This is a genomic window from Endozoicomonas sp. 8E, from assembly GCF_032883915.1.
In the GTDB taxonomy this organism is placed as follows: domain Bacteria; phylum Pseudomonadota; class Gammaproteobacteria; order Pseudomonadales; family Endozoicomonadaceae; genus Endozoicomonas_A.
On the sequence record NZ_CP120717.1, the window covers coordinates 1,100,150 to 1,561,522 of the forward strand.

301 protein-coding genes, 2 tRNA genes, 2 pseudogenes and 1 riboswitch (2 of these 306 only partly in view) are annotated in these 461,373 nt (G+C 48.6%); of the genes and pseudogenes, 160 read left to right on the forward strand and 145 right to left on the reverse strand.

Going from position 1 to position 461,373, the window contains the following annotated elements:
• From P6910_RS04115 to P6910_RS04145, 7 genes are all read right to left on the reverse strand, one after another.
• Positions 1 to 5,908: the 5' portion of an AAA family ATPase gene (locus P6910_RS04115; protein ID WP_317145018.1), read on the reverse strand. It extends 1,697 nt beyond the left edge of the window; only the first 5,908 of its 7,605 coding nucleotides appear in the window; it begins with the start codon at positions 5,906 to 5,908; its stop codon lies off the left edge, out of view.
• Between the two features lie 112 nt (positions 5,909 to 6,020).
• Positions 6,021 to 6,281, reverse strand: a complete 261-nt coding sequence (locus P6910_RS04120; protein ID WP_317145019.1) for a hypothetical protein — start codon at positions 6,279 to 6,281, stop codon at positions 6,021 to 6,023.
• Positions 6,282 to 6,303: 22 nt separating this feature from the next.
• Positions 6,304 to 6,603, reverse strand: coding sequence for a hypothetical protein (locus P6910_RS04125; RefSeq protein WP_317145020.1), 300 nt, complete (start codon positions 6,601 to 6,603; stop codon positions 6,304 to 6,306).
• A complete protein-coding gene (locus P6910_RS04130; protein ID WP_317145021.1) occupies positions 6,548 to 6,817 on the reverse strand; it encodes a hypothetical protein in 270 nt (89 codons plus the stop codon). Before P6910_RS04130 ends, P6910_RS04125 begins: the two co-directional genes overlap by 56 nt.
• Positions 6,818 to 7,042: 225 nt before the next feature.
• Positions 7,043 to 14,617 carry an AAA family ATPase gene (locus P6910_RS04135; protein ID WP_317145022.1) on the reverse strand — a complete coding sequence of 2,525 codons (7,575 nt, stop codon included), beginning with the start codon at positions 14,615 to 14,617 and terminating at the stop codon, positions 7,043 to 7,045.
• Between the two features lie 165 nt (positions 14,618 to 14,782).
• Positions 14,783 to 15,310, reverse strand: coding sequence for a hypothetical protein (locus tag P6910_RS04140; protein WP_317145023.1), 528 nt, complete (start codon positions 15,308 to 15,310; stop codon positions 14,783 to 14,785).
• A complete protein-coding gene (locus P6910_RS04145) occupies positions 15,311 to 22,687 on the reverse strand; it encodes an AAA family ATPase (protein ID WP_317145024.1) in 7,377 nt (2,458 codons plus the stop codon). It abuts the gene before it with no gap.
• 90 nt (positions 22,688 to 22,777) lie between these two features.
• Here P6910_RS04145 and P6910_RS04150 point away from each other — a divergent pair, with 90 nt between their 5' ends.
• Both P6910_RS04150 and P6910_RS04155 read left to right on the forward strand, forming a co-directional pair.
• On the forward strand, positions 22,778 to 23,185 hold the full coding sequence (locus P6910_RS04150; RefSeq protein WP_317145025.1) for a hypothetical protein: 408 nt from the start codon (positions 22,778 to 22,780) through the stop codon (positions 23,183 to 23,185).
• Between the two features lie 12 nt (positions 23,186 to 23,197).
• Positions 23,198 to 23,368 (forward strand): hypothetical protein, encoded by a 171-nt coding sequence (locus tag P6910_RS04155; RefSeq protein WP_317145026.1) that lies wholly within the window; start codon positions 23,198 to 23,200, stop codon positions 23,366 to 23,368.
• Between the two features lie 130 nt (positions 23,369 to 23,498).
• Here the strand turns inward: P6910_RS04155 and P6910_RS04160 are convergent, their stop codons facing one another.
• The gene (locus P6910_RS04160) at positions 23,499 to 31,103 is read right to left on the reverse strand and encodes an AAA family ATPase (protein ID WP_317145027.1); all 7,605 of its coding nucleotides are present in this window, start codon (positions 31,101 to 31,103) and stop codon (positions 23,499 to 23,501) included.
• A 212-nt stretch (positions 31,104 to 31,315) separates the two neighbouring features.
• On the opposite strand from P6910_RS04160, the gene P6910_RS04165 reads away from it, so the two are divergent.
• From P6910_RS04165 to P6910_RS04180, 4 genes are all read left to right on the forward strand, one after another.
• A complete protein-coding gene (locus tag P6910_RS04165) occupies positions 31,316 to 31,723 on the forward strand; it encodes a hypothetical protein (RefSeq protein ID WP_317145028.1) in 408 nt (135 codons plus the stop codon).
• The gene (locus P6910_RS04170; RefSeq protein WP_317145029.1) at positions 31,692 to 31,844 is read left to right on the forward strand and encodes a hypothetical protein; all 153 of its coding nucleotides are present in this window, start codon (positions 31,692 to 31,694) and stop codon (positions 31,842 to 31,844) included. Before P6910_RS04165 ends, P6910_RS04170 begins: the two co-directional genes overlap by 32 nt.
• Before the next feature lie 314 nt (positions 31,845 to 32,158).
• The gene (locus P6910_RS04175) at positions 32,159 to 33,838 is read left to right on the forward strand and encodes a PEP/pyruvate-binding domain-containing protein (protein ID WP_317145030.1); all 1,680 of its coding nucleotides are present in this window, start codon (positions 32,159 to 32,161) and stop codon (positions 33,836 to 33,838) included.
• Between the two features lie 84 nt (positions 33,839 to 33,922).
• Positions 33,923 to 35,431 (forward strand): hypothetical protein, encoded by a 1,509-nt coding sequence (locus P6910_RS04180; RefSeq protein WP_317145031.1) that lies wholly within the window; start codon positions 33,923 to 33,925, stop codon positions 35,429 to 35,431.
• Between the two features lie 3 nt (positions 35,432 to 35,434).
• Here P6910_RS04180 and P6910_RS04185 read toward each other — a convergent pair whose 3' ends face one another.
• Together P6910_RS04185 and P6910_RS04190 are read right to left on the reverse strand one after the other, a co-directional pair.
• On the reverse strand, positions 35,435 to 42,826 hold the full coding sequence (locus tag P6910_RS04185; protein WP_317145032.1) for an AAA family ATPase: 7,392 nt from the start codon (positions 42,824 to 42,826) through the stop codon (positions 35,435 to 35,437).
• 74 nt (positions 42,827 to 42,900) lie between these two features.
• The gene (locus P6910_RS04190) at positions 42,901 to 44,985 is read right to left on the reverse strand and encodes a hypothetical protein (protein ID WP_317145033.1); all 2,085 of its coding nucleotides are present in this window, start codon (positions 44,983 to 44,985) and stop codon (positions 42,901 to 42,903) included.
• Between the two features lie 250 nt (positions 44,986 to 45,235).
• On the opposite strand from P6910_RS04190, the gene P6910_RS04195 reads away from it, so the two are divergent.
• Positions 45,236 to 46,368 (forward strand): IS630 family transposase gene (locus P6910_RS04195; protein WP_317141894.1). Its coding sequence is split into 2 segments (ribosomal slippage): positions 45,236 to 45,656 and positions 45,656 to 46,368, totalling 1,134 coding nucleotides; the frame shifts between segments, so codons are not numbered across the junction.
• Between the two features lie 4 nt (positions 46,369 to 46,372).
• On the opposite strand, the gene P6910_RS04200 is transcribed toward P6910_RS04195, so the two are convergent.
• Positions 46,373 to 46,528 carry a hypothetical protein gene (locus P6910_RS04200; RefSeq protein WP_317145034.1) on the reverse strand — a complete coding sequence of 52 codons (156 nt, stop codon included), beginning with the start codon at positions 46,526 to 46,528 and terminating at the stop codon, positions 46,373 to 46,375.
• Positions 46,529 to 46,587: 59 nt separating this feature from the next.
• Between P6910_RS04200 and P6910_RS04205 the strand changes: the two are divergent.
• From P6910_RS04205 to P6910_RS04215, 3 genes and pseudogenes are all read left to right on the forward strand, one after another.
• Positions 46,588 to 46,888: pseudogene (locus P6910_RS04205) on the forward strand (type II toxin-antitoxin system HigB family toxin).
• Between the two features lie 17 nt (positions 46,889 to 46,905).
• Entirely contained in the window at positions 46,906 to 47,274 is a 369-nt protein-coding gene (locus P6910_RS04210) for a transcriptional regulator (protein WP_317145035.1), read from the forward strand.
• 207 nt (positions 47,275 to 47,481) lie between these two features.
• Positions 47,482 to 47,667 carry a hypothetical protein gene (locus tag P6910_RS04215; RefSeq protein ID WP_317145036.1) on the forward strand — a complete coding sequence of 62 codons (186 nt, stop codon included), beginning with the start codon at positions 47,482 to 47,484 and terminating at the stop codon, positions 47,665 to 47,667.
• 21 nt (positions 47,668 to 47,688) lie between these two features.
• Here P6910_RS04215 and P6910_RS04220 read toward each other — a convergent pair whose 3' ends face one another.
• From P6910_RS04220 to P6910_RS04230, 3 genes are read right to left on the reverse strand one after another with little or no spacing between them, the layout of a single operon-like run.
• A complete protein-coding gene (locus tag P6910_RS04220) occupies positions 47,689 to 47,937 on the reverse strand; it encodes a zinc ribbon domain-containing protein (RefSeq protein ID WP_317145037.1) in 249 nt (82 codons plus the stop codon).
• A 44-nt stretch (positions 47,938 to 47,981) separates the two neighbouring features.
• The gene (locus P6910_RS04225) at positions 47,982 to 48,851 is read right to left on the reverse strand and encodes a transposase (RefSeq protein WP_317145038.1); all 870 of its coding nucleotides are present in this window, start codon (positions 48,849 to 48,851) and stop codon (positions 47,982 to 47,984) included.
• An 11-nt stretch (positions 48,852 to 48,862) separates the two neighbouring features.
• Complete coding sequence (locus P6910_RS04230; protein WP_317143674.1) at positions 48,863 to 49,123, reverse strand: recombinase family protein; 261 nt, start codon at positions 49,121 to 49,123, stop codon at positions 48,863 to 48,865.
• A gap of 193 nt (positions 49,124 to 49,316) precedes the next feature.
• On the opposite strand from P6910_RS04230, the gene P6910_RS04235 reads away from it, so the two are divergent.
• Together P6910_RS04235 and P6910_RS04240 are read left to right on the forward strand one after the other, a co-directional pair.
• Positions 49,317 to 49,676, forward strand: a complete 360-nt coding sequence (locus P6910_RS04235; protein WP_317145039.1) for a hypothetical protein — start codon at positions 49,317 to 49,319, stop codon at positions 49,674 to 49,676.
• Positions 49,673 to 50,134 (forward strand): hypothetical protein, encoded by a 462-nt coding sequence (locus tag P6910_RS04240; protein WP_317145040.1) that lies wholly within the window; start codon positions 49,673 to 49,675, stop codon positions 50,132 to 50,134. The genes P6910_RS04235 and P6910_RS04240 overlap by 4 nt, the downstream gene beginning before the upstream one ends.
• A 273-nt stretch (positions 50,135 to 50,407) precedes the next feature.
• On the opposite strand, the gene P6910_RS04245 is transcribed toward P6910_RS04240, so the two are convergent.
• Both P6910_RS04245 and P6910_RS04250 read right to left on the reverse strand, forming a co-directional pair.
• Complete coding sequence (locus P6910_RS04245; protein ID WP_317145041.1) at positions 50,408 to 52,537, reverse strand: hypothetical protein; 2,130 nt, start codon at positions 52,535 to 52,537, stop codon at positions 50,408 to 50,410.
• A gap of 150 nt (positions 52,538 to 52,687) precedes the next feature.
• A complete protein-coding gene (locus P6910_RS04250; RefSeq protein ID WP_317145042.1) occupies positions 52,688 to 59,845 on the reverse strand; it encodes an AAA family ATPase in 7,158 nt (2,385 codons plus the stop codon).
• A gap of 70 nt (positions 59,846 to 59,915) precedes the next feature.
• Between P6910_RS04250 and P6910_RS04255 the strand changes: the two genes are divergently transcribed.
• On the forward strand, positions 59,916 to 60,065 hold the full coding sequence (locus P6910_RS04255) for a hypothetical protein (RefSeq protein ID WP_317145043.1): 150 nt from the start codon (positions 59,916 to 59,918) through the stop codon (positions 60,063 to 60,065).
• A gap of 139 nt (positions 60,066 to 60,204) precedes the next feature.
• On the opposite strand, the gene P6910_RS04260 is transcribed toward P6910_RS04255, so the two are convergent.
• The 13 genes from P6910_RS04260 to P6910_RS04320 all read right to left on the reverse strand — a co-directional run bounded on the left by P6910_RS04260 (position 60,205) and on the right by P6910_RS04320 (position 94,843).
• Complete coding sequence (locus P6910_RS04260) at positions 60,205 to 67,893, reverse strand: AAA family ATPase (protein WP_317145044.1); 7,689 nt, start codon at positions 67,891 to 67,893, stop codon at positions 60,205 to 60,207.
• 141 nt (positions 67,894 to 68,034) lie between these two features.
• The gene (locus P6910_RS04265) at positions 68,035 to 75,492 is read right to left on the reverse strand and encodes an AAA family ATPase (RefSeq protein WP_317145045.1); all 7,458 of its coding nucleotides are present in this window, start codon (positions 75,490 to 75,492) and stop codon (positions 68,035 to 68,037) included.
• A 2-nt stretch (positions 75,493 to 75,494) separates the two neighbouring features.
• Positions 75,495 to 76,097 (reverse strand): hypothetical protein, encoded by a 603-nt coding sequence (locus P6910_RS04270; protein WP_317145046.1) that lies wholly within the window; start codon positions 76,095 to 76,097, stop codon positions 75,495 to 75,497.
• A 33-nt stretch (positions 76,098 to 76,130) separates the two neighbouring features.
• On the reverse strand, positions 76,131 to 76,391 hold the full coding sequence (locus P6910_RS04275) for a hypothetical protein (RefSeq protein ID WP_317145047.1): 261 nt from the start codon (positions 76,389 to 76,391) through the stop codon (positions 76,131 to 76,133).
• Positions 76,392 to 76,424: 33 nt separating this feature from the next.
• On the reverse strand, positions 76,425 to 76,706 hold the full coding sequence (locus P6910_RS04280) for a hypothetical protein (protein WP_317145048.1): 282 nt from the start codon (positions 76,704 to 76,706) through the stop codon (positions 76,425 to 76,427).
• Positions 76,707 to 76,739: 33 nt separating this feature from the next.
• The gene (locus P6910_RS04285; protein ID WP_317145049.1) at positions 76,740 to 77,042 is read right to left on the reverse strand and encodes a hypothetical protein; all 303 of its coding nucleotides are present in this window, start codon (positions 77,040 to 77,042) and stop codon (positions 76,740 to 76,742) included.
• A gap of 33 nt (positions 77,043 to 77,075) precedes the next feature.
• On the reverse strand, positions 77,076 to 77,693 hold the full coding sequence (locus tag P6910_RS04290; RefSeq protein ID WP_317145050.1) for a hypothetical protein: 618 nt from the start codon (positions 77,691 to 77,693) through the stop codon (positions 77,076 to 77,078).
• Positions 77,694 to 77,726: 33 nt separating this feature from the next.
• A complete protein-coding gene (locus P6910_RS04295) occupies positions 77,727 to 78,029 on the reverse strand; it encodes a hypothetical protein (protein WP_317145049.1) in 303 nt (100 codons plus the stop codon).
• Between the two features lie 33 nt (positions 78,030 to 78,062).
• Positions 78,063 to 78,386, reverse strand: coding sequence for a hypothetical protein (locus tag P6910_RS04300; RefSeq protein WP_317145051.1), 324 nt, complete (start codon positions 78,384 to 78,386; stop codon positions 78,063 to 78,065).
• Positions 78,355 to 79,056 (reverse strand): hypothetical protein, encoded by a 702-nt coding sequence (locus P6910_RS04305; RefSeq protein WP_317145052.1) that lies wholly within the window; start codon positions 79,054 to 79,056, stop codon positions 78,355 to 78,357. The genes P6910_RS04300 and P6910_RS04305 overlap by 32 nt, the downstream gene beginning before the upstream one ends.
• Positions 79,053 to 79,343, reverse strand: a complete 291-nt coding sequence (locus P6910_RS04310; RefSeq protein WP_317145053.1) for a GIY-YIG nuclease family protein — start codon at positions 79,341 to 79,343, stop codon at positions 79,053 to 79,055. The genes P6910_RS04305 and P6910_RS04310 overlap by 4 nt, the downstream gene beginning before the upstream one ends.
• Before the next feature lie 190 nt (positions 79,344 to 79,533).
• The gene (locus P6910_RS04315) at positions 79,534 to 87,039 is read right to left on the reverse strand and encodes an AAA family ATPase (RefSeq protein ID WP_317145054.1); all 7,506 of its coding nucleotides are present in this window, start codon (positions 87,037 to 87,039) and stop codon (positions 79,534 to 79,536) included.
• Between the two features lie 124 nt (positions 87,040 to 87,163).
• Entirely contained in the window at positions 87,164 to 94,843 is a 7,680-nt protein-coding gene (locus tag P6910_RS04320) for an AAA family ATPase (RefSeq protein ID WP_317145055.1), read from the reverse strand.
• A gap of 262 nt (positions 94,844 to 95,105) precedes the next feature.
• Between P6910_RS04320 and P6910_RS04325 the strand changes: the two genes are divergently transcribed.
• Positions 95,106 to 95,378 carry a type II toxin-antitoxin system HicB family antitoxin gene (locus P6910_RS04325; RefSeq protein ID WP_317145056.1) on the forward strand — a complete coding sequence of 91 codons (273 nt, stop codon included), beginning with the start codon at positions 95,106 to 95,108 and terminating at the stop codon, positions 95,376 to 95,378.
• A 104-nt stretch (positions 95,379 to 95,482) separates the two neighbouring features.
• Here the strand turns inward: P6910_RS04325 and P6910_RS04330 are convergent, their stop codons facing one another.
• Complete coding sequence (locus P6910_RS04330) at positions 95,483 to 95,644, reverse strand: hypothetical protein (RefSeq protein WP_317145057.1); 162 nt, start codon at positions 95,642 to 95,644, stop codon at positions 95,483 to 95,485.
• Positions 95,645 to 95,675: 31 nt separating this feature from the next.
• Positions 95,676 to 103,124, reverse strand: a complete 7,449-nt coding sequence (locus P6910_RS04335; protein ID WP_317145058.1) for an AAA family ATPase — start codon at positions 103,122 to 103,124, stop codon at positions 95,676 to 95,678.
• 383 nt (positions 103,125 to 103,507) lie between these two features.
• Here P6910_RS04335 and P6910_RS04340 point away from each other — a divergent pair, with 383 nt between their 5' ends.
• Genes P6910_RS04340 through P6910_RS04355 form a run of 4 tightly spaced genes read left to right on the forward strand, consistent with a single transcriptional unit; the run spans position 103,508 to position 105,233 of the window.
• Positions 103,508 to 104,059: a hypothetical protein gene (locus tag P6910_RS04340; protein WP_317145059.1), complete on the forward strand. Its 552-nt coding sequence runs from the start codon at positions 103,508 to 103,510 to the stop codon at positions 104,057 to 104,059.
• Positions 104,034 to 104,807 (forward strand): hypothetical protein, encoded by a 774-nt coding sequence (locus P6910_RS04345; RefSeq protein ID WP_317145060.1) that lies wholly within the window; start codon positions 104,034 to 104,036, stop codon positions 104,805 to 104,807. The genes P6910_RS04340 and P6910_RS04345 overlap by 26 nt, the downstream gene beginning before the upstream one ends.
• The gene (locus P6910_RS04350; RefSeq protein WP_317145061.1) at positions 104,771 to 105,052 is read left to right on the forward strand and encodes a hypothetical protein; all 282 of its coding nucleotides are present in this window, start codon (positions 104,771 to 104,773) and stop codon (positions 105,050 to 105,052) included. Before P6910_RS04345 ends, P6910_RS04350 begins: the two co-directional genes overlap by 37 nt.
• Before the next feature lie 22 nt (positions 105,053 to 105,074).
• The gene (locus P6910_RS04355; RefSeq protein WP_317145062.1) at positions 105,075 to 105,233 is read left to right on the forward strand and encodes a hypothetical protein; all 159 of its coding nucleotides are present in this window, start codon (positions 105,075 to 105,077) and stop codon (positions 105,231 to 105,233) included.
• Here the strand turns inward: P6910_RS04355 and P6910_RS04360 are convergent.
• The 7 genes from P6910_RS04360 to P6910_RS04390 all read right to left on the reverse strand — a co-directional run bounded on the left by P6910_RS04360 (position 105,219) and on the right by P6910_RS04390 (position 143,840).
• Complete coding sequence (locus tag P6910_RS04360) at positions 105,219 to 112,799, reverse strand: AAA family ATPase (RefSeq protein ID WP_317145063.1); 7,581 nt, start codon at positions 112,797 to 112,799, stop codon at positions 105,219 to 105,221. The two genes, P6910_RS04355 and P6910_RS04360, sit on opposite strands and share 15 nt — an antisense overlap.
• Positions 112,800 to 112,949: 150 nt before the next feature.
• Positions 112,950 to 120,407, reverse strand: a complete 7,458-nt coding sequence (locus P6910_RS04365; RefSeq protein ID WP_317145064.1) for an AAA family ATPase — start codon at positions 120,405 to 120,407, stop codon at positions 112,950 to 112,952.
• 138 nt (positions 120,408 to 120,545) lie between these two features.
• Positions 120,546 to 128,048, reverse strand: a complete 7,503-nt coding sequence (locus P6910_RS04370; protein ID WP_317145065.1) for an AAA family ATPase — start codon at positions 128,046 to 128,048, stop codon at positions 120,546 to 120,548.
• 158 nt (positions 128,049 to 128,206) lie between these two features.
• Positions 128,207 to 135,718, reverse strand: a complete 7,512-nt coding sequence (locus P6910_RS04375) for an AAA family ATPase (protein WP_317145066.1) — start codon at positions 135,716 to 135,718, stop codon at positions 128,207 to 128,209.
• Positions 135,719 to 135,883: 165 nt separating this feature from the next.
• Entirely contained in the window at positions 135,884 to 143,434 is a 7,551-nt protein-coding gene (locus P6910_RS04380) for an AAA family ATPase (RefSeq protein ID WP_317145067.1), read from the reverse strand.
• On the reverse strand, positions 143,391 to 143,630 hold the full coding sequence (locus P6910_RS04385) for a hypothetical protein (protein WP_317145068.1): 240 nt from the start codon (positions 143,628 to 143,630) through the stop codon (positions 143,391 to 143,393). Before P6910_RS04385 ends, P6910_RS04380 begins: the two co-directional genes overlap by 44 nt.
• 12 nt (positions 143,631 to 143,642) lie before the next feature.
• The gene (locus tag P6910_RS04390) at positions 143,643 to 143,840 is read right to left on the reverse strand and encodes a hypothetical protein (RefSeq protein WP_317145069.1); all 198 of its coding nucleotides are present in this window, start codon (positions 143,838 to 143,840) and stop codon (positions 143,643 to 143,645) included.
• 413 nt (positions 143,841 to 144,253) lie between these two features.
• On the opposite strand from P6910_RS04390, the gene P6910_RS04395 reads away from it, so the two are divergent.
• The 4 genes from P6910_RS04395 to P6910_RS04410 all read left to right on the forward strand — a co-directional run bounded on the left by P6910_RS04395 (position 144,254) and on the right by P6910_RS04410 (position 152,171).
• Complete coding sequence (locus P6910_RS04395; protein ID WP_317145070.1) at positions 144,254 to 146,656, forward strand: hypothetical protein; 2,403 nt, start codon at positions 144,254 to 144,256, stop codon at positions 146,654 to 146,656.
• A 408-nt stretch (positions 146,657 to 147,064) separates the two neighbouring features.
• Positions 147,065 to 151,051, forward strand: coding sequence for a hypothetical protein (locus P6910_RS04400; RefSeq protein ID WP_317145071.1), 3,987 nt, complete (start codon positions 147,065 to 147,067; stop codon positions 151,049 to 151,051).
• Between the two features lie 507 nt (positions 151,052 to 151,558).
• Positions 151,559 to 151,852 carry a type II toxin-antitoxin system RelE/ParE family toxin gene (locus P6910_RS04405; protein WP_317145072.1) on the forward strand — a complete coding sequence of 98 codons (294 nt, stop codon included), beginning with the start codon at positions 151,559 to 151,561 and terminating at the stop codon, positions 151,850 to 151,852.
• Between the two features lie 4 nt (positions 151,853 to 151,856).
• On the forward strand, positions 151,857 to 152,171 hold the full coding sequence (locus tag P6910_RS04410; RefSeq protein WP_317145073.1) for a HigA family addiction module antitoxin: 315 nt from the start codon (positions 151,857 to 151,859) through the stop codon (positions 152,169 to 152,171).
• Positions 152,172 to 152,492: 321 nt separating this feature from the next.
• On the opposite strand, the gene parE is transcribed toward P6910_RS04410, so the two are convergent.
• From parE to focA, 3 genes are all read right to left on the reverse strand, one after another.
• A complete protein-coding gene (gene parE, locus P6910_RS04415; protein ID WP_317145074.1) occupies positions 152,493 to 154,382 on the reverse strand; it encodes a DNA topoisomerase IV subunit B in 1,890 nt (629 codons plus the stop codon).
• Positions 154,383 to 154,514: 132 nt separating this feature from the next.
• Positions 154,515 to 155,894, reverse strand: a complete 1,380-nt coding sequence (locus tag P6910_RS04420; protein WP_317145075.1) for an MFS transporter — start codon at positions 155,892 to 155,894, stop codon at positions 154,515 to 154,517.
• A 461-nt stretch (positions 155,895 to 156,355) separates the two neighbouring features.
• Positions 156,356 to 157,213, reverse strand: a complete 858-nt coding sequence (focA, locus tag P6910_RS04425; protein WP_317145076.1) for a formate transporter FocA — start codon at positions 157,211 to 157,213, stop codon at positions 156,356 to 156,358.
• 279 nt (positions 157,214 to 157,492) lie between these two features.
• Between focA and P6910_RS04430 the strand changes: the two genes are divergently transcribed.
• Positions 157,493 to 158,023, forward strand: coding sequence for a hypothetical protein (locus P6910_RS04430; protein WP_317145077.1), 531 nt, complete (start codon positions 157,493 to 157,495; stop codon positions 158,021 to 158,023).
• Between the two features lie 91 nt (positions 158,024 to 158,114).
• Here P6910_RS04430 and P6910_RS04435 read toward each other — a convergent pair whose 3' ends face one another.
• Together P6910_RS04435 and P6910_RS04440 are read right to left on the reverse strand one after the other, a co-directional pair.
• Positions 158,115 to 159,599 (reverse strand): S41 family peptidase, encoded by a 1,485-nt coding sequence (locus P6910_RS04435; RefSeq protein ID WP_317145078.1) that lies wholly within the window; start codon positions 159,597 to 159,599, stop codon positions 158,115 to 158,117.
• A gap of 291 nt (positions 159,600 to 159,890) precedes the next feature.
• The gene (locus tag P6910_RS04440; protein ID WP_317145079.1) at positions 159,891 to 161,015 is read right to left on the reverse strand and encodes a murein hydrolase activator EnvC family protein; all 1,125 of its coding nucleotides are present in this window, start codon (positions 161,013 to 161,015) and stop codon (positions 159,891 to 159,893) included.
• 270 nt (positions 161,016 to 161,285) lie between these two features.
• Between P6910_RS04440 and P6910_RS04445 the strand changes: the two genes are divergently transcribed.
• On the forward strand, positions 161,286 to 162,275 hold the full coding sequence (locus tag P6910_RS04445; RefSeq protein ID WP_317146504.1) for an MBL fold metallo-hydrolase: 990 nt from the start codon (positions 161,286 to 161,288) through the stop codon (positions 162,273 to 162,275).
• Between the two features lie 39 nt (positions 162,276 to 162,314).
• Here P6910_RS04445 and P6910_RS04450 read toward each other — a convergent pair whose 3' ends face one another.
• The 4 genes from P6910_RS04450 to P6910_RS04465 form a co-directional block, all read right to left on the reverse strand.
• Positions 162,315 to 163,754, reverse strand: coding sequence for a hypothetical protein (locus tag P6910_RS04450; protein ID WP_317145080.1), 1,440 nt, complete (start codon positions 163,752 to 163,754; stop codon positions 162,315 to 162,317).
• 248 nt (positions 163,755 to 164,002) lie between these two features.
• Positions 164,003 to 164,308: a HigA family addiction module antitoxin gene (locus tag P6910_RS04455; protein ID WP_317145081.1), complete on the reverse strand. Its 306-nt coding sequence runs from the start codon at positions 164,306 to 164,308 to the stop codon at positions 164,003 to 164,005.
• 10 nt (positions 164,309 to 164,318) lie between these two features.
• Positions 164,319 to 164,600, reverse strand: a complete 282-nt coding sequence (locus P6910_RS04460) for a type II toxin-antitoxin system RelE/ParE family toxin (protein WP_317145082.1) — start codon at positions 164,598 to 164,600, stop codon at positions 164,319 to 164,321.
• A gap of 157 nt (positions 164,601 to 164,757) precedes the next feature.
• Positions 164,758 to 166,191, reverse strand: coding sequence for a hypothetical protein (locus tag P6910_RS04465; RefSeq protein ID WP_317145083.1), 1,434 nt, complete (start codon positions 166,189 to 166,191; stop codon positions 164,758 to 164,760).
• 228 nt (positions 166,192 to 166,419) lie between these two features.
• Between P6910_RS04465 and P6910_RS04470 the strand changes: the two genes are divergently transcribed.
• Complete coding sequence (locus P6910_RS04470) at positions 166,420 to 167,040, forward strand: FKBP-type peptidyl-prolyl cis-trans isomerase (RefSeq protein ID WP_317145084.1); 621 nt, start codon at positions 166,420 to 166,422, stop codon at positions 167,038 to 167,040.
• Positions 167,041 to 167,101: 61 nt separating this feature from the next.
• Here the strand turns inward: P6910_RS04470 and gpmM are convergent, their stop codons facing one another.
• Entirely contained in the window at positions 167,102 to 168,631 is a 1,530-nt protein-coding gene (gpmM, locus tag P6910_RS04475; RefSeq protein ID WP_317145085.1) for a 2,3-bisphosphoglycerate-independent phosphoglycerate mutase, read from the reverse strand.
• A gap of 446 nt (positions 168,632 to 169,077) precedes the next feature.
• Between gpmM and P6910_RS04480 the strand changes: the two genes are divergently transcribed.
• The 3 genes from P6910_RS04480 (at position 169,078) to secB (ending at position 170,414) form a co-directional block, all read left to right on the forward strand.
• Entirely contained in the window at positions 169,078 to 169,494 is a 417-nt protein-coding gene (locus P6910_RS04480; protein ID WP_317145086.1) for a rhodanese-like domain-containing protein, read from the forward strand.
• Between the two features lie 65 nt (positions 169,495 to 169,559).
• Positions 169,560 to 169,811 carry a glutaredoxin 3 gene (gene grxC / locus P6910_RS04485; RefSeq protein WP_317145087.1) on the forward strand — a complete coding sequence of 84 codons (252 nt, stop codon included), beginning with the start codon at positions 169,560 to 169,562 and terminating at the stop codon, positions 169,809 to 169,811.
• 138 nt (positions 169,812 to 169,949) lie between these two features.
• Complete coding sequence (secB, locus tag P6910_RS04490; protein WP_317145088.1) at positions 169,950 to 170,414, forward strand: protein-export chaperone SecB; 465 nt, start codon at positions 169,950 to 169,952, stop codon at positions 170,412 to 170,414.
• Between the two features lie 131 nt (positions 170,415 to 170,545).
• On the opposite strand, the gene trmL is transcribed toward secB, so the two are convergent.
• Positions 170,546 to 171,010 (reverse strand): tRNA (uridine(34)/cytosine(34)/5-carboxymethylaminomethyluridine(34)-2'-O)-methyltransferase TrmL, encoded by a 465-nt coding sequence (gene trmL / locus P6910_RS04495; RefSeq protein ID WP_317145089.1) that lies wholly within the window; start codon positions 171,008 to 171,010, stop codon positions 170,546 to 170,548.
• A gap of 470 nt (positions 171,011 to 171,480) precedes the next feature.
• On the opposite strand from trmL, the gene P6910_RS04500 reads away from it, so the two are divergent.
• The gene (locus tag P6910_RS04500; protein ID WP_317145090.1) at positions 171,481 to 171,630 is read left to right on the forward strand and encodes a hypothetical protein; all 150 of its coding nucleotides are present in this window, start codon (positions 171,481 to 171,483) and stop codon (positions 171,628 to 171,630) included.
• Positions 171,631 to 171,639: 9 nt separating this feature from the next.
• On the opposite strand, the gene P6910_RS04505 is transcribed toward P6910_RS04500, so the two are convergent.
• Positions 171,640 to 172,662: a hypothetical protein gene (locus tag P6910_RS04505; RefSeq protein WP_317145091.1), complete on the reverse strand. Its 1,023-nt coding sequence runs from the start codon at positions 172,660 to 172,662 to the stop codon at positions 171,640 to 171,642.
• A 266-nt stretch (positions 172,663 to 172,928) separates the two neighbouring features.
• On the opposite strand from P6910_RS04505, the gene P6910_RS04510 reads away from it, so the two are divergent.
• The 8 genes from P6910_RS04510 to P6910_RS04545 all read left to right on the forward strand — a co-directional run bounded on the left by P6910_RS04510 (position 172,929) and on the right by P6910_RS04545 (position 183,383).
• The gene (locus P6910_RS04510; RefSeq protein ID WP_317145092.1) at positions 172,929 to 173,189 is read left to right on the forward strand and encodes a type II toxin-antitoxin system ParD family antitoxin; all 261 of its coding nucleotides are present in this window, start codon (positions 172,929 to 172,931) and stop codon (positions 173,187 to 173,189) included.
• A gap of 453 nt (positions 173,190 to 173,642) precedes the next feature.
• Positions 173,643 to 174,197, forward strand: a complete 555-nt coding sequence (locus tag P6910_RS04515; protein WP_317145093.1) for a hypothetical protein — start codon at positions 173,643 to 173,645, stop codon at positions 174,195 to 174,197.
• Between the two features lie 136 nt (positions 174,198 to 174,333).
• Positions 174,334 to 176,823, forward strand: coding sequence for a TcfC E-set like domain-containing protein (locus P6910_RS04520; protein ID WP_317145094.1), 2,490 nt, complete (start codon positions 174,334 to 174,336; stop codon positions 176,821 to 176,823).
• Positions 176,824 to 177,120: 297 nt separating this feature from the next.
• Entirely contained in the window at positions 177,121 to 177,888 is a 768-nt protein-coding gene (locus tag P6910_RS04525) for a hypothetical protein (RefSeq protein ID WP_317145095.1), read from the forward strand.
• A 25-nt stretch (positions 177,889 to 177,913) separates the two neighbouring features.
• Positions 177,914 to 178,816 (forward strand): hypothetical protein, encoded by a 903-nt coding sequence (locus P6910_RS04530; RefSeq protein ID WP_317145096.1) that lies wholly within the window; start codon positions 177,914 to 177,916, stop codon positions 178,814 to 178,816.
• A gap of 503 nt (positions 178,817 to 179,319) precedes the next feature.
• On the forward strand, positions 179,320 to 179,733 hold the full coding sequence (locus P6910_RS04535; RefSeq protein ID WP_317145097.1) for a hypothetical protein: 414 nt from the start codon (positions 179,320 to 179,322) through the stop codon (positions 179,731 to 179,733).
• Positions 179,734 to 179,951: 218 nt separating this feature from the next.
• Positions 179,952 to 182,396 carry a TcfC E-set like domain-containing protein gene (locus P6910_RS04540; protein ID WP_317145098.1) on the forward strand — a complete coding sequence of 815 codons (2,445 nt, stop codon included), beginning with the start codon at positions 179,952 to 179,954 and terminating at the stop codon, positions 182,394 to 182,396.
• An 84-nt stretch (positions 182,397 to 182,480) separates the two neighbouring features.
• A complete protein-coding gene (locus P6910_RS04545) occupies positions 182,481 to 183,383 on the forward strand; it encodes a hypothetical protein (protein ID WP_317145099.1) in 903 nt (300 codons plus the stop codon).
• Position 183,384: 1 nt separating this feature from the next.
• Here the strand turns inward: P6910_RS04545 and P6910_RS04550 are convergent, their stop codons facing one another.
• The 6 genes from P6910_RS04550 to glnA all read right to left on the reverse strand — a co-directional run bounded on the left by P6910_RS04550 (position 183,385) and on the right by glnA (position 189,905).
• Positions 183,385 to 184,134 (reverse strand): molecular chaperone, encoded by a 750-nt coding sequence (locus P6910_RS04550; protein WP_317145100.1) that lies wholly within the window; start codon positions 184,132 to 184,134, stop codon positions 183,385 to 183,387.
• A 152-nt stretch (positions 184,135 to 184,286) separates the two neighbouring features.
• Positions 184,287 to 184,841, reverse strand: a complete 555-nt coding sequence (locus tag P6910_RS04555) for a hypothetical protein (RefSeq protein WP_317145101.1) — start codon at positions 184,839 to 184,841, stop codon at positions 184,287 to 184,289.
• 167 nt (positions 184,842 to 185,008) lie between these two features.
• A complete protein-coding gene (ntrC, locus tag P6910_RS04560; RefSeq protein ID WP_317145102.1) occupies positions 185,009 to 186,436 on the reverse strand; it encodes a nitrogen regulation protein NR(I) in 1,428 nt (475 codons plus the stop codon).
• 3 nt (positions 186,437 to 186,439) lie between these two features.
• Positions 186,440 to 187,546, reverse strand: coding sequence for a nitrogen regulation protein NR(II) (gene glnL / locus P6910_RS04565; protein ID WP_317145103.1), 1,107 nt, complete (start codon positions 187,544 to 187,546; stop codon positions 186,440 to 186,442).
• A 194-nt stretch (positions 187,547 to 187,740) separates the two neighbouring features.
• Positions 187,741 to 188,280 carry a DUF4124 domain-containing protein gene (locus tag P6910_RS04570; protein ID WP_317145104.1) on the reverse strand — a complete coding sequence of 180 codons (540 nt, stop codon included), beginning with the start codon at positions 188,278 to 188,280 and terminating at the stop codon, positions 187,741 to 187,743.
• Positions 188,281 to 188,501: 221 nt separating this feature from the next.
• Complete coding sequence (gene glnA, locus P6910_RS04575; RefSeq protein WP_317145105.1) at positions 188,502 to 189,905, reverse strand: glutamate--ammonia ligase; 1,404 nt, start codon at positions 189,903 to 189,905, stop codon at positions 188,502 to 188,504.
• A 588-nt stretch (positions 189,906 to 190,493) separates the two neighbouring features.
• Between glnA and thiI the strand changes: the two genes are divergently transcribed.
• From thiI to P6910_RS04590, 3 genes are all read left to right on the forward strand, one after another.
• Positions 190,494 to 191,954, forward strand: coding sequence for a tRNA uracil 4-sulfurtransferase ThiI (thiI, locus tag P6910_RS04580; protein WP_317145106.1), 1,461 nt, complete (start codon positions 190,494 to 190,496; stop codon positions 191,952 to 191,954).
• Positions 191,955 to 191,965: 11 nt separating this feature from the next.
• Positions 191,966 to 192,475, forward strand: coding sequence for a dihydrofolate reductase (locus tag P6910_RS04585; RefSeq protein ID WP_317146505.1), 510 nt, complete (start codon positions 191,966 to 191,968; stop codon positions 192,473 to 192,475).
• Positions 192,476 to 192,712: 237 nt separating this feature from the next.
• Positions 192,713 to 195,088: a hypothetical protein gene (locus tag P6910_RS04590; RefSeq protein ID WP_317145107.1), complete on the forward strand. Its 2,376-nt coding sequence runs from the start codon at positions 192,713 to 192,715 to the stop codon at positions 195,086 to 195,088.
• Between the two features lie 22 nt (positions 195,089 to 195,110).
• On the opposite strand, the gene argA is transcribed toward P6910_RS04590, so the two are convergent.
• The 4 genes from argA to P6910_RS04610 form a co-directional block, all read right to left on the reverse strand.
• Entirely contained in the window at positions 195,111 to 196,415 is a 1,305-nt protein-coding gene (gene argA / locus P6910_RS04595; protein WP_317145108.1) for an amino-acid N-acetyltransferase, read from the reverse strand.
• 31 nt (positions 196,416 to 196,446) lie between these two features.
• Entirely contained in the window at positions 196,447 to 197,601 is a 1,155-nt protein-coding gene (argE, locus tag P6910_RS04600; protein ID WP_317145109.1) for an acetylornithine deacetylase, read from the reverse strand.
• Positions 197,602 to 197,872: 271 nt separating this feature from the next.
• Positions 197,873 to 199,144 carry an anion permease gene (locus P6910_RS04605; RefSeq protein WP_317145110.1) on the reverse strand — a complete coding sequence of 424 codons (1,272 nt, stop codon included), beginning with the start codon at positions 199,142 to 199,144 and terminating at the stop codon, positions 197,873 to 197,875.
• Between the two features lie 23 nt (positions 199,145 to 199,167).
• Positions 199,168 to 199,848, reverse strand: a complete 681-nt coding sequence (locus P6910_RS04610; protein WP_317145111.1) for a TIGR00153 family protein — start codon at positions 199,846 to 199,848, stop codon at positions 199,168 to 199,170.
• 256 nt (positions 199,849 to 200,104) lie between these two features.
• On the opposite strand from P6910_RS04610, the gene P6910_RS04615 reads away from it, so the two are divergent.
• The gene (locus tag P6910_RS04615) at positions 200,105 to 200,719 is read left to right on the forward strand and encodes a CYTH domain-containing protein (RefSeq protein ID WP_317145112.1); all 615 of its coding nucleotides are present in this window, start codon (positions 200,105 to 200,107) and stop codon (positions 200,717 to 200,719) included.
• A gap of 11 nt (positions 200,720 to 200,730) precedes the next feature.
• Here the strand turns inward: P6910_RS04615 and P6910_RS04620 are convergent, their stop codons facing one another.
• Positions 200,731 to 202,047 carry a GntP family permease gene (locus tag P6910_RS04620; RefSeq protein WP_317145113.1) on the reverse strand — a complete coding sequence of 439 codons (1,317 nt, stop codon included), beginning with the start codon at positions 202,045 to 202,047 and terminating at the stop codon, positions 200,731 to 200,733.
• A gap of 346 nt (positions 202,048 to 202,393) precedes the next feature.
• Here P6910_RS04620 and P6910_RS04625 point away from each other — a divergent pair, with 346 nt between their 5' ends.
• Both P6910_RS04625 and P6910_RS04630 read left to right on the forward strand, forming a co-directional pair.
• Positions 202,394 to 204,121, forward strand: a complete 1,728-nt coding sequence (locus tag P6910_RS04625) for a GspE/PulE family protein (protein WP_317146506.1) — start codon at positions 202,394 to 202,396, stop codon at positions 204,119 to 204,121.
• Positions 204,122 to 204,212: 91 nt separating this feature from the next.
• The gene (locus P6910_RS04630; protein WP_317145114.1) at positions 204,213 to 204,695 is read left to right on the forward strand and encodes a hypothetical protein; all 483 of its coding nucleotides are present in this window, start codon (positions 204,213 to 204,215) and stop codon (positions 204,693 to 204,695) included.
• 2 nt (positions 204,696 to 204,697) lie between these two features.
• Here P6910_RS04630 and recN read toward each other — a convergent pair whose 3' ends face one another.
• Positions 204,698 to 206,383: a DNA repair protein RecN gene (gene recN, locus P6910_RS04635; RefSeq protein ID WP_317145115.1), complete on the reverse strand. Its 1,686-nt coding sequence runs from the start codon at positions 206,381 to 206,383 to the stop codon at positions 204,698 to 204,700.
• A gap of 260 nt (positions 206,384 to 206,643) precedes the next feature.
• On the opposite strand from recN, the gene grpE reads away from it, so the two are divergent.
• From grpE to dnaJ, 3 genes are all read left to right on the forward strand, one after another.
• Positions 206,644 to 207,228, forward strand: coding sequence for a nucleotide exchange factor GrpE (gene grpE, locus P6910_RS04640; protein ID WP_317145116.1), 585 nt, complete (start codon positions 206,644 to 206,646; stop codon positions 207,226 to 207,228).
• 196 nt (positions 207,229 to 207,424) lie between these two features.
• Entirely contained in the window at positions 207,425 to 209,344 is a 1,920-nt protein-coding gene (gene dnaK, locus P6910_RS04645) for a molecular chaperone DnaK (RefSeq protein ID WP_317145117.1), read from the forward strand.
• Between the two features lie 205 nt (positions 209,345 to 209,549).
• A complete protein-coding gene (gene dnaJ / locus P6910_RS04650; RefSeq protein WP_317145118.1) occupies positions 209,550 to 210,689 on the forward strand; it encodes a molecular chaperone DnaJ in 1,140 nt (379 codons plus the stop codon).
• A 70-nt stretch (positions 210,690 to 210,759) separates the two neighbouring features.
• Here the strand turns inward: dnaJ and P6910_RS04655 are convergent, their stop codons facing one another.
• The 5 genes from P6910_RS04655 to P6910_RS04675 all read right to left on the reverse strand — a co-directional run bounded on the left by P6910_RS04655 (position 210,760) and on the right by P6910_RS04675 (position 216,781).
• Positions 210,760 to 212,175 (reverse strand): hypothetical protein, encoded by a 1,416-nt coding sequence (locus P6910_RS04655; RefSeq protein WP_317145119.1) that lies wholly within the window; start codon positions 212,173 to 212,175, stop codon positions 210,760 to 210,762.
• A gap of 301 nt (positions 212,176 to 212,476) precedes the next feature.
• Positions 212,477 to 213,922, reverse strand: a complete 1,446-nt coding sequence (locus tag P6910_RS04660) for a hypothetical protein (RefSeq protein ID WP_317145120.1) — start codon at positions 213,920 to 213,922, stop codon at positions 212,477 to 212,479.
• Between the two features lie 365 nt (positions 213,923 to 214,287).
• The gene (locus P6910_RS04665) at positions 214,288 to 215,925 is read right to left on the reverse strand and encodes a hypothetical protein (protein WP_317145121.1); all 1,638 of its coding nucleotides are present in this window, start codon (positions 215,923 to 215,925) and stop codon (positions 214,288 to 214,290) included.
• Positions 215,868 to 216,338 (reverse strand): hypothetical protein, encoded by a 471-nt coding sequence (locus P6910_RS04670; RefSeq protein ID WP_317145122.1) that lies wholly within the window; start codon positions 216,336 to 216,338, stop codon positions 215,868 to 215,870. Before P6910_RS04670 ends, P6910_RS04665 begins: the two co-directional genes overlap by 58 nt.
• On the reverse strand, positions 216,335 to 216,781 hold the full coding sequence (locus P6910_RS04675; RefSeq protein ID WP_317145123.1) for a hypothetical protein: 447 nt from the start codon (positions 216,779 to 216,781) through the stop codon (positions 216,335 to 216,337). The genes P6910_RS04670 and P6910_RS04675 overlap by 4 nt, the downstream gene beginning before the upstream one ends.
• 430 nt (positions 216,782 to 217,211) lie before the next feature.
• On the opposite strand from P6910_RS04675, the gene P6910_RS04680 reads away from it, so the two are divergent.
• From P6910_RS04680 to P6910_RS04725, 10 genes are all read left to right on the forward strand, one after another.
• Complete coding sequence (locus P6910_RS04680; protein ID WP_317145124.1) at positions 217,212 to 217,679, forward strand: hypothetical protein; 468 nt, start codon at positions 217,212 to 217,214, stop codon at positions 217,677 to 217,679.
• A gap of 24 nt (positions 217,680 to 217,703) precedes the next feature.
• Complete coding sequence (locus P6910_RS04685; RefSeq protein ID WP_317145125.1) at positions 217,704 to 218,135, forward strand: hypothetical protein; 432 nt, start codon at positions 217,704 to 217,706, stop codon at positions 218,133 to 218,135.
• Between the two features lie 376 nt (positions 218,136 to 218,511).
• Positions 218,512 to 219,516: a hypothetical protein gene (locus P6910_RS04690; protein ID WP_317145126.1), complete on the forward strand. Its 1,005-nt coding sequence runs from the start codon at positions 218,512 to 218,514 to the stop codon at positions 219,514 to 219,516.
• Positions 219,517 to 219,932: 416 nt separating this feature from the next.
• Positions 219,933 to 221,087, forward strand: coding sequence for a glutamine-hydrolyzing carbamoyl-phosphate synthase small subunit (gene carA / locus P6910_RS04695; RefSeq protein ID WP_317145127.1), 1,155 nt, complete (start codon positions 219,933 to 219,935; stop codon positions 221,085 to 221,087).
• Positions 221,088 to 221,181: 94 nt separating this feature from the next.
• Positions 221,182 to 224,403, forward strand: a complete 3,222-nt coding sequence (gene carB, locus P6910_RS04700) for a carbamoyl-phosphate synthase large subunit (protein ID WP_317145128.1) — start codon at positions 221,182 to 221,184, stop codon at positions 224,401 to 224,403.
• Positions 224,400 to 224,876 carry a transcription elongation factor GreA gene (gene greA, locus P6910_RS04705; protein ID WP_317145129.1) on the forward strand — a complete coding sequence of 159 codons (477 nt, stop codon included), beginning with the start codon at positions 224,400 to 224,402 and terminating at the stop codon, positions 224,874 to 224,876. The genes carB and greA overlap by 4 nt, the downstream gene beginning before the upstream one ends.
• 221 nt (positions 224,877 to 225,097) lie before the next feature.
• Complete coding sequence (locus P6910_RS04710) at positions 225,098 to 225,937, forward strand: hypothetical protein (protein ID WP_317145130.1); 840 nt, start codon at positions 225,098 to 225,100, stop codon at positions 225,935 to 225,937.
• A gap of 445 nt (positions 225,938 to 226,382) precedes the next feature.
• Positions 226,383 to 227,453 carry an SPFH domain-containing protein gene (locus P6910_RS04715; protein WP_317145131.1) on the forward strand — a complete coding sequence of 357 codons (1,071 nt, stop codon included), beginning with the start codon at positions 226,383 to 226,385 and terminating at the stop codon, positions 227,451 to 227,453.
• Between the two features lie 214 nt (positions 227,454 to 227,667).
• On the forward strand, positions 227,668 to 228,234 hold the full coding sequence (locus P6910_RS04720; protein WP_317145132.1) for a hypothetical protein: 567 nt from the start codon (positions 227,668 to 227,670) through the stop codon (positions 228,232 to 228,234).
• Between the two features lie 174 nt (positions 228,235 to 228,408).
• Entirely contained in the window at positions 228,409 to 229,467 is a 1,059-nt protein-coding gene (locus P6910_RS04725) for a hypothetical protein (protein WP_317145133.1), read from the forward strand.
• Positions 229,468 to 230,022: 555 nt separating this feature from the next.
• On the opposite strand, the gene P6910_RS04730 is transcribed toward P6910_RS04725, so the two are convergent.
• Positions 230,023 to 230,451, reverse strand: coding sequence for a hypothetical protein (locus tag P6910_RS04730; RefSeq protein ID WP_317145134.1), 429 nt, complete (start codon positions 230,449 to 230,451; stop codon positions 230,023 to 230,025).
• 442 nt (positions 230,452 to 230,893) lie between these two features.
• On the opposite strand from P6910_RS04730, the gene P6910_RS26690 reads away from it, so the two are divergent.
• Positions 230,894 to 231,382: a CPBP family intramembrane glutamic endopeptidase gene (locus tag P6910_RS26690; protein ID WP_410493876.1), complete on the forward strand. Its 489-nt coding sequence runs from the start codon at positions 230,894 to 230,896 to the stop codon at positions 231,380 to 231,382.
• Between the two features lie 651 nt (positions 231,383 to 232,033).
• The gene (locus P6910_RS04735) at positions 232,034 to 232,669 is read left to right on the forward strand and encodes a hypothetical protein (protein ID WP_317145135.1); all 636 of its coding nucleotides are present in this window, start codon (positions 232,034 to 232,036) and stop codon (positions 232,667 to 232,669) included.
• Positions 232,670 to 233,154: 485 nt separating this feature from the next.
• On the opposite strand, the gene yhbY is transcribed toward P6910_RS04735, so the two are convergent.
• Positions 233,155 to 233,460 carry a ribosome assembly RNA-binding protein YhbY gene (yhbY, locus tag P6910_RS04740; protein WP_317145136.1) on the reverse strand — a complete coding sequence of 102 codons (306 nt, stop codon included), beginning with the start codon at positions 233,458 to 233,460 and terminating at the stop codon, positions 233,155 to 233,157.
• Positions 233,461 to 233,722: 262 nt separating this feature from the next.
• Between yhbY and rlmE the strand changes: the two genes are divergently transcribed.
• The 20 genes from rlmE to P6910_RS04835 all read left to right on the forward strand — a co-directional run bounded on the left by rlmE (position 233,723) and on the right by P6910_RS04835 (position 259,830).
• Positions 233,723 to 234,343 (forward strand): 23S rRNA (uridine(2552)-2'-O)-methyltransferase RlmE, encoded by a 621-nt coding sequence (rlmE, locus tag P6910_RS04745; RefSeq protein ID WP_317145137.1) that lies wholly within the window; start codon positions 233,723 to 233,725, stop codon positions 234,341 to 234,343.
• A gap of 324 nt (positions 234,344 to 234,667) precedes the next feature.
• Positions 234,668 to 236,656 (forward strand): ATP-dependent zinc metalloprotease FtsH, encoded by a 1,989-nt coding sequence (gene ftsH, locus P6910_RS04750; RefSeq protein ID WP_317145138.1) that lies wholly within the window; start codon positions 234,668 to 234,670, stop codon positions 236,654 to 236,656.
• 560 nt (positions 236,657 to 237,216) lie between these two features.
• On the forward strand, positions 237,217 to 237,399 hold the full coding sequence (locus tag P6910_RS26695) for a hypothetical protein (RefSeq protein ID WP_410493916.1): 183 nt from the start codon (positions 237,217 to 237,219) through the stop codon (positions 237,397 to 237,399).
• A gap of 125 nt (positions 237,400 to 237,524) precedes the next feature.
• Positions 237,525 to 240,791 carry a CHY zinc finger protein gene (locus P6910_RS04755; protein ID WP_317145139.1) on the forward strand — a complete coding sequence of 1,089 codons (3,267 nt, stop codon included), beginning with the start codon at positions 237,525 to 237,527 and terminating at the stop codon, positions 240,789 to 240,791.
• 370 nt (positions 240,792 to 241,161) lie between these two features.
• Positions 241,162 to 242,004: a dihydropteroate synthase gene (folP, locus tag P6910_RS04760; RefSeq protein WP_317145140.1), complete on the forward strand. Its 843-nt coding sequence runs from the start codon at positions 241,162 to 241,164 to the stop codon at positions 242,002 to 242,004.
• 315 nt (positions 242,005 to 242,319) lie between these two features.
• A complete protein-coding gene (gene glmM / locus P6910_RS04765) occupies positions 242,320 to 243,657 on the forward strand; it encodes a phosphoglucosamine mutase (protein ID WP_317145141.1) in 1,338 nt (445 codons plus the stop codon).
• Between the two features lie 220 nt (positions 243,658 to 243,877).
• Positions 243,878 to 244,795: a TAXI family TRAP transporter solute-binding subunit gene (locus P6910_RS04770; RefSeq protein ID WP_317145142.1), complete on the forward strand. Its 918-nt coding sequence runs from the start codon at positions 243,878 to 243,880 to the stop codon at positions 244,793 to 244,795.
• Positions 244,796 to 244,811: 16 nt separating this feature from the next.
• Positions 244,812 to 246,692 (forward strand): TRAP transporter fused permease subunit, encoded by a 1,881-nt coding sequence (locus tag P6910_RS04775; protein ID WP_317145143.1) that lies wholly within the window; start codon positions 244,812 to 244,814, stop codon positions 246,690 to 246,692.
• A gap of 169 nt (positions 246,693 to 246,861) precedes the next feature.
• Positions 246,862 to 247,608, forward strand: coding sequence for a triose-phosphate isomerase (gene tpiA, locus P6910_RS04780; protein ID WP_317145144.1), 747 nt, complete (start codon positions 246,862 to 246,864; stop codon positions 247,606 to 247,608).
• 2 nt (positions 247,609 to 247,610) lie between these two features.
• Positions 247,611 to 248,054 carry a preprotein translocase subunit SecG gene (secG, locus tag P6910_RS04785; RefSeq protein ID WP_317145145.1) on the forward strand — a complete coding sequence of 148 codons (444 nt, stop codon included), beginning with the start codon at positions 247,611 to 247,613 and terminating at the stop codon, positions 248,052 to 248,054.
• A gap of 35 nt (positions 248,055 to 248,089) precedes the next feature.
• Positions 248,090 to 248,176 (forward strand) — tRNA-Leu (locus P6910_RS04790).
• A gap of 130 nt (positions 248,177 to 248,306) precedes the next feature.
• Positions 248,307 to 248,383: transfer RNA gene (locus P6910_RS04795), tRNA-Met, on the forward strand.
• A gap of 220 nt (positions 248,384 to 248,603) precedes the next feature.
• Complete coding sequence (gene rimP, locus P6910_RS04800; RefSeq protein WP_317145146.1) at positions 248,604 to 249,071, forward strand: ribosome maturation factor RimP; 468 nt, start codon at positions 248,604 to 248,606, stop codon at positions 249,069 to 249,071.
• A gap of 173 nt (positions 249,072 to 249,244) precedes the next feature.
• Positions 249,245 to 250,738, forward strand: coding sequence for a transcription termination factor NusA (gene nusA / locus P6910_RS04805; protein ID WP_317145147.1), 1,494 nt, complete (start codon positions 249,245 to 249,247; stop codon positions 250,736 to 250,738).
• 26 nt (positions 250,739 to 250,764) lie between these two features.
• A complete protein-coding gene (gene infB, locus P6910_RS04810; RefSeq protein ID WP_317145148.1) occupies positions 250,765 to 253,392 on the forward strand; it encodes a translation initiation factor IF-2 in 2,628 nt (875 codons plus the stop codon).
• An 89-nt stretch (positions 253,393 to 253,481) separates the two neighbouring features.
• Positions 253,482 to 253,886, forward strand: coding sequence for a 30S ribosome-binding factor RbfA (gene rbfA, locus P6910_RS04815; protein ID WP_317145149.1), 405 nt, complete (start codon positions 253,482 to 253,484; stop codon positions 253,884 to 253,886).
• 3 nt (positions 253,887 to 253,889) lie between these two features.
• Positions 253,890 to 254,834 carry a tRNA pseudouridine(55) synthase TruB gene (gene truB / locus P6910_RS04820; protein ID WP_317145150.1) on the forward strand — a complete coding sequence of 315 codons (945 nt, stop codon included), beginning with the start codon at positions 253,890 to 253,892 and terminating at the stop codon, positions 254,832 to 254,834.
• 172 nt (positions 254,835 to 255,006) lie between these two features.
• Positions 255,007 to 255,276 (forward strand): 30S ribosomal protein S15, encoded by a 270-nt coding sequence (gene rpsO, locus P6910_RS04825; protein ID WP_317145151.1) that lies wholly within the window; start codon positions 255,007 to 255,009, stop codon positions 255,274 to 255,276.
• Between the two features lie 705 nt (positions 255,277 to 255,981).
• A complete protein-coding gene (gene pnp / locus P6910_RS04830) occupies positions 255,982 to 258,081 on the forward strand; it encodes a polyribonucleotide nucleotidyltransferase (RefSeq protein ID WP_317145152.1) in 2,100 nt (699 codons plus the stop codon).
• 240 nt (positions 258,082 to 258,321) lie between these two features.
• On the forward strand, positions 258,322 to 259,830 hold the full coding sequence (locus tag P6910_RS04835) for a hypothetical protein (protein WP_317145153.1): 1,509 nt from the start codon (positions 258,322 to 258,324) through the stop codon (positions 259,828 to 259,830).
• Positions 259,831 to 259,973: 143 nt separating this feature from the next.
• Here the strand turns inward: P6910_RS04835 and P6910_RS04840 are convergent, their stop codons facing one another.
• The 11 genes from P6910_RS04840 to rpsU form a co-directional block, all read right to left on the reverse strand.
• Positions 259,974 to 261,365 (reverse strand): C2 family cysteine protease, encoded by a 1,392-nt coding sequence (locus P6910_RS04840; protein ID WP_317145154.1) that lies wholly within the window; start codon positions 261,363 to 261,365, stop codon positions 259,974 to 259,976.
• Between the two features lie 168 nt (positions 261,366 to 261,533).
• Positions 261,534 to 262,922 (reverse strand): hypothetical protein, encoded by a 1,389-nt coding sequence (locus P6910_RS04845; RefSeq protein ID WP_317145155.1) that lies wholly within the window; start codon positions 262,920 to 262,922, stop codon positions 261,534 to 261,536.
• Positions 262,923 to 262,979: 57 nt separating this feature from the next.
• Positions 262,980 to 264,368: a cytochrome P450 gene (locus tag P6910_RS04850; protein WP_317145156.1), complete on the reverse strand. Its 1,389-nt coding sequence runs from the start codon at positions 264,366 to 264,368 to the stop codon at positions 262,980 to 262,982.
• A gap of 226 nt (positions 264,369 to 264,594) precedes the next feature.
• Complete coding sequence (locus tag P6910_RS04855) at positions 264,595 to 265,986, reverse strand: hypothetical protein (RefSeq protein WP_317145157.1); 1,392 nt, start codon at positions 265,984 to 265,986, stop codon at positions 264,595 to 264,597.
• 168 nt (positions 265,987 to 266,154) lie between these two features.
• A complete protein-coding gene (locus P6910_RS04860) occupies positions 266,155 to 267,555 on the reverse strand; it encodes a hypothetical protein (protein WP_317145158.1) in 1,401 nt (466 codons plus the stop codon).
• 57 nt (positions 267,556 to 267,612) lie between these two features.
• A complete protein-coding gene (locus tag P6910_RS04865) occupies positions 267,613 to 268,338 on the reverse strand; it encodes a cytochrome P450 (RefSeq protein WP_317145159.1) in 726 nt (241 codons plus the stop codon).
• Positions 268,339 to 268,564: 226 nt separating this feature from the next.
• The gene (locus tag P6910_RS04870; RefSeq protein ID WP_317145160.1) at positions 268,565 to 269,974 is read right to left on the reverse strand and encodes a hypothetical protein; all 1,410 of its coding nucleotides are present in this window, start codon (positions 269,972 to 269,974) and stop codon (positions 268,565 to 268,567) included.
• A 264-nt stretch (positions 269,975 to 270,238) separates the two neighbouring features.
• Positions 270,239 to 272,074: an RNA polymerase sigma factor RpoD gene (gene rpoD, locus P6910_RS04875; protein WP_317145161.1), complete on the reverse strand. Its 1,836-nt coding sequence runs from the start codon at positions 272,072 to 272,074 to the stop codon at positions 270,239 to 270,241.
• 462 nt (positions 272,075 to 272,536) lie between these two features.
• On the reverse strand, positions 272,537 to 274,486 hold the full coding sequence (dnaG, locus tag P6910_RS04880) for a DNA primase (protein WP_317145162.1): 1,950 nt from the start codon (positions 274,484 to 274,486) through the stop codon (positions 272,537 to 272,539).
• Positions 274,487 to 274,629: 143 nt separating this feature from the next.
• Positions 274,630 to 275,079, reverse strand: a complete 450-nt coding sequence (locus P6910_RS04885) for a GatB/YqeY domain-containing protein (RefSeq protein WP_317145163.1) — start codon at positions 275,077 to 275,079, stop codon at positions 274,630 to 274,632.
• Between the two features lie 86 nt (positions 275,080 to 275,165).
• On the reverse strand, positions 275,166 to 275,381 hold the full coding sequence (gene rpsU, locus P6910_RS04890; RefSeq protein WP_034839300.1) for a 30S ribosomal protein S21: 216 nt from the start codon (positions 275,379 to 275,381) through the stop codon (positions 275,166 to 275,168).
• Between the two features lie 684 nt (positions 275,382 to 276,065).
• On the opposite strand from rpsU, the gene tsaD reads away from it, so the two are divergent.
• Genes tsaD through P6910_RS04905 form a run of 3 tightly spaced genes read left to right on the forward strand, consistent with a single transcriptional unit; the run spans position 276,066 to position 277,970 of the window.
• On the forward strand, positions 276,066 to 277,121 hold the full coding sequence (gene tsaD, locus P6910_RS04895) for a tRNA (adenosine(37)-N6)-threonylcarbamoyltransferase complex transferase subunit TsaD (protein ID WP_317145164.1): 1,056 nt from the start codon (positions 276,066 to 276,068) through the stop codon (positions 277,119 to 277,121).
• On the forward strand, positions 277,114 to 277,479 hold the full coding sequence (gene folB, locus P6910_RS04900; protein WP_317145165.1) for a dihydroneopterin aldolase: 366 nt from the start codon (positions 277,114 to 277,116) through the stop codon (positions 277,477 to 277,479). The genes tsaD and folB overlap by 8 nt, the downstream gene beginning before the upstream one ends.
• Positions 277,476 to 277,970, forward strand: coding sequence for a 2-amino-4-hydroxy-6-hydroxymethyldihydropteridine diphosphokinase (locus tag P6910_RS04905; protein ID WP_317145166.1), 495 nt, complete (start codon positions 277,476 to 277,478; stop codon positions 277,968 to 277,970). The genes folB and P6910_RS04905 overlap by 4 nt, the downstream gene beginning before the upstream one ends.
• Positions 277,971 to 277,999: 29 nt before the next feature.
• Here the strand turns inward: P6910_RS04905 and P6910_RS04910 are convergent, their stop codons facing one another.
• Entirely contained in the window at positions 278,000 to 279,133 is a 1,134-nt protein-coding gene (locus tag P6910_RS04910; protein ID WP_317145167.1) for a hypothetical protein, read from the reverse strand.
• A gap of 152 nt (positions 279,134 to 279,285) precedes the next feature.
• On the opposite strand from P6910_RS04910, the gene P6910_RS04915 reads away from it, so the two are divergent.
• The 5 genes from P6910_RS04915 (at position 279,286) to P6910_RS04935 (ending at position 289,457) form a co-directional block, all read left to right on the forward strand.
• Entirely contained in the window at positions 279,286 to 281,145 is a 1,860-nt protein-coding gene (locus P6910_RS04915; protein WP_317145168.1) for a hypothetical protein, read from the forward strand.
• Between the two features lie 115 nt (positions 281,146 to 281,260).
• On the forward strand, positions 281,261 to 283,000 hold the full coding sequence (locus tag P6910_RS04920) for a hypothetical protein (RefSeq protein ID WP_317145169.1): 1,740 nt from the start codon (positions 281,261 to 281,263) through the stop codon (positions 282,998 to 283,000).
• Between the two features lie 190 nt (positions 283,001 to 283,190).
• Positions 283,191 to 284,834, forward strand: a complete 1,644-nt coding sequence (locus P6910_RS04925) for a hypothetical protein (protein ID WP_317145170.1) — start codon at positions 283,191 to 283,193, stop codon at positions 284,832 to 284,834.
• 212 nt (positions 284,835 to 285,046) lie between these two features.
• Entirely contained in the window at positions 285,047 to 286,897 is a 1,851-nt protein-coding gene (locus P6910_RS04930; RefSeq protein WP_317145171.1) for a hypothetical protein, read from the forward strand.
• Between the two features lie 151 nt (positions 286,898 to 287,048).
• Positions 287,049 to 289,457 (forward strand): hypothetical protein, encoded by a 2,409-nt coding sequence (locus P6910_RS04935; RefSeq protein WP_317145172.1) that lies wholly within the window; start codon positions 287,049 to 287,051, stop codon positions 289,455 to 289,457.
• A 74-nt stretch (positions 289,458 to 289,531) separates the two neighbouring features.
• Here P6910_RS04935 and P6910_RS04940 read toward each other — a convergent pair whose 3' ends face one another.
• Entirely contained in the window at positions 289,532 to 290,617 is a 1,086-nt protein-coding gene (locus P6910_RS04940; protein WP_317146507.1) for an IS630 family transposase, read from the reverse strand.
• 320 nt (positions 290,618 to 290,937) lie between these two features.
• On the opposite strand from P6910_RS04940, the gene P6910_RS04945 reads away from it, so the two are divergent.
• The 7 genes from P6910_RS04945 (at position 290,938) to putP (ending at position 306,943) form a co-directional block, all read left to right on the forward strand.
• A complete protein-coding gene (locus P6910_RS04945; protein WP_317145173.1) occupies positions 290,938 to 293,340 on the forward strand; it encodes a hypothetical protein in 2,403 nt (800 codons plus the stop codon).
• A 92-nt stretch (positions 293,341 to 293,432) separates the two neighbouring features.
• Positions 293,433 to 296,207, forward strand: a complete 2,775-nt coding sequence (locus P6910_RS04950; RefSeq protein ID WP_317145174.1) for a hypothetical protein — start codon at positions 293,433 to 293,435, stop codon at positions 296,205 to 296,207.
• 188 nt (positions 296,208 to 296,395) lie between these two features.
• Entirely contained in the window at positions 296,396 to 298,276 is a 1,881-nt protein-coding gene (locus tag P6910_RS04955) for a hypothetical protein (protein ID WP_317145175.1), read from the forward strand.
• 174 nt (positions 298,277 to 298,450) lie between these two features.
• Positions 298,451 to 300,841: a hypothetical protein gene (locus tag P6910_RS04960; RefSeq protein ID WP_317145176.1), complete on the forward strand. Its 2,391-nt coding sequence runs from the start codon at positions 298,451 to 298,453 to the stop codon at positions 300,839 to 300,841.
• A gap of 339 nt (positions 300,842 to 301,180) precedes the next feature.
• Positions 301,181 to 301,684, forward strand: a complete 504-nt coding sequence (locus P6910_RS04965) for a hypothetical protein (protein ID WP_317145177.1) — start codon at positions 301,181 to 301,183, stop codon at positions 301,682 to 301,684.
• Positions 301,685 to 301,979: 295 nt separating this feature from the next.
• On the forward strand, positions 301,980 to 305,150 hold the full coding sequence (putA, locus tag P6910_RS04970; protein WP_317145178.1) for a bifunctional proline dehydrogenase/L-glutamate gamma-semialdehyde dehydrogenase PutA: 3,171 nt from the start codon (positions 301,980 to 301,982) through the stop codon (positions 305,148 to 305,150).
• Positions 305,151 to 305,452: 302 nt separating this feature from the next.
• Entirely contained in the window at positions 305,453 to 306,943 is a 1,491-nt protein-coding gene (gene putP / locus P6910_RS04975; protein ID WP_317145179.1) for a sodium/proline symporter PutP, read from the forward strand.
• Positions 306,944 to 307,018: 75 nt separating this feature from the next.
• On the opposite strand, the gene aqpZ is transcribed toward putP, so the two are convergent.
• The 7 genes from aqpZ to moeA all read right to left on the reverse strand — a co-directional run bounded on the left by aqpZ (position 307,019) and on the right by moeA (position 316,624).
• On the reverse strand, positions 307,019 to 307,720 hold the full coding sequence (gene aqpZ, locus P6910_RS04980; RefSeq protein ID WP_317145180.1) for an aquaporin Z: 702 nt from the start codon (positions 307,718 to 307,720) through the stop codon (positions 307,019 to 307,021).
• A gap of 497 nt (positions 307,721 to 308,217) precedes the next feature.
• A complete protein-coding gene (gene pilB / locus P6910_RS04985) occupies positions 308,218 to 309,921 on the reverse strand; it encodes a type IV-A pilus assembly ATPase PilB (protein ID WP_317145181.1) in 1,704 nt (567 codons plus the stop codon).
• Positions 309,922 to 310,169: 248 nt separating this feature from the next.
• Positions 310,170 to 311,783, reverse strand: a complete 1,614-nt coding sequence (locus tag P6910_RS04990; protein WP_317145182.1) for an esterase-like activity of phytase family protein — start codon at positions 311,781 to 311,783, stop codon at positions 310,170 to 310,172.
• Positions 311,784 to 311,984: 201 nt separating this feature from the next.
• Positions 311,985 to 312,878 carry a DMT family transporter gene (locus tag P6910_RS04995; RefSeq protein WP_317145183.1) on the reverse strand — a complete coding sequence of 298 codons (894 nt, stop codon included), beginning with the start codon at positions 312,876 to 312,878 and terminating at the stop codon, positions 311,985 to 311,987.
• A 229-nt stretch (positions 312,879 to 313,107) separates the two neighbouring features.
• Positions 313,108 to 313,854, reverse strand: a complete 747-nt coding sequence (locus tag P6910_RS05000; RefSeq protein WP_317145184.1) for a TonB family protein — start codon at positions 313,852 to 313,854, stop codon at positions 313,108 to 313,110.
• A gap of 105 nt (positions 313,855 to 313,959) precedes the next feature.
• The gene (locus P6910_RS05005; RefSeq protein WP_317145185.1) at positions 313,960 to 315,129 is read right to left on the reverse strand and encodes a Na/Pi symporter; all 1,170 of its coding nucleotides are present in this window, start codon (positions 315,127 to 315,129) and stop codon (positions 313,960 to 313,962) included.
• 256 nt (positions 315,130 to 315,385) lie between these two features.
• A complete protein-coding gene (gene moeA, locus P6910_RS05010) occupies positions 315,386 to 316,624 on the reverse strand; it encodes a molybdopterin molybdotransferase MoeA (RefSeq protein ID WP_317145186.1) in 1,239 nt (412 codons plus the stop codon).
• A 154-nt stretch (positions 316,625 to 316,778) separates the two neighbouring features.
• Positions 316,779 to 316,944: riboswitch (molybdenum cofactor riboswitch) on the forward strand.
• Between moeA and moaA the strand changes: the two genes are divergently transcribed.
• On the forward strand, positions 316,933 to 317,913 hold the full coding sequence (gene moaA / locus P6910_RS05015; protein ID WP_317145187.1) for a GTP 3',8-cyclase MoaA: 981 nt from the start codon (positions 316,933 to 316,935) through the stop codon (positions 317,911 to 317,913). (Overlaps the previous riboswitch by 12 nt.)
• Before the next feature lie 829 nt (positions 317,914 to 318,742).
• On the opposite strand, the gene P6910_RS26700 is transcribed toward moaA, so the two are convergent.
• The 4 genes from P6910_RS26700 to P6910_RS26710 form a co-directional block, all read right to left on the reverse strand.
• Entirely contained in the window at positions 318,743 to 319,342 is a 600-nt protein-coding gene (locus P6910_RS26700) for an RING finger domain-containing protein (protein ID WP_410493877.1), read from the reverse strand.
• A gap of 53 nt (positions 319,343 to 319,395) precedes the next feature.
• Positions 319,396 to 319,728 carry a hypothetical protein gene (locus P6910_RS05020; protein ID WP_317145188.1) on the reverse strand — a complete coding sequence of 111 codons (333 nt, stop codon included), beginning with the start codon at positions 319,726 to 319,728 and terminating at the stop codon, positions 319,396 to 319,398.
• Positions 319,729 to 320,063: 335 nt separating this feature from the next.
• Positions 320,064 to 320,717, reverse strand: coding sequence for an RING finger domain-containing protein (locus tag P6910_RS26705; protein ID WP_410493878.1), 654 nt, complete (start codon positions 320,715 to 320,717; stop codon positions 320,064 to 320,066).
• Between the two features lie 200 nt (positions 320,718 to 320,917).
• On the reverse strand, positions 320,918 to 321,517 hold the full coding sequence (locus P6910_RS26710; RefSeq protein WP_410493879.1) for an RING finger domain-containing protein: 600 nt from the start codon (positions 321,515 to 321,517) through the stop codon (positions 320,918 to 320,920).
• Between the two features lie 538 nt (positions 321,518 to 322,055).
• Here P6910_RS26710 and P6910_RS05025 point away from each other — a divergent pair.
• From P6910_RS05025 to hisA, 5 genes are all read left to right on the forward strand, one after another.
• Positions 322,056 to 322,631 (forward strand): lysophospholipid acyltransferase family protein, encoded by a 576-nt coding sequence (locus P6910_RS05025; RefSeq protein WP_317145189.1) that lies wholly within the window; start codon positions 322,056 to 322,058, stop codon positions 322,629 to 322,631.
• Positions 322,632 to 323,511: 880 nt separating this feature from the next.
• Entirely contained in the window at positions 323,512 to 325,323 is a 1,812-nt protein-coding gene (locus tag P6910_RS05030) for a DEAD/DEAH box helicase (RefSeq protein ID WP_317145190.1), read from the forward strand.
• A gap of 142 nt (positions 325,324 to 325,465) precedes the next feature.
• The gene (locus P6910_RS05035) at positions 325,466 to 325,846 is read left to right on the forward strand and encodes an SET domain-containing protein (RefSeq protein WP_317145191.1); all 381 of its coding nucleotides are present in this window, start codon (positions 325,466 to 325,468) and stop codon (positions 325,844 to 325,846) included.
• Positions 325,847 to 326,240: 394 nt separating this feature from the next.
• The gene (locus P6910_RS05040) at positions 326,241 to 326,987 is read left to right on the forward strand and encodes an META domain-containing protein (protein ID WP_317145192.1); all 747 of its coding nucleotides are present in this window, start codon (positions 326,241 to 326,243) and stop codon (positions 326,985 to 326,987) included.
• A gap of 380 nt (positions 326,988 to 327,367) precedes the next feature.
• Entirely contained in the window at positions 327,368 to 328,126 is a 759-nt protein-coding gene (gene hisA, locus P6910_RS05045) for a phosphoribosylformimino-5-aminoimidazole carboxamide ribotide isomerase (protein WP_317145193.1), read from the forward strand.
• 17 nt (positions 328,127 to 328,143) lie between these two features.
• On the opposite strand, the gene P6910_RS05050 is transcribed toward hisA, so the two are convergent.
• Positions 328,144 to 328,500 carry a 5-carboxymethyl-2-hydroxymuconate Delta-isomerase gene (locus P6910_RS05050; protein WP_317145194.1) on the reverse strand — a complete coding sequence of 119 codons (357 nt, stop codon included), beginning with the start codon at positions 328,498 to 328,500 and terminating at the stop codon, positions 328,144 to 328,146.
• Between the two features lie 139 nt (positions 328,501 to 328,639).
• On the opposite strand from P6910_RS05050, the gene P6910_RS05055 reads away from it, so the two are divergent.
• A complete protein-coding gene (locus P6910_RS05055) occupies positions 328,640 to 329,851 on the forward strand; it encodes an aromatic amino acid transport family protein (protein ID WP_317145195.1) in 1,212 nt (403 codons plus the stop codon).
• A 175-nt stretch (positions 329,852 to 330,026) separates the two neighbouring features.
• On the opposite strand, the gene tnpA is transcribed toward P6910_RS05055, so the two are convergent.
• Positions 330,027 to 330,428: an IS200/IS605 family transposase gene (gene tnpA / locus P6910_RS05060; RefSeq protein ID WP_317145196.1), complete on the reverse strand. Its 402-nt coding sequence runs from the start codon at positions 330,426 to 330,428 to the stop codon at positions 330,027 to 330,029.
• A 3-nt stretch (positions 330,429 to 330,431) separates the two neighbouring features.
• Between tnpA and P6910_RS05065 the strand changes: the two genes are divergently transcribed.
• Together P6910_RS05065 and P6910_RS05070 are read left to right on the forward strand one after the other, a co-directional pair.
• On the forward strand, positions 330,432 to 331,574 hold the full coding sequence (locus P6910_RS05065) for an RNA-guided endonuclease TnpB family protein (RefSeq protein WP_317145197.1): 1,143 nt from the start codon (positions 330,432 to 330,434) through the stop codon (positions 331,572 to 331,574).
• 207 nt (positions 331,575 to 331,781) lie between these two features.
• A complete protein-coding gene (locus P6910_RS05070) occupies positions 331,782 to 332,213 on the forward strand; it encodes a DUF2147 domain-containing protein (protein WP_317145198.1) in 432 nt (143 codons plus the stop codon).
• A 69-nt stretch (positions 332,214 to 332,282) separates the two neighbouring features.
• Here the strand turns inward: P6910_RS05070 and pgtP are convergent, their stop codons facing one another.
• Positions 332,283 to 333,638 (reverse strand): phosphoglycerate transporter protein PgtP, encoded by a 1,356-nt coding sequence (gene pgtP, locus P6910_RS05075; RefSeq protein ID WP_317145199.1) that lies wholly within the window; start codon positions 333,636 to 333,638, stop codon positions 332,283 to 332,285.
• A 426-nt stretch (positions 333,639 to 334,064) separates the two neighbouring features.
• Here pgtP and P6910_RS05080 point away from each other — a divergent pair, with 426 nt between their 5' ends.
• On the forward strand, positions 334,065 to 334,367 hold the full coding sequence (locus P6910_RS05080) for a GIY-YIG nuclease family protein (RefSeq protein WP_317145200.1): 303 nt from the start codon (positions 334,065 to 334,067) through the stop codon (positions 334,365 to 334,367).
• Positions 334,368 to 334,389: 22 nt separating this feature from the next.
• Here P6910_RS05080 and P6910_RS05085 read toward each other — a convergent pair whose 3' ends face one another.
• The 6 genes from P6910_RS05085 to P6910_RS05110 form a co-directional block, all read right to left on the reverse strand.
• Complete coding sequence (locus P6910_RS05085) at positions 334,390 to 335,616, reverse strand: hypothetical protein (RefSeq protein WP_317145201.1); 1,227 nt, start codon at positions 335,614 to 335,616, stop codon at positions 334,390 to 334,392.
• A gap of 62 nt (positions 335,617 to 335,678) precedes the next feature.
• Positions 335,679 to 336,695 (reverse strand): hypothetical protein, encoded by a 1,017-nt coding sequence (locus P6910_RS05090; RefSeq protein WP_317145202.1) that lies wholly within the window; start codon positions 336,693 to 336,695, stop codon positions 335,679 to 335,681.
• A 393-nt stretch (positions 336,696 to 337,088) separates the two neighbouring features.
• Positions 337,089 to 338,285 carry a hypothetical protein gene (locus P6910_RS05095; protein ID WP_317145203.1) on the reverse strand — a complete coding sequence of 399 codons (1,197 nt, stop codon included), beginning with the start codon at positions 338,283 to 338,285 and terminating at the stop codon, positions 337,089 to 337,091.
• Between the two features lie 62 nt (positions 338,286 to 338,347).
• On the reverse strand, positions 338,348 to 339,340 hold the full coding sequence (locus P6910_RS05100) for a hypothetical protein (RefSeq protein WP_317145204.1): 993 nt from the start codon (positions 339,338 to 339,340) through the stop codon (positions 338,348 to 338,350).
• A 303-nt stretch (positions 339,341 to 339,643) separates the two neighbouring features.
• Positions 339,644 to 340,813 carry a hypothetical protein gene (locus P6910_RS05105; RefSeq protein WP_317145205.1) on the reverse strand — a complete coding sequence of 390 codons (1,170 nt, stop codon included), beginning with the start codon at positions 340,811 to 340,813 and terminating at the stop codon, positions 339,644 to 339,646.
• Between the two features lie 169 nt (positions 340,814 to 340,982).
• Positions 340,983 to 343,043, reverse strand: coding sequence for a hypothetical protein (locus tag P6910_RS05110; protein WP_317145206.1), 2,061 nt, complete (start codon positions 343,041 to 343,043; stop codon positions 340,983 to 340,985).
• Positions 343,044 to 343,423: 380 nt separating this feature from the next.
• Between P6910_RS05110 and P6910_RS05115 the strand changes: the two genes are divergently transcribed.
• Together P6910_RS05115 and P6910_RS05120 are read left to right on the forward strand one after the other, a co-directional pair.
• On the forward strand, positions 343,424 to 345,136 hold the full coding sequence (locus P6910_RS05115; RefSeq protein ID WP_317145207.1) for an AMP-binding protein: 1,713 nt from the start codon (positions 343,424 to 343,426) through the stop codon (positions 345,134 to 345,136).
• Between the two features lie 269 nt (positions 345,137 to 345,405).
• Entirely contained in the window at positions 345,406 to 345,831 is a 426-nt protein-coding gene (locus P6910_RS05120; RefSeq protein WP_317145208.1) for an H-NS family nucleoid-associated regulatory protein, read from the forward strand.
• 122 nt (positions 345,832 to 345,953) lie between these two features.
• On the opposite strand, the gene P6910_RS05125 is transcribed toward P6910_RS05120, so the two are convergent.
• Both P6910_RS05125 and P6910_RS05130 read right to left on the reverse strand, forming a co-directional pair.
• On the reverse strand, positions 345,954 to 346,673 hold the full coding sequence (locus tag P6910_RS05125; protein WP_317145209.1) for a DsbA family protein: 720 nt from the start codon (positions 346,671 to 346,673) through the stop codon (positions 345,954 to 345,956).
• A 258-nt stretch (positions 346,674 to 346,931) separates the two neighbouring features.
• Entirely contained in the window at positions 346,932 to 348,995 is a 2,064-nt protein-coding gene (locus P6910_RS05130; RefSeq protein ID WP_317145210.1) for a protein-disulfide reductase DsbD family protein, read from the reverse strand.
• Positions 348,996 to 349,570: 575 nt separating this feature from the next.
• Here P6910_RS05130 and P6910_RS05135 point away from each other — a divergent pair.
• Complete coding sequence (locus tag P6910_RS05135) at positions 349,571 to 349,819, forward strand: hypothetical protein (protein ID WP_317145211.1); 249 nt, start codon at positions 349,571 to 349,573, stop codon at positions 349,817 to 349,819.
• Between the two features lie 40 nt (positions 349,820 to 349,859).
• Here P6910_RS05135 and P6910_RS05140 read toward each other — a convergent pair whose 3' ends face one another.
• The 3 genes from P6910_RS05140 to P6910_RS05150 form a co-directional block, all read right to left on the reverse strand.
• Positions 349,860 to 350,543, reverse strand: coding sequence for a hypothetical protein (locus P6910_RS05140; protein WP_317145212.1), 684 nt, complete (start codon positions 350,541 to 350,543; stop codon positions 349,860 to 349,862).
• Positions 350,544 to 350,609: 66 nt separating this feature from the next.
• Positions 350,610 to 351,101: a hypothetical protein gene (locus P6910_RS05145; protein WP_317145213.1), complete on the reverse strand. Its 492-nt coding sequence runs from the start codon at positions 351,099 to 351,101 to the stop codon at positions 350,610 to 350,612.
• Positions 351,102 to 351,416: 315 nt separating this feature from the next.
• Complete coding sequence (locus P6910_RS05150) at positions 351,417 to 352,175, reverse strand: SDR family oxidoreductase (RefSeq protein WP_317146508.1); 759 nt, start codon at positions 352,173 to 352,175, stop codon at positions 351,417 to 351,419.
• 377 nt (positions 352,176 to 352,552) lie between these two features.
• On the opposite strand from P6910_RS05150, the gene P6910_RS05155 reads away from it, so the two are divergent.
• Positions 352,553 to 353,227: a class I SAM-dependent methyltransferase gene (locus P6910_RS05155; protein ID WP_317145214.1), complete on the forward strand. Its 675-nt coding sequence runs from the start codon at positions 352,553 to 352,555 to the stop codon at positions 353,225 to 353,227.
• A gap of 76 nt (positions 353,228 to 353,303) precedes the next feature.
• Here the strand turns inward: P6910_RS05155 and P6910_RS05160 are convergent, their stop codons facing one another.
• Positions 353,304 to 354,431: a choloylglycine hydrolase family protein gene (locus P6910_RS05160; RefSeq protein ID WP_317145215.1), complete on the reverse strand. Its 1,128-nt coding sequence runs from the start codon at positions 354,429 to 354,431 to the stop codon at positions 353,304 to 353,306.
• Positions 354,432 to 354,711: 280 nt separating this feature from the next.
• Here P6910_RS05160 and P6910_RS05165 point away from each other — a divergent pair, with 280 nt between their 5' ends.
• From P6910_RS05165 to P6910_RS05180, 4 genes are all read left to right on the forward strand, one after another.
• Positions 354,712 to 355,356 carry a WD40 repeat domain-containing protein gene (locus tag P6910_RS05165; protein WP_317145216.1) on the forward strand — a complete coding sequence of 215 codons (645 nt, stop codon included), beginning with the start codon at positions 354,712 to 354,714 and terminating at the stop codon, positions 355,354 to 355,356.
• 187 nt (positions 355,357 to 355,543) lie between these two features.
• Positions 355,544 to 358,588 carry a hypothetical protein gene (locus P6910_RS05170; protein WP_317145217.1) on the forward strand — a complete coding sequence of 1,015 codons (3,045 nt, stop codon included), beginning with the start codon at positions 355,544 to 355,546 and terminating at the stop codon, positions 358,586 to 358,588.
• A 34-nt stretch (positions 358,589 to 358,622) separates the two neighbouring features.
• Positions 358,623 to 361,409 (forward strand): hypothetical protein, encoded by a 2,787-nt coding sequence (locus P6910_RS05175; RefSeq protein ID WP_317145218.1) that lies wholly within the window; start codon positions 358,623 to 358,625, stop codon positions 361,407 to 361,409.
• 165 nt (positions 361,410 to 361,574) lie between these two features.
• The gene (locus P6910_RS05180) at positions 361,575 to 362,381 is read left to right on the forward strand and encodes a PTS sugar transporter subunit IIA (protein ID WP_317145219.1); all 807 of its coding nucleotides are present in this window, start codon (positions 361,575 to 361,577) and stop codon (positions 362,379 to 362,381) included.
• Between the two features lie 149 nt (positions 362,382 to 362,530).
• Here P6910_RS05180 and P6910_RS05185 read toward each other — a convergent pair whose 3' ends face one another.
• Positions 362,531 to 362,989: a hypothetical protein gene (locus tag P6910_RS05185; RefSeq protein WP_317145220.1), complete on the reverse strand. Its 459-nt coding sequence runs from the start codon at positions 362,987 to 362,989 to the stop codon at positions 362,531 to 362,533.
• 275 nt (positions 362,990 to 363,264) lie between these two features.
• Between P6910_RS05185 and P6910_RS05190 the strand changes: the two genes are divergently transcribed.
• Positions 363,265 to 364,227 (forward strand): LysR family transcriptional regulator, encoded by a 963-nt coding sequence (locus tag P6910_RS05190; RefSeq protein WP_317145221.1) that lies wholly within the window; start codon positions 363,265 to 363,267, stop codon positions 364,225 to 364,227.
• A gap of 8 nt (positions 364,228 to 364,235) precedes the next feature.
• On the opposite strand, the gene ilvM is transcribed toward P6910_RS05190, so the two are convergent.
• From ilvM to P6910_RS05215, 5 genes are all read right to left on the reverse strand, one after another.
• A complete protein-coding gene (gene ilvM / locus P6910_RS05195; protein ID WP_317145222.1) occupies positions 364,236 to 364,514 on the reverse strand; it encodes an acetolactate synthase 2 small subunit in 279 nt (92 codons plus the stop codon).
• Entirely contained in the window at positions 364,511 to 366,157 is a 1,647-nt protein-coding gene (gene ilvG, locus P6910_RS05200) for an acetolactate synthase 2 catalytic subunit (RefSeq protein ID WP_317145223.1), read from the reverse strand. The genes ilvM and ilvG overlap by 4 nt, the downstream gene beginning before the upstream one ends.
• Positions 366,144 to 366,356 (reverse strand): hypothetical protein, encoded by a 213-nt coding sequence (locus P6910_RS05205; protein WP_317145224.1) that lies wholly within the window; start codon positions 366,354 to 366,356, stop codon positions 366,144 to 366,146. Before P6910_RS05205 ends, ilvG begins: the two co-directional genes overlap by 14 nt.
• A 335-nt stretch (positions 366,357 to 366,691) precedes the next feature.
• Positions 366,692 to 367,918 (reverse strand): BamA/TamA family outer membrane protein, encoded by a 1,227-nt coding sequence (locus tag P6910_RS05210; protein WP_317145225.1) that lies wholly within the window; start codon positions 367,916 to 367,918, stop codon positions 366,692 to 366,694.
• A 271-nt stretch (positions 367,919 to 368,189) separates the two neighbouring features.
• Positions 368,190 to 368,645 (reverse strand): hypothetical protein, encoded by a 456-nt coding sequence (locus P6910_RS05215; protein ID WP_317145226.1) that lies wholly within the window; start codon positions 368,643 to 368,645, stop codon positions 368,190 to 368,192.
• Between the two features lie 236 nt (positions 368,646 to 368,881).
• On the opposite strand from P6910_RS05215, the gene P6910_RS05220 reads away from it, so the two are divergent.
• Positions 368,882 to 370,570 (forward strand): SufS family cysteine desulfurase, encoded by a 1,689-nt coding sequence (locus P6910_RS05220; protein ID WP_317145227.1) that lies wholly within the window; start codon positions 368,882 to 368,884, stop codon positions 370,568 to 370,570.
• On the opposite strand, the gene P6910_RS05225 is transcribed toward P6910_RS05220, so the two are convergent.
• On the reverse strand, positions 370,548 to 371,480 hold the full coding sequence (locus tag P6910_RS05225) for a bile acid:sodium symporter family protein (RefSeq protein WP_317145228.1): 933 nt from the start codon (positions 371,478 to 371,480) through the stop codon (positions 370,548 to 370,550). The two genes, P6910_RS05220 and P6910_RS05225, sit on opposite strands and share 23 nt — an antisense overlap.
• A gap of 242 nt (positions 371,481 to 371,722) precedes the next feature.
• On the opposite strand from P6910_RS05225, the gene flgB reads away from it, so the two are divergent.
• From flgB to P6910_RS05345, 24 genes are all read left to right on the forward strand, one after another.
• The gene (flgB, locus tag P6910_RS05230; protein WP_317145229.1) at positions 371,723 to 372,109 is read left to right on the forward strand and encodes a flagellar basal body rod protein FlgB; all 387 of its coding nucleotides are present in this window, start codon (positions 371,723 to 371,725) and stop codon (positions 372,107 to 372,109) included.
• Positions 372,110 to 372,529 (forward strand): flagellar basal body rod protein FlgC, encoded by a 420-nt coding sequence (gene flgC, locus P6910_RS05235; RefSeq protein WP_317145230.1) that lies wholly within the window; start codon positions 372,110 to 372,112, stop codon positions 372,527 to 372,529. It abuts the gene before it with no gap.
• 11 nt (positions 372,530 to 372,540) lie between these two features.
• A complete protein-coding gene (locus tag P6910_RS05240) occupies positions 372,541 to 373,182 on the forward strand; it encodes a flagellar hook assembly protein FlgD (protein WP_317145231.1) in 642 nt (213 codons plus the stop codon).
• Between the two features lie 21 nt (positions 373,183 to 373,203).
• The gene (gene flgE / locus P6910_RS05245) at positions 373,204 to 374,424 is read left to right on the forward strand and encodes a flagellar hook protein FlgE (protein WP_317145232.1); all 1,221 of its coding nucleotides are present in this window, start codon (positions 373,204 to 373,206) and stop codon (positions 374,422 to 374,424) included.
• Complete coding sequence (gene flgF / locus P6910_RS05250; RefSeq protein WP_317145233.1) at positions 374,424 to 375,158, forward strand: flagellar basal-body rod protein FlgF; 735 nt, start codon at positions 374,424 to 374,426, stop codon at positions 375,156 to 375,158. The genes flgE and flgF overlap by 1 nt, the downstream gene beginning before the upstream one ends.
• A 40-nt stretch (positions 375,159 to 375,198) precedes the next feature.
• Positions 375,199 to 375,984, forward strand: a complete 786-nt coding sequence (gene flgG, locus P6910_RS05255; RefSeq protein ID WP_317145234.1) for a flagellar basal-body rod protein FlgG — start codon at positions 375,199 to 375,201, stop codon at positions 375,982 to 375,984.
• Positions 375,985 to 376,037: 53 nt separating this feature from the next.
• Complete coding sequence (locus tag P6910_RS05260) at positions 376,038 to 376,748, forward strand: flagellar basal body L-ring protein FlgH (protein ID WP_317145235.1); 711 nt, start codon at positions 376,038 to 376,040, stop codon at positions 376,746 to 376,748.
• Between the two features lie 62 nt (positions 376,749 to 376,810).
• The gene (locus P6910_RS05265) at positions 376,811 to 377,896 is read left to right on the forward strand and encodes a flagellar basal body P-ring protein FlgI (protein ID WP_317145236.1); all 1,086 of its coding nucleotides are present in this window, start codon (positions 376,811 to 376,813) and stop codon (positions 377,894 to 377,896) included.
• Between the two features lie 26 nt (positions 377,897 to 377,922).
• Positions 377,923 to 378,255 carry a rod-binding protein gene (locus P6910_RS05270; RefSeq protein WP_317145237.1) on the forward strand — a complete coding sequence of 111 codons (333 nt, stop codon included), beginning with the start codon at positions 377,923 to 377,925 and terminating at the stop codon, positions 378,253 to 378,255.
• 14 nt (positions 378,256 to 378,269) lie between these two features.
• The gene (flgK, locus tag P6910_RS05275; RefSeq protein ID WP_317145238.1) at positions 378,270 to 379,901 is read left to right on the forward strand and encodes a flagellar hook-associated protein FlgK; all 1,632 of its coding nucleotides are present in this window, start codon (positions 378,270 to 378,272) and stop codon (positions 379,899 to 379,901) included.
• Positions 379,902 to 379,922: 21 nt separating this feature from the next.
• Positions 379,923 to 380,831 (forward strand): flagellar hook-associated protein FlgL, encoded by a 909-nt coding sequence (gene flgL, locus P6910_RS05280; protein ID WP_317145239.1) that lies wholly within the window; start codon positions 379,923 to 379,925, stop codon positions 380,829 to 380,831.
• 103 nt (positions 380,832 to 380,934) lie between these two features.
• Positions 380,935 to 381,243 carry a flagellar biosynthesis anti-sigma factor FlgM gene (gene flgM / locus P6910_RS05285; RefSeq protein WP_317145240.1) on the forward strand — a complete coding sequence of 103 codons (309 nt, stop codon included), beginning with the start codon at positions 380,935 to 380,937 and terminating at the stop codon, positions 381,241 to 381,243.
• Positions 381,215 to 381,724 (forward strand): flagellar protein FlgN, encoded by a 510-nt coding sequence (locus tag P6910_RS05290; RefSeq protein ID WP_317145241.1) that lies wholly within the window; start codon positions 381,215 to 381,217, stop codon positions 381,722 to 381,724. Before flgM ends, P6910_RS05290 begins: the two co-directional genes overlap by 29 nt.
• A gap of 5 nt (positions 381,725 to 381,729) precedes the next feature.
• Positions 381,730 to 382,623: an OmpA family protein gene (locus P6910_RS05295; RefSeq protein ID WP_317145242.1), complete on the forward strand. Its 894-nt coding sequence runs from the start codon at positions 381,730 to 381,732 to the stop codon at positions 382,621 to 382,623.
• A gap of 98 nt (positions 382,624 to 382,721) precedes the next feature.
• On the forward strand, positions 382,722 to 383,042 hold the full coding sequence (gene fliE, locus P6910_RS05300) for a flagellar hook-basal body complex protein FliE (RefSeq protein ID WP_317145243.1): 321 nt from the start codon (positions 382,722 to 382,724) through the stop codon (positions 383,040 to 383,042).
• 14 nt (positions 383,043 to 383,056) lie between these two features.
• Positions 383,057 to 384,706: a flagellar basal-body MS-ring/collar protein FliF gene (gene fliF / locus P6910_RS05305; RefSeq protein ID WP_317145244.1), complete on the forward strand. Its 1,650-nt coding sequence runs from the start codon at positions 383,057 to 383,059 to the stop codon at positions 384,704 to 384,706.
• Positions 384,699 to 385,721, forward strand: a complete 1,023-nt coding sequence (gene fliG, locus P6910_RS05310) for a flagellar motor switch protein FliG (protein WP_317145245.1) — start codon at positions 384,699 to 384,701, stop codon at positions 385,719 to 385,721. The genes fliF and fliG overlap by 8 nt, the downstream gene beginning before the upstream one ends.
• Positions 385,722 to 385,772: 51 nt before the next feature.
• The gene (locus P6910_RS05315) at positions 385,773 to 386,531 is read left to right on the forward strand and encodes a FliH/SctL family protein (protein WP_317145246.1); all 759 of its coding nucleotides are present in this window, start codon (positions 385,773 to 385,775) and stop codon (positions 386,529 to 386,531) included.
• The gene (locus P6910_RS05320) at positions 386,531 to 387,859 is read left to right on the forward strand and encodes a FliI/YscN family ATPase (RefSeq protein WP_317145247.1); all 1,329 of its coding nucleotides are present in this window, start codon (positions 386,531 to 386,533) and stop codon (positions 387,857 to 387,859) included. Before P6910_RS05315 ends, P6910_RS05320 begins: the two co-directional genes overlap by 1 nt.
• Complete coding sequence (locus tag P6910_RS05325) at positions 387,856 to 388,275, forward strand: hypothetical protein (protein WP_317145248.1); 420 nt, start codon at positions 387,856 to 387,858, stop codon at positions 388,273 to 388,275. Before P6910_RS05320 ends, P6910_RS05325 begins: the two co-directional genes overlap by 4 nt.
• A 380-nt stretch (positions 388,276 to 388,655) precedes the next feature.
• A complete protein-coding gene (locus P6910_RS05330) occupies positions 388,656 to 389,639 on the forward strand; it encodes an ImmA/IrrE family metallo-endopeptidase (RefSeq protein WP_317145249.1) in 984 nt (327 codons plus the stop codon).
• A 21-nt stretch (positions 389,640 to 389,660) separates the two neighbouring features.
• Positions 389,661 to 390,299: a hypothetical protein gene (locus tag P6910_RS05335; RefSeq protein ID WP_317145250.1), complete on the forward strand. Its 639-nt coding sequence runs from the start codon at positions 389,661 to 389,663 to the stop codon at positions 390,297 to 390,299.
• Between the two features lie 127 nt (positions 390,300 to 390,426).
• Positions 390,427 to 391,155: a flagellar basal body P-ring formation chaperone FlgA gene (gene flgA / locus P6910_RS05340; protein ID WP_317145251.1), complete on the forward strand. Its 729-nt coding sequence runs from the start codon at positions 390,427 to 390,429 to the stop codon at positions 391,153 to 391,155.
• Positions 391,156 to 391,269: 114 nt separating this feature from the next.
• Positions 391,270 to 393,048, forward strand: coding sequence for an N-6 DNA methylase (locus tag P6910_RS05345; protein WP_317145252.1), 1,779 nt, complete (start codon positions 391,270 to 391,272; stop codon positions 393,046 to 393,048).
• Here the strand turns inward: P6910_RS05345 and fliP are convergent.
• The 7 genes from fliP to P6910_RS05380 all read right to left on the reverse strand — a co-directional run bounded on the left by fliP (position 393,034) and on the right by P6910_RS05380 (position 399,551).
• A complete protein-coding gene (fliP, locus tag P6910_RS05350) occupies positions 393,034 to 393,768 on the reverse strand; it encodes a flagellar type III secretion system pore protein FliP (protein ID WP_317145253.1) in 735 nt (244 codons plus the stop codon). The two genes, P6910_RS05345 and fliP, sit on opposite strands and share 15 nt — an antisense overlap.
• A gap of 9 nt (positions 393,769 to 393,777) precedes the next feature.
• Complete coding sequence (fliN, locus tag P6910_RS05355; RefSeq protein ID WP_317145254.1) at positions 393,778 to 394,176, reverse strand: flagellar motor switch protein FliN; 399 nt, start codon at positions 394,174 to 394,176, stop codon at positions 393,778 to 393,780.
• A 32-nt stretch (positions 394,177 to 394,208) separates the two neighbouring features.
• On the reverse strand, positions 394,209 to 395,168 hold the full coding sequence (locus tag P6910_RS05360) for a flagellar motor switch protein FliM (RefSeq protein ID WP_317145255.1): 960 nt from the start codon (positions 395,166 to 395,168) through the stop codon (positions 394,209 to 394,211).
• 79 nt (positions 395,169 to 395,247) lie between these two features.
• Entirely contained in the window at positions 395,248 to 397,350 is a 2,103-nt protein-coding gene (gene flhA, locus P6910_RS05365) for a flagellar biosynthesis protein FlhA (RefSeq protein WP_317145256.1), read from the reverse strand.
• Positions 397,347 to 398,498: a flagellar biosynthesis protein FlhB gene (gene flhB / locus P6910_RS05370; protein ID WP_317145257.1), complete on the reverse strand. Its 1,152-nt coding sequence runs from the start codon at positions 398,496 to 398,498 to the stop codon at positions 397,347 to 397,349. The genes flhA and flhB overlap by 4 nt, the downstream gene beginning before the upstream one ends.
• Before the next feature lie 10 nt (positions 398,499 to 398,508).
• Complete coding sequence (gene fliR / locus P6910_RS05375) at positions 398,509 to 399,282, reverse strand: flagellar biosynthetic protein FliR (RefSeq protein WP_317145258.1); 774 nt, start codon at positions 399,280 to 399,282, stop codon at positions 398,509 to 398,511.
• Complete coding sequence (locus tag P6910_RS05380; RefSeq protein ID WP_317145259.1) at positions 399,282 to 399,551, reverse strand: flagellar biosynthetic protein FliQ; 270 nt, start codon at positions 399,549 to 399,551, stop codon at positions 399,282 to 399,284. Before P6910_RS05380 ends, fliR begins: the two co-directional genes overlap by 1 nt.
• 254 nt (positions 399,552 to 399,805) lie before the next feature.
• On the opposite strand from P6910_RS05380, the gene P6910_RS05385 reads away from it, so the two are divergent.
• The 8 genes from P6910_RS05385 (at position 399,806) to P6910_RS05420 (ending at position 406,920) form a co-directional block, all read left to right on the forward strand.
• Positions 399,806 to 400,609, forward strand: a complete 804-nt coding sequence (locus tag P6910_RS05385) for a flagellin (protein WP_317145260.1) — start codon at positions 399,806 to 399,808, stop codon at positions 400,607 to 400,609.
• Positions 400,610 to 400,761: 152 nt separating this feature from the next.
• A complete protein-coding gene (gene fliD / locus P6910_RS05390) occupies positions 400,762 to 402,111 on the forward strand; it encodes a flagellar filament capping protein FliD (RefSeq protein WP_317145261.1) in 1,350 nt (449 codons plus the stop codon).
• Positions 402,112 to 402,124: 13 nt separating this feature from the next.
• Entirely contained in the window at positions 402,125 to 402,526 is a 402-nt protein-coding gene (gene fliS, locus P6910_RS05395) for a flagellar export chaperone FliS (protein WP_317145262.1), read from the forward strand.
• A gap of 13 nt (positions 402,527 to 402,539) precedes the next feature.
• A complete protein-coding gene (locus tag P6910_RS05400) occupies positions 402,540 to 403,787 on the forward strand; it encodes a flagellar hook-length control protein FliK (protein ID WP_317145263.1) in 1,248 nt (415 codons plus the stop codon).
• A gap of 30 nt (positions 403,788 to 403,817) precedes the next feature.
• A complete protein-coding gene (gene fliL / locus P6910_RS05405; protein ID WP_317145264.1) occupies positions 403,818 to 404,330 on the forward strand; it encodes a flagellar basal body-associated FliL family protein in 513 nt (170 codons plus the stop codon).
• Between the two features lie 16 nt (positions 404,331 to 404,346).
• Entirely contained in the window at positions 404,347 to 405,081 is a 735-nt protein-coding gene (locus tag P6910_RS05410; protein ID WP_317145265.1) for a FliA/WhiG family RNA polymerase sigma factor, read from the forward strand.
• A gap of 4 nt (positions 405,082 to 405,085) precedes the next feature.
• Positions 405,086 to 405,937: a flagellar motor stator protein MotA gene (gene motA, locus P6910_RS05415; RefSeq protein WP_317145266.1), complete on the forward strand. Its 852-nt coding sequence runs from the start codon at positions 405,086 to 405,088 to the stop codon at positions 405,935 to 405,937.
• Positions 405,934 to 406,920, forward strand: coding sequence for a flagellar motor protein MotB (locus tag P6910_RS05420; protein ID WP_317145267.1), 987 nt, complete (start codon positions 405,934 to 405,936; stop codon positions 406,918 to 406,920). Before motA ends, P6910_RS05420 begins: the two co-directional genes overlap by 4 nt.
• Here the strand turns inward: P6910_RS05420 and tcdA are convergent.
• A complete protein-coding gene (gene tcdA, locus P6910_RS05425; protein WP_317145268.1) occupies positions 406,917 to 407,744 on the reverse strand; it encodes a tRNA cyclic N6-threonylcarbamoyladenosine(37) synthase TcdA in 828 nt (275 codons plus the stop codon). The genes P6910_RS05420 and tcdA overlap by 4 nt on opposite strands.
• Before the next feature lie 107 nt (positions 407,745 to 407,851).
• On the opposite strand from tcdA, the gene glk reads away from it, so the two are divergent.
• Positions 407,852 to 408,823 (forward strand): glucokinase, encoded by a 972-nt coding sequence (gene glk / locus P6910_RS05430; protein ID WP_317145269.1) that lies wholly within the window; start codon positions 407,852 to 407,854, stop codon positions 408,821 to 408,823.
• Positions 408,824 to 408,969: 146 nt separating this feature from the next.
• On the opposite strand, the pseudogene P6910_RS05435 reads toward glk, so the two are convergent.
• Both P6910_RS05435 and P6910_RS05440 read right to left on the reverse strand, forming a co-directional pair.
• Positions 408,970 to 409,152, reverse strand: a pseudogene (locus tag P6910_RS05435) (addiction module antidote protein); the annotation flags it as partial.
• 154 nt (positions 409,153 to 409,306) lie between these two features.
• Positions 409,307 to 409,981, reverse strand: a complete 675-nt coding sequence (locus P6910_RS05440) for a transposase (protein ID WP_317145270.1) — start codon at positions 409,979 to 409,981, stop codon at positions 409,307 to 409,309.
• A gap of 71 nt (positions 409,982 to 410,052) precedes the next feature.
• On the opposite strand from P6910_RS05440, the gene P6910_RS05445 reads away from it, so the two are divergent.
• A complete protein-coding gene (locus P6910_RS05445; RefSeq protein WP_317145271.1) occupies positions 410,053 to 411,036 on the forward strand; it encodes a transposase in 984 nt (327 codons plus the stop codon).
• A 519-nt stretch (positions 411,037 to 411,555) separates the two neighbouring features.
• Here P6910_RS05445 and lamB read toward each other — a convergent pair.
• On the reverse strand, positions 411,556 to 413,052 hold the full coding sequence (gene lamB / locus P6910_RS05450; RefSeq protein ID WP_317145272.1) for a maltoporin LamB: 1,497 nt from the start codon (positions 413,050 to 413,052) through the stop codon (positions 411,556 to 411,558).
• 468 nt (positions 413,053 to 413,520) lie between these two features.
• Here lamB and P6910_RS05455 point away from each other — a divergent pair, with 468 nt between their 5' ends.
• From P6910_RS05455 to P6910_RS05475, 5 genes are all read left to right on the forward strand, one after another.
• The gene (locus P6910_RS05455) at positions 413,521 to 414,582 is read left to right on the forward strand and encodes a MalM family protein (RefSeq protein ID WP_317145273.1); all 1,062 of its coding nucleotides are present in this window, start codon (positions 413,521 to 413,523) and stop codon (positions 414,580 to 414,582) included.
• A gap of 163 nt (positions 414,583 to 414,745) precedes the next feature.
• Complete coding sequence (locus P6910_RS05460; RefSeq protein ID WP_317145274.1) at positions 414,746 to 415,006, forward strand: type II toxin-antitoxin system prevent-host-death family antitoxin; 261 nt, start codon at positions 414,746 to 414,748, stop codon at positions 415,004 to 415,006.
• Entirely contained in the window at positions 414,993 to 415,280 is a 288-nt protein-coding gene (locus P6910_RS05465; protein WP_317145275.1) for a Txe/YoeB family addiction module toxin, read from the forward strand. The genes P6910_RS05460 and P6910_RS05465 overlap by 14 nt, the downstream gene beginning before the upstream one ends.
• A gap of 214 nt (positions 415,281 to 415,494) precedes the next feature.
• Positions 415,495 to 415,869 (forward strand): recombinase family protein, encoded by a 375-nt coding sequence (locus tag P6910_RS05470; protein ID WP_317145276.1) that lies wholly within the window; start codon positions 415,495 to 415,497, stop codon positions 415,867 to 415,869.
• 22 nt (positions 415,870 to 415,891) lie between these two features.
• On the forward strand, positions 415,892 to 416,995 hold the full coding sequence (locus tag P6910_RS05475) for a transposase (protein ID WP_317146509.1): 1,104 nt from the start codon (positions 415,892 to 415,894) through the stop codon (positions 416,993 to 416,995).
• A gap of 127 nt (positions 416,996 to 417,122) precedes the next feature.
• Here the strand turns inward: P6910_RS05475 and malQ are convergent, their stop codons facing one another.
• The 8 genes from malQ to P6910_RS05515 all read right to left on the reverse strand — a co-directional run bounded on the left by malQ (position 417,123) and on the right by P6910_RS05515 (position 429,647).
• Positions 417,123 to 419,312 (reverse strand): 4-alpha-glucanotransferase, encoded by a 2,190-nt coding sequence (malQ, locus tag P6910_RS05480; RefSeq protein WP_317145277.1) that lies wholly within the window; start codon positions 419,310 to 419,312, stop codon positions 417,123 to 417,125.
• 14 nt (positions 419,313 to 419,326) lie between these two features.
• Positions 419,327 to 420,460 (reverse strand): sn-glycerol-3-phosphate ABC transporter ATP-binding protein UgpC, encoded by a 1,134-nt coding sequence (locus P6910_RS05485; protein WP_317145278.1) that lies wholly within the window; start codon positions 420,458 to 420,460, stop codon positions 419,327 to 419,329.
• Between the two features lie 242 nt (positions 420,461 to 420,702).
• Positions 420,703 to 421,590, reverse strand: a complete 888-nt coding sequence (gene malG, locus P6910_RS05490) for a maltose ABC transporter permease MalG (protein ID WP_317145279.1) — start codon at positions 421,588 to 421,590, stop codon at positions 420,703 to 420,705.
• Between the two features lie 6 nt (positions 421,591 to 421,596).
• A complete protein-coding gene (gene malF, locus P6910_RS05495) occupies positions 421,597 to 423,147 on the reverse strand; it encodes a maltose ABC transporter permease MalF (protein ID WP_317145280.1) in 1,551 nt (516 codons plus the stop codon).
• Positions 423,148 to 423,276: 129 nt separating this feature from the next.
• Positions 423,277 to 424,494, reverse strand: coding sequence for a maltose/maltodextrin ABC transporter substrate-binding protein MalE (gene malE, locus P6910_RS05500; protein ID WP_317145281.1), 1,218 nt, complete (start codon positions 424,492 to 424,494; stop codon positions 423,277 to 423,279).
• A 688-nt stretch (positions 424,495 to 425,182) separates the two neighbouring features.
• Positions 425,183 to 425,902, reverse strand: coding sequence for a papain-like cysteine protease family protein (locus P6910_RS05505; RefSeq protein ID WP_317145282.1), 720 nt, complete (start codon positions 425,900 to 425,902; stop codon positions 425,183 to 425,185).
• Positions 425,903 to 425,955: 53 nt separating this feature from the next.
• Positions 425,956 to 426,084, reverse strand: a complete 129-nt coding sequence (locus P6910_RS05510) for a hypothetical protein (RefSeq protein ID WP_317145283.1) — start codon at positions 426,082 to 426,084, stop codon at positions 425,956 to 425,958.
• 458 nt (positions 426,085 to 426,542) lie between these two features.
• Complete coding sequence (locus tag P6910_RS05515) at positions 426,543 to 429,647, reverse strand: hypothetical protein (RefSeq protein ID WP_317145284.1); 3,105 nt, start codon at positions 429,645 to 429,647, stop codon at positions 426,543 to 426,545.
• A 38-nt stretch (positions 429,648 to 429,685) separates the two neighbouring features.
• Here P6910_RS05515 and P6910_RS05520 point away from each other — a divergent pair, with 38 nt between their 5' ends.
• Positions 429,686 to 429,898 (forward strand): hypothetical protein, encoded by a 213-nt coding sequence (locus P6910_RS05520; RefSeq protein WP_317145285.1) that lies wholly within the window; start codon positions 429,686 to 429,688, stop codon positions 429,896 to 429,898.
• Positions 429,899 to 430,144: 246 nt separating this feature from the next.
• Here the strand turns inward: P6910_RS05520 and P6910_RS05525 are convergent, their stop codons facing one another.
• The 8 genes from P6910_RS05525 to P6910_RS05560 all read right to left on the reverse strand — a co-directional run bounded on the left by P6910_RS05525 (position 430,145) and on the right by P6910_RS05560 (position 455,711).
• A complete protein-coding gene (locus P6910_RS05525) occupies positions 430,145 to 433,213 on the reverse strand; it encodes a hypothetical protein (RefSeq protein WP_317145286.1) in 3,069 nt (1,022 codons plus the stop codon).
• A 120-nt stretch (positions 433,214 to 433,333) separates the two neighbouring features.
• Positions 433,334 to 436,405: a hypothetical protein gene (locus tag P6910_RS05530; protein ID WP_317145287.1), complete on the reverse strand. Its 3,072-nt coding sequence runs from the start codon at positions 436,403 to 436,405 to the stop codon at positions 433,334 to 433,336.
• 161 nt (positions 436,406 to 436,566) lie between these two features.
• Positions 436,567 to 439,596: a hypothetical protein gene (locus P6910_RS05535; RefSeq protein WP_317145288.1), complete on the reverse strand. Its 3,030-nt coding sequence runs from the start codon at positions 439,594 to 439,596 to the stop codon at positions 436,567 to 436,569.
• A gap of 167 nt (positions 439,597 to 439,763) precedes the next feature.
• Entirely contained in the window at positions 439,764 to 442,814 is a 3,051-nt protein-coding gene (locus P6910_RS05540) for a hypothetical protein (protein WP_317145289.1), read from the reverse strand.
• A gap of 91 nt (positions 442,815 to 442,905) precedes the next feature.
• On the reverse strand, positions 442,906 to 445,947 hold the full coding sequence (locus tag P6910_RS05545) for a hypothetical protein (protein ID WP_317145290.1): 3,042 nt from the start codon (positions 445,945 to 445,947) through the stop codon (positions 442,906 to 442,908).
• Between the two features lie 127 nt (positions 445,948 to 446,074).
• Positions 446,075 to 449,158, reverse strand: coding sequence for a hypothetical protein (locus tag P6910_RS05550; protein WP_317145291.1), 3,084 nt, complete (start codon positions 449,156 to 449,158; stop codon positions 446,075 to 446,077).
• Positions 449,159 to 449,444: 286 nt separating this feature from the next.
• A complete protein-coding gene (locus P6910_RS05555) occupies positions 449,445 to 452,504 on the reverse strand; it encodes a hypothetical protein (RefSeq protein WP_317145292.1) in 3,060 nt (1,019 codons plus the stop codon).
• 117 nt (positions 452,505 to 452,621) lie between these two features.
• Entirely contained in the window at positions 452,622 to 455,711 is a 3,090-nt protein-coding gene (locus P6910_RS05560; RefSeq protein ID WP_317145293.1) for a hypothetical protein, read from the reverse strand.
• Positions 455,712 to 456,449: 738 nt separating this feature from the next.
• On the opposite strand from P6910_RS05560, the gene ltrA reads away from it, so the two are divergent.
• A complete protein-coding gene (ltrA, locus tag P6910_RS05565; RefSeq protein ID WP_317145294.1) occupies positions 456,450 to 457,757 on the forward strand; it encodes a group II intron reverse transcriptase/maturase in 1,308 nt (435 codons plus the stop codon).
• A 288-nt stretch (positions 457,758 to 458,045) separates the two neighbouring features.
• Here ltrA and P6910_RS05570 read toward each other — a convergent pair whose 3' ends face one another.
• Positions 458,046 to 458,225 (reverse strand): hypothetical protein, encoded by a 180-nt coding sequence (locus tag P6910_RS05570; protein ID WP_317145295.1) that lies wholly within the window; start codon positions 458,223 to 458,225, stop codon positions 458,046 to 458,048.
• Between P6910_RS05570 and P6910_RS05575 the strand changes: the two genes are divergently transcribed.
• From P6910_RS05575 to P6910_RS05600, 6 genes are read left to right on the forward strand one after another with little or no spacing between them, the layout of a single operon-like run.
• Positions 458,212 to 458,385, forward strand: coding sequence for a hypothetical protein (locus P6910_RS05575; RefSeq protein ID WP_317145296.1), 174 nt, complete (start codon positions 458,212 to 458,214; stop codon positions 458,383 to 458,385). The two genes, P6910_RS05570 and P6910_RS05575, sit on opposite strands and share 14 nt — an antisense overlap.
• A 2-nt stretch (positions 458,386 to 458,387) precedes the next feature.
• Positions 458,388 to 458,585 (forward strand): hypothetical protein, encoded by a 198-nt coding sequence (locus P6910_RS05580; RefSeq protein ID WP_317145297.1) that lies wholly within the window; start codon positions 458,388 to 458,390, stop codon positions 458,583 to 458,585.
• A 12-nt stretch (positions 458,586 to 458,597) separates the two neighbouring features.
• Positions 458,598 to 458,765 carry a hypothetical protein gene (locus tag P6910_RS05585; RefSeq protein ID WP_317145298.1) on the forward strand — a complete coding sequence of 56 codons (168 nt, stop codon included), beginning with the start codon at positions 458,598 to 458,600 and terminating at the stop codon, positions 458,763 to 458,765.
• A 2-nt stretch (positions 458,766 to 458,767) separates the two neighbouring features.
• A complete protein-coding gene (locus P6910_RS05590; protein ID WP_317145299.1) occupies positions 458,768 to 458,965 on the forward strand; it encodes a hypothetical protein in 198 nt (65 codons plus the stop codon).
• Positions 458,934 to 459,833: a hypothetical protein gene (locus P6910_RS05595; protein WP_317145300.1), complete on the forward strand. Its 900-nt coding sequence runs from the start codon at positions 458,934 to 458,936 to the stop codon at positions 459,831 to 459,833. Before P6910_RS05590 ends, P6910_RS05595 begins: the two co-directional genes overlap by 32 nt.
• Entirely contained in the window at positions 459,778 to 460,035 is a 258-nt protein-coding gene (locus P6910_RS05600; protein ID WP_317145301.1) for a hypothetical protein, read from the forward strand. Before P6910_RS05595 ends, P6910_RS05600 begins: the two co-directional genes overlap by 56 nt.
• Positions 460,036 to 460,622: 587 nt before the next feature.
• Here P6910_RS05600 and P6910_RS05605 read toward each other — a convergent pair.
• Both P6910_RS05605 and P6910_RS05610 read right to left on the reverse strand, forming a co-directional pair.
• On the reverse strand, positions 460,623 to 461,222 hold the full coding sequence (locus P6910_RS05605; protein ID WP_317145302.1) for a hypothetical protein: 600 nt from the start codon (positions 461,220 to 461,222) through the stop codon (positions 460,623 to 460,625).
• 77 nt (positions 461,223 to 461,299) lie between these two features.
• Positions 461,300 to 461,373, reverse strand: the final stretch of a protein-coding gene (locus tag P6910_RS05610; protein ID WP_317145303.1) for a hypothetical protein. 3,043 nt of this gene lie beyond the right edge of the window; the window shows 74 of its 3,117 coding nt (coding positions 3,044–3,117); its start codon lies off the right edge, out of view; its stop codon occupies positions 461,300 to 461,302.

Here is a 461,373-nt window from a genome sequence, read left to right on the forward strand (position 1 = left end):
GCAAAGGCTCCTGTATTTCTGCCGGTTGTTCTTCAATGGTCATAAACATTTTGCCCAGTACGGCTTTCATACCTTCTGAACACCGGGCATCAAGTTGTGTTGATCGTTCTGGTCGGGCTGATTGCGGAGCTGTTTTTCTGCCCGGTTTTCTGGTTTCTACGACATAATTAAATTCAATTCTCTGGCAGGTTTTGGCCTCTGGAATCAGCACTATGTGAAGCCCGGTATAGCGATCCCTGAACAGGGTGTATGGCAAATCGGGTGTTATACGCAGGGCAACGACATAGTCGTTAAACGTCAGGCTGGGCAATATGTATTGATTTTTTTTCGATTCTCTCACAATGAATGCCATCGTCTGATCGCTAGCCAGTGTCAGTCTCTGGCCCCACCCCAAACAGTCCGGTGTGAGGATTTCGAACCCCTCAATGTATTGCTTGTCAAGAAAGGCCTTTTCGACATAACCCTTGGCAGTCACATCAATATTCAATACTTCCCAGCGATGCATAAGGGAAGGATACTTTTGTGTATCAAAAACGTTATAGTCTTTAACTTCTGGCAGCTTCAGGTTCTCATAATTCGTTGCCCGGTCTAATACCAGAAGATCAGACTGATCGATGGGAGACGTTCTGTTCAGCGGGCCCTTATCGATCGTTCTCCGGTCCAATGTCTGATGATCAGGCTGGCTGACAGGAGATGTTCTACTCACAGGGCCTTTATTGTTCGCTCTCTGTTCTAATGCCTGATGGTCAGGTCGGTTGCCGGAAGGCGTTTTGCTCACCGGGCCTTTATGGCTTTTTCGCCATTTCAATGCCTTAGCCAGCTTCGAGCGGACTTTCGGACGGTATTTTTCAGGAGCGTTATTATTACCAACCGCTAAAGCTTCGTTACTATGATCGTCAACCTGATGGCTCGGCAGATTACTTGTCTGATGGCTCGTCAGATTACTTATCTGATGCCAGAACGCAGGCCATAATTGAATTGTGTCAGAGTTCCATGCCTCTATCCGCTGATCCGCCTCTCGAAGATAAGGCTGGGAAGCCGGTAATTTCAACGTTTCTTCCTGTGCTTCCGTCAGTGGAAATACGCTATTGGCATCCACGCCCGTCTCGCAAAACTTACGTGCAAACCAGCGTTGCTGCCAGTGTCGGTAGAGTGCCTGGATGAGTACATCGTCCGACTCATCCGGCTTGAGGGAAAGACCGGATGCCTGCCATTTGGCCTGAGCCATCCTTTTGATGATTTCCGCTTTGACTTCCTCTTTATTCGGACGAGCCTTAACACGAATTTCATGGTTTTTTTCATCAATACTGTCGAGGTCACCGGGTCGTATCAACCACGGACGATCAATGTCCGGTACCGTTTTGTTGAACCATTGGCAAAGTCCGGAATCAAGTGCTCCTTTACCCATAACAAGAGTCGATGACTCAGGCAGTTCCTCCAGCGACAGGTTGGCGGCCATCAGGTAAAGCCGGTAGTGCTGATTGAGGCATTGATGAAGTGCTTTTTCGCTAAAATCGCCTCCGCTTTTGACAGCCATGGCGACATTCTGTAAATCGCGACTGGTGGGCTGTAACGGCAGGTCTTTCCGTTGCAGGCAGGCCCTTAAACGACAATGTTTTTCAGTCAGCCGTTCAGCAACGAATTTCCCTTTTGGGGAGTCTGGCAAGACTTTCCCGGCAATGGTCTGCAATTCTGCCGAGTTATACTGGCGGATCGGTAAATGTCGAAAACGTCCTTTGAGCGCCGGTGATAAGGGTTTTCGCCCGCTGTACTCAGGCGGGTTGATGGTGGCAAACAGGTGAAAGCCCGGATGGGCGTCACCGGCCAGAATATCGTTTAACTCACCTTCCAGATGCTGGCTGTCGATCAGATTCATTTCCGAAATCACCACGATGCCGCCATCGACTTTTGCTTTCCGGATCGCTTCACACAGTTGCTCCCAGGAGCAATCACAGGCATTCAGGAGAGAGACCTCTGGCATGGATTCTTGCCGTTGCCTGGCCTGCTGTCTGACACTTTCAATCACCAGGTTCAGCGTGGCATCCTTACCCCTCCCGGCTGGTCCTTCAATCAACGTCGCCTGTCGTCCGCCGTGTTTTCTGTCGTGATGATAAGCCTGCTGACAGCGGCTTAAATCCTGTCCCAGCCGTTGCACCAGTTCAATGACTGCCGATCCGGAGGTATCAAACTCAGGTCGGAATTCTTTGGTTAATGCTTCGAAGTCCCGCTGAATATCTGGCAGGGTGTGGTTATGAACTTTGTCGCGCAGGGTGTGGTCCAGTTTGTAACGGGCAGCAAACCAGATTTCCAGTGCTGAAAGGGCATCCTGTTGAGTTTCGGTGATTTCGGGACCCAACACATCCCGGAAACTTTGCTGGATCAAACTGTTCACTTGCTTACAGCTGGCACTGTCGCCTTTGGATAAGGCACGATCCAGATACCAACCCACCCAACTGCAGATATCGGTTAAATCCCTGGGAGTAAACTCATGCCCGGGCAACAGCTCCTGATAATATTGCCAGAGTGCCATCACACTCTTGCTGGCACTGTGTGCAATGTCGTTTATTTGATGCCGTTGTAAATGATTGAGCAAAGCGGGTTCCACTACTCTGTCTCGAAGGAAAGTCTGATCCAGACGTGGGTAGTATGCCCTCGGCAGTTTCTCTTTCAGGGCCGGGTCCATTTGGCGCCCGGCGTAATGATCGGGGTTGCCGGTGAGAATCACCCGGTGTTTTGGGCTGACCCTGACAGGATGACCATTCACATAAATGCAGGGGTGCGGTTCCCATAAGCCGTTCAATGACGCCAGCAATCCGGCTTCGGCCAGGTTAGCTTCATCCAGTACCAGGATAATGTATTCTCCGTCTTTTTTGTCGGATTTGGTATTGGCCCATTCCATCAATGCCCGGTTTTGTTCCGCCATAGAGCGGTCGCCATCGCCGTGTTGTTGCCACTGCCAGCGTTTCATCAGGGTTTGTTCGCTGTCGGAAGGTCCAAGGGAAATGACTGAAGCTTGTCCCGAAGCCCTGGCCATTTTGGCAGAAAAGTAACTTTTCCCGGTGCCGGTTTCCCCCTCAAGGAATATAGCGGGAGAGTCGGTAAGTCGGTCATGAAGCCGGGATAAACGACGGCTTTCACGATCTTCCTGACTGATCTCGCCATGATAAAGATCCCTGGCCAGTGCAGACAGGGGCTCATCAGCGGAACCCTGCCATTTCAGTGATTCAGACAGCTGATTTTTTATGCGTTCAATGCCTTCTGCCTCAGAACTCGCTGTTCTGGCCCTATGAAAACAATCGCTGGCCAGGCCGTGAATGGCATCGGATCGGGTCTGCCCTGAGTGCAAAGGTAACTGCCAGCCACAAGCCAGTGCATCTTGCAAACGTCTAATCTGTCTTGTTGGCTCGATAGCTAAGGATTGCCAGGGCTTAGTTGCCGCCGGATCGACTGCCAGCTGATAGGCTATAGCATCCCGTTGTTTTTCAGGCGCGTGGGCCAGGATCATGGCACAGAGCCTGTCCATAGCTTCTTTTTCACCTTGCTCTGGAAATGGACTCTCATAGGACAGTTGTAACTCGGTATCTTTAAAAACTGCCGGGTCAAAGGCCCGGGCCAGTGGCCACAGGTTGTGCCTGACAAACTTTCTATCCCATTGCGGGGCGCTACTGAGGATCGCAGCTAACTGATCCGGGTCTACCGAGGCGGCTTGATCCCTGTCCGGCAGCAACTGCCAACAGGCCACTTTCATAAAATCACGCACGGATGGATGCTGCCGGGTGCCATGGGTGATGACGCTATTGATAGCCCTGCGCCAGTGGCAGGGCAGGAGCTGAAGGGAGCGGTCAACCTGCTGTGCCTGTCGGGCAGCCAGTATCAGATTATTCAACAGCCCTTCGGTCATTTCAGGCAGAGGCTTACAAAGGTTGCCAGGTACGGTTTTAAAGGCTTCGTAAAGTGAGTGAAGTGCTTGTTCTGGCAGGTCAGTCCGGGCAATACCATGCTTGCGGGCATTGATTTCCCAGAGATCGACCTCAGGGCACGGCTTACCCCTGGCGACCATCGAATGAAATATTGAAGATGAGCTTTTTGCAGACTCAGGCCAGAGTATTTTGACATGAGCTTTTGGATAGGACTGCAACTGGCCATTCACCAACAGAGGTTGTCCAATAATCAGGGGTTCCAGAAGCTGCTGAAGCGTTGGATTACTCTCCAGCCCCCGGAATACGACCGGCTTGCCAGCGCTTAATGCCTCCTGCAACGCAGTTTTACGATGTCCAAAATGTGCCCTTTGTTCCGAGGTGATATGGATATTATCAAATAGCTGGCTGAAGCTGGTCTGTTCATTGACCTGAATGACCAGAGGTGATTCCGGCTGCTTCTTGATCCAATGACTGGCCTGGGCAGGTTGTCGATAAGTGACGGTACTCACCGGGGCGTGATCTCTGTTTTTTTTCTGTGAGCAGGACAGAGAGACCTCATTGTTTTTTACCAATCCCAGTGCCACCGGCTGATTTTTTGAATCAGTCACCTGGAGTCGGGGCTCCAGGCCGGTGGTCTCGCGAATCGTCTGCAGTGAACCCAGCAAGCGAAACCAGAGTGCCTCAGTGAGGGGAGACGTTACGGTAACTGATCCCCCCGCCCGAATCTGTTCCAACAGTCGGGTGTTAGGGACTGCGTAGCCTTCCGGAGCAATGGCAATGGGGCTCAGCCATTGGGCAATATTAGTCTGGTTAATGATGATGGGGTTGCGTGATGCGTGCTCTTTATCACCTTCTTTGTCAAGAGCACGGGACAGATTTTGGAGCAGCGAATAAAGCTCGTTATACCCAACCGGCGTCTGATAAAACTGAACATCGTCGGGTAACGGACAGACCTTGCCATTGCTCTCAAAACACTTCTGCGCCAGCATTTGTCGAATCGTCTGTTCAAAGGCCAGGTCTTCCCAGTTGGCTCCTTTCAGAATCACCCGTTGTCCGGCCCTTAATGACTCAAGCCTGCCGGGGAGGTGCTGGATTCGCCCCTGTTTGTCCACTCCGGGGCCACCCAGCAGTAACTGTCGCCAGTGACTGTGCAAGTGGCAGTTAATGAAAACGGTATTGTCGTCATCCTTGGCACTTTCGGCACAGGAGAGTTCAGGCACTACTGAAGGAACCTTGTCGATGCTCATTGATGAGTCATTGCCGGTCTGAGCGTCGAACTGCCAGGTATTGCCCGGTCGATTAATTCGGCGCCAGAAATCAGCACCCGGAGCGTCGGCCGCCGGTGCATCATTACGCTGGCCAACCGATGCCAACTGTTTAGGGTCTGCCACGACTAATAGAGAAACATGCTCACCCAGAGGGCGTTTCTCCCGGTTGACTTTGTCGAACAGACAGGGGTTATCCGGGTCCAGTAGGTCGTTAAATTTGGGCAGATCCTTGCTGGTGAGTTTTCGGATATCTATCACCAGGGTTAATGGCTTTGAACCTTCAAAGAGCTTGCCTGAACGCAGAGTGTGGCGACCCTCTTCGGAAATGCTTAACCGGGTCACCAGATTAGCCTGTGAGAGGTCATCGGGACGGGAAATAAGCGTGACATCCCGATTCTCACCGCCGGTCTGGGCAACTAAAAGCTGACGAACTTCATCATCACTGGCGACAAAACGGAAATCGAAGGCATGAGGGGCCTTTTGGAGTGATGAATCTATTGGGGATAGGATTCTCGCTTTGTCAGGCAAGGTCCTCGAAGGAAAGGGTTTATTGAGTTCGGGAGTTACAACAGAACAGGTTTTTGCTTTCTTTGACGATGAGTCCAGCTCTGCTTTCCTGGTTGGCAAGCGGCTCTTTTCACTACTCTTTTCACCACTCTCAGATACGGCAAAACCAGGAACAGGGTTGCTGTCTATTTTCTCACCGATACGACCATCCATAGTCAATCTCCCAACTGCTATCTGAAGAACTGAATTCAAGTTGTTTAGTTATTTGACCTTTAGATAGTACGAAAGTTCCTTTTTGACGGTCAGCCGTGACGATTGAAGGATGTCAACGATCGCCACTGAGGTCGTCATTCCCGCGAAAGCGGGAATCCAGCGCCAACGGTGGATCTCTGCCTTCTCGGGGATGACAAGGCCAAGGGAGCACCGGGCAGTATGGTTCTGGTGGTGAGTCAGTGTGGATTCCCGCCTTCGCGGGAATGACGAGAATGAAGTCGGGAATGACGAGAATGAAGTCGGGAATGACGAGAATGAAGTCGGGAATGACGGGAGTCAACTCGTTCCCACGCTGGAGAGAGTTTTGCGACACCCTCGAAAGCGGGAATCCAGCGCTAACGGTGGATCTCTGCCTTCTCGGGGATGACAAGGCCAGGGGAGCACCGGGCAGTACGGTTCTGGTGGTGAGTCAGTGTGGATTCCCGCCTTCGAGGATGTCGCAAAACTCCAACAACTCGTTCCCATGCTCTGAGGTCGTCATTCCCGCGAAGGCGGGAATCCAGCGCTAACGGTGGATCTCTGCCTTCTCGGGGATGACAAGGCCAGGGGGGCACCAGGCAGTATGGTTCTGGTGGTGAGTCAGTGTGGATTCCCGCCTTCGAGGATGTCGCAAAACTCCAACAACTCGTTCCCATGCTCTGAGGTCGTCATTCCCGCGAAGGCGGGAATCCAGCGCCAACGGTGGATCTCTGCCTTCTCGGGGATGACAAGGCCAGGGGAGCACCGGGCAGTATGGTTCTGGTGGTGAGTCAGTGTGGATTCCCGCCTTCGAGGATGTCGCAAAACTCCAACAACTCGTTCCCATGCTCTGAGGTCGTCATTCCCGCGAAGGCGGGAATCCAGCGCCAACGGTGGATCTCTGCCTTCTCGGGGATGACAAGGCCAGGGGAGCACCGGGCAGTATGGTTCTGGTGGTGAGTCAGTGTGGATTCCCGCCTTCGCGGGAATGACGAGAATGAAGTCGGGAATGACGAGAATGAAGTCGGGAATGACGAGAATGAAGTCGGGAACCGGGGTTTTGCAACACCCTCCTTCGAGGGTGTCGGGGAGGGTGTCAACATGGGCAAACGGTTATTATGTCTCCAACACGTCACTTATCGAATTCAAGTTCACGCTGTTCAAAAACTCTTCGGCAATTTTTGTCAGCTCATCGGATTTGAGCACCAGAGCGTTACTGACGTTGAATGCCTGCCGCAAGTAGTCATCCTTAATGGATTTCTCAAACAAGGGAGCGTTATTCGTTTCAGACATCATGGTATCCAGCTCTTCGGGTGAGGAGGGATCATGAGCGCCATAATTGCCTCTACTAAAATAGATATCCCAGAAGTTGGAATTGGCCCAGCAATACGATAAACAACCCCCTTTCGAGTGTGTCAATTCGTACAGAAAATAACTGAAGGCTTGCGTAATTGCTTTCCTGCACTTGTGTTTTAAATTATCCACAAGTTTTTCCTCCTCCTCTGATATTTTATGGGACTCTGCAATGGATTTGTATTCGCTATTAAGCTCAGCCTGTTTTTGCTCAAGTAGATTTATAATTGAGTCTGGAGTTAATAGGCGACCGGTATCAAAAAGTGTCTTCATCTGATTTTGCACATCATTCATAAATTGCCCACGACGGTGGGTTTCTTCTTTTTTGAGCGCCTCATATTGATTGATTTTTTTCGATAACTGCTTCAAGCCCGGGCTATTCTCCATTTTATGTTGGAGCAGGGCTTGGGTTTTTTCAGCAAATGCTGTGTCGTCCCAGAGAGGTTTTCCCATGACAATTACCGGACGGTGGTTCGCCTTGCCCGAGATTAGCTGCTTAAATGCAGGGTTGTGCAACAGCATTCGTTCTATATCCGGAATGCCCTCAGGTTCATCCGTCCAGGCTTCCTGTAGAGATGAATCGGCAATATTACGTTTAAGGAATGACGAACATCCATCATGACCCTGAGTGATGAAAAAGTTAGTGGTACCACTTTTTGCCTTTTGTAAACTTTGATAAAACAACTGCCATTCCTGGCTATTTTTTTCCCTGGACAAGAACTCCTGATACCACTTTTTCTGGCAATGGGCGGCTTTAACCTTGAGTTCATCGACGTCTTCCAGACGCACCAATAGCTGATGAAGCTCACGGGGCAGCGAAAAGTTCTCCTTATCGATCGGCAGTGGGTCCAGCCAACCCGATTCCATGGCTTCACGGGCAAAGTGAATAACCGAAGGTTTGGTCAGGTCACTGTCTTCCAGTATTTTCACTATGAATCTGTGCCACTGGTGTGGGTTTGCTCCGGCCTGATCAATCATCTTTGAGTGGAGCGACCTGAGCGGTTCAGTGATCTGATCTTTATCGCTGTTGGACAATATCTGTTTGGCCGCCTCTGACATCGATTGATAAATATACCAATCGTTGTTAATCACATTAACGTCCCACGGCTTCTCGAAATAGCTCAGTGCGTCTGTCCCCAGCAGCTCTATCAGGGAGACGCCCATGGAAAAGCCGGTTAAATCATCTCTCTCCCAGAGGTTCCTGATGATGTTGGAGAAACTCAGATTTGATTCTGGCCAGGCAGTGTGCGTATCAAGGTTTTTTTTCAGTTCCCCGAGGCTCATAACACAAGCCTTAGCCAGAGCTTGCTGTTGTGTTGAATCAGCACCTTTCAGGAGGGCTTTCAGGTGTCCTTTAATCTTCCTTGAAACAGTGCCGGGATCCTCGACCTGCCTGGTGGGCTGGAAATCATAGGTGATTTCTGTTTTCTTTACTTTTGCCCCGCCCAAAGACACCGATTTCCAGGTTCGGCCTTTATCCAGGGAATACTCGGCAAAGCAGTGAACATGGTTTCTGACATTCCGAGATGGAATCCCGAAATAACGACAAAGAGCTACAAAAACAGCCACACGATGACCACAGCTACCTTGCCGCTGTGTTACCAGGAATCGAAAGAAATTTTGATTTTCCTCTGGTTTAGCCTTACCGGAAAACTTTGTGCAATACTCCATAATTGCCTTAATGCGTTGTTTCGTGCCATGGGCGTCTGCTATTTTCCGTAATGGCGCCTGTATTTCGGATGGTTGCTGGTCAATGGCCGTAAACACTCCATTCAGTACTTTTTTCATCCCTTTTGAACAGCGGGTGTCAAACCTTATTAATGGTTCTCTCAGAGCTTCTTTAATTGACGATTTTTTGTCCGGTTCTCTGGTTTCTACAACATAAGCCACCTCAATACTCTGGTTGGCTCTGGCCTCCGGAACGTAAAGTGTGTGAAGCCCGGTATAGCCACCCCTGACCAGGGTAAATGCCATATCGCGTTCGATACGCAGGGCCACGATATAGTCGTCAGGCGTCAGGCCGGGCAATGCAAATTCGCCATTCTCCGATGACCATTTAAAAGTCGCCAGTGTTTGATTGCTGGCTAATGTTATTTCCTGGCCATGCCCCGGCAACCTTGCAGGCATGAGGGTTTCAACCCTCTGCATCTGTTGATCACTGATCTCGAGCAGTTCGATGTCGCCCCCAGCAGTCACATTAATATCATCTAACCAAAAGCGATACATTCCGGAAGGAGTTTTCTCCGTAGCAAAAACTATATAGTCTTCATGATGATTTGGCTCGCAGTTCTCATAGTCCGTGTCCCTGTCCAATGTTGAAACATCTTTCCAGTGGACTGCCGGATCGTATTCTTCAGAATCGTCAATCCTGTGGTTCGGCTGACCACTCATCTGATTCCAAAACGCAGGCCACAATTGAACGACATCGGATTTCCATTTGTTTATCCACTGATCAGCCTTCTGAAGATAAGGCTGGGAAGCGGGTAATTTCAGCGTTTGTTCCTCTTCTTCCGTCAGGGTAAATACGCTATTGGCGTCAATGCCAATCTGGTCAAAGGCATGAACAAAGCAGCCTTGCTGCCAGTGTCGGTAAAGTGCCCGGGTGAGAACATCGTCGAACTGATCGGGGTTCAGGGGAAGGCCGGATGCCTTCCACCTGGTCTGGGCCACCCTCTTGATGATTTCCGTTTTCGCTTCCTCTTTATCCAGAAGCCTGTTAATACGAATTTCATGGCGTTTTTCATTAATGCTGTTGCGGTCACTTTGTCGTATCAACCAGGGACGATCAATCCCCGATATCGTTTGGTAGAACCATTCGCTCAGTTCAGGATCAAGCGCTTCTTTAGTCATGACAGGAGCCGATGATTCTGACAGTTCCTCCAGCGAGATGTTGGCAGCCATCAGATAAAGCTGGTAGTGCTGATTGAGGTATTGATGAACGGCTTTTTCGCTAAAATCGCCACCTCTGGTGATAGCCCTGGCGACATTCTGTAAATCAAGGCTGGTCGGTTGCAATGGCAGTTTTTTGCGTTGCAGGTGTGCCCTTAAAAGACAATGTTTTTCTGTCAGTTTTTTAGCGACGAATGTCCCTTGTGAGGACTCTGGCAACACTTTTTCGGCAATGGTCTGTAATTCTGTCGGGTTGTACTGCCGGATCGGCAAATGTCGAAAACGCCCTTTCAGCGCCGGTGATAAGGGTTTTCGCCCGCTGTACTCAGGCGGGTTGATGGTGGCAAACAGGTGGAAACCCGGATGGGCGTCACCGGCCAGAATATCGTTTAACTCACCTTCCAGATGCTGGCTGTCGATCAGGTTCATTTCCGAAATGACCAGGATGCCGCCATTGACTTTTGCTTTCTGAATCTTTTCACACAGTTTGTCCCAGGAACAATCACAGGCATTCAGGTAAAAGACTTTCGGCATGGACTCTCCCCGTCGCCTGGCCTCCTTTCTGACACTTTCAATCACCAGGTTCAGCGTCGCATCCTTACCTCGTCCGGCCGGGCCTTCAATCAATGTTGCCTGACGACCGCCGTGTTTCCTGTCGTGATGATAAGCCAGCTGACAGCGATTTAAATCCTGCCCAACCTGCTGCGCCAGTTCACGGACTGCCGATCCGGAGGTATCAAAGTCTGGTCGGATTTCTGTGGTGATTGTTCCGAAGGTCTGCTGAATATCTGACAGGGTCTTGTTGCGAACTCTTTCGCTCAGAGTGTTCTTCAGGTTGTAACGGGCAGCAAACCAGATTTCCAGTGCTGACAGGGCATCCTGATGAGTTTCGGCGATTTCGGGACCCAGTACATCCCGGAAGCTTTGCTGGATCAAACTGTTTATTTGCCCACAGGTAACGCTCTTACCTGTGGGCAGCCCACGATCCAGATACCAGCCCACCCAACTGCAAATATCCGTTAAATCCCTGGGGGTAAAGTCATGCTCGGGCAAGAGTTCCTGATAATACTGCCAGAGTGCCATCACACTTTTGCTGGCAATGTGTGCAATGTCGTTTATTTGATGCCGTTGTAAATGCTTGAGCAAAGCCGGCTCCACCACTCTGTCGCGAAGAAAAGCCTGGTCCAGTTTTGGGTAGTAAGCTCTGGGCAGTCTCTCCTTCAGGGCCGGGTCCATGTGGCGCCCGGCGTAATGATCCGGGTTGCCGGTGAGAATCACCCGGTGTTTTGGGCCGACCTTGACAGGATGACCATTCACGTAAATACAGGGCTCCGGTTCCCATAAGCTGTTCAATGATGCCAGCAACCCGGTTTTGGCCAGGTTGGCTTCATCCAGAACCAGGGTGACATAGTGTCCATCCTCGTTGGACGGAGTCCTGGCCCATTCCATCAACGCCCGGTTTTGCTGCTCCATAGAGCGGTCGCCATCGGTGTGATCTCGCCACTGCCAGCGTTTCATCAGGGTCTGTTCGCTGTCGGAAGGTCCAAGGGAAATCACTGAAGCTTGTCCCGAAGCCTTCGCCAATTTGGTGGAAAAGTAACTTTTTCCGGTGCCGGTTTCCCCCTCAAGGAATATAACGGGAGAGTCTGTCAGCCGGTCATGGAGCCGGGATAAACGACGGCTTTCACGATCTTCCTGACTCATCTCGCCATGATAAAGATCCCTGGCCATTGCAGACAGGGGCTCATCAGCGGAACCCTGCCATTTCAGTGATTCAGACAGTCGATGTTCTATGCGTTCAATGCCTTCTGCTTTAGAGTTCGCTGTTCTGGCTATGTGAAAACAATCGCTGGCCAGGCCGTGGATGGCATCGGATCGGGTCTGCCCTGAGTGCAAAGGTAACTGCCAGCCAGAAGCCAGTGCATCTTGCAGACGTTTAATCTGTCTTGTTGGCTCGATGGCCAGGGATTGCCAGGGCTTTGTTGCCGCCGGATCAACGGCCAACTGATAGGCTATAGCATCTCGTTGTTTTTCAGGCGCGTGAGCCAGGATCATGGCACAGAGCCTGTCCATAACGTCTTTTTCACCCCATTCTGGAAATGGATTTTTGTAGGACAGTTGTAATTCGGTACCTTTAAATACTGCCGGATCAAAGGCTCGGGCCAGTGACCACAGATTATGCTTCACAAACGTTCTATCCAACTGCGGGGCGCTATTGATGATGGCAGCTAACTGATCCGGATCTACCGAGGCGGCTTGATCCCTGTCAGGTAACAAGTGCCAACAAGCCACTTTCATAAAATCCCGTACTGACGGATGCTGCCGGGTGCCATGGGTGATGACGCTATTGATGGCCTTGCGCCAGTGGCAGGGCAGGAGCTGTGGGGAATGGTCAAGCTGCTGTGCCCGCCGGGCAGCCAGTATCAGGTTGTTCATCAACCCTTCCGTCATTTCTGGTAGCGGCTTACAAAGGTCGGCAGGTACGGTTTTAAACGCTTCGTAAAGTTTATGAAGCGCCTGTTCTGGCCGATCAGCCCAGGAGATATTATGCCTGACGGTACTGATACCCCAGAGACCGACTTCAGGACAGGTCTCAGCGGTGGCAATCATCGAATGAAACACTGAAGATGGGCTTTTTGCAGACTCAGGCCAGAGTATTTCCATACGGGCTTTGGGGTAGGTCTGTAATTGGCCATTCACCAGCAGAGGTTGCCCGGCAAACAGAGGTTCCAGAAGTTGCTGAAGGGTTGGATTCGTTTCCAGCCCCCGGAATACCACCGGCCTGCCAGTGATCAATGCCTTCTGAAAGTCACTCTGACATCGTCCAAAATGCGCCTTTTGTTCCGAGGCGATATGGATATTATCGAATAGCTGGCTGAAGCTGGTCTGTTCATTGACCTGAATGACCAGACGTGCTGTCCAGTGACGATAAACCCAATAATTTGCCTCGGCAGGTTGCTGATAAATGATGGTATTAATGTCAGTTTGAGCCCTGATTTTTTCCTCCAGGTGACGTTTACTGGCCAGAGAGTCTTCATCGTTTTCTGTCAATCCCAGGGCTTTCGGTTGCTGTTTTGAATAAGCTACCTGCAGTCGGGGCTCCAGGCCAGTCGTCTCGCGAATCGTCTGCAATGAACCCAGCAAACGAAACCAGAGAGCCTCAGTGAGGGGAGACGTCACGGTGACGGCAGCACCGGCCCGAACCTGTTCCAGCAGGGAGGTATTGGGTACTGCATGGCCTTCCGGGGCGATGGCGATGGGGTTCAGCCATTGGGCAATATTACTTTGGTTAATGATGATCGGGTTGCCTGGTGCCTGCTCTTTTTCAGTTTCTGTGTCACCTTCTTGTTCATGAGGGTGGGACAGGCTTTGAAACAGTGAGTGAAGCTCGTCATTTCCTACCGGCATCTGATAAAACTGAACAGCGTCCGGTAATGGACAGATCTTGCCATTGCTCTCAAAGCACTGTTGCGCCAGCAGCTGTCGCATTGTCTGTTCAAAGGCCAGATCTTGCCAGTCGGCCCCTTTCAGAATCACCCGTTGTCCACTTCTTAATGACTCAAGCCTGCCGGGGATATGCTGTATGCGTCCCTGTTTATCCACGCCGGGACCACCCAGCAGCAACTGCCGCCAGTTACTGTGCAAATGACAGTCAATAAGAAGGGTATTGTCGTCGTCCATGGCGCTTTCGGCACAGGGGAGTTCAGCCAATAGCGGAGGAACCTCGTCGATTTCCATCAATGGGTCATTGCCGGTTTTTGCGTCGAACTGCCAGGTATTGCCCGGGCGATTAATTCGTCGCCAGAAGTCAGCCCCCGGTGCGCCGACCGCCGATGCATCGTCAAGGCTGCCAACCGATCTCAACTGCTCAGGGTCTGCCAGCACCAGCAGAGCAACATGCTCGCCCAGGGGGCGCTTCTCCTTGCTGACTTTGTCGAACAGACAGGGGTTATCCGGGTCCAGCAGGTCATTAAATTTGGGCAGATGCTCGCTGGTGAGCATTCGGATATCGATCACCAGGGTCAATGGCCGCGAACCTTCAAACAGTTTGCCCGGATAAAGGGTGTGGCGACCGTCACCGGAAATGCTCAGCCGACTCACCAGGTTAGCCTGCGAGAGTTCATCGGGGTGGGAAATAAGGGTGACATCCCGATGTTCATCACAGGTCTGGGCAACTAAAAGCTGACGAACCTCATTATCATTGGTGACAAAACGAAAATCGAAGGCATGAGAGGCTCTGGAGAGTGGTGAATCCGTTGAGGAAACGGTTCTCGCCCGGTCAGGTGACTTAATCCGGGGGGACGATACATTGAGTTTGGCAATGACATCAGAGCATATCTCTACATCATTTGCCGGTAATTCCAGCTTTGGTTTTTTGGCGGGTACGATAGCGCCAGACGCACCACTATCAAGAACCGATTTCTGTATTTCCCTGATCCGACCATCCATAGTCAATCTCCTTTCCTGATGTCCCTTGGAGGACTGCATTGAAATTATTTAATTATTTGACCTTGGGATGGGTTTAAAGTTCCATTTTAACTGTTACCCCTCTGTAGGGTTGTCCAGCCTGCTGTTCGGCTGCACTGAATCAGCTGCTCAGTTAATGTTTCCATTTCAGGGAAGGAACTCGTCATTCCCGCGAAGGCAGGTGTCGCAAAACTCCAACAACTCGTTCCCATGCTCTGAGGTCGTCATTCCCGCGAAGGCGGAATCCAGCGCCAACGGTGGATCTCTGCCTTCTCGGGGATGACAAGGCCAGGGGGGCACCGGGCAGTACGGCTCTGGTGGTGAGTCAGTGTGGATTCCCGCCTTCGCGGGAATGACGAGAATGAAGCCGGGAATGACGGGAGTCAACTCGTTCCCACGCTGGAGAGAGTTTTGCGACACCCTCGAAGGCGGGAATCCAGCGCCAACAGCGGGACTCAGGCTTCTCGAGGATGACAACGCCGGGGCGCGCGCCGGGCAGAATGATTCTGGTGGAGAGTCAGTGTGGATTCCCGCCTTCGCGGGAATGACGGGAGTGAAGCCGGGAATGACGGGAGTGAAGCCGGGAATGACGGGAGTGAAGCCGGGAATGACGGGAGTGAAGCCGGGAATGACGGGAGTGAAGCCGGGAATGACGGGAGTGAAGCCGGGAATCATTCAGATATCAAATGCGTCACAGAGCGAATTTAAATTCACGGTACTCAAAAACTCTTCGGCAATTTTTGTCAGCTCATTGGATTGGAGTATCAGAGCGTTGGTGGCGTTGAATGCCTGCTTCAGGTAGGTATCTTCAATGCAGTCATGTATGCAGGAATTGGCATCTATTTCTGACATCATGGTGAAGAGCTCTCCTGGTGAAGAGGGATTGTGAGCGCCATGGTTGCCTCTGTCCAGGGTTCCCCATTTGAAAGCATTGATCCAGCAATACGTTAAACTAGCACCTTTCGAGTGCGTTAATTCATACAGATAATGACTGAAGGCCTGCTGAATCGCTTGCCTGCACTTGATTAAATTATCCACAAGTGTTTTCTCCTCTAACGGCTGCAATTCCGGGCGTCTATCAACTTTTTGTTTAAAAAGGGCTTTGACCTTGTCTGCGGTCACGTTGTTGTACCACTCAGGTTTTCCTATGATAATCACCGGACGATGGTTTGCCTTGCCGGAAATGAACTGCGCAAATGCAGGGTTGTGTACCAGCATTCGTTCTATATTCGGAATGCCCTCAGGTTCATTCGTCCAGTGCGTCTCTATAGACGAGTTGGCAATTTTACCTTCAAGGAATGACGAAAACCCTTCATGACCGTGAGTGATGAAAAAGGTAGAGGTATCACTTCTTTTCTCTTGTAAGCTTTTATAAAACAATTGCCATGACTGGCTGTTTTTTTCCCTGGACAAGAACGCCTGATACCACTTTTTCAGGCAATGGGCGGCTTCAACTTTCAGTTCATCGATGCCTTTCAGACGCACCAATAGCCGATGAAGTTCAAAATCCAGCTGAGGATAATTCTTGTCGTTCGGCACTGGGTCCAGCCAACCCGATACCATGGCTTCACGGGCAAAGCGAATAACAGAAGGTCCGGTTAAGTTGGTATTCAATATATTCAGCATTGATCTCAGCCATCGGTGTGGGCTCGCTCCGCTCTGAACAATCATTTTCGAGTGCAATGATTTGAGTGATTCAGTGACCTGATCTCCATCATTGTTGGACAATATTACTTTTACTGCTTCCCACATCGGACTTCTGGCAAATAAGTTTTCAGACCCGGAACAGGCCAATGCCTTCTCGCCAGCAGCTAATTCTTCTGTCTCCATCGACTCCACCATTAAGACGCCCATGGAAAAACCGGCTAAGTCTTTTTGCTTAAAAAGTTTACTTACCATTTCGGAAACAGTCAGATTGGCTTGCGGTAATGCACGGTTTGTCTCGAGGGCTTTTTTCAGTTCCTCAAGGTTCATCTCAAGGGCCCTGGCCAGAGCTTGCTGTTGGGCTAAATCAGTATCTTTCAGGAGATCCTTAAGCTTCTCTGATTTAATGCTGCAATCATTGAGCTTCCTGGAGCGAGGTATAATTACTGTTGTCTCCACGGGCGTCCCGCCCAAATCCACTGACTCCCAGGATTGGCCTCCATCCACGGAATACTCGGCAAAGACGTGCCTGAGGCTCTCCATTTGCCGACTGGGAATCCCGAAATAGCGACAAAAAGCAACAAAAACAGGCGCACGATGACGACAGCTACCTTGCCGCTTTGTTACCAGGAATCGAAAGAAATTTTCACTCTCTTCTGGTTTAGCTGCACCGGAGAACTGTTTGCAGTATTCCGTGATTGCGCTAATTCGTTGCCAGATGTTTTTAGCGTCTATTATTTTGTGCAACGGTGCCTGTATTCTGGCGGGTTGTTCGTCGATGTTAGCAAACAGTTCCTTCAGGACGGACTTCATGCCTTCTGAACACTGGACGTCAAAAAGGGCTTTTTTAGCGCCTGTTTTACCGCCCGGCTTTGCGGGTTCTACGACATAAGTACATTGAAAACTCTGGCCGACTGCGGCCAGAGGAACAAACAGTGTATGAAGCCCGGTATAGTGGTCCCTGATCAGTTTGAATGGCAAACCGGGTTTTATACGCAGGGCCACGATAGAGTCACTGGCCGTCAGGCTGGGCAATGGACATTGACCGTTCTTTGCTGATATCTCAAGGGTCGCCAGCGTTTGATTTCTGGTTAATGTCACTTTCTGGGCATTCCCTGGTAACCGCCCAGGTGTGAGGGCTTCGACTCCCAGAAGGTGCTTACCATCAAGACTGATCTTTTTGATTTCACCCCTGGCAGTGACACGAATATCCCATGCCTCCCAGCGATACATCTTAGGGGGATGCTGCGAATCAAAAATTTTACAATATTCAACCTCTGGTATCTCCTCATCCTCATAGTTCGTGCTTCGGTCCAATGCCGGAGCTTTTTCCTCCTCAACTTCCGGGTTATAGGGTTCTGGAGCGTCGTCACCGCTAATAGCGGATGCTTTGTTAATAAAATCGTTTACCCAACGGTTCGGCAGATCACTGATCTGATACCAAAATGCGGGCCAGCATTGAACGTCATGGGCGTTCCATGACTGTATCTGCTTATCGGCCTCCTGAAAATGAGGCTGGTAAGTCGGCATTTTCAGCGCTTGTGCCTGCTCTTTCGTCAGGGGAAATACGCTATGAGCGTCCACGTCCGTAAGGTCAAACACACAAGCGAACCAGCATTGCTGCCAGTGTCTGTAAAGTGCCTGTGTGAAAATATCGTCCGACTCACGCGGCTTCAGGGAAAGACCGGATGCCTGCCACCTGGCCTGGGCCACCCTCTTGATAACTTCTGTTTTTGCGTCCTCTTTATCCAGAAGGGTATTAATACGAATTTCATGGCGTTTTTCATTAATGCTGTTGCGGTCACTTTGTCGTATCAACCACGGACGATCAATGCTCGATACCGTTTCGTAAAACCATTGGCTCAGATCAGGATCAAGCGCTCCTATACCCATGGCAGGTGCCCATGACTCTGGCAGTTCCTCCAGCGATATATCAGCAGCCATCAGGTAAAGCCGGTAGTGCTGATTGAGGGATTGATGGAGTGCTTTATCGCTAAAATCACCCCCTCTGTTAAGCGCTCTGGCGACATTCTGCAGATCAAGGCTGGTTGGTTGCAACGGCAGGTTGTACCTTTGCAGGCAAGCCCTCAATCGGCAATGTTGTTGAGTCAGCTTTTCAGCCAACTCTTTCCCCTTCAGGGTCTCTGGCAATACTTTCTCAACAATGACCTGCAATTCTGCCGGGTTATACTGCCGGATCGGCAAATGTCGAAAACGCCCTTTCAGCGCCGGTGATAAGGGTTTTCGCCCGCTGTACTCAGGCGGGTTGATGGTGGCAAACAGGTGAAAACCCGGATGGGCGTCACCGGCCAGAATATCGTTTAACTCACCTTCCAGATGCTGGCTGTCGATCAGGTTCATTTCCGAAATCACCACGATGCCGCCTTTAATTTTGGCCTTCTGGATCTTTTCACACACTTTGTCCCAGGAACAATCGCAGGCATTCAGGTAAAAGACTTCCGGCATCAATTCTTGCCGTTGTTCAGCCTGCTGTTTGACACTTTCAATCACCAGGTTCAGCGTGGCATCCTTGCCCCGTCCCGCCGGGCCTTCAATCAGTGTTGCCTGACGACCGCCGTGTTTTATTTTGCGATGATAAGCCTGCTGACAGCGGCTTAAATCCTGTCCAAGCTGTTGCACCAGTTCACGGACTGCCGAGCCGGAGGTATCAAAGTCTGGTCGGATTTTTTCGCTGACTGTACTGAAGGTCTGCTGCATTTTCTGCAGGGTGTGGTTATAAACTTTGTTGCTCAGGGTATTGTTCGGGTGGTAACGGGCAGCAAACCAGATTTCCAGTGCTGACAGGGCATCCTGATGAGTTTCGGTGATTTCCGGCCCCAGTACATCCCGAAAACTCTGTTGGATCAAACTGTTTATTTGCTCACAGGTCACACTGCCGCGTGCGGGCAGGGCACGATCCAGATACCAGCCCACCCAACTGCAGATATCCGTTAAATCCCTGGGGGTAAACTCATGGTCGGGCAAGAGTTCCTGATAATATTGCCAGAGTGCCATCACACTGTTGGTGGCACTTTGTGCAATGTCGTTTATTTGCTGCTCCGGCAGATGTTCTTGTAAATGCTTGACCAAAGCCGGTTCCACCACCCTGTCCCGAAGGAATACCTGGTCCAGGCGTGGGTAGTAAGCTCTGGGCAGTTTCTCTTTCAGGGCCGGGTCCATTTGGCGCCCGGAGTAATGATCCGGGTTACCAGTGAGAATCACCCGGTGTTTTGGGCTGACCTTGACAGGATGGCCATTCACATAGATGCAGGGTTGCGGTTCCCATAAGCCGTTCAATGAGGCCAGCAATCCGGTCTGGGCCAGGTTGGCTTCATCCAGAACCAGAGTAATGTACTCTCCTCCAACACAGCCTGCGTCTTTGTCGGATTCGATACTGGCCCATTCCATCAACGCCCGGTTTTGCTGCGCCATAGAGCGGTCGCCATCGGCGTGTTGTTGCCACTGCCAGCGTTTCATCAGGGTCTGTTCGCTGTCGGAAGGTCCAAGAGAAATCACCGCAGCCTGTCCTGAAGCCTTCGCCATTTTGGCGGAAAAGTAACTTTTTCCAGTGCCGGTTTCTCCCTGCAGGAAGATAACGGGAGAGTCCGCAAACCGGTCATGGAGTCGGGACAATCGACGGCCTTCACGATCCTTCTGACTTATCTCGCCGTGATAAAGATCCCGGGCCAGTGCTGACATAGGCATATTAGCGCAACCCAGCCATTCCAGTGATTCAGCCAGTCGATGTTCAATGCGTTTAATGCGTTCTGCCTCAGAATTCGCTGTTCTGGCCACGTGAAAACAATCTCTGGCCAGAGCCTGAATGGCATCGGATCGCGTTTGCCCTGATGACAAACGTAACTGCCAGCCAGAAGCCAGAGCATCTTGCAAACGTTTAATCTGTCTGCCTGGCCTGATGGTTAAGGATTGCCAGGGCTTTGCTTGCGCAGGATCGACTTTCAGGTGATACGCCAATGCATCTCGTTGTTTTTCAGGCCCATGGGCCAGGATCATGGCACAGAGCGTGTTGAGAATGTTTTCTTCGCCCCATGCTGGAAATGGATGTTCATAGGACAGTTGTAATTCGGTACCTTTGAATACTGCCGGATCAAAGGCTCTGGCCAGTTGCCAAAGGTTCTGCCTGACAAACTTTCTATCCAGCCGCTGGGAACTGTTGATGATGGCGTTTAAACAATCCGGGTCCGCCGAAGCCGTTTGATCCTTATCCAGCGTCTTATCCGGTAACAAGTACCAGCAAGCCACTTTCAGAAAATCGCGCACGGGAGGATTTTGCCGGGTGCCATGGGTGAGGATGCTATCAATGGCCTTGCGCCAGTGGCAGGGCAGGAGCTGTGGGGAGTGGTCAACCTGCTGTGCTCGCCGGGCAGCCAGTATCAGGTTATGCAACAACCCTTCGGTCATTTCTGGTAGCGGGTTACAAAGATGAGCAGGTACAGTTTCAAACGCCTGGTAAAGTTTATTAAGCGCCTGTTCTGGCAGCTCAGCCCGGGAGATTTTATGTTTGACGGCATTGATATCCCAGAGATCCACCTCAGGACAGGGCTTACCCTTGGCAACCATCGAACGAAATAGTGAAGATGAGCTTTTTACAGACTCAGGCCAGAGCATTGTGACATGAGCTTGTGGATAGGCCTGTAACTGCCCATTGACCAGCAGAGGTTGGCCAACAACCAGAGGTTCCAGAAGCTGCTGAAGAATTGGATTAGTTTCCAGCCCCCGCAATACCACCGGCTTGCCAGCGGTCAATGCCTCCTGCAACTGACTCTGACGGCGTCCGAAATACGCCTTTTGTTCCGAGGTGATATGGATATTATCAAATAGCTGGCTGAAGCTGGTCTGTTCATTGACCTGAATGACCAGAGGGGCTTCCGGATGATTATTGAGCCAATGGCTGGCCTGGGCAGCTTGCTGATAGGTAAAGGTATTAAAGGCGGAGCGAGCCCTCATTTTTTCCTGCAGGTAAGACAGAGGCTGCTCATCATTTTCTGCCAATCCCAGAGCTTTCGGCTGATGTTTTGAATGAGCCACCTGAAGCAGGGGCTTTACGCCGGTTGACTCGCGAATCGTCTTTAATGAACCCAGCAAATGAAACCAGAGAGCCTCAGTCAGGGGAGAGGTTACGGTGACTGAACCACCGGCCCGAACCTGTTCCAACAGGCTGGTATTAGGAACTGCAATGCCTTCCGGGTGAATGGCAATGGGGCTCAGCCAATCCCTGATATTATTCCGGTTAATGATGATCGGGTTTTGAGGTGCGTGCTTTTTATCAAGTTCTTTGTCACAGTTTTTTTCATGAGAGTGTGACAGGTTTTGGAACAGTGAATAAAGCTCGTCATCCCCAACCGGCACCTGATAAAACTGAACATCGTCGGGTAATGGACGGATCTCCCCATTACTCTCAAAGCACTTGTGCGCCAGCATTTGTCGAATGGTCTGCTCAAAGGCCAGGTCTTCCCAGTCCGCCCCTCTCAGAATCACCCGCTGTCCGGTCTTCAATGACTCAAGCCTGCCGGGGATATGCCGGATTCGCCCCTGTTTATCCACACCGGGGCCACCCAGCAGCAACTGTCGCCAGTGACTGTGCAAGTGGCAGTCAATTAGAAGGGTATTGTCGTCCATAGCCGTTTCGGCAGAGGGGAGTTCAGCCAGTAGCGGAGGAACCTCGTCGATCTCCAACGATGGATCATTGCCAGCTTTTGCGTCCAACTGACAGGTATTGTCCGGTCGATTAATTCGCCGCCAGAAGTCAGCCCCCGGTGCGTCGGCCCCCGGTATATCCTCAAGCCTGCCAACCGATCTCAGCTGTTCAGGGGCTGCCAGCACCAGCAGAGCAACATGCTCGCCCAGGGAGCGCTTCTCCCTGCTGACTTTGTCGTACAGACAGGGGGTATCCGGGTCCAGCAGGTCGTTAAATTTGGGCAGATGCTCGCTGGTGAGCTTTCGGATATCGATCACCAGGGTGAGTGGCTGCGAACCTTCAAAGAGTTTGCCCGGATAAAGGGTGTGGCGACCCTCGTCGGGAATGCTCAAACGGCTCACCAGGTTAGCCTGTGAGAGGTCATCGGGATGGGAAATAAGGATGACATCCCGATGTTCATCGCAGGTCTGGGCCACTAAAAGCCGACGAACGTCATCATCATTGGTGACAAAACGAAAATCGAAGGCATGAGAGGTCTTGCAGAGTAAGGAGTCCGTTGAGGATACGGTTCTTGTGCGGTCGGGTGACTTAATCTGAGGTGACGATACATTGAGTTTGGTCATGATATCAGAGCAGATCTCGACATCATTTGGCGGTAATTCCAGCTTTGGTTTTTTGGATGGTACGCCAGTATCAGGCACGCCACTATCAAAAACCGATTTGTTTATTTCCCTGATTCCGCCATCCATAGTCAATCTCCCTTCCTGATGTCTTTTGAAGAACTGCATTGAAACTGATTAATTGTTTGACCTTAGGGTGGGATTAAAGTTCCGTTTCAATTGTTACCCCTCTGTAGGGTTGTCCAGCCTGCTGTTTACCTCGCTCCCACGCAGAGCGAGGCTGTCGCAAAACTGTTCATTCTCGTCATTCCCGACTTCATTCTCGTCATTCCCGACTTCATTCTCGTCATTCCCGACTTCATTCTCGTCATTCCCGACTTCATTCTCGTCATTCCCGACTTCATTCTCGTCATTCCCGACTTCATTCTCGTCATTCCCGACTTCATTCTCGTCATTCCCGACCTCATTCTCGTCATTCCCGACCTCATTCTCGTCATTCCCGCGAAGGCGGGAATCCACACTGACTCACCACAAGAACCATTCTGCCCGGTGCCCCCTCTGGCCTTGTCATCCCCGAGAAGGCAGAGATCCACCGTTGGCGCTGGATTCCCGCCTTCGCGGGAATGACGACCTCAGAGCATGGGGACGAGTTGTTGGAGTTTTGCGACACCCTCCTTCGCGGGAATGACGACCTCAGAGCATGGGGACGAGTTGTTGGAGTTTTGCGACACCCTCCTTCGCGGGAATGACGACCTCAGGGCATGGGAACGAGTTGTTGGGCTTTTGCGACAGCCTCCTTCGCGGGAATGACGACCTCAGAGCATGGGAGCGAGCTTTAGGAGTTTTGCGACAGCCTCAGAGCGTGGGAACGAGTTGAAAATTGTCTCCTACAGACCAGGAAATCACCGATCTCGAATAACTCAACATGACCAAACGGTTATCAGGTATCCAGGGCGTTACACAGCGAATTCAGATTGACGCTGTTCAAAAACTCTTCGGCAATTTTTGTCAGCTCGTCGGATTTGAGAACCAGAGCATTACTGGCATTGTGTGCCTGTCGTAAGTTGGCATCCTTAATGGTTTTCTCAGACCACTTTCCGTTATCCGTTTCAGACATCATGGTGTAAAGCTCTTCTGGTGAGGAGGGGTCATGAGCGCCATAGTTGCCTCTATAGCCCTCGTCCCAAACGAAAGCATCGGTCCAACAATACGTTAAACTACCGCCTTTCGAGTGTGTCAATCCATACAGATAATGACTGAAGGCCTGTTGAATGGCTCGCACGCATTTGTCTTTTAAATTATCCACAAGGGTTTGCTCCCCCGTTGACATCTCAAGGGACTCCATAGCGGCTTTGTACCTCACGTATATATCATTTCGTTTTCTCTTTACCTCAAGACGTACTTCGTCTCTCCTCTTTTCACATTCTTCACTTTCCCGGGGAACAGGGAGTTCCCTCAGCATTTTTTCGTGCTCAGCATGTAATTGTTCTGAATTGAGGCGTCGTTCTTCCTCGATTGCCTTATATCGATTGATTTTTTCCAATAACGGCTGCCAAACCCGGCTGTTCTCAACTTTTTGTTGAAACAGAGCTTCGGCTTTTTTATTTACCACTGTGTCGCACCAGAAAGGTTTCCCCATGATAATCACCGGACGGTGGTTCGCCTTGCCCGAGCTTAACTTCGCAAATGCTGGATTGTGCACCAGCATTCGTTCTATGTTCGGAATGCCCTCAGGTTCATCCGTCCAGGCGACCTCTAAAGACAAGTCAGCAATTTTATTCGCAAAGAGTGACGAAAACCCATCATGACTGTGAGTGATGAAAAAGTGACAGGTATCCTCTTTTTTCTCTCGTAAGCGTTTATAAAACAATTGCCACGCCCGGCTGTTTTTTTCCCTGGACAAGAACTCCTGATACCATTTTTTCAGGCAATGGGCGGCCTCAACCTTCAGTTCATCGACCTTTTCCAGACGCACCAATAGCTCATGAAGTGCATAGGGCAGTGAAGAGTGGTTCTTATTGGTTGGCAGTGGATCCAGCCAACCCGACTCCATGGCTTCACGAGCAAAGTGAATAATCGAAGGTTTGGTCAGGTCGCTGTCTTCCAGTATTTCCACTATTAATCTCAACCACTGCTGAGGGTTTGCTCCGGCCTGAGCAATCATTTTTGAATGGATTGACTTGAGTGATTCAGTGACCTGATCTTCCTCACTGTTGGACAATAGTTGTTTGACTGTCTCTAACATCGATTTATAAATATGCCAATCTTTGCTAGTGAAAGTATGGCCCCATGGGTTCTCGAAATAGCTCAGTGCGTTCGTCCCCAGCGACTCTATCATCGAGACGCCCATGGAAAAGCCGGTTAAATCATTTCTCTCCCAGAGATTCCTTATTAAATTGGAGAAACTCAGATTCGGTTCTGGCCATGCACTTTGCGCATCAAGGGCTTTTTTCAGTTTCTTGAGGCTCATAACACAAGCTTTAGCCAAAGCTCGCTGTTGTGCTGAATCAGCACCTTTCAGGAAATCTTTCAGGAAACGCTTAATATTCCTTGACACAGTGCCGGGATCATCGACCCTCCTTGTGGGCTGAAATTTATAGGTGATTTCTGTTGACTCTGTTGCTGCCCCGCTCAAATTCACCGATTCCCAGGTTTGGCCTCCATCCGGGGAATACTCGGCAAAGCTGTGGACAAAGTTCTTGATTTGCCGACATGGGATCCCGAAATAACGACAAAGAGCAACAAAAACAGGCACACGATGACGACAGCTACCTTGCCGCTGTGTCACCAGGAATCGGAAGAAATTGGTTTTGCCCTTTTCTGGTTCAGCCTCACCTGAAAACTGTTGGCAATACTCCGTGATTGCCTGAATGCGCTGTGTCATGCCTTGAGCGTTTGCTATTTTCCGCAAAGGCTCCTGTATTTCGGATGCTTGTTGGTCAATGGTGGTAAACACTCCGTCCAGTACTTTTTTCATCTCTTCTGAACAGCGGTTGTCACGCCATATTGATCGTTCTGTTCGGGCTTTTTTAGCCGATGTTTTTCTGTCCGGTACTCTGGGTTCTACGACATAAGTCACCCGAATAGTCTGTTTGGCTCTGGCCTCAGGAACGTACAGTGTGTGAAGTCCGGTATATCGACCCCTGACCAGGGTAAATGACAAATCGGGATAGATACGCAGGGCCATGATACAGTCATCAGGCGTCAGGCTGGGTAATGCAAACTGGCCATTCTTCGATGGCTGTTTAAGGGTCGCCAGCGTTTGATTGCTGGCAAGTATCACTTCCCGGCCGCGCCCCGGCAACCGGTCAGGCGTGAGGGTTTCTGCCCTCTGCCTGTCTCGATCATTAATCTCGATCAGTTTGATGTTACCCTCAGCAGTCACATCAATATCCACTACCCTGCAGCGGTACAAATCGGAAGGAATCTCCTCCGTATCAAAAACTTTGTAGTCTGTCTCTTTTGGTTTCTCCAGGTTCTCGTAGTTCGTTTCGCAGTCCAGTTTCGGAGAATATTTTCCCCGGACTTGTGGGATGCATTGTTCAGAATCTTCATCCCAGAGGCTCGGCTGACCACTTATCTGAAGCCAGAACGCAGGCCACAATTGAACGGCATCGGAGTTCCATTGGCTTATCTGCTGATCAGCCTCCTGAAGACAAGGCTGGGAAGCCGACATTTTCAGCGTTTGTTCCTCTTCTTCCGTCATGGGAAATACGCTATTGGCGTCCACACCCGACTGGCCAAACTCACGATTAAACCAGCATTGCTGCCAGTGTCTGTACAGTACCCGGTTGAGAATATCGTGCGACACATTCGGGTCCAGGGAAAGACCGGATGCCTGCCACCTGCTCTGGGCCAGCCTCTTGATAACTTCTGTTTTGGCGTCCTCCTTATCCAGAAGGTCATCAATACGAATTTCATGACGTTTTTCATTAATGCTGTTGCAATCACTTTGTCGTATCAACCACGGACGATCAATGCTCGATACCGTTTGGTAGAACCATTCACTCAACTCACGATCAGGCGCTCCTCTACCCATGGCAGGAGCCGATGGTAGCAGTAGCTCCAGTGATATATTGGCGGCCATCAGGTAAAGCCGGTAGTACTGATTGAGGCATTGATGAAGTGCTTTATCGCTAAAATCACCCCCTTTGTTAACAGCTCTGGCGACATTCTGCAGATCAAGACTGGTCGGCTGCAAGGGCAGTTTTCTATCTTGCAGGTAAGCCCTTAAACGACAATGTTGCTTAGTCAGGCGTTTAGCCATGATTTTTCCCTCCGGGTCCTGTGGCAACACTTTTTCGACAATGGTCTGCAATTCTTCCGGGTTGTACTGCCGGATGGGCAAGTGCCGGAAACGCCCTTTCAGCGCCGGTGATAAGGGTTTTCGCCCGCTGTACTCAGGCGGGTTGATGGTGGCAAACAGATGGAAACCCGGATGGGCGTCACCGGCCAGAATATCGTTCAACTCACCTTCCAGATGTTGGCTATCGATAAGATTCATTTCCGAAATTACCACGATGCCGCCTTTAATCTTTGCCGTCTGTATCTTTTCGCACAGTTTGTCCCAGGAACAATCACAGGCATTCAGGTAAAAGACTTTCGGCATCAATTCTTGCCGTTGTTCAGCCTGCTGTTTAACGCTTTCAATCACCAGGTTCAGCGTGGCATCCTTGCCCCGTCCGGCCGGACCTTCAATCAGTGTCGCCTGACGGCCGCCGTGTTTTATTTTGCGATGATAAGCCTGCTGACAGCGGTTTAAATCCTGTCCAAGCTGTTGCACCAGTTCACGGACTGCCGAGCCGGAGGTATCAAAGTCTGGTCGGATTTTTTCGGTGACTGTTCTGAAGGTCTGTTGCATATCCCGCAGGGTGTGTTCATGAACTCTGTCGCTCAGGGTGTTCTCCGGTTGGTAACGGGCAGCAAACCAGATTTCCAGTGCCGACAGGGCATCCTGATGCGTTTCGGTGATTTCCGGCCCCAGTACGTCCCGAAAACTATGTTGGATCAGACTGTTTATTTGCCCACAGGTAACACTGCCGCGGGCGGGCAGGGCACGATCCAGATACCAGCCCACCCAACTGCAGATATCGGTCAAATCCCTGGGGGTAAACTCATGGTCGGGCAAGAGTTCCTGATAATATTGCCAGAGCGCCATCACACTGTTAGTGGCACTGTGTGCAATGTCGTTTATTTGCTGCTCCGGCAGATGCCGTTGTAAATGATTGGCCAGAGCCGGTTCCACCACCCTGTCCCTAAGGAATGCCTGGTCCAGGCGAGGGTAGTAAGCTCTGGGCAGTTTCTCTTTCAGGGCCGGGTCCATTTGACGCCCGGAGTAATGATCCGGGTTACCGGTGAGAATCACCCGGTGTTTTGCGCTGACCTTGACAGGATGGCCATTCACATAGATGCAGGGTTCTGGTTCCCATAAGCCGTTCAATGATGCCAGCAATCCGGCTTTGGCCAGATTGGCTTCATCCAGAACCAGGGTAATGTATTCTCCTTCTTTGTTGGATTCAGTATTGGCCCATTCCATCAATGCCCGGTTTTGCTGCGCCATAGAGCGATCGCCATCGGCGTGTTGTTGCCACTGCCAGCGTTTCATCAGGGTCTGTTCGCTGTCAGAGGGTCCCAGAGAAATGACCGCAGCCTGTCCTGAAGCCTTCGCCATTTTGGCGGAAAAGTAACTTTTCCCGGTGCTGGTTTCCCCCTGCAGGAAGATAACGGGAGAGTCCGAAAACCGGTCATGGAGTCGGGATAAGCGACGACTTTCACGATCCTTCTGGTTCATTGATCCGTGATAAAGATCCCGGGCCAGTGCTGGCAATGGGTTATCAGCGGATCCCGTCCATACCAGTGATTCAGCCAGTCGATGTTCTATGCGTTCAATGCCTTCTGCCTCAGAATTCGCTGTTCTGGCCCTATGAAAGCAATCAGTAGCCAGGGCGTGAATGGCGTCGGATCGGGTCTGCCCTGATAGCAAAGATAACTGCCAGCCACAAGCCAGTGCATCTTGCAAGCGTTTAATCTGCCTTGCTGGCCTGATGGCCAGCGATTGCCAGGGCTTTGCTGCCGCCGGACTTATTTCCAACTGATACGCTATAGCATCTCGTTGTTGTTCGGGCACATGAGCCAGGATTATGGCAGAGAGCCTGTCGAAAAAGTCTGCTCCACCCCACTCTGGAAAGGGACTTTTATAGGACAGTTTTAATTCATTACCTTTAAATACTGCCGGGTCAAAAGCTCTGGCCAGTGGCCACAGGTTCTGTTCCACAAACACTCTATCCAATGGCAGGGCACTGTTGATGATGGCGTTTAACCGATCCGGGTCTACCGAGGCGGTATGATCCTCATCCGGTTTCTCATCGGCATCCGGCGTCTTGTCCGGTAACAAGTGCCAGCAGGCCACTTTCATAAAATCCCGTACTGATGGGTTCTGTCGGGTGCCATGGGTGATGACGCTATCGATGGCCTTACGCCAGTGGCGGGGTAAAAGCTGTAAGGACTGGTCAACCTGCTGCGCCCGCCGGGCAGCCAGTATCAGGTTATTCAACAACCCTTCGGTCATTTCAGGCAAAGGGTTACAAAGGTTGGCGGGTACGGTTGCAAATGCTCTGTAAAGTGAGTGAAGTGCCTGTTCTGGCAGCTCAGCCCGGGAGATTTCATGCCTGACGGCATTGATCTCCCAGAGATCGACTTCAGGACAGGGCTCACCCGTGGCAATCATCGAATGAAATACTGAAGATGGGCTTTTCGCAGACTCAGGCCAGAGCAATGTTATACGAGCCTGTGGATAGACCTGTAACTGGCCGTTCACCAGCAGAGGTTGCCCGACTACCAGAGGTTCCAGAAGCTGCTGAAGCGTTGGATTACTTTCCAGCCCTCTGAATACCACCGGCTTGCCAGTGGTCAATGCCTCCTGCAACTGACTCTGACGGCGTCCAAAATACGCCTTTTGTTCCGAGGTGATATGGATATTATCAAAGAGCTCGCTGAAGCTGGTCTGTTCATTGATCTGGATGACCAAAGGGGCTGGCTGATGATAATTGATCCAGCGACTCGCCTGGGCGTGCTGCTGATAAGTGACGAATTTAAAGGTGGCGTGATCTCCGGTTTTTTCCTTTGGGCTGGACAGAGGATGCTGATCATTTTCTGTCAATCTCAGGGCTTTCGGCTGCTGTTTCCAATGGGCCAGCTGAAGTCGGGGCTCCAGGCCGGTCGTCTCGCGAATCCTCTGCAATGAACCCAGCAAACGCAACCAGAGTGCCTCAGTGAGGGGAGACGTCACGGTGACGACACCACCGGACCGAACCTGTTCCAGCAGGCAGGTATTGGGTACTGCGTAGCCTTCTGGGGCGATGGCAATCGGGTTCAGCCATTGGGCAATATTGCTTTGGTTAATGATGATCGGGGTTCGTGGTGCCTGCTCTTTATCAAGTTCTTTGTCACCTTCTTTGTCATCTTGCTTTTCAAGAGAGTCGGACAGTCTATGGAACAGGGAATGAAGCTCGTCATCCGCTACCGGCATCTGATAAAACTGAACATTGTCGGGTAACTGGCAGATCCTCCCATTGCTCTCAAAGCTCTGCTGCGCCAGCATCTGGCGAAGCGTCTGTTCAAAGGCCAGATCCTGCCAGTCAGCCCCTTTCAGAATCACCCGTTGTCCGGCCCTCAATGACTCAAGGCTGCCGGGGATGTGCCGGATCCGTCCCTGTTTGTTCACTCCGGGGGCGCCCATCAGCAACTGTCGCCAGTTGCTGTGCAAGTGACAGTCAACAAGAACGGTATTGTCGTCATCCATAGCACTTTCGGCAGAGGAGAGTTCAGTCAATAGCGGAGGAACTTTGACCGGGATATTGCCGGTCTTTGGTTCAGACTGCCAGGTGTTTCCTGGTCGATTAATTCGCCGCCAGAAATCAGCCCCCGGTGCGCCGGCCACCGACGCTTCGTTGTGCTTGTCAACCGATGCCAGCTGCTCAGGGTCTGCCACCACCAGCAGAGAAACATGTGCGCCCAGAGGGCGTTTCTCCTGACTGACTTTGTCGTACAGACAGGGGTTATTCGGGTCCAGTAAATCGTTAAATTTGGGCAGTTCTTCGCTGCTGAGATTTCGGATATCCAGCACCAGAGTGAATGGTTGTGAACCTTCAAACAGTTTGCCCGGATAAAGAGTGTGACGACCATCGTCAGAAATGCTCAAGCGGCTCACCAGATTAGCCTGTGAGAGGTCATCGGGGTGGGAAATAAGGGTGACATCCCGATGGTCATCGCAGGTCTGGGCAACCAAAAGCTGTCGTACCTCATCATCACTGGTGACAAAACGAAAATCGAAGGCATGAGGGGCCTTGCAGACTGGGGAATCCGCTGAGGATACGGCTCTCACCTTATCAGGCAAGGTCACCGAAGGTGGCGATAGAGTCAGTTTGGAATTTACTTCCGGACAAATCTTTGCAATCTCTGACGATAAATCCAGATTTTCTCTCTTGGCTGGTACGCCATTTTCAATAACAGGGTTTTTTCTTTTTTCGCCAATCTGACCATCCATAGTCAATCTCCCTCCTGACATCTGAAGGACTGCGTTGAGATTCTTATCTGTTTAGACCTGTAAGGTGTGATTAAAGTTCCATTTTAACTGTTACCCCTCTGTAGGTTTGTCCAGCCTGCTGTTCGGCTGCACTGAATCGGGTGCTCAGTTAATGTTTCCATTCCCGCGAAGGAGGTCGTTTCAGGTTAACAACTCGTTCCCACGCTCTGTGGGTGTCGCAAAACTCTCTCCAGCGTGGGAACGAGTTGACTCCCCTCATTCCCGGCTTCATTCTCGTCATTCCCGGCTTCATTCTCGTCATTCCCGGCTTCATTCTCGTCATTCCCGGCTTCATTCTCGTCATTCCCGGCTTCATTCTCGTCATTCCCGGCTTCATTCTCGTCATTCCCGGCTTCATTCTCGTCATTCCCGACTTCATTCTCGTCATTCCCGACTTCATTCTCGTCATTCCCGACTTCATTCTCGTCATTCCCGACTTCATTCTCGTCATTCCCGCGAAGGCGGGAATCCACACTGACTCACCACAAGAACCATTCTGCCCGGTGCCCCCCCTGGCCTTGTCATCCCCGAGAAGGCAGAGATCCACCGTTGGCGCTGGATTCCCGCCTTCGCGGGAATGACGACCTCAGACATGGGAACGAGTTATTGGGCTTTTGCGACAGCCTCCTTCGCGGGAATGACGACCTCAGAGCATGGGAACGAGTTATTGGGCTTTTGCGACAGCCTCCTTCGCGGGAATGACGACCTCAGAGCATGGGAACGAGCTGTTGGAGTTTTGCAACACCCTCGCTCTGCGTGGGAATGCATATCTCCCCTGAAAAGCGTACTCTGCAGCGCGAGATAGGTATGGGCTCCCAAGCTGGAGCATGGGAACCAGAGTTTTGCGACAGCCTCGAAGGAGGTCGTTTCAGGTCGACGGCGAACTTTATACAAGTTTTATTGTCATAAATTTTATTGTCATAAATAGGAGAGGTACTTTATTTATGCGTTAGCGATTAAATCATGGATGAACATTAGTATGGTAGGGTGTGTCAGAATGTTAAATGCTAATTTTGGTGACTCAAAGCTCCAAATCCCGACAACGAATCCAAACCAGGATACCTGGTCTGGCAGTCCAACCAATCGGTCTGAAAGTGAATCCAAAGAGACATTTTGATCCTGGTGGCGTTCCAGCCATCCAAACGCATTTAGCCAAGCGTCTCTGTCGTTTGTCTGTTCCAGATCAGGTAGGCACACTCCGGGAACAACTTGGGGGCAAGGGAATGTTTTTGCAGCGGATGAAGGACGCCGGTCTGAATGTTCCACCGTTTAAATGTGTGACCACCCAGGTCGTGAATGCGCTTGAACAACACCCTCTGAATCCTCGTTCTTTAGCTCGTTATCTTCCCGATATCGCCTACGAGCCGGGTGCGCAGGCCAGTCTGGCGCACATCAAGGAATACCTTAATACTTTGTCATCTTCAGACGTCAAAAGAACCGGGGTGCTGAAGGGGCTGGCGGAATTTATTGCCAGTGATGACTTTTACCAGCAGATTAAAGAGTCTGAAGCGGCCCAACAAATCAGGGATCTGCGTCATCAGTTGGACAAACCCTCCCTATCAAAACCGGTTATCGTCCGCAGTTCTGGCATCAACGAAGATAATTACGGCGACGCCCAGGCGGGCAAATACCTCTCTTTAGTTCAGGAAGAAGACGATGTTCTGCGAACCTGTCTCAAGGTCACGGCTTCAGGCTACCACCCTGAAGTCTGTCCCGCAGGCGTACCACAACCCATGGCACTGATCATCCAGGAGTGTATTGACTGTCAATACGGCGGGGTCATCATGAGCTTTAAATCTTTTCGGGATGGTACCATCGGGGTTGAGTTCACCCGCGGTCAACCCAGAGGTGTGGTTGCAGGGCGGTCCGGTAATACGCCTCACCGCATCGATATTTCTGACCAGGAAGGCCCTGACAGCTATCAATATTTTCCCGGTACGATCTCAAGTCATTTTGTCCTGCGCAAAAGCACTAACGGCTATTCAGAAACCAGAATTGAAAATGCAGACACTCATAAAGACGACGTTAGTCATATAGTTAATGATAAAATGGTTTCAGATATCAGGAAGATGGTGACAACGCTGGAAAGCCTACTGCTCTGCCCCGTGGATGCGGAGTTCGCCATTAATCCTGAGGGTGTCCCGTTCCTGTTGCAGGTGCGTCCTGTTACCCAACTCTCTGGCGATATGGACTTTACCATGCCCATGCCCAAAGAGACCATTGCTATTGGTGCGGGTGTCAGCGAAGGCTTTTGCACCGGATCACTTTGGCTGGCCAGACGACCAGAGGCAGACTCTATGCCGGATGGAGCCATCGTCGTAGCTGACCACATTGAAGACTGGATGCTTGAGCCTGAGTTCCTGAAACGGGTTGGCGGTTTTGTCATTGCCAAAGGAGGATTCAATGCTCATGTGGCGATCCTTATGAAACAGGAACAAAAAACTTTGATGCTGGCCGGTGATCAGTTTCAAGCGGTGTCTGTTCAGGCCGGCCAACAGGCGACACTGGTCTGCGCTTGCTTTAATGATGAGCCTGGTGCCTTTATTGTTGCCGGTGATCTTAGCGGAAAACTGGCCAGTTGCAGAAAGCTGTCCTCAGCTGTTCCTGATGTGTCGTTAGCCAAAGCCGTCCCCTCACGGGATGATTTATCCTTTCCTGAAGGCACATTCCTTGAGGTTGCCAGCGGTTTCAAATAGCTCACGGATCAAAATGCCCGCCTGCTGGCATTATTTGCCCCCGGTGCCGGACTGGATGGTCTGGCCAACCCGGTAAAACTGAGCATGTCACCACAAGGATCCAGAATACTGGCAGAGACTGAAGACAGCGTAAATCGGCTGGTTTATGGGGCCGAAGCCCTGTTGCAGGGTTACCGGGCCTTCTTAGAGCTGGCGGGTGAGAAAGGTTCACCCGAGGTTCAGTTATTGCGGGATGAATTGCCACTACTGATCAGCCGCTTCGAGACTTTGCAAAAGACCATCCAATCAGGGCTGGAGCGAATCATTCTGCCCATGCACGCTGCTGAAGAAGGGCGGCTATCCCCGGGTATCTTTCGTCAATGGCTGGCCGATTGCCATAAGTTACAATCCGATCTTCAAGCTCTCAACCCCAAGCAAGCTGAGCAGGTCCGAAGTGTCCATGAGCTGATTTTTGCCCTGCATCAGCGCTTTGTAAACGCACTGGCACCGGTCACTCTGGCTTCGGGCCAGGGCAGGATATCTTCGGAAAAGAAAATCACCTATGTCGATTGCACGACCTCGGGTGGCTCGGTAGAAAAAGCTCCACTGCTGAGGCCGTCCGACAAAGCATTCATCGAAGAAGCAGGAAAATCAGGGACTGTCGTCAGTACGGATGATGCCTTGATTGTTAACCTGAAACTTGGAACTCATATGAGCGTTATCGAGCTACTTGAACAGGCAGATGGGGGGAAAGGACGAACCCTGCGGCTGAAATTATCTGACGAATTTAATAAGCCTGATAAAGGATTTAAATCCGGCAAGTTAAAGCGTATGTGGTTTCTGGCACAATTTCTAAAAGCGATCGAACTGGATGAAAACTCTGACCCCATGAAGATAAGTTGCAACGCCGTAGCGGGTGAAATAACCATTGAATGCCCGCAAATGAAATCACGTAAGACCATGCAGAATGCCTTTGAACAACTGCTCATTGTGATAAATGGTATGTTTTGTCTGGATACACGCCTTGGAGAGATAGCCATTTTTGGAAGAGATCAGTGGGACTTTAATGTACTTGCACAACATCTTAATTGCGATGTTACGACAGAAGCTGACAGATTCGCCTTTCAACACAGCCTTTTCTCAATCTTTTATGTTCACTCTCTTCGCAGTATTCCTCCTTGCTACAAGTTATTAAGCAACCACCAACAGTTTATTCATCATGCTCATCGGTTGGGAGTGTGTCATTCTTTAATATCCTTCAAGAAAGAATCGAAGGGTAGTTTTCGGGAAATGTTTATGAGCGATGAGATGAGTGAGGATATCCGCAGGGAAATCTTACAGCATCTTGTATTGTTAAACCCTAAAAGGGCTACACGATTGTACGAGGATGTCTACCCCGATTTAAAAGATAAATACTTTGTTATCACCCCAACACACGACTACAAGCCAGAATTTGTTGTTGAACCCGTTGAGCCCTATAGGGATCATAATGAACAATTCGCGCAAACCCTGCTGAAGCATGGACTGAAATATGCCAGCAAACGGGCTCGGCGCGATTACTGCTACTTGGGGATTCGTGACCATTCCCTCGAAAAACGCATCATGACCAAATAGTTATCAGGTATCCAATGACTCATAAATCGAATTCAAATTCACGGTACTCAAAAACTCTCCGGCAATTTTTGTCAGCTCGTCGTTTTTGAGTACCAGAGCATTGCTGGCATTATGTGCCTGTCGTAAGTAGGCATCCTCAATAAGTTCCTGACACTCGCGAGGGCTAGCAATATGCAACATCGCATACAGCTCTACCGGTGAGGATGGGTCATAAGTACCACATTCTTTACTCATAAAAGCACCTGCCCAGCAACAGCTTAAGCAACCGCCTTTCGAGTGTGTCACTTCATAAAGGTAATGACAGAAGGCCTGCTGAATTGCTTGTTTGCATTGCTTTTTTAACTTCTCCAAGAGCGTTTCTGCTTTCAATACCAGAGGGTAGGACTTTGATTTGAGCATTTCCAATACCTGCTTCCAGTTAGGGCTGCTATTAACTTTTCGCTGATACAGGGCTTCGGCTTTTTCTTCAATCACTGTCTTGTTCCAGGCAGGCTGCCCCATGAGAATCACCGGACGATGGTTCGCCTTGCCCGAGGTTAACTGCGGAAATGCGGGCCGTTGCTCCAGTATTCGTTCTATATTCGGAATACCCTCAGGTTGGTCTGTCCAGGCGTCTTCTATAGATGGATTGGCAATTTCACCTTCAAGAGATGACGAGCGCCCATCATGACAATGAGTGACGAAAAAGGCATTCTTTTTTTCCTCATGGATGGTGGCATTAACATTGCACGTCCGATTATCTTTTCCCCTGGAGAAGAATGTCTTATACCACTTTTTCAGGCAATGGCTGGCGTCAACCTTCAGTTCATCGACGTTGACCAGACGCACCAGTAGCTCATGATGTTGAAGCGGCATGATACCACCGTTCCGCTTGTTGGACACGGGATCCAACCAACCTGATAGCAGAGCTTCACGGGCAAAGCGAATAAACGAAGGCCTGGCCAAGTCAGTGTTCACAATATCTACCATTGAACGCAACCACTCGTAAGGGTATTCTCCGTTCTGTTCAACCATTTTTGAATGAAGTAGCCTGAGCGGTTCAGTGACCTGAACTTCATCATTGTCAGACAATATTTGAATGACTGCCTCGGGCATCGGTCTATAAGGAGGCTTGCCGAAATCCATCACTCTACCGAGCAGTCGATTCGTAGGATGGTCCAATGCTTCTGTCTTCAGCGACTCTAACAGCGAGACACCCAGGGAAAAACCGGCAAAACTTTTTTCTACCCAAAGCTTCTTTACTATTTCGATAATAAATCGATCGACTTGTGTAATAAATGGTAATAAACCGCCTGTCTCAACGGCTTTCTTCAGTTGCTCAAGGCTCATGTTAAAGGCTCTAGCCAGAGCTTGAATTTGTTCTGAATCAGCCTCTTCCAGAAGGTCCTGAAGATGCTTTGATGCAGCGTTCAAATCACAGAACTTCCCGGAATCAGGTGTAATTTTTGTCACCTCCCCGGGCGCTCCGCCCAAATCTACTGACTCCCAGGTTTGGCCTCCATCCACGGAATACTCGGGGAAGCAGTGGAAAAGGCTATCAATTTGCCGACAGGGAATCCCGAAGTAACGGCAAAAAGCAATAAAAACAGGCACGCGATGACGACAGCTACCTTGTCGTTTTGTTACGAGAAATTCAAAGAAATTTTCATGCTCTCCTGGTTTAGCTTCACCGGAGAACTGTTCGCAATATTCCGTGATTGCGTTAATTCGTTGCCTGGTGTCTTCAGGGCTTGCTATTGTCTGCAAAAGTGCCTGTATTTTGGGTGGATGTTCGCCAGTGTTATTAAAGTTATTAAGCAGTTCTTTCATTACGGACTTGATACTTTCTGTACAATCGACGTCAAAATGTATTGATCGTTCTGTTCGGGTTGCTTCAGTACCCGTTTTTTTGCCCGGCTTTGCGGGTTCTACGACATAAGTACATTGAAAACTCTGGAAGGCTTCGGCCTGGGGAATAAGCAGTGTATGAAGCCCGGTATATGTGTCCCTGATCAGTTTATGCGGCAAATAGGGCTCTATACGCAGGGCCACGATAGAGTCACTGGCCGTCAGGCTGGGTAAGGGATATTGGCCATTCTGTGATGACATCTTAAGGGTCGCCAGCGTTTGGTTTCTGGTTAATGTCATTTCATAATCATTACCTGATAACCGCCTGGGTGTGAGGGTTTCGACTCCCAGAAGGTGTTTACCATCAAGACTGATCTTTTTGATTTCTCCCCTGGCAGTGACACGAATATCTACTGCCCGCCAGCGATACATTTCGGGGGGATGCTGGGAATCAAAAATTTTGTAAAGTTCAACCTTTGGCGTCTCCTCATCCTCATAGTTGGTTATTTGGTCCAATGCAGGAGCTTCTTCTTCCTCAACTTCCGGGTCATACGGTTCAGTAGCGTCATTACCGCTAATCGCTGATGCTTCGTTAATAAATTCGTTTACCAAGTGGTCTGGCAGAGCGCTGATCTGATGCCAGAATCCGGGCCAGCATTGAACGTCACGAGCTTTCCATGCCTGTATCTGCTTATCAGCTTCCTCAAGGTAAGGTTGGTAAGCCGGCATTTTCAGCGTTTGTGCCTGTTCTTTGGTCAGGGGGAATACGCTATTGGCGTCCACTTCCGTACGGGCAAACACACGAGTGAACCAGCATTGCTGCCAGTGTCTGTACAGTACCTGTGTGAAAATATCGTCCGACTGATCCGGCTTCAGGGTAAGACCGGATGCTCGCCACCTGGACTGGGCCAGCCTCTTGATGATTTCCGTTTTGGCTTCCTCTTTATCCAGACGAGTGTTAAAACGAATTTCATGGCGTTTTTCATCAAGACTGTTGCGATGACTGCCTCGTATCAACCATGGGCGATTAATGCCGGATACCGTTTGGTAGAACCATTCGCTCATTTCAGGGTGAAGCGCTTCCTTATCCATGGCAATAGCTGATAGCCCGGGCAGTTCCTCCAGCGATAGGTTGGCGGCCATGAGATAAAGCCGGTAGTACTGATTGAGGTTTTGATGAACGGCTTTTTCGCTAAAATCGCCTCCTCTGGTGATAGCCCTGGCAACATTCTGCAGATCAAGGCTGGTCGGCCGCAATGGCAGTTTTTTGCGTTGCAGGTGTGCCCTTAAAAGACAATGTTTTTCTGTCAGCTTTTTAGCGACGAATGTCCCTTCTGAGGACTCTGGCAACGCTTTTTCGGCAATGGTCTGTAATTCTTCCGGGTTGTACTGCCGGATGGGCAAATGTCGAAAACGCCCTTTCAGTGCCGGTGATAAGGGTTTTCGCCCGCTGTACTCAGGCGGGTTGATGGTGGCAAACAGGTGGAAGCCGGGATGGGCGTCTCCGGCCAGAATATGGTTCAATTCACCTTCCAGATGTTGGCTGTCGATCAGATTCATTTCCGAAATCACCACGATACCGCCTTTCACTTTTGCCTTCTGGATCGTTTCACACACTTTGTCCCAGGAACAATCACAGGCATTCAGGTAAAAGACTTCCGGCATGGATTCTTGCCGTTGTTCAGCCTGCTGTTTGACACTTTCAATCACCAGGTTCAGCGTGGCATCTTTACCCCGCCCGGCCGGACCTTCAATCAGTGTTGCCTGACGACCGCCGTGTTTTCTTTCGAGATGATAAGCCTGCTGACAGCGGCTTAAATCCTGTCCAAGCTGTTGCACCAGTTCACGGACTGCCGAGCCGGAGGTATCAAAGTCTGGCCGGATTTTTTCGCTGACTGTACTGAAGGTCTGATGAATATCTGACAGGGTCTTGTTACGAACTTTGTCGCTCAGGGTGTTCTCCGGTTGGTAACGGGCAGCAAACCAGATTTCCAGTGCTGACAGGGCATCCTGATGAGTTTCGGTGATTTCCGGCCCCAGTACATCCCGAAAACTCTGTTGGATCAAACTGTTTATTTGCTCACAGGTCACACTGCCGCGTGCGGGCAGGGCACGATCCAGATACCAGCCCACCCAGCTGCAGATATCCGTTAAATCCCTGGGGGTAAACTCATGCTCGGGCAAGAGTTCCTGATAATGTTGCCAGAGTGCCATCACACTTTTGGTGGCACTGCGAGCAAAGTCGTTTATTTGATGCTCCAGCAGATGCTCTTGTAAATGCCTGACCAGAGCCGGTTCCACCACCCTGTCCCGAAGGAATGCCTGGTCCAGGCGTGGGTAGTAAGCCCTGGGCAATTTCTCTTTAAGAGCCGGGTCCATTTGGCGCCCGGCGTAATGATCCGGGTTACCGGTAAGAATCACCCGGTGTTTTGAGCTGACCCTGACAGGATGACCATTCACGTAAATGCAGGGTTCTCTTTCCCATAAGCCGTTCAATGATGCCAGTAATCCGGCTTTGGTCAGGTTGGCCTCGTCCAGCACCAGAGTGATGTACTCTCCTCCAGCACAGCCTCCGTCTTTGTCGGATTTGGTCTTGGCCCATTCCATCAATGCCCGGTTTTGCTGCATCATAGAGCGGTCGCCATCGGCGTGTTGTTGCCACTGCCAGCGTTTCATCAGGGTTTGATCGCTGTCAGAAGGTCCAAGGGAAATGACTGAAGCTTGTCCTGAAGCCTTGGCCATTTTGGCAGAAAAGTAACTTTTCCCGGTGCCGGTTTCTCCCTGCAGGAATATAACAGGAGAGTCCGTAAGCCGGTCATGGAGCCGGGACAATCGACGGCTTTCACGATCTTTCTGACTCATCTCGCCGTGATAAAGATCCTGAGCCAGTGCTGACAAGGACTTATCGGCGGAACTGTGCAATTGCAGCGATTCAGACAGTCGATGCTCTATACGTTCAATGTCTTCTGCTTTAGAATTCGCTGTTCTGGCCCTGTGAAAACAATCGGAGGCCAGCGCTCGAATGGTGTCGGATCGGGTCTGCCCCGGTGGCAGAATTAACTGCCAGCCGGAAGCCAGCGCATCTTGCAAACGTTTAATCTGTCTGGTTGGCCTGATCGCTAACGATTGCCAGGACTCTGCTTCCGCAGGATCGACTTTTAACTGATACGCCAATGCATCTCGTTTTTTTCCGGGCGCATGGGCCACGATCAAGGCACAGAGCCTGTCGAGAGTTTCTTTTTCATCCCGCCATGAAAATGGCTTTTTATAGGACAGTTGTAATTTTTCATTAAATACAACCGGGTCAAAGGCTCTGGCCAGTGACCACAGGTTCTGTCCCACAAAGGCTCTATCTAACGGCAGGGCACTGTTGATGATGGCGTTTATGCGATCCGGGTCTACCGAGGCGATTTGATGCTCATCTGGCAATAGCTGCTGACAAGCCACTTTCATAAAATCACGCACGGGCGGATGCTGCCGGGTACCATGGGTGATAACGCTGTCGATGGCCTTGCGCCAGTGACAGGGCAGGAGCTGCAGGGACTGGTCGACCTGTTGTGCCCGCCGGGCAGCCAGTATCAGGCTATTCAATAACTCTTCGGTTACTTCAGGAAGAGGGTTACACAGGTGGGCAGGTACGGTTTTAAAGGCTTGGTAAAGTTCATTAAGTGCTTGTTCAGGCAGTTCAGTCCGGGAGATTTCATGCTTGACGGCGTTGATATCCCAAAGATCGACTTCAGGACATGGCTTACTGGTGGCAACCATCGAACGAAATACGGAAGATGGACTTTTCACAGACTCAGGCCAAAGCATCGTGACATGAGCGTCCGGATAGGCCTGTAATTGCCCATTTACCAACAGCGGTTGGCCAACAACCAGAGGTTCCAGAAGCTGCTGAAGGGTTGGATTGCTTTCCAGCCCCCGCAATACTACCGGCTTACCAGCAGTCAATGCCTCCTGCAACTTAGTCTTGCGGTGTCCAAAATGGGCCTTTTGTTCCGAGGTGATATGGATATTATCAAATAGCTGGCTGAAGCTGGTTTGTTCATTGACCTGAATGACCAGGGGAGTTTGCGGGAGGTCATTGATCCAATGATTTGCCTGGGCAGATTGTTGATAAGTGACGGTATCAAAGGCAGCGTGATTTCTGACTTTTTCCGATGGGTTGGGCAGAGGGTATTTATCGTTTTCTGTTAAACCCAGGGCTTTCGGCTGTCCTTTTGCGTGAGCCACCTGAAGTCGGGGCTCAAGGCCTGTCGTCTCTCGAATAGTCTGCAGCGAACCCAGTAAACGAAACCAAAGTACCTCAGTAAGGGGAGACGTCAGGGTGACCACACCTCCCACCTGAACCTGTTCCAACAGGCGGGTGTTAGGAACTGCGTAGCCTTCCGGGGCGATGGCAATTGGGTTCAGCCATTGGACAATATTACTCTCGTTAATGATGATCGGTTTTGCTGATGCCTGCTCTTTATCAACTTTTTTGTCAAGAGAACGGGACAGACTTTGGAACAGTGAATGAAGCTCGTTATTTCTTACCGACATCTGATAGAACTGAACATCGTCGGGTAACGGACAGACTTCCCCATTGCTCTCAAAGCACTGTTGCGCCAGCATCTGTCGTATGGTCTGTTCAAAGGTCAGATCTTGCCAGTCGGCCCCTTTCAGAATCACCCGTTGCCCGGACCTCAATGACTCAAGCCTGCCGGGAAGATGCTGGATTCTTCCCTGTTTATCGACTCCGGGACCGCCCAGCAACAACTGTCGCCAGTTGCTGTGCAAGTGACAATCAATAACAATGCTATTGTCGTCATCCATAATGCTTTCGGCGCAGGGAATTTCCGCCAATAGCGGAGGAATCTCGTCGATGTCCATTGATGGGCCATTGCCCTTCTGAGCGTCAAACTGCCAGGTATTTTCCGGTCGATTAATTCGCCGCCAGAAATCAGCGCCAGGTGCGTCATCACGACTGCCAACCGATGCCAGCTGTGCAGGGTCTGCCAAGACCAATAGAGAAACATGGTTTCCCAGAGAGTGTTTTTTCTGGCTGACTTTGTCATACAGACAGGGGTTATTCGGGTCCAGTAAATCGTTAAATTTGGGCAGTTCCTCGCTGGTGAGTTTTCGGATATCCAGCACCAGAGTGAATGGTTGTGAACCCTCAAACAGCTTGCCTGAGCGCAGAGTCTGACGACCATCGTCGGAAATGCTCAAGCGGGTCACCAGGTTAGCCTGTGCGAGGTCATCGGGGTGGGAAATAAGGGTGACATCCCGGTGGTCATCGCAGGTCTGGGAAACCAAAATCTGACGAACCTCATCATCACGGGTGACAAAACGAAAATCGAAGGCATGAGGGGTTTTACGGAGTGAGGAATCCGTTGAGGATACGGTTCTTGCCCGGTCAGGTGACTTAATCTGAGGCGACGATACATTGAGTTTGGTAATGACATCAGAGCAGATCGCTACATCATTTGGCAGTAATTCCAGTTTTGGTTTCTTGACGGTTACGCCAGTATCAGAAACGCCATTATCAAGAATCGATTTGTGTATTTCCCTAATCCGACCATCCATGATCAATACCCCCCAACCAATATTTGAAAAACTGCATTTAATAAGTTGTTTTAATATTTGACCTTGAAATAGTACTAAAGTTCCTTTTTATTAGGCACGATCTTCCAGAGCGAAAAAACCTCTTGCTCTCTGACATGGTCATGAGTAGACCGCAAACTGGTGACTTGAAGGGTGCGGCTGCACGGGCTGAAGCAAAATTTGTCAATCCTGCCTTCTGTTTGCAAACGGGTCCTTTCCAGCCAGTTCCCGTCTGCCGTCAACCCGAACAGAATCAGGCTGTGCGTACACGTACTGGGAACTAGAGCCAGAAGGCAACCTTCCTGATTGAAATCTGCTTTAACGATGGAAAACCCGATGCGTTGATTGACCCACTCAACGGCGGCGGGTTCAGCGAATGGCTGACCGAAAGATTCAGCAAAAGGCTTACGTTGATAGAGATCAGTGTGGCCAGAAGGATCGTTACAAACAATGGTTTCAGCGCTGGGACTGGCTACTACCAGGGACTCAGCAGGAAAGGTTTGTGTCTGGCCCCAGATTCCCGACGCTGCCTTGCGCCAGATCGTCAGGCTTCCCTCGCTTTCCCGGATGAATTCACAAGGGTCCACAGAAAAATGAAAACCACCACCGCCACTCTGGGACTCCTCCCGATAAGAGAGTTGCCACTTGTCGTCTGTATCCAATTCCCAGATATTAAAACTTTTTTCGGAGGTGATAATCAGAAGCCGACCATCCTGGCTAAATTCAGGTCTAATAGAGAAATACCGGCTTGGCTGGTCACAGTATTCAATGATTCTCTTTTTTTCACGCCACTGCCCTTGCGGATCACAGGCAAAAATGACGACAAAGAAATAATCCCGTTCAATGGCAGCGTCGTAGGTATCATCGCCGGCATCCTCAAACCATGTGGCAAAATGACGGTTATCCGGGCTGAATTTCACATCGAGATCAAAGTCAAAGTCGCTCACTGTTTCGCCATTGGGCGTTTCTTTCAGATCATCAGCAGGATCTGAAACAACAATGTCGCCCGTTTGTGACCAGGATTTATCCTCTGCCCGACTCATCAACCTAATGTATGATCCGTCATAAAGCAGAAGATGATTGTTGTCGGGACTGAACAGCAAATGATGATTTTGGCCTGTGTTAATCTTGCCTCTATTGACCCACTGCCCATCAGCCCCCCGACCAAGAATAGCACCAGCTTCCCCTCTGTTAATACAGACCAGTGAACTGGCATCAGGTGACAAGTACATTTCATTCATGTACTTGACCTCATCTTGAGGAAAAACCTCACCCGTTGTCAGTTGTTGCTCAACCCACGAATCTTTCTTGCGTTCAAAAACAGACACTAAATGCTCTTTGCCGCTGTATTGGTAGCTAAGGGGTCCCCTTCGCATATGACCTCGGGGAACGCGATGCAGGACAAATAAAATATGGTCGGCCCGTTGATGACCATAACTGACGTAATCATTGTGTTTGATTTCAGCTTCCCTGACCCATTGACCGTCAGGATCCGGAGCCAGAATATCACTGGAGTCCTTCGACTTTCTCTCAATGATAATGGGAATATGATCACGCAGATGATGATAATGAACATCCAGGCTGCCAATGGGTATAAAGGTCAATGCGGCCCCATCAAGAATCTGCTGGCGCAAATGGCTGGCATAACAGGAGTAATAGGCCGGGCCCAGTTGCGCAGGGAAGTGGCGGTCAGAAAATATGGGCAATGTTCTGAGATACTCAAGGAGCAAATGACTGGACTGAATGATTGCCCGGCACGAAGACTGTCTTTGTCTGGTCAGAGAGAGAAAGTAATGGACCTCTTCCAGGCCGCATGACCTCAGGCGATCGCCCATTGTTGGCGATGTTTGCCCAAAATGATTGATATCGTTGATCGATAAATAGCTGGCGATTCTGTTGAACACTTCCACGGGCAAGCTAACCAGTCGGCTGTCGGAGCAAGTCGTAGCTGTTGCTGAATCCGTTGCGGATACGGTTCTCGTCTTGTCAGGCATCCTCGCCGGAGTTGACCATGGACTGAGTTTGGGAATGACATCAGAGACCTCTGCAATGTTTGACGGTACATCTTGCTTTGCTCTGTTGGCTGGTGGCTCACTATTTGGAAAGGGAGTGTTGCTTTTCTCATTAATCCGGCCATCCATCGTGAACTTCTCTCCTGTCATCTAGAGGACTGTATTGAAATTGTCTGGTGATATGACCTTCAGAAAGGAGAAAAGTTCTATTTGGATGATAACCCGTAACCAGTGGAAGAAATCGGCAATGGGTTAACTCATCGGATTTCAGTATCAGAGCATTACCGGCCTAGTACATAACTCCAGTTTCTTTGTCCTGCAGCAATGCCGGAATTTTCCATTCTGGCATTCTTCTCCCTGATTCAGATCAGGGTGACCTATGCCAGCTCAATACCGTATCCGCCTGTCCATAGACGAACAGCAGCAATTAAAAGACCTCATTCACCAGACCAAGGTGGCCAAGCATAAACGTATTCATGCCCAGATCCTCCTGTGTCTCGATGAAAACGGGCCAAAACTGACGGAGCTCCAGACCAGCCAAACCTGTGGTGTTTCAACGAAAACGGTTCAGAGAACACGCAAACGCTGTGTACTTGAAGGGCTGGATATTGCTGTTAATAGCAAGTTCAATGGCATTGCCCGCCCAAGAAAACTCCAGGGGGAGCAGCAGGCGGCATTGACAGCTCTGGCTTGCTCAACACCACCAGAAGGTCATAGCCGCTGGACGCTACAGCTTCTCGCTGACCGTATGGTTGAGTTGGAGCATGTCAATTCCATCTCGCATCAAACCATTGGCCGAGAGTTAAAAAAAACGAGTTGAAGCCTTGGCAGAAAAAGGAGTGGTGTATTCCAAAAAAAGCAAACGCAGAATTTGTTTGCGCTATGGAACGTGTTTTGGATGTTTATCAACAACCACATGATCCGAATCGACCACTGATCTGTATGGATGAGAGCAGTAAGCAGCATACTTTGGAGGTCAGGACTCCACTCCCTATGAAGCCTGGCCAACCCCTAAAATATGACAATGAGTATGAGCGCAATGGTGTGAGTTCTCTCTTCATGTTTTTTGCGCCACTGGAAGGTTGGCGACATATCGAGGTGACTGATAGCCGAACTGCCTGCGACTGGGCTCACCAGATCAAACAGCTGGTTGATGTTCACTTCCCAAAAGCTGATGTCATCCGTCTTGTCATGGATAACCTGAACACACATACACCTGCATCTCTTTATAAAGCCTTTGAACCAGGAGAGGCTCATCGGTTGGCCAGTAAGTTGGAAATCATCTATACACCCAAGCATGGAAGCTGGCTCAACATGGCAGAGATTGAATTGAGTATTCTCAGTCGTCAGTGTTTAAGTAGACGCATACCCGATCAGGCCGCACTGAAATCAGAGATTGAAGCGTGGGAGTCCCAGCGTAATGGTGTAGAAAGCAAAATGGAATGGCGATTTACGACCGAGGATGCTCGGGTAAAACTCAAGAAGCTTTACCCGACGATCAAATCGGAGTGATGTACTAGTCTGAATAGTCATCCTGCCCTGTGAAGGCCAGTTCATCAGGCATGATCTGCCAGAGCGGATAAAACTCTTGCGCTTTAACACCGCCAGTGGCTGGGCGTAAACAACGATCACATAGCTCTCTTTGCGTCATAAGTGTTTGATATTCATTCATATTGATCCTCCAATATATTTCAGTTGCAATAGTCCCATTTTGGGACTGTTGTTAACTTTATGAGAATCATTGCCTTATCGAAACTGAAAGCTTTCTGGGAAGAACACCCAGAGTGCATGGATGCTAAAGAGCCAACGCTCGCCTGGTATCGACATGTGTTAGCCGCCGATTGGAGCACACCAGCTGATAAAGCAGGACTTCAGAAATGCCAGCATCCTCAAAGATGAACGAGTGGTTTTCAATATTGCAGGCAACAAGTACCGACTGGTCGTTTGGATCAACTACGCCTACCGTGTGATGTACATCCGGTTCATCGGCACCCATGCGCAATACGACAAAATTGATGTACAAACTATATAATTGCCGAAGGAAAAATTATGGACATCAAACCGATTAAAACTGATGCCGACTACCGAGCGGCATTAAAAGAAATTGAAAGCTTGATGATGGCAGGTCCTGACACTCCCGAAGGTGAAAAGCTGGATATCATGGTCACACTAATCGAAGCTTATGAGGCCAGGCATTTCCCTATGGATCTACCTGATCCTGTTGAAGCCATCAAGTTCGAAATGGAGCGCAAAGGTTTAACAGTAAAAGACCTCGAGCCAATGATTGGTAAAAGCAACCGAGTCTATGAGATTCTCAGCCATAAACGTTCGCTTACACTAAAAATGATCTGGAATCTGCATAAAGGTTTGGGTATTCCTGCTGAATCCTTGATCAAACCACCTCAAGCGCATACTTAAGACTGATGGATTCCAAAGGCGGATCTAAGCATGTAAAGCCGAACGCTGAGAATCGGCGGACGCGGGCATCAATTCTTGAAGGCATTGATAACCGCACTGTTCTGCAATATAAACGCTACAAACATTAACAATCTGGTTACACAACTGAAGCATAGAACCGCTATCTTCAGTCGTCATGAATTTCCCACCACTACCCTGATAGCTTCAATGAACAATCATACTGGTTATATTTTCCCAGTTGTGATTGTTCCTATGGGAGAAGATAAAGGTCGAATCGAAGATGCAGTAGATAGTTGCTATGAAATTCATTCTGGATTGAAAATTACTGTTTCTCGTCCAATTAATTATGATCCTGAGAATTTCGAAAATGCCGCTACTAAAAATCTAACATAATCTGTAATTATGTAGACTTATCTACGCCGTCGACATGGATGCACGACGAATCGTGTCTGACTCCACTCTTGCGTAGGGTTTAGGGTCGAGCTGTAACGTGTCTCGACCATAATTATCAAGGTTAAAACTCGCACTGTAATCCCTATCATGCAGAGTTTTACATTTTGGACACCGCCACTCACGATCAGACAGAGTAAGATTGTCATTTACGTAGTCGCAAGTATGAACCGCACACTTCTTCGAGCTGGGAAAGAACCGATCTGCAATCACAACCTGGCATCCTCTCAGCTCTGCCTTGTATTCAACAAGTTCTCTCAGCTTACCGAAACCTGCGTCACTGATTGCTCTTGCCAGTTTGCGGTTTTTACCATGCCTTTGACATTCAGATTTTCGAGGGTGATTATTTTGAATCTTGAAGTCAGATAATCACTTACCTCATGTATTGCGGCTGATCGCTGGTTACTTATCCGGTAATGCAGTTTGGCAACCGCTCGCTTGGCTTTCGCGTAGCGGTTGCTTCCCTTTGTTTTGCGGCTTAACGCTCTCTGTTTACTGTTAAGGCGTTTCAGAGAGCCCTTCAGTTTCTGATTAGCAGCAAAGGTTTTGCCATTCGAACAAATCGCTAAATCTTTGACGCCAAAATCAACGCCTACAGACTCATTGCTTTGTGCTTTTGGTTCGTAATCCTCAGTGTCTACCAAAATAGAAGCGAAATACTTTCCGGCTCGCTTACTGATCGTCACCTGACAGGGTGTTCCTGTAAATCTCAGCTCCTGGCGCATCTTGATGCGGGTTTTCAGTTTCTCAATGCGAAGTGTTCTGCCATCAACATCGAACTTGGGTTTTTCTCTGAGAGAAAAACTGTCGTGTAGTCCTCGCTTCTTGAATCTTGGATAACCTGCTTTTTCTCCTTTCTTCACCCGACGAAAGAAGTGAGTAAAGGCGTCATGAAGATCGTCGATTGTGTTCCTGGTGACACGTTGGCTGACTTCGGCATACCAGGGAAACTCAAGCCTGAGTTCTTGGTATTTTTCATTCGCAGCCTTCTTTGACCATTTAACGCCTTCTTGATTGAAATGGGCTAACAGTTGATTGAACGCATGACGACGGGAACCACAAGCCCTATCAAGATAATCGGCTTGTTGTTTTGTCGGTCTGAGTTCAATCTTGTGAGCTAACAACATCTCGCAAAGTCTCAAGCATTTTTTCGTATAACCTGAGTTCGCCAACCTTCTATAGAACAGTAGGCTTCCAGTAACTCTTGCTGCCTGTCTAAGTCTGGCTTTTGGTCGTGACTGGATACTCTGCAATAGCAAAGCGTAGGCGCAGCTTCGTTACTGTAGCCCATCAATTCAGACACGTCGTAGTAACAAGTTCCAACTTTGGTCTTTCTGGCAGGAAGCAGCTCACCTGTACTTTCCGATTTTCGTAGTGTTACTGGGTCTGTACCATGCAAACGAGCTGCCTCACCTATCTTCAGTAATCACTTATCCATGCTTGAGATTTTATAAGATAGTTTTAGATTATAATAGATTTCTGCGAACTGTTTTTAACCCTTATTCATGGAAAGTTCGTTTGGGAGTATCCCGGTTGTGAGTACATAAAGGACATCCTGCAGGAAGCTATCAATAGCATATAGGAGCGCACCAATGAGCAACAATAGCAAATTTGTAGACGAGGCTCTCTCAGATATAGATGATTTATTTGATAATGATGAGAGCATCATTAAAATAAAATTGACTGAGCAGCAGATAGAAATGGCAAAAAAATTACAAGCTGCTTTGCATTTGTCAAAAGATGTATTTTTTAATACTCTTGCCAACTATGGTGCATACTCTTGTTCTAAAGATGACTTTGATGAAAACGAATTTCCATCATCAATGGAAGGAGTAGAAATCGACTTTAATGTGTCAACTGAATCGGAAACTGAATTGGAAAAACATCCAGAATATATGAATGAACTTATAACTGTTTTCGGCTTAATCAAAATGAGCCAAAGTTTGTTATGATTACTCTCAATAAAACTCAAGCAATTAATTTAGCTGACTCAATCGTTTCATTAGATAGTAGAGGCAAACAAGAAATTGGTCGTAGGTTTGCCTATCGGCTGGGGTTCACACCTGGCCCTCTTGGGCCTGATGACGGCATAGACGGTGAGTTTTTATATAATGGATTATTTTGCCATTTTCAATCTAAAATGAGTCGCACACCGTTAGATAAAGATGAGGCAAGGAAATACTACTCAGATATAAAAGCTCATAAAGCAGAATGGAGCATCATGTTATCTGGTTTTGGTTTCAAAGATACTTTTTATTCCAGGTTAGATATGCACGATGACTTGCAAAGGGATAAGATATACCTTCTTACTTTGGTAGATGTTTTTACTAAAAGTGAATTATTTTTACAAGCAGCTAATAATATCCCGCCTCTATTCAATATCACTTCCATTGATTGGAGTAACTATTAAAGAGAAGCCTAACGAATACGGATAGATTGTGCGCAGCCGCAATCTTATCCGGTTGTTGAGCAAGCCCGGATTTGACAGCCATTCAGTATGGTTTATGGGAAATAGCTTTTCTTACAAGTACTTCGTCGATGTGCCTCAGCGCATCAGTTACCATTCGGCTTGAGATATCCGAGAGCTAGTTCTGCGAATTTGGAAAGATAAATTCGGGGTCATTCCGTTAAAATCCGATCTCGACAAGTAGGGGGAGTCTGTGCCCCCTGCTTGAACGCTTGCTCAGCACAAAGCATTACCGGCCTGGTCTGAAAAGTCATCCCGCTCAGCGAAAGCCAGTTCGTTGGGCATGATCTGCCAGAGCGAATAAAACTCTCGCCTTCTGGCACAGCTGTCAGGGCGCAAAGTGTAGACTTGAATGGAGCGGCTGCACGGGCTGAAGCAGAATTTGTAAATCCTGCCTTCTGTTTGCAAACGGGCCCTTTCCAGCCAGCTCCCGTCTGCCGTCAACCCGAACAGAATCAGACTGCGCGTATCCGTCCCGGGAACCACAGCCAGAAGGCAGCCTTCCTGATTGAAATCTGCCTTTTTGATGGAAAACCCGATGCGTTGATTGACCCACTCAACGGCGGCGGGTTCACTGAATGGCTGACCGAAAGATTCAGCAATAGGCTGACGTTGATAGAGATCAGTGTGTCCGGCAGGGTCGTTACAAACAATGGTTTCACCGCTGGGACTGGTTACCACCAGGGACTCAGCCGAAAATGTCTGTGTCTTGCCCCAGGTACCGGACGCTGCCTTGCGCCAGATCGTTACCTCACCCCCGCTTCTTCTGATGAATTCACAAGGGTCCACAGAAAATTGAATTTCACCACCGCCGTCTTCGGGCTCCTCCCGTTTAGATTGCTGCCACTGGTCGTCAGTTAATTCCCAGATATCAATACTGTCCTCGGTGGTGATAATCAGAAGCCGACCATCGGGGCTAAATTCAGGTTTAAGCTCGAAATACCGGGTTGGCTGGTCACAGTATTCAATGATTCTCTGTTTTTCACGCCACTGCCCTTGAGGGTCAAAGGCAAAAATGACGACAAAGAAATAATCCCGTTCAATATCACCGTGATGGGAATCATTGCCGGCATCCTCAAACCATGTGGCAAAATGGCGGTTATCCGGACTGAATACAACATGAAGATCAAACTCAAAATCGCTCACTTTTTCGCCACTGGGCATTTCTTTCAGATCATCAGCAGGATCTTTAACAGTAATGTGACCCGTGTTTGACCAGGATCCATCGTCTGCCTTGCTCATCAGCCTGATGCGTGAGTTATTACCATAAAGCACAAGATGATTGCTGTCGGCACTGAATAGCCGATGAAAAAGACGTGTATTAATGTTGCCTTTATTGATCCACTGTCCATCTGCACCCCGACCCAGAATAGCTACAGCTCGCCACTGGTTAATACAGACCAGTGTCCTGGCATCAGGTGACAGGTGCATGATATCGATATCCTGATACTTACATTTAGGAAAAACCTCACCCGTTGTCAGTTGTTGCTCAACCCACGTATCGTTCTTGCGTTCATAAACGGACAGACAATGCCCTTTGCCGTTGCATTGGTAGCTTAAAGGTCCAGATCGTATAAGAGTTCGCGGAAAGGGTTGCCGGACAAATAAAATATGGTCGGCCTGCTGATGCCCATAACTGACATGGTCGTCGTGTTTGATCTCAGCTTCCCTGACCCAATGGCCATCAGGGTCCTGGGCCAGAATATCACTGTAGTTCTCCGCCTTTTTCTCAATGATGATGGGAATATGATCACGCAGATGATGTTTAAAGCTATGAATATTTATGCTGTCAGAGGGTATAAGGGTCAGTGTGACCCCATCAAGAATCTGCTGGCGCAAATGGCTGGCATAAAAGGAGTAAAAGGCCGGGCCCAGTTGCGCGGGGAAATGACAAACAGAAAATATGGACAATGTCCTGAGGTACTCAAGGAGTAAATGACTGGACTGAATGATTGCCCGACACTCAGTTTGCCTTTGTCTGGTCTGGGAGAGGAAGTGATGGACCTCTTCCAGACCGCATGACCTCAGGCGATCGTCCATTGTCGGCGATGATTGCCCAAAATGATTGATATCTTCGATGGCTAAATAGCTGGCGATTTTCTCCAGCACTTCCAGAGGCAAGCTGGCCCACTGGCGGTCGAAACAAGTCATAGCCGTTGCTGAATCCGTTGCGGATACGGTTCTCGTCTTGTCCGGCAGCCTGACCGGAGTTGACCATGGACTGAGTTTGGGAATGACATCAGAGACCTCTGCAATGTTTGACGGTGCATCTTGCTTTGCTCTGTTGGCTGTCGCGCCACAATAAGGAACGGGTTCGTTTATCTTCCCGCCAGTCAGACCATCCATAGTTAATCTCCCTTCTGCCATCCGAAGAACTGGATTGAAATTGTTTAATGATATGACCTTCGGAAAGGAGAAAAGTTCCATTTGGATGCTTACCCGTAACCATTCAGGAAAATCAATGATCTTGAAAAACACATCATGGTCTAACGCTCATCAACTATCCAATGACCCATAAATCGAATTCAAATTCACGCTGCTCAAAAACTCTTCGAGAATGGTTGTCATCTCCCGGGATTTGAGTATCAGGGCATTATTGACTTTTTGTGCCCGCATTAAGTAGGCATCCTTAACAGACTTCTGAAACAAAACAGAGCTGTCAATATTACACATCATGGCAAACAGCATCTCTGGTGAAGATGGATCATGAGCGCCATAGTAGCCCCGATTCTCGGATTCCGCGACACAGGCATCGCCCCAACAAAAACTTAAACAACCGCCTTTCAAGTGTGTCACTTGATACAGGTAATAAGTGAAGGCTTGCAGAATCGCGCTCATGCATTTGTTTTTTAAATCATCCAAAAGCTTTTGGTCTTCTGACTGCACCTCAACGGACTCTGGCCTCATTTTTTTCAACGATTGCTGCAGTTTAGGGCTGTTCTTAACTTTTCGTTGAAACAGGACATCGGTCATTTCATTAAGCTCTGCTCTGTACCAGTCAGGTTGCCCCAGGATAATCACCGGACGGTGGTTATCCTTGCCTGTGTTTAACTGTACAAACGCAGGATGGTGCAACAGCATTCGTTCTATATTCGGAATGCCCCCGGGTTGATCCGTCCAGGCGGTCCGTATAGATGAGCTGACAATGTTATCCTCCAAAAATGGCGAAAAACCATCATGAGAATCAGTGATGAAAAAGATGCTGCCTTCTTTCTCCCGAAGTCTTTTATGGGGCAGCCGAAACGACTGACTATTTTTTTCCCTGGACAAAAAATGCTCATACCACTTTTTCAGACAACGGGCGGCTTCAACCTTCAGTTTATCGATGTCTTCCAGACGCGCCAATAGCTCATGATGATTATGGGCCCATTCTAAATGGCTTTGTGAGAACGGCACTGGATACAGCCAATTCAATGCCATGGCTTTACGCGCAAATTGAAGAACCGAAGGCTTGGTCAAGTCGCTGCGCTCCAGTACAAATACTATTGCAAGCAGCCACTTGTCATGAGTTACTCCGGCCTGCTCAATCAATTTTGAATGGAGTAACTTTAGCGGTTCAGTGACCTTATCTTCATCACTGTTGGACAATATTTTTATGACTGCCTCCGCTATCCATTTAAATGCCTCCTCGTAAGAGACCAATACTTCTGTTCCCAATGACTCAATCACTGAGATGCCCATGGAAAAGGCGGTTAAATTTTTTGCCTTCCAAAGGTTATTTACTATTTGGGAAATACTTAGATCGGTTTCTGGCAATACACTGTTTGTCTCAAGGGCCTTTTTCAGTTCCTCAAGGCTTATGCCACAGGCTTTGGCCAGAGTTTGCAGTTGTGCTGAATCAGCCCCTTTCAGGAGATTCTTAATCTGCTTTAATGCAGTGTTGGAACCGGGAAACTTACTGTGGGGCTGGAATGCAGGTTTGATTTCTTTTCGCTCTGTAGGCGCCCCGCCCAAATTCACTGAATTCCAGGTTTGGCGGTCATCCACGGAGTACTCGGCAAAGCTATGGGTGCGGCTATTAATTTGCCGACATGGAATCCCGAAATAACGACAAAAAGCAATAAAAACTGGCACACGATGGCAACATCTACCTTGCCGCTGTGTTACCAGAAATTCAAAGAAATTCTTACCAGGCTCCGATATAGCCTTACCGGAAAACTGTTGGCAATAGTCCTTGATCGCCTCAATGCGTTGCGCCGTGTTTTTAGTGTCTTTTATTGTCTCCAAAAGCACCTTTACTTCGGATGTTTGTTCGCCAGTGGTCTTAAACAATTTGTCCAGTACTGTTGTCATACCTTCTGAACAACTGTGGTCAAAAAGTATTGATCGTTCTGGTCGGGCGCCTTTAGTCGGTGTTTTTTTGTCGGGTTCTACGACATAAGCCACCTGAATACTCTGCTTGGCTTTTGCCTCTGGAATAGTCAATAAGTGAAGCCCGGTGTATCGGTCCCTGATCAGGGTGAATGCCAAATCGGGCTCGATACGCAGGGCTACGATGTAATCCTCAGGCGTCAGGCTGGGCAATGGATATTGACCATTCTTCGATGACATCTTCAGGGTTGCCAACGTTTGATTGCTGGCTAATCTCACTTCCTGACCTTGCCCCGGCAATCGCTCAGGCATCAGGGCTTCGACCCTTTGAATGTGTTTATCACTGATCTCGATCAGTTTGATGTCACCCTCAGGAGTCACATAAATATCCTTTGCCCACCAGCGATACATCCGGGAAGGGGGCGTTTGCGTATTAAAAACTTTATAGTCGTCAACGACAGGCTTCTTCTGGTTCTCATAGTCAGTGTTCCAGTCCAATACCTCAGACTGTTTCTCGAAGGCTTGTGGGTTGTATTTTTCACAATCGTCAGCCCGATGGTCCGGTTGCGCACTCATCTGATGCCAGAACGCAGGCCACCATTGAACGGCATTGGAATTCCACGTGCTTATCTGCTGGTCAGCCTCCCGAAGATAAGATTGATTAGCTGGCATTTTCAGTGTTTGTTTCTCTTCTTTCGTCAGGGGAAATACACTATTGGCGTCCACGCCCGAGCGACCAAACTGACGATCAAACCAGCTTTTCTGCCAGTATCGGTAGAGTGCCCGGGTGAGAATATCGTGCGACTGGTCCGGCTTCAGGGGAAGACCGGATGCCCGCCATCTGGCCTGAGCCACCCTTTTGATGATTTCCGCTTTGACTTCCTCTTTGCTCGGACGAGCCTTAATACGAATTTCATGGTTTTTTTCATCGATACTGTCGAGGTGACTGAGTCGTATCATCCACGGACGATCAATGTTGGGTACTGTTTGGTTGAACCATTCGCAAAGTCCGGAATCAAACACTCCTTTACCCATGGCAAGAGTTGATGACTCTGGCAGTTTGTCCAGTGATAGGTTGGCGGTCATCAGGTAAAGCCGATAGTGCTGATTGAGGTATTGATGAAGTCCGTTGTCACTAAAATCGCCCCCTCTGGCAACAGCCCTGGCGACATTCTGTAAATCACGGCTGGTGGGCTGTAACGGCAGGTTTTTTCGTTGCAGGTCGGCCCTCAATCGACAATGCAGCTGAGTCAGCTTTTCAGCTGCGAATTTCCCCTCCGTGGTCTGTGGCAACACTTTTTCGGCAATGGTCTGCAATTCGGTCTGGTTATACTGGCGGATCGGCAAATGTCTGAAACGTCCTTTCAGCGCCGGTGATAAGGGTTTTCGCCCGCTGTTCTCAGGCGGGTTGATGGTGGCGAAGAGATGGAAACCCGGATGGGCATCACCGGCCAGAATATCGTTTAACTCACCTTCCAGATGCTGGCTGTCGATCAGATTCATTTCCGAAATCACCACGATGCCGCCTGCCATTTTTGCCTTCCGGATCGCTTCACACACTTTGTCCCAGGAACAATCACAGGCATTCAGGAGAAAGACGTCCGGCATGGATTCTCCCCGTTGCTCAGCCTGCTGTCTGACACTTTCAATCATCAGGTTCAGCGTGACATCCTTACCCCGTCCAGCCGGGCCTTCAATTAGCGTCGCCTGACGACCGTCGTGTTTTATCTTGCGATGATAAGCCTGCTGACAGCGGCTTAAATCCTGTCCCAGACGTTGCACCAGATCAATGACTGCCGATACTGAGGTATCAAACTCAGGTCGGTTTTTTTCGGTGAATTGCATGAAGGGCTGCTGTATATCCTTCATGTTCTTTATACGAACATTGTCGCTCAGGGTGTTGTCCAGTGGGTAACGGGCGGCAAACCAGATTTCCAGTGCCGCCAGGGCATCCTGATGAGCCTCGCTGATTTCGGTACCCAGTAGATCCCGGAAACTTTGTTGGATCAAACTGTTCACTTGCTCACAACTAACACTGTCTCCTTTGGATAACGCACGATCCAGATACCAGCCCACCCAACTGCAGATATCCGTTAAATCTCTGGGGGTGAACTCATGCTCGGGCAAGAGTTCCGGATAATATCGCCAGAGTGCCATCACACTCTTGGTGGCACTGTGTGCAATGTCGTTTATTTGATGCCTTTGTAACTGATTGATCAGAGCCGGTTCCACCACTCTGTCCCGGAGGAAAGCCAGGTCTAAGCGTGGGTAGTGAACCCTGGGCAATTTCTCTTTCAGGGCCGGGTCGAGCTGACGTCCGGCGTAATGTTCCGGGTTACCGGTGAGAATTACCCGGTGTTTTGTGCTGACCGGAACAGGATGACCGTTCACATAGATACAGGGTTTCGGTTCCCACAAGCCATTCAATGACGCCAGTAATTCGGCTTTGGCGAGGTTGGCTTCATCCAGAACCAATGTGACATAGCCTCCATCTTTGTCGGATCCGGTATTGGCCCATTCCATCAATGCCCGGTTTTGCTGAGCCATAGAGCGGTCACCAGCGTCGTGTTCTTGCCACTGCCAGCACTTCATCAGGGTCTGTTCGCTATCAGAAGGTCCAAGGGAAATGACCGCAGCCTGTCCTGAAGCCCTTGCCATTTTGGCGGAAAAGTAACTTTTTCCGGTGCCGGTTTCTCCCTCAAGGAATATAACGGGAGAGTCCGTAAGCCGGTCATGGAGCCTGTATAACCGACGACTTTCACGATCCTTCTGACTCATCTCGCCGTGATAAAGATCATGGGCCAGTGCTGACAAGGGCCTATCGGTCGAGCCCGTCCATTTCAGTGATTCAGACAGTCGATGTTTTATGCGTTCAATGCCCGCTGCCTCGGAATTTGTTGTTCTGCCGATGTGATAACAATCGCAGGCCAGTGCGTGAATGGCATCGGACCGGGTTTGTCCTGATGGCAAAGGCAATTGCCAACCGCAAGCCAGTGCATCTTGCAAACGTTTAATCTGTCTTGCTGGCCTGACGGCAAACGCTTGATATTGCTCCGCTGCCTCCGGACCGACTTGCAACTGATGTGCCATTGCATCTCGAAGGTGTTCAGGCACATGGGCAACGATCATGGCACAGAGCCTGTCCAGAGCTTCTTTATCCCCCTGTCGAAATGGACTTTTATAGGAGAGTTGTAATTCTCCGTTAAATACTGCCGGGTCAAAGGCTCTGGCCAGATGCCAGAGGTTCTGCTCCACAAACGCTCTATTCAGCCGCAGAGAACGGTTAATGATGTCATTTAAGTGATCCGGGTCTACCGAGGCAGTTTGATTCTTATCTGGCGTCTTATCCGGCAACAAATGCCAGCAAGCCACTTTCATAAAATCACGCACGGACAGATGTTGCCGGGTGCCATGGGTGATGACGCTGTTGATGGCCTTGCGCCAGTGGCAGGGCAGAAGCTGCAGGGCGCGGTCAACCTGCTGTGCTTGCCGGGCAGCCAGTATCAGGTTACTCAACAGGCCTTCGGTCATTTCCGGCAGAGGGTTACACAGGTGCGCAGGTACGGTTTCAAACGCTTCGTAAAGTGAGTGCAGAGCCTGTTCAGGCAGTTCAGCGCGGGAGATATCATATTTGAGGGCATTGATATCCCAGAGATTGACCTGAGGACAAGGGTTTCCCCTGGTAATCATCGAACGCAATACTGAAGAGGCGCTCTTCGCGGACTCAGGCCAGAGCAGAGTGACATGAGCCTGTGGGTAAGCCTGTAATTGGCCATTGACCAACAGAGGTTGCCCAAGCATCAGGGGTTCCAGAATCTGCTGAAGCCTTGGATTAGTGTCGAGTCCCCGGAATACCACCGGCTTGCCAGCGCTTAATGCCTTCTGCAAGTCACTCTGACGTCGTCCAAAATGAGCCTTTTGTTCCGAGGTGATATAGATGTTATCAAAGAGCTGGCTGAAGCGGGTCTGGTCATTGACCTGAATGACCAGAGGTGCTTCCTGATGACTATTGATCCAGTGACTGGCCTGGGCGTGTTGCTGATAACTGACTGCACTAAAGCCAGACTGACCTCTAACATTGAACAGAGGATGTTCATCCTTTTCTGACACGCCCAGAGCTTTCGGCTGCTGTTTTGAATGAGTTAACTGAAGCCGAGGCTGCATACCTGTCGTCTCGCGAATCGTCTGCAGTGAACCCAGCAAACGAAACCAGAGTGCCTCAGTGAGTGGGGACGTTACTGTAACTGCACCACCCGCCCGAATTTGCTCCAACAGACAGGTATTAGGAGCTACATAACCTCCCGGGGCAATGGCAATCGGGCTCAGCCATTCCGCGATATTACTCTGGTTAATGATGATCGGGCTTGATGATGCGTGCTTGTTATCAGGTCCTTTGTCGCCTTCTTTGTAACCTTTTTTGTCGCGAGAGCGGGACAGGCTTTGGAACAGTGAATGAAGCTCGTCATTCCCCACCGGCATCCGATAAAATCGAACATCGTCGGGTAACTGACAGACCTTCCCGTTGCTCTCAAAGTATTGTTGCGCCAGTATCTGTCGAATCGTTTGTTCAAAGGCCAGATCCTGCCAGTTGGCCCCTTTCAGAATCACCCGATGTCCGGCCCTCAGTGATTCAAGCCTGCCGGGGATGTGCCGGATTCGCCCCTGTTGATCCACTCCGGGGCCGCCCAGCAGCAACTGTCGCCAGTGACTGTGCATGTGACAGTCAATAAGAACAGTATTGTTGTCATCCATAGCGCGTTCGGAGTAGGGGAGTTCAGTCAATACCGGAGGAACTTTGTCGATCTTCATCGATGGATCATTGCCAGTCTTTGCCTCGAACTGCCAGGTATTTTCTGGTCGATTCACTCGCCGCCAGAAATCAGCACCGGGTGCGTCGGCCCCCGGTGCATCGGCCCCCGGTGCCTCATCAAGCTGGCCCACCGATGCCAGCTGGGCAGGGGCTGCCAGGACCAATAGCGAAACATGCTCGCCCAGAGGGCGTTTCTTCTGGCTGACCTGGTCGTATAGACAGGGATTATCCGGGTCCAGCAGATCGTTAAATCTTGGCAATTCATCACTGGTGAGTTTTCGGATATCCATCACCAGCGTCAGTGGCTTTGAACTTTCAAAGAGCTTGCCAGAACCCAGAGTGTGGCGACCATCGTCGGCAATACTAAACCGGCTCACCAGGTTAGCCTGTGAGAGGTCATCGGGGTGGGCAATAAGAATAACGTCCCGATTTTCATTGCAGGTTTGGGCAACTAAAAGCCGTCGAACCTCATCATCATTGGCAACAAAACGGAAATCGAAGCAATAAGGGGCCTTTTGGAGCGACGAATCCATTAAGGATACGGTTCTCTCCTGGTCAGGCAAGTTAATTGGAGGTGAAGATCTAGTTAGTTCGGGAGTAACCATGGAACAAATAGCCAAACTCTTTGACGACGAAGCCAGATTTGCTCCTGTGGTTGGCACGCCACTGCATGACACTTCACTGTCAGGAAAGGGTTTGCTGATTTCTGCTTTAATCTGGCCATCCATAGTTAATCTCCGAACTGCCATTTGAAGGACTAGATTGAAATTGTTTAATTCTATGACCTGCAAAATGGATGAAAGTTCTATTTGGATTTAGCCGTAACTATTGAATGAAATCAGCGGCCTCAAAAGCTCATAATGATCAAACGATTATTAATTTGGTTTAGAAGTCACCAAAGTCGAAAAAACCCATCATAATCAGACTCTAATGTCGTATCCAGTAAGTCATAAAGCGAATTCAAATTCACGCTGTTCACAAACTCTTCGGCAATTTTTGTCAGCTCACTGGTTTTGAGAATCAGAGCATCACTGGCGTTAAGTGTATGTCGTAAGTAGTCATCCTTAATAGCGTCCTGCGACCAGTCAGAGTTCCCGATTGAAGACATCATGGCATACAGCTCTCTTGGTGAGGATGGATCAAGAGCGCCAAAGCTGCCATTATTTTCCCTCCAGGTGCAAGGATAGGCCCAACAATAGGTTAAGCTCCCACCGTTGGAATGTGTCATTCCATACAAGTAATGAATGAAGGCCTGTTGAATTGCTTTCTCGCATTTTCCTTTATAGCGAGGCAGCAGATGTTGTTCCCTGGGTTTGACCACATTGGACTTCAGGAGGGATTGGAGCTTGCTCATGATATCAAGCTTTTCTTTCTTACTATCCGTTGCCTTAATAGCATCACGGTATCGTTTTATCATTGCCTCATATTGATTGACCTTTTCGAATATCTGCTTAAAGTCCGGGCTGTTGTCAAGTTTTCGTTGAAACAGGGCTTCGGCCTTTTCATTAATCACTTTGTTCATCGGGGAGGTTTCCCCCAGAATAATCACCGGACGGTGGTTCCCCGTGCCCGAGTTTGACTGCATAAAGGCAGGATGTTGCAACAATATTCGCTCTATATCCGGAACGCCCTCTGGTTTGTCCGTCCAGGCAATCTCTACGCATGGACTGGCAATTTTATTTTTAAGGAATGACGAATGCCCGTCATGATGATGAGTGACGAAGAGAGTTTTCTCTTTTCTCTTTTGGAAGCTTTCATATTGCTGCTGCCATTGTTGGTTATTTTTTCCCCTGGACATCAATGCACCATACCACTTTTTCAGGCAATGAGCGGCGTTAATGCTCAGTTCATCGACACTTTCCAGACGCACCAATAGTTCATGATGTTCAGAGGCCTTTATCACATCACTCTTGTAGGTCAGCACTGGATCCAGCCAACCCGATTCCAGGGCTTCACGGGCAAAGTGAATAATTGCAGGACGGGTCAAATCACTGTTTGCCAGTACGTCCACTATTGAACCCAACCACTGTACAGGAGGTGTTCCGACCTGATCGATCATTTTTGAATGGAGTGACTTGAGTTGTTCACTGACCTGATCTTCATCACTGCTGGACAATATTTTTTTGAGTGCCTCCGCCATCGGTTTATATTGATCTCCGTTTTCAACGACTTTACCGACCAATGCTTTCTCGTCTTCGCCGAATGCTTCTGTCTCCAGCGACTGAAGCATTGAGACGCCAAGGGAAAATCTGGTCAAATCTTTTGCCTCCCAAAGGTGCTTCACTATTTCGAAAGTACCTGGAATTTTTTTTGGCAACGCACTGCCTGTCTCAAAGGCTTTGTTCAGTTCCTCGAGGCTCATACCAAAGGCTTCAACCAGAATTTGCTGTTCTGCTAAATCAGCATCTGTCAGGACACTCTTCAGGAACTCCCTGGTCTGCCGTGACTCATTGCCAGAGCAATGGACCCTTCTGACAGGCTGGAACTGAGGCATGATTTCAGTTGACTCGCAAGGTGCTCCGCCAAAGTCAGCTGACGCCCAGGTTTGGCCTCTATCCGGAGAACACTCGGCAAAGGCGTGAGTACGGCTAGTGATTTGCCGACATGGAATGCCAAAATAACGACAAAAAGCAACAAAGACAGACGTACGATGTAAACAGCTACCTTGCCGCTGTGTTACGAGGAAATGAAAGAAATTTTTATTGTGCTCTGGCAAAGCATCACAGGAAAACTCCCGGCAATAGTCCTTGATCGCCTCAATGCGTTGCGTCGTGCTTTTAGCGTTTTTTATCCTCTGCAAAGGCACCTGTACTGCGGTTGGTTGTTGCTCAATGTTATCAAGCACTCCCTTCAGTACTGTTTTCATAGCGTCTGAACAGCGGACGTCAAAACGTGTTGATTGTGCTGTTCGGACTTCTTCAGCCGGTGTTTTTTTGCCCGTTTCTCTGGACTCTACGACATAAGTAAATTCAATACTCTGGTTGGCTCCGGAGTTTGGAATAAACACTGTGTGAAACCCGGTATAGCAATCCCTGACCAGGGTCAACGACGAATGGGGTTTTGTACGCAGGGCCACGATACAGTCGTCAGGCGCCAGGCTCGGCAATGTGTATTGACCATTGTTTGATGTCATCTTAATGGTTGCCAGCGTCTGGTTTCTGGCCAATGTCACTTCCTGGTCATGCTGTGGTAACCGGTCCGGTATGAGAACTTCGACCCCCTGCATGTGTTGATCATCAGTATTGATCCATTTGACATCGCCTTGAGCAGACACGTAAATATCCCATACGCGCCAGCGATCCATCCGGGAAGAAGGGTTCTCCGTACGAAAAACTATTTGCTTTTCGAGGTGTGGCTTCTCCTGGTTATCGTAGTTCGTGCTTCGTTCCAATGTCTCAGCCTGTTCCTCGTAGGCTTCTACAATGTATTTTTCAGGCGCCTTATCAGCGTGAACAGTCAAGGTCTGGTCAACAGGTTGTGACTCATGGTTTTTTCTCTGATCCAGTACCGGGACCTGTTTCTCGTGGACTTGTGGCTTGTCTTGTTCAGGAGCCTTATCACCGCCAATAGCCGGTGCTTCGTTGATAAAATCGTCTACCAGATGGTTCGGCAGATCACTGATCTGATGCCAGAGCGCAGGCCACCATTGAACTTCATCGGCTTTCCACGCCCTTATTAGCTGATCAGCGGCCTGAAGATAAGGCTGGTTAGCTGACATTTTCAGCGTTTGTTGCTGTTCTTCCGTCAGGGGAAATACGCTGTCAGCGTCCACGTTCGTCCGGCCAAAATGATTGCTAAACCAGCGTTGCTGCCAGCGTCGGTACAGTGTTCCGGTGAGAATATCTTCTGACTCGTTCGGCTTCAGGGGAAGGCCTGATGACTGCCACTTTGCCTGAGCCAGGCTCTTGATGAGCTCCGTTCTGGCTTCCTTTTCATCCAGCTGAGTGTTAACACGGATTTCATGTTTTGTTTCATCAACACTATTGAGATGACTGCTTCGTACCAACCACGGACGATCAATGCCCGATACCGTTTCATGGAACCAACGGCAAAGTCCGGAATTAAATTCACTTTTCCCCATGGCAAGAGCCGAAGACTTGGGCAGTTTCTCCAGCGTTATGTTGGCAGCCATCAGATAAAGTCGGTAGTGTCGATTGAGGCATTGATGAACGGCTTTTTCGCTAAAGTCGCCACCACTGGTGATAGCCCTGGCAACATTCTGTAAATCAAGGCTGGTGGGCTGCAACGGCAGTTTTTTGCGTTGCAGGTAAGCCCTTAAACGACAATGTTTTTCTGTTAGCATGTAAGCGACGAATGTCCCTTCTGAGGACTCTGGCAACACTTTCTCGGCAATGGTTTGTAATTCGGTAGGGTTATACTGCCGGATCGGCAAATGTCGAAAACGCCCTTTCAGCGCCGGTGATAAGGGTTTTCGCCCGCTGTACTCTGGCGGGTTGATGGTGGCAAACAGGTGGAAACCCGGATGGGCGTCACCGGCCAGAATATCGTTTAACTCACCTTCCAGGTGCTGGCTGTCGATCAGATTCATTTCCGAAATCACCACGATGCCGCCTTCCACTTTTGCCTTCCGGATCACTTCACACACTTTGTCCCAGGAACAATCACAGGCATTCAGGAGATAGACCTTGGGCATGGATTCTTGCCGTTGCTCAGCCTGCTGTTTGACACTTTTGATCAGCATATTCAGCGTAGCATCCTTACCTCGCCCGACCGGGCCTTCGATCAGCGTCGCCTGTCGTCCGCCGTGTTTCCTGTCTAGGTGATAAGCCTGCTGACAGCGACTAAAATCCTGCCCAAGCTGTTGCACCAGTTGACTGACTGCCGATCCGGAGGTATCAAACTCAGGTCGGATTGCTTTGGTGAATGTTTCGAAGGCCCGCTGAATATACGGCAGGGTGTGGTTATGAACTTTGTCGCGCAGGGTGTTGTCCACTTCGTAATGGGCAGCAAACCAGATTTCCAGTGCCTGCTGGGCATCCTGATGAGTCTCGTTGATTTCGGGACCCAGAAGATCCCGAAAACTTTGCTGGATCAAACCGTTCACTTGCTTGCAGGTAATATTCTCACCTGCGGGCAGCGCACGATCCAGATACCAGCCCACCCAACTGCAGATATCCGTTAAATCTCTGGGAGTAAACTCATGGTCTGGCAAGAGTTCCTGATAATATTGCCACAGTGCCATCACGCTCTCGGCAGTAATGCGTGCAATGTCGTTTATTTCAGGCTCCGACAGATGTCGTTGTAACTGATAGGTCAGAGCCGGTTCCACCACTCTGTCGCGAAGGAAAGCCTGATCCAGACGTGGGTAGTAAGCTCTGGGCAATTTCTCTTTCAGGACCGGGTCGAGCTGGCGCCCGGCATAATGATCCGGGTTACCGGTGAGAATCACCCGGTGTTTTGGGCTGACTTCGACAGGATGACCGTTTACGTAAATGCAGGGTTGTGGTTCCCATAAGCCGTTCAATGATGCCAGTAATCCGGTTTTGGCGAGGTTGGCTTCATCCAGAACCAGGGTAATGTAGTCTTTTCCAACACAGTCTCCGTCTTTGTCGGATTTGATATTGGCCCATTCCATCAGCGTCCGATTTTGCTGTGTCATAGAACGGTCGCCATCGGCGTATTGTTGCCACTGCCATCGTTTCATCAGGGTCTGTTCGCTGTCAGAAGGTCCAAGGGATAACACCGAAGCCTGCCCTGAAGCCTTCGCCATTTTGGCAGAAAAGTAGCTTTTCCCGGTGCCGGTTTCTCCCTGCAGGAATATAACGGGAGAATCTGTGAGCCGGTCATGGAGTCGCGATAATCGACGACTTTCACGATCCTTCTGACCTATCTCGCCATGACAAAGATCTTTGGCCAGTGCTGACAGGGGCTTATCAGCGGAACCCTGCCATTTCAGTGATTCAGACAGCCGACTTTCTATGCGTTCAATGCGTTCTGCCTCAGAATTCCCTGTCCTGGCCCTATGAAAACAATCAGTGGCCAGTGTCTGAATAGCATCGGATCGGGTCTGCCCTGGTGACAGAGGTAAATGCCAGCCAGAAGCCAGCGCATCTTGCAAACGTTTAATCTGTCCTGTTGGCCTGATGGCTAAGGATTGCCAAGGCTTCGCTGCCGCCGGATCGACTTGCAACTGGAACGCTAAAGCATCTCGTTGTTCTTCAGGTACATGGGCCGCGATTATGGCGCAAAGCCTGTCCAGAATTTCTTTTGCATCTCTGTATGGCAATGGATTTTCATAGGACAGTTTCAATCCTTTAATCAATCCAGCGGCCTTGAATACCGCCGGGTTAAAGGCTCTGGCCAGTTGCCACAGGTTTTCATACACAAACGCTCTATCCAACTGCGGGGCACTATTGATGAAGGCAGTTAACCGATCCGGGTCTACCGAGGGAGGTTGATCCTCATCTGGTGTTATATCCGGTAATAAGTGCCAACAGACCACTTTCATAAAATCACGCGCGGACGGATGCTTCCGGGTACCATGGCTGATAACGCTATTGATGGCTTTGCGCCAGTGGCAGGGCAGGAGCTGTGAGGACTGGTCAACCTGCTGTACTCGACGGGCAGCCAGTATCAGGTTATTCAATAACCCTTCGGTTATTTCAGGCAAAGGGTCACACAGGTGGGCTACCGTTTTAAAGGCTTCGTAGAGTTCATCAAGTGCCTGTTCCGGCAGCTCAGACCGGGAGATTTTATGCTTGTCCGCATTGAGATCCCAGAGATCGACCTCAGGACAGGATTTACCTTTGGCGACCATCGAATTAAATACTGAAGAGGGGCTTTTCACAAGCCCGGGCCAGAGTACAGTGACTTGAGCCTGTGGGTAGGTTTGTAATTGGCCATTCAGCAACAGAGGTTGCCCGATAACCAGGGGTTCCAGAAGCTGCTGAAGCCTTGGGTTAGTTTCCAGCCCTCTGAATACCACCGGCTTGCCAGCGGTTAAAGCCTTCTGCAAGTCACTCTGACGTCGTCCAAAATGCGCCTTTTTTTCCGAGGTGATGTGGATATTATCAAACAGCTCGCTGAGGCCGGTTTGTTCATTGATCTGAATGACCAGAGGTGCTTGTGGTTGATGACTAATCCAATAACTTGCCTGGGCATGTTGCTGATACGTCACCGTGTTAAAGGCACAGTGATCTCTGACTTTTTCCTGTGGCTCGGGCAGAGAGTATTCATCGTTTTCTTCCAACCCCAGGGCTTTCGGCTGCTGTTTTGAATGAGCCACCTGAAGTCCGGGTTCAAGGCCGGTTGCCTCGCGAATCGCCTGCAGTGAGCCCAGCAAATGAAACCAATGCGCCTCATTGAGGGGAGACGTTACGGTGACGGCACCACCGGCCCGAACCTGTTCCAACAGACAGGTGTTGGGGACTGCATAGCCCTCCGGGGCAATGGCAATCGGGCTGAGCCATTGGGCAATATTACTCTGGTTAATGATGATCGGGTTGCCTGATAAAGAATGGGACAGACCCTGGAACAGCGAATGAAGCTCGTCCTTCCCTACCGGCATCTGATAAAACTGAACATCGTCGGGTAACGGAGAGATCTCCCCGTTGCTCTCAAAGCACTTCTGCGCCAGCATTTGTCGAATCGTCTGTTCAAAGGCCAGATCCTGCCAGTTGGCTCCTTTCAGAATGACCCGTTGTCCGGCCCTTAATGACTCAAGCTTGCCGGGGACGTGCTGGATTCGCCCCTGTTTATCGACGCCGGGGCCTCCCAGCAGTAAGTGTCGCCAGTGATTGTGTAAATGGCAGTTAATTAAAACGGTATTGTCGTCATCCATAACACTTTCAGCAGAGGGGAGTTCAGTCAATAACGGGGGAACCTTGTCGATCTCCAGCGATGGGTCGTCGCCGGTCTGTGCATCGAACTGCCAGGTATTTCCTGGTCGATTAATGCGTCGCCAGAAATCAGCTCCGGGTGCGCCGACCGCGTGGGCCTTGTCGCTCTGGCCAACCGATGCCAGCTGGGCAGGGTCTGCCAGAACCAATAGAGAAACATGCTCGCCCAGCGGGCGTTTCTTCTGGCTGACTTTGTCGAACAGGCAAGGGTTATCCGGGTCCAGCAGATCATTAAACTTTGGCAGTTCATCACTGGTGAGTTTTCGGACATCCATCACCAGCGTCAGTGGCCTTGAACCTTCAAAGAGCTTGCCAGAACCCAGAGTGTGGCGACCGTCGGGGGCAATGCTCAACCGGCTTACCAGATTAGCCTGTGAGAGGTCATCGGGATGGGAAATAAGGGTGACATCCCGATGTTCATCGCCGGTCTGGGCAACTAAAAGCCGACGAACTTCATCATCACTGTCGACAAAACGAAAATCGAAGGCATGAGTCGCCTTTTGGCGCGAGGAATCCGTTGAGGAGATGGTTCTCTTTTTGTCAGGCATCCTCTGCGAAGATGGCGACCTCTTCAGTTTGGGCCTTACTTCAGTGCAGATTCCTGCATCATTATTTGCCTCTGATAATAAATCCAGCTTTGCTAACTTGGCTGCAAAGCCACTATGAAGAGGGTTATCATGAAGGGCGTGTTTGTTTGTAGCTGGGCCAATCCGACCATCCATAGTCAGTCTTCCTCCTGTTATCTGACAGGCCTGTATTAAAATTCCTCAATAATTTGACCTTCAGACAGGATGGAAGTTCCCTTTGGATAGTTAGGAGATTTTTTTTGAATAGTTATAAAACTCATCCTGAGCAAACTTTGATCACATGCTTAATGACTCACAAAGCGAATTTAAATTCATAGTGCTCAAAAATTCATCAGCAATTTTTGTCAGCTCATTGGGTTTGAGTATCAGAGCATTACTGGTGTTGAGTGCCTGCCGTAAGTAGTCATCCTTAACAGAGTTCTCAAAAGAGTAAGAGCTGAAAGTAGAAGCAATCATGGCATACAGCTCTTCTGGTGAGGATGGGTCATGAGCGCCATATTCCGGCCTGTTGGCATCATCGCCCCAACAATAGGTTAAACAACCGCCTTTCGAGCGTGTCACTTCGTAAAGATAATGACTGAAGGCCTGCATTAACGCATGCAACCATCTCACTTTTGAATCACTCAAAAAGTCTGCATCCTCAGGAGATAATTCAAGGTGGGCCAATTTGTTTTTTTCCGACAGCTGCTTCGAGTTTGGGCCATTCCCAACTGCTGTTTGAAACAGAGCTTCGATCTTTTCATAGAGCACATCGCCGAACCAGTGAGGTTGCCCCAGGATAATCAACGGACGGTGGTTTGCCTTGCCCGAGTTTAACTTCACAAATGCAGGATGGTGCAGCAACATTTTTTCTATATTCGGAGTGCCCTCAGGTTCGTCCGTCCAGACGGTCTTAATGGATGCGCAGGTCATTTTTTCTTCAAGCAGTGGCGAAAACCCTTCATGACTATGAGTGACGAACATCTTATCACCATGTTTCCGCTGGAAGCGTTTATAACTGCGTTGCCATGCCAGGCTATTTTTTCCCCTGGACAATAGTCCCCTGTACCACATTTTCAGACACTGGGCGGCTCTGGCCTTGAGTTCATCGACGCCTTCCAGACGCACCAAAAGCTGATGATGTTCAATGGCTTCCATAACAGTGCTCTTGTAGTCCGGCAGTGGATCCAGCCATCCCGATTTCAGGGCTTCATAGGCAAAGTGAATAACTGAAGGGTTGTCCAGGTTACTCTCTGTCAATATATTCATTATTGAATTCAACCAGTCTTCAGGGTCCGCCCCAGCCTGATTTATCATTTTTGAGTGCAGTAACCTGAGTTGTTCAGTGACCTGATTGTCATCACTTTTGGACAATATCTGTTTGACCGCCTCTGACATTGGCCTGCAAGGACTTTTACTGTCAGGCACTTCACCGATCAATTTCATCTCAAAAAAGCCCAATGCTTCTGTCTCCAGTAACATTGAGACACCCATGGCAAAACCGGTTAAATCTCCTCTCGCCCAGAGATTCAATACCGTGTTGTAAGTGCTCAGGTTCGTTGCTGGCAATGCACTGCCTGTCTCAAGGACTTTGTTCAATTCCTCAAGGCCTATACCCATGGCCTCAGCCAAAGCCTGCCGTTGTGCTGAATCAGCCTCTTTCAGGAGATCACCGATCTTCTTCGACTCAGTACCGGAACCGCTGACCCTTCTGGCGGGCTGGAAGACAGACAGCATTTCAGTTGCCTCGACAGGCGACCCGCCCAAGTCCACTGACTCCCAGGTTTGACCTCCATCCACAGAACACTCTGCAAAGGCGTGGTGACGGTTAGATATTTGCCGACATGGAATACCAAAATAACGACAAAAAGCGATAAAAACAGGCACACGATGACGACAGCTGCCTTGCCGCTGTGTTATGAGGAAGTGCAAAAAATTGACATTTTGCCCGGGCATAGCAGCACCGGAAAACTCCCGGCAATAGTCCCCGATTGCATCAATGCGTTGAGTCGTGTCTTTAGCGTTTTTTATTCTCTGCAAAGGCAGTTGTATTTCGGGTAGCTGTTGGTCAATGTTCTCAAGCAGTCCCTTCAGTATTGTTTTCATACCTTCTGAGCAGTTGGCGTCAAAACGTGTTGACCGTTCGGCGCAGGCTCCTCCGGCAGGTGTTTTTTGGTCCGCTTTTCTGTGTTCTACAACATAAGCAAATCGGATACTCTGGCCGGCTTTGGCCTCTGGAGCAGAGAGTGTGTGAAGCCCGGTATATCGATCCCTGATCAGGGTGAATGGCAAATGGGGTTCTGTGCGCAGGGCCACGATATAGTCGTTAACTGTCAGGCTGGGCAATACAAATTGACCATTGTTGGATGAGATGTCCAGGGTTGCCAGCGTTTGATCCCTGGCTAATGTCAGTTCCTGATCCTGTTCTGGCAACCGGGCAGGTATTAGGACTTCGGCCCCCTGTATGAACTGATGACTGATATCGATCTCTTTGACTTCACCCTCAGCAGATACATAAATATCCCACGCCCACCATCGATAAATCCCGGTAAAATGGTTCGGCAAATCAAAAATTATATAATCATCAATTTGTGGTTTCTGCAGACCCTCATAGTTCGTTTCCCGGTCTAATGCCGGGGCCTGTTCCTCAAGGTCTTCCGGAAGGTATTTTTCAGGAGCCTTATCACCGTCAATAGTCAACGCCCGGCTATGAGGTTGTGGCTCATGGTCTGTTCTCTGAGCCAATGCCGGAGACTGTTTGTCATGGACTTGTGGTATACCTTGTGATGCGTCGTTAATAAAATCGTCTACCAGATGGGTCGTCAGATCACTTAGCTGGTTCCAGAATGCAGGCCACCCTTGAAGGTCACGGGCATTCCATGCACTTATCTGCCGATCAGCCTCCTGAAGGTAAGGCTGGCAAGCCCATAGTTTCAGCGTTTGTTTCTGTTCTTCCGTCATGGGAAAAACACTATTGGCGTCTACGCCTGCCCGGCCAAACTGGCGATCAAACCAGCGGTGCTGCCAGTGTCGGTATAGTGCCTGGATGAGCATATCCTCGGACTCAACCGGCTTCAGGGACAGACCGGATGCCTGCCATTTTGCCTGAGCTACCCTCTTGATGATTTCCTTTTTGGCGTCCTCTTCATCCAAAAGAGTGTTGAAACGAACTTCGTGGTTTTTTTCATCAATACTGTTGCGATCACTGCGTCGAATCAGCCATGGACGGTCAAAGTCCGGTACTGTCCGGTTGAACCATTCGCACAGGCCGGAATCAAGCTCACCGTTATCAAAGGCAAGAGCCGAAGATTTGGGCAGTTCATCCAGTGACAGGTTGGCAGCCATCAGGTAAAGCCGGTAGTGCTGATTGAGGCATTGATGAACGGCTTTTTCGCTAAAATCGCCACCTCTGGTGATAGCCCTGGCAACATTCTGCAGATCAAGGCTGGTCGGTTGCAATGGCAGTTTTTTGCGTTGCAGGTGAGCCCTTAAAAGACAATGTTTTTCTGTTAGCATTTTAGCGACGAATGTCCCTTCTGAGGACTCTGGCAACACTTTTTCGGCAATACCCTGTAACTCTGCCGGGTTGTACTGCCGGATCGGCAAATGCCGAAAACGCCCTTTCAGTGCTGGTGATAAGGGTTTTCGCCCACTGTACTCAGGCGGGTTGATGGTGGCAAACAGGTGGAAACCCGGATGGGCCTCACCGGCCAGAATATCGTTTAACTCACCTTCCAGGTGCTGGCTGTCGATCAGATTCATTTCTGAAATCACCACGATGCCGCCTTCAATTTTGGCCTTCTGGATCTTTTCACACAGTTTATCCCAGGAACAATCACAGGCATTCAGGTAAAAGACATCCGGCATGTATTCATCCTGTTGCTCAGCCTGCTGTTTAACCGTTTCAATCACCAGGTTCAGCGTGGCATCTTTACCTCGTCCCGCCGGGCCCTCAATCAGTGTTGCCTGACGACCGTCGTGTTTTCTGTTGAAATGATAAGCCTGCTGACAGCGGCTTAAATCCTGTCCAAGCCGTTGTACCAGCTCACAGACTGCCGATCCGGAGGTATCAAAGTCTGGTCGGATTTTTTCGCTGACTGTAATGAAGGTCTGCTGAATATCTGACAGGGTCTTGTTACGAACTTTGTCGCTCAGGGTGTTCTCCGATTGGTAACGGGCAGCAAACCAGATTTCCAGTGCTGACAGGGCATCCTGATGAGTTTCGGTGATTTCAGGCCCCAGTACATCCCGAAAACTGTGTTGGATCAAACTGTTTATTTGCTCACAGGTCACACTGCCGCGAGCGGGCAGGGCACGATCCAGATACCAACCCACCCAACTGCAGATATCGGTTAAATCCCTGGGGGTAAACTCATGCTCGGGCAGCAGCTCCTGATAATGTTGCCAGAGTGCCATCACACTCTTGGCGGCACTGTGTGCAATGTCGTTTATTTGATGCTCCAGCAGATGCTCTTGTAAATGCTTGACCAGAGCGGGCTCCACCACTCTGTCCAGAAGGAATGCCTGGTCTAACCGGGGATAGTAAACTCTGGGCAGTTTCTCTTCCAGGGCCGGGTCCATTTGGCGCCCGGAGTAATGATCCGGGTTGCCGGTAAGAATCACCCGGTGTTTCGGGCCGACCTTGACAGGATGACCATTGACGTAAATGCAGGGTTGCGGTTCCCACAGGCCGTTCAATGATGCCAGCAATCCGGCTTTTGCCAGGTTGGCTTCATCCACAACCAGAGTGACAAAGTGTCCATCCTTGTCGGTCGGAGTGTTGGCCCATTCCATCAACGCCCGGTTTTGCAGCACCATAGAGCGGTCGCCATCGGCGTGTTGTTGCCACTGCCAGCGTTTCATCAGGGTCTGTTCGCTGTCAGAAGGTCCAAGAGAAATGACTGCAGCCTGTCCTGAAGCCTTTGCCACTTTGGCGGAAAAGTAGCTTTTCCCGGTGCCGGTTTCCCCCTCAAGGAATATAACGGGAGAGTCTTTAAGCCGGTCATGAAGCCGGGATAGTCGACGGCTTTCACGATCCTCCTGACTCATTTTGCCGTGATAAAGATCCCGGGCCATTGCTGACAATGGCCTGTAAGCAGAACCCGGCCGTAGTGAATCAGACAGTCGATTTTCTATGCGTTCAATGCGTTCTGCGTCAGGATTTTCTGTGACATATTCTCCTCTGGCAATGTGTAAACAGTCGGAGGCCAGAGCCTGAATGGCATCGGATCGGGTCTGCCCCAGTGGCAAAGGCAACTGCCAGCCAGAGGCCAGTGCGTCTTGCAGACGTTTGATCTGTCTTGATGGCCTGATGACTAACGATTGATATTGTTCTGCTGCCGCTGGATCGACTGCCAACTGATTCGCCATTGCCTGTTGTGTTTCTTCAGGAGCATGGGCCAGGATCATGGCACAGAAACTGTCCGGGACTGCTCGTTCATCCCATTCTGGAAATGGATTGTCATAGGACAGTTGTAAGTCTCCATTAAACACTGCCGGGTCAAAGGCCCGGGCCAGTTGCCAGGGGTTCTGCTCCACAAACTCTCTATCCAGCCGCGGGGCACTATTGATGACGCCATTTAAACGATCCGGGTCTACCGAGGCGGCTTGGTCCTTGTCCGGTAACAAGTGCCAGCAAGCGACTTTCATAAAATCACGCACTGACGGATTCTGCCGGGTGCCGTGGGTGATAACGCTGTTGATGGCCTTGCGCCAGTGGCAGGGCAGAAACTGTAGGGACTGGTCCACCTGCCGTGCTCGCCGGGCAGCCAGTATCAGGTTATTCAATAACCCTTCGGTCAATTCAGGCAGAGGGTTACAAAGGTTGCCAGGTACGGTTTTAAAGGCTGCGTAAAGTGAATAAATGGCTTGTTCTGGCAACTCAGCCCGGGGGATACCATGCTTGTCGGCATTGATATCCCAAAGATCGACTTCAGGGCAGGGCTTACCCATGGAAACCATCGAATTAAATACTGAAGATGAGCTTTTCAAAGACTCACGACAGAGTATTGTGACATGAGCTTGTGGGTAGGCCTGTAATTGACCATTCACCAACAGAGGTTGCCCAACCATCAGGGGTTCCAGAAGCTGTTGAAGCGCTGGATTAGTCTCCAGTCCCAGAAGCACAACAGGCTTACCAGCGGTCAATGCCTTCTGCAGCTTACTCTGACTTCGTCCAAAATGAGCCTTTTGTTCCGAGGCGATATGGATATTATCAAATAGCTGGTTGAAGCCGGTCTGTTCACTGACCTGAATGACCAGAGGGGCTTCCGACTGATGATTGATCCAGTGATTTGCCTGGGCATTTTGCTGGTAAGTGGCGGTATTGACGGCGACATGATCTCTGATTTTTTTTTGTAGTCCGGACAATGGGTGCTCGTCGTGTTCATTCAACCCCAGGGCTTCCGGCTGCTGTTTAGAATGAACCACCTGAAGTTTGGGTTCCAGACCGGTTGTCTTGCAAATCGTCTGCAGTGAACCGAGCAAACGAAACCAGAGTGCCTCAGTGAGGGGCGACGTTACGGTGACGACACCCCCTGCCTGAACCTGTTCCAACAGACAGGTGTTAGGTATTGCATAACCCTCCGGGGCAATGGCAGTGGGGCTCAACCATTCGCTGATATTACTCTGGTTAATGATGATCGGGTTTCCTGATGCATTGTCAGAGCAGGACAGGCTTTGAAACAGTGAACCAAGCTCGCCATTGCCAACCGGCATCTGATAAAACTGAACATTGTCGGGTAACTGACAGACCTTCCCATTGCTCTCAAAGCACTGTTGCGCCAGCAGCTGTCGAATCGTCTGTTCAAAGATCAGATCCTGCCAGTCGGCCCCTTTCAGAATGACCCGTTGTCCGGCTTTCAAACCCTCAAGCCTGCCGGGGATATGCTGGATTCGCCCCTGTTTATCGACTCCGGGACCGCCCATCAGCAACTGTCGCCAGTGACTGTGCAAGTGACAGTTAATTAAAATATTATTGTCGTTTATAGTACTTTCGCTGGAGGGGAATTCAGCCAAAACCTGAGGAACCTTGTTGATAGCCATCGACGGGTGATTGCTGATTCGAGCTTCGAACTGCCAGGTATTGCCTGGTCGATTAATGCGCCGCCAAAAGTCAGCGCCCGGTGCGCCGGCCGCCGAAGCGTCGTCATGATTGCCAACCGATGCCAACTGTTTAGGGTCTGCCACAACCAGCACAGAAACATGCTCACCCAGGGGGCGTTTCTTCTGGCTGACTTTGTCGTACAGGCAGGGGTTATCCGGGTCCAGCAGATCGTTAAATTTGGGCAAATCCTCGCCGCTGAGTTTTCGGATATCTATCACCAGGGTTAATGGCTTTGAACCTTCAAAGAGCTTACCTGAACGCAGAGTGTGGCGACCGTCGCCGGAAATGCTCAACCGGGTCACCAGATTAGCCTGTGAGAGGTCATCGGGATGAGAAATAAGAGTAACGTCCCGACGTTCATCGCCGGTCCGGGCCATTAAAAGCTGTCGAACTTCATCATCATGGGCGACAAAGCGAAAATCGAAGGCATGAGGATTTTTTTGCAGTGAGGAATCCGTTGAGGATACAGTTCTCGCTTTGTCAGGCATTGCCAGCGAAGAGGGCGATGTCTTTAGTTTGGACGTCACCTCGTAGCAGATTTCTATGCCCTTTTCCTTTTCCTCCGATGATGGCCTGGCTGGCACAGCTCCATCAGGTACGTACCTCTTAAGCGCAGGGCTGTCTGTTTTTTCACCAATCTGACCGTCCATAATCAATCTCTCTCCCGGAAGACTGCTTGAAGTTGTTTTATCGTTTGACCTTCAGGCAGGAGAAAAGTTCTATTTGGATGGCTCTGTAGGGGACACTCGGGGATGAAAAGGCTAGGGGGGCACTGGGCAGTATGGTTCTGGTGGTGAGTCAGTGTGGATTCCCGCCTTCGAGGGTGTCGCAAAACTCCAACAGCTCGTTCCCATGCTCTGAGGTCGTCATTCCCGCGAAGGCGGGAATCCAGCGCCAAGGGTGGATCTCTGCCATCTCGGGGATGACAAGGCCAGGGGGGCACCGGGCAGTAGGGTTCTGGTGGTGAGTCAGTGTGGATTCCCGCCTTCGCGGGAATGACGAGAATGAAGTTGGGAATGACGAGAATGAAGTCGGGAATGACGAGAATGAAGTTGGGAATGACGAGAATGAAGTTGGGAATGACGAGAATGAAGTCGGGAATGACGAGAATGAAGTCGGGAATGACGGGAGTCAACTCGTTCCCACCTTGGAGAGAGTTTTGCGACACCCGCCTTCGAGGGTGTCGCAAAACTCCAACAGCTCGTTCCCATGCTCTGAGGTCGTCATTCCCGCGAAGGCGGGAATCCAGGGCCAACAGTTGGTCTCTGCGTTCTCGGGGATGACAAGGCTAGGGGGGCACCGGGCAGTATGGTTCTGGTGGTGAGTCAGTGTGGATTCCCGCCTTCGCGGGAATGACGAGAATGAAATCGGGAATGACGAGAATGAAGTCGGGAATGACGAGAATGAAGTCGGGAATGACGGGAGTCAACTCGTTCCCACCTTGGAGAGAGTTTTGCGACACCCGCCTTCGAGGGTGTCGCAAAACTCCAACAGCTCGTTCCCATCCTCTGAGGTCGTCATTCCCGCGAAGGCGGGAATCCAGGGCCAACAGTTGGTCTCTGCGTTCTCGGGGATGACAAGGCTAGGGGGGCACCGGGCAGTATGGTTCTGGTGGTGAGTCAGTGTGGATTCCCGCCTTCGCGGGAATGACGAGAATGAAATCGGGAATGACGAGAATGAAATCGGGAATGACGAGAATGAAATCGGGAATGACGAGAATGAAGTCGGGAATGACGGGAGTCAACTCGTTCCCACGCTGGAGAGAGTTTTGCGACACCCGCCTTCGAGGCTGTCGCAAAACTCCAACAGCTCGTTCCCATCCTCTGAGGTCGTCATTCCCGCGAAGGCGGGAATCCAGGGCCAACAGTTGGTCTCTGCGTTCTCGGGGATGACAAGGCTAGGGGGGCACCGGGCAGTATGGTTCTGGTGGTGAGTCAGTGTGGATTCCCGCCTTCGCGGGAATGACGAGAATGAAATCGGGAATGACGAGAATGAAATCGGGAATGACGAGAATGAAATCGGGAATGACGAGAATGAAGTCGGGAATGACGAGAATGAAGTCGGGAATGACGGGAGTCAACTCGTTCCCACCTTGGAGAGAGTTTTGCGACACCCGCCTTCGAGGGTGTCGCAAAACTCCAACAGCTCGTTCCCATGCTCTGAGGTCGTCATTCCCGCGAAGGCGGGAATCCAGGGCCAACAGTTGGTCTCTGCGTTCTCGGGGATGACAAGGCTAGGGGGGCACCGGGCAGTATGGTTCTGGTGGTGAGTCAGTGTGGATTCCCGCCTTCGCGGGAATGACGAGAATGAAGTCGGGAATGACGAGAATGAAGTTGGGAATGACGAGAATGAAGTCGGGAATGACGGGAGTCAACTCGTTCCAACGCTGGAGAGAGTTTTGCGACACCCGCCTTCGAGGCTGTCGCAAAACTCCAACAGCTCGTTCCCATCCTCTGAGGTCGTCATTCCCGCGAAGGCGGGAATCCAGGGCCAACAGTTGGTCTCTGCCTTCTCGGGGATGACAAGGCCGGGGGGGCACCGGGCAGTATGGTTCTGGTGGTGAGTCATTGTGGATTCCCGCCTTCGCGGGAATGACGAGAATGAAGTCGGGAATGACGAGAATGAAGTCGGGAATGACGAGAATGAAGTCGGGAATGACGAGAATGAAGTCGGGAATGACGAGAATGAAGTCGGGAATGACGAGAATGAAGTCGGGAATGACGGGAGTCAACTCGTTCCAACGCTGGAGAGAGTTTTGCGACACCCGCCTTCGAGGCTGTCGCAAAACTCCAACAGCTCGTTCCCATCCTCTGAGGTCGTCATTCCCGCGAAGGCGGGAATCCAGGGCCAACAGTTGGTCTCTGCGTTCTCGGGGATGACAAGGCTAGGGGGGCACCGGGCAGTATGGTTCTGGTGGTGAGTCAGTGTGGATTCCCGCCTTCGCGGGAATGACGAGAATGAAATCGGGAATGACGAGAATGAAATCGGGAATGACGAGAATGAAATCGGGAATGACGAGAATGAAGTCGGGAATGACGAGAATGAAGTCGGGAATGACGGGAGTCAACTCGTTCCCACCTTGGAGAGAGTTTTGCGACACCCGCCTTCGAGGGTGTCGCAAAACTCCAACAGCTCGTTCCCATGCTCTGAGGTCGTCATTCCCGCGAAGGCGGGAATCCAGGGCCAACAGTTGGTCTCTGCGTTCTCGGGGATGACAAGGCTAGGGGGGCACCGGGCAGTATGGTTCTGGTGGTGAGTCAGTGTGGATTCCCGCCTTCGCGGGAATGACGAGAATGAAGTCGGGAATGACGAGAATGAAGTTGGGAATGACGAGAATGAAGTTGGGAATGACGAGAATGAAGTTGGGAATGACGAGAATGAAGTCGGGAATGACGAGAATGAAGTCGGGAATGACGGGAGTCAACTCGTTCCCACGCTGGAGAGAGTTTTGCGACACCCGCCTTCGAGGGTGTCGCAAAACTCCAACAGCTCGTTCCCATCCTCTGAGGTCGTCATTCCCGCGAAGGCGGGAATCCAGGGCCAACAGTTGGTCTCTGCCTTCTCGGGGATGACAAGGCCGGGGGGGGCACCGGGCAGTATGGTTCTGGTGGTGAGTCATTGTGGATTCCCGCCTTCGCGGGAATGACGAGAATGAAGTCGGGAATGACGAGAATGAAGTTGGGAATGACGAGAATGAAGTCGGGAATGACGAGAATGAAGTCGGGAATGACGGGAGTCAACTCGTTCCCACGCTGGAGAGAGTTTTGCGACACCCGCCTTCGAGGCTGTCGCAAAACTCCTACAGCTCGTTCCCATGCTCTGAGGTCGTCATTCCCGCGAAGGCGGGAATCCAGCGCCAACGGTGGATCTCTGCCATCTCGGGGGTGACAAGGCCAGGGGGGCACCGGGCAGTATGGTTCTGGTGGTGAGACAGTGTGGATTCCCGCCTTCGCGGGAATGACGAGAATGAAGTTGGGAATGACGAGAATGAAGTTGGGAATGACGAGAATGAAGTTGGGAATGACGAGAATGAAGTCGGGAATGACGAGAATGAAGTCGGGAATGACGAGAATGAAGTCGGGAATGACGAGAATGAAGTCGGGAATGACGGGAGTGAAGCTGGAAATGGCGGGAGTGAAGCTGGAAATGGCGGGAGAGAAGCCGGGAATAGTGGAGGTAAAACTCGGGGGGTGGGGGATTTTGCAAGCGGTCACTGAATATTATCCCAAAGGTCATTCCATTGTGGGTTTTCTTTTTCAATCAAATCAATCTTCCACTGGCGATTCCATTTCTTCAGCTGCTTTTCGCGGATAATGGCCGACTCCATCGTTTCATGCTGCTCAAAGTAAACCAGCATGTGAACGTTATATTCTGCTGTAAAACCAGGAGCCAGGTCGTTTTTGTGTTGCCATATCCTCTGAATCAGGTGACTGGTTACACCAATATACAGTGTTCCATTTCTTTTGCTGGCAAGTATGTAAACGCAAGGCTGCTTAAGCATTGATACTCCTTCGATCGTCATTCTCTCAAAGCTGGGAACCATTCAGCTTGAGTTAATAAGCTTGCAGTTATACCTGCTGGCGAGTACCCACTCTCCCTTTTATATCAAGATTCGTTACGAAATTGTCCCCTACAGAGTTTGGAGGGTTACCCGAAACCATTAAAGGAAATCACTGGTCTCGAAAAACTCATCACGATGTGGCTATTACCTGGTTCATCAGTGCATCACAAAGCGAGTTCAAATTCACGCTGAGCAAAAACTCTTTGGCAATTTTTGTCATCTCACGGGGTTTGAGCACCAGGGCGTTGCTGGCGTTTTGAACCTGCTTTAAGTAGTCAATCTTAACAAAACACTGAAAATCGTAAGAGCTTTCAATTCGATCCATCATGGCATATAGCTCTTCGGCTGAGGATGGGTCATGAGAGCCATAGCAGCTGCCTGGATCAAACGACCGGTTGATGAGTGCAGAACCCCAACAATACGTTAGATGACCACCCTCCGAGAGTGTCAAGTCACAGAGATAATGACAGAAGGCCTGCTCAACCACTTCCCGACATTTATCTTTCAGGCTATATAGCGTATCTGTCGCAAAAAAGTTATTTATCCTCCCATCTTCGAAGAACTGCTTCATGCGAGGGCTGTTGCTGACTTTTTGAAACAGGGCTCCATACTTTTCACACATGTCTCCGTCGCCCCAGTTAGGTTTCCCCAAGATAATCACCGGACGGCGGTTCACCTTGCCTGACTTAAGCTGCTCAAATGCAGGATCATGTACCAACATTCGTTCTATATTCGGAATGCCCTCAGGTACCTCCGTCCAGACGATCTGCATAGATGGATCGAGAATTTTCTTTTCAAGGAGTGACGAACTGCCATCATGACAATGAGTGATGAAGAAGGCGTTATTTTTTTGCTTTTGGAAGCTTTCATAGACCGGCGGCCATACCTCGCTATTCTTTCCCCTGGACAATAATTTCCTGTACCAGATTTTCAGGCAATGAGCGGCTCTAACCTTGAGTTCATCGATTCTTTCCAGAGTCAGCAACAGATTATGATGTTCTCTGGTCATCGTAACAGGGTTTTCATAGTCCGGCAGTGGACTCAGCCAACCCGATTTCAGTGCTTCATCGGCAAGGCGAATAAACGAAGGGGTTTCCTCATCACTCTTTGCCAATATATCCACTATTGATTTCATCCACTGGTGAGGTCTGGCTCCACCCTGAACAATCATTTTTGAATACAATGACCTGAGTAGATCAGTGACCTGATCTTCGTCACTGTCCGACAATATTTGCTTTACTGCTTCCGACATCGGTTTATAGGTATACCCAGGGCCGTAACGCACATCACCGACCAATGCCTGCTCGTCAGGGCCCAGTGCTTCTGCCTCTATCGACTCCAGGAGTGAGATACCCGTTGCAAAACCGGTTAAATCTTTTTTCTCCCAAAGGTTCCTTGCTATTTTGGCTTGACTCAGGTCATCGGTTACTGGCAATGCACCACCTGTTTCAAGGGCTTTGTTCAGCTCCTCAGGGCTGATACCACAGGCTTCAGCCAGAGCTTGCTGTTGTGCCGAATCAGCCCCTTTCAGGAGATTCTTGATCCTCCTTGACTCAGTGCCACAACCACTGGCCCAATGGGTGGGCTGGAAGTCAGGCAGGATTTCTGTTGCCTCGACAGGCTCCCCGCCCAAATCCACGAACTCCCAGGTTTGGCCTCCGTCCGGGGAACACTCTGCAAAGGCGTGATCGCAGTTAACAATTTGTCGGCATGGAATCTCAAAATAACGACAAAGAGCGACAAAAACAGGCGTACGGTGACGACAACTGCCTTGCCGCTGTGTTACCAGGAATCGAAACAAATTTTCACCGTACGCTGGTACATAATCACCGGAAAACTGTTGGCAATAGTCCTTGATTGCCAAGGTTTGTTGCCTGATGTTTTCAGCTTTTTCCACTGTCTGCAAAAGCCGCTTTAATTCCGCTGACTGGTCATTATTGGCCTCAAACAGTTCTTCCAGCAGTGTTTTCATACTTTCGCAGCAGTGGGCGTCAAAACGTTTTGATTGTTCCGGTCGGGCTTCTTCAGCGGATGTTTTTTTGCCAGGTTCCCTGGGTTCTACGACATAAGCGAATTTAATAATCTGGTTGGCTTCGGCCTCTGCAACAGTCAGTGTGTGAAGCCCGGTATACCGGTCCCTGACCAGGGTAAATGGCAATTCGGGTGTGATGCGCAGGGCTACGATATAGTCGTCAGGCGTCAGGTTGGGCAATGCATATCGACCATCGTCTGATGACCATTCAAAGGTCGCCAGCGTTTGATCTGTGGTTAATGTCACTTCCTGGTCAGGTTCTGGTAAGACTTCCGGAATCAGGACTTCGGCCCCCTGCAGGTGTTGATCATTAATATCGATCAATTTGATATCGCCCCTGGCAGACACAAAAATATCCTTTGCCCACCACCGATACATAGCGGAAGGAAGGCCCGGCCTGTTAAAAATTATACGATTGTCAGTCTGTGACTTACCCCGTTTCCCGTAGCTTGTTCTCCGGTCCAATGCCGGAGCCTCTTCCTCGTGGTCTTCCGGATTGTATTTTTCAGGCGTGTTATCATCGCCAGTGGTCAAGGCTTCGTTAACAGGTTGTGGCTCGTGGCTCGTGCTCTGATCCAGTGCCGGAGCCTGTTCCATCTGGACTTTTGCAGCCCGCGTCTGGTCAATATAATGCTCAGCCAGATGGCTCGGCAGATCACTCAGCTGATGCCAAAATGCAGGCCACAGTTGGACCGCATTGGAGTTCCATGCACTTATCCGGCGATCAGCCTCCCGAAGGTAAGGCTGGTTAGCCGGTAATTTCAGCGTTTGCTGCTGTTCTTCCGTCAGGGGAAAAACACGATCAGCGTTCATGCCCGTCTGGGCAAACTCAGAAGAAAACCAGCATTGTTGCCAGTGTCGATACAGTGCCCTGGTGAGCACATCATCCGAATCATCCGGCTTCACGGAAAGACCGGATGCCCGCCACCTGGCCAGGGCCACCCTGTCGATGATTTCCGCTTTGGTTTCCTCATCGGTCTGAAGAGCGTTAAAGAAAATTTCATGGTTTTTTTCATCCATACCGTTGCGATCACTGCGTCGTATCAACCACGGGCGATTAATGCCCGGTATCGTTCGGTTGAACCAATCACAAAGTTCAGTATCGGGTTCTCTTCTGGCCATGGCAAAAGCCGATGACTCGGGCAGTTGCTCCAGCGTTCTTCTCGCGGCCATCAGGTAAAGCCGATAGTGCTGATTAAGGCATTGATGAAGCGCTTTTTCGGTGAAATCACCGCCGCTGTTAACGGCCTTTGCTACATTCTGTAAATCAAGGCTGGTGGGCTGCAACGGCAGGTTTTTCTTTTGCAGACAAGCCCTCAATCGACAATGTTGCCGGGTCAGCTCTTCAGCCACGCTTTTCCCCTGCTCAGTTTGCGGCAACACTTTCCCGGCAATGGTTTGCAATTCGGTCGGGTTGTACTGCCGGATGGGCAAATGTCGAAAACGTCCTTTCAGCGCCGGCGACAGCGGTTTTCGGCCGCTGTACTCAGGTGGGTTGATGGTGGCGAAGAGGTGGAAGCCCGGATGAGCGTCACCGGCCAGAATATCGTTTAATTCCCCTTCCAGGTGCTGGCTGTCGATCAGATTCATTTCTGAAATCACCACGATGCCGCCATCGACTTTTGCCTTCTGGATCTTTTCACGCACTTTGTCCCAGGAACAATCACAGGCATTCAGGTAAAAGACTTCCGGCATCAATTCTTGCCTTTGTTCAGCCTGCTGTTTGACACTTTCGATCATCAGGTTCAGCGTGGCATCTTTACCCCGCCCGGCCGGACCTTCAATCAGCGTCGCCTGTCGTCCGCCGTGTTTCCTGTCGAGGTGATAAGCCTGCTGACAGCGGCTTAAATCCTGCCCGAGCTGTTGCACCAGTTCACCGACTGCCGATCCGGAGGTATCAAACTCAGGTCGGTTTTTTTCGGTCAATTGCATGAAGGGTTGCTGTATATCCTTGAGGTTCTGTGTACGAACTTTGTCGCTCAGGGTGTTGTCCAGTTGGTAACGGGCAGCAAACCAGATTTCCAGTGCCAGCAGGGCATCCTGATAAGTCTCGGTGATCTCGGGACCCAGAAGATCCCGAAAGCTCTGCCGTATCAAACTGTTTATTTGCTCACAGGTAACAGGGTCAACGGTGGGCAGCGCACGATCCAGATACCAACCGACCCAGCTGCAGATATCCGTTAAATCCCTGGGGGTAAACTCATGTTCTGGTAACAGTTCCTGATAATATTGCCACAGTGCCATCACACTCTGGGTGGCACTGTGTGCAATGTCGTTTATTTGATGCCGTTGTAACTGCGTGAGCAAAGCGGGTTCCACTACTCTGTCCCGAAGGAAAGCCTGGTCTAACCGAGGGTAGTAAGCCCTTGGCAGTTTCTCTTTCAGGGCCGGGTCCATTTGGCGACCGGCGTAATGATCCGGGTTGCCGGTGAGAATCACCCGGTGTTTTGGGCTGACCTTGACAGGATGACCATTCACATAAATGCAGGGTTCCGGTTCCCATAAGCCGTTCAATGATGCCAGTAATCCAGCCTGGGCCAGGTTAGCCTCATCCAGCACCAGTGTTATGTATTCGTCGTCTTTGTTGGACTCGGTATTGGCCCATTCCATCAACACCCGGTTTTGCTGCGCCATAGAGCGGTCGCCATCGGCGTGTTGTTGCCATTGCCAGCGTTTCATCAGAGTCTGCTCGCTGTCGGAAGGCCCAAGGGAGACGACTGAAGCTTGTCCTGAAGCCCTGGCCATTTTGGCGGAAAAGTAACTTTTCCCGGTGCCGGTTTCTCCCTGCAGGAATATAACGGGAGAGTCAGCAAATCGTTCATGGAGTCGCGACAATCGACGACTTTCACGATCCTTCTGACTTATCTTGCCGTGATATAGATCCTGAGCCAGTGCTGACAAGGGCTTATTAGTGGAGCCTGTCCATCTCAGTGATTCAGCCAGTCGATGTTCTATGCGTTCAATGCCTGCTGCGGCAGAATTCGCTGTTCTGGCCCTGTGAAAACAATCGCTGGCCAGCGCCTGAAGGGCATCGGATCGGGTCTGCCCCAGCGGCAAGGACAACTGCCAGCCAGAGGCCAGTGCATCCTGTAAACGTTTAATCTGTCTGGTTGGTCTGATGGCTAACGATTGACAGGGCTCTGTTGCCTTCGGATCAACTTCCAGCTGATAGGCCATTGCCTGTTGTTTTTCTTCAGGAGCATGGGCCAGGATCATGGCACAGAAACTGTCCGGGACTCCTTCTACGTACCATTCCGGAAATGGTTTTTCAAAGGACAGTTGTAAGTCGCCATTAAAGACTGCCGGGTCAAAGGCTCTGGCCAGAGGCCACAGGTTCTCCTCGACAAACGTTCTATCCAACTGCAGGGGGCTACTAATGATGTCATTTAATTGATCCGGATCTACCGAGGCGGCTTGATCCTCATCCGGCGTCTTATCCGGTAACAATTGCCAACAGGCCACTTTCATAAAATCTCGCACGGAGGGGTGCTGCCGGGTGCCATGGGTAATGACGCGATTGATAGCCTTGCGCCAGTGGCAGGGCAGGCGTTGTGGCGACTGGTCAACCTGCTGTGCTCGTTTGGCAGCCAGAATCAGGTTATTCAACAACCCTTCGGTCATTTCAGGCAGAGGGTTACAAAGGTCAGCAGGTACGGTTTTAAAGGCTGCGTAAAGTTCATTAAGCGCTTGTTCTGGCAGCTCAGCCCGGGAGATTTCATGCCTGAGGGCATTGATACCCCAGATATCGATCTCAGGACAAGGGGGGGCCGCGGCGACCATCGAGCCGAATACTGAAGATGGGCTGTTCGCAGACTCAGGCCAAAATATTGTGACATGAGCCTGTGGGTAGGCCTGTAATTGGCCATTCACCATCAGAGGTTGCCCGACAATCAGGGGCTCCAACAGCTGCTGAAGGCTTGGGTTACCCTCGAGACCCAGTATTACAACCGGCTTGCCAGCCGTTAATGCCTCCTGCAATTGACTCTGGCGTCGCCTGAAATGGGCCTTTAGTTCCGAGGTGATATGGATCTCATCAAATAGCTGGCTGAGGCTGGTCTGGTCATTGACCTGAATGATCAAAGGGGCTTCCAGGTGATCTTTTATCCAGTGACTTATCTGGGCATGGTGCTGGTAAGTGACGGTACTGAAAGCGGCCTGATTCCTGCCTTTTTTATCTTGCTGACGGCTCCCGGGTAGAGGGCACTCATCATTTTCTGTCAATCCCAGAGCTTTCGGTTGTTGCCTTGAATTGACCACCTGAAGCCGGGGCTCCATGCCGGTCGTTTCGCGAATAGTCTGCAATGAGCCCAGCAAACGGAACCAAAGAGCCTCAGTGAGGGGAGAGGTTACGCTGACGACCCCCCCCGCCTGAACCTGTTCCAAAAGACAGGTGTTAGGGACGGCATAACCTTCCGGGGCAATGGCAATCGGGCTCAGCCATTCCCTGATATTGCTCTGGTTAATGATGATCGGGTTTCGTGGTGCGTCGAGGGAAAGTCCTTCCTCATCTTGTTTGTCAAAAGAGCAGGACAGGCTCTGGAACAGTGAATGAAGCTCGTCATTCCCCACCGGCATTTGATAAAACTGAACATCGTCCGGTAACTGACAGACTTTCCCGTTGCTCTCAAAACACTGCCGCGCCAGCATTTGTCGAATCGTCTGTTCAAAGGCCAGGTCCTGCCAGTTGGCCCCTTTCAGAATGACCCGTTGCCCAGCCCTTAATGACTCAAGCCTGCCGGGGGTGTGCTGGATTCGCCCCTGTTTATCGACTCCGGGGCCGCCCAGCAGCAACTGTCGCCAGTTATCGTGAAAGTGGCAGTCAATTAGAAGGGTATTGCCGTCTATAGCGCTTTCGGCAGAAGGGAATTCAGCCAATACCGGAGGAGCCTTGTCGGTTTCCATCAACGGCTCATTGCTGGTTTTTGCGTCAAACTGCCAGGTATTGTCCGGTCGATTAATTCGCCGCCAGAAGTCTGCACCGGGTGCGTCGCCATGCTGGCCAACCGATGCCAATTGCCCAGGGTCTGCCAGGACCAGTAGAGAAACATGGGGTCCCAGAGGGCGTTTCTGCTGACTGACTTTGTCATACAGACAGGGGTTATCCGGGTCCAGCAAATCGTTAAATTTTGGTAGCTCATCGCTGGTGAGTTTTCGGATATCCATCACCAGAGTTAATGGCTGTGAAGCGTCAAACAGCTTGCCTGAACGCAGAGTCTGGCGACCGTCGCCGGAAATGCTCAACCGGGTCACCAGATTAGCCTGTGAAAGGTCATCGGGGTGAGAAATGAGGGTGACATCCTGATGTTCATCGCCGGTCTGGGCCATTAAAAGCTGTCGAACTTCATTATCATGGGCGACAAAACGAAAATCGAAGGCATGAGTTTTTTTTTGCAGTGAGGAATCCGTTGAGGATACGGTTCTCGCTTTGTCAGGCATTGCCACCGAAGAAGGCGATGTCTTCAGTTTGGACGTCACCTGGTAGCAGATTTCTATGCCCTTTTCCTTTTCCTTTTCCTGCGATGATGGCCTGGCTGGCACAGGTCCATCAGGCACGTATCTCTTAAGCGCAGAACTGTCAGTTTTTTCACCAATCTGACCATCCATAATCTATCTTTCTCCCGGAGGACTGCTTGAACTTGTTTCATCGTTTGACCTTCAGACAGGAGAAAAGTTCTATTTGGAGGGTTACCCGAAACCATTAAAGGAAATCACCGGTCTCGAAAACTCATTACGATCCGGCTACTACCCGGTCACTCAATGCGTCACAAAGCGAATTCAAATTCACGCTGTGCAAAAACTCTTCGGCGATGGTGGTCAGCTCATCGGATTTGAGTACCAGAGCGTTATTGGCGTTGTGTGCCTGGCGCAAGTAGTTATCCTTAACAGATTCCTGAAACTCGGAAGGGCTCTTTATTTCAAGCATCATGGCATGCAGCTCTTCTGGTGAGGATGGGGCATGAGCGCCATAGCTGTGTTTTTGCCAGGATCCTACCTCAGCATCGGCCCAGCAATAGCTTAAGCGACCGCCTTTTGAGTGTGTCACTCCATAGAGATAATGACTGAAGGCCTGCTGAATCGCTTTCCTGCAGTTGTCTTTTAAATCTCTCACAAGAACTTTCTCCCTGAGTGAAAGCGCAAGGGTTTCCAGAATGGCTTCGTACCTGCTTCGGATAACAGACCTTTTTTTCTGATATTCTTCTTCCAGAGTTCGATCTCGCGGACGAGCCGGGACTTTGTTGCGATCTCTTGCTAATGCTGCAAGCGTGTTTTGGAGTTGCTTTTCTGTTGCCTGCACTTGATTGAGTTTTTCCAATAAATGCTTCAGGTCTGGACGGTTCTCAGCGAGTCGTTGTGACAGGACTTCGACCTTTTCATTTAACAGTCTATCTTCCCAGGGATAGCCCCAGGAAGGCTGCCCGATGATAATCACCGGACGATGATTCGCCTTGCCCGAAATTGACTTCACAAAGGCAGGATGGCGCAGCAGCATCCGATCTATACATGGAACGCCCTCAGGTTCGTCTGTCCAGTCTTTTTTTATAGATGAGCTGATAATTTGATCTTCCAGAGATCGTGAAAAACCATCATGGCAATGAGAGACCAGCGAGGTCCTGACTTTTCTCAACAAGCGGTTTTCATAAGCCCACTGCCATAGCCCGCAATTTTTTTCTCTGGACAGTAATACCCTATAGAAGTTTTTCAGGCATCGGTCGGCTGCAACCTTCATTTCATCGATACCTTGCAGACGCACTAATAGCTCATGGTGCTCACGGAACTCTGAATGATCTCTAGAAAAGGTCGGCACACTATCCAGCCAACCTGATGTCAAAGCCTTTTGGGCAAAGTCAATAACCGGAGGCTTGGTCAGGTCACTGTCTATCAGAATTTTCACCATTGAAAACAACCAATGCATAGGGTCTTCTTTGCCCTGAACAATCATTTTTGAGTGCAATATCCTGAGTGGTTCAGTGACCTGGTCTTCATCACTGTCAGACAAGATTTGTTTGACTGCCTCCGACATCGGTCTTCTGTAGATATCCAAATCCCTGTCAGGCACAAGACCGACCAGCCTTTTCTCTTCATGGCTCAATGTTTCTGTCTCCAGCGACTCCAGGATTGAGACGCCCATGGAAAAACCGGTTAAATCTTTTCTGTTCCAAAGGTTCACTACCATTTCGGCAATGCTTAGATGGGGTGCGGGCAATTCACAGCCTGTCTCAAGGGCTTTGTCCAGTTCTTCAAGACTTATGCCACAGGCTTTGGCCAGAGTTTGCTGTTGTGCCAGATCAGCACTCTGCATAAGACCCTGCAGGAGATTGCTTTTCTTCTTTAACTCAGTGCCAGAACCAGAGAACCTTTTGATGGGCTGGAAGTCAGGCAGACTTTCTGTTATCTCGCCAGGCCTCCCACCCAAATCCGCTGACGTCCAGGTTTGGCCGCAATCCGTTGAATACTCTGCAAAGGCGTGGACATTGTTAACCATTTGTCGGCATGGAATCCCAAAATAACGACAAAAAGCAATAAAAACAGGTACACGATGACGACAGCTCCCCTGCCGCCGGGTTACGAGGAAGTGAAAGAAATTTTGATTGTGCTCGGGTGCAGCAGCGCCGGAAAACTTTGTGCAATAGTCCTTGATTGCCTTAATCCGTTCCGACGTGTCTTTGGCTGTTTTTATTCTCAGCAGGGGCTCCTGTATTTCGGTTGGTTGCAGGCTAATGTTCTCAAGCACTCCTTTCATTACTGTCTTCATAGCTGCGGAACAGCGGGCGTCAAGACGGTTTGATGCGTTTGATCGGACTTCTTCGGTAGAAGTTTTTTCGCCTGGTTTCCGGGATTCTACGACATAAGCAAATCGAATACTCTGGTTGGCTCTGGCCCCCGGAACAAACACTGTATGAAGCCCGGTATATCGGTCTCTGATTAGGGTAAATGGCAATTCGGGTGTTATGCGCAGGGCCACTATATAGTTATCAGGCTTCAGGCTGGGCAAGGTATAGCGACCATTCCTTGGTTTACAGTCAAAGGTCCCCAGCGTTTGTTTGCTGGCTAATGTCGCTGGCTGGTCATGTTCTGGCAAGAGGGCAGGTATGATGACTTCAGCCCCCTGTATGTGTCTGTCATTGATGCTGGTCGCTTCGACTTCGCCCTCAGGAGACACATAAATATCTTCTGCCCACCATCGATACAGCCCGGTAGAAGGGTACATCTGATAAAAAATTATAGAATCGATATGCCGTGACTTACCCAGGTTCTCATAGTCAGTGATATGGTCCAATGTCGGAGTCTGAGCTACAAGGGCTTGCGGATTGCATTTTTCAGGCGCTTTATTTGCAGGCAGTGGCTCATGGTTCGGTCTCTGACCCAATGCCGGAGCCTGTACCTCGTGGACTTGTGGCATGTCTTCTGAGGGAGCCTTATCACCGCCAACAGCTGATGCCTGGTTGCTAAAATCGTCTGTCAAATGGTTCAGCAGATCACTGATCTGAAGCCAGAACACAGGCCAACATTGAACTTCATCGTCTTTCCACGCGCTTATCCGCTGATCAGCCGCCTGAAGATAAGGCTGGTTAGCTGTCATTTTCAGCGTTTGTTTCTCTTCTGCCGTCAGTGAAAATACGCTGGCAGCGTCAACGCCCGTCTGGCCAAACAGACGATTAAACCAGCATTGTTGCCAGTGTCGGTACAGTGCCCGGGTGAGAGTATCGTCCGACTCATCCGGCCTCAGGGAAAGACCAGATGCCTGCCACCTGGCCTGAGCCACCCTCGTAATGATTTCCGTTTTGGCTTCCTTGTCAGATAAATCAGTGTTGATACAAATTTCATGGTTTGTTTCATCAATACTGTTGCGATCGCTGCCTCGTATCAACCACGGGCGATCGATCCCGGGGGCCTTTTCGTTGAACCATTGGCAAAGTCCGGAATCAAGCTCATTTTTACCCATGGCAAGCGTTGCTGACTCGGGCAGTTTTTCCAGTGATATGTTGGCGGCCATCAGATAGAGCCGGTAGTGCTGATTGAGGCATTGATGAATTGCTTTTTCGGTAAAATCGCCTCCTCTCTTGACAGCCATGGCGACATTCTGTAAATCGCGACTGGTCGGCTGTAACGGCAGGTTTTTCCGTTCCAGGCAGGCCCTTAAAAGACAATGTTTTTCTGTTAGCTTTTTAGCGACGAATTTCCCTTTTGAGGACTCTGGCAACACTTTCCCGGCAATGTTGTGCAATTCTGCCGGGTTATACTGGCGGATCGGCAAATGTCGAAAACGCCCTTTCAGGGCCGGTGATAAGGGTTTTCGCCCGCTATACTCTGGCGGGTTGATGGTGGCGAACAGGTGGAAGCCCGAATGAGCATCACCGGCCAGAATATCGTTCAATTCACCTTCCAGGTGCTGGCTGTCGATCAGGTTCATTTCTGAAATCACCACGATGCCGCCTTGCTCTTTTGCTTTCTGGATCGCTTCACACACTTTATCCCAGGAACAATCACAGGCATTCAGGAGAAATATCTCTGGCATGGTTTCTCCCTTTTTCTCAGCCTGCTGTTTAACACTTTCGATCATCAGATTCAGCGTCGCATCCTTACCCCGACCGGCCGGACCTTCAATCAGCGTCGCCTGACGGCCGCCGTGTTTTATCTTGCGATGATAAGCCTGCTGACAGCGACTTAAATCCTGTCCCAGCCCTTGTACCAGCTCAATGACTGCTGATCCGGAGGTATCAAACTCAGGTCGGAATTCTTTGGTGAATGCATCGAAGTCCCGCTGAATATCTGGCAAGGTGTGGTTATGAACTCTGTCGCGCAGGGTGTTGTCCAGTTGGTAACGGGCAGCAAACCAGATTTCCAGTGCCGAAAGGGCATCCTGTTGAGTCTCGCTGATTTCGGGACCCAGTACATCCCGGAAACTTTGTTGGATCAAACTGTTTACTTGCTCACAGCTGGCACTCTCTCCTTCGGATAACGCACGATCCAGATACCAGCCCACCCAACTGCAGATATCGGTTAAATCCCTGGGAGTAAACTCGTGCTGGGGCAACAGCTCCTGATAATATTGCCACAGTGCCATCACACCCCCGCTAGCAGCGGATAGAATTTTGTTTATTTGGGGGCCTGTCAGATGCCGTTGTAACTGATTGACCAGCGCCGGTTCCACGACTCTGTCCCGAAGAAAAGCCTGGTCCAGACGAGGGTAGTAAGCTCTGGGCAGTTTCTCCTTCAGCGCCGGGTCCAGCTGGCGCCCGGAGTAATGATCCGGGTTGCCGGTGAGGATTACCCGGTGTTTTGCGCTGACTTTGACAGGATGAGCATTCACATAAATGCAGGGTTCCGGTTCCCACAAGCCGTTCAATGACGCCAGCAATCCGGCTTTGGTCAGGTTAGCCTCATCCAGCACCAGGGTTATGTATTCTTCATCTTTGTCGGATTTGGTATTGGCCCATTCCATCAATGCCCGGTTTTGCTGCGCCATAGAGCGGTCGCCATCAGCGTGCTCTTGCCACTGCCAGCGTTTCATCAGGGTCTGTTCACTGTCAGAAGGTCCAAGGGAAATGACCTTGGCCTGTCCTGAAGCCTTTGCCATTTTGGCGGAAAAGTAGCTTTTCCCGGTGCCGGTTTCCCCTTCAAGGAAGATAACGGGAGAGTCTGTAAGACGGTCATGGAGTCGGGATAATCGACGACTTTCACGATCTTTCTGACCTATTTCGCCGTGATAAAGATCATGGGCTATTGCTGACAGGGGTTGATCAGTGGAACCCGGCCATTGCATTGATTGAGACAGCCGGTTTTCTATGCGTTCAATGCGTTCTGCGACGGGATTCTCTGTGACATATTCTCCTCTGGCAATGTGGAAACAATCGCTGGCCAGAGCCTGAATAACATCGGATCGGGTCTGACCTGATGGAAGGTTTAGCTGCCAGCCAGAAGCCAGTGCATCCTGTAAACGTTTGATCTGTCTTGATGGCCAGGTGGCTAGCGCTGGACATTGCCTTGTTGCCTCCGGAGTGACTTTCAACTGGTACGCTATTGCCTGTCGCTGTGCTTCAGGCCCATGGGCCACGATCAGGGCACAGAGCCTGTTGAACACTTCTTTTTTATCCCCCGTAGAAAATGGTTTTTCATAGGACAGATAAAATGTTTCATTAAATGCAGCCGGGTCAAAGGCTCTGGTCAGTGACCACAGGTTCTGCGTCACAAACGCTCTATCCAACTGCCGGGTACTGTTGATGATGGTCGCTAACTGATCCGGGTCTGCTGTGGCGGCCTGATCCTCATCCGGCAGTAACTGCCTGCAAGCCCATTTCATAAAATCACGTACTGACGGATTCTGCCGAGTGCCATGGGTAATAACGCTATTGATAGCCTTGCGCCAGTGGCGGGGTAAAAGCTGCAGGGAGTGGTCAACCTGCTGTGCTCGTCGGGCGGCCAGTATCAGGTTATTCAACAACCCTTCGGTCATTTCAGGCAGAGGGTTACATAGTTTGTCTGGTACGGTTTTAAACGCTTTGTAAAGCTTATCAAGCGCTTGCTCTGGCAGCTGAGACCGGGGGATATTATGCTTGTCGGCATTGATATCCCAGAGATCGATTTCGGGGCAGGGTTTACCTGTGGCAAGCTTCGAACGAAAGATTGGCGATGGGCTTTTGGCAGACTCAGGCCAGAGCAGGGTGATATCAGCCTGCGGGTAGGCCTGTAATTGGCCATTCACCAGCAGAGGCTGTGCAGCAAACAGAGGTTCCAGCAGCTGCTGAAGTGTTGGATTACTTTCGAGTCCCAGGAATACCACGGGTCTGCCAGCGGTTAATGCTTTCTGCAACCCACTCTCACGTTGTCCAAAATGGGCCTTTTGCTCCGAGGTGATATGGATATTATCAAATAGCTGGCTGAAGCCGGTCTGTCCATTGATCTGGATGACCAGAGCTGTCCCACGGTGACGTTTGATCCAATGACTGGCCTGGGCAGGTTGTCGATATGTGACTGCCTCAAAAGCATTGTGATCTCTGACTTTTTTCTGTAACTGAGGGCTCCCGGACAGAGAGAGAGTGTGCTCATCGGTTTCTGCTAATCCCAGGGCTTCCGGCTGCTGTTGCGAATGAGCCACCTGGAGTCGCGGCTCCAGGCCGGTTGTTTTACGAATAGTCTGCAGTGAACCCAGCAAACAAAACCAGAGTGCCTCAGTGAGGGGAGAGGTTAGGGTGACTGTCCCACCCGCCTGGACCTGTTCTAACAGACGGGTGTTAGGCACGGCATAGCCTGCCGGGGCAATGGCAATCGGGCTCAGCCAATCGTTGAGGTTACTCTGGTTAATGATGATCGGATTTTCTGATGAATGATCAGAGCAGGACAGACTTTGGAACAGTGAATGAAGCTCGTCCTTCCCTACCGGCATCTGATAAAACTGAACATCGTCGGGTAATGGACAGATCTTCCCATTGCTCTCAAAGCATTGTTGCGCCAGCATTTGCCGAATCGTCTGTGCAAAGGCCAGATCCTGCCAGTCGGCCCCTTTCAGAATCACCCGTTGTCCAGCCCTCAATGACTCAAGCCTGCCGGGGATGTGCCGGATTCGGCCCTGTTGATCCACCCCGGGGCCACCCAGCAGCAACTGCCGCCAGTTGCTGTGTAAGTGGCAGTCAATAAGAAGGGTATTGTCGTCGTCCATAGCGCTTTCGGCAGAAGGGTGTTCAGCCAATACCGGAGGAACCGCGTCGATTTTCATCGATGGCTCATTGCTGGTTTTTGCGTCAAATTGCCAGGTATTGTCCGGGCGATTAATTCGTCGCCAGAAGTCAGCACCGGGTGCGTCGTCACGCTGGCCAACCGATGCCAACTGTTCAGGATCTGCCACGACCAATAGAGAAACATGCTCGCCCAGAGTGCGTTTCGTCTGGCTGACTGCGTCATACAAACAAGGGTTATCCGGGTCCAGAAGATCGTTAAATTTGGGCAGTTCTTCGCTGGTGAGTTTTCGGATATCCATTACCAGGGTGAATGGCTTTGAACCTTCAAACAACTTGCCTGAAAGCAGAGTGTGGCGACCATCGTCGGAAATGCACAACCGGTTCACCAGGCTGGCCTGTGAGAGATCATCGGGGTGGGAAATAAGTGTGACATCCCGATGCATATCGCAGGTTTGGGCAACCAAAAGCTGTCGAACCTCATTATCATTGGCGACAAAACGAAAATCGAAGGCATGAGGGGACTTTTGACGCAGGGAATCCGTTGAGGATACGGTTCTCGCCTTGTCAGGCAGAGCAATGACAGGTGACGATAGATTCAGTTGGGCTGTTACCTCGCAGACCTCTGCTATCGAAGGTGTATCCTGTCTTGCTTTTTTGGCTGGCACGCTGCCATCAGGCTCTGCACTTTCAAAAAAAGGCCTCTTTTTTATCCCATCAATCCGACCATCCATAGTCAATCTACCTCCCGGAGGAATGCTTGAAGTTGTTTGATCGTTTGACCTTCAGACAGGAGAAAAGTTCTATTTGGAGGGTAACCCGAAACCATTAAAGGACTATAAGTGTAGTTGTCAGTGCTACCCAGTGGACTATAACGGTAGTTGTCAGTGCTACCCAGTCATGGATGAGTGTATAGGCGGTTAATGAATACTGAGATGCCGGGCCGGAAACCGCAGCGGCCCAAAAAGGCATAATGAACCCCCGGAGGTGGTAACCATGAAATATCCAGTAGTTCTGCATACAGACGACGGCGAAAGCTATGGCGTAATGGTGCCGGACATCGAAGGATGTTTTTCCGCCGGTAACAGCATCGAAGAAGCCCTGGCAAACGTCAAAGAAGCCATCGAAGGCCATCTTGAGATCAACATGACTTTGCCGGTCCTGTTGTTGCGGCAGATCGACAAGTTGGTGGAAGCTGACCCGTCTTACCGAACCCGCTCTGGTTTCCTTCAGGAAATTGCACGCGCCAAGCTGCGCTCAATAGGTTGACATCCCCCCGCCATAAAAAGGGTGTCGCAAAACTCCAACAACTCGTTCCCGTGCTCTGAGGGTGTCGCAAAACTCCAACAGCTCGTTGCCATGCTCTGAGGTCGTCATTCCCGCGAAGGCGGGAATCCAGCGCCAACGGCGGATCTCTGCCTTCTCGAGGATGGCAAGGCCAGGGGGGGCACCGGGCAGTATGGTTCTGGTGGTGAGTCAGTGTGGATTCCCGCCTTCGCGGGAATGACGGGAATGAGGAGAGAGTTTTGCGACACCCTCGACAAGGCGGGGAGTGTCACCAAACGGTTAACAAGTATTCAGTGACTCACAAAGCGAATTCAAATTCACACTGTTCAAAAACTCTTCGGTAATTTTTATCAGCTCCGCAGATCTGAGCACCAGGGCGTTATTGTCGCCCAGTGTCTGTCGCAGGTAGGTGTCATCAACCGATTTCTCAAACCATTCGGATCGATCAATTTCAGAGAACATGGCATACAGCTCTTCCGGGGAAGATGGGTCATGAGCGCCATAGTAGTCCCGATTGCTTTCAAACCGGACAGGAGCATCGCCCCAACAATAGGTTAAACGACCACCCTTCGAGTGTGTCAATTCATACAGGTAGTGACAAAAGGCCTGAAGAATCGCCTGTTTGCATTTGTTTTCTAAATCACTGGCAAACTCTGCGTCCTTGTGTAACACGTCACCAGACTCAGGAATGGGTCTGTAGCGGTTGTAAATACCAATCATGTAGCCTCGGTTTGAGACCACATCATCTTGTTTGACTTTTTCCAATAACAGCTTTAAATCGGGGTTTTTCTTAGCTTTCAGTTGCAACAGGTCCCGGGCTTTTTTATCAATTAATGTGCTGCTCCAGAAAGGGTGGCCCAGGATAATCAGCGGACGGTGTCTGGCCCTGACCGAGTGCAACTGCACAAATGCGGGCTGGTTCACCAGCATTCGTTCTATATTCGGAACACCCTCAGGGTCATCCGTCCAGGCGGTATCTAAAGATGGGTTGGTAATTTTATCATTAAGGGTTGGCGAAGCCCCTTCGTGACAATGACTGACGAGCATGTCATTGCCTTTTCTCGCCAGAAAGTATTCATAAATCGACCGCCAGCTCTGGCTTTTTTTCCCCCTTTTCAGTACTGTCTGGTACCACTTTTTCAGGCAATTCGCAGCTTCAACCTTCAGTTCTTCGATGCCTTTCAGACGCATCAACAGCTCATGATGTTGAAGGGGCATAATAATCTCGTCGCTATACCTTGGCAGTGGGTTCAGCCAACCCAATTCCAGAACTTTAAGGGCAAAGCGAATAATCGAGGGGTTGGCCAGGTCACTGTGCTCAAGTATATTCACCATCGAACCCAGCCACTCGAGGGGGCGTGCTTTAGCCTCAACAATCATTTTTGAGTGCAATGATTGGAGTTGTTCGATGACCCGGACTTCATCACCGTCAGATAATATGTTTATGACAACCGCCGACATCGGCCAGAAACTCCAGTCGCAAGAAATAAACTTACCGACCAGTTGCTGCTCGAAAGAGCCCAATGCCTCTGTCTCCAGGGACTCTATCATTGAGACACCCATGGAGAAACCGGTTAAATCTTTTCCTTTCCAAAGCTTCAATACCGTTTTACAGATACCCAGGTTTTTTCCTGGTAATGTACCGCCTGTCTCAATGACCTTGTTCAGTTCCTCAAGGCTCATACCGTAGGTTTTAGCGAGAGTCTGTTGTTGTGCTGAATCAGCACCCATCAGAAGGCCCAGCAGGAGATCCCTCGCCTTCTTTGACTCTCTGCTGACTTTATTGGTGCGCTGGAAGTCAGATGGGATTTTTCTTAGCTCAGCAGGCGCCCCGCCCAAATCCACTGACTTCCAGGTTTGGCCTCTATCGACAGAATACTCTGCAAAGGCGTGGACACGGTTGATTATTTCCCGACATGGAATCCCAAAATAACGACAAAAAGCAATAAAAACAGGCGTCCGATGACGACAACTGCCTTGTCGCCGTGTTACGAGGAAGTGAAAGAAATTGACATCGTGCCTTGCTGGTTCAGCAGCTCCGGAAAACTTCAGGCAATAGTCCCTGATCGCACTGATGCGTTGCGTCGTGTTTTTTGCGTTCATTATTGCCTGCAAAGGCACCTTTATTTCAGGCAGTTGTTGTTTAACCTCAGCAAACAGTTTGTTCAATACTGCTTCTATACCTTTGGAGCAGCGGGCGTCAAAACGTATTGATTGTGCTGGCTGGAATTTTTTAGCCAGTGTTTTTTTGCTCGGCTCTCTGGGTTCCACGACATAAGTAAATTGAATAATCTGACCGGCTTTGGCTTCGGGAACAGACAGTGTGTGCAGCCCGGTATATCGATCCCTGAGCAGGGTATATGGCAAAACGGGTTCTATACGCAGGGCCACGATACAGTCTTCAGGCGTCAGACTGGGCAATGCATATTGGCCATTGCCTGATGACGCTTTGTAGTTTGCCAGTGTCTGGTTTTTGGCTAACGTCAGCTCCTGGTTACGCCCCGGTAACTGTTCGGGTATAAGGATTTCGATCCCCTGCAGGTGTTGATCACCCATATCGGTCAGCTCGACCTCACCCTTGGCAGATACATTAATATCCTTCGCGCGCAAGCGATACATAGTGAAAGGGTAGTTCGTGTCAAAAATTTTATAATTGTCGAATACTCTCTTCTTCTGGCGCTGATAGTCCGTGCCCCGGTCCAGGGCATTGGCCTGTTTCCTGCGAACTTCTGAAGTGCATTCCTCAGGAGCCTTGTCACTGTCGATCACTCTATCCTGGCGAGTATAATCGTGCGCACAATGGTTCAGCAGATCACTGATCTGATGCCAGAACCCAGGCCAAAATTGAACTTCACTGGCTTTCCACGTCCTTATCTGCTGGTCAGCCGCCTCGAGATAAGGCTGGTTGGTTGACGTTTTCAGTGTTTGTTTCTGTGCATCCGTCAGGGGAAATACGCTATCAGCGTCCACGCCCAACTGGCCATACTCACGATCAAACCAGCGTCGCTGCCAGTGTCGGTAAAGTGTCTGGGTGAGAATATCGTCGGACTCATCCGGTTTCACTGAAAGACCCGATGCCTGCCAGCGGGTACGTGCCAGCATCCTGATGATTTCCGTTCTGGCTTCCTCTCTATTCAGATCAGTTTTAATACGAATTTCATGGCGTTTTTCATCCATACTGTTGCAATCACTGTGTCGTATCAACCAGGGGCGATCAATGCCTGATACCCATTCGCAAAGTCTGGTATCAAGTGCTTCGTTACTCATGGCAATAGCCGATGACCCGGGCAGTTCCTCCAGCGACAGCCCGGCTGCCATCAGGTAAAGCCGGTAGTGCCGTTGGAAGCATTGATTCAGTCCGTTGTCGGTAAAATCCCTTGCTCTGATAACAGCCCTGGCGACGTTCTGTAAATCACGACTGGTTGGCTGTAACGGCAGTTTTTTGCGTTGCAGGTGAGCCCTTAAAAGACAATGTTTTTCTGTTAGTTTTTTAGCGGCGAATGTCCCTTCTAAGGACTCTGGCAACACTTTTCCGACAATGGTCTGCAATTCGGTCTGGTTATACTGCCGGATCGGCAAATGTCTAAAACGCCCTTTCAGCGCCGGTGATAAGGGTTTTCGCCCGCTGTACTCAGGGGGGTTGATGGTGGCAAAGAGGTGGAAACCCGGATGGGCGTCACCGGCCAGAATATCGTTCAATTCACCTTCCAGATGCTGGCTGTCGATCAGATTCATTTCCGAAATCACCACGATACCGCCTTCCACTTTTGCCTTCTGGATCGCTTCACACACTCTGTCCCAGGAACAATCACAGGCGTTCAGGTAAAAGACTTCCGGCATGGATTCTCCCCGTCGTCTAGCCTCCTCTCTGACACTTTCAATCACCAGGTTTAGCGTGGCATCCTTACCCCGTCCGGCTGGACCTTCGATCAGCGTCGCCTGTCGTCCGCCGTGTTTCCTGTCGAGGTGATAAGCCTGCTGACAGCGGCTTAAATCCTGTCCAAGTTGTTGCACCAGTTCACTGACTGCTGATCCGGAGGTGTCAAACTCGGGTCGGATTTTTTGGGTGACTGTACTGAAAGTCTGCTGAATATCTGACAGGGTCTTGTTGCGAACTCTGTCGCTCAGGGTGTTCTCCGGTTGGTAACGGGCAGCAAACCAGATTTCCAGTGCTGACAGGGCATCCCGATGAGTTTCGGTGATTTCGGACCCCAGCACATCCCGAAAACTTTGTTGGATTAACCCTTGCACTTGCTTGCAGTTAACCCTGTCACCAGGGGATAACGAACGATCAAGATACCAACCCACCCAGCTGCAGATATCCGTCAGATCCCTGGGGGTAAACTCATGTTCTGGCAACAGTTCCTGATAATACTGCCACAGTACCATTACGCCCTCGGTGGCAATGCGTGCTATGTCGTTTATTTGCTGAGACTCCGGCAGATGCCGTTGTAAATGATTGAGCAGAGCCGGCTCCACCACTCTGTCCCGGAGAAAAGCCTGGTCCAGACGAGGATAGTAAGCCCTGGGCAGTTTCTCTTTCAGGGCAGAATCCAACTGGCGTCCGCCGTAATGAATGGGGTTACCGGTGAGAATCACCCGGTGTTCTGTGCTGACCGGGACAGGATGACCATTCACATAAATGCAGGGTTCCGGTTCCCATAAGCCGTTCAGGGACGCCAGCAATCCGGCTTTGGCCAGGTTGGCTTCATCCAGAACCAGGGTGATATATTTTCCTTCAATATAGCCTCCGTCTTTGGGGTGTGAGGTCCTGGCCCATTCCATCAGCGCCCGGTTTTGCTCTGCCATAGAGCGGTCGCCATCAGCGTGATTCTGCCACTGCCAGCATTTCATAAGAGTCTGTTCGCTGTCAGAAGGTCCAAGGGACAGCACTGCAGCCGATCCTGAAGCTTTTGCCATTTTCGCTGAAAAGTAACTTTTCCCGGTGCCGGTTTCCCCCTGCAGGAATATAACAGGAGCGTCTTTAAGCCGGTCATGGAGTCGGGATAAACGACGGCTTTCACGATCCTTCTGACTCATCTCACCGTGATAAAGATCCCGGGCCAGGGCTGACCAGGGCTCATCAGTCGAGCCTTGCCATGCCAGTGATCCAGACAGTCGATGTTTTATACGTTCAATGCCTTCTGTTTCGGAGTTCGCGATTCTGGTCATCTGAAAACAATCAGTCGCCAGAGATTTAATGACATCGGATCGGGTCCGCCCTGAGGGTAGAGATAACTGCCAGCCAGAGGCCAGTGCATCCTGTAGACGTTTGATCTGTCTTGATGGCCTTAAGGCTAAGGTTTGATAGTGTTCTTCTGCCTGCGGATCGACTGCCAACTGACAGGCCATTGCCTGTCGATTTTTTTCAGGGATATGGTCCACGATCAGGGCACAGAGCCTGTCGAGAGCTTCTTTTTCATCCCGCCATGGAAATGGATTTTCATAGGACAGTTGTAACTTTTCATTAAATACAGCCGGGTCAAAGGCTCTGGCCAGTGACCACAGGTTCTGCTGCACAAACTCTCTGTCTAAGCCCGGGGCACTATTGATGATCTCATTTAACTGATCCGGATCTACCGAGGCAGGTTGATCCTCATCCGGCTTTTTATGAGCATCTGGCGTCTTATCCGGGAACAACTGCCAACAAGCCACTTTCATAAAATCACGCACTGACGGGGTCTGCCGGGTGCCATGGCTGATGAGGCTATTAATGGCCTTGCGCCAGTGGCGGGGCAGAAGCTGTGGAGAATGGTCAACCTGCTGTGCTCGCCGGGCAGCCAGCATCAGGTTATTCAACAACCCTTCGGTCAGTTCAGGCAGAGGGCTACAAAGGTGGTCAGGTACAGTTTTAAAGGCTTCGTAAAGTTCGTTAAGTGCCTGTTCTGGCAGTTCAGCCCGTGGGATACCATGCTTGTCTCCATTGAGACCCCAGAGATCGACCTCCGGGCACGGGCTACCTGCGGCCACCATCGAACGAAATACTGAAGAGGGGCTTATCACAGACTCAGGCCAGAGTATTGTGACATGAGCGTGTGGGTAGGCTTCTAATTGGCCATTCAACAATAAAGGTTGGCCAACCACCAGGGGTTCCAGAAGCTGCTGAAGGGTTGGATTACTTTCCAGCCCCCGGAATACCACTGGCCTGCCAGCGGTCAATGCCTCCTGTAACTCACTCTGACGTCGTCCAAAAAGGGCCTTTTGTTCCGAGGTGATATGGATATTATCAAACAGTTGGCTGAAGCCGGTCTGTTCATTGACCTGAATAACCAGAGATGCTTTCGAATGATGACCGATCCAATGACTGGCCTGGGCATGTTGCTGATAAGTAACGGTATTAAAGGCAAGGTGATCTCTGACATTGTACAGAGGGAGCTCATCGGTTTCTGCCAGCCCCAGGGCTTTCGGTTGCTGTCTTGAATGCGCCAGCTGAACTCGCGGCTCCAGGCCCGTTGTCTCGCGAATAGTCTGCAATGAACCCAGCAAACGAAACCAGAGCGCCTCAGTGAGGGGAGACGTGACAGTAACCGTACCACCTGCTCGAACCTGTTCCAGCAGACAGGTATTAGGGACTGCGTAGCCTTCCGGAGCAATGGCAAACGGGTTCAGCCATTCTGTGATATTACTCTGGTTTATGATGACCGGGTTGTCTGGTGCGTGCTCCTGAGACAGGCTCTGAAACAGTGAATGCAGCTCGTCCTTCCCCACCGGCATCCGATAAAACTGAACCTCGTCCGGTAACTGACAGACCTTCCCGTTGCTCTCAAAGCATTGTTGCACGAGCATCTGTCGAATCGTCTGCTCGAAGGCCAGAGCCTGCCAGTTGGCCCCTTTCAGAATCACCCTTTGTCCGGCCCTCAATGACTCAAGCCTGCCGGGGAGATGCTGGATTCGTCCCTGCTGATCCACTCCGGGGCCACCCAGCAACAACTGTCGCCAGTCGTTATGCAAGTGGCAGTCAATAAGAAGTGTAGTGTCGTCGTCCATGGCGCTTTCGGCAGGGGGGAGTTCATCCAATAACGGAGGCATCTCGTCGATGTCCATCGATGGGTCATTACCAGTCTGATCCTGGCACTGCCAGCTATTTTCCGGTCGATTAATTCGCCGCCAGAAATCAGCACCGGGTGCATCGTCACGCTGGCCAACCGATGCCAACTGTTCAGGGTCTGCCACGACCAATAGAGAAACATGCTTGCCCAGAGGGCGTTTTTTCTGACTGACTTTGTCGTACAGACAGGGGGTATCCGGGTCCAGCAGATCGTTAAATTTTGGCAAATCCTCGCTGCTGAGTTTTCGGATATCCATCACCAGAGTCAATGGCTGCAGACTTTCGAACAGCTTGCCAGAATCCAGAGTGCGGCGGCCATCGTCGGAAATGCTCAACCGGCTCACCAGGTTAGCCTGTGAGAGGTCATCGGGGTGGGAAATAAGGGTAACATCCTGATGTTTATCGCCGGTCAGGGCAACTAAAAGCTCTCGAACTTCATTATCACTGGCGACGAAACGAAAATCGAAGACATGAGTGGACTTTTGGAGCGAGGAATCCGCTGAGGATACGCTTCTCGTCTGGTGAGGTGACATCCCCGGAGCTGATGATCTATTGAGTTTGGGGATTACATTTGAGCAGGCTTCTGCAATGTTTGACGGTGCATTCAGTTTTGCTCTCTTGTCTGGCACGCTGCAATCAGGTATGGGTTTTTTATTTTTCCAGCTAATCTGACCATCCACAGTAAATCTTGCTCCTGTTGTTTGAAGGACTGCATTGAAATGGTTTGATTATGAGACCTTCAGACGGGAGGAAAGTTCCATTGGTTTAGTTAGCCGCAGGGTATTGGCATCAATCTGGAAAGACCAAGAAAATCTTACCTGGGAAATACCTGATTCAGAGCGGCGACATCTTCTATGGAGGTCACCGCTGTTAACTCGTTTTTCTCTGCTATGCTGAGACCTCAAACAAAAAACCACACAGGACAGGCAGTATGAGCCTTGAGGCAAGAGTCGCGGCACTCGAAGAACATCAGGTACTTTTCGACAGAATGCTTACGCGCATTGATGATAAATTGGATTTAGTGCTGAAGGAGCAGAAAAAACAGAGTCAACGATTCGATGCAATGGATAGTCGACTCGATAAAATGGATAGTCGATTCGATGCAATAGATAGTCGACTCGATAAAATGGATAGTCGATTCGATGCAATGGATAGTCGACTCGATAAAATGGATAGTCGATTCGATGCAATAGATAGTCGACTCGATAAAATGGATAGTCGATTCGATGCAATGGATAGTCGGCTCGATAAAATGGATAGTCGATTCGATGCAATGGATAGTCGACTCGATAAAATGGATAGTCGATTCGATGCAATGGATAGTCGACTCGATAAAATGGATAGTCGATTCGATGCAATGGATAGTCGGCTCGATAAAATGGATAGTCGATTCGATGCAATGGATAGTCGGCTCGATAAAATGGATAGTCGATTCGATGCAACGGATAGTCGGCTCGATAAAATGGATAGTCGATTCGATGCAACGGATAGTCGATTCGATAAAGTCGAGAGTCGACTCGATAAAATGGATGAAGAGTTCGGATCAATCAAAATGCAACTTAACATTGCCCAGGATTTGTTGGTGCAGCTTGTCAACAACCTCGCCAGCCAGTGAAGCAAATTGCCCTTCAACTCGTTCCCACGCTCTGAGGGTGTTGCAAAACTCTCTCCAACGTGGGAACGAGTTGACTCCCGTCATTCCCGACTTCATTCTCGTCATTCCCGCGAAGGCGGGAATCCACACTGACTCACCACCAGAACCATACTGCCCGGTGCTCCCCTGGCCTTGTCATCCCCGAGAAGGCAGAGATCCACCGTTGGCGCTGGATTCCCGCCTTCGCGGGAATGACGACCTCAGAGCATGGGAACGAGCTGTTGGAGTTTTGCGACAGCCTCGAAGGCGGGTGTCGCAAAACTCTCTCCAGCGTGGGAACGAGTTGACTCCCGTCATTCCCAGCTTCATTCTCGTCATTCCCGCGAAGGCGGGAATCCACACTGACTCACCACCAGAACCATACTGCCCGGTGCTCCCCTGGCCTTGTCATCCCCGAGAAGGCAGAGATCCACCGTTGGCGCTGGATTCCCGCCTTCGCGGGAATGACGACCTCAGAGCGTGGGAACGAGCTGTTGGATTTTTGCGACAGCCTCGAAGGCGGGAATCCACACTGACTCACCACCAGAACCCTACTGCCCGGTGCTCCCCTGGCCTTGTCATCCCCGAGAAGGCAGAGATCCACCGTTGGCGCTGGATTCCCGCCTTCGCGGGAATGACGACCTCAGAGCATGGGAACGAGCTGTTGGATTTTTGCGACAGCCTCGAAGGCGGGTGTCGCAAAACTCTCTCCAGCGTGGGAACGAGTTGACTCCCGTCATTCCCAGCTTCATTCTCGTCATTCCCGCGAAGGCGGGAATCCACACTGACTCACCACCAGAACCCTACTGCCCGGTGCTCCCCTGGCCTTGTCATCCCCGAGAAGGCAGAGATCCACCGTTGGCGCTGGATTCCCGCCTTCGCGGGAATGACGACCTCAGAGCATGGGAACGAGCTGTTGGAGTTTTGCGACACCCTCGCTCTGCGTGGGAATGCATACCTCCCCTGACAAACTGACTCTCCACCTGAGATAAGGTATGTGTCCCCACGCTGGAACCCACAGAGCAATGGATTGAATCAGGAAAGACCAGGAAAACCCTACCTGGAAAATACCCGATCCAGAATGGCGACATCCTCTCCGGAAGTCACCGATCTCGAAAAACTGATCATGACCAAACGGTTATCAGGTATCCAGTGACTCATAAATCGAATTCAAATTCACGTTGTTCAAAAACTCTTCGTTAATTTTGGTCAGATCATCGGACTTTAGTACCAGAGCGTTACTGATGTTGAGTGCCTGCTTTAAATAGGCATCCCTGGCAGATGACGGAAATTTCTCAGAGCTGATTAAATGCATCATGGCATACAGCTCTTCCGGTGAGGATGGATCATGAGTGCCATAGCATTTTGTTCTATGTCTGTAGTCATTGGTACTGGCTTCGGCCCAACAATAAGTTAAGGAACCGCCTTTCGAGTGCGTCAAACCATACAGGTAATGACTGAAGGCCTGCCTAATCGCTTGCTCGCATTTGATTTTTAGATAATCTAAAACCTGTTCTTCCCGGAGTTGTGGCCTAATGGAATCCAGAAGGGTTTTGTAATGACTTTTGATATCAATTTCTCGTTTCTCATATTGTTCTTTTCGAGTCTGGCATTGCTGATCAGGAAGCATTGATTGTTCATGGCTTGAATGATCACGGTACCAATTATCCAGGTCTTCCAGAGCTTCGAGGTATTCTTTATTCTTCTTCCTGTACTGTTTGACTTTTTCCAATGACTGCTTCAATTCCGGGCTGCTCTCAACTTTTCGTTGAAACAGAGCTTTGGTTTTTTCAATCATTGCCTCGCTGTCCCAGCAAGGTTGTCCCAGGATAATCACTGGACGGTGGAGCGTCCTGCCAGAGTTTAATCGCACAAACGCGGGATGGTGTACCAGCAAACGCTCTATATTCGGAATGCCCTCAGGTTTGTCCGTCCAGGCGTCTTGTAAAGCTTTACGGACAATGAGCTCTTCCAGGGATGGCGAAAAGCCACCATGACAATGGGTCACCAAGCAGGCATCGTTTTCTGTTTGGAAGCCTTTATAGGCCAGCTGCCATACCTGACTATTTTTTTCTCTGGAAAACAACTGCTTGTATAAATTTTTCAGGCGACGGGTGGCTTTAACTTTTAATTCATCAACGCCTTCCAGACGTAACAATAGCTCATGCTGTTCAAGGACCCCGTTAATATCCTGGTCGTATTCCGGCAGTGGGTCCAGCCAACCTGATTCCAGGGCTACAAGGGCAAATTGAATAACCGAAGGCCTGGTTAAGTCACTGCCGTTCAGTATATCCACCATGGAACTCAACCACTGCTGAGGCCTCTGTTCGGCCTGAACAATCACTTTTGAATGGAGTAACTTGAGTTGTTCAGTGACCTGCTCTCCATCACTGTCGGACAATATTTTTTCTACTGCCTCCACCATGGGTTTATACTTCATCGCACTGTCTTTTTTAGTCACAGCACCAACCAATGCTTGCTCATAAAAGTTCAATGCTTTTTTATCCAGTAAAATTGAGACGCCCGTGGAAAATCCGGTCAAATCTTTTCTCTTCCAAAGTTCCCTGACCATTTCGGAGGTAATCATAATTGAGTTTGCAAAGACACTGCCTGTTTCAAGGGCTTCGTTCTGTTCCTCAAGATTCTTATCAATGGCTTGTGCCAGAGCTTCCTGTTGTGCTGAATCAGCCCCTTTCAGAAGATCCTTAAACCTCTGTGTCTCAGTGCAGAAACTACTGAGCTGTCTGGTGGGCTGGAATTCAGATTTGATTTCTCTTACCTGTCCGGCCCCTCCGCCCAAATCCACCGATTCCCAGGTTTGGCCCCTATCCAGGGAATACTCGGCAAAGTGGTGGCTAAGACTATGAATTTGCCGACTGGGAATCCCGAAATAACGACAAAAAGCAACAAAAACAGGCGCGCGATGACGGCAGCTACCCTGCTGCTGTGTGACGAGGAATCTAAAGAAATTTTCTTCCGGCTTCGGTTCAGTCTTACCCGAAAACTGTCGGCAATACTCCGTGATCGCCTTAATTTGTTGCTGGATTTGTCTGGCGTTTTTTATTGTCTGCAAACACATCGGTAGTTTGGCTGGGTGCTCTTTTACGGGCGAAAACAGTTCGTCCAGTACGGTTTTAATACCTTCTGAACAGTGGGTGTCAAAACGTACTGATTGTTCCGGCAGGGCTTTTTCAGCCGAAACACTGTCGTCCGGTTTTTTGGGCTCTACGACATAAGTAAATTGAATAGTCTGTTCGGTGTTGGCTTCTGGAATAATCAGTGTGTGAAGCCCGGTATACCGATGCCTGAGCAGTTTAAATGGCAAATCTGGTTCTATACGCAGGGCCACGATATGGTCCTCAGGCGTCAGGCTGGGTAACACAAATTGACCTTTCTTCGATGTCCATTTAAAAGACGCCAGGGTTTGGTTGCTGGTTAATATCACTTCCTGGTCAGGCCCTGGTAACCGCGCCGGCATGAGGGTTACGAAGCCTTGAATACGTGGATCATTAAGATTGGTCAGTATGATATCGCCCTTGGCAGTCACACAAATATCCCTTGCCTCCCAACGGTACATACGGGAAGTGGGTCTCTGCGTTTTAAAAACGGGTAAATCGTATAACAGTGGCACTTTCAGGCACTCATAGTTTGTTCTCCGGTCCAGTGCCTTACCTTGTTTCGAGTGAGCGTTTAGACGGTGTTTATCAGGAGTATTACCAGTGCCAGCCGCTAACTTTTCATCCATGTAATCGCCAAGCCAATGGTTCGGCAGGTGACTTATCTGATGCCAAAAGGCAGGCCACCATTGAACTGCATGGGCTTTCCATGCACCAATCAGCTTATCAGCCTCCCGGAGAAAAGGCTGGGAGCTCGGTATTTTCAGCGTTTGTTTCTCTTCTTTGGTCAGGGGAAATAAGCTATTGGCGTCCTCGCCCGTCAGACCAAACTCACGATGAAACCAGCGATGCTGCCAGTATCGATACAGTGCCCGGGTGAGGATATCGTTATACTGATCCGGCGCCACTGAAAAACCGGATGCCTGCCACCTGGCCTGAGCCACCCTCTTGATGATTTCAGTTCTGGCTTGCTTTTTATCCAGACGAGCCTCAACAAGAATTTCGTGGCCTTTTTCATCAATACTGTTGCGATCACTGAGTCGTATCAACCACGGACGATCAATGTTCGGTACCTTTTGATAGAGCCAATGGCTCAGTTCAGAAGCAAGCGCTCCTTTACCCATGGCAAGAGTCGATGACTGCGGCAGTTCCTCCAGGGACAGGTTGGCGGCCATCAGGTAAAGCCGGTAGTGCTGATTGAGGCATTGATGAAGTGCTTTTTCGCTAAAATCGCCTCCTCTTTTGACAGCCATCGCGATATTCTGTAAATCGCGACTAGTGGGCTGCAATGGCAGGTCTTTGCCTTGCAGGCAGGCCCTTAAACGACAATGCTTTTCAGTCAACCGTTTAGCCACGATTTTTCCCTGCTCGTTCTCTGGCAAGACTTTCCCGGCAATGGCCTGCAATTCGCTCGGGCTATACTGCCGGATCGGCAAATGTCGAAAACGCCCTTTCATTGCCGGTGATAAGGGTTTTCGCCCGCTGTACTCAGGCGGGTTGATGGTGGCAAACAGGTGGAAGCCCGGATGGGCGTCACCGGCCAAAATGTCGTTTAACTCACCTTCCAGATGCTGGCTGTCGATCAGATTCATTTCCGAAATAACAACGATGCCGCCATCGATTTTTGCTTTCTGGATCTTTTCACACACTTTGTCCCAGGAACAATCACAGGCATTCAGGAGAAAAACTTCTGGCATGGATTCTCCCCGTTGTATAGCCTGCTGTCTGACACTTTCAATCAACAGGTTCAACGTGGCATCTTTACCCCGTCCGGCCGGGCCTTCAATCAGTGTTGCCTGACGACCGCCGTGTTTTCTGTCGTGATGATAAGCCTGCTGACAGCGGCTTAAATCCTGTCCCAGATGTTGCACCAGCTCAATGACTGCCGATCCGGAGGTATCAAACTCAGGTTGGAATTCTTTGGTGAATGCTTCGAAGTCCCGCTGAATATCTGGCAGGGTGTGGTTATGAACTTTATCGCGCAGGGTGTTGTCCAGTTCGTAACGGGCAGCAAACCAGATTTCCAGTGCTGAAAGAGCATCCTGATGAGTCTCGCTGATTTCGGGACCCAACACATCCCGGAAACTTTGCTGGATCAGACTGCTCACTTGCTTACAGCTGGCACTGTCTCCTCTGGATAACGCACGATCCAGATACCAGCCCACCCAGCTGCAGATATCGGTTAAATCCCTGGGGGTAAACTCATGCTCGGGCAACAGCTCCTGGTAAAATTGCCACAGTGTCATCACACTCTTGGTGACACTGTATGCACTGTCGTTTATTTGATGCCGTTGTAAATGACTGAGTAGCGCTGGTTCCACTACTCTGTCCCGAAGGAAAGCCTGGTCCAGGCGTGGGTAGTAAGCCTTTGGCAGTTTCTCTTTCAGGGCCGGGTCCATTTGGCGCCCGGCATAATGATCCGGGTTGCCGGTGAGAATCACCCGGTGTTTTTCGCTGACCTTGACAGGATGACCATTCACATAAATGCAGGGTTCCGGTTCCCACAAGCCGTTCAATGATGCCAGCAATCCGGCCTCGGCCAGATTCGCCTCATCCAGCACCAGGGTGATATAGTTTGCTCCAACATTGCCTCCGTCTTTGTCGGGTTTGGTATTGGCCCATTCCATCAATGCCCGGTTTTGTTGTGCCATAGAGCGGTCGCCATCGGCGTGTTGTTGCCACTGCCAGCGTTTCATCAGGGTCTGTTCGCTGTCAGAAGGACCAAGGGAAATGACCGCAGCCTGTCCTGAAGCCTTTGCCATTTTGGCGGAAAAGTAGCTTTTCCCGGTGCCGGTTTCCCCCTCAAGGAATATAACGGGAGAGTCTGTCAGCCGGTCATGGAGTCGGGATAATCGACGGCTTTCACGATCCTTCTGATTGATCACGCCATGATAAAGATCCCGGGCCAGTGCAGACAGGGGCTCATCGGCGGAACCCGTCCATTTTAGTGATTCAGACAGCCGATGTTCTATACGTTCAATGCCTTCTGCCTCAGAACTCGCTGTTCTGGCCATGTAAAAACAATCGGTGGCCAGGCCGTGAATGGCATCGGATCGGGTCTGCCCTGAGTGCAAAGGTAAGTGCCAGCTGCAAGCCAGTGCATCTTGCAAACGTTTAATCTGTCTTGTTGGCTCGATGACTAAGGATTGCCAAGGCTTTGTTGCCGCCGGATCGACTGCCAACTGATAGGCTATGGCATCTCGTTGATTTTCAGGCGCGTGGGCCAGGATCATGGCACAGAGCCTGTCCATAACTTCTTTTTTACCCCACTCTGGAAATGGACTTTCATAGGACAGTTGTAATTCGGTACCTATAAATACCGCCGGGTTAAAGGCTCGGGCCAATTGCCACAGGTTTCGCTTGACAAAGTTTCTATCCAGTCGCGGGTCGCTATTGATAATGGCAGCTAACTGATCCGGGTCTACCGAGGCGGCTTGATCTTCATCCGGCAGTAACTGCAAACAGGCTACTTTCATAAAATCACGGACGGACGGATGTTGTCGGGTGCCATGGGTGATGACGCTATTGATGGCCTTGCGCCAGTGGCATGGCAGGAGCTGAGAGGAGTGGTCAGATTGTTGTGCCCTCCGGGCAGCCAGTATCAGATTATTCAGCAATCCTTCGGTTATTTCAGGCAGAGCATTACAAAGGCCGCCAGGTACGGTTTTAAAGGCTTCGTAAAGTGAGTGAAGTGTTTGTTCTGGCAGCTCTGCCCGGGAGAGACCATGCTTGAGGGCATTGATATCCCAGAGATCAATCTTGGGACACCGGCTACCCTTGGTAACCATCGAATTAAATACTGAAGAGGCGCTTTTCACAGACTCAGGCCAGAGTATTGTGACATGGGCTTGTGGGTAGGCCTGCAACTGGCCATTCACCAACAAAGGTTGCCCAATAACCAGGGGTTCCAGAAGCTGCTGAAGCGTTGGATTACTTTCCAGTCCTCTGAATACCACCGGTTTGCCAGCGGTTAATGCCTCCTGCAACTCACTCTGAGATCGTCTGAAATGCGCTTTTTGTTCCGAGGCGATATGGATATTATCAAAGAGCTGAGTAAAGCCAGTCTGTTCATTAACCTGAATGACCAGAGGGGTTTGTGGCTGATGATTAATCCAATGACTGGCCTGGACATGTTGCTGATAAGTGGTGGTATGAAAGGTGGCGTGACCTGTGACTTTACTGTGTGGGCTGGACAGAAAGCGCCCATCGTCTTCTGCCAATCCCAGGGCTTTCGGCTGCTGTTTTGAATGAGCCACCTGAAGTCGGGCCTCCAGGCCGGTGGTCTCGCGAAGGGTTTGCAATGAACCCAGCAAACGAAACCAGAGTGCCTCAGTGAGTGGAGACGTTACGGTGACGACACCTCCTGCCCTGACCTGTTCCAACAGGCAGGTGTTAGGGATTGCATAGCCTTCAGGCGTAATGGCAATAGGGCTCAGCCATTCTGTGATATTCCCCTGGTTAATGATGATCGGGTTTTCTGCGGCGTGCTCTTTAGACTGGCTTTGGAACAGCGTATGAAGCTCGTCCTTCCCCACTGGCATCTGATAAAACTGAACATTGTCGGGTAATGGACAGACTTCCCCGTTGCTCTCAAAGCACTGTTGCGCCAGCATCTGACGAATGGTCTGTTCAAAGGTCAGATCCTGCCAGTCAGCGCCTTTCAGTATCACCCGTTGTCCGGATGTCAATCGTTCAAGCCTGCCAGGGATGTGCTGGATTCGCCCCTGTTGATCAACACCGGGACCACCCAGCAGCAACTGTCGCCAGTTGGCGTGCAAGTGGCAGTCAATAACCAGAATAGTGTTGTCGTCCATGGCATTTTCGGCACTGGGAAATTCAGGCAATAGCGGGGGAGCCCCGTCAATGTCCATCGATGGGTCATTGCCAGTTTCAGCCTCGAACTGCCAGCTATTGCCCGGTCGGTTAATTCGCCGCCAGAAATCAGCGCCCGGTGCATCGGCCCCCGGTGCGCCGGCCGCGGGCGCGTCGTCACACTGGCCAACCGATGTCAATTGTTCAGGGGCTGCCAGAACCAGCAGAGAAACATGCTCCCCCAGAGGGCGTTTCTTCTGGCTGACCTTGTCGTATAGACAGGGGTGATCCGGGTCCAGCAAATCGTTAAATTTTGGCAGATCCTCACTGCTGAGTTTTCGGATATCTATCACCAGGGTCAATGGCTGTGAACCTTCAAAGAGCTTGCCTGAGCGCAAAGTGTGACGACCATTGCCGGCAATGCTCAGACGGCTCACCAGATTGGCCTGTGCGAGGTCATCGGGGTGGGAAATAAGCGTGACATCGCGATTTTTATCGCGGGTCTGGTCAGCCAAAAGCTGTCGAACCTCATCATCAATGGCGACAAAACGGAAATCGAAGGCATGAGGTTTTTTTTGGCGCGGGGAATCCGTTGAGGATACGGTTCTCGCCCTGTCAGATGTCATAATCCGAGATGACGATAGATTCAGTTGGTAATTGAGACCAGAGCAGACAGCTTTGACGTTTAATGGTAAATCTGAATCCTGCCCTGACTTCTTGGCTGGCAAGCCATCATCAGGCAAACTACCAGCCGGAACGGGTTTGTTAATTTCTCCACCAATCTGACCATCCATAGTCAATCTCCCTACAACCATCTGAAGGATTGCATTAAAACCGTTTGATTATTTGACCTTCAAATCGTACAAAAGTTTCATTTTGATACTGGCTCGTTGCCATTGTGGGGAGTCAACGGTCTCGAAAAACTCTTCAGAATCAAACGGTTATCAGGTATCCAATGAGTCACAAAGCGAATTCAGATTCACACTGTTCAAAAACTCTTCGGCGATGGTTGTCAGCTCGTCGGATTTGAGCACCAGGGCGTTGCTGGCATTGTGTGCCTGCTGCAACAGGCGGGCATCCTTCACTGGCTGCTGAAAACAGAAAGAGCTATCAATTTTACACATCATGGCATACAGCTCTTCTGGTGAAGATGGATCATGAGCGCCGTAGTAGTCTGTCTTCATGGAGTTTCCGATGGCAGCTTCAGCCCAACAATAAGTTAAACGACTGCCTTTTAAGTGCGTTACTTCATAAAGGTAGTGACTGAACGCCTGCTGAATCGCCTGCCTGCATTGGTTTTTTAAAGTACCCAAAAAGTGTTCGTCATCCCATGACAGCGCAAGGCACTTCAGAATGGGTTTTTGACTGCCTGTGATAGCAAAACGTCTTCTCTCATAGTGTTTGATGTCTTCCAACAACGGCTTCAATTCCGGGCTGTTCTCAATTTTTCGTTGCAACAGGGCTTCAACCTTTTCATTAAACACCCCGCTGTCCCAGGAAGGTTGCCCCAGGATAATCACCGGACGATGGCCCGCATTGCCCGAGTTTAACTTCACAAACGCCGGCTGATGCACCAGCATTCGTTCTATATTCGGAACGCCCTCAGGGTCGTACACCCAGTCGATCTTTACAGATGGATTGACCATATTTTTTTCAAGGGATGACGAAACCCCATCATGACAATGAGTGACGAACATGGCATCACTTTTTCTCCCCTGAAGGTCTCTGTAAGACACCTGCCATACCTGGCTATTTTTTTCCCTGGACAAGAGTGTTTGATACCACTTTTTCAGCTGATGGGTGGCTTCAGCCCTGAGTTTGTCGATACCTGCCAGACGCACCAATAGCCTATAATGATGATCGGCCTTCATAATATGGCTCTCATAGGTCGGCAGAGGATCCAGCCAACCCAATTTCAGGGCTTCGTGGACAAAGTGAATAACCGAAGGGTTGGCTAAGTCACTGTTCTCGAGTATTTCCACCATAGAACCCAACCAATCAAGAGGGCATGCTCCGCCCTGAACAATCATTTTTGAGTGCAATAACCTGAGTTGTTCAATGGCCTGATCGGCATGACCGCTGGACAATATTGCCCTTACTGCTTCCGACATCGGTTTACAGGCATTCCAATCATGGTCATAGACAACCCCGACCAAGCGTTTCTCACAATTTCTCAGGGCTCTTGTCCCCGACGCCTTTAACGTTGACACGCCCATGGAAAAACCGGGCAAATCTTTTTCCTGCCAAAGTTTCTGTACTGCATCAAAAAGACTTATATTGGCTTCTGGCAATGCACTGTTTGTCTCAAGGGCTTTGTTCAACTCCTCAAGGCTTATACCACAGGCTTTAGCAAGAGCTTGTTGTTGTGCTGAATCAGCCCCTTTAAAAAGATCCTTCAGGAGCCCCCTGATCTCACTGTTTTCAGTCTTGGAACCGCTTTCTTCCAAGGTGGGCTGACAGTCATTCCCTTGGAAGTCAGGGGCAATTACTGTGAACGGAAGATATGATCCACCCAAATCCACTGATTTCCAGGTCTGGTCTCCATCCGGGCAATATTCAACAAAGCTGTGTAAAAGGCTTCTGATTTGCCGGGATGGAATCCCAAAATAACGACAAAAAGCCACAAAAACAGCACTACGAAAACGACAGCCACCTTGCCGCTGTGTTACGAGGAATTCAAAGAAATTTTTACCGGGCTCTGGTCGGGTCTGGCCGGAAAACTGTCGGCAATACTCCGTGATCGCCTCAATTCGTTGGCTGGTGTTTTCAGAGTATTGTATTTTCCACAAAGGAAAGCGTATTTCGGCTGGTTGTTTGCCAATGTTATTAAACACTTCGTTCAGTACTGCTTTCATACCTTCTGAACAATGGGTGTCAAACCATGTTAATTCTTTTGGCCGGGGTTCCGGTTTCCTGGGTTCTACGACATAAGCCACTTCAATACTCTGTTTGGCTTCGGCCTCAGGAATAGAGAGTGTGTGAAGCCCGGTATATTTGTCCCTGACCAGGGCAAAGGGTAAATCGGGCTCCAGACGCAGTGCCACAATATAGTCGTCTGGCGTCATGCTGGGCAATGCATGATGACTGTTGCCCGGTTTTAAGTCGAGGACCCCCATCGTCTGACCCCTGGCTACTGTCACTGGCTGGTTCTTCTTTAGCAGGACCGGCCTGAGTATTTCGACCCCCAGCGTGCGGTTATCACTAAGATCGATTCGTTTGACATCACCCTTGACGGTCACATGAATGTCTTTGGCCCAATAGCGATACATGTGGCAAGGAACATTCCTGGTATTAAAAACTATATAATCGTAATGGTGTTGTACCTCCTGACGATCTTCGTCAGTGTTGCGGTCTAATGCCTCTGTCGCTTTCTCGCTGACTTCCGGATTGTATTGTCCGGCTTTGTTATCAGCGCCAACAGCTGAGGCTTCGTCAATATGGTCCAGCAGACCCTTCAACTGGTGCCAGAACGCAGGCCAACATTGAACTGCATTGGCGTTCCATGCCGCTATTTGCCGATCAGCTTCCCTCAGATAAGGCTCGTAAGCCGATAATTTCAGCATTTGTTCCTGTGCTTGCGGAAGGTAAAATACCAGGTTAGCCTCCACGCCCGTCTTGTGAAACTCACGAGCAAACCAGCATTGCTGCCAGCGTCGGTATAGTGACTGGGTGAGCATATCGTCCGACTTGTCTGGCTTCAGGGAAAGACCGGATGCCTGCCACCGGGCCTGGGCCACCCTCATGATGATTTCTGTTTTGACTGCCTCTTCGCTTAATTGAGTGTTAATACAAATTTCATGGTTTTTTTCATCCGTGCTGTTGCGATGACTGAGTCGTATCAACCACGGGCGACCTATATTCGGTACCGTTTCGTTTAACCAATGGCACAGATCAGGAGCCAGCGCTTCTTCACCCATGGCAAGCGTTGATAACCCGGGCAGTTCCTCCAGCGACAGGTTGGCGGCCATCAGATAAAGCCGGTAGTGCTGATTGAGGCATTGATGAAGGCTGTCTTCGGTAAAATCGCGCCCTCTGGTAACAGCTTTTGCGACATTCTGTAAATCAAGGCTGGTGGGCTGTAACGGCAGGTTTTTCCGTTTCAGTTCAGCCCTCAATCGACAATGTAGCTGAGTCAGCTTTTCAGCCGCAAATTTCCCTTCCGTGGTCTGTGGCAAGACTTTTTCGGCAATGGTTTGCAATTCGGTTGGGCTATACTGCCGGATCGGCAAATGTCTGAAACGTCCTTTCAGCGCCGGTGATAAGGGTTTTCGCCCGCTGTATTCAGGTGGGTTGATGGTGGCGAACAGGTGGAAACCCGGATGGGCGTCACCGGCCAGAATATCGTTTAACTCACCTTCCAGATGCTGGCTGTCGATCAGATTCATTTCCGAAATGACTACGATGCCGCCATCGACTTTTGCCTTCTGGATCGTTTCACACACTTTGTCCCAGGAACAATCACAGGCATTCAGGAGAAAAACTTCCGGCATGGATTCATGCCGTTGCTCAACCTGCTTTCTGACGCTTTCAATCACCAGGTTCAGCGTGGCATCTTTACCCCGTCCAGCCGGGCCTTCAATCAGCGTTGCCTGACGACCGCCGTGTTTTCTGTCGTGATGATAAGCCTGCTGACTGCGGCTTAAATCCTGCCCAAGCCACTGCACCAGTTGACGGACTGCCGATCCGGAGGTATCAAAGTCTGGTCGGATTTTTTTGCTGACTGTACTGAAGGTCTGCTGCATATCCTGCAGGGTGTGGTTATAAACTTTATTGCTCAGGGTATTGTCCGGGTGGTAACGGGCAGCAAACCAGATTTCCAGTGCCAGCTGGGCATCCTGATAAGTCTCGGTGATTTCGGGACTCAGTACATCCCGAAAACTTTGCTGGACCAAACTGTTTATTTGCTGTGGGCTAACACTGTCACCTTTGGGCAGCGCACGATCCAGATACCAGCCCACCCAGCTGCAGATATCCGTTAAATCTCTGGGGGTAAACTCATGGTCTGGCAACAGTTCCGGATAGTATTGCCAGAGTGTCATCACACTCTCGGTAGCACTTTGTACAATGTCGTTTATTGGTTGCCCTGAAAGAGGCCCTCGTAACTGATTGGCCAGAGCCGGTTCCACCACTCTGTCGCGAAGGAACGCCCGGTCTAACCGAGGGTAGTAAGCCCCGGGCAATTTCTCTTTCAGGGCCGGGTCCATTTGGCGTCCGGAGTAATGATCGGGATTGCCGGTGAGAATGACCCGGTGTTTTTCGCTGACCTTGACAGGATGACCATTCACATAGATGCAGGGTTTCGGTTCCCATAAGCCGTTCAGTGACGCCAGCAGTCCGGCCTGGGCCAGGTTAGCCTCATCCAGCACCAGAGTGACGTAGTTTCCGCCAACATGGCCACTGTCTTTGTCGGGTTCGGTCTTGGCCCATTCCATCAATGCCCGGTCTTGCTGCGCCATAGAGCGGTCGCCATCGGCGTGTTGTTGCCACTGCCAGCGTTTCATCAGGGTCTGTTCGCTGTCAGAAGGCCCGATGGAAATGACTGAAGCTTGTCCTGAAGCCTTGGCTATTTTGGCAGAAAAGTAACTTTTCCCGGTGCCGGTTTCTCCCTGCAGAAAGATAACGGGAGAGTCGCTAAGCCGGTCATGGAGCCGGGATAATCGACGGCTTTCACGATCCTTTTGATTCATCTCACCGTGATAAAGATCCCGGGCCAGTCCTGACAGGGGCTCATCAGCGGAACCCGCCCATTTCAGTGATTCAGACAGTCGATGTTCTATGCCTTCGATCCGTTCTGCCTCAGAATTTGCTGTTCTGGTCATGTGAAAACAATCGGTGGCGAGGCCGCGGATGGCATCGGACCGGGTCTGCCCTGATGACAAAGGCAGCTGCCAGCCAGAAGCCAGTGCATCCTGCAAACGTTTAATCTGTCTTGCTGGCCTGATGGCTAAGGATTGCCAGGGCTCTGCTGCCGCCGGATCAACTTTCAACTGGTACGCTATAGCAGCTCGTTGTTCTTCAGGTGCATGGGCCACGATTATGGCACAGAGCCTGTTGAGGACGTCTTTTTTACCCCAGACTGGAAATGGGCTTCCATAGGACAGTTGTAATTCTCCATTAAATACTGCCGGGTCAAAGGCTCGGGCCAGTGCCCACAAGTTGTGTTCTACAACCGTTCTATCCAACCGCGGGACACTATTGAGGATGCCATTCAAGTGATCCAGGTCTACCGAGGCGGCTTGATCCGGCTTCCTGTGAGCATCCGGTGTTTTATCCGGTAACAAGTGCCAACAAGCCACTTTCATAAAATCCCGCACCGGCTGATGCTGACGGGTGCCATGAGTGATGACGCTATCAATGGCCTTGCGCCAGTGGCAGGGCAGAATTTGTGGGGACTTGTCCAGCTTTTGTGCCCGCCGGGCAGCCAGTATCAGGTTATTCAACAAAGCTTCGGTGATTTCAGGCAGAGGGTTACAAAGGTCGTCAGGTACGGTTTTAAATGCCTCGTAAAGTTCATTAAGTGCTCGTTCTGGTAGTTCAGTCCGAGGGATTTCATGTCTGTGGGCATTGATATCCCAGAGATTGATTACAGGGCACGGCTTACCCGCGGCGACCATCGAAGTGAATACTGAAGATGGGGTTTTCACAGACTCAGGCCAGAGCATTGTGACATGAGCCTGTGGGAAGGCCTGTAACTGGCCATTGACCAACAGCGGTTGCCCGACGGCCAGGGGTTCCAGAAGCTGCTGAAGGCCTGGATTAGTTTCCAGCCCCCGAAATACCACCGGTTTGCCAGCGATCAATGTCTCTTGCAACTGACTCTGACGTCGTCCGAAATGCGCCTTTTGTTCCGAGGTAATATGGATATTATCAAATAGCTGGCTGAAGCCAGTCTGTTCATTGACCTGGATGACCAGAGGGGCTTGTGGCTGATGATTAATCCAATGACTGGCCTGGGCAGGTTGCTGATAAGTGAAGGTATTAAAGGTGGCGTGACCTGTGACTTTTTTATGTGGGTTGGACAGAAAACGCCCATCGTTTTCTGCCAATCCCAGGGCTTTCGGCTGCCGTCTTGAATGAGCCACCTGAAGTCGGGGCTTCAGACCGGTGGTCTCGCGAAGGGTTTGCAATGAACCCAGCAAACGAAACCAGAGGGCTTCAGTGAGTGGCGACGTTACGGTGACGACACCCCCCGCCCTGATCTGTTCCAACAGGCAGGTGTTAGGGATTGCATAGCCTTCGGGCGTAATGGCAATGGGGCTCAGCCATTCTGTTATATTCCGCTGGTTAATGATGATCGGGTTTTCTGCGGCGTGCTCTTTAGACTGGCTTTGGAACAGCGTATGAAGCTCGTCCTTCCCCACCGGCATCTGATAAAACTGAACTTCGTCGGGTAACGGACAGACTTCCCCATTGCTCTCAAAGCACTGTTGCGCCAGCATCTGTCGAATGGTCTGTTCAAAGGTCAGATCCTGCCAGTCGGCGCCTTTCAGTATCACCCGTTGTCCGGATTTCAATTGTTCAAGCCTGCCAGGGATGTGCTGGATTCGCCCCTGTTGATCGACACCGGGAGCACCCAGTAGTAACTGTCGCCAGTTGTTGTGCAAGTGGCAGTCAATAACCAGAATAGTGTCGTCGTCCATGGCATTTTCGGCACCGGGGAATTCAGGCAATACCGGAGGAGCCCCGTCAATGTCCATCGATGGGTCATTGTTAGTGTGGGCCTCGAACTGCCAGCTATTGCCCGGTCGGTTAATTCGCCGCCAGAAATCAGCGCCGGGGGCGTCCTCACACTGGCCTACCGCTGCCAGTTGTGCAGGGGCTGCCAGAACCAGCAGAGAAACATGCTCGCCCAGAGGTCGTTTTTTCTGACTGACTTTGTCGTACAAACAAGGGTTATCGGGGTCCAGCAGGTCGTTGAATTTCGGCAGGTCCTCGCTGCTGAGTTTTCGAATATCCACCACCAGAGTGAGTGGCTTTGAACCTTCAAATAGCTTACCTGAACGCAGACTGTGGCGACCCTCTTCGGAAATGCTCAACCGGCTCACCAGATTAGCCTGTGCGAGGTCATCGGGGTGGGAAATAAGGGTGACATCGCGATTTTTATCGCGAGTCTGGTCAGCCAAAAGCTGTCGAACCTCATCATCACTGGCGACAAAACGGAAATCGAAGGCATGAGGTTTTTTTTGGCGCGGGGAATCCGTTGAGGATACGGTTCTCGCCCTGTCAGGTGTCATAATCCGAGATGACGATAGATTCAGTTGGTAATTGAGACCAGAGCAGACAGCTTTGACGTTTGATGGTAAATCTAAATCCTGCCCTGACCTCTTGGCTGGCAAGCTACTATCAGGCAAGCTACCAGCCGGAACGGGTTTGTTAATTTCTCCACCAATCTGACCATCCATAGTTAATCTCCCTGCTACCATCTGAAGGACTGAATTGAAACTCTTTGATAATGAGACTTTCAGAGGCCGGGAAAGTTCAATTTGGATACTGGTCCGTTGCCATTGTGGGAAGTCAACGGTCTCGAAAACAAACGTTTATCACGTATCCAATGATTCACACAGCGAATTCAAATTCACAGTGTTCAAAAACTCATTGGCAATGGTTGTCAGCTCGTAGGAACTGAGCACCAGGGCGTTACTGGCATTGAGGGCCTGCCGTAAGTAAGAATTCTCAACAGATCTCTCAAACCAGACAGACCTGGGGATTTTAGACATCATTGCAAGCAGTTCAAGGGGTGATGATGGATCATGAGCGCCATATTCATCATCTCTGTTACGTAGTATGGAAGTATTGCCCCAACAATACGTTAAACGACCACCTTTCGAGTGTGTCACTCCGTACAGGTAATGACTGAAGGCCTGCTCAATCGCATGCCAGCATTTTTTATTTAAATCATTTAAAGGCTTAAGATCCTCATACGACAACTCAAGGGACTCTAGAATGGGCTGGTACTTGCTTTTGAGATCATGTTTTTTTTGCTTACGTTCTTCTTGAGTCTGGCATTGCTCATCCAATGCCTTCAGAGCGTCCCGGAGTTGCTGTTTCATCGCCTCATATTGCTTGTATTGTTTCAATGGCCGCTTCAAGTCCGGGCTATTCTCTGCTTTTAGTTCAATCAGGGCTGTGCGTTTTTCACAGATGACTGTGTCTACCCACGAAGGCCGCCCCAGGGTAATCACCGGACGGTGGTTTGCGTTGACCGAGGTTAACTGCATAAATGCAGGTTCTTGCAGCAACATTCGTTCTACATTCGGAACTCCCTCAGGTTCGTTCGTCCAGGTGTAGTCCAGGATTGAGCGGGCAATTTTATCTTCAAGGAATCGCGAAAACCCACCATGACAATGAGTGACGAACAGGGCATTATTTTCTTCCTTCAGGAAAAACTCATAAGTGGACTGCCAGCTCTGGCTGATTTTTTCCCCGGACAATACAGTCTGATACCACTTTTTCAGGCAATCAGTGGCTTGAACCTTCAGTTCGTCGATGTCTCTCAGGCGCATTAACAACTGATAATGTTCATCGGCTTCAATAATACTGCTATCATAAATCGGCAGTGGGTCCAGCCAACCCGATGCCAGGGCCTCACGGGCAAAGTGAATAACCGATGGTTTGGCCAAGTGACTGTTTGTCAGTATTTTTACCATTGAATACAACCAATGATGAGGGCTTGCTTTGGCATGATTAATCATTATTGGGTGGAGCAACTTGAGTTGTTTAGTGACCTGATCTTCATCGCCGTTGGACAATATTTGCACGACTGCCTCTGACATCGTCTTGCGGTCAGGGGAGTCGCCATAGTCCCTGGCACCGGCCAATCTCCTCATGTTATACCGAGATGCCTCTGTCTTCAGCGACCTGATAAGTGAGACGCCCATGGAAAAACTGGCTAAATCTTTTTCTTTCCAAAGGTTCTTTAGAATGTCGAAAGGACCTGGATCTTTGTCTGCCAATGCTCCGGATGTCTCAACGGCTTTGTTCAGTGCTTCAAGGTTGATGCCAATGGCTTTAGACAGAGCTTGCTGTTGTGTTGAATCAGCTTCTTTCAGAAGACTCTTCAGGAGTTTCTTAATCTTGTTTGACTGAGTATTAAAACCAATTCCCCTCCTGATGGGCTGGAATTCAGATTTTATTTCTGTTACCCGTGCAGGCCCCCCGCCCAAATTTGCTGACTTCCAGGTTTGGCCCCCATCTTCGGAATACTCAGCAAAGCTGTGGATAAAGTTTGTAATGCTCCGACATGGAATCCCAAAATAACGACAAAAAGCGACAAAAACAGGTGTACGATGTTTACAGTAACCTTGCCGCTGTGTTACCAGAAAGTGAAAGAAATTTTCGTCTCTCTCTGGTTTGGTTTTACCGGAAAACTGTTTGCAATAGTCCTTGATCGCCTCAATGCGTTGCGACCTGTTTTCAGCCTTTATGATTTTCAGCAAAGGCACCTGTATTTCCGTTGGCTGCTGCTCGATGTTTTCAAACAGTTTGTCCAGTACGGCTTTCATCCCTTTTGAACAGCGGGTGTCAAAACCTGCTGGTTGGACTTTTATGCCCGGTTCCCTGGATTCTACGACATAAGCAATCTTTATACTCTGGTTGGCTCTGTCCCCGGCAATAAACAGTTTGTGCAGCCCGGTATATCGATCCCTGACCAGGGTGTATGGCACATCAGGTTCTATGCGCAAGGCCACGATATAGTCATCAGCCGTCAGGCTTGGCAATGCACATTGACCGTACTTTAATTGCATCTCAAAGGTTGCCAGGGTTTGATTTTTAGCTAATGTCACTGGTTGGTCATGCTCTGGTAACAGCTCAGGTGTGAGCAGTTCCATCCCCTGAAGATACTTATCACCAATATCGATCCTCTTGATATTGCCCCCAGCCGTCACAAATATATCCTGTACTCCAAGTCGATACATCTGGGAAGGAAGTTTCTCCGTTTTAAAAACTTTATAATCCTCAAGTTTTGGCCCCGCCAGAGCCTCGTAGTTCGTTATCTGGTCCAATGCCCTGGTCTTTTTCTCTTCGACTTCCGGATCGTATTGTTCAAAAGCACTATCAGCTGATGCTTCCTTAATAAATTCGTCCAGCGAATGGTTCGGCAGATTACTTATCTCATGCCAGAACGCTGGCCACCATTGAACTGCCTTGGCGTTCCATAAGCTTATCCGCTTATCGGCCTCCTGAAGATAAGGCAGGGAAGCCGGCGTTGTCAGTGCCTGCTCCTCTTCTTTCGTCATGGAGAATACGCTGTTGGCGTCCACGCCTGTCTGGCCAAACTCACGATCAAACCAGCTTTTCTGCCAGTGTCGGTACAGTGCCCGGGTGAGAACATTGTCCGACTCATCCGGCCTCAGGGAAAGTCCGGATGCCTGCCATTGGGTCTGAGCGACCCTTTTGATGATTTCTGTTTTGGCGTCCTCTTCACTCAGATCATCCTTAAAACAGATTTCATGGTTTTTTACATCAATGCTGTTGCTATCACTGCTTCGTATCAACCAGGGACGACCAATGTCCGGTAACGTTTTGTTGAACCAATGGCTCAGTTTAACAGCAAGTCCTCCCCCGCCCATGGCGGAACCGGATGACTTTGGCAGTTTCTGCAACGATATTTTGGCTGCCATCAGATAAAGCCGGTAGTGCTGATTGAGGCATTGATGAAGTGCGTTTTCGGTAAATTTACCCCCTCTGTCTACAGCTCTGGCGACATTCTGTAAATCAAGGCTGGTGGGCTGCAACGGCAGGTTTTTCCGTTGCAGGTAAGCCCTTAAACGACAATGTGTATCAGTCAGCTGTTTAGCCGCGATTTTCCCCTGCGGTGTCTGAGGCAACACTTTTTCGGCAATGGCCTGCAATTCTTTCTGGTTATATTGCCGGATCGGCAAATGTCGGAAACGTCCTTTCAGCGCCGGTGACAAGGGTTTTCGCCCGCTGTATTCAGGCGGGTTGACGGTAGCAAACAGGTGGAAACCCGGATGGGCGTCACCGGCCAGAATATCGTTTAACTCACCTTCCAGGTGCTGGCTGTCGATCAGATTCATTTCTGAAATCACCACGATGCCACCCTTAATTTTTGCCTTCTGGATCGCTTCACACACCTTGTCCCAGGAACAATCACAGGCATTCAGGTAATAGACTTTCGGCATGGATTCTCCCCGTCGCTCAGCCTCCTGTCTGACGCTTTCAATCACCAGGTTCAGCGTGGCATCTTTACCCCGCCCGGCCGGGCCTTCAATCAGCGTTGCCTGACGGCCGCCGTGTTTTATGTCGAGATGATAAGCTTGCTGAGCGCGGCTTAAATCCTGTCCCAGCCCTTGAACCAGCTCAATGACTGCCGATCCGGAGGTATCAAACTCAGGTCGTATTTCTTTGGTCAATGTTCTGAAGTCCAGCAGCATATCGGGCAGGGTGTGGTTATGGACTTTGTCGCGCAGGGTGTTGTCCGGGTGGTAACGGGCTGCAAACCAGATTTCCAGTGCCAAGAGGGCATCCTGTTGATTCTCGCTGATTTCGGGACCCAGTAGATCCCGGAAACTTTGCTGGATCAAACTATTGATTTGCTCAGGAGTCACACTGCCAACTGCGGGCCGCGCACGATCCAGATACCAGCTCACCCAACTGCAGATATCGGTTAAATCCCTGGGAGTAAACTCATGCTTGGGCAACAGCTCCTGGTAATATTGCCAAAGTGCCATCACACTCTTGGTGGCAATGTGTGCAATGTCGTTTATTTGATGCCGTTGTAAGTGATTGAGTAGAGCTGGTTCCACCACTCTGTCCCGAAGGAAAGCCTCATCCAGGCGTGGATAGTAAGCCCTGGGCAGTTTCTCTTTCAGGGCCGGGTCCATCTGGCGCCCGGAGTAGTGATCGGGATTGCCGGTGAGAATTACCCGGTGTTTTGGGCTGACCCTGACAGGATGACCATTCACATAGATGCAGGGTTGCGGCTCCCATAAGCCATTCAGTGACGCCAGCAATCCGGCTCTGGCCAGGTTGGCTTCATCCAGAATCAGGGTGATATATTTTCCTCCAACATTGTCGGAAGGGGTACTGGCCCATTCCATCAGCGCCCGGTTTTGCTGCTTCATAAAGCGGTCGCCATCGGCATGTTGTTGCCACTGCCAGCGTTTCATCAGTGTCTGTTCACTGTCAGAAGGTCCAAGGGAAATGACCGCAGCCTGTCCGGAAGCCTTGGCCATTTTGGCCGAAAAGTAGCTTTTCCCGGTGCCGGTTTCCCCCTGCAGGAATAGGACGGGAGAGTCCGCAAAGCGTTCATGGAGTCGGGATAATCGACGGCTTTCACGATCCTGCTGATTCATCTCGCCGTGATAAAGGTCCCGGGCCAGTGCTGACAGGGGCTTATCAGTGGAACCCTGCCATTCCAGTAATTCAGACAGTCGATGTTCTATGCGCTCAATACCTGCTGCCTCAGAATTCGCTGTTTTGGCACTATGAAAACAATCGCTGGCCAGGGAGAGAATGACATCGGATCGGGTCTGTCCCGGTGGCACATACAACTGCCAGCCAGACATCAGTGCATCCTGTAAACGTTTAATCTGTCGTGTTGGTCTTATGGTTAACGGATGATGCGGCCTGACTTTCGACTGTGTGACTTCCAACTGATACGCCATTGCAGGTCGTTGTTCTTCAGGCGTATGGGCCAGGATCATGTTGCAGAGCCTGTTCAGGGCTTCTTTTTCAAGATATTCTGGAAATGGTCTTTTATAGGACAGTTGTAGTCCTTCAAATTGCTCGTCGTAAAAGAATGCCGGGTCAAAGGCTCTGGCCAGTTGCCACAGGTTCTGCTGCAAAAATGTTCTATCTAGGCGCTGGGAGCTATTGATGATGGCATTTAACCGGTCCAGATCGATCCAGGGAGCTCTATCCTTATCCGGCATCTTATCTGGTAACAAGTGCCAGCAGGCCACCTTGACAAAATCACGCACTGACGGATTCTGTCTGACACCATGGGTGATGACGCTATCGATGGCTTTGCGCCAATGGCGAGGCAGGAGCCGTGGAGACCGGTCAACCTGCTGTGCCCGCCGGGCAGCCAGTATCAGGTTATTTAACAGCCCTTCGGTCATTTCAGGCAGGGGGTTGCAAAGGTCGTCAGGTACGGTTTCAAAGGCTTCGTAAAGTTCATCAATTGCTCGTTCTGGCAGCTCAATCCAGTGGATACCATGTTTGGAGGCATTGATAGCCCAAAGATCGACTTCAGGACACGGACTGCCCGTGGCAACCATCGAACGAAATATGGGAGATGGGCTTTGTGCAGACTCAGGCCAGAGAGTTGTGATATGAGCCTTTGGGTACTCCTGTAATTGGCCATTGACCAGCAGAGTTTGTCCAACAAACAGGGATTCCAACTGTTGCTGAAGTGTTGGATTGCTTTCCAGTCCCCGAAAGACAACCGGCGTGCCAACGATTAATGCCTCCTGCAATTCACTTTGGTGACGCCCAAAATAGGCCTTTTGTTCCGAGGTGATACGGATATTATCAAACAACTGGCTGCAACGGGTCTGCCCATTGACCTGAATGACCAAAGGAGCTTCCTTTTGATGATTGAGCCAATCACTTGCCTCAGCAGGTTGCTGATAAGTGACGGTATTGATGGTATTAAGGGTGGCGTGATGACTAATTTTTTCTTGTAGTCTGGACAGTGAGTGCTCATCTTTTTTTGTCAATTTCAGGGCGTTTGGCTGCTTTTTTGCGTGAGCCACCTGGAGTCGCGGCTCCAGGCCTGTGGTCTCGCGAATAGTCTGCAACGAACCCAGCAAACGAAACCAGAGAACTTCAGTGAGTGGAGAGGTTACGGTGACCGTATCACCTGCCTGAATCTGTTCCAACAGAGAGGTATTAGGGACTGCATAGCCTTCCGGGGCAATGGCAATCGGGTTCAGCCAATCGCCGATATTACTCTGGTTGATGATGATCGGATTTCCTGGTGCATCACCAGAGCAGGACAGACTTTGGAACAGTGAATAAAGCTCGTCCTTCCCTACCGGCGTCTGATAAAACTGAACATTGTCGGGTAACTGACAGATCTTCCCGTTGCTCTCAAAGCATTGTTGCGCCAGCATCTGACGAATCGTCTGTTCAAAGGCCAGGTCCTGCCAGTTGGCTCCTTTCAGAATCACTCGTTGTCCGGCTCGCAGAGACTCAAGTCTGCCGGGGATGTGCTGGATTTGCCCCTGTTGATTCACGCCAGGACCGCCCAGTAGCAACTGTCGCCAGTGACTGTGCAAGTGGCAGTCGATAAGAAGGGTATTGTCGTCATCCATAGCACTTTCGATAGCACTTTCGGCAGGGGGCAATTCAGGCAATAGCGGAGGATGCTCGTCGCTGTCCATCCATGGGTCGCTGCCGGTTTTTGTGTCGAACTGCCAGGTATTGCCCGGTCGATTGATTCGCCGCCAGAAATCAGCGCCCGGTGCTTCGTCATGCTGGCCAACCGACGTCAATTGTTCAGGGGTTGCCAGAACCAGCAAAGAAACATGCTTTCCCAGGGGACGTTTCTTCCGGCTGACTTTGTCATACAGGCAGGGGTTATCCGGGTCCAGCAGATCGTTAAATTTTGGCAGATCCTCGCTGGTGAGTTTTCGGATATCCATCACCAGGGTCAATGGCTGTGAACCTTCAAAGAGCTTGCCTGAGCGCAAAGTGTGGCGACCCTCGCCGGAAATGCTCAAGCAGCTCACCAGGTTAGCCTGTGAGAGCTCATCGGGGTGGGAAATAAGGGTGACATCGCGATTTTCATCGCAGGTCTGGTCAATTAAAAGTTGTCGAACCTCATCATCACTGGCGACAAAACGAAAATCAAAGGCATGAGCGGCCTTCTGGAGTGGGGAATTTGTTGAGGATACCGTTCTCGCAATTTCAGGCAAAGCAATGGCAGGTGACGATAGACGGAGTTGGGCTGTTACGTCACAGACCTCTGCTATTGAAGGTGTATCCTGTCTTGCTTTTTTGGCTGGCATGCCGCCATCAGGCTCTGCACTCTTAAAAAAAGGCCTCTTTATTTTCCCATCAATCCGACCATCCATAGTCAATCTCTCTCCCTACTGCTATTTGAAGGACTGCATTGAACTTAATTGTTTAATGATTGGACTTTGGAATAGGATTAAAGTTCCATTTGGAGAATTATTCGTTGCCATTGAGGGATGTCACCGATCTCGAAAAACTCATCATGACCAATCGTTTATCACGTATCCAATGATTCACACAGCGAGTTCAAATTCACAGTGTTCAAAAACTCTTCGGCAATGGTTGTCAGCTCGTCGGATTTGAGCACCAGAGCGTTACTGGCATCGAGTGCCTGCCGTAAGTAAGAATTCTCAATAGATTTCTCAAAACTATCAGGACCTATAGGGCCTATGATTCTAGACATCATTGCATGCAGTTCATGGGGTGAAGATGGATCATGAGCGCCATAGTCCCTATGATGGTTAGCATGTATGGAAATTTTGCCCCAACAATGTGTTAAACGACCACCTTTCGAGTGTGTCACTCCATACAGGTAATGACTGAAGGCCTGCTCAATTGCCTGGCAGCATTTCATATGTAAATCACAGAAAGACCAATTGTCCCTGGGTGACAACTTAAGGGACTTTATAATGGGCTGGTGCTTGCTTTCGATATCATGCTTTTTTTGCTTACGTTCTTCTTGAGTCAGGCATTGCTCATCCAATGCCTTCAGAGCGTCCCGGAGTTGTTTTTCCATCGCCTCATATTGCTTGTATTGTTCCCATAACCGCTTCAAGTCCGGGCTATTCTCTGCTTTTACTTCCATCAGGGCTCTGTGTTTTTTATTGAAGACTGTGACTCCCCACGAAGGCCGCCCCAGGGTAATCACCGGACGGTGGTTTGCGTTGACCGAGGTTAACTGCATAAATGCAGGTTCTTGCAGCAACATTCGTTCTATATTCGGAACTCCCTCAGGTACGTCTGTCCAGTTGTAGTCCACGATTGAGCGGGCAATTTTATCTTCAAGGAATCGCGAAAACCCACCATGAGAATGAGTGACCAACAGGGCACTATTTTCTTCCCTCATGAAAAGCTCATATCTTAACTGCCATCTCTGGCTGATTTTTTCCCCGGACAACACAGTCCGATACCACTTTTTCAGGCAATTAGTGGCTTGAGCCTTCAGTTCATCGATGTCTCTCAGGCGCATTAATAACTGATAATGTTCATCGGCTCCCATAATCCCGTTATCATAAACCGGCACTGGGTCCAGCCAACCCGATGCCAGAGCCTCACGGGCAAAGTGAATAACCGATGGTTTGGCCAAGTGACTGTTTTTCAGTATTTTTACCATTGAACACAACCATTCGAGATGGTTTGCATTGGTATGATTAATCATTATTGGATGGAGTAACTTAAGTTGTTTGGTGACCTGATCTTCATCGCTGTTGGACAATATTTGCACGACTGCCTCTGACATCGTATCGCGGTCAGGGGAGTCGCCATAGTCCCCAGCACCGACCAATTTCCCCATGTTATACTTTTTTGCCTCTGTCTTTAGCGACGTTATAACTGAGACGCCCATGGAAAAACTGGCTAAATCTTTCTCTTTCCAAAGGTTCTTTACAATGTTGAAAGGATGTAGATCTTTGTTTGCCAATGCCCCGAATGTCTCAATGGCTTTGTTCAGTGCTTCAAGGTTGATGCCAATGGCTTTAGACAGAGCTTGCTGTTGTGTTAAATCAGCTTCTTTCAGAAGACTCTTCAGGAGTTTCTTAATCTTGTTTGACTGAGTATTAAAATCAATGCCCCTGCTGATGGGCTGGAATTCAGATTTTATTTCTGTTACCCGTGCAGGCCCCCCGCCCAAATTTGCTGACTTCCAGGTTTGGCCCCCATCTTCGGAATACTCAGCAAAGCTGTGGATAAAGTTTGTAATGCTCCGACATGGAATCCCAAAATAACGACAAAAAGCGACAAAAACAGGTGTACGATGTTTACAGTAACCTTGCCGCTGTGTTACCAGAAAGTGAAAGAAATTTTCGTCTCTCTCTGGTTTGGTTTTACCGGAAAACTGTTTGCAATAGTCCTTGATCGCCTCAATGCGTTGCGACCTGTTTTCAGCCTTTATGATTTTCAGCAAAGGCACCTGTATTTCCGTTGGCTGCTGCTCGATGTTTTCAAACAGTTTGTCCAGTACGGCTTTCATCCCTTTTGAACAGCGGGTGTCAAAACCTGCTGGTTGGACTTTTATGCCCGGTTCCCTGGATTCTACGACATAAGCAATCTTTATACTCTGGTTGGCTCTGTCCCCGGCAATAAACAGTTTGTGCAGCCCGGTATATCGATCCCTGACCAGGGTGTATGGCACATCAGGTTCTATGCGCAAGGCCACGATATAGTCGTCAGGCGTCAGGCTTGGCAATGCACATTGACCGTACTTTAATTGCATCTCAAAGGTTGCCAGGGTTTGATTTTTAGCTAATGTCACCGGTTGGTCATGCTCTGGTAACAGCTCAGGTGTGAGCAGTTCCATCCCCTGAAGATACTTATCACCAATATCGATCCTCTTGATATTGCCCCCAGCCGTCACAAATATATCCTGTACTCTAAGTCGATACATCTGGGAAGGAAGTTTCTCCGTTTTAAAAACTTTATAATCCTCAAGTTTTGGCCCCGCCAGAGCCTCGTAGTTCGTTATCTGGTCCAATGCCCTGGTCTTTTTCTCTTCGACTTCCGGATCGTATTGTTCAAAAGCACTATCAGCTGATGCTTCCTTAATAAATTCGTCCAGCGAATGGTTCGGCAGATTACTTATCTCATGCCAGAACGCTGGCCACCATTGAACTGCCTTGGCGTTCCATAACCTTATCCGCTTATCGGCCTCCTGAAGATAAGGCAGGGAAGCCGGCGTTTTCAGCGCCTGCTCCTCTTCTTTCGTCATGGAGAATACGCTGTTGGCATCCACGCCTTTCTTGCCAAACTCTCGATCAAACCAGCTTTTCTGCCAGTGTCGATAAAGTGCGCGGGTGAGAATATCGTCGGACTCATCCGGCTTCAGGGAAAGTCCGGATGCCTGCCATTGGGCCTGAGCGAACCTTTTGATGATTTCTGTTTTGGCGTCCTCTTCACTCAGATCATCCTTAAAACAGATTTCATGGTTTTTTACATCAATGCTGTTGCTATCACTGCTTCGTATCAACCAGGGACGACCAATGTCCGGTAACGTTTTGTTGAACCAATGGCTCAGTTTAACAGCAAGTCCTCCCCCGCCCATGGCGGAACCGGATGACTTTGGCAGTTTCTGCAACGATATTTTGGCTGCCATCAGATAAAGCCGGTAGTGCTGATTGAGGCATTGATGAAGTGCGTTTTCGGTAAATTTACCCCCTCTGTCTACAGCTCTGGCGACATTCTGTAAATCAAGGCTGGTGGGCTGCAACGGCAGGTTTTTCCGTTGCAGGTAAGCCCTTAAACGACAATGTGTATCAGTCAGCTGTTTAGCCGCGATTTTCCCCTGCGGTGTCTGAGGCAACACTTTTTCGGCAATGGCCTGCAATTCTTTCTGGTTATATTGCCGGATCGGCAAATGTCGGAAACGTCCTTTCAGCGCCGGTGACAAGGGTTTTCGCCCGCTGTATTCAGGCGGGTTGACGGTAGCAAACAGGTGGAAACCCGGATGGGCGTCACCGGCCAGAATATCGTTCAACTCACCTTCCAGGTGCTGGCTGTCGATCAGATTCATTTCCGAAATAACTACGATGCCGCCCTCTGCTTTTGCTTTCTGGATAGCCTCACACAGTCTGTCCCAAGAACAGTCACAGGCATTCAGGGGGAAGACCTCCGGCATGGATTCTCCCCGTTGCCTGGCCTCCTGTCTGACGCTTTCAATCATCAGGTTCAGCGTGGCATCTTTACCCCGCCCGGCCGGACCTTCAATCAGCGTTGCCTGACGGCCGCCGTGTTTTATGTCGAGATGATAAGCTTGCTGAGCGCGGCTTAAATCCTGTCCCAGCCCTTGAACCAGCTCAATGACTGCCGATCCGGAGGTATCAAACTCAGGTCGTATTTCTTTGGTCAATGTTCTGAAGTCCTGCAGCATATCGGGCAGGGTGTGGTTATGAACTCTGTCGCGCAGGGTGTTGTCCGGGTGGTAACGGGCTGCAAACCAGATTTCCAATGCCAAGAGGGCATCCTGTTGATTCTCGCTGATTTCGGGACCCAGTAGATCCCGGAAACTTTGCTGGATCAAACTGTTGATTTGCTCAGGAGTCACACTGCCAACTGCGGGCCGCGCACGATCAAGATACCAGCCCACCCAACTGCAGATGTCGGTTAAATCCCTGGGGGTAAACTCATGCTCGGGCAACAGCTCCTGGTAATATTGCCAAAGTGCCATCACACTCTTGGTGGCAATGTGTGCAATGTCGTTTATTTGATGCCGTTGTAAGTGATTGAGTAGAGCTGGTTCTACCACTCTGTCCCGAAGGAAAGCCTCATCCAGGCGTGGATAGTAAGCCCTGGGCAGTTTCTCTTTCAGGACCGGGTCCATCTGGCGCCCGGAGTAGTGATCGGGATTGCCGGTGAGAATTACCCGGTGTTTTGGGCTGACCCTGACAGGATGACCATTCACATAGATGCAGGGTTGCGGCTCCCATAAGCCATTCAGTGACGCCAGCAATCCGGCTCTGGCCAGGTTGGCTTCATCCAGAATCAGGGTGATATATTTTCCTCCAACATTGTCGGAAGGGGTACTGGCCCATTCCATCAGCGCCCGGTTTTGCTGCTTCATGGAACGGTCGCCGTCGGCATGTTGTTGCCACTGCCAGCGTTTCATCAGGGTTTGTTCGCTATCAGAAGGTCCAAGGGATATCACCGAAGCCTGTCCGGAAGCCTCTGCCATCCTGGCGGAAAAATAACTTTTCCCGGTGCCGGTTTCCCCCTGCAGGAATAGGACAGGAGAGTCCGCAAAGCGTTCATGGAGTCGGGATAATCGACGGCTTTCACGATCCTGCTGATTCATCTCGCCGTGATAAAGATCCCGGGCCAGTGCTGACAGGGGCATATCAGAGGAACCTTGCCATTCCAGTGATTCAGAGAGTCGATGTTCTATGCGCTCAATACCTGCTGTGTCAGAATTCGCTGTTTCGGCAATATGAAAACAATCGCTGGCCAGAGAGTGAATGACATCGGATCGGGTCTGCCCCGGTGGCATAGTTAACGGCAAAGATAGCCGCCAGCCAGACATCAGTGCATCCTGTAAACGTTTAATCTGTCTTGTTGGCCTTATGGTTAACGGATGATGCGGCCTGACTTTCGACTGTGTGACTTCCAACTGATACGCCATTGCAGGTCGTTGTTCTTCAGGCGTATGGGCCAGGATCATGTTGCAGAGCCTGTTCAGGGCTTCTTTTTCAAGATATTCTGGAAATGGTCTTTTATAAGACAGTTGTAGTCCTTCAAATTGCTCGTCGTAAAAGAATGCCGGGTCAAAGGCTCTGGCCAGTTGCCACAGGTTCTGCTGCAAAAATGTTCTATCCAACCGCTGGGAGCTATTGATGATGGCGTTTAACCGATCCGGATCGATCCAGGGGGCTTGATCCTTATCCGGCATCTTATCTGGTAACAAGTGCCAGCAAGTAACTTTCACAAAATCACGCACTGACGGATTCTGTCTGACACCATGGGTGATGACGCTATCGATGGCTTTGCGCCAGTGGCGAGGCAGGAGCTGTGGAGACCGGTCAACCTGCTGTGCCCGCCGGGCAGCCAGTATCAGGTTATTTAACAGCCCTTCGGTCATTACAGGCAGGGGGTTACAAAGGTCGTCAGGTACGGTTTCAAAGGCTTCGTAAAGTTCATCAAGTGCTTGTTCTGGCAGCTCAGTCCGGGGGATACCATGTTTGGAGGCATTGATAGCCCAAAGATCGACTTCAGGACACGGACTGCCCGTGGCAACCATGGAACGAAATATGGGAGATGGGCTTTGTGCAGACTCAGGCCAGAGAGTTGTGATATGAGCCTTTGGGTACTCCTGTAATTGGCCATTGACCAGCAGAGTTTGTCCAACAAACAGGGATTCCAACTGTTGCTGAAGTGTTGGATTGCTTTCCAGCCCCCGAAAGACAACCGGCGTGCCAACGATTAATGCCTCCTGCAATTCACTTTGGTGACGCCCAAAATAGGCCTTTTGTTCCGAGGTGATACGGATATTATCAAACAACTGGCTGCAACGGGTCTGCCCATTGACCTGAATGACCAAAGGAGCTTCCTTTTGATGATTGAGCCAATCACTTGCCTCAGCAGGTTGTTGATAAGTGACGGTATTGACGGTATTAGAGGTGGCGTGATGACTAATTTTTTCTTGTAGTCTGGACAGTGAGTGCTCATCTTTTTTTGTCAATCCCAGGGCTTTTGGCTGCTTGATTGAATGAGCCACCTGAAGTCGCGGCTTCAGGCCTGTGGTCTCGCGAATAGTCTGCAAAGAACCCAGCAAACGAAACCAGAGAACTTCAGTGAGTGGAGAGGTTACGGTGACCGTATCACCTGCCTGAATCTGTTCCAACAGAGAGGTATTAGGGACTGCATAGCCTTCCGGGGCAATGGCAATCGGGTTCAGCCAATCGCCGATATTACTCTGGTTGATGATGATCGGATTTCCTGATGCATTATCAGAGCAGGACAGACTTTGGAACAGTGAATAAAGCTCGTCCTTCCCTACCGGCGTCCGATAAAACTGAACATTGTCGGGTAACTGACAGATCTTCCCGTTGCTCTCAAAGCATTGTTGCGCCAGCATCTGACGAATCGTCTGTTCAAAGGCCAGGTCCTGCCAGTTGGCTCCTTTCAGAATCACTCGTTGTCCGGCTCGCAGAGACTCAAGTCTGCCGGGGATGTGCTGGATTTGCCCCTGTTGATTCACGCCAGGACCGCCCAGTAGCAACTGTCGCCAGTGACTGTGCAAGTGGCAGTCGATAAGAAGGGTATTGTCGTCATCCATAGCACTTTCGATAGCACTTTCGGCAGGGGGCAATTCAGGCAATAGCGGAGGATGCTCGTCGCTGTCCATCCATGGGTCGCTGCCGGTTTTTGTGTCGAACTGCCAGGTATTGCCCGGTCGATTGATTCGCCGCCAGAAATCAGCGCCCGGTGCTTCGTCATGCTGGCCAACCGACGTCAATTGTTCAGGGGTTGCCAGAACCAGCAAAGAAACATGCTTTCCCAGGGGACGTTTCTTCCGGCTGACTTTGTCATACAGGCAGGGGTTATCCGGGTCCAGCAGATCGTTAAATTTTGGCAGATCCTCGCTGGTGAGTTTTCGGATATCCATCACCAGGGTCAATGGCTGTGAACCTTCAAAGAGCTTGCCTGAGCGCAAAGTGTGGCGACCCTCGCCGGAAATGCTCAAGCAGCTCACCAGGTTAGCCTGTGAGAGCTCATCGGGGTGGGAAATAAGGGTGACATCGCGATTTTCATCGCAGGTCTGGTCAATTAAAAGTTGTCGAACCTCATCATCACTGGCGACAAAACGAAAATCGAAGGCATGAGCGGCCTTCTGGAGTGGGGAATTTGTTGAGGATACCGTTCTCGCAATTTCAGGCAAAGCAATGGCAGGTGACGATAGACGGAGTTGGGCTGTTACGTCACAGACCTCTGCTATTGAAGGTGAATCCTGTTTTGCTTTTTTGGCTGGCATGCTGCCATCAGGCTCTGCACTCTTAAAAACAGGCCTCTTTATTTTCCCATCCATCCGACCGTCCATAGTCAATCTCTCTCCCTACTGCTATTTGAAGGACTGCATTGAACTTAATTGTTTAATGATTGGACTTTGGAATAGGGTTAAAGTTCCATTATTCGTTGCCACTGAGGGAGTGAAGCCACGGACCTCGAAAAAATCACCATGACCAAACTATGATCACCTATCCAATGACTCATAAAGCGAATTCAAATTCACGCTGCTCAAAAACTCTCTGGCAATGGTTGTCAGCTCATCGGATTTGAGCACCAGCGCATGACTGGCGTAACATGCCTGCCGCAAGCAGTCAGCCTGAAGAGATTTCTGAAACTCGCAAGAGCTTTCAATGACAGTCATCATGGCATGGAGCTCTTCTGGTGAGGATGGGTCATGAGCGCCGTAGTTGTTTTCCTCTGAGTATCCATAAATGCGAGCATTACCCCAGCAATACGTCAGGCTTCCGCCTTTCGAGTTTGTCACTCCATAAAGATAATGACTAAAGGCCTGCTGAAGAGCTGCTCTGTTTTTGTTTTTTAAATCATTCACAAGAATTTGCTCATCAAGAGATAGCCTTAAGGGCTCTGAATTGGATTCGTATTGTTTGTTCATTGCCTTCTGTTGATTGATTTTTTGCAATGAATGCTTCAAGTCTGAGCGTTTCTCAGCGATTCCTTGTAACAGGGCTTCGACCTCTTTATCCGTCACTGTCAAGCACCAGTCCCAGTCAGGTTTCCCCAAGATAATTACCGGACGGTGGTTCGTCTTGCCCGACATTAACTTCGGAAATGCGGGGTGCTGCGCCAGCATTCGTTCTATATTCGGAATGCCCTCGGGTTCGTCCGACCAGGCTTTCTGTATGGATAAGCTGAGAATGTTCTTTTCCAGGGAGGGCGAGAAACCATCATGGCAATGAGTGACAAAAAAGGGTTTAGCATTTATCGCCAGGAAGCTTTTATAAGGCATCCGCCATATCTGGCTATTGTTTCCTCTGGACAAAAATTGCTTATACCACTTTTTCAGGCAGTGGCTGGCTTTAACCTTCAGTTCACCAACACTGTGCAGAAGCACCAGTAGCTGATGGTGCTCATGGGCCTCTATAATGTGGCCTGCATAGGTCGGCAGCGGATCCAGCCAACCCAGTGAGAGGGCTTCCCGGGTAAAGTCAATAACCGAAGGTTTGGTCAGGTTACTGTTTTGCAGAATATGCACTATTGAACTCAACCACTCCAGAGGGTTTGCTCCACCCTGAACAACCGCTCTTGAGTGCAATAACCTGAGTTGTTCAGTGACCTGATCTTTATCGCTGTTGGACAAGATTTTTTGGACTGCCTCCGACATCGGTTTATATTCCTGTCCCCTGTCGTCATAGACAGTACCAATCAATTGCCTCTCACCGAAGCTCAATGCTTTTGTCTCCAGTGACTCAAATATGGAGACACCCATGGAAAAACCGGTTAAACCTTTTTTCCCCCAGAGGTTCTTTAACATTTCGACAGTGCCTGGATGGGTTTCTGGCAATTTACAGTCTGTCCCAAGGGTTTTGTTCAGTTCCTCAAGACTCATGCCACAGGCTTCAGCCAGGGTTTGCTGTTGTGCTGAATCAGCACCTTTCAGGAGTCCATTCAGGAGATCCCTGGTCTTCTTTAACTCAGTGCCTGAAGCACTGACCCTTCTTTTGGGCTGAAAGCCAGACTGGATTTTTGTTGCCTTGACAGGAGACCCGCCCAAATCCACTGACATCCAGGTTTGGCCTCCATCCAGGGAACACTCTGCAAAGTCGTGGATACGATTAGACATTTCCCGGCATGGAATCCCGAAATAACGACAAAAAGCAATAAAAACAGGCACACGATGACGACAGCTACCTTGCCGTTCTGTTACGAGGAATTGAAAGAAATTTTTATTCTCTTCCGGTATCGCATCACCGGAAAACTCCAGACAATAGTCCCTGATCGCCTCAATGCGTTGCGTCGTTTTTGTGGCGTTTTTTATCCTCTGCAAAGGCATCTGTACTTTGGATGGTTGTTGATTAATGTGGGTCAGAACTTCCTTCAGCACTTGTTCCATACCTTCTGAACAGCGGGCGTCAAAACGTTCTGACTCTTCTGATCGGGCTTCTTCAGCAGATGTTTTTTTGCCCGGTTCCCGGTGTTCTGTGACATAAGCAAATTGAATGTTCTGGTTGACCACGGCCTCTGGGACAGACAGCGTGTGAAGCCCGGTATATCGGTCCCTGACCAGAGCAAATCGCAATTCGGGTTCTAGGCGCAGGGCCACGATATAGTCGTCAGGCGTCAGGCTGGGTAAGGCATATCGACCATTGTTTGATTGCATCTCAACGGTTGCTAGTGTCTGGTTTCTGGCTAATGTTACTGGCTGATCACGCTCTGGTAACCGGGCCGGTATAAGGACTTCGGCGCCCTGAATGTATTGATCATTAATACTGATCCTTTTGATATCGCCCTGAGCAGACACACAAATATCCATTGCCCACCATCGATAAATCCCGGGGAAATGGTTCGGTAAGTCAAAAATTATATGATGTTCACATTGAGGCTTCTCCTCGTTCTCATAGTTCGTTGTCCGGTCCAGTGCCGGAGCCTGTTCCTCGTGGGCTTCGGGAATGTACTTCTCAGGCGTTTTATCACCGCTAATAGTCAACGCTTTGTTAACTTGTTCAGACGCTTTATCAACGCGAATAGCGGGTGCTTCCTTGATAAAATCGCCTACCAGATGGTTCGGCAGATCACTGATCTGATGCCAGAACGCTGGCCACCATTGGACTTCACTGGCTTTCCACGTCTTTATAAGCTGATCAGCCGCCTCAAGATAGGGCTGGTTAATTAACATTGTCAGCGTTTGTTGCTGTTCTTCCGTCAGGGGAAATACGCTGTTAGCGTCCACGCCCGTCCGACCAAAATCACCAGTAAACCAGCGTTGCTGCCAGTGCCGGTAGAGTGCCGCGATGAGAATATCGTCCGACTCGTCCGGCTTCAGGGAAAGACCGGATGCCTGCCATCTGGCCTGAGCCACCCCTTTGATGATTTCCGTTTTGGCTTCCTCTGCAGTCGGACAAGCCTTAAAACGAATTTCATGGTGTTTTTTATCAATAGCGTTGCGATCACTGCGCCGTATCAACCACGGACGATCAATGCCTGATACTGTTTGGTTGAACCATTCGCAAAGTTGAGACTCAAGCTGACTTTTACCCATGGCAGGTGGCGACAACAGGGGCAGTTCCGGCAGCGATAGATTGGCGGCCATCAGGTAAAGCCGGTAGTGTTGATGGAAGCATTGATGAAGGCCGTTTTCGGTAACATCGCCCCCTCTGATGACAGCCCTGGCGACATTCTGTAAATCAAGGCTGGTGGGCTGCAACGACAGATTCTTGCGTTGCAGGTAAGCCCTTAGTCGACAATGCAGCTGAGTCAGCTTTTCAGCCACGGTTTTAACCTTCGGGTTCTGTGGCAACACTTTCTCAGCAATGGTCTGTAATTCGGCCGGGTTATACTGGCGGACGGGCAAATGTCGAAAACGCCCTTTCAGTGCCGGTGATAAAGGTTTTCGCCCGCTGTACTCAGGCGGGTTGATGGTGGCAAACAGGTGGAAACCCGGATCGGCCTCACCGGCCAGAATATCGTTTAACTCACCTTCCAGATGCTGGCTATCGATCAGATTCATTTCCGAAATCACCACGATGGCGCCCTGGATTCTTGCCGTCTGGATCTTTTCACACAGTTTCTCCCAGGAACAATCACAGGCATTCAGGAGAAAGACTTCCGGCATGGATTCTTGCTGTTGTTTAGCTTGCCGTTTGACGCTTTCAATCAGCAGGTTGAGAGTGACATCCTTGCCCCGTCCCGCCGGTCCTTGAATCAGCGTCGCCTGACGGCCGCCGTGTTTTATCTTGCGATGATAAGCCTGCTGACAGCGGTTTAAATCCTGTCCCAGCCGTTGCACCAGCTCAATGACTGCCGATCCGGAGGTATCAAACTCAGGTCGGAATTCTTGGGTTAATGCTTCGAAGTCCCGCTGAATATCCGGCAGGGTGTGGTTATGAACTTTGTCGCGCAGGGTGTTGTCCGGGTGGTAGCGGGCAGCGAACCAGATTTCCAGTGCCGAAAGGGCATCCTGATGAGTCTCGCTGATTTCGGGGCCCAACACATCCCGGAAACTTTGTTGGATCAAACTGTTCACTTGCTCACAGCTGGCACTGTCTCCTTTGGATAACGCACGATCCAGATACCAGCCCACCCAGCTGCAGATATCGGTTAAATCCCTGGGGGTAAACTCATGCTCGGGCAACAGCTCCTGGTAATATTGCCACAGTGCCATCACACTCTTGCTGGCACTGTGTGCAATGTCGTTTATTTGATGCCGTTGCAACTGATTGAGTAAAGCCGGTTCCACTACTCTGTCTCGAAGGAAAGCCTGATCCAGGCGTGGATAGTAAGCCCTGGGCAGTTTCTCTTTCAGGGCCGGGTCCATTTGGCGCCCGGCGTAATGATCCGGGTTGCCGGTGAGAATCACCCGGTGTTTTGGGCTGACCTTGACAGGATGACCATTCACATAGATGCAGGGTTGTGGTTCCCATAAGTCGTTCAATGATGCCAGCAATCCGGCTTTGGCCAGATTGGCTTCATCCAGAACCAGGGTTATATAGTTTCCTCCAACATAGCCTTCGTCTTTGTCGGATTGGGTCTTGGCCCATTCCATCAACGCCCGGTTTTGCTGCACCATAGAGCGGTCGCCATCGGCGTGTTGTTGCCACTGCCAGCGTTTCATCAGGGTCTGTTCGCTGTCGGATGGTCCAAGGGAAATGACAGAAGCTTGTCCGGAAGCCTTGGCCATTTTTGCAGAAAAGTAACTTTTCCCGGTGCCGGTTTCTCCCTGCAGGAATATAACAGGAGAGTCCTTAAGCCGGTCATGGAGTCGGGACAATCGACGACTTTCACGATCCTTTTGACTTATCTCGCCGTGATAAAGATCCCGGGCCAGTGCTGACAGGGGCGTATCAGTGGAGCCCGTCCATTTAAGTGATTCAGCCAGTCGATGTTCAATGAGTTCAAGGCGTTCTGCCTCAGAATTCGCTGTTCTGGCCCTATGAAAACAATCGCTGGCCAGAGCCTGAATGGTATCGGATCGCGTCTGCCCTGATGGCAAACGTAACTGCCAGCCAGAAACCAGTGCATCTTGCAAACGTTTAATCTGTCTTGATGGCCTGATGGCTAAGGGTAGATATTGCTTCGCTGCCTGTGGATCCACTGCCAACTGATAAGCCATTGCCTGTCGATGCTCTTCAGGCCCATGGGCCACGATCAGGGCGCAGAGTTTGTCCAGAGCTTCTTTTTTACCCCACCTTGAAAGTGGATTTTCATAGGACAGTAGTAATCCTTTAGATTTAGTGCCCTTGAATATTGTCGGGTCAGTGGCTCTGGCCAGTGGCCACAGGTTCTGCTCCAAAAACGCTCTATCCAAGCGCGGGGCACTGTTGATGATGGCCGTTAACTGCTCCGGGTCTACCAGGATGGTTTGATCCTTGTGCGGTTTTTTATGAGCATCCGGCGTCTTATCTGGTAACAAGTGCCAGCAAGCCACTTTCATAAAGTCCCTGACGAGCGGATTCTGCCTGACGCCATGGGTGATGACGCTATTGATGGCCCTGCGCCAGTGGCGGGGCAAAAGCGTTGGGGACTGGTCAACCTGTTGTGCCCGACGGGCAGCCAGTATCAGGTTATTCAACAACCCTTCGGTCATTTCAGGCAGAGGCTTACAAAGGTCGGCAGGGACGGTTTTAAACGCCCGGTAAAGTTTATTAAGCGCTTGTTCAGGCAGCTCAGTCCGCTGGATTTCATGCCTGATGGCATTGATATTCCAGAGATCGACCTCAGGACACGGGTTACCTGAGGCGACCATTGAATAAAAGACTGAAGACGGGCTTTTCACAGACTCAGGCCAGAGTAGGGTGACATGAGCCTTTGGGTAGGCTTGTAATTGACCGTTCACCAACAGAGGCTGCCCAATAACCAGGGGCTCCAGAAGCTGCTGAAGCCTTGGGTTACGCTCGAGTCCCCGGAATACAACCGGTTTGCCAGCGGTTAATGCCGCCTGCAATTTACTCGGACGTCGTCCAAAATGCGCCTGTTGTTCCGAGGTGATATGGATATTATCAAATAGCTGGCTGAAGCCGGTCTGTTCGGTGACCTGAATGACCAAAGGGGCTTCCTGCTGATTATTTATCCAATGACTTGTCTGGGCATGTTGCTGATAAGTGACGGCATTAAAGGTGGCGTGATCTTTGATTGGGTGTTCATCGCTTTCTGTCAATCCCAGGGCTTCTGGCTGCTGTCCCGGATGAGCCACCTGAAGTCGTGGCGTCAGGCCGGTTGTCTCCCGAATCGTCTGCAGTGAACCCAGCAAAAGAAACCAGAGTGCCTCAGTGAGGGGGGACGTCAGGGTGACGACACCACCTGCCCGAATTTGTTCCAAAAGACAGGTATTAGGGACTGCGTAGCCTTCCGGGGCAATGGCAATCGGGCTCAGCCACTCCCTGATATTACTCTGATTAAGGATGATCGGGTTTCCTGGTGCCTGCTCTTTATCAAGTTCTTTGTCATCTTCTTTATTGTCAGAGCGAGACAGACTTTGGAACAGTGTATGAAGCTCGTTATTTCCTAGCGGCATCTGATAAAACTGAACATCGTCGGGTAATGGACAGATCTTCCCGTTGCTCTCAAAGCACTGTTGCGCCAGCATCTGTCGAAGCGTTTGTTCAAAGGCCAGATCCTGCCAGTCGGCCCCTTTCAGAATCACTCGTTGTCCGGCCTTCAATGACTCAAGCTTGCCGGGGTTGTGTCGGATGCGCCCTTGTTGATCCACTCCGGGGCCGCCCAGCAACAACTGCCGCCAGCTGCTGTGCAGGTGGCAGTTAATAAGAAGGGTATTTTCGTCATCCATAGCACTTTCGGCAGAGGGAAGTTCAGCCAATAACTGAACCTCTTTGATATCCATTGATGAGGCATTGCCGGTCTTTTCGTTGAACTGCCAGGTATTGCCCGGGCGATTAATTCGCCGCCAGAAATCAGCCCCCGGTGCGTCGGCCCCCGGTGCGTCGCCGCGCCTGCCAGCCCATGACAACTGTGCGCGATCTGCCAGGACCAGCAGAGTAACATGCTCGCCCAGAGGACGTTTTTTCTGGCTGACGTTGTCGTATAGACAGGGTTTATCCGGGTCCAGCAGATCGTTAAATTTGGGCAGTTCTTCGCCGCTGAGCTTTCGGATATCGATTACCAGAGTCAATGGCTGTGAACTTTCAAAGAGCTTGCCTGAGCGCAGAGTGTGGCGACCATCAACGGACATGCTCAACCGGCTCACCAGATTAGCCTGCAAGAGGTCATCGGGATGGGAAATCAGAGTGACATCCCGACCTTCATCACAGGTCTGGGCAATTAAAAGCTGTCGAACCTCATCATCACCGGTGACAAAACGGAAATCGAAGGCATGAGGGGACTTTGGGAGCGAGGAGTCCGTTAAGGATACAGTTCTTGCTCTGTCAGGCAGTGTCTCCGGAGATGTTGATATCTTCAGTTTGGAGTCTATCTCGGAGCAGATTCCTACACTCGTTTCTTTCGACGCCAAATCCTGCTTTGCTCTCTTGGCTGTTACACGACTATCAGGCTCTTGACTCTCAAGAACCGGTTTGGTCATTTTCCCATGAATTCGAGCATCCATAGTCAATCTCACCCCTGACATCTGAAGGACTGTATTTAAAATCTTTCATGATATGACCTTCGAAATGGACGAAAGTTTCATTCGGATATTTAGCAAAATCGTCGTAAACCCTCGCCCAATCGAGGGTGTCGCAAAAGCCCAACAACTCGTTCCCACGCTCTGAGGGTGTCGCAAAACTCCAACAACTCGTTCCCATGCTCTGAGGTCGTCATTCCCGCGAAGGCGGGAATCCAGCGCCAACGGTGGATCTCTGCCTTCTCGGGGATGACAAGGCCAGGGGGGGCACCGGGCAGTATGGTTCTGGTGGAGAGTCAGTGTGGATTCCCGCCTTCGCGGGAATGACGAGAATGAAGCCGGGAATGTTGGGAGTCAACTCGTTCGCACGCTGGAGAGAGTTTTGCGACACCCTCGACAAGGCGGGGAGTGTCACCCTTGGCTATTGAAGATGCCGGAGCGGTGACTCAAAACGTGAATGTCACCGGTTTCCGGGTTCTTTGTGAGAAGTGGTAAAACGATCTTGTGAACTTTATTCTTGGCTAAAGAATATTTTTTCAGTGCAGTTGATTAATAATTAAATCGCAACTATTTTAGACAGCACATTAATTGAATGTTTGTACAATTGAACATGAAAAAGAACAGTAGTACTTACTGTGGATATCTTTTTAGTACTGGGATATTGAAGGATTAATGACCCTTAGAGCGTTAAATTTCGGGTATTTAAAATTCGCTTTCAGTGGCATAGTATCAGGAAAACTGAACAAAAATTATTCGAATTTTATAGTATGAAAAATGGATTAACACTCAATTTTATAACTGACTATGAAATCATTGATCTCTTTCTTCTCCTTATTCTTGGTTGTTTTGCACGTTCAAGCTTTTGGCTCGACTTCTCTTGATCATCTGGCAGCTTTAATTCCGGATTTTACTGGAAAATTATTTTCCCCAATACTTCCTCTTGAAAGAAACAACGCTGAAAAAACGCTAATGGATGCTTTTAAGAAAAAAGTAATAGCGGATCTTAAAGGCTGGAAAGACCCCTTTCTTGAAAGCAAGACAAATAAAGTGACAAAAGAGTACCAGGAACTCGATCGCAAAAAAAATACAGGCGTTTCTAAAAATGAAAAGGATAACTTTTACCAGTTGGCCTATGACAAAAATGAGGCTGGCAATAGTGCACATGTCTTGAATGCTTTTTTATCTTTATTAATCGATACTGCTAACAATGTTTCTTTGAAAGGTAATACAGGTGATATACACGGAATTGTCAGCCTCGGTAATTCAAGTGAAAAGGGAGCAGCGGGTGGCAAAGGTGATCGGTTGCCTGAAAAAAACGGAAGTTCGGCCAACGATCAAAGCCAAGAAGCTTTATCGCAATTTAAACTGGGCAAGCGCAAGAGAAAAAAAGAAAAAGAGCTTGATTTTGAGGTGCTGGACTTATCACCTCGAGAGGCAGCCAAGCACTTCCTGAATACCGTTGATCAACTTGCGAGGGAACATAATATATCCATCAAAAGAATAATCGGGAATAATAAGTATAAGGGTTCTGGTTATATGTATTTCAGCGATGGTAGTTACATTACTAGCAGTGGGGATGTAGAAGAGATATTTGTAGATTTTATATTATTTACGGAAGGGTTGTTAAGAGATCAGAAGTTTGTTTATAGTGATGATGCTGATAAATATCGTTCCGGTCAAAAAATCAGTTATAACCAAGTGGAGCTAATAGATTCAATATTATCAGAAATGTTTGCTCGGAAAAATAACGAGTTCTCAGAAAGAAATTATTCAAATCGTCAATATTATCTTCGTGAGTTACTACCCGATTACCTTTATGAGAATTACAAAGGTTTTGACGATGTTAACGGCTTTCAGGCAGTTGGGCATGCGACATTTCCATTCTTTGAAAAGATGCTTTTTGGGGAAGGCTATTTTTCAGAATTTGCTGGTTTTATGAGTTTTACTGATCAATATAAGGTAGAAATTATTGCAGAGGTAAGGAAGGATTACAGCTTTATAGATTGCAAGAATGAAATTATCGCTGTCCTTAGAGGTAATGACAAACTTAGAATGGCTTTTAATGAAGAGGTCATGGCGGGAGAATTTAATAGACGCTGGTTAGATATTCTTGATGATATGTTTCAAGAAAAACCAGACTCAGTCGGACAGGCTCTTCTACCTGATAACCCCATTAATCTCAAATTTGGTGAAGAGTTAGAATATGATTTGGTTTCTGAAGAAAAAGATCAATGGGGCGGGCCAAGTTACTATTATCTTACGAAAGTAGATAAATATATGAAAAAATTAGGAGCAAATAAGGAAACTGCTTATGGTCCTATTAGGTACACTTTTGATGGTCATTTCTATGTGGCCCCTTTTGTAGATTTTAAAAAATGGCTTGAGGTGAATTGTACGCCTTACCATGATGGTGACGCTGGTGCGGAAAAATGCTTTAAAAAAGTATTTGAACTCATTGACTTAATGATTAAAGATGGCTTTATAGATCATGCCTCGGGTCACAAGCATGTAGATGCACTCTCTGCCACCCGCGGCAACCCCGGCGTTCTACTGGAATTACAGAGGGAGATTGAGAGCAATCCTTATCTAACCAGAGCATTTGGTAATAATGACCGAATTGTTAAAAAAGATGAGGGTCAATGGTACAAACTGTTTTCTGATTATGCTGATTTGAAAAGCTTGGCAATTGAACGGATGAATTGGATGATTGCTACGTATAATGAGAAGTTGGCTGGTGTAAATTATGGGGAAGGAAGTTTTTATTGGCTAACGGATTCAGAAAAATTGGAAAAGCTTAAACAGTTCTCAAAATTATACAGTCATTTTGTGCAATTGGCTCCTTTACAAAACATGTTTGGTGCAGTTGGTGATGTGTTTTTAGATAAATATATGGCTGTATCTTTGTTGCACATTCCAGGAACTGAGATAATTGATCCTTATGGCACAATAGAGTTTCGCTTTTTTCGTTGTCCTGAAAGTATGCAGGAATTAAAATTGATTAATCAGTTTTTAAAAGCCTTGTTCGAATATATCCATCAGCGTCGAATGCGAAATGAGCCGATTGAGCCTGTACCTGACGACGTTAAATCCAGCAAAGATTATACTCCTGAAGAAGTTCTTCATCATACTGTTGAATACTTGCAAAAACTGGGACTGAATCCGGCTGACTATCAAAGCTTTCTGAATAAAGTGTCTAAGGATATGTGATCATAAAATGGTGGGTTTGATAGCCCGGCGCAGTTATTGTCGGCTCGACCCGTGCGATGGTTTCGATAACACACTGGGTGGCCGATTAATGACAAGAGAGCCTGTGGTTGTTGATACTCCCTGTTTTTACTTGTTGCTCATCGGAGCTGGTCATCTTCTCGCAGCCCTAACCTCTATGCAAGTTTCCTGATAATGTGGAATGTTAACTTTTTTTGGAGTACAGCCACTACATTCAAGTAATGATTGGCATTTTATTCTAAGCTCTCCCCGGCGGCAGTTAATGCGATCCAGGAATGTCTGGGGAGACCTGGTGCTCAATTATCGTAACCGCAGCAGGGCCATCTTAAGTACGACAGCTTCCAAGTATCTATATTGGGTATCTTTCAATGGGTCATGGGGTGGATGTTGTTGAGTATAAAAAACGGCATATCTTTCTTGTGGTTGGCCTGGCTATTTCTGGCCGTGTTCTGTGCTTATTCTGCTGATTTGTCCGGTGATACCATTCCAGATAGCCCATCTTATTGTGCACAGTTTTCTGTTCCCGGTGTTTCTGTAAGTTTTTCGTTGAACCTCGAAGATGTTGGGGCTGCGGCGGTTGTGCAACTGGCGGTATCGTCTGCAATCGTGTTATCGGCGTTATTTTGTCAGGGTTCTGCCGTGGCCTGTAGTCGGATTATCTATCCTCTTTTGCAGGTTTACATTATTTCGGCTGGTCTGCTGCACCGTTTTCTTTTGATTGATGCCTTCCGGCAATGGGCTTCGTGGCTTGTATTTTCCGGTTCGCAGTGGAACCCCGTGAGAATACCCGATTCTGCCACTGCTGAGGCTGGCACCTTGAATCCGGTGCTTGGCTACTCGACTCTGGCAGAAGCCGATCCAAACTATCGGATACGGCACGATAATTTTGCCAGCCTGCACAGCCTTGTGGCCTATGTTACCGAGCTTAATAAGCAGATCACACCCGGTCAGCCGGTCGTGAAAAGTCGTGATGGAAAAGCCCAACTGCAGGTTCTGCAACAAGATACAACTGCAACCGTATTCTCGATCATTCTTCCAAACAGTGACAACACAACCAGCACTTATCAGGTGGGGAGTAATCGGGGCATTTTCTGGATAAAAACATTTAATGACATTAATGTTGAGCGCTATCAACAGGTTGTCTGGAGCGAACCGAAAGAAGGAAGTACTACTGCTTGTTTAACCGTCCAGCTTATTGCTCCAGAGAAAGCAAGTGAGTCTGGTTTGCAACTCGAACTAGCGGTGCCATCCTGGCTGACTCACCGGCTTCTGGCAGTCAGCTCTGCAAGGGCTATAGCTGAGTTCAGCGGGTTGTTTCTGAATTGGTATTGGTCGGCTTATTTAATGTCTGAACCGGTGAAGGCTATGATGTCCCGGCGACATCAAGAACCAGGTTTGCAAGGGCTGACGCCTGTGGTTCCTGCCTGCTACTCCGACAATCAGCATTGTTTTGGCGGGATGACCATGCAAGGTTTCTCTGCTGGTGTTGTTCCACAGTCACATATGATGGATACACCTGTAGAGGAAAATAGTTTTTCCAGCAGCGGAGAAAGCTTCACTCTCAACAAACCTGACGAAAGGGAGCCAGAGGGTTCCGGGGCGGATGAGGGAGAGGGTGCCGACGGTGGAAAAGATAAGGACAAGGGTAAAGGCTCCCCATTTTCTGAAAAGCCCCGTTTGTCACCCGTCGCGTCACCAGAGAGTCTTCTGTGGCAGGCGACAAAACAGTTTTTTTTAAACCGTGGATTGAGTGTGGGGCAGTCACCCGAAGTCGATCTTCAGGATGCCTACGACTTAATGCGCAAGATGAGCCATGCAGGCATGCTGCAGGTTTTACCTGTTGAAGGTCAGCCGATGAAAGACTGGGCAATGGTTGTGAGTAAGCGTCTTGCTCGTTATATCAATGATCCCACAAGTCCAGCAGGTGATACAGAGCAGCCTGCTTTTTCTGATCACAGTCGTAGTCGTGATGATGAGTATGTTGTACCCATGACGCAGGATATGTTTAATCGTGTCGTTGATAGCTTTGATAAATATGACCAGTTTTCTCAGACTATTATTAATCTGCGCGATGGCCTCAAGGATATTATCGAAGCCTTTTGTGTAGAGAAAGCAACGGGTAGCTGCTTGTATGGAGGAGAGTCTGTAAGAGCGTACATAACCAAACACGGGTTTGGACATCAGTTTAAATTCAAGGATAACGAGCCTGTGACGGATGATATTGATGTTCTGCTTGGGTACGACAAAGTAGGTGATTTAAAACAGTGGCTGGACACAAAGCTGGTTGGTTTTAAAGTATCAGAACCCCGTAAAAAAATGTTGTTTTCTTTTCCCGGACAGGGACCTGATCCTGGAGCCTATAACCTGTATGTGTTTGATTTCACGGTTGAGAGCGGGTCAATAAACGCCTACCTCCCAAGCCTGGATGTCGCTATGGCGATTACTGGATCAAAGGCGACTTTTCAGTCAGAGGAACTGGTTATTTATGAGAGCATCGTCAGGGGGCTAAACGCTGATGCGGTGGTTCGCAATACCTCTGTACGTAAGCAGGGAAAGCATTGGGATCGTGCCCTCTATTTGAAATCGGTTTTTTCACAGAATTATTTCTTCAGTATGCTTTTAGACGACATAGATCGGCAGACAGGTGAATTACCATTACAGCCAACTCACAGGAGTACTCATTCCAAGTCAGCCAGGATTGAAGTGATGAAGGAGCGCATTGATGAACTGACCTGTGAATTAAATGATAAGGAACAGCAATTAAAGATTTTGGAACAAAAAGTTTTGGATACTTTAAAAGCTAATGAAATCAGTCTTGCCAAAAAGGAAGAGGAGCGAAACCAATTATTTCATGAATTTCGGCAGAAGCTGGCGAGGGAAGATAAAGAGATAGCTGACAGCCGGTCTGCTAATAAGAAAATGGGTGAAAAAATATTGTTATTAAATAAACTGAATAAAAGCTATGAGGAAAAAAATGTAAATCTTGATAAGGAACTGAAAAGTCTTGAGCAACAACTAAAAAAAATAAAGCAAGATCTAGCTCAAGCTCAAGATAAGAGAAAGGGTGTTGACAGGTATAAAGAAAAAATCAGTCAGCTTGATCTTGAAGTACTCAATATTAAACAAAAGTTGGAAGCGTCAAATACCAAGTGTAACGAATTGCAGGCAGATAATGAAAGGCTTAAAAAAGAAGTTTCACAATATAAAAAATCACATGAAAAATGCCTTGAAGTCGATAATGAAGCCCCAAAAAACTTGAAAGAACCAATTAATAATGTTAGTCAGCGACCAGACCAGCATAATAAGTTAACCGGCAAAAATTCCAAACGTAAAGCTAAATTGAAAAGCTCAGTACGATATGCGTATGTCTCGACTGAAAGTTCATTGTACAAAGCTTTGTTGGTAGGTATTTCAGTTTTTATAGGCTACAAGCTAGGCGATTCCTGGTTGCGAGAATCCATGCAGAAATTCATGCAGGAATCCATGCAGAAATCCATGCAGGAGTCCGATAGTGATGGCATAGAAAATCCTTGCCTTAATTTAGATGATTACACAGGATTAAATAGGCAGATACTGCAGACATTGTGCGGCCTTGATAAAAATTATAGGGTTGTTGATTATCAGATTTTCTCGTTCATTCGTAAAAAAGCAGCTTTTGAATTTATGAATAAAAAAACTTTCTTCGAGAACCAAAGAGCACAAAAAATACAGAAGGGAAGTAAGGTTTTATTAGTTCATGCCAGGCACTGTCTGCTAACTCAAATGACACCAAAGCAACTGCTGCAGGTTGTAGGTGGCATCAGAACTGGCAAGGAATCGGTGGGTGATAAACTTTCATTGAATGAAGTTATCACTGGTGTGGTTGATTATTGTGGCTTGATGCCTGATAAAAAATGGCAGTACGACTGTGGTCGTATGGCGGTGCAAAGAATGCTTTCGAAGCAATTTGAGAATGAGTATTATGTTGTTGTCAATGGAAGAAGAGATATCAAACTTGGAAATTCACACAGGGTTATCAATTTCCTTCCTGTGTGGGACATAACTTCAGAAAAACTGCGCTGGTATGATGTTTGGCCCTATCGTCTTGACAACGAAGGATATGCCATTCTGGGCAATGCAACTGAAAAACAAAGTACCATGTTTTTACTGACAGAATGCAAAAATAGAAATTTAAAAAAAGAGCTTGAGTTTAAAGTATTCTCTGATTTTAAGTGGCTCAAAAAAGGTTTCAAATGTGCTGAGAAAACTGAAATAAATGTGAAACTTGATGCAGTCTTCTGGTGGAATCATTATTATCCAGAGGCACATCGCAGCACAGCTGGTTGTCATGATGGAAAAGGGCGTTACCACGGGGCATGGGCAGATACCGATCAGTAGTTACTTAAGGGCTGTTGAGATTTTAATCTGCCTTTCTTCTGAAGCATTGCGACCTCCGCGACCTCTCAACAGGATATTGATGATGCGTATGCTTGGCCGCCCTCAATTGCTGAGTCAATAACCGCTGCTGTTTTGTCTGGCAAGAGAGATTCGTTTCAGTATGTCCATATCAATGCACAGGTATCCAGCTTTGATTCTGAAGGGCGTGGGTTTATTTGGCGTTTACCTTACATCTGAATAATACTACTAAGGAATTAGTTGAGTGCAAAATGGAGTGTAGATCGGGTGGTTCAGATCACCCAACCCCAAAATTTTACTCTCGTGCAGATTTTTGTCCCATAGTTCAATTGTTCAACAATGAGATCACCGGCAGTTCTCATGCCCATATAGCCTTCTGGGATTCTTGACCTGAAGATGGGCTTGATTGACACACCGCGCTTGACGCACAATAATATTGTGCATATATTTGCCTTTAATGCACAACAATATTATGCGTAAAGGGCATGTATGTCTGTTGAGTTCAGAGATAAGTGGCTAGAGTACTTTTATGAAGATGACAGGCAGGACAAGCGGATACCAAAGAAGCTTGAATCAGCGCTATTCAGGAAAATACAAATCCTGGATGGAGCTTGCAAAGAATCGGATTTAAGGATACCGCCGGGAAACCGGTTTGAACATTTGACCAACAACCTCAGCGAATGGTGTTCAATCCGGGTCAACAGGCAATACCGCCTGGTATTCAAATGGATTGATGGCGTGGCTGTAGATACGCATCTTGATCCACACACATACAAGGGATAAGACTATGAGGGCAACCAAGAAAAGACCTGTATCCGTAGGCGACATGCTGAGGATGGAATTCATGGAGCCGATGGAACTGAAGATTATTGATCTGGCTGAAGCCATGGGCGTTCACAGAAATACTGTCAGCAATATTCTGAATGACAGGACGGTGCTGACAGCACCACTGGCCATCAAACTGGCGGCGGCTTTAGGTAATACGCCCGAGTTCTGGCTTAATATCCAGCACGCCTGCGACCTATGGGACACCAGGAACCGGTATAACGAGGAGTCGAAGGCTGTGAGACCTGTCACTTCGTTCAAAAGACAAACAGCTTGATAAGAGCCACTGAGTATCCGCTGGAGTCGATGGTCCGGCAATCCGGAGCTACCTTCTGAGCCTTCCGTATCACCATCAGCAAAGATCGTGCAGGCCGCTTTGTGTCCATGCTGTGTGAATCTGAAGCTAAACCAATGCTCATAAGTAAAAGGTCAGTGGGCATTGACTTAGGTTTGAATAATCTGTTTATCACTTCAGACGGCGAAAATCCGGTGATCCAAGGCACTCCAAACGCTACGATCAAATATCGCCTACCTTCAGCTTCAGTACCAAAGATGGGTATAAAACGAGTGACGCTCTCATACCGTTTGCAATCATCACTCAGGAAATTTCCACTAAATCCCCCTTAGCCTCAAGCCAGCTCTTGCGATCACCAGCCCGCTTTTTAGCAAGCAGCATGTCCATATCTTCACGAGTCAGCTCAAAGTCTTCCAGCGTTAACTGAACCAAACGTCGAGTGTCGGCAGACATGGTGGTTTCACGAAGCTGTAACGGGTTCATTTCACCCAGACCCTTGAAACGCTGTACGTTGACTTTGCCCCGTTTCTTTTCGGCCTTGATTCGTTCCAGAACGCCTTCTTTTTCTGCTTCATCGAGAGCGTAGTAAACTTCTTTGGCGACATCGATTCGATAAAGGGGGGGCATGGCTACGTAGATATGTCCCTGTTCTACAAGAGCTCTGAAGTGCTGTACAAACAGTGCACAGAGTAGGGTGGCAATGTGCAGACCATCAGAGTCGGCATCCGCCAGAATGCAGATTTTACCGTAACGCAGACCGTCGAGTTTGTCTGAACCTGGGTCAACGCCCAGGGCTACAGAAATATCATGAATTTCACGAGAGGCCAGCACTTCGCTGGAATCCACTTCCCAGGTGTTCAGGATTTTACCGCGCAGTGGCAGAATCGCCTGATATTCACGATCCCGGGCCTGTTTTGCAGAGCCCCCTGCAGAATCACCCTCGACCAGGAACAATTCGGTGTAGTTCAAATCCTGACTTGAACAGTCTGCCAGCTTTCCGGGCAGGGCAGGTCCCTGAGTGACTTTTTTACGGGCTACTTTTTTGGACTTGCGCATCCGCTTCTGGGCGTTACTGATGCACAGTTCTGCCAGCAGCTCTCCCTCTGCATGGTGCTGGTTCAGCCAGAGACTGAAAGCATCTTTGGCAACGCCGGAAATAAAGGTAGCGCATTCTCTCGAGGACAGGCGTTCTTTGGTTTGACCTGAGAATTGCGGGTCAGCCAGTTTGGCTGAGAGAACGTAGGAGCAGTTTTCCCAGATATCGTCCGGGCCAAGTTTGACGCTTTTGGGTAAAAGGTTACGGAATTCACAGAACTCTCGAATCGCTTCCAGCAAGCCAGTTCTTAAACCATTGACGTGCGTCCCGCCCAGAGGAGTTGGAATCAGGTTGACGTAACTTTCTGTCAGCAATTCACCCCCTTCAGGAAGCCATTGTACTGCCCAGTCTACCGCTTCTTTTTCACCCTGCAGTGAACCTGTGAAAGGTTCCTGTGGCAGGGTTTCATATTCCCGGGTCGAACCTTTCAGGTAGTCGGTGAGGCCATCTTCGTAGTACCACTCATCGGTATCGCCTGTGTGGTGATCGACAAACTCGATGTTCAGGCCGGGACAGAGTACGGCTTTGGCGCGCAGTACGTGCTTGAGTTTGTTGACCGAGAATTTGGCTGAATCAAAGTAGCTGGCATCGGGCCAGAAACGAACTGTCGTGCCGGTATTGCGACGTCCACAGGTGTCGATCTCGTGCAGATCCTGGTCTTTGTAGCCATCCCTGAACGTAATCAGGGAGACTTTTGCATCTCTGCGAACAGTGACTTCAAGACGTGTCGACAGTGCATTAACAACCGATACCCCCACTCCGTGCAGACCACCAGAGAACTGGTAGTTCTTGTTGGAGAATTTACCACCGGCGTGCAGCCGGGTCAGGATCAGCTCTATGCCGGTTATTCCATGTTCCGGATGAATATCCGTGGGCATACCCCGGCCATCATCAGTGACTTCCAGAGAGTTATCCCTGTGCAGGATAACCTTGATCTTGCTGGCAAACCCGGCCAGTGCCTCGTCGACACTGTTGTCGATGATTTCCTGAGCCAAATGGTTGGGCCGGGTCGTGTCTGTGTACATGCCCGGACGTTTGCGAACCGGGTCCAGGCCACTGAGTACTTCAATGGCTTCCGCTGTATAGTCGTTACGCATGAAATCCTTGCTGGGTCTGATTGCGCGTTAACTCATAAGTGTACCTAAAGCCTTGGCGTTAGTCAGTGTTGGGAGCATCTTATCATTGTTGCGGGTGCTTGTTCTCAGGATTTCAGTCAGGAAAAACCTTTTTTATTTTGATGAAAGCGTCATGGATTGTGGTGTGGTTGGGCTGAACTCGAACGTAGGGTCAGGGTGCCTGTTTTCCCATAGCCAGAGGAGTAAAAGCAGTAGCAGAGCCAGGAAGCTGGCACCAGCTAACAGTTGGAAGCAGGCGTCCCAGCCGTAAAGGTCGAGTACTTTTCCAAGTAACAGGTTGGCGGAAGTGGCTCCGAAAATATAGCCAAAGAGTCCACAGAAACCGGCCGCAGTGGCAGCAAAGGGTAAAGGTACCAGATCAATAATATGAACGTGTACCAACATGACCGGGCCGTAGATTAAAAAGCCGGTGGAGATCAGCGAGAGTACGGCGTGAGTGGTGTCGCCTGGTGGTGAGTTCCAGTATGCAATGACCGAAATGAGTACCAGTGCCATAAAAAGTGCATTCATGGGAGCACGCTTGCCTTTGAAGTGCTTATCGCTCACGTAGCCGCAAATAAGGGTTCCAGGAATAGCGGCATACTCAAAAGCGAAGAAAGCCCAGCTTGAGGCGTTGAAGCTAAAGCCTTTGGTTTCTGTCAGGTAGACTGGAGCCCAATCAATAACACCGTAACGAATGAAATAAGTGCAGGCGTTCACGACGGCCAGAATCCAGAGCGGTGGCAAAGTCAGGCAATGCTGGCCGAACAGCTGAAGCGTTCGGACAAAGGACGTTTTGTGTTGTTCTATCTCCAGTTCTTCCGGCAATTCCGAGGAAGGCGACGGTAGCTGACATTGAGAGGGTCTGTCCCATAAAAGCAGATACCCCAGTATGGCAATAATGATGGCTATAAATGCTGGAACATAGAGCTTGCTTTGCCAGCTACCAAAGAGTGTTACTGCCAGTATGGCAACGGGCCCCAGCAGGCCGCAGCCGACATTATGCGACAGGTTCCAAATGCTCATGGCTGTGCCACGCTCTTGCCTGACGAACCAGTGAGCAATCAATTTGGCACTGCATGGCCACCCTGAACCCTGTATACAGCCATTGAGGGCCAGGGTGATCACTATCATTATCAGCGGGAACTGAAGCAACGGTGAAAAGCCAAGAACCAGAGAGAGTATCGCCGAGCCCAGAAGACACAGAGGCATTAGCTTACGGACATCAATACGGTCTGCCAGATATCCCATGGCCAGATTGCTGATCCCATAACTGAGGGCCAATGCTGACAGAGCCATTCCGAGTTCAGATTTGCTGTAGCCTTCTGAAATCAGGTCGGGCATGACCATGACAAAGTTTTTCCGAACCAGGTAATAGGCCGAATAAGATAGGAAAGCCCCAAGCAGAATCTGCAATCTTAATCTTGAATAGCGTTCGTGCTGCTCTTTGGAGTAACCATCAGGGACAACAGAGCATTTAAGGAAAGATCTCATGAACACTTCCATGAACTTTGAAGAAAAAGTGGAACACGTCAGGATAGAAGGGGCCGTAAAAACATAGGTGGCAGTGTTTTTACGGAAAAAAATCCTTTACCAACGGAGGAGACGAAAGATTATCTTTGTCGTTCATCTGCTCAGTCTCAAAGTCAACCTAGCAGCCTGTCGGACTTAAGTCTGCCCTACTGCGGTTGCGATAAATTGGTCTAAAAATTCCTGCCTCTTCGTCAAATAGCCCCGCTATTCTCCTCAGAAGCAGAAATTTTTATCCTCAATTTCTCGCAATCCTCGCTACGGGCGCTTAAGTCCGACAGGCTGCTAGGAAATAATGTAGCACCATTCAGAAAAAACGCCTGTCGAAATAAAGTCTTATGAGGGTGATGTCATGAAAACCCGATGCAAGACCACTATGGTTGAGCAGTGAGGCTGCGTCAATGCAGCCTCACCTTAATGAGGGCTCAGTCACGCTCGCGAAGGTGAACAAACCAGTAGCTCAGACCTACCATGACACCACCACCAATGATGTTGCCGATGGTTGCAGGGATGATATTCATGACAATCATGTTGAAGGCCGTGACATTGCTGAAAGCGTCAGCACTGTAGCCTGTGGCTGCCCAGAATTCAGGCGCGGCAATGTTTTTGATCAGCAAGCCCATAGGGAGCAGGAACATGTTGGCAATGGAGTGCTCAAATCCGGCTGCCAGGAAGCAGGCAACGGGTAACGTGCAAGCGAGCATTTTTCCGGCTGCAGAACGTGCGCTCAGAGTCATCCAATAAGTGAGACAGACAACAAGATTACAGAGGATACCCAGCATCATGGCCTGGATGAAATTGTGACCCATTTTGGCATTGGCAATATACATATAGTTGATGCCTACACCACCATGAGCGCCCTGGTATTGACTCACTCCCATGAGCATGGCCACCATGAAAAAGGCACCGGTCATGTTACCGAAGTAGACCAGTGTCCAGTTCCTGGTGATCTGGGCTATGTTGAGGCGACGGGTGGCTCGACCCATCAGCAACAGGGTATTACTGGTAAACAGTTCGGCTCCACAGAGTACGACCATCATCAGACCCATACTGAAAGTCAGTCCACCGACCAGCTTGGTCATACCATAGGGCAGACCCTCTGTTCCTGTGGTGACGATGGTGTAAAACATGCCCGCCAGAGAGATAAAAATACCAGCCAGAACGGCAAGGACAAAGGTTACTTCAGGGTGTTTTTGGGTTTTACCCACAGCGGCGTCTTCTGCCAGACGGGCAATTTCAGAAGGAGGTACGCAGCCAGATTGTGGGTTGTTGTTGGTTTGCATGTCGGGGTCCAGAAGGGAAAGAACGGCCAAACTTAATGGCCATGAGAGATTGAAGCTATTTCTCGTAAAACTATTTCTCGACACCATTGTTGATAAAAGTGGTGAGAAATTTTTTCATTAAGAAAAGATAGTTTATCAATATGGGAGTCAGATGATCAGAAGGAGAATTCGTGAGTTGCTTTCAGGATTCACTCGTTGAATGGTTGACTTGCTTCGGCTTTTCCGGAGAGGATAGGGTAGAGATCCCTGTTCCGAATCATGATTCCCGGAGAAAGGATAATGAACGGCGGTCCTTCAATCTTCGCAGTCTGCATGATGCTTTCCGTAAATACTCTGGCAGATGATGCCGATTTTATCCCTGCAGAAACCGGCGGTGAGGTTTTGAGCAGCCAACAAACAGCAAGCAGCCACACTTTTGGTCTTCGTGCTTATTCGTTGATCGGTGATGGTCTTTCTGCTCCCGATACTCATAGCTCTGCTTCAAAAAACGGTCTGGTGATTGATTACTACCCTTTTGAAAGTGGCTTCAGAGTTTCTGCAGGAGCATTTTCGGGTGACTCGAAGAAACTGGGTAAGGCCTATTTTTCTGGTGAAGGGCAGCAAGCCTATGTCGGTGTCGGTTGGAAAAAGCTTCTTGATGATGCCAAACGGGTCGATCTCAGTGTCGACTTAGGTACTTTTCTGGACACAGGGCCTGAAGGGGTAGAGAGTACTGTTTTAGAGTCTACAGCCAATACGTTATTGCAACGCACAAGGTCTGACAGTAAAGAGCAGCCTGTCATCAGTCTGGGGATTGAATTCAGGTTCTGAAATGCGGTGAATCCATCTGGCTTTCTGTTTTGATGGCTGATTTTTGAGGATAAATAAAAACCGCCTGGATGGCTCCAGACGGTTTTTTGTTTTAGAGAGTCGTTGCTGTTTTCATAGTCTCTTTGGGTTCTTCGGCCAATGCGGAGGGCTTTTTCTTGTCCCGGGTGGCATTTATGTGAATGCCCTTAAGAACATTAAGAGCCTGGCTTAACTGATAATCCTGCTCGGCCAGAGAATCCGACTCGTCCTTCTGCTTGCCTTTAAGCTGTTTGCTTTTCTTGTGGTTGCCTTTTTCAGACTTCCTATTGCCGTTGGTAAGATGACCCTGCAAGTCCGCTTCCTTGTAATCGGATATGTCTTCTTCAGGTGTCACTTTAGCTCTTGGTACAAAAATGTCAGGCTTTATACCCTCAGCCTGAATTGAACGACCATTGGGTGTGTAATAGAGAGCCGTAGTAAGTTTCAGACCTTTCTCTTTATTATTGCTCAGAGGCAGTACAGTCTGAACGGAGCCTTTGCCGAAAGATTCGGTGCCGACCAGAACGGCTCTGTGATGGTCTTGCAGGGCTCCAGCGACGATTTCAGAAGCCGATGCTGAACCGCCATTGATGAGTACTACCAGAGGCATACCTTCGGAAGGATCATCTTTGCTGGCTTTAAAGCTGAGCTGAGAGTTGGGGATATTTCCTTTGGTGTAGACGATCAGTCCTTCTTTGATAAAGGCGTCTACAACTCCCACTGCTGACTGAAGAACACCGCCGGGGTTGTTTCGAAGATCAAGTACCAGACCCTTCAGTTTCCCGTTCTGAGACTTTTTGAGTTGGTTAAGGTGTTCAACCACTTCCTTGTCGGATTCAGACTGGAACTGGCTCAGGCGAATGTACCCATAGCCATCCTCCAGAACCCGGGACTTAACACTTTGCACTTTGATGATGTCGCGTTTGACAACCAGGTTAATGGGCTTGGGCGTCCCTTCACGAACTATCGTCAACTTGATGGGCTCTCCGGGCTTGCCACGCATCTTGTCGACAGACTCCATCAGAGTCATACCTTTTACGGAAACGTCATCCAGCTTGATGATCAGGTCGCCCGCCTTTACGCCGGCTTTCTGGGCCGGGGTGTCATCAATAGGAGCGATGACCTTGATAAAACCGTTTTCCATACCGACTTCGATACCCAGCCCGCCAAACTTTCCGGAGGTATTGATTTCAAGTTCTTTAAAGTCGTCTGGTTTCAGGTAAGAGGAATGGGGGTCCAGGCCTGAAACCATACCCTGGATCGCATTATCCAGAAGAGTCTTATCATCTATATCTTCAACATAGGCACTTTTGATAAGTTGCAGGACCTCGGTGAAGGTACGCAACTCTTCCAGTGGCAGTGCGCCTTTCTTCTCTTCCTTTGCCGCTTTGGCATCGGCTTCTGGCTCGGCGGGTTCAACGGCTGCCGGGGCGGGCTTCTCTCCCCGGTCAATAGGAGCTGACCAGCCTTGCAGGGCAAACCCGGATGCCAATGCCAGCACAGCGGCTTTTATCCATTGTGGCATCGGCTGCCGGGAAGTAGAAAAAGATTTTGTCATGAATTCTCCCTGCACATTTATGATGAAAATGCCGCTATTTCTGATCCTGCGGCAATGTTCATGGTTCGGGTGGCCGACAACCGGTGGCCGGCATTCCGGTGGCCGGCATTCCGGTGGTCCGGTACTGAAGTATAGGCAGCTTTGTGTAACAGACTGCGCTGTGCCCTGTCTTTCAATGCTTCAGGTTCAGCCGGAAAAATAAGGGATAAGAAAACCTGAAGCTCTCTGTTTTATCGGTTCAACCCAACGTTTCTGCAATCTTTTATGGGACGATGTTTTATGATTCTTCTCTTACAATTTTGATAGCCATGGAACCGGATTCTGCGGCTTTCCCTTGTGTCGGATTTCCAGATAGACTCCGGGTTCGCTCTGTCCCCCTGACTGACCGCTGAGTGCCAATTCCTCTCCGGCCAGAACTGTCTCACCTTCTTTCTTCAGTAGCCATTGGTTATGTGCGTACAGTGACAGGTAATGATTGCCGTGGTCTACAATGATCAGCTGACCGTAACCTCTTAGCCAGTCAGAAAAAATGACAGTGCCGTCGTGTATGGCACTGACTTTGGTTCCGGCTTTTACCGAAATAAGAATTCCCTTCCAGCGCATTCGGGTATCTGGTCGCTGCTGGTTGAAACCATACAAAACCCGACCTTTAACCGGCCAGGAAAGTTTTCCCCTGGACTGCTGAATAGCAGAACTGGCTGGTTTTCTGGCAGCCAGCTGGGCCAGAAGGGTCTGAAGCTGTTGCTTTTGTTGATTGAGGGAGTCCAGCTCCCGGTCATTGCTTTTGAATTGATGATTAATTCTGGAGATTAACTGTTTCCGGTCATTTCTGGATTTAATCAACCGGTCCTGTTTTTGGGTAAGGTCCGCTTGCTGTTCTTCCAGCCTGTCGTTCAGAGCCTGCTGCTGTTGTCTGTTGTCTTCTATGTCGGTCAGCGTTTTCTCGAAAGCTTCGATAGCCTCCAGCTGAGCTTTCTGAAGATGCTTCAGGTAGGTCAGGTGCCTGGATACTTCTTCCGGGTCTTCCTGATTCAATAGTAACTTCAGCCGATTGTCGCGGCTGGCAAAGTAAACGGAGCGTACACTGTTGGCGATGCGACTTTTTTCTTTATTTTTCTGCGCCGTCAGAGCCTGCTGACGGCTTTCGAGCTTTTTTATGTCGGCTTGCCCCTGCTCCAGAGTTTTTTCTATTTTACGAATAGAGTTTTGCAGCTGGCTTATTTCTGTTTCGGCAGATTGCAAATGCCTCTCGGCAGATGAGCGTTCGTTGTTGAGCTTGTCCAGCAGCTTTTTCAGATGTTTAATGTCTCCGTTGATCGCCTCCAGCTGGGCCTGGGGGGATTCTTTTTCCACGGATTCTGCGTGGGCCGTTCCGCTGTTCATAAAATTGAACAGAGTCAGGGCTACGGCGAACATTATGTTTGCAGCCGTGATTCTCATACTCAAATGCCATTGATTTTTTTAGTAGATGTTTGAGTATGCCCTGAATGGTCGGGCTTTCACATACTTATATGCAGCTTGCTTCCGATTTGTTTTCCGCTCCCAGTAACGTGTTATGCTGTTCCAAAAGCAGAAAGACGGCATAACCCATCTGGGAAAACTGTGCAGGTAAACGACAATTTTATGAGATTTACTTTTCTCGGAACCTCGGCAGGGTCTCCTACCGCAGACAGAAATGTGACCGCAATGGCTCTGGCTCTGGATGAAAGTCGAGACTGGTATCTGGTTGATTGTGGTGAAGGAACTCAGCAGCGACTGCTGACAAAGAGCCCTCAGCGAACAGAGAGCCCTCAGCGAACAGAGAGCCCTCAGCGGATAGAGAGCCCAGGCCCTCAGCGAACAAAGAGCCGTTACACCCTGTCCAATCTTGCAGGTATCTTCATTACCCACGTTCATGGTGACCACATTTTTGGACTGCCAGGCTTGATCACCAGTGCCAGTATGCAGGGCAGGAGAGCCCCTTTAATGATCTGTGCACCAGAAGGCGTGGAAAGTTTTGTCAGACACTCACTCAAATGTGCTGCCGTTCGCAATATGCCCTTTGAACTGAATTTTATTCGCAGTGATCAATCGGGTTTTCACTTTCAGGATAAGAATTTTAAAGTGACTTCCCATGAGCTGTCCCATCGCGTTCCCAGCTATGCCTACCGCTTCGCAGAGAAGCCTGTTATTCAATCAATGGATCAGGACAAACTGGCAGCGTTGGGCGTGCCGAGGGGAGCGCTTTGGGGTGAGTTGCAGAATGGCAATAGTGTCACCTCACCGGACGGTAGGGTTATTCATCCTCGAGATGTAAGACAGCCGCCCCGGTCGGGCAGGGTGGCTATTATTGGTGGCGATAATGACCAGCCTGATCTGTTGATAGACGCCATGAAAGGTGTTGATGTGCTGGTGCATGAAGCCACCTTCACGGAGCCTGTTCTGGAAAAAGTCGGACCCCAATATATGCACAGTACAGCCAGAATGGTGGGTGAAGCAGCCGAAAAAGGTGGAGTGAGTCATATCATCCTGACTCACATCAGTGGTCGTTATCGAAAACATGCCTCTGACTTTGCCTCATCGGTTGAAGCACTCAGAAGCGAAGCTCAAGCGGTTTTCAGTGGCCAGATTGAGTTGGCCGAAGATTTCGCCTGTTGGGCTTTGGACAGGGAAAGAAAACTGACTCGAATGGAATAACGCGGAAGAGCTTTATAGTACTTCTCCCGCTTATCGGGCTTAGTGATTAGCCTGACGGAGCGAGTCGATAACCCTCAGGGCTCCAGCCGCTATAAATTGGTCAGTCTCCTGCTTGCTGATGTAGGAATAAGTCAACCCCCATTCCTTAAGGCGCTCTCTGAACAAGACGTTGACAAAGTCAATCTCGTTGATTTCGGCGTACTCGCCCAGAAAGTAAACATGAGGCGGATTGGATTTCCCCTTTTCTCTCGCTTTGGCAATCATGCTTGCAGCACGTTTCTCTATCTCGTTCAGAGTGGGTTGCATGGTGTCTTTCATGTGAGCAACGTACCACTCTTTGAGCGCTGCTGGTGCTTCTGAATCCTGCAGTCTGAGTAACAAAATTCTATGACCCAGCTCATTTTTTCTCTTGCGCTGAGTATAACGATCAAAGAACTCTCTGTCCGATGCATCTGGATCAATGTGTTGCTTCAGGTAGTGTTGGGTAGTGATCTCTCCTTCCTTAATTAGCTCTACCAAGCAGGTCTTTATATCAGCCACACAAGCAAATGCGTCTGAAGAAACCTGCTGGCGCTGTTGATCAGAATCATATTCTTGCAATTGTGACACCTTTCGCTTACATGTCTCTATAGTGTCTCTGCAAGCTGTTTCGGAATTGGAAAAAAACCGGTCACTGGCAAAGGCTCCGATGCTGTGAATGCTGCCACTGGGAACGGATTTGGGCGGTTTAGGCGGTCTGGGAACCATCATTGGCATGCTAAGGGTTTCAGCGGCACGCTTCTTGTGATCCTTATAAAGCATTTTCATATCAACGGTTTTTAACTCGCCCTGTTCCATGGAACACACCAGATCGTAGGTGGTTTTAAAAACGAACAGCTCATCTTCTGCGTTCATCAGTTTCATAGCTTCCCCGATCAATGCGGTATCGCGGGTAGTCCTGATGTCTGTCAGAGCTATTGCGCTATTCTGAAAAGTTTCCTTAATGGCTGTTTCTGCCTGTTTTTGAATGTCGATAACATCCTGTGGGTCAAAGAAGGTGTATAGTCCATCTCCTTCTTTGGCCGTGGCGGCATCAAAGCCAGCTACTGCATAGAGGAACGAAGCAGGTGTTTTTGCAGGATCTATCCCCTTTTGGGCTAATACCGGCTTCTGCTCTGCAAGCATTTCCAGGGACATTTTTCTGGCCACAGCCACAGCGTTTCGGGAGGGGTCATAATCACCGCTCTTCATGTCGGTGCGGGTTCGTTTGGAAGCAATGTTGCCAACATGATCCAGATACGCGTCGTCGATACTCATGTCCCGCTTGATCGAGACCAGAACTCTGGGTTTGTCATTGTCCAGACGCTGAACCAGATACATTTCGGCACGGGAATTCAAGCTCCAGAGTACATAGACCAGCTCTTCCTGAGCCTGGAGGATGACACTGAAACTTATCGAAAACAGGGCCACGAACAGAATAGGCACTTTCCTGATAATCATGAGTTACTCCTTATAAAATTAATAAAGACTCAATAGTTTAGACAGGAATTTCAGGCTTTTAGTTCCTCTGTTGTCGATATTCTTGTTTTATCAACACATATGGTTTTAAGTCTGAAGTCGGGCAGGTTCGTGGTACAACCCATCGGGGTGTAGTGAATTGAGAAAAAGCTATTGAGAATGGGTTTTGAGAACCTAACACTCTCAAAAACGGTGGCAATCGAGAAAACAATGAATCCCCCCGACCTTTTTCAGCCGGTAGCCAGTTTTCCTACGGCCTGATAACACTCATCATTACTGTTTTCCATTTCCCAAATATCCAGAGCATTTTGCATTCCGAGCCATACATCTACAGAGGTACCCAGAGCAATAGCCAAACGCTTGGCCATATCCTTGCTGCATGGTATTCGTTCGTTCACGAAAGCGGATAAATGCTTTCTGGAAACATTCAGAACTTTTGCCGCTTCAGTGACCGAAAGATCCAAAGGCTCAAGCACATCCATTTTTACAATCTGTCCGGGATGGGTCGGCTTTCTGCTTCTGATTCTCTTGGACATAATTTTTTCCTCAGTGGTACTGCTCATAATCAACTCTGATTGCATCCTGCCCTTCAAACTCAAAGGTGATGCACCAGGGCCCGTTTACATGGACCGAATAACGACCTGCTGTTTTTGGCTCCAGCTTGTGAAAGTTGAAGCCTGGAATCCTCATATCACGCGGTTTCTTTGCCTGGTCAAGAATATCTAGCAATCGGGCTATACGATTCTTATGTTTCGGGGTTATCCCTTTGGTTGTGCCATCGTAAAAATAATCTTCCAAACCTTTGTGAAGGAATGTCTGTATTGCCATGAAATCACCGTAACCATATTGGTGACAGTTTAGAGTGTAACCAGAATGGTGTCAAAAGCGATTAAGACTCAGATTATGGGCTTTGGACAGGGAAAGAAAACTGACTCGAATGGAATAACGCGGAAGAGCTTTATAGCACCTCTCCCGCTTATCGGGCTTAGTGATTAGCCTGACGGAGTGAGTCAATAACCCTCAGAGCTCCAGCCACTATCAATTGCTCAGTCTCCTGCTTGTTGATGTAAGAGTAGGTCAGCCCCCACGCCTTAAGGTGCTCTGTGATGATGACATTGACAAAATCAGTCTCGATCATTTCGGCGTACTCCCCCAGAAAGTAGACATTGGGCGGATTGGATTTTCCCTTTTCTGCCGCTCTGGCAATCATGCTTGCAGCACGTTTCTCTATCTGATCCAGAGTGGGGTGCATGCAGTCTCTCATTTGATCAGCATACCACTGTCTGAGAGTTATTGGCGCTTCTGCATCCAGCAGTCTGAGCAACAGGATTTTGTGGCCCAGCTCATTATTTCTCTTGCGTTGCGTATAGCGGTCAAAGAACTCAGTGTCTGACGCCTCTGGATCAATGCGTAGTTTCAGATACCGGCGGCTTAGCATCAGTTTTTCTTCTCCCAGACAGGTCTTTAAATCGGCCTTGCAGGCAGAAAATTCTGAAAGTATCTCTCGATAGTCTTGAGGAGACATAGATTCTTCCGGTTGTGCCAGTTTCTCTTCCCATTGTGTCTGCTTTGCCTGACATGCCGTTAGAGTGTCTTTGCAAGATGTTTCGGCATCGGCAAAAAACTTGTCACTGGCATAGGCTCCGAGGCTGTGAACGCCGCCACTGGGAACGGGTTTGGGAATCATCATTGGCGTGCCAGGGGTTTCAGCGGCACGCTCCAAGTCATCCCTGTACAGCATTTTCATATCGAGGGCTTTTAACTCGCCCTGCTCCATAGAACAGACCACATCGTAGGTGGTTTTAAAAACGAACAGCTCATCTTCTGCGTTCATCAGTTTCATAGCTTCCCCGATCAATGCGGTATGGTGGGTAGTCCTGATGTCTGTCAGAGCTATTCCGCTACTCTGAAAGGTTTCCTTAATGGCTTTTTCTGCATGTTCCTGAACGACGATAGCATCCTGTGGGTCAAAGAATTTGTGTCGTAGATCTCCTTCTTTGGCCGTGACGGCATCAAAGCCAGCCACTGCATAGAGGAACGAAATGGGTGTTTTTGCAGGGTCTATCCCCTTTTCGGCCAATACCGGCTTCTGCTCTGCAAGCATTTCCCGGGCCATTTTTCTGGCCACAGCCACAGCGTTTCGGGAGGGGTCATAATCCCCCCTTATCATGTCGGTGCGGCTTCGTTTGTAAGCGATGTTCCCAACATGGTCCTGATACGCATCGTCGATGTACATGTCCCGCTTGATTGAGACCAGAACTCTAGGTTCGTCATTGTCCAGACGCTGAACCAGATACATTTCGGCATGGGAATCCAGGCTCCAGAGTACATAGACCAGCTCTTCCTGAGCCTGGAGGATGGCACTGAAGCTTATGGATAACACGGCCACGAACAAAATAGGCATTTTCCTGATAATCATGAGTTACTCCTTATAAAATTGTTAAAGACTCGAAGTTTTGACAGGAGTTTCAGGCTTTTAGTTCCGCTGTTGTCGACATGCTTGTTTTATGGTTTTAAGTCTGAAGTCGGGCAGGTTCGTGGTACAATGGCTTCCTTTCGCCGTAAGAATACTGAAAAGGCAGGCTTGTGGCGTCAGCTTGAGCGATGTGAATCGCTTACACCCGTTTCACCCAAAGTGAATAATTCAATGTCCGAATATACAAGTGTCGAAGAGCGCGTAAGTTATGGTATTGGTCGTCAAATGGGCGACCAGCTGGCCAGCAATCCTGTTGAAGGTCTGTCCATCGATGCCGTTCTGGCCGGTCTGGCTGACTCCCTGAATGGGGCTCCAAGTGCTGTCGAGCATTCTGCTCTGCAAGAAGCGTTCAATGAAATGCATCAGCGCATCCAGGCCAAGGAAGCTGAGAAAGCCAAGGAGCTGTCTGCTGAGGGTGAAAAGTTCCTGGTTGAAAATGCCAGGCGTGAAGGGGTGACTGTCACTGAGTCAGGCCTGCAGTACGAAGTGCTGGTAGCCGGTGATGAGAATGGCGAAAAGCCGGGACCCAACTCCACCGTTCGCACTCACTACCACGGTACTCTGCTCAACGGTTCTGTGTTTGACAGTTCTGTTGATCGTGGTGAGCCTATCGAATTCTCGGTTAACGGCGTTATTGCTGGCTGGACAGAGGCCCTGCAGCTGATGACCGTCGGCTCCAAATGGAAACTGTTTATTCCATACAACCTGGCTTACGGTGCCCAGGGTGCAGGTGGTGCTATTGGCCCATATGCAACCCTGGTCTTTGAAGTTGAGCTGCTGGCTGTTTCCTGACAGCAGCTTTGGACTGGCAGCGTCCTGCTTCCAGTCCTCTTTTGCCAATATGCTGGAAGGATCAGCCCACCAGAGACTTACCGGTCATCTCTTCAGGTTGTTCGAGGCCCATCAGATCCAGCAGGGTGGGGGCAATGTCAGATAAAATACCGTCTTTCAACTGAATGGTTTTGGGTCCAAAGTAAACGAGGGGAACCAGCTCGCAGGTGTGGGCTGTGTGAGCCTGACCGGTTTTAGGGTTAACCATCTGCTCAGCGTTACCATGGTCGGCGGTAATCAGACATTGACCACCGGTTTCATCCAGCGCTGCAATGACTCTGCCAATGGCTTGATCGACGGCTTCCACGGCTTTCACAGCGGCATCAAAAACGCCGGTATGACCCACCATGTCGCAGTTAGCGTAATTGCAGACAATCAGGTCATGCTTGCCGCTCTTGATTTCAGCGACCAGTTTGTCAGTCACTTCCGGAGCGCTCATTTCAGGCTTGAGGTCATAGGTGGCGACTTTGGGGGAAGCAACCAGAACTCTTTCTTCTCCTTTATAAGGCTCTTCCCGGCCGCCACTGAAGAAGAAGGTGACGTGAGCATATTTTTCAGTCTCGGCAATACGCAGCTGTGTTTTACCCAGCTTTTCCATGTATTCACCCAGAGTATCAGGGAGTTCTGAAGGTGGGTAGGCACATACCGTATCGATGCTGGCAGCGTACTGGGTTAGCATCACGAATCCAGCCGTTGCGGGTTCTTTGGGACGAGGGAAACCGTCAAAATCTTTTTCTACAAAGGCTCGGGTGATTTCACGGGCTCTGTCGGCACGGAAGTTCATGAACAGAACCGCATCACCATCATTGATGGTGGCCGGGCTTTCACCAAGGGTGGTAGCTTTTACAAATTCGTCATTCTCATCACGCTCATAAGCCGCGTGCAGTCCTTCTACAGCGGTTTTGGCAGAAAACTCTGCTTTGCCCAGAGTCATCAGGTCATAGGCTTCCTGCACTCGCTCCCAGCGGTTATCACGATCCATTGCGTAATAGCGACCGATCAGGCTGGCCACTCTGCCAATACCTTTTTCCTTCAGGAGTGCGTCGGTTTTTGCCAGCGAAGCTTCGGCGCTGCGCGGGGGGGTATCACGACCATCCAGAAAAGCGTGAACATAGACTTCTTTGGCGCCTCGTTTGGCAGCCAGTTCCACCATGGCGTTGATATGATCTTCGTGGCTGTGAACACCGCCAGGAGACAACAGACCCATGATGTGAACCGCTTTTCCTGCTGAGACGGCTTTGTCGATCGTGTCTGTAAATGCTTTCTTCTCGAAGAAGTCGCCGTCTTTAATAGACTTTGTGATACGGGTGAAGTCCTGGTAAACCACTCGACCGGCACCAAGGTTCATGTGACCGACTTCGCTGTTACCCATCTGACCATCGGGCAGGCCCACATCCATACCGGAGCCTGAGACAAAACTGAAAGGATGCTCCTTCTGGAGGCGGTCCATGACCGGTGTATTGGCAGCCAGGATAGCATTGGAATCAGATTCTTTTCGGTAACCGTAACCATCGAGGATGATCAGGGCGGTGGTTTTGCGCTTGTCAGTCATGGATCAAACCTTGGGCATAGTGGCCTAAATAGTGGTCAAAATAGTGTCTTTGAAACACTGCTCTCACAGACATTGCAGCTATTCTCAGAAACCGGGTTGAGCAGCATTTTTGGCTCAGGACTGTTTTGAGAGGTGAAGGCCTTGAATTTTACCTGCTTTACGGCTGGTTTCCAGAGACAGGTGGATAGAAATTCACAATTTGCAGAATAGAACAATTGTTATGGTCAAAGCCTGATTTTCTCTGTTTTCAGAGGGTGATACATGACCCGTTATGTTGAAATTTACTACCGTGCACTTTTAGTTCACACAGTCGTAACTCTATTTAGCAGCCTGTATACTTGTCGCCTTACGGCAATTAATCACGAAAACTGGCGCTGTTCTCTCCTTAAATGGTGAGACAGGGAGCTTTTTTTCCCCTCGTTTAGGCATATTGGTACTGGTTCGGTATGGAACAGATTATTGAATTTATAGGCAACCACCCTCTGCTGGTGGGTTCTCTGGTAGCTCTGGTGTGTGCACTGCTCTTTACCGAGATGCGTAAGGGCGGACACAGTGTCGGTTCTCAGGAAGTGACTCAGCTGATCAACCACCAGGGGGCTATAGTACTTGACGTCAGGGAAAAAGCCGACTTCAGCAAAGGTCATATCGTTGATGCCGTGAGCATGCCCTATGGCAAAATGGCTGAACGTATCGGCGAGCTGAACAAACACAAAGACAAGCCGATTGTTATCGTCGATGCCATGGGGCAACACAGTGGGACCGTTGGCAAGCAGTTGAAAGACGCAGGGTTTGAGCAGGTTGTCCGACTGAAGGGTGGTATTGGCACCTGGACGGCCGATAGTCTCCCTCTGGTTAAGAAGTAAATTAACAGAGAATGATTCACTCCCGGATAGACGATTGAATCATTGTTACCAACAATGGAAAAGAGATGGCTCAGGCTACCCTTTATATTTCTGCTTATTGCCCCTTTTGCCATCAGGCGCTCAGGCTGCTGGACAGCAAAGGGGTCAGCTACCAGACTATCAGCGTCGACGGTAAGCCCGATGTCCGTCAGGAGATGACACTCAAGGCAGGTGCGCGCACAGTCCCTCAGATATGGATTGGCGACACCCACGTGGGTGGATGTGATGACCTGTATGCTCTGGAATCTGCTGGCAGATTGGACGACTTGCTGAAGTAAAATGGACTCGTTTCCTGAAGCTTCATGGGATCGGGCCTGTTTTTGAAAGTGGCTGGTTACCAGACTTGATACTGGTATTTTTATCCCCACTAATAAGTGGGAAGCGAATTTAGAACCGATGTTTTTAAGGAAAAGATAATGGCTGAGAATCAGCAGCAAGATCAGGCGCAGTTTGCGCTGCAGCGTATTTACGTAAAGGACCTGTCCTTTGAATCGCCAAAGTCTCCGGAAATGTTTCAGGCGCAGTGGCAGCCAGAAGTTAAGCTGGACCTGAACACCACTAACCGTCTGCTGCACGATGACATGTATGAAGTCGTGCTGTCTCTGACCATTACTGTTCAGAACGGCACTGAAGAAGAGAAAGAAACGGCTTTTCTGGCTGAAGTTCAGCAGGCGGGTGTTTTCCTGGTTAAAGGTCTGGGTGATGATGAACTGCACCGAACTCTGGGTGCTTTCTGCCCGAACATTCTGTTCCCATACGCACGTGAAGCCATTGATAATCTGGTTCTGCGTGGCAGCTTCCCTCCGCTGATGCTGGCACCTGTTAACTTCGACGCCCTGTACCTGCAGGCGCGGGAACAACAGGAAGCTACCGTTAACTGACGGACTGATAGCTAACAGATAGCTATAGATAGCTCATAAATAGCTCATAAATAGCTCATGAATAGCTCATGAATAGCTCATGAATAGCTTTTAGATAAATAGTGCCGGTCATTGACCGGCACACTCTTCTCTTACTCCCCTCCGGGAAACCCCAGTTGCTTCCAGGCCTCATACACCATAACGGCTACGGTATTGGACAAGTTCAGGCTTCTGCTTTCAGGCAACATCGGCAAACGCAGTACCTGATCCTTTGGCAGGCTATTCAAAATATCGGTTGGCAGGCCTCTGGTTTCCGGGCCGAACATCAAAGCATCTCCGGGTTCAAAGGCATGTTCTGAATAGCGAGTGGTACCTTTGGTGCTCAAAGCCAGAACTTTTTTGGGTTTCACTGTTTTAAGAAAGTCCTCATAGTGGTCATGAATCTGCAAATTGGCGTACTCATGGTAATCCAGTCCGGCCCGTTTCAGACGCTGATCATCAAGATCAAACCCCAGAGGCCTGATCAGATGCAGGCGAAAACCTGTATTGGCACAGAGGCGGATGATATTCCCTGTATTGGGAGGAATTTCTGGCTGGTAGAGAACGATATCAAGCATGCTGGCGGGAACTGATTCAGTACATCGAGGTGGAATTATAAGGCTTTTAGCTTGATGGTTGTGAGCGAATCTATACCCATCACTACATCTTTAAAGGCGATGGATACAGAAACGGTTGTTAACCTTTCAGACAGAAGCCTGAGCCAGTCCTGAGATCAGAACCATGGTTAAAAAGAGAGCAACAATGTTACAGCTGCGTCCGACGCTACATTGCTTTTCATCGCTACGGCATTGATCGTAAGGTGACAGATTCATCTTCAGAAGCCTCTTTAAATTCCCTGAGGGTTTGCTGATACACGCTTCGAATACTGCTCTGCCTTGGAAGCTACACAATTAATAGTAGTAAAGCTGGCCAGGGCCGAAAGAAAATTTCTTGCCCTTATAAATCTGTCGGGATGATACTATTTTTTCAGGGGTTTTACAGGATTATCTTGATAGGTGTTGCTTTTCTGGCGTATTCGATGAAATGTATGCTCAATCGATTTCACCTCACCCCGGAGGAAGCGCGAGCGTTGATCAACCTGTCTCACAACAAGGATTACCAGTTGCTGCCAGAACACCTGCAACGCCAGCGACAGGGCCATCTGGAACAACGCCTGTATTTTTTAGCAGAACATTAGCTGAATATTTCAGGTTTCATCTTTCGAAGCATAATGTTCAGCAACCTTTTCATGGGCAGCAGCCAGTGCCTGAAGAGTACCGCTCCACATCAGATTGGAGACACCACCCATGGCAGTTGCATAAGCTAACTGGGCAACAAAAACCCTAGGGTTTTTAGCGGCAGTAGCAGCCAGTTGTCTGAAAATCTCCTGGTGGGTTTTGCCCAGTATTCGGCCATTGGCGTTGGTTTTGAGAATATTATTGATAAAACCTACCGTTGCACCCACACCAAACTGTGTTGCCTTCATTTCAAAATCACTAAGCTTCCCTTCATCCCGTCGTTTTACCTGCTGCCTGTCCATTGAATCCATCGAAAACATCAGCAGGGCGGAAAGACAATTGCTTGTAACTCCTCGAAAAGGCGATGTTAGCGTTCTTTTGAAACCCTGTTGCAGAATAGTTTTAGTTCCCTGAGCTTTTTTTACACTGCGATCTCTCATCTGCTGTTTAATTTGCATCGCTGCAAAAGGCTGGCTGGCTACTGTCATCAGTGTGGCAGTAGTGCCGTTGACTGCAAAATTAGCTTTACCCTGGGCGTCTTCAGGCAGCTCCATTGTCGAAGGCACGCCATAAAGCAATTGGGCAGATGCTGTTCGAACCGTATCGGCAATCGCATAACGGGTAACAGTGCGGGCAATGGCTGGAGCCCAGCCAGCCGTAGATAAAACCGCAGTCAACTTAGGCAGCTGACCGGTTTGCTGTGACTGAACCAGTGGCCTGAGTAAAGAGGAAGTCGCAGGTGTATTCAATACAGCAGGCAGAAGCATATTGTTTTTAGCAAACTTACTTACGTACAAAGGTAAAGGCGTACCCTTCAACAGGCTTTCATTAGCAAGCTCTGTTTTTCGGCTTACAAGAGATGTTTCAATGCCTGTTTCTGCGTTGCTGGCGTCAGGAAGGTACTTCGACGATTCAATGTCAGCAGAGGGTTTGTTTTCAGGTGAGACAGTACTCAGGCCCGGTTGTTGCCCTGTGGTGGTTAGTGGATCCATTATCAACTTCCTTTAAACAAATTATATTTACTCTGAGTTCCTCGCCGGTAAAAAGTTCATTTTATATTCTGTTTGCGCTCATCTTCATCATTTACCGCGCAGGACAGTCTCAAGTCCGACAGGCTCTTAGCTGCTTTTGGTAGCAGGAATCAGATCGCCGTAAGCTCGTTTGGCGTTTTATGCGTTCCACTCAACGAAAGAAAAGAAAGCAGAATCGCCAGAATGCAGTAATGTGTGTTAATTAATAACACAAATGGTGCGGAGCTATGGCTAGAACAACATCGGTAACATTAGGCCAGCATGACGAAGACTTCATCAATGACCTCATAGAAAAGGGTCGTTTTCAGTCTGTTGGTGAGGCGGTTAGGGCAGCACTCAGAGTCTTTGAAAAAGAAAAGCAAGAACACGAAGCCAGCTTACAGGCTCTGCGGGACAAAATAGAAGCCGGTCGCAACAGCCCGATTGTAAAAGACTTTAATATGGATCGTTTGCTTGATGAATTAAACGGGAGCCCTGATGTCGGGTAGTTGCGATTTCGCTGACGACCGAAAACAAATGTTTATCTAAAAAAGTCTACTCAAAAGTTTGATATATAAATTTATATTGATGAATCCGCTTACATTTATGCGGGAATACCCGTTTTCAAAATCTTCGAATATGAGGTATTGACATGGATCAATATATCTCCAATAGGTGTTTTTGTGAGCAATTGTTTATGTTAACCTTATCGGAAAATACGTACATTAGTAGGCCTTTTGCTTACTAAAGCGTGTAGAAAATAAGAAGTATCGGTTTCAGGGAAAGTCAGTCATAAGAATAATAAAAAGACAGTAGTTGTTTAGTTCTTTTTGTCATTCTCCATGTCTGCCTTGCTGTTCCAAAAGAAGCCTGAGAAGTGGCTTCTATGACAGGTGTCGGAAAGCACCTGAAGCTTAGAAGAAAAATAGACAATGGACTAGTTCTAGATATTGGAGAAAGTGATGGAATTTAAAAAAGTAGCTGTGGCTTTAGCACTGTCTGCAGGGCTGGCCTCTTCCGGGCTTCAGGCGGCTGATAACCCAACGGGGCCGACTGCAAACTCATCTACTGGCAATTTTGATATTGTCCTTAGAAATGATGTTCAAGTAAAACTGTTCGGCCTGGACGACGTAACTTTCGATACCGACTCTGGCACTACCGGTGATCTCTCAGGTTCTACTCCTTCTTGTGTTGATTCAAACGTTGAACGATATGAAGTCAGCCTGGTGAGCAGCAATGATTTCAAATTGATAGCTGGATCGGGCCCTGCATCAGGTGATATCCCATATTTGCTGACCTATTCACAGAACTTGGCGACAGACCAGATCTGGGGTGATAGCAACCTGAGCTCGGGTGATGCAGCGGGTGATTTTGCAAGAGATGGCACAATAGGTGGTGACACGTGCAGTGTTGCTCTGGACTCTAAAATTACCGTGGACATACTGGAATCGGATTACACCGGTAAAGATGTAGGTGTTTATTCAGATACGGTTACAGTGGTGGTTTCAGCTATTTAATCCCACATGGCCAGCGAAGTTGACTCCGGTATCTTCGCTGGCTCTCCAAAAAAATAAAAAACAGCCGTGAGTAATAGCCCTGAGCCAACCCACGGTAAAAGAATCAGAGCAGTAACAAAAAGGATTTTCCCGGGTCATGACTAGGTGGAAATGCATTGACATTCTATGTATTGCATTGCCCATGGTTTTTATTTTCTCGAAAGCTATGGCCAGTCAGCCGCTTTTTCTTGCCCAGAATAAAGTTCCTGAAGGTTTTGAGACGCTCAGCGAGCCCCAGCAGTCGCTGATGGATATCTACTATGGCAACCGCTATCTAACTTCCCAGCTGGCCACCTTCCAACCCGGTAAAATTACCCTTTCCAATGTTAATGAAGTGGTTCGCCTGATTGGTTCGGTGAATGATCCTGCTTTTTTGACGACAGCTTTATCGGGCGAACTGAATACACATGCCGAGATTATCTGTCCGCCTAACGTCACGAAGGATTGTGGTGTTCTCAATCCTCCCGTTGCCGGTGTGATTTTTGATGAATCCCGCTTCCGGGTCGATGTGTTTGTTAATCCCCGTTTCCTGTTAACCCGGGCTGCCGACGTCAGAAAATACCTGCCGCCATCCGATGCAGGCTTTGCCATGATGCAGAACTTTTCGGCAGCGGCCACCGGTAATACTGAAGACGCTAATGGCAATGACTACACTCTGAATGGTCTGACACTGTTGTCTTATTATGAAAACAGCGTGCTGTGGAGCTGGGACTATTCAAAGTCACAGCAGTTCTCGGTCAATCAGCTTTATGGCCAGAGGGAGTATGAAGGCTTTGAATACAATCTTGGCTTGCTCTCAAGTCAGGGGTTTGGCCTGAACTTTACGTCCGACCAGCCCCTTGTGGGAGCCCGCTTTCAGAGTTCGAATAACACCCGAAACGACACCGATTTCAGTGGTGGTATGCCGGTTGAAATCTTTATGCCGCTCAGAGGCAGGGTCGAAATCAGAAAAGATGGACGACTGATTGCCTCTTATTTCCACGAAGCCGGTCTTCAGGCTCTGAATACCACTAATTTTCCCAGTGGCGCCTACGATATAGAAATCAGTATTCTGGATGAGCAGGGTAACCTGCAGTCTCAGGAAACCCGTTTCTTTTCCAAGCAGTATCAAATACCCCCTGAAGGTGAATGGCAGCTTTTTGCCGAAACGGGGCGTGTGATGACATCGGTTTTTGATGGGGCACTGCCTCAAAGCACCGAGCAGTGGCTGACCCGGGCGGGTGTGAGTCGGAGAATTTTTGATACTATGGCAGGTACTCTCTCTGCCGCCGCTACTTTAGACACTGCATTGCTTGAACTGGGTCTATTTAACCTGGGGTATCGTTATGAGTTATCACCGTCGGTGATGGTAGCGGATAACGGCAGCTATGGTATGACTCTGACAGGCAGAACCTGGCTGGGCGACGTCTCCCTGAATGGCAGTTATCGTCGACTCTGGAGAGATGACAGTGAAGAAGAAAACACAGATCGCCCATCACTGATCGGTGATGCTTTTGAGCAAAGCAGTTTTTCTGTTTCCGCGCCTGTCTGGAGAGGCAGCGCCAATTACCGTTTCAGCAGCAATAGAAACAATAGCGATGGCAGAACAGAAACCCACGGGGTGAGCTACACCGCTACCGTTTTCAGAACACTGGATTACGACACCAGCGCGACGTTCAGTTTGAGCGAATCAGAAGGTAACACTGTAGCGCTGTTCAGTTTTGAGTGGCGATTCCGTCAGGACCGTTGGAATTTCCGGGTTAACCCAAGGGCTGAGGTTCAAGACAATAACGGCGTTAAAGACAGAACAGAAAAAATGAGGCTGTCAGCCTCCTGGGACGATGGTGATCTTTTTGATGGTCAATTGACTTCCAGTGTCACCGCAGAAGCGGGCAGCGGCGAACGCAGACTCGATGGCACTTTGCAGTATGGTAACCGTTTCGGCAGAGCGGCATTGTCGGTAAACCACAGTTCAACAGACGCTAACCGGATTACTAACTATAACGGCAGTTTCAGTACCAGCTTCCTGACCGATGGCAGTGTCGTGGCCATGGGGGGAGAGCAAAGAGCAGAAAGTGCTCTGGTGGTCAATCTGGAAGGTCGTGAAGGCGACGTTTTTGATGTAAGAATTGATGGCCAGAGACGAGGTTATGCCGTAGCGGGCAGGCCGTCGGTGATTACACTGTCGCCTTTTGAACAATATACCGTCACCCTGTCGCCTTCAGGAGATACCCTATACAGTTTTGATGAGCGGGAGCGCCGTTTTACCCTGTATCCTGGAAACGTGGTGACATTGGACTATGAAGCTATTCCCCTGCAACTGCTCTTTGGTCGCCTGTTAATGAATGGTGAACCTCTGGACAGAGCCCGGATAACCGGAGGGCTGTATCCTTCCAGCTCAGACGATATTGGCATGTTCCAGATAGAGGCCCGCTCAGATATTAACGAATTGAGGATTGAGCTGGAGAATGGTTGGCAATGCTCCGTACCTGTTGAACCGGATGATGAGCAATACATACTGAGAATGGGCACCCTGGATCTTTCCGAGTCTGATTGTGTTCCCGAGCTGGAAGGTCAGCTGGCCATTGGCAAACGGGACGATTCCTGAGCGGGATCTTCAGGAAAAAATAGATAAATGATGGTGGAATTTTGCCGTGTTCAGGGTCATTGATAATAAGAAGGCTTGTGGTTTATAGGCCCGGGATTGTTGATATTGAAGTATTTTACCAAGGTGTTTTTTGCGGTACTGATACTCTTTTCGTCAGGGGCGCAAGCTTTCTTTGATTTCTCTGGTTATGTCGCTGATCCGCTTAACGTCTCCTCAGGAAATGTAAACCCCACCTATACTTTTACGGTCTCATTCAGAGCATATTGTAGTTCGGGCTGTATAGGTCAGGACTATCGGTTGGCTCTTTCTGATTCTGATCCTGGCAGCCAGAGCCCTTCGAGCAATGTTCCTGACAGCTATCAGGCGGATGAGTTGACAGAGTTTTTGGTCAGTGTCCAATACAGTCAGGGTGGAAATCAGGGGAGTCTGATACCCGGAGAATGGACACACTCTGAAAGCTCTTCCTCATTTTTCGAGACCACTACCAATGGCACAGTGACGGGCTCGTTTACGTTTACCTTTAATCAGAATCGGCTGAAACAGCTTGAGGCTGGCACATACGACTTCAGCTTCTATGTAGCCGGAGAAGATATGTACAACACACGCCATCTGGACAGCATTCTGGTGACTATTCCGATTGTGGTACCTGAGTTCGTGCAAATATCAGGTCTGGAAGATGTTGCCTTGGATGCTGATGACCTGTCGGGTAATAATCTGGATGCTCAATTTGGTGTCTGTATATTCAGTAACACCGGTGGTGTCTCTATAGACTTTGATGGCAGCAGTGATCCGGGCAATAACTTTATGCTGAGTAAACAGGGACAATGTGTAAACGCATCGGATTGCGTTAATTATCGTATGAGGGTCAGAACCCCCGATGAAAGCTGGCTCACTTATCGCAGGCAGGGGCAACGACCTAATAGAGTCTGGACTGCCAGTACTGAGCAGGATTGTGAAGGCCAGGATAACATGACGTTGAGGGTCAGGATCAAAGCAGAGGATCTTGATAATATTGACTCAGGTGTTTACAGCGATACCATGACGGTTACAGTAAGGGCCCAATAAAAATAAACAGGGATATTGTTTTCTGATGATATATGTCAGAGGGATACTTGCACTAACTGCGCTGACATTAGCTAATACGGCTGCAGGCTTTTTCGTTTTTGGCCAGCAGCAATATACTGCACCGCCTGTTATCTGGACCGGTGGCGATGTCGATATCGATCTGCCTTTGCAGTTGCGGTCGTGTAATGGTATCGGTGTTGGATCAGGCTTTTTACGATGTGGCTGGTTTCGACAAGCTGAAGATTACACTATTGAAGCGACTGATTTTGATTTCATCGCTTCAGGGAGTGCCCCTTCTATAGAAATGTCGCGGGTGATCTTTGAGCAGGGGAGCAATTCACTGTTGCTAAAAGATGGCAGCAATGTTCCCGATACGGGTTCGACATTTTTAGATCCAGGGACTTGGAGGCAGGTGGATGGGAACGTATCGGTCACGGTGAATGCTATCGAGTTACAGGGGCGTCAACCCGGTAATTATCAGGCGGTAATAAAGCTTAAAGGCATGGAGAGTGGTGGCTTTATACCTTATACCGATAACAGCGATCTCATCTTTGATCTGAACATTCCTGATCGCATCCAGATCAGTGGCTTGGAAGACGTGGCACTGACTGATCAGAGTCTTCAGGGTGATATAGATTTTTGTGTTTACACTCAAAGCGGATCTGATTTCACTGTCAGAGCAACCGGGCTGAATAATGATTTTCTTTTATCCGGTCAGGTAGGTTATCAGTTAAGAGTAGGGCAAGGAGGCTCTATGGAAACTCTGGTGCCGGGAGTGGATGGGCAGCCGTGGAACGGTTCTACTCAGCAGTATTGTGGCGGCGGCTCCAATATGGATCTTGAAGTTACAGTACCTTCATCGGAAATATCCGGACTTCAGCCCGGCGTCTATAAAGATACGGTAACGGTGACGGTGTCGGTTCTATAAGTTATAACTTCTCTCTTCCGAGCTGCGTTTGAACAAATTGTATTCGACTTCGGTTTTGCTGCCGGGGATGTTCAATGCCTTATTCTACCCGGCATAGAGTCGTTTAATCTCATCAATTATAATAACACTGACTTTTTTCATTCTGTCCCGTGCAGAATTGTCCATTCCGTAATAACTTATTTTTTAATAATTTAGGTAAACGACAAAGTTTAATTCATGAATTGAGCCTGCGTTTTTCTGTTTATATGCCATACTGCCCTGAGTGGGACCTGTAAACAGACTTAGAGATCAGAGTGTCCTGAAGAGCCTGATACTCACAGGAGAAACAGGTCGCGAAGTGGTGCTATAGAGGGGTAAGTGATGGAGTTAAAGAAGTAGCTATAGCTTTTGCGCTATCCGCGGGGCTGGCCTTTTTCGGGCTTCAGGCGGCTGAGAACCCACCGAGCCCTACTATAGACTCATCTACCGGTAAATTTCAGGTTCTTCTTGTAAGGAATGTCTTAATGCAGCTCTTTGCTCTGGAGGACATAACTTTCAACACTGCTGCAACGGGTGATCTTAAAGGTTCTACTCCCTCTTGTGTTGATTCAAATGTTGAACGGTATGAAGTCAGCCTGGACACCGCCAATGAGTTCAAATTGGCTGCAGGATCAGCTCCAGCAGCGGACGGGATCCCTTATACTCTGACCTATTCTCAGAAAGGTTTAACAGATCTAGTTTGGGGGGCTTGGGGGTCTGGCCATCTGGGGCCAGGTGTTGCAGCGGGAGATTTTTCAATAGATGGCCCCATTGGCGGTAAGACTTGCAGCCCTGCTCTTGACTCTAAAATTACTGTAGATATTAAAGAAGCGGATTACACCGGCAAGGCTACAGGTTCGTACTCAGACACAGTTACAGTGGTGGTTTCATCTAAGTAATTTTTAACTGTCTATTCCCAGATAACCAGCTAATTTGTCCCCCGCATATTCGCTGGCTTCCTGAAAAATACTAAAGTAGCTATGGTTAACAGTTCTGAGCCAGTCTGCGCTACAAATTACCACTGTCTTTTGTTTAAGCATCAGAGCGGTAACAAAAAGGATTGCCCCGGGCTATGATAAGGTGGAAATGCATTGACATTTTATGTATTGCATTGCCCATGGTTTTTATCTGCTCGAAAGCTATGGCCAGTCAGACGTTTTTTCTTGCCCAGAATAAAGTCCCAGCGGGTTTTGAGACGCTGAGTGAGCCACAGAAGTCAGTGGTCGATATCTATTACGGTAAACGCTACTTAACTTCCCAGCTGGCCACCTTCCAACCCGGTAAAATTAGCCTTTCTAATGTTAATGATGTGGTCCGCCTGATCGGTTCGGTGAATGATCCTGCTTTTTTGGCTTCGGCTTTATCGGGCGAGCTCAATACCCATACTGAGGCAATCTGTCCGCCCAATGTCACCAGGGATTGCGGTGTTCTTAATCCTCCTGTTGCCGGTGTGATTTTTGATGAATCCCGCTTCCGGGTTGATGTGTTTGTTAATCCCCGTTTCCTGTTAACCCGAGCTGCCGATGTCAGGAAATACCTACCTCCCTCTGACTCGGGCTTTGCCATGATGCAGAACTTTGCGGCAGTCGCCACCGGTACATCTGATGACGCTAATAGCAGTGACTACACTTTGTATGGTCTGACGCTGTTGTCTTATCGTGAAAACAGTGTGCTCTGGAGTTGGGACTATTCAGAGTCTCAAGACTTCTCGGTCAATCAGCTCTACGGTCAGAGGGATTTTGAAGGCTTTGAATACGATCTTGGCTTACTTTCAAGTCAGGGGTTTGGCCTGAATTTTACGTCCGATCAGCCTCTTGTTGGAGCTCGATTTCGGAGTTCTGATAACACCAGAGACGACACCGATTTCAGTGGCGGTATGCCGATTGATATCTTTATGCCGCTCAGGGGCAGGGTTGAAGTCAGAAAAGATGGACGACTGATTGCCTCTTATTTCCTGGAAGCCGGTCTTCAGGCTCTGAATACCACCACTTTTCCCACGGGGGCCTATGATATAGACATCCGGATTCTGGATGAGCAGGGTAGCCTGCTGTCTGAGGAAACCCGTTTTTTTGCCAAGCAGTTTCAACTACCCCCTGAAGGTGAATGGCTGCTTTTTGCTGAGACGGGGCGTGTGATGACATCGGTTTTTGATGGGGTTCTGCCTGATAGCACCCAGCAGTGGTTGACACGGGCCGGTGTCAGTCGAAGAATTTTTGATACTCTGGCGGGGACTCTCTCTGCCGCCGCGACTTTAGACACTTCATTGCTTGAACTGGGTCTGTTTAAGTTGGGTTATCGTTATCAGTTATCGCCTTCGGTGATGCTGGCGGATAATGGTAGTTATGGTACGGCCCTGACAGGCCAGGTGTGGTTGGGCAACGTCTCTCTCTTCGGCAGTTATCGTCGACTCTGGAGAGACGATAGCGAAGTAGAAAATCCTGATCGCCCGGCACTGATCGGTGATGCTTTTGAGCAAAGCAATTTTTCTGTTTCTGCACCTCTCTGGAGAGGTAGTGCCAATTATCGGTTCAGCAGCAATAGAAATAATAACGCTGCCAGAACGGAAACCCACGGATTGAGTTACACCGCGACAGTTTTCAGAACGCTGGATTACGATACAAACGTTACTTTCAGTGTGAGTGAGTCAGAAGGTAACTCTGTGGCGTTGTTGAGTGTGGAGTGGAGATATCGTGAGGATCGGTGGACTTTCCGGGTTAACCCCAGGGCTGAGGTTCAGAAGACTGACGGCATAGAAGACAGAACAGAAAAATTGAGACTGTCAGTTTCCTGGGATGACGGTGATCTTTATGATGGTCAGCTGACTTCTACTGTCTCTGCAGAAGCGGGCAGTGGCGAACGAAGACTCGATGGTGTCTTGCAATACGGTAACCGGTTTGGCAAAGCCGCATTGACAGTTAACCATAGCTCAACAGAGGATAACCAGATTACTAATTATAACGGCAGTTTCAGTACCAGCTTCCTGACCGATGGCAATGTTGTGGCCATGGGTGGGGAGCAGTTGGCAGAAAGTGCCCTGGTAGTCAATCTGGAAGGTCGTGAAGGCGACGTGTTTGATGTAACCATTGATGGTCATAAAAGAGGTTATGCCGTGGCGGACAGACCTTCGGTGATCCCGCTGGCGCCATTTGAGCAATATACCGTTACCCTGTCGCCTTCAGGAGACACCCTGTACAGCTTTGATGAGCGTGAGCGCCGAATCACCCTGTATCCCGGAAATGTCGTGACACTGGACTATAAGGCTATCCCCCTGAAACTGCTCTTTGGTCGTTTGTTAATGAAGGGTGAGCCTCTGGACAGAGCCCGGATTATCGGAGGACTTTATCCGTCCAGCACTGACGATATTGGCATGTTCCAGATAGAAGCCCGTTCAGATATTCATGAGTTGAGGGTTGAACTGGAGAATGGTTGGCAATGCACTGTGCCCGTTGAACCGGATGATAAGCAATACATACTCAGAATGGGAACCGTGGATCTTTCCGGGTATGATTGCGTTCCCAAGCTGTCAGGCCAGTTGACCAATGGTGAACGGGACAGCGGCTGAGCATCAGTAATACTTGGTCATACGGAGATATTATGATGGTTAGAGTTAAGGTCCAGTCAAGATAAGAACAGATGTTGTTTTCTTATGATGTTTCTCAGAGGAATACTTGCGCTAATTGCACTGACATTAGCTAACACAGCTTCAGGCTATTTCGTTTTTGGTCAGCCGCAATATGTTGCGCTGCCTATTACCTGGACCGGTGGAGATGTTGATATCGACCTACCTTTGCAGTTGCAGTCTTGCCATGGTGTTGGTCTTGGGTCGCGCTTTCCTGGTTGTGGCTGGTATCGGCGAGCTGAAGATTACACCATTGAAGCTACCGATTTTGATTTCATCTCTTCAGGGAGCGCTCCTTCTATAGAAATGTCACGGGTGGTCTTTGAGCAGGGGATAAATTCATTGTTGCTAAAAGATGGCAGTAATATTCCAGATACGAGTTCGACATTCCTGACTCCAAGGACTTGGCGACGGGTAGGAGGGAAAGTATCTGTTAAGGTGAATGCTATTGATTTAGAAGGGCGTCAACCCGGAAGTTATAAGGCGACATTAAAGCTCAAAGGTATGGAAAGTGGTGGTTTAATCCCTTACAGAGATAATAGTGACCTTATCTTTGATCTGAATATTCCTGATCGCATCCAGATCAGTGGCCTGAAAGACATGGCACTCAGTGACAAGAGTCTTAAGGGTAATATGGATTTTTGTGTTTACACTCAAAGTGGATCTGACTTCAAGGTCAGGGCGACGGGACTCAGTAGTACTTTTCTATTATCAGGTCGGGTGGGTTATCAGTTAAGAGTAGGGCAGGGGGGCTCTCTGGAAACCCTGACGCCGGGAGTGGACGGGCAGCCCTGGAAGGGTTCTACTCAGCAGTATTGTGGTGGTGGCTCCAATATGAAGTTTGAGGTTACCGTACCTCCGTCAGAAGTATCCGGACTTGAGCCCGGCATCTATGAAGACACGGTAACGGTGACGGTAACCGTTCTATAAGTTAGAACTTTTTCCTTTCCTCTGTGCTGCCATTGAACAAACCGTATTCCACTTCGGTTTTGCTGCTGGGAATTTTCAGTGTCCAGCTCTGACCAGCATACAGTCGTTTAACCTCATCAATATCAGAACACTGACGTTTGCCTTTCTGTGCTGAGCAAAATTGTCCATTGCGCAATACCACATTAACGTTGCCACTGTTGGTGAAAGTGATTGAGTCTTTCTCTCGTCTGGATGTCACTTTGTATTGCGGATTTTCCGGGCGAACAAAGACCAGAGCCTGGTATGCAATCAGCAGTTTAATAGCATTCTGGGTGGCTTCCAGATCACCGACGACGGGTTTGAAGGTTACTCTATAGACTGACTCTACTGTTTTCGGTGTCTCAAGGCTGACCAGTCGAACGGTTTTTCGGCTGTTGGGAGCGACGATGGTTTTCTGTGGCGTGCTGAGTAATTTCAGCTCGGAAGGGTCGGTGATACGAACCCTTTCTTCCTGTTTGGTACCGGGATTAACGACTTTGTAGACCTCAGTCTGTAGATAAAGGTTTTCCTTATCCGGATTGGTAACGACTATGTCCTGACGAGGGGATTTGTTCGGCTCGAAATAAACAATCATTTTATCCAGAGACATTGCGCCGTAGGCATTGATGGTTATAGCCAGAGGTGCCAAAGCCAATAATAGCGACAGGCGACAAAGCTTAAGCCATGACCGCATCTGTTGAGCCCTTGTGTTTCTGTAATCTGATCCAGTCACTGGAGTGATCTCTTTTTCATCACGACGGGTTCCCGGCTCTGACCCACAGGGTCTAAAAGTACGGGAACCAGAGTTTGAATATCAGGCAATAGTCCTCGGCCTTCATTCTACGGGTACTATCGCCTGTGGTAAACAGCCTTTGATAAAGCGTCCTATTCGGCATTGATGATCAAGTTTAGCTCACCTTCAAGAGGCTGCTGAGCCACGTCTTGAGGTAGTTTCACCATAAAACCCGTTTCACTGTTATTACAGTCTGAGCTGCGTGGCAGTGCATTGATCGGGTTACTGTTCTGTCCACTGTTAAGGGCCTGGGCTTCGCGTTTAGAAGACCAGAGGTCGACTTCATAGTTATAGGAACTTTGATCATTTGTGAGCGCATAGGAGCCACCTGTTCCTGAACCTTCTGTGACAACAGAGTACTGATTAATTCCCGTACCCCTGATGCAAATAGGCTCCACCTCATTGAATTTGGCAACGGTTGAAGTTGCGTCATTAAGGTTGGCAGCGTTTGGGTTCGTGTCATCCGCTTGTGATGTGGACGGAGTTGCTATGGAGGCTTGTAAGTTAGGCTTTATAACCAGACGAATACCGAAAGAACCTGTGGAGGTTTTCCCAATACTGCCCTGCTGCGCAGAATAACTCGAAGACGTGATGAGAATAACTAACGAGGCGACCAAGCCTCTGCAGACCATTGCTGAGAGTTTCATATTACACCTACTTCCTGTCTGGTGTTACTTAAGTGGAGTATAGAAATTCTCAGAGACTTGTTTGGCAGGACAGTTTATCGGGTGGTAGTGCAAGATATTCGGGCATGTTGATGTGTCTAAAGGAGGGATACCGTCAGAGAAACGGCTCCCCCCCGATTCCATAAACGTTATTCTGTCAAAGCTTTGTCGGACATTTTCAGCTCTTTCATTTTGCGGGTGAGGGTATTTCTGCCCCAGCCTAGTAGCTCGGACGCATCTCTTTTTCGGCCTCCTGTGTGTTGCAGGGCTGATTCAATCATGATCTTTTCAAAAGCCGGGATAGCTTTGTCCAGAATGCTGCTGTGACCTGCTGCAAGCTCTCTGTCTACCCAGAGACGAAGCTGTTGCTCCCAGTTGCCTGACGGGTGAGTGACCGGGCCACTGTCGGGCTGGCTCAAGAGTTCAGGTGGAAGGTCAGAGATCAGCACTTCGCGTCCTGAAGCCATCACCGTCAGCCAGCGACAGGTATTCTCCAGCTGCCTGACATTACCGGGCCATTCCAGACTGGCAATAAATTTCGCCGTTTCCTGAGTGAGCACTTTGGGTTCAACGTTCAGTTCTTTGGCGGCCCTGTCCAGGAAATGTCTCGCCAGAACGGGGATATCTTCTGATCGCTCTCTGAGTCTTGGCAGGTGAACACGAATCACATTGAGTCGATGGAATAAGTCTTCACGAAATGAGCCTTCCTCAACCAGCTTTTCGAGATTCTGGTGAGTGGCTGCAATAATGCGGACATCGACTTTTACCGGAGTATGACCACCCACCCGATAGAACTCACCGTCTGCAAGCACCCGAAGTAGACGGGTTTGTGTTTCTGCGGGCATATCTCCTATTTCATCAAGAAACAGTGTGCCGTTCTGAGACTGTTCAAAGCGCCCCTTGCGCATGGCACCGGCACCGGTGAATGCCCCTTTTTCATGGCCAAAGAGTTCTGATTCAATCAGGTCCCTGGGTATGGCTGCCATATTCAGGGCAATAAAAGGATTATTGGCTCTGGGGCTGTGCTTGTGCAGTGCCTGGGCAACCAGTTCTTTACCTGTGCCAGATTCACCATTGATGAGTACAGTAATATTGGACTGCGATAGCCTGCCAATGGCACGGAAGACTTCCTGCATGGCAGGTGCTTCACCGATAATCTCTGTGCCATTATCAACCGCCTCAATCACCTGTTCTGTCTTTTTCTGGCAGCTATGTTCAATGGCACGTTTGGCCAGTGAAACGGCATCGTCTATATCAAAGGGTTTGGGAAGGTATTCAAAAGCGCCACCCTGATAGGAAGAGACAGCGCTTTCAAGATCTGAGTGGGCGGTCATAATGATGACAGGCAGATCCGGGTAGGTTTCGTGGACTTCCTTGAGAAATTCCAGTCCATTGGTGCCGGGCATTCTGACATCGCTGATAATGGCTTCAGGCTGAGAGTATTGCAGTTCCCGCAGAGCCTTGTCGGCAGAGTCAAAGACATCGGCCTCGATCTGCTCTCCGGCCAGTGCCTTTTCGAGCACCCAGCGGATAGAGCGATCATCATCAATAATCCAGACTTTAGAGTCCATACCCATTAATTACTCCTGTTGTTTATCCGCTGAAGACTGCCTGATGTAAGACGGTTGGGATGAAGGCTGATTAATCGTTAGCGGGAGATAGACGTGAAAGCAGGTCTGCCCTGGTTTGCTGTCACATTCAATTAACCCCTGATGCTGGCTGATAATGTACTGGGCCATGGGTAGCCCGAGGCCGGTTCCTTCTGCTCGACCACTAATCATGGGGTAAAAAATATTTTCCTTAAGGTGCTCAGGAATACCGGGACCATTGTCAATAATGGATAGACGACAAACGAGCTTCCGTCGTTGATTGCCAATGGTGAACTGTCTGGATATGCGACTTTGTATGTGTATTTGACCATCACTCAAAGGCATGTGCTGTTCTATGGCCTGCATGGCGTTACGCACCAGGTTGAGGATGGCTTGAATCAGCCGCTCCCTGTCTGCAGGAAGATCGGGAATACTGGGGTCATAATCTTTCACAATAGACAGCTGACCACCGGTTTCTGCGTGTATCAGCTGGATAACCCTTTCCAGCACCTCATGTATATTCAGACTGTTCATGCTCGGGGGCTTGATGGGGCCGAGCATCTGGTCAACCAGGTCTCTGAGTCTGTCCGCCTCCTCAATGATGATCTGTGTGAACTCACTGAGCTCTTTGTCATCCAGTTGTTTATCCAACAGCTGGGCTGCGCCTCTTATACCTCCCAGAGGATTCTTGATTTCATGGGCGAGTCCACGGGCAAGAATACGTGAGGTTTCCTGCTTGGCAATCAGAGATTCTTCACGAGTGATTCGTTGCAACCTGTCTCTTGGGTGAATCTCTATCAGCAGGCAGGCGTGCTGGTTTTCCACGGGAGTGATGGTGTAATCAACCAGTACCGGGGTTCCATGAATCACTATTTCTGACTCTCTGCGGGTAAATTGCTGGTTCTGCTCCAGGGCACGCTGCAGATCTTTCATCATGGAGCCATGGTCAAGCGACTGTGGCGGGGGCAATTGCAGACCGCTCTTTTCGCTGATGTCCAGGAGTGCTTCAGCAGCATGGTTGATGAAAGAGACACGAAGCTCTTGATCCAGAGCAATAATGGCCGTGTTTAGATTTTCCAGTACAAATTCATTGATCACCGACTGACACCTGGATAAGTGGTGGTTGTTATTTCATTGTCTGATAAAACATAACGCAAGAATTGAACCAACTGTTGCCAATCTCTTTCAGTGTGTGACCTTTTTGCATCAGATCGCTCTACTGAAAAGAGTCGCGAGACTCGAAATTGTAAGTCAGTTTATCAAAATGCACCAACACAGTGCGATCAATAGGCTCAGAGGGCTGGTGTTGGAACCGGTGTGGGAGGTCTGAAAACCATTCTCTGCACATGCACAGTGCTTTTGACGGTTTTTAAGGTTTTGCCTTTACGGTCAAGAATGGTCACTGATAACTGGTGAGTACCTCGATCGACATTTTTCAGCCTGAATTGAGTGTTTCTCTGGGGTTTTCCCTGCTGAACGCCATCGACTGACAAGGACAAAGTGTGACCTGTTACCAGTCTTGGTTTCAGGCTGACCTTAACGGTGAAGTTGCCATTATCTCTGACGGTTGAATCATTGGCAGGTTCGGTAATCGTGAAGACTGGATAAATGTCTTCTTTGTGGTCATCCAGCGGTTTGATGGACGAGCGACCTGTTGTCTGGGTAGAAGGTATGCTGGTAATGGGAGTGAGTTCTACCGGCTCGGCCTTTTTATGGGTGCCAGGGCTGTCAGTGAATATGACATTGCCATTCTTGTCGACCGTTTTATAAATTTCAGAGGCCTGTCCAGGCAGGGGGAGGGCCAGCAATAAAATAAATATTATTCTTTTCATGTTGATCTAAGGCTGATTCCGGATTCTCCTAGAGTACTGTAGAGCGCACTTGTTTGCATCAGTGTGGTCAAGAAAGGGCGATGAAAGGCGTTTAAAGCGAGTATTCGGGATATGAAATAGAGTGACTTGAATAACAGCCGGAGTGCTATCCGTGGCGATAGACACTCCGGCATTCGGACTTTTGGAGCTTATATGACAGGAGCAGTGCCTGTCCTATTTGTTTACACGCTGTAGTAAAGGTCGAACTCAGCTGGGTGAGTGGTCTGGCTCACCTGAACACACTCTTCTTTCTTCAGCTCAATGTAAGCGTCGATCATGTCGTTAGTGAATACACCGCCGGTAGTCAGGAATTCACGGTCGGCATCCAGGGCGGCCAGAGCTTCTTCGAAGCTTTCTGCAACGGTCGGGATTTCCGCCGCTTCTTCTGCAGGCAGGTCGTAAAGGTCTTTGTCAGCAGCGTCACCGGGGTGGATCTTGTTCTTGATGCCATCCAGGCCAGCCATCAACAGAGCAGCAAACGCCAGGTATGGGTTAGCCGTTGGGTCAGGGAAGCGAACTTCTACACGACGGGCTTTAGGGCTGTTTACGTAAGGAATGCGGATGGAAGCAGAACGGTTACGGGCAGAGTAAGCCAGCATAACAGGTGCTTCAAAGCCCGGGATCAGACGCTTGTAAGAGTTAGTGGAAGCATTGGCAAAAGCGTTAATCGCTTTAGCATGCTTAATGACACCACCAATGTAGTACAAAGCGTTTTCGCTCAGACCGGCATAGCCATCGCCGGCAAACAGGTTTTCGCCATCTTTGCTCAGGGACATGTGAACATGCATACCACTGCCGTTATCGCCTACCAGAGGCTTGGGCATGAAGGTCGCAGTTTTACCGTAAGCGTGAGCAACATTGTGCACGGCGTATTTCAGGATCTGAACTTCGTCAGCCTTGGCTACCATGGTGTTGAATTTAACACCGATTTCACACTGGCCCGCGGTGCCTACTTCGTGGTGATGTACTTCAACGCCCAGGCCCTGAGCTTCCATCGCTGTGCACATGGCGGCACGAATATCGTGCAGGGAGTCGACGGGAGGAACCGGGAAGTAACCGCCTTTAACCTTTGGCCGGTGGCCGATATTGCCACCTTCGAAAGACTTGCTGGAAGACCAGGCCGCTTCTTCAGAGTTGATTTGGTACGAAGCACCGGAAATGTCAACGTTCCACTTAACATCGTCAAATACGAAGAATTCCGGCTCCGGACCAAAGAAAGCTGTGTCAGCAATACCGGTAGACTTCAGGTATTCTTCAGCACGCTTGGCAACAGAGCGTGGGTCACGCTCGTAGCCCTGCATGGTTGAAGGCTCGATGATGTCGCAACGAATGTTCAGAGTAGTTTCGTCAGTAAAAGGATCGATGACGGAGCTGTTGTCATCGGGCATCAGGATCATGTCGGATTCGTTGATGCCTTTCCAGCCAGCAATGGAGGAACCGTCGAACATTTTACCCAGCTCGAAGAACTCGGCATCGACTTCGCCGACCGGCAGGGAGACGTGCTGTTCTTTACCACGGGTATCGGTAAAACGAAGGTCAACCCATTTTACATCGTGATCCTTGATCAAATTCAGGGTCTTGGACATTTATTATTCCTCCAGAGGACTTATAGCTCTCGTTGAGCACCGCAGGTCGATTGTGAAGCCAGAGACTTGTCAATCGGTATGGCGGTTTACCAACATTCAGTCGTATTGTGCCGCATTGGCGGCTGTGCCGACACCGTCTCAGCAATTTCTGTGCCAGTATCTAAAACCGGTTGATTTTGCTGAGTTCTATAACGTGACCATGCCTGAGTATAAGCCGATTGCAGGTGGTTGCACCGAAAAGAATCTCATTAAATCGAATGGATGCACAAAAATAGTGCGCCAAACTTTGAGAGTGTTTCGGTTTGGTGCGCCTGCCCGTTACATATCCTCAAAACCATTCCCAAGCGGAGCCCAGTGTAGCGTGAATCTGCAGAGACTACTAACAGCCATGTGGTCTTTACGGACTGTTTGGGCGAATTGTCTGCTGCCAGCCGGGGTTACCGGTGTCCGGGAGTCTTCTGTATAATTGTATGGATTCGTTTCTTAATTTTCCTAACTGGCATCTGGACCGGGTTCTTTTCCTGACTTGCAGTGGCACTTTTCTGTGGTGACATTTTTCTGATGGGAGGGCACCGGACATACAATTCTATGAAGTTCATCATCAAGCTGTTTCCTGAAATTACCATTAAAACGCCTCCGGTGAGAAAACGTTTTATCAAGCAGCTGCGCAAGAATATTCGTACCATTCTCAAACGGGTTGATGAAGACGTTGAGGTGGCTGGTACCTGGGATTTTATCGAGCTGGCCACTTGTCATGATGATCCTCAGTTGGTAGCTCAGGTCTCTGATCTGTTGAGCCATATTCCCGGCATCGCATACTGGCAACAGGTGGTTGAGTATACGCTGACAGATCTGGATGACATTCTACATAATGCTCTGGCAGTCAATCGTGAGTTGTTGGCCGGGAAAACCTTCCGGGTTACCTGTCAACGCTCAGGTAAACATGACTTTCAGTCTATTGATGTGGAGCGATACGTGGGTGGTGGCCTGAATACCCGAACTGAAGCGGCGGGTGTTAAGCTCAAAAATCCTGACGTTGTTGTAAAAATTGAAATCAAGGGCGATCGTTATTTTCTGGTAACGAACCGTGGTAACGGGCTGGGTGGCTACCCATTGGGTTCTATGGAGCCCGTATTATCTCTGATCTCTGGCGGTTTTGACTCGACGGTTTCCAGTTTCCTGACCATGAAACGGGGCATCAGAACCCACTTCTGTTTCTTCAATCTGGGTGGTCATGCCCATGAGCTGGCAGTGAAAGAGGTGGCTTATTATCTCTGGAGCCGCTTTGGCTCTTCTCATAATGTCAACTTTGTTACGGTTCCTTTTGAAGGGGTTGTCGAAGAGATTCTGACCAAGGTGGATAACTCCCAGATGGGCGTTGTTCTCAAGCGGATGATGTTGAGAGCTGCAGCCCGGGTGGCAAAAGAGATGTATGTTGAAGCCCTGGTCACCGGAGAAGCCGTTGCTCAGGTTTCCAGCCAGACACTCACCAACTTGGCGGTTATTGATTCGGCTACCGATCATCTGGTTTTGCGTCCGCTTATTGCCATGGACAAGCAGGACATCATTGATATCTCAGTCAGGATCGGTTCGGAGGAATTGGTAAAAAATATACCCGAGTACTGTGCGGTGATCTCGAAAAATCCGACTACCAGAGCCAAGCCGGAAAAAATTGCAGCAGAAGAAGCCCGTTTTGATTTCTCCATTCTGGATGCAGCGGTTGTCGATCGTCGTAAGGTTTCCGTTTCTGATATCATTGCGGATGACCTGACTCGTGAAGAAGTTGAGGTGTTTGAGACCGCGGAACAAAACGACATTGTTGTTGATATCCGCCATCCGGATGAAGAAGAGATCAAGCCCTTTGATCTTGCTGACCGAGAAGTGCTAACGATTCCTTTCTATCAGCTCAGGACAAAATTTGCTGAACTGGATAAAGATAAGCACTACCTGCTCTACTGCGAAAAAGGGGTGATGAGTCAGTTGCACGCCATGCACCTACGCGACGAAGGGCATGAGAATGTCGGCGTTTACAACCCAGGGAAAAAGTAACCGATAAGATGATGAAAATTGCCATGATTGCCGCCGTTGCCACAAACCATGCCATCGGCATCAATAATAAAATGCCCTGGTACTTGCCCGGAGATCTCCGCTATTTCAAGGCTGTCACCATGGGCAAGCCCATTATTATGGGACGAAAGACGTTTGATTCACTGCGTAAGCCTCTGCCGGGTCGAACCAATATTGTCATTACCCGTGACAAAGACTGGCATCATGAAGGGGTTAGAGTGGTGCACAGTCTTGAGGATGCCATTTCTTTGGCGGAAGACGTAGCCATGATCAATGGCAATGAGGAAATCATGGTGATTGGAGGTGAGCAGATTTATCGCCAGGCCTTGGACAGAGCCGATCGGCTTTATCTGACCAAAGTCTTCAAATCGTTTGATGGTGACGCATTTTTTCCGGAAATCGATGACAGTGAATGGGATGTTACCGCCAGGGAAGATCAGGTCTCTGAAGATGAGCAGGCTCTGGAGTTCAGTTATCAGGTGCTCGATCGCAAGTCCGTCTGAGGTCCTGGTTTCCCCACTGTATTAAGCCAGCTAAATCAAGTTGGCTTTTTTTACAGCTGTTTTTAGTTAGCACGAGCGTAAAACAAAACCACAGCAGCCCCTGAGGCGGCTATAGTTTAAGTATTGTTGCTTTTGAATTTGTTATTCGAATCAAATATTTAAATTTAGTTTTTAATCGTCTTATTTAATGAAAATAAACCTTTCGGTTTAACATCTATTTCTCAGGGATTGAGAGGCATGCCGCCAGAGATTCGGACCCAAAGAGGTTCTCCTCTCTCTGCTATAGAGCGAAAAGAGACCGCTAAAACGTCAGAAGATTCCAGTCTGGGTCAGATTGATTACGGCCGGTGGCAGGGCCGTGTTGTTTTCTCGCGCATCGGCGGTTTTATCAAGCGTCTTTTTGGTCGAGGTCCTTCAGCAGCAAAAGCACTCAGGGTTTACGACTCTTTCTGTCATGCTGCCCACCAGAAGTTCTCTTCCCCTATCCAGCGCAGTCTGCGTGACTACCATATTGCCTGTGCCATGGCCTATCACCGTATTTGTGTGCTGGATGAAGAGAAAAAAGGCGAAGCAATGAAACTGGTGCTGTCAGGAGGCAGTGAAAAAATCAGTGAACAGGTTCTCACTGAAGTCAGAAAAACCGTTTCCTGCTCTGCCGTTGAGTTGACTTATAAATATCTTGCAGAAGATCGAACTCTGCCCGTTGGCTTTTTGAAAAGGGCTTTGTTACCGGACTTAATTCAGAGCTCCGTGAGAAACTTCAATGTGGATGCTGTCACAGCGGAAGGTACGATCGTCAAACTGGCACAGCATACAGGTCTTCTCAACGATACGGATATCACCTTTGAACGCATTCTTGAAATCAAGAATGCATTGCGCTGGCGGTTTGCGCCAGAAACTCATGTACCTGTCAAACAGGTACCGGGCAGAAGAGGAAAAGATCCCATCAGCAGGTTTGACCCTTCTAATCCTGCAGCAACCCCTCCCGGACTTGAAAGACCCAAAGCGACAGGTTACCACCTGGATAAAGTCGACAGGACCCATATTCAGAATGTTGTGGATAAAGGGGGGGGTATCAAGCTAAAGAATACGGATACCCGTGACAGGATCAAACGCCATTTTCTAAGAAATAAAAGGTACTTTAGTCTTAACTCTGCTGCCATAGTGGTCAGTACCGTGCTGATAGGTCTGGTGTCAGGGGGGATTGCCGCTGCAGCGGCTCTATTCAGTTATATTGCTTGGTACGGTGTGTGGAGTGGGGGTACTGAGCTGGTTCGGATGACCAAAGCGATCAGGGCTTTACAGAGGGCAGAAGCATCCGCTGATTACAAACTGGAGGTAAATGATCTGGGTGTCCTGTCAGAGATGGATGACAAGAAATTTCGGGTCTTCCTGAAAAGCCTGAGATACATCTGCAGTCATGAAACCTTAACCCGCATCTTCACTGCCTATTCTGCGCTGGAAAAAGACGCTCAGATGAGATTAGAGATGGAAAGAGAGAAAGATGAGAGCAATCTTGAAGCCGTGATACGTCTGGAGGAAGGCAAAGCTCGATACCTGTATCGCAGACGCAACCTGCAGGATGCTTTTAAACTCTACAAGCGTTTCTACACAGCAGCCGTCAGCGACGTTGAGAGAATGGATCAAGAATGGGAGCCGGTTCTGGATCAGCTGTGGAACGGTAAATTCAAAAACATGGATCCGGAGAAAAGAGAACGCTTGTTCAGTGATGCGGCCAATGATCCTCGAGTGATCGGCAAGTCATACCACTTCAAGACTAAGCAGACGGGATGGCTGCAAAAAGTGTTCCCGAAAATGACTGATGATTTAACCAGTGACGGCTCTGTTGCTTCCAAAGAGGCTGTGGAAGAGCTGGAGCGGATACTGGAAGAAGAAATGCCCGATATAGAGCTGAGCGAAGAAGAAAGGAGTCGCTTTAACACTCATGCCGACAGGGTGGCCAATGCCCTGATACTGGCTGAGAATGGCGTCAGAAGTTATTTGAATATCTGGTTTAAGGGAGCCATTAAATCAACCATGCTTCATGGTTTTAAAGTGGTCTGGCACGCTTCCGAAAGGAGGCCAGCATTGGAAATCTCACCATACGTGCCCAAGCCTAGCGTAGATGGATTAATTATCTTTGGTTTTTTCTTTCTGGCAGATCTTTTTGTTGATCGTTACAACGAGGCAGTGAATAAAGAGCGATTTGAACGTATTACCGGAAAGAAGACAGGCAAAAGTATGGTCTGGGATTGGCAGGGTCAGAGAAAAAGAACCGGACGTGAAGAAATGAGTACCATGAGGAGGTTGGCTAAAGATCAGTTGGAAGACTTTGTTGATCGTATGCTGAAACTGCATGACTCCCATAAAGACATTATGAAAGAAGTCAGGCTTCAACAGCAGTTGAGCCAGGTTAACCCTGGCTCTCCCATGTTTGATCATATGGATGATCGGGAGGCGGCTGTGTTAATTCTCCGACGCCAATATCATCATCAAATCATTTCTGAAATGATGATGGGAGCTATTGGTAAATACTATGAGAGCGTTATGACCAAAACCGCTTACTGGGATCAGAAAATGAGCCATATTATTCCCCCACAGACCTCTATTTGAGGGCACTAAACTTTCTTATGTTTCAGAGTTTCTTGATCAGAACTCTGGATTGTCTCTCCTCATTGTACTGACTGCGCTTCTCCTTGGGCAAAGACTTCTGGGTGGATTCAGAAAAACCTCTTTCCAGAAACCAATGGCTGGTCTGGGTCGTTAATACAAACAGCGTATCCATTCCCTGCTGGGTCGCCTGTTCTTCTATAGCACTGAGAAGAAGGTCGCCACGGTTTTTCTCCCGGTAATCAGGGTGTACGACGAGACAGGCCAGCTCCGCGACCTTTTCACCCGAAAACAAATGGATAGCTGCACAGCCAATAATCATGCCGTCCAGGGAAATGACCCGGAACAGCCGAATTTCGCGCTCCAGCTCTTTTCTTGAACGCCTTCTGAGAATGCCTTTTTGTTCCAGAGGCCTGATAAGCTCCAGGATTCCCCCCACATCCTCAATGCTGGCCGCACGAATTTCTTCATAGCGATCACGGGAAACCATTGTGCCAGAGCCATCACGGGTAAAGAGCTCCAGTAGCAGAGAACCGTCCTGCTGATAGCTGATCAGCTGTGAGCGTTCCACACCACCGTGACAGGCAGTAATGGCTGAGGAAAGCAGTCTTCTGTCCTCACCATGAAGGTTCTTAAGTAATTTTTCTGCTTCCTGGGGGGAAAGACGGCTGATCTGTTGCCCCTGCCGATCCTGTACACCTTCAAACCTTGAGTACAAAAGTAATTTTTCGGCTTCAAGGTGAATGGCTGTGTGGGTAGCGACTTCTTCCACCTCCATATTGAAAAGCTCGCCAGTCGGTGAATGACCGAGGCAGGAGAGTAGTACTATGTAGCCACTGTCGAGCTGCTGCTGGATTGCTTCTTTATCTATTTTGCGGATAGCGCCGGCGTGGAGAAAATTCTGTCCATCGATCACACCCAGGGGTTTTGCAGTGACGAAATTGCCACTAATGACCCGAATGCTGGCCCCGTGCATGGGAGAGTTAACCAGACCGAGTGAAAGCTTGGATTCAATTCGTGCACGAAGATTACCCACAGCATCCATTACGCATTCAAGGCACTGACGATCCGTAATCCGTATTTCGTTGTGAAATCTTGACTCAAGGCCTCTGGCTCTGAGGCGCTCCTCGATCTGAGGCCGGGCTCCGTGGACAAGAACCAGTCGGACGCCCAGGCTGTTGAGCAGGGCAATATCGTTGATGATATTGTTCAGATTAGGGCTTGCCAGCGCTTCACCGCCCAGAGTAATGACAAACGTTTTGCCATGGTGGGCATGAATGTAGGGCGAACTTTGTCGGAAAAATTTTACGTAGTTCTTGTTCAAGTTCATGGCTGTTTAGTTATCTTCATCCCGCTGTTAATCAGAGGCAGAATTGCCGTATCAGAGATCTCAATAGCTCAATGGTTGGGTGAATTCTGTCCATGGAAAGGTATTCATCAGGTTGATGAGCCTGATCGATATCACCCGGACCCAGTACGACTGTATCCATCCCCATCCGGCTGAAGAAGGGCGCTTCCGTTGTGAAAGCAACGGATTTCGCTGAATAGCCGGTTAGATTTTCACAGGTCTTCACCAGGGGAGAGTCGGCAGAGCCTGAAAATGGATCAATACTCTCGTGAATAGCGTTCAGAGAAAGTTTTACATTATCGGCTCTGGCGATGGGGAGAAGGCGTTGCTTCAGGCTTTCTCTCAGCTCTCGGCTGTCCATACCAGGCAGGAGGCGCACATCGAAGTCCAGATCACAGTGGCCACAGATTCTGTTAGGGTTGTCGCCACCATGAATGCAACCGAGGTTGATGGTTGGGGTAGGCACAGCAAATCCGGGATTATTGTATTTACGGGCCAGTTCTTCCCGGAACGACATGATTTCAGTGATCACTTTATGGGCTGTTTCCATGGCATTCCTGCCAAGGGCCGGGTTGCTCGAATGACCGGACTGTCCGAGAATCCGAATGCGTTCCATCATGATACCTTTGTGCATGTAGACAGGTTGCATACCGGTAGGCTCACCCACTACCGCATAACGCCCCCTGGGTTTACCTGCAGCAGCCAGGGCCCGGGCACCGCTCATGGAGGATTCTTCGTCCGCTGTTGCCAGAATAATCAAGGGTGCCTTCAGAGGCGCTTTCAGATAATCTTTTACTGCTTCCATGACGAGACCAAAGAATCCCTTCATATCGCAGATGCCCAGACCGTAAAACCGGTTATCGGATTCATTCAGTGAGAAAGGATCGAATTGCCAGAGACTTTCATTGTATGGCACGGTATCGGTATGCCCTGCCAGAACTAATCCACCGGGACCTGAGCCCAGAGTGGCAATCAGGTTGGCTTTCAGCGGTGCTTCCGGAATGGGTATGATCTCACAGCAAAAGCCCATGGTCTCAAGCCAGCCTGCCAGTTCATGAATCACCGGCATATTGCCCATATCCAGCTCAGGCTGTGTGGAACTGACAGAGGGAATCTCTATCAACCGCGACAGGACTGCTTTCAGATCAGGTTGCTGGATTCCAGACATTATCAGGCCCCTGGTTTTAATAGTTGGAAAATTGGATAGGCATAAATCAAATCTGCCAGATCAATTTGCTGCCGCCGCACGACTGCATGGATGCAGGAGCTAGAGCAACGCAGGAGCAGTTGCCGCGTAGGGCAGACTATTCTCGGTCAGGCTCCTGGTGCCTAAATCAACAGCCTTTTTCAGCATGATAACAGCCCTGCCTCGGGATAGGTACGAGAGACTTGGCCTGAAACGAACATGCTGGAAGAGGGTCCGCAGAAGAGCCCTCTCGTTAACCAAAAATAAGCCTCAAAATATGGAAGAAGACGATAGCAAGCAAGGCACCGGCGGGCAGTGTGATTAACCAGGACATGAAAATAGTGCCGATTACTCTCAAGTTAAGTGCACCAATTCCTCTGGCAAGGCCTACCCCTAACACGGCACCCACCAGAGTATGTGTGGTGGAAATAGGAAGCCCGGTGCCTGAGGCCAGAACTACGGTGGTCGCTGCTGCCAGTTCTGCTGCAAAACCTCTGCTGGGGGTTAGCTCAGTGATTGCTGTACCTATGGTCGCCATGACTCTATATCCATAGGTGGCCAGGCCCACCACTATGCCTCCAGCTCCCAGAAGCAACACCCAACTCGGCATGGCAGCTTTGCCTGCGATTTCTCCGCCACTGAGAACAATACTTGCCACCGCAGCCAGGGGGCCTACTGCATTAGCAACATCGTTGGAACCGTGGGCAAAAGCCATCGAGCAGGCGGTGAAGATCATCATCACGCCAAAGACTCGCTCGACACTGGAGAAGTGGAAAGCTTTGTCGGCTTGTGCATCTTCCTTGATTTTGGAAAGCGCTAATTTTCCGGCCAGCATGACCAGCAGGCCAATCAGTAGTGAGATCAGGCTGCTTTCCTGATAATCCAGTGGCAGGCCAATATGTTTGAGCCCCTTAGTCAGGGTTACCATAGCCATCATGAAGCCAACCAGAAACATATAAATGGGCACGTAACGTTTGGCATTTCGAAAAGGGTTGTCGGTATCCAGTATCAGTTTTTGGACGCTCATGAAAATCATGAAGGAAATAAGGCCGGACATGATGGGGGAGACGATCCAGCTGGCTACGATTGAGCTGACCTTCCCCCAGTTCACGGCATCTGCTGAGATGTTGACAACTGCAAAACCGACAATTGCTCCGACAATAGAGTGTGTCGTCGACACAGGCCAGCCATAGTGGGTGGCAACCAACAGCCAGGTGCCCGCAGCCAGCAGGGCTGCCATCATGCCGTAAACCAGCAGCTGTGGATGCTCCAGCAGTACTGGCATGTCGGGATCGATAATCCCTTTTCTGATCGTATCGGTAACCGATCCACCGGCCAGGTAGGCACCCATAAACTCCAGACAGACAGCAATGATAATGGCCTGCCTGATGGTCAGAGCCTTGGAGCCGACCGAGGTTCCCATGGCGTTGGCGACATCGTTTGCTCCCACGCCCCAGGCCATGAAAAAGCCAAACAGGCAGGCGAGAATCAGCAGTATCGTTCCATACTCAGCGATAATGCTCATGGATGTTATTCCAATCATTAGAGTTAACGGGCAAGCAGCAATTGAAGATAACTGCCAACTCTTGAGGCGCGATCTGCCAGATCACCGACCCAGTCGATAATTTTGTAGAGAAAAATGACTTCCACAGGGGGGAGGTCCTTTTCCAGTTTGAAGAGAATTTTTCTGACTTCAATCTGGTGTTTGTCGGTATCGCTTTCTATCTGGTCCAGCTCTTCAATGAGCTCTTCCACCAGATTGACTTCTCTTCCCCTGAAGCCTGTTTCCAGAAGTTCATCCAGTTCATCCATGGCTCTGACCGCTTGCGCAGAAGTGGCAATGGAGCGTTTCAGGTAGTCCATAAAAGCCTCTCTCATCTCCTGAGGGATCATCATTTGTCTGCCCAGTACAATGCCGGCAATATCCTTGGTCCTGTTTGCTACTTTATCTTGCACCGTCACGATCTCCAGAAGGTCATTTCTGGGCACTGGCAGAAACAAGCTTTTGGGAAGGGAGAGTCGAACGTTCTTTTTGATGAGATCAGCCTCGTGCTCCAGCTCTACGATGGTTTGCTGAATACTTTCAACTTCCAGCCAGTCACCATCAAATGCTGCTTTGAAAAATGGTTCCAGCTGTATGGCGCATTCGTGTGCCTTGGCTATGTGTTTTTGTATCGGGCCAATAGGAGATCGGCCAAATACACTCGATAGTAGATTGCTGGTTGGCATAGTTGCAGACCTGTCGGATTAAATTTCTGGGGGTCAGACTCCTCGTCGTTTGCGGCGAACGACTTACAGAACTAACTTTGCATCCCGTTCCCTGGAAGAGGGTGGCTGACCGAAAATTATAGGAGCTGTCTGAAAATTGTGCATTGAAACGCCACCTGTACCGGAAATAATGTGGCCATTCTGACGCTCATTTTTCATAACAAACCCTTATTGTTACAGGTAAAATGACCCTTTTATGCCGTCGGTCAGATAACCCGTGAATACTGAAACAGAGTTAAAGTTGTCGCTGCCAAAAGAGCAGATACCTCTCCTTAAGACACTTACTTTCTGGAAAAAGTTCGCCAGCCCGTCACCTGAAACGGTTCATTTGGGCAATACTTACTTTGATACAGCCTCTCTGACACTGAGTCAGGCTCGGGTTGCGTTGCGTATCAGAGAGAAAAATGGTCAGCTTTTTCAAACTCTTAAAACCAAAGGTGAGAGTCTTAACGGACTGACTCGCCGGGGGGAATGGGAGTGGTCAATAGAGCGACCGGAACTGGATATTGAAGGGTTAAAAAAAGTCTGGCCAGAATCATTGGGAGCTTTTCCTAAAGAGTCCCTGATACCGCTTTTCTCGACCGATTTTGATCGTACCTGCTGGCTGGTGGAGTGGTCTGAGCCAGACGCCAGGGTTGAAGTTGCTCTGGATTACGGGCTTGTCCGCTCAGGAGATGAGAGCAGTGTCATCTGTGAGCTGGAGCTGGAGCTGGTGGAAGGTGATGAAAATGCACTGCAAATGATTGCCGATCAACTGGCAAAAACCATTGATTTGAAGCCCGCAGACAAGAGCAAGGCCGAGAGAGGGTTTGAACTGCTTCAGCGAGGCTGAGGCTCTCTCGCTCAGATACCCAAGAACCCAGCCAGCACCAGAACGGTTGCCAGCCCGGTAAAAGCCTGAAGCAGGGTGGCCAGGGTGAACGACTTAAAGCCTGTGGTCGGGCTAATTCCGGAAAACTGGGTGACCACCCAGAAATAGCTGTCATTGGCATGGGTAACAAACATGGAGCCGCATCCCGCCGACAAAAAGGTCAACAATCGACCATTTTGGGAGTCCAGACCTAAGCCAGGCAGCAAGGGGTCTACCATCGAAGCGGCACTGATTAAGGCCACGGTGCTAGAACCCTGGGCGGTTTTGAAGAGAGCGGCTACGAGAAAAGGCAGAATCAGTCCAAGGCTCTCTGGCAGCCCTTGAGCAATTCTGGCTATATGTCCGGTCTGAGCCAACATTCCCGCTAGCGCCCCACCGGCTGTAATGATTAAGATAATCATCGCGCATGAGTGAATACTCTCACTGAACATCTCAGTCAGTCCGGTCTTACAGTGTCGAATCAATGGCAGGCTGGCCAGCAAACCCAGAAACAGAGCATTGGCAGGTTGTGAAAGGAAAGTAGTCCAGCTTTGCTCTTTATTGTCTGTTTGAAAGTTAGCCATGGACATCAGTAACAAAGGCAGAAGGATGGGAATAATCGCTGCCCAGACATTCTTTTGATAAGCAGGGGGGGATTGAGGAGGATCGCTGACCATTTGGCGCTCTTCATTCAGCCAACGGGTGACCCATTTACCCCACAGAATAGCTACAAAAGTGACCAGGAGAGCCACTCCCAGCGCCCAGGGAAGTGCCAGGCTCGGAGATATTCCTAAAATCAGGGTTGCCGCTGCGGGCCCGGGTGTGGGGGGGACCAGAGAATGGGTTGCAAACAGGCCTCCACCCAGAGCAACACTGAGAGAGATCGGGTTGCACTGCACTCTCCGGGCAATAGACTGCCTGATACTGTTGAGCAGGATAAATCCAGAGTCACAGTAAACGGGAATAGAAATGATGTATCCGGCTATACCCATAGCTAACGCAGGAAAACGCCTGGCAATAGAGAGAATCAGCTTCTCTGCGAGAAGGACGGCTCCGCCCGACTTCTCCAGAATATTTCCCAGTAATACACCAAAAATGATGAGCAGAGCGACGTCGCCGAACGTCTTCCCCATATCACGGGATATGAGGGGAGTCAGTTCAGAGATCGGCAGGCCTGAAAAAAAACCTGCGGCATAGGCGCTGAGCAGCAGAACGATGAATGGCGAAAACCTGAAACGGCCGATCAGTATCAATATGAGGACTGTCAGTGAAAGGATGAACAGAAAGCTGTTAACTATTGATGGGGCCACTGTGGAGTGTCTTGAGAGAATAGTGTTGAATAAGAGGCAGTATAGAGGGGATCGGGTCAACTCGTACCCAGAAAGCCGTTTTTACCAGACATCAGTCGCGGTTTATTCTGGCGATATACATAATTGAAGTATTGCTTAATTGAACTGTTGCTTAATCCAACCAGTGCTTGAATGCCCGAATTCTCTTGTAGGCATAAGCCGAGAGTTTAGTGGACAATAGCAAGATGGAAAGCTTTTTCAAGGTAAAAAGGAAACGACAGTGTCCAGTGTCCGTGAGCTGAAGTCAAACGCCAATAAATTCAGGGCCTCACTCAAAAACAGAGAACTCCTTCTGGATCTGCAGACAGTGGTCTCTGATCTGGTTCAGACGGGTCGGCTCAGGCAATTGGAAGCCAATGAAGTACTGGCTCGTCATCGCAATGCTGATCAACTTAAGCTTCATCCTCTGGAGTACATTGCCTCACAGGATCAGAAGGACGCCCGCAGTGGCGCTTCTCTCGATCTCGATACTCTGATGCACTGGCTGGCGGATCTTTCAGGCCAGGAGTATTTTCACATTGACCCTCTGAAAATCGATGCCACAGCCATTACTCCCGTCATGTCTCACGCTTATGCCATACGTCACCAGATTCTGGCAGTAGAAGTCTCGGCTGACGAGCTCGTCATTGCTTCAGCACAGCCCTGGCACAGTGGTTGGGAGGATAATCTCAGGCATATTAACCGCAAGGAAATCCGGCGGGTGGTTGCCAATCCAACCGATATCCGAAGATACACTTCGGAATTTTATCGACTGGCACAGTCTGTCCTGGGTGCTAATGAACATAATGGCGTCCAGTCCACTCAGTTGAACAGCTTTGAGCAGATGCTTGAGCTGGGCAATATGAAGGCTCCGGACGCCAATGACCAGCACATAGTTAATATTGTCGACTGGCTGCTCCAGTATGCCTTTGAACAACGGGCCAGTGATATTCATGTTGAGCCCAGACGAGAGCAGACTCAGCTGCGTTTTCGTATTGATGGGGTGCTACACCTGATCTACCAGATGCCTGCCAAGGTGGCGGCTGCCGTAACCAGTCGCTTGAAGATTCTGGGTCGTATGAATGTGGCAGAGAAAAGAAAGCCACAGGATGGCCGACTTAAAACCCGCAACCCGGATGGCAATGAAGTTGAACTGCGACTATCAACCCTGCCGACCGCCTTTGGGGAAAAGCTGGTGATGCGGATTTTTGATCCGGATGTTCTGGTCAAGGGGTTTGGCGAGCTGGGTTTTTCCAGAGAAGACGAACGTCGTTGGACTCATATGACCTCGCAGCCCAACGGAATTGTTCTGGTCACGGGCCCTACCGGTTCAGGTAAAACCACTACACTCTATTCGACGCTGAAAAGTCTGGCTTCTGATCAGGTGAATGTCTGTACTATTGAAGATCCTATTGAAATGGTGGAGTCCAGCTTCAACCAGATGCAAGTTCAGCATAATATTGATCTGACATTTGCCAGTGGCCTGCGTGCACTGCTTCGTCAGGATCCGGATATCATTATGGTGGGTGAGATTCGGGATTTGGAAACTGCTGAAATGGCGATTCAGGCGGCGCTGACCGGTCATTTGGTGCTTTCCACTCTACACACCAACGACGCGCCGTCTGCCATAACCCGTCTGCTGGAACTTGGTGTCCCCCACTATCTGATCAAAGCAACGGTTCTGGGGGTTATGGCACAGAGGCTGGTCAGAACACTGTGTCCCTCCTGCAAACAGCCGGTGGAACTCGATAAATCTGGTTGGAAATCCCTTACTCGTCCCTGGACGGCTCCCGCGCCTTCGCAGATCTTTCAACCTGTGGGGTGTCTGGAATGCAGGGATACCGGATATAGGGGGAGAGCGGGTGTATATGAGTTAATGCCTATGTCGCAACCCCTTAAGGATATGCTGGCAGAGACTGCTGATATAGAAAACCTTCGTCGTCAATCAATTAAAGAAGGTATGTACAGTCTTCGCCTTTCCGGAGCTCAGAAAGTAGCAACAGGATTAACAACCATTGAAGAAGTGATGAGGGTGACACCGGACCAGCAGCACTGATCGGCTCTCAGCTTTTAAAAGAAATAGTTGCAGTCTCCCAACGACTATTCGATATTAATATGTGAAGTGACAGTGGAACAGTCAGATAATAATGAAAATACTCATCCTTTCAGGTTTGCTGCTATTACCCTTTGTGGTACAGGCACAGAAGGTAATGGAACTGAAGCCTGCCGAAAAAAACCAATCATTTGTTGAGCAGATGCAGCAGAATTTTGATCCGGCTGTGGCTGATCTCGTGCTGGAGTCTTATTTGAACAGCCTGCTCAAGGCAAACGCAATCAAAGGTGTAACCAGAAACTCATCCATAGAGTATTCTGTAAGAGCCAACCGGGAAGGGGAGTTGGTGGTCACTCGCCATCAGCAACTGGAGCGGGGACTGGTCCGAAACAATAACACCCTGACAGTGTACGGCGTTGGCCACACTTTGGAGTCAGACTGTTCCAGTGTTGAGCAGCGTTGCTGGATTTTATATCCCGATAAGGATGAACGTTGGGTTGAAATAGAGTATGCACCCAAAGCCGTGAAGGAACTGGCTAAAGGAATGGGGTTACTGATTAAGGAACTGCAAAGGTAATTTCAGGCTGCAGACCTTGAAACACAAAGACTAAGCATTTCTTTCGCGTGGTTGAGTGTGGACTCGGTCATTTCTACACCGCCCAACATTCGAGCCACCTCTTTAACACGACGATCGCCTTTCAGGCCGACAATTTCGGTGGAGGTTTTGGCATTGCAAACCTTCTTGCTGACATGCAAATGCTGATGCCCCTGGGATGCTACCTGAGGCTGGTGGGTGACACACAGTACCTGACTTCTTTCTCCCAGCTCCCTGAGCATGGCTCCGACAATTTCTGCGGTGCCACCGCCAATGCCTACATCCACTTCGTCAAAGATCATGCTGGGAATGTGAGAGGTTTGAGCGGTTATCACCTGAATGGCCAGACTGATTCTGGAAAGTTCACCACCAGAGGCCACTTTAGCGAGTGCTCTGGGTGGTTGACCCGGGTTAGTCGTCACCAGGAATTCGACCTCTTCAGCGCCATTGGCTGAGAGTGTGCTGCCCTCTGTCGGTGTCAGGGCAATGATAAACTCTCCATGGGGCAGGCCCAGCAAAGCCATGCGTTTAGTGATTTTTTTCTCAAGTTGTCTGGCTGCAGACTGACGTTTTCTGGAGAGTTTTTCGCATTGGTTCTGAAACTCGGATTTTAGTTCGATCAGCTTTTGTTGTAATGCTTCAACTCGTTCATCGCTGAACTGGATGCTCTCCAGCTCAGAGCCAAGCGTGTTTTGTTTTTCCAATAAGGCTTCGGGCTGTACCCTGTGCTTTCTCGCAAGGTCGTAAATAGCACTGAGGCGTTCATCCACATCCTGCATTCTGGCGGGATCGGCATCAAAATGATCGATAAAGTGATTGATTTCTCCCACCGCTTCCTCGACCTGAATCTGGGCAGAGGACATCATCTCTAATGTGTTGTTGATGGCTGGGTGATCTATTTGCAGATCGCTCAGACGCTGAAGGCAGATGGAGAGTTTCTGGAGAATGTTACCTGCCTCATTGTCCGAGCAGATAGCGTTGATCTCGTGACACACGGAAAGAGTGCCTTCAGCATGGGATAACTGTTTGAGTTCCTGCTCAAGCTGTTCCAGCTCTCCTTCCTGAAGCGATAGCTGTTCGAGTTCCTGAAGCTGATAGCTGAGCAGTTGCACTCGTTCATGCTGCTCGCTGCGATTATGGGTGAGAGTGTTCAGTTCATTATGTGTCTGGTTGAACTGATGGGCTGTGCGAGCCACTTCGGAGGCCAGTTTTTGTGTGCCGGCATAATCATCCAGTAGCAGTCGATGGTTGCTTTTTTTCAGTAATGACTGGCTTTCATGTTGGCCATGGATATCAATTAACCGCTCACCAATGGCCCGAAGATCCGCAAGGGGAGATAGTGTTCCATTGATATAAGCTCGGGACCGTCCTTCTTTGGTAATGACTCTGCGGAGAATACACTCATCATCACTGGCCAGATCTTTTTCCTGCAGCCATGCTTTTGCGGCAATGCACTGACTGATGTCAAAAGAAGCGTGAATCTCAGCTTTGTCCGTGCCCTGACGAACACAGTGACTGTCGGTTCTGTCACCCGTGGCCAGGCCAAGAGCATCCAGCATGATGGACTTACCGGCACCGGTCTCGCCGGTGATGACAGTCATTCCACAATGGATGTCCAGATCCAGCTGGTCAACGATGGCAAAGTTGCTGATGGACAGTTGGGTCAGCATGATGAATACCCGCTATTGTAGCTTTACTGTTTATATGTACAGTAACCCGAAGTGTGCGATTCGTAAAGTAAGAGCTGCAAAAAATCCACAGATCCCGACCCGAATGAGATGGGAGGCTGCTTTGATTTTGTTTTGCGGCCCGGTGTTTTGCGAAATGATCGTTTGTGTTAAAAAAAACTGTTTTTCAGGTCTTGAATCCGGAATTCGCGACCCAATATACGTTTCATCTAAACGATTGCCTCCCGGTCGGAGATTCTGGAATGACAGTAGAAAGCAGCAAACCTGATGAGCAGGTAACGGAAGAAGCCACAGAACAGCAGGCAGAAGAAAGCTTGCTGAACGAAGAGGGCGGTGTTGAACTCGACAGTGAAGGTAATCTGACCGACGGTCTTGAGAGTCAGCTGGAAGCACTCAACGAAGAGCTTGCCAGGGCTAAAGATCAGACTCTGCGTGCTGCTGCCGAAATGCAGAACATTAAGCGTCGTGCTGAGCAGGATGTTGAAAAGGCTCACAAGTTTGCTCTGGAAAAATTTGTTGATGCGCTGATTCCAGTGGTTGATAGCCTCGAAAAAGGCATAGAAAGTGCCGAACAGGCACAAGGGTCTCACGAAGCTCTGGTAGAAGGCATGAAGCTGACTCTGAAACAGTTCCTCGATGCATTGGGGCGCTTCGCGGTGGTGCAGGAAGACCCCAGTGGTCAGCCTTTTGATCCGAACTTCCATCAGGCCATGTCGATGGTTCCGAATCCCGATGTTGAAGCCAACACCGTGATTGATGTCTTCCAGAAAGGATACAAACTGAATGGCCGTCTGATTCGTCCTGCTATGGTTGTCGTTTCCAAATAAGTGATTTTGCTGAGAAATATTCAAAAAAGAATGTTTTAACAGCCTTGAAATCAAATCGATTGATCCCATATTGGTTTCAAAGGCCAAAAACAGCCGCTCACCACTCACTGGCAGGCGGTCCTCAGCTGAAGAATTTAATTTAAGAATTGAACTTAAGAATTTCGCTCTGCAAGCAGAGCAATGGAGAGATTGAACAATGGGTAAAATAATCGGTATTGATCTGGGTACCACCAACTCTTGTGTATCTATTCTGGATGGTGAAAAAGCCAAGGTTCTGGAAAACGCTGAAGGCGGTCGTACAACCCCTTCTATTATCGCGTTCACTGACGATGGTGAGACTCTGGTAGGTCAGCCAGCCAAGCGTCAGGCCGTTACCAACCCTGACAATACTTTGTTTGCCATCAAGCGTCTGATTGGCCGTCGTTTTAAAGACGATGTGGTTCAGAAAGATATCCAGATGGTTCCTTACAAGATTGTTGAAGCTGACAATGGCGACGCCTGGGTTGAAGTTAAAGGAGACAAAAAAGCGCCACCTCAGATTTCTGCTGAAATCCTGAAGAAAATGAAGAAGACCGCTGAAGACTATCTGGGCGAGTCTGTTACTGAAGCGGTGGTCACCGTACCCGCTTACTTTAATGATGCTCAGCGTCAGGCAACCAAAGATGCTGGCCGTATTGCCGGTCTGGACGTTAAGCGTATCATTAACGAGCCTACTGCTGCTGCCCTTGCCTACGGCATGGACAAGAAGCAGGGTGATCAGACCATCGCTGTATACGACCTGGGTGGTGGTACTTTTGATATCTCAATTATCGAGATTGCCGATGTTGATGGCGAGCACCAGTTCGAAGTACTGGCTACCAACGGGGACACCTTCCTGGGTGGTGAAGATTTCGATATGCGTATGATCGACTACCTGGCTGAAGAGTTCAAAAAAGACCAGGGTATAGACCTTAAAGGTGATCCTCTGGCCATGCAGCGTCTGAAAGAAGCCGCTGAGAAAGCCAAGATCGAGCTGTCTTCTGCTCAGCAGACTGATGTTAATCTTCCATACATCACTGCTGATGCAACCGGTCCTAAGCACCTGAACGTTAAAGTAACCCGCTCTAAACTGGAATCTCTGGTAGAAGACCTGGTTCAGCGTTCTCTGGAGCCGTGCCGTCTGGCTGTTAAGGACTCTGACCTGGATCTGTCTGACATCGACGAAGTCATTCTGGTAGGCGGACAAACCCGTATGCCAATGGTTCAGGAAAAGGTAGCTGAATTCTTCGGCAAGGAGCCTCGTAAAGATGTGAACCCTGACGAAGCGGTAGCCATGGGTGCTTCCATCCAGGGTGCGGTATTGGCAGGTGACGTTAAAGACGTGCTGCTGCTGGATGTCACTCCACTGACTCTGGGTATCGAAACAATGGGTGGTGTTATGACAGCCCTGATCGAAAAGAACACCACGATTCCGACCAAAAAGTCTCAGGTGTTCTCTACCGCTGATGACAACCAGAGTGCTGTAACCATTCATGTTTGTCAGGGTGAGCGTAAGCAGGCTTCTGCCAACAAGTCTCTGGGACGTTTTGACCTGTCTGACATTCCACCGGCCCCACGTGGCATGCCTCAGATTGAAGTCAGCTTTGACCTGGACGCTAACGGCATCCTGAACGTTTCTGCCAAAGACAAGGCCACTGGTAAAGAGCAATCCATCGTGATTAAGGCTTCTTCCGGCCTGTCTGACGATGAAATCGATCAAATGGTTCAGGACGCTGAAGCGAACGCGGCTGAAGACAAGAAGTTCGAAGAGCTGGCGGCTGTTCGTAATACCGGCGATGGTCTGGTACACGCTACCCGCAAGACTCTGGAAGAAGCCGGTGATAAGGCCACTGAAGAAGAGAAGAGTGCGATCAACGAAGCTCTGACTGCTCTGGAAGAGGCGCTGAAGGGTGACGACAAGGATCTGATTGAAGAGAAGTCCAAGGCACTGTCTGAAGCTTCTTCCGGTCTGGTTCAGAAGATGTACGCTGAAGCACAGCAGCCTGGTGCTGAAGGTGCTCAGGAAGCTGAATCTTCTTCCGCTGCGGACGACGCTGTAGATGCTGAGTTCGAAGAAGTGAAAGAAGACAAGAAGTAAGCCCATTCCGCGCTGCGGTATGAGTTGATTTGGCGGCGCGGGAGCTTTCTCCCGCGCTGTTGTGTTTAAGAGACTGTCTGAAAAGTTTCGCTGATTTTCCAAACAGTCTCTGGTTCAATAAATCGGGATCGATCCCGATGTATGAAAGCGATTTGGATTATTTCGGTCAGGTGATCTGACGGAACCTGACCACAGGGTGTTACTGATGGCAAAACGTGATTTTTACGAAGTACTGGGCGTAGAAAAGGGAGCCTCTGACAAGGAGATCAAGAAGGCCTATCGCCGTATGGCTATGAAGTTTCACCCTGACCGTAACCCTGATGACAAAGAGGCAGAAGGGAATTTCAAGGAAGTCAACGAGGCTTTCGAAATCCTCTCTGATGATCAAAAGCGTGCCGCCTACGACCAGTACGGTCATGCCGGTGTCGATCCTAATATGGGTGGCATGGGTGGAGCTGGCGGCTTTGGTGGAGCTGGCGGTTTTGGTGACGTCTTCGGTGATGTTTTTGGAGACATCTTTGGTGGTGGCCATTCCCGCAGTTCTGTCCAGCGCGGTGCTGATCTTCGCTACCAGCTAGAGCTGAGTCTGGAAGAGGCGGTTAAGGGGACTACCAAAAAAATCAAGATTCCTTCCCTGGTTATCTGTAATTCCTGTGATGGTACTGGTGCCAAAAAAGGGACTTCTCCTGTTACCTGTAGCACCTGTGGTGGTGTGGGCCAGGTGCGCATGCAGCAGGGCTTCTTCTCTGTTCAGCAGACCTGTCCGGACTGTCACGGCACCGGCAAGATGATTAAAGACCCTTGTCTCGAGTGTCATGGTGAAGGTCGTGTTCAGGAATATAAGACACTGTCTGTAAAAATTCCTGCTGGAGTCGATACGGGTGATCGTATTCGTCTGGCTGGTGAAGGTGAAGCGGGCTTCAATGGTGGTCCAGCCGGTGATCTCTACGTTCAGGTCAGTGTCGCAGATCATCCGATCTTTCAGCGTGATGGCAAGCACCTCTACTGTGAAGTGCCTATTACCTTTGTTGATGCAGCCCTCGGTGGCGAACTGGAAGTTCCGACCCTCGACGGTCGGGTAAAACTCAAGATTCCAAAAGAAACCCAGACTGGCAAGTTGTTCCGTCTGCGCGATAAAGGCGTCACACCGGTGCGTGGCGGTAGTCGTGGAGACCTGATGTGTCGTGTTGTGGTAGAAACGCCGGTGCATCTGACTGAGCGCCAGAAAGAGCTGATGGAAGAGTTGAAGGAAACGTTTGCTGCCGAAGGGGAGCATCGTCAGTCTCCTAAGAAAACCTCTTTCTTTGAAGGGGTCAAAAAGTTCTTCGACGATATGGGCAAGTGATCGGTCAGTCAGAATGGAAAATAAAAAAAGTGGCTTCAATGCCACTTTTTTTATGTCCAGCGTTGTTCAATTATTGCGCAGGCTTACAGAAATATTTCTCGTACTCGCTAAGAAAGTATTGATGATTGAAGTACTCTGTGGTCATGGCTCCCAGCGCTTCGTTTCTGTCTCTGAACGGGTTTTTGTAAGCCAGTTCTTTCTGTTCCAGAAGATCCCAGTAATCAGGGTTCGGAGTATCGGTATCATCGTCAAAGTTTGTTATGTCAATATAGGAGAAAATCAGGCGATCTTCTTCTGCAATGACGACAGTATTCCAGGCATGTGTTTTGTGTGTTGAAAACAATCTGTTGGTCAGGTAGACATTTGTCAGTACGTCAGGAAACAGTTGTTTTAGTTGAGCAAAAACAACCATTCCCAATGCCGTATATTTATCACAGTCGCCAATCTCCCTTCGCCAATATTCAGCCAGTGAGCACCCTTTTGGGAAAGTCATCTCCAGCTCGCCTTCATCGACATTCTCGTAGTGAAGCTTTTGTGAAACAATATGAGCTGTCAGATAGAGCAAATTATAGATAGTTGGTTTTTTTACATATTTGGCTATGTTTTCAACGTACTTGAAAATTTCCACCTGGTCGTCCATTGAAAAAAAACTCATACGGCTATGCAGCAATAAGGAGTTAAGCCGGAAAAATAAAGCTTTTGGTAGAGGGACAGGATCTTTTTTACTGTGGTAACCCGTCAGATTACCGATGTACTCAAATTCAAGATGATTTGAGGGGTATACACTGCAGGTTGGCTGGTCTGAGATTAGGGTCGGGTAGGTGCTCAGTTCAATGCCACGGAAGTAGAGAGAAGTTGCATCAGTCATCGTTATGTTTTTGCTCATGGCTTCATGAAGAAAATCTGTAGGCACTTTTGAAGAGTAGAGTTTTTTTAATTCAAATGGTGAGCGGGTGATTCCTTTGTATCCAGGCAGATCTTTTGTCGTCAACCCTTTTTCGAATGTTTCATGAAGATAGCTCCGATCAGAGTCCGAGGCGATATACAGGCCGTTCTTGTTTAAGGGCTCTGCAAGATTGGGAGGTATTCCATGTTTAATGTAAGAAATGATTGAGCTGGAAGAATCAACTCCTGCATCGATATAGCTATTAGCCGTTTGGGGTGTTATTCCTGCCTCGAGAATATCTGCTATAAAAAATGGTTTGGAAATGACTGAGGGATGAAACGTGGCAGCAGTGTCCGGAGTAATGTTGAGATAGGTATAGTAGTCAATCATATTCAAACTGCTTGTTAGAGCATCTTGAGCAAAAAGGTGGACTTCTTCTGGTGTGGTTTCTGCCTCTATGAGGTTCTCAATATCATATTCGACTAGCCCCGCGTTCAAGAAAGCCTGTTTTTTTTGTTCTGTAATATCAGCTCTGGCGCAGAAGCTTGTCATTATCAGCAGCGCAGTGATCAGTATTATGGCACGGTTTGCAATGTTCATAGGTGTACTCCTTTAATGACAGAGTTAATGGTCCTCTAAGTATTAGAGTTTCTGGAGAGCGAGAAGTTCCCCCCAGAGGGGGATATAGATGATTTACAGGTAAAGCCGACCTAGCAGCCTGTCGGACTTAAGACTGTCCTACTGCGGTTGCAATAAATTGGTCTAAAAATCCCTGTTTCTTCGTCAAATAGCTCGCTATTCTCCTCAGAAACAGACATTTTTATCCTCAATTTCTTGCAATCCTCGCTACGGACGCTTAAGTCCGACAGGCTGCTAGCAGGCTCCTGGTATCATGTCCAGCCTAATTCCATTGCGGCGTACAAAAGTATTCTTTGTATTTGCTAAGAAAGTATTGCCTGTTGAAGTTCTCTGGGTACATTGCTCCCAGTCCTTCGTTTTTGTTTCTGAATGGATCCGGGGGGTCGCCAACTGCCTCAAGCAGATAATGAGTGGCGTCAAGCAGTTGTATAAGAAACAGGTGAATAAGATGTAGAATATAGGCATTACCGGGGTCGTAACTTGTTATGTCAATATACGTAATAATCAGGCGATCCTCTTCTGCAATGAAGACGGTATTCCAAGAATGTCTGTTGTATTTTGCAAACAGTTCTCGGGTTAGGTAAACATTTGCCAGTACGTCAGGAAACAATTGTTTCAGTTGAGCAAAAACAACCATCCCCAACGCCATATATTTATCGCAGTCGCCTATGCCCCTCCGCCAATACTCAGCGATTGAACAGCCTTTCGGGAAGGTAAGACTCAGCTCACCATAATCCACTAATTCGTAGTGAATTTTGTCTGAAACAATTTGTGCGGTCAGGTAGAGCAAGCTATAGATCGTGGGTTGTTTTACATCTTTGGCCGCCTCTTCAACGTACTTGAAAATTTCTGCTTGATCGTCTGTTGAAAAGTGGGGCATGTTTTGATGAGTATACATGGAGTTAAGATGGGAAAATAAAGCTTTTGGTAGAGGAATAGGCTCTTTTTTACTCTGGTAGTCAACAAGATTACCCAGGTGTTCAAATTCAAGATGAGAAGTGGGATATACAGTGCAGGTATTTTGGTCAGAGATTAAAGTCGGGTAGGTGTCCAGGTCAATGTTGCGAAAGTAAAGAGACATTGCATCGTACAGCTTTATACCCTTACTTTTAGCTTTATGAAGAAAATCTGGGGGCACTTTGGAAAAGTAGAGAACTTGTAATTCATCGATTGATACGGTGAGCCCACTGTATTGAGACAGGTTTTTTGCCGTTATCCACTGTTTAAATTCATCTTGAAGAGGGAACAGGTCAGTGCTCGTGATTGCGAAAAAGAGGTTTTCGTATAAAGCATTTGCAAGATCAGGGGATATTCCATTTTTGGCGTACCCTTTGATAAAGAAGGCCTGATTAACGCCGACTTCGAGGTATCTATTTGCCGTTTGGGGGCTTAACCCTGCCCGTAGAATTTCATTTATAAAAGCCGGTTCACCAGCCACTTCAGGATGAAATGATGCAACGACTTCCGGAGTAATGTTGCGCTGGGTAAAACTGTGAATGTCATACGGGCTGACCATTGGGGCTTTTTGAGAAAAAAGAAAGACTTCTTCTGCCGTAGTTCCCACCTTTACAAGGCGCTCAATATCATAACCGTCCAGCATGTCTTTCAGGCAATGTTCTTTTTTTTGTTCTGTAATATCAGCGTTGACGCATGAGCTTGTCGTTATGAGTAATGCAGCCATCAGCTTGATGGCATTTGTAATGTACATTGGCGTACTCCTTTACTGCCGGGTTCAATAGTCCATTTAGACCAATCGAACTTTCTAACTCCCTATTGTGCTGAAGATTTGAGCCTTAATCCTGCATTGGCGATCGTCGCCTTGTTCTAAGGCTCAAATATTCATGCTCATCACGGGAGTTAGAGAACACTATTACTATTAGAGTCTCGGGAGAGAGATTAGTTCCCCAGGAAGGGAAATATAGAAGCGTTACAGGTAAGGAAGGCGGTAAAGATTGGGGGGGGGCGCAGCTCATCTATTTTCGAAGCCATTGCTCAGGCACAGATGCTGGAAGTTGTGTGAAGGGGAGATTTATTCAAAGCCCCCGAACAGGGTATTTTTGCCTGAGCCGGATTTCAGTTGTCCGGAAGATTTCTTTCTAATACTTCCAACATCATGTTGTTATCAGGATGCAATGCCTTTTGTTGTAATTCTTTGGCCAGTTCATAAAAACTATCTCCTGGCTTAGTTGTTTGAGACATATAATCAAGCATTATTTCACTTGATTTATCACAGACGTACTGGCAAAACTCGGGTAATCTACCTTCGTCTAATAACCGGGTAAAGTAACTTCGCCGATCATCAGCCGAGAGATCAGTATATTCATGGATTTTTGAGGTATCCGTTCCATTAAAAAAATGCGGAATTAACGTTGGGATTAGCCCAGTATATCTCAGGATATGGTCGGTGACTGCTCCGCATATCTTATCGAGTTCCAAATGGGTATTCTCAGGGTCATACCAGAAATTATGTTTAGTTTTTCTGTCACATAATTCTATTTGCTCTTTGCTCATTGTTAACAGAGCCGATTTAACCTCTTGCATAAGGAATGGATTCAAATGAAATGCACCATTAGCTACTTTCCAGCGGCCTAAGAGTTTCGGGTTGCCTGTTGTTGGTATTTGATGACCACATCTGCCCAGTCCAAGGTAGGGTTTATTTAAGCATTGTGCAATATTAGCGGTGCTGGCTCCCGGTGCATAAATGGGGATGTTGGAAAAATAACAAACCAACTCAAACAGTCGCTTTGGTAAAAAAGTAAATTCAAATACGGTGACCTTATCTATAAGTGATTTCTCAGTGGTAAAATCCAGAGAATAATTAGTTGAAAACTGTATATTGCCAGTATCACTGAGTTCTTTTTTTTCTTTTTCAGGCAGGCTGATATTCTCGCTGTGTGGTGCAATAATAATGATAGGCTTATCGCCAAAACACGCTTTAGCGGCATTTGTGTAATTGTAATACTCATGTTTTGACATTCCCCAGGCATGATAAGAAAGGGCTAAATATATTTTATTTTCTTTGGCCGATTGCAATAATTCGGTAAAAAATTGAGCTAGTTTATCAGTATCATAACCTTGTATTACTGGGTTTTGTAAGCTGTTAGCTATATCCCTTTTCATTAACTCTGGTGTTGACGCATCTTTATTGACCTCGTACGGATAAATGGGCAGATGATTTTCTTGGTTTTCCAGGGGCATTTCCCTTGTAGCTGCATTGAACCATCTGTAGTTAGTTATTTGAAATAATGGAGCTTTTGTTGATGTTTTAAACGAGTCCCAAACGGTGTAAATTTGTAGTGTGTTTTTTGATAAAAGATGGGTTGGTATTCTCTCTTCTATGATGTATGGAATACCAAATATCTTATCCGGTCTTATTTTTGGTGACGATAATTTGTGATCCCCATGAATGATAGATTCATCAATGTCACGCGCAGGTAAACCAGAAAGAAGATTTGGTAATTTATTGCTAAGAGTAGGTTCATAGCCAGAAAAGCGAACTAGATGTAAAGTGCCAGGAGAAAGTCTGACAAAATTTCTTAAGAATTCTATATACAGGTTTAAATTTCCATAACCCTGAGTACTTAGGCCACTTTCTACCAGAAAAACGATTTCTTTAACTTTTCCAGCTTTACTTTGTAAAGAGGTGATTCTATTCATAGATGATGCATGAATCGGTATCTGCCTGAAAAATCCTGAAGAAAAGATATCCATTGCTTGTCCTTTGGTATCAAACAACCAACTTGCTGGAGAGCACTACTTTCGATAATAGAAGACTCTTTACTGTTTTTTACCTTTTTTGGAAGTACCTCTGCGGACGAACTTTCATAAGCTGTTCTTTTTTGATCATGCCATGTAATTCCTTCATTAGTTGAAACATAATAATGCTCTAGTTTAGTCGGGGGCTCAGGAAAAGATTTCTCCGGGGTATTTTCCGGTTTGTGTACTTGGTTTATGACAGAAGTTGCACAAATATCATTCTTAAAGGTTCTGCTTATATTATGGCTTTCCTGACTGGCAAAGGTATCAGTAGTAGTCTGGTCACCTTCTTCTACTTTAATTGTTTTTTCTTGTGTTAGCAGTTCACTGGTAAGTCTGGGTTGAACTGGAAAATGACTATTAATCATAATGTACCTCCGAACCAATTTCCCGTTACTGGCTGAGAAAGCGTTAATAGCTGTATTTCGCTCTGTCGTGTTGATAACTGCCCAATTAGCCAGAAATAGACGATTCCATTCGCCGTTTGGGGGCTTAACCCTGCCTGTAGAATCTTATCTATAAAAATAGGGTCATCAGCCGCTTCAGGATGAAACGATGCAACGACTTCAGGGGTAATGTTGAGCTGGGTAAAGCTGTGATTCTCATCAGGATTGATCATTGGGGCTTTTTGAGAAAAAAGAAAGACTTCTTCTGCCGTGGTTCCTACCTCTGTGAGGCGCTCAATATCATAACCGGCCAGTGCGTCGTTCAGGCAATGTTCTTCTTGTTCTGTAATATCAGCGTTGACACAAAAACTCATCGTTATGAGTAATGCAAATATCAGCTTGATGGCATGGCTTGTAATGTTCATTAACGTAATCCTTTACTCTCGGGTTCAAGTGCCAATATTACTTTAGAGTCTCGGGAGAGTGATTAGTTCCACCGGGAGAGAAATATAGGAGAATTACGGGTAAAGAGGCCGGGTGAGATTACAAGCAGCAGGCTCTGCCCGGAATGCTACGTGGGGTGGCCGCTTTATTCGGAGTGGGGGGCCTGACCATTCGCCTGCTCTCTTCAGTCTCCATTCAAGCCAGCCCTTTTTGGCTATTCCATAGGCTTCTGTCAGTATTTCATCAGTCTTGGAGTCAAGGCTTGGATTCCTTTTTATGTGCTGCTCGTTATCATACTTTGATCTTCCTTTGGGGCACCATTTCCGCAGCAGGTGTGCTATACCGTTTTTAGCAACGCTGGCGAAAAATCAAACGGGTTCGAGGGCAGGAAGAAGTTAACCGGAGAAAATTATGTCTCAACAACGAGTCTTAATGGCAATTCTGGTATTGAATGGATCTATTGCCACAACACTCAGGAAGACGCTTGAAAAGGATTGTACCAGGCTCTACCAGAATCACTTCGGCAAACACTACAAGCTCTTTCCGATCTGGGTGGAAGTGCCTCGTTCACAGGCTTTTTTAGCCGCCCGGCCGAGCAATGCGACCACCATTTCCATTGGCGTGGAAAACGATCTTCCCAACGACATTCGTCATGCATTTATGAGTGAATTCAGTGAACTTTGGATGAAGTATACCGGGTGCAATAAAAACGAGATCATGCTGACGGCGATGGATTTTCAGGCACAACAAGATTTATTGAAGCTGACTCAGACCCGAATCCGTTCCTCGAGAAGGCCACTGGCCACACTTCAGATGATCGGCCGATTGGCAAAGTCGAAAATCTTTTCACGACACTTTTCCACGTCCATTAACTTTTAAACCTTAGCCTGCAGGAGAACAACCATGCCCCTGTACAATGTTTCAACCCCGGGTGCGGTAGAGATGTCAAAAAGACAACCCTTGTCAAAACTCATTATGGATACCCACTGTTGTTTAACCAGTGCACCTGAGAGTCTTGTAAATGTGCTCTTTAATCAAAATATTCCATTGAAAAAAGGTATTGTTATTCACTTGCAGGCTAACGTCCGCAAAGGCAGGACATCAGACATCAACGACCGACTTAGCCTGGAAATGCAGAACAATATTGCCCATTTTTTTGGGATCGATGCTTCCGGGGTATCAGTATCCCTGTTTGAAGTGCCAGCATCCTGGGTGATGGAAGGCGGCGAGTTGTTACCAGAACCCGGAGAAGAAGCTTCTTGTGAATGGCTTCAGAAAGATCTCAAAGAATGCGAAGACGAGAAAAAGCATGCTGCTTTGGAAACGATGACATAGGCTCTTTGTATCTGGGCAGTTGTTCTGTCGGTAGTCCTTGTTCGAATGCAGTTTGAAATGTTCAAGGGCATGCTCCTTTCCTGTCAGGTTTAATAATCCGCCGGAGAATGGAGTTTTGGGAGAGCCAGTAGCTTCCCCAGGGAAATATAAAAGAGTTACAGGAAAATAAGCCGGAAAGATTGGGGAGATTTTTACAACTCATCTATTCTCCATGTGCGGCTAAGTGACTGCTTTTTTTGTGTTAATAACATTCAAAAAACATTTTTTTCGGGTAGCTTGAGCAGTGAGAAAACTACCTTTGGCGTTAAAATCCGAGCCTGGCCTTTATTCAGGTATTGCTGCATCAATATTGTTCTATTCGTTGTGCAACTGCTTTTTGACGACAGGATCTCCCAACTGGGTCAGTGCGGGTCTGTTTTTGATTTTGTTCGTTGTCATGCTCTGGTCTTCCTTTGGCGTGGTTCGCCATGCTGATGGTCTGGCTGAACAGTTGGGTGAGCCTTACGGCACTCTGATACTGACCCTGTCAGTGATCAGTATTGAAGTCATTGTGATTTCAGCCGTGATGCTCACCGGAAGTCATAATCCAACGCTGGGTCGGGATGTGATGTTTTCTGTCCTGATGATTGTACTGAATGGGTTGGTCGGACTGTCGCTGCTCCTGGGAGGGGTCAGGCATGTTGAGCAGACGTTTAATTTGCAGGGTGCCAACTCCTTTCTGGGGATTCTTGTTCCTCTCTCTGTGTTGGGTTTGATTCTGCCGAATTTTACAGAGTCAACCTCCATAGGTACTTTCTCCCTTGAGCAAATAGTCTTTCTTGTTGTTATGAATGTTGTCCTCTATCTGGCTTTTCTGGGAATGCAGGCTATGAGGCACCGGCACTATTTTGTGGGTGATAATGAAGCCTCTGATCACAGTGATGAAAAGAGGTTGTCTGTCTCGTCGCATACCCTGCTTTTGCTCTGCTATATGGTTCCCATTGTTTTGCTGTCGAAAAAGCTGGCAGTGATTGTGGATTATGGAATTTCTGAACTGGGAGCGCCTTCAGACCTGGGCGGAATGATTGTGGCTATTCTGGTGCTTTCTCCGGAAGGAATGGCGGCGATCAAAGCAGCAAGAGCCAATAATCTTCAGCGCTCTATCAATATCTGTCTCGGGTCGGCTCTGGCCACCATTGGTATGACCATACCTGCCGTGTTACTGATCGGGGTTCTGACTTCCAAAACCATTGTTTTGGGTTTGAATAATGTCGATGCATTATTGCTGGTTCTGACGCTGCTGGTTTCCATCGTGAACTTTTCCTCAGGTAAAAGTAACCTTTTCCAGGGGGTGACTCATCTGACATTGTTTTTCTGCTACATCATTCTGATCTTTGACTGATCCTGATTCATAACTGCTTTTCTCTTCGATTCATTGGCTCGTGAGCTCCCATAAGAAAACCCGTTCATAAGTGCTCTGAATTCAGTTGTTTTTCGGAAGAAAAATATTGTCTTTTTATTAATACTGTGTTTGAATGCGAAAAATTTGCATTAGATTTGTTGAGGCAGTTGGCGTGCCCCTGAGACTCCTGATAAAAGTCGGATAAAAAAAGCGAGACGGTGATTCAAATTACCTCTCGCTTTTTTTGAGCGTGCTCTCTAAGGAAACAGGGTTATAACGTTACTGTCTTGAGAGCTTCGCCCATCAGGTTTTACCCTTGCTGACCTGATTGGGAACAGGTCGAACAGCCTTAAGCGTAGAAAATCATTTTGCCCATGAATGAGATGATTTTCATGAGGTGAATGTGGGAGGAATCATTGACTAAGTCAGCCGTACTGGCTCTGGAAGACGGAAGTCTTTTTCGGGGCATTGCCATTGGATCCGATGGAGAAACCAGTGGTGAGGTCGTTTTCAATACAGCCATGACTGGCTATCAGGAAATACTCACCGATCCTTCTTATTCCCGTCAAATTGTGACTCTCACCTACCCCCATATTGGTAATACTGGCATTACTCCCATAGACGAAGAGTCTACTGAAATTCATGCTGCCGGCCTTGTTATCCGAGATCTTCCCCTTCTCGCCAGCAACTGGCGGAACAGGATGCCTCTTGATGAGTACCTTCGTACTAATCACATCGTAGCCATTGCTGATATTGATACCCGTCGCCTGACCCGTATCCTGCGAGAAAAGGGTGCCCAGAATGGTTGTATTCTGGTGGCCGATGAAAACGGTCATATTGATGAAGCGACAGCCCTGGAAAAGGCTCGGGCATTCCCCGGCCTGAAAGGTATGGACCTTGCCAGAGAAGTGACAGTTTCGGAGTCCTATGAATGGAAAGAAGGTGTCTGGTCTCTGGAGTCCGATGATCACCAGTCTGTTGATGAGCAGCCTTTCCATGTTGTGGCTTATGACTTTGGTGTAAAGCGCAACATACTCAGAATGCTGGCCCAGCGTGGTTGTCGTTTGACGGTTGTACCCGCAGAGACTCCTGCGGAAGAGGTTTTGGCCATGAGTCCGGACGGTGTTTTCCTGTCCAACGGTCCCGGTGATCCGGAGCCCTGTGATTATGCCATCAAGGCCATTCAGGATATTCTGGAAACCCGTATCCCGGTCTTTGGTATTTGTCTGGGTCATCAGCTGCTGGGTTTGGCCAGTGGTGCTGCCACCATGAAGATGAAGTTTGGTCACCACGGGGCCAACCATCCGGTCCAGGATCTGGATTCCGGTGTCGTAATGATTACCAGTCAGAATCACGGTTTTGCCGTGGCTGAAGAGAATCTGCCTGAAAATATCCGGGTTACTCACAAATCCCTGTTTGATGGCAGTCTTCAGGGTATTGAGCTGACAGATCGGCCCGCCTTCAGTTTCCAGGGACACCCTGAAGCCAGCCCTGGGCCGCACGATGTAGCAGTGCTGTTTGACCGGTTTATCACTATGCTGGAAGAGCACACAGCCGCTTCCAAATCCTGATCAGGTCGCTTGAAAGAGAGACACACAGTACAGACTCAACAGGCTTTCGTGAGCGGAAAGCTCCGCAAGCCTGAGACAAGTTACGAGAGCAACGATGCCGAAACGTACAGATATTGAAAGCATCCTGATCCTGGGTGCGGGTCCTATCATCATCGGTCAGGCCTGTGAATTTGACTATTCCGGAGCCCAGGCCTGTAAAGCCCTTAAAGAAGAAGGGTATCGTGTCATTCTGGTGAACTCTAACCCGGCCACCATCATGACCGACCCCAGTATGGCAGACGCGACTTACATTGAGCCCATTCGCTGGGAAACCGTCGCCAAGATCATCGAGAAAGAACGTCCGGATGCGGTGCTGCCTACCATGGGTGGTCAGACGGCTCTGAACTGCGCTCTGGATCTGTTCCATAAGGGAGTTCTGGAAAAATATAATGTCCAGATGATCGGCGCCAGCCGTGATGCCATCGACAAGGCTGAAGATCGTGAGATGTTCGACACGGCAATGAAGAACATTGGTCTGGAAACACCTCGCTCCGGCATTGCCCACACTATGGAAGAAGCTCAGGTTGTGCTGGATCAGGTGGGCTTCCCCTGTATCATTCGTCCTTCTTTCACCATGGGAGGGTCCGGTGGTGGTATTGCCTATAACAAGGATGAATTTGAAGAGATCTGTAAACGTGGTCTGGACCTGTCACCCACCAGTGAGCTACTGATCGATGAATCCCTGATTGGCTGGAAAGAGTATGAGATGGAAGTGGTCCGTGACCGCAATGACAACTGCATCATTGTCTGCTCTATCGAGAACTTTGATCCGATGGGCGTTCACACCGGTGACTCGATCACGGTCGCACCTTCCCAGACGCTCACTGATAAAGAATATCAGATCATGCGTAATGCCTCTGTTGCTGTTCTGCGAGAGATTGGTGTTGAAACCGGTGGTTCCAATGTTCAGTTCGGTATTTGCCCGGACACCGGCCGTATGGTCGTGATCGAAATGAACCCCCGGGTATCCCGTTCTTCCGCTCTGGCTTCAAAAGCGACTGGCTTCCCGATTGCCAAAGTGGCAGCCAAGTTGGCCGTAGGGTACACCCTGGATGAACTGCGAAACGAAATTACCGGCGGTGTGGTCCCGGCTTCTTTCGAGCCTACCATCGATTACGTCGTTACCAAGATTCCCCGTTTTGCCTTTGAGAAATTTCCTCAGGCTGACGACCGCCTCACTACCCAGATGAAATCGGTGGGTGAGGTCATGGCCATTGGTCGTACTTTCCAGGAGTCCATGCAAAAAGCCCTTCGTGGTCTGGAAACCGGAGCTACCGGTTTCAATCCAATGCTGGATGTTTCTGATGAAGGTGCTATCGACAAGATCAAGGCAGAGCTGGTTGTTCCAAAAGCGGATCGTCCTTACTACGTGGCAGACGCTTTTCGTGCCGGTATGACGCGTGAGGAAGTCTTTAACAGCTGCATGATCGATCATTGGTTCCTCGTCCAGATCGAAGACATTGTAAAAGAAGAGCAAAGCCTGGTTGGCAAAGATCTGTCTGCGCTGGATGCCGACACTCTGTTCAGACTCAAGCGTAAGGGGTTCAGTGATGCACGTCTGGCAGAGGTGATGACCATCTCTGAAACAGAAGTGCGTAACCATCGTCGCCAGCTGAACATCAAGCCGGTCTTCAAGCGTGTGGACACCTGTGCGGCCGAATTTGCCTCCACGACAGCTTACATGTACTCCACCTACGAGGAAGAGTGTGAAGCTGTGCCAACCGATAATGAAAAGATCATGGTTATCGGTGGTGGTCCAAACCGTATCGGTCAGGGTATCGAGTTCGATTACTGCTGTGTGCATGCCGCCATGGCTGCCCGTGAAGATGGTTACGAAACCATCATGGTTAACTGTAACCCCGAAACGGTTTCTACTGATTATGACACTTCTGACCGACTGTACTTTGAACCAGTTACTCTGGAAGATGTTCTCGCCATTATTGATGCTGAAAAGCCCAAGGGTGTGATCGTTCACTACGGTGGTCAGACACCTCTAAAGCTGGCTCGTGCTCTGGAGGCTGAAGGTGTGCCTATTATCGGTACCAGTCCGGATGCAATTGACCGTGCCGAAGATCGTGAACGTTTCCAGGGCATGATCCAGAAGCTTGATCTGCTGCAGCCTGCAAACGCCACCGTGCGCAGTGCTGAAGAAGCTGTAACTAAAGCCAAGGAAATTGGCTATCCGCTGGTTGTGCGTCCGTCTTATGTTCTGGGTGGTCGTGCCATGGAAATCGTGGCCGGCGAAGATGAGCTTCAGAAGTACATGAAGGAAGCTGTTCAGGTTTCCAATGACAGTCCGGTGCTGCTGGATCTGTTCCTGAACCGTGCCGTAGAGGTGGATGTCGATGCAGTTTGCGACGGCGAGCGCGTGGTCATTGGTGCCATTATGCAACACATTGAGCAGGCAGGCATTCACTCTGGTGATTCCGGTTGCTCTCTGCCTCCCTACAGTCTGAGTCCCCGCATCCAGAACAAGATCCGTGAGCAGGTGAAAGCCATGGCTATGGAACTGGGTGTAGTCGGTCTGATGAATGTTCAGATGGCGTTGCAGGACGGTGAACTCTACGTGATCGAGGTTAACCCTCGTGCATCCCGAACAGTGCCTTTTGTGTCCAAGTGCATTGGTCACTCTTTGGCCAAGATTGCCGCTCGTGTCATGATGGGCAAAACTCTGGAAGAGCTGGAGTTTACCAAAGAGATCGTACCTCCATACTTCTGCGTGAAAGAAGCCATCTTCCCGTTCAATAAGTTCCCGGGTGTGGACCCGATTCTTGGCCCTGAAATGAAGTCTACCGGTGAAGTGATGGGTGTTGGTGCTTCTTTCCCGGAAGCCTATTACAAGGCTCAGCTGGCTGAAAATATGGCACTGCCGGAAGGTGGGCGTGTCATCATCAGTGTCCGTGATCAGGATAAGCCCATGGTGCCTGGTATCGCCCGTCTGTTAATGGATACCGGTTTTGAGCTGGTGGCTACCAGCGGCACTGCCCAGGTGATCGAAGATGCCGGTCTGCCCGTGACCCGGGTCAAAAAGGTGATGGAAGGTCGACCAAATATGGTGGACAGCATCGTCAATGGTGATATAGCCTTTGTCGTCAACACTACCGAAGGTCGTCAGGCCATTGCAGATTCCTATAAAATCCGCCGATCTTCCCTGACCAAAAAGGTTCTCTACACCACCACCATGGCAGGTGCGGAAGCCATTGCCCGGGCCATCGCCTTTGGTTCGGAGAAAACAGTCAGAAGACTTCAGGATTTACACGAAGGTAAGACTGGATGAATCGATATCCAATGACAGTGGAGGGCGAAAAAGCCCTCCGTGAAGAGTTGGCGCAACTGAAAACCGTGGAAAGACCACGCATTTCCCAGGCGATTGCCGAGGCCCGGGAATTGGGGGACTTGAAAGAAAACGCTGAATATCACGCAGCTCGTGAACAGCAGAGCTTTACTGAGGGTCGTATCAACGATATTGAGGGCAAGTTATCCAACGCTCAGGTTATCGATATTACTACGATCAAGAAAACCGGTAAGGTTATCTTTGGTACCACAGTTGTACTGGTTAATCTGGATACGGACGATGAAGTCGAGTACAAGATCGTGGGGGATGATGAAGCAGACATCAAGGATAACAAGATCTCTGTTAATTCACCGATTGCCCGTGCCCTGGTAGGTAAGGAAGAAGGTGATGTGGTGGTTGTAAATACACCTTCCGGCAATGTTGAATATGAGATCGATGAGGTTAAGCACATCTGATGATCACGATTCTCTGCATGGGTCGATGGCCTGTGCAGAGAAGCTGGTTTCCCGCCCTCTGCGCTCCCTGAAGCTCTCATCCTCTGTGTATAAGTACCTGGCCAATGGGTTTTCATAGCTATGTCAGCATAACTGACAAGCCTGTTAGTGACCTTTCCAGCCATTGATTGCATTCTTGTGTTCAGAAAAAAAACACAACAAGGATTCATGGAGGGAGTGTTATGATGGATTTACTGCGGACAGGCTCAGTGCCATTTAGTAAGAAAACTATTGCCGATAAATTGGAGCAAATTGGAAGTGCTGCCACAAAACTCGGGCGCCACACGGTCGGTAAGCTCAAAAGAGCTTATGGCTATATGAAAACCGGCGACTTTTCTCACACTCACTACCCTGAGCAAAGCTCAAGCTCAGACAGTACCAGACAGTTTTCAGAGCGTGCTATTGCCAGACCGCCTTCAGAAAGAGGTGTTGTCAGGCCGGCTTCAAAACCTGCCCAGCCGGGGAGTAATGGCAACGATCTGGCAGCCAGACTTGAGAGTCTCAAAAGTGACTGCTCTCGGGCACATACCGGGCAGGATCTCTTGGCGATGAAACAGAAAACCGCAGACCTGCTAAACGATGCCAGAATAAAGCTTCAGGATAATCCTGAGGCGGATAAAATTCTTCAAAAACTAAATACTGCGGCTCATCTGCTTGATGCTTCATCTGAAGCTGATAACCATGTCCACGAGGCTGCCGACAGTCTACAGAAGGTGCTGCTAGATATTAAATTTGATGAATTGAGCCAGTTACGCGATCAACATCAGCAGATAATCCAAATAGAAAAAGAGGTTGCTGATGTGTGTGGGATGATGAAAACCCTGCAAGGTCTGGTTTATAAACAGGGTGAGGAGGTGAGCCGGATTGAAGATAATATCACTCGAAGCAGTGAGAATGTCAAAGGTGCCGGGGATTCTCTCGATTCAGCGCAAAAGTCCGCTAAAAAAGCTCGTAAACTGAAGATTGTTTTAGGTATTGTGCTTGCCGTTGTCGGCATCACACTTCTGGCCTGCTTGCTCTAATTGGCTCCCGGAACTCGAAGGTGTGAGATGATCAGCTACTCACACCTTCAAATCCTTTAGCTTCAGAACCGTAAGAGTATCCGATATTTGACTGACAATTCTTCGCTCATTTTCTCTCAATGATCCTTGTGGAAACCTATCGTTCAGCAGACTTAAAAGCCTTTATTACTTCATTAGCTCAAAGCATCTTCAGGACACTCCTGCTAACAAGAACAACATCAAAAAAATCAGGCTTTCCCTTTAACTGTTATTGCAATATTCCCTTCTCGACTTCCGATAAATAATCAGAAGGCAGTGTTATGCCTATACTGTTAGCTTTGGATTGGGTGTGTTTGTAAAATGAAGACAGTTAGAAGCGTACTTTTTATTTTTAAAATAATCCGATACCTCATGTCAGCTTTGCTATCTTGTAGCTGAAAATTCAAAACTTTTAGGAACTTGGCTTATGAAAAAAATAGCTGCCTTGATATTTTCGTTACTTTTTGTTGAATCTACCCTTTCTGATGAGATTTCAGTTCACTGGCTATACAGTTGGATGCCTTTTACCTATACAGTACCAGAAGGAAGTGTTGGTATTTTTTTCAGAGGTGGATTTTATAAGGAAGTTTATGAGCCGGGAATACACAGATTATTCACATGGCCTGTTACCAAAGGAATGCGAATAAATGTAAGGCCACAGATAGATATTATTGAGGATATAGCATGTGGTACTATGGATGGTCTCACAATCAAATTTCCTAGAATTGCCGTTTATAATCAACTCCATAAAGACCAGGTATTAAATGTTGTCTCAAATTTTGGAGAAGATTATGATCATTACTTAATAACAGAACCTACAATTCAGGCTGTAACAGAGCTGTGTACGACGATGACAGCCCAGGAAATATACATTGATAAGTTTCCTACTATAAACGATTTTTTGTTACAACACTTGGTTGAAGAGCAAGAGAAAAGTAATTCTAAATTAAAAATAAATAAAGTGGTTGTTTCTAAGCCGGTTCTTCCAGGAAACATAAGAAAAAACTACGAAGTTATTGTGGAAGAGAAAAGCAAGCTTGTGGCTGTTTCACAAATTCAAGCCAGGAAGTTAAAGGAAGCTGAAACCGAACAGTTGGAACGATCAAAAAAAGCTCATACAGATAAAATGGTAGCTGAAATAGAAAATGAAAAAAAACTTGCTGAAGAAAAAAATAAAATGGAATTAGAGAAGATTCGAGTGGCTGTTAGAATCCATCAATTACGTGAAGACGCTGAAGCAGAGGCGTTTATACTCAGGCAAAAGGGTGAAGCTGAAGCCTATGTAATACAAGTTAGTGGTGAAGCTCGTGCCAATGCTACGCTGCAAGAGGCAATAGCCAATGAAAGGCTCATTACACCTTTATATGTTCAGCTAAAACAGGCAGAGGCGTTTTGGAGAAATAACAACTCTAAACTGATATATTTTGGAGAAAATATTCCTAAAACTGTATATCCAGGCCTCATTGACTCAGAAAAAATAAGAAAGTTTGCAAATTAACGCAAGTATATTTTAGTGCCAGCTAACGCTGGAAAAGAAAGGAACGGCATCTACAGTATTGGAAGCTCGCTCCTTTAGGGGCGAGTAGTTCACGCCTTAATGGCAACGCCAATGCTTATGCAACTTTTAACGGGTATAGAGCACTAGGGAAAACGCTCATGAAAATCGGTAAAGCTGCTAAACTGATGATTTTTCAATTAGTAGAGTATCGAATATGAAAAAATATTACTTCTTTTTTTTTGCTCTATGTTTTTGTCATGTTGCACTTTCAAATGAACGGTTTATAAACCCTAAGCTTGTTTATAAATCTGGTTGGCTTGAATTCAATATTCCGGAATGGATTGATTTTCTTGATTATGAAGATGGAGAAAAAGTTCAAACCAGTGAGGGACGCACATTTTATATTGCAAACAAAGATGGCTGGCAGTCTGATGCTGGCCGAATGGTCAAAGTTTTCTTAAGGAATGAAATTGAATCGGACAAAGGGTTGCTTTATTTAACTGGTTCTGAAATGAGTGCAGGTGTTTTTGAAATGTATAAAGTTTCGATACAAGGTAGGAACGCTATTTGTAGATGCAGTAACCCAGCTTGCGAAGCGGGGTTTATAACAATAGTTCCGGATAGGACCTACCGTTCGACTATTAAAGTAAACAATCAAATTACTTACTCAATAACATTTATTATCGAAAATAATGCACTTACCCTGACAGTTGTGGATGATACGACACCTTCAAATAGTGTGAAAATAACATACGAATGCGCAGTCAATTCAAGCAGTTAACCCATTAAATCGGTTTATGGGGACAGGTAATGCCGGATTCATTGTCAGGTGGCATGTATCTTGATGTGGTTCACTACGATTCTATTAGCTTATTGATATATTAAAGAAGGGAACTTTTTACAAAAGTTCTGGTCAAAGGATGTATGATCAAAGAAATTGAAAGGATGCTAACCTATGAAAAATAAAGCTTACTTATTATTAATTCTTTCTCTGGCGTTCTCACGTTATTCATACCCGTGTCTTGTAAGTGATAATTACAAAGGCTACAGGTCAGAGGCCATCTGCACTGAAGAACCTCTGTCTATCGAAGAAAAAGCTAAAAAAATTCTGGCTAATATCGAAAAACGTCCATTGAAAGAGAAGAAAATAAACGCTTCTATAAAATCAGCTTACTTAGAGATTAGATCTTTGACCAATAGGCTAAGTAATGGCAAATCTACAGAAAGGTTATTTTTAGTTGTACGCGATCAAAATAGAACGTTTTCAAAGGATATAACTGAGTATTCACTCGTACTCTTTAATGATGGGATGGTCGTGTTCCCGAATACTCGCGATGTTAAGCATGTAATGGAAGATTCAGGATTTTCAATTTCATATATTAATAAAACTATAGATAAATTAAAGAATAAGCATTTGACAATGGCTTTTCCAGAAGTCGTTTCAGATCTTGGCATTCCTATGGATCAAATTTTTATAAAAGATGGGTTTTCAAAGTATATATCGAGAATTAAAGTAATGATTGACGCTTCTAAAAAAGAAGCGTCGCTTTCTGGAATTTTGCATAAGAATACGCCTCATGTTATTGCTTTATTACGACGTCATTTTCCTGATATCGAACAACTACATTTGGATATTATACCCGGTACTAACGACGCGGTTTATGTGTTCGAGTCAGCTTTACTTGTACGTTATTTCTCTTTAAACACATACATAGGAAAAGACAGTCACGTTTTTTCTGGGGGTGTTACATTGTTTTTCTCAGGTGCGAAGAAATTTTTTCACAGTGGAGCAATATTAAAAGATCATGGTTGGCAGGCAAATACTATTGAACAGGGTCAACCTGGGAGTGAATTTAGTGACCAGCAATTAATGCTCAACGATTTAAGAGAAACGCTTGGTTACCCTGTTTTGCTTAAGGAATTGACAAAAAGTTTAACACCTGACGTCTTTCATCGATTTACACCTGATGAGTTATCATCTATGGGGGCTGTTCTCGTTAATGATGAGCTTTGAAGCATAAACCTTTAAATCGCTGGTTTCCTAAAATGTAATGATTTTCTCCCGATAAAATCGATGTAGGCTCACGAGCTAAGTTGTCATCTCGTGTTCTACTGGAGACCGGTCATTTAAGATTAAGTGTCATTGACTCGATATTCAGCCCTATTAACTCTCTGCGGCTCTGATTATATCCATAATTTTTTTCTATCTTGATCATTATAAAAAGTGTTTTCACTCAAGCTGTGATCAATATCATTAGATCGAGAAGCTAGAATTACAGATTCTTCCTCAGTAATGTGTGCCAAAATTAATCTTAAAATATTGATAGCTGACTCTGGCTCAAGAAAACTAACTTTGGCTAAATCTTCACAAGATGGAGTTGTATCTTTTATGTCTGATTTAGATCTACGAGAAAAAAATCCAATTTCAATTAAATTTTTGGATTGATTTAGTTGATATAAATGCTCAAATAATTCGTTTCTTTTACAAGTGCCAGTGTGGTCTTTCTCTGATAAGAGAGATGAATAAGCACAAATTGCATCTTCAGCCAGTGGAATGCCTCTAATGTATCTAGCAGCCTGTCGGACTTAAGACTGTCCTACTGCGGTTGCAATAAATTGGTCTAAAAATCCCTGTTTCTTCGTCAAATAGCTCGCTATTCTCCTCAGAAACAGAGATTTTTATCCTCAATTTCTTGCAATCCTCGCTACGGACGCTTAAGTCCGACAGGCTGCTAGTGCTTTCCATGCCTTGAACTAAACCGTTGAACGGATTCATTAAATAGAAGTCAACAGTATATTCAAATACGTTAGAAATGTTGGAGTAAGCGACTTCGAGATCTTCCTCTACCAGTATTTTAATCAGATTATCCATGACTTCTCTTGAGAAATAGTTTGCCTCTACGGCTTGTATGCGGCATTCACTTAAAGCAGATTTAAATTCCTCTAATCGACTTTGAGATGAAAGGCAATGTAGCTCGCCCATTGCTTCTTTATACATTGCCGCTGACTCTGAAATTTTTGTTTCATCTGCGTCTTCTATACATCCTGATTCTTTAAAGACTCCAAAGATAAGTTGATTAACTCATCATGATATTCTGGATTGTGTGAAGTTAAAGAGGTCAATTTTTCTAATATTTTTTCAATGAATTTTAAAAGAACCGGGTCACAATCAACTTGTATGATTAATTTTGATATTCGTGAAAGCTAGGGTATACAAGATAGTAAACCTGACTCACCCGTTACAATGGATGCTCTTCTTTCATTTACCGCGGGTGCGTTCAGAATTTCAGCTATAGTGTTTGCAAGTGAAAATTTATCTCCTCCAATAGCTGCTAATGAAAACTTTTTTCCTTATTACACTGTTGCTGTGCCCATTAATCGCAAGCTCTGTCTATGAAGAGGAACCAGAGTCTTCAGTAAGTATCATAAGCAGACAGATAATGATAGGTGTGATCGGTGGTACCATTGAATTTACTTTTTCCACTTGCATTCTAGTCCCGATAGCTTCTATATTTCTTCCAATAGATGAAAGAGAATGCGAGTGTATAACAAGTCAGCCTGTTTTTATCAGGGGTTTAGGCCTTGTTGTTGGGTCGACCATGGAAGAAGTCTTTTTTCGCTTTTATTTGCAGCCAATGCTGAATTATGTTTTATGCCGAAGATTATGCCGTCCCCTATCATCAATTGGTATTTTATTTGTCAACCAACGTTGTATTGGCAGTGATCTCTCTTTATGTTTTACAAATATTTTTTTCGGACTTTGTCATTTATTAAACCCAGTCAGGTCACCTGTCCAAGTTGTTAGTGCTACAGTGTCAGGTTTTTACTATTCATATATATATAACCATCATGGTTCAATCGCTGTAATCACCAGTCATGTGACACATAATCTTCTCTGTCTTGCTTTTGCACATTACCTTCAAAGATAAAAGTGCACCTGTCGTCTGCGTAAGCAGTGTTGTACTATCGTAAATGCTATGGTCAAAGACCGCGTACACTAGAACCCCGGGATTGCTGAATAATCAGCTGTTGATGCCATAGTTGATTTTTAAATGCATTTTATTGCAATGAGCTGATAAGTCTGCCAGTACTTGATTGCACCTGACACTGTTCTACCTTCGCTATCTCTTTCAATAAATTACTCAACCTTATCCGGTTCATAACCACAATCTACAGCTTTCTTGTTGCCTGATGGATTTAGTGCTTCAGCATAATGGAGAGAGTGCCTTAAATTTTGTCAAAACACGTATTAACGATTTCGTAGAAAAGCCACCACAAAAGCTGTTATCTCCAGGAGCTGCTGAACCGGATTGTGCATTTGAAACACTCTCTATCAGAAGTCAGGAAGCTCTGTTTCCCCTCACACCGCCTTCTGCTTTCCAGTGCTTTGAGATCCTCTCGATGGGCTTTCGGTCTTTTGAGAGAGAGTATTGCAAGTGCTTAATCTGACAAAGCCGCTCTGATATAACTGAATGACTGAAGCAGGATTAAATTAATATTAAAGTGAGTCTCTTGGAGAGACTAGTCTTGGAAGTCTTTTTTCTACAGGCTCGTTATGTTGGTTGAGGAAGGTATCAAAAATGTATTACTTTTTCTTTTTATTATTTCTTGCAGTAGTCAGCGCAGTTAAGGCTTCTCCTGACCAATGTGAAAAAGGTTATCTGATTTTAAAGCTAAGCGAAACGACAAGGCAAGAAATCATACAACAAGGTAATAAATCTGAGAATAAAATTTATCTGGAAGATCATCAAGGAAGCAGAATAGATCTTCATCATATACAGCAATTGCCTGAAGAATTATCTACCGACTTTTTTGAAGATCGCTATATGGATATTGATTTTGTTTCAGAAATAAATTCTGCATACGGAGGAGATTGCATCTTTTTTAGTTTTGATTTGCCTGAAAATCTTTATTTGACCGGATTCTTTGGTCCCTTCCCTATATTCAATAGAATAAAACATGAATGTTTAAGATGTTCGCTATTTGCGGGCTTGAGTGATGATTTGTGTTGGGCTACAGGCCGTTGGTTTGGCTTTACAAAGGAGTCGGGGGACTTCTTGTCACTTATATTGCCAAGGTATGAAATTAAATGGAAAAGAAAAAACAATGAAGTTTTACGAGAGCTTTTACTATTACCCCCAGACAAAAATAAAGGCTTCCCGGGAGGTATGGAATATCTAAAAGCTAAAGCTCATTTTGAAAGTTATCAGAAGTAATCTGACTAATAGTCAAAATCAACATAAATCGGGCAGCCGGAGGTCTCTAATCTCCAGCACCCAGTCGAGTCAACCAAGGGAACCTCTCCCTTGGCTGGTTGAACCTGAAGGATCAGCCGGAAGTTATGATCTGCTCCGCATAGGACCGCGTTGCTGGCATTGTCTTTATGGATATTGTGCAAAGTAACAGTTGTTGAGTTTACCATGCCATCTCCTATTTACGACTGAAGTACGCAACCCCTGAGAGTGAAACGCTATAGCTATAAAAATAAACCGTCGTATTTTTATTGGATCAACCACTTCATTCGCTACCAACAGCTTAAGCACTAAAAGCATTCGGGGTCCGAGCACGTCAGACAGTTTGAGCTTAACTTTTCGGTCGACGCCGGATTGCTGCTTCAAGGCAAAACCAAGTATTGAATGCGCTGAACTTTTTATAGAAAAAGAACTGGTCAGGGTGCCTCAAACCCAGGCACCCTCAAACGTCAGAAGCTTTTGACATTAGACAGGTTGGGCTTGGCGTCTTTGTTCTCTTTGAAGATAAGAGCAATGTTACCAATGGTCTGAATCAGTTCTGCCTGAGTCTGGTTGCACAGCTCGGCAATAGCTTCTTTCTTGACTTCACGGTCACCCACTGCAAACTTCACCTTGATCAGCTCGTGATCGTGCAGGGCGCGCAGTGTCTCTTCAATAACGCCATCACTCAGACCGTTGCCCGCTACCATTACGACAGGTTTCAGTTTGTGGCCGAGGGAACGGAAGTGTCTCTTTTTTTCAGAACTAATGCTCATGATTTCAGAATCCTGAGGCTGAATATCCAGTAAGCCGATTGCCTACAGCCATGGCAACCGGGCAACAGGTTCCTGATGCGCGATAAACAAGGTTGTATTTTACAGACCTGAATCGGCGGCTCGCTGCCCGGTTTTTGTAAGATAGGGAAAAACCGGGTTGGAAACTGTTGATCAAAAGTTCATCATTGTACTTTATTCTCTATGGCTCACAAGTCCAGTAGTCATGAATAATGCTTTTTAAGGTAGGTAGTGTAAGGTAGAAATGGCCAGATCCAAAAGCAGTGCCCGCTGGCTGCAGGAGCACTTTGAAGACGAATACGTAAAGCGTTCACAGGAAGACGGCTATCGATCCCGGGCCAGCTATAAGCTGATCGAAATCCAGGAGAAGGACAAGCTGATCAGGCCGGGGATGAAAGTGGTCGATCTGGGGGCGGCTCCTGGCGGCTGGTCTCAGGTAGCTATCGAAATGGTAGGGGATAAGGGTCGTGTGGTGGCTTCAGATATTCTTCCCATGAACCCCATCGCCGGAGTTGATTTTATTCAGGGCGATTTTACCGAGGACGCTGTACTGGAAAAAATACTCAAGACGATCGGAAGTGATAAAGTAGACCTTGTAATTTCAGATATGGCCCCCAATATGAGTGGTACACTGGCGGTTGATCAGCCCAGAGCTATGTACTTGGCTGAGCTGGCTCTGGATTTGGCCAGACAGGTGCTGAAGAAAAATGGCTCTTTCCTGACCAAAACATTTCAGGGTGAAGGGTATCAGGAGTATCACAAGGATATGAAAACCTCATTCCATAAAGTGATTACCCGAAAACCCGGCTCCTCAAGAGCACGATCCAGAGAGGTGTTTCTGCTGGCCAGAAATTTTGTATCCTGAGAACATTGCTTTAACCTGGACGTTGCAATGTTTTGTTTGTTCAAGGGTGATGGTTAAGCGCTATCGAATCTTGACAGAAACCTCACAACCCGTCAGGTAAACGAGAAAAACCTTGTCGCAGTGCAGTTTCAAGCAGACCAGTCGGCATCATAGATTCTTTCTATCTGCCCAATAGCCAGCTGATGACTGTCACCCTCACTACCATTCGTGTATGGTAGAAGGTGCGAATTAACCATAAGAGAAAGCAGAGCCGGTAATTATGCCCTTAAAAACCGTTCGCCACAGGCTTCAGTACGCTCAAGTGAGGGTAGCCCTTTGAATGATATGGCAAAAAACTTGATTTTATGGGTCATCATTGCCCTGGTGCTGTTGACCGTATTCAAAAACTTCGATGGCATGCAGTCTTCTACTCAGAAGATCAGCTATTCTGACTTCATCAGTGCAGTAGAAAACCGTCAGGTCAGCAAGGTAGTGATTGACGGGTTTACCATTACTGGACTCATGAACAGCAGTGAGCGTTTTGAGACCAACCTGCCTCCGGCAGTGCCCGATAATCAGCTGATGGATGAGCTATTGCGCGGCAATGTTCAAATCGAATCCAAGCCAATTGAAAAGCAGAGTATCTGGACACAGTTGCTGGTTGCCAGTTTCCCGATTCTGGTGATTCTTGCTGTCTTCATGTTCTTTATGCGACAGATGCAGGGTGGCGGCGGTGGCCGTGGTGGCCCAATGAGCTTTGGCAAGAGCAAGGCCAGGTTGCTGTCGGAAGATCAGATCAAGACCACTTTTGCTGATGTAGCGGGTGTAGAAGAGGCCAAGGAAGACGTACAGGAACTGGTGGATTTCCTGAAAGATCCGGGCAAGTTCCAGCGTCTGGGTGGCCGCATTCCCCGTGGTGTCCTGATGGTAGGTCCTCCGGGTACCGGTAAAACTCTGCTGGCCAAGGCTATCGCAGGTGAAGCCAAGGTTCCGTTCTTTACCATCTCCGGTTCTGATTTTGTTGAAATGTTCGTGGGTGTGGGTGCTTCCCGTGTCCGTGACATGTTCGAGCAAGCTAAAAAGCAGGCACCCTGCATTATCTTCATCGACGAGATTGATGCTGTAGGTCGTCACCGTGGTGCTGGTATGGGTGGTGGTCATGATGAGCGTGAGCAAACGCTTAACCAGTTGCTGGTAGAAATGGATGGCTTTGAAGCAAACGACGGTATCATCGTAATTGCGGCAACGAACCGTCCCGACGTTCTGGACCCGGCGCTGCTGCGTCCTGGCCGTTTTGACCGTCAGGTTGTGGTAGGTCTGCCAGACATTCGTGGTCGTGAACAGATTCTAAAAGTCCATATGCGCAAGGTGCCTATTGGCGATGACGTTGAGCCGGCTGTGATTGCCCGTGGTACTCCCGGCTTCTCCGGTGCGGATCTTTCCAACCTGGTAAATGAAGCGGCACTTTTCTCTGCCCGCGCCAACAAGCGCACGGTAGGTATGCACGAGTTCGATCTCGCCAAAGATAAAATCATGATGGGTGCAGAGCGCAAATCCATGGTGATGAGTGAGAAAGAGAAACGAAATACGGCCTATCACGAAGCCGGTCACGCCATTGTTGGTCGTCTGGTGCCTGACCATGATCCGGTATACAAGGTCAGTATTATTCCTCGTGGTCGCGCATTGGGTGTCACCATGTTTCTGCCCGAGGAAGATCGTTACAGTCAGAGCAAAGAGGCTCTGATGAGCCAGATTTGTTCACTGTTCGGTGGTCGTATCGCTGAAGAAATGACGCTGGGTAAAGCGGGTGTCACCACGGGTGCTTCCAATGACATTCAGCGTGCAACCCAGATTGCCAGAAATATGGTGACCAAGTGGGGTCTGTCCGAGAAGCTGGGTCCTCTTCAGTATGATGATGAAGAAGGTGAAGTGTTCCTAGGCAAGAACTACGGCAGTGGTGGCGGACGCATGAATGTGTCTGGCGAAACCGCCAGGATGATCGACGAAGAAGTGCGCAGTATCATCGATGAGTGCTACGACACGGCTGAGAGACTTCTTAAGGAAAACCGCGACAAGCTGGATCTGATGTCTGATGCGTTGATGCAGTACGAAACCATTGATACTGATCAGATTGATGACATTATGGAAGGCAAGAAGCCTCGACCACCCAAGGAATCTTCCGGCTCTTCATCCAACGGTGATGGTGGTGCGGGTATCAAGGCAGAAGAGGCTCCTGAAGCATCCAAGTCAAAAGGTGCTGACGGTGATAATAATGCCAACAGCGACAACGATGATAAGAAAGGACCTATTGGTGGGCCGGCTGGCGAACATTGATCCCTTCTTATGAAACAAAAAAGGCAGGATTATTATCCTGCCTTTTTTGTTTGCCCAGCGAAGCGGGCAAACCCGTCAGGATGCCATCGTGGTAAATGCTGTCAGTGCGCTGGCATATCCGGCCATGCAGAACAGCTGGTTCAGTGAACAAAAGCTGTTTAACCCGGAAGAAGTGAAAACGAGCGTTCTCGCCCCTTGTTGTTAGGGGGCAGGAAATGCAGGAGCTGTGAGCCTCACCCTACCTGATTGTATGATTTGAAAAGCTCCCACTTAGGGCATGGTTATCCGTATCACTGTTCGGTGTAATTGATCAGGGCTTCATCGTTTATGTTGGTAGGTCAATGTTTTCCTGATCGAATAAGGAGATGGCGGCTATCAGCCACTCCGGGACCATTAATCAGCTCGCCCTTCGGTCAATAACACCCACAGTAAACTGCGTAAAACTGAAAAAGGAAGCTAAAGGTCTGTTAGTTCCATCTCAGTCTTGTCCAAAAAGACAGTGGTTTTTCGGGAATGTGTTCCAGGAAATCCAGACTGCTTGATACGGACTCCAGACTTGCCTGATTAACGAAAAACGCCTGACCCTATTGGACTCAGACTCCTGCAAATACATCACCGGCACAATGGATGAGTATTTTTCTGGTGAAGAGGTTGATCCTGCGGAAAGCTCTGTGGCACATGGCAATCAGGCCCATATAGCGATTCAGAAATTCTTGGCTATTCTCTCTCTGTACTTCGAATAATGAAATTGGCCAATGACGTTCCTTTAGTTTTCCAGAGCATAAAGTCAACAGAGATTGACTTGGTTTTCTATCAGACAAAGAGGGCGGAGTTGGTATTATTGACCAAGTTGTACAGAGAGACTTTAGTGCATTTTTACCGCTCATTGATGGCTTTAATAGCGTTTTTTCTTTCATTAATAACAACGGTAGTTGCGCAGTTATGCTATTCCTCAACTGTTATTGATCGGCATAATCCTGATGGGTACAAGGTTCGGATTGAAATCAATGATGATGCAGATCCGCAGGATGAGATTCAGTGGCAATTGATTTTGCTGCTTCCGGAAGGTTTCAATGACCGAAACAGCATTCTTTGCTTTAAGGCACCAGTGGCGCCAGCAGATTCGAACAGTATTGCAATATTAGTTACTAACGACTTGAGCAACTATTGCTATCAGCTATTGGTACTGACAGAGGGGCAAATACCCATCTTCCAGCATGTATTACAAGGTGTCTCAGAAAATGGCACACTTGTTCGTTTAAAATCCTCGACGGCAGACAGACCTGAGCTTACTTCTGTAAACACCGATCCGCTTCTGAATGACAGACCCCACGCTACCTCACTTATCCTTTTGGCCTATTCCGACAACATAACTGACAGTGGGCCGGAAACGCGGCAAACCCTGAATGACACACTGATATTGACAGGCAGCAAACTCGCTGGCATTGCTGATTTTCCCAGTGACGGGGGGGGTGGCTTTTTCTATTCGCAGCCACCTCCGCCCTGGGGCGGTGGCAGACCGTCGGGATTATTCGAAATAGACCTGCTTATCCTGAAACCCGTCATCACATGGTTAATGTCCATTGGCAAGGATTCTATCTCGTTTGACGAGCAGCCATCCCCGGCGCGCCTGAAAATCACACGCGTTAATGCCGATGGCTCTAACAGCGAAGCCGCTATACTCGTTGGCTGGCTTAACTTTCTCGATAGTCAACAACTGATCGATGTTGATTTCTGGAATAGCCTTCTCCAGCGTGCCGCCAATAACTGCCCTGCCAGCGAAAGTCTTCAGTGGCAGCTTGGCTGTTTCAAACTATTTCTTGAGCGTACTGTCTTGAAGACAAATCATACCGGTGGCCTGAAGGCAGGTAATGGAGATGGACAACCCTCTTATAGCGCACCCGGTGCAGGACCTAAGAACGAAAATAACGACCATCAAGAGGAGGAAAGAGAAGAACCTGGAGATCAGGAGAGCCAATCACCGGAAGAAGGTAGTGATGGCAGCGGAAATGAAAATAACAGAAAAGACGATGATGGTGAGGAGAGTGAAAAAAGTGCGACATCTCAAGACCTTCAGGGACTGGCGAACCAGCTTATAGCTATCGTTGAAAGCAGCGATCGCAATGCAGTTTTTAAGCTAAGGCAAATATTGGATGAGCTGGATAGGCCTCAACGTTTGCAGGTTTTGGAAACAAAGGGTACGAGCATCGGGGGGAATACTGTCACTCCTCTCGAGGCGGTACTGGAATTGCGGCGTTCTTGCAAAGAGAATTCATCGCGCAACCGTTTTATTGAGCAGCTGATAGAAGCCACGAGCGATATGAAACAGACTTTGAATGGCCTTGGCGTTCTGTCTTCACTACAACCGATCATTCCACTTGACGAAACACTGCTCGAAGCCGGTGAAAACAACCTGATGATTTTGCATAAGATTGTTCAGGATATCATCCATAGGGTCAATCAGCCTGATCAACAGCTACCTATAGGACAGTTTGAAAAATGTTGCTTTACTGAGTACTTCGTTCAGTTGTTTCTGCTCTATTCAAACCCCATTGAACTCATTCGTAATCTGTTAGGGAAAATATCAGATATCGCCACAAGTTACGATATTATGATTTATGCACAATCATTTACATTTTCCGCCTCTTTTCTGGATACCCTTATACGATTTGATCAGCACCCGTCATCCCATGAATTAATAAGCTTCTCAGAGAAACTGTACATGCAGTTGCAATCTTGCTCTTCAGCACAAGAGCCTGTGATCAGTAACAGTGATAATATTGCCAACGAAATAATTGCCAGCAATGCAAATACATTCACAGATCCCATCCAGCAGGTTGATAGCTGCCAGAGTACCTCTGGCTCTGTGGGCAGTTCCTCTAATCTAACAGCTGATAGATACTTACAGCAGGGAGCAAGGCCAAAACAGCCAGGGTTTGCTGATCAGCAACATGACTCTTCCCAAAAGAGAGCCAGCCTTGGACAACCTTCAGACCTCCCGACGATTACTCCGCGAAATGCAGTGAATGCTGACAATAGCTCCAACGATCATCGGTCTGAAAATTTGAAACGTGATTTGAAAAAGTTAGAAAATGTTGTAGGTAATTACCTCAGGCTTAGAAAAGAAATTGATCTGAAAAGAATCGCTAAGGAAAAAGAAGAACAAAAAAGACAACAGAGAGAAAGACAGCAGACTGAAAAGTTAACTATAGAGATTCAAAGGTTAACAATAGAAAATCAAGAATTAACTCAGGAGCTTCAAGGGGTAAGAGCAGAGAATCAGGAGTTGGCTCTAAGGAATCAAAACCTGACTACAGATGCTCAAAGGCTCTGGGAATGGGTGACTCATTCAGACACTGAAAACCAAAGCCTGAGGGAAAATATCGAAAAGTTGGAGGCTGAACTCGGGAAACAACAAGAATTAATAGACTTAATGATCCAGCAAGCCCTCCAACAGGTGGCAGCGGCCAGCCCGGCGGTGTCAGCCAGTGACCCGAAGAGTTCTGCTTCTTGCCAGCAGTCGAGCCTAGCTGATGTGAAGGCAAACCGGTCGGTTGAGGTGTTGCCGCTATCTCAACAAGAAACCATAAAGCCAGTGTGCGAACATTACCACAGGCGCTGCCTTGTGAAATTCAAGTGCTGTGGCCTTTATTTCCCCTGCCATAGATGTCATAACGCAAGCCCCCGCTGTCAAGCTGAAAATTGCAAGGCTTCTGACGCAACACACCTTCAATGTACAGTCTGTGAATATGAAGGTGAAATTACGGATGGCTCCCAGACATGTCCGGGATGCAACGAGCGGATGTCGGACTTTTTCTGTGCAAAGTGCAAACACTTCATCAGTGCAGAACTAAACCCGTACCATTGTGATAAATGCGGCATTTGTCGAGTATATGAGGAGAAAAACTATCACTGTGATGTTTGCAACATCTGCCTGAATAAAAAGTTGAAAGGCGATCACATATGCCGACCCGATTCAGGGCACGATGAATGCTGCATCTGTCTGGAAGACTCCTTCGGCGGCTGCCAGATACTGCCCTGCTCCCACAGAGTCCATACGGAATGCGTCGAGGCGATGATTAAAAACGGAGTGAGAAGCTGCCCAGTGTGCAGAGGGCCGCTCCGGTTAAGGTGAATACCGCATCTATGCGTCAACCTCGGTCTGAGACTGGATGCAGTGGCGGAGATACTAACTTCGCCAGGCTGTATTGTGGAGTAATGGCCTTACGTATGATTGCGGAAACGGTCTGTTGTGGAAAATCTTCGCTTCGGCTATAAGCTTCTATTCTCAGGTGTTTGAGGGTTTCCGGACGGGCGCTGTATAGCCAGGTTGAGGGCCAGAATGAAAGAGAGTCTCAACAATTGGCCTGTGAAATCAGGCAGTAGCTGAGTCTGGATGATTTTTAGCAAAATTGCCGTAAACCTTCGCCCAATCGAGGCTTTTGCGACAGCCTCGACAAGGCGGGGGGTTGTCACTGGTATTCGTAGATTAGGTATATGAAAAAATGAAGACGTTAAATTGTGCCGGAAAGTCTCTGACTTTTGACCGAACGCTGGTCATGGGAGTATTGAATATTACCCCGGACTCCTTTTATGAAAGCAGTCGTTATCAGAGTCTGGATCAGGTGCTGAGTAATGCTGAGCAAATGGTTCAGGGTGGTGTGGATATTCTGGATGTGGGTGGTGAGTCTACAAGGCCGGGGGCAAGCGGAGCCGTCACCTGTGAGGAGGAGCTGGAAAGAGTTGTCCCGGTTGTGGAAGTTTTGAAAAAGAACTTTGATCAGGTGATCTCTGTGGACACCAGTTCAGCTCTGGTTATCACTGAAGCCAGCAAAACCGGTGCCGGGATGATTAATGATGTACGTGCTCTGATGAGACCGGGAGCCCTGGAGGCAACAGCTGCCACTGATCTTCCTGTGGTGTTGATGCACTCACTGGTTGAACAGCCTGAACCAGGTTTTGAGCCTCATTACGACGATGTGGCTGGTGAAGTGAATCAATATCTGCTTGAGCGTGTCAGGGTTTGCGAAGCAGCAGGCATTGCCAGAGATCGACTGATTCTTGATCCGGGGTTCGGGGGCGGTATGTTCGGTAAAACACCTGCTTATGACTTGCAGTTACTCAAACATCTGGATCGTGTGCTTGCTCTTGACTTCCCGGTGTTGGCAGGAATGTCCAGAAAGTCATTCATTGGTGCTGTGTTGAATAAGCCTGCAGAACAGAGGTTAAGCGCAAGTCTGGCCGTTGCCACTCTGGCTGCCATGGCAGGGGCTCAAATTATTCGAGTTCATGATGTCGCTGAAACCGTTGATGCTGTTCGCATGGTGGATGCAGTCAGGAACGCCTGAGGTGTTTTTAATCGCCTGCTCTCGTGGGCAGGCATTGGCTCTGACTCTTTTTTCTATTTCTTCCTTTTTATGTAGCGTTTGCTCTGAGTGCAGGTATGGATAATTTTGTCATTTGTAAGACAATCATTTCTATTAAGTCTGTATGACAGTCATGTCATAATTCACAGCATATCTTCAGTATTTTTTGTTCTGCCACGCCATCATGGCGAGGCAGGATATCGCCTGTTTTCACCTGTCACTCCTTTTTGTCTCTTCATTTGAGAGTGCTGTCTGACAGCGGGTTCAGGCACCAGATTATTGCATAAGGGTTGGTTTATGGGTCGCAAATTTTTCGGCACCGATGGTATTCGTGGCAAGGTGGGTGAGTTTCCTATTACTCCGGATTTTGTTCTCAAGCTGGGCTGGGCTGCGGGTAAGGTTCTGGCAGCAGAGGGCGAGGGTAAAGTCGTTATTGGTAAGGATACCCGTATCTCCGGCTACATGTTTGAGTCTGCTCTGGAGGCCGGTCTGTCTGCGGCGGGTATTGACGTATGTTTGACCGGTCCTATGCCGACACCTGCTATCGCTTATCTGACTCGCACTTTTAATGGACAGGCCGGAATTGTAATCAGTGCCTCTCATAATCCTTTCTATGACAACGGTATCAAGTTCTTTACTGGAAATGGCAGCAAATTGCCAGACGATGTTGAAGCAAAAATTGAAGCTCTGATAGAAGGTGGTATTGAGGTCGTTGACTCTGGTGAGCTGGGTAAAGTGACCAGACTGGATGATGCTTCGGGTCGTTATATCGAATATTGCAAAGCCAGTACTGTCTACCCTCTCGACCTGCGCGGTATGAACATCGTGATTGATGCCGGTCATGGTGCTACCTATCAGGTGGGTCCTGCTGTTTTCAGGGAGCTGGGTGCCAATGTTCACGCCATCGGAATTAACCCGAACGGTTTGAATATCAATGAGGGTTGTGGTTCTACCCAACCTGACAATCTGGCTGAAATCGTCAAAGAACGTGAAGCTGATCTGGGAATTGCCTTTGATGGTGATGGTGATCGAGTCATCATGGTGGATGACAATGGTGAGATTGTTGATGGTGATGAGTTGCTGTTCGCTATAGCTCTGGATCGTCGTCAACATGGTGAGCTGAAGGGAGGGGTTGTCGGCACTCTGATGACAAACCTGGGAATGGAGAAAGCTCTGGAAGCTAACAATATTCCTTTCGCCCGAGCCAAAGTCGGTGATCGTTATGTCAATGAATTGCTGCTGGAGCATGATTGGCAGATTGGTGGTGAGTCCTCCGGTCATATCATCTGTAGAGATGTGTCCACCACCGGTGATGGTATTGTCTCTGCGCTGCAAGTTTTGAAGGCCGTAGTTCGTTCAGGTAAAAAACTGTCTGAGCTGCGTGGAGGAATGAGAAAGTACCCGCAGACCATGATTAATGTCCGGGTAAAAGAAAAAAAAGACACTGATAAACTACCGGGTATTGTTGCCGCTGTGCAACAGTCTGAAAATGAACTGGCAGGTCGTGGTCGTGTGCTCTTGAGGCCTTCCGGTACTGAGCCTGTTATCCGTGTCATGGTAGAGGGTGAGAATGCCGAGGAAGTTCGTGCCCACACTGAAAAACTGGCCATGGTGGTTGAGCGGGAAATGTCCTGATTCTCATTTCTATAGGCTGGCTGGATGATTTTCAGTCAGTCTATTGCTTTCGAAGTTTATTATTGATCTGTGACAGTTTTAAGCAATCTCTTGCTTCTCTGAATCGCTTACCTTGGGTAGGATAAAAAACCGGTGTGTCAAATCTGTATGGGTCAGTGTGCCTGGACTTGACTGCTGTTGCTCGAAAGAAAAATAAAAAATATTTTACAGGGAAAATATCATGCGTTTTGTCGCTGCCCTCTTTATGCTGATCTTGCCAGCACTCTCTTTTGCACAGAACTACTCCATTGGTACCGGTGGTCAAAGTGGTATTTATTATCCGCTCGGTGGTGCGTTGGCAAAAGTTTGGTCTGATAAGGTTGATGGGGTTAATGTAAAAGCAGAAGTTACTGCTGCTTCTGTTGAAAATACTATCAAGGTTGTTCGAGGCGATATGCTGGCTGGCATTGCCATGGGGAATGTTGTTCTCGATGCATACAGGGGTGAAGGCAAGTTTCCCGGTGAGATGCCGGTAAAGGTGCTGTTCGCCCTCTATCCAAATCTGGTTCACGCTCTGACCCTTCAAAGCTCGGACATCACCGAGCTGTCTGACCTTAAAGGCAAACGGGTTTCTTTAGGTGCACCGGGTTCCGGGACCGCTGTTACCTCTGCTGCGCTGTTGGAGAGCGTGGGTATTGATCCCAAAAAAGATATCCGTGCTGTTTACCTGAATTACTCTGAAACCACCAATGCTCTGGCTAATGGACAGGTTGATGCGGGCTTTATTGTCGGTGGTCAGGGAGTAGGCGCTGTAACCCAGGTCGCTCTGACTCACCAGATTCGTGTCCTGCCGGTCTCTGAAAAAGAGCGTGAGAAATTCATTGCTGAAAACCCTGCTTACAGCAGCTATACCATTCCGAGTGATGTATACAACGGCGTCGAGCCGGTTGATACCCTGAGTATCTGGAATGTCCTGGTCGTGCGAGCTGATATGTCTGACGACATGGCCTTCAGCCTGACTAAAGCAGCTTTTGAAAACATGGGTGATGTTCGCAAGGTGGTAAAAGTGGCTGAAGCCACTACCAAAGGCAATGCTACTCGCCTGTCCGGTGTGCCTTTGCATCCGGGTGCTGAAAAATACCTGAATTCCATCAATTGAGTTTTCGGGTGGCTGAATGAATAAAGTCGTGATCAAAGCGCTGGGCTATCTGGTTCTTGTCTGTGCAGTACTTCTGTCTATATTTCAGGTCTGGCAGGGGGTTACCTCGACGATTTCTGCCACCTATTTCAGGCCAGTTCATCTGGCCTGGGTCATGGTGCTGATATTTCTTCATTATCCTTTGCTGAAAAACGAAGAGAGTCGTTTTTTTGTACCAGTCAGGCTGTTTGACTTGATTCTGGCGTTAGCTACAGTGGTGGCGGGCTTTCGAATCATTAACTTTGACTACAACGATATTGACTATCTTCTGTATGGTCTTTCCGATTATGACCTTTTTGCCGGTGTCGTTTATGTGGTGCTGATGATGGAGGCCTGTCGTCGGGCAGTAGGCTGGGTGATGGTGTTTATAGCATTGTTGTTTCTGGCTTATAGCGGTTTTGGGGATATGCTGCCAGGAGCTCTGGCCACCAAGAGTTACAGTGTTCAGGAATGGGTGCAGTTTCAGATCTTTTCCAGTAATGGCGTGTTTGGTTCTGCGCTGGGTATTGCGGCCACTACTGTCTTTATCTTTGTTCTGTTTGGAGCTTTCCTCGAGGTAACGGGAGCGGGCAAATTCTTTATTGATCTTGCTTTTGCGATTGCCGGTAAATACCGGGGAGGGCCTGCCAAGGCTGCCGTTATTGCTTCCGCTGGTCTGGGTTCTATTTCCGGATCTGCCATTGCCAATACGGTGACCACTGGCTCTATCACCATACCGATGATGAAAAAACTGGGTTATAAGCCCGAACAGGCTGCAGGTATTGAAGCCGCTGCATCAACCGGTGGGCAAATAATGCCACCTATTATGGGGGCAGGTGCTTTTGTGATGGCGCAGTTTACCGGTGTACCCTACAGCGACATCATGATTGCCTCCATTGCGCCTGCACTGCTCTACTTCTTTTGTACACTGTTGTACGTCCATATCATGGCCTGCAAGCTGGAACTGCCGACGGTCAGTCGGGCTGAAGCGGTATGGAGTGTCATGAAGCAGGGGGCCCACTTCCTTCTTCCTCTGGCCTTGATTACTGCTCTGCTGATGATCGGATACTCACCTCTCCTGGTAGGGGTGGCCGGCTGTGCAGCTATTCTGGTGGCGGCGGCACTGAGAAGTCATAGTCGTATAGGTGTCAGAAAGATCATTGAGGGGCTTAAGTCGGGGGCGCTGCGGGCCTTGCCTATCTCTGTTGCCTGTGCAACGGCAGGAATTATTGTTGGCGTAGTAGGACAGACCGGTATTGGGTTGCAGTTTACGCAGTTCGTTATGGCGCTTTCCGGCGGGTATATGTTTACTGCGCTGATTCTCATCAGTCTTGTTGCCCTTGTGCTTGGAATGGGATTGCCTGTCACTGCTGCCTATATAGTACTGGCGGTAATGGCCGTGCCTTTGTTGGGTGATTTTGGATTACCTTTGTTGACGTCTCATCTGATTGTTTTCTGGTTGTCCCAGACTTCTAATGTAACGCCCCCTATTGCTCTGGCAGCGTTTGCGGGAGCGGGTGTTGCTAATGCCAGTCCAATTAAATCTTCCGTTGAGGCATTTAAGTTGGCAGCAGGCTTGTTCTTGATTCCCATTATGATGGCCTATACCGGCTTAATTAATACCGGGGGAGAGTTTGCCGGGCTGGTTATGGCAATTGCCCAGACTGTAGCCATCATTATTGCCATGGCAGTTACTGTCGAAGGTTATCTGATGAGAGGGTTAAGCCTGCTGGAGAGGGGGTTGGCCTTCGTCAGCCTGCCTGTTCTTCTGTTTAATCCGTCAGGTTTTGGCTATTTGGGCATCATACTCGTACTGGTGCTGTTATTTATGCAATGGCGAGGAAGAGCAGGCTCGGTAAGGCACTCCCAGGCGAGTTAAAAGGTGCAGGTCGGGTTTGCTTTCAATCGTCAGCTATGTGCTTGATTGGTTATGGCTTTATTGATTTTCATCTGGTGTAGGAAAATTGCCAGTGAAAGGTGTCAGCACGGTTGTATAATAACGACACTTGGGTTAGTATGCCGACCTCGCGAATGTTGAGGTGAGCAGTATGCGCCAGCCACTGGTTGCCGGTAATTGGAAAATGAATGGCTCTCTCGAAGAGAATCGTCAATTGCTGGGTAAACTTGTCTCCGGTCTTGATACTAAAGCTGAAGTATTGGTTTGTCCTCCTTCGGTTTATGCTCAAGGCATTTGCGAACTATTGGCTGGTAGTGCTATAAAGGTTGGCTTGCAGAATGTGTCTGACAAGGCATCTGGCGCTTATACTGGCGAGGTTTCGCCTCTAATGGTCAAGGATCTTGGTATTGAATACGTGATCATTGGTCATTCTGAGCGTCGCTCTCTGTTTGGAGAGGGTGATGAGGAAGTTTCTGCGAAATTCTGTGCTCTGGCTGATCAGGGTTTGGTGCCCATCCTGTGTGTGGGTGAAACTCTGCAAGAGCGAGAAGCTGGCAATACCATGAAGGTGGTGACAGCTCAGGTCGAAGCTGTGCTGCGGACTGCTGGTCCGGAGCGTTTGGCAAATTTTGTGATCGCTTATGAGCCCGTATGGGCTATTGGAACCGGGCTGACTGCAACACCGGAACAGGCGCAGGAAGTGCATGCTGTGATTCGCAGCTTGCTGGCAGAACATGATCAGGCTATGGCTGACAGAACCCGTATTCTGTACGGTGGTAGCATGAAAGCAGCTAACGCTGCAGACCTGATCGCTTTGCCGGATGTTGACGGTGGTCTTGTGGGGGGAGCCTCATTGGTTGCTGAAGAGTTTCAGGCGATCTGTCGCGCTGCAGGATAGTGATGGAAACCATAATTCTTATTGTTCATGTTCTTGCCTCTGCTGCCGTAGTCGGTCTGATTTTGTTGCAGCAGGGCAAGGGTGCGGAAGCCGGTGCCAGTTTTGGGTCCGGTGCGTCACAAACAGTGTTTGGTAGTCAGGGTACTGGCAACTTTATGAGTCGCACTACAGCGATTCTGGCAACGGTGTTTTTTGTGACCAGTTTTGCTCTGGCAATGGTGGCCAGACAAAAGGCAGACAGTATCGGTGATGCAGGTGTGCCAGCTGTAGTTATTGAAGAGTCCGTTCCGGCCGGTGATGCGCCGATCGCTCCGGGAGTAGCTTCAGAAATGAGCTCGGAAATGGGCTCAGAAAAGAGTGTCGAGAGCGATGCTCCTGTGATAGAATCACAACCCGTCGAAAGCGACGAGCAGAATAAAGAGCTGTCTCTGCCTCCAGTCCAGTGAGGGCTAGCTTTAAGCAGGATGTAGTGGTGGTGTTTGCCCAGGTGGTGGAATTGGTAGACACGCCGTCTTGAGGGGGCGGTGGCCTAACGGTCGTGCGGGTTCAAGTCCCGCCCTGGGCACCAAATTGCCATTAACTTTTTCAGTAAATGGAAGAAAAGAATTTGGTATAGTGTTGTAATGATCAAAAGACGTATCTACAGTTATGGCTTGTGATGCAGGTTCTTAGCTGGCAGTATACTGGAATAGGTTTGATGCGGGGTGGAGCAGCCTGGTAGCTCGTCGGGCTCATAACCCGAAGGTCGTCAGTTCGAATCTGGCCCCCGCTACCAAATAATTAAACCCCGTTATGGGGTTTTTTATTAGGTGCGTCAGAGTCTTTTGTAGGGCTTGAGGTATCAGTCTCGACAGGGCTCTGGGAGTTTGTTGAATTCATGTTCGATGGCGTGATTTTGACAGGCTCCTTAGTTGCGTCCAGCTGGAAAACTGGGTGCATAGAAGAGACAGGGCTTTTAAGCCCTTTTTTTGTTTTTGCAGACAGGTGTTTCCAACGTGGCAGGCAAGCAGTCGCAGCTGGAAGCATTGATTGGACCCGTGGTTGAATCCCTCGGCTATCAGCTTTGGGGGGTTGAGTTCAAATCCCAGGGTAAGCAGTCAATGCTTCGCATTTATATTGATTCCCTTGATAAAGAAAAGGGAATTCAACTGGATGACTGTGAGGTCGTCAGTCGTCAGGTCAGTGGGGTTCTCGATGTGGAAGATCCCATTACGGAAGAATATACCCTCGAGGTCTCATCGCCCGGAGTGGACAGGCAGCTGTTTTCGCTTGAGCACTATGTGGCTTGGGCGGGGGCAGAGGTCAATGTACGTTTGAGGGTGCCTTTTGAAGGGCGTCGCAAGTACAGGGGTATTGTAAAAGGGGTTGAAGATCAGGATGTGGTGTTAGTTGTCGATGATCACGAACTGCTTCTTCCCATTGAGAGCATTGACAAGGCTCAGGTGATACCGAGATTCGACTAACTTCAGACTCAAAACTGGTAATGACCAGGTAAAAGATTGAGTACAAGGTTCAGGCCGGGTTGTTAGCCGTTGTCTGCAATAAGAAAGTTGATTACAGGCAAGGGTCTTCCCGGTTAACGGCCAGGGAAGTGTTGGCAAAGGCATGGACTGGTTCAGCATAGGCGAGGCAGAGCATGAGTAAAGAAATTCTGTTGGTCGTTGAGTCCGTTTCCAACGAGAAGGGCGTTCCACCCGAAGTGATCTTCGAGGCTATGGAAATTGCTCTGGCGACCGCGACTAAAAAGCGTTACGAAACCGAAGTTGATATCCGGGTGGCGATTGACCGCAGCAGTGGTGAATACGATACCTTCCGTCGTTGGACTTTGGTTGCGGACGAAGATTTCGAGTTTCCGGGCATGCACTTTACCCTGGATGAGGGTAAGGAAAAGGACGAGTCACTGGAAATCGGTGATGTCTGGGAAGAGCAGGTTGAGTCTGTCGCATTTGGACGGATCGCAGCCCAGACTGCCAAACAGGTTATTGTTCAGAAGGTGCGCGAAGCTGAACGTGCTCAAATGGTTGAGCAGTATCGTGACAAGTTGGGCGATCTGATTAATGGAACCGTAAAGAAAACGACCCGCGACAGTATTATTGTTGATCTTGGCAACAATGCTGAAGCAGTCATGCGTAAGGATAACGTCCTGCCGCGCGAGAACTTTCGTATGGGAAGTCATGTAAGGGCACTGCTGAATGAAATTTCCACGGAAGGTCGCGGGCCGCAGCTGATGCTGTCCCGAACTGCGCCTGAAATGCTGGTTGAATTGTTCCGCATTGAAGTGCCAGAAATTGCTGAAGAGGTTTTGGAGATCAGGGCGGCTGCCCGTGATCCGGGCTCAAGGGCAAAGATTGCCGTTAAAACCAATGACGGCCGCATTGATCCGGTAGGTGCTTGCGTAGGTATGCGCGGCGCTCGTGTGCAGGCAGTATCCGGCGAGTTGGGTAATGAGCGTATCGACATTGTTCTGTTCGACGAAAACCCTGTCCAGTATGTGATTAATGCCATGCAGCCTGCAGAGGTTGCCTCGATCATCGTTGACGAAGATTCCGGAACCATGGATATCGCAGTTAGCGAAGATAATCTGGCCCAGGCCATTGGTCGCAGTGGTCAGAATGTTCGACTGGCCAGTGAGCTTACTGGCTGGAAATTGAACGTCATGACAGAAGCTGAAGCCGCTGCCAAACAGGAAAAGGAAGCGGACAAGTTTAAACAGAGTTTTATTGATCTGCTCGACATTGATGAAGAACTGGCGCAGCTGCTGGTCGACGAAGGATTCACCACCGTTGAAGAAATTGCCTATGTGCCACTGGAAGAGATGGTGGCAATTGAAGGCATGGATGAAGAAATCGTGGAAGAGCTTCGCACTCGTGCGAAAGACAAGCTGCTGACCCAGGCTATTGCTCGAGAAGAAAAGCTAGATGGCGCACAGCCAGCTGAAGACCTTCTGACTATGGATGGTATGGATGAGGAGCTGGCACTGGAGCTGGCCAGCCTGGGTGTCATTACTATGGAAGATCTGGCGGAGCAGTCCATTGACGACCTTCTCGAAATTGAAGGTATGGACGAGACGCGTGCGGGTGAATTGATTATGACGGCGCGTGCTCCCTGGTTCGAGGAAGCTGGTAACTGAGCGGGCCACTGAGAGGAGAAGTGTTAATGGCAGAAGTAACCGTAGAACAACTCGCGAAGGTGGTCGGCGCTCCGGTCGAAAGGTTGCTGCAGCAGATGCAGGATGCGGGCCTGAAGCAGACAAAGGCTTCGGAAGCTGTGTCAGATGCAGAAAAGAAGCAGTTGCTGGCTCACCTGAAAAGCATTCACGGTGATCATACAGGTACGGCTGAGCCGACCAAAATCACCCTCAAGCGCAAAACTGTCAGTCAGATGAAAGTATCTGGCGGTGGTGGCGCTGGTAAGAAAAAAGTTGTCAATGTAGAAGTTCGCAAGAAGCGCACCTACGTCAAAAACGAAAAAGCGGAAGAGCAGAAGCCGGAAGAAAAGCGGGGGCGTGGTGACTCACGCCGTGATGGTGAGCGTCCTCAGGGTCGTGATGGAGATCGTTCTCAGCGTCGTGACGGCGATCGTCCTCAGCAGCGTCGTGACGGAGATCGTCCAGCGCGCCGTGATGGTGATCGTCCAGCGCGCCGTGATGGTGATCGCCCACCGCGCCGTGATGGTGATCGTCCTCAGCAGCGTCGTGACGGTGACCGCCCACCACGTCGTGACGGAGATCGTCCGGCTCGTCGTGACGGTGATCGTCCGGCTCGTCGTGATGGTCCTTCTGCCCCTGGCTTTGATCCAGCAGCAGCGCCAATGCCGGCTCCGGAAGGCGATAAGCGTGGTCGTAACCGTAAAGCCAAAGATCGTCGTGATGAGCCTCGTGAAGAGCGCGGTCGTCGTGGTGAGAAGCGTGGCGGACGTAGCGCCGGTCGTAAAGATGATCGTCGTGGCGGCCGTAAGGCAACCCGAACTATCACACCTGAATCCATGGCCGCCCACGGCTTCACCAAGCCAACTGCCCCAGTGATACGTGAAGTCTCCATTCCCGAGACCATCACTGTTGCTGAACTGGCGCAAAAAATGGCTGTGAAGGCTGCTGACGTCATCAAGGCAATGTTCAAAATGGGCTCCATGGTGACCATCAACCAGGTGATCGACCAGGATACAGCATCCATTGTGGTTGAAGAGATGGGTCACACCTTCAAGCTCGCTAAGGCTGACAGCATTGAAGACTCCCTGACTGAAAGTCAGGAAGGTAGCGAAACCGAGTTTGAAGAGAGGCCCCGTGCACCGGTTGTGACGGTAATGGGTCACGTTGACCACGGTAAGACCTCTCTGCTGGACTACATCCGCAAAAGTCGTGTGCAAGCTGGCGAGGCCGGTGGTATTACTCAGCACATCGGTGCGTATCATGTGGATACACCACGCGGTATGGTGTCCTTTCTGGATACTCCCGGACACGCGGCCTTTACCGCCATGCGGGCTCGTGGTGCCAAGGCAACCGATATCGTCATTCTGGTGGTTGCAGCTGACGATGGTGTGATGCCTCAGACCGAAGAAGCGGTCCAGCACGCCAAGGCTGCTGGTGTTCCTGTGGTTGTTGCTGTGAACAAGATCGATAAGGAAGCTGCAGATCCTGATCGTGTGAAGAACGAACTGGCTGCGAGGGAAGTCATTCCTGAAGAGTGGGGTGGTGATACCCAGTTTATTCATGTATCGGCTCTGACTGGTCAGGGTATTGACGAGCTGCTGGAAGCGGTGCTTCTTCAGGCTGAAGTACTTGAGCTGTCTGCTGCTGACGAAGGTCCGGCTAAAGGCGTGGTGGTTGAGTCCCGTCTGGATAAAGGTCGTGGCCCTGTCGCTACGGTTCTGGTTCAGTCTGGTAACCTGCAGCAGGGTGACAACATTCTGGTAGGTCAGCAGTACGGTCGTGTTCGTGCGATGCTGGATGAAGACGGTAAGGCGATCAAGGATGCAGGTCCTTCCATCCCGGTTGAAATTCTGGGTCTGGATGGCACGCCTGATGCCGGTGATGAACTGATTATGGTTAAGGATGAGCGTAAGGCTCGTGAAATCGCATTGTTCCGTCAGGGTAAATATCGTGAAGTCAAACTGGCTCGTCAGCAGGCTTCCAAGCTGGAAAATATCTTCTCCAGCATGGGCTCTGAAGAGAAGAAAACTCTCAATATCGTTCTGAAAGCAGACGTACGAGGTTCTCTGGAAGCTCTTACGACTTCTCTGGAAGAGCAGGGTAACGACGAAGTACAGGTTAAGGTTATTTCTGGCGGCGTAGGCGGTATCACTGAAACCGACGCTAACCTGGCTCTGGCTTCCAACGCTGTTATTGTCGGCTTTAATGTTCGTGCTGATGCCTCTGCCCGCAGGGTAATTGAGGCAGAAGAACTGGATCTCCGCTACTACAGCGTCATCTATGACATCATCGAAGATGTTAAGAAGGCTCTGGGCGGTATGCTGGGCTCCGATACCCGTGAGCAGATCGTCGGTACTGCAGAAGTGCGTGACGTCTTCCGTTCTCCGAAGTTCGGTGCGGTGGCTGGCTGTATGGTTATTGAAGGTACTGTTTACCGCAACGACCGTATCCGTGTTCTGCGTGACAACGTGGTTATCTTTGAAGGCGAACTGGAATCCCTGCGTCGCTTCAAGGATGACGTGCAGGATGTGCGCGAAGGCATGGAGTGTGGTATCGCGGTTAAGTCCTACAACGACGTTAAGCCAGGCGATAAGATCGAAGTGTACAAGACTGTTGAGGTCAAGCGTACTCTTTAATCAGGCTGGCCGATCTCATTCGGTTGCCCGTCAAAGAAGCCCGCAGAAGTGACTGCGGGCTTTCTCATATCAGCAGGATTGAATTCCCAATGGCTAAAGAATACAGTCGAACCCAGCGGGTGGCGGACCAGATTCAGAAAGAATTGGCCCAGCTAATCCAGCTGGAGATGAAAGATCCCCGTCTGGGTATGGTCACTGTCAGTGCGGTAGAAGTTTCCCGCGACCTGGCCTTTGCCGATGTTTTTGTTTCTTTCCTGGGTGTAGACGACCGAGAGGGCGTCAGTAACCAGAAAAGCGCTGATGAGAGCCTTGAGGTGATGCAGAGTGCTGCCGGATTCCTGCGTAGCCAGCTGGCCCGTTCCATCAAGTTGCGTACCATTCCCCAGTTGCGTTTCCGTTATGACAACAGCCTGAGGCGTGGGGCGTATATGAGTGAGCTGATTGCAAAAGCTCGTTCTGGTGACAGTGATCATCAGGGTGAGTCTGAGGAGTAATGGATGTCTAAACGCAGACGTAGCCGTGGCCGCAGGGTGGATGGTATTGTTGTTGTGAATAAGCCCAAAGGTGCCAGTTCCAACGACGTTCTGCAGCGCGTCAAGCAGCTTTATGGTGCAGCCAAGGCTGGTCATACCGGGAGTCTTGACCCTCTGGCCACCGGTGTTTTGCCGATCTGTCTGGGTGAAGCGACCAAGTTTTCACAGTATCTGCTGGAGTCGGATAAGTCCTACAGAACGGAAATAAAGCTGGGTATCCAGACGGAAACTGGTGACCGTGAAGGTGGGATTGTCGAGCGGCGTCCTGTGAACATTACCCGCTCTGATATCGAGGCTGTCCTTGATCGTTTCCGTGGTGAGGTTGATCAGGTCCCCAGCATGTATTCAGCGTTGAAGTACAATGGTGAGCCCCTCTACAAGCTGGCTCGTCAGGGGATTGTTGTTGAGCGTCCGTCCCGTCGAATCACCATCTATCGTCTTGAACTGCTGGATTTTGAGGGTGATAGGTTAATCCTTGAAGTGGATTGCTCCAAGGGCACCTACATCCGTACACTGGCTGAGGATGTTGGTGCGGTTCTGGGTTGTCTAGGGCATGTTGCCGAACTGCACAGAATCAAAGCGGGCCCATATACTGAACACCAGTCTCACACTTTGGAAGAGCTTGAAGAGATTCGTGATGGGGGTGGTCACAGGGCTCTGGATGAGCTCTTATTACCATTGGATACTTCCGTGAGTGACTGGCCTCAAATTCGTCTGGGGGCAACCAGCAGCTATTACATCAGTCAAGGGCAGCCGGTTCAGGTGCCTCAGGCGCCAACCAGCGGGAATGTCCGTATCTATGGCCAGGAAGAGGTTGAAGGGCAGGAAGTTCTTCGATTCCTGGGGATTGGTGAGATTGATGAAGACGGTCGTGTCGCTCCCAGGCGGCTAATCAATTCTGGAAACTGAGACAGATTTTCTGTCTTTTCTGTGGTGATTTTAACAGACTGGCTTCCGGTTGGAAGTTGGTGTTAGAATGCGCCACTCGGTTGGCAGCAGATGCTGCTGATGTCTCAAGGCTGGCTGTAAATATGCACGGTCGTGCCTGATTGTGAATGCATATTAACTGGAGTATAAAACAATGGCTTTGACTGCCAAAAAGAAAGCGGAAATCATCAAGAAATTTGGTCGCACTGAAGGCGACAGCGGTAGCCCTGAAGTTCAGGTCGCTCTGCTGACTGCAAACATCGAAGGTCTGCAGGGTCACTTCAAGGCAAATCACAAGGATCACCACTCCCGTCGTGGTCTGATTCGCATGGTAAACCAGCGTCGCAGCATGCTGAACTACCTGAAGGATAAAGACGTTGAGCGTTACCGTTCCCTGATCGAGCGTCTGGGTCTGCGTCGCTGATAGCGCCTGTCACCTTATTGACCTGGATTCAGGAGTCTACTTTGGGTTGTGCTGTCATGTTCAACTCAGGGTTGAACAGAGATGCATTGAACAGTTTTGTGTCTGATAAATGTATTTCTGTGCAGTTAAAGCACCGCCGGCTTCCGTTGTGAGGCAGGCGGTGTTTTGCATTGTTGGTCATGACAATAGTTGGTCACAGGAAAAAAGAAAAATCAGCCTATTGTAAAAAGCCGCAAGGTATTGCTGATAAGCTGTGAAATCTTTATTGCAAATAAGTGTATAATGAAGTTCTGACTTTTCTTGTGGTTAAAAAAACCATAAAGACGCCATTGCTTTTACGGTTTTAAAGAGCGGGGTTACCCTCTCTCAAGTGCCTGGCTAGGTACTTATACCAATCGTGCTTTCTAACTCCCGTCATGAGCATGGAGATTTGAGCCTTAAGATAAGGCGGTTTGAGGAGTCATAGCCTAAGCTATGGCGACGATCGCCAGCACAGAATGAAGGTTCAAATCTTCACCGCAATAGGAAGTTAGAAAGTTCGATTGGTATTACATGTCAGCACTCTGGTCGTCAGTAGAGGGTGCAATTCCAAGTCTGCCTGGATAGGCAGGGTCTGAACGTTATCCAGAAGGTTTGGAATTGCATCTGTCACACCACTATGACCGGGTACTGTATTGGTTCATTCACACTCAATAGGAAAACGTTTTGAATCCGGTAATTAAAACATTTCAGTTCGGTGACCAGACCATCACTCTGGAGACCGGTCGTGTTGCTCGTCAGGCTTCAGGTGCTGTCCTGGCCAAAATGGGCGATATTGCTGTTCTGGCAACTGTAGTGGGTGCCAAGCAGGCGAACGAAGGTCAGGATTTCTTTCCGCTTTCTGTTCACTATCAGGAAAAAACATACGCTGCTGGTAAAATACCGGGTGGCTTCCTGAAGCGCGAATCCCGTCCAAGCGAAAAAGAAACTCTGACTTCCCGTTTGATCGATCGTCCTATCCGTCCTCTGTTCCCAAAAGGTTTCATGAATGAAGTACAGGTTGTCTGTACTGTCATGTCTACTGACAAAAAGAACGACCCGGACATTCTGGCCATGGTCGCTACCTCTGCAGCTCTGGCTGTATCTGGTATTCCTTTTGATGGCCCGATCGGTGCTGCGCGCGTTGGTTTCAATGAGGAGAAAGGTTATCTGCTGAACCCAAGCTATGAAGAACTAAAAACTTCTGAGCTGGACATGGTAGTAGCGGGTACCAACGACGCCGTTCTGATGGTTGAGTCTGAAGCCCAGGAACTGACAGAAGACGAAATGCTGGGAGCCGTTTTATTTGCGCATCAGGAATACCAGACTGTCATCCAGGCCGTTAAAGAGCTGGCTGCAGAAGCTGGCAAGCCGCGCTGGGAGTGGGAAGCGCCAGCTGAGAACACTGAGCTGAAAGAAAAAGTAGCGGCCTTCGAGGGCAAAATGCGTGAAGCTTATCAGATCACCATCAAGCAGGATCGTACTGCTGCCGTTAAATCACTGCGCCAGGAAGTGCTGGAAGCAATCGCTGGTGAAAACAGTGCTTTCGACGCTTCTGATGTTGAAAAAGCCTTCGGCAAGCTGGAGAAAAATGTTGTACGTGGCAACATCATCAGCGGTATGCCTCGTATAGATGGCCGTGATACCAGGACAGTTCGTAACATTGGTGTCGAGATTGGCGTTCTGCAGAAGACCCATGGTTCTTCCCTGTTCACCCGCGGTGAAACCCAGGCCATCGTTACCGCCACTCTCGGTACGACTCGAGACGCTCAGATCGTTGACAATCTGGAAGGTGAAGTCAAAGATCCATTCATGCTGCACTACAACTTTCCTTCTTACTCTGTAGGCGAGTGTGGTCGTATGGGAGCGCCTGGTCGTCGTGAAATTGGTCATGGTCGTCTGGCTCGTCGTGGTGTTCAGGCGGTTCTGCCTACTCAGGAAGAGTTCCCTTACACCATCCGTGTTGTTTCCGAGATCACGGAATCCAACGGTTCCAGCTCCATGGCTTCGGTTTGCGGTTCTTCCCTGGCTCTGATGGATGCAGGTGTGCCTCTTAAAGCGCCGGTAGCTGGTATCGCCATGGGTCTGGTTAAAGAGGGAGATCAGTTCGCTGTTCTGACCGACATTCTGGGTGATGAAGACCACCTGGGTGACATGGACTTTAAAGTAGCCGGTACTTCTGAAGGTATCACTGCCCTGCAGATGGATATCAAGATTGCCGGTATCACGGAAGAGATCATGGAGATTGCCCTGGAGCAGGCTATGCAGGCCCGCCTGCACATTCTGGGCGAGATGAACAAGGTCATCAGTACTGCTCGTAAGGAACTGAACCCGAACGCGCCTATGACCATGTCGCTGAAAATTGACCCGGACAAGATCCGTGACGTGATCGGTAAAGGGGGTTCTACTATTCGCAGCATCTGCGATAAAACGGGTGCGTCCGTTGATATCGACGACAGCGGTATGGTACAGATCTTTGCTGAGAACAGCGAGAAAGCCAAGGCTGCCTATGACATGGTCTACGGCATTACTGCCGAAGCCGAGATTGGTAAGATCTATACCGGTGAAGTGACTCGTATTCTTGACTTTGGTGCATTCGTCAGTGTTCTGCCCGGTAAAGACGGTCTTGTGCACATTTCTCAAATTGCCAATGAGCGTGTTGAGAATGTGACCGACTACTTGAAAGTTGGCCAGACTGTCGACGTTGTGGTGCTGGATATTGACTCCCGTGGTCGTATTAAACTGAGCATTAAAGAAGTTGAGCGTGCGAGAGAACAGCAGAGCTGATCTTAATTGCGTCACTTTCTAACAAAACAGGAGCCAGTGGCTCCTGTTTTGTTATCCTCTTCGTCACAAAGCTAAATCCTCGAACCCGCAAACTCAGAGCCAGATTTCATAAGAATCAGTTTTTATAAGTCATTTATATTCTATTTAGCATTGAAATAAAAACTATACTGTCGTCTTGTTGGGTGTTACGAACAGGCTTTTAATCGGGTTTTGATGTAACTATGGTCGAGGAGCTTAAGCATGAAACGAGTTTCAGGGGTTCTACCCGTGCTGATCTTATCCATCGCTGTGATGCACAGTGCAATTGCTTTTGCCGTTGACCAGCGCCAGGGAGGGCTCACGCAATCAGATTCAAAGCAATCAAAAAATGAAACGCTTCTTCCATCCGTTATGGGTCCGACATCTCCGTCGGGCGACTCAAAAGCTGAGAAAAGGGATTCTGTTGATACCTCGTCAGGTCAAATTGATATTGACAACAGCTCCAATGCGCTATTGCAGGACACACAGGATCCAGTGAATTATCAGAAAGCGATCATCGATCAGAACAACCTGATTCCTTTTGATGTCGATGAGGATAACTACACTGACGCTAAGAAAAAGCCGACGTACCTTTGGATAAGGGCAACTTATTTTGAAAGTCCCGACCCCTTGCCTAAAGGCGGTCCCCAACCAGCACTGTTTTCATTAAACACTGCCTATAACCCGGCTTTTCCCTACGGGGCTGCAGACCAATCCTGCTTGTCCCCACTGCCAGAACCGTTTGCCAAAAGCTGCAATGATCAGCAAGAGACCGGATTCTGTCGAGTCAAGTTCAAGCGGGACGACAGGGTCGATACCGTGGTTGGTATGCTGGCCAACACACCCGACAATTTCAGTGGGTGTCTTTTATCGAATCGAGGTGCAGATGGATTCCTAAGATCTTTGGGGGATACAAGTGTACTACCCAAAAACATTCTGGTCACTGACAAAGAATATTATCAGGTCAATGTTATTTATGGCGGTGTCTCCTACCGATTTCGGGAAGAGCCCAGGCTTCCGGTACCCTTTGCATCGACAGTGCTCTTGTCTGGAAGTCTGCATCATGAAACTTTGTGTAAAAGCGGTGCCAGCCCCGGAATCCAATGGTACAGCGATTACAGCGGTGGAGTTCGTGCAAGCGGTTATGGATGCGCAGGCCTGACACCTTATGCTGACTCACGCAGTGATATGCTCCATTTTATCCCAATACGAAAGAAGGCCCATCCAGTCAAGCAGTCTCCTGTTGTATGGCGAGCAATGGAACCGGAGGAAGATATCAGAGGAGCGATCAATTTTGAAGTCAATGAATACTTTTGCTCCCCCAGAAAGCCTTACAAAGAGTTTATCCTGGGCTCACTGGCAGGGCAGGGATCTAAAAAGTATTGTGGATATATAGGAACCAATGGAAAAACTGGCTACGTCGCTACCAATCAGGATGGCAGTATTGCTACTGATTACCTGAAACCTGTGATTGATGGTTATGTCGGCTGGCAGGATTTTGAGGGTGATCTGCCTGACAAGGCTATTATTGCCGGTTACAGCGTTGCAAGTTCTGGCAGAAGAATGGACAAGGTACCGGTATATTTTTGTCGTTTTAAGAATAACGGTTTCAAAACCTACGGCAAGTATTTTAAGAAGGGCAAAGTCTGTAAAACATCATTTGCAACGCCCTGCGGAGACTCCAACGCCCTGGTTACTTCAGATACCTTTAAAATTCTAGTCAGGAAGTGACGGGCAGAACCAGGAAGGCTGCAGACGGAATGTCAATTTCAACGCTTTCCCACTCTCTGCAGGGTGTTGCAAAAAAAGTAAAGCTTAGCCACTTCTTAACGTTGTATCATCCTTTTGCGCTGCCTTGATAGGTCTGGAAAGTGTCAATTGTCGTTATTTGGGCAATGGTACGGCCCGTAGTGGCTGATAAACATGTCATTAAATGTTTCAATGAACTGCGCTATGTTCATTTCAATGATGCCGGTACTGGCAGGGCTTCTCTCAGAAGTAGATCTGAAGCCTTCGATGTTAAGTGGGATTGTGTCTTGGGTTGTGTCGAATATATACGGTACAGCATGTTTCAGGAGGTCCTTCACTTGCGGCCTTGTCAGGCCATAAGCGACTCCATAGCTGAAATGCCCCGGATTACTCCTCATGACTTCAAATATTACGCTATTTCCTGAGGAAAGAGGCTGAGTATGTTGATTAATGGTAATCAGATTTTCAACTGCAGCGGACTCACCTTCAGGGTCACGGATGTAAACAATGTCTTTTTCTTTGTCATAGCCAATCAGGCTGTAGGCGTGGTTGGTACTAATTTCTGCGAACGGCCTTAATCCCAGGGAAGTTGAATGGGCTGGGCTAATAGAAACAGTGGCTGCTTTTTCATTATCAACAAAAGAATTAAGTTGCTTCTTCAATCGCTCCTGAGTTTGAAGTTGCGGGTTGACGAAATCGGCAGGCGATCCCATCAGTAAAGTCAAAACTGATTCCTCATCTATTCCGTCCAGTTCTGAATATTGATGGTACTTGAATCTTGCCGGGCCATTATACCGATTTGCATTAATGAAACGTTTCGACAGGTGGGCGTAAGCGGCTTCCAGCATAGCCAGCCAAACACCACCATCACGTGTTTCGGCAAAGTGTGAGTAGCGCTCAACTTCTCTGAATTGAATCAGCATGCCTTCATCAACCCCTGGAAAAACAATGTCAAATGTCCCTTCATCCGTCGTCGTATGGAAGTAATTGAATATTAGTCTTTTTCCAGTTTCAGAACTGGCAATTGAGGCCAGCGAGGCAATCAGAACACAATCTGGAAAATGCTTTTGCAGGAGATTGTCGGGAGTAATACTGGTCAGACCGTGGGGGAAAAGCTGTCTATAAGCGTTAACAAACGCTTGCCGTTCCGGCTTGGCAAGCCAGGCATCCCAAAAAGTGTTGTCCTGCTCGTAGTGATACTTTGCGGCCTGCCCTGACAGTTCAGCGAGCTCAATACTATCCCTGCTTAATAAAGCGGTAACAGGGTTTTGCCATAGCTCGAAATTAACAAGGTAAAGCCTGATGGTCTGGTAAAGGTCTTTGTTCAAATAGGGAGCATGATAGCCCTCAATCAGCTCATCGTGGGAGAGCAGGCCATCAGAGTCTTTATCAAGTGCACCTGCCAGCTCCGGAAAGTAGCGGTATGCCGAAGGGTAACCGGGTGAAAATTCGCCACTAAATACCTGGACAGCAAAAAAGAGCAAATTGGTCAGCAATAAAGTACGTAAATGGTCCATCCTATTAATTCCTGTAACAAGCATCCTGTTATTAAGCAATGCCCTCTGGTTTTATAATGAGTTGTGACACGGCTTCTTAACCATTAGATGACAGGAAGTTCAAAAAGTTCATTTACAGGTGAGAGAAATGGAGATCCCTGTTAGCAGAATAAACAATTGGTCAGGTGCTTAGTTATAGTTTTTAGGGCATTGATACGGCCCGTCCTGACTAATATGCATGATATTAAAGGTGCTAATGAGCTGCTCGACGCTCATTTCGATGATGCCGGTATTGGCGGGGCTTCTTTCAGAAGCAGGCTTGAATCTTTCAATATTAATTGTGTCTTTCTCCATGTGAATAATCCTTTGGTCAACTTGATTAAGGAGGTTGTTTACTCGAGACTCCGTGATATAGGCGACTCCGTAGTCAGAGTGGCTGGGATCTTTCATCATGGCTTCAAATATTATGCTATCCCCTCTGGAAAGATGCTGATTATGTGGAATAATGGTAATGAGATTTTCAACCGCAGCAGACCTACCATAGGGGTCACGAATATAAACAACATCCTTTTCCCTGACATAGCCAATCAGGCTGTAGGAGTGGTTGTTTACAATTTTTGCGAACGCTCTTAGCCCGAAGGGAGCTGAATAAGATGGGTTAATAGCAACAGTGGCTGCTTTTTCATTATCAACAAAAGTGTTGAGTAGTTCCTTTAATCGCCCCTGAGTCAAAGATTGCAGATTGATGAGATTGCTATGCGATCCCATTAGTGTGTGAAAAGCATCTGACTCCCTGATTGTATCCAGTTCTGAATATTGATGATACTTGGATTGTGCCCGGTCATTATGTCGATTTTTATTAATGAAACGTTTCGACAGGTGGGCGTATGCGGCTTCCAGCACAGCCAGCCAGATACCACCATCCCGTGTTTTGGCAAAGTATGAATGGTGCTCAACTTCTCTGAATTCAATCTGGACGCCCTCACTAATACCTTCAAAAAGAATACTAAATGTCTGTTCATTAATGGGATAGAAGTAATTGAATATAAACCTTTTTCCGGTTTCAAAGCTGCCTATTGAGGCCAGCGTAGCGATCAGAACACAATCTGGAAAATTTTTCTGCAGGAGGTTATCCGGAGTAATACTGGTCAGACCATGGGGGAAAAGTCGTCTATAGACGTCGGCAAACGCTTTTTGTTTCGGCTTTTCAAGCCAGACATCCCAAAAGGTGTTGTCCTGCTCATGGTGATACCTTGCGATTCGCCCCGACAGTTCGGCCCGCTCGATGCTCTTCCTGTTTAATGACGCAGTAACAGGGTTTTGCCATGACTCGAAATTAACAAGGTAAAGCCTGATGGTTTGGTAAAGGTCTTTGTTCAGATACGGGGCGTGGTAGCCCTCAATCAGCTCATCGTAGGAGAGCAGACCATCAGAGTCTTTATCAAGTGCGCCTGCCAGCTGCGGGAAGTAGCGGTATGCCGACGAGTAGCAGGGTGCGAATTGCCCGCTAAAAACCTGGACAGAAAAAAACAGCAGACTGGCCATTAATAGAGTGGGTAATCGATCTATCATATTCATCGGTGGTCAAAGATTCGCGTCATACTCTTGATTCGTGGTCAGGGGTTCGCGTCATCTTTATCGTCGATGGCGCGTCATCATAATGCCATGCCGTGGGGCGAGGGTGATTAGGGGCTCGAGGGCGATGGGATGGCCAGCTACGAGGTCAAGGCGGTATTGTTGGCAGAGGGTGGCGAGGATGAGGCTGCCTTCCATCATGGCCATCTGGTTGCCAATACACTGACGTGGGCCGCCGCCAAAGGGGAAGTAGGCAAAGCGCTTGATTTCGCGTTCTTTTTCAAAGCGCTCTGGCTCAAAGCCTTCAGGGTTTGGCCAAAAGGTGGCAAGGCGGTGCGTGACGTAGGGGCTGGTGAACATCATCGTGTCGGCGGGGATGTGGTAGCCCGCGATTTCATCATCGGCGACGGCGCGGCGCGAGATGAGCCAAGCGGGTGGAAAGAGGCGCATTGCTTCGAGAAAGACCATGCGCGTGTAAGTAAGCTTCGGCAAATCATCCAGCGTGGCACGTCGCCCCCCTAACACCTCATCTATCTCAGCCCAAAGGCGGCGGCGCACGGTTGGATGTGTTGAAAGCAGATAGGAGCACCACGCCAGGGCATTGGCTGTCGTCTCAGTCCCAGCGGTAAAAAAAATCAGCACTTCGTCGCGTAGTTGCTGATCGGTCATCTGTTCGTTCGTCTCTTCATCACGGGCGTGCATCAGCATCGAGAGCAAGTTGCCGCGTTCTGTATCGTCTTGGCGATGCCTGCTGATCATTTGTTCCACGGCGTCATTCAGCTCTTTTTGTGCCGCTCGGAAACGACGGTCACGCGGCGTGGGCAGCACGGGCGGCAAGGGTAAAAGCGCCCGGAATCGTTGGCCAATCTCAGAATTAATGAGCAAGGCCTGGCGATGGATCGCCTCGGCTTGCTCTTCAACGTCTACCCCAAAGAGGGTTGTGCTGACAATGCGAGCTGTCAAGTGTCCCATTTCCGCTGCCACATCGAACGCCGCTCCCTCTTCCTCTTGATCTTTTTGCGCCCACGCCGCAAGCATCTTGACCGTTTCCTCAACCATCAGCTCCGAAAAGGCCGCGATACGCTTACGATGAAAGGCGGGCTGTGCCAAACGACGCTGCCGTCGCCAAAACTCCCCTTCGCTCGTCAGCAAGCCCTCACGAAAAAACCAGCGCGTCATATCCCAGAGAGGATTGCCTTTGTCATAGTTACGATTATTTGTTTGAAGCACATGACGAACATGGTCTGGGTGCGTCACCAAACAGGCTGGCCAAAGCCCATAGCGGAAACGCACAATGTCACCGTACTGATTGCTCAAGCTCATCATCGTGCTGACGATATCGCGCTGCCCCTCCCTCATCACCTTGAGCATATCAAGCCCAGTCGGCCCAGGGACTTGAGGCGCGGACGACATGCTTTCTTTGCGGCCAAATAACTTTAAACGGGTCATGACCCCTCCTTTTTTACTCATTGATTTCGATCAGCGATTTCCCGATCCATTCGTGCGGCGCACCAATGCCAAAGAGGTGCAAAAGTGTCGGAGTGACTTAACCCCTGTAAAAAGCAGCTTGCTAACAGGTGACACCTTCTGGTCTGATCGTGATTTTCGACAAGGCTAAATAACCATTAGATAACAGCAAGTCCAAAGAGTAGTTTATATCCGACTGGCCAGGCGCTTAGTTATTGTCAGTTGGGCATTGATAGGGGCCGCACTGGCTGATGAACAGGGTATTAAATGTATCAATGAACTGTTCTACGGTCATTGCAATGATGCCGGTCCTGGCAGGGCTTCTCTCAGAAGTAGATATGGGTTCTGAAATATAAGGGATTTTGCCTTTGGCTATGATGTCCAGCGCCTGTGGTGCGGTTTGGTTAAGGAATTGGTTTAGTTCAGGCTCCGTCAGTCCATAAGCGAGTTTATAGTCAGGGTCCCGGGGATGGCTCTTTATGACTTCAAATATTTCACTGTTGCCTGAGGAAAGAGGCTGAATATGTTGATTAATTGTATAGAAGTTTGTGAGCATAGCAGAACAGCCATGAGGGTCACGAATATAAACAATATCTTTTTCTTGGTCATAGCTGATCAGGCTATAGGCGTGATAGCTTTTGATTCTGGCGAATGGCCTTAATTCCAGTAAAGTTGAAAGTGATGGGTCAACAGAAAAAATCGCTACTTTTTCATTATCAACAAAAGAGTTGAGTAGCTCCTTCAACTGCTCCTGACTTTGAAGTTGCGGGTTGATGAAATCGGAATAGGATCCCATAAGTACATCAATAGCTTGAACCTGATCTACCCCGTCCAGCTTTGAATATTTGCGATAGTCAAACCGTGTCCAGTCATCTTGTCCGTATTTTTTAACGAAACTTTTCGACGATTCGGCGTAAGCAGCTTCCAGCATAGCCAGCCAGACACCACCATCACGTGTTTCGGCAAAGTGTGAGTAGCGCTCAACTTCTCTGAATTGGATCAGCGTGCCATCATCAATCCCCGGAAAAACAATGTCAAATGTCCGTTCATCCGTCGTCGTATGGAAGTAATTGAATATTAGTCTTTTTCCGGTTTCGGAGCTGGCTATTGAGGCCAGCGAGGCAATCAGAACACAATCTGGAAAATACTTTTGCAGGAGATTGTCGGGAGTAATACTGGTCAGGCCGTGAGGGAAAAGCTGTCTATAGGCGTTGTTAAACGGTTGCCGTTCCGGCCTGGCAAGCCAGGTATCCCAAAATCCGTTGTCCTGCTCGTAGTGATATTTTGCGACCTGCCCTGACAGTTCAGCCAGCTCAATACTATCCCTGCTTAATAAAGCGGTAACAGGGTTTTGCCATGGCTCGAAATTAACAAGGTAAAGCCTGATGGTCTGGTAAAGGTCTTTGTTCAGATAGGGCGCATGATAACCCTCAATCAGTTCATCGTGGGAGAGCAGGCCATCAGAGTCTTTATCAAGTGCACCTGCCAGCTCCGGAAAGTAGCGGTATGCCGAAGGGTAACCGGGTGAAAATTCGCCACTAAATACCTGAGCAGTAAAAAAGAGCAGGCTGGTCAGTAATAAAGTACGTAAATGGTCCATCCTGTTAATTCCTGTAATAAGCACCCTGCTGTTAAGCCATGCCCTCTGGTTTTTTCATGGGCTGTGACACGGCTTCTTAACCATTAGATAACAGGAAGTTCAAAAAGTTCATTTACAGGTGAGAGAAATGGAGATTCCTGTTAGCAGAATGAACAATTGGTCAGGTGCTTAGTTATTATAGTTTTCAGGGCATTGATACGGCCCCTCCTGGCTAATGTGCAGAGCATTAAACGTATTAATGAACTGCTCTACGCTCATTTCGATGATGCCGGTATTGGCAGGACTTCTCTCAGTGCTATGCGAGGGTACTTCAATATTGATTATGTCTCCGTCCATTTTGATCTTCTTCGGGTCAGTTTGATCAAGTAGTTCGTTTACTTGAGACTCCGTCATGATATAGGTGACTCCGTAGTCAGGGTGGCTGGGATAGTTCATCATGGCTTTAAATTTTACCCTATCCCCTGTGGAAAGATGCTGATTATGTGGAATAAAGGTAATAAGATTTTCAACCACAGCGGACTTACCGTAAGGGTCACGAATATAAACAACATCTTTTTCCTTGACGTAGCCAATCAGGCTATAGGCGTGATTGATTATGATTTCTGCGAATGGCCTTAGTTCCAGGAGAGCTGAACAAGTTGGACAGCTAGCGATAGCAACAATTGCTGCTTTTTCATTATCAACAAAAGTATTGAGTAGTTCCTTTACTCGCCCCAGAGTCACAGATTGTGGATTGATGCGATTGCTATGCGATCCCACTAGTGTATGGAAAGCGTCTGACGCCTTGATTTCGACCAGTTCTGAATATTGATGATACGTGGATTGTACCCGGTCGTTATGTCGATTTTTATCAATGAAACGTTTCGACAGGTGAGCGTATGCGGCTTCCAGCACAGCCAGCCAGATACCACCATCCCGTGTTTTGGCAAAGTATGAGTGGTGCTCAACTTCTCTGAATTCAATCTGAATGCCCTCACTAATACCTTCAAAAAGAATACTAAATGTCTGTTCATTAATGGGATGGAAGTAATTGAATATAAACCTTTTTCCGGTTTCAGAGCTGGCTATTGAGGCCAGCGTAGCGATCAGAACACAATCTGGAAAATCTTTCTGCAGGAGGTTATCCGGAGTGATACTGGTCAAACCATGGGGGAAAAGTCGTCTATAGACGTCGGCACACGCTTTTTGTTTCGGCTTTTCAAGCCAGACATCCCAAAAGGTGTTGTCCTGCTCATGGTGATACCTTGCGATTCGCCCCGACAGTTCGGCCCGCTCGATGCTCTTCCTGTTTAATGACGCAGTAACAGGGTTTTGCCATGACTCGAAATTAACAAGGTAAAGCCTGATGGTTTGGTAAAGGTCTTTGTTCAGATACGGGGCATGGTAGCCCTCAATCAGCTCATCGTAGGAGAGCAGGCCATCAGAGTCTTTATCAAGTGCGCCTGCCAGCTCCGGGAAGTGATGGTATGCCGATGAGTAGCCGGGTGCGAATTGCCCGCTAAAAACCTGGACAGAAAAAAACAGCAGACTGGCCATTAATAGAGTGGGTAATCGATCTATCATATTCATCGGTGGTCAAAGATTCGCGTCATACTCTTGATTCGTGGTCAGGGGTTCGCGTCATCTTTACCGTCGATGGCGCGTCATCATTATGCCGTGCCGTGGGGCGAGGGTGATTAGGGGCTCGAGGGCGATGGGATGGCCAGCTACGAGGTCAAGGCGGTATTGTTGGCAGAGGGTGGCGAGGATGAGGCTGCCTTCCATCATGGCCATCTGGTTGCCAACACACTGACGTGGGCCGCCGCCAAAGGGGAAGTAGGCAAAGCGCTTGATTTCGCGTTCTTTTTCAAAGCGCTCTGGCTCAAAGCCTTCAGGGTTTGGCCAAAAGGTGGCATGGCGGTGTGTGACGTAGGGGCTGGTGAACATCAACGCCGCAAGCATCTTGACCGTTTCCTCAACCATCAGCTCCGAAAAGGCCGCGATACGCTTACGATGAAAGGCGGGCTGCGCCAAACGACGCTGCCGTCGCCAAAACTCCCCTTCGCTCGTCAGCAAGCCCTCACGAAAAAACCAGCGCGTCATATCCCAGAGAGGATTGCCTTTGTCATAGTTACGATTATTTGTTTGAAGCACATGACGAACATGGTCTGGGTGCGTCACCAAACAGGCTGGCCAAAGCCCATAGTGGAAACGCACAATGTCACCGTACTGATTGCTCAAGCTCATCATCGTGCTGACGATATCGCGCTGCCCCTCCCTCATCACCTTGAGCATATCAAGCCCAGTTGGCCCAGGGACTTGAGGCGCGGACGACATGCTTTCTTTGCGGCCAAATAACTTTAAACGGGTCATGACCCCTCCTTTTTTACTCATTGATTTCGATCAGCGATTTGCCGACCCATTCGTGCGGCGCACCAATGCCAAAGAGGGGCAAAAGTGTCGGAGTGACTTAACGCCTGTAAAAAGCAGCTTGCTAACAGGTGACACCTTCTGGTCTGATCGTGATTTTCGACAAGGCTAATTAACCATTAGATAACAGCAAGTCCAAAGAGTAGTTTATATCCGACTGGCCAGGCGCTTAGTTATTCTTGGTTGGGCGTTGATAGGGGCCGCACTGGCTGATGAACAGGGCATTAAATGTATCAATGAACTGTTCTACGGTCATTGCAATGATGCCGGTCCTGGCAGGGCTTCTCTCAGAAGTAAATATGGGTAATGAAATATCGGAAGGGATTATGCCTTTGGCTATGATGATGTCCATCATCGCCTTCGGTAAGGTTTGGTTAAGGACGTGGTATAGTCGAGGCTCCGTCAGACCATAAGCGAGTTTATACTCAGGGTCCCGGGGGAGGTTCTTTATGACTTCAAATATTTCACTGTTGCCTGAGTAAAGCGTCTGAATATGGCGATTGATGGTATAGATATTTACAGCCGCAGCAGACCAGCCATGAGGGTCACGAACATAAACAACATCTTTTTCTTTGTCATAGCCGATCAGGCTATAAGCGTGTTTGGATTTGATTCTGGAGAATGGCCTTAATCCCAAGTGGTTCAGAATTTCTGGTTTACTGGTAACAGTCACTGAAACAGTCGCTGCTTTTTCATCATTAACCAAAGAGTTGAGTAGCTCCCTGATCTGCTCGTGAGTCTTAAGTTGCGGGTAGATATAATCAATATACGATGACGTTAGTATACTCAGGGCATGTCCCTCAGGTACCCCGTACAGTTCTGAATATTGATGATACTGGAATCGTGCTCGGTCATTATGTTGATTTTTATTTAAGAAAATTTTCGACAAGTGCGCGTAAGCCGCTTCCAGCATAGCCAGCCACATACCTTCATCGCGTGTTTTGGCAAAGTGTGAGTAGCGTTCAACTTCGCTGAATTGAATCACTTTACCACTGGGAAGCCCGGGAAAAAAAATGCCAAATCTTTGTTCATCGAAGGCATAAAAGTAATTGAATATTCGCCTTTTTCCGGTTTCAGAGCTGGCTATTGAGGCCAGCGAGGCAATCAGAACACAATCTGGAAAATGCATTTGCAGAAGACTATCCGGAGTAATACTGGTCAGACCATGGGGAAAAAGTCGTCTATAGGCGTCGGCAAACGGTTGCCGCTCCGGCTTTGCAAGCCAAGCATCCCAAAAAGTGTTGTCCTGCTCGTGGTGATACTTTGCCACTTGCCCCGACAGTTCGGCCAGCTCAATGCTCTCCCTGTTTAATGAGACGGTGAAAGGGTTTTGCCAGGACTCGAAATTAACAAGGTAAAGCCTGATGGTTTGGTAAAGGTCTTTGTTCAGATACGGAGCATGGTAGCCATCAATGAGTTCATCGTAGGAGAGCAGGCCATCAGAGTCTTTATCAAGTGCAGTCGCCAGCTCCGGAAACTGGCGGTATGCCGACGGGTAGTTGGGTGAGAATTCCCCGGCAAAAGCCTGGACAGGAAAAAAGATCAGAATGGTCAGTAATAGAGCGCGTAATCGATCCATAATGTTATCCCCCTTTTAAAGAACATTATTGGTCTTACGCAACTCCCTCTGGTGAGATCAGAGCTTGCGATACAACCCGTTTAATTATTAGATGCAAAAAAGCTCCAAAGAGTTCATATAGATCAGTAAAATGGACACACTTGTTATTGGAGCGACCAACGATGGGTCACCTGTCTTGATCAGCTGGTGGTGGCTGGACATAAAAAAACCGCGCTTTCAAAAGTGAAAAGCACGGTTTTATTGGTACTTCAGAACTGGAAGATATTACTCGTCCAGGAAGCTTCTCAGATGATCCGAGCGCGTCGGGTGACGCAGCTTTCTCAGAGCCTTGGCTTCAATCTGACGGATACGTTCACGGGTAACGTCGAACTGCTTGCCCACCTCTTCCAGAGTGTGGTCCGTGTTCATGTCGATACCGAAACGCATTCGCAGAACCTTCGCTTCACGGGCTGTCAGGCCGGAGAGTACGTTGCGGGTCGATTCTTTCAGACCCGTGCCGGTAGCCCGATCGATAGGTGACTGAATGGTCGCGTCTTCGATAAAGTCACCCAGATGGGAGTCTTCGTCGTCTCCGATGGGGGTCTCCATGGAGATAGGCTCTTTGGAGATTTTCAGTACCTTGCGGATCTTGTCTTCTGGCATTTCCATGCGAACAGCCAGTTCTTCAGGAGTAGGTTCACGTCCCATCTCCTGGAGCATCTGTCTGGAAATACGGTTCAGTTTGTTGATCGTTTCAATCATGTGAACCGGGATACGAATCGTTCTGGCCTGGTCCGCAATGGAGCGGGTGATAGCCTGACGAATCCACCAGGTGGCGTAGGTCGAAAACTTGTATCCGCGACGGTATTCGAATTTGTCTACCGCTTTCATCAGACCGATATTGCCTTCCTGAATCAGATCCAGGAACTGCAGGCCACGGTTGGTGTATTTCTTGGCGATAGAAATAACCAGACGCAGGTTGGCCTCAACCATTTCTTTCTTGGCGCGACGGGCACGGGCCTCGCCCAGAGACATTCTGCGATTGATGTCCTTGATCTGGACCAGCGTACAGCCGAACTCTTTCTCAATAGTGATCAGCTTCTTCTGGGCGCGAAGAATTTCATCCCGGTAGTGGTTGATGGCTTCAGCATAGACGGCACTGCCGGAAGTGATGTCATCAATCCATTTCAGACTGGTCTCGTTGCCCGGGAAAGTGCCCAGGAAAATCTTGCGAGGCATTTTCGCGCGGCGTACGCAGAATTGCATGATCGCACGCTCATTGCCGCGAATGGTGTCCAGAGTATTCCTGATGCGGAAAACCAGCATGTCAAAAACACGGGGAACCAGTTTCAGAGGCATGAAAGCTGTGGTCAGTTCATCCATCGCAGCTTTGGCTTCTTTGGAACCAAAGTCATGCTTTGCCAAAGTGCTCAGTACCTTCTCATGACCAGCGCGAAGGAGATCAAAGCGCTCTTTGGCTTCTTCCGGATCAAGACCGCCAGCATCTTCTTCTTCACTGTCATCGTCATCGTCATCAGAGTCATCGTCGTCGAAGTCTTCTTCGATGTTCTCAACAGCGGGAGAGGAGGGAGCAACAGGCTCTTCGGAATCAGGATCGATATAGCCGCTGATCAGATCAGTCAGGCGGCCTTCTTCTTCTATAATCCGATCATATTCGTCCAGAACAATCTGAACGGAGCCAGGAAATTTGGCCAGGGCTGACATGACTTCACGCAGCCCCTCTTCAATGCGTTTGGCGATCTGGATTTCGCCTTCGCGAGTCAGCAGTTCGACCGTGCCCATTTCACGCATGTACATGCGCACAGGGTCAGTGGTTCGGCCTGCTTCCTGTTCAACAGCTGCAAGAGCTGCTGCTGCCTCTTCGGCAGCAGCTTCATCGGTATCCGCTTCAGATAACAACAGGGTATCGGCGTCCGGCGCTGTTTCGTAGACGGTGATACCCATGTCATTGATCATGCGAATGATATCTTCAACCTGGTCAGGGTCGGAGATGTCTTCAGGAAGATGGTCATTTACCTCAGCGTAAGTCAGGTATCCCTGTTCCTTACCGCGAGAGATAAGCTCTTTCAGTCGGGATTGTTGTTGCGAGTTAGCTGACATATCAACCCTTTAACAGCGAAAGTGGAGTGCCGGACGAAAAAAAACGTAAGCAGGCAATTATAGCTCAAAAAACATGGGGTTTTCCACAATAAAGTGTAAAAGAGTACACCTTCGCGGATCTGCACGATGTTCAGTGGATGGGGCACCGGAAAAACGGTCCATGAAAAACTACGCATGGTAAGGGTCCCCTTCCTTGGCTTTTTACCGTAAAAGCACCCTCTCACAACTGGTGGGTCATTAAGGTGCTTTCTTCGCTCATGGCTGTTTCGGACCGGATTCAGAATCAGGTGTGTGGTTAATAACGGCTTCCCACATAGCACAGTGAAGTTCAAGTATATACCTAAAAATATGTGCGTCGCCATAAATAAAGTGATAAAAAACAATTTAGATTTTACTTATAGTTATTGCGAAAAAAAAAGGCGTTTGTCGTTCAGTCCGGGATTTTTACGTGTTTTCAGAACGTTATTTTTTGGTACTGGTGTTTGTGGGTTTGATACCGAGTTTTTTCTTTTTCTTTTCCAGCAGGGCTTCCAGAGCACTGCGTTGTGCCGAGTCTATCTGACCGGGTTTTTTTTGTGAAAAAGTTTGCTTAAGGGAGTTTGTCGTCTGCTTGTGCTCAAGCTCCCGGACCGTATCCCTTATTCGTTCTATAGCTTCATGGAATTCCTGGTCGTTGGGTTGATGTCCAAGTTCCAACGATGCGATTTCCTGAAGTCGAATGCCGTGATGAGTGCCATGCCATTGTGCAATCAGGGCAATAGTGGCCAGTTTAGGTTGTTCCTGAAGCGTTTTTATCAGAGCAATTAACAATTGTGTATCAGGATGCCCGTCACCTTCCAGTTCATTGATTGCTTTTACGCTGGACGCTAATTCAGGATTACAGAGCAGGTGGCGGATGGCATATAGAGATCGACCCACTTTTAATGGCGCAGGAGCGGGCGGTTCGTTCTTTTCCTTAAAACCTTTTTTAAAGGGTTTGCGCTCAAAACTATGCGTCTGAGGTTGGAAGTGTTGAGTGGTCTCAGGCTCGTAGTGCGCTTGTGGATAATAGTCGGTTTCAACAGGTATAGGGTAATCGTCGTATGCAATATCGGCGGCAGGTTCAGGCTCACTCTTTTTGTTTAAATAGCTCTCAAGAGTGTCGGTATTCAAACCAGTAATTTCTGACAGTTTCTGCATCAACATCTGTTTGAACAGACCGTCGGGAATCTTGTGGAGGTGAGGTTGTGCATCGGTGGCCAGTCGTGAACGTCCGTCCATGGTATTCAGGTCGATACCGTTACTGAGTTCCTGAAACAGGAAAGTGTCGAGGCTGAGGGCGGTGGTTTTCATTCTTTCCAGAAAAGCATCGGCGCCTTCCTGTCTGACCATGCTGTCCGGATCTTCACCCTGGGGTAAAAACAGAAAGCGTGCCTGATTGCCATCTTTCATATGGGGAAGCGTGGATTCAAGGGCTCGCCAGGCTGCGCGTCTGCCTGCATTATCGCCATCAAAGCAGAACACAACTTCTGATACGGTTTTAAAAAGTCTCTGTATGTGGTCCGGGGTTGTTGCTGTGCCCAGGGTGGCGACAGCATTGTTGATGCCTTGTTGTGCCAGGGCAACAACATCCATGTAGCCTTCGACGACAAGAATGCGTTCAAGGTGGCGATTGTGCTTTTTGGCTTCGTACAGTCCATATAACTCCCGTCCCTTCTGGAAAATGGGGGATTCCGGTGAGTTGAGGTATTTGGGTTTGGCATCGCCCAGAACCCTGCCACCAAAAGCGATGATTCGACCCCGGGTATCATGAATGGGGAACATGATTCGGTCGCGAAAGCGGTCATAGCGGCTTTTGGTTTCTTCTTTTTCCACCAGCATGCCGGTCGTAACTAACTGGTCTTCTTTCTCCTGGTCCTCTGCCAGATGATTCTTCAGGTTGTCCCAGCCAGGCGGGGCAAAGCCGATACCGAAACGTTTGCAGGTCTGGCCATCCAGCCCTCTCTGTTTCAGGTATTGAATGGCTGCGGGTGCTTCAGAAGCTTTAATCAATTGTTCGTTGTAAAAAACGTTGGCTTTGGTCATCAGTTCATAAAGCGGGCTGTGATCCGGGCCGCGTTTTTGACTGCGCTGTTCTCTGGGAACTTCCAGTCCGACCTGGCTGGCCAGGGAATCTACTGCTGTCGGGAAGTCCAGGTGATCAAAGTCCATGACAAAGCCCAGGGCATTACCGCTCGCACCACAACCAAAGCAATAGTAAAACTGCTTGTCCGGGCTGACAGTGAATGATGGGGTTTTTTCCTGATGGAAAGGGCAGCAGGCGGAGTAATTTCGACCGGTTTTCTTAAGCTTTACCCGGCTATCGACAATGTCCACGATGTCCAGGCGGTTCAGCAGGTCATCAATAAATGTCTGGGGGATGCGTCCGGCCATAAATGCCCATAAGTGTGAGTGTCGGCCATTGAAGTGAAAAAGCCGGTGCCAGAAATCTTAACAGAGAGCTGATGTTATCATCGCTACTGGACGGTTGTCAGTGATTCTTGCCAATGTTGATGGCCGGTTTGCGCAGAGCTGGCTCAGTTAAGCAGTTGCCTGATGGTCTGGCTGACCTGACTCATGTCTGCCCGGCCTTGAACTTTGGGCTTGATAATGCCCATGACCTTTCCCATGTCGTGCATGCTTCGGGCCTCGCTTTCGCGAATGGCTTTCGAGACGAGTTGGTTGATTTCTTCGGTGCTGAGCTGAGAAGGCAGGAAGCCCTGAAGAATAGTCAGTTCCAGTTTCTCCTGATCAGCCAGATCAGTGCGCCCTGCAGACTCGAACTGGTTGATGGCATCGCGGCGTTGCTTGGCCATCTTGTCAAGTGCTGCAAGGGCGCGGGTGTCGTCAATCGACTTTTCGTCTACTTCTATTCGCTTAAGCTCGGCAAGAGCCAGGCGAATGGTTCCCAATCGAACCTTGTCGCGATTGCGCATGGCATCCTTCATTGCAGCAGTCAGTTGTTCCTTGACCTGGCATTCGCTCATGTTCTTACCTCAATACGATTCTTTCCCGAAAGAAAGTTTCGAGCAGAAATTTGGGAGTCGAAGCTATTAAAGCCGGAAATCCGGCCTTAATACAGACGCTCGCGACGACGCTGTTCGCGCTGCAGTTTTTTCAAATGACGCTTGACAGCAGCAGCGGCTTTGCGCTTGCGAACGGAGGTAGGCTTTTCGTAGTGTTCACGACGACGTACTTCAGCCAGTACACCAGCCTTTTCGCAAGAGCGCTTAAAGCGGCGCAGCGCTACATCAAACGGTTCATTTTCTTTAACTTTAACAGCAGGCATGCAGAGATCACCTTCCTATAAAAATAGTGAGTAAATTAATAAAGGTTTGCAGCCCGGCATCACAACATCTGCTATTAGTACCGTCTACTCCCTTTCAGAAAATTCTGCCCTGTTGATCCCGAGCCAGGGATGGCTTGGCAAGGATTTATTTCCGACCTGACGATTTTCACAATAAATGAATCACGCCAGACGAGAGTAAGCGGTTGAGCATTCACACTTTTTTCAGGAGTGCAGTTAAACTGATCTTCCGAAAACCGTGCGAAGAAGCTAATTCCGACCCGCAAAATAAGCCTGAACAAATGTCCAGACTAGCCGCGTATTTTTAAGGGTGGGAATTTTATAGACTATTTTCAATAAATGCAAAAACCCGACTTGCTTTCATTCCTTTAAGAGCCCCCGGGGTTGCGGTGTCTGGCATTTCCTGTAATGGCAGCTTTGCAGTATCATCCCGAATCCTGCAGCAGGTAGTGAACAATAGCGTTGTACGTTGGTTCTTATTATCCGGGTTCTTGTTATTTATGCTGAGGTTGATGGGCTGAAAACCTGTCTGCATGATGGTAATCCACAGGATCTTTCAGAAACCAGCGGGTCAGTTACCTATATCTGACAGGCCAATGTTAACGGATCGTGGTATTGCCTGAGTGAAAACAGCTTTTTTATGAAAACAGTAGTGGGTTCTAACAGATGATAGTGCTTGGAATTGAAACATCCTGTGATGAATCAGGCATTGCACTTTATGACAGTCAGAGAGGGTTGCTGGCGGATGCTCTGTACAGTCAGATTGAAATGCATACCGAGTATGGCGGTGTAGTGCCTGAGTTGGCCTCCAGAGACCATATCCAACGGGTCCTCCCGCTGATCAGCCAGGTGCTGGAAAAAGCCGGCATCACACGCAAACAGATTGATGCCCTGGCCTACACTAAAGGCCCGGGTCTGATTGGTGCCCTGATGGTGGGAGCCAGTATAGGTCGTTCCATGGCTTGGGCGCTGGGTGTTCCATGCGTGGGAGTGCATCATATGGAAGGTCATTTGCTGGCCCCGATGCTGGAAGAAAATCCACCTGAATTTCCTTTTCTTGCCCTACTGGTGTCCGGTGGTCATACCCAATTGGTGCGGGTTGATGGTATTGGGCAATATCAGCTGTTGGGTGAGTCTATAGATGATGCTGCTGGTGAGGCGTTTGACAAAGTAGCCGCTATGTTGGAATTAGGGTATCCCGGTGGTCCAAGGGTTGCCAATCTTGCACAGAAGGGGGCTGAAGGGCGTTTCCGCTTCCCCCGGCCTATGTGCGATCGTCCCGGTCTGGATTTCAGCTTCAGTGGTTTGAAAACCTTTACACTCAATACCGTGGCGGCCTGTAAAGAAGAAGGTGGTTTGAGCGACCAGGATCGAGCGGATATTGCCTGGGCTTTTGAAGATGCCGTGGTTGATACTCTGGCATTCAAATGTCGTCGGGCTCTCAGGCAGACCGGCTTGAAACAGTTGGTGATTGCCGGAGGTGTCAGTGCTAATCGACGGTTGAGAAATCAGCTTGAAGGCATGACTGCAAAAGAAGGCGGCAGCCTTCGTTATGCCAGACCTGAGTTTTGTACAGATAATGGTGCAATGATCGCCTATGCCGGTTGCCAGCGTTTGCTTGCCGGTCAGACGGAGCCCCTTGAAGTGGCCCCGATGCCACGCTGGAACATGGAAACACTGGAAGCCGTTAACCTGAAACCAGAGGACAGGGTGAATGGATAAGGTGCGAATTGAACAGCTGGAAACCCGGGCTGTGATTGGTGTTTACGAATTTGAGCATGAAGCAGCCCAACCTCTGGTTATAGATTTAGAGCTGGAAACTGATTTTTCCCGGGCATTTCGATCTGACGACCTGAACGATGCTCTGGATTACGACAGTATCAGCCAGACCGTACGTGCTTTTTGCGAAGCATCCCGATATGCTTTGCTCGAAGCCCTGGCAGGTGGCATCATTCAGTTAATTCAGGCGAATTTCAATGTTGACAGGGTCGGAGTACTGATCCGAAAGCCACAGGCATTGAAAGGTGCTGTAGCCTCCGTGTGGTGCGAACGAACCAGGGAAGAGATGCGTCAGCCATGACACTTTTTTACATTGGCGTAGGATCCAATGATGAGGCCGAACAGAACTGTTGGCAGATGATACAGGCTCTTCGTCAGCAGTTTGGTACCTTATTGGTCAGCAGTCTGATTCAAACGTCTGCCGATGGCGCTGTGGCTGAGGAGAGAGTGGCTGATTATTATAATGCTGTCGCCTGCTTTGAGAGCGATGTGTCATCCGCATTGATTAATGGCTGGTGCAAGCAGGTAGAAGACCGATTAGGAAGAGTCAGAGGCAGCCTTAAATGCCGGGCTGATCTCGATATTCTACAGGTGGTTGATGATGTCCGCGAGGTCAAGATCAGCACCATCGAAGAAGTTTACTATCGACCCCTGGTGAAACAGTTATGGAATTTTCAGATGGGCAGGCCAGTCAGTGTTTTTACCGGTGCTATTAATCTGGTATTCGAAACAGGCGTAAAGCTGGGTGATCAACCTCGTCTTCTGCCAGAGCTGGAGTTCGAAGCTGTCTGACCAGCAGCCCCTTCAGGGGCTGAATGACTCTACCGATCCAGTTGTTCCTGCATTCGCAATACTCTCGTTTTTCTCAGCTCTTCACCTATCGCCCTGCCCTTAAAGCCCCGGGCAACAATCTCTTTGGCATTGATCGAAAGGCAAAGAGAAAGCAAGGATTTTATCTGGCTCTGATGGCTTTCAGAGAGTGTTTTTTTCTGAGCTTCGGCAATGCAGCGGCTGGTTTTCAGAAAGGCGTCAAAGCGTTCTGACCGCCTGAATGCATCGGTGTTTTCAAACAGAATCATCAGCTGTTCTGCTTTTAAGGCTTCGGCGTGCTCAATTAAATAAGCACTGTGCTGAAAAGTCAGGCTGGCCAGCTCTGAAAACTGGGAAGGTGTTTTCAATCGTTTACTCAGTGCAGTAAGTAAGTCCCTGGAGAGTTCTTTTTCAGGAGCGAAGGTGACTGCAAATCGAACTTCACAAGACGTCTGTTGAATGGCTGCCGTGCGAAGTGCTTTTATGCCTGTCGAATTCTCTCTCAGGAAAGGAACCCATTCCGGCATGACGGCGTTTATGGCGTGGCAAGCCGATAGTACTTCAAAAAAGATCTCAGGGTCAGGCTCAGACAGGGCGCGTGTGGTTTCCTGCCAGATTCGCTCGGGAACCAGATAGGAGGCTTCACCTCTGTCGATCATAGAGGACATCAATTCGAGAGTCTCGGGAGCCACCCTGAACCCCAGGTGATGGAAGCGGGCGGCAAATCGAGCCACGCGCAAAATGCGCAGGGGGTCCTCCTGAAATGCAGGGGAAACATGGCGAAGCAGTTTTTGTTCGAGGTCTTTCTGACCACCATAGGGATCATAGATATTGCCAAGATCATCCTGGGCCATGGCATTAATGGTCAGGTCTCTGCGGATCAAGTCTTCTTCCAGAGTGACCTCGGGGGCAGTATGAAAAACAAAGCCGGTGTAACCATGACCGGACTTTCTTTCGGTACGAGCCAGTGCATATTCTTCTTTGGTGTCCGGATGAAGGAAAACAGGGAAGTCCTGGCCAACAGGCTGAAAGCCCTGTTCAGTCATTTGCTCTGGACTGCTGCCAACCACCACCCAGTCGTGATCTTTGAGTGGAAGGCCCAATAACCTGTCTCGAACAGCACCGCCGACCAGAAAAATGTCCATGTCATCTCAATCTATTTCGTTGAATAAAATACATTAACTGCAAGGAAGCGGTTGTAGAACCTTCTTTCATCAGGTGATCTATCCTTCCTTCCTGTAAACCAGAAATCAAGGATAGAATTATTAAACACTCACTCTTTGCAGTACCGTTGTTTATGCTACTGGCGTTGTTAGTCGTCTGCCAGACCGAAGCGCTGACAAGACTTTATATTATCGAGCTTGGACAGGATGCAGCTTCTCCAAAACAGAACTCTACCATAAAACGTGAGCCGCCAGCATTGTCATGCAATCCATCAGATATTGCCGACACAAACGGCTATGCAGGACCAGCTTTACCACCTCATGAAAAACGACACAGATCTGACAGTTATGGGTTAAAAATGACCTTTGTTGAGTCGATTCCATGGCAGTTGCTTTACGCCGCTCACCTGCAGGTTGTTTACGAACTGATCCTGCCCTCCAGTCCCCCCGCTCGTGGTGCAACCTTTTATCCACAGCTACCTGTAGAAGCAATTCTTTTTGTCAGCTGGCTTTTGAAAAGCTATCTGAACACTAATTCAAAGTCGTTTAATTTGGTTCAACAGCAGGCGAGTCAGGATTATCCGTTTACGGCGATTACCGGGATGATTGGCTCCGGACACGAGCAGACACAATACTCGCCATCAGCATCATCTGGTCAGCAAGTATCGGTAGCCACCATCCCCCTTGCAGGCTATGTGACTGATGTCTCTCATTCTGACTCTGGCAATGGTAACGGTGACCCTGAACAACCCCCTCACACTTTAGGTTTAAACTGTTTCGTCCTTCCCTGTAATGGCGTTTGTCAATTCAGACCATCATCAGATAACAGAGAGCCTGCCGAATGGTCGCAGTGTTCCGAATTGCATTCGACAGGCCAGACAGGAGCAACATACAGACAAAGCTCATGCCCACATTTAGCCAATAGGTGCTGCCATAGTTGCTTAAGCTATTTTGATCTTGTAGACGCTAAACATTCCCAAGAAAGCGTGCTTTACCAAACACTGGATGATGCTCCTGACATTCAGGACCTATTGAATTCTGATGTAGTATTTGGATCTCAGGCCCATGAGTTTGATTGCAACCCTATTGATGGGGACGCTTCAAGCTCGATGAACACAGGCAAAGCCTTAAGAGCTGGCGATAGCGGGTTATTCAATGATGATTTAACAATGCCAGGTGATTGGTTTTACATTGCTAATGATTTGACAGCCAATAATGAGTTACCCGGTCGAGAGAGTCTTCTCGTAGATGACCCGATTTTCTTTACTCCTGCCGATTCGGAAAGACAACAAATAATCACCGAGCCATCCCGATCAGGTCAGGGCCAACCACTCCTTTCCCGGACAGGCATAACAGAAGCCGCAGACCAAGGAGAAAAAAAACCTAACCTGGCAGTGCTCGCGGAAGGTCGCCAGCCGCAGCCATTGAGAACAGTTTGCAAGAATGCCAGAGGACTGTCGAATCGTAGAAGCAGACTTCACATCGAGCAACGAATCTGTGACGTGATTGTGATCGGGGAAGATGGTCAGCAGCGACCATGCGGGAAAATCTGCAAGAATGCTCGAGTCCTGTCTTCTCACAAAAGCGGAAGGCACAGCGGGCAAAAAACCTGCGACCTGACAGTGCTTGGAGAGGATGGCCAGCAGCGGTCATGCGGAAAGGTCTTCAAGAATCTTCATGCTCTTTATGTTCACAAAAACAATTTCCACATCCGACACAGAACTTGTGTGGTGGCTGTGGTCAGGGAGGATGGTCAGCGACGGATATGCGGGGTGAATTGCAAGACTGCTCGCGACCTGACGGCTCACAAACAAAAAGAGCACAGCGGGCAACAAGCCTGTGATCTGACATTAGCCGGACTGAATCAGCAGCACCCATGCAAGGTAGTTAGCAAGAACGCTAAAGCCTTGACCGTGCACAAAAGAATGCATCGAAAACGCAAGCCTGTTGATCTCGACCAGGACAATGACAATCGTTCTCGAGAGGTAAAGTGAATAACTAATGATCAGGTCTGAAATCAATCCTTTCTGGAGGTTTTCTTGATCTATCCTTCCTCCCTGTAAGAGAGAACGCAAGGATAGAATTATTAAACACTCAATCTATGCCGCAATGCTGTTGCTGCTACTCTCGTTTTCTGTTGTCTGTCAGGCCGAAGCGGTGACAAGACGTTTTATTTTCGAGCTTGGGCAGGATACAGCTTCACTAAAACAGGACTTTTCAATAAAACATGATCGGCCTGAATTGCCGGTCAACCCGTCAGATATTGCTGTTACCAATGGCTACGCAGAATCCGATTCGCCGCCCGATGACAAACGACATAGATCTTACAGTTACAGAGTAAAAACCACCTTCGTCGAGTCGATTTCGTGGCAGTTGCTTTATGCCGCTGACTTGCTGGTCGCTTATGAATTGATCCTGACTACCAAAGGTGTCCCCCTTTATTCATGGCTACCTTTAGAAGCGTTCATCGTTATCGGTTGGCTTATAAAAAGTTATTGGAACCCCGATTCACTGCTCTTAAATCCAATTGAACAACAAGAAGTGCGTCCGGATCATCCATTCAGGACCATCACCATGATGTTTGGCACCGGACAAAACCCGGAAAAATACCCGCCATCAGAATCATCCAGCCAGCCAGCGACTCAGGCAAACGTCCATCTTACAGGCTATTTCACCAGCCTCTTGTATTCTGACTCTGGCGGCGGTAACGGTGGCCCTCAAGAACATTCACATACTTTAGGTTTAAATTGTTTCGTCCACCCGTGTCGTGGCGTTTGTAGATACCAACTCTCATCTGATAGCAGGGAGTTCGCTGAATCGCCGCTGAATTCGATGGAACATTCGGCAGGCAGCACAGGGCGACTCAGTGATGATGTGCCAATGCCGAGTTATTTTCCTGTCAACAGTAATGACTGGTTTATAGCCAGTGTTTTACTCAATCTGGGTGGTCATTGTCTTCAGGAAGAACGCCGGATTTCATCTACGCAAAGCCATTTTACACCCCCAATGGAGACTTCAGAAACACAACAAACAACAGGATCATCCCAATCAGGTCAATATCCACTCCGTATTTCCAGGACAGGCAGGTTAAAAACTGCAGATCAAAGTAGTCGCCGAGCTTGTGAAGTTATCATAGTCGGAGAGGATGGCAGACAGAGGCCATGCAAGAAGGTCTGCAAGAATGCCAGAGCCCTGTCTAGTCACAAAACCAGCTATCACTCTGGCCAACAGACCTGTAAAGAGACCCTGGTTGCGGAGGATGGTCAGCGACGGCCTTGCAGGAAGATTTGCAAGCATGCTCAAGCCCTGTTGGTTCATAAAAAAAGAGAGCACAGTGTTCAACAAATCTGTAAAGTTAAAGTGGTCGCAGAAGATCGCCAGCAACGACCATGCGGGAAGGTCTGCAAGAATACTGCAGCCCTGTCGATTCATAAAAGCAATTATCACACCGGGCAAAAAACCTGTGACGTGCCCGTGGTTGCAAAGGATGGTCAGCAGAGGCTGTGTGGAAAAGTCTGCCAGCATGCTCAGGCCCTGTCGACTCACAAAAAAAAAGACCACAGTGGGCAAAGAACCTGTGTCGTGACAGTGGCCGGTGAGGATGGTCAGCAACGGCCGTGCGGTAAGGTCTGCAAGAATACTCTTGCCCTGTCGCTACACAAAAGACGCGACCACAGCGAGCCAAAAACCTGCGACGTACCGGTCGTCGGATGGGATGGCCAGCAGCGGCGATGCGGGAAGGTGTTCGAGAATGCTCATACCCTTTCGGTACACAAAGTATTACATCGAAAACGCAAACCTGTTGATGTGAACCAATACGATGACTCAGTCCCCAAGAAGGTCAACTGAATAAGTAACGACCTGACTTAACATCATTTCATGAAGTTTTGTCGGTATAACCTGAGGTTTTATACAGGAGTTATTTGACAGAAAAATACACTTATTTTCTTGATCTATCCTTCCTCTCCGTATATCAGAACTCAAGGATGGAATCATTAAACATTCATTCTTTGCAGCACCCCTGTCACTGCTATTTTTGTTGTCTGTCGTCTGTCAGGCCGAAGTGTTGACAAGATACTTTATTGTCGAGCTTGAACAGGATGCAGTTTCTCCAAAACATAACTTTTCTATAAAGCCTGAGCTGTGTACATTACCGGGGGGCTCGTCAGACACTGTCGAGATTAACGATTATGCAGGATCAGATTCGCCACCTGATAACAAAAGACAGAGAGCTTGCAGTCGGGAGGGAAAAATGCCCCTTATTGGGTCAATTTCATGGCAATTGTTCTACGTTACTTCCCTGTTAGTTGCTTACGACCTGATCCTGAGCAACAAAAGTGCCCCTCTGAGTTCCAAGCCCTATTCATGGTTACCTGTAGACACGGTTGTTGCTGTCAGCCGGCTTTTAAAAAACTATTGGAACCGCTATTCACTGCTGTTCAGGCCGATGGAACAGCAAGAGGCGGCATTTGTCCTAATGGGACAGTGGGATAAGCCGTTTGCCACCATTAGTGCGACGTTTGGCTCTGGACATAACCCTTCACAATGTCAGTCATCAGAATCATCAGGCCAACAAGCCCCGCAAACACACAGCTACCCTAAAAGCTATTTCAACAGCCTCCCGTATTCTGATTCCGGCGATGGTAACGGATACCCGCAACAATACCAACACACGTTGAGTCTGAATTGTTTCGTCCATCCCTGTCATGGCGTTTGTCGATTGCGACCGTCATCCGATAGCAAAGCGCCTGCTGAATCGCCGCTGAATTCCGAAGCACATTCGACAGACCACACAGGGCCAATGAGTCATGATTTGTCAAACTCCCGGTATTTGCCCGCTAACTCCAATGATTGGGTCATAGTCAATGGGTTACTTAACTTGCGTGGCAATGGTCTTCACGAAGATACGGAAGTTTCCTGTAGGTTCAGCCATTCCACAACCCCAATGGTGATTTCAGAAACACAACCAGCAACCGGATCAGTTCATTTGGGCCAGGACCCACCTCGTCTTTCCCAAACAGGCACAGTAAAGGCAGCGGAGCAAAGCGGGCAACGAACCTGTGACCAGACAGTGGCTGGGGAGGATGACCAGCAACGGCCATGCGGGATAGTCTGCAAAAGTGCTAAGGCCTTGATGACTCACGAACGCAACTATCATAGCGGGCAAAAAAGCTGTGACGTGACCGTAGTCGGAAGAGATGGGCAGTGGGTGCGATGTGGGATAGTCTTTAAAAATGCTAAAGCCCTGTCGTCTCATAAAGGCAACTATCACTCAGGGCAAAAAAACTGCAACGTGATCATAGTCCAGGAAGATGGCCAATACCGGCCATGCGGGACAGTCTGCAAAAATGCTAAATCTCTGTCGGTTCACAAAAGAAGATACCACACCGGGCAAAAAACCTGTCAGGTAACAAAGGTCGGGAAGGATGGCCAGTCGCAACCATGTGGGAAGGTCTGCAAGAATGCTGAAGCCCTATCGGATCACAAAAGAAGATACCACTCCGGGCCGCAAACCTGTGAAGAAACTGTGGTCGAAAAAGATGGTCAGCTGCATCCATGCGGGAAGTTCTGCAAGAATGCCAGAGTCCTGTTGTATCACAAAAAAGCACATCGAAAACGCAAGCCTGTTGATGCGGAGCAGGACAATGACCTCAGGCCTGAAGAAAGTAAAGTGAATAAGTAATGATCGGGTCTGACACCATTATCTTCCATGAGGTTTTGCCTGGTGCAACCTTAGTTTTTAAACTGAAGGTTTTTGACGTTAAAGCAAACTTAATTTCTTGATCTATCCTTCTCCTCTTTAAGTCAGAATGCAATAATAGAATTATTAAACACTCATACTTTGCGTTACCGCTATGGCTGCTTCTGTCGTTTTCTGTCATCTGTCAGGCCGAAGTGCAGACAAGACGTTTTATTGTAGAGTTTAAACAGAATGCAAGCTTTCCAAAACAAAGCTTTTCTATAAAGCCTGGTCTGCTCTCACAGTCGGTCAACCCGTCAGATATTTCTGATACAAACGGCTGCACAGGCTCAGATTCACCGCCCGATGAAAAACGACACAAGTTGGTCAGTTACGAGCTTAAAAAGGATCTTGTTGAGCTGATTTCATGGCAGTTACTTTATGCCACTCAACTGCTTGTTGCTTACGAACTGATCCTGAACACCAATCACGCTCCTGTATGCAGCAAACGTTATTCATGGCTACCTGTAAGAGTGGTTGTTGCTGTCGGTTGGCTTGTAAGAAGCTATTGGAACCCTGATTCATCGCTGTTTAACCCGATTGAACAGCATGAGGCGACATCTATGCTGACACAGGGGGATATCCCGTTTGTAACCGTCACTGCGGTGTTTGGCTCCGGGCATAATCAGCAACAATATTCGCCATCAGCTTCACATGGCCAACAAAGCCCGGGAACAACCACCTGCCCCGCAAGCTCTTTCACCAGCTTCCTGTATTCCGAGTTTGGTGACGGTAACAGAGAACCTCAAGAACACCTGCATACTTTCGGTTTAAATTGTTTCGTACATCCCTGCCAGGGTTTTTGCAGACTTCGATCATCATCCGATAGCAGAAGGCCTGCTGAATGGTTGCTGAATACCGTTGAACTTTCGACAGGCCAGACAGGAGAAGCAAATACAGATTATAACGGGCCACCCAATGGTGATCTGCCAATCCCCCGTCGTTGGCCTGCTAACGCTGATGACCTGATCATAATTAGTGGGCTACTTAATCTGGGGCGTCAAAGTCTTCACGAAAAAAACGGGATGCCCTCTACTCTGAACCATTTCAGACCTCCGATGGAGGCTTCGGAAACACAACAAACAAAAACAGAATCATCTCAATGGGTTCAGGGCCCACGTTGTCTTTCACAGGCAGTTAGAATACAAACGAAAGACCAGAGCGACCAGGAAACCTGTGATGTGACCATGGTCAGGGAGGATGGCCAACCGCGGCTACGGGGTAAGACCCGCAAGAATGCTCAAGCCCTGTCATATCACAAAAGAAAAGACGACATGGGACAAAAAATTTGCGAAGTGAGTGTCATTGGCGAGGATAACCAGTCGCGACCATGCGGAATGGTCTGCAAGAATCGTCAAGCTCTCTGTTATCACAGAATAAGAGATCACTCTGGCAAACAAACCTGTGACGCAGCTATGGTCGGAGAGGATGGCCAGCTGCGGACATGCGGGACAGTCTGCAACAATCGTATAGCCCTGTCGGAACACAGAAGAAGAAGCCATAGCGGGCAACGAACCTGTGAGGTTACCGTGGTTGGGGAGGATGGTCAGCCGCGGCCATGCGGGATGGTCTACAGGAATGTTCTGGCCCTGTCGGCTCATAAAAGCGGATACCACAGAGGCCAGTCAATCTGTAACCTGGCAGTGGTTGGGGAGGATGGTCAACCGCGGCCATGCGGGAAGACCTGCAAGAATGCTAAAGCTCTGTCGAATCATAAAAGCATCTTCCATGGCCGGCAACAAACTTGCAAAGTGTCTGTGATCGGGGAGAGTGGTCAACCGCGACCGTGCGGGAAGGACTTCAAGAGTGTTCAAGTACTGTCGCATCACAAAAGATTAAGTCACAGCGGACAGCAAGCCTGCACCGTGACCCTGTTCACAGAGGGTGGCCAGCAACGGCCATGTGGGAAGGTCTTCAAGAATGCCAGAGCCTTGTTGAATCACAACAGAATACATCGAAAACGCAAGCTTGTTGATGTGGACCAAAGCGGTGACTTCAGTCCTTGATTTGATACTCGCTCTTTCATAAGGTTTTCTTGATCTATCCTTCCTTTCTGTCTGTCGAACAGAATGCAAGGATGGAATTATTAAACACTCATTCTTTGCTGCATCGCTGTCGCTGCTACTTTCGTTTTCTGGTGTCTGCCAGACCGAAGCGTTGACAAGACCTTTTATTGTCGAGCCTGAAGAGGATGCAGATTCTCCAAAACAGAACGTTTCGAAAAAACGCGATATGCATACATTGCCCGGCAACTCGTCTGGCATTGCCGCTACCATAGGCTACGCAGGATCCGATTCTCCGCCTGATGGCAAAAGGCACAAACCTGACGGTTACGGAGTAAAAACGAACATCATTGCATTGTTTTCATGGCAGCTGCTTCACGCCTCTGACCTTCCTGTTGCTTACGAAATGATTCTGACCACCAGAGACGCTCCTCTGAGCTACGACCTCCACTCTTGGCTACGTTTAGGATGGGTTATTGCAGTCGGTTGGCTTTTAAACAGCTATTGGTATCCAGACTTACCTCTGTCTAACCCGATTGAACAACAGGCGAGCCAGGAACTACCGATTGCGATCATCACTATGGTGTTTGGCTCCGGACATAACCCACCAAAATACCCGCTGTCTAAATCATATGGCCAGCAAACTTCACAAGCTACCACCCAACGTTCGGGCTCTCTATACAACTTTCTGAATTCTGGCTCTGGCGAGGGTCACCGGGGCCCTCATCGACGGCTGCATACTTTGAGCTTAAATTGTTTCTTCTATCCCTGTCATGGCGTTTGTCGATTCAGACCCACAAGCAATAGCGAAGCACCTGCTGAATGGCTGCTGAACTCCTCAGAAAACTCATGCCCCCATTTGGCCAATGGACGCTGCATAAGTTGTACGGGTCGGTTTGAGCCCGTACACCCTGAATACTCCCGAGAAGGCTCGCTTTTAAAAAAATTGAATGATCTTTCCGGGACTCAACGCCTTTTCGATTCTGGCCAGTTCTTTCAGCCACAGGCAGATGACATTGATGGCAGCTCTTTAGGGGGCGCCCTGAACGGGGTCGCCTCAGATGATTTTGACTTAGACGAATTTGACTCAGACGGAGCCACTCCGAGCATAATGAGTGCAGTGACCGCCAATAAAGATGATGCTACCGCGCCACTCAATGATGATGTAACAATGTTCGACAATTTTACTTTCACCATTGCTGATTTTGAGGGCATTAATGGGGCACTCGATCCAAACAGTCCTCCCGAAGAAGGCGAAATTTCTTTTCCCCTTACCCAGACAAATACAGTACAAGTCCCGGTAGCACCTGAGAATGTTATATTCAGAGCCACACATTGCCAGCAGGCTGAGTCGGATCACAAAAGTAACGACCACAACAGGCAAGAAATCTGTTGCGAAATGGTGGTCAGGCAGAACGGTCGGCAGAAGGTATGTGGGAAGACCTGCAATGATGTCCAAGCCCTGTTGGATCACAAAAAAGAAGCCCATCGCGGGGAAAAAATCTGTAATGAAATGTTGGTCGGGGTGGGTGGCCAGCGACAGGCATGCGGAAAAGTTTACAAGGATTCCAGAGCCATGTCCGAGCACAAAAGGAGGAGCCACAGTAAGCAAAAAACCTGTGAAGTAGATGTGTTCGCGGAGGATGGTCAACTGCGACCATGTGGAATGGTCTGCAAGAGTGCCAAAGCCCTGTCGGATCACAAAGGAAGAGAGCACGGAAAGCATCAAACCTGTGACGAAACCACAACAGGGGTGGACGGCGAGCTGCTGCGATGCGGGACGGTCTGCAAGAATCCTCGTGCCCTATCGGATCACAAGAGAAGAAAACACACCGGGCAACAAAGGTGTGACGAAACGGTGGTCACAGACGATGGCTTGCAGCGACCATGCGGGAAAGTCTCCAAGAATGTCCAAGCCCTGATGGAGCACAAAAGAAACAACCACAGCGGACAACAAACCTGTGACGTAAGTGTGATCCGGGAGGGGGGACACAGGGTACTATGCGGAAGGGTCTGTCGGAATATTCTCACTCTGAAAAGTCACAAAAAAATTGCCCACACAGGCCAACGAACCTGTGACAAAACAGTGATAACAGAGGATGGTCAACAGCATCCATGTGGTAAGGTCTGCAGCAATGCTTTGGCCCTGTCAACTCACAAAAGCAACTACCACACCGGGCAAAAGACCTGCGGCCATCCCGTGCTCGGAAATGATGGTCAGTTGCAGCCATGCGGGAAAGTCTGCAGGAATGCCCGAAGCCTGTCGGAACATAAAAGAAAGGATCACACCGGGCAAAAAATCTGTGACGCAATCATGGTTGGGAAAGATGGCCAGCGACGGCTATGTGGGCGAGTCTTTGAGAATACTCAAAATCTGTCACAACACAAAATCAGATCCCATACCAGTGAAAAAATCTGTGACGTGATCGTGGTCGGGGATTCTGGCCAGCAGCGGCCATGTGGGAAGGTCTGTATGAATACAGGAGTTCTTTATAATCACAAAAGAAATCATCGAAAACTCAAGCCTGTTAATCTGGGCCTGAACGGAGACCTCAGTCCCTGATCTGACACCCGCTATTTCACTAGCAGCCTGTCGGACTTAAGACTGTCCCACACGGCAACTGCTCCTGCGTTGCTCTAGTGTAGTGCGTCGTTCTTTTTGCAACTTAACCGGCGATTAGCCCGAACGACTTTTTCTAAGATGTCATTTGCCTTAGCAGTCCAGATAAACGGCTTGGGATTTTGGTTATGCTTTTCAATATATTCATCAATCGCACTGACTAGCTCTGGCACACTGACAAACACACCACGGCGTAACCGCTGACTCGTGAGATCCCGAAAAAATCTCTCAACCATGTTTAACCATGATGCTGACGTTGGCGTAAAGTGCATATGAAAACGAGGATGTTTTTCCAGCCACTCTCGCACCTTCGGGTGTTTGTGAGTTGCATAGTTGTCGCAAATCAGGTGCAGCTCTTTGTCTTTTGCCGTTTCCCTATTTATCTGTTTAAGAAACTTCAACCATTCCACATGGGTATGACGCTGCTGGCACTGACCGATGACAGCACCATCAAGTACATTCAACGCTGCAAAGAGAGTGGTTGTACCATGTCGTTTATAATCATGAGTCATTGTTGCGGCACGCCCCCTCTTCAACGGTAAGCCAGGCTGTGTTCGATCGAGCGCCTGAACCTGACTTTTTTCATCACAACACAGCACCAACGCATGTTCAGGAGGAGACAGATAGAGTCCGACAATATCTTCAAGCTTCTCCACAAATTTCGGGCCTCGGGACACCTTGAATGTCTTTTCCAGGTGAGGCTTGAGGCCATATGCATGCCATATCCTGCGAACACTTCTTTCACTGATACCGCTAACAGCAGCCATAGTTCGGGTGCTCCAGTGAGTAGCATTTTCCGGAAGGGTGTTTGTGGTCAGACTCACAATCTCAGCAGCATCAATCTGCTTTTTACGGCCACTGCGAGCTCGATCCTGTTCAATTCCGGAGAAACCTTCCTGAGCATATCGGTCACGCCAGCGGCTGACCTGATGACGACCGATCTTCAGTATTTGCGCAATCTCAAGATTGCTTTTTCCTTCTGCAGCGAGAAGAACAATCTGGGCACGGCGGGCCAGGCGAACGGGGCAAGTATTTGACGAAGTAATCTTTCTGAGTCGTATTTCTTCAGAAGCATCAAGTGTTATCTCTGTGGCAACTCGCATAGTAAAAACAGGCAGTGGTTGGAATGACATCCATAATAGACTGTTAGGAGTTTTTATGTAGTGTTAATTAGGTCGCACTACACTAGCTCCTGCATCCATGCAGTCGTGCGGTTGCAATAAATTGGTCTAAAAATCCCTGTTTCTTCGTCAAATAGCTCGCTATTCTCCTCAGAAACAGAGATTTTTATCCTCAATTTCTTGCAATCCTCGCTACGGACGCTTAAGTCCGACAGGCTGCTAGGCTTTCTTGATCTATTCTTCCTCTCTGTAAACCAGGATGCAAGGATAGAGTTATTAAGTACACACTCGCTGTAACGTCGTTGTTGCTGATACTGTTGCTCTCTGGCGTCTGTCAGGCTGAAACGTTGACAAGACGCTTTATTGTCGAGATTGAACAGGATGAAGGTTCTTTAAAACAGAACTATTCTACGGATCGTGACCGGCAAACATTGCCGGGTGGCTCGTCCGGCATTGCTGCCACTGGCGACTCTTCAGTGTCCGGTTCGTTGTCTGACAACAAACGACATAAGACTTGCAGTTACCGGATCAAAACAATCCTTATTGAGTCGATTTCGTGGCAGTTACTTTACGCTGCTCATCTTCTGGCTTTTTACGAACTGGTCCTGACCACCAAAGAGGCCTTAATAAGCCCGGCTCTTTATTCATGGTTACCTTTAGAAGCGGTTATTGCTATCGGATGGCTTTTGAAAAGCTATTGGAACCCCGATTCAGCAATTTTTAACCTGACTGAACAGCCGGATGCATCTCAGTTGATAGGGCGGGATTGCCCATTTGCGGCCACTACAGTGATGTTTGGCTCCGGAAACAACCCGCCACAATACACGGCCTCAGAATCACCCAGCCAACAAACCTCACAAACCACTGCCCATCGGACAGGCGCTTTAACCAGCCCAATGAATTATGGCTCTGACGGCGGTAAAGGAGGTTTTCAACAACAGCATCATACTCTGGGTTTAAATTGTTTCATCTATTTCTGTCATGGTATTTGTCAATTCGGACCATCATCCGACAACAGAGGGTTCACTGAATGGCCGCAGTGCTTCGCAGAAAGCTCATGCCCCTATTCGGCGGATGGAGACTGTTTGGGTTGTAAAGGTATTTTTGATCTTGCAAACACTTCAGATTCCGGACAAAACAAGCCTTTCCAAACATTGAATGGTCCTTTTGGCATTCGACTCCCATTCGATTCTAACCCACTATTTGATGACAACTCTGCAGAAGGGGTCGTCACGGATTTAATGATTTCAGGGGCCGCTAATACAGCGGGTCCTGCCGAGCCTCTCAATGATGACGTGCCAATCCACGGGGCCTCCATCGCAATTGATTTTGAGGTGATTAGTGAGCTACCCGATCTGCATGATATTGTCCAGGAAACCGGTTTTTCCTTAACGCATAGTCATTCAGAAGCACCACAAACAACCACTGAATTATCCCAATTGTATCAGCGCCAAACTCGTCCATCCCCGGCAGGGGCGACACAAGCTGAAGATAACAGTGGGCAATTAATATGTAGCCTCACTGTGGTCGGAGAAGATGGTCAGTATCGACTATGCGGGAAGGTCTGCAATAATACTAAAAGCTTGTCGGATCACAAAAACGGTATTCACAGTGGGCAAAAAACCTGTGACGTAAGAGTGGTCAAAGAGGATGGGCAGCAGCGGCCATGCGGGAAGGTCTGCAAGAATGCTCGCGTTCTGTCGTATCACAAAATCAGCACCCACACCGGGCAAAAAACCTGTGAAGTGACCGTTACGGGAGAGGACGGCCAACGTCGGCCATGCGGAAAGGTTTGCAAGAATGCTCTGGCTCTATCTTCTCACAAAAGTACATACCATAGCGGGCAAAAAACCTGTGGTTATACCGTGGTTGGGGAAGACGGCCAGCCACGGCCATGCGGGAAGGTCTGCCAAAGTGGCAATGCCCTGTTTTCTCACAAAAGCAAATGCCACGCAGGAAAAAAAACTTGTGAAGCGAAAGTGATCGGGGAAGACGGCCGACAGCGGCCATGTGGAAAGGTCTGCAAGAATGCTCTGGCTCTGTCATCTCACAAAAGCAACTACCACACCGGGCAACAAACCTGTGACGTGGCTGTGGTCGGCGAAAATGGACGACAGCGACCATGCGCAATGCTATGCAAGAATGTTCAAACCCTGTTATATCACAAAAGAAGAGACCACACCGGACAACAAACCTGTTATGTGAACGTGATCGGGGAGGATGGTCAGCTGCGGCCATGTGGGAAGGTGTTCAAGAATGCTTCACTTCTATCGGGCCACAAAAGCGGCTATCACTCTGGGCAAAAAAACTGTGATTTGACAGTAGCCGGGAAGGATGGGCGGCAGCGGCCATGCGGGAAAGTCTTCAATAATATTCCAGCCCTTTCGGATCACAAAAGAAAATACCACACAGGACCTAAAAACTGTGATTTGGCATTATTCGGGAAGGATGGGCAGCAGCGACCATGCGGGACAGTATGGAAGAATGCTCGAGCCCTGATTAATCACAGAAGAAGAGACCACAGCGAGCAAAAAACCTGTAATTTGACCGTGATCGGGGAAGATGGTCAGCAGAGACAGTGTGGTAGGATCTGCAAGAATGCTCTAGCCCTGACGGTGCACAAAAGAATACATCGAAAACGCAAGTCTGTTGACCTGGACCGTGACAATGATTCCGGTCCTCAAGAAGGTAAAGTGAATAAATAACGATCTGATTGAACGGGAACCGGGGTTTTAAGACACTCTCTTTCACGAGGTGACCTAACCTTCCTCGCTGTAAACGAGAAAGCAGGGATAGAATGATTAGACACTTACTCTTTGCGGCATCGCTGTTGCTGCTAGTGTCGTTTTTTTTTATCAGTCAGGCCAAAGCGCTGACAAGATATTTTATTGTCGAGTTTGAACAGGGTGCTGGTTCTCCAAAACAGAACTTTTTGATAAAACCTACCCTGCATTCATTTCCAGTCAATCCAACAGTCATTGCTGATACCAACGACTATGCAGTATCTGGTTTGCCTCCTGATGAAAAACGACAAAGAGCTTTCATTTACGGATTTAAAATGCACCTTATTGAGTCGATTTCATGGCAGTTGCTTTATGCCTCTCAGCTGCTGGCTGCTTACGAATTGATTCTGACCACCCGGGATGCGGCTCCGGGTCCAACCCCCCATTCATGGCTATCTTTAGAAGCGGTTGTCGCTGTCGGCGGACTTTTAAAAAACTATTGGAAACCCGATTCACTGCTGTTTAATTCAATTATGCAACAGTCGACGTTTATATTGATGCAGCAGTATTTCCCCTTTGTAACCATCACTGCAATGTTTGGTTCTGGACATGACTCATCACAATCCCCAGCCTTGGAATCATCCAGCCAGCAGGCTCTACAAACCAGTACCCAACATACAGGGGCTTTAACCAGCCCACTGAATTCTGGCTCTGGCGACGGTAACGGAGGTTCCCAACAACACCAACATACGTGGGGTTTAAATTGTTTCGTCTATCCCTGTTGCGGTGTTTGTCAATTCCTGCCATTGCTCGAGAAAAGAGAGCTCGTTGATTGGCCGCTGAATTTCGAAGAAATTTCTTGCTCTCATGTGGCTAATGGACACTGTCTGGGTTGCATAGGTCGTTTTGATCCTGAAAACTCCTCTGATTTCCGGAAATACTCGTACTTCAAAACATTGAATGATCCTTCTATCATTCAACTTTCATTCGATTCTGCCCCATCATTTGGTAGCGACTCTATAGACGGGACCACTCAGGAAGAGTTAATCCTGGACTTCTTGAGTTCAGGAAGTGCAGATACAACGTATCCTGCCGGGCCTCTTGATGACGATGCCCAAATGCCCGGGGATTTTCCCATCGCTAATGGTTTTGAGATCATTAATGGGTCAATCAATTTAAATGATCTTCTCGAAGAAAACGGTTTTTCCTTATCGCTTACCCATTCAGCAACACCACAAATAACCACTGAATCATCCCGATTGGGTCAGAGCCAACCTTATCTATCCCGGGCAGAGGCAACACCAGCCACAGACAACAGCGGGCAATTAATATGCGCCGCGATTGTGGCCGGGGTAGATGGCCAGCAGCGGCCATGCGGGAGGATCTACAACAAAGTTCAAGCCCTGTCGGCTCACAAAAGCAAATCCCACACGGGGCAAAAAGTCTGTGGCCTGGAATTACCCGGACAGGATGGGCAGCAGAGACCATGCGGGATGGTCTTTAAGAACGCTCAAGCCCTGTCGTATCACAAAAACAAATACCACACTTGGCAAAAAATCTGTGAATTGGCAGTAGTGGGGCAGGATGGGAGAGCGCGACTATGCGGAACGGTCTGCAAAAATGCTCGAGCCCTGTCATTTCACAAAAGCAACTATCACACAGGACAAAACAACTGTGACCTGACAGCGGTTATGAAAGATGGTCAGCAGCGACAATGCGGGACGGTATGGAAGAGTGCTATTGGTTTGTCATCTTACAAAAGCGAACAACGGCAAAAAACCTCTAACCTGATATTGGCCGGGCAGGATGGGCAGCAGCCATGTGGTAAGGTTTGTGACAATATCAGCGCCTTGGGGGGGCACAAAAAAAAGGACCACTCAGAGAAAAAAACCTGTGACCTGACATTACTCGCAGAGGATGGGCAGCAGCAACCATGCGGGGCGGTCTGCAAGAATGCTCGAGCTCTTTTATATCACAAAAGGAACTATCACTCAGTGCAAAAAAATTGTGGCGTGGTCATGGTCGGCAGTGATGGTCAGCAGCGACCATGCGGGAAGGTCTGCAGGAATGCTCAAGCCCTGTCATATCACAAAAACAAATGCCATAGCGGGCAACAAACCTGCGACATCAGCGTGCCTGGGCAGGGCGGCCAGCAGCAGTCATGTGGGAAGGTCTTCAGAAATATTCGATCCCTGACGGATCACAAAAGCAAATACCACACAGGGCAAAAAATCTGTCAGCGAGCATTTGTGGGTCAGGATGGGCAGCAGCGGCCATGCGGGGAGGTCTGCAAAAATGCTCGAGCCCTTTCATTACACAAAAGCAACTATCACTCAGAGCAAAAAACCTGTGTCGTGACCGTGGTAGGAGAAGATGGCCAGCAGCGGCCATGTGGGGAGGTCTTCAGAAATGTTCAATCCCTGACGGGTCACAAAAGCAGGCACCACACAAGGGAACAGGCCTGTGACTTTGTCGTGGTCAGGCAGGATGGGCAGCAGCGACCATGCGGGAAGGTCTGCAAGAATATCAGAGCCCTGTCGGATCATAAAAGAAAATACCACAAAGGAAAAAAGACCTGTGAATTGGCAGTGCTCGACCAGGATGGGCAGCAGCGACCATGCGGGAAGGTCTGCAAGAATGCTATTGCCCTGTTGGATCACAAAACAAGACACCACAGCAAACAAAGAGTCTGCGATTTGACCATGGTCGGGGAGGATGGTCGGCTACAGCCTTGCGCTAAGGTTTGCAAGAGCACTAAAGCTCTGTCGGATCACAAAAGAGAACATCGAAAACGCAAGCCTGTTGATGTGGGTCAGGGCTATGAATCAGTCTCCAGGAAGGTAAAGTGAAGAAGCAGCGAACTGATCTAATCTCATTTTATGAGGTTTTGCCTATACAACGTTTATTTTTAACAGAAGCTTTTTGACAGAAAACACACTTATAGTCTTGACCTATTCTTCATCTCTGTATGCCAGAACGCAAGGATAGAATTATTAAACGCTTACTATCTGTGGCACCGCTGTTGCTGCTGTTATCGTTGTCTGTTATATGTCAGGCTGTAGCGTTGAACAGACGTTTTATTGTTCAACTTGGACAGGATGCAGTTTTTCCAGGCCAGAGCCTTTCTATAAAGCGTAACCTGAACACATCGCCAGTGAACTCGCTGTTCATAGCCGACACGAAAGGGAATGCAGGATCAGATTCTTCCTCTGATGATAAACGACAAGAATCTTCCAGTTGCGGGTTCCAAAGGCCCCTTATTGAGTCGATTTCATGGCAGTTGCTTTATGCCTCTCACCTGCTGGTTGCTTACCAACTGACCCTGACTACCAGAGACGTTCTTTTGAGCTACGACCCTTATTCATGGCTGCCCGAAGGTTGGTTTGTTGCAGTCCCCTGGCTTTTAGACAGCTATTGGAATCCCGGTTCTCCGCTGTTTAGTCCGATTGAACAACAGGGGGGGCAGAAACTACCCTTTGCGGCCATCACTGCGATGTTTGGCTCAGGACATAATCAGCAACTGTACCAGCCATTACAATCATCGGGCCAGCAAACTTCACAAGCCACCAGCCAATGTTCAGGCTCTTTAATCAGCCCTGTGAGTTCTGGCTCTGGTGACGGTGACAGAGGCCCTCAACAGTACCTGCATACTTTGGGTTTAAATTGTTTCGTCTATCCCTGTTATGGCATTTGTCGATTTCGATCATCATCCGACAGCAGAGAACCCGCTGAATGGTTGCTGGAATCATTAAACGGCTCATGTCCCCGTCTGGCTAATCGGCATTGCTATAATTGCATCAGTTATTTTGATTCTGAACAACTATCTGGTGTCATTGATAGTACCTTTACAGATGAGGTTGCCTCAGACGGGGTCGTTATAGGCTCAATCGTCAATAAAACTAATGCTATCTGGCCACTCAGTGATGTTGTGCCAATGCACAGGCATTTTTCTTTCGTCGCTAATGATTTTGTGGACATTAATGAGCCACTCGGTTTGCAGAATTCTTTCGAAGGAGACGAAGCTTTCTTTAGGCTTTCCCCTTCAGAAACACAACAAACAACCACTGAATTATCCCGTTTAGATCAGAGCCAATCCTATCTCTCCCAGACAGGCACGATACAGGCTTCAGTAGCCGCTGAGAATGTAATATTCGGAGCTAGACATTGCCAACAAACCGATTCAGACGATAAAGCCGGGCAAATAATCTGTAAAGCGACAGTGTCTGTAGAGGGCGGACAGCAGCGACCATGCGAGAAGGTCTGCAATAATGCTAAATCTCTGTTATCTCATAAAAGAAGATACCATACCGGGAAGCGAGTTTGTAAAGTGTCAGTGATCGGGAAATATGGCCAGCAGCAGCCGTGCTGGACGGTCTGCAAGAATGTTCAAGCCTTGTTGCATCACAGAAGAACAGTCCACACTGGACAACAAATCTGTAACTTGATCGTGATTGGGAAAGATGGCCAGCGACGGCCATGCGGGAAGATCTGTAAGAATGCTCATACCCTGTCGAATCACAAATGCAGAGTTCACTCCGGGCAACAAATCTGTGTTGTGACCCTGGTCGGGAAGGATGGCCAGCAGCGGCCATGCGGGACGGTCTGCAATAACTATCAAGCCTTGGTGGATCACAAAAAAAAAGACCACAGCGAGCAACAAACCTGTGACGTAAATGTGATGGGGATGAATGGTCAGCAGCGACCATGCGGGAGGGTCTGCAAGAGTTATCAGGCCCTGGGGGTCCATAAAAGCAAACGCCACACCGGACAACAAATTTGTGATGTGACCATGGTTGGTGGGGATGGCCAGCAGCGACCATGCGGAAAAATCTGCAAGAATAGCGGAGCCCTCTACGATCACAAAAGAAAGCATCACAAACGCAAGCCTGATGATGTGGGTCAGAGCCTCCGTCCCTGATCTGAAAACCTTTTCACGAAGTTCTGTCTGGTCTGACTTCTGGTCTTTAAAAGAGGGTGTTTAACAGAGGCTCTCTGAAAAAAAGCACGCTTGTTTTCTTGAACTATTCTTCCTCTCTGTATATCAGGAAGCAAGGATAGAATTATTAAACACTCACTCATTGCGGCACTGCTATTGCTACTGTCGTTCACTGTCGTCTGCCGGGCCGAATTGTTAACAAGATGTTTTATTGTTGAGCTTGAACAGAATGCAGGCTCTCTAAAAAAGAATGTCTCTATAAAGCCTGACCCGCACATGTTTCCGGGTAGCTCGTCAGAAATTTCTGAAACAAACGACCATACAGGATCATATTTACTCTCTGATAAGAAACGACACAGACATGATAGTTACGGGATCGAAACAACCCTTATTGAGTCGATTTCATGGCAGTTGCTCTACGCCACACAACTGCTTGTTGAATACAAACTGATCCTGAGCAGCAAAGGTTTCCCTATAAGCAAAAACCTTTATTCACGGGTACCTTTGGATATGGTTGTCGCTGTCGGTTGGTTTTTAAAAAACTATTGGAACCCTGATTCACCGCTGTTTAAATCGATTGCACGACAAGAACTGAATCATCGCCATCCGTTTGCTATCATCACTGCGATGTTTGGTTCTGGAGAAAATCCCCCACAATACCCGCCATCAAAATCGTCAGGCCAGCCAGCCTCCCAGGCCGCCACCCAATTTACAGGCTCTATAGCCAGCTCTCTGAACTCAGGCTCTGGCGGTGATAACAGAGATCCTCTGCAACACTGGCATACTCTGGGTTTAAATTGTTTTGTCTATCCCTGTCACGGCGTTTGTCGATTCCAAACATTATCCGATAGCAGTGGATCTTCTGAATGGACGCTGGGCTCTCTGGAGGGCTTATGCCCCCATTTGGTCAGTGGACACTGCTTTATTTGCTCATGTCATTTTGGTCCTTTAAACGCTAAAGATTCCCAACAAAACCTGCTTTTTGACGCATCGATCGGTGTCCCTCCCATTCAACGGCCATTCGATTTTGAACCACCATTACAGACACAGGGACTTAGCATTGATAGCGACACAGCCAATGACTACATCTTTTTAGATGGGGTCGGCCTGGATGGGGTCGCTGAGACAACTGACTTTACCGGGCTAATGGGTGATGATGTGCCAATGTCCGGAAATCTGCCTTGTACTACTGATGATTTTGAAGTTATTAACGGGCCACTCGATCCAGTGAGTCTTTTAGAAGAAATCAGAATTCCCTTAACGCTTGATCATTCTGAAACACAGCAAACAATCACTGAATCAGCAAAGTTGGTTGAGAGCCAGCCTCATCTTTCGCAAACCGGCGCAATACCGTCCAGAAACCACAGCAGACAAAAAACCTGTAACCTGACAATTTTGGGTGAGAATGGCCAGCCGCAGGCATGCTGGAAGGTCTGTGATAATGCTAAAGCCCTTTCATCTCACAAAAGCCGATATCACATTGGGCAAAGAATCTGTGACTTAACCATGGTCGATAAAGGAGGCCAGAAGCGGCCATGTGGAAAAATCTGCAAGAATGCCAGATCCCTGATGGATCACAAGAGAATATACCACAGCGGACAACAAGTCTGTGGCTTTTCCGTGTTAGGGGAGGATGGCCAGCTGCGCTCATGCGGGAAGGTCTGCATGAATATAAAAGCCTTGTCGGAGCACAAAAGCCAATACCATAGTGAGCAAGTAAGCTGTGAGCTAAACGTGGTCGGTGAGGATGGCCAGCAGCGATCATGTGGGAAGGTCTGCAAGAGTGCAAAAGCCTTTTCGGATCACAAAAGAAGAGAACACAGTGGACAAAAAACCTGTGACCTAATCGTGATCGGGGAGGATGGTCAGCAGCAGCCATGCGGGTCGGTCTGCAATAATGCTCAAGCCTTTTCATCTCACAAAAGCCGATATCACACCGGGCAAAAAACCTGTGACGTAACCATAGCCGATAAGGAAGGTCAGAAGCGGCCATGTGGGAAAATCTGCAAGAATACTCAAGCCCTGTTCGACCACATAAAAATAAACCACATCCTTGACCAAACCTGTAACGTAAAAGTGGCAGGGGAAGATGGCCAGCTTCGGCCGTGCGGAAGGGTCTGCAAGAATGCCAAAAAACTGATAGCTCACAAGAGCATCTTCCACGGTGAGCAGAAAACCTGTTCCGTAACCCTGATCGGAGAGGATGGTCAGCTGCGGCGATGTGGGGTTGTCTGCAAGAATACTCGAGCCTTGTCGGAGCATAAACAAAGACACCACACCGGGCAGAAAACCTGTAACCTGAGCGTGATGGGAAAGGATGGCTTGCAGCGGCCATGTGGGGTGGTCTGCAGCAGTGTTAGACGCCTGTCGGATCACAGAAGAAGAAACCACAGCGGGCAAAAAACCTGTGATGTGATCGAGTTCGGGGAGAATGGCCTGCAGCAGCGATGTGGGAAGCTCTGCAAAAATGCTATAGCCCTGACTAAGCACAAAAGAATGCACCGAAAACGTAAGCCAGTTGACGTGGACAAGGACCTCAGTCCTTGATCTGAAACCTTTTTCAAGAAGTTCTGCTCGGTCTGGTCTCTGGTCTTTAGAAGAGGGTTTTTAACAGAGGCTCTCTGAAAGAAAAATCACGCTGGTTTTCTTGATCTATCCTTCCTCCCTGTATATCAGTAAGCAAGGATGGAATTATTAAACACTCACTCATTGCAATACTGCTGTTGCTACTGTTGTTTTCTGTCGTTTGCCGGGCCGAAACGATAACAAGAAGTTTTATTGTCGAGCTTGAACAGATTGCAGGTTCTCTAGAACAGAACTTCTCTATAAAGCCTGACCTGCATACGTTTTCGGGCAGCTCGTCGGAAATTTCTGAAACAAACGACCATGCAGGATCAGATTTACTCCCTGATAAAAAACGGTACGGACCTGACAGATATCGGGTCAAAACAACCCTGGCATCACAAAAAAAAGGGCCACAGCGGACAACAAATCTGTCAACTGACTCTGGCCGGAGAAGATGGCCAGCAGCGCAGATGCGGGAAGGTCTGCAACAATGCTTCAGCTCTGTCATATCACAAAGGCTATTGCCACAGAGGGCAACGAAACTGTGACCTGGCCGTCGTTGGGGAGGATGGCCAGCAGCGAGCATGCGGGAAGGTCTGCAGTAATGCTCACGCCCTTAGGAATCACAAACTTAGAGGGCACACCGGGCGACAAGCCTGTGATGTGACCGTAACAGGGAATGATGATCAGCAACGGTCATGCGGTATGATCTATAAGAATGCTAAATCCCTATCGGAGCACCAGAGAAAACATCGAAAACGCAAGCCTGATGATGTGGATAAGAACGATGACTTCAGTCCTCAAAAAGGTATAGTGAATAAGTAATGATCTGACTGCCGCCCTTTCATTGGGTTAGCGTTTTGCGACAGTCCACGGGAGGCGGGCAGAAAAATCAGATCAGCAGCGGGGAGTGTGCAGGGATTATGCAAAAATCTGTCTTCTATATCTGGGAATTCTGTTTGATTTTGTGCATGATTGCGGGCTGGCCAAAAGCCACTGGAGGCTACTTATTTGCCTTAAGTGGAGATGCCATCGTCATAGATACGAAAAAACAGGCATTTCCCGATTAGATTGATCATACGGCACAGGATTAGTTTGCCGTCACTGGGGGAGACACCGCATGTTTGAGGCTAATGCCGTATTTAAGCCTGAATTCATCCAGCAGAGCCCAGCCAGGCTCTGGAAGACTATCTCTCCACAGTACAGTGTGGATGAGTCAGCCTTACTGGCACAGCTGGCCGATTTGGCCAGACCCGATCCGCAGCAGCTGGCTGCAGTAACCCGACGAGCCACCGATCTGGTCGAGCAGGTTCGAGCCCGGGAAGATTCCATTCATATGATTGACTCTATGCTGTTGCAATACAGCCTGGATACCCGTGAAGGTATTCTGCTGATGTGTCTGGCAGAAGCCCTGATGAGAATTCCTGACTCTGAAACCGCCGATGCCCTGATTCGTGACAAGCTCAGTGTCGCTGAGTGGGAAAGGCATCTCAAACAAAGTGATTCGCTATTGGTGAATGCCTCCACCTGGGGTCTGATGTTGACCGGTAAAGTGGTGACATTAGGCAAATCTGAAGACGGTCGCCCGGCTAGCGTGATTGGTCGACTGGTTAAAAAAATGGGTGAACCCGTGATTCGTCAGGCTGTGAACCAGGCGATGAAAATTATGGGTGAGCATTTTGTACTGGGTCGCACTATTGCAGAAGCACTTAAGAATGGTCGAAAGCCAAGAGAGAAAGGTTACACCTATTCTTTTGATATGCTCGGTGAAGCGGCATTGACCGAAAGCGATGCTCAGAAATATCTCGCTTCCTACCTGGCGGCTGTCAGGTCCGTTGGTCAGGAGCAGAAGGGTGGCTACAAGGGCCCTCGTCCTACCGTTTCGATCAAACTGTCTGCCCTGCATCCCCGTTATGAAGTGGCCAATGAAACTCGTGTTCTGAAAGAGCTGTTCAACAGCGTGCTGGAACTGATTCGCAGTGCCAGAAGTCTTAATGTGGGAATCACCATTGATGCCGAAGAGCAGGACCGCCTTGAGTTGTCTCTGAAACTGTTCGAGAAACTCTACCGTCATCCCGATTGTCAGGGATGGGGTGGTTTTGGACTGGTTGTTCAGGCCTACGGTAAAAGAGCGCTCCCCGTTCTTGCCTGGCTGGCGGCTCTGGCAAAAGAGCAGGGTGATGAAATTCCTGTGCGTCTGGTAAAAGGCGCCTACTGGGACAGTGAAATAAAACTGTGTCAGCAATCCGGCTATTCCGGCTACCCGGTATACACGCGCAAAGAAGCAACAGACGTTGCTTATCTGGTGTGTGCCCGTTTTCTGCTGAGTGATCCTGTTAAAGGAGCTATTTATCCACAGTTTGCTACCCACAATGCTCATACTGTTGCCAGCATCCTGAGCATGGCGGAACACAAACATTTTGAATTCCAGCGTCTGCATGGGATGGGCGATGCGCTCTATAACACGGTGCTGGATCAGGAAAAAACCGACGTTCGCATTTATGCACCCGTAGGTAGCCACAAAGATTTGCTGCCCTATCTGGTGCGCCGACTTCTGGAAAATGGTGCTAACTCATCTTTTGTTCATCGTCTGGTGGATGCCAGGACACCCGTAAAGGACCTGGTTCCTCATCCTGTCAGTGTGCTCGAGCAACACAGTTCTCTGGCCAATGACCAAATTCCCTTACCGGTAGATATTTTTGGAAAAGACAGAGTTAATTCCATGGGTGTCAATATCGATATTGAGTCACAGTGGCAGCCGTTTTCTGAATTGATACAGAAGTTTATGAGCCAAATCTGGCACAAAGGTCCCGTGATTTCCGGCCAAAAGGTGGAAACTGAAAAAGCGGTCGATGTGCAATGCCCTTATCAGCTCAGTGAGCTCGCAGGTCGTCTGCACTATGCCGGAGAAAAGGAAGTCGACCAGGCTATTTCAGTGGCTCACAAAGCATTTGACCGTTGGAGCCAGACGCCAGTAGAAACCCGTGCCCAGAGTCTGGAGAAGCTGGCCGACCTGCTGGAGGCCAACCTTGAAGAGCTGGTGGCACTCTGTCATAAAGAAGCGGGTAAAACGATTCACGACAGTATCGATGAAGTGCGTGAGGCGGTTGATTTCTGTCGTTATTATGCCAACCAGGCGCGTGAAAAATTCTCTGCACCTCAGGTTATGCCCGGACCTACCGGTGAATCCAATGAGCTTTACCTGACCGGTCGTGGTGTCTTTCTGTGTATCAGTCCCTGGAACTTCCCTCTGGCTATTTTCCTGGGTCAGGTGGTTGCGGCGCTGGCCTGTGGTAACACAGTTGTAGCCAAGCCTGCCGAGCAAACCACTCTGATTGCTGCGCGTGCTGTTGAAATGATGCTGGAGGCAGGCGTGCCTGCTGATGTGATTCAACTGGTAACGGGTGAAGGTAAGGATATTGGTCATCAGTTGACCGCTGATCCTCGTATTGCCGGTGTTGCTTTCACAGGTTCAACCCAGACGGCAAGATTAATAAACCAGACTCTGGCTGCACGTGAGGGAGCTATTATACCTCTGATCGCCGAGACCGGTGGTCAGAATGCCATGATTGTAGACTCTACTGCTCTCCCTGAGCAGGTCGTTAATGACGTCGTTCAGTCTGCTTTCGCCAGTGCCGGGCAACGTTGTTCAGCCCTGCGAGTGCTCTATGTTCAGGAAGATATTGCTGATCGTATTGAAGACTTGCTGGTCGGTGCGATGGCAGAACTGAAGGTAGGTAATCCCGCTCTGCACGAAACAGACCTTGGTCCTGTGATCAGTGAAGTGGCTCTCAAAGGACTCCAGGCTCATGTTGATCGTATGAAGCAGGAAGCTCGCCTGATTGCTGAAGTGGATCTGGGCACTGAGTGCAATGAAGGTTACTTTATCGGGCCGGTTGCCTTTGAGATTGAGAGCATCAACCAACTGGAAAAAGAACAGTTTGGCCCGATTCTTCACCTGGTTCGCTACAAGGCTTCTGAGCTGGATAAAGTGATTCAGGAAATCAACGGCACAGGTTACGGCCTGACTCTGGGAGTGCACAGCCGCAACGAAGCGACCTCCTCCTACATTGAGCAAAGCCTTAAAGTGGGTAATGCCTACATAAACCGTAATCAGATCGGTGCGGTGGTAGGTGTTCAGCCATTTGGTGGACAGGGACTCTCCGGTACCGGTCCAAAGGCCGGTGGGCCTCACTACCTCTATCGTTTTGCTACTGAACGTACCCGAACCATCAATACAACGGCAGTTGGTGGTAATGCCACGCTCTTGTCTCTGGGTGCTGGTCACTGATCGAGTCTGTCGCAAAACTCTGGTTCCCATGCTCCAGAGGGTGTCGCAAAAGTAGCGAAGCGCAGCATTTTTGCGACACCCTCTCCGGCGTGGGAACGAGTTGATAAGGGCAGGCTTTACTCTTTTTAAGACACTCTTTTTAAGTCACTCTTTTTAAGACACTCTTTTTAAGACACTCTTTTTAAGACACTCTTTTTAAGACACTCTAAAAACAAAAACTTGTCTGAGTCTTTTTTGGGAGAGTCGGATCAAATCTTGATCTGACACTACTCAGGACAAGTTATGCAGTATGGAGAAAAATAATGATTACAAATACCTTTGCGACAATCATGACGTTTGTCGTGTATCTGACCATGATGCTGATGATAGGTCTCTGGGCCTGGAAGCGGACTTCGGACTCTGAAGATTACTTTCTGGGTGGGCGCAGTTTGGGGCCCTGGCCTGCTGCCCTCAGTGCCGGTGCTTCTGATATGAGTGGCTGGCTTCTGCTGGGTCTGCCGGGTTATGCCTTTGCTTCAGGCGTTGAAGCTTTCTGGTTAGCCGGTGGTCTGCTGGTGGGAACCTGGTTGAACTGGTTACTGATGGCTCGTCGTCTACGTGTCTACAGTGCAGCTTCCGGAAATGCCCTTACCCTGCCAGAATTCTTTACCAATCGCTTCCGGGATACTTCAAAGGTGCTGCAGGTAGTATCGGCGTTCTTCATCCTGCTGTTTTTCCTGTTCTACACAAGCTCCGGTCTGGTTGCCGGCGGCAAACTGTTCGAAACCGTATTCGGACTGAATTATAGCTGGGCGGTTATCGTCGGAACGCTCTGTGTGATCTCATACACTCTCTTTGGGGGCTTTCTGGCTGTCTCATGGACAGATCTGGTTCAGGGACTCTTGATGGCGGCGGCCATGGTGATTGTTCCGGTTATAGCCTTGCAAACCGGAAGCTCCGATGCGTCACTGTTCGAACAGCTGCGCAGCCATAACCCGGAACTGTTGAATCCGTTCACTACGTCTGGTGGCGAAGCTTTGGGGTGGATGGCAATTGTTTCTCTGGTAGCCTGGGGGCTGGGTTACTTTGGTCAGCCTCATATTCTGGCTCGTTTTGCCGGTATCCGTTCCGAACAGGATGTACCTACAGCCCGTCGTATAGCGGTGAGCTGGACTGCTATCTCCATGTTGGGTGCCATTATGGTGGGGCTGATCGGTCTGCTCTATATCAATGAATCGAATCTGTCTCTGGGCGACGGTGAAACGATCTTTATGGTGCTGGTCAACGCACTCTTCCATCCATTGGTCGCAGGCATACTGCTCGCTGCCATCCTCGCTGCGATCATGAGTACCGCTGACTCTCAGCTGTTGGTGTCCTCTTCTGCAATGGCGGAAGACTTCTACAAGGCAGTGATTCGCAGGAAGGCTGATGAGAAAGAGGTTTTGATGGTCGGTCGTTTGGCGGTAGTTCTTATCGCCCTCGTTGCCCTTGCTTTGGCTATGTCACCTGACAGCTCTGTTCTGGGTCTGGTTTCTTATGCCTGGGCTGGATTTGGTGCTGCATTCGGCCCTGCACTGATCATGAGTCTCTACTGGAAACGTATGAACCGCAATGGTGCTCTTGCCGGGATTATGGTTGGTGGTGTCACCGTTGTTCTGTGGAAACAGATGTCCGGAGGCATTTTCGACCTTTACGAAATTGTGCCAGGCATGTTATTTGCCTTTATTGCCATTGTCGTTGCGAGCCTGATGTCTTGTGAGCCTCAAGCCGATATCGTTGACGAGTTCGATGGGGTAGAAAAAGCTCTGGCCTGAAGGCTATGAGTGATACAGTGGCTGCGGTTTAATCAGCAGCCCACTGTCGCCTTCCATGTGCGCCCATTCGGTGAACTAGCTGTTTTTTTCCGCACTTACCCATCCATAGACTTTACCAGCCAGTAAAGCGCCGACAATGGGTGCTACCCAGAACAACCATAACTGGGCTGTTGCCCAATCACCGACAAATACCGCGACACCGGTGCTTCTGGCCGGGTTAACCGAAGTGTTACTGACCGGAATAGTTATCAGATGAATCAGGGTTAGACACAAGCCGATAGCGATGGGTGCAAAACCTGCAGGCGCGCGCTTGTCGGTTGCTCCTAAAATGACCATAAGAAACATAAAGCTCATCACTACTTCAGAAATTAGCACCGACATCATTGAATAGCCGCCGGGAGAGTGAGCACCATAGCCGTTGGAGGCAAAACCGCCTGATACATCAAAACCGGGCGCGCCTGAGGCAATAGAATACAATATTGCGGCACCGGCGATACCACCAGTCACTTGTGCGACAATGTACGGAATCAGTTCATTAAAAGGGAATCTGCCACCAAACCATAAACCAAAAGATACTGCCGGGTTTAAATGGCATCCGGATACATGGCCAATAGCATATGCCATGGTCAATACGGTTAAACCAAACGCTATAGAGACACCGACAAAACCGATACCCAGTTCGGGAAAGCCAGCAGCCAATACTGCGCTACCACAACCACCCAATACCAGCCAGAACGTACCGAAAAATTCAGCCGCCAATTTGTTTGTTAAACTCATATTGTCTTCCTGATTAAAGTTAACAGCACACGAGTTGGAACTACATCAGATTGGAATTGCATAAAAAGCGACGTTTATCTAACTTGTCTTTGCCCCGTTTAATTTAGCTAGAAAAAGCCACTCTGTCCTCCAGGTGGTTAAGATAATGGCCGTTACTTTGCATTTTTTTAATCTTTTTAGTGTGTTTTTTTGAATACTTGGTCAAACACTTTTCATTCTTAAAAAATGAAAACCTTTATATGAAAAACTACGTGTATGAAGGCTTTTCGGTTGGTTTTGTTAATTTGATGTTAATTGTTTGGGGGGCGATATTACGAAACTTTGTAATTTTTTGTGGCAAAGAGGTTACGTTGTTGTCAGTCTGGTGTGTTGCAAGCCTGAAGCCGGGATTGTTAATAAGTTTGATGGAGTAGAAAAAACTCTGGCCTGATGTTTATGAGTGATCCAGTGGCTGCGGTTTAATGACAGCCACAGTGGACAAAAAGTTGGGGAATCTCTTACTCAAGGGTTACCCGGTTAGCTTCTTCAAGACTGGTCACACCCTGCAAAACCTTTAACAGTCCAGACTGGCGAAGGTTATTAAACCCTTCTCTCTGTGCAATTTCGGCAATCTGGAGGGAGTTGCCTTCTTCCATAATGATCTGCTGTAGAGCCGGTGTAATCTTTACGACTTCATAGATACCCACACGGCCTTTGTAGCCTTTGCTGCATTGATCACATCCCTTGGGGCCATAAATTTTGGCATCCTTGATCTGCTCTTCGGTAAAACCTTCTTCCAGTAGTGTTTCTTTTGGGATGTCTTTTAGTTCCTTGCAGTGGTTGCATAGGCGTCTGGCCAGACGCTGGGCAATGATCAGGCTGACAGAGGTGGCAATGTTGAAAGAAGGAACCCCCATGTTTTGCAGACGGGTCAGCGTTTCCGGAGCGCTGTTGGTGTGCAGCGTGGACATGACCATGTGACCTGTCTGGGCTGCTTTGATAGCGATGTTGGCCGTTTCAAGATCTCGAATCTCCCCTACCATAATGATGTCAGGATCCTGGCGAAGGAAGGCTCTCAGAGCCTGGGAGAAATCCATTCCCTGCTTCGGATTAACGTTGACCTGGTTGATACCTTCCAGGTTGATTTCTACAGGGTCCTCGGCTGTGGAAATGTTTCTTTCCGGAGTATTCAGAATATTCAGCCCCGTGTAGAGAGAGACGGTCTTACCGGAACCGGTGGGTCCCGTGACCAGAATCATACCCTGGGGTTGGTGCAGGGCTTCCATGTACATTTCTTTCTGGGTTTGTTCATAGCCCAGGGCATCAATGCCCATTTTGGCACTGGAAGGGTCGAGAATCCGCAGTACGATTTTTTCACCCCAAAGGGTAGGCAGGGTATTGACCCGGAAGTCGATGGATTTGCTTTTGGACAGGCGCATTTTAATACGACCATCCTGGGGCTTACGTCGTTCTGAAATGTCCATGGCGGACATTATCTTCAGACGGGATGCAATTCTGGGTGCCAGGGCAGAAGGTGGTTTGGCGGCTTCATGAAGAACGCCGTCGGTGCGAAAGCGAACCCGATAGGTTTTTTCATAGGGCTCAAAGTGAAGATCCGAAGCGCCTGTTTTGATGGCGCTGAGTAGCATTTTATTCACGAATTTTACGACAGGGGCATCGTCATCTTCTCCTGCCACTTCCTCATCGTTATCTTCGACAGCACCGACTTCCAACTCTTCAAGATTACCAAATTCTTCGTCATCGAAATCCGACAGGGCATTAACACCAGTATCCAGCAGTTGATCAATGAATTTGTCCAGCTTGTCTTCTTCAACCAGTACCGAATCCACCATAAGGCCGCTGCTGAATCGGATTTCATCAATAGCTGTGTGATCACTGGGATCAATAACCCCGACAAACAGTCTGGTACCCCGCTTTATTAATGGGATCAGTTTGTGTTTGCGGATCAGCTTTTCCTTAATCAGGTCTTTCGGGGCGTTTTCAGGGTCAAAGGCATTAAGATCCATAACAGGCATGCCAAATTCTTCTGCGGTAGCCAGGGATATGTCTTTGGCGCTGACCAGATTTTCCTGAATAAGGTAGCTGGAAAAGGGCTGCTTTGCTTTTTCTGCCTGTGAAAGTGCAGAGCGGAGTGTCTTTTCATCGATCAGCTGGTCGACAACCAGTCGAGCAGCCAGTCCTGTCAAAGGTTTATCGACCATGCCTTGTCTATCCGTTTATTGTTCTTGAGTCTGTTCTCTGATTTCTACTATATCAGTACTGAGACGAGAGCATAAACAGGATATTTCATAAATTGTTGAAGAAGGTGTGGCGTTCTCAGAGAAGCCGGTATGGTAGAAGGAGGCTGAATTTTATAATGTCGGGAGTCTGAAAATGAACAAAGCCATCACCCGAGGGATAATGGCTTTGCCGCACCCATGCAGGTCTTCTACATGCCATAAGTTGGACTTTACTTACTGGCTGGCAAGGTAAAATGCAAGAGACGAGTCGCGGTGCTCGATTTTTTGTTTTCGCCGTCATCGTAACTGACCAGCATAAATGTTTTGACCCCCCTTACCGTTTCAGGACCCAGCGCAATCGCCTCAAAAGAGGTCTCGTGAATATCAAAGTCTATTTTATCTTCCAACATTTTCAAGGAGTCCAAGTGAAGGCTGTCAAAGAGAAGAGTCTTCGACATAAAGTATTCTGGTGCTTTCGTAAATGCCTTGTTCAGCTCGTCTTCAGCAAACATTTCAGTGCCTTTGAAATTCTTGCCACTGCCCAGATCGACCAGATAAACCCGGGTAATAAAACTGGATTGAGAACTTCGATAAGGGAGCTCTGTTTTCTCAAGGAACAGAGCCTGTTTCTTGTTGAGAACCGCAATATCGCTGACGGTACGAATCGGGCCGCTGCTCCCCAGCTGTTTTATTGTAGAAGGGCTTAAAACCAGGAGAGAAAAGTTATAGAGCTTCTCTGACAGAATTGTTACTTCACCTCTGGCAGGAAGCTGATGGCTGTTCAGGTATTGTCCAGGCAGCGGTTGGCCATTGTTAGACAGTTGTTCTGTAGTAAAGGTCACCACCCTGACAGGTGGGACATGTTCATTGATATTCCATTGTTTGGCGTCCTGAACCAGAGCGCCAGCGGTTGCAGCAACGTAATGATTGCTATTGCGAACACGGTCAAGACTTTTCACACCGAATCCCTGTTGAATACCCTTCAATCCTATATGGAAAGGAATCCAGTTGTTGTTTTCAAAATGTTTAGGCAGCTTGAATTCGCTATCTACCTGACCCGGTCTACGATCATTATTTGTGAGCAGGAATTTTGATGACAGTCCGATATCAACCCGGTGAACACCTTTGGAGAGTTGCAGGGGAATTTCCCTGAAGGTATGCAGAAAGGCTGCCGGAATCAGGTCAAGCACTGGTACAGGGAAGAATTCATGGGCATCGTACCAGGCTTTCAGAAAACCGTTGTTCCGGGTGGCCAGACTGGTTTCGTCACGATTGGCGTGCCTGTATCCGAAGCCTGCATAGGCGGGAATGTCGATTGCTCTGTAGTCAATAATGCCGGTTAAGCCTCTATTACTCTGACTGGAGGAAATCATCAGCTCCCCGTCTTTGGTCAGAGTGATGGCGCTGGGGGCAATATGACCATCGTTCAGCCAGATAGGGTGGGTTTTGGCATTCTTGCCCTCAGTAATCTGGTATTCGAACACTTCACTGGGTAAAGGCCCGTTGTTACCAGGGCTCTGACGATCCAAAACAACCCTGCTCAGATCCACCTCGTAATAGTGGGGTTTGGAAAATACCCCCCAGCCATACCTGCCAGTGAAGCCTGCCCCGGCATCTCCAGAAAGCAGGTAGAGTGTCCCTGTTGAACCATTTCCGACATGAGCGAAGTGAGCACCGGTTATATGAGTAACCCCTCTATGGTCGTCTGAGTGCAACAGGTGACTTCCCAAATACTTGACGCTTTTATGAGGGGCTAATTTCCCTGGGGATTCTGCTGACCATCCGGGAGTCGAAAGAGTCAAGCAAAGCGTTAAGCCAACCAGGGCACTTCTTCTTTTCATCATTGATAAAAACACCTGAAATGAAACAACCCCATAAAGATAGCCATAATTTTTCATTGCAGGTGTATTTTTGACTGAAGTCGCTTTTAAAGTACCAGAGACGAGAGGGATGAGTTTAAAAGTCTTCTTCTCAGTGCTTGCCAGAGTCAATTTCCGGGAGTCCGTTTAACACGATTTTTTTGCTCTATGATCGGGCTTTCAAATTTATACCCTTACACTTTCTCCGGTTCTTCTGGCCTGTCGCTTTAACAGCTGCCAGCGACTCACTATCAGGGAAAGAAGAATTAATGTGCAACCAGTCAGAGCCTTTTTATCCATGGACTCTCCAAGCCAGTGCAGGCTCATTATGGCAGTCCAGACAGGCTCAAGGGTCATAATCAGAGCAGCGTTGCCTGCTGTGGAGTTTTTGATGCCCCAGGTTTGTAGCGTATAACGAAAGCCTGTAGCCAGAAAAATCGAAGCCAGCAGCCAGCCCCAGGCTGATGAGTTGACAGTCGCAGGCCAGGATTCGGTGAAAAAGGAAACCAGTGCCGCCAGTCCTCCTACTACGGCCATCTGGATAGTTGTAAAAGGAAGAGAGGGGATATTCTGGCCGAAATAGTTGGTCAGATTGATATGGAGGGCAAACCCGAAAGCGGAAACCAGAAACAGAAGCTGTGCCGATTCAAACTGCCAGCTGCCATCCAGTGCCAGCAGAGCCATGCCTGCAAGAGACAGGGGCAGGGCTAATAGTGTTTCCCGTTTTAAATGGCTGCTGAAAAACAGCCAGGCAATAATCGGAGCAATAATGCTCAGCATACTGGTAATGAATGCGCCCTCGCTGACCTGGCCGGCACGGTTGATCGCCAGAATCCAGATCATCATGGTGATGCCCTGAACCAATCCCACGGAAACAGCACAGCGCCACTGCTTCAGGTTCAGTCTGAAGAGTGAATACCAGCAAAAGATCACCAATAACAGAAAAGAGCCCAGAAATCGCAGTGCCAGAAAAGCGATGGGAGGTAGACCTTCAAGTGCCAGTTTGGTGAAAATCCAGCCACTGGCTGCCAGTAAAGTCACTAGCAGCATTACAGCATCGGCCTGGAGTGAGCGAGACATATTGCAGAGGAGTCCTGAGTTGAAAAAGTCCGATTGTATGGCGGGTATATATGTTTTGTAATACGGAGTTATCAGGTTGTTTAATTCTCGTCAGGGTTGATTTAATCTTCAAATACTGCCCTCCTTTTTTTTCTTTCGAACCCCTGATACAACCTATGTTCTGGCATAAACGCGGCAATGGTCATGCTGCTTATCAATGGTTGAGGAATAAACTTCAGGAGCTGATCGGTCAGAGCAGTTGATAATTAATAGAGATAATCACCGTAACAGGTTTCCTGCGAGGAGGGGGGAGGGGCAGTGAGCGTTCAATGGCTTTCATACTACTGGCTTTGAATGCCTTTTTGCCGGCCAGCATAGTGGCTTTTCCCAGTGTTCCGTCAGAGTTGATTTCAATTTTGATTTTTACTTCTCCTTCCAGTCGCCTTCTTTTAGCCTGGAAGGGATACAATTTGTAGCGATTGATCCGGTATTGAAGTTGAGCCACCCATTTCTGAAATTCATCAGGCTCCAAATGCCCGGCTTTTGAATTGATGAGTTCTTCAACTGGCTCTCCTGCAGTTTGCTGGTTGAGATTAGATGCAGGAGGCTCAACCGGTTTTGCGTCCCTGTGTTTGTTTTCTTCCTGGTTGGCCGGCTCTTGCTGAATCTTTTTCTTTTCCGCCCTGGTCGTTATGACTTTCTTGTTTTCTGCTTTTTCAGCCTGCTCTGTTTTTTCAGTGGTTTGAGTGCGCTCAGTGTTTTCAAACTGAGAATCTGGTTTTGTCAATTCCGAGCCGATCGTAGCTTCTGAAGCGGTCAGGTTTTTTTCAATAGCAGGCGTTATGGCGGGTTGATGAGATACCAGTTTGATTTGAATGCCCGGTGTTTTCGGAGCAGTCATCCAGCTACTTTCGGTATAGCCCAAAAGCAGGGTGTGAAAGACTACTGACAACGTCAGGGGGATGAACAGATGCCTGATGGTAGATTCCTGTTCCATGATTGGCAACCCACAGAGCATAGCAGTTTAAACAGGAATTAAAGAAGCAGGTCTTAAAAGGAAACCCCGACATGGTCAGGGCTTCTTAAGAATATCAAGAAAGCTTTATTGGGCTATCAAAATCCCGAGGCCCGGTATGACAAAGAAGGCCAGCAAAAGATACAGGAATGCATAAGCGCGGTTTTTTATAGCCAGATCAGACAATTTTTCTGCAGCATAGAGAGGAATCTCACGTAGCCACTTGAGGCCATAGATAAGGGCTACGGCAAACACGTTGAAGAACAGGTGTACCAAGGCAATGGTCATTGCGTGCACTGCGTCTGCACCGACGATGGCCGTTGCCGAAAGCAGCGCTGTGATGGTTGTACCTATGTTGGCACCCAGAGTGACAGGGTACATCTGACGAACGGTGAAGACGCCACTGCCTACCAGAGGAACCATAAGACTGGTGGTGGTAGAAGAGGATTGCACCATTACGGTCATAACAGTACCGGAGGCAATACCGGAAACCGGACCACGACCAATAGACTTGTGCAGAACGTCCCTGGCACGACCCACCATAACTTTTTTCAGCAGCTTGCCCAGTCTTACGACCGAGCTGAAGATAAGGAAGATACCAAAGGCGATCATGGTCAGGCCAGCCAGTGTGCTGTCGGGCAGGAGGCCTGCAAAATCCTTGACAATATTCACGGCCGGCTTGGTCAGGGGCTTGACGAAATTCAGGCTACCCATATCAATAGCAGAGCCACCCACCAACAGTGTGGCTACATGCTGAGAAATATCGCTCAGGAAGCCGGTCATCAATTCCAGAGGCAACAGAATCAGAACCGCCAGATAGTTAAAGAAGTCGTGAACTGTCGAAGCAGCAAAGGCCCGCTTGAAGGACTTGTCGCAACCCATGTGACCCAGACTGACCAGAGTATTTGTGATGGTGGTACCAATATTGGCTCCCATTATCATAGGGATCGCCATTTCTACCGGCAGGCCACCAGCCACGAGGCCAACGATAATAGAGGTCACTGTACTGGAAGACTGAACCAGAGCCGTGGCGAGGGTACCGGCAATCAGTGCCAGCATAGTGTTGTTGGCAAAGCTGAACAGCTCTGCAGCGGCTTCTGCGCCGCCCACGGCCATTTTAAAACCGGAGCCCACTACGCTGACGGCAACCAGGAGAGCATAGATCCAGAGGATAACTCTCAGCCAGATACGGCCATAGTGCCTGCTGGTGTATTTGTAGTCAGCTTTGGTGCTGGCTTGACTTATTGCTTCAGACATTTTCTGCACCTTGGTGCTGTGTGAATAAAGATGATGGTGAAAATATAAGTGTTTTGTTTCAGAAATATTACAGTTATGACATTTTTTTGAAATATTTAAAAAAGACGCCTGTCCAGGAGGCTGGCAGGCTACCAGAGCAGAGACTGAAGAAATACGACAGTACCCGTTTTATGATCAGCCTTTTCCAACCCGGAACCCGAAGGTCCCAAAAGCGTGGGAACCAGAGTGTTGCGACAACCTGCAGAAAAGCGAGTGGTTACCTGAGAAGTTTATCGAACATCTGCACTCTAACCGTTTCTCCTGCCTCAACATTCCCCTGGGAAGCTGGCAAAATGATGTAACAATTAGCCATGCTCATGGATCGGAGAATCCCCGACCCCTGACTGCCCGATGTTACTACCTCGGCTTCTCCCTTCTCGTTGGTTGAGAGAATGCCCCTCTGGAATTCCAGGCGACCGGGTTGTTTCTTGAGGGGAGTGAGACACGTTGCTGGCAGTTCAGCAGCAGGAGCGGGTTCTGCTCCCATCATATGTTGCAATGCGGGCACTGCCAACTGTTGGAAAGTCACCGTAGCGGAAACCGGATTGCCCGGTAGCCCAAAGAAAACACTGTTGGGAAGTTTGCCAAAGGCAAACGGTTTGCCGGGTTTGATGGCCAGCCTCCAGAAGGAAGTATGGCCTATTTCACTGAGAATATCTTTGACAAAGTCAACGTCACCTACGGATACTCCACCAGAGGTAACAACCGCATCAGCCTGCTGATCAGCTTCCAGAAAAGCTTTCCGGATCTCGTGACGGTCATCACGGAGTTTTCCAAGGTCAATCACTTCTGCACCCAGTCGCTTGAGCATCGCTGATACTGCAAACCTGTTGCTGTCGTATATATTGCCTTGTCCGAGAGTCTCACCGGGCAGCTTCAGTTCATCACCCGTGGAAAAGAGCGCTACTTTTATTCTGCGAATGACTGGAACTTCAGGGATTCCCAATGAAGCCAGCAGACCTATATCCTGGGCTTTGATGATGTGGCCCTTTTCAAAAACCTGACAACCTTGAGGAATATCTTCACCGGCACGGCGAACATTGTTGCCTGACTGGGAGGGTAGCTTGCTGAAAGCAATACCCTGTCCGGTGATCTCGGCCTGCTCCTGCATGATGACCGTATCGGCACCTTCAGGAATGGAAGCACCTGTCATGATTCTTATACAGTGGCCAGCGGGCATAGAACCCTGATAAGGGTGTCCGGCCAGAGATTTTCCGGCCAGTGGCAGTATTGAATCTTGTGCCAGGTCACTGAAACGGACTGCATACCCATCCATGGCTGAATTATCATGTGACGGAACGTTAACCGGCGAAATAATCGTCTCAGAGATAACCCTGTCCAGGGAGTCAGCCAGAGCCACTGTTTCTGTTTCAGTGACGACAGGTGTTTCCGTCATCAGTTTCTCCAGCCCTTCGTGCAGGGGCATGAGCCCCGGGGCAGAACAGCAGTCAGTCATTGAAAGGTCTCCTCGATACAGTCTTTGAAACTGCTTTTAAAGTAAAAGCTATAAATGAATTCAGCAATCTGTTTCTTGTTATTTGTATCACTCGATATTGTCCTTTCGGGCATGGCTATTTGGTCGGGTTAGGGTTAGGATGAGGCCCTGATTAATTTTAATAAAGCGCCGAGCTTCGCAACCTAACCCTCATCAGGCATTAGCCCTGAAGGTACGGTTGTCTGGCCGTGACCTGATGCGTGTTACACGCAGGGTTGCCAGGGTTCACACAGAAATGTCTGGGCCTCCCGTGTTTGGAAAGGTGTGAAATGCGACCATTACAAGACCAACAGGGACGAATGTTTCCCTATCTCAGACTGTCTCTGACTGATCTGTGCAACTTCACTTGCAACTATTGCCTGCCTGATGGCTGTGATGAGCATGGTCACAAGCAGTCGCTGGATGTTGCCGAAATTAAACGTCTGGTGACCGCTTTTGTGGCGGTGGGTGTTGAGAAGATTCGCCTGACTGGCGGTGAGCCTACCCTGCGCTCTGACTTCAATGATATTGTCAGTACTCTCAAGTCCATTCCGGGGATTCAGAAAGTGGCTATGACCACAAATGGTTACAAAATGGACCAGAGAGTTGAGTCCTGGCTGGCTGCTGGTGTCGATCAGATTAATGTCAGTATCGACAGTCTGGACCCCCGAGCCTTTGCAGCGATAACCGGGCACGACCGTCTTCAGGAAATACTGGCTGGTATTGATAAGGCCTTTGCAAACGGTCTTCCTTCTATCAAAGTCAATGCGGTTTTGATGAAAGGGATCAACGATATTCAGCTGGAGGCGTTTCTGGAATGGATTAAGCACCAGCCTGTTACCATGCGCTTCATTGAATTGATGCAGACAGGGGATAATGGTCGCTTTTTCAATCAATACCATGTCCCCGGAAGGCAAATAAGAGATCAGCTTCTGGAGCAGGGTTGGGTCAGAATGGCCAGAAATAAAGATGCGGGTCCGGCTTACGAATATTGTCATCCCGGGTATCAGGGACGTATTGGATTGATTACCCCCTACTCAAGAGACTTCTGTAAAGACTGCAACCGTCTGAGGGTTAGCAGTCAGGGGCATCTGCAACTTTGCCTGTTCTCCGAATCAGGCCATGACCTTCGTCATTTATTAAAGGACGACAGCCAGCAGGATGAATTGATTCAGGAAATTCGATCAGTACTCAGGTTGAAAGTAGACGGTCATTTTCTGGATCAGGGGTATACCGGAGGTACCCGCAATCTTGCCCAGATTGGTGGCTGATATAACCCTGGCCTTCACTTTGGGTGAGGGCTACTGGGGGTTATTGTCGGCATACAGGGCACAAAAGTGATTGCGCCTGCCATGTACGAAGGCATGCAATACAATACCAGTGCCTTCTGCAGCCTGCACAGTTGATAAAGTTACTCATTTGTTCCAGACAAATAGGACATATTCCTGAAAAAAGTTTTACTGACAAATAATCGGCAATAAATAGAGACAATGCGTGCTCCATCCTTTGTGCGATGAGTTTAAATATGAATAATGATAGATCTTCGTAATTATGCAGATTAGTTCTTAGGTCATATGAAAAGTTAACGACAGCGCTTAATAAATAAACAAAAAGATACTCATGATGAAAAGTACTGCCCAGCTTAAGTAGATAGAAATTCAACAAACAATGAGCTGTTATCTCAGTTAAACGTAAAGGTAGCCTGAATTCATCATAATGCCACGAGAGAAAGGTTAATAAATTTAATAGGGCAGTCGAAAGGCTCTGTTTGTCATCTTCATATGAAATAGTGTGGTTGGAATTTTTATATTCATCATCATAAGTATTATCTTGAGATTCGTAAGAAGTGCCACAAGATATCAGTAAGATAAATATCACTAACTTGCATAGATAGAGCATATCTAATGTTTATGAATTTTGAGGAACACGCAGTCAAGATAGATTACCAAAGATCATGTCACAAATATCGAGCAGGCTGCACCTGCGAGCACCCGCTGAAAATGGCTGGAGCAAAAGATGCTTCAGCCAAAAGCCGTTCAGTTTTTGAAAAGGGCATTTATTGAACGGGTTGATCGCTATTCTCTTTATTTTATCGGAAGGTTACTGTCGACATACAGGGCACAAAAGTGATTGTGCCTGCCATGTACTAAGGCATGCATCGCAGAACCAGTGCCTTCTACAGCCTGCAAAGTCGATAGGGTATCTCATGAGATCCAGACAAATAGGACATATTCCTGAAAAAAGTTTTGTTAACAAGTAATCGGAAACAAATAAAGACGATATGTGCTCTGTTCTTTGCGCGATTAATCTTAATAATAATAATGATGGGTGTTCGTGATTACGATGATAAATTCTTATGTCATATGAAGTGTTAGCGATAAAACTTAATAAAAAGCCAAATGAAGCAATAACAAGATATTCATGACGAAAAGTATTGCCCAGCTTAAGTAGATAGAAATTTGATAAGCATTGAACTGTTATCTCAGTAGCACGTAAAGGTAGCCTGAATTCATCATAATGTGACGAGAGGAGGGTTAATAAATTTAATAGGTCAGTCGGAACACTCTGTTTGTAATCTTCATAGGAAATGGTGTGGTTGGAATTTATAGATTTATCATCATAAATACTCTCATGAGAGCCGTAAGAAACACCATAAGATAGCATTGAGATGAATATCACTAAATTTCGAAAATATAACATATTTATTGTGTAGGAATTTTAGGGAATACTCGGTCATGTTAGATTACGAAAAGCTATATCACAAAAAACCTGCACACTACACGAGGGTGTCGCAAAACTCTAACAACTCGTTCCCACGCTCTGAGGGTGTCGCAAAACTCCAACAGCTCGTTCCCATGCTCTGAGGTCGTCATTCCCGCGAAGGCGGGAATCCAGGGCCAACAGTTGGTCTCTGCCTTCTCGGGGATGACAAGGCCGGGGGGCACCGGGCAGTATGGTTTTGGCGGAGAATCAGTGTGGATTCCCGCCTTCGCGGGAATGACGAGAATGAAGTCGGGAATGACGAGAATGAAGTCGGGAATGACGGGAGTCAACTCGTTCCCACACTGGAGAGAGTTTTGCGACACCCTCTACACCTGCTAGCAGCCTGTCGGACTTAAGCGTCCGTAGCGAGGATTGCAAGAAATTGAGGATAAAAATCTCTGTTTCTGAGGAGAATAGCGAGCTATTTGACGAAGAAACAGGGATTTTTAGACCAATTTATTGCAACCGCACGACTGCATGGATGCAGGAGCTAGAGCAACGCAGGAGCAGTTGCCGTGTAGGACAGTCTTAAGTCCGACAGGCTGCTAGCAACCGCTTAATATAGCTGGATCAAAAGATGCTCAAGTCAATCCGTTCCGTTTCCGAAATGAGCATTTATTGAACAGGATGGCCGGTATTATTCTTTATCATCAGTGGCTTACTCCCGACATACAGGGCACAAACGTGAATGTGCCAGCCATTGATTAATGCAGTTTGCACAAAACAAATGTCTTGTACAACCTGCATATTGGACAGGTAATCTTAAGGGCTCTAAACAAATAGGACATGATTCTGTGAAAATTTTTACTAACAATATTAAGGACTCTAAACAAAAAGAAAATGATTCATAGAAAAGTGTTACTGACACACGTTCGACAATGACTACAAATATTATGTGCTCTGTTGTTTGTGCAATGAATCTAGGTAAGAATAATAATGATGTTCCATGATTTTTACGAATCATTCTTATGTCGTATAGAGCATGAAGAAAAAAACTTGATAAAATACCATATAATAAAATTTCATTACATAGATGAGGAGGCTCTCTACCTGTTCTAAGTAGATAGGAGTCAAATAAAGCAAAACTTGCTATTTCAACCGCGCGTAGAGGTAGCCTGACTCCATCATAATATAAAGAGGGAGTGCTTAATAAATTTGACAGGATACTCAAAACACTCTGTTTGTAATCTTTATATGAAATAATTTGGTTGGAATTTACATGTTCATCATTATAAGTATTATCCTGAGACCAGTAAGAAGCGCCATAAGATATCAGTAAGATAAACATCACTGACTTAGATAAATAAAGCATATCTATTGTCTGGGAATTTTAGGGAACACTTGGTCATGGTAGATTACGAACAGTCATATCACAAAAATCCAGCACGCTGCACCTGCGAGCACCCGCTGAAAATAGCTGGATCAAAAGATGCTCCAGCCAAAAGCCGCTCAGTTTCCGAAATGGGCATTTATTGAACAGGCTGACTGGTATTACTCTTTATCACCAGTGGGTTACTCCCGACATACAGGGCAAAAAGGTGAATGCGCCCGCCATTGACCAATGCAGGCTGCACAAAACAAATGTCTTGCACAAGTTGCAAATTGGACAGGCAATCTTAAGGACTCTAAACAAATAGGACATGGTTCTGTGAAAAGTATTACTGACAAACGTTCGACAATTGCTAAAGATATTATGTGCTCTGTTCTTTGTGCAATGAGTCTGGCTAAGGATAATAATGAGATGTTGTGATTTTTAACATTCATTCTCATGTCGTATATACCATTAGCAAGATGGCTTGATAAAAGGCTATATGAAAAAATCATACGACATGTTTTAGGAGGCACTCTACGCATTTTAAATAGATATAAATCAAAAAAAACAACAGCTGCTATTTCAGTTGCACGTAGAGGCAGCCTGAACCCATCATAATATAAAGAGAGAGTGCTTAATAAATTTAACAGGGTACTCGAAAAACTCCATTCGTAATCTTTATATGAAATAGTTTGGTTGGAATTTACATATTCATCATTATAAGTATTATCTTGAGACCCGTAAGAAGCGCCATAAGATATGAGTAAGATAAATATTACTGATTTGTATAAATAGAGCATATTAATTGCGTGGTAATTTCACAGAGTGCCCGGTCATGGTAGATTACGGAAGGTTGTGCAACAAAGAATCCAGCACGCTGCACCTGCGAAGCTGAATAAACAGTCCTCCGGACTAATCCCCTACATCAATGCCTGCAGGGCCTGGCCCGGCTAGGCACTGCTTTTCATGAAACTGGCTAAACATAAAAATGTGTACTGGCGTGTACATTCTGATTAGGGCAGGTATAATCCTGCCCGAAGGCTGGTCGGGCGAATGTAATTTCTTAAGTACTCAGCCATACGGAATCGAATATTTCTGGCTTATTGGGCAGGTGCTCTGCAAGGCGCAACGACGGGAACATAGCAAGCTATGTGACCAAAGTTGCAACGCAGCACGACTGCATGGATGCAGGAGTTAGAGCAACGCAGGAGCAGTTGCCGCGAGTGCCTGAACAATGAGTCAGAAAATATGATTTCGTATGGTTGAGTACTTATAGACATTCATTTGTTATGGACACTGAATCAGTCTTGATCTCGACTGCCTGTGGTAACCTTCTTGATGACTCATACGATCTTTGATACTCCCATTATTAATACTCTCTTTCGTTTTATCTCCACTCTGGGCCTGAAGCTTGCCGGCTGGAAGTTGTCGGGTAAAAAGCCGGATGCTCGAAAGTACGTTCTTATTGCTGCTCCCCATACCAGCAACTGGGACTTTATTCTGGTGATTGCCATTGCCTTTAAATTCGGTGTCAAGATTTCCTGGATGGGCAAGAGCAGTCTTTTTAAAGGCCCTATGGGCCCTATAATGCGCTGGATGGGCGGCATACCTGTGGAGCGAAGCCGTAATACCGGACTGGTGCAGCAAGTTGTTGACCGGTTTAATGCTTGCGAGGATCTTATCGTTACCATTCCTCCCGAGGGAACGCGCAGCAAGGTAGGCCAATGGAAAAGTGGTTTTTACCATGTTGCGGTTGGAGCCGGTGTCCCCATTGCTCTGGGGTTTCTGGATTTTAAAACCAGAGTGGGAGGTTTCGGCCCCATGTTCTTCCCTTCGGATAACTATGAGAGTGACCTGAAAAAAATTCAGCACTTCTACCAGGGGATGACGGGCAAAAGGCCCCATAGGTTCTGAAGGGAGCCAACAGTGTTCTTCGCGCGTTTTGCTTAGCTGAGTTAATGGCTGCAAATAATAGCGAGTAGTTATAAATCCTGCTCCCCTATCGGCTAAATGCAGGCAGGGTGCTTGAAATACAGCTATCTATGTTGAGCGAATAGCGATAGAATAACCGGCCTTTTGTGGGAGGGCTGTTAACAAGTCCTCCCAGGGAGACTGGCTGAGAATGCTCTGTAAGCGTTCCCGGGCTGCCTCCCAAATGTCCTGGTACTCCGTTTACCTCTGTGATCGGTTTGCATACTGAACTCTCATCGGATGCCGATCCTGTCAGTTCTTTCGAGATCTTCAACGAAGTCATGGACACCCAACTGCCATGAGTGAGAAGGCCGCTGCCTGTTTGTGAACCCAGTGGCCGGAACATGGTTAATAATCACTGCGCGTTACGAAAAGGACCGTGCGGTGGATCAGTGTACATGGGAGCCTGTTTGCAGGCTCAGGTCGCAAGATCCGGAAAGAACGATCAACGTTTTCATTGAATTATTCAAGCTAATCAATCACTTGTCTGACTCTCTGAAATCTGTCCTGTTCCACAGAACATGATGACCGACTTTCTACTCGCGACTGGCCCATGGGTGATTCTCACGGCTTAAGACCGGCACTACCCTGTCGGCTGCCTGTCAGAGTATCTAGGAGGCTGACCGAGAATAGACTGCCCTACGCGGCAACTGCTCCTGCGTTGCACTAGCTCCTGCATCCATGCAGTCGTGCGGCGGCAGCAAATTGGTCTGAAAATTTTCTGCCGTCCTCGCTACGGGGTCGCCTGGATGGGCGCTATTCTCAGTCAGCCTCCTGGAGGGAGAACACTGATCGTATCAATGCCTAATTTTTGGAGTACTTGATGTCTGACGACACAACCCCTACTGAGTCAATGATTACTTTCGCTGAACTGCCTCTTTCCCCGGCAGTCATCAAGGCGGTACAGGATGTCGGTTATGAAACACCTTCTCCTATTCAGGCTCAGAGTATTCCCCGGATTCTAGAGGGCAGAGACCTACTGGGTCTGGCTCAGACCGGTACCGGCAAAACTGCCGCTTTTGCCCTGCCTATGCTTTCCAGGCTGGACATGAAGGCCAACGATCCTCAGGTTCTGGTGCTGACACCTACGCGCGAACTGGCCATTCAAGTGGCTGAAGCTTTCCAGCGTTACGCGCGTCATATGAAGGGCTTTCACGTACTGCCGGTTTACGGTGGTCAGGATATGCGTGGTCAGCTGAGAGGCCTCAAGCGTGGTGCTCATGTTATTGTGGGTACGCCGGGTCGCGTCATGGACCACATTCGCAGAGAGAGCCTCAAGCTGGATGCTTTGAAAGCAGTTGTTCTGGATGAAGCCGATGAAATGCTGCGCATGGGCTTTGTCGATGACATTGAATGGATCATGGAACAGACACCAGAAGAGCGTCAGGTGGCCCTGTTCTCTGCCACTATGCCCAGACAGATTCGCAAGATTGCCGATACGCACCTGAAGAATCCTGCCACTGTTGAGATCAAGGCGAAAACCGCCACTGTTGATACCATCACCCAGAAAGTCTGCATGGTCAGCGGTTTCCACAAACTGGACGCACTGACGCGTATCCTTGAAGTCGAACCTTTTGATGCCATGATAATCTTCGTGCGCACCAAAACCGCAACCGTAGAGCTGGCTGAAAAGCTCGAAGCCAGAGGCTTTGCTGCTGCCGCATTGAATGGTGACATGAGCCAGGGACTGCGTGAAAAAGTGGTAGATCGACTGAAGAAAGGCTCTCTCGATATTCTGATCGCTACAGATGTTGCAGCCCGTGGTCTTGACGTTGAGCGAATGTCTCACGTTGTAAACTATGACATTCCATATGATACAGAAGCTTATGTTCACCGTATTGGTCGTACTGGCCGTGCAGGTCGTCAGGGTGTAGCTATTCTGTTTGCTACGCACCGTGAGCGTCGTATGTTGCGTGCTATTGAACACGCCACTCGCCAGCGCATCGAGACCATGCGTTTGCCGTCCATGCGTGATGTTCGGGATATGCGCATCCGTGCCTTCAAGGAAGAAGTGGTGAAATCCCTGGACATGGGCGAAGAGCTGGATGTATTCCGTGAAATCATTGCTGAGCTGCAAACTGAACATGCTCTGAGCCACGAAGACATGGCCGCTGTTCTCTGCTTTATGGCCCAGAAAGATCGGCCATTCCCGGATGGTAAAGAGCCTGAGCGTCCACAGCGTGAGCGACGCGATCGTGGGGACAGAGGCGATCGCGCTGACCGGGGTGAGCGCGGTGCGCGTCCCCGTCGTGATCGTAAAGAAGATAATGAAGGCATGGTTCGTTACCGTGTTGATGTAGGTCGCGATCAGGGCATTACCCCCGGAGATCTGGTCGGTGCGATTGCCAACGAAAGTAATATTTCTGGCAAGAACATCGGTCACATTCGCCTGTTTGACACCTGCTCTTCCGTCTATCTGCCAGAAGGTGTGGATGCTTCCACTCTGGATGCTCTGAAAAACGTCAAGGTCCGCAACAAGGCTCTGGATCTGAAAATCTGGGCTGATGACGGTCGTCCTGATAATAACCGTCCCCGTCGTGGCCGTGGTCGTGATGGCGAAGGTTTCAGAAGAGATCGTGACAATCGTGGCGGGGACAGGCGTCAGGGTTCTCGCAGGCCTCGTCGTGAAGCATAAGTCAATCATCTTTCCCTGATTATGAAAAAGCAGAAGTCCGGTACTTCTGCTTTTTTTGTGTGGAGCACAGCAAAAAGACGATTAACAGACCATTAAAGGGCAGTTAGACTGTCAGGAAACAAAAATTAAAGAGGCCTCGCTTATGCTGTACGTAGCATTTTCTGGTTCGAAAGGGCGAGGCGTCTTCACACGTAAAAAGATTGAGCGAGATACGGTCATCGAGCGTTGCCCTGTTCTTGAATTGCCCCCTGAAGATCTTGAACACATTGATCAAACGGCGATATTCAACTACTACTTCTCTTGGGGTGAGACAATGGATTCAGCCGCTATTGCTTTGGGGCTGGGTTCAATTTACAACCACTCTTATACACCCAACGCACTCTATCGATATGATATGGAAGACCGGGTGATTGAGTTCATTGCCATTAAAAAAATTCGACCCAATGAAGAGATAACAATTAATTACAACGGCTCACCGAATGATCAATCACCACTTTGGGAAGGTATTCAATGGGAGCCTTGAAAAGTGGACACTTGAATTCAGGCAGCATCGGTTAGGGTGATTGATTTATGTCGTGAATCATTTGGCTGCTACACTTAGTGATGTTTTACCTCGAGGTGGTCAGACAGATGAGTATCGGTCGATGTTCTACTGTTTGCTACTTCTTTGTCGTGTATAAGGCGGCGCTTCTATCCGGGTTAATGATGTCACTACATTCGTGGGTTTCATTTGGAAGCTGTATCTTTTATAGATCCGTATTCCGTATATAGCTCCGTATATAGCTCCGTATTTTGTGTCAGGCCTTGGTAATAAAGGTTTCTGGCGGTTTTCAATGAGCAGCTTCAAGGTTTATGCTCAGGCTTTTCTGCCGGGGCAGAAATCAAGAACCGTCTCACGTGAGGTATAAGGTAAAATCATGAGAACCATGGGCCGTTATGTTCTGGTGCTGGCAGCAGGAGGTTTTCTTGCTGCCTGTACTACACCGGACAAGAGTGTGGTGGTAACACCCACCGACGTTGAGGGTAAGACCTGGGTGCTGCGTTCCCTGAATGGCGTGCCACCGGTTAATGGCAAAAGAGTCACTCTTGAGTTTCAGTCTGCTTCTGGCAAGGATGGTCAAATCAGTGGTCGTGGCCCTTGTAATGGTTACTTTGGCAGCTATACGATGCAACAGGATGAGCTGCAGTTTGGCAGAGTGGGTTCCACCATGATGGCCTGCCCGGAACCTTATATGAAACAGGAAATGGCTTATTTCAAAGGGCTTCAGCAGGTTGACACCATGACATCCAACGGCCTGGTGATGACTCTGAAGGGGCGTCACAATGATGAGACGATGACGTTTTTTGCAGAGAGTGCCAAAGTGAGAGGGATCATCAAATCATCTACAGGCAGTTTCCCGGCTGGTGCAGATGTTCTGATTTTGATGAGAGATATCAGCAACAAGGATAACCATTCGAATCTGATTGGTGAGAAAAAAATCAAGCTGAATCAGCGTGTTGATGGACCCTTAAAATTTGATGTTCCTTATGCGCCTTCATTGATTCAGCCAAACCGTACGTATTCTGTTTCTGTAGAAGTCAGACAAAATGGAAAACTGGTTTCCCACAGTACTTCTAATAAAATAATTGATTTCTCCAGACCCTTGGAATTCAAAGGTCAGTGATCACGGGCTGAAAGTCAGGTTCAGAATTTCAGCCAGACAATAACCTGAACGCATTCTCCTTTCTTTTGCAACCCTCTGCTCCCTCCAGCAAATTCACTTTGCTGAGGGGGACGGCAGATAGGATCTGATGAACTAACTGCTCCATCCTCAGGAGCGGGTGGTTCGCTCCCCCCGGCAAAAAGCAACAGAAAGCTATCCTGCTGCTGATCCTCTGATCCAGATCGGTACAGGCAAGATTTGGCTGAAAACAGGCTTGCCAACCAGAAGAGTCTTTCTCTTCACATGGCAGGGCAAAGCAGGAAACGCTCTCTTGATTGACCTTAAATGTGATAGGTTTAGCGCTTTCATTTCACTGTTAAGCACATGAAGGAGCTTCCATTATGCAGTTTCGTCCCTGTATTGACCTGCACGAAGGTAAGGTAAAACAGATAGTGGGAAGCTCTCTGCGTGATGGTGATAATTCGGCGCTGGTGAATTTTGAAAGTGATCGCTCTGCGGCTGATTTTGCAAATCTTTATCGGCAGAAAAAATTAGCGGGTGGTCATGTCATAAAACTGGGACCCGGTAATGAGGATGCCGCCGCTTCTGCCCTGTCAAGATGGCCCGGAGGTCTTCAGATTGGCGGCGGTATTACAGCAGATAATGCTGTTCAGTATCTGGATATGGGGGCCTCACATGTCATCGTGACCTCCTACGTTTTCAAAGATGGCCAGATAAATTTTGATAATCTGGACAAGTTACTGGCTGCAATAGGCCGTGAGCGTCTGGTGCTGGATCTTTCCTGTAAGAAAAAAGATGATGACTATTTTATTGTGACGGATCGTTGGCAGAGGTTTACCGATACCCGAATCAATGCTGAGACACTGAAGAGGCTGGCTCATTATTGTGATGAGTTTCTTGTTCATGCTGCATCGGTTGAAGGTTTGATGGCCGGGCCTGACCTGGAACTGGTTTCCCTGCTGGCTCAATATTCACCTGTTCCTGTGACCTATGCGGGGGGCATTGCCACTTTGGAAGACATTGAAGCAGTCAGAAAAGCCGGTAACGGTCAGGTGCACATTACCATAGGCAGCGCCCTGGACATTTTTGGTGGTTCGCTGGCATTTATGGATGTAGTCGCGAGCTGTAAAACGGATTAAGCCCGCAGGCTTGCTGTTCATGCCGGTTGGTTCTGAACCATCCGCTTTGAATAGCAGTCCGTATCAATGTCAAGAATTTCAACTGACAGTATATTCACCCACGGGATGATCTGATCAGCAGCGTTGAGCACTTTTTGGCTCAGACTTTTCTTCTGCTCTGAGGTGCGACCTTTCATAATCCTGGCTGTAATGTGAACAAAGGATTGTTCAGGCTGGGCTGTTTGAAAGTGTTCATATGGGATAGCCCTGGACTTGATGTCTTCTGCTTTAAACAGACCTGATTCCAGAGTACTTTGATGAACAGCTGAAACCAGTTCTCTGATTGAGCATTTCTGCTCAACGTCTGAAGAGTACTCGATAATGCAGTGAGGCATGGCGAATTGTTTTTTGGGAAATGAGTCGAAGGAGCTTATCAAAAGCTTCGTAACAGAAAAAGAGAGAAAGATCACTCTATAAATTCTTGTTAATTCTTGTCTATCCTTGGTGTCTGGAAAGGAAACGATGAATTAACACATGAACAGTCAAACACTGGGAAGCACCCTGCTGGTAGCAGGTACATCAATTGGAGCAGGCATGCTTGCCTTGCCTCTGGTTTCTGCTGCTACGGGTATCTGGTCAGGAATTCTGCTGATGATGTTAATGGCCTCACTTGCCTGCTATGGAGGTTTGCTAATAGCCGAGGCCTGCCGTGCCGTGCCAGAGGCTGATAATCTTCATGGTGTCGTGGGACGGCTGCTGGGAAAACCCGGTCAGGCTGTCGCTATTCTGGCCATGCTGTTTCTGTATTACTCACTCTGTTCAGCCTATATCACAGCCGGCGCAGGGCAAGCCGTCGCCATCACTCAAAAAATGGGGTTGGCTCTCAGTTTTTCTCAGTCAGCTACGTTAGTGGCAGTGATTATTGCCGTAATGGTGGTTGTCGGGACGGTGGTGGTGGACTACGCCAATCGAGCAATGTTCTTTCTGATGATGATGTTAATGATGTTCATCATGGTACTTTTGTTGCCAGAAGCTGAAGCCAAAAATCTCACCCATGAGGTCGGTCAACCCGGTATGCTCTTAGCTGCTTTGCCAGTACTTTACACCTCATTCGGATATCATTGTGCAGTACCAACAGTCGTGCGATATGTGAAAGGCAAGCCTGGAGATTTTCGCCTGGCACTGGTGCTGGGCAGTATCGTACCCCTTCTGGTCTATTCACTCTGGCAGTTTGCCACCAACGGCACTTTGTCATCCAGTCAGATCAACAACCTGCAGGGCAGTCCGGATGCTGTGGACCAGCTTATCAACAGAATTGGGGAATTCAGCTACTATTCCGGCTTCAATCATCTTATCAGTGCTTTTACAGCCTGTGCGCTGGGTACTTCGTTTCTGGGGGTAGCCATTGGTCTCTTTGATTATCTGGCTGAAGTCAGCAAGAGGCCTGATACCATCATCGGTCGTATTCAAACTGTCTGTCTGACTCTGGGGCTGCCGTTGCTGGTGGCGGTTTTTTTTCCGGGAGGCTTTGTGACGACTCTGGGTTATGCCGCAGTAGCTTTGGTGATTCTGGCGGTCTTTCTTCCCGTCATGCTGGTCTGGGAAGTGCGAAAGGAGCATCTTGAAGAGCCCTATCAGGTTGCCGGAGGCAGTCCGTTGCTGGTCATCATGTGTTTGATTGGGCTGGCCGTGATCCTTGCCCAGGCAGGTATTGTTTCCGGCTGGCTGCCAGCCCTGGATTCCTGATCAGTTTTTGAGAATCTGGAGTCTTAATGAGCCAGATGTTTTTAGCTGGTTCTTTAACGAACCTTGCGGAATTCTCCATCCATAGCGGCATTGCGTAGCTTTGCCGTTTGGATGGAGATGGATGGGGCCGCCCAGGTAGCAAACAGCCGGAATGCCGGACCACAGTAGAGGGCTGTCATTTCTCAGGTCTTTCCTGATTCTGGATATATTCCTTTAGCACTTCCAGTGGTGCGCCACCGGCAGTTATCAGGCAATAGGCTCTTGTCCATAGAACAGGCTTCCAATAGTAATTTTTCAGGTGTTCTGAAAATTCCTTCCTTATGAGCCTGCTTGTAACAGTTTTCAAATTGTTGATGAACTTGCTCGGCATAATGTTGGGGTGCATATCCAGCATAAGGTGAACGTGATCAGCCTCGCCACCAAACTCATCGAGTTCTATCTCCCATTTGCCGCATAAGTCACGACAGATTTCCTCAAGCCTGTCCAGCATTGGGGCAGTAAAACACCTTCGTCTATATTTTGTGACTAACACTAAATGATATTTCAGCTTATATACACAGTGATAATGAGACTTCATAGCTTGACACTAAGTTGCATTTACCACTATTGTATTCCCATGAGAGCATTCAAGTACAGAATCTACCCCAACGCCGAACAGAAGGTGTTTATCGCAAAGCACTTCGGTTGCTCTCGTCATGTCTATAACTGGGCATTGTCTGAAAAAGACAAACATTACAAAGAAACCGGAAAGAGCCTGTCAAAGCGTCAACTTCAGGATCGTCTGGTTGCCAGCAAGAAAGACGACAAAGAATGGTTGACGGACGTCAACAGTCAAAGTCTGTTAGCCTCTCTTGCCAACCTGGATACTGCGTTCACCAATTTTTTTCAGGGTCGAGCCAGGTTTCCAAAATTCAAATCAAAATATTCCGGCTGGCAGTCTTTCCAATGCCCCCAGCATGTAACGGTTGATTTTGAAGCATCGGTTATGAACCTGCCAAAGCTGAAGGGAATAAAAGCAAAACTTCATCGCCCGTTCTCTGGCAAGGTCAAAACCGTTACTGTCAAGCGTTCACCGTCCGGCAAATACTTTGCCAGCGTTTTGGTTGATGATAGCTTTTTCGATCCGGTTCCAGTCACCATTGAGCGAAAAAACACCGTTGGTCTTGATGTCGGTCTGACTGAATTCCTCATTGATAGTGAAGGAAACAAGACTGAAAACCCACGCATTCTGAAGGATTCACTGGTCAGGCTCAGCATAGAGCAAAAGAAGTTCGCCAGAAAGAAAAAGGGATCGACCAATAGAGCAAAACAAAAGCGCAAAGTCGCTATAATTCATGAACAGGTAGCCAGTCGCCGCTACGACTTCATACACCAGAAAACAGCGAATCTGGCTGACAAAAGCCACGCAACCACATTTGCTGTAGAAGACCTCAATATCAAAGGCATGGTGAAAAACCGTAAACTCGCCAGAGCAATACAAGACGCAGGCTGGGGAATGTTTCTGACGACACTGGACTACAAGTGTCGTTGGAATGGCAAGAACCTGATTCGTATAGGAAGGTTCCAGCCGAGTTCCAAACTGTGTAATGGCTGCGGTCATAAAATGGAAGCCATGCCTTTGTCAGTGCGGGAATGGCAGTGCCCAAATTGTCAATCTGTCAACGACAGAGATATAAACGCCGCCCGCAATATTCGTGATATTGGACTAGGCGTCCCCGTTTAGCTGATTCGCTGGGATGCAGCGATTGTGTAAAGAGTACCCCTGTAGCAATACCTGTCAGCGCAGGTGCTTCAGCGAGAGGTGTTGAGAGTTCTCAGCACGGGTCGCAAGAAGCCCCCACTATAGCCGCTTCAGCGGCTTAGTGGTGGGAGTACATCACCATTGATCCGATTACTATCGTTTCGTCAACAGGAAATGTAGGAACTCCCCATGTTACGAAAAGCACTTCTGGCAGCTTCTGCCCTGCTTATCCCGGTTCTGTCTTTTGCCAACGGATACGTGGGTGAGTGGTACACCGTTAATGAAGAAACCAATAAAAAGGAATCTCTGGTGACTATCTGGCAAGAAGGTGATCAGCTGAAAGGTAAGATTGTGGAGATCCTTGATCCTGCTTCCAGAGATGCGGTCTGTGAAAAATGCAAAGGCGACAAAAAGAACCAGAAGATAGAGGGGATGACTTTTCTCTGGGGAATGAAAAAAGAGGGTTCTGAATACGACAACGGAAATGTTCTTGATCCGAAGTCAGGCAGAGTATACAGCGGCAGTATGAAGTTGATTGACGGGGGGCAAAAACTTGAGCTTAGGGGGTATCTGGGCTTTTCATTGTTGGGCAGAACTTCGGTTTGGGTAAAGGCTGATTAGTCGCGCAATTGCCTTAAGTCTAAAAGGCTCCCGTTACCCGGCAGTAACGACTGCCGGGAGGAAGTTATGTCATTTGTATTGACTGAAGAGTTCGGCTTTGTCTTCTTTTTCCTGCTTCAGAGTCATTGCCAAAAACAGAATCGCCATGGCGCAGGCAGCCAGAATCAGCATAAAGCCACCACTCCAGCCCATCGCATCAACAATGACCCCCATAGCCAGGTTGGCAAACAGAGCGCCACCGAGATAACCAAACAGGCCGGTCAGGCCAGTGGCGGTTCCGGTTGCCTTCTTGGGGGCTGAATCAGCGGCCTGGAGACCTACCAGCACCACGGGTCCATAGATCAGGAAGCCCACAAATATCAGGCAGAGGTTATCAATCATCGGGTGTCCGGCCGGGTTCTGCCAGTATATGACAATAGCAACACAGACCAGTGCCATCATCCACATACTGACAGGAGCGCGACAGCCTCGGAAGAAGCGGTCACTGGCCCAGCCACAGAGCAGGATGCCGGGAATGCCGGCAAACTCATAGAGAAAATAGGCCAGGCCACTTTGAGCCATTGAGAAACCTTTCACTTCTTTCAGGTAGGTTGGCGCCCAATCCAGTACTCCGTAACGAACCAGATAAACGAAGACATTAGCCAGCGAGAGATACCAGAGCAATTTGTTGTTGAATACATATTTGAAAAAGATATCTTTGGCCGACATCTCCTGCTCATGGTGGTGCTCGTCATAGGATTTAAGCTTGTCGCCAGTCCAGGCTTCGATACTGGGCAGGCCACAGGACTGGGGAGTATCTCTTAATAACGTCCAGGTGATACCGGCCAGGACGAGCGCTACGACTCCATGGAACCAGAGCTGTGATTGCCAGTCACCAAACAGATAGACCGCAAAAATAGCCATAGGACCCACCAGACCGGCTCCCAGGTTATGAGAAGTGTTCCAGTAAGCCCATTTAACTCCCCTTTCTTTTACAGAGAACCAGTGTGTCATGACTCTGCTGCCAGCCGGATAGCCCATCCCCTGAAACCAGCCATTGAGAAACAGTAGGGCAAACATGGAAGTGACTGTGGTGGTGGCAAAAGGAACGGTTCCCATGAATATCATGGTCAGGGCCGAGAGAATCAGGCCAATACTCATGAATTTCCGGGCGTCACTGCGATCAGAGAGGTTGCCCATAAGAAACTTGCTGAAACCGTAGGCAAAAGAGACCGCTGAGAGAGCCAGACCCAGTTCGGACTTGGTAAAGCCCTGCTCAATCAGGTCGGGCATGGCCAGAGAGAAATTTTTACGAATCAGGTAATAAGCGGCATAGCCAACAATGATGCCTAACAAAACCTGTATACGAAGTTTTTTATAAGTTTCATCAACTTCTGTGGACGCAATCCGCTCTTGATGAGCAGGAGGACTGAGAAAGCCCAGCATAGGAAGTACTCCCGAATTTATTCGTTATAGCCATTTGTCCCGAACAAGAGGTTGTTCGGGCGGCCAAGAGCTTCGGCAAACATTCCTTTGGCCGGCAATTGGGTTCACGGCTGAATGATCGAACAGCTTTGCTCTCACTTCAGTGAGCATCATTTTTACAGGTAACTGGCAAAACGATGGTTAGACTCACCGGTATCAAAAAACAAAAGCCGCTTTATTAAGTCCCACAAACTCTGTTCAAAGATGTTCCTGTGGGAGGTTATCAACTGTTAATTCCAGTTCAGATTTTTGATTTAGCAAGTCGAAAGCCCAAAAAAACTTAATATCACAATGATATTTTTTAAATAGAACTTTCGTTTTGTTTTATAGTGCTTACCTGCCCAGTGCAGTAAACTGCTGTTGTTTATCTTTTTTTGTGCAGGTTTCATGAACTGGTTCGTTTATATCATTCTGGCAAGCAACAACAGTCTGTATACCGGCATTACTACCAATGTTGAGCGGCGCTGGAAAGAACACGCAGGCGAAAAGAAAGGCGGCGCCCGATTTTTTAACGGTAAAAAACCTGCTGCCCTGATGTATGTGGAAGCAGGTCATAACCGTTCAACCGCAAGCAGACGGGAGGCCGCTATTAAAAAAATGACTCGAACTCAGAAGGAGGCTCTGCTGAAAGAAAAGCAAAACATCGCTTCCAACTATGCTGAAGTCCTTTCGGTCGAAACCAGGCTTTGATCCGCAGAAATTTCTCACTCTGTCAGAATGCGCTTAAACCAATAAAATGTATCAACATCAAAAGCGTCAATGCCGGTAAGTCATAAAGTGGGCTTGCTTTACTGATGTATTCATACTTAAAGCTACCCACATTGATAGACAGTTTTGATTTCCATACCCGCCCAAGACTGTACTCGGGTGATGCCTCAAATTGATAAACGTCGCCATTTCGGTATTCGGGTTTCAGTATCGTCAGACGATCACCGACTTTCTGACATAACCAGCTATCGACAATGGTTCCTTTATTGTTCAGCAGACTGATTTTAGTGTTGGGTTCTTTACACAGTGCAACCACCGGGTAATTCCTGTCTTCAAAGGCTTGTACAGTCAGAGTCTGGTTATAGCCGATTTCCCACATAAAATGCACCGGCGCTGCCAGTGATTCATCATACCCGGTGGGAGTGGTTTCAGTAGTCTTTGTGATCATTGTTTCGGTATCAGGGTCAATATTGATATAAGCATCAGTAACAATGACAGGAACTCCCTCAGTCGCATTTGTCATAACCGTTTTGGTATCCTTGTGAGTATTGGAGTTGGTATCAGTAGTAATGGCAGGAACCGATGTTGCTAAAGAGTTGATTAAAGGCGTTTTTACAAGGTCTGTTAAAGGAACGGGTGTAAAAGGGTAAGATGCAGGAAGCCAGTTTAACTGAGGGTTCGGATTTTCGCAGTCGGGATTTGTTTCATTGATATTATGTTTCTTGCAGACATAAATCTTGATGCGCATATTATGTGTCTCACAATGTCCGCCTTTTTTGTTTTTGAGTGTACTCGCATAGCCATTTGATGTGGAGAATACATAGTAATATTTCCCCCCTTCAAAGGTTCTGTCGTTACTTCCTGCCGCATGTTCAAGAAACAGCAGACTAAGAAAGGTTAGACGATTGGGATTGTCGCAACTAAAGAAATCGTGATTAGTTTTGGTAAGAACCTTCGGCATCTCGCAATTCTCATAGGCGGTCTCGTTGTCCGTTAACCATATATTTTCATTCATCTGTGAGGTTTGTCTGTCGTAGTTGCGTTGCCTTGCCACAGTGGGAAGATTAGGGCAAATAAAATATAACTGTGAATTTAAGCTTACTGCTATGGTTTTGTTCTCAGCGTGCGAATATAAAACATGTTCCCACAAAACGCTTGTGTAGATATCACGAGCATCACAGGCCTGAAACAGATGGAATAACAACAGGAAACCAAATAAGAAAACTTGCATAATGTTTCTCTAATACTGGGTCAGAATAAAAGTAGTAGCTCAATATTTACATCTTCATGCCGTCAGAATGTGCTTGCCGCAATAAAATACATTGAGATCAAAAGCGCCAGTGTTGGTGAGTGGTGGAGAGGGTTTACGTTATTGACAATGTGATGCCTGAAACTACCTACATTGACAGACAGTTTTGATTTCCATACCCGTACACGACTAAACTGGGGCCTTGCCTCAAATAGATAAACGTCGCCATTTCGGTATTCAGGTTTAAGTATTGTCAGACGCTCACCGATTTTCTGACATAGCCAGCTGTCGACAATGGTTCCATCACCCTTCAGCAGACTGATTCTGGTATTGGGCTCTTTGCACAGAGCCACCACCGGATAATGCTCTTCTGCAAAGATTTGTGCGGTTCGGGTCTGGTTATAGCCAATCACCCAGATTAACTGGAAGGGCTGTGCAGGTGATTCGTCATACCGGTCAGGAACCTTTTCGGTAGTTTTTATAGCTGCTTTTGTATCATTACCGATGTCAGTAAGAATGGTAGGAAGGGTTCCTGTGGCGTTTGTCATTATTGTTTCAGCTTCGTTGTCTGTATACGAATCTGTGTCATTAATAATGTCGGGGGCACCGATCGTTAAAGGATGGGTTAGAGGGGGCGTTGAAAGAGTGGTTAAAGGCCGTCTTAAAGGATTTTTAAAGGGAGCATAAGTAAAAACACCCGTTGGACTGTACCAGTTTAACTGAGGGTCCGGCTCATTGCAGTCGGGATTTGTTTCATTGATATTGTTTTTCTTACAGATATAAATCTTCAGGCGCATGTTATGTGTCAGGCAATGTCCGCCCTTTTTGTTATGAACTGACGACTGGGCTCCAGTTGATGTGGAAAGCAAGTAATACTCTTTCCCTCCATCAAAGGTTCTGTCGTTCACACCGGCAGCAAAATCAAGAAACAGTAACCCCAGGAAAACCAGCTGGGTAGGACTGTCGCAAATAAAGTGATCAGATACTTTCGAGGGATTTTCCGGAATCTCGCAGTTCTCATAGGCAGTGACGTTGTCCGTTAGCCACATATTTTCATACATGGTTGTGGTTTGTCTGTCGTGACCGCGTCTCCTTATGACGGTGGGTAAATTGGGACAAATGATATACAGCTGTGAGTCTAAATGTACCGATATGCTCTTGTTCTCTGCGTGGGAATATAATACGTCCCACCACCAGGCGCTCTGGTAGGTATCAAGAGCCTCGCAGGTCTGAAACAGATGGAATAACAACAGGAATCCAAATAAGACAAATTGCATAAATTTTCTCTAATAGGAAGTCAGAATAAAACTAGTAGATAACTCTGCACATGTTCATTAAAAAAAGGCATCCGTAGCTCATATATCGCTTATTACATCGCAGAAGTTTCTGTATGGCCTGTTTTTTCACCATTTCTCTGATGTTTTTCAAGAATTTGCGAGGGTGCCTGGTCTTTGTCAGAATACGTTTGCAGTAATAAGATACATTGACACCAAAAGCGCAAATGTTGGTAAGTTAAAGAGCGCGTTTGCTTTACTGAGATATTCATAATTAAAGCTACCCACATTGATAGACAGTTTTGATTTCCATACCCGGCTAAGACTGTACTCGGGTGATGCTTCAAATCGATAAACATCGCCATTGCGGTATTCGGGTTTCAGTATCGTCAGTCGATCACCGACTTTCTGACATAACCAGCTATCGACAATTCTTCCTTGATTGTTCAGAAGGCTTATTTTGGTGTCAGGTTCTTTACACAGTGCAACCACCGGGTAATTCTCTTCTTCAAAGAGAGTTTCAGTTTGGGTCTGGTTAAAGCCCACTTCCCACATTAACTGAACGGAATCTGCCTGTGTGTCATCATAGTTAGTGGGTACCGTTTCAGTGGCCTTTGTCGTCACCGTATCGGTATAGATGTCAGTAATAACAGCAGCCACTTTTTCAGTCGTATTAGTCATAACCGTCTCGGTATTGTTTCCAGTATCGGTATGATCAGTAATGGCAGGAGCAGTTGTTGTTAAAGGGTTTGTTAAATGAGCTTTTACACGGTTTGTTACAGGAGCAGGAGTAAAAGGGTAAGTTCCTGGAAGCCAGTTTAACTGAGGGTTTGTTTTTTTGCAGAGCGGGCTGGTATCACCCCTTGCTTTACAGACATAAATCTTGATGCGCATGTTGTGTGTCAGACAATGCCCACCTTTTCTGTTATAGAGTGAACTCGCACGGCCATTTGAAGTGGAGAATAGATAGTAATATTTCCCACCTCCAAAGGTTTTGTCATTCATTTCGGCAGCATCTGGAAGGAACAGTAAATTAAGGTGAACCAGTCGAATGGGGTCGTCGCAAATAAATATATCTTGCCGACTAATGGGACAATCTTCCGGAATCTCACAGTTCTCATAGTAGGTCTCGTTGTCCGTGAGCCATATATTTTCTTTCATGTCTGAGGTTTGCCTATCGTGGCCGCGTGCCCTTGCTACAGTGGGAAGGTTGGGGCAAAGAAACTTTATCTGCGAGTTTAGCCTTACTCCTATGGTTTTGTTCTCAGCGTGGGAATATAAATCATATTCCCACAGTACAGTTGTGTACATCTCACGAGCCTCAGATGTCTGCAATAGATGGAATAACAACAGGAGCGAAAATAAGAAAACTTGCATTATATTTCTCTAATATAAAGTTAGAATAAAAATAGTAGCCCTATATGCACACCTTTATCTGGTCAGAATGCGTTCGCCACAATAAAGTACATTGAGATCAAAAGCGCCAATGTTGGTGAGTGGTAGAGAGGGTTTTCTTTATTGATCATGTGATGCCTGAAGCTAGCCACATTGACAGACAGTTTCGACTTCCACACCCGAGTATGGCTATATTCGGGTGATGCCTCAAATAGATAAACGTCGCCATTGTAGTATTCGGGTTTAAGTATCGTCAGACGCTCGCCGACCTTCTGACATAACCAGCTATCAAGAATCGCTCCTTTATTGTTCACCAGGCTGATCCTGATGTTGGGCTCTTTACAGAGTGCAGCCACAGGGTAACTCTTTTCTTCAAAGAGCTGTGCAGTTCGGGTTTGGTTATAGCCAATTTTCCAAATTAACTGAAAGCGCTGTGACAGTGAATAATCATCATAGCCGGCAGTGGTCGTTGTTGTGGCCTTTGCTATCACAGTTTCTGTATCAGTCATAATGACAGGAGCCGTATCAGTGGTTTTTGTGACCACTGTTTCAGTCTCATCGTCAATATCGGAATCAGTGTCGTTAGTAATGACGGGTAAAGTCGTTGTTACAGGATTAGTTAAAGGGTTTGTTAAAGGATCTTTAAAAGGAGCATAAACAAAAGCCTCCGTTGGACTGTAAAAGTTTGGCTGAGGATCTGTACTACCTCTGCATTCGGGATTTGTTTCATTGATAAGCTTTTTTTTACAGACATAAATCTTGAGGCGCATGTTATGGGTTAGACAATGTCCGCCTTTTCTGTTGTTAATTGATGACTCAGCCCCGGTTGATGTGGACAACAAATAATAATGTTTTCCGTCTTTAAAGGTTCTGTCGTTTCGTCCTGCCGAATGTTCAAGAAACAGTAAATTCAGGAAAACCAGCCGCGTGGGATCGTTGCAAATAAAGAAATCCTTTTCAGTCGTGGGATGATCTTCAGGTATCTCACAGTTCTCATAGTAGGTTTCGTTGTCCGTTAACCATATATTTTCATACATGGTTGAGGTTTGTCTATCGTGGCCGCGCGGCCTTATCACGGTGGGGGAATTGGGGCAAATAAAATATATCTTTGAGTTTAAGTTTACTGTTATGCTCTTGTTCTCAGCATGGGAAAATAATTCGTCCCACCACCAGAGGCTCTGGTAGATATCACTAGCATTGCAGGTCTGAAACAGATGTAATAACAACAGAAAACCAAATAAGATAACTCGCATACTTTTTTCCCAATAACTAGTCAGGATAAAAGTAGCAGATATATCCGCACAGTTTCAGAAAAATCCATGGGAAGGTTCTTGACCCTTTCAGAATCTGTTTGCAGCGATAAGATACATTGAAATCAGAAGCGCTAATGCCGATGAGTCATAGAGAGTGTTTGCGTTATTGATTGTTTGATGCCTGATACTACGCACATTAACAGACAGTTTCGATTTCCATAGCGGTGTAAGGCTGTAATCGGGTGATGCTTCAAATAAATAAAACTCAGCATTGCGGTTTTCGCGTTTAAGTATCGTCAGACGCTGATCTGTTTTCTTACATAACCAGCTATCGAGAATTCTGTTTTTATCATTTAGCAGGCTGATCTTTATGTTGGGTTCTTTACACAATGCAACCACCGGGTAATGCTCTTCTTTAGAGATGGTTGTTGTTTGGGTCTGGTTGTGGCTGATCTCCCATATTAACTCAACGGGCTCTTCCAGTGAATCATCCTCCCCGGTGGGAACTGCTTTGTTAGCCTCTGTCGTAACTGCTTCAGTAGCCTTTGTAATGTGCGCTTCAGTAGTCACTTTCATAGGAGTTTTGGTATTGGCATCGTTATTGGCATTAGTAATAATGGCAGGAACAGCGGGAATTACAGGATTTATAAAACTGTATATGGAATGAGAGTTCTTAGAAGGATCACTTGGAGGAATAATGTTTAACTTAGGGTCTATGTTTTTGCACAGCGGATGAGGGTCGCTACTCCTTTTACAGACATAAATCTTGACGCGCATGTTGTGTGTCAGACAATGTCCGCCTTTTCTGTTGTTAATTGAGCTCAGGGTGCCATCTGATGTGGAGAATACATAGTAATATTTCCCCCCTTCAAAAGTCATATCGTCTTTACCGGCAGAGTATTCAAGAAACAGTAGATTTACAAAAGACAGTTGATTGGCATCGTTGCAAACAAAATGGAAAACCCTGCTTGAGCTATTTTCCGGTATTTCACAGTTTTCGTAGAAGGTTTCGTTTCTTACTAACCATAGATTTTCATTCATATCTGAGACTTGTTTATCGAAGCTGCGTTGCTTTACCACAGTGGGAAGATTGGGACAAATAAAGCCTATTGCTCCGTTTATCCGTACACCTACGGTTTTGTTCTCCACGTGTGAATATAAATCTTCCACCCATAGAGCGCTTGTGTAGGTATCACGGGCATCAGATGTCTGAAACAGACATAACAACAAGATGAACCCGAATAAGACCAGTTGCATAATTGCTCTCTAGTACAAATTCAGATTAAGAAATAGCAGACAAGTCTGCAGATTTTCAGTAAATAAGACAATAAAAAGACATTCATAGAGTTTACTCATCACGCGTTGAAACAAAGAAGTTTTGTCTGGCTCTTGCTAATCCGCTTTAATCATCTGGTTCTTAACCCTGTCAGAGTGCGCTTGCACTAATAAGATACACAGAGATCAAAAGCGGCAATACCTGTGGGTTATAAAAGGTGTCTGCGTTATTAGTATGATAATCTCTGGAGCTAACCACATTGACAGACAGCTTCGATTTCGGTGCCCGTATACGGCGATATTCGGGAGATGCCTCAAATAGATAAACGTCGCCATACCGGTATTTGGGTTTAAGTATCGTCAGGCGCTCACCGACTTTCTGACACAGCCAGCTATTGATAATGGTTCCTTTGTCGTTCAGCAGATTGATCCTGGTGTTGGGCACTTTGCACTGTGCAATCACCGGATAATGCTCTTCTTCAAAGATATTTGCAGTTCGGGTCTGGTTGTCGCCCATCATCCAAACCAACCGAACGGGCTGTGCCAGTGAATGTTCATATCTGGTTGGAGTCGTTTCGGTATCAGTTTGAGTATTGTTGACAGTCCTAGTGACAGAGGCCGTTCCCGAAGCGGTTGTCATAACTATTGCAGTACTCTTGTCAGTGCCAGTGACGGGAGCTGTTCCATAAGCGGTTGTCATAACTATTGCGATACTCCTGTCAGTGGTAGTGACGGGAGCTGTTCCGGAAGCGGTTGTCATAACTATTGCTGTCTCATTGTCGGCCATAGTGACGGGAGCTGTTCCGGATGCGGTTGTCATAACTATTGCTGTCTCATTGTCGGCCATAGTGACGTGAGCTGTTCCGGATGCGGTTGTCATAACTATTGCGGTACTTTTGTCAGTGGTATTGACGGGAGCTGTTCCGGAAGCGGTTGTCATAACTATTGCTGTCACGTTGTCGGCCATAGTGACGGGAGCTGTTCCGGATGCGGTTGTCATAACTATTGCGGTACTTTTGTCAGTGGTATTGACGGGAGCTGTTCCGGAAGCGGTTGTCATAACTATTGCTGTCACGTTGTCGGCCATAGTGACGGGAGCCGTTGCAGAAGTGGTTGTCATAACGATTGCTGTACTGTTGTCGGTCATAGTGACGGGAGCCGTTGCGGAAGTGGTTGTCATAGCGATTGCTGTATTGTTGTCGGCCATAGTGACGGGAGCCGATGCGGAAGCGGTTGTCATAACGATTGCTGTATTGTTGTCGGCCATAGTGACGGGAGCCGTTGCGAAAGCGGTTGTCACAACGATTGCTGTCTCGTTGTCGGCCATAGTGACGTGAGTCGTTCCGGAAGTGGTTGTCATAACGATTGTTGTATCGTTGTCGGTCATAGTGACAGGAGCCGTTCCGGAAGTGGTTGCCAGAACGATTGCTGTCTCGTTGTTGGCCATAGTGACGGGAGCCGTTCCAGTGGCGGTTGTCACAACTATTGCGGTGTCGTTGTTAATCATAGTGACAGGGACCGTTGCATTAACGGTTGTGTTAATTATTGCGGTACCGTTGACAGCGGCATTTGTAGGAACCGTCGTCGTTAAAGGATTTGTTAAAAGTGTCTTTATAGGTGCAGAAAGAAAAGCACCCGTTGCATTATACCAGTTTAACTGAGGGTCCGGATAACTGCAGCTGGGGTCCGTTTCATTATAATGTTTACAGATATAAACCTTGAGGCGCATGTTATGTGTTCGACAATGTCCGTCTTTTTTATTCCCAAGTGAGCTCTTATAACCGGTTGACGTGGACATAATGTAGTAATGTTGCCCGCCTTTAAATGTTCTGTCGTCTTTTCCGGCAGCATGCTCAAGAAACAGTATACTCAGATAGCCCAGGCGATGTGGATCGCGACAAAAATGGACATCTGTTTGATCTGAGGGGTTATCCGGTATCTCACAATTCTCATAGTAGGTCTCGTTATCCGTCAACCATATATTTTCATACAGGGTGGGGGCTTGTCTGACGTCAGTACGCATCTTTACCACGGTGGCAGCATTGGGACAAACAAAATACATTTGCGAGTTTAACTTTACAGACATGCTCTTATTCTCGGCGTGGGAATATAACTCGTCAATCCACCAGGTGCTCTGGTAGACCTGGCGATTAGCATCGCAGGTCTGGTGCAGATGGAATAACAACAGGAATCCGATTAAGACAAATTGCATAATTATTCTCTGACAATATGTCAGTGTTAAATTAGCAGACAGACCTGTGCATCTTCCGAAAGTCCAGAGATTCTTAACTCTGCCTGCAAATATCCGGGCTTAACGGGCAGTAAATAGAAACCCCTGTGTGACTTTACGTCCACTTTTCATGGGGGAGCACTACCTCTGAAGCCTGCTGATATCCTAACTTTACCCGATAAAAATAGCCGTTTTCTGATGCTGAAAACTTTCCACGAATTAACAAAATCTTACAAAAATAATTCAAGACTGACGGGGAAGCGAGTATAATGCGCACCCGATTAAGGTTTGAATAATCTGTATGTATATGTAACCGGTGGCAGCCCGGACGACATTCACAACAATAAGACGAGGAGCTCTCCATGGAAGTAGCTTTTTGGGATGGCAAACGCGCACCCGGTATTTCTGATCAAATTGACCTCGGAGCCTTCTCTAATCTTGGGGAAGTGATTGCAGATGCTGTCGATAGACATGGAGACAAGCCCGCCTTCACTGGGCTGGGGTTGACACTCAGCTTTAATGAGGTGGATCGCCTGAGCGATCAGTTTGCAGCCTACCTTCAGCAGCACACCGGATTGCAACCCGGTGATCGCATTGCTCTGCAAATGCCTAACATTTTGCAGTATCCAGTGGTGGCCTTTGGTGCCATCAAAGCGGGTTTGGTCATTGTTAATACGAATCCTCTCTATACTGCCAGAGAGATTAAACATCAGTTCAATGACGCAGGTGTGAAAGCGCTGGTTTGCGTCAATATCGTTGGACATCTGGTCGAAGAAGTCTTATCGGGGACCGGTGTTGAGCACCTGATTGTGACTGATCTGGCGGATCTGTTGCCCTGGCCAAAACGCTCCTTAATCAACTTTGCCGTCAAGCACGTCAAGAAAATGGTGCCGTCTTACAGCCTTCCAACAGCCGTACCTTTCAGGAAGGCCCTTGCACTGGGTAGCAAGGGAACCTATAAGCCACCTAAGCCAGCACAAAGAGAAGATCTGGCTGCTCTGCAGTACACCGGGGGGACTACCGGCGTCGCCAAGGGTGCCATGTTGACTCATGCCAATCTGGTCGGCAACGTTCTCCAGACAGTTGAATTGAGAAGACAGGTAAATGCTGATGGCAGTCCGGTTTGCAATCCTGAAGGTGATACTGTGGTAGCGCCACTGCCTCTTTATCACATCTATGCCTTCTCGGTTCACTTGTTGTCATACTTCTCTCTGGGAGGGCACAGTATCCTGATTGCTAACCCCAGGGATATTGATACCTTCATCAAAACCATCAAGCCCTGGCGTATCAATGCATTTATTGGCCTCAACACTCTTTTTGTCGGCTTGATGAACCACCCCGAGTTCAAGAATATTGACTTCTCTGACCTGAGAGTGACCAATTCGGGGGGGACAGCACTTCAGCAGGCGACAGCAGATCGCTGGCTCGAACTGACTGGCTGCCGAATTGGTGAAGGCTATGGTTTGTCCGAAACCTCTCCTATTTTGACCGCCAACCCTGCGGGTGACTTTGTTCAGGATGGCACAGTGGGTATTGCCTTACCGGGTACCGCTCTGAAAGTCATTGATGATGAAGGCAACGAGTTACCATTCGGTGAACGCGGCGAACTCTGTGCAAAAGGCCCTCAGGTCATGGCAGGTTATTGGCAGCGCCCCGAAGCGACTGCCGAAGTGCTGGACAACGAAGGCTGGTTCCGTACGGGTGATGTAGCCATCATTGGTGAAGACGGCTATATACGTATCGTAGACCGTCTGAAAGATATGGTGCTGGTATCCGGCTTTAATGTCTATCCCAATGAGATTGAGGATGTTGTGGCCAGGCATGAAAAAGTGCAAAACTGTGCGGTGATCGGAGTACCTGATGAGAAAACAGGAGAGGCAGTAAAACTGTTTGTTATTCCTCAGGATGACAGTATTACCGAGCAGGAGTTGAAGGACTATTGTCGTAAAAATATGACAGCTTACAAAGTGCCCAGACAGGTGGAGTTCAGAGTAGAGCTTCCGATGACCCCCGTAGGCAAGGTTTTAAGGAAAGATCTCCGTGCACAGGAACTGAAGAAGCTGGAAACAGCTTGATAATAATCGCAGTGCTCTTTTTATGAAGCATGGCATAGGCTCGCAATGAGGCTATGCCACTGGTTATTAATAAAAACGAAGGTAGCCAGACTTATGACTTAATTGAACTGCTCGTATGATTGGCTATTGAAAATGAAATGGTTGTTTTTTTCTTGATTCGTTAGTAGTTATTTAGTTTTGCATAATAATTTATGTACGACACTGTTTACAGTTAGTCAGTGCAATGGTACTTTTGACGCTTTCCAAATATTGCCCATCCTGGTTTTATAATGAACATTTTTGAAGAGTCCCTGAATATCCTGAAATCAAAAGTACAGTTGCGTAAACTGTTTCAGGGTATGCATGTTGAAGATATAGAAAACGTTATCAGACGTGTAGAAGCGATCCATGAAGAAAAAGTGCGTGAGCACAATGAACAGAAGGAACAACAAGGTCGCAAAAGAGAAGCTGTTGAAAGCATTCTTGGTCAGATGCAGGAGAAAGGTCTGACCATTGAAGATCTGATGGTTTCTGCTGTTGTAGAGAAAGCCAGAAAAGGAAAGCCAAGACAGCGCTATCAATTTCAATATGAAAAAGAAGATGGCTCTGTGGTTAACTGGGAAGGCGCTACCATGGGTCGTATTCCATCGGAGTTTACTGAATATCTGTCAAAAACAGGAAAAGAACGTAAAGACTGTATTGTGGCTGAGCTTTAATACTCATCAGCGCAATAGGGCGTTAGAAAGTTCGATTGGTATTATTGCCTGGCCTGAGAGATAGCCAGAAAGTCAAAAAAAAAACCGGATGATTCCGGTTTTTTTTTTAATGGTATTGCAATTCAGAGACGCTGCTTGATTTTTTCTTTCAGTACGCCCTCTTCGGTGTAGCCTCTCAATACTTCATTGGGGAATACCAGTGCCGGTGTTCCGCGAATGCCAAGCTCCTGTGCCAGACGCAGGTTCTCTTCAAGTTGCCGGGTTACAGACTCATCCACTTTCAGTTTATCGGAGTCTACTCCCTCTGCTATCAGTGCGGCTTTAATGGAGTTGCTGGTGTGTCTGCCGGGCCTGGACATCAGGCGCTGGTTAACAGACAGGTACTTATCCTTGTCCAGCTTGAAGGTAGCCAGAGCCATTTCCGCAGCTTCACGAGATTCCGGGCCAAGTACAGGGAGTTCCTTGATAACAATTTTTACATCAGGGTTCTCTTCAACAATTTTCTTCAGGATAGGATCCTGGCGCTTGCAGAAGCCACAGTTGTAATCACCAAAGTAGGCAATAGTCACACTGGCTTCAGGGTTACCCATAATGGGGTTCTCAGGGTTTTCGAACAGCTGCTTTTGACGGGCTTCCAGCATCTGCTTTTCGGCATTTTGCTGGGCGGCGATTTCTCGCTTTCTCAGTTCGTTCATAGCTTCAACCAGGATGTCCGGGTTTTCTACCAGTGTTTTACGAACCAGTTCTCTGACTTCCTGCTTCTGCTGATCATCCAGAGACTGTGCCTGAATGTTGAGCGAGCCCATCAATAGGGTAGTGGCGAGAATAAGAGTTTTTTTCATCGTGCTCATCTGTGAGTCAGTATTTGTTTCCCTGAGTTGTTGCTGAAGCTCATGGGAGTGAGATTCACTTCAGGGGCGAAATAGCTTTGACTGCCACTTTGTCATGATTAAATGGCAATGGCAAAGACTTATAGGCCAGGCTGTCTGGCTATGGAGCCCGTCTGTTCGTTAAACTTCAGGGCTCAGGTCGGGCGGTAAACAGCGAAAAAGCATTCCATCATGATTCTATGAGAAGCTTTTCAGGCTGATTTCCCGGGTTTACCTGGATGATGCCTTCTCGATAGCCGCTGTAACGCTGTCATGGTCGAGAAGAACCGGCAGTGGTATTCCTTCAGGAGCAGCTGGACCGTAGACGATATTGAAAGGCACACCAAATCGCCCATTCTTCTGAAGGTAGGCATTAATTTCTTCTGAAGGTCGGGTCCAGTCTCCTTTCATAGTTACAATAGAGTCTTTTTGCAGGAGACTGTTGGTTGGATCTCTGTCGATGACCCTTATCTTGTTGGCTTTGCAAGTGATACACCAGTCAGCCGTGACATCGACAAAGACGACTTTACCTTCAGCCACCGAGCTGGCGATTTCCTGCTCATTCAGAGGGGTCCAGATCAGATTGTCTGATGTCGATTGTTCCGGAGTGAACAAACCAGTCGACCAGGCTCCGAACAGCACTATCGCCATTGACAGGAATACTGAGGGCAGTAGCAGTATTCTTTTTCCAGCTTGAGGCATCAAGCTGATCAACAGGCGATGCAGAACCAGTACAGTAGGAATCAGGGCAATCATCAGAAGCAGATAGACTGGCAGGAATGCCTGAAGCAGGCTGGTTAGCCACAGCGAAGTCACCAGCAGCATCAGTGCCAATAAGCGGCGAAGGTTTATCATCCACTGACCGGGTTTTGGCAACCACTTCAAAAGAGAGGGTCTGGCAGCAATCAGCAGATACGGAAGGGCAAGACCTACGCCCAGAGCCGTGAAAATGGCAAACAGGTTGAAGCTGTTGGTCGACAGGGCGAAGGCGACGGCGGTTCCCAGAAATGGCGCTGAACAGGGTGTAGCCAGAAGCGTTGCGAACATACCCTGAACAAAGTGGCCTGCTGTACTGTTGTCACCGGCTGCAGCCAGCCTGGTCGACAGGAATGAGGGCAGATGGATTTCAAACAGGCCTATCAGGTTAGCAGCAAAAAGGGCAGTTACCGCCACCATGAAACCAATAAACCAGGGGCTTTGAAACTGGATGCCCCAACCAATACTGTTGCCGGTCAGCTTAAGTATCCAGAGGAATGCCGCCAGTAACCAGAAGGAGAAAACAATGCCCGCCGCAGAACTCAGAAACTGCTTGCGGGTGACTCTGGCTTGCTGGCCTGAAGCATGGAGTACGGAAGAAAGCTTCATACCGAGGACGGGTAGAACGCAGGGCATCAGGTTGAGGATAAGGCCGCCCAGAAGAGCCAGACCCAGTAACACTAACAGGCTTGCTGAACGGGTGTCTGCTGGCAGTGAACTGGCAGCGACTTCCTTGACGGACAGCGTTTTTTCAAGGCCGTTGTCTCCATTGAGAAGGGTAACGGTCACAGATTCATCTGACAGGTTGTATTCACCCAGCCAGCTTGACGCATTCATGACGGCTTGAAGCTGGTTGTCCTCAATGGTAAATACCGGCAGGCTGAAGGTAATGTCTTCCTGGCCATCGATGATGACGTCGACGGCCTTTTCCCAGCCAGTCTCAGAGTGGGCAGTGGCAACAACCTTGTTGTTTTCCTTGTTCCATACAACAGATTCCACGCTCAGCCCTGTGTCCGGCATAGTCGTCGGAACCCGTGAAAGAGCTTTATCAATCAGGAATGACGCTTGCGGGTCTGTTTTCAGATCAGAGGGTGTGAAATCCAGTTGAATCTCGTAATCTGTCAGGACGCATACCGTGGTGCAGGAAGACAACCGCAGTCTGGCATTGATGGAGACAGGCTGATTCAGATCTTTAACCTGAATCAGAAGAGGAAAAACCGTACCATTTTTATAGCCAAGGGTATGCAGTCCCAGCATTTCTATGCGCTCTGGAGCAGGCCAGAGCCACTCAACCGTTTCTATATTACTGCTGCCTTGTGGCTGCTTTATACGCCAGTCGATTTCAGGTGGAATACCGGCCTCACCGGGTGATCGCCAGTAAGTCTTCCAGTCACCTGATAATTGGACTTCCAGTGCCGCATAAAGTTGACGAGTGGTCGGGTCTGCTTCACCAGAAAAGTGCAGCCTGACCCTGGCCTCAGGCTGCTGAGGGTTGACTAACCATTCAGTTGAAAGAGCATGGGCAGGTCGATTGAGCAATGAAAGAAGCAATACCAGACATAAGCTGAATAGCACCAGCAGAGCGTTCTGCCTGCTGTTCTTTGAAGCTGTTGCAGTGCAGCTTATCTGAGAATGCTGATTAAGTGATCGTATCTTCATGTATATCCCGATAAATTCAGGCAGCCCTTAAAAAGTCGATTTTCGTCAAAGACTGAACAGTGCAAAAAAGCATCAGTCTATCTCGACATTGGCGAAACTTGGCCTGAAAAAACATTGTCAGGGTAAAACGTGGCCGTTCAGTGGCCGCTCTCTATTAATCCAGTGAAGAATACGCTGGACTTCAGTGTCTGGATTCAGAAAAAATGATTTTTCTTTGATATTTTTTACTGTTTTTTTATCCACTCCGGCTTTTAAGATTTGGCGATAGGGAGGTCGTGGTCGACCTTTGCGATTTCTCCGGGAATAGCTTCCCTGCCATGATAGTATCTTACTTGGTACGGTTGTTAATGATATTATGCAGCCTGTGCTTTATTATATTCCCGTGTCAGGTGTCTCTGTGCTATCTCTCCAAGTCTGCTATGCTGATCCTCTCATTCATTTGTCAGGAATACAGCATGAGCTTGAACGTTGAACAACCGCCCGAAACAGAGCTTGACCATATCCGAGACACCCTGACGGGGATTATCAGCTACGCCAGTAAAACCCGTGCTGAAATGCATCAGGGGTTTGCTCGGATAGACAAACGTTTTGACCAGCAAGGCAAAGAGATTGCTGCACTGAAAGCCGACAATGCAGATTTGAAAGCCGACAATGCAGAAATCAAAGAAGCCTTAAAGCTCATCCTGTCCAGACTTCCCTGCTAATCGCCACATAACAGATGGTTCCAAAGGACTGCCCTGTCGGTCAGTCTTTTAACAAAGGGCTATGCTCTACAAGGCAACCGTCTTTTGTACATTGAGTTGTCATTTTAAGAGTGTCTATACCTGAAAGATACAGTAATGTTCTTAAGGCAGGGTGCAATAGAAGTTCCGCTATCCTGGGATCACGTAATAACTCAAGTGTTGCAGGTTGAGATAGATAACATTTGAGTTCACCTATTGGCATTTGTAAAAGATTTCTAAAAAAATTGGCAAACATAGCATTTTGTAAAAGTTCTATAACTGCAGGTTTAGAAAATATATTGCTCAGACTTTTACGAATTCTTGCCATTGTGGAATCATATTGCTCTTCTTCATCTTCTGGCAAATTGCACAGGATATAAGCATTACATAAATTTCTTAAATGCTGCATTCGATCTTGAATTGCGTTAGTACAATTTGAGCATAAACATTGCGCTTCTGCAGTTGCCATTTGTTGAAGCTCCATGTCACAAAACAAACAAGATTCAGAATATGTTTTGCATGAGAACAGCAATATAAATAAAGGGAATACCATTATTTTGTTCATATCCGGAGTCTCAAGTACAAAAGCCGGAGAATAGTATAGTCGGGTAAGAGCTGGTCTTTCTCCAGCTCTCCCCAAGCTACATCGCTGTGCCTTCTTTCCTGTGAAGTTAAAAATCATAAACGCGGCTTCAGTGGCTTTCATCACCTTGCTTTTTTGTCGGGTTGACTGTCAGCTTCAGTGGACATTCAGTTGTTAGCGCTTCTCATTCTACCCACAACTCGTTCCCGCGCTCTGCGTGGGAATGCCTACCTCCCCCTGAAAAGCGGACTCTAAAGCGTGAGACAGGTATGGGTTTCCACGCTGGGGTCCACAGGGCCTGAAAGTATGGGAACCAGGGTTTTGCAACACCCTCTTTAGAGGGTGTCGCAAAACTCCAACAGCTCGTTCCCATGCTCTGAGGTCGTCATTCCCGCGAAGGCGGGAATCCAGCGCCAACGGTGGATCTCTGCCTTCTCGGGGATGACAAGGCCAGGGGGGCACCGGGCAGTATGGTTCTGGTGGTGAGTCAGTGTGGATTCCCGCCTTCGCGGGAATGACGAGAATGAAGCCGGGAATGACGGGAGTCAACTCGTTCCCACGCTGTAGAGAGTTTTGCGACCCCCTCTTTAGCTGTGGGAGGATGTCAATGTATCCAATAGTCAGAAATACTCCCTTGCGGTCAACTTTTTGAGTCCGGTTGGCTGGGAGAAATGCACCCATTCGCTGGGGTCGGTGTGTGGCTGGCACTTAATGGTAGAAAGGGTTGAGGTGTGTTTTCAACAAAATAACTGATTAACACACTGAATTACTTGTGGATAACTCATGAGGTGCCTGAAATTTCAAGGCGTTTATGCATTGGTTGAAAAATAATCAGACGAGAGTCTTTTGAATATATTGGGCCTTTTGAAAGCAGTATTTATACGTTATTTGTTGTTTATTAGATTACAAAATTCTGTGTATAAACTGCTTCAATAATTTTTTTCGAACGTGTGTTCAAAGCAGGAGCCTGCTGAGAGCAGGCTCCAGACGTAGATATCACTGATTGCGATCCACATCAAAAGCTGCAAAAGCCTGCTGAACGGGCATGATTTCCATGGCATTAATATTGACATGGGCTGGTCTGCATGCGACCCAGTAGATGCTCTCTGCGATATCTTCTGCTGAAAGAGGCTTCATACCTTTATACACTGCATCGGCTTTTGATTGATCACCCTCGAAACGCACGACTGAAAATTCAGTTTCAGCCATTCCGGGTTCGATATTGGTTACTCTGATGCCACTCCCCAGAAGGTCAGAACGAAGATTCAGGGAAAACTGTTTTACAAATGCTTTGGTGCCGCCATAAACATTGCCACCGGGATAAGGATAATTTCCGGCAACCGATCCCAGGTTAATGATACTGCCACTGTTGTTTTTCTTCAGGGCCGGTAAAAGAGCATGAGTGATCAGAACCAGTCCTTTGATGTTGGTGTCGATCATGTTGATCCACTGTCGGGTATCACACTGGTCAGCCGGTTTGGTTCCCAGAGCCAGACCGGCATTGTTGATCAGAGTATGAATGTCTGAAAAAGCTTCCGGGAGACTGCTCAGCGCATCCTGAATGGCATCTTCATCTCTAATATCAAAAACAAGACAGTGAACAGGGCAGGATGCCGAGAGTTCTTTGGCCAGTGCTTCCAGACGTTGCTTTCTTCTGCCGGTAATTACCAGCTGCCAGCCTTGTTCACTGGCAAAACGACGGGCACAGGCTTCACCAAAACCGGAAGTGGCTCCGGTGATAAACACAGTTTTCAAGCTCAAGGGGGGGCTCCTGGTCAGAGTGGGTCTTTTTCTCTTTCCTTATTATGTCAGATTCTCAGAGTTATTATTTTTTTAGTCTCAGTGACGCTGCTGGCTGACTTCCTGTACATGAAAATATTCTTCCGGATGCGAACAGAGTCAGATTGTTGGGCATTGCTGTTGCAAGCTCTGATCTCTTCTATAGTAATACCAATCGAACTTTCTAACTCCCTATTGCGCTAAAGATTTGAGCCTTAATCCTGCGTTGGCGATCGTCGTCATAGCTAAACACCGCCTTGTCTTAAGGCTCAAATCTCCATGCTCATCACGGGAGTTAGAAAGCACGATTGGTATAAGTCGACTACTGTTTTCCTTCGGTGGAGCACTCTACTATGACTTTACCAGACGGTAAGATAACCGAAGAACAAGTTCACAGAGCTCAGGCCGTTTATTCAAAGCGGGTTCTCAATATCTATGATGTTGCCGTACTGGGCATTTCCAACCGTTTTATCTGGCAGTGTCCGACGCCTTTACTTCTGGACTGGTTTAACCAGCACGTCAGCGACCAGCATTTGGATATAGGTGTTGGCACCGGTTATTTCCCAGATCACTGCCAGTTCCCAACCGATCATCCATCGTTGACATTGGTAGACCTGAACGTAAACACACTTGAGTATGCCGGGCAGCGATTAAACCGATATCAACCCATCACCTTGGTGCATAACGTTTTCAAACCATTTACCTCCTTGCCGGTCAATGCCTTCAACTCCATCAGCATGAACTATTTACTGCACTGCCTGCCAGGCAGCATTCATAGCAAAGCTGTCGTGTTCGATCACGTTAAGCCCTTGCTGAATAAAGGGGGAAAACTGTTTGGCGCCACCATTCTTAATATACCCCATACTCTGGTGGCAAAAGCTCTTATGGGCATTTACAACCGAAAAGGGATCTTCAGCAACCAGAAAGATTATCGGGATGGGCTGGAGCAGGAATTGCGCTCAAGATTCACTGATGTGGACATTCAGGTGACCGGTTGTGTCGCTCGTTTTGTAGCCAGTAGCCAGTAAGTGCAGAAACAGAATTATAGCTCAATGAAAATACTCACTGGCCAGACGGGGGTTGATGATTCCTATGTCACAGGGACTATTTAATATCGACGACCTTCAAATCCTGCTGTTTTTTCAGATCTAAATCGCGATAACGAATCCCGGGTTTATCAAAGTCTACCGATGCGAAATCAATCTCTCGAATACGGCTGTTGAACATGGTTTTGTAATAGTATTTCAGGTCTTTGGTATCCATAGCCGTCGTCCACTGAGTGGAGCCCAGTGTGTCGTCTTTGGGGAGTTCATCTCTGGCAAATACTGCACCAGAAGGAATATCAAAGTTGTTCAGGATGCGCAGTGATTCCATTGCGGCGGCATAGCCATTTTCGACGGGGCGTGCTGTGTTTCGCAGTGCCGCTGCGCGAACAAATCGAGATACGGGTGAGTAATCGCCAGGCAGGCCAATCATGCCCGAACCAGCGCCGTGTGGCGCCAACTCCAGATCGCCTATTTTAATGTCTGGTTTGGCTTTGGCGGTGAGGCCGACGTAATTTTTCAGGTTTTGCAGATGCCAGGGAAACTCAGGATTGTTAGTTAACACGCCGACGGGGTTGTCATAAATATTCAGCTTGCCGCCATGGGTGTACTCCACCACAATTGATGCTCCGGAGCGATCTGTCATCATGAAATGAATCGGCGGTACGATATTGCCTAAGCCTTTTTCTTTTACGGGGGCAACATCTATTTTTGGAAGATTTTGCTTTATGTCTTTTATTGTCGACTGGGTAGAGAGTACCCAGTTGCTGATGTCTTGAGGACCAATTGTGTTTGCTGCTTTGGCCGGGTCATAGGGTGGAAACTCGGCAGTGCCTGGCAAGTAAAGCACTGAAACGGCTAAGCCTTTTTCGTTCATTCCATCAATAAGCGCTGGTTTATTGAGGCCATTGATGCCAACGACACCGTATTTGGCTTTCCACTTTAAGCCCGGTTTGCCATCAGGCGTGAGACCCGTGAAGGCGGTGTCTCGTGGTATCACCATAATTTTTGATTCCAGATCAAAGGATCCCCACTCTTCAGTGCGAGCCTGGATGACCGCATCGTCCTCTGAAACCAGTGTAATGCCTGTACAGGCAAGAACGATTGGGATCTGAACAACGGCGGCAAGAGCCATGGCGCTGAGAAGAAAGGCTGTAATGACCGATACTTTTAATGAAGGGGTGTTCATAAAAAAGCGCTCTTTGTGGCGAGTAAGGCGCGATGAAAGTATAGCGTTTTATAAAAGATAGTTAAATCAAAGGGGTTTCCTTGTCCTTTTTTTGCTCGAAGTCACGGTTTTTAAGCAGATCATCAGCTTGCTGTCTTCTTGTTAGTTGCGCTTACATCAATGTTATGAACTTTTATCCTGAAGGCAACTCTGAGTTACCGAAGGACATCAATGTTGGATGATCTTCAAATCAACATCCTTGCAATCAAGGAGAAAACTAACTTAATGAAAGGAACTTTATATGAATAACGTAAATACACCCGCCGCTGTTGGGGTTTCAACCCCAGACTTGACAAAACCTGTTCAGCCACAGAGCAAACCAACAGGTGCTGGTTTCGGATGGGTTATTACTAAAGCTGACCAGGGTGAACTTTTAAGTCATCAAGGTCTACAACAGGCAGGCTCCCATCTTCAAGGTGACAGAACCAATGACCGCCGTGTGGTGACCATCAATGCCGATGGCATAGCGAATATCTACAATCGGAAGGCCGATGGATCATTTGCAAAAGAGGCTAGCATTGCCGCTAAAGGTCTTGTCAACTCAGCCACCTTAAGCGACGATAAGCTCCATGTGGTCACCGTCAGCGACGATCACAGGGTGGGAGTTCATGCCCTGGGGGCCGACGGAGCATGGGTAACCAAAACTGCCATTTCTCATGACGGGCCGATCACATTAGCAACCTTCAGCGCTGATGAAATGCATGTGGTGACCGCCAGTGACGATCACACGGCAAAAGTCTGTGACAAGATGGTCGACGGATCATGGGTAGAAAAAACCACCGTTCAACATGATGGGCCGGTCAATTTCGTAGACTTCATCGACGATGGCTTCCGCCTGGTGACCAGCAGTGAGAATGGAACGAGGCAAGTCACTGAACTGAAATGAAATGATTGACTGCCTGCGCTCACCCATGGTGTCAGGCAGTATTTCTTCACAACTCACCTTGATTAACACAACCCGCCGAGTGGGCAGTGATGTACCCTGGTACTTTGACGCCACTGACAAACTCCCAGAACCTGCCTCAATTATCTGCTCTTAACTGTTTGTGCTCCAGAGACTCTGTTGGTGGGTCATGGCTAATTCATCAAAGTCGTGGCGAGATGGGCTGTTTCAAGCTCAGTGGCAATGTGGCGATATAAAAAAAAACTCTCTGAGCATGGATAATGACATGGCAACTGGTGGCTCCAATCTACCTGTTAATGGCCCCGGGGGCAGGCAGCAAACAGTTCAAAATCAATCGATACCTTCTACTCAACCATCCAAGGCTAAAATGGGGCCTCGGGATGTGTCTGTTGACGAAACCACCGGCTCGCTATTGCAGGGGGAAGCAGGTCTGCACCCCCAATATGTGCCTATCCACAAACGGGATGTTGTCATTGAGAAAGTGGAGGGAGGCTTCTGGGCCACCCTCCTGACAGGATTTTCCAAGTTAGCGATGAGGTTTATCCGAGCCGGAATCGGTAAGACTGGCAACAAGGCCGATGATAAATTAAAGAGCAATGAACAGTTTGCCAACGAAAACAAAAAGAAACTGGAGGGCTTACAGCATGAGATGAAATCGATTCAGACCGAACTGAAGGGATTGAGAAAAAAGCTTCCTCGTCTGGAAACCAAAAAGCAGGATCAATTTTCAAAACTCCAAAAAAGGCTTTTTGAATTAAGAGCTCAGCTGAGCAGGCTAGAGCGAAACTTTCATGGGATAAAGGAGACGAAGCCTCTCCTGAAAGTTTGGGATCAGAAGATCAGGAAAGAGACACAGGACTTCCTGAAGTTGATCGAAAAGCAAATGGGTCCCGGACTTAAACTGATACATGGGCTTCAACAGGTCTTTGGAAAGTCCAAAAAAGGACTGCCTGCTGGCAAGGTTTATCACCTCAACCTGGGGAACCTGTCGACCACACTGTCCTCCGGTGCTGAGCTGAAGGTACAAAACATCGGTGTGTTTATTGAGCAGTGTTATATGTCTCCCACAAAAGAGCTGATACTGGATATTGCCGATATCAGGGCAGACTTATCGTCAATGGGAGCCAGTGGCGAGGTTGAGCCAATGACTTTGTCCGGAGGAATCAGTATCAAACTGAAGCCACCGACCAGTGAATACTTGTACAAGGTGTTGACCGAGAACATCCTGAAAGCTCCCATTTATATTAATGCCATGAGCAAACAGCTGAAGCCTGCTGATGTGGCAGAAGTGTCGATTAAAAGCCTTCAGTTAGAAAAAAAAGATGGACAAACCCTGGCGCTGCAAGACGCTCCGTTTGCTCACTCGCTGCTTGATTTGATGATCCCGTTCATGTCGGGAAGCCCCGAGCTTCCTCTTGTTGCACTGGATCTTGAGAAGCAATGGAAGCATAAAGGGTTGGAAGTGGTTTGCGAAAGTTTGGACAAAGAAGAAAAAGACCGCAAAGACGATCTTTATCAACTGCTGGAAGATATAAAAAGCCTGCCTGAGGGTGAAGCAAAAGACCGTTGTCAACAATTGAGTCTTCAAGCCACCAAAGATCTGAAAGCGATAGCGGAACTGAGAGAAGCCAAAATCCGTGAGTTAACCCACAGCAAACAGTTAAGAAGCGTTCAGCAACAACGATCAAAGAATATTGACTCGTCATTTGATATGAACCGGGGGATGATCGATCTGGTCTACGGGCTGGCGGCTGTGGCTAATGGCAGCCCGACAGGTATACAAAAGCATATTGCTATTTCGGGAATGAATATTCCCGTATCGGGTACCAGTTCTGTTGAATTGAGCCAGCTTAAGGTCAACGTGTCTGATTTTTCTTTCAGTCCATCCGGTGTCGTGGAGCTGACTATTCCGGAAATGGCCAGCCATATCACTCTTCAGAATGAAGTGACGGGAGAGAAAAAGTCGGTACCGGTCATCGTCAGAGGTGCAGCAATCAAAATTCGGCCACCTTTTGGACTTCTGGTGAAGGAACTCTTGCAGCTGAAGTTTCCAGTGGACTCCAAAATGCTGGATAAAATGGTTACGCCCATTTACAACGAGACGACCAAAAAGAAGCACTCGGGGGGGACTAAAATCTCCGATTATTTAGAGATTGACCTGGGGGCGGTATCCTGTCTGACCCGCGAGGGAGAGGTGGCTTTCTCAGGAGAGGAAGCTAGCCCGTATGAGCAGCACAGGCAGGCGTTTGTCGAGAAAACCGGAGACCTCCTCTCGGCGAATGTTGATGCCAAGGCTATGGAGTCAGCACTGGCGTCGGCAGGTTTAACCAAAGAGTCTCAGCAGAAAGTCTGGAAGCTTTGTGAGGAAGGTGTTTTTGCTGACAGTGCTGTTTTTGCACCTGAAAAACTGGAACATCTGGTCTTGCCATTCTCTGGACAAGAGCCACCAATCCCACAGACTTCCCCACTGCCGGAGCAAGAGGTCACTCACAGTTCGGAAGTGATGACCCCTGTTCCAGAGACAGAGCCACCAGAGAATACAACCCCGAATGCTGAGATCTCAAAACCTGAACCTGTCTTAACCACTTCAATAGGCACAGCGGCAGAAAATCCTGAGTCTCCCCGGAAGGTAACGGTGGATGCTTCCGTTGCTGAGCCGGAAAGGCTTGAGTCAATCCTGGTGAACCCTCGAAAAAACCGGGCAGTCACTCCATCCTCATCATCGTTACCCGAAGAGGTCAAACCGTCCGAAGTGGCAAACGCAGCGACCACTCGGCCTCTGTCCCGGGCCTCCGTTAAGCCTGCCACAGAAAAATCACCAGAAGGTTTAAAGTTCAAAGACCTGCACGAGTGCATTGGAGTCATTAATCCAAGGTTCCGGACAGAAAAAGGAAAAAGAGTCGCTGATTTTGAAATGCGTATTGCTCCCCGGGGTTTGATGAAAAAGCTGTCCTGGTGGATGGGCTTTTTCCTCGGCAAAAAAGAGGTGGCTGTAGAGGTAACTCTGCCCATTGACCGAAAAAGTTCAGAATTGCAACTGCAATCACCTTTTGTTCAATTGAAGAAGCGAACTTCCTTAAACCCGGTTGTCTGGTTGGCGACTTTTCTGGTTAATCGCAGGCTCAGGCAGCAGCAGTATCAGCTGGAGCTGGACCATGTTGAGCAGCAGAAGCGTTTAAATCTTGCTCAAAAGTCTCGGGTTAGAACTGTCTGATGCCTGCAGGCCAGAGCCGTTGGGATAAAAAGTAATGAGAGTAGGCAATAAAGGAACGGGCAGGAAGCCCTTGAATATCCCTCCGTCTTCAAACTTACCCAATGAAGTCCACGGAGTTCGTAAGGAAGAGACTACCCGCAAACAGATCCTGTCTCGTTCAGAATATCAACCTTTCCGATCACTGGCTGAAAGGGGAATAGAGACAGTCCCGGTTAAACCCGGCCTGTTGACCCGTGCGCTCAGTTCACTGTCGTCCAGTTTTATCTCTTTTTTCAGCTCTGCCATTTCATCGGTTGCCGGTGCCACTCAGAAAGAGTTTCGCGATTTAATCAATGATGAGCTTGAGAATCAGGAGTCATTTAAGCGGGATATCGAAGCCTTTGAGCTCAGTCTGAAGCATACTGAGGAGTCACTGCAAAGGCTACGCAAAAGTATCGAGGTCCTGACGCCTGAGCAGATGGATCACTACATTATTCTGGTTGAAAAGCAACTGAGCATAAAGGCACAGCTGGTTCTCAAAAAGGCTTATTTAACAAGATCCGCTGAACAGGTGCGTTCTTATGAGCAGTCGCTTCCAGTCGCTAAAAGAAAACTGGCGCACAGTATGAAGGTGCTGGAAGAGAATATTTCAACCGGTATCCAAGCCCTTGCGGTACTGAAAGATGTTTTCAAAAGAAACAAGAAGGAGAAGCACCGTGGCAAGGTGTTTGAAATGCGTCTGGGTGATGTGAAAGTGACCGATCCTGACCGTTATGACTTTCAGGTTAAAAATCTGGTCCTTAATACCAGTCGTTTCTGTTTTGAGAAGGGGCAGCTGGAGCTGGAAGTACCCGAAATCTCTGCCGATTGCTTTTCCCTGGAAGAAGATAAAGCGGTTGGCCCCATCAAAATAAAGGGGAGCTGTCGTGTTTGCATTGGCGAACCCCTAGCCGAGCCATTGAACCACTTATTGACCTGTAGAAAGACAGAGACTTTCAGCGCCTACAAAAAATGCTCTGAGGCCTTTGGAGCTCTCTATGCAGAGACATCAGGATCGGATGCAAAAAGGCACCTGGGTGATGTTATTCAATGCTCGCTTGATGGTTTGGAAACGGAAGAGAGAGGGGTGAAGTCAGACCTGTTCATACAAGCGATGGGAGAAGCGGTCATCCGATTATTTGCTCCGATGGTGACGACCTGGAAAAAAGAACTGGGCGCTCACAGTCTTAAAAAGTCCAGAGAGCGGGAAGATGGCTTTGCCGTAAAAGCCAATGCTGCGGTCGGTCTGTGTCAGTCAAGAGAGAAGACGGTAAAGATGCTGGAAGATGATCTTCCAGGGATGAAGGAAAGCAAGGCGAAAAAGGGTTGCCAGGTCATGTTGGCCTCTTGCCGGAAAGATCTGCAACGAGCCCGGAAATTGCTTGAGCAAAGGAAAGAAGAGTTGTCGAAGCAGAAACAGCGGACTGCGGCCATGATTTATCGCGAAACCAATGCTGGCCAATCCATCCATTCTTACCAAAATGCCCTGAAGCTCTTTCATACCTTAAGAGGACTTGCCAAAAAGCAGGCATCAGACCCTTCTACCTCTGCATCCATGGGGTTTGGTGAGCAGCGCATCGACTTTACAGACACAGCCCATGGCGAGTTATCGTCCGCCTCTCTGAAGTTTTCCGGATTCCGTTTGGGTGAGGATGGTGTGCTGGCAATCAAAGTGCCCGATGTCGTCCTGAACCTGGGGCTGGTCAACGAAGTGTCAGATACCCGTGAAGCGTTTCCTGTCAGCCTGAAAGATGTCTCTCTGAAAGTGAATCCGCCAATGGGAGAGATTGTTCACCAATTACTGCGACTGGACTTTCCTCTTGAGTTTCGGAAACTGGAACGGCTATGGAAACAGTATCAGGCTTGTACCTCTGAACATTACAGCTCCATTGGTACCCATAATCCTCTTGGTATCGGCAGTTACCTTTCTGTCGACCTGGGCAGCGTTGCCTGTCTGGCTGCGGGAGATGTTCGTGTCGTAGCCGGACAGCGACCGGTTGCAGATAAGGAGTTGATGGCCCTTGCTATCTCTGATCTGATGGGGAAGCCGCATGAAGTCAGTGAACTGGATCAGCTGTTCCAAGAGAAAATGGGTATGAATCCTCAGTCGTCCAATCAGATCATGAACCTGCTTTGCCTGGGCTTGCTGGGTGAACCGGAACCGCTTTCTACTCCGGACGAACAGAAAGAATTATCGACCCATGTGATACCGTCATCCTTACCCAAAGAGGTGGAGGTGACCCCTGTAATCGATGAAAAGGCTGACATCAGCACCGGGTTGCCTCCTCAAATACCAGAAGAGATAGCGGCTCCTCTATCCGAAAGTTCCGTGAGTTATAGCGATATAAAGTCTGAACCTGAAACTGAACGCAAGGAGCGAGCGTCCAGCGCAGTTCAGGAAACTGCTGAAAAAGCAGCATTGCCGAGGACAGAGATTCTTTTGGGTGATCTAAGCCATTGTCCAGAGGTCAGTCAGTTGAAGGTAGCGGTTAAGGGCGATACACCACAAGTGAGTTTTGCTCTGAAAGTACCTGCTCTCAAGGTGCTGGGGAAGCTGTCTTTGTTGTTGAGCTGGCTGGTGGGATCTGATCTGGCTCTATCCGTTCAGGCTCCCCTGAAAGAGGATATTGTTCAGTTCAGGCAACCCTCCATTAAGGTTCGTGGTGCCAGAGTGCCTCTACTGGGTCCCTGGCTTGCCAATTACTGGTTAAAACGCGCAATGGCGAGAGGCCAATTAGAAATTAACACTCATCAGGTTGAAGGGCAGACGGGCCTGCAATTACTGAGAGTTGAGTCAGCCTGAAGTCAGGATCTGTACCTCGATAGTGAATTCTGTCCCGACTCGGTCTACCTTTGTAGAGGCGTTGACTATAAAAACACTGACCGGAAGGATAACTGGCTATAAATGCCTTCTTGCGTTTCGGCTATAGTATGTTGGCTGGGACGGTTTAGCGCGGTTCGTTCACTGATGTTAAAACTCGAAAAAAGACAGATCTTTTTGCAGCAGGAGGCTGAGAGCAAGCAGGAGGCTTTGCAGTTAGCTGGCAAAAAAATGCTGGAAACCGGTTTGGTTTCAGCCGACTACCTTCCGGGTATTCACGCCCGGGAGAGCCTTGCTTCCACGTTTCTGGATAACGGTATCGCCATACCTCATGGCATGCCAGAGCTTCGGCGTGCCATTAAAAAAACGGGCGTAGTTGTCGTTCAGTTTCCTGAAGGTGTTGAATGGGGAGTAAATCAACTTGTTTTTTTGGCCTTTGGCATAGCTGCTCAATGCCATGAACACCTCAGGATTCTGGGTGGTCTGACCCGTGTTCTTGATAATCGTCCTCTCTGTCATTATCTGGCCCGTACCCGTGAGCCTGAAATAATTGTGGATGCGCTCGAGGGCAAACCATTACCGGGGCTGGGCAGTCTCGGTGAATGGCAAAAGGCTTACTTGAACCAAAGCCAGAGGGAAACCTGTGAGAGAGGCTGGGTCAGTCGTGCATGCACGAAAAGCAATGAACTGACCAGAGAGTATCTCATCCACAACATTAATGGTTTACATGCCCGGTGCGGCAGTGCCTTTATCGCTGCCCTGACGCACTATGATGCTCGTGTTTATGTGCGCAATGTCAGTAAGAATGGTGAGTATGTCAATGGACGAAGTCTGGTCAAACTGTTGGGTCTTGAGCTGGTTTGTGGTGAGACTCTGGGCATCAGACTTTCTGGTCTTCACGCATTTGACGCGTTAAAGCGTCTCGATCAGCTGTTTCAGAAGAGTTTTTTTTGACCTGGGTTTGGCCTGCGCTTTTGAGTTCAGTCCGAAAGGCTCCCAAAGTAAAAAGCGCCCTTGAACGGGCGCTTTTGCAAATTCTATCTGGAGCTCAGGCCTCCAGGAGGTCGTTGGTTCCATCTACCTGAGTGATGTAAAGTATCCGGTTAATGACGGGTTTCACTGGCTGGCATTATGTTCGGGTGATCAAGCCATTCTTCAGGGCTCTCATCAATAGAGTCCACTGCTTCGGCTTCGTTCAGCTCCCCACGGGTTGCCAGCACTGCCAGATCCTTGGCAAAGCTCTGTAATAGATCGATCACTTCCTCCCTGTCAGGATCGAGGCTTTCATCAAAAGTGATATTAAAGAGAGGATTATCATGTTCATATTCCTCCCCCTTGCGCATGAGCGTCATTTGAAGTCCGGGGTTCTCATAGTCCGCGACTTCGGCCAACTTGAAGGTGACAGATTGAGCTTCCCTGAGAACAGACAGCAACTTCAGGGCTTCTGCAGCGCTTATATCGCCTGCATCCACACAGGCTTCAACATACTCTCTGGCCGATAACCCCGAGTCCAGGTAGTTGTCCACCAGATCCTGCAGTTCTTTGTACTTGTTATGGTTCATGGACCCTCCTTAACTGCGCTTTCAGTAATGCCTGTAAACGAGTGCACAATTCCAGTGTACCTGATTGCCAATCAAATGAAAGGCTAAATAAGTATTTGTACTTTTATGAGTTTCGGGTGTTACCTAAAGGCATCAAGTAGCTCTTCTAACAGTTGACTTAAGGTGATACATTTGGGATACGTGGCTTTCAAGAAAGGTTTTCTGAAAGGTTTTTTATTCATAATGTAGGGCTTTTAGCCATACTTTTATTTTCTATCAATCCCTCTGCTGTATTTATGAACCTTTCCAGACTGAACCTGAACCTGCTGCCCGGCCTGAAAGCCCTGCTGGACACCCAGAGTGTTTCCAAAGCAGCACAGGTGATGTGTGTTACCCAGTCTGCCATGAGTCGAACTCTGGCCCAGTTGCGGGAAGCATTGAATGACCCGATTCTGGTGAGAAAAGGCAATCGGATTTTCTTGTCCGAGAAAGCTATGTCACTGCATGAAGATGTGAACAGAGTAGTCACGGAAGCGAGCAGTATTTTTGAAAACCAGCAGTTTTATATTGCAACCACCCAGCGACATTTCCGGATTGCTTCGGGGCACACGGTGCTGGAGCGGATTCTGCCAGAAGTACTGCAGAAAATATGGGCGGTGGCACCCGGGCTGACCTTTGAGTTGCAGGCCATTAATCCCGCTGTTGATGTAGCAGCTGGAAAGCTGGATCTGTCCATTGGCTATATGGGCGCCCGGCAAGAAGGATTATCCAGTTTTTCACTGATGAAAGATCGGATGTGCCTGATTCTTTGTGAAAACCATCCCTTGGCCTATGAGTCTTTTTCAGAGGAGGCTCTGAAGTCTTTTTCCTTTGTAGTGCAACGGGATAATATCAATCTGCATCAACAGAGCGAGATCAACCATTTCCTGAGTAAGGTTCAGGTGAAAACCTGGTCGCCCGGTCTTTCGGTCAGCCTGGCGTTAATCAAGGGAACAGACTGTGTGCTCATGGCTCCGGCTTCACTGTCCATGTTCATAGACGATCTATCAGGCTATGTGATTCGCGATTGCCCTAAAATTATTCCGCAAGTCAGCTTCGATATTGTCTGGCCTGAGTATTGGGAGATGAACAGGGCGCATCGTTGGATGAGGGAGTTCATCAGCGATGCACTGCTGGAACATATCCGCAGCAAAGAGCTGTATATGTTTACCAATGAGTCAGAAGAAAGTCGGAAAAGGCCAGGTGCTCGCCTTTCCTGACCCTGTTCTCAAATGATACTTTCCCGGGGGATTGCTTCCGTTTTCGGGGGCTGGCTCACCTGAAGAACATCATATAACTTTGCTATCTGACGGGTGAGCGTCTCAACGGGGCGCTCACCGGAGACATCAAGTGCAGCAGAAACCATTTTCCCACACTCGGAGCTGCTCATGGATAGGCTCTCGAGGTCAAATCCCCGGTGTCTGATTACCCGCAGGAGTCTCTCCATCACCTCTGGTTTTTTATGACACTGGATGGTCAGAGAGAAGTGGGTTTTGGAATCGCTCATGCTCTTGCCTCCATCATTTCGTGGTTGGCGGCGCCGGGTGGTACCAGGGGCCAGACGTTTTCTCGCTCATCAATACAGACATGAAGCATTCTTGGCCCCGGAGCCAGAAGCATTTCTTGCAGGGCCGGGAGCACCTCATGTCTTTCGGTAATCATTCTGCCTTCAATGCCAAATGCACTGGCCAGCGTAACAAAATCAGGATTGTCCGAAAGGTCAGTTTCACTGTAGCGCTGGTCAAAGAAGAGTTCCTGCCATTGCTTCACCATGCCCAGCCGCTGATTGTCGAGTAAGACAATTTTGACGGGGAGCTGTTTTCTTTTGATCGAAGCCAGCTCCTGTACATTCATCATGAAAGAGCCATCCCCGGAAACCAGTATCACATCGTCTTCCGGTCTTGAAATGGCTGCGCCTATCGCTGCCGGCAGGCCAAAGCCCATGGTGCCAAGCCCGGCGCTGGAGAGATGGTTGTTGGGATGAGAGAAGCTCATGTGCTGGGCTACCCACATCTGGTGCTGACCCACATCACAACTGATGACAGAGTTATCGCTGGAGGCTTCAGATAACTGTTTCAGAAGCAGAGGCGCAAAGATATCCTTACCGGGTTTGTCATAAAACCACTGGCAGGCAGCGCGGCTGGCTATACAGTGTTGTAACCAGTCTCCCTGATCTAACGTAATGGTCAGGCTGTTGAGATTCTTCTTTAGGCAACCACCGAGGCTGACATCAGCCAGGCGACGCTTACCAAATTCTGCCGGGTCAATATCGAGATGGATGACTTTCGCATCGGGGGCAAAGCTCTCAAGCTTGCCTGTGACCCGGTCATCAAAGCGGGCTCCGATGGCTATCAGCAAGTCGCATTCCTGCACGGCCAGATTGGCAGCCCGGGTTCCATGCATGCCCAGCATACCGAGGTAGCCCTGGTCCTCAGGACAAACCGCTCCGATACCCTTCAAAGTGCAAACACTGGGAAGACCGGTTTCTGTCAGGAATGTCCTGAGTTCGTTTATCGCATCAGCCATTCCTGCTCCGCCACCGATATAAGCAAGGGGCTTGTTGCTCTTGCGGAGCAATGAGATGGCTGTTTCAATCTTGTCATAACTGTCGGCAGCTCTCTCTTCTATCACGTTGAGCGGTGGTGCATAGTGAGCTTCTGCCTGCTGAATGTCTTTTGGCAGGTCAACCAGAACAGGACCCGGGCGGCCAGATTGAGCCAGATCGAAAGCTTTGTTCAGGGTTTCGCAGATATCATTCGGGTCCGTCACCAGAAAACTGTGCTTGGTGCAACCCAGTGTCATACCCAGAATATCGATTTCCTGGAAGGCATCCGTTCCCATCATGGCAACAGGTACCTGACCTGTAATGGCTACCAGAGGGATGGAGTCCAGCATGGCGTCAGATAAAGCGGTGATCAGGTTGGTTGCGCCGGGACCGGAAGTAGCAATACAGACTCCGGTTTTTCCACTGGCTCTGGCATAACCAATAGCAGCGAAAGCGGCTCCCTGTTCATGTCTGCAAAGAAGGTGCTCAATATTGGAATCCAGAAGGGCGTCATACACTGGCATGATTGTGCCACCGGGATAACCGAAAACATGCCGGATCCCGCGCTGGGAAAGATTTCTTACCAGTGCATTAGCGCCGTTCATGGGGTTGACCTCTCTTGTGCCCGGGATGAACTTCAGACTTGATGCGAACAGGCTTGCCAGTGTTTAATTTAAACCATTGTTGCGCAAAGAAAAAAACGGCAACAAGGAAGATAATCAGCAGCAGTTCAGGAAGGCTGACGACTGCCACAGTGACCAGACTCAGAATAGCAATAATCAGTTTGTTGTTTACGTTTAGCATGGTTCTATCCTCTGTGTTTGGAGTTGTTATCTTGTTTATACTTGCCGGGTTTTCAGGCCCCAAGTACGAAAAAACCCCCCGAACCTTTCGGTGCGGGGGGTTCCTCGAAACTCTGATCTGTCAGCCAACAGACCCCCGCGCGGAGACGTTAATCACCACGACTGGTAGCAGAATGATGTTGCTTATGGGGTTGAATTTCATGGCTGACAAACACAAATCAAGTTATTTAAAGTGTCTTCAGTTATAACACACGCAGTCAGCATCTGCCAGAAATAATTAAAATTCCGCTAAGGTGAAAAGAGCCAGTGAGGCAGAGTTTCCTCACTGGTAAATCCTCAGAAGGGCTGGTTAATAAAGATTCGAAGCCGGTTGTCTTCTTTACTGCTGGCGATTTCAGTTCTTACAGTGACCCCTTCCACCTTAAAGCGGACACCGCCACCCACGCTGTATTTCATATCGGTGTGGAGTTCTCTCAGGTCGAAGTCGTCTGCAACGCGGCCAGCATCAAGAAACAGGGTCCATTGCCACCAGGGAATATCGTACAGAGGTCCGATGAAAGGCAGATTTTCAAGTGGCTGCCAGAGGGGAACAGCTCGATACTCCAGACTATAAGACACTGCTGATCGGCCATGGAAACGCTCGTTGTTGTATCCTCTCAGCTTATCCCAGCCTCCCAGGGAGATCCCGGCAAAAGAAGGGGGGCGCTTGTACTCTTCAACGCCATTGACATCGGTAGTGTCGTTCCAGGTGGGCGTATCAGCCAGCCAGGCGTTCAATGCGATGACCTGCTGATCAAGATAGTCATTGCTACCCAGGTTAAAGAACTTACTGAACTCAAATTGCCAGGTTGTCCAGTCTACACGGCTTTCGCTACCCCAGTCTTTGGTGTAAGTGAAGGTTGTCTGACTGCCGCGGGTCGGCAATTGACTGGCGTTACGATTGTCGTAATCCAGAGTGAGCTTGATACCGGCAGCCTTGTCTGCAGAATCTGTTGAGTGGTCTTCAAGTTCCAGACTTTCGTAAAAAGGCTGAATTTCGAAAGAGCTGATGCCGGATGTCAGAGGGTTCCAGACTTTACCCGCAGCAGCATTGCCCAGTGCATCCTGTTTCAGGCTGGACAGTGCACCATTTCGACCTTCTGCAATGGGCAAAATGTATTTGAAACGGGCTGAATAGCTTTGTTCAATACTGCCGGGAGTTATGAAGTTTTCCTTGCTCGACTCATTGCTGCCTGCTTGCTCCTCGGAAAAGTCAGGGTTGCCGGTCAAATAATAATTGGACCGTTTGTAATCACCATAAAGCGCATTGACACTCACCAGCATCTGATCAAAACCGGGAGTGATGAGGTTATAAAGACCGGCATAGGCCATCGCAGAGCCATTGCTGGAGGCGATGGCGGTTCCGAACAGAGAGGCTTGTGGTTGTCCAATGCCTTTAATAAGTCCGGCACCACCCAAAGCAGTGCCCCAGTCTTCAGAACTGAACAGGAAGGGGACTCCGGCAAAGTCGTATTCTTCACTTGCAGGCTCCGCAGCAAACACGCTTTGAAGTCCAGCAGTCAAGAGTACAGAAGCTCCAACAAGCTTTGTTTTTTGTCCGCGTTGGGTATTTTTGCGCATTGTGTGTTTAGCAGACTCTTAAGGTAATGCGCTATTTTCTAATTGGTTCCAACGTTCTGGAATAAGAGGTTGTGCTTATTGACCTGCTGAACTTTGGATTAAGCAGTCGGCCTGTTCTCAGGAAGATAAAAATCTGAGCTGAAAGTGACCTTCATAAAGTTCTGGCCAGCTAGAAGTTCGCTTCACATTGAAGTGTTTCAATATACCTGAGTTTTTAGTGAGGCTGACCACCATAGCTGGCCCAAACTTTAATATGATAGACATCGCCAGCATCAACCGTTAATAACCGATCAGGATCGTAAATTTCCACCAAAGTTGGGTCTTCACCGGCGTCTTTTAACCATTTAAATTGGGCAACCTTGTCAGAGTGTTGATTGCTTTTAACCTCGAACAGCTGGATAGAGGGATCTACATCACAGAAACCCGCCCCCTGTAGGTAATAAATTCTCATGGTTTGTCCGTTTCCCGGAGTCGTCTGCAAAGTCCACGGTGAGACATGGTCGATACATTCTCTTGGCAGTCCCGTAGTTACTGTGAAGGTATCGGCACCGGCTCCCTGTAAGAATTCTATCTCTGCCAGACCAACGGGGTAGGCGTTCAGGGAGAACAGCCATAACAAAATCGTAAAAAACGTTATCGTAAAAGTTTGGTTTGCATTTTGCTTCGACATAATTAAATCTCCAATTACAACAATGCAGCGTGTATTCTAGAACACCCTGAGGTTTATGTGAGCATAAATGGTTAATGCCAGAGAAGAACAACCATAAGGTAGATAACTTCTCGTTTCTTGATAATTTACAGGCTAAGCATCGTCAGAAATCCAGACTTTAATATTGTCGCTACCGTTAATTGATAATAATCCGCATTCATCAATACAATGCCCGCATCGAATCAGGAAAGGCTCTTATGAACCTGAAAAAGCAGTTTCCCATTCTGGAACAGCGTGCCCATGGCCATCCGTTGGTGTATTTGGATAATGCTGCCACCACCCAGAAACCTTTCCCGGTCATTGAGGCCATAGATCGCTTTTATCGGGAAGCCAATGCCAATGTCCATCGAGCGTCACACTACCTGAGTGCTCGCTCAACCCATGCTTTTGAGGACGCGAGGGAGGAGGTCAAGCATTTCCTGAATGCCGCCAGTTCTGATGAAATTATCTGGACGCGGGGCGCGACAGAAGCTCTGAATCTGGTCGCTCAAAGTTGGGGCAGAAGTCAGTTGCAGCCGGGCGATGAAATTCTGCTTTCGGCCATGGAGCATCATGCCAATATTGTGCCCTGGCAGCTGGTCGCCGAACAAACAGGCGCTGTGATCAAAGTCATCAGTGTCACCAGGCAGGGAGAGCTTGATAGCAACAGTTTTCGTGAACAGTTGACGGACAGAACCAGGATTCTTGTTATTACCCATGTCTCCAACGCGATTGGAACAGTGAACCCGCTTCAAACCCTTATTCCTGAAGCCAAAGCCAGGGGCGCATTGGTGCTGGTGGATGGCGCCCAGGCAGTGGCGCACTCTTGCATTGACGTACAGAAACTTAACTGTGACTTCTATGTTTTTTCCGGCCATAAAGTATTTGGCCCAACCGGTATCGGTGTTTTATACGGTCGTAAAGCCTTACTGGAAGACATGCCACCCTGGCAGGCCGGGGGAGAAATGATTCGGAAGGTCAGTTTCAGCGGCACTTCGTTCAACGATTTACCCTTCAAATTCGAAGCGGGTACTCCCAATGTGTCGGGTGTGATCGGACTTGGGGAAGCCATCCGCTTTATGAGATCACTGGATATGAGAGAGGTCGCTGAGCATGAAGACAGGCTGAGAAGGAAAACGGAAGCAGGTCTGAGGAATATTCCCGGAGTCACGTTGGTGGGGGAAGCCAGAGAGAAAGTGTCTGTCGTCTCTTTTGTGGTCGAAGGGTTTCACAATCAGGATATTGGTCTATTGCTGGATCAACAGGGTATTGCCGTCAGGACTGGCCATCATTGCACCATGCCGTTGATGGAGCATCTGGGATTGTCAGGAACCGTCAGAGCTTCCTTTTCTCTCTATAACACACTTGATGATGTGGATGCCTTCCTGCTGGCACTGACCGGTATTGTGAACGGCGAGTTTGATGCTGTTCCCCAGAGCAAAGAGGTTAAAGCTGATTCAGCCTTCTTCAACCAGCTTGAAGGTGAAGATGCGGCCGAGTTTACGAAAAATCAGATTTTCCAGACAATCACCAATGCCCGAAGCTGGCAGGAAAAGTACCTTCATATTATGACGCTTGGCAAGAAACTGCCTCCCCTGCCAGAAACGATGAGAACCGAAGAGTCACGACTTCATGGCTGTGAAAGTACCGTCTGGTTGCATCATTTTTATGACGAGCAGTCCATGAAGCTGTTCTTCGCCGCGGATTCTGATGCCAGAGTGATCAGGGGGCTCATCGCTATCGTGATTTCCGTCTTTAACGGTTGTACACCAAAAGACATCAGTCGTTTTGATATCGATGGATGGTTTGCCAGTCTGGACCTGTACAACCATCTGAGCCCATCACGGGGCAATGGGCTAAGGGCGATTATAGAAGAGATCAGATCTATCGCTCACCGGTTTGAATAACGGTATCTTTCTTTGCCCACCAGGCCGCCAGAACAGAGCCTGTGATGTTATGCCAGATGCTGAAGAATGTAGCCGGCAGGGCGGCGGCAGGCATAAAGAATTTGGTAGCCAGAACAACGGCCAGACCGGAGTTCTGCATCCCGACTTCAATGGCGACGGTCTTGCAGGTTTTCCGGTCAAAGCCTGACAGATGTGCTGCCAGATAACCCAGACTCAGTCCTGTGCCATTGTGCAAAGCCACTGCCAGAATGGTAATGAGTCCAATTTCTGGCAGCTCCTGAGCATTAGACGCCACGACGACGGCAATGACCAGAAGGATGCTAGCCATGGAACAGACGGGAAACAGGGGGTTCAGTTTTTGCACAAAACCATGGCAGAAATGATTGATCAGAACCCCCAGTGCCACTGGTAAAACAACTATCCTGGCCAAGCTCCACATCATTGCCAGTGGCTCCACTTCAATATACTGGTGGGCAAGCAGACTGATTAACAAGGGGGTAGCGAAAGCGCCTATCAGGGTTGATGCAGCGGTCATTGAAATGGACAGTGCAACATCGCCCCTGGCCAGATAACACAGCACGTTAGAAGCGGTCCCCCCGGCAACACTGCCCGCCAGAATCATGCCTATTGTCAGATCGGCAGGAAGACTCAGAAATTGTGCAATCAATAACCCGGCAAAAGGCATGATGCCAAATTGCAGAATCACTCCTGCAGAGAGTGCGGGTAAACGATTTTTGATTCGGGCGAAGTCGGTCACTGATAAGGTCAGTCCCATAAACAACATGATCAGGCTGAGTCCGGGAGTAATCAGGTAACCAAGGTGGTCAAAGCTTTCGGGGAAGAAATAAGCCAAGGTTGAAAAGATAACCGCCCACAAAGGAAAAAGTCGTGTCATCGTATTCAAAAGCATGAAGGATTTTTCCACTCCAACCGTTAATCATTGGCAGCTAAAGATTTTCTTGAGTCGCTAGATAAATCTTAAACCAATGTGAACCCGGGTGACAGACTACTCAGAGCAAGTTGGGTGGCAGAGGGAGCATCGAAACGGACAATCTGTTTTTGCTGCAAGCTGCTTATTCTGGCAATGAGTAAAAACCGGATTGGCGTTGATCAGGAGTAAATCAATAACGATAAAGCAGGAGCTTAACTCCTATGGCCATCAGTTTTGAATCTGCGTTGGGTGTTCATCCCCAGGCACTGGCGTTTCGGGGAGTCCGTGCTGAAGTAATTGCCGGAAACCTGGCAAACATTGATACACCGGGATTTAAAGCCCGGGATGTAGAGTTTAAAACCATCTTGAATGGGCAACTTTCCGGAGATTCCACCACCGACGGCAGGCATCTGGAAATGCCAGCCACTGAGCAAAACAATTCAATGTTGTATCGCATTCCATTCCATCAAACCACCGATGGCAACTCGGTAGAATTGGGCGTTGAGCAGGCATCCTTCTCTCAGAATGCTATGGACTTTCAAACCAGTCTTATTTTTCTCCGTAAAAAGCTCGGCTCCCTCGAGCAGGCTATTAAAGGAGGTCGATAAATGAAACTGGACAACCTCTATGAAATATCCGGTTCGGCACTGAATGCTCAGATGGTTCGTCTTAATACCATTGCCAGTAATCTGGCTAATATCTCCAGTGCAGGCAGCACGCCTGAAGAAGCTTACCGTCCTGTCAAACCTGTTTTTTCAGCCATTTACAAGCAGGCTGTTGGCGAAAATAAGGGAGCTGCCCTGGTGCAGGTTGATGATGTTTTGGAAATGCCACCGAGTGCTAAAAACAAACGATACGAGCCTGATAACCCTCTGGCTGACCAAGAGGGTTATGTTTTCTATCCCGATATCAATGTGATGCAGGAAATGGCTGACATGCTGTCAGCCACTCGCAGCTACCAGAGCAGTATGGAAGTTATGGTTAGCGCCAAGAAATTGCAGCAACGATTGCTGTCACTTGGTGAGTAAAAAGGAGAATTATGACAGGCATTAATTCGGTTTCATCTGGCAGCAGCGTTAACGCTGTGAACAATGACAGCAGAACGCTACAGGTCAATCAGGATCAGTTTATCGAACTGTTCATTGCACAATTGAACAACCAGGACCCGCTGGCGCCGATGGACACCAACCAGATGCTGACACAGCTTTCCCAAATATCCTCTGTTGAAAGCCTCAACTCTATTGATGATCGAATTGGTGGTCTGACCAGTTCGCTTCAGCAGTCCCAGTCTCTGGGGGCTGCCGGACTGGTTGGCAAAGAAGTCTGGGTTGATTCCAATAGCCTGTCGGTAGAAGAAAAAGGTCAATACAGCGGGCGAACCGAGCTGCAGGTCAATGCTTCGGACGTTCTTATCAGGGTTTATACGGCCGATGGTAGCCTGGTTCAGTCCAAATCACTGGGACAGCAGTCGGCAGGCATTATTCCATTCACTCTGGATGATCTTGCTCCCGGGCAATACACAGTCACTGCGACCGGAGTCAACGGTAATGAAGCCTACAGCGGTAAGCTGTCTATGAAATCTACAGTGACTGGTATCAATATGACCAGTTCCGGAAGTGAATTAAGGCTTGAAGGCATGGGATCTGTGCCACTGTCTTCTATCTCAACAATTGGCAAATAAGACTGTCAGGGAGGGTGGGGAATGTCGTTTAGAATCGGGTTGACCGGATTAAATGCTGCACAGCAGGATCTGGAAATAGTCAGTAATAATATCGCCAACAGTAATACTATTGGCTTTAAAGGTTCCCGTGCAGAATTTTCTGATGTTTATGCCTCTTCAATAGGTGGCGGTAATGGTCAGGTAGCAGGTGTTGAGGTGGCATCTATCAGCCAGCAGTTCTCACAGGGCAGTATCACTTCAACAGATAATGCGCTTGATATGGCGGTTAATGGTCAGGGTTTTTTTGTCGTAAATGACAATGGCCAAATGAATTACACCAGAGCCGGTTTCTTCCAGTTAGATGCCAATAATAATGTGGTCAATAATAAGGGCCTGAGGCTTCAGGGGTATTCAGCGGATGCATCAGGCAACGTACTGGCTGGTACCCAGACTGACCTGAAAATCAACCAGACCTCTATACCCGCCCAGGCTACTACCGATGTGGTGACGCTTGCCAATCTGGATGCCAGAACGGATGCCATCACGCCTGCTGTGGCAATAGACCCAACCAACCGGTCTACCTTTAATTCCACCATGGCATTTAATGTTAATGACAGTCTGGGTGGATCGCACACCGTCAGTATGTATTTTGCAAAGACTGCAGATAACGCCTGGAACATTGAATATTATTTTGATGGGCAGGGGCCGGACCTGACTCAGCCGGTCACATTTAATAACGATGGAACACTGGCAACCCCTGTTGGCGGCGCGGTAACGCTGGGTATTCCAGCCGGGGATGCGCGACTGTCCGGTGCTGACGCGATGAGCTTCAATATCGATTTTTCAGATTTCACTCAGTTGGGCACTGACTCATCGGTAAACCGGGTAACCCAGAATGGTTTTCCTCCGGGCTCACTCAACGGTATTCAGATTACTGCAGACGGTATTCTTCAGGCTCTTTACTCCAACGGACAAACCCAGGTTCAGGGGCAGATCGTTCTGGCCGATTTTGCTAACGACAGTGGTTTGATTCCAATGGGGGACAGCCTCTGGCAATCAAGCTTTGCTTCAGGTAATGCTGCTTTGGGTATTCCGGGAGCGGGTGTTATGGGTTCCCTGGAGTCAGGAGCACTGGAACAATCCAATGTCGACATCTCTTTGCAACTGGTGCGTTTGATTGAGGCCCAGAGTAACTATCAGGCCAATGCCAAAACCATTGAAACCAGTAACAATCTTACTCAGGCACTGATGAATATTATCTAATGGATAAAGTTCTATATATCAGCACAGCCGGAGCCAATCTGGCCATGCAAGCCCAACAGGTACATGCCAATAACCTGGCTAATGTCTCTACTCCCGGATTCCGCCGGGACTTTGTCAGCAGTATGGCCGTGGAAATGAAGGGTGATGGCCTTGAAGCGCGGGTGATGCCCAAAATGCGTGGACTCGGTAGTCGTTTTGCCAGCGGTGCAATGGAGACTACCGGTCGTGCAATGGATGTTGCGATCAGTGGCAGTGGCTGGTTTGCAGTCCAGGGGAGTGATGGCAATGAAGCTTATACCCGTGCCGGACAGTTAAAAATAGATGATGAAGGTAATGTACTGACAGCCGGTGGGCTTGCCGTGATCGGAGATGGCGGGCCTCTTCAGTTACCGGATAATCAGTCTGTCACCTTTGGTGTAGACGGCACGGTAAGTATTGTGCCTGCTGAGGGCGGCAATCCTGTTCAGGTAGGCCAGTTAAAGCTGGTGAATCCGGGTATTACAGAAATTAGCAAAGGTGCAGACGGGCTTTTTCGTTCGATTGAAGGTGGAGAGCTTGAAGCAGATCCACAAGTCAGGCTGCGAAGTGGTTTTCTTGAGGGCAGCAATGTTAATGCTTTGGAAGAAATGGTGTCGTTTTTAAGTCTCAGCCGACAGTTTGAGGCCCAGATGAAGCTGATGAAAACCGCTGGCGACATGGCTTCCGCAGGTGACCGTTTAGTCAGAGATCAGTAACTGACAGCAGATAACAACTTATAGCTCAAAGGATGAGTCTATGAATCCCTCATTATGGGTCAGTAAAACAGGGCTGGCTGCTCAGGAAAAGCAGATGGCCATCATTTCCAACAACCTGGCCAACGTCAATACCATCGGTTTCAAACGGGATCGGGCCAGCTTTGAAGATCTCTTTTATCACATTGAAAAACAGCCGGGGGCGCTGTCAGACCAGGACAATGAACTGCCTTCCGGCCTGCAGATAGGCACCGGCGTAAAAGTTACCGGAACCCAGAAAGTGTTTACTCCCGGCAGTTATGAAACCACGAAACAGGCACTGGATGTGGCGATCATCGGTAATGGTTTTTTTCAGTTTACTCAACCAGACGGAACTGCTGCATTCTCCAGAAATGGTCAGTTTCATCTGAATGGAGATGGTCAAATAGTGAATGCCAGTGGTTTGCCCCTGGAGCCCGGCATTACCCTACCCGCTGACGCTACCGGAATCAGTATTAGTGAAGATGGCATTGTTATGGCAACTGTTCAGGGGCAGGTTGAACCGACAGAAATAGGCCAGATCACCGTTGTTAATTTTGTTAATCCGGCTGGCCTGGTGGCTCTGGGGGGGAATCTGTACCTGCAATCCAACGCCAGTGGTGATCCGGTAGAAGGCACTGCAGGTGAGGGAGGTCTGGGCTCGCTGAAACAGTTTACTCTGGAAACATCCAATGTCAGCTCAGTGGAAGAGTTGGTCAATATGATATCAGCACAACGGGCCTATGAAATGAATTCCAAGGTCATAGCAGCGGCTGATGAAATGATGCAGTTCGTTAACCAGACTCTTTAACAGGGCTCGATAGAGGGCAGGGAATGAGACTTCTGTGTTTTATAGCCATATTCATGTTGTTTGGTTGTTCGACTCTACCCCGTCAGGGGGACACCCAACCTGCTGGCAATCAACAGCAAGTGACAGAGCGTCCTGAACCTGAAGCGGAAAAAATGGCTGTCGAAAAAGTGGCCTTTCAAAAGGGGAACTCTGACAACGAAGCTGTTTATCCCACTGGCAGTCTCTTTAATGCCAACTATGGGAACTTTATGTTCTCAGACCGCCGTGCTTACCGATTGGGCGATATTCTTACCATAGAGCTGGAAGGTACCACGAATATCAGTATGAGTGGTTTGAGTAATGTCAACAAAAATAATGCCATCAGCATTCCTGATCCGACTCTGCTTGGTAAAAGCAGCGCATCGATTCTTGGCGGGGGCAGATCTCTGGCATTCGAAATTCAGCCTTCCAGAACGTACGGAGGCAATACTTCCGCCAGCCGTGGTAATAGCCTGAAAGGTAATATAGCCGTGAAGGTGGTCGAGGTTTTCAGCAATGGCACCCTCAGGGTCGAGGGAGAAAAATGGCTGACCATCAATTCGGGTAAGGAGTTGATCAAGATCAGCGGGCTGGTCCGGCCGGAAGATATCAAAACGGATAACAAGGTTTCGTCTGAGCGACTGGCGGAAGCAAAAATTGATTACGTGGCACTGGGCATTAACTCAGATGCCCATGAACCGGGCTGGGTGAGCAAGATGCTTAACAGTCCATGGTTTCCATTTTGACAGGAGTCGCTATGTCTTTAACGCGATGGGGGTCTTTAACACGATGGGGAATCATTTTTCTCATGCTGGTTTTGGCAGGTAATGCCAGTGCCCGTCGTTTGCTGGATATGGTGGATGTTGAAGGTGTCAGAAATAATCAGCTGATTGGTTACGGTCTGGTGGTGGGGCTTGATGGCACCGGAGATAAATCAGCGTTTACCAAACAGTCGCTGGTGAACATGCTGAGAGAGTTTGGATTGACCATCAGCAGTTCTGATGTGAATTCAAAAAATATTGCAGCGGTCACCGTCCATGCCAGTTTGCCTCCTTTTGCCCGTCCGGGTCAGAAAATCGATGTAACCGTCTCTTCTATTGGTGATGCCAAGAGCCTCAGAGGTGGAACTCTGCTGCTGACACCGATGAAAGGTATCAATGGTGAGGTGTTTGCAGTAGCCCAGGGTAGCCTGATTGTGGGCGGAGTTTCTGCCCAGGGTTTGGCAGGAACGGCGGATGCTCCAGTCGCTGGTAGCCTTATACAGATTAACAGTACCAACGCCGGTCGCATTCCCGGAGGTGCATTGGTTGAGCGTTCGGTAAAGAGCGCTTTCAACTTTGGGGAGCAGCTGGTACTGAATTTAAAAGAACCCAGTTATACCAATGCCCGCAGGGTAGTCACGGCCATTAATGATTACTTTGGCCCCAAAGTCGCCAACGCCAGTAATGGTGTCTCTATTCTGGTCTCGGCTCCCAAAGACAGTAGCCAGCGGGTGGCCTTTATGTCCATGCTGGAAGGGCTGAATGTTGAAACGGCAGATCCGTCGGCACGTATTATTTTCAATTCCAGAACAGGCACTGTGGTTATGGGCGAGCATGTTCGTGTTCGTCCGGCTGCCGTCAGTCATGGCAACCTCGTCGTTAAAGTCCGGCAGGCAACTTCGGTATCACAACCTGGTGCATTCTCTCAGGGAGGTCAAACAGAAGTCATATTAAACAGTGATGTGACAATAGAAGAGCAGAATGCCGCTATCTATATGGTTAAGGAAGGGGTCACTTTGCAAGAAGTGGTCATGGCTATTAATGGTGTTGGGGCGACTCCTACAGACTTGATGTCAATTCTTGAGGCGCTCAAAGCAGCCGGGGCGCTGGAAGCTGAACTCATTGTGATTTAAATGGATTTACAATAAGGGCGTTCGATATGGATATTGGCAGCACTCTGTCGGCTAAACATCTGGCCGGTATTTATCAGCCGGACCCCGGTCAGGGAAAAGCTCCGGAGGATTTGAAAGAAGTAGCAGAAGCCTTTGAAGCCATATTTGTTAACGAGTTACTCAAAAGTATGCGCAGGGCCAATGAAGCGATGATGAGCAGCTCAGACTTGCCGACATCGGGCAAGGATGTGCAGTTTTTCCAGTCAATGTTTGACAGCCAGATTGCCGGACATCTGGGTAAAGAAGGCGGGTTGGGTATCGCTGAGGCATTGGTAAGGCAGCTGGGTGATAAAGACGACTGGCTTAATGCTGAACGTTAATTGGGGTAGATGACATGAGTCTGACACAGATAGGCATTTCTGGATTACAGGCCAGCCAGGCATCGCTTAATGTCGCCAGTAATAATATTGCCAATGCCGAAACAGAAGGTTATAGCCGTCAAAGAGTTTACTGGTACCCGACTTACACTTTGCATCCGGGAATCGGTACCAAGGGAACCGGTGTCAATGCGTCCAGTGTCGAGCGAATAGCCAATAGTTTTCTTACTGCCCAGATGTGGGAGAGCCAATCTCTGGCAGAAAAAACCGCCACTTTTTCAGAATACATCAATTCGCTGGACCAATGGTTGGGCGATGACAGCACCTCTCTTACCTCAGGCCTCGAGAGTTTCTTTACGACGCTCAATGGCGCAACGGTTGATCCTTATTCCAGTGCTGCCAGGCAGGTCATACTTAGCGAAAGTAGTAAGCTGGCTCAGCAGTTTACGACACTGAATAACCAAATTGCGGGTCATCAGGGTCTGGTCGGGCGGCAGCTGGAGGCTTCGGTGGCAGAAGCGAATGGTTTGCTGGCAAATATTGCAGGCTTTAATGACCAGCTGAAGAAGATCAGTGCCAGTGGTGAGGCTGCTAACGAGATGTTTGACCAGCGGGATCTGGCCGTCAAAGAATTATCAAAGCTGATGGGCATCAATGTTCTGGAGCAGTCAGATGGCAGTATTAATATTTATCTGAAATCAGGGCAGCCACTGCTGGTCGGTGATCAGAGAAACAACCTGAATGTGAGCGGATCAGCCAGCAACCCTGATGGCTTTTCATTGGAGTTTGAAAGTGATTCTGCCTCTCTAAAGGTACAAGGTGATCCGGGAGGCAGCATTGGTGGCATGCTGAATTACCAGAATGGCACTTTAACACAGGCTCAAAATGAGATTGGGCGCCTGGCAGTAGTCATATCATCAACGATCAATGCCCAGCTCCGACTTGGGGAAGATGTTAATGGCAACGCCGGTGTCGACCTTTTTTCTGATCTGACAAATCCTGCCAGTGGTATATTTTCCCTGGACGTTGTCTCTACCGCAGTGTCTGATATGAGAATTACGGACAGTTCCCAACTCAAAGCCAGCGACTATGATCTGCGGGTAGATAACACCGGCAACTATGTCATTACCCGTTTGAACGACGGGGTTCAATTCAGTGGCAGCTTATCCGGTGCCGGTACCGATACCCTGAGCTTTGATGGTGTTGAAATTGATATCAACGGCGCCGCCACAGACCAGGCTTACCGGTTGTCACCGGTGCGTTATGGCGCAAGAGACCTGGATGCGGTTCTGACGGAACCTTTTGCTCTGGCTCTGGCAGCACCAGGTGGCGGCGTGGCGGATAATTCGAACTTGCAGACAATTATTCAGCTTCAGAATGACGCTCTGATAGAAGGGCAAAGTAGTCTGACTGAAAGCTATACCCGGTTTATTGGCGATATTGCGGTGCAGACTTCTCAGGCGAAAACAGAAGCCGATGGCGGTAAAAAACTGTTTGAGCAGGCTGAAGCGAGCCGCAATGCTTATAGTGGTGTCAATCTGGATGAAGAAGCCGCCAACCTTCTGCGCTTTCAGCAACTATACAGTGCCAATGCTCAGGTAATTTCAGTGGCCCGGCAGACATTTGATTCATTGCTGAGAATGTTCTGATAAAGACAGGGAGCCGAACACATGCGTATCAGCAGCATCAATTTCAATAATATTATGCTCAGGGCTATGCAGGACAGTATGGCCAGACTGGCTGTAACCACTGACCAGATGGCAAGCGGAAAACGTATCTTGCAACCATCGGATGACTCCGTTGATACAGTAAAAATTCTTCAGATCAATAATGAATTAACGGCAATAGGACAGTATGAAGATAATATTGATTCGGCGAGGAGAATGCTGCAACAGCAAGATGTTTTATACAGTGGAATGACTGAGCAACTGCGGCGTGCCAGAGACATTGTTTTGCAGTCCAGTAACGGAACCCTGACTGACCAGGACTATGTGCCACTGGCAGAGGAGCTGAATACGATTAATCAGTCTATCTTGAGCCTGGCCAATTATCAGCAGGCAGACGGACAATATATTTTCTCCGGAAGCCTGAGCACCCAGAAGCCTGTTGATGAAGTCGCTGGTGATTATTCATTCAATGGCAATAATAACCTTCGTCAGGTCAATATCAGTGGCTCTGCCCTGGTGACAGTCAATGAGTCAGCAGAAAATCTGTTTTTTGACCCAACCGCTACACCACCAACGGATAGTGTCTTTGATGCTCTGTCTGATGCAGTGGATGAACTGAGAAACCCTGTGAGTTTAAACACCGCTCTCTCTGACGCATTGATATGGATCGATGACACTCTGGACAGGGTAGGGATCGCCCAGACCAAGGCTGGCAGTAATCAGAGTGTGCTTGACCGGGTGGGTGAAAGTCATGCCGATATCAAACTGATGATGGAAAAGCTTCATTCATCCCTTGAAGATATTGATATGGCAAAGGCTGCTACCGATCTGGCCCAGCAGCAAACCCTGCTCAATGCCAGCCAGCAGGTTTATGCCAACATCAAGCAGTTGTCTCTGTTCAATTATTTCTGACGGGCCATTGGCAAAAAAAAAATCCCCATTTCAGGGGGTTTAAGATTTTTTGACACCTTGCCGATTGGAGTTCTGTACCCATCACATACGAGTGGTGATAAGAATGCCGGGAATAAATCGCACTGGGCCAAAAAAAGCGGCTAGTCCAATAGCAAATCAGCATGCAGTCAAGAATGATGCTAAAAATGTCGAGCCCCCTAAAGTCAATAATGATCGTTTGCAGCTGAGCGGTGAAGCCCAGAATATTGAAGAACTGTTCCAGTCTCTGTCAGCAATAGATGAAATTGACAGTAAAAAAGTGGAGAGCATTCGGCGCGCCATTAAAAAAGGTGAGATGCCGGTCGATTATCAAGTGCTTGCCAATAAAATTCTGGAGCTTTCCGATGACTTTGATGACCACAGAAAAGAATGACAATAAAAGTGGTACTTACAGCGTTTCTGCCGAAAAAAAACTGCTGGATAATATTCGTGATGCACTGGCTTTAACCCGCAAGCTTGAAGCTGTTCTGAGCAAGGCCCATAACCTGATGCTGGAAAGGAATATTGCAGCTCTGGAAACTCATCTGGAAACTCAGGTCAAACTGTTGGACATGCTGCATCTGAATGCTTCTCTGCGAGAGCACTATCTGAAAGAAGCGGGGCTGTCACCAGACCCGGCAGGTATACGAACTTTTCTGCAAATTATATCTTCTACCCCCAAGTCTGAAACCACACTGAAACAATGGCAGCAACTGGAAATCACAGCAGGTCGCTGCCGCAGTTTGAATCAGGCAAACGGCAAACTGCTGAGTCGTTTGGCTGCCAGCACTAACCAGATTATTGATGTGGTTTTTTCCAGTCAGGAACCTGCGCCCTATAACCAACAGGGTATCTGCGAAAGAAAGCTGGGCTGATCAGCATGTTGTTTTCTGATGATTTGCGGCGATTTCAGAAACTGTTGATTTTTGGCCTCGCGATTTTTGGCTTCTCCTTGCTGCTGCTTTCCCGATCATCAGCCAACTCAGTCAGAGAATTCCCCCAGGAACTCAGTCTCCATAAGTGGGAGTTGACCACTTCCCGTTTCGAGTGTCGCATGAACAGCAAAGTGACGGGGCTGGGGAGTATCGTTTTGAATGCGGCTGCCGGAGGCGTGCATTATATAACCCTAGAACCGGATTTTTTCATTAAAGAAGCCCGGCATATTCGTGTTGGGGTTCAGCAATCACCCTGGCGTCACAGTCATTATCTGAACGCTCTCGGCGGTGTGGAAGCAGGGCCGGATAAACAGTTTGAAATGAGAATCAATGTTGCCCGCGTTGTGGAAGATATGCAGCAGGGTCATCAGCTGGTTATTGAGATTGAGAGGGAAGCAGTTAAACCTGTTCATATTAAAATACCCGCTATGAATTTCCAAAAAACAGCAGCAACATTTTATAAATGTTATGGTGAATTGCTGGCTCTGAACTACCAACAGGCAAAAGAAACACTGTTCTATTATTCCTCTTCAGGATCTCGTATAAGCTCTGAGCAGTTATCACATCTTGATGACCTGGCCACCTATATTCTGGTGGATAAAAGTGTAACCAATGTCGCCATTGACGCTCACACAGATTCCCGGGGTGACAGGCTGGAAAACCTGCAACTGTCAAAAGTGCGTGCAAGCCGGATTTATAGATATTTACGAGCAAAAGGTATCCCCGAACAGCGTCTTACCATGCGCTTTCATGGTGACCGCTATCCTGTAGCCACCAATGCCACTGTTGCAGGAAGAAATAAAAACCGACGGGTAAAGATTACCCTGAGCCGCCGATAAATAATTCTGACAATAAATCGTCAACTACGAAAGAGCCTGCTCTCACCAAGCTCTTTTACAGAACAATATTTCACAGAACAATAGTGGATGGCGGCTCAATGGACATCAAAGGTCTTAACCCGGATTCCCTCAGTGTACTCCTGAAAAACCGACCTGCTCCGATTTTACCTTCCGCCATTGAATCTGAAGGCGTGACTACCAGTGGTTTTGGCAATCTGCTGCAACAGGCCATCGAAAAGGTTAATGATCTGCAACAACAGTCCAGCGGCATGATGCACAAGATTGAAACCGGGGAAAGTGATGACCTCATGGGCACCATGATTGCCATGCAGAAATCCAGTATTTCCTTTCAGGCATTGATGCAGGTCCGCAATAAGGCAGTAACTGCTTACGAAGACATCATGCGTATGCAGATTTAAGGTAGAAAAATACCATGGCAGAATCAGATACAAAGGCTGCCCCGGAGCCGGCACCAGAAGAAAAAGAAGTGAAGCCTGCATGGCGGGAAGCGCTGGACAGGGCCAACAGGGTGGTGAAAAAAAATCGCCGCTATCAGGTGGTGCTGATGGTGTTATTTGCGGTTTCTGTTGCCCTGATGTCGGTTTTCTGGCTCTGGTCACAATCTCCGGATTATCAGCCACTGTACGGCAATCAGGAACTCTATGATGTGGCCAGTGTGGTCAATGTGCTGGATCAAAATAATATTGCTTATAAAATTCACCCTGCTTCGGGTCAGGTCATGGTGGATGTCGGAAGACTCTCTGATGCCCGTATGCAGCTGGCTGTATCCGGAGTCCAGGCAAGAATGCCGGAAGGACTGGAAACTCTGGATGGGCAGGAGATCGGTACCAGCCAGTTTGTGGAAAATGTTCGTTACCGGCGCGGTCTCGAAGGCGAGCTGGCTCAGACCATTATCAGCTTGAAACCCGTCCGCAATGCCCGAATCCACCTGGCTCTGCCCAAACAGAGCAGCTTTATTCGCAAACAGGGAAAACCATCGGCCTCGGTGTTTGTCGATCTGTTTCCAGGGTATAGATTGAGCAATGAGCAGATTGAAGGCATCGTGAATCTGGTGGCTGCCAGTGTCGCTAATATGAATCGCAGCGATGTTTCTGTGATTGACCAGTCCGGCAAGCTGCTTTCTTCAGATGTATTACTGGGTAACAGCGTGCTCAGTGAAGCCAGTAAACAGTTGGACTTTAAGCGTCAGGTTGAGGCTCATTTCCAGCAGCGCATAAGTGCCCTGCTTGAGCCACTGGTGGGTGCTGCTAATTTCAGGGCTCAGGTCAGCGCCAATGTGGATTTCGAACAGGTCGTACAGACGGTTGAGCAATATGATCCCGGTGCTCCTGTGTTAAGAAGTGAGCAGGGAAGGGAAGTGGCAACCAGTGGGCTGGGAGCCAGAGGCATACCAGGTGCTCTCAGTAATCAGCCACCGAATGAAGAAGGGCAGGCTGAAGAAGAGCAAAGCAGTAATATCCAGTCAGAGTTTGTCCGCAATTATGAAGTGGACAAAGTGATCAGGCAGGTGGCTAATCATCAGGGCAGAGTACAGAAACTCAGCGTTGCCGTCGTTCTCAATGAGCAGCCCGATGAAGCTCTGGGTATTGGCGACTGGGATCAGGCAAGAATTGCCACGATTCAACAAATGATCATCGATGCAACAGGCATTGATCAGGCCCGTGGTGATCAGATCAGTATCCATACCGCACCCTTTGTGCCAGTCACTCATGTTGAGCCTGTCGGGCTGGCCTGGTGGCAACAGCCGCAGGTTCTCTACTTCGTCAAATATGGTTGCGGCACTTTGCTGGGTATTCTGGTGATTATGTTCCTTTTAAGACCCATGATGAAACAGATCACCCTCAAGATGAACGAGCCAGAAGTAATACCTCAAATAACTCAGGAAACTGAAACCCAGTTCGACGAAAAAGGCAGGAAAGTGATATTTGATGACACCTTTGATCTTTTGCCGCCTGAGTTGGCTGATTTTGAAACTCAGGTGACTCAGATGCGAGAGTTGTCGACCAAGGCACCTGCCAGGGTAGCACAGGTTATCAAGTTATGGATGAACAGCTATGAGTGAAAATCAAAGAACTCTGCCATCAAGGCCGCCGACTCCTAAAGACATAGCTATCCTGCTTCTCAGTTTGGGAGAAAAAGGAGCGGCGCAGGTATTCAAACACCTTAGCCAACGGGAAGTTCGACAGATCAGCACGACCATGGCGACCATCTCACCATTGAAAAGAGATCAGGTTCAGGAGGTGCTGGACCTGTTTTTCCACACCTATCGTTACGACAGTGCCTTGTCTGGTTCCTCAAAAGGCTATCTTAGCAAGACCTTAAAGCTGGCCCTGGGTGATAAAGAAGCAAAAGGGGTCATGGACTCTATTTTCGGCGGTGAGAGCAATAGTCTGGAAGCGATGAAATGGATGGACTCGGGAACCATCACTGAACTGATTGTTGATGAGCACCCACAACTTCAGGCGGTGGTATTGACCTATCTGGGAGCCACGCAGGCTACCGACGTATTGATGCGCCTTCCAGCCAAGAATCATCAGGATTTATTGTCACGAGTCGCTCGACTGCAAGAATTACACCCATCTATTATCGAAGAGCTTAACATTATATTTGATGCCAATGTCGGCAAAATGAGCACCAGCCAGAATACGACCGTCAGTGGTCTTCGTCAGGTGGCCGATATAATGAACCGGATGAATGATACTTCGGTGCAGAATCTGTTGAGTTACTTTAAGGAGCAGGACAAGAAACTGGCTGAGCAGATTGAACAACAGATGTTCCTCTTTGAACACCTTATGCGCCTCGATGAAGACGCGCTGCGTAAGGTCATGGCGGAGGTCAGCCAGGATATTCTGGCTCTGGCGCTCAAGGGGGCTGCTCAGGAGATGGTTGATTCTGTGGTAGGTACCATGACCAAACGAAGCGCCAAATTCCTGCTTGAAGATATTGAAAACCTCGGCCCGGTGCGTGCCAGTCAGGTTCAGTCTGCCCGAAATGATGTGCTTCGGGCAGCGCGACAGCTGGCTGCATCCGGTGAGATAGAGCTGAGCTTTAATGATGAGGACGAGATGATCGGGTAATGCCAATCAATATCCATCACGTTTTTCATAATACTAACAGCAGGTTGGTTCATGACAAACAGACAAAAAATATGGCAGCCTGAAACAGCTGCCTTCAAACGGTTTCTCTTTCCGGTCCATCGCAAGCCGGGGGAAGTTCAGAGTTCAGAGATAGATCAACAAACTGCCGACCACAGCGCTTTCCAGCCTGAAGAAACGGTTCAAAATAAAGTGCCAGCCACCCGGGAATCCATTGAGCCCTCTGCTGAAGTATTGCAGAGTATTCTGGAGCAGGGTATTGAGAAAGGCTATGCCAAAGGTGTGGAAGAAGGCCGCCGAATGGGCTTTGAAGAAGGAAGAGAGCTGGGCGTCAGAGAAGGTGGGCGTATTGCTACTGAGGAGCAGAAAAAACTGGTATCCCTGCTGCGAAAAGAAATGTCTGAATTTCGCTCTGGTGGCAATTATGGCGGCGACGAAAAGATCAGCTGGCTGGGAAAAGTTATAGAAGAAACCTGTCGTCAGGTAGTGCGCCGGGAACTGATGACTTCTCCGGAACAGATAGTCTCTGTAGTCAGGGAAACTCTGAGTATCATGCCTGAGGATGCTCAGTACACCATTCATGTGAATCCGGTCAATGCGGAGTTGCTCAAGAAACTCAAACCAGATTTTGGTGCGGCCTGGCAGGTCGTCGAAGATCATGAATTACAAATGAACGACTGCCGGATTATTTCCAGCCAGACAGAAGCGGAAGCACGCATGGAATCCCGGCTGGTGGAGTGTCTCGATATCATTCGTGAAAACTTGCCTGCTGCAATGGAGGACGCAGGTTAATGCCTCTTTCTGATGATCTTATTGAAAAACTGAAGACCGTACCTGTTGCCAAATTATCCGGAAAGATCTCAGCTATAAAAGGTCTTCTTCTGGAAGCGCAGGGATTACGATTACCCATTGGTCAACTTTGTCATATCAATATGCGCAGTGGTCGTCAGGTAGAAGCAGAAGTGGTTGGATTTGACGGTGCCAGTCAGTTTCTGATGCCCCTCTCAACGACAATGGAAGGCCTGGCTGCCGGAGATAGAATCATTCCCGTTTCTCTCAATCACACCATGCCTGTGGGGGAAGAACTGTTAGGGCGGGTGGTAGATGCTATGGGTAAGCCGCTTGATTCCAGTGCCTTGACTCTGTCTGACCGAATCTCAATCCATTCACCCCCCCTTAACCCTATGATCAGGAGGCCGGTCGATGAGCCACTGGAAGTGGGAGTGAGAGTGATCGACAGTTTGCTGACTTTAGGAAAAGGGCAAAGAGTAGGATTGTTTGCTGGCAGTGGAGTGGGCAAAAGCACGTTGATGGGCATGATGACCCGTAATACCCGGGCGGATGTTACGGTTGTCGGTCTGATCGGTGAACGTAGTCGGGAAGTGAAGGAGTTTGTGGATCAGATTCTGGGTATGGAAGGTCGGGAAAAAGCAGTTGTGGTGGCATCACCCGGTGACGAATCGCCCGTGCGCAGAATTCGTGCTGCACTCTATTGTCATCAAATTGCCGAGTATTTCAGAGACCAGGGTAAATCAGTTCTGCTGCTGATGGACTCCCTTACCCGTTACGCCCAGGCTCACCGTGAAATCGCGCTGGCTGTGGGTGAAGCTCCGGCTGCAAAAGGTTTTCCGCCTTCGGTATTCAGTAAGATTCCGATACTGCTGGAGCGGGCCGGAACGGGAACCGGTGAAGGTTCAGTAACGGCCATCTATACCGTACTGGCAGAAGGTGATGATATGCAGGAGCCTGTAGTAGACACTGCCCGCTCCATTCTGGATGGACATATTGTGCTAAGTCGTGAGCTGGCGGAAAGAGGGCATTTCCCGGCCATTGACCTGGAGGCCTCTATCAGCAGAACCATGTCTCAGTTGATAACAGAAGAACATGAAACCTGTGCCCAGGTGTTCCGACGTTACCATGCCCGGTATAATGAGTTCAGAGAACTTATGGCTATAGGGGCTTACAAACCCGGAGCTGATCCAGAGCTTGACAAAGCGATTGAACATCGTCCGCAGATGGAGCGTTTCCTCCAGCAGAGCCGATATGAACAGGTTGATCTCTCTGGCAGTGTTCAACAACTGATAAATATCTGGCAGCCTGATCAGGTTGTTACATCATGAGCAAGGTTCAGCGCCTGGAAAAAGCACAGTCCGCACTGGAAAAAAAGAGCCAGTTAACTAAAAGAGAGAAACAGCATGCCGAGCAGAGTCTGGCTTCTCTCAACTCCCAGAAAGAGTTGTTAAATGATGCCCGGAAATCCTGCGATAGTCGTCCTGGAGAAAAACTTTCATCACTATCCTGCTGGGGTCGCAATCAGTTTGTTGAATTACTTGCAGATGTTTCTGTTTTGCTGGAAGAGAAGATAAAAGCAGAGTCTGGAAATCTCGAGCAAATTAACCAGCGGCTGGAAGAAGAGCGCAGAATGACCAGCGGCGTTGAACATTTAAAAAACAAAGAAACCGAAAAACAGCAGCAAAAACAGCTTCGGGATGAACTTCAGGAGACAGATCGACTGCTGCAGCGCACCCCTCGCTAAGTACCTGGCCAGTTGGTTTCGCATATTCTGGCGAGTGGATTTTTTCATCCTTCAAGGCGCAACGACGGGCGCGTAGCCATAGCTACGCAACCAGAGTTGGAACGCAGAAGGATGGAAAAAGCCGCCGTCCAGAATATGAGGAACCAACTGGTTAGGTACTTAATTCTGGTTGGATTTTAAAAAGCCTTAGAGGTGTTCTGAGGCTTTTTTGTGTTTGGGGATTGTACGGTTGCTCCAGTTTTGATTTTGGGCTTTTGCCCCCTTTAACGGCTGCCTATTCTGTTTGGTTTTTAAATTTTCGTGCGCTAGAGTTGGGTCTTGTCGATAACAATATACAATCTCGCGCTGCTTTGAGCTGCTGGCAAAATAAGAGGTAGCCTATGACCGTCGCCAACCCAATGAAAAAATTAGTAGATAGGTTAGCCAGCACAGGTTTTTCCGCTGCTTTTATTAATGATTTGATGCCCGTCTGGTGGGATAAGAGCCTCGAAAAATCAGAACAGTCGATGTTATTGCTCAAGATGCATTTTTCGAAGAATCTCGGGTTGGATCTTGCTTCATTACTCGATAACCGAAGGAGTGTAAAGTTTCAGCTTGCTGAAAATGTCCACTACAAGCTCACCAAAAATAAAAAAGAAGATCAGGTTGTACTTAGTCAATCTCTAGCCAGAAGCATGGCTAAGCTGGTTGCGTCAGCAGCAGTAAGGGGATATAAGCCTTTGCCTAAAAATGCTGGTTTGATCCGGCAGAAGATATTAAAAGACCACCCTTGGACGGGATTTGATAACCTGGTTGATTATTGCTGGAGTCGTGGTATTCCTGTCATTTATTTGAGCCGTTTACCCAAAGGTGCAAAGAAGTTTGAAGGCATGGTTGTTGACGTTGATGGTCGGCCAGTAATAGTGTTGGCCAAGAAAAGTAGCGACCCTTCATGGCAACTCTTTGTCCTCGCTCATGAAATAGGTCACATTGGTTGCGGTCATGTGAAAGAGGGTGCTGGCTACCTTGATGAAGTTGTTGACAGTGATGACGATAATCCCAAAGAAAAAGAGGCAACGGCATACGGCTTAAAACTTCTTACAGGTAGTAGTCGTACCCCGATTGGCCCAAAAAGTGGGGGACTGACAGGTCGCCAGTTGGCAAAGGCATCCAAAGATTATGGACGAAAGCACCAGGTTGAGCCGGGGCACATTGCACTGAACTACGCGCATAACCAGAACTTTATAGCTGTTGGCAACGCTGCGTTGAAAACTATAGGCGGCCATTACGATGCTGTTGAGTATGTCAGGGACGCTCTTAAGCAAAACATTGATGAAACAGAAATCCCCAAAGATAGCAGGTACGTTTTGAGTCGTCTTGTATAACCCAAAAGGTGTAATGGGTAAATGTTCGGTTTGATCGATACCGATGCTGCTTATAAACTTTCTTGCTGCCGCCTTCTGGATGAAGCATCTACGTACTTAAAGTTAAGTGGCTTCCGTGCTCTTGAAGCAATGCCTCATGTGGTTGAAAAACAAATATTTGGTGATAAACAATACGGATACAACAAACCTTCAGTCAGGAGCAGGATCACAAAAGAAGTAAAAGCAATCCCCAGAATGAAAGAAGCACACGTAGAGGATGTCTTTTTGCTGTCTACCTTGCAGGACGCTTTTGACCATGGGGAAGCTTTTTTATTATATAGGGCAATAAAAGATGGGCAAATGTTGCTGGTGAGTGGCGACAAAAGATTCTGCAAGGCGTTGGGGAAAAAGCCGGAAATCTTAAAAGCGTGCTCTCATTTGGAGGGTAAAATGATATGTCTGGAGCACTTGATTCTATGCCTTATCGAATCGTACCAATTCAGGTATGTCTGTGATCGAGTGGCTCCTGCCCGTCACTGCGATACAACCCTCAGGCTTTCTTTCAATCAAGGCGAAGAAAGTCGGGAGGCTTCGGTTGTAGAAGCATTGGTTTCTTTTTCAAAAGATGCTGTAAGATCCCTGGGGAGTTTAGCTTATAGCTATAAGCCCTGGTATGAATAGCTCTCCAGCTCTGCCCCTTACCTCGTTCCCCAAGCTAATAACAAAATCCAGTGGATTGCCCGTTGGCAATCACTGATTTAAAGGTTAACCTGATGCTTCATAAGGTACTTTATGCAGGGAAGCATCCATGCCGCTTTTGATACCGCATTTCAGACCGCTTTTCAGATCATCCATACTCATCGCCTCGCTATTTTCTCCTCACACCGCTTCTGATACAGACCTCGCAAAAGAGATTGAACGCAGAGTTTATCAATCCGTTGAAAAAGCAGTGGCCGGTTTTATTCAATCGATTCCCGGTGCCCGCTATGAACTGAAAGTCCGCCCTCTTTCTTCCAGTAAATCCCGAAGAACCTGCAAAGGCAACCTGTCTGTTTCTGCAGCTTCCGGAGCGCGTCCGCCTGTGGGGGTTGTCAAACGAATTGTAGAATGCCCTGGTGAATGGCGAATGACGGTGATGACTGAAAGTAAGATTTTGGTGCCTGTTATTCACAGTGCTCGTGCTCTGGCCAGAGGGCAGAGGCTGACCAGCGATGTTCTTGTGTTTCGGGAAGCCGATTACAGCAGGCTGAGAGGTCAGTTTTTTACTGAAATCAATGAAATCAGGGGGAGAGTCATCAAACGCAGTATAGGTGCACAGAAACTGATTTCAGCCAATATGCTCGAAAAAGACTATTTGATTCGCAAGGGGGAAATCGTCCAGATTATTGCCGGCGGGAATGGACTAGAGGTTTCTATGTCCGGGGTGTCTCTGGATGATGGCGAAATACAGGAAACCATTCGGGTAAGAAACCGGTCTTCCGGCAAAATTGTGCATGCAGAAGTTATCAGCACAGGAAAGGTTCGAATTCGTCATTAATTTTTTTCTGAATACGCTAATCAGCGTCTGATTAGATGTTTTATCAAAAAATTAACTAATCAGCAGATGATTTAGTCAATAACCATTAAATTAACCCTTTCAGAGAATGATTTTATGAGCCGCGACATTGTTAATGCCCTTATTCCGGGTACGTTACAGAATAAAAACTGGTATCAGGCTTACCTGGTTCTGCTTGGGCAGCTCTTTGCCTGGGCAAGGTTGTGTGAAATGGAGTTTTTGCCGGAGCGAGAGTTGCCAGACAATCATTCAGAACTTGAACAGCTGTTCAGAGAAATCGGACAGAAAAAAGTACCGGAGACATTCGCCAATGCAGATCAACGTATCTGGCAAATAGCCTGGCAACAGGGTGATGAGTTACCTGGACAGATCCCGATAGATGAAATCACCCGAGCCTGCCACTCAGTGATGACCGCAAAGAGGCATAAGCTACTGAAGTACAATGAGATTCCTCTGGCCTTGCAGCGCCGCTTCAGACCCCTCTCCTCGGCACTGCCCGAAGCCATTGGCGGGCTGCTGGAGGCACTGTCCGAACCAGTTGGCAGTTGCTACCTGCCCAATGCGGATAGTTTTATTCTGGGAGCGGATCTTGCGCTCACCGGCCAGGTTTATTCTGAGCAGTCTTCTATCAATAGCCTGGATGCTTTGAGTGTTCTGATTAATCCGGATATTCATATTGCCCGGGGGCATCCGGTACTTGAACCTGCTTTTTTTAAATCGGGCCAGCTACAAAAGTTTGACCATGGGGTGGGTCTTCTGACAGCAGACCACCGTTATAAAGTGAATGAAGTTCGAGATATTTTCCAACGGTTGGATACCCAGGTTCGTAATGAAGAAATGTTGTTTATCCGGCATATGTTCTGGCGCTGTTCCGAACAGGTTGTCATTGCTGTGCCGGGGGTGTTTCTTCAGAAAAATACCGAGCATCATATTGCCTTTCGCCGCTGGTTATTAAAACAGAACAGGCTACACGCTATTATTAAGCTGCCCAAAGGACTGCTTCCCGGTCGGGCCACGCCACTTTATGTGCTGGTGGCAAAAAGACAGGTTACTGATAATGTGCATTTGATAGATGCCAGTAGCGACTACTTCAAAGTTACCCCTGTCCGCAAAAAGGGAGCAGCCAAAATTCAGCTGAATAATGTGGATGTCATTCTTGAACAAATGAATGATGAAACAGTAAACCCTCGTTTCTCCAAAAAACTGGACAAAAGGCAGTTGATTCAGGGGAGCGTTATTCTTGATCCCGGACATTATTGTGCTGACACCCGACGCATTGATTTACTCGGAAAGCCTTTAGCTGCCAGTCATTTAGAGTCACAGGTCGATATCATAAGAGCTCAGGCTCTGCGTGATAATAGTCTGGAAAAACAGGTATTTCTGGAAGTAACAGCCAATGACATTAATGAGGCTGGAGAGATTGAGCACCCTGAAAAAGAAATTCATGTTGATGAAAAAGGGCTGAAGCGAGCAAAGCAACAGTTACTGCGACCAGGAGATGTTCTGCTGGTTATTAAGGGACAGGCGGGGCGAATTGCCATTGTACCGGATGTCTGTGGGTTAAACTGGGTGGCCAATCAGTCCTTTGTCATTCTTCGACTGAAGAAAAATACTTATCTCAATAGCTCTATTGTTTTGTTTCGATTCCTGCGCTCGCAAACCGGAAAAATGTTGCTTGACAGTATTTGTACAGAAAGTCAGGTGCCGTTTATTCATGGCAATGATTTAAAACAACTTCCTGTTCCCGAGTGGTCTTCCATTGAACAAAGGCAGGCAGAACAGTCTCACAGAGAAATTCTCAAACTCTATGCCCAGGTTCGGTTTATTCGTGATAAAGCGCGAATGATAGAAAGTGAGTTGTTAAAAGAAGCTTGATGCCAGGGTACCCATAATCATGGCCCAGCCGTCTACCAGAACAAACAGCATTAATTTGAAAGGCAGCGAAATCATCTGGGGTGACAACATAATCATACCCATGGCCATGAGAACACTGGCCACTACCAGGTCAATCACCAGAAAGGGGATGTATATAACAAAGCCAATTTGAAAGGCGGTTTTCAATTCACTGGTAACAAAAGCGGGAATAGCGATGGAGAAAGGTGTTTCAGCAACATCGATCGGTGGAGTGATATCGGCAATTTGATAAAACAATTCCAGATCCGTATCTCTGGTCTGGCGTAGCATAAAATCTTTGACAGGAATTTCCGCCTGTTTTAGAGCCTCCATCAGTGTCAACTGATCATCCAGATAAGGTTCTACCGCCTGAGTATAAACAAGCCCAAATAATGGTTGCATTATAATCAGGGTCAGTGCCAACGATATTCCAAGCAAAACCTGAGTCGGGGGAGTTTGCTGTAATCCCAGAGCCTGACGCAGAATCGCCAGAACAATAATAATCCGGGTAAAAGACGTCATCATCAACAGCGCAGCAGGAATAAAGCTCAGTGCCGTCATCAGAATCAGAATCTGAAGACTGGCGCTGTATTCCTGAGAATCGCCATTACTGGTGACCGTCATTAATGGAAAGCCTTCCTGTCCCCAGCTGAGTGACGGAGTCAGGAGAAATGTCAGGCCGGCATAGATCAGAAACCTCATAGTCACAGGTCAGGCCAGATTTTTCAGACGTTCTGATTCGCTGATGACATCCAGCAAGCGAATACCGTACTTATCGTTGATCACCACAACTTCGGCGTAGGCGACCAGGGTACCATTGACTTTCACTTCCAAAGGCTCGGAGGCTTCTTTCTCCAGCTCTACAATTGAGCCTTTATTAAGGTGCATTAGCTCACCAATGTTAATTTCGGTGCTGCCCAGCTCCAGAGAAAGTGTCACTGGAATATCAAGAATCATGCCCAGATCACTGACTGACTGCGGCGGGTTGTTGTTATCTTCAATCTCTTTGGAGTTGGTTTCTGATTCCAGACTGTCCTGGAGACTGACACTATCATCTGCAGGTTGTGGCGAAGCTATTTCCTGCTCGTTTTCATTTTCTTCATTACTCATAGATTTTTTTCCTCAGGCTGTTGGACTTCTGCCTACTCTTTCTCACCTTGATACAGAGAGCTAATGATTTTCATGGCCAGCATATTATTCACAGTGCAGACGTCAGCACGGTAGGCTGGAATGCCTGCGAACTTCACAGTGACACTGCTGGGAATATCTGCCTGAATGATCTGTCCGGTTTTCAGTCTCAGCACATCGCGAAGGCTCAGCTTCAACTCGCATAATCGGGCAGAGACTTCCAGAGGAGCCTGCATAACCCCGGCCATCATGTTGTGTTGCCAGGTGGGATCCTGTTCTGTGAATTTAAAGGCCTGCAGTTTTTCTCTGACCGGTTCCAGAGCCTGATAAGGCATGATGATATGAAATGGGCTTTCTGTGGAGCCAAGGGAAATAGTGAAGCGACTCAGAAGGATAATCTCGGTATCTGAGCGAAAAATGGTGGATATGGGGCGGTTGTGATTTTCAGCTAGGCGTATCTTGAAAGAAAGAATACTGCTCCAGGCTTCGGTCTGGTCATCTGCTGCAGATTTTAGCAGCCTTTCCATGATGCGAATCTCGGCGTTGGTCAGTTCCTCTTCATGGTTTTCGTTAAACTCGCCGGTACCACTGAAAAAAATGTCTACAAGAGAATATAAAAGTGGTGTTTCCAGGGCCATGAAGCCAGCACACTTCAGTGTTGTAGAGCGGTAGATATACTGCACATCAGGTATATTTTCCTGATGCAGATAATCACCGATTGCCAGGGAATCGACCGATTCAAAATGAATATCTACCGGGCGACGAAAAACAGCAGTGAGACTGTGACGAAATAATTGGGAAAAACGTCGGTAGATCAATTCAAGTGTCGGCAAAAGGTCGTGTATCTTATAATCCGGGTTAGTCAGATCATAAGTGGTCAGATCCTTGAACTTTGACGGCGGGTGAACCCGGCGAGTCTTTGTTTCACCCGACAGGCTGGATTCGGTATTGCCTGATAAAGATTTCCGTTCCATGGGAAATTCCATATAACTGGCTTATCACCAGATAATTCTTGTTATTAAAAAACATACCGCTATTAGCTGATAAAGACAATCAGCCAATTTTGCCAACCACAATGACTTCTTTATTTTCAGGGATTTCATTAAACGACAATACATGCATACCCTCGGTACATAAACGAGCATATCTTGCCATGGCCGGGCGCAATGATGCATTGACCAGCATCACAGGCACTTTTCCTTCAGCAGAAAGGTTGGCAGAGACTTCTGGCATTTGAACCTGCAGCTGCTCCGCAATTCGGGGTTCAAGTGGCAGTGTGTCAGGGGAGAAGTCATTACTCTGACGGGCCTGCTGGTAACTTTGCATAATGACCTGCTCCAGCTCTGAGCTCATGGTGACAACCGGTATTTCAGAGGTGTTGCCCACCAGGTTCTGAATAATGCTGCGACGCAGGGCAATTCGAACTTCAGAGGTCAGAAGGTGTGGTTCTGTAATCCGTTCAGACGATTCCAGCAGGGTGCTGGCTATGGTTTGAATATCGCTTACAGAGACATCTTCAGTCAGCAAATCTCTGAGTATTCGGGAAAACACACTCATGGATAGTTTCTTGGGAATAAGGTCTTCAGCCAGTTTGGGGGAATAGTGAGTTAGCTTATCCAGCAGTTGCACCACTTCATCATGCCCAAGTAGCTCACTGGCGTGTTCATCAATAATTTTATTAAGGTGTGTAGCGATAACTGTGGCAGCATCGACTACCGTGTAGCCTAGTCCGACGGCATGTTCCCGCTCTGAGGTTTCAATCCAGAGTGCTTCCAGCCCATAAGCAGGCTCTGAAGTCGCAATACCATTTATCTCACCAAATACTTCACCGGGATTGATCGCCAGTAAACGCATGGGCTCAATCTGTCCTTCGGCAACAATGACACCCTTGAGCAATATATTGTAGTTATCCGGTTTCAGGTTCAGGTTATCTTTCACATGCACGCTGGGAATCAGAAAGCCCAGCTCCCGGGATTGGGTTTTACGAATGCCTTTCAGTTGAGTGAGTAACTGCGCGCCCTGATTTTCATCCGCCAGAGGAATGAGTTTATAACCCAGTTCAAGCCCCAGGGTATCCACTGGCGGAATATCTCCCCAGGACCAGGGTGATGACTCACTGACATCTTCTGTATTGGCTGCAGAAGGGCTGGGTTCGGGTTCATCCTTTTGACGTTTGGTGGTCCACCAGGCCAGAAACGCCACGATCAGTCCCAGACTGAGAAAGGGTATGTGGGGCATACCGGGAACAATGCCTATCACCATTAAAATCATGGCAGTCAGGCCCAAAGCTTTTGGAGAAGAGAACATCTGTTCGGAAACCTGATGCCCCACATCTGCAGATTCAGAAACACGGGTTACCATGATAGCCGCAGAGGTGGAGAGCAGCAGCGAAGGAATCTGGGCAACCAGACCATCACCAATCGTCAGAAGAGAATAAGTAGCAAAGGCTTCTCCGGCGGATAACCCATGACCAATGGTGCCTATCAGCATTCCACCAATGATATTAATGGCAAGAATAAGCAAACCGGCGACAGCATCACCCCGGACAAACTTGCTGGCACCATCCATTGAGCCGTAGAAGTCTGCCTCCCGGCGTACACTTTCCCGACGGTCGTGGGCTTCCTGCTGGTCAATAACGCCCGCATTGAGATCTGCATCGATGGACATCTGCTTGCCTGGCAGGGCATCCAGAGTGAAGCGGGCGGTCACCTCGGAAATACGACCAGCACCCTTGGTGACCACCACAAAGTTGATAATCACCAGAATAAAGAAGACCACCAGACCGACAACGTAACTGTTGCCAATAACAACCTCACCAAAGGATTGAATCACCTTTCCGGCAGCGCCATTGCCGGTGTGTCCATTCAGAAGCACTACCCGGGTCGATGCCACGTTCAGGGCAAGGCGCAACAGAGTGGAAACCAGCAGAATGGTTGGAAATACGGCAAATTCCAGAGGTCGGAGTGTGTAAATGCTAACTAACAGGATGAGCAGGGACAGTGCGATGTTGAAGGTAAAGAATACATCCAGCATAAAAGGCGGCATGGGCAGTGTAACCATACCGAGCGTCATCAGTACGATCAGCGGAATCCCGATATTCAGGTTGCCGCTCTTGGGCGACATCATGTATAGCAGACGTTGAGCTTCCTTGATCATTGTCTCGTTTTATCCCATTTTTCCCGGAAGGCACTGGGGACTTCCGGTGTTGGTAAATCGGGTGCCTTGCTTCTGCGTCCGGCCTGAAAGTCGTTCAGATGATGGACGTAAGCCAAAACCTGGGCAACGGCCAAAAACAGGTCGTCGGCAATTTCCTGATTCAACTGTGTCGTATGATAAATCACCCGGGTTAATGTGGGTGACTGTACCACCGGCTTATTGTATTCCCGTGCCACAGCGCAGATACGCAGGGCTACGCTGTCAACGCCTTTTGCTACGACGTAGGGCGCTCTGGCCTTGTCCAGATCATATTTCAGAGCCACTGCAAAGTGGGTCGGGTTGGTGATAATGACATCCGCTGAAGGAACGGCCTGCATCATTCTGCGACCCGCAATTTCCTGTTGCTTCTCCCGCAGTCTTGAACGAAGCTCTGGCTGACCTTCGGACTCTTTCATTTCATCACGCATTTCCTTGTGTGTCATGCGCAGTTTTTTCATGTGGTTCCATCTTTGGAAAGGTACATCAATAAAACAGATCAACAGCAGGGCACTGACCAGAATGGTGATGGCCATGGTAAGGTGGCTCAACCCCTCTGAAACTGCTTGAAATATCGGTAGCCGGTTCAGCCAGAGCACATCCCGAAAGAACCATTGATTAATGAGCCAGAGAGAAAAAGCCAGCAGCGAGATTTTGGCAATGGACTTTAATAACTCAATCATGGAGTTGGCAGAAAACATGCGTTTAATGCCTTTGAGAAAACTGATGCGCTCAGCCTTGGGTCGTATCTGTTTATTTGAGAATATCCAGCCTCCTAAAGCCGCTGAAGCGGCTATTGAGGCCAGAATGACAATCAGCATAAAGGGCAGCAGACCGGAGAACCCCTGAGTAATGCTGACGATCAGGTGATCTGTCAGCCAGCTTTCCTGACGCAATACGTCTTTTTCAAACCTGAAGCTTTTGTACATAACCTGAAATAGCTGGTCGCGAATTAATCCACCACTGAGCCATAAAGCAACCAGAGTTGAAGCCAGTAGAGCAAAGGTGACCAGTTCCCGGGATCGGGGAACCTGACCTTCGTCACGGCTCTTCTGAAGTTTTCGTTCGGAGGGTTCTTCTGAGCGTTCGCCAGTCTGTGATTCTTCTGCCATCTAAAAATTCCTAAAGAACCAGAGATCGTAGAATGTCCAGAACAGTCCGGGTAAATCGTGTGAAGACACCGTTCAGGGTGGAACTGATCAGCATTAGAATAAAAATGCCTGCCAGCATGGTCAGAGGAAAGCCCAGACTGAAAATATTGAATTGCGGCGCCGAGCGGTTCATCACACCAAAGGTAAAAGTGACGATCAATAACGCAACTATGGCGGGTAGAACCATCAGGAGTGCGCTGGCAAACATCCAGCCGCCCATGGCGGGCAGTCGGTCAATCTCCAGTTGGCGAATAGAAAAGGGTGCAATGGGAATAGTATTAAAGCTCTCCACAACAATAGAAATGACGACCAGATGCCCGTCAAATGCCAGAAACATCAGAAAGCTCAGCAATTGGAATACCTGGCTGATTACCGGAATCTGGGCGCCGTTCATCGGATCAAACATGACCGCCATACCCAGACCCATCTGCAGGGAGAGCATTTGCCCGGCGGAGGTGAAAATAGCGAAATAGATTTGCAGTACCATCGCCATTAAAAGCCCGACAGCCAGCTGTTGTGCAGTGATCAGAAGGGCTGCACCCGACAGTGGCTCTACTGCGGGTACCGCAGGCAGCATGGGGGCCACAATAATAGTGATGGCCATTGCCAGAATTATCCGGATTCTGGGTGCCACTACCTGGCTATTGATTATAGGCATTGCCAGAAAGAGGGCTCCGATACGAAAAAATGGCCAGAGATACTGACCAATCCAGCCCACCACCTCAGAGAAGGTAAAGGTTCCCATCAGGCCAGCATCTCTGGAATAAATTCATACAGCCGGAGAAACAGATCCATAAATTCCTGAATCAGCCAGGGGCCCGTCATGCCTATAGTGACCAGTGTCGCCAGCAGACGGGGCAGGAAACTGAGGGTTTGTTCATTGATTTGAGTCGCAGCCTGCAATGTGCTGACCACCAGACCCACCAGCAGTCCGGGCAACACAATCACCGATACCATCAGAACAATGAGGGTCAGCGCATCACGAAAAAGGTCTGCCACAACTTCCGGTGTCATGGGGTTTCCTCTGAATAGTTCAGGTTGTTTCGCAACTTTGCAAAACAGACTGCAACCCGAAGAAATTAACCAGGAGCATAGTTTTCTAAAATGAATTCGCAATAGATATATAAAAACATTTTTTTACTTTAAAAACGACTTAAAAGAATGGCAAGTCTATTTAATAAATCCAGAAGCCTTCCCGAGTGGTACTTATCAACAGGCAGTACGTTGAAGTTATTAAGCGAGTAAAACCATGAATAGGAATTAGTAAAATGGCAATGACCGTAAATACCAATATCTTCTCTCAGAATGCTCAGCGTAATTTGGGCAAGACTGAGGCGGGTCTTCAGACCGCCATGCAGCGTCTGTCTTCTGGTATGCGTATTAACAGTGCTAAGGATGATGCTGCCGGTTTGCAGATTGCGAATAAAATGGCTGCACAAATTGGTGGACTTGGTGTCGCTATCCGAAATGCCAACGATGGCATCTCCATGGCCCAGACTGCTGAAGGTGCCATGAGCGAGATCACTAACTCTTTGCTGCGTATGAGGGATCTGGCTTTGCAGGCATCAAGTGGTACCTATGAGGCTGCTGATGTTACCGCCCTGCAAGCCGAATACGATGCTCAACTGGCTGAGATTGGCCGTATTGCCGCAACGACTGAGTTTAACGGGACAACCGTTCTTGGCGCAGGTACCGTCGAAATTGCAGTTGACTATACCGATGCTACCACCAATAACATAGACCTCAACTTTACTGCCGTTGCGCTGACCGCGGTTACCTTTACCGATGCCGCTACCGCTCAAGCAGCAGTGGGTGCATTGGATGCGGATATTGCTGCTTATGACGCTGTTCGAGCCAGTCTGGGTGCATCCCAAAACCGACTGACCACTACCGTCAATAACCTTTCAAATATCCGTGAAAACCTGAGTGCTTCCAGAAGCCGTATCGTGGATACTGATTTTGCTTCAGAAACAGCGAATCTGAGTAAGTATCAGGTTATGCAACAGGCCGGTACTGCTGTGTTGGCTCAGGCTAACGCGATCCCTCAGAACATTCTGTCTCTGCTGCGTTAATCGCTGGAGAGGTAAAATTCAGTCAGCTTTAATGCTGATGGTCTTTGTGGGAGCCAGTAAGCTCCCATTTTTTATAGAGCTGTCTGTTATTCGGTTATGTTTCTCAGAGCAGTGCCGACTGAATAAAAGCAGGTAATAATCAGAGGCTGATTATGTTCAGTTTAAGTGGCATCTACTCAGGGCTGGATGTTAGCTCCATGGTCAACGCTTTGGTGGAGGCCGAGCGTGCTCCCACTGAAAGCCGTTATGCTCGCAGAGAGGAGGCCTTCAATGTAGAACTGTCAGCTGTCGGGACCCTGAAGTCTGCACTGAATGATTTTAATACTCAGGTAGAAAGCCTGAACAGCATCAGTAAATTCAGTCCCAGAGCCGTCAGCGTCAGTAATGAGTCCGTTCTGAGCGCAACCGTTTCCAGCAGCGCCGGGGAAGGCAGTTATCAGTTTTATGTGGATCAGCTGGCGACTCGCCACCAGACTGTATCCGCAGCCATCGCTTCAGATGCCACTATTGGTTCCGGAACGGTCAATCTCACGGTTAACGGTGAAAGCTTCTCTGTTACGGTCGAACCGGGTTCAGAGAGTCTGGCTGACTTACGTGATGCCATAAACAGCGGAGCCGATAACACCGGAGTTCAGGCAACGATTATTAATGAAAACGGTCAGCAACGTCTGATGCTGACCAGTGAGAAATCCGGAGCAGCAAACACCATAACGAGTGACTTCAGTGGCCTTTCCGGTGGCTCAGCAACTCTGGGGTCCTTTACCGATTTACAGGTGGCAGTGGATGCCAGTATCCGGTTTGGTGCAGGAGCCTCTGCAATCACTATTACTTCCGAAGACAACCAGCTGGAAAACCTTATTGATGGCGTCACTCTTGATCTGAAAGCCGTCAGCACAGATCCGGTCACTGTGAATATTTCCGTAGACAAAGACAGCCTGAAAGAGTCTATGCAGGGCTTTGTGGATGCCTGGAATAATGTTAAGTCTACCCTTGATACCCTCACAGATTTTAATGGTATTACAGCAGGGCCTCTTAATGGCGATACCCAGGCCCGGGCTATTGAGGGTCAGTTGAGAAGTGTCATCAGTTCTTTATATGGTGAAGACGGTGACACATTCAGAACGCTCGGGCAATTGGGTCTGACAACTACCGAAGACGGCATGTTAAGTCTGGATACAGATGGCCTGAATGACGCCCTGGCTAACAACTTTGATGAATTGGCGCAGGTGCTGGCTGGTGAAGATGGCTTAATGAGTCAAATGGCAGCCGTTCTCACTCCTCACCTTGAAAGTAGCGGAACGCTTGACAGTCGGGAGGACAGGATTGAAGAGGGCTTGAGTGATATTGAAGATGATCGTGCGGCACTGGAGCTGAGACTGGAGCGGACCCGTAGCTATTACCAGAATCAGTTCCTGGCGATGGAAAGTATTCTGGCCTCACTGAGTGGAACCAGTGAGTGGATCACCAGCAGTCTGAATAGTCTGAATAACAATAATTCCTGATCATGGAGGGGTCATGAAGAAAAAAGGTCTGGGTGCTTATAAACAACAGGAAAAAGCGGGTGTAGAAGCGTCTGATTCGGTTCAGTTGGTGGGGGTGTTGTTTACTAAACTGATGGACAATCTGGCTAAAGCGAGCCACCACATTGAGCGAAAGGATTTCAGCAACAAGTCTGATCGCCTTTCCCTTTCCATCGAAATTCTGCTGGTATTGGAACAGTCTCTCGATTTTCAAAAAGGAGGTGATTTAGCCAGCAATCTGCAATCGTTATATCTCTATTGCATCAGACGTTTAACTGAGGCCAACGCAAGTAATGATCTGGCTGCTATCAGTGAAGTTGTGGGACTGTTAAAAGAAATTCAGGAAGCCTGGAACTATATTTCCGTACCTAAAGCTGCGATTGCAACTGTCCAGTAACGGAGTGGTTTGAATGGAAAACCAGGCGCTGCCAGTTTTTTCGTTGTTATCTCTATCGAGTTCAGCGCCATCGGTTGATGGTGCTCAACCGCAGGTCATGGCGGCTGCTCAGACAGTTACCACTTCTTCTGAGTTGACATTTGAAACTGTTCTTCAACAGTTTTCCTTAATAGAACCTGCATCCACAGAGTTAGTCTCTCCGGAGCTTCTGGCTGCAGGGTTGATACCTGTTGATAGGCAGGCAAAAACAGATTTACCCTTGGCAAACCCTGATGCTTCAGAACTGACAAAGCATTTTCCCGTCACCAGCTTACCGATACTGACCAGAGAAGCAAAACCTGAACAGACAGCCGTAGAAATAAAAAGTACTTCTTTAACAGAAGGGGTCACTGAACGGCCTGATTTAAATCTGTCAATGCCCGGAAGATCTGAAAAACTCCATCTGCCTGTTCGGCTACAGAAATCAGAGGTCTCTCTGACTCCGGTTAATACTCAAGGGGTGTCCCAGGCTCAAAGACCATTAACGGATGTTAATCTGGTAGAGGAAGTCGATCACCAAACAGGAAAACTCAAGCCGGAAATCACTTTAAAACCGGATCAGATCCAGACAGAAGCCAAAGCGCCGGAGATAAAAAATCACAATGGATTAAAAGAAGTTCCAGCTCCGCTGTCTCTGTTCAATTTCGCAATGGAACGGAAAGCTTCTTTAAAAACAGCACCTGCATTGATACAGCCAACCGAATCAATACAGGCCGTCGTTAATCAGACGCCTCAAACCTCCCAACAGCCTGTTTCCTTTCAGATGACTGAGTCATCACCAGTCGCCCAGTCAGCCACAGTTAAGCAACCTTTTCTGCAACCTGAAGTAGCTCAGCGACCCTTCGGGCAGACAGTGGTGCAAATGATTAAGCAGGGCGAGCAGAAAATGGAGTTTCGGTTAGACCCACCGGAATTGGGTCGGGTAACGCTGACCGTTAGCGTTGACAGAGATGCGGTCAGCCTTCAGGCGATAACGGCAACACCGGCAGCCAGAGACTTGCTGCTGCTTCACGGAGATCGCCTGCGGGAAGCTCTTAATAGTGAATCACTGACTCTGGGGCAAATGTCAGTAGATGTGGGGAGCCAGAAAGACGCTGATACGTCGGAACAATCTTCAGAATATCTGCCCACCGCCGATGGTTGTCATGAATCAAATGGTTATCAGAGTGCCCAGGAACAATTCAGGCTTCATGGCGGCAGATTATTGGATCATTTCGTTTAACAGATCATAGGAAAAGGAGTTTCTGGACTCATGGCAGATGAAAAAGAAAGCAGTGACTCTGAAAACAAAAATTCAGGCCACGGCAAGTTATTAATCATCATCATTATTCTTTTGGTGCTGTTGCTGGCGGGTGGTGGCGCTTTTGTGGCAATGACAATGATGAATCCGCCGCAGCAACAGGAACAGCAACAGCAACAGCAGCCGCAACCCCAAGCTGCAGCATTGGGACCACCCAGTTTTATGGTGCTTGAGCCATTTATTATCACTCTCAAAAGTGATGCCCGACCTCGATATATGCAGATAAAACAGTCATTGATGGTACGGGATGAAACCGTGATCGCAACACTGGAAGCTTACCGGCCTCTTATTCGTAATGAAGTCATCAACTATCTGGGCTCTCTCTCGTTTGAAGAGGTTAAAGCCGGGGGAGTTACAGAGATTATCCGTGCTGAAACGCTGGCGAGAGTCAATGCCCTGCTCGACAAAGAGAGAGTGGGAGCAAGGGTGGAAGACTGTCTGATTACGGATCTTGTGATCCAGTAGCAACTTAGTGGCTGAGATGCAGCAAAAAGGACTTGACGCTTATCGCCAACAGGCAGGAAATCAGCGGGATGTTCTGGTTAAACAGCACCTGTCCCTGGTCAAAAAGATTGTGCTGCATCTGGCCAGCAGTCTGGGTAGCAATATTTCCCGGGATGATCTTTTGCAAGCCGGGATGATGGGCCTTCTGGATGCTGCCAGTCGTTACGATCCGGGCCGCAAAGTCCCTTTTGAACAGTTTGCCAAAACCCGGATTCGAGGTGCAGTGATTGATGAGTTACGACAGTGGGACTGGCGCAGCAGAACAGATCGGGAACACGGACAGAAAATCAGGAAGGCAATTCAGGCGCTTAATACAAAGCTGGGACGGGCTCCGGCCGAGTCAGAAATTGCCGAAGAGCTTGGTGTCAGCCTTGAGCGATACCACCGCATGTTGCAGAGCAGTAATTCCGACAACCTGCTGAGTCTGGATGGGTTGATGCAGGGTGAGGCTGACAGCAAAATCATAGAGGTTAATCAGGATGACTCTATAGAAGTGGTTGCCATGGGAGGGGAGCGCAGCAGGGCCCTGGCAAATGCTTTAAAGGAGTTACCGGAACGAGAGCAACATTTGATGAATCTCTATTATGTTCATGAACTGAATATGAAAGAAATTGGAGAAGCTCTGGATCTGACGGAGGCTCGTATTTGTCAGTTACACCGTCAGGCTGTTCTAAGACTGCGCTCGCTGCTGGAAGAATGGAACAGGGAATAGTGTTATGAAAATCTTGGGGCTGCTTATCCAGCTAGGCTGTATCTTTGGTGGCTTTATGGCTGCGGGTGGTGAAATGAGGGCTATCTGGCAGCCAGCAGAAATAGTGATGATTGGTGGTGGCGCCCTGGGGGCGTTTATGATTGCGAACCCAACGAATGTTGTCAAAGCGGCCGGGCGACACCTGGTTTATACCGTCAATAATTCAGGTTTTAATCGTGAATATTTTGATGAGCTGCTCTCTCTTTTGTATACGCTATTCAATATGGCGAAAAAAAAGGGAGGGACCAAGGCGCTTGAAGAGCATATAGAAAACCCTGAAAACAGCGATGTTTTTTCCAAATACCCTCTGATTATGAAGACCCCTCATATCTATAACTTCATTACTGAAAACCTCAGGTTGTCACTGGTAGACGGCATTGAACCCCACGAATACGAAACCATTATTGAGGAAGAAATTGAGTCCATGGAGTCAGAAATGATGCGTCCAGCGGATGCTCTGCAGTTGATTTCTGATGCATTGCCGGGCTTCGGTATTCTCGCGGCAGTACTGGGTATCGTTATTACCATGGGGGCGATAGATGGCCCAATGGATCAACTGGGCCGATTGATCGCTGCGGCTCTGACAGGTACTTTTCTTGGCATATTTATGGCCTACGGATTAGTAGGACCCTGTGCAACGGCCATTGGCCACTCAATCGATCAGGAGATTAGAGCATTTCATTGCATCAGGGTGGGGCTGGGCAGTAACAAGTCCGGTTTTCCTCCTGTTGTTTCAGTGGATTCCGGCAGGAAAATGCTTTTTGCGGACAAACGCCCCACTTTTAGTGAACTGGAAGAGTTGCTGGACGGCTCATGAGTAAAGATCATGTCATTGTCATTAAAAAGAAACATGGCGGTCATGGCGATGGGCATCATGGCGGTTCATGGAAAGTAGCCTTTGCTGATTTTGCCATTGCCATGATGGCTTTGTTTCTTTTGCTCTGGATCATGAGCGCCACGGACAAGGAACAGAAGAAAGCCATTGCGACCTATTTTGAAGATCCGGGCTCATTCCGCCATCCAAGCAGTTCCAAGCCCATCAATTTTGGGGGAATGAATACTTTGGTGAATATTCCCAGACCAGGGGCAAACAATCGAGGCAGGGAAGAGACTGAAGTTATTGCTGATGATATGGACAAAACGCTGAATAACACGCTGATTTTCGACAAGCTGTCCGATGAATTACAAAAATTGGTGGGCGGCAGTAAATCAGCTGGAAGATATGAAGACTACATTGATCTGGAGAAAACACCGGAAGGCTTACGTATTGTCATTCTGGACAATAACAAGAAGAATATGTTTGAAAAGGGGAGCGCGAGACTGCAGCCATTTTTTCAGGATTTAATGCTTGAACTGGCCCCTATTTTGAACAAACTTTCTTTCAGTCTCATGATCAGCGGTCATACTGACAGCTCAGGCTTTCAGAGGAATAACTATTCAAACTGGGAGCTATCGTCAGCCCGGGCCCAGGTTGCCAGAAGAACACTGGTTTTTGGAGGACTGGAGGAGTCCCGGATTATGATGGTGTTGGGTATGGCTGACCGGGTACTGCGCGACCCTGAAAACCCTGAATCCAGCTCAAATCGTAGAATTGAAATTCTGTTTTTGAACGAGGAAATGGAAAAGCGGATTGAAGATATGTTTGCACCGGTTGAAGAAGCTACCGAAGACGTGATTCAGGAAGGCACCGAAAAACTGAGTGATGAAGACTCGCAGAAAATGCGCACAGCTCTGGACAAAGCCAGAGACAATCAACTTCCGGAAGAAATGAAAGATGATATAAACTGGGGGGGCAATTAAGCACCTGACCAGGTTCTTACAGTTTTCTTATCGATGATTTTTTTAATGATTCGAGACACAGCCACAAAGCCAAACGTCGCCGTCACAACGGTGGTGGCGCCAAAACCACTGGCACAATCCATTTTTGTAGAACCTATATCAGAAGGCTTCTGCTGACATACTGTCCCATCGGGTTGAGGATAGACGGCCTGTTCTGAAGAAAAGACACAATCGACACCAAACTTCCGCTTGCTGTTTTTAGTAAAGCCGTGGAAGTCTCTCAGATGGTTTCTGACTTTTTTTGCCAGAGGGTCGTGCCAGGTTTTGGTCAGATCGGTAATCTGTATGAGGGTAGGATCGACCTGACCACCGGCTCCACCTGTAGTGATGATAGGAATCTTGTTTCTTTTGCAGTGATGAATCAGGGCGGCCTTGATTCTGAAGCTGTCTATGGCATCCAGTACATAATCAAAGTCCGGATTGATCAGCTCCGAGACATTTTCGGTCGTTACAAAGTTTTCAATAACATGGCATTGGCAGTCCGGATTAATGGACTGAATGCGGCTGGCCATCACTTCACACTTGGACTGACCAATGGTTTCTGTAGTGGCATGAAGCTGACGATTGATGTTAGTGACACAGACATCATCCAGATCGATCAGAGTAATAGTCCCTACTCCGGTTCTGGCCAGAGCCTCTGCTGCCCATGAACCGACTCCGCCAATACCTATGACGCAGACATGGGATTGTTTCAGCGTGTCCACGGCATCGCTGCCATAGAGCCTGCGGCTTCCTCCAAAACGAGCGCCATAGCCATTGGTTGAGTTTTCTGAAGCAACAGTCATAGAGAGTCCGAGAGCTTTTCAGCTATTTTCAGGTCAGGAGTTCGGGCGCAGGATTATAATACTGACATCCTCACTTGTCATGAAGCCTGTTGGCCTGGATGTATCTGATGACTGAAGTATTGCGATCTCTGGTGGGGGATATTGGTGGTACCAATGCCCGTTTTGCCCTGGTGAATCCTGACAGTCTGGTGCTGGAAGGCATTCAGATGATGTCGAGTATTGATTATTCCGATCTGGAAGATGCTGTTCGGCTCTATCTTAAAAATCAGGGGGTTGAAACCATTGCCAGGGCCTGTCTTGCTGTTGCAGGCCCGGTCGTGGATGGAAAAGTCAGTTTCACCAACAGTCACTGGAAAATTGATCAGCAACAGTTCAAACAAGATTTCGAACTGGAAGTGATGGCACTGATCAATGATTTTGCCGCGCAGGCTTTGGCGGTCCCCCACCTTCCTGCAAACGAACTCATGTCTGTTGGGCCTGAGCTGGACTTTGATCCCGATGCTGTCAAGCTGGTAATCGGTCCCGGAACCGGTCTGGGGCTTTGTGGATTGATCGAAACGCCTGTGGGTTGGCAAGCTCTGCCCGGAGAAGGAGGCAATGCCGACTTTGCGCCTTCTACTGAAAGAGATATCAGTGTCTGGCGATTTATCCGAAAAGAAGTTGGGGGCTTGCTGGGGGTTGAGAGAATACTTTCTGGCTCAGGTCTGGAATTACTTTATGAAGCGCACTCGAGCCTGGATGGTCGGATGGATAAGCTGCAGGCGGCAGATATCACGGTTCAGGCTCTGGAAGATCAGGATTCTCTCGCTTACGAAGTGCTGGATCACTTTTTTGAGATTCTGGGCAATACCGCCGGGAATGCTGCACTGGTTCTGGGAGCAAGGGGCGGTGTCTATATTGCGGGTGGCATTATCCCGAGAGTGAAAACGCTGTTTGCCAGAGGAACATTCCGGAAAGCCTTTGAGAACAGAGACAAGATGAGAGACTACATGTCAGGCATACCAACATGGCTTATATTGTCTGAAAATCCCGGGTTAACTGGAGCAGCGGCCTATTTGAACTGTTCAGGTCATTATTAAAGTCAGCTGTCTTCTAAAAGTATCCCCAGAGGCTGTGGATAAGTCTGGGATTAACCTTTGGGTGATTTCTCAAACTTCAGGGAAATAACAAACTGCAAATAAGTGGTTAAAAAATGATCAGCGGTTGGTTGAAAGCGCTCACCAGATCAGGCTGCAATAGTCAGCCTGACACCCAGCGCTTTCAGCAGGCGATGTAAGGTATCCCAACAAGGTTGAGCCTTGCCATTGAATGCTTTGTAGAGGCTTTCTCGGTTGAGCCCGGTCTGTCTGGCCAGCTTGGTTACGCCTTTGTGCTTGACCACATCACCCAGGGCGATAATGAACACGGCAGGATCATCGTCTAGTTAGGCTTCGGCCAGGAATTCAGCAATTTCATTGTCCTGCAGCATTTCTACAGGGTTTATATTTGCCCCTGACGGGGCTACGGCTCATATATGTCAGTTGATGTAACTATAGGGTTAGGCTATTCACTTAGGTTAGACATTAAGCCCCACCCACAGCACAAAGACCTAATCTTGTACGCCCTGAACAACCATCTCGTGCAGGGTGTTCACGTTTCGCATTATCTGCCCAGAAGTCCAGCAGCTTCCTTGTATGTGAGAGCAGAGACTTTCCTGCATTCATCAGGGATAAAATGACATTACCAAACAGCCGGGTTCCACTTTTCATCGCCTTATGCGTCGAGATTTCTTCAATGGCTCCACTTTCGTAGAGGTTCGCCTGCGCAGCATGGGCAAGATACCTTTTCAACGTCACAACCACGAAGGACATCAGAATCAGGCTAAACACCAGTGTCGCTGATTTAGTGTTAAAACGATGCCACCCTGAATAGGACTTGATCTCTTTGAAGATAAGCTCTATCTGCCATCGTAGACGATAGGCCTGAAGTACTTCATTCAGGGTGAACTCAACCCGGTTAAGGTTGGTTACAACGAATACCCATTTCAGTCTCCTGTCATTCCAGCGGACAACCAAACGATATGGCCAGGCTTTGAATCCTGGCCATTCTACATCCAGGTCGAGGTATTGATCTTTAGGGAAGCCAGACAACACCTCCTTAAGTTTTTTCCCTTTGTAGCGATTGAGATTTTTGCCATCCTCTCGTACTGCGCTGAGTATCGTCGGGTTGATACTCTGAGGGAAAAAAAAGACACCCATAAATTTGCTTTACCATCCACCTAGTCTATTTTTTCATCCATCACTGATTTTCTACCCAGACAGGTGAGTTCATGGCTCAGGCCCGCAATACTCTGATTGACCCCGGCTCAACGCCTTATTACCACTGCATGGCAAGATGCGTTCGTCAGGCTTACCTCTGTGGAGAGAACCACCTGACTGGCAAGAACTACGAGCATCGCCGCCAGTGGGTGGTGGATAAACTCCGGGAACTGGTTTCAGTCTTTGCTATCGAAGTCTGCGCTTATGCTGTCATGTCGAATCATTATCATGTGGTTTTGCACATCAATCAGTTATCTGCCAGAGGCTGGTCACGAAATGAAGTGCTTCATCGTTGGACGACCTGGTTCAAAGGACCGCTTCTGGTGCAAAGGCATCTGGCCGCTGATAAACTGGGCAGCTCTGAATTGGCCCGTATTGATGAATATGCTGAGGAATACCGGCGTCGTTTAACGGATATCAGCTGGTTTATGCGCTGCCTGAATGAGCATCTTGCTCGTGAGGCCAACAAAGAAGACGAGTGTAAAGGACGCTTCTGGGAAGGTCGCTTTAAAAGCCAGGCATTGCTGGACGAGGCAGCGTTACTGACCTGCATGACCTACGTTGACTTGAATCCGATTCGGGCTGGAAAGGTAGAAACACCGGAAGAGTCAGACTACACGTCGATTCAGGAACGCGTGGAGCAGGTTACACATTCTGAGACTAAAAAACAGCCGCTGACCCTGAAACCTTTTTGTTTGCAGGGCCAGAATACGGACGTTGCCCTTCCCTACCTTCTTCACGACTATCTGGAACTGGTTGACTGGAGTGGCCGCGTTGTCAGAACAGATAAGAAAGGTTCCATCCCGTCGTGTACCCCTCCTATTCTTGAAAGATTGGACATTGATCCGGATGAATGGCTGAAAACCATGCAATGGAATAATCGTTTTTATCGGGCAGTTGGCCGTCTGGAGGCAATGAAAACTTATGCACTTGAAGCCGGACAGAAGTGGCTTCGAGGTTTAAACGCCTGCAGTCGTTTGTACCTGACAGGTTAGCGTAGAAGTCAGTTAAGACGTCAAAGACCCACTCTTTATCCCTCTTCGACTTATCTCGGAATGGATTTGCATTGTCTGAATTATGGCTTGAGCAGCCTCTGTTCGTTGGATGGAGCTGTGTGGTTCGTTGATACGTTACTTGAAGATAGATTTTCTGATCTTTTTTGGGAATATAGTTTTTGAATGTCTTATTTTTTATGGGTGTCTTAGAAGTTTATTTTTTATGGGTGTCTCAGGAGTCTCCTCAGGAGTCTCATTAAGAGTTGTTAGGAGTTGTGTTATTTTTTATGGGTGTCTCAGGAGTCGTTTGAATGTCTTATTTTTTATGGGTGTCTTAGGAGCTTAGGAGTTACCCGATCTACACTCCATTTCGAATGCCCGAAAAAATAAGGCCACATCACTGCAGCCTTATTTTGGTTATAAGAAACAGATTATTATTCAGGTTTTTTTTGCCACACCTTGCTTATCCGTTTGGCATAAACCCCGCCTCTTTGTTTATTTCGGGCTACGGATTAGCCATTACCACCAGGCTTCGAAATGCACGCCGTATGTCCAGCCTTCAGATTCTGCGCCAAAGGTTTTTATGATTTGAGTCGCAGAGGTGCCTGTATCGAAATATCCCAGACCAGCAGCGCTATAACACTCTTCTGCAGAGTAGCTAGCGGTGCACTTGGCGTTTTCATCAGTCTCTGTTGGAAGTTTCCAGTCCTCTTCAATCCCATCCCATTTGGCATAGGTGGCAAATACTCTGATAACGGGTCTGACAAATGCTCCAAATTTTGGATGGAACTGTTGAGCTATAGTAAATTTGGTTACCTGACTATCAAAGCCCTGACCTTTACCACTGTTTAAAGAGCTATCATAAAAGGCATTTTCTACTTTGTCCCAACCCAGCTCAATTGCAGTACTGGTGATTTCAGTCCATTTCCAGATGGGTCTGATACCTGCAGTTATCCAAGTTCTTTTGTCAGGCAAGGAGGGGGGGTCATCGGGCAACCCACTCAGTCTTTGAGCTTCTTCGTCGTATTCGACCTGAGTCCATGCTGCAACGTACATGATGTCCATTTGGTCACTCAGAGAGAACGATCCATGATCAAGTACCCTGAAGAGCTTGTTACCTTTGTACCATTCTGCTGAGACAATATCTCGCCCAGTTGAGCCAACACCTGGACCCGTCATGGCATCACTCGCGTATTGCACTGCAAACTTGTTGAAGCCATCCAGAACCTCCCAAGTCAACTCAGCTGTAAGCATCCATCCGTCTTTATCAAGGGCCTCCTTGTTTTCATACTTGTCAGGAGGGTTTCCCTTCCCGTAGTCAATTCCCAGTTCAAGGCTGAGATTATCCATTAATCTCAAATCCTTGAGTCTGAGATCTATGACATCGGTTTCAACAGCTTGTTTTTCGTAAGACCCACTGCTGTCAAAATATTCAACCTTGGGTGTATGTCTTAGCCAAGCAATATCAAACTTGCCTATGCCTACATCAATATCCTGAATACCTGCTCCAGGGCCAGAAACATCCCAGTAATACCAGTCATTCATATGAACATCATGTCTCTGGTAAAAGCGTTTGCCTGCCCAGAGCATAGCTTCCGGCATACCCTCGATGATATTTCTGGCCTGTAAGTTGACCTCCCTCAGGGCAAATTCATTGTTGCCGTAATAATCGTCACCCATTCCGGGCATTTCCCAGTCATTGTTTTGGAAAACCTTATAGGCGACATTGGTATCCAACTTGAAAGATGTGTTGTTATCATTAGACAACTCAGCACCAAGCTTCAGCTCGGTATAAGTCTCACACTCATTTCCCAGACGATACTTTGCGGGTGCTCCAGCCGCTTTGAAGCAGGCCTGATCTCCTCCTTCTGCTGAACGACCTACGCCAGAGCGGGCATAGCCGTGAAAATCAACATTAACTTCTTCAAAGGCCCAGGAAAGTGCAGGGAGGGAAGCGAGAGAAATAACCCCAATACTGCGACCCAGAGCAGACAGAGTACTCTGTATCTGAATCATTGCTATTTACCTTGTGTGTGTACGACGGTCGACCAGAGCTAACCGTTGGCTGAGCTGCTCTGGCCTGTTGCCATGAAGATGCGGTTTCTCAAGATCTTGAAGCCATTTCATATTCATGGCGGCTTGAGCAAATAAACCGAATGACTTTGAGAATTATGCTTTCGGCATACCCGTAAAAAATCTAGACCAGAGATTCACAATCAGCAAAGTAAATGGGAAAAAATAGCAGATAATAGAGTTTTTTATCCTGTCCAACCCAAATGCGACTATGTTTGCAGACAGGCTCCCAGAGCCTGTGCAGCCATACTGTTACTGATAGTGAAAAAATGCTGCAATTTTTTGTTGATCGTGAATTCAGGTATACAGTTTATGAGTTTGTTGAGAGGTATCAGAATAATTGGCAATGTAAGTGGCCGAATTAAAGGGGCATTAATAAGAAGATCTTGTAAACGACGGGATGTGTCTGGAGTGCGAAAAAAAAAGTTTCTTTCATTGTGTGTTTTTGTCCCCATGATAGTTCTGACGGGTTGTTCTCATTTTAATAACCGGGAAGAAGTAGATTTTCAGCCAGACTCAGAAGGCAAAGTATATAACTCGGTTAAACATATTGCGTGTCAGCCACTGAGGCATCCTGCCGACAAAAAACAGGCTCGTATTGTCGTTAACGAGTTTACTTCAAGGCTGAAACAATCCACCGGAGAGACTCCGGTTCTGGCTTTCAGTCTGCCGCCAACGGGCAGTCATAAAGTGACTGTAAACAGCTATGTTGTCAGGGAGGGCGATAAGCAACAGCTCTTCTACCCGGCCATTGCGCTTCTGGATCAGTCAAACAACATCATAGCCAGGATACCTGAAAGTCAGATCAAGTATAAAAAACCCGGGTTTACCAGCCCTGAAAGTATTGAAGCCCAATTCGTCATCGATAATGACAGACGCTCCAATGAGCAGGCTGTTTGTATGCTCATATACACCACCGATGAACTGAGGAAAGGGAAAACGGGTTTGATGAATGAGGCCAAGGCATATGCCAAAGCTTACGGTGTTGTAGCTCCGCCGGTTCCAGATCCTCTAGCAATTCATGGCAATACAGGGCATCTGGCCATCGGTATAAAAAGTTCAGAGGTGGCTCTTGCTTCAACGGCCATTGTTCCTGAAGCTGCTACTGCTGTGGCACTTCCAAATGCGGTACGGGACCCTTTTACAAAAGAAGTTGTGCAGCATTATGTTGATGCTGTTAATAAGGCCTTTAAGTCATGCAATTTTGGCTGGGCTATCGTCAAAAGGGGGGAGTTGGGGAACACTTTCAGGGATACGAAGGAGTACTTTGTCGAGCAGTATGGTAAACCCGTTGATAAACTGAATGCCCCCAAAACTCCCGATGCTGTAGACGGTTATGGCGGGGAAGTCCTGTATCACTACCAATTGCAGATATACGAGCACCTGAAGGCCGGTCAGGGAGCTGCGGCATTGAAGGTCATTGATCAGATCAAGGCTGCCTTGGATGAAGTGGATAAGCTGTTTGATTATTAATCTTCCAAGAGTGTCTGCCTGAGCTTGTCAACGTTTCGACAGGCTCAGAACGGATGGGGTGTGCATTTATTCTATCGGACAGTGGCGAGAATCTTGGCATATCTATAAATAGCCCTAAATTTGTACAAAATGTTGTTCAATTAATTGTTCAGGAAATACCACTATGAATGTAATCTCTTATTCTGAGGCCAGAAATAATCTGAAGTCGCTGCTTGATCAGGTGGCTGAAAATGCTAACCATACTATTATCCACCGCCGGGAAGGTGAGGCTGCCGTGATCATGTCACTGGACAGCTACAACAACCTGATGGAAAATCTTCACTTAATGTCATCTTCGAACAACATAAAACATTTGAATGAATCTATTGCTCAAATTGAGGCAGGTCAGGTTACAGAGAAAGGCTTGATTGATGACGAGGCATAAAAGGTTGATATGTTGGTCAGAAAAAGCCTGGAGTGATTATCTTTACTGGCAGGAACATGACAAAAAAATACTAGGGCGTATTAATAAGCTCATTACTGAAGGCTTGCGTGATCCATTTTCCGGAACAGGAAAGCCCGAGCCACTGAGGGGTAACTGGCAGGGCTATTGGTCACGTCGAATCACGGATGAGCACCGCCAGATTTATAAGGCGACAGACAAACAGTCAAATAAAATTGCAACAATCGCAAAATCAATTACGCTAGACACAAGATAAATCATTAAAAGGTGAATTTATCTTGTGGGTTTCAGCTACAAAGCTCGCTAAGATTGAAGGCGTAACCAGCCAAACTATAAGGCGCAAGATCGAAAGCGGTCACTACGAAAAAGTGAAGCAAACCAGTGATGGTCACTTCCGCATATTCATTAACCCGCAAAGGAAGATATGCTATGCAAGAGTTAGTTCTGGAAAGCAAAAACCCAGCATTGACATGCAAAAGCGTATCTTACTCCAAAAGCACCCTGACGCAGAATTTATCAGCGACATTGCCAGTGTTTTCAACTTTAAGCGAAAAGGACTGCAAACCATTCTGGAATCAGCGGTGTGCGGAAATCCAACCCATATTGTGGTTGCCACAAAAGATCGCCTTGCCCGATCAGGATTTGAACTTGTCAAGTGGCTTGTTGAATTATCGGGAGGACAAATCGAAGTTTTGGATGACCCGGATAACGCCAGTGAGTCATTCGACACCCAAGAGCTTATCGGTTTCATTACCTCATTCTGCAATAGCCACTACGGGAAGCGATCTGCTAAAAGACGCAAAGAGAGTAGCGTCAAAAAAGGTCAGGTTTTACCCAGAGAATGAGCAAGCCTATCACGATGCCCTGATACTCTATCGCAGGTCGTACAACCTTGCTGTTGAGCGTTTCCGCAACGATGACTATAAAGATGCCAGCGGAAAATTCATCAACATGCGACCTGCCATTAAAGCTCAAGTGAAGCAAGAGCAAAAAGAAAGTGGCAGGGCTTATAACTCGCTTGTTTCTGATAATGGAACACTGGCGGCAGCGACCACATTCAAAGCGGTCTGCGAGCACAACAAGAAGCTCAAGGGAGCTAAAGAGAGCTTTGCAGAAATCAGTTTCAAAAGCCGCAAAGGTAGCAGGCACTCATTCTCTATTGACCGTTTGCCAAAGGGATTAAATCCCTGCGTACAGGCCCTTGGCAAGATTCACCTGACAGAGGATGTGCCAGCAGAAGCGATTGGTAAATCTTGTGTCGTAACCTACGACAAAGGTCGCTGGTTCATTCAGGTTCAACAATATATTGAGCTAAATCCCGAAATCCAAGGGAAGGTTAGATGCGTTGGAGTTGACCCCGGAGTTCGCACCTTTGCCACGTGCTACAGCGAAAAAGAGGCATTGATAGCGGGTGATAACGTTGCAAAAACAAAGCTGTTCCCACTGATGAAACAAGTGGACAGCTTGATCAGTCAAAAGCAAAAAATCCTGAACACGCAGAAAGGCGTTAAGTTCCCCGACATGCCCCAGTGGGCAAGAGATCGGATTATTCATTTCAACAGGGAAATTGACCGGCTGAAATGCAAAAAGGATGACATTGTTCTTGATCTGCATAACCGGCTGGCGTTCGAGTTGGTGTCGAACTACGACGTTGTATTTTTGCCAACCTTTGAGACAAGAGGTATGGTCACACGCAAAGATAAGAAGGTTCGCACCATTCGCCGTAACACCTGCCGCCAGATGCTTGACCTCAATCACTACCAATTCAAAAAGCGGCTTAAGTGGTACGCAAAAAAGTATGGAAAGCATGTGGTTGATTGCAACGAAGCCTATACATCCAAGACTCGATCATGGAGCGGGACCATTGACGAAAAATTAGGTTCTTCCAAGGTTATTAAGGGTGAGGGCTTCATCGTTGATTGTGATATCAACGGTGCCAGAAATGTCTTTCTTAAGTGTTTAACAAGGTAGCTTGAACCTTATCCATAACAGCGAGTGTTGCGCTCGTTGCGGATTTAATCAAGAGTTAATACTTGCAGCCTGTCGTTTCCACTATTAAAGCGGCCGCATTCTGTTTTGCACTTTGATGGCGTTAAACTTAACCGCTCTTTCTAATCACCGTCATGTTGTTAAAAAACGACCGATTGGATTCATCAGCAAAAATATTCTCCAGAGTATCGGTCAACTTCCTGCGCCAGTTTGGATACTCTTCGCTGGTCCCGGGAATATTCACCGGGGAATCAATTTGCAAAACCTCTTCCAGCTGAATCACAGTGATTTTTGAGGCTGTTTTAGCCAGGTAATAATGCACTTTTTCCATTAAGTCCCTTGAGTATCCCATGGTGGAAATATCGTGTGGGTTCATGCCTTCAGGAAACTCATGGATGCTCGAAAGTGTTTTCAGTAAAGCCAATTTTTCTCTATGCCTTGCCTCTTTCTCCTGCAGAGCCCGGTCGTGATCATAAATGCCCAGTTGCAGACGCAAATCCAGATCCAGACAATTCCACCAGGCCTTCAGAGGGGGAATGTCATGGTTGCTGATACAGGTCAAAGCCATGGGTTTATAGTCCAGAGGTGGCGTAAAATGATCACCCAGGCATTCAAAAAGAACCACTTCATTGGAGTAGAACAGAGCCGGTGGCAAAGTGGCCTGAATTTCAGGCGGAACTGTCCCGAGGTCTTCTCCGAATACCAGACACTGACGACGATGGCTCTCCAGTTTGATAATGCCCAGCAAGTCGTCAAGGGGATAATAGACATAGGCGCCATAATCAGCCGTTTTGCCCTTGGGGCACCACCAGAGCCTTAGCAGCCCCATGACGTGATCAATTCTCAAAGCTCCGCAATGGCTCATATTAGCCTGAACCATTTCAATAAAGGGCTGGTACTGCTGAGCCTTTAGCACCCGGGGATTAAAGGGAGGCAAACCCCAGTTCTGTCCCTGGGGAGCTACACCATCCGGGGGCGCACCAACGCCTGTATCCAGACAATACAGGCTGCGATGACTCCAGACATCAGAGCCGCCACTGTCCACACCTACGGCCAAATCACGATAGATGCCCACCAGCATACCGGCTTCAATGGCCGCTTCCTGGGCTTTGGCCAGCTGATCTTCAGCCAGCCACTGTAAGTACATATAGTATTGAATGCGCTTTCGGTTATTGCTGGCAAAGGCTTTAACGGCACTGGATTCCGGATTTTGGAACAAAGGCTCCCAGCATGGCCATCCCCAGTTATTGATGTCCAGCTTTTTGTAATGCTCATAAATAGCTTCATAGAGGGCGTGTTGCTCCAGAGCCGGGCCACGGTTTCTGCAAAAATCCAGAAAAGCTTTTCCCCTTGAGCTTTCGGGGTTCAGGTGTTGTTGATAGAAGTGTTCAAACAGTGAGTTTAGAAAACCAAACTTCAACCATGCTACCAGGCTGTAGTCTACGTATTCCTGATCTCTTGCCCGTTGCAGTTGTTCTTTGAACTCTGGCTCTTCAAATCGCTTCCGGGCTTCGTCACATTCCCTGAAGTCCGGCACAGCTGTGATATCGATATACAAGGGATTAATAAAGGTTCGACTCGATGGGCTGTAGGGGCTGGCATGAAGGGGGTTGGCAGGGTAAAGGGCATGAATAGGATTCAGACCAATAACATCTGCGCCCTGTTCTGCCAGTTGAGTCGCCAACTGACTCAGGCTTGAAAAGTCACCCATACCCCAATCATGACGAGTTCGGAGTGTGTAAAGTTGAATTGCACTGCCCCATATCTTATTTCCACTACCCAGTCTTTCAGGTTCGTAGCAGGTTTCAGGAGCAATAATTATCAGTGCACTGTCTTGCGTATTGTTACTCTGCAGCGAGAGCCGATGGTAGCCAAGGGGTAAAGTTTCCGGCAATTTGAACGTCAGGTGATGATAGGTTTTACCCCCAAAAGTGCAACTTTCCTCTATAGGCATATCGTCAGTATTCAGATTCAGTGAGTGGTGGCCAGCGGTTTCCAGTATTATTTCGCCTTTGAACAGATGACCCAGCTGTTGATCTTCAAGGTGCAGACTGACCTGATAGGTTTGTCCCTGTGTGAAGACTAAAACGGGATGCAAAAGTTGCTGCCACCTCTGCTGTTCAATGTCTGTAATCGCCTGTTTTATCGCGTCGTCAGACTTAACGTTCAATCCCATGGCGGCGAGAATCGGCAGTTTGTATTCGATGGGGACGCTGACAGGCTCACCCGCCCAGTCACTGTATTCTCCAGAAACGCGATAGTACCCGGCCAGCTGTTCAATCAGATCAGGATCAGACATAACGCTCTCTCTTATCAGTCGTGGGCCGGCGCCTGGGTGCGAGGAAAAGCCTTGCCCTCAGCATTGAAGAGGTGACAAAACTGAACCGGAAGCTCAATTTTCATCTTGCTGCCTGCATCACGTTTTTTTGAGTCTTCTACCCGGACAATAAAGTTTTCTCGAATGGTATCGTGGCTCATGTATATGTAAGATTCGGCGCCCAGACGCTCCAGCGTTTCAACCTTGCCTTCGACAGCGTTGCCATTATCCGTTTCTGCCAGAGCATCTTCGGGCCGAATACCCAGCACGACCCTGTCACCCTTTTTGGCACCCTGGCAGTCAACATTTGTCCGGAGTATTTCACCGGTGGTTAATTTGACTAGGGTTTCGCTGTTGCCGGTCTCTTCAATAAAACCGTCAAAGAAATTCATTTTGGGTGAACCGATAAATCCGGCAACGAACAGGTTGGCGGGTTGGTGATAAAGCTCCAATGGCTTGCCAACCTGCTCCAGGTTAGTTTTTGCCCCTTGAGCCAGAGGACTCAGGACAACAATCTGATCCGCCAGAGTCATGGCTTCAATCTGGTCATGGGTGACATAGATAGACGTTGTTTGCAGACGGTTGTGGAGTCGGGCTATTTCCTGCCGCATCTGAACCCGAAGCGCGACATCGAGATTGGACAGCGGCTCATCAAACAAAAAGACCCTTGGCTGCTGCACAATGGAGCGGCCGATAGCCACCCTTTGTCGTTGACCTCCGGACATGGCTTTTGGCTTTCGATCCAGCAGGGCTTCCAGTTGGAGAATACGGGCGGCTTCTTCAACCCGGCTTTTGATTAATGATTTATCGGCTCTTGCCAGCTTCAGACCAAAGGCCATATTTTCAGCCACCGACATGTGTGGGTAGAGAGCGTAAGACTGGAAGACCATGCCTACCCTGCGCTCGTTCGGTGGCCAGTCATTCACCTGCTCTCCGGCAATGAACATTTTGCCTTCAGTGATATCTTCAAGGCCACAGACCATTCGAAGCAGAGTGGACTTACCGCAGCCAGAAGGCCCGATAAACGCAATGAATTCACCTTCTGCAATGTTCAGGTTGATATTCCTGAGAACCCAGGTCTTACCCTGGTCATAGCTTTTGGAAATATTGACAAGCTTAACTTCAGCCATAAGGTTTTCCGTTTTTTATACGCTGAACCCGCCAGGAGCCTGTCGGACTTGATCGTCCGTTGCGAGTATTGCGAGAAATTGAGGATGAAAATTTCTGCTTCTGAGGAGAATAGTGGGGCTATTTGACGAAAAAGCAGGAATTTTTAGACCAATTTATCGCAACCGCACGACTGCATGGACGCAGGAGCTAGAGCAACTCAGGAGCAGTTGCCGCGTAGCACAGCCTCAAGTCCGAAAGGCTCCTAACCTTTGACACCACCTGAAGTCAGACCACCGACAATCCAGCGCTGGCACAACAGGAAAATAATAGAGATGGGCAGACCTGACAGAACGGCTGCCGCAGCAAAGTCGCCCCAGAGATAATTCTGTGGATTCAGATATTGTCTGGAGCCAACCGCCAGCGTCAGGTTATCCATACTTTGCAAAAGCACTGAAGCCACGGGATATTCAGCAATATTGGTAATGAAGGCCAGAATAAAGACCACCGCCAGAATGGGTGTCGACAGCGGCAGCAATACAAAACGAAACGCCTGCCAGGGCGTTGCTCCGTCAATCGCTGCAGCTTCTTCAAGGGATGAGTCAATGGTTTCGAAGTAACCCTTGATCAACCAGATGTGCAGGGCCAGACCACCCAGATAAGCGACAGTTACCGAACCCAGTGTGTCCAGTCCTAACCAGGGAACATAGTTACCGATCTGCTCAAACAGGGAGTATATGGCAACCAGTGCCAGTACCGCTGGAAACATTTGCAGAATCATCATGGTGGTAAGCAAGGATTCCTTGAATCGGAATCTCAGTCTGGCGAATGCGTAGGCGCCCGTGGTTGATAGCAGCAGGATCAGCACCGTGGAAATAAACGCTACTTTGATAGAGTTCCATAACCAGAGAAGAACAGGGAAGGGAGAATGGGTGATGGAGCCATCGGCATTTTCCCAGGGAATACCCAAAGCCAGATACCAGTGTTCCAGACTGGGATTACTGGGTATCAGGTCACCGGTAGCAAAGTTACCGGAACGAAAAGACACTGAAATAATCATCAGGAAGGGAAACATGATCAGGCAGAGAAAGAGAATCATAAAAATTCTGGCGGACCACACCCGGTATTTCAGGTTTTTTGACTGTACCATCATAGTCGTTCACTCCATTACCTGTTTAGTCGCTTTCAGGTTCACCCAGGCTATGATGCCCACCATGATGAAGATGAAGGTGGCTATGGCAGAAGCCAGGCCGTAATCCTGACCGTACTGGCCAAATGCGATCCGGAAGGTATAGCTCACCAGAATGTCGGTGGCACCTGCCGGAGTGCTGGCACCAATGATATTGGGAGCACCGTCAGTCAGTAGTGCAATCAGAACCAGGTTGTTGAAGTTGAATGCAAAGCTGGCGATCAACAGCGGTGTCAGTGGCTTTATGATCATGGGTAAAGTGATGTTAAAGAAGTTCTGGATGGGGGAGGCGCCGTCTATTGCTGAAGCTTCATAAAGAGTATCTGGAATAGACTTCAACAGGCCAATGGCAAGAATCATCATGTAGGGATAACCCAGCCAGGTATTAACGATCAGGACCATGGTTTTTGCCAGATACTCATTGCTGAACCATTCGGGTTGAACCCCAAAGAGCATGTTTAGCAGCATATTGATCTCACCAAAATTCTGATTAAACAGGCCCCTGAAGATCAAAATAGAAATGAAGGCCGGAACTGCATAAGGAAGAATTAACAGCAGTCGGTATAAGTTATTGCCTTTCAGGGGTTCCCACTGCACCAGGCAGGCCATCAGCAAACCTACAGTCAAGGTGAAGAGTACCGAGAGAGCTGCAAATACCAAGGTCCAGAGGAAAATCTGTAAAAAAGGGCCCTGGATTCCGGGATCTTTGAGCACCCGAACAAAATTATCCCAGCCATTATAGACGACAAAGCCCGGTCTTACCTGCTTGCCCGCTGAATCAGGCTGCCCTTCAGGCACTTCGATATAATAGCCCGTTGTATGATCAGGCTTTAGCAGGTTGCCATTACGCGTGTCCTGCAGAGTGTCATTACCAATGTCACGATAAATTTTTGACATGGGACCAAATTTTCTCAGGCTGGTCATTGTCAGCTCAGTATTGTCAGGCAGTTCTACGTCCAGTTTTTTGAGGGTACTCCGAAGCTTTATGGTCTCCTTGAGGGGGAGTTCATTGCCCCCAGGAAGGTCCGGTGACAAGTCAGCTTTCAATGGCGTTGGAATGACGGTTTCGTTGAACGGCTGGCTTATAAGGTACTTGTCTGTTTCCTTCTTACTGATAAATAGAACCCGGTACTCAGCCCCCTGCTGATAAACCCTGAAATGGTAGGACTCACCCTCTGTTTTATAGGTTTTGCCCAGATGCAGGATTTTTACTCGCTCGATGGATAAAAGGTGGCTGGAACTGTAATTTGTGAATGCGACATATACCGTATAGATCAGGGGGAAAACTATAAATATCGATACACCCAGAATTGCAGGGAAAACATATCGGTAGTTGTAGCCGTCAGTGCTGATGAACACCCAGGTGCCGACGCAGACAATCAGCAGAATGATCAGGGCAAAAGCAAACTCTCCCTGAAAGTACATCAGGGCCACGCCGTAGAGCAGCACAAGGTCAATCATGCCAATCAACCCACATACGAACCACGTTAATGGGCTCTTTGCTTTCTGATCAGCCTCCATAAAGTCGACTCCTGGAGCAGATTTAGCTCACACATTCTGATCCGGTGGGCTTGAAACTGCATGAATCACTCTCGAAATCACTTGTCGTATTTCACCGCGTTGAGATAAGTAAAAGGGGATCTAGTCAGCCTAGTTGACAATCTGCCTGGCTGCTTCATTAAGCGCATTCTTATAGTCCTGTCTACCGGAGGTAATGTTCAGCAGAGCAGACTCCATGGCTGACCAGAATTTGCCCATTTCCGGTACATTGGGCATGAGCAAGCCGTTGACGGCATTTTCGTAGGTAACCTTGATGCGAGGATCTTTTTCCAGTTCCTTCATGTAGCTTTTGTTGACCACAGCACCCAGTGGAACATCGCTGTTCATAGTACGAAGACCGTCGTCTGTTAGCAGGTAGTTTTCAAGAAACTCTTTTGACAGGGCTTTATTAGGACTGGCACTGTTCAAGGTGGCTCCCCAGACGCCAACAAATGCTTTGGAACGCTGGCCATTGATGCTGGGCAAAGCGGCCACACCATAATTCAGATCTTTGCCGTCGATTTTGGTTTTGTCCAGGTTTGACCAGGCCCAGGGGCCGGTAATCATCATGGCTGACTGGCCCTTGTTGAAGCTGGATTCCATAACACCATAATCAACGCCTCTGGGCATAACGCCCTTGTCAATCAGCTCGGTCAGCATTTTGGCACCGGCCATGGCTCCGGCGTTATTGACTCCGGTGTCTTTAACATCATAACCAGTCGGTGTTCTTTTGAAGACATAGCCGCCATCTGCAGCAAGCATCGGCATAGTGAAGTAAGGCTGGATCTGATCCCACATAATGGTAGTAACTTTGCGTTTGGCCAGTTTGTCTTTAAGAGGAAACATTTCCTCAAATGAGCCGGGAGGGTTTGGCAACAGATCCTTGTTGTAGATCAGGCTGATGGCCTCCATAGAGACAGGGTAACCATAGATCTTGCCGTTAACCGTCATCGCCTGCCAGCCCAGATCGTCAATCTTGCTTTTGAAATCCGGAGCTGGATTTACAGGGGAAAGAAGACCGCTCTGGGCCCATTCACCGTATCGGTCATGGGCCCAGAAGAGAATGTCTGGTCCACCACCGGACGCTGCAGACTGTTGAAAACGATCAGTAATGTTTTCCGGAATCTCAACTTTAACCTTGATGCCGGTGTCTTCCTCAAACTCCTTGCCGACTTCCCGGATACCGTTGTAGGCCTTGTCACCGCCTACCCAGATCACCAGTTCATCATCCTGGAAGGAGAAGGCCTGGAAAGGGCTGAGAGCAGTCCCGAGAGTGATTGCAGCTGCAGCTATGGTTTTGCCAAGTGGAGTACCCAGTAATCTGATCATCAGTCAACGGCTCCTGATCAATTTAGCTGTTCAGTTAAAGCGCAGCGGTCATTTTCAGTGATAAACCGCAGGCACGTTCTGTAGGACAAGCTTCATACGCAACCGGACGTGGACCTCTCCGGTCAGTCTACTGTTGATTCCTTTAAATGGCTTGAAAGTTCGGTCGAGAATGAAGATTCGCCTTCACAGACAGACCCATCAGGTTGCTGTCTGAGACGAAAGAAAAACTTATTCAATAATAGCGGCAGAATCGGAAGGCAATGATGATGTGGAGAATAATTTTTTATCAAGGCAACGTTTTTTTCATAATTTTCTAAAAAAGCAATTTAATATTATTTTTGCAAATTAAATCAAAATATACGGCGATAGATAATTAATTGAAGCGGGAACAGGACGTCCTGTTTATCTCGTTCTGACGCTGGAGACGGGGAACCGGGGTTTTACCGGTCGGTCCGAGATGCCTGTGGATATCTGCAAATCATCCTCACGGAATGCTTTGGAAAGTCACCGCAAGGTTGGGTGCTAATCGGGGTGACTCTTTCCTATGTTCCGTGTCGGAATGCATACACCTCAAAAACCGGGCTTTAAAACCTGAGATAAGGTATAGGTTCCCTCGCTGGGTGCCACAGGGCACGACAGCATGGGAACCTGAGTTTTGCGACAGCCGCTCCAGCATAGGCGAGGTACATCATTGTCGACGGTTAAGGCGCTCTTTTACTCTGGCAACTAGACTATCAAAATCCTCTGAAGGTTCTGGATCTTCTGAGTCAGCTTTTATTGTAATGATGCCTGTTGGAAGTATGTCATCAGCAGTCTTGTTTTGTGCAAGAAATGCTTCTAATTCATTTTCTGAAATCAGTGTCTGCAACCACTCTACAGGTTCTATTTGACTACCTCCGGACCACGGATCATGAATGACTAATTTATCACCCATAATGCCTATTAACAGGGCGTAATGACCATAGAAGCAATTTTCTCGATATTTGAGAAGAATAGGTGTCTCGGCGATGAGTTCAGTTAAAGACTCAACGAATGCTTCTTGAGTGTAAGAAGAATCAGGAAATTGCAACTCAGATAATTTGAAATTTGAACGAATAGTCTCTTCGTAAAATTCTTCTAAGGGGAATCCTTTAAATATACTTCTCGGGTTAGTAGAAAGTGATTCAACTTTTTTTGAATTTATACTGGTAACAAATAATGGCTTGTCACCATAAAACCTTCTGAGCATTTCTACACAGGCATCACCACAGAGATTAACATGCCCTTGATGAATGTACTTAACAGGATGAATGTGACTTTTGAGCTCTACACTCCTTCCTTTGAACTTTTTCTGTTCAGCTTCTAATTTTGTTGTGTCATTAGTAGCATTAAAACCCCAAATTGTTCCGAGCGGTCCTCTTAGTTTCATACTTTATCCATTTTTTAGTTATCGAATTTTCAGAGGGTGTCGCAAAACTCTGGTTACCATGCTTTCAGGCCCTGTAACTCGCCGCGTGGGGGGTGTTCCTTTTTTCGCTTCTTCTTGTCAGGTGTTTTATTCAGTGACTGAAGTGAGGGAGGTAAATCTCTTTTGTTTTCAATACTGGGCATTGCGAATTCCTTTTCATGGGTTTTTTCTATTACTAGTTGTATAGCAAAAACCTATGCACGGGACAAATTGCAGAATGGAATGGACCGGGAAGCGATTCCCGCCATAATACTTAAAATGACTGCGGGGGAAAAATCCGGCTTTATGCCACAGAGGTGGTCTACCCCTTTTTACCGCTGCTATTCTAAAAACCTATTCAGTATTTTCTTTGGCACCAGCATTTCCCGTTCTCTCGGGAAGCCATTGTTGTTAAAGTAGCGACGCTTCTCGCTGACCACAGCAATACCCCGCTCCTTCAGCACTTCTCGATTCCCGCCTTCGCGGGAATGACGACCTCAGAGCGTCGGAACCAGAGTTTTGCGATACCCTCTCCCTATGGGGGGGTATATTTTTTAGAGTCACTGGCTGGCGAAAAGTTCCGCCAGGTTGCTGCTGTCTGAAGTTGCATTTCATGGTGGGATCAATGGATTTTACAGGCCCACTCTGCTGGCGCGCTTTGTGCGTCAAGTTTCGCTATCTTCTTAGGCACCAGCATTTCCTTTTCTCTCGGGAAACTATTGTTGTTAAAGTAGCGACGCTTCTCGCTGACCACAGCAATACCCCGCTCCTTCAGCACTTCTCGGGCATCCTCCGAATGCAGTGTTTCCTGCGTCAAGGTGCCCGGATTCATCCGTATACCTTCGTTCTTCAGCCGCTGCACCTCTTGCTCTATTGCCTGTTGTGTGGCCGGGCTCAGCAGCGACGGGTCATGTTCGTACTGCATCTTTTCCAACAGCGTCATTCCGGCCGGAATCGTCACCTGTCCCAGATCATACCCGCTGTTGTGAATGCCATAAGTGATCCCTTTGTTCTGATCGGCCCTGCAGGCTTTGTGGCTGGGGTCTGAACAGACAATAATTCCAGCCTCCTGAGCGATTTTGCGCCGGACATTGTCATCAATAAACTGGTTCATTCTCTGCACTGGCTCTGTGGTCCATTCAAAGTTTTCAAAGATCTTTGAGCCATTGTCGAGCAGGCCGTAGACTTGGGTGTAGTTTTTTTTGCGCTGATCCAGAAGTGACCCGGTTACCCGCGCCAGATCAGCCGCACCGTGCATGGCGGCTTCCAGATGGCGTTGGAATTCACTTTTGTTGTCAGGCTCGGAGCTAAACTCTTCGGTCAGCTGCCAGGGTAAGTCAAGACGGTTTGCGTCAAAACCCAGAGGTCGAGTCACCGTTAATCCGGGAAAATCAGCCCCAACCCCGCAACCACGGATAACATCCATTCGATCCGCAAAGCGTAATATGCGCAAATACCATCGCACTGGCTCAGACAGGTTCTGCTCCTCTTCACCCTTAACATCGTTTTCCTTGCTGACTATCGCCTTTGCCATATCAGCCAGCAGCTTTTCAGGGTAGTGTCCGGCCAGGTCCCGTTTGAAATATTCAGCTGAACTTGATTCTTCCACTGATTTGTCGACATCTTCGGCTGTCGCATCATGGTAGATAATCGCCAGAGAAAGGAGTTCTTTTTCTTGCGGGCGCAAGAAACGTTGCTGAAATTTCTCCAGCAACTCCATATACCAAAGCCCATTATTCCTGGCCCGCAGGACGTGACTGCAGCTGTGCAGTGGTTTCCACACGGTTGGCATGGTCTGTTTGACAAGGCACTGGATTACCCGCTCTGGTCCCGGACGGCGGTAGTAATGTTGCAATACCTTCAGGATGGTTTTTTCATTATCGCCGACATTGTCAGGCAGGACTGGTGGTGTGCTGAACGCGTCCACTACAAACTGTAATGCCGCTGGTAGCTCGGTTGCCAATGGTGTTGCCGATGCGCCGGTATCGTTCAGGCCGAGAGATTGTTTCAGGTCCTTAACTTCCCGCTGAGCCTGCCGGACATGCTCTGGCCAATTCTGGTAGAAAGGATATTTTTCCCGTTGAGCCCGAAGGTTTTCAAGCCATTTGATATAATCATCCAGGGATAAATCATCAATAATCTTCTCTCCATTTTCATATCCGCTTGCATGATGGACTTTAAGGCGATTCAGAACGTCATTGTCCAGAGAAACTCCGTAATGAAACAGCGCCAGTAAAAGGGACTGGAGGGTGTTGAGAGTTGGAGGATTAAAGTTAACCACATGGTGTATTATTAACTTTTCCAGAAAGCTTTGCCGCTGCTGTTGGGTGGTTTCCCGGCAGATTCGGTCAAATTCAATGACGTTTCCCGGGCAACCGGTTAAAGGTAGTCTCCGGAGATGATTCAGGGTCAGAAAATCAAATGGAGCAAAGGCAGGCAAAACATAGTTCATAATGCTCAGTGGCATTAATGCATGCATGCAATCATCCATATTGAAAATGGGTGGAAAATTCTTTTCCAGTCTTGCACCGCTCTGCAGAAGCAGCCGACATAAGCGGCAGGCTTCGTCCGCCTGTTTCTGGATTTGCTTGTGCTTTGGCCGGTCGTTTCTGATCAATTCGGAAACCAGTAACATTCCAAGTAAAGATTCAACACGTCCTTCATGAGGAAAAAACTGGTGAATTGGCAAGCCACTTTGTTCCAATTCCAGAAGCCTCTCACAACTGTAATGACGGGGATCACTTACCAGCTTGATGGCTTCTTGCAGTAGGTGCATGGCATCTGGGTCAGCTGAGATAGTTGATTCCGAACTCAGTGCTTTTGCCCGCAAAGGCATTGGCAGCAAATTCAGCATGGCTCTCAAATGCTCTGGAGATAAGCCCTGTGAGAACGCAAAATCATTCAGAGAATTCTCATTGCTGGCCAGGTGCGGACTTTCCAGCTCATCATCAAAACAGACCTCTACAGAACCTGTGCGGTGGCAATAAACCACCAGAGGCAAGGAGCCAAGGTTCAGTAAAGTTTCACACTGATTCTTATGCCAAAGGATATCGGAAATATTTATTTGTGCGTCCTTGTACACGCAAAAGCATTTAACGTCTTCCATCTGGTAGTTGGTGAGTACCAGTTCAGGGTAATTTTGAAAGTGGGATTTATCGCCGGGTTTCAACTTTGGTAAACTGAATGTTCCGTCTTTTTGCAGATGTCCCGAGGTGAAACGAGGATAAACTCCCCAGACAACTTTATTGGTGCGCTCAAGAAGTGCGTCGTGCAGTGATTGCAGGTCAGGCAGTTGTTTTACAAGCCATTTATCCGCATTATAGCCCTTCTGCACAAAAAAGGTATCGGCATCGCGTTTGTAGACGTACAGGCATTGGGGGTTAACAATGCCTGGCATCCATTTACCGAAACCATCTGATATGGGCTCAGTAGGCATCATCTTCCCCGGCAGAGCGAGGGTGAAGGGTCTTGGTGCTCCCTTACCCGAAAAGTAATCTTTTTCTTTGGTGTATTGAATTCGCCGAAACGCCAGGCGTCCACTGGCGGCAGCTTCCTTCAGCTCCTGTCGCTCAGACTCTCTGGAATCATGGGGTCGCAGCCTGCTGGTTGGTTCGCAGACTGTCCATTGGCCAGAGGCCGTTGGCGACTGGGTGTCTAACTTTGCTCGCTTTGATTGAGGGCGAGGATAAAGGCTCGCAGAGGTCCCCACTGCATGGGAAACATTCATGGTCATACTCCTGTAAAACTTACTGCTTCCCCACGAGGGTGTCGCAAAACTCTCTCCAGCCATGGAACGAGTTGACTCCCGTCATTCCCGGTTTCATTCTCGTCGTTCCCGACTTCATTCTCGTCATTCCCGACTTCATTCTCGTCATTCCCGACTTCATTCTCGTCATTCCCGACTTCATTCTCGTCATTCCCGACTTCATTCTCGTCATTCCCGCGAAGGCGGGAATCCACACTGACTCACCGCCATAACCCTACTGCCCGGTGCCCCCCTGGCCTTGTCATCCCCGAGAAGGCAGAGATCCACCTTTGGCGCTGGATTCCCGCCTTCGCGGGAATGACGACCTCAGAGCATGGGAACGAGCTGTTGGAGTTTTGCGACACCCTCTCCCTATGGGGCGCTTGTATTTTTTTAGAGTCACTGGCTGGCGAAAAGTTCCGCCAGGTTGCTGCTGTTTGAAGTTGCATTTCACAGCCAGATCAAAGGATTTTACAGGTCTACTCTGCCGACGCGCTCTGAGCATCAGGCTTCGCTATCTTCTTTGGCACCAGCATTTCCCGTTCTCTCGGGAAGCCATCGTTGGTAAAGTAGGGGCGCTTCTCGCTGACCACGGCAATACCCCGTTGTTTCAGCACCTTTTGGGCTTGCTCCGAAGTCAGCGTTTTTTGCGTCAAGGTGCCGAGATTCATCCGAATACCTTCGCTCTTAAGCCGCAGCACCTCGTCCTCTATTGCCTGAAGTGTTGCCGGGCTCAGCAGCGACGGGTCGTGTTCATACTGCATCTTTTCCAGCAGCGTCATTCCGGCCGGAAGCGCCACCTGTCTCAGATCATCCCCGCTGTTATGAATACCATAAGTGATCCCTTTGTTCTGATCAGCCCTGCAGGCTTTGTGGCTCCGGTCTGAACAGACAATAATTCCGGCCTCCTGAGCTATTTTTCGCCGAACATTGTCATCAATTAACTGGTTCATTCTTCGCACTGGCTCAGTTGTCCATTCAAAGTTTTCAGAGATCTTTGCGCCATTGTCTTTCAGACCGTAGACTTGGGTGTAGTTTTTTTTGCGCTGATCCAGAAGCGGCCCGGTTACCCGCGCCAAATCAGCCGCACCGTGCATGGCGGCTTCCAGATGGCGTTGGAATTCACTCTTGTTGAAAGACCAGGAGCTAAACTCACCGGTCAGCTGCGATGGTAAGTCAAGACGTGTAGCGTCAAAACCCAGAGTTCGAGTCACTGTTAATCCGGGAAAATCAGCCCCAACCCCGGAACCACGGATAACATCCATTCGATCTGCAAAGCGTAGTATGCGCAGATACCAGCGCACAGCGTCAGGCAGGTTCTGCTCCTCTTTACCCTTAACATCGTTTTCCTTGCTGACTATCGCCTTTGCCATATCAGCCAGCAGCTTTGCAGGATAGTGCCCGGCCAGATCCCGTTTGAAATAATCAGCTGAACTTGATTCTTCCATTGATTTGTCGACATCTTCGGCAGCCGCATCATGGTAGATAATCGCCAGCGACAGGAGTTCTTTTTCGTCCGGGCGCAAGGAGCATTGTTGAAATTTCTCCAGCAATTCAATATACCAGTGCCCATTATTCCTGGCCCGCAGGACATGACTGCAGCTGTGCAGTGGTTTCCACACGGTTGGTATGGTTTGCATGCCAAGTCTCTGGATCACCCGTTCCGCTCCCGGACGGCGGTAATAATGTTGCAATACCTTCAGAATGGTTTTTTCATTATCGCCGACAAGATCAGGCAGGACTGGCGCTGTGCTGAAGGCGTCCACCACAAACTTTAATGCCGTTGGTGTTTCGGTTGCCAATGGTGTTGCCAGATTGTGAGAATCGTCCAGACCGAGAGATTGTCTCAGATCTTTGATGTCCTGCTGAGCCTGCCGGACATGCCTTGGCCAATTCTGGTAGAAAGGATATGTTTCCCGTTGCTCCCATAGTTTTTTGACCCATTTGACATAATCAGCCACGGAAAAATCATCAATGATATTTTCATCTTCTTGGCGATACATATCCAGATGGCATTCAAGACTATCCAGAACGTTTTTGTCCACGGCAACCTGGTAATGAAACAGGGCCAATAAGCTGAGCTGAATATGTTTGAGGGTTCTATTCTTCAGAGTTACCACATAATTTAATACCCTTGTCAGGCATTCCTGCCGTTGCAGTTTATTCTGACCACGGCAGATACGGTCAAATTCAACGACGCTACCCGGGCAGCCGGTCAAAGGGTACCATTTGAGATGTTCCAGAGTCAGGAACTCAAATGGAGCAGAGGCAGCTACCAAACAATTGAATATCCCAGCCGGGATTGCCGGTCCAAAGATACCCGCCATGCGCTCAATGAGATATACATACCCATCCAGCCTCGCACCGCTGCGCAGAAGCAACTGACATAAGCGCTGGGCTTCGTCCTCCTGTTTCCGGGTCTGATCGTGTTCTGGCCGCTCGTTTCTGAGTATTTCGGAGTCCAGCAGCATGCCAAGTAAAGATCGAACTCTTCCTTTATGAAAAAAACGCTGGTGGATTGGCAGGCCACTTTGTTTTAACTCCAGAAGCTCTTCATAACTGTAAAGAAAGGGATCACTGACCAGCTCGATGGCCTGTTGTTGTTTGTGTATGACATCCGGATCAACTGAGACGGTTGACTCCGAACTCAGTGCCTTTGCTCGCAAAGACATGGGCAGCAGATTCAGGATGTCTCTGAAATGATCTGGAGCCAGGCCCTGTGAAAACGCAAAATCATCCAGAGAACGCTCATTCCTGGTCAGATACAGACTGTCCAGCTCATCAGCAAAATAGACCTGTACAGAACCTGTGCGATGGCAATAAACAACCAGAGGCAAGGGGTCAATCTGCAATAAAAATTCACAGAGATACTTATCCCGCAGGATGTCGGAAATATTTGTTTGTGAATCGTTGTAAACGCAAAAGCATTGGATGTCTTTCTTGCGGTAATTAGTCAGCACCAGTTCAGGGTAACATTCCAGGCGGGAATAATTGCCAGTTTTCAATTTTGGTAAACTGAAGGTTCCGTCCGCTTGCAGATGTCCCGAGGTGAAACGAGGATAAACTCCCCAGGTAACCTTATTGGCATGCTCAATGAGTCCGTCGAACAATGATTGCCGATCAGAGAGTAGTTTTACATCCAGTTTATCCGCATCTGCGCCCAACTCCAGATACCGGGTGGTGGCATCACGTTTGTAAACGAACAGGCATTGGGGGTTAGTAATGCCCACCATCCATTCACCGCAATCATCTGGCAGGGGCATAGAGGGCATCATCTCTCCCGGCAGGGCGAGTGTGAAGGGTCTTGGTGCTCCCTTACCCGAGAAGTAATCGTTTTCTTCAGTCAATCTGATGCGCCGAAACGCCAGGCGTCCACTCTCAGCTGCCCGAAGTAGCTGTTGTCGTTCGGACTCCCTGGGATGAGGGGGTAGCAGCTTGCTGGTCGATTCACAGACTGTCCATTGGCCAGAAGCCGTTACCGATTGGGTGTCAAAATTTGTTGTAGGGCACAGGCTCTGAGAGGTTCCCGTTCCATGGGTAATATTCATGGCAATACTCCTGTAAGACTTATTACTTAACCATTTCCTGAAGGTAAACCTAAGAGTCTTTGGAGTAACTATCTGGCAAAAAGTTCCATTAGGGTCCCACTAAAGTCCGCAGCCGCATTTTCATAGCGAGATCAAAGGATTTTGTCGGCTATCCTCTGCTGGCGCAGTCTGAGCATCAGGCTTCTCCATCTTCTTTGGCACCAGCATTTCCCGTTCTTTCGGGAATCCATCTGCGGCAAAGTAGTGACGTTTCTCGCTAACCACAGCGATACCCCGATCCTCCAGCACTTTTTGGGCTTCCTCCGAATCCAGCGTTTCCTGGGTCAAGGTGCCCGTATTCATCCGAATACCTTCACTCTTCAGCCGCTGCACCTCTTCCTCTATTGCCTGTTGTGTTGCCGGGCTCAGCAGTGACGGGTCATGTTCGAACTGCATCTTTTCCAACAATGTCATTGCGGCCGGAATCCTCACCTGCCTCAGATCGTACCAGCTGTTATGAATACCATAAGTGATCCCTTTGTTCTGATCCGCCTTGCAGGTTTTGTGACTGGGGTCTGAACAGGTAATAATTCCGGCCTTTTTGGCAATTTTGCGGCGAACATTATCATCAATAAACCGGTCCATTCCTTGCACGGGCTCCGCTGTCCGGTCAAATTGCAGGGTGATTTTTTTGCCATCAGGCATCAGGCCGTAGACTTTGGCGTAGGGATTTTTGCGCTGGTCCACAGGGTTCGTGGTTGTTACCTGCACCAGGTCAGCCGCACCGTGCATGGCGGCTTCCAGGTGCCGTTGGAATTCAGTTTTGTGGTCAGGCTTGCTGGTAAAATGCCTGGCCCACTGGTCTGGCAAGTCAAGATAAGAAGGGTTGAAAAACTCGGGCTGAGTCGCCAACCCGGGAAATTCAGGCTCAACGATATTGCGAATAAATTCCATACGATCGGCAAAGCGTAATATACGCAGATACCAGCGCACGGTTTCAGACAGCTTCTGAACCGCTATACCATCAATATCGTTTTTCATATTGACCATCGCCAGGGCGACCTCATCCAGTAGCTTTTCAGGGAAATGCCCGGTCAGGTCCCGTTTGAAGTAAACAGCTGACCTGGTTTTTACTTCCGATTTGTCGACATCTTCAGCTGCGGCATTCTGATAAATAATGGCCAGTGGCAGGAGACTTTTTTCGACTGGATTAAAACAGTGAACCTGACATCGCTCCAGCAATTCCATATACCAGAGCCCATTATTCCTGGCTCGCAGGGCATGATTGCAAGAGTGATTATTTTTCCATGGTTTTAGAAAGATTTTGTTTAGGCTGGCCACTACCCGCTCCGGTCCCGGGCGACGGTAATAATGCTGTAACACCTTCAGGATGGTGTCTTCATTGTCGCCGACATTATCTGGCAAGACCGGCGGTTTGCTGAATGCATCCACCATTAACTGTAACGCCGGTGTCAACGATGCCAAGCGATCCACCGGCAGATCGAGGGAATCTTTCAGTGCCTTGAGTTGCTGATTGGCCTTTTCGACATGTGCTGGCCAATTCCGGAAGAGGGGATGAGTATTCCGTTCATGCCAAAGTGTTTTAATCCATTCGATGTAACCAGCTACGGATAAATTATCAATAAGCGTTTCACCGTCATACCGCTTCAGATTGCTTCTAACAGCATCCAAAACGTCTTCGTCCAGGACAGCGCCGAAATGAAACAAGGCTATCAGGAAGGGCTCCAGGGTATCCAGGGTTGTTTTCTTCTGATAAAGCCGCTTAAAAGATAATCCCTCTTTCAGGCAGCTCTGCCGTTGCTGATCATTGTACTCCTGGCAGATTCGGTCAAATTCAACAATGCCTCCAGGACAACCAGTCAATGGTATATTCCAAAGGTTTTCCAAGGTAAGGAACTTAAACGGACCAAAGGCAGCCACCATATAATTGAACATGTCCGGTGGCATAAAAAGTTGACTATAAATTCCCATCCGTCTGAAATGGCGCCAGCCCCACGCAGTCAGTATGGCCCCGTTCTTCAAAAGCAGCCGAAGTAATGGGGCAACTTCATCAGCCCGGAATTCCGTTACCCGGTCATGGGCATTGTATCTGTCTATTTCAGAAATCAGGAGCAGATCAAGCAAAGAAGTCATTTTTCCTTCATGGAAAAAGCAGCGGTGAATGTGCAAACCACTCTCTTGCAATTCCAGAAGCTTCTGGCGACTGTTGGGACAGGGATTACTCACCAGCTCGATGGCCTGTTGCCATTTATGTTGATCATCCGGCGGGATGGAAAATCCTGACCTCAATGCCTCTGCTTGCAAATGCATTGGCAATAATTTCATTATGTCCATGATTTTGGATAAAGATTTCCGGGAAGGATCAAAATCCAGACAAGGCTCAATCAGGGTCAGATGTTCAGAGTCAAGTTCATCATCATAACAAACCTCCGCAGACCCGGTGTCGGGGCAAAAAACAACCAGTGGCAGGGGGGGCAGGCTCAATGCCTGCTCACACTCACGCTTTTTCTGCAGAATATCCGAAATATTTCCACGGACATTACTCATAACAAAAAAGCATTTGATGTCTGCTTTTCCATTGTTGGTGACCACGAGTTGTGGACAGGGTACGGAGCCTGACGAATAGACTGAACCAGCTTTGTGGCTATCGTATTTGCCGGGCTTCAGTTTCGGTAAGCTGAACCTTCCGTCCGCCCCCAGATGTCCTGAGGTAAAACGTTTATACACCTCCCACCCGGCTTGTTCTTGTACCTCTTTATCTTTTTCAGCCAATGATTGCAGATCAGACAGTAATTTTACGTCCAGTTTATCCGCCTCTGCGCCTTGTTTCAGCGGCCATTCACCTGGATCTTGTTTGTAGACATACAGGCAATCGGGGTCGACAATGCCTACCGTCCATTGACCTCTCGGGCTACCGTGTTGCATCCCCTGCAAGGCAAGGGTATAGGATCCTGGTGTGCCGTTGTCATTAAAGCAACTGGCTACTTCGGCTGGTTCAATTTGCCGAATCGCCAGACGCCCACTCTCCGCCGCCTGACGCAGTGCCTGACGCTCAATTTCTCTGGAAGGCCCGGGTAGCTGTTTGGTCGGCTCGGTGGTTGTCCATTGGCCAGAGGCTGTTACCGACTGGGTGTTAAGGTTTGGTTGATGACAGGGCTGTGCCGGGTGTTGTATGCTCCCGAAAGTATTCATAATGATGCTCCAATAATCGTTATTATTTCCCTTCCTTGAGGGCCGATAGTCTTATTAGAGCGACTCACTGGTAAAAAGTTCCGTCAGGATCTTGTTGCCCGGAGCGCTATTCACCCATAGCGAGAGCAAAGGATTGTCCATGCCAACCTGTCGGCATGCTCTCAATCAGGCTTTGCTATCTTCTTTGGCACCAGCATTTCCCGTTCTTTCGGGAAGCCATCTGCGCCAAAGTGGCGACGCTGCTCGCTGATCACAGTAATACCCCGATCCTCCAGCACTTTTTGGGCTTTCTCCGAATCCAGCGTTTCCTGGGTCAAGGTGCCCGTATTCATCCGAATACCTTCGCTCTTCAGCCGCTGCACCTCTTCCTCTATTGCCTGAAGTGTTGCCGGGCTCAGCAGTGACGGGTCATGTTCGAACTGCATCTTTTCCAACAATGTCATTGCGGCCGGAACCCTCACCTGCCTCAGATCGTACCAGCTGTTATGAATACCATAAGTGATCCCTTTGTTCTGATCCGCCTTGCAGGTTTTGTGACTGGGGTCTGAACAGGTAATAATTCCGGCCTGTTTGGCAATTTTGCGGCGAACATTATCATCAATAAACCGGTCCATTCCTTGCACGGGCTCCGCAGTCCGGTCAAATTTCAGGGTGATTTTTTTGCTATCAGGCACCAGTCCGTAGACTTCGGTGTAGGGATTTTTGCGCCTGTCCCTGGGGGATGTGGTTGTTAACTGCACCAGGTCAGCCGCACCGTGCATGGCGGCTTCCAGATGCCGTTGGAATTCAGTCTTGTGGTCAGGCTCGCTGGTAAAATCCCTGGCCCACGGGTGCGGCAGGTCAAGGTCGGAAGTGTTGAAAAACTGAGGCTGAGTCGCCAACCCGGGAAATTCAGGCTCAACGAAATAGCGAATAAAGTCCATATGAACGGCAAAGCGTAATATGCGCAGATACCAGCGCACGGTTTCTGTCAGGTTCTGATCCGCTTTACCACCGATATCGTTTTCCATATTGACTATCGCCAGAGCGACCTCATCCAGTAGCTTTTCAGGGAAATGCCCGGCCAGGTCCTGTTTGAAGTAAACAGCTGACCTGGTTTTTTCTGCCGATTTGTCGACATCTTCAGCTGCGGCATTCTGATAAATAATGGCCAGTGGCAAGAGACTTTTTTCAACTGGATTAAAAGAGTGAACCTGACATCGCTCCAGCAATTCCATATACCAGAGCCCATTATTCCTGGCTCGCAGAGCATGACTGCAAGAGTGTTGCTCTTTCCACGTTTTTGGAAAGAATTTGTATAGGCTGGCCATCACCCGCTCCGGTCCCGGGCGACGGTAATAATGCTGTAACACCTTCAGGATGGTGTCTTCATTATCGCCGACATTATCTGGCAATACCGGTGGTTTGCTGAATGCATCCACCATAAACTGTAACGCCGGTGTCACCGATGCGAAGCGATCGACCGGCAGATCAAGAGATTGTTTCAGTTTCGCGATTTGCTGATTGGCCTCCTCGACATGTGCCGGCCAATTCTGGTAAAGAGTGTAGGTTTCCCGTTTCTTCCAGAGTTCTTCAACCCATTCGATGTAACCAGCCACGGATAAATTATCAATAAGCTTTGCATCGTCATGGTGATAGGTCTTCAGATCGCGTTTAAACGAATCCATAACTTCTTTGTCCGGGATAGCCCCGCAACGAAACAAGGCCAGTAGGTGGGACTTTACGGTATCGAGGGTTAGATTCGGATAAAACCGCTTACGAGATAATATCTCTATCAGGCAGATCTGCCGTTGCCGATGATCGTACTTCTTGCAGATTCGGTCAAATTCAACGATGCCTCCCGAACAACCGGTCAATGGTATATTCCAGAGGTTTTGCAAGGTAAGAAACTTAAATGAACCAAAGGCAGCCACCATATAGTTAAACAGGTACGGTGGCAAAGAAGGTGAAGTACAGCCTCCCATCTGTCTGATAGGGTCCTGGCCCCATGCAGTCAGTATGGCCCCGCTCTTCAAAAGCAGCCGCAGTAATGGGTCAACTTCATCAACCCGGAATTCCGTTGCACGGTCATGGGCATTGTATCTTTCTATTTCAGAAAACAGGAACAAATCAAGCAAAGAAGTCATTTTTCCTTCATGAAAAAAGCAGCGGTGAATGGGCAAGCCACTCTCTTTCAATGCCAGAAGCTTCTCGCCACTATAAGCACAGGGATTACTCACCAGTTCGATGGCCTGTTGCCATTTATGTTGATCATCCGGCGGGATGGAAAATCCTGACCTCAGTGCCTCTGCTTGCAAATGCATTGGCAATAATTTCATTCTGGCCATGATTATTTCTATAGATATATTCCCGGAAGGATCAAAACAATCCAGAGAGTCCTCAATCAGGGCCAGATGTTCAGAGTCAAGTTCATCATCATAACAGACCTCTGCACACCCGGTTTCGCAGCAAAAAACAACCAGTGGCAGGGGGGGCAGGCTCAATGCCTGTTCACACTCACGCTTTTTCTGCAGAATATCCGAAATATTTCCACCGACATTACTCGTAACAAAAAAGCATTTGATGTCTGCTTTTCCATTGTTGGTGACCACGAGTTGTGGACAGGGTACGGAGCCTGACGAATAGACTGAACCAGCTTTGTGGCTATCGTATTTGCCGGGCTTCAGTTTCGGTAAGCTGAACTTTCCGTCCGCCCCCAGATGTCCTGAGGTAAAACGATCATATACCTCCCACCCGGCTTGTTCTTGTATCTCTTTATCTTTTTCAGCCAATGATTGCAGATCAGACAGTAATTTTACGTCCAGTTTATCCGCCTCTGCGCCTTGTTTCAGCGGCCAGGCACCTGAATTTTGTTTGTAGACATACAGGCAATCGGGGTCGACGATGCCTACCGTCCATCGACCTGTCAGGTCCCCGGGGGGCACCCCCTGCAAGGCAAGGGTACAGGATCTTGGTGTGCCATTGTCATCAAAGTAACTGGCTACTTCAGAGGGTTCAATTTGCCGAATCGCCAGACGCCCACTCTCCGCCGCCAGGCGCAGTGTCTGACGCTCAATTTCTCTGGAAGGCCCGGGTAGCTGTTTGGTCGGCTCGGTGGTTGTCCATTGGCCAGAGGCTGTTAGCGACTGGGTGCGAGGGTTCGGTCGCTGATGCAACCAGGATGGGAGTTGTATGCCTCTGAAAATATTCATGATGATGCTCCAATAATCGTTATTATTTCCCTCTTCCCTGAGGGCCGATACTCTTATTATTAGAGTGACTGATTGGTAAAAAAGTTCCGTCAGGATCTTATTGCCCGAAGCGGTATTCACTCATAGCGGGGTCAAAGGATTGTCCATGCCAACCTGTCGGCATGCTCTCAATCAGGCTTTGCTATCTTCTTTGGCACCAGCATTTCCCGTTCTTTTGGAAAGTCATCGTCGGTAAAGTAGGGACGCTTCTCCCTGACCACGGCAATACCCCGATCCTCCAGCACTTTTTGGGCTTCCTCCGAATCCAGCGTTTCCTGGGTCAAGGTGCCCGTATTCATCCGAATACCTTCGCTCTTCAGTCGTTGCACCTCTTCCTCTATTGCCTGAAGTGTTGCCGGGCTCAGCAGCGACGGGTCATGTTCGAACTGCATCTTTTCCAGCAGCGTCATTGCGGCTGGAACCCTCACCTGACTCAGATCGTACCAGCTGTTATGAATACCATAAGTGATCCCTTTGCCCTGATCCGCCTTGCAGGTTTTGTGACTGGGGTCTGAACAGGTAATAATTCCGGCCAGTTTGGCAATTTTGCGGCGAACATTATCATCAATAAACCGGTTCATTCTCTGCACGGGCTCCGCTGTCAGATCAAATTGCTCAGTGATTTTTTTGCCATCAGGCACCAGGCCGTAGACTTGGATGTAAGGATTTTCGCGCTTGTCTAAAGTCGGTTCCCATGGGTGCTTGGTTTGCACCTGCACCAGGTCAGCCGCACCGTGCATAGCGGCTTCCAGATGCCGTTGGAATTCAGTTTTGAAGTCTTGCTCGCTGGCAGAATCGGTAGCCAAATGCGATGGCAGGTCAAGGTCTGAAGCATCAGGAATCCGACGTTGAGCCATCGTCAATCCCGGAAAATTAGGGCTAACCCCGTGATAACGAATTTTTTCCATAAGAACAGCAAAGCGTAATACGTGTAGATAACAGCTTACGGATTCAGACAGGTTCTGCTCAGCTTTATCACCGGCCTTGTTTTTCATGTTGACTATCGCCAGTGCCATGTCATTCAGCAGCGGTTCAGGGTAGTGCCCGGTCAGGTCCCGTTTGAAGTAATCAGCTGACTTTGTTTTTTCCGCCGATGCTTCGACATCTTCACGAGCGGCCCCCTGATAAATAATGGCCAGCGGCAGTAGACTTTTTTCTTGTGGAGTAAAAGAATATGCTTGGTTTTTCTCCAGCAATTCCATATACCAGAGCCCATTATTCCTGGCCCGAAGCACATGACTGCAGGAGTTATGTTTCCACGTATCCGGGAAGAAGTCGCCCAGTCTGGCAATCACCCGCTCCGGTCCCGGGCGACGGTAATAATGCTGTAACACCTTCTGGATGGTGTCTTCATTATCGCCGACATTATCCGGCAAGACCGGCGGTTTACTAAAGGCATCCACCAAAAACTGTAACATCGGCTTTACCCGTGCGTGGCGATAGTTCGGCAGATCCAGGGATTGTTTCAGTTTTGCAAGTTGCTCACGGGCCTCGGTGAAATGTGTTTCCCAATTCCGGTAAAGACTGTGGGTGTTGCGTTCCCACCAAAGACCTTGAACCCATTCGATGAAACCAGCCACAGATAAATTATCAATAACCTTCATGTTGTCATTGCAATGCGCCAGATCGCGTTTAACCGCATCCAGAACATTATCATCCAGGACAGCCCCGAAATAAAACAAAGACAGCAAGTGGGACTGCAAGGTATCGAGGGTTGGTTTCTGAAAAAGTCGCTCACGAGATAACCCCTCTCTCAGGCAACGTTGCAGTTGCTGATGATCGTATTTCTTGCAGATTCGGTTAAATTCAACGATGCCTCCCCAACAACGGGTCAATGGTATATTCCAAAGGTTTTGCAAGGTAAGGAACCTGAATGGAGCAAAGGCAGCCGCCATACAATCGAATAGGGCCGGTGGCATGAAAAGTTGACCATTTGATCCCATCGTTTTGATAATGGACAAGCCTCGTGCAGTCGGTATTGCCCCGCTCTTCAAAAGCAGCTTAAGTACTTGCAGAGCTTCGTCCTCCTGAGCCGGAACGCTCTGTTCCCGGAGCTCCTTATTGAATCTTTTCAGCTCTGAAATCAGAAGCATATCAAGCAAAGAAGTAACCGTTCCTTCATGACAGAAACAGCGGTGTATTGGTAAGCCGCTCTCTTTTAATGCCGAAAGTCTCTGGCAACTGAAAGAACAGGGATCACTCACCAGCTCGATGGCCTCTTGCCATTTAGGTTGATCATCCGGCGGGATGGTAAATCCTGACCTCAGTGCTTCTGTTTGCAAAGGCATTGGCAACAAATTCATAATGTCCTTGAGAATGTTAAAGCCTATATTCCGGAAAGACTTGAAAATATCCAGAGAATGCTCAATCAGGGCCAGATGTTCAAAGTCAAGTTCATCATCAAAACAGACCTCTGCAGACCCGGTGTGATGGTTAAAAACAACCAGTGGCAGTGGTTCAATTTTCAGTGCCTGTTCACACTGCCTTTTTTCCTGCAGGATATCCGAAATATTTTTAAAGGTATCACTGACAACAAAAAAGCATTTGATGTCTGCTTTTCCATAGTGGGTGACTACGATTTCTGAACGCACGGGGTGACGAAAATAATGTGAAGTCAGTTTAGAGGCATCATATTTGTGCTTATTCAGTTTTGGTAAACTGAACATCCCGTCCGGCTCCAGATGTCCTGAGGTAAAAGGAGGATAAACATTCCACCAGGTTCGTTCCCGTATCTCATCAGATTTTTCAGCCAATGATTGCAGATCAGACAGTAGTTTTTCGTCCGGTTTATCCATAGCTGCGCCATATTCCAGCCACTTGCTGGCGGCATTTTTTTTGTAGACATACAGGCAGTTTGGATCGACGATGCCAACCGTCCATTTATGCTCAGCTGTCCGGCTCGAGCCGGGCATCCCCTGTTGGGCAAGGGTAAAGGTTCTTGGTGTGCTATTGCTATCCAAGTAACTGGCTTCTTCAGCTAATTCAATATGCCGAACCGCCAGGCGACCACTCTTTGCAGCCTCCAGCAGTGCTTGTCGCTCATCTTCTCTGGAAGGTGGGGGTAGACGTTTGGTCGGTTCGGTGGTTGTCCATTGGCCAGACGCCGCTATTGACTCTGTGTCAAGGTTTGGCTGCGGGCGCAGGCAAGAAAAACAATTTATACCACTTAAAGTATTCATGATGTCACTCCAATAATAGTTGTTATTTTCCACTTCCCTGAGGGTGGACACGCTCATTATTAGAGTGATTAACCGGGAAAAAGTTCCGGTCTTATTTCTTCTCTGGCACCAGCATTTTCCGTTCTTTCGGGAAGCCATCGTTGGTAAAGTAGGGGCGCGGCTCGCTGAACACGTTAATACCACGCTCCCTCAGCACTTCCCGGGCTTTCTCTGAATCCAGCGTTTTCTGGGTCAAGGTGCCCGTATTCATCCGTATACCTTCGCTTTTCAGCCGCTGCACCTCTTGCTCTATTGCCTGTTGTGTTGCCGGGCTGAGCAGTGACGGGTCATGTTCGTACTGCATTTTTTCCAGCAGTGTCATTGCGGCCGGAATTGTCACCTGCCTCAGATCATACCAGCTGTTATGAATACCATAAGTGATCCCTTTGCTCTGATCCGCCTTGCAGGCCTGGTGGCCGGGGTCTGAACAGACAATAATACCGGCCAGCTGTGCCATTTTGCGTCGGACATTGTCGTCAATAAACTGGTTCATTCTCTGCACTGGCTCAGTTGTCCATTCAAAGTTTTCAGAGATCTTTGAGCCATTGTCGTTCAGACCGTAGACTTGGGTGTAGTTTTTTTTGCGCTGATCCCGAAGTCGCCCGGTTACCCGCGCCAGATCGGCCGCACCGTGCATGGCAGCTTCCAGATGACGTTGGAATTCAGTTTTGTTACCAGACTCGGAGGTAAACTGACTGGTCAGCTGCAATGGTATGTCAAGACGTCTGGCGTCAAATCCCGGAGATTGAGTTACCGTTAATCCGGGAAAATCAGTGTCAACCCCGCAACCACGGATGACGTCCATTCGATCGGCAAAGCGCAATATGCGCAGATACCAGCGCAAAGGGTCAGGCAGGTTCTGCTGGTCTTTACCCTTAACATCGTTTTCCTTGCTGGTCATCGCCTGTTCCATATCATCCAGCAACTGCACAGAATAGCGTCCGGTCAGGTCCCGCCTGAAATACTCAGCTGACTTTGATTCCTCCGCTGATTTGTCGACATCTTCGGCGGCCACATCATGGTAGATAATCGCCAGAGACAAGAGTTCTTTTTCATCCGGGCTCAGGGAGCACAGCTGAAATTTCTCCAGCAATTCCATATACCAGTGCCCATTATTTCTGGCCCGCAGGATATGACTGCAGCTGTGTTGTGGTTTCCACACTGTTGGCATTATTGGTCTGCCCAGGCACTGGATCACCCGTTCCGGTCCGGGACGGCGGTAATAGTGCTGCAATATCTTCAGGATGGTTTTTTCATTATCGCCGACATTATCTGGCAGGACCGGTGGTGTGCTGAAGGCGTCCACCACAAACTTCAACGCTGTTGGTGTTTCGGTTGCTAATGGCGTCGCCAGACGGTGAGAATCGTCCAGACCCAGAGATTGCTTCAGAACCTTGATGTCCTGCTGAGCCTGCCGGACATGCTCTGACCAGTACCGGTAGAAAGGAATCGTTTTACGCTGCTGCCATAGTTCTTCAACCCATTGGATACAATCAGCTGTGGAAAAATCATCATTAACCATCTCAGCGCCAGGATAATGGCAGTCCAGAGTTCGTTTAACGCTGTGCAGAGTCTCGGGGTCCAGGTCGGTAAAGTAATGAAAGAGGGCCAGTAAGTGGGTCTTAGGCACGTCCGGGGATGCTGTGTTGAAAAACAAACTGAATATTATCTCTTTCATACATTGCTGTAATTTCTCTTGACTGTGACCCCGACAGATTCGGTCAAATTCAACGACACTAGCCGGGCAACCGGTTAAGGGCATTCTGCTAAGATGTTTCAGGGTCAGAAAATCAAATGGACCAAATGCAGCCACCATATAATTCATTGTGCTCGCTGGTATGACCTGTTTTGTGGTATCAGCCATGGCGTAAATATGGGAAATAGCACTTCCCAGCCTTGCCCCGCTCTGCAGAAGCAGCTCAAGTAAGCGACAGGCTTCTCGCTCATGTTTCCGGGTTTGCTCATGCTGCGGCTGATTGTTTCTGGACTTTTCGGAAGCCAGCAACATATCCAGTAAAGATCGAACATCGCCTTCATGAAAAAAACTCTGGTGAACCGGCAAGCCACTTTGTTTTAATTTCAGAAACTTCTCATAACTGTATAAACGAGGATTACTCACCAGCTTGATGGCCTGTTGCAATTTGCCCATAACATCCGGTGAGACGGTTAATGTCGAACTCAGTGTCTTTGCCCGCAAAGACATTGGCAGTAGATTTAACATGGCTCTGAAATGTGTCGGGGCTATGCCCTGGGCAAACGCAAAATCATTCAGATAATGCTCATTCCTGGCCAGGTGTTCACTGTCCAGCTCATCGTCAAAACAGACTTGAATCGACCCTGTGCGATGGCAATAAACGACCAGAGGCATCTTTTTAATCTTCAATGCCTTTTCACACTGACGCTTGTCCCAGAGGATATCGGCAATATTAGTCTGTGCATCCTTGTAAACAAAAAAGCATTTGATGTCTTCTTTGTCATATTTGCTGAGCACCAGTTCCGGGTAATCAAGAGGGCGGGCGCTATGGTCGGATTTCAATTTTGGTAAACTGAATGTCCCATCGGCTTGCAGGTGCCCCGAGGTGAAACGAAGAGGATAAACTCTCCAGACGACCTGATTACCACGCTCAAGACGTCTGTTGAGTAATGATTGCAAGTGAGGCAGTAGTTTTACTGACAGGGTCTCCGGAGTTAAGTCGGGCTCTATCAGTAGCCTTCTGGTCCCCGCGTTACGTTTATAGGCATACAGGCATTTTGGATCAGCAATGCCTAGCATCCATTTACCATAATCCTCTGGTACGCGCCCGGTGGGCATCATTTCCCCCGGCAGAGCGAGAGTGAAAGGTCTTGGTGCCCCCTTACCCGAAAAGTAATTTTCTTCTTTAGTCAACTCAATTCGCCGGAACGCCAGTTGCCCACTCGCAGCGGCCTGCAGTAGCGCCTGTCGCTCAGGCTCTGCGGGGTGACAGGGTATCAGCTTGCTGGTCGATTCGCAGACTGTCCAGTGGCCGGAGGCGGTTACCGACTGGGTGTCAAACTCTGTTTGAGGGGTAGGGCACAGGCTCGCAGAGGTCCCGGTTCCCTGGGCAGCATGCATGGTAATACTCCCGTAAGACTTATTATTTACCCACTTCCGTGCAGGTTGATTCTATTCTTTGGAGTAATTGGCTGGCAAAAAGTTCCATTACGGCCTCGTTGTCCGTGGCTGCCATTTCATAGCGGGATCAATGGATTTTATCGGTCTTTTCCTGCTGAGCATCAAGCTTCGCTTTCTTCTTTGGCACCAGCATTTTCCATTCTTCCTGGAAGCCATCGTTGGCAAGGTAGGGACGCTTCTCGCTGACCACGGCAATACCTCGCTGTTTCAGTACTCTTCGGGCTTTCTTCGAAAGCAGTGTTTTCTGCGTCAAGGTGCCCGTATTCATCCGTATACCTTCGCTCCTCAGCCGCTGCACCTCTTGCTCTATTGCCTGTTGTGTTGCCGGACTCAGCAGCGACGGGTCATGTTCATACTGCATCTTTTCCAACAGCGTCATTCCGGCCGGAATCGCTACCTGCTGGAGATCATACCAGCTGTTATGAATGCCATAAGTGATCCCTTTGTTTTGATCCGCCTTGCAGGTTCGGTGTCTGGAGTCTGAACAGACAATAATTCCGGCCTCCTGAGCGATTTTGCGGCGAACATTGTCATCAATATACTGGTTCAATCTCTGCACTGGCTCAGTGGTCCATTCAAAGTTTTCAGAGATCTTTGAACCATTGCCAATCAGACCGTAGACCTGGGAGTAGTTTTTTTTGCGCTGATCCCGCATTGGTCCGGTGACCTGCGCCAGATCAGCCGCACCGTGCATGGCAGCTTCCAGGTGTCGTTGGAATTCAGTTTTGTTGTCAGTATCAGAGCAAAACTGTTCGGTCAGCTGCGATGGTATGTCAAGACGTCTGGCGTCAAATCCCGAAGGTTGAGCCACCGTTAATCCGGGAAAATCAGTGCCAACCCCGTAACCACGGATAACGTCCATTCGATCCGCAAAGCGTAATATGCGCAGATACCAGCGCACGGACTCAGACAGGTTCTGCTGATCGCCGCCCCTGACATCGTTTTCCTTGCTGGTCATCGCCAGTGCCATATCCTTCAGTAGCTGTTCAGGGTAATGCCCTGTCAGGTCCCGTTTGAAGTAATCAGCTGACTTGGATTCTTCCACTGATTTGTCAACATCTTCGGCAGCCGCGTCATGGTAGATAATGGCCAGAGACAGGAGTTCTTTTTCTTGTTTTCTCAGGGAACACTGCTGAAATTTCTCCAGCAATTCCATATACCAGTGCCCATTATTCCTGGCTCTCAGGACATGGCTGCAACTGTGCATTGGTTTCCATACTGCTGGCATGATCTGTGTAAGGCTCTTGATGACTCTTTCCGGTCCCGGACGGCGGTAATAATGTTGCAATACTTTCACGATGGTTGCCTCATTATCGCCGACATTTTCAGGCAGGACCGGCGCTTTGCTGAAGGCGTCCACCACAAACTGTAATGCCTTGGTCCTCTCGGTTGCCAATGCTGTTGCCTGGTTGTGAGAAGCGTCCGGACCGAGTGATTGTTTCAGATTCCTGATGTCCTTCTGAGCCTGCCGGACACGCTTTGGCCAATTCCGGTAGAGAGGATAGGTTTCCCGTTGCTCCCACAGATTTTCAATCCATTCGATGTAATCAGCCAGGGAAAAATCACCAATAACCTTCTTGCCTTCAGGGTAAAGCCACTCCAGATCGTCTTTAAGATCATTCAGAAAGTCTTCGTCCGGGATAGCCTCATAACGAAACAAGGCCAATAAGTGGGACTGAATATCTTCGAGGGTTGGAGCCAGCCTGGTTGTCACATAAAATGATGCCCTGTTCAAACAGGCCTGATTTTCCAGTTGACTGTTGCCCCGACAGATTCGGTCAAATTCAACGATGCTCCCCGAGCAACCGATTAAAGGTAAACGACAGAGATGTTGCAGGCTCAGGAAATCAAATGGAGCATAAGCAGCCACCAGACAATTGAATATGCCCGCTGGCATTGCAGAATCATTCTTGGATTTCATGTTGCTGATGAGTTCCAGACCAAATTCAGTCAGCCTTGTCCCGCTCTGCAAGAGCAGCTGAAAACATCGGTAAGCTTCTTCCTCCTGCTGCTTCCTGATTTGCTGTTCCTGAACACCGTTGTGTCTGAATATTTCGCTGTGCATGAGAAAATCAAGCAAAGATCTAATACCCGCGATGTGAAAAAAAGGCTGCTCAACCGGCAAGCCATTACGTTTTAATTCCAGAAGTCGCTCGTAACTGTAACAACAGGGACTACTCAACAGCTCTATGGCTTCTTGCAGATTGTGGACAAGATCCGGCGAGATGTTTAATTCTGAACTCAGTGCCTTCGCCCGCAAAGACATTGGCAGCAGATTTAACACGGCCCTGAAATTTTCTGAGGCTACGCCCCTTAAAAACGCAAAATCATTCAAAGAATGCTCATTTCTGGCCAGGTGTTTACTGTCCAGCTCATCGTCAAAATAGACCTCAACAGAACCTGTTTGGTGGCAATAAACGACCAGTGGCAAGGGTTTAAGCTGCAATTCCTTTTCACACTCACGCTTTTCCAGCAGGATATCGGATATATTCATCTCCGCATCCTTGTAAACACACAAGCATTTGATGTCTTCTTTAGCGTATTTGGCGAGCACCAGTTCTGGGTAATCAATTGAGAAAACCTTCTCGCGGGGTTTCAATTTTGGCAAACTGAACGTCCCATCCGCTTGCAGATGCCCCGAGGTGAAACGAGGATAAACTCTCCAGATGATTTGATCGCCACGCTCAAGACGTCTATTGAGCAGAGATTGCAGATCAGGCAGTAGTTTTACTTGCAGTGTATCCGGAGTAAAACCATGCTCCCTCGTCAGCCTTTTAGTCCGTGCATCACGTTTATAGACGTACAGGCATTTTGGATCAACAATGCCCACCATCCAGTTACTATGGCCTTTCGACATACGTCTGGTAGGCATCATCCGCCCCGGCAGGGCGAGGGTGAAGGGTCTTGGTGCTCCCTTGCCTGAAAAGTAATCTATTTCATTCGTCAATGTAATGCTCCGAAATGCCAGGCACCCACTCTCAGCAGCCCGCAGTAGCTTTTGTCGTTCACACTCCCTGGGATGATGCAGTAGCCGTTTGCCAGTCGGTTCGCAGACTGTCCATTGGCCAGAGGCCGTTACCGACCGGGTGTCAAAGTTTGATTCGGGTTGAGGTGGTGGACACTGACTCGCAGCGGTTTGGGCAACATCCATGGTAATACTCCTTTTAAACTTATTATTTATCTGCTTTCGTTTGGGGATTCTTTCGTCGTTGGACTAACTGGCCGGTGAAAAGTTCCATTTCATACCAGTCGTGCTTTCTAACTCCCTATTGAGGTTGTCGCAAAACTCTGGTTCCCATGCTTTTAGGCCCTGTGGGTCCCAGCGTGGGAACCCATACTTATCTCGCGCTGCAGAGTCCGTTTTTCAGGGGAGGTATGCATTCCCACGCAGCTCACACCACTCTGCACGGCAACTGCGCATCCATGCAGTCGTACTCTTAATCAAGCTTTGCCATCTTCTCTGGCACCAGCATTTCCCATTCTTTCCGGAGTTCGTCATTGGTAAAGTAGGGACGTTTCTCGCTGACCACGGCAATACCTCGCTGTTTCAGTATTCCCCGGGCTTCCTCCGAAAGCAGTGTTGCCTGCGTCAAGGTGCCCAGGTTCATCTGTATACCTTTGCTACTCAGCCGTTGTACCTCTTGCTCTATTGCCTGTTGTGTTGCCGGGCTCAGCAGCGACGGGTCATGTTCGTACTGCATCTTTTCCAGCAGCGTCATTCCGGCCGGAATCGCCACCTGCCTCAGGTCATACCAGCCGTTATGAATGCCATAAGTGATCCCTTTACTTTGATCAGCCTTGCAGGCCTGGTGGCTTGGGTCTGAACAGACAATGATTCCGGCCTCCTGAGCGATTTTGCGCCGGACATTGTCATCAATAAACTGGTTCATTCTCTGCACTGGCTCAGTGGTCCATTCAAAGTTTTCAGAGATCTTTGAACCATTGCCAATCAGACCGTAAACTTCGTTGTAGTTTTTTTTGCGCCAATCCCGGAGTAGTCCGGTTACCCGCGCCAGATCAGCCGCACCTTGCATGGCGGCTTCCAGATGCCGTTGGAATTCAGTTTTGTTGTCAGTATCGGAGGTAAACTGTTCGGTCAGCTGTGATGGTATGTCAAGACGTCCAGCGTCAAATCCCGAAGGTCGAGCCACTGTTAATCCGGGAAAATCAGCCCCAACCCGGCAACCACGGATAACGTCCATTCGATCCGCAAAACGTAGTATGCGCAGATACCAGCGCACGGACTCAGACAGGTTCTGCTGATCGCCGCCCCTGACATCGTTTTCCTTGCTGGTCATCGCCAGTGCCATATCCTTCAGTAGCTGTTCAGGGTAGTGCCCCGTCAGGTCCCGTTTGAAATACTCAGCTGACGTTGATTCTTCCACTGATTTGTCAACATCTTCGGCAGCTGCGTCATGATAGATAATGGCCAGAGACAGGAGTTCTTTTTCATCCGGTTTCAGGGAACACTGCTGAAATTTCTCCAGCAGTTCCATATACCAGTGCCCATTATTTCTGGCCCGCAGGACATGACTGCAACTGTGCTCTGGTTTCCACATGGTTGGCATGGTCTGACTGCCAAGGCTCTTGATGACTCGTTCCGGTCCCGGACGGCGGTAATAATGCTGCAATACCTTCAGGATGGTTGTTTCATTATCGCCAACATTGTCAGGCAGGACTGGTGGTTTGCTGAAGGCGTCCACCACAAACTGCAATGCCTTTGGTGTTTCGGTTGCCAATGGTGTTGTCTGGTTGTGAGAAGCGTCCAGACCCAATGATTGTTTCAGATTGCTGATGTCCTCCTGAGCCTGCCGGACATGCTTTGGCCAATTCTGATACAAAGGATAGGTTTCCCGTTGCTCCCACAGATTTTCAACCCATTCGATGTAATCAGCCACGGACAAATCACCAATATTCTCATTGCCGTCAAAGCAGTAATACTCCAGATCCTCTGCAAGATCATTCAGAAAGTCTTCGTCCGGGATAGCCTCATAATGAAACAAGGCCAATAAGTGGGACTGAATATGTTCGAGGGTTAGACCCTGCCTGGTTTTTGTATAAAGTGATACCTCTTTCAAACAGGCCTGATTTTGCAGTTGACTGTTGCCCCGACAGATTCGGTCAAATTCAACGATGCTCCCCGGGCAACCGATTAAAGGTAACTGACTGAGATGTTCCAGGTTCAGGAAGTCAAATGGAGCATAAGCAGCCACCAGACAATTGAATAGGCCCGCTGGTATTGCAGATTCATTCTTATCTTCCATGCATCTGATGAGCTCCAGACCAAATTCAGTCAACCTTGTCCCGCTCTGCAAAAGCAGCTGAAAACATCGGTAAGCTTCTTTCTCCTGCTGCTCCCTGATTTGCTGTTCCTGAAGCGCATTGTGTCTGAATATTTCACTATGCAGGAGAAGATCAAGCAAAGATCTGATTCCCGCCGTACGAAAAAAAAAGGGGGGCTCAACAGGCAAGCCACCAAGTTTCAATGCCAGAAGCTGCTCGTAACTGTAACAGCAGGGATTAGTCACCAGCTGGATGGCTTCTTCCAATTTGTGCACAAGATTCGGAGGAACGGTTAATTCTGAACTCAGTGCTTTTGCTCGCAAAGGCATTGGCAGCAGATTTAACAGGGCTCTGAAATGTTTAAAGGCTATGCCTTGTGAAAACGCAAAATCATGCAGAGAATGCTCATTGCTGGCCAAGTGTTCACTGTGCAGCTCATCGTCAAAATAGACCTGAACAGAGCCTGTGCGGTGGCAGTAAACGACCAGTGGCAAGGATCCAAGCTGAAACTCCTTTTCACACTCACGCTTGTCCAGCAGGATATCGGATATATTCATCTCTGCATCCTTGTAAACGCAAATGCATTGGATGTCTTCCTTCCTGTAGTGGGCGAGTAACAGTTCCGGGAAATCATCTATACGGGTACATTGACCAGATTTCAACTTTGGCAAACTAAACGTCCCATTCGCCTGCAGATGCCCCGAGGTGAAACGAGGATAAACTCTCCAGATGACCTGATCGCCACGCTCAAGACGTTTATCGAGCACAGATTGCAGATGAGGCAGTAGTTTTACTTCCAGTTTATCCGGAGTTAAGTCAGGCTCTACCATCAGCTTCCTGGTAATCGCGTTACGTTTATAAGCATACAGGCATTGTGGATCAACAATGCCTACCATCCATTTACCAAACCCTACCCCAATGCGCGCGTTAGGCATCATCCTCCCCGGAAGGGCGAGGGTGAAGGGTCTTGGTGCTCCCTTGCCAGAAAAGTATTTTCTTTCTCTGGACAAATCAATGCGCCTGAGCGCCAGACGTCCACTCTTAGCAGCCCGCAGTAGCATTTGCCGTTCACACTCTCTGGGATGATGTAGTAGCCGTTTGCCAGTCGGTTCGCAGACTGTCCATTGGCAAGAGGCTGTTACCGACTGGGTGTCAAAGTTTGATTCGGGTTGAGGTGGTGGGCACGGACTCACAGCGGTCTGGGCAACATCCATGGTAATACTCCTGTGTAACTTATTGTTTTCCTCCTGCTCTCGTTTGGAGGGATTCTGAAGCCCTTAGAGTAACTGACCGCTGTAAAGTTCCGTCTCAGCTATATTTTTTTAGCGAGATCAAATAATTGTGCATGCCCGCCCTTCTGGCGCATTGTCCTGAGCATCAGGACTGGCTGTCTTCTTTGGCACCAGCATTTTCCATTCTCTCGGGAGGCCATCATCGGTAAAGTAGGGGCGTTTTTCGCTGACCACGGCAATCCCCCGCTGTTTCAGCACTTTCTGGGCTTTCTCCGAAGCCAGCGTTTTTTGCGTCAGGGTGCCCAGGTTCATCTGTATACCTTCGCTCTTCAGCCGCTGCACCTCTTGCTCTATTGCCTTTTGTGTTGCCGGGCTCAGCAGCGACGGGTCATGTTCGTACTGCATCTTTTCCAACAATGTCATTCTGGCCGGAATCGCCACCTGTCCCAGATCATACCAGCTGTTATGAATACCATAAGTGACCCCTTTGTTCTGATCAGCCTTGCAGGTTCGGTGTCTGGGGTCTGAACAGACAATCATTCCAGCCTTCCGGGCCATTTTGCGCCGAACATTGTCATCAATAAACTGGTTCATTCTCTGCACTGGCTCGGTTGTCCATTCAAAGTTCCCAGAGATCTTTGAGCCATTGGCATTCAGACCGTAGACTTGTGTGTAGTTTTTTTTGCGCTGATCGTAAAGTGGCCATGTTACCCGCGCCAGATCAGCCGCACCGTGCATGGCGGCTTCCAGATGACGTTGGAATTCGGTCTTGTTGCGAGACCCGGAGGTAAGCCTTCTGGTCAGCTGTGGTGGTAAGTCGAGACGTGTGGCGTCAAAACCCAGAGTTCGAGCCACTGTTAATCCGGGAAAATCAGCCCCAACCCCGCAACCACGGATAACGTCCATTCGATCTGCAAAGCGTAATATGCGCAGATACCAGCGCACGGACTCAGACAGGTTCTGCTGATCGCCGCCCTTGACATCGTTTTCCTTGCTGGCCATCGCCAGTGCCATATCCTTGAGTAGCTGTTCAGGGTAGTGCCCGGCCAGGTCCCGTTTGAAGTAATCAGCTGACCTTGATTCTTCCACGGATTTGTCAACATCTTCGGCAGCGGCGTCATGATAGATAATCGCCAGAGACAGGAGTTCTTTTTCTTGTTTTCTCAGGGAACACAGCTGAAATTTCTCCAGCAATTCCATATACCAGTGCCCATTATTCCTGGCTCTCAGGACATGACTGCAACTGTGCAGGGGTTTCCACACTGCTGGCATGGTCTGTCTGCCAAGGCTCTGGACCACTCGTTCCGGTCCCGGACGGCGGTAATAATGTTGTAATACCTTCAGGATGGTTTTTTCATTATCGCCGACATAATCAGGCATGACTGGTGATTTGCTGAATGCATCCACCATAAACTGTAATGCCGCTGGTGCCTTGGCTGCCAATGCCGTTGCTGATGCGCCAGAATCGTCCTGATCGAGAGATTGTTTCAGGTCCGCAATGTCCTGCTGAGCCCGCCAGACATGCTCTGGCCAATTCTGGTAGAAAGGGTGCTTTTTCCTTTGATGCCATAGTTTTTTAAGCCATTTGATGTAATCTTGCAGAGAAAAATCATCAATAATCTTCCTCTCTCCTTCATGGTATCTACCCGGCACATGGGATTTAAAATGATCTATGGAGGCTTTTTTCAGAACTGCCCCGTAACGAAACAGAGCCAGTAGTTGGCACTGGACGTTGTCGAGAGTTGGAGGGTTATAGTCATGGGGATAATGCAACATCTTTTCCAGACTGCTCTGCAGCTGTCGTTGACTGAGTCTCTGGCAGATTCGGTCAAATTCAACAATACCTCCCGGGCAATCGGTTAACGGTATTCTACTGAGATGTTTGAGGGTCAGATAATCAAGTGGAGCAGAGACAGCCACCATATAATTCAATACGCCCGCTGGCATTATCGGTTCCATGAAAGTCTTCATACAGGCCCTTTTGGAAATGTCACCCCTCAGCCTTGCTCCGCTCTGCAGAAGCAGCCGAAGTAAGCGACAAGCTTCTTCTTCCTGTTTCTTTGTTTGCTCATGCTCTGACCAAGCGTGCCTGCGAATCTCGGAAGACACCAACATTTCAAGCAAAGACTGACGAACGCCTTTGTGAAAAAAATGCTGGTGAATGGGCAAGCCGCTTTGTTTTAATTCCAGAAGTTTCTCATAGCTGTATGAAGAGGGATTTTTTACCAGCTTGATGGCCTGTTGTAATTTGTGTCTAAAATCTGCCGAGATGGTCAATTCTGAACTCAATGCCTCTGCCCGCAAAGACATGGGTAGTAGATTCAACACAGCTTTGAAATGTTCCGGGGCTATGCCCTGTGAGAACGCAAAATTATCCAGAGAACGCTCATTCATGGTCAGACGTGAATTGTTCAGCTCATCATCAAAATAAACCTGAACAGAACCTGTGTGTTGGCAATAAACAACCAGAGGCAAGGGTTTAAGCTTCAGTGCATCTTCACACTCACGCTTGTCCCGCAGGATATCGGAAATATTTATCTGTGCGTCCTTATAAACGCAAATGCATTTGATGTCTTCCTTGTTGTAGTGGGTGAGCACCAGTTCCGGGAAATCACCAGAGAAGGGAAAATGCCCGGGTTTCAATTTCGGTAAACTGAACGTCCCATTGGTTCGCAGATGTCCCGAGGTGAAAGAAGCAGGATAAACTTGCCAGAAGACTTGATTGCCTCGCTCAAGACGTCTATCAAGCAATGATCGCAGATGAGGCAGCAGTTTTATTTCCAGTTTTTCCGGTGTTAAGCCAGACTCCGTCATCAGTCGTTTGGTTCCTGCGTTGTATTTATAAACATACAGGCATTGTGGATCAACAATGCCTACCATCCATTTACCAAACCATTCTGGTACGCGCTCGGTGGGCATCATCTCCCCAGACAAGGCGAGGGTGAAGGGCCTTGGTGCCCCCTTGCCGGAAAAGTAATTTTTTTCTTTAGTCCATTTAATTCGCCGAAATGCCAGGCGTCCGCTCTCAGCGGCCCACAGTAGCTCTTGTCGTTCACACTCTCTGGGATGACGCGGTAGCAGCTTGCAGGTTGATTCCCTGACTGCCCATTGGCCTGAGGCAGTTGCCGACTGGGTGTCAATTTTTGTTTCAGTTGAGGGGGGGCTTGCAGAGGTTTGGGCAACATGCATGGTAATACTCCAGCAAAGCTTATTATTTACCCACTTCCGTATAGGTGGATTCTAAAGTCTTTGGAGTCACTGGTTGGTAAAAAGTTCCATTAGGAGGCTGACCGAGAATAGCGCCCGTCTAGGCGACCCCGTCTAGGCGACCCCGTCTAGGCGACCCCGTAGCGAGGACGGCAGAAAATTGAGGATGAAAATTCGGTTTTGTGAGGATTGCGCCTTGCAAGCGCGTAAAATCTTGTGACCTGAAATGGTCATCGCGGTAAAGCTGTGGTCGGCAGCCGTGTACCGAGTCTTGCGTGGTAGAAGGTAACGACTACTGCGAAGCGTAGACAGGGTGATAACAGGCCGTAACGTCTGCTAAGGGATAATTAGCCCCGAAATTGAACGTGGTTGAAGTGGCTGACCTTCTTTCTCAATGGGGAAAGCGGAAGTCGGGAGCTCCGCTAATGACAAGGCATCCCGACTGCTTCCGGGGTTCGTACCCACGGCATGTTATCGAATGATTTTACGTGAACAAGGGAGATCCTGAACGTTCAGGCGGAGCCTGTAGGGTCCGACGAGCCTGTAAAGCAAGAACGACTTGATGACGTTCAGGAAGTCAGACCAGCTGATAGTACTCCGAGGCGGGGAGAGCCCGTCACATGGGGAAGCGGCTGGCGGTATTTGAGCCTTTCCAGGGAAACATGGGCTCCACATCTGAGGGAGTTACGGTCTTTTACGCAGTGAGAAGGTAAACCAGCCATGGCAACGGGACTGGAGAGGGTAGCAGCGAAAGCCCGGAGTTATCCGAAACTTCGCTTCACAAGTCTGGCACATCATATTACCCCGGCGAGCCTGTGTATGAATCTGAACAAGATTCCACACAACACATCGCCCGGAGTCGATGGGCTGACTGTCGAAGAGACAAAGAAAGACTTTAAGCGGTGGTTGCAACAGACACTGACGTCTATCCATCGGCAAGGCTACAAGGCACCGCCGGTCAAAAGGGCATGGATACCCAAGCCGGGGAAAAAGGAAAAGCGCCCTCTGGGTGTTCCCTGCATCAATGACCGGGCTTTGCAGCGAAGTGTTGCTGATGTGCTGAATGCTATTTATGAGCAGGACTTTTTGCCCTGTTCCATGGGTGGCAGGCCACGACTGGGAGCGCACCATGCCCTGTCCACTTTTAACGAGGTGGTTTCAGGCCGAAAGGTCAGCTGGGTGCTGGAAGCGGACTTGAAGAACTTCTTTGGGAGTCTTGACCATGGATGGCTGCTTCGTTTTGTGGAACACCGGGTCGGTGATCCCAGAATCCTGAACCTTATACGGCGCTGGTTGAAAGCCGGGGTGATGGAGGCCGGGGAGTTGCAAGAGTGTGAAGAAGGTACGCCTCAGGGTGGGCCGATCAGCGTAGTTCTGAGCAACCTGTACCTGCATTATGTGCTTGACCTCTGGTTCGAGTGCAAGGTCAAGCCCCGGCTAAAAGGCGAGGCATGGCTGATCAGGTATATTGATGACTTTGTGGTGTGTTTTCAGTATCGCAGTGATGCGGAGCGGTTCATGAATGTGCTGCCACAGCGACTGGAGAAATTTGCGTTGAAACTGGAGCCGGATAAAACCCGGTTAGTCAGGTTCGGACGTTTTGCCAGTCGTGGGGGAAGACGATCGGAAACGGTTTACTTCCTTGGCTTTACGCACTACTGCACAAGGAATCTGAAAGGAAACTTCATGGTGGGAAGGAGAACGGAAAAATCCCGCCTAAGACGCAGCATAGCCAAACTGAAGGAACTGCTGAGACGAATACGCCATGATCCGCTGCACGAACAAGTGACAGCGATCAATCGACGGTTGAGTGGGCATTATGCGTATTACGGTCTGGGAGGAAACTTCCGAAGTATGGAGAAGCTTTACCGGTTTGTTGACCGCTACTGGTACAAGATGCTGTGTAGCCGATGCCGGAAAGGCAAGATTCCATGGGAAAAGTACCATAACCTCAAGCAGCTTCTGCCGCTACAGAAACCGAGGATAATGCTGCCTTTTATGGCAATGAAATCCATGGCTGTGCTGTGAGTCAAATATCGAAGAGCCCGGTGCGGGAAATCCGCACGCCGGGATCTGAGGGGGTTGGAGCTACAATTGGTAGCTCCTTCTACCCGGTGAATAGCGAGCTATTTGACGAACAAAAGCGGATTTTCAGACCAATTTGATGCCGCCGCACGACTGCATGGATGCAGGAGCTAGAGCAACGCAGGAGCAGTTGCCGACGACTGCATGGATGCAGGAGCTAGAGCAACGCAGGAGCAGTTGCCGCGTAGGGCAGACTATTCTCGGCCAGGCATCCTGGCAGATGCCCCGAGGTTAAAGAGGCTGTCGCAAAACTCTCCCCAGCGTGGGAATGAGTTGACTCCAGTCATTCCCGGCTTTATTCCCGTCATCCCCGCGAAGGAGGCTGTCGCAAAACTCTTCATTCTCGTCATTCCCGCGAAGGCGGGTGTCACAAAACCCTCTCCAGCGAGGGAACGAGTTGACTCCCGTCATTCCCGGCTTCATTCTCGTCATTCCCGCGAAGGCGGGAATCCACACAGACTCACCACCAGAACCATACTGCCCGATGCCCCCTTGGCCTTGTCATCCCCGAGAAGGCAGAGATCCACCGTTGGCGCTGGATTCCCGCCTTCGCGGGAATGACGACCTCTGAGCATGGGAACAAGCTGTTGGAGTTTTGCGACACCCTCAGAGCGTGGGAACGAGTTGTTAGAGTTTTGCGACAGTCTCGAAGGCGGGAATCCACACAGACTCACCACCAGAACCATACTGCCCGGTGCCCCCCTGGCCTTGTCATCCCCGAGAAGGCAGAGATTCACCGTTGGCGCTGGATTCCCGCCTTCGCGGGAATGACGACCTCAGAGCATGGGAACGAGTTGTTGGGCTTTTGCGACAGCCTCGAAGGCGGGAATCCACACAGACTCACCACCAGAACCATACTGCCCGGTTCCCCCCTGGCCTTGTCATCCCCGAGAAGGCAGAGATCCACCGTTGGCGCTGGATTCCCGCCTTCGCGGGAATGACGACCTCTGAGCATGGGAACAAGCTGTTGGAGTTTTGCGACACCCTCAGAGCGTGGGAACGAGTTGTTAGAGTTTTGCGACAGTCTCGAAGGCGGGAATCCACACAGACTCACCACCAGAACCATACTGCCCGGTGCCCCCCTGGCCTTGTCATCCCCGAGAAGGCAGAGATTCACCGTTGGCGCTGGATTCCCGCCTTCGTGGGAATGACGACCTCAGAGCATGGGAACGAGTTGTTGGGCTTTTGCGACAGCCTCGAAGGCGGGAATCCACACAGACTCACCACCAGAACCATACTGCCCGATGCCCCCTTGGCCTTGTCATCCCCGAGAAGGCAGAGATCCACCGTTGGCGCTGGATTCCCGCCTTCGCGGGAATGACGACCTCTGAGCATGGGAACAAGCTGTTGGAGTTTTGCGACACCCTCAGAGCGTGGGAACGAGTTGTTAGAGTTTTGCGACAGTCTCGAAGGCGGGAATCCACACAGACTCACCACCAGAACCATACTGCCCGATGCCCCCTTGGCCTTGTCATCCCCGAGAAGGCAGAGATCCACCGTTGGCGCTGGATTCCCGCCTTCGCGGGAATGACGACCTCTGAGCATGGGAACAAGCTGTTGGAGTTTTGCGACACCCTCAGAGCGTGGGAACGAGTTGTTAGAGTTTTGCGACAGTCTCGAAGGCGGGAATCCACACAGACTCACCACCAGAACCATACTGCCCGATGCCCCCTTGGCCTTGTCATCCCCGAGAAGGCAGAGATCCACCGTTGGCGCTGGATTCCCGCCTTCGCGGGAATGACGACCTCTGAACATGGGAACAAGCTGTTGGAGTTTTGCGACACCCTCAGAGCGTGGGAACGAGTTGTTAGAGTTTTGCGACAGTCTCGAAGGCGGGAATCCACACAGACTCACCACCAGAACCATACTGCCCGATGCCCCCTTGGCCTTGTCATCCCCGAGAAGGCAGAGATCCACCGTTGGCGCTGGATTCCCGCCTTCGCGGGAATGACGACCTCAGAGCATGGGAACGAGTTGTTGGGCTTTTGCGACAGCCTCGAAGGCGGGAATCCACACTGACTCACCACCAGAACCATACTGCCCGGTGCCCCCCTGGCCTTGTCATCCCCGCGAAGGCAGAGATCCACCTTGGCGCTGGATTCCCGCCTTCGCGGGAATGACGACCTCAGAGCATCGGAACAAGCTGTTGGAGTTTTGCGACACCCTCGATCCAGCGTGGGAACGAGTTGTTGGAGTTCTGCGACAGTCCCTTAAACGGTGAGGATAAGTTCTCCAGAAGACTTGATCAGCATGCTCAAGAAGTCTACCAAGCAACGATTGCAGATCAGGCAGTAATTTTACTCTCAGATTATCCGGAGTTGCGTCAGACTCCGCCAGAAGCCGTCTCGTGGATGCGTTACGTTTATAGAGATAGAGGCATTGTGGATCAACCATGCCTAGCATCCATTTACCATACCTTTGTGGTACGGGCCCGATGGGCATCATTCCCCCAGGCAGGGCGAGGGTAAAGGGTCTTGGTACTCCTTTACCCGAAAAGTAATCTTCTTCTTTAGTCAATTCAATTCGCCGGAACGCCAGAAGCCCACTCTTAGCGGCCCGCAGTAGCTCTTGTCGCTCTGATTCCCTGGGGTGGCAGGGTAGTAGCTTGCTGGTTGATTCGCAGACTGTCCAGTGGCCGGAGGCAGTCACGGACTGGGTGTCAAAATTTGCTTGAGAAGGAGTGCACGGGCTGGCAGAGACACCCATTCCCTGGGCAACATTCATGGTTTTCCTCCGATCTTGCTATTCACCCTTTAAATCAGTGGTTGTCAACAGGCAATCCACGGGAATTTTTTTTAGGTGGCGTGGTTATTTCTGAACGTGCTTTACGATGATGGCGAGAGTTTTTTCTATTTTGTCAAAATGTTCGTCGTGCTGGTCAAAACGTTTGTCGTGCTGGTCAAAACGTTTGTCGAGCTGGTCAAAACGTTCGTCGTGCTGGTCAAAACGTTCGTCGTGCTGGTCAAAACGTTTGTCGAGCTGGTCAAAACGTTTGTCGTGCTGGTCAAAACGTTTGTCGTGCTGGTCAAAACGTTTGTCGTGCTGGTCAAAACGTTTGTCGTGCTGGTCAAAACGTTCGTCGTGCTGGTCAAAACGTTTGTCGTGCTGGTCAAAACGTTTGTCGTGCTGGTCAAAACGTTCGTCGTGCTGGTCAAAACGTTTGTCGAGCTGGTCAAAACGTTCGTCGTGCTGGTCAAAACGTTTGTCGTGCTGGTCAAAACGTTTGCGGTTCTCAGACTGGTAAGCCTCTATCTTGCGGTCTTGCCGTTCAAACATGAGCCGGGTCTCTCGCTGGTTTTCGAGCACAATCTTCTGTGTTTCCCCAGTAACCTCAATGAGCCGGTGTACAGCGTTATCCAGCGATTCAAAATGGGATTCAAGCCTCTCTACACGAAGTTCCAGTGACATAATGCGTACCATTATCATTTGTTGTAGGAGCAGTCAGCATAGCAGACATTGAGAGAGTGCACAGAGACACCTGACACTTACTTAAGGGGGGCTTTTGCCGTTCCTGAAGTGACTGGTTCGCTCTGAGCATCAGGCTTGAATATCTCCTTAG

What these genes read in the sequence shown, in the direction of transcription:
- P6910_RS04125 (WP_317145020.1), bottom strand. Translation starts at nt 6,603, where the DNA reads ATGGGAACGAGTTGTTGGAGTTTTGCGACATCCTCGAAGGCGGGAATC.
- P6910_RS04135 (WP_317145022.1), bottom strand. Translation starts at nt 14,617, where the DNA reads ATGGATGGTCGGATCAGGGAAATACAGAAATCGGTTCTTGATAGTGGT.
- P6910_RS04140 (WP_317145023.1), bottom strand. Translation starts at nt 15,310, where the DNA reads ATGATTCCCGGCTTCACTCCCGTCATTCCCGGCTTCACTCCCGTCATT.
- P6910_RS04145 (WP_317145024.1), bottom strand. Translation starts at nt 22,687, where the DNA reads ATGGATGGCGGAATCAGGGAAATAAACAAATCGGTTTTTGATAGTGGC.
- P6910_RS04155 (WP_317145026.1), top strand. Translation starts at nt 23,198, where the DNA reads ATGGGGACGAGTTGTTGGAGTTTTGCGACACCCTCCTTCGCGGGAATG.
- P6910_RS04160 (WP_317145027.1), bottom strand. Translation starts at nt 31,103, where the DNA reads ATGGATGGTCAGATTGGCGAAAAAAGAAAAAACCCTGTTATTGAAAAT.
- P6910_RS04180 (WP_317145031.1), top strand. Translation starts at nt 33,923, where the DNA reads ATGTCACCACAAGGATCCAGAATACTGGCAGAGACTGAAGACAGCGTA.
- P6910_RS04185 (WP_317145032.1), bottom strand. Translation starts at nt 42,826, where the DNA reads ATGGATGGTCGGATTAGGGAAATACACAAATCGATTCTTGATAATGGC.
- P6910_RS04190 (WP_317145033.1), bottom strand. Translation starts at nt 44,985, where the DNA reads ATGGATGGCCGGATTAATGAGAAAAGCAACACTCCCTTTCCAAATAGT.
- P6910_RS04200 (WP_317145034.1), bottom strand. Translation starts at nt 46,528, where the DNA reads ATGAATGAATATCAAACACTTATGACGCAAAGAGAGCTATGTGATCGT.
- P6910_RS04210 (WP_317145035.1), top strand. Translation starts at nt 46,906, where the DNA reads ATGGACATCAAACCGATTAAAACTGATGCCGACTACCGAGCGGCATTA.
- P6910_RS04215 (WP_317145036.1), top strand. Translation starts at nt 47,482, where the DNA reads ATGAACAATCATACTGGTTATATTTTCCCAGTTGTGATTGTTCCTATG.
- P6910_RS04225 (WP_317145038.1), bottom strand. Translation starts at nt 48,851, where the DNA reads ATGTTGTTAGCTCACAAGATTGAACTCAGACCGACAAAACAACAAGCC.
- P6910_RS04235 (WP_317145039.1), top strand. Translation starts at nt 49,317, where the DNA reads ATGAGCAACAATAGCAAATTTGTAGACGAGGCTCTCTCAGATATAGAT.
- P6910_RS04240 (WP_317145040.1), top strand. Translation starts at nt 49,673, where the DNA reads ATGATTACTCTCAATAAAACTCAAGCAATTAATTTAGCTGACTCAATC.
- P6910_RS04245 (WP_317145041.1), bottom strand. Translation starts at nt 52,537, where the DNA reads ATGGATGGTCTGACTGGCGGGAAGATAAACGAACCCGTTCCTTATTGT.
- P6910_RS04250 (WP_317145042.1), bottom strand. Translation starts at nt 59,845, where the DNA reads ATGGATTCGTCGCTCCAAAAGGCCCCTTATTGCTTCGATTTCCGTTTT.
- P6910_RS04255 (WP_317145043.1), top strand. Translation starts at nt 59,916, where the DNA reads ATGGAACAAATAGCCAAACTCTTTGACGACGAAGCCAGATTTGCTCCT.
- P6910_RS04260 (WP_317145044.1), bottom strand. Translation starts at nt 67,893, where the DNA reads ATGGATGGTCGGATTGGCCCAGCTACAAACAAACACGCCCTTCATGAT.
- P6910_RS04265 (WP_317145045.1), bottom strand. Translation starts at nt 75,492, where the DNA reads ATGGACGGTCAGATTGGTGAAAAAACAGACAGCCCTGCGCTTAAGAGG.
- P6910_RS04310 (WP_317145053.1), bottom strand. Translation starts at nt 79,343, where the DNA reads ATGCTTAAGCAGCCTTGCGTTTACATACTTGCCAGCAAAAGAAATGGA.
- P6910_RS04315 (WP_317145054.1), bottom strand. Translation starts at nt 87,039, where the DNA reads ATGGATGGTCAGATTGGTGAAAAAACTGACAGTTCTGCGCTTAAGAGA.
- P6910_RS04320 (WP_317145055.1), bottom strand. Translation starts at nt 94,843, where the DNA reads ATGGATGGTCGGATTGATGGGATAAAAAAGAGGCCTTTTTTTGAAAGT.
- P6910_RS04325 (WP_317145056.1), top strand. Translation starts at nt 95,106, where the DNA reads ATGAAATATCCAGTAGTTCTGCATACAGACGACGGCGAAAGCTATGGC.
- P6910_RS04340 (WP_317145059.1), top strand. Translation starts at nt 103,508, where the DNA reads ATGGATAGTCGACTCGATAAAATGGATAGTCGATTCGATGCAATAGAT.
- P6910_RS04360 (WP_317145063.1), bottom strand. Translation starts at nt 112,799, where the DNA reads ATGGATGGTCAGATTGGTGGAGAAATTAACAAACCCGTTCCGGCTGGT.
- P6910_RS04365 (WP_317145064.1), bottom strand. Translation starts at nt 120,407, where the DNA reads ATGGATGGTCAGATTGGTGGAGAAATTAACAAACCCGTTCCGGCTGGT.
- P6910_RS04370 (WP_317145065.1), bottom strand. Translation starts at nt 128,048, where the DNA reads ATGGATGGTCGGATTGATGGGAAAATAAAGAGGCCTTTTTTTAAGAGT.
- P6910_RS04375 (WP_317145066.1), bottom strand. Translation starts at nt 135,718, where the DNA reads ATGGATGGGAAAATAAAGAGGCCTGTTTTTAAGAGTGCAGAGCCTGAT.
- P6910_RS04380 (WP_317145067.1), bottom strand. Translation starts at nt 143,434, where the DNA reads ATGGATGCTCGAATTCATGGGAAAATGACCAAACCGGTTCTTGAGAGT.
- P6910_RS04385 (WP_317145068.1), bottom strand. Translation starts at nt 143,630, where the DNA reads ATGGGAACGAGTTGTTGGAGTTTTGCGACACCCTCAGAGCGTGGGAAC.
- P6910_RS04395 (WP_317145070.1), top strand. Translation starts at nt 144,254, where the DNA reads ATGAAATCATTGATCTCTTTCTTCTCCTTATTCTTGGTTGTTTTGCAC.
- P6910_RS04405 (WP_317145072.1), top strand. Translation starts at nt 151,559, where the DNA reads ATGTCTGTTGAGTTCAGAGATAAGTGGCTAGAGTACTTTTATGAAGAT.
- P6910_RS04410 (WP_317145073.1), top strand. Translation starts at nt 151,857, where the DNA reads ATGAGGGCAACCAAGAAAAGACCTGTATCCGTAGGCGACATGCTGAGG.
- parE (WP_317145074.1), bottom strand. Translation starts at nt 154,382, where the DNA reads ATGCGTAACGACTATACAGCGGAAGCCATTGAAGTACTCAGTGGCCTG.
- P6910_RS04420 (WP_317145075.1), bottom strand. Translation starts at nt 155,894, where the DNA reads ATGAGATCTTTCCTTAAATGCTCTGTTGTCCCTGATGGTTACTCCAAA.
- focA (WP_317145076.1), bottom strand. Translation starts at nt 157,213, where the DNA reads ATGCAAACCAACAACAACCCACAATCTGGCTGCGTACCTCCTTCTGAA.
- P6910_RS04430 (WP_317145077.1), top strand. Translation starts at nt 157,493, where the DNA reads ATGAACGGCGGTCCTTCAATCTTCGCAGTCTGCATGATGCTTTCCGTA.
- P6910_RS04435 (WP_317145078.1), bottom strand. Translation starts at nt 159,599, where the DNA reads ATGACAAAATCTTTTTCTACTTCCCGGCAGCCGATGCCACAATGGATA.
- P6910_RS04440 (WP_317145079.1), bottom strand. Translation starts at nt 161,015, where the DNA reads ATGTTCGCCGTAGCCCTGACTCTGTTCAATTTTATGAACAGCGGAACG.
- P6910_RS04445 (WP_317146504.1), top strand. Translation starts at nt 161,286, where the DNA reads ATGGCTCTGGCTCTGGATGAAAGTCGAGACTGGTATCTGGTTGATTGT.
- P6910_RS04450 (WP_317145080.1), bottom strand. Translation starts at nt 163,754, where the DNA reads ATGATTATCAGGAAAGTGCCTATTCTGTTCGTGGCCCTGTTTTCGATA.
- P6910_RS04455 (WP_317145081.1), bottom strand. Translation starts at nt 164,308, where the DNA reads ATGTCCAAGAGAATCAGAAGCAGAAAGCCGACCCATCCCGGACAGATT.
- P6910_RS04460 (WP_317145082.1), bottom strand. Translation starts at nt 164,600, where the DNA reads ATGGCAATACAGACATTCCTTCACAAAGGTTTGGAAGATTATTTTTAC.
- P6910_RS04465 (WP_317145083.1), bottom strand. Translation starts at nt 166,191, where the DNA reads ATGATTATCAGGAAAATGCCTATTTTGTTCGTGGCCGTGTTATCCATA.
- P6910_RS04470 (WP_317145084.1), top strand. Translation starts at nt 166,420, where the DNA reads ATGTCCGAATATACAAGTGTCGAAGAGCGCGTAAGTTATGGTATTGGT.
- gpmM (WP_317145085.1), bottom strand. Translation starts at nt 168,631, where the DNA reads ATGACTGACAAGCGCAAAACCACCGCCCTGATCATCCTCGATGGTTAC.
- P6910_RS04480 (WP_317145086.1), top strand. Translation starts at nt 169,078, where the DNA reads ATGGAACAGATTATTGAATTTATAGGCAACCACCCTCTGCTGGTGGGT.
- grxC (WP_317145087.1), top strand. Translation starts at nt 169,560, where the DNA reads ATGGCTCAGGCTACCCTTTATATTTCTGCTTATTGCCCCTTTTGCCAT.
- secB (WP_317145088.1), top strand. Translation starts at nt 169,950, where the DNA reads ATGGCTGAGAATCAGCAGCAAGATCAGGCGCAGTTTGCGCTGCAGCGT.
- trmL (WP_317145089.1), bottom strand. Translation starts at nt 171,010, where the DNA reads ATGCTTGATATCGTTCTCTACCAGCCAGAAATTCCTCCCAATACAGGG.
- P6910_RS04500 (WP_317145090.1), top strand. Translation starts at nt 171,481, where the DNA reads ATGCTCAATCGATTTCACCTCACCCCGGAGGAAGCGCGAGCGTTGATC.
- P6910_RS04505 (WP_317145091.1), bottom strand. Translation starts at nt 172,662, where the DNA reads ATGGATCCACTAACCACCACAGGGCAACAACCGGGCCTGAGTACTGTC.
- P6910_RS04510 (WP_317145092.1), top strand. Translation starts at nt 172,929, where the DNA reads ATGGCTAGAACAACATCGGTAACATTAGGCCAGCATGACGAAGACTTC.
- P6910_RS04515 (WP_317145093.1), top strand. Translation starts at nt 173,643, where the DNA reads ATGGAATTTAAAAAAGTAGCTGTGGCTTTAGCACTGTCTGCAGGGCTG.
- P6910_RS04520 (WP_317145094.1), top strand. Translation starts at nt 174,334, where the DNA reads ATGACTAGGTGGAAATGCATTGACATTCTATGTATTGCATTGCCCATG.
- P6910_RS04530 (WP_317145096.1), top strand. Translation starts at nt 177,914, where the DNA reads ATGATATATGTCAGAGGGATACTTGCACTAACTGCGCTGACATTAGCT.
- P6910_RS04535 (WP_317145097.1), top strand. Translation starts at nt 179,320, where the DNA reads ATGCAGCTCTTTGCTCTGGAGGACATAACTTTCAACACTGCTGCAACG.
- P6910_RS04540 (WP_317145098.1), top strand. Translation starts at nt 179,952, where the DNA reads ATGGTTTTTATCTGCTCGAAAGCTATGGCCAGTCAGACGTTTTTTCTT.
- P6910_RS04545 (WP_317145099.1), top strand. Translation starts at nt 182,481, where the DNA reads ATGATGTTTCTCAGAGGAATACTTGCGCTAATTGCACTGACATTAGCT.
- P6910_RS04555 (WP_317145101.1), bottom strand. Translation starts at nt 184,841, where the DNA reads ATGAAACTCTCAGCAATGGTCTGCAGAGGCTTGGTCGCCTCGTTAGTT.
- ntrC (WP_317145102.1), bottom strand. Translation starts at nt 186,436, where the DNA reads ATGGGTATGGACTCTAAAGTCTGGATTATTGATGATGATCGCTCTATC.
- P6910_RS04570 (WP_317145104.1), bottom strand. Translation starts at nt 188,280, where the DNA reads ATGAAAAGAATAATATTTATTTTATTGCTGGCCCTCCCCCTGCCTGGA.
- glnA (WP_317145105.1), bottom strand. Translation starts at nt 189,905, where the DNA reads ATGTCCAAGACCCTGAATTTGATCAAGGATCACGATGTAAAATGGGTT.
- thiI (WP_317145106.1), top strand. Translation starts at nt 190,494, where the DNA reads ATGAAGTTCATCATCAAGCTGTTTCCTGAAATTACCATTAAAACGCCT.
- P6910_RS04585 (WP_317146505.1), top strand. Translation starts at nt 191,966, where the DNA reads ATGAAAATTGCCATGATTGCCGCCGTTGCCACAAACCATGCCATCGGC.
- P6910_RS04590 (WP_317145107.1), top strand. Translation starts at nt 192,713, where the DNA reads ATGCCGCCAGAGATTCGGACCCAAAGAGGTTCTCCTCTCTCTGCTATA.
- argA (WP_317145108.1), bottom strand. Translation starts at nt 196,415, where the DNA reads ATGAACTTGAACAAGAACTACGTAAAATTTTTCCGACAAAGTTCGCCC.
- argE (WP_317145109.1), bottom strand. Translation starts at nt 197,601, where the DNA reads ATGTCTGGAATCCAGCAACCTGATCTGAAAGCAGTCCTGTCGCGGTTG.
- P6910_RS04605 (WP_317145110.1), bottom strand. Translation starts at nt 199,144, where the DNA reads ATGAGCATTATCGCTGAGTATGGAACGATACTGCTGATTCTCGCCTGC.
- P6910_RS04610 (WP_317145111.1), bottom strand. Translation starts at nt 199,848, where the DNA reads ATGCCAACCAGCAATCTACTATCGAGTGTATTTGGCCGATCTCCTATT.
- P6910_RS04630 (WP_317145114.1), top strand. Translation starts at nt 204,213, where the DNA reads ATGAAAATACTCATCCTTTCAGGTTTGCTGCTATTACCCTTTGTGGTA.
- recN (WP_317145115.1), bottom strand. Translation starts at nt 206,383, where the DNA reads ATGCTGACCCAACTGTCCATCAGCAACTTTGCCATCGTTGACCAGCTG.
- grpE (WP_317145116.1), top strand. Translation starts at nt 206,644, where the DNA reads ATGACAGTAGAAAGCAGCAAACCTGATGAGCAGGTAACGGAAGAAGCC.
- dnaK (WP_317145117.1), top strand. Translation starts at nt 207,425, where the DNA reads ATGGGTAAAATAATCGGTATTGATCTGGGTACCACCAACTCTTGTGTA.
- dnaJ (WP_317145118.1), top strand. Translation starts at nt 209,550, where the DNA reads ATGGCAAAACGTGATTTTTACGAAGTACTGGGCGTAGAAAAGGGAGCC.
- P6910_RS04655 (WP_317145119.1), bottom strand. Translation starts at nt 212,175, where the DNA reads ATGAACATTGCAAACCGTGCCATAATACTGATCACTGCGCTGCTGATA.
- P6910_RS04660 (WP_317145120.1), bottom strand. Translation starts at nt 213,922, where the DNA reads ATGTACATTACAAATGCCATCAAGCTGATGGCTGCATTACTCATAACG.
- P6910_RS04665 (WP_317145121.1), bottom strand. Translation starts at nt 215,925, where the DNA reads ATGGATATCTTTTCTTCAGGATTTTTCAGGCAGATACCGATTCATGCA.
- P6910_RS04670 (WP_317145122.1), bottom strand. Translation starts at nt 216,338, where the DNA reads ATGATTAATAGTCATTTTCCAGTTCAACCCAGACTTACCAGTGAACTG.
- P6910_RS04675 (WP_317145123.1), bottom strand. Translation starts at nt 216,781, where the DNA reads ATGAACATTACAAGCCATGCCATCAAGCTGATATTTGCATTACTCATA.
- P6910_RS04680 (WP_317145124.1), top strand. Translation starts at nt 217,212, where the DNA reads ATGTCTCAACAACGAGTCTTAATGGCAATTCTGGTATTGAATGGATCT.
- P6910_RS04685 (WP_317145125.1), top strand. Translation starts at nt 217,704, where the DNA reads ATGCCCCTGTACAATGTTTCAACCCCGGGTGCGGTAGAGATGTCAAAA.
- carB (WP_317145128.1), top strand. Translation starts at nt 221,182, where the DNA reads ATGCCGAAACGTACAGATATTGAAAGCATCCTGATCCTGGGTGCGGGT.
- greA (WP_317145129.1), top strand. Translation starts at nt 224,400, where the DNA reads ATGAATCGATATCCAATGACAGTGGAGGGCGAAAAAGCCCTCCGTGAA.
- P6910_RS04710 (WP_317145130.1), top strand. Translation starts at nt 225,098, where the DNA reads ATGATGGATTTACTGCGGACAGGCTCAGTGCCATTTAGTAAGAAAACT.
- P6910_RS04715 (WP_317145131.1), top strand. Translation starts at nt 226,383, where the DNA reads ATGAAAAAAATAGCTGCCTTGATATTTTCGTTACTTTTTGTTGAATCT.
- P6910_RS04720 (WP_317145132.1), top strand. Translation starts at nt 227,668, where the DNA reads ATGAAAAAATATTACTTCTTTTTTTTTGCTCTATGTTTTTGTCATGTT.
- P6910_RS04725 (WP_317145133.1), top strand. Translation starts at nt 228,409, where the DNA reads ATGAAAAATAAAGCTTACTTATTATTAATTCTTTCTCTGGCGTTCTCA.
- P6910_RS04730 (WP_317145134.1), bottom strand. Translation starts at nt 230,451, where the DNA reads ATGTATAAAGAAGCAATGGGCGAGCTACATTGCCTTTCATCTCAAAGT.
- P6910_RS26690 (WP_410493876.1), top strand. Translation starts at nt 230,894, where the DNA reads ATGATAGGTGTGATCGGTGGTACCATTGAATTTACTTTTTCCACTTGC.
- P6910_RS04735 (WP_317145135.1), top strand. Translation starts at nt 232,034, where the DNA reads ATGTATTACTTTTTCTTTTTATTATTTCTTGCAGTAGTCAGCGCAGTT.
- yhbY (WP_317145136.1), bottom strand. Translation starts at nt 233,460, where the DNA reads ATGAGCATTAGTTCTGAAAAAAAGAGACACTTCCGTTCCCTCGGCCAC.
- rlmE (WP_317145137.1), top strand. Translation starts at nt 233,723, where the DNA reads ATGGCCAGATCCAAAAGCAGTGCCCGCTGGCTGCAGGAGCACTTTGAA.
- ftsH (WP_317145138.1), top strand. Translation starts at nt 234,668, where the DNA reads ATGGCAAAAAACTTGATTTTATGGGTCATCATTGCCCTGGTGCTGTTG.
- folP (WP_317145140.1), top strand. Translation starts at nt 241,162, where the DNA reads ATGAAGACGTTAAATTGTGCCGGAAAGTCTCTGACTTTTGACCGAACG.
- glmM (WP_317145141.1), top strand. Translation starts at nt 242,320, where the DNA reads ATGGGTCGCAAATTTTTCGGCACCGATGGTATTCGTGGCAAGGTGGGT.
- P6910_RS04770 (WP_317145142.1), top strand. Translation starts at nt 243,878, where the DNA reads ATGCGTTTTGTCGCTGCCCTCTTTATGCTGATCTTGCCAGCACTCTCT.
- P6910_RS04775 (WP_317145143.1), top strand. Translation starts at nt 244,812, where the DNA reads ATGAATAAAGTCGTGATCAAAGCGCTGGGCTATCTGGTTCTTGTCTGT.
- tpiA (WP_317145144.1), top strand. Translation starts at nt 246,862, where the DNA reads ATGCGCCAGCCACTGGTTGCCGGTAATTGGAAAATGAATGGCTCTCTC.
- secG (WP_317145145.1), top strand. Translation starts at nt 247,611, where the DNA reads ATGGAAACCATAATTCTTATTGTTCATGTTCTTGCCTCTGCTGCCGTA.
- nusA (WP_317145147.1), top strand. Translation starts at nt 249,245, where the DNA reads ATGAGTAAAGAAATTCTGTTGGTCGTTGAGTCCGTTTCCAACGAGAAG.
- infB (WP_317145148.1), top strand. Translation starts at nt 250,765, where the DNA reads ATGGCAGAAGTAACCGTAGAACAACTCGCGAAGGTGGTCGGCGCTCCG.
- rbfA (WP_317145149.1), top strand. Translation starts at nt 253,482, where the DNA reads ATGGCTAAAGAATACAGTCGAACCCAGCGGGTGGCGGACCAGATTCAG.
- truB (WP_317145150.1), top strand. Translation starts at nt 253,890, where the DNA reads ATGTCTAAACGCAGACGTAGCCGTGGCCGCAGGGTGGATGGTATTGTT.
- rpsO (WP_317145151.1), top strand. Translation starts at nt 255,007, where the DNA reads ATGGCTTTGACTGCCAAAAAGAAAGCGGAAATCATCAAGAAATTTGGT.
- P6910_RS04835 (WP_317145153.1), top strand. Translation starts at nt 258,322, where the DNA reads ATGAAACGAGTTTCAGGGGTTCTACCCGTGCTGATCTTATCCATCGCT.
- P6910_RS04840 (WP_317145154.1), bottom strand. Translation starts at nt 261,365, where the DNA reads ATGGACCATTTACGTACTTTATTGCTGACCAATTTGCTCTTTTTTGCT.
- P6910_RS04845 (WP_317145155.1), bottom strand. Translation starts at nt 262,922, where the DNA reads ATGAATATGATAGATCGATTACCCACTCTATTAATGGCCAGTCTGCTG.
- P6910_RS04850 (WP_317145156.1), bottom strand. Translation starts at nt 264,368, where the DNA reads ATGACCCGTTTAAAGTTATTTGGCCGCAAAGAAAGCATGTCGTCCGCG.
- P6910_RS04855 (WP_317145157.1), bottom strand. Translation starts at nt 265,986, where the DNA reads ATGGACCATTTACGTACTTTATTACTGACCAGCCTGCTCTTTTTTACT.
- P6910_RS04860 (WP_317145158.1), bottom strand. Translation starts at nt 267,555, where the DNA reads ATGAATATGATAGATCGATTACCCACTCTATTAATGGCCAGTCTGCTG.
- P6910_RS04865 (WP_317145159.1), bottom strand. Translation starts at nt 268,338, where the DNA reads ATGACCCGTTTAAAGTTATTTGGCCGCAAAGAAAGCATGTCGTCCGCG.
- P6910_RS04870 (WP_317145160.1), bottom strand. Translation starts at nt 269,974, where the DNA reads ATGGATCGATTACGCGCTCTATTACTGACCATTCTGATCTTTTTTCCT.
- rpoD (WP_317145161.1), bottom strand. Translation starts at nt 272,074, where the DNA reads ATGTCAGCTAACTCGCAACAACAATCCCGACTGAAAGAGCTTATCTCT.
- dnaG (WP_317145162.1), bottom strand. Translation starts at nt 274,486, where the DNA reads ATGGCCGGACGCATCCCCCAGACATTTATTGATGACCTGCTGAACCGC.
- P6910_RS04885 (WP_317145163.1), bottom strand. Translation starts at nt 275,079, where the DNA reads ATGAGCGAATGCCAGGTCAAGGAACAACTGACTGCTGCAATGAAGGAT.
- rpsU (WP_034839300.1), bottom strand. Translation starts at nt 275,381, where the DNA reads ATGCCTGCTGTTAAAGTTAAAGAAAATGAACCGTTTGATGTAGCGCTG.
- tsaD (WP_317145164.1), top strand. Translation starts at nt 276,066, where the DNA reads ATGATAGTGCTTGGAATTGAAACATCCTGTGATGAATCAGGCATTGCA.
- folB (WP_317145165.1), top strand. Translation starts at nt 277,114, where the DNA reads ATGGATAAGGTGCGAATTGAACAGCTGGAAACCCGGGCTGTGATTGGT.
- P6910_RS04905 (WP_317145166.1), top strand. Translation starts at nt 277,476, where the DNA reads ATGACACTTTTTTACATTGGCGTAGGATCCAATGATGAGGCCGAACAG.
- P6910_RS04910 (WP_317145167.1), bottom strand. Translation starts at nt 279,133, where the DNA reads ATGGACATTTTTCTGGTCGGCGGTGCTGTTCGAGACAGGTTATTGGGC.
- P6910_RS04915 (WP_317145168.1), top strand. Translation starts at nt 279,286, where the DNA reads ATGCTACTGGCGTTGTTAGTCGTCTGCCAGACCGAAGCGCTGACAAGA.
- P6910_RS04920 (WP_317145169.1), top strand. Translation starts at nt 281,261, where the DNA reads ATGCTGTTGCTGCTACTCTCGTTTTCTGTTGTCTGTCAGGCCGAAGCG.
- P6910_RS04940 (WP_317146507.1), bottom strand. Translation starts at nt 290,617, where the DNA reads ATGCGAGTTGCCACAGAGATAACACTTGATGCTTCTGAAGAAATACGA.
- P6910_RS04950 (WP_317145174.1), top strand. Translation starts at nt 293,433, where the DNA reads ATGATTAGACACTTACTCTTTGCGGCATCGCTGTTGCTGCTAGTGTCG.
- P6910_RS04965 (WP_317145177.1), top strand. Translation starts at nt 301,181, where the DNA reads ATGCAGGATCAGATTTACTCCCTGATAAAAAACGGTACGGACCTGACA.
- putA (WP_317145178.1), top strand. Translation starts at nt 301,980, where the DNA reads ATGTTTGAGGCTAATGCCGTATTTAAGCCTGAATTCATCCAGCAGAGC.
- putP (WP_317145179.1), top strand. Translation starts at nt 305,453, where the DNA reads ATGATTACAAATACCTTTGCGACAATCATGACGTTTGTCGTGTATCTG.
- aqpZ (WP_317145180.1), bottom strand. Translation starts at nt 307,720, where the DNA reads ATGAGTTTAACAAACAAATTGGCGGCTGAATTTTTCGGTACGTTCTGG.
- pilB (WP_317145181.1), bottom strand. Translation starts at nt 309,921, where the DNA reads ATGGTCGATAAACCTTTGACAGGACTGGCTGCTCGACTGGTTGTCGAC.
- P6910_RS04990 (WP_317145182.1), bottom strand. Translation starts at nt 311,783, where the DNA reads ATGATGAAAAGAAGAAGTGCCCTGGTTGGCTTAACGCTTTGCTTGACT.
- P6910_RS04995 (WP_317145183.1), bottom strand. Translation starts at nt 312,878, where the DNA reads ATGTCTCGCTCACTCCAGGCCGATGCTGTAATGCTGCTAGTGACTTTA.
- P6910_RS05000 (WP_317145184.1), bottom strand. Translation starts at nt 313,854, where the DNA reads ATGGAACAGGAATCTACCATCAGGCATCTGTTCATCCCCCTGACGTTG.
- P6910_RS05005 (WP_317145185.1), bottom strand. Translation starts at nt 315,129, where the DNA reads ATGTCTGAAGCAATAAGTCAAGCCAGCACCAAAGCTGACTACAAATAC.
- moeA (WP_317145186.1), bottom strand. Translation starts at nt 316,624, where the DNA reads ATGACTGACTGCTGTTCTGCCCCGGGGCTCATGCCCCTGCACGAAGGG.
- moaA (WP_317145187.1), top strand. Translation starts at nt 316,933, where the DNA reads ATGCGACCATTACAAGACCAACAGGGACGAATGTTTCCCTATCTCAGA.
- P6910_RS26700 (WP_410493877.1), bottom strand. Translation starts at nt 319,342, where the DNA reads ATGTTATATTTTCGAAATTTAGTGATATTCATCTCAATGCTATCTTAT.
- P6910_RS26705 (WP_410493878.1), bottom strand. Translation starts at nt 320,717, where the DNA reads ATGCTTTATTTATCTAAGTCAGTGATGTTTATCTTACTGATATCTTAT.
- P6910_RS26710 (WP_410493879.1), bottom strand. Translation starts at nt 321,517, where the DNA reads ATGCTCTATTTATACAAATCAGTAATATTTATCTTACTCATATCTTAT.
- P6910_RS05025 (WP_317145189.1), top strand. Translation starts at nt 322,056, where the DNA reads ATGACTCATACGATCTTTGATACTCCCATTATTAATACTCTCTTTCGT.
- P6910_RS05030 (WP_317145190.1), top strand. Translation starts at nt 323,512, where the DNA reads ATGTCTGACGACACAACCCCTACTGAGTCAATGATTACTTTCGCTGAA.
- P6910_RS05035 (WP_317145191.1), top strand. Translation starts at nt 325,466, where the DNA reads ATGCTGTACGTAGCATTTTCTGGTTCGAAAGGGCGAGGCGTCTTCACA.
- P6910_RS05040 (WP_317145192.1), top strand. Translation starts at nt 326,241, where the DNA reads ATGAGAACCATGGGCCGTTATGTTCTGGTGCTGGCAGCAGGAGGTTTT.
- hisA (WP_317145193.1), top strand. Translation starts at nt 327,368, where the DNA reads ATGCAGTTTCGTCCCTGTATTGACCTGCACGAAGGTAAGGTAAAACAG.
- P6910_RS05050 (WP_317145194.1), bottom strand. Translation starts at nt 328,500, where the DNA reads ATGCCTCACTGCATTATCGAGTACTCTTCAGACGTTGAGCAGAAATGC.
- P6910_RS05055 (WP_317145195.1), top strand. Translation starts at nt 328,640, where the DNA reads ATGAACAGTCAAACACTGGGAAGCACCCTGCTGGTAGCAGGTACATCA.
- tnpA (WP_317145196.1), bottom strand. Translation starts at nt 330,428, where the DNA reads ATGAAGTCTCATTATCACTGTGTATATAAGCTGAAATATCATTTAGTG.
- P6910_RS05070 (WP_317145198.1), top strand. Translation starts at nt 331,782, where the DNA reads ATGTTACGAAAAGCACTTCTGGCAGCTTCTGCCCTGCTTATCCCGGTT.
- pgtP (WP_317145199.1), bottom strand. Translation starts at nt 333,638, where the DNA reads ATGCTGGGCTTTCTCAGTCCTCCTGCTCATCAAGAGCGGATTGCGTCC.
- P6910_RS05080 (WP_317145200.1), top strand. Translation starts at nt 334,065, where the DNA reads ATGAACTGGTTCGTTTATATCATTCTGGCAAGCAACAACAGTCTGTAT.
- P6910_RS05085 (WP_317145201.1), bottom strand. Translation starts at nt 335,616, where the DNA reads ATGCAAGTTTTCTTATTTGGTTTCCTGTTGTTATTCCATCTGTTTCAG.
- P6910_RS05090 (WP_317145202.1), bottom strand. Translation starts at nt 336,695, where the DNA reads ATGTATGAAAATATGTGGCTAACGGACAACGTCACTGCCTATGAGAAC.
- P6910_RS05095 (WP_317145203.1), bottom strand. Translation starts at nt 338,285, where the DNA reads ATGCAAGTTTTCTTATTTTCGCTCCTGTTGTTATTCCATCTATTGCAG.
- P6910_RS05100 (WP_317145204.1), bottom strand. Translation starts at nt 339,340, where the DNA reads ATGTATGAAAATATATGGTTAACGGACAACGAAACCTACTATGAGAAC.
- P6910_RS05105 (WP_317145205.1), bottom strand. Translation starts at nt 340,813, where the DNA reads ATGCAACTGGTCTTATTCGGGTTCATCTTGTTGTTATGTCTGTTTCAG.
- P6910_RS05110 (WP_317145206.1), bottom strand. Translation starts at nt 343,043, where the DNA reads ATGCAATTTGTCTTAATCGGATTCCTGTTGTTATTCCATCTGCACCAG.
- P6910_RS05115 (WP_317145207.1), top strand. Translation starts at nt 343,424, where the DNA reads ATGGAAGTAGCTTTTTGGGATGGCAAACGCGCACCCGGTATTTCTGAT.
- P6910_RS05120 (WP_317145208.1), top strand. Translation starts at nt 345,406, where the DNA reads ATGAACATTTTTGAAGAGTCCCTGAATATCCTGAAATCAAAAGTACAG.
- P6910_RS05125 (WP_317145209.1), bottom strand. Translation starts at nt 346,673, where the DNA reads ATGAAAAAAACTCTTATTCTCGCCACTACCCTATTGATGGGCTCGCTC.
- P6910_RS05135 (WP_317145211.1), top strand. Translation starts at nt 349,571, where the DNA reads ATGAGCTTGAACGTTGAACAACCGCCCGAAACAGAGCTTGACCATATC.
- P6910_RS05140 (WP_317145212.1), bottom strand. Translation starts at nt 350,543, where the DNA reads ATGAAAGCCACTGAAGCCGCGTTTATGATTTTTAACTTCACAGGAAAG.
- P6910_RS05145 (WP_317145213.1), bottom strand. Translation starts at nt 351,101, where the DNA reads ATGGGTGCATTTCTCCCAGCCAACCGGACTCAAAAAGTTGACCGCAAG.
- P6910_RS05155 (WP_317145214.1), top strand. Translation starts at nt 352,553, where the DNA reads ATGACTTTACCAGACGGTAAGATAACCGAAGAACAAGTTCACAGAGCT.
- P6910_RS05160 (WP_317145215.1), bottom strand. Translation starts at nt 354,431, where the DNA reads ATGAACACCCCTTCATTAAAAGTATCGGTCATTACAGCCTTTCTTCTC.
- P6910_RS05165 (WP_317145216.1), top strand. Translation starts at nt 354,712, where the DNA reads ATGAATAACGTAAATACACCCGCCGCTGTTGGGGTTTCAACCCCAGAC.
- P6910_RS05170 (WP_317145217.1), top strand. Translation starts at nt 355,544, where the DNA reads ATGGCTAATTCATCAAAGTCGTGGCGAGATGGGCTGTTTCAAGCTCAG.
- P6910_RS05175 (WP_317145218.1), top strand. Translation starts at nt 358,623, where the DNA reads ATGAGAGTAGGCAATAAAGGAACGGGCAGGAAGCCCTTGAATATCCCT.
- P6910_RS05180 (WP_317145219.1), top strand. Translation starts at nt 361,575, where the DNA reads ATGTTAAAACTCGAAAAAAGACAGATCTTTTTGCAGCAGGAGGCTGAG.
- P6910_RS05185 (WP_317145220.1), bottom strand. Translation starts at nt 362,989, where the DNA reads ATGAACCATAACAAGTACAAAGAACTGCAGGATCTGGTGGACAACTAC.
- P6910_RS05190 (WP_317145221.1), top strand. Translation starts at nt 363,265, where the DNA reads ATGAACCTTTCCAGACTGAACCTGAACCTGCTGCCCGGCCTGAAAGCC.
- ilvM (WP_317145222.1), bottom strand. Translation starts at nt 364,514, where the DNA reads ATGAGCGATTCCAAAACCCACTTCTCTCTGACCATCCAGTGTCATAAA.
- ilvG (WP_317145223.1), bottom strand. Translation starts at nt 366,157, where the DNA reads ATGAACGGCGCTAATGCACTGGTAAGAAATCTTTCCCAGCGCGGGATC.
- P6910_RS05205 (WP_317145224.1), bottom strand. Translation starts at nt 366,356, where the DNA reads ATGCTAAACGTAAACAACAAACTGATTATTGCTATTCTGAGTCTGGTC.
- P6910_RS05215 (WP_317145226.1), bottom strand. Translation starts at nt 368,645, where the DNA reads ATGTCGAAGCAAAATGCAAACCAAACTTTTACGATAACGTTTTTTACG.
- P6910_RS05220 (WP_317145227.1), top strand. Translation starts at nt 368,882, where the DNA reads ATGAACCTGAAAAAGCAGTTTCCCATTCTGGAACAGCGTGCCCATGGC.
- P6910_RS05225 (WP_317145228.1), bottom strand. Translation starts at nt 371,480, where the DNA reads ATGCTTTTGAATACGATGACACGACTTTTTCCTTTGTGGGCGGTTATC.
- flgB (WP_317145229.1), top strand. Translation starts at nt 371,723, where the DNA reads ATGGCCATCAGTTTTGAATCTGCGTTGGGTGTTCATCCCCAGGCACTG.
- flgC (WP_317145230.1), top strand. Translation starts at nt 372,110, where the DNA reads ATGAAACTGGACAACCTCTATGAAATATCCGGTTCGGCACTGAATGCT.
- P6910_RS05240 (WP_317145231.1), top strand. Translation starts at nt 372,541, where the DNA reads ATGACAGGCATTAATTCGGTTTCATCTGGCAGCAGCGTTAACGCTGTG.
- flgE (WP_317145232.1), top strand. Translation starts at nt 373,204, where the DNA reads ATGTCGTTTAGAATCGGGTTGACCGGATTAAATGCTGCACAGCAGGAT.
- flgF (WP_317145233.1), top strand. Translation starts at nt 374,424, where the DNA reads ATGGATAAAGTTCTATATATCAGCACAGCCGGAGCCAATCTGGCCATG.
- flgG (WP_317145234.1), top strand. Translation starts at nt 375,199, where the DNA reads ATGAATCCCTCATTATGGGTCAGTAAAACAGGGCTGGCTGCTCAGGAA.
- P6910_RS05260 (WP_317145235.1), top strand. Translation starts at nt 376,038, where the DNA reads ATGTTGTTTGGTTGTTCGACTCTACCCCGTCAGGGGGACACCCAACCT.
- P6910_RS05265 (WP_317145236.1), top strand. Translation starts at nt 376,811, where the DNA reads ATGCTGGTTTTGGCAGGTAATGCCAGTGCCCGTCGTTTGCTGGATATG.
- P6910_RS05270 (WP_317145237.1), top strand. Translation starts at nt 377,923, where the DNA reads ATGGATATTGGCAGCACTCTGTCGGCTAAACATCTGGCCGGTATTTAT.
- flgK (WP_317145238.1), top strand. Translation starts at nt 378,270, where the DNA reads ATGAGTCTGACACAGATAGGCATTTCTGGATTACAGGCCAGCCAGGCA.
- flgL (WP_317145239.1), top strand. Translation starts at nt 379,923, where the DNA reads ATGCGTATCAGCAGCATCAATTTCAATAATATTATGCTCAGGGCTATG.
- flgM (WP_317145240.1), top strand. Translation starts at nt 380,935, where the DNA reads ATGCCGGGAATAAATCGCACTGGGCCAAAAAAAGCGGCTAGTCCAATA.
- P6910_RS05290 (WP_317145241.1), top strand. Translation starts at nt 381,215, where the DNA reads ATGACTTTGATGACCACAGAAAAGAATGACAATAAAAGTGGTACTTAC.
- P6910_RS05295 (WP_317145242.1), top strand. Translation starts at nt 381,730, where the DNA reads ATGTTGTTTTCTGATGATTTGCGGCGATTTCAGAAACTGTTGATTTTT.
- fliE (WP_317145243.1), top strand. Translation starts at nt 382,722, where the DNA reads ATGGACATCAAAGGTCTTAACCCGGATTCCCTCAGTGTACTCCTGAAA.
- fliF (WP_317145244.1), top strand. Translation starts at nt 383,057, where the DNA reads ATGGCAGAATCAGATACAAAGGCTGCCCCGGAGCCGGCACCAGAAGAA.
- fliG (WP_317145245.1), top strand. Translation starts at nt 384,699, where the DNA reads ATGAGTGAAAATCAAAGAACTCTGCCATCAAGGCCGCCGACTCCTAAA.
- P6910_RS05315 (WP_317145246.1), top strand. Translation starts at nt 385,773, where the DNA reads ATGACAAACAGACAAAAAATATGGCAGCCTGAAACAGCTGCCTTCAAA.
- P6910_RS05320 (WP_317145247.1), top strand. Translation starts at nt 386,531, where the DNA reads ATGCCTCTTTCTGATGATCTTATTGAAAAACTGAAGACCGTACCTGTT.
- P6910_RS05325 (WP_317145248.1), top strand. Translation starts at nt 387,856, where the DNA reads ATGAGCAAGGTTCAGCGCCTGGAAAAAGCACAGTCCGCACTGGAAAAA.
- P6910_RS05330 (WP_317145249.1), top strand. Translation starts at nt 388,656, where the DNA reads ATGACCGTCGCCAACCCAATGAAAAAATTAGTAGATAGGTTAGCCAGC.
- P6910_RS05335 (WP_317145250.1), top strand. Translation starts at nt 389,661, where the DNA reads ATGTTCGGTTTGATCGATACCGATGCTGCTTATAAACTTTCTTGCTGC.
- flgA (WP_317145251.1), top strand. Translation starts at nt 390,427, where the DNA reads ATGCCGCTTTTGATACCGCATTTCAGACCGCTTTTCAGATCATCCATA.
- P6910_RS05345 (WP_317145252.1), top strand. Translation starts at nt 391,270, where the DNA reads ATGAGCCGCGACATTGTTAATGCCCTTATTCCGGGTACGTTACAGAAT.
- fliP (WP_317145253.1), bottom strand. Translation starts at nt 393,768, where the DNA reads ATGAGGTTTCTGATCTATGCCGGCCTGACATTTCTCCTGACTCCGTCA.
- fliN (WP_317145254.1), bottom strand. Translation starts at nt 394,176, where the DNA reads ATGAGTAATGAAGAAAATGAAAACGAGCAGGAAATAGCTTCGCCACAA.
- P6910_RS05360 (WP_317145255.1), bottom strand. Translation starts at nt 395,168, where the DNA reads ATGGAACGGAAATCTTTATCAGGCAATACCGAATCCAGCCTGTCGGGT.
- flhA (WP_317145256.1), bottom strand. Translation starts at nt 397,350, where the DNA reads ATGATCAAGGAAGCTCAACGTCTGCTATACATGATGTCGCCCAAGAGC.
- flhB (WP_317145257.1), bottom strand. Translation starts at nt 398,498, where the DNA reads ATGGCAGAAGAATCACAGACTGGCGAACGCTCAGAAGAACCCTCCGAA.
- fliR (WP_317145258.1), bottom strand. Translation starts at nt 399,282, where the DNA reads ATGGGAACCTTTACCTTCTCTGAGGTGGTGGGCTGGATTGGTCAGTAT.
- P6910_RS05380 (WP_317145259.1), bottom strand. Translation starts at nt 399,551, where the DNA reads ATGACACCGGAAGTTGTGGCAGACCTTTTTCGTGATGCGCTGACCCTC.
- P6910_RS05385 (WP_317145260.1), top strand. Translation starts at nt 399,806, where the DNA reads ATGGCAATGACCGTAAATACCAATATCTTCTCTCAGAATGCTCAGCGT.
- fliD (WP_317145261.1), top strand. Translation starts at nt 400,762, where the DNA reads ATGTTCAGTTTAAGTGGCATCTACTCAGGGCTGGATGTTAGCTCCATG.
- fliS (WP_317145262.1), top strand. Translation starts at nt 402,125, where the DNA reads ATGAAGAAAAAAGGTCTGGGTGCTTATAAACAACAGGAAAAAGCGGGT.
- P6910_RS05400 (WP_317145263.1), top strand. Translation starts at nt 402,540, where the DNA reads ATGGAAAACCAGGCGCTGCCAGTTTTTTCGTTGTTATCTCTATCGAGT.
- fliL (WP_317145264.1), top strand. Translation starts at nt 403,818, where the DNA reads ATGGCAGATGAAAAAGAAAGCAGTGACTCTGAAAACAAAAATTCAGGC.
- P6910_RS05410 (WP_317145265.1), top strand. Translation starts at nt 404,347, where the DNA reads ATGCAGCAAAAAGGACTTGACGCTTATCGCCAACAGGCAGGAAATCAG.
- motA (WP_317145266.1), top strand. Translation starts at nt 405,086, where the DNA reads ATGAAAATCTTGGGGCTGCTTATCCAGCTAGGCTGTATCTTTGGTGGC.
- P6910_RS05420 (WP_317145267.1), top strand. Translation starts at nt 405,934, where the DNA reads ATGAGTAAAGATCATGTCATTGTCATTAAAAAGAAACATGGCGGTCAT.
- tcdA (WP_317145268.1), bottom strand. Translation starts at nt 407,744, where the DNA reads ATGACTGTTGCTTCAGAAAACTCAACCAATGGCTATGGCGCTCGTTTT.
- glk (WP_317145269.1), top strand. Translation starts at nt 407,852, where the DNA reads ATGACTGAAGTATTGCGATCTCTGGTGGGGGATATTGGTGGTACCAAT.
- P6910_RS05440 (WP_317145270.1), bottom strand. Translation starts at nt 409,981, where the DNA reads ATGGGTGTCTTTTTTTTCCCTCAGAGTATCAACCCGACGATACTCAGC.
- P6910_RS05445 (WP_317145271.1), top strand. Translation starts at nt 410,053, where the DNA reads ATGGCTCAGGCCCGCAATACTCTGATTGACCCCGGCTCAACGCCTTAT.
- lamB (WP_317145272.1), bottom strand. Translation starts at nt 413,052, where the DNA reads ATGATTCAGATACAGAGTACTCTGTCTGCTCTGGGTCGCAGTATTGGG.
- P6910_RS05460 (WP_317145274.1), top strand. Translation starts at nt 414,746, where the DNA reads ATGAATGTAATCTCTTATTCTGAGGCCAGAAATAATCTGAAGTCGCTG.
- P6910_RS05465 (WP_317145275.1), top strand. Translation starts at nt 414,993, where the DNA reads ATGACGAGGCATAAAAGGTTGATATGTTGGTCAGAAAAAGCCTGGAGT.
- P6910_RS05470 (WP_317145276.1), top strand. Translation starts at nt 415,495, where the DNA reads ATGCAAAAGCGTATCTTACTCCAAAAGCACCCTGACGCAGAATTTATC.
- malQ (WP_317145277.1), bottom strand. Translation starts at nt 419,312, where the DNA reads ATGTCTGATCCTGATCTGATTGAACAGCTGGCCGGGTACTATCGCGTT.
- P6910_RS05485 (WP_317145278.1), bottom strand. Translation starts at nt 420,460, where the DNA reads ATGGCTGAAGTTAAGCTTGTCAATATTTCCAAAAGCTATGACCAGGGT.
- malG (WP_317145279.1), bottom strand. Translation starts at nt 421,590, where the DNA reads ATGATGGTACAGTCAAAAAACCTGAAATACCGGGTGTGGTCCGCCAGA.
- malF (WP_317145280.1), bottom strand. Translation starts at nt 423,147, where the DNA reads ATGGAGGCTGATCAGAAAGCAAAGAGCCCATTAACGTGGTTCGTATGT.
- malE (WP_317145281.1), bottom strand. Translation starts at nt 424,494, where the DNA reads ATGATCAGATTACTGGGTACTCCACTTGGCAAAACCATAGCTGCAGCT.
- P6910_RS05505 (WP_317145282.1), bottom strand. Translation starts at nt 425,902, where the DNA reads ATGAAACTAAGAGGACCGCTCGGAACAATTTGGGGTTTTAATGCTACT.
- P6910_RS05510 (WP_317145283.1), bottom strand. Translation starts at nt 426,084, where the DNA reads ATGCCCAGTATTGAAAACAAAAGAGATTTACCTCCCTCACTTCAGTCA.
- P6910_RS05515 (WP_317145284.1), bottom strand. Translation starts at nt 429,647, where the DNA reads ATGAATGTTTCCCATGCAGTGGGGACCTCTGCGAGCCTTTATCCTCGC.
- P6910_RS05525 (WP_317145286.1), bottom strand. Translation starts at nt 433,213, where the DNA reads ATGAATATTACCCATGGAACGGGAACCTCTCAGAGCCTGTGCCCTACA.
- P6910_RS05530 (WP_317145287.1), bottom strand. Translation starts at nt 436,405, where the DNA reads ATGAATACTTTCGGGAGCATACAACACCCGGCACAGCCCTGTCATCAA.
- P6910_RS05535 (WP_317145288.1), bottom strand. Translation starts at nt 439,596, where the DNA reads ATGAATATTTTCAGAGGCATACAACTCCCATCCTGGTTGCATCAGCGA.
- P6910_RS05540 (WP_317145289.1), bottom strand. Translation starts at nt 442,814, where the DNA reads ATGAATACTTTAAGTGGTATAAATTGTTTTTCTTGCCTGCGCCCGCAG.
- P6910_RS05545 (WP_317145290.1), bottom strand. Translation starts at nt 445,947, where the DNA reads ATGCATGCTGCCCAGGGAACCGGGACCTCTGCGAGCCTGTGCCCTACC.
- P6910_RS05550 (WP_317145291.1), bottom strand. Translation starts at nt 449,158, where the DNA reads ATGGATGTTGCCCAAACCGCTGCGAGTCAGTGTCCACCACCTCAACCC.
- P6910_RS05555 (WP_317145292.1), bottom strand. Translation starts at nt 452,504, where the DNA reads ATGGATGTTGCCCAGACCGCTGTGAGTCCGTGCCCACCACCTCAACCC.
- P6910_RS05560 (WP_317145293.1), bottom strand. Translation starts at nt 455,711, where the DNA reads ATGCATGTTGCCCAAACCTCTGCAAGCCCCCCCTCAACTGAAACAAAA.
- ltrA (WP_317145294.1), top strand. Translation starts at nt 456,450, where the DNA reads ATGGCAACGGGACTGGAGAGGGTAGCAGCGAAAGCCCGGAGTTATCCG.
- P6910_RS05570 (WP_317145295.1), bottom strand. Translation starts at nt 458,225, where the DNA reads ATGACGGGAGTCAACTCGTTCCCTCGCTGGAGAGGGTTTTGTGACACC.
- P6910_RS05580 (WP_317145297.1), top strand. Translation starts at nt 458,388, where the DNA reads ATGGGAACAAGCTGTTGGAGTTTTGCGACACCCTCAGAGCGTGGGAAC.
- P6910_RS05585 (WP_317145298.1), top strand. Translation starts at nt 458,598, where the DNA reads ATGGGAACGAGTTGTTGGGCTTTTGCGACAGCCTCGAAGGCGGGAATC.
- P6910_RS05590 (WP_317145299.1), top strand. Translation starts at nt 458,768, where the DNA reads ATGGGAACAAGCTGTTGGAGTTTTGCGACACCCTCAGAGCGTGGGAAC.
- P6910_RS05600 (WP_317145301.1), top strand. Translation starts at nt 459,778, where the DNA reads ATGGGAACGAGTTGTTGGGCTTTTGCGACAGCCTCGAAGGCGGGAATC.
- P6910_RS05605 (WP_317145302.1), bottom strand. Translation starts at nt 461,222, where the DNA reads ATGTCACTGGAACTTCGTGTAGAGAGGCTTGAATCCCATTTTGAATCG.